The organism is Acinetobacter psychrotolerans (assembly GCF_048552595.1).
Classification (GTDB): domain Bacteria; phylum Pseudomonadota; class Gammaproteobacteria; order Pseudomonadales; family Moraxellaceae; genus Acinetobacter.
The window spans coordinates 1-325,136 of record NZ_JBIMDK010000002.1; the positions used below are offsets into that span (position 1 = coordinate 1).

Consider the following 325,136-nt stretch of genomic DNA (forward strand, 5'->3'; position numbering starts at 1 on the left):
GCGCTGATGGTAGTGTGGGGTTACCCATGTGAGAGTAAGTCATCGCCAGCTTTTAAATTTAAACACCCCCTCCGCTAACGCAGAGGGGGTGTTTTTTATTGCGCATAATATTTTATAAAATAACAAAATAAAACACAAATGAATGAAATTTAAATTGTATGCTGCGAATAAATAGAAGGACCAAGGGACAATTCGGTTGTATTTAAATGTTTGAAAATTGAAATCGAACTTCATTGTCCTCGGTGCCAAGGTACAAGTATAAAGATATCAAGCGCGGTGGTAAGCAAAATTACCGTTGTAAAGAATGTAGCAGAGTTTATTAGTTATCATAATCTGACGTATTTAGGATGTCATTCAAATGTAATCAAATTGATTTTATTTATGCTTGCCTGATGTTGCGGAATTCGGGACCTTTCAAAGATCATGAAGTTGAGCATTGGCAAGATATTGAAAACTTTAACAGAATCAAATTATGAGCTTATTCCAAAGCAATTACATTATAAGGGTTTGGAAGTAGGTGAGTTTTGGACATGTGTAGGTGATAAGAAAAGTAAGCACAGAAGCTAAAAGATCGAATAGAAGAATTAAAATTTAAAAATTCTTTCAAATATCTCATGTTAAAATAAAGATAAAGTGATTAAATTATTGGTGGAGTTTTGAATTGTATGCTGGTTCAATCTCTCAATAAAATAAATTCACTGTATTTTCAACGTTTTTGATATTTACACTATGAGTGAAATATGATCAGTATACTTTTTCAAACACCACCGAAAAACTGATACTCAATCAAGCGAATATTCTTAGAAAAGGAAACATTAAATCTAACAATGATCATATGGATTGGTATTCGTATAAAATCAGAAATTTAGTTGAAAATTTATTTGCTAGATTGAAACATTTTAGAGATATAGCTACACGGTTTGATAAACTAAAAAGGAATTATACTGGAGTAGTTGCATTGGCATATATAGATATGGTTGCCACTATGAAATGTCAACAGACCCTAAGCGAATAGAGCTATAGCTAGCTTTATACTGTTGTATTTGCTACTCAAATAAGTGCTTTAAACCTATGTAGATGATTAAAAATTGATAAATTTTAAAAATAAAACGGCAAGTGAACTTGCCGTTTTTTATAAAGGTATTAGATTAAAAGTTATATTCCATGCCTAAACCGATGACAGTCTTTTTGTCATCTTTAACAAGCCAATCACGTTTTTGCTGACCAACAACGCCATAGAATCGAGCTTGTTTATTAATGTTGTAGTCTGCACCTATACCGTACAGGTCCTGTTTACGATCATCACGACCATTTAGTTCAGTCGTTGATGAAATATATTCAGCTTTCAATTTAACTGGCGTAGATGGAATTACATATGCTGCGGTTACACCGTAAGCATTTTCCTTTAAACCTTTAAATGCTGTAACGGTAGCAGGTGTGCCAGATGTGGTTGTAACGGTATCATCCGTTGGTTTAGCTGTTTGCCATAAAGCACCAAGCACTAAACCATCAAGACCAGCTGGTTTTAAATCTAAAGAGCCAGTAACACGTACAGCATCAGAGTAGATTGTATTACCACCTAATTCAGAGCTATAAGCGTTATATTTAGAAGCAACACCGAAATTACCTGCCACAGCAGCCGCTAAACCATAGTCTTTATTGTCATAAGTAAGCGAGGTTGAAATACCATCACCAAAACTATCACGGCTACCTTTTTGACCTTTAGCATCATTTTTTAAAGCAGATGATTCTTCACCTTGTTGGAACATGATGTTAAAAGCTAAACCAGCAAGTAATTTTTTATCAGTTTCAAAACCAATGACATTTTTCAGACGATCTTCACCAGCTACAACTGCTGTCATATCAAGTTCATTGTGATCATTGAAAATATCTTGGTTATTTCCTGCGGCTGTTTTGAAATATGAATCAAATTGTCCAATTTTTAAAGTTGCAATACCATCTGATTTAATACCAATAAAACGGTTACGCATACCCAAATCTGTACCATCACCATCTGTATTGACTTGCCATTCTGCTAAATAAACAGCAGATAATTTATCAGTTAATTTTTCTTCACCTTTAACACCAATACGTGAAGCATTTGAATTGACTTTAGTTACGCTTTCATCTTTAAAGCCATTTTTGTCAATTTGATCTAAGGTTACATTGAGCTTACCATACAATGTTGGCGCTGCTTGAGCTGCGTTTAAGCTAAGGGTGGCGATTGCTGCAGCGAGTAGCACTTTTTTCATTGAGATTTCTCCAAAACAAGTTCAATTGGCATGTTGCCGTTGCTTTTTTTATCCAGTAAGTTCTGAGTTATTCATTGCTTACCAACTTGCATGCAGTATCTGAAAACTTTGTTACAAATAAGTGAAGAATAAATGACAGTTTAATGACCTAAGATAATTTGAAAATTCAGACGAAAAAAATGAGGCTATAAAAGCCTCATTCTGTAAAATAATGAATCTAAATTAAGTCAGTTCTGCTTTGATTTTTTCTGCAAAAGCTTTGATTTTTTCTTGGTCACCCATTTGCAAAGCATGTTTTCCTAATTCGTGTATAGAGCTTGGAATCAGATGGAAGTGAACATGCGGAACAGTTTGACCTGCAGCAGCACCAGAAAGTTGCATAAGAACAATACCATTAGCATCTAATCCTTTTTCGATTGCTTGAGCAATTTTCTGAACGATTTTGATAGTGTATGCGGCTACTTCTGGATCTAGATCGAGCAGGGTGAGTGCAGGTGATTTGGGGATAACCAGTGTGTGTCCATCGGCTTGTGGCATGATATCCATAAATGCTAGAACTTGATCATCTTCATAAACTTTAATGGCAGGAAGTTCTCCACGTAAAATTCGAGCAAAAATGTTCTGATCATCATAAGCCATGATTATTTCCTTTAATGCGTAAATGTTATTATTTACAATTCAATTCTTTCTGACGTTCCTTGATCGTGTCAAGTTTTTGCTGTTCTTTCTCATTAAATTTCGGCTTGGTTGTGTTGCAATTGTCATTACCATACAGTGCTTTAGCTTCAGGATCTTTAAAACAGAATCCTTTAGATGCATAGATGACATTGTATTCATCTTGCAATTTTTTGCATTGCTGCGCATTGTCATCGGCAAAAGCGTGTACACCTACGAACATTGATAAAGTCGAAAGCATTGCAATTAAATATTTATTCATGTGAAGACCTCAAATTTGACAAATTGGTTTGTCACTTTATTTGATTATAAGGTTTAGTTGTGTTTATTCAATGACTAAAAATTAGTCTAATGTAATTTTACTCCATGATTCGTACATTTTTACAGCTGTCGAAAAATCACTGTTTGGTTCCGCGAGGTTACTTGCATTTTGAATCAAGCTTTGTGTTAAACCAATGACAGGTGCGGAAAGTTTGGCTTGACGAATTAAATCTACCGCAATACCTGTATCTTTAGCCAATAATGGCAATGCAAATGTGAGTGGGAAACTGCGATTAAAAACGCGTTGTGGTAGCACGGACTCTGTAACGCCACTTTTACCACTCGAAGCATTAATACAATCTAGCGCTTCATTTAAATTTACGCCATGTGCTTTGAGTGTGGTAAATCCTTCCGCAGCAGCACATAAATGAACAGCCATCATCATATTATTTACAGCTTTTACCGCAAAGCCTGCACCAGATTGCCCGACCAATTTGATCAGTTTACCCATTGCTTGCATTGCAGGTAAAGCAATTTGGAATGCTGTTTGTGAACCGCCAACCATGAAGGTTAATGTTGCATTTTCAGCCCCAATGGTTTGACCGCTGACAGGAGCATCTAAAAATTGTACATTTTTTAGAGCGAGTTCTAAGGCAAGTTTTTGTGCAGATTCAGGTACTCCACTGGTACAGTCAATCCAAATAGCACCTGATTTAATCGTGACTGTTTGAATCAATTCTTCTACATCTTTACTGGTCGGCAAGCATGAAAAAATAATGTCTGCTTGTACGGCTTGTTCTAATTCAACCGCTTGAGTTTTATATTCAGTTGCATGTTGTTTGGCTTTTTCAAAATTTCGATTCCATACATAAACAGTATCGAAATGCTTGGGTAAATGCGCTGCCATACGATAGCCCATTGCGCCTAAACCAATAAATGCAACTGTAGTATTCATAACTTTCCTTTAAAACTTTATATTTTTGTCGACCTAAGTTCTAACCATTGAGCAAGTGTCGGCCAAAATTCATCTGCACTTTTTTGACTGGACATTAAACCCAAATGTCCCCCAGGTATGAGAGTAAACGTGACATCTTGGCTATTTGTCAATTCGCTTAAAGGCTTAACTGAGTCGGCAGTAACCATTTGATCACCTTTTCCTGCTCCAATCATCATAGAACAATTAATATTTTTTAATTCAATTTTATGATTACTCAATTGAATTGAACCATTTTTTAATGGGTTTTGAAGCCAGACATTGAACAGCATGTCTTGGTTTACGCCGCCTGGATAATCAACCATATGATTGAGAAAGTTTCCGAGTGTAGCGTGTTCATGAAGCAGTTCTTTATCGTCTAAATTGAGTAATAATTGCTTATGACCTTCATACCAACCTTTCGGGTCGAGTACTTTAAAGCCTATTGCATTCATGAGTCCTGTTGTATGAATTAGATTTTTAGGTAATCCACCTTTGTACAAAGTGTTTTTTAGTTTTGGGCTTTTAATGATTAAGTTATTAATTTTTTTATATAATTTACCGATACCACCTGAAGCATAACTATCAATTGGACTGGCTAACACAATTAAATTTTTGACATAATTGGGTTGTTTAAATGCAGTGTAAAGTAAGACAAAAATACCTGCCATACTCCATCCATGTAATGAGATTTGATCACTTTTAGCATGTTCTCGAATTTTATCAATACAGAATGGGATCGATTCATCAACAAAATTAAGAAAATTAAGAAAACGATCGCTATAGTTGAGTTTGCCCCAGTCTATAAGATAGACGTCAAAACCTTGCTCTGAAAAATATTTAACCAATGAGCGATATGGATACAAATCGTAGATCGCCATATTGATCGCAAGAGGGGCGGTAAAAACCAAAGGTTCTTTAAATTTTTTTTCTGCTGCTGCATAGAATCGAACTTTAGTTTGATTATGCTCCGCAATAATTTCATAAGGCGTACTTTGAGATAAAACCAATGACTTACCATTGAAAATACGGGTTGTTAGATTTTTTAGCTTTGATTTTCGATCTTGGAATTTCGTCATAACTCGTGCCATATGTAATTTTGTCGCATTTTTGTGCAGAATAAGCCAAGTGTAAGCGATAATTTCAGATTATACCTTGACCTTAAATACATAGGACGCTCAAAATGTTGGCAATATTTTACAAAGGCAGTTTTAGGACTGAGTAGTTGAAATGAGCCAGCACGACGACATCGAATACCAACTTGATACTTTAGCCATTCGTACAGGTCATATACGTAGTTTTGAAGGCGAGCATAGTGAGCCGATTTTTCTAACTTCATCTTTTGTTTATGAGAATGCAGCAGAAGCAGCAGCAAAGTTTTCAGGTGCTGAGCCTGGTAATATTTACTCACGTTTTACCAATCCTACTGTGGCGATGTTTGAAAAACGTCTAGCGGCTTTGGAAGGTGCTGAGCGTGCTGTGGCGACAAGTTCTGGTATGGCAGCGATTATGGCAGTGGCTATGTCGTATTTAAAAGTGGGTGATCATGTGATCTGCTCACGCGCTGTATTTGGTTCAACGGTTGCTTTGTTTGAAAAATACATTGCTAAATTTGGTGTTACTGTCGATTTTGTCGATTTGACAGATTTAGGTGCATGGGCGGCTGCGGTTCGTCCTGAAACCAAATTGCTTTTTGTAGAGTCACCATCGAACCCATTGTCGGAAGTTTCGGATATTCAAGCACTTGCAGATTTGGCACATGCGAATGGCGCACTCTTGGCAATTGATAACAGTTTTTGTACGCCAATTTTGCAACAACCCTTGAAGTTTGGTGCTGACCTTGTGATTTATTCAGCAACTAAATATTTAGATGGACAAGGGCGTGCATTGGGTGGCGCTGTAGTCGGTAATCACACATTGCTTGAAGATGTGTTTGGTTATGTGCGTACCACAGGTCCTTCAATGAGTCCATTCAATGCTTGGATATTCTTAAAAGGTCTAGAAACTTTACGTTTACGTATGAAAGCACATTCTGAAAGTGCACAAAAAATTGCAGAATGGTTGGCGATTCATCCGAAAGTTGAAAAAGTTTATTTTGCAGGCTTAAAAGATCATATCGGACATGAATTGGCGGTAAAACAACAAACTGGCTTTAGCGGAATCGTGTCTTTTGAAGTAAAAGGCGAACGAGAAGGCGCATGGAAAGTGATCGATAATACGCAATTTATTTCGATTACAGGTAACTTGGGTGATGCGAAATCGACCATTACTCATCCTGCGACAACGACTCATGGTAAACTTTCTGCAGAAGTGAAAGCAGCAGCGGGTATTTGTGAAGGTTTAATTCGTTTGTCTGTTGGTTTGGAAGAAGTAGACGATATTATTGGTGATCTTTCACGTGGTTTAGACTTAATTTAATCGTTTAGTCTACTGCTACAGCAAATATTTAAAATTTGAACTCGGTTTAATTCGTTTTTGTTTTAAACCTAGATTACAATATTTTCGATTAACCTATTTAACTTAGATCTAATTCAAATTCACTTTTTGATTTGTAAATTAAGATTTTGTTCGGAGAGTTTTATGAACATCAATATGCTTATGCAACAAGCACAGCGCATGCAAAAAGACATGGAAGGCAATGTCAAAAAGGCCAAAGAAGAACTTGCTCAAACTGAAGTTCATGCTGAAGCTGGTGGTGGCTTGGTAAAAGTGACAATGACTTGTCGTAATGTGGTAAAACGTATTGAAATCAGTCCTGATCTTTTACAAGATGATGCAGACATGATTGAAGACTTGATCGCTGCTGCAATGAATGATGCTGCGCGCCAAGCGGAAGTTGTTACAGAAGCAAGAATGAAAGAAGCGAACTCAGGTATGGGATTACCACCTGGTTTAGCAGGTATGTTTTAAGGATTGATAGGTGTTTAGCGACCGTTTTGATCAGCTTGTACAAGCCTTACGAATTTTACCAAGCGTTGGGCCAAAATCGGCTCAACGTATGGCATTGCATCTGATCATGAAAAATAAAGAAGGGGCGATTGGCTTAGCGCATGCGTTAAATGAAGCCACTTCTTATATTCATGAATGTAGTCTTTGTCATTCTTTAACTGAAAATGAAATTTGCGATATCTGCTGTTCCAGTGATCGTGATGAACAATTACTGTGTGTGGTTGAATCTCCAGCAGATGTTATGGCAATTGAGCAGAGTGGCAGTTTTAGAGGGAAATACCATGTTCTGGGCGGACATTTATCGCCTTTAGATGGAATTGGTCCTGAAGAAATCGGTATTCCTTATCTTGTTCAGCGATTAAGCAATGGTAATGTGAGCGAAGTTATACTCGCCACCAATGCGACTGTAGAAGGGCAAGCAACAGCGCACTATCTGGTAGAAGCGACCAAGCATTTATCATTGCAGATGACGCGTATTGCTCAAGGTGTACCGCAAGGCGGTGAGTTGGAATATGTCGATAGTCATACTTTAAGTCAAGCTGTGCACAATCGTATGCGAATGAAATAAGTTTAAAAGTTCTAAAGGAAGGGTTTGTTGATCTTTATAATTGTAATTACAATTTTGTGATTCATTTATAAAGAATGAACAAATCCTTTTTTATACAAATATGCATACAATCAATATAGTTTTTTAGGTAAAATTTAAAATAGGTTTAGTTTAATTGACTTGAAATTTATTATTTTTTCTAAAAAATGAAGGATTAAGTTGTAAAAGCTATTTATAAATGAATGAGATTTTATAAAATTATATGAAAAATAAGGTATTTATGGAGGATATGTTTAAAATTGTTATATTTAAATTTTATATATTAAGGTAAAATAAAATTTCATTTGAATGTAACATTTTGACTCAAACTGACATGTTCCGATTTATTAATACGCAAGCTGAACTCGAAAATGTTCTCACATTGATGCAACAGGCGTCGACTTACGGTTTAGATACCGAATTTATAAAAGTCGATACACTATGGCCTAAACTCGGTGTGTTTCAAGTAAATGTTAAAGATCAAGTCTTTTTACTTGATGGTGCAAGCTTGGATTTCCAGTGTTTTTGGACGCAACTTTTTCAAGCTCAACAAAATATATTTCATGCTTGTGGAGAAGATATTGATCTGATTTATCATTATGCGGATAAAAAGCACTTAGACAATGTTTTTGATACGCAAGTGGCACTTTCATTTCTAGGTCATGGTTTACAAGTCAGCTATCAAAGTGCATTGAAATTGATATTGGATATTGATATTGATAAAGGCCAAACTCGATCAGATTGGTTAGCACGTCCCTTGTCTGATGAGCAAATGAATTATGCAGCCAATGATGTTTTATATATTATGAATTTGGCTGAAAAAATAAAATCAGAACTAATCAGCAAGCAACTCTATCAGCAAGTATTAGAAGATTGTCAAAACTTAACTTTTGAGATTGCTTTAGAAACACCCAAAGAAAAACTATATAGCGATGTTGGTAATTATCGTCATTCACGTATACAACTGATGCAGCTGCAACAATTGAGTGTTTGGCGTGAAGAAATGGTTAAAGCGTTGAATCAGCCTCGCAGCTTTATTTTAAAAAGTGCCACAATGGTGGATTTGGTCGAGGTTAATCCTAAAAATAATTTTCAGTTATCGCAAGTTAAAGGCATTAGACCGAATATTGTGCGTGAACATGGTAAAACGATTTTAGATCTACTTAAATTTTTACCTGAAGTCGATGAGTGGCCTTTACGCATCGCACGCCCAATTAAGCATTCTTCTCAAGGTGTAACACTTGAAGTGGATCAATTGATTGACCAAGTTGCCCTTGAAACTCAAGTGCCTAAAGAGGTGTTAATGCGTAAAAAATGGTTGAATGCTTTATATCATCATGTGGTTTTTCATGGTGATGAAAAAGATCTACCTCGCTATTTATTGGGTTGGCGTTATGAATTATTGACTCAACCGTTAATTCGTTTATTGAATGGTGATGTCCAATATCTCAGTACGCAAATGAAAGTGAATGACTAGTCTTCATTGCTCGAATCATTTTTAAGCTTTATTGATCTAATAAAACCTTCGATTGATGATTGATCAAATAGTTGCCAATTAGTCTTAAATAACGACTGATGCGTTAATTTTAGTTAATGTATCCGTCGTTTTTTTCATGTAAGCTGTGACATGAGTTTTATTGAAGCTGTTGTTTAAAATGCATTGTGATATTTATAAATCGAGCAAAAAAGATGAATTATATCTTTATGTGGCTCGCCCAAATCATCCGAATCAAGACGAAAATGATGACCCACTAAGTGTTCTGTCTGAACCTTTACGTATCGCATTCGGACGTGCAACGCATGTTATGCATCTAGAACTAAGTGAATCTAAAAAGTTAGCACGTGTAAATGTGTTGCATGTTTTAGATTCACTAAATACAAAAGGCTTCTTTATGCAAATGCCGCCAGAAGGTTTAATCAATCCGAATGCGGTAGAACCAGAGGGACTACGTGGTGCTTGAACAGTTAACAGGGATGTGGACAAATTTCCTAGATCTATTAGATTCTATCCCAGAAGATAATATTGCGATTTCAGTCTATATTCTTGGGACACTCTTAATTTTAGGGTGTTGGTATGGCATAGCAAAACGCTTACCATCACCACTTGGCGGTATTACATGGATTATTGTATTTGCAGTTATTGCAACCCCAACAATTTCTGAAGGACCTAACTCCGAGGTTGCGCCCGCAGTATTCGGATTGTTATTTGGTATTTTAACCAAAGATACACCATTAATTTGGTCAAACCTTGCATTGATTGCCTTTGTTATTGGTATTGGCTTAATTGCAGGTTTCTTTTGGTCTAAGTACAAAGCCAATAAAAATATGCAACAAAGCACTGTAGCAAAAAATATTTCACCACTTTAAATAAAAAATAAAGGTTAGTTATGTCTGTCGATTCTCAACAATTCACAGGTACTGAACAGTATATTGCGACTGATAGTTTGAAACTGGCTGTAAAAGCAGCTCGTGCATTGCAAAAACCATTGCTCATTAAAGGTGAGCCGGGTACAGGTAAAACTCTGCTTGCAGAGCAAGTTGCAGAAAGCTTAGGTCTTAAACTCATTACATGGCATATCAAGTCTACAACCAAAGCACAGCAAGGTTTGTATGAGTATGATGCGGTTTCACGCTTACGTGATAGCCAGCTCGGAGATGATCGTGTTTATGATATTAAAAACTACATCAAACCGGGCAAATTGTGGGATGCGTTTACCAGCGAAGAACGTTGTGTATTGCTTATTGATGAAATCGACAAAGCAGATATCGAATTTCCAAACGATTTGTTGCATGAATTAGATAAAATGTCGTTCTATGTCTATGAGACTGGTGAAACGATTACCGCAACACAACGTCCAATTGTAATTATTACGTCTAATAATGAAAAAGAACTTCCAGATGCATTTTTGCGTCGTTGCTTCTTCCATTATATTGACTTCCCTGATGAGGCGACCATGCGTGAAATTATCGCTGTTCATTTCCCCCATATTTCAGGTACTTTGGTTTCAGAAGCTTTGCAGGTTTTCTTTAAATTACGCCAAGTTCCTGGTTTGAAGAAACCACCATCAACCTCAGAACTGATTGATTGGTTAAGCTTATTGATGGCAGATGATATGCCTGAAGATGTTTTACGTAATCATGATAAATCTAAAGCAATTCCACCTTTATATGGTGCATTGATTAAGAATGAACAAGATGTGCAGTTGCTTGAGCGTTTAGCCTTTATGTCACGTCGTTAATAGGGAGATCGCCATGTTTGTGCGATTATTTTATACCCTGCGCAAATATGGCGTACCTGTTTCGACTCGTGAACTGATTGATCTAAATCGGGCGATTGGTGAGGGTTTAGTTTTTGCAGATCAGGAAGATTTCTATCAACTGGTGAAAACGGTTATGGTCAAAGATGAAAGATTCTTTGATAAGTTTGACCGTGCCATGAAAGATTATTTTGAAGGTATTCATACTTTTGATATTGATGATCTGCTCAATAAAGTTCAGAAACTTCCCAAAGATTGGTTTGATTTAGAATTACTGGAAAAACACCTGACACCAGAGCAACGTGCTGAATTAATGAAAGCAGGTTCACTTGAAGAATTGATGAAAATGTTGGAAGAGCGTTTACGCGAACAGCATAAAAAACATCAAGGTGGTAACCGGATGGTCGGCACGGGTGGAACATCACCATTTGGCGCATTTGGGGATCATCCAGAAGGTGTGCGTATTGGTGGGCCAAGTCGTAAAAATTCAGCAGTTAAAGTTTGGGAACAACGAAAGTATCAAAATTTGGATGATGATCAGATTTTAGGTACTCGTCAAATGCAAATGGCGTTACGTCGTTTGCGTAAGTTTGCACGCCAAGGTGCTGCTGAAGAATTAGATATTAACAGTACGATTTACGAAACTGCGAAACAAGGCATTTTGGATGTGCAGATGGTGCCTGAACGTCGTAACCGTATTAAAGTATTGATGTTGTTTGATGTTGGTGGATCAATGGATTCTCACATTGCCCAGTGTGAAAAATTATTTAGTGCAGCAAAAACAGAGTTTAAAACTTTAGAATATTTTTATTTCCATAACTGTTTATATGACTATGTATGGAAAGATAATCATCGTCGTTCATCCTCTAAAATGAATACATGGGATTTGTTCAATACTTATGGTAAAGACTATCGTGTAATTGTGGTGGGTGATGCAAGTATGGCACCTTATGAGCTGAAATCTGCAGGTGGTTCTGTAGAGTATATGAATGATGAGGCTGGCGATGTTTGGTTACGTCGTTTACGCAATCATTTTGAAAAAACAGCTTGGTTGAACCCAGAAGAGCAAAGCTATTGGCACTATACCCAAACTATTGCACAGATTAAGCAAATATTTGATGATCATATGTTTCCAATGAGTTTAAAAGGCATTGAAGATATGACGAAGTATTTGTCACGATAGTTGTATTTATCGGAACTAATAAAAGTGTATTTAAAGCAGCGTTGAATTCATATTTTAGGACGATACGCTGCAATTTTTTAAAATAAGGGAATAAAATGGATCATCAAATTAACGGAGTAGCTTTACCGAATAAAGACGGTTTTTTCGGTGAATACGGTGGTCAATTTATTCCGCCACATTTAAAAGAAGCGATGGATGAGATTAATGCGGCTTATGAAGAAATTCGTAAGACAACTGAATTTCAAAATGAACTTGCTGATTTATTTGCTAACTATGTTGGTCGCCCAAGTCCATTATTTCATGCGAAACGCCTTTCGGATCGCTTGGGTGGTGCACAAATCTATCTTAAACGTGAAGATCTAAACCATACCGGCGCACATAAAATTAACCATTGTTTGGGTGAAGCTTTACTTGCTAAATACATGGGTAAATGTAAAGTAATTGCAGAAACTGGTGCAGGGCAACATGGTGTGGCTTTGGCAACGGCATGTGCTTTGGTCGGTATTCCATGTGAAATTCATATGGGGCAAGTGGATATTGAAAAAGAACATCCAAATGTTGTGAAAATGAAAATTTTAGGTGCAAAACTTGTTGCGGTAACGCAAGGTACTGCAACCTTAAAAGATGCTGTAGATAGCGCTTTTGATGAATATTTGAAAGATCCTAAAAACTTTATTTATGCCATTGGTTCTGTGGTTGGTCCGCATCCATTTCCGATGATGGTACGTGACTTCCAATCTATTATTGGAGATGAAATAAAAGTTCAAACCCATGATCGTTTTGGTCAAAATCCTGACTATATTGTTGCATGTGTTGGTGGTGGCTCAAATGCAATGGGTGCATTCACGGCATTTTTAAATGAAGCAGATGTAAAGTTGGTTGGTGTTGAGCCGGCAGGTCATGGTTTAGATACAGATATGCATTCTGCAACTTTAACTTTAGGCAAGCCAAGCCAGATTCATGGTATGGCGTGTTATGTGCTTGAAGATGAAAATGGCGAGCCTTTACCTGTGCATTCGATTGCTTCTGGCTTGGATTATCCTGGTGTGGGACCGCAGCACAGTTTCTTAAAAGATTTGGGTCGTGTTGAATATTCAACCGCATCTGACCAAGAATGTTTAGATGCTTTTATGACCTTGTCACGTGTTGAAGGCATTGTTCCTGCTTTGGAGAGTTCTCATGCTGTGGCTTGGGCGATTCGTGAAGCGCCAAAACTCTCGAAAGAAACAAAAATTGTTGTGAATCTTTCTGGTCGTGGCGATAAAGATGCTGATTATGTTGCTAATAAATTAGGCTTAAATTAAATCTAAGGATTATTTCAGTGTCTAGTTTCTAAGATCTAAAAATTTAGTCAGCGTTTCAAGATGCATATCTAAGAGTAATAAAACCCTCTAAAAAGAGGGTTTTATTTGCAGCTTTTTAAATCGAATTATTTTTTGATAAAATTAACCAGAAATATATTGTTGTAACTGTTCAATCAGTTTACGTTGATCTTCCATTGTGGCTTTCACTAAATCACCAATAGACACAAAACCAATGAGTGCGTCAGCTTCTATAACAGGTAGGTGGCGTAGATGACCGTCGGTCATGAGACTTAAACAATCTGCCACAGTATGACTGGTTGTTACCGAGATCACTTTAGACGTCATAATTTCGGCAACAGTTGTGTGGTCTGAAGTACGCTGCATGAGTGCAATTTTACGGGTATAGTCTCGCTCAGACAAAATTCCGACGACTTTAGAGTCTTCTGTAACCACTACAGCGCCAATGCCTTTATTTGCCATAAGCGTAATCGCTTCTAATACTGTGGCAGTTGGAGCAATGGTATATATTTCTTGACCTAACTTATCTTGAATCACTTGTGCGACTGTCGTCATAATTATTCTTCCTATGCAAAGGTGCTTATACTGCATCTTCTAAATTAACTGTATTTTTAAACTTTGCAAATACTTTGCAGTCATAAAATATAATGTTTTATTTTCACAGTTATTTTAAAAATAAACTCTAGAGCAAAATTTACCTATATCGTTTGAAATTGAATGTGATTGTGAAAGAAAAAATGGTGCATTTGACTGGTTGAGAGCTTGAATTTTCGAGAAGAAGAATTAAATAAAGCGGGTTTTATATTTAATCGTTTCAATGTAGGTAACAAAGATTCTTCAAAATCTTTCGGTGTGATCTGACGCGGTGTGTAGTGTGGCCAGTGAACCTTTGCATATTCTAAAGCTTGAACCGAATTGAGCCAAAAAGGAAAAAAGACTTCATTTTGGTCTGATTTTATAGCCCAACCTTGTTGGTATAAACCCCATAATACTCCGCAGTACATTAAAGATTTTAAAACAGTAACTTTAAGAAATAATTCTTTAGAGATTGGTGGCAGATGAATATACTTTTTCATGATATACAATCGTATCTAGTGCGTTGATTATTATAACGGAAGCTACGATAAAAACTGTTGATGCTTTATGTTTAATCGTAAGCATTTATTAAAATGTTAAATTAAATATTTTACTCAAATTCAGGCATTAAAAAACGCCACCGAGGTGACGTTTGATTAGGCTTGTAAAGTTGCCAGCTTTTCCCAGTATTGGGCTTTAGATGAATCTCGTTCTACACGGAACCCTTGATAATAAAGTTCTGCAAGAAACATTGCTGCTTTACCATGTCCAGCTTTAGCTGCATCTTCTAATGCTTGTACCGCGTTTACAAAGTTCATTTCACATTGAATCGTATTTACAGCGTTAGCATAAACATGCTCTAAGTCTTGGTGAGTAATTTGATGAATCATATATAACTCCTTATTGTAATTATGATCTTTTAACTAACACAGCTCCCCAACGGAGCTTATACTTAACTAATCTAACTTAACTTTATTAAAGTAATATTACAAAATGCTTCACTTGTCAAGTAAATTTCAAATAGATACTTGACGAACATAAGATTACATGATTAAACAATAATCAGAAATAATATTTATTAAAATCAATATGAGAATTATGACAAAGGGAGAGGCAACATGACGAACACAATAGATGGTTTTACTTTTGACATACCTCCGGCTGAATCTCAAATAGTTGAATTAGCTCAGTATCATCGTAAACAGTTGGACGAAGCAATATATCATCAAGAAATACATCTTGGTGATTATTGTTTAGCACAACGCAAACGAGTTTATGATTATACCAGAGATTTGAATCCAAAGCAAAAGGAAGGGTTTTATCGGGTATATGACGGTGAGTTAATGCGTCTTGCAGATGATGATGATTTACATCCTGCACATGCAGAAGGAGGATTGAGTATTTTTGCTGTAAGTTTGGCGTTGTTGATTATTGCGATTATTCTTTATTTTGCATTCCTTCGAGCAATTATCCATTAACCGTATTTAATGAGATATTTTATAAGCTAAGTATTAACAAAAGCTTATATCTAGTTTCTGTATTCTTGATTGCACATAAAACCTTATTTGAATGATATGTTTGAATAGGGTTTTTATGATCGAATGAATTTTTAGAGTTCTCAAATTATTTCACATTTAAAATTTTTGGTTATGTGCTTCAATCAAAATTTAGACTTAATCAGGAATTGTGATAAATGAGCATCTTTTTATGACTTTATTTGAATTAAAGCTAAATGTATTTGTCATGACAATCAATCTAGCTAAGAAAGCGCTATATTTTTCAGTGAAGGATGATTAAACTACTGATAATTAGAGGTAGTTCATGCGTAAATTAAAAAATTATTTTCACAAAGTTTATAGTTTTTTTCCTGTGGAGAAAGTTTTAAATTTTATGGTTATCGCAATGGTTGCCATCATTATTATTTTAGCAACATTTGCATTGTATAGACCAATTAATCCTGAACAATATAAAAAAGTTGTGAATTATTCTACTCAAGCTGCTTTTCCAAAAACACAACGAATTGCAGAACAATTATCTCAGCAAGAGCATATTAAATTTGTCGAATACTTGCGTATGTCACGTGCTTATGATTTTGAGAGTAGTCATGTGAAAAACTATCCTGCTGTAGATTCAGCAGATTCCAATTAAAATGAGTTCTCAATCTATTCACGATTCATACTAAAGCCAATGTCTGATCGTTGTTTTTATTTATAAAATGGGTTGCTGCGACAGCTCATCTACAACGGATGCTAAAAAAGAATTATCATCCATCCTTAAACGTCTCCTTTTTATCACGACTTTAATCTCAGGATCACAATCTTGTTGTTTTAATGCAATATGATTCATGCAATTGTTTTTAAAAAATGAGTTATTTAAAGCAAGTCTTTCATGTTGTGTTTTGTTTCTCTATGTTTTAAGGGCTTTAACGCTAAAAAATATCGTTATTTATGCTAAACTCATTCTTTTTTAACGCTATGCTTTTCAAGGAATCGGCATGCAAGAACAGCAAAATAAATTCTTGATTGATGCGGATATCGGGGATGATGATGTCACTTTACCTAGTCTACCAGCCGTCAATGTGCCTATTATTGAAAATAATAAAGTAGAAACTTCTCCTGTTAAATCTGTAGATATTGTTAGTACTACAGATTCAGCAGAGGTGACTGAAGATAAAGCTCAAGGTGGCTTTTTTAGTCGTATGAAGGAAGGTTTAACCAAGTCTCGTAAAAACCTTGCTGATGGTATGGTCAATATTTTGATCGGTGGTAAGGAAATTGACGATGAGTTACTCGAAGAGGTTGAAGAACAACTTTTAGTTGCAGATATTGGTGTCGAAGCAACAAAAACCATTATTACCAACTTAACTGAGCGTACTGCGCGCGGTGATTTGATTTATTCACATTCACTGTATAAAGCATTACAGGAAGAGTTGGTTGCTTTACTTGCACCAAGAGTAAAACCGTTACACATAGACCCTAATAAGAGTCCATTTGTGATTTTGGTTGTTGGTGTTAATGGTGTGGGTAAGACCACAACCATTGGTAAATTAGCCAAACGCTTACAAGGCGAAGGTAAAAAAGTCATGCTTGCGGCAGGTGATACTTTCCGTGCAGCAGCCACTGAACAACTTCAAATTTGGGGCGAGCGTAATAATGTTGCTGTTGTCGCACAAGGGAATGGTGCGGATAGTGCTTCTGTCATCTTTGATGCATTTGAAAGTGCGCGTGCAAAAGGTATAGATGTCCTGATCGCAGATACAGCAGGGCGTTTGCATAACAAAGGCCACTTGATGTCAGAATTGACTAAAATTAAACGTGTAATGCAAAAAATTGATGCGACAGCACCACATGAAGTGATGTTAGTTGTCGATGCAGGAACGGGTCAAAATGCCATTAACCAAGTTGAAATGTTTGATGAGGCGGTCGGTTTGACTGGTTTAACCATTACTAAATTAGACGGAACTGCAAAAGGTGGCGTGTTATTTAATATCGCAAGCCGTACACATGTGCCGATTCGTTTTATTGGTGTTGGTGAGAAAATTGATGATCTTCGTCCATTCTCTGCAAAATCATTTGTAGCTGCATTATTTGAAACAGATAAATAATTCAAATTTATTTTGAATGAAAAATGACTCCGCAAAGTGCGGAGTTTTTTTATATGTTTAGTATTGGATATTCTTAGCGCATGACATTAATACATCCATTATGTATGGAAAATAAACGGGTTTTAAATTTAAAAAATGAGCGTGTATTATTTTCAAAAGAAGCCATAAAGATAATTTGAAGCCTATTCATGCAATAAATGTTTGGGCATAATACTGTATGTCTTAAAAACCATCATAAAAATAATGAGATATAAGTATTAAAAAGATTTAGGTATTAAAATGACATACTATTTATATGGTTTTATTTATCGTTGAGTTTGGGGAAATATATGGCACTTTTATCAAAAATAGGACAAGTTCTCAATACGGAAATTTCAAAAGAATTATTATTTAAAAAGAAAGATATCGAGCAAAAAACCTATGTATTTATTGACGAAATGAAGAAACGTCGCAGTCATTATGAGTTGAGTAATCGTGTTAGTATAAGCCCTGAATATTTAACACAATTAATTAAAGATGCTGCACGTTGTTGCCCTTCGGCACTTAATTCCCAAAGTGCCAGAATCGTTATTTTACTAGAGGATTCTCATGCGCAGTTTTGGCAAATGGTTAAAGACGTTCAATATTATGCTGTTGCAGAAACAATTCGGGAAAGTGTTGGTCATAAAGTAAATCGTTGTGCTACTGCTTTTGGAACAGTCCTATTTTTTGAAGATCAGGATGTGATTCATGATTTACAAAAACGTAAACCTTTGCAAGCCGATGAGTTGCAACTTTGGTCAGAGCAAACTTCGGGTATGGTGCAATACGCAGTTTGGACAGCGATTGCCAGTACAGGTTTAGGTGCATCCATTCATCATTATAATCCTTCTATTAATTTGGCAACCACTGAACAATTACAGCTTCCAAAAAATTGGCAACTCAAAGCACAATTGGTTTTTGGTGCAATTGTAGAAAATTTAGAGTTGAAGTCACAATTAGATGATAGTATTTTATTTAAGGTTTTTTCTTAAAGCATAACCTTGTTATTTATAGTTTATTTAAATATTTTGTTTTAAATCAGTTTGTTGTGGTTGTTCTGTCATTATTCTAGAAATCAGTTTGACGCAATAATCAATCTTTAATGGTTCAAAAAAACATTATTGTTCCAAAAATGAAACACTTTGTTATTGTTTTAAGACTGACGTAAATCAAAAAGATCACCTACACTGTGAACATCTTAAAGAACATGACCAAAAGGTCAAAAAAAGGATTCATATCATGTCATTTTTAAATCAAATCAAACAACGCCGTACAATTTATGCAATTGGTAAAGATGTAAGCTTAGAACAAGCGAAAATTGAAGAGATCATTAAAGAAGCGATCAAACATAGCCCATCTTCTTTTAACTCGCAATCGTCTCGCGCAGTGATTCTATTTGGTGAATCACACGTTAAATTTTGGACAATAGTTTTAGAAACTTTACGTAAAATTGTTCCAGAAGCAGCATTTGAAGGTACAAGCGCTAAAATCAATAGCTTCATTGCAGGTGCCGGTACTGTATTGTTTTATGAAGACATGAGCGTGATTAAAAATTTACAAGAACAATTCGCATTGTATGCAGATAATTTCCCAGTTTGGGCAGAACATTCTACAGGGATTGCTCAGTTTGCAACTTGGACTGCTTTGTCAGAAGCGGGTATTGGCGCATCATTACAGCATTACAACCCAATTGTAGATGACCAAGTTGCAGAAGTATTTGGTGTACCTGCAGATTGGAAACTTCGTGCACAATTGGTATTTGGTTCAGTTGAAGCACCTGCTGGCGAAAAAACATTTATTGATGATGCAGTGCGTTTCAAAACATTTAACTAATGGTTTAAATGTGGATGGAGAGCGCTTAGGCGCTCTTTTTTTTAGAAAAAATATTCAAGTGATTTGATCATTCCGTGATTATTCTTTCTTTGTCATAAAATTGTCATGACTAAATTGCATAGTGCTTTAAATTTTACAGTTTTTTGACAAAGAGTAGAACACGATGATATTTAAATATGGAATTGCTGCATTAGGTTTAATGCTAAGCGGGTCAGTTTTTGCAGCAGTCACTTTATCTGTGCCAGAAGAAATCGTCGTTTTAGCTGTGAATGATCAAGAAGTAAATTCTGGTTTAATTCGTAAACAAAATGAATATAAGGTTGATGCAGGTCAAGTCGCAATCAGTGTGCGTTATCATCAATTTTTTGAACATATGAGTGGTGAGCACGATATCGTTAAGTCTGGTGTAGTGACAGTTACAGCGCCAGATTTGAAAGATGGTCAGTCTTATAAAGTTGCTTTGGTGAATGCACCCAAAAGCTTTGAAGATGCAAAGAAATATGCTGAGCAGCCAATCATTGCAATTTATGACAAAAATAACCAACTGATCGTTCAGCAAATGGGTGCAAATACAGAAGCGAAGCCTTGGTTGGGTTCTGGCATATTTGGTAAAGCAATTGATTTAACATCAAGAAAGCAAGCACCTGTAAATCAGCCTGCTGCTGTTTATTCAAATAACACTTATGCAAATATGAATACAGCACCAGTCGTAACTTCTGTAATGCAAAAGACTTCTGTCAATATAAACTCAACAGATCAACAGTTAATTCAGATTTGGCAAAAGGCATCTAAAGCAGAACGTCAAAAATTTATGAGTTGGTTAGCAGATCAGTGATTTATGAATTTTCAATATGCTGTTTATTTAAGACCATATCAATGGTCTTTTTTTGTGCTACAAGTTTGAATGATCATATCTCAGAATAAAAAGAAAATATTGATAATTTTGAAGCGTGATTGGTCTATATCGCTGTAATGAGTCTAACTGTTATCTGGTCGTTTGGTTTAAGTTTGATACTTTATGGAACGGTTTATTGATTAATTTTAATGTACTCTTAATGACTAATGAACTGGTTTTATTCACCATGAACTTATGTAAAAAAAATATGCTAAATAATCCAATCAAATTTAGAAGCTCGCAAAAATCAGATATTTCTAACTTGGTCGAGTTGATCAATTCTGCATATCGTTTGCAACAAGGTCAGAGTTGGACAAGTGAAGCAGATATCGTTTCGGGAGCTAGGATCAATGCTCAACAATTGCGAAATGCTTTAGCACAGGACAATTTTCAATTATTTGTTGCTGAATTGCAAAATGAAGTGGTGGCGTGTATTGGACTGACATTTCATGATTCAGAAGTTGAAATCGGGACTTTTTGTATTGCTCCGCATTTTCAAAATCAAGGTTTAGGAAAGATAGTTTTAGAATACGCAGAGTGGGTTGTAATAACCGATTATAAAAACATCACTACTTTAGTGATGTGGGTGTTGAGTGTGCGATCTGAATTGATTGCCTATTATGAACGCCGTGGCTATGTGCAGACAGGTGTGATGGATGATTATCCGCTAGATGCGAATGTAGGAAAGCCAATCGTAGATTTACATTTAGTTGAAATGCGAAAAGTTGATTTTAATTAAATTTGAGTCGTGTTGGACATCATAGAGCATAAAATATATAGCTGTTTTATGGGTGATTATATTTTAAGCTTCAATAAAAAGCCCTGAATATTCAGAGCTTTTATGGAAAAATCAAATCAGGTGAAGAACCAAGTGTAGTAGCCTAGAAGCATGAGTGGCCATGCAACAATAGGACTAAATAACCATTTCCAAACCCAAAAATGTGGCAGAAAACCTACACCGTGTACAAAGCCACCAGAAATGCCAATCATGACCATCATCAATACATTATGGTTGTAGTGACCATTGGCATCGAGCATTGCTCCTGGGTGAATTAATAGTACCGCTGCAAGTGGCAATGCCATCAAAAATGAAATTGCCATTGCAAACTTATTAGGCTTCTTTTCTTTTGCTGTCAGTGCGATTTCTGCCATGACTTATTCCTCATCTAAATCTTGATGATGCTCAATATATAGCGCGCTTAAAACACCAGCAAAACACGCCATCAAAACCCCAAGAATCCAAGCGAAATACCACATAATATTCTCCTATTTGCTTAGACACAGCCCTAGTATAGGCTGTGCGAATTGTCTTGAATGTGTTTGTTGGTTATCACGCCCCACATTTTGTAGTAGCACCAAGCGGTGTAGATCAAAATGAGTGGAACAAAGATTGCAGCAACAACAGTCATGACGGTAAGCGTATTTTTACTAGAAACGGCATCCCACATTGTTAAACTAACTGTTGGGTCAATACTTGATGGCATGAGGAATGGGAACAGTGCAAAGCCAGCTGTTAAAATTGCCCCAGTGACTGCAAGTGTAGAACCAGTAAAACTCCATCCCGCTTTATTTTTCCCAGCAGCCAATACAATGATGATGCCACCTAAAATAGCAGAAATAGGCGCAAGCATTGTAAGCGGATAGATTGTGTAGTTATTCATCCAGCCGCGGTTACCCGTAGTCAAAACTTCTTTGGCTAATGGGTTAGCAACACCGTTGGTATCAAAAGGCTGAGCTAAGGTATAACCTTCGATATTGCCAAAATATAACCAAGCGCCAGCACCTAAGAAGCAGACTAGAAATATGATACCCATCAGTTGTGTAGCTTTTGCAGAGCGTTCGCGTAATACGCCATCTGTGCGAAGCATTAACCATGCGCCACCGTGTGCACAAAGCATGGACAAACTGACGATACCGCAGACCAATGAAAATGGATTGAGTAGAGCGAAGAAGCTGCCAGTGTAGGTTGAACGAACGGTTTCATCTAGAACAAACGGAACACCTAAGAACATATTGCCAAATGCAACACCGAATACCAATGCAGGTACAGCACCACCAATACATAACCCCCAGTCCCATGACGTACGCCATTGGGTATTTTGAAGTTTAGAACGGTAGTCGAAGCCTACAGGTCTCAGAAATAACGCGAATAGGACGAGTAAGAGTGCCCAGTACATACCAGAGAATGCTATTGCATATACCATTGGCCAAGCAGCAAATAACGCACCACCAGCAGTTACGAACCAAACTTGGTTACCTTCCCAGTGTGGGGCAATGGTATTGATTGCCGCACGACGCTCATTATCAGTTTTACCTACAAATGGCATAAGTGCCATTGAGCCCATGTCGAAACCATCTGTTAGGGCAAAGCCAATGAGCAATACACCCACCAGAACCCACCAGATGATTTTTAGAAGTTCATATTCGATCATGATTGAGCTCCTTCAACCTGATTGTTATTTTTCGCTTGAGCTGCTTCAAGTTTTTCGAAATGATATTTACCTGTATGTAATGAACTTGGCCCTAAGCGTGAGAATTTGATCATTAAATACATTTCAATAATCAGTAACACGGTATAGAACACTGCCAATGCAATGATTGAGCCCCATACATCACCCGTACTTAAGCTAGATGCAGATAAGTGTGTCGGCAATACTTCACCAATTGTCCATGGCTGACGACCACCTTCAGCGACATACCAACCCGTTTGTGCAGCAATCCAAGGTAAAGGTAAAGCAAATAATGCGAACTTGAGTAACCACGGTTTATTTTCTGCATTACGTTTAGCCACAGCATAGGTTGCTAAGATAAACAGTAAAAGCATGAGGAAACCAGAACCGACCATTGCACGGAAAGAGAAGAACAATGCAGATACGTTAGGAATAGTATCTTTAGTTGCCGCTTTGATATGTGCTTCAGAAGCATCTGTTACATTTTCTGTATATTTTTTAAGAAGTAAGCCATAACCTAAATCTTTTTGGTTTTCTTTAAAAGAAGCCATGAGTTCAGGAGAACGATCACCTGCACGTAGTTTCTCAAGTTCACTATAAGCGACCATACCGTTACGGATACGGACTTCATGTTGAACCATCAAGTCTTTTAGACCAGTCACTTCTTTATCTAAAGAACGAGTTGCAATTATACCCATTGCATAGGGGATTTTAATGGCATAGTCAGTACGCTGTTCTGCTTGGTTCGGAATACCAAATAAAGTGAATGCAGCAGGCGCAGGGTGAGTTTCCCATTCAGATTCAATTGCAGCGAGTTTAGTTTTTTGAACATCACCCAGTTCATAACCAGATTCATCACCCAGTAAAATAACAGAAAGTGTAGATGCTAGACCAAAGATTGCAGCGATAGCGAATGAACGGCGAGCAAAAGGTAAATCACGTTTTTTTAGTAAGTAATAACTGGAAATTGCTAAAACGAAGATCGCACCAGTCACATAACCTGCAGAAACTGTATGTACGAATTTAACTTGTGCTACAGGGTTGAAAATAAGTGCACCAAAGTCTACAAGCTCCATACGCATGGTTTCAAAGTTAAACTCTGAACCCACAGGATTCTGCATCCAACCATTGGCTACTAAAATCCACAAAGCCGATAAATTAGAGCCAAGTGCAACGAGCCAAGTGACACCTAAATGTTGTATTTTAGAAAGGCGATCCCAGCCAAAAAAGAATAAACCAATAAAAGTTGATTCAAGGAAAAACGCCATTAATCCTTCAATGGCAAGTGGCGCACCAAAAATATCACCCACATAGTGAGAATAGTACGCCCAGTTTGTACCGAACTGGAACTCCATTGTCAGCCCAGTGGTTACACCTAAGGCAAAGTTAATACCAAAAAGTTTGCCCCAGAACTGAGTCATGTCCTTATAAATTTCTTTACCCGAAATCACATAAGTGGTTTCCATGATGGCAAGAATAAAAGCTAGACCGAGTGTGAGTGGTACAAATATAAAGTGATACATCGCGGTCATTGCAAATTGGAACCGCGAAAGATCGACCACGCTTTCAGAAATCATCAACGTGTCTCCTTGATTGGGGAAGGACTGCCAGCAATACGCTCAGCAACTTGGTTATCAAAATCTTTAGGAATCGTCGGTGCATCAAACCAGATATGTTTAATCGTGATTAAAAGAACAATCTTAATTATTAAAATGATTGTTATTTCTCTGACGAGCCGATGATTTAAATCATTAGATTTTAAGCTCATGATTTAAGCCTTTTGTTTAGATGTATTTATATTATTAAACAAAATTCTATATAAAATAAACATGTATTGTGGTTAAAATAAAAATATATTATTAATGTTAATAAAAACAAACAGTTATTATTTTAACAAGTTGAAAAATAAACAGAATTTTATTCATTTTAAAGTTGATTAAAACGCTTTGAATTAATAAAAATAAAACCAACTAAAATGGTATTGTTTAATTTAACTTAAACCAACTAAAATAGTTTGAATTAAAATTTGTGTAAATTTAATATATATAAATACCGAAAAATGGTCCGCCTTAAAGGCTTTATTTCAAAATTTTTAAAACAAATAAAATACTATATTTTTTTAAAACAGGTTTAAACCACTTTAAATTTGCGTAACTCTGTGTAAATAAGAAACAATAAGTGATTGAATTTCAATCAGCATGATGAGCTTGAGGAGGATGATTATTTACATAAATATCGCATAGTAGTGATTTAGTAAGTAGAAAGTGGCAGCTTATTTTTAGTTAAATAAGGGGGACGCTGATCAAAGAATAAAACCGTGAATTAGGTAGTATAAAAATAGTTGGATTATCAAAATTTGCTTAGTCGTAAAATTGCATTTAGCCGAGTGATTGTTAAGTCGATTTTAACTGGAAATAAGGCATATATCAGCCTATTTAAAAAGGGAAAAATCAAATGAAAATAAGGGTAATTACGAACCTATGAATGTAGTAAATTGTTAAAATTATGGTCTTATTTCTACAAATTACCTAAGCAATTTAATGCTAGATTGAAATTGATTATATTCCTAAAATGGATGAAACCATTGTTTAGTCATATGCCTTTTAATCTTACACTCGCTATGTTAAGCAACCTAATAGTAGTTGCTGGGTTAATTTCACAAGAGATTTAATATAAAGTATCAAATGAACAAAATATTGAAATAAAAAATCGTATATTTAATTATCAATGGCTCATCCTCAAACATGTCCGTTTTTTACGGCAATGAAATTCATATTTAATAAGTTAGAGTAATATAAATTTTTATTTAAGTATCTAAAATCAATAATTTGATATGTATTTTGAATACAATAGGAAACAGTATTTTTACGAAATATAGTATTACTTAGAACTAAATAATTGATTTGATGCTGAAATTTTCTTGGCTATGTAATGTGATTTTCTAAAGCGAATAAGGATAATTTGTGATTGAAATTCTAATTCGCCAAATTCAGGCTCTACCTGTACATAATGTAGTTGTCCATTTTCATCTCGGACTCGTGCTTGAGCAGAAAATCCAGGACGAGCGTTGCCACTAGATACTGTTGCAAGTCGACCTAACAAATTGACTTGATTGATTTTAACTTTAGGTTTAATCACTTGATCCAAACAGTGAATCATAAATACGGTAAAGAAAATTGCAATGACTAATGCAGGTATAACAACATAGTACCAAGCGAGTAATTCATGTTTGGTTGCATTGACAACAAGCTGAAGGAAATAACCTGCAAAACTAAAATTAAGTAAGAGAAACACAAAAATGAGAACTTTAGAAAATTTAACTTGCAGCAGTGGAGAGTTTAGTAACCATTCAGGGGAAACTTTTTTTAGGAATGTGCTGGGGCGTAAGCCAATATAGTGACCAAAGGTTTCTGCCATGCTGAGTAAAAACAATGCCAAAACACTTAAATTAAAGGGCATTAGTTCACTTTTTAATATTAATTCCAGCATGGCAGTATCCAAGTTATTGATTACATGTAAATCAATATCGCTTATTCATCTACGATGTAAATTCCACCATCCGAATGTACTTCAATATTCACTTTTTCAAGTTTATCGCCCAAACAAGGGCCAGAAATACATTCACCCGTTTCCACATCGAACAATGCGCCGTGGGTAGAGCATTCTATATATTCGCCATCACGATCTAAAAATTGGTTTTCTAAAAACTCAAGTTCAGTTTGTAAGTGCGGACAGACGTTCTGATAAGCAAAAAAAGCACCATCACGTTGTGTGATAAAAATGGTATCGCCAGTCATAGTATCAAATGCACGTGATTCACGTTCAGCAATTTCTTCCATCATTGCAATTTTTTCAGACATTTATGCGCAGTCCTTTTTGAATGTTTCAAGCAAGTTTGCATATTCAGCAACATTTAAACGAGGCCCGAATTTTGAAACAACTTCACTTGAAATAAGAATCGCAAGTTGTGCAGCTGTTTCTAAACTATTTCCCGCATTTAAACCATAAAGAAAAGCGCCTGCGAAAGCATCGCCTGCACCATTGGCATCAACAGCAGTCACTTTACGACCTGCAACTTGGAAGTGATGTTCTTGGTTAGATACTAAAGCACCTTTTGCACTCAGTGTAATGACAACATCATTGCTTAGTAATTTCAATTTTGCCAATGCAGCGTCTACAGAGTCAGTTTCTGTATACATCATGGCTTCTTGTTCATTACAGAAAATTAAATCGACACCATCTGCAATAAGTTCATTTAAACCTGTACGTGCATATTGCACCATTGCAGGATCTGATAGTGTTAAAGCAATTTTAACGCCATTTTCTTTGGCAATTTGACGAGCGACTTTTACAGCTGCACGTGCGGAATCACTGGTAGATAAATAGCCTTCGATATATAACCATTTGGCAGTTTTTAATGGTTCGAAGTCCATTTGCACATCTGAAAGTTCAGCTGTAATGCCTAAATATGTGTGCATTGTACGTTCAGAATCATCGCTGACCAGTACCATACAGGTACCTGTTACACCTTGACTGATCGATTTTATAGACGTTTTAATGCCTGCTTCATTTAAACCATCTAAATAAATTTTACCTAAATCATCATTACCTACACGACAAGCGTAGAATGCTGAAGTCCCTAAAGCAGAGAAAGCAACGGTTGTATTTGCAGCAGAACCACCTGAAGCCTGACCTTTATAATTTTGACTGGCTTTTAAATTATTGTATAGTTGAGTTTGAGTGTCACCATCTGTCAATTGCATGGTGCCTTTTTGCAAATTTTGTTCAGTTAAAAACTCATCAGACACTTTAAATTCTTGGTCAATGAGTGCATTACCAATTGCAAAAAGATCAACTGTAGCCATGTTCTTCATCACATCAATGTTAAAAAAAGCAAAGTTTACACCAATGCTCAGCTTTACAGTAGTTTGTTGAATAAAATTCAATGAGTTTTTGAAAAATATGAGTAAAGTTAAAAGATATAAATGGAGGTTGTGTGAGTATTTCTATCGAACAAGCAGATTATTTACCTGAGCAGATTCATATTTTAGCAGAGTCTGCACATAAAGAAGGTTTTCAGCATATTCAGAGATTAGTTGATGAATATCAACAAGAAAAAAACCTATTTAATGCACATGGTGAATTTTTACTATTGGCTTATGACGATGAAAAATTGGTCGCTTGTGGCGGGTTGAATATTCAAATGAGTGATAATGGTGAACCGAGTCGTATTGGGCGCGTACGTCGTTTCTATGTCATGCCAAATTATCGTAAATTAGGATTAGGTCGAGGATTATTACAGGAGCTTGAAAAACGTGCGAAAGCAAATTTTTCAGCTTTGTGCTTACATACTGATGGAACTTCTGGTGCTCATTTTTTTCAAAAGCAAAATTATGTTTTTGTAGAGAATCATTCAAATTACAACTATTTTAAATATTTGGTTTAACTTATTTATTAGTAAAGCCGTTTAATGAAGTTGTGTTTAATGTTGTTGTTACATTTTGAAGCATATTTTAATTTGTGTTTAAGCCCCAGGTGGGAGGATAAATTATCCTCCTTCAAAAGCCGTCTGTAATGAATAAAATTGATCATTCAAAATTTCTATCAAAAGTGCCACAAATAACGCTCATCTTTTGGATCACAAAAATTTTTGCGACCACCTTTGGAGAAACAGCTGGTGACGCTGTTTCAATGTCCTTCAATCTAGGCTATTTAATTAACTTGAGTTCGACGTAAAAACAGGTATAAAAGAGCCTTGATGAATGTGAAATATTGTTTGATAAGACAAAATATTTAAAGGTGAGGCTTTTCATAGAGCATCTTACCGAATTATTCTGCATTTTGGATGATTTCTGCAAAAAATTTAATGAATCTTTAAATAAAGCTTTAATCCTAAATCAAAAAACAAGATTGAAAAAATCAGCTTTATGCTTATCTGATATATTTATTTGGCAACCGTTATAGAATAAAATTTAAACTTAAAATCTCAACAGACCTTAGATATAAAGTCTTGATTGCTTTGCTTAAAAAGCACTGTAGAATTAGAGAATTGTATTTTAATGTTAAAAGGAATTGCTCATCGTTACGAATTACAAAAGATCCTCTGTGATGGAAGAAAAAATGCAACAAAATCGTGAGATGATTTTAAAGTCAGCACGTGAGTTGGTTGCAGAGGGTGGATTTAAAGATGCACAAATTCAAGTGATTGCAGATCGGGCTGGTATTTCGAGTGGTTTGGTGTATCGTTATTTTGAAAATAAAAATGAAGTCTTGATTGAAGTTTTAAATGCTGCAATTCATATCGAAGTTAATATTTTGAATGATATTGCCCATTCACAGCAAACGGCTTTAGAAAAATTGCATCGCGCTGTGACCACTTTTGTTAAACGCGCTATGAATAGTCCGCGTTTATCTTATTCGTTACTTTTTGAACCTGTCGACCCTAAATTTGAGTTAGAGCGTTTTCAGAGTAAACAATTGATTAAAGAAAGTATTATCAAAATTTTGACTGAAGGTCGTCATTCTGGTGAGTTTATTTTTGAAGATTTAAATACCGCTGCATTATGCATTGTTGGGGCGATGACATTTGTGGTGATTGAACCTTTAAGTATTGCTAAAACAAATAGATTTGACCAAACCTACAAAGAGTATTTTGTAAAACAAATTGCAGATTTTTGCTTGCAAGCGGTTAAAACCAAAAAGAATTAATCATGATTATTTCTTTTGAATAATAGTTTCAATAAGATTGATTGCTCAATGTAAAAGGATGAATTATGGCGAAAGATTTTAATAATCCGATGGTTGTGGATGGGTACGATGAGCATATTCGTAAATTAATTCCAGGCTATGAACTTATTCATTCCCAAGTTCATGCTTTATTAGAAACGTATTTGGGTGAACAAGCGCATATTTTAATTGTGGGGTGTGGCACAGGATATGAGTTGCAATATTTGCTTGAGCAATTTCCGCACTGGTCATTCACCGCAATTGACCCTGCAATTAATATGTTGCAAAAAGCCAAACAACATATTGAAGCTTTAGGTTTATCACAGCGTGTCAATTTTGTGGAAGGTGATACTACTGTTTTAAGTGCAATTGAATATAAATTTGATGCTGCACTTGCGATTTTAGTTTCACATTTTGTACCTGTCGTAAGTAAAGCCGCATTTTTTACCGACATTGCCAATAGTTTGAAATCTAAAGCTTTATGTATTAGCGTAGATTTAACACAAATAGACTCAGAAGCTGAATTAAAAACTCTAAAAATCATGGTATTAAAAACAGGGCTTGCAGAAAAACAAAGCCAAGCAATGATTGAACGCTTAGGGCAAGATTTTCATATTGTGAGTGCAAATCAAATGCTTGATTTATATCAGCAATCGGGTTTTAGTCAAGTGAAAAGCTTTACCCAAATGCTAAATTATTATGGTTTTATTGCTTTTAAAATCTAAAGTTTAATTTAATTATAACATTTGTGTATCACAAAAATAGAAATTAAAAATGAATCCAATGATCAATTTAGTATTGATTATTGGATTCATAATGATTTAAATCACATAGCTTGTATGACTAACTGAAGCTTAGTTATTAAATTAAGCTGGTCAATAACGACTTATTCAGCTTGTGGTTGTAGGTTTACTGTGTATAAATGTGCAAATGCAGTAATTAATCTTAAGGCTTCATCAGATTGTGAAATATGAATCTCTTGATTTTCGATAGTAATTAATTGTTCAGCAACAAAATATTTTAATAATTGCTCGATTTCAGTCTGAACTTCAGAAACATCCCATTTCAAATAAAATTGCTTTTGCATATCTGGATAATTTTCAATAATAAAATTGATTAATTCAGAATATTCAATTGTCGTAATAGATTGTTCCAACTGGTTTTTTAATTGGCTTGCAATTAAGGCAGGCAACATAAAGGTATGGATAATATTATTACTAAAGTATTTAAGTAGCGCACCTTGTGTATTTGCAACTTTTACCCAGCGCTCATTATCATGTTCAATAAATTCAACTTGTTTGAGCTTCACAGCGTATTGAATAATTTCATGATTTGAAAGCTCAGTCATTTTCATACGCTCATCATAGCGATGATGCATGAGTAATTTTCGAAATTGTTCTAAACGCAATAAAACATCTCGTTCAGAGAGCGACTGCGTTGGCGCATTTAATAAAACCAATGAAATCAAACTAACAGGGTTAATCACCACCGCTTTATTGATATTTTCTAAGATTTCATTTGCGACATCATCAATGGACAATTTTACAGATTCAGGTAATTCATCTTGCAATGCAACATGCTTAGGTGCTTGATGTTTATTTAAAATAGTATCTAAGAATATAGGTTCGCCAAAATTCACATGCACAAAACCAAATACTTTTTCAATTTTCTGAATCGATTTTAATAAACCAAATAGTGATTCCGTTTGCTTCTTCTGACCGCCTAACTCTTTGATATATGAAGAACCTTCCATAAGTTTTTCATAACCAAAATATGTGGGAATAAAGGCAATTGGTTTACTATTGCCACGTAAATAACTCTGGATCGTCATTGCAAGCATGCCTTTTTTGGCAGGAAGTAACAGTCCAGTACGTGAGCGTCCACCTTCGATAAAGTATTCTAGAGGCGTGTTACGGTTTAGCATGCTGTAAATATATTCTTTAAATACAGCTGTATATAATGCATTTCCGTTAAAACTACGGCGAATAAAATAAGCACCTGCACCACGCATCAATTGTCCAACGACAGGCATATTTAAATTAATACCTGCTGCGATATGTGGCACCATCAACCCACGCTTATAAATTACGAAAGACAACAATAAGTAGTCGATGTGGCTGCGATGACAAGGGGTGTAGACGATTTCATAATCTTTGGCGAGCTCACGCACCGTTTCAAAATTATGTACCTCAATGCCATCATAAAGTTGCGTCCATAATTTTGTTAATGCAATTTCTGCGAATCGTAACGTTGAATAAGAAAAATCCGAGACGATTTCATCTAAATAACCATGGGCTAGGGTTTCAGCTTGGCTCACACTTATTTTTTTGTGGATGCTTTCAGAAAGAATGGCTTGTTTAACCGCATCAGAAATCATAAGTTTGTTAATGACATTGCGACGGTCTGATAAATCAGGGCCTAAAATAGCTTCTTTATACTGATTAAATGATTTATTCAGTTCAGTTACGACAAAATGAGCAGGGGCAAAGTTTGGTGCAACTTCGAGTGCTGAATCGATCAAACTTCTTAATGAAATGGCTTGATGGAACTCAATATAATTTTCACGACCATATAAAGTAATGTTAATCGCTTGTTTAATCCCCGTAGGTTTCGTCCAAGCATCAGCCATTAAAGCTTTGTACCAACTGTCTTCATTTTCTGGCGCACGTCCCCATAAAATCGTTACAGGAACCAATAAAACATCGGCGTCAGGATGTTTGAGTAAGTATTCTACAAGACGAATCAGTTTATCTGGATAATAGGCTGAGGCATTGGATTTACTCGCTTCTAAGGCCAGAAATGAATCATCCTCTTGATAATTACCTAGTACCAATGGGGCAAAAGCAGGGTTTAAATTTCGCTTTTCAGTTTCATTATCAATTAAAACTTTATTCGACGTAGAGTCATCTTGAATCACATAACAAATAGGTAATGTATTGGAAGTATCATCTTTTATTTTATTTTCAAGTGCTTGTGTATCACCCAAAATTTGTGGGCTTACAATTTTATCTAAAACTTTTTTAGTAAATTGACGATAAAATTTTTGATAAGCATTTGTTGCCATGTGATTCTCAAAATATTTTCAATAGGATTAAGGTCAGTTAATAAATTATCGTTGTTTACGATAATACAAACCATTTATAAAGTATTAACAAAGTCTATTATGCTTTAAATCTTATACAGATGTGCAAGCAGATTTGATGACGATTCAGGCAAATAGTCTAATGATAATGCTAAGTTTATGATTTATAGAATAAACATTTCACATATTCATATAAGTAAATAAGCGTAAATATTTTTAGAGAATATCAAAAAATCATGAAAAAGCGATATGATAGGATGAATATCATTATATAAACCATCAAGGAAAGATCATGACGACTGATGCTAATTTCCCTAAAACAGAAAATTTAGGTATTGCCGTTTATAGCAACAACGCAGAAGCGATTGGTAATACACCATTGGTGCGTATCAATCGTTTAACCGTAGGCGGTGCAACTGTTCTCGCTAAAATTGAAAGCCGTAATCCAGCATTTTCAGTCAAAGATCGAATTGGTGCTGCACTGATTACAGATGCAGAAGAAAAAGGCTTACTTAAACAAGGCATGCACATTGTAGAGCCAACCAGTGGTAACACTGGGATTGCATTGGCATTTGTTGCAGCTGCAAAAGGGTATGAAATTACCTTAACGATGCCTGCTAGTATGAGTATTGAGCGTCGTAAAGTCCTTAAAGCATTAGGTGCGAATCTTATTTTAACTGAACCTGCGAAAGGAATGAAAGGTGCTGTAGATGAAGCAGTGCGTTTAGCGACGGAACAGCCTGAAAAATACTATTTACCACAACAGTTTGAAAATCCAGCCAATCCAAAGATTCATGAACTGACCACAGGACCTGAAATTTGGGCTGCGACTGGCGGTAAAGTCGATATTTTGGTCGCAGGTGTAGGTACTGGCGGTACAATTTCTGGTATTTCAAGTTATTTTGAAAATGTTAAAAAGCAGCCGATTCACTCTGTTGCTGTTGAGCCTACGGATTCACCTATTATTGGTCAGACGATACGTGGTGAAACTTTGACACCTGGACCACATAAAATTCAAGGCATTGGTGCAAACTTTATTCCTAAAAATTTAGATTTAAGTTTGGTCGATGAAGTGATTGCGATTGAAAACCAAGTTGCGATTGATTTTGCCCGTAAGAGTGCCACTCAAGAAGGTATTTTTGTAGGGATTTCTAGTGGTGCTGCATTGGCAGCCGCAGCTCAGCTTGCAGCACGTCCGGAAAATACAGGAAAAACCATTGTTGTGATTCTGCCAGATGCAGGTGAGCGTTATTTATCTTCTGTATTGTTTGAAGATATTTCTGCAGATTAAGCTAAATTCAAACCGCAAGTCTAATCCGCTATATCCATGTGATGTAGCGGATATTTTATTATAAAAAATAACGGATACGAAAACTACCGGATCAATTGTCAGTCACAAATCAGGTATTCAAAAGAACATTGCAGATGTCCTAACCTATTCTAGATTATGCACAGCTTTAATTTTTCACCGATATAATTGAAATTTTTCCTGTCTATTGGATACCCATTACGATGGTACGACAAGTTCGCAATGCAAGCACACCTGTTGCGACAGTTTATCACTGTGTGTCTTGTCGCGAACATTATGTGCGTCCAGATGTGATGTATTCATATGCTCATAACGGTGTTACATGTTCACTATATGAAAAGATGTAAAAATAATCAGCGATTAGTATTGAAAAGTATCAAAATACAACATAAAAAAGAGTTCCATAATATGGAACTCTTTTTTGAAGCAAATTTTTGTTAGATTTTTATATTCATCATCATTGAATTGCTAAAGTTCACACTCATTCATATTTTAGTTTCTATAATGATGCACAGATGCTAAGCAGCAGCTTTATCATGGTTAATAAATGCTAAACCGATCGCACCAATAATGCCCGCAGCAGCAATCACCATAAAGTTTTGTTCTAAAGGTAAGTTAAGTGCAACAATATAACCGATAATCAAAGGTGCTAAAATTGCGCCTAAACGACCCACACCACCAGCCATACCAATACCTGTAGAACGAATATTGCTTGGATAGAATTGCCCGCAATATGCATACGCTACAATTTGTGCACCAGTAGAACATGCTCCAACCGCAGCGATAATGATATAAAGCATGGTTTGTGAATTATCGAAGGTCATCATATAGAGGAAGACACCGCCCAAGAAATACATGGTGACTAAAACCCATTTGATGTGGAAACGGTCTGCTAACCAGCCACCGATGACACAACCGATCACTGCGCCTACATTCAAAGCGATCACAAAACTAAGCGCTGAACCTAAGCTATAACCAGACAGCGCCATAAGTTTGGTTAACCATGTGCTGAGGGAGTAAATCATGAACAATCCAGTGAAAAAAGCCACCCAGAACATTACAGAACTCAGTAGGCGGCCGTCATTGAACAATTGGGCGATAGGAACTGATTCCGTTGGAATTGCATCTGGAAATTTAAGACGTGTATTTGAATCTATAACAAGGCTTGGTTCGATTTTTTGGACAATGTTGTTTAACTCTTCTGTTTTTTTATGCTTTTCCAAATAATTCATAGATTCAGGGAGGAATTTGAAGATCAATGGAATCAGCAGAATAGGGAAGCCAGCAGCAAAAAATACAACTTGCCAACCATATTCAACAATAAACTGTTTACCTAAAGCAGCAGCCAAAATTCCACCCACTGCATAACCAGAAAACATCACCGTGGTCATTAAGCTACGGATTTTTTTGGGTGCATATTCAGTCATATGCGCCACAATATTGGGCATCACACCACCAATGCCCAAACCTGCAATAAAACGTAAAATACTAAAACTAACAGGGTCGTCGCATAAACCTGCCGCAGCAGTAAAAACGCTAAATAAAAATACGCAAATTGCGATTGTCCAACGACGTCCGATTTTTTCAGATAAGCCACCAAAAAAAATTGCACCAAACATCATGCCAAATAATGCAGAGCTTGCCATAAAGCCCGCAGTTGAAGCACTCACTTGCATTTCTTCCATGATGGATGGAATCGCAGCGCCTGCAACAGCAATATCATAACCGTCGATCACAATGATTAGAAAACACCAAAATAGAACTTTTAGATGAAATTTATTGAGTTTGGCATCATCAACCGTTTTTTGTACATCAATGTACTGCATAAGTGCTCCGTACTTATATTTTATGTAAAACTATTGGCATATATATTAAAAAATATAGTCATACCAAGCGTGCTTCCTGCATTTGGTTTAAAGTTTTAAACTTGAAGATTTATTTTTTAAATGCGATTTACTGACTATATGAAATTAAAAATAAATGTCAACATGTTGATATATATTTTCATGCAATTTAATTTAAATCAATATAAAACAGCTAATTATATTATTTAAAATATATTTAGGTTTATGTTTGTAGACTAAAGTATAAAAAATTAAAATAAAAACAATATTTTTCACGCAATAAATATATTTAATTATTAAGATTGAGTATGGGAGGAGTTATTTTGAATATATGTCAATATATTGATATATTATTAAAATACATGCATGCTATTTATAAGCAAAAATGCTTAAATTCTCTTGTTTAGAGAATAGTGTTTAGGCTGATAAATAAATTGAGGCGTCTCTTGGTGTTTTTTATTATTTATTGCTGATATGGATCATACGTGGCGATTGAAGATTCTGATTATGAATATCTTTTCATGACGTAGATATGATTAAAAGATTGAAACGTCATTTTTATAGTTGAACCGAGATAAAAGGTATTCTTCATCTCGGAAGTATGTAAGAATAAAAACAGTTTAGCGGTAGAGATGTAATAAAAATCTATGTTTCTATTAAAAAAATGATAAAAAATTGGATTTTGTAATGTCGAATGAACAAGTTAGCAGTCAAGATGCTAATTTATATGCCATCAATAACCGTTTAGTTTTCAGATTATTTCAGTTGGGAAATACTTTAGATCGAATGAGTAGTAAGGAACTTGGGGTTTCTCCAGTTCATTGGGCTGTTTTAGGTGCATTGTCTAGAGAGCAAGTCAGGGAAGGGATGTTATTTTCAGATTTAACTGAATATTTGGGGGTAAGCCGCCAAAATTTAGATGGTCTTTTAAAACGGCTTGAACGTGATTCGCATGTGATTCGTTTGGCAGATCAGCAAGATCGCCGTGCAAAAAAAGTCATGCTTACTACACAAGGACATGTGTTTTGGGAGGAATTACAGTTAAAAATTTACGAATTTTATCGTCAAACTTTTGAAGGTTTTCTATTTGATGATAAAGTAACTTTTGTACATTTTTTAAATAAATTGAATAATGGTATGAAAAATACACATATTTCACCTAAAGAGTAATTTTATTGCGTTTTTATCGCAGTGTTTTAATTCTCAAATTCAATAATAAGTCATGTTGTAAAAAAGCCGTCATTTGTAGCTACATGACGGCTTTTTTATGATCGCAAGTTGAGTAATACAAATTAAATATTATTCATCTTCGGAATCGGGTACTACTTTTTTAGTTTGTTCAACTAAGAAGCCACCTGTTTGTCTTTGCCATAATTGAGCATAGATTCCATTTTGAGCAATAAGTTCTTCATGTGTACCTTGCTCTGCAATATGACCTTGATCTAAAACAATTAAACGATCCATCTGTGCAATGGTAGATAAACGATGTGCAATTGCAATGACGGTTTTATTCTGCATGAGTTCATTTAAACTCGATTGAATTGCAGCTTCAACTTCTGAGTCCAAGGCACTAGTTGCTTCATCTAAAATTAAAATCGGCGCATCTTTTAAGAAGACTCGTGCAATTGCAATACGTTGTCTTTGACCACCAGACAATTTTACACCACGTTCTCCGACATAGGCTTCATAGCCAGTACGGCCGCGTAAGTCAGACAATTGCGGAATAAATTCATCTGCTTTGGCTTTACGAACAGCTTCATACATTTCTTCGTCGCTTGCATCTGGGCGACCATATTTAATGTTTTCTGCGACTGTACGATGCAACAATGATGTATCTTGTGTGACAAGTGCAATATTTTTACGCAAGCTGTCTTGGGTCACATCTTGTATGTTTTGCCCATCAATGATGATTTTTCCTTGATTTACATCATAAAAATGTAATAAAAGCTGAATCAATGTAGATTTACCTGCGCCAGAACGTCCGACTACGCCAATTTTTTCGCCTGCTTTAATATTTAAATTAAAATGATCAATCACATTTTTATTGTTATAAGCAAAACTGACATCGCAAAACTGAATATTCCCTTGTGAAACAGTCAGTGGTTTTGCATCGGGTTTGTCTTGGATTTTAATTGGGCGACCAAGGGTTTGCATACCATCTTGTATTGTCCCAACATTTTCAAACAAAGCCGATGTTTGCCACATCATAAACTCAGCCATGCTATTCAATTTTAAAATCATTGCTGTGGTTGCTGCAATTACACCAATAGCAGCTTGACCTTGTAACCACAACCAAACAGCCGTACCCAAAACGCCAAAGAATAAAACTGCGGTAAGTAAGTTAATACAAAACTCATACGCAGTACCAAGACGCATTTGCTTAAACACAGTGCGCATGAAATCTTTCATAGAATCTTTTGCATACTGGCTTTCACGACCCGCATGTGCAAAGAGTTTGACGGTTTGAATGTTGGTATAAGCATCGGTTACACGTCCAGTCATAATCGAGCGAGTATCTGCTTGTTCCTTAGAAATTCTACCTAATTTCGGAATGAAATAGAGAGCAGCACTTACAAAAAGGACTAACCATAGAAATAGTGGAATGAGCAAAATTGGCGAAATTGAGCCTAATACCACACTAATGGTGATGAAGTAGATGACGACATAAGTCACCATATCGCCCAAAATGACCCAGAACTCACGTACAGCGAGTGATGTTTGCATTACTTTTGCAGATAAACGGCCCGCAAAATCATTATGGAAAAAATCTAATCCATGTCTAAGTAAAAGGTTGTGAAAACGCCAACGCAGGCGCATTGGGAAGCTACTATACAAAATCTGATGTCTAATAATAGATTGCATACTAGAAAAGAAGATATTAGCAATTAAAATACAAGAAAGTATGATTAAGTTATTTTTATGAAGCGTTAAGAATGTGTCTGGCTTTGATTGGGTAAGCCAATCGACGAGATGCCCAATTTGTGCAAAAAACAAAGCTTCAAAAGTTGCCGTTGCTGCTGTAAGCAGGATTAGAGCAATTAAGTAGCGCTTTACACCAGTCGCGGCTTGCCATACAAAAGGGAAAAATTTTGTTGGCAGTGGTTCATTTAAACCTTTGGTTGGATAGGGGTCTACTAGTTTTTCAAACCATTGCAGCATAGTTTACCTAACTTTATGTGAATTTCTTTAATAATCATGGGTTTGTAAAATTTATTTTCTAAACAATATTTTACGTTAGAAATAAATTTGGTTTTGGACATGTTAAAACATGAGAAAACCTGTGTGAATAATAAGTATATTACGCCAATATTTACGCCATAATTTATAAAACAGAAATGGCGTAAAATTATGGGTTCAATAAGACAAAGAAGCCTTACTGATGGCACTATTCGCTATCGAGCTGAAATTAGAATCAACAGAAAAGACTATCCAACTTTCATTGAAAGCGAAACATTCAACTGTCGTAGAATAGCAGAAAAATGGATTGAAGATCGTGAAAAAGCGATTAACCTTAATCCTGATATTTAAAAAGGTCATTCTGATTTGATAAATGTGAATCTAGGAAATGCTATAAAAAAATATTTTGAAGAAGTAAAAGGTGTTTACACTATCTCGAAAATAAATACTTTGAAGCAGATTCAGAAATTTCCAATTGCTAAGGTAAGTATTTCAAACCTAAGATCAATTGATATATCAAACCATGTTAATTTGCGAAAAAATGGTAGTGTACGAACTGTTGCTCCACGTACTATTCAAAATGAACTAATGCAAATAAAAAGTATTCTGACTCATGCAATGATTATGTGGGATAGGGGGCTTTTCTGAATCAAGCCTGTTATGTTAAATAGGCATAGGTTTGGTGGAATACTCTTTAATTTTTATATGAAAGAAGATACCTTGAATGGCGTCAAAAGAAGCATAGATTTTTATCCATGCCTCTAGTGCTTATTCTTTATAGTAAAAGTTTAATGGTTAAACCCACTAAAGCAGAACCGATGATGACTTTGAGCACACTTTGATTAAATTTAAATAATGCAGCTACAGCTAAAATAGCAATAATGGCAGAGATATAATCAAAATTCCCCTTAAAACCCTGTGGCCAAAGCACGTGGTAACATAAAAAGAGTGCCAAATTTAAAATTACGCCCACCACGGCAGCGGTAATGGCTGTTAAAGGGGCGGTGAATTTAATTTGATTATGCGTAGATTCTATAACAGGTGCTCCTGCTAGAATGAAGAAAAATGAGAAAATAAAAGTGAACCACGTGACGATCATTGCACCTAATGCACCTGCAATAAAGTGATGTTCAGCACCAAGCAGTGAATGGTTATAAGCTGCCAAAAAGCCGACAAATGCCACAACCATGATTAATGGGCCGGGAGTACTTTCCCCTAGGGCTAAACCATCGATCATTTGAGTTGGGGTGAGCCAATGATAAAAACCAACAGCGCCCTGATAAACGTAAGGCAGAACAGCATAAGCGCCACCAAATGTCAGGAGTGCAGCTTTAGTAAAGAACCAAGCCAGTTGAGTATAAGAATGACTCCATCCTAATACTGCTGTTAAAGAGATGAGTGGAATTGCCCATAAAAGTGCTGAAATTACCGTTATTTTGATTAGATGAGACCATTTGAAAATAGCATGTTCAGGTGTAGGGGTATCATCATCAATAATGGCACGGCCATAAGATTTTTGACTGGACTGATGTGCATTTACCTTAAATAAATCAGGATGTTTTTTACCGACTAAATGACCCGATATCGCTGCACATAAAACAATGAAAGGGAAAGGGATATTAAAAATAAATATCGCCAGAAAGGCGACAACTGCAATCGCCCACAGAAATTTGTTCTTTAATGAACGACTACCAATACGATACGTGGCATGAAATACAATGGCAGCAACCGCGGGCTTAATGCCGTAAAACAAACCAGCAATGATCGGAACGTTGCCATATTTCACATAGACCCAAGACAGCCCAATTAGGATAAAAAGAGAAGGTAGAACAAATAATACCCCTGCAACGATGCCACCTTTAGTTTTATGCATTAACCAGCCAATATAAGTGGCAAGTTGCTGAGCTTCTGGACCAGGTAAGAGCATGCAATAATTCAATGCGTGCATAAAACGCTGTTCTGAAATCCATTTTTTTTCTTCTACTAACTCTTGGTGCATAACCGCGATTTGCCCAGCAGGGCCGCCAAAGCTAATAAATCCAAGTTTTAACCAAAATTTGAAGGCTTGCCAAAAGCTAATAGATTCAATTTCTATTTCATTTATTAAAGATGGCTTATTGTTCATATTAAATTCCTTTGAAAGTCGGCATATAAGCCATCAAAAATATGGTTCGAAAGATGGAAGAGTTGATCATCATTTGTGATCGTACTTCTGAGACCTTGTAATATTTTTTCAATGCCTAAGGCTTCGGCAGGCTCATTTCCTCCAATATCTAAAAAATGAACAATTTCAGCGATTTTATTTAAAGCAGGATTTTGTAATTCAAAGCTATGCATTAATACTTCAAAGGTGACTAGATTATTGATGTGGGTAAATTGGGCATCATCAAAATCAAAACCGAAGGCATCTTTAGGGCAATCATTAGGATGCTCTAACCAAATAAATTTTGCCTGAGGGTCTACAAATTTTTGAATGATCCATGCCGATGCCAAACGGTCAACCCAAGGACGCTTTCTGGTCGCCCAGATTTTATTTTGAAAATCTTGCTTAAATAGGACTTTTAATTGTTGTTCAAAATTATTGGGTTCATCGTATTCACCTAACTGAGCAATGGCATGTTCTAATCGAGTGAATTCATTTAATGTTTTGCTTTGATGGGTATTGGGGAAAAAATCGATTTCTATCAGGGAATTGAGGTTTTTTCTTAATTTTCGAATTTGTTTGAGATGTACTGTTTTCTTGTTTTCCTCAAGCTTATTTTGTATTTGTGAAATTTCAGTTCTCAGTTCTTCATATTCTCCAGTCCTGTCAAAAAGTTGAGCAAGGTCTAAATGTGCAGGCGCTTCGGTCTGAAAGATATAGGCATGTCCATGTTCATTGAGATGATCAAGAATAACAGACTCGAATTTTTCAGAATGTACTGCGGGTAAGAGGTAGACACCATCTCTCAAAGTTGCTGCACCATTTGACTTTAATGAACGCCATATTCGCATTCTTGCGGTTGTGCTTTGACTGGGAAGTGATGAGATCAGTAATGATAATTTTATGTTATAAACTCAACAAATTTTGTTTAATTTATAACAATTTTTTAAGGTTGAAAATGGTTTTTATTGAATAAGAATATGTGTAAAAGTCATAAAAATTTTATATATTAAATGGCTTTGTTGCACAAAGCTGTTCTTAAAGGCTTCTTTAGCAATACCGATGGAGCTTATGACACAAAAAGATGCCGTCAAGTCATTGCGGATCGACAAGCGCATGCGGTGATTCCACCCAGAAAAAATGCAAGACCTTGGAAAGATACAAAAGCACATTCTCAGGAGCGAAATGAATTACTTCGAACAGTTAAACGTTTAGGCAGGATACTATGGAAAAAATGGTCAGGCTATCATCGCCGAAGCTTGGTTGAAACCAAGATGCATTGCATCAAGTTATTAGGCGATAAACTCAGTGCCAAGAATTTTGACAGCCAAGTCAACGAGATTCATGCAAGTGTGGCAGTCTTAAATAAATTTACAATATTAGGCCGACCTCATACTCAAGTTGTCACTTAAATTTAAGTCGCTTAGGGGGGCTCTACTTTTAAAATCTTTGTGCAACAAAGCCGAAGTATTATTGATTATATACTTTATAAATAATTGAAAAATACACCAATAGTTTAATCATTATTCGGTATAGCAGTAAAATAGAATACGAGAATTATTTGTTGACCAACTTGCAGTCCTGATTTTTTACCCAATCATTATTAAGTTTTTGATCGAAAAAAAGCCTAATTAACGCAATGGTAATTAGGCTAGAAACTTTAGATATTGCTTATTTTAATCTTTGAAAATGTATTACCACATTAAGTCATCTGGAATAACATAAGCAGCATACGGATCTTCTTCATTGGTAATTTGTTCATTTTTCTCAGAATTATTAACAATAATAAAGCCTGTCATTTTGTCGTTGATTCGTTCAGCCAAAGCTTTCGGTAAAATGGCATAAGCATCGTGATCATTGGCGATGACTAAGCTACCAGAGACAAGTGCATTATAAATTTGTTGATTGATGTAGATTTTTTTGATTGAGCCATCAATGAATTGATAAACAGATTCACCATCGGTATCTCTAATTTTATGTTGTGTAATCATTTGGATAATAGAAGCTTTTAATGCTTTTTCATCCAATATTTTTTTCTTTTCTAAATCGAGTGCTTGGTCTTTAGAAAGTTTATCTTGCTTATCTTGTTCAATTTTTGCTTTAACCGCAGCTTCGTCACTTTGCCCAGTGCGCTGTTCATGCTGTGCCTGTTTAGACAGTTTTTTTGCTTTTTTATTATCCACTAAGCCAGCTTTAAGCAACTGTGCTTGTAAGGCATTTTTAACCATAACAATAACCAACCATTAATTATGTATCGAACGATACCGAAAATAGATGCACCAATAAAGCATGCTTAAAATTAAACTTAAGCCAACAGGAACAAGGAATGCATTCAATTGTAAATAAGGATGAACTAAACTGGCAATCACTCCACCAAGAATAAACCCAAAAAGTATCAATAAATGTAGTGTGACACGCCGTTTTTCGACGTTTAACCCACGAAATGCGTAACCAACAGCTAAACCTAAATCTGTGAGTACGCCAGATAAGTGCGTGGTGCGGATGATCGTACCTTTGTAATGGCTCACCATTGCATTTTGTATTCCCATGGCAGCACTTGCCCACAGAAAGGCATATTCGGGATATATGGGAAGAAATAACCAACACAGAAAAATAAAGATGCCAACAAGACTTAAGGGAATACCATAGCTGCGACCCAATTGAAAATGGCTGTTACCTAAAATAAAACCACTATAACTTGAGCCTAAAACATAACTGAGCAGAATAAGGGTTAGATAGATAATGGTATCAAATTGATGGTGAATAATGGCTTGAGCCAATAAACTGGCATTACCTGTCATATGAGAAATGGATTGATGTAATACCGTAATCAATCCTAAGACATTAATCATGCCTGCATTGACTGCAAGCATGAAAGCGCCGAGCTGAATCCAAATGGGTAAATACTGAAGTGGCATAATTCCTTCTTTTTATTCACATACTTTATGTATATTACTTTTTAGAAAGATCTACGGCTACTGTAAATAAGACATCAGTAGAAGAGTTTAGTGCAGTTTCAGTCGAATCTTGTAAAACACTGATCACCATACCAATGGCAACCACTTGCATCGCAATTTCAGAAGGAATACCAAATAATCCACATGCCACAGGAATTAACAATAATGAACCACCTGCAACGCCAGAAGCACCGCATGCTGTGACAACAGAAACAACTGAAAGAATAATCATCGTCACAAGATCAACTTGAATACCCAATGTATTTACAGCGGCTAATGTCAGTACCGTAATGGTTACTGCTGCACCAGCCATATTGATGGTTGCACCGAGTGGGATTGCAACACTTGCAATTGTTTCATTCACACCTAAACGTTTTGCTAAGTCAAGATTTACTGGAATATTAGCAGCAGAACTACGAGTGAAAAATGCGGTAATACCACTTTCTTTTAAGCATTTAAAAACCAAAGGATACGGATTTTTACGCATCACCACACCCACAATAAGTGGGTTAATGACCAATGCAACAAAAAGCATTGTTCCTACAAGTACTGCGATCAGTTGAGCATAGTTTTTTAGGGTTTCTGCGCCTGCTTGAGCGAATGTCGCAACCACTAAACCAAATATACCCACTGGTGCAAATGCAATGACAATACGAATAATCGAGTTGATGGCATTTGCAACATCTGTAATCACTTGTTTGGTACTGTCAGAACCATGACGGAGCGCAATACCTAAACCAACTGCCCAAGCAAGAATACCAATGAAATTCGCTTCGTGTAGCGCAGAAATTGGATTGGTAATAAAGCTCAATAAAAGATTTTTCAGTACCTCTGCGACACTTCCTGGTGGCTGCAAAGTGACGTCTGTTGCATGTGTAAATACCAATGTGCTTGGAAATATTGAGCTTATAATAATCGCACTAATTGCGGCAAGTATCATCCCAATGGCATATAAACCAAGAATTGGTTTAATGTTACCTGCGCCATGACCGACTTTAAAATTTGCAATAGAAGCGAGCACCAATACAAATACAAGAATGGGCGCAACAGATTTTAATGCTTTAATAAAAAGCTCGCCAAAAATATTAAAATATTCAGCTGAACTTGGAAATAAGTATGCAACAAGAAAACCAAGAATAATGGCAATGAGGATACGTGTAACTAAACTTAAACGTGCTAGGGCAGCAAACATACTTGAACCTTAATGCCTAAACTGGCCTAAAATCAATAAACAAGCCGAGCATTCTATACCTAAAAGCAATAACATAAAAAACACAATTTTCAAGGTATAACTAAATCACTAAAAAACATGCAAGTTTTTTGCAAATAGAAAAATTAAACAACTGTTGGTGCTTTTAAATTAAACGATATAAGTGCTTATATTTGATAAAAATTTTGAGCATCTAACTGGTGCATAGCTTGATAATGGGTTAGGAAAATTTTTCCACTTAACTTATTCATTAAATGTGATTGTTTCAGACGATCCATAACAGGACCTTTTACTTCGGATAAATGTAGCTGAATCTTTAACTTATTTAATTCAGTATTAATCTCTTCTAAAGTTTCTAAAGCACTCAAATCAATATTACTAATACTGGAACAATTGATCACCACGTGGTGTAAGTCTGGATTTTTACTCACTTCGGCAATCACAAATTCTTTCAGTGTATTGGCATTTAAAAAGGTGAGATTTTCATCAATACGAATAGACACAATATTGGCACTGGTTAATACATCATGGCGCGAAATATTACGGAAATGCTGTGTACCTTCAATCAAGCCAATCACTGCAATATGTGGACGGCTAATACGCCAAAGCAATAATAAGAAGGTTGAAATGATACCAATGATTAAACCTGTCGAAATATCTAGACATAACACACCAAAGAAAGTCACCCACATGGCAATTCCATCTGCTTTAGAATAACGCCAAGTCTCAATAAAGGGTTTGAAGTCGACCAATTTCCAAATAGAAACTATGATGGTTGCAGCCAGTATTGCCAACGGAAGTTCTTTAAATACACCAGTAAAATATAAACTGACCATAACAATGAAAATAGAAGACAAGACACCTGCCATTGGTGTTCTAGCACCTGCATCGGCATTGACAACAGTACGAGAAAGGCTGCCTGTCACAGGAAATGAAGCACTCACACCCGCACTAATATTTGCTAATCCAAGTGCAATAAGTTCTTGGTTACTATTGAGTTTACTACGTTGTTGGAATGCCGTTGCTTGTGCAATTGAAATAGATTCGACAAAACTGACCATTGTGATCATTGCTGCACCAGGTAACAGTTGAATGACTAAGTCCCAACTCCAAAATGGCATGCTTAATGGTGGAAAACCTGAAGGAATTTCTCCAACAGTTTTTATTCCCCATTGGTCAATATGTAGAAAATGTACCAAAGCAATTGAAATAAAGACTAAAAATAAAGGTAGTGCTTTAATCCAAAATTGAATTGACGTTGAAAATGACTGTAAAAATTGAGCATTGAGTAGTTTTGGCACAAAAATTAAAAAGAGCACGGCAGTGATGCCAAAAGACAGGGTAATCACATTAATCAATGTAAGGTATTGCCAAGCACTTTGAATAAATTCAATGATATTGCCCGATTTTAACGGTACATCGAGCATGAATTTGACCTGACTCAGTGCGATCAGTACAGCAGAAGCAATAATAAAACTTTTAATGACAGGGTGGCTGATTAAACGAATTAAAGAACCAAACCTAAAGACACCCAACAAAGTTGAAAGAATCCCGACCAATAATGCCAATAGACAAGCAGCTTGAATATAAACAGGAGAACCCACTTCATATAAAGGTTCAAGTATCGCAAAAGTCATCATAGAGATGAGAGCAACAGGACCAATTGAGAGGGTTGGACTACCGCCAATCATTGCGTAAATGATCATGGGTAAAATACTGGCGTATAGACCTGTTACAGGAGGTAGACCTGCAACCATTGCATAAGCCATACCTTGTGGTACAAGCATTGCAATCACGATCAACGCTGCAAGAAGATCTGCCCTAAATTTAGGCGCAGTGTAATCTTGTAACCATTGCCAAGCTGGGAATACTGTATTGAGTTTTAACTTAGGGAAAGACATTACAGCTTCATTATCATATTTTCATATATATTATGCAGAAAAAGTGCTAATAAATCAGCTGCAAAAATTCTGCTTATCGATAGTACTTTGTTTTTTAACTACATTTAGTGAACTCTTATATCGTTGGGCAATACAATTCATATAAGGTTTTTAAAACGATATTAAGTTTTTCATCCTTGATAGAATAATAAATTTGCTTACCATCACGCCGTGTTGTAACGGCATCACTTTTACGTAACATCATTAATTGTTGAGAAAGTGTAGGTTGCGTAATTTGAGTTTTTACTTCAATTTGCGATACATTCAGCTCTTCCTGAGCAAGATGGCACAAAATAAGCAAACGATCTGTATTGGCTAAGGATTTTAAAATAGTAACCACTGAAGATGCAGATTCACGCATGACTTCAATTTCAAGATCATTAGACATATAGGCTTTCCATAAATATATGAGCTAGTATAGCGGTCACGAGCTAACAGTCTCAAGGGTTCACGCACGAGTTTTCATGTTTTTTCTTTGTAAAAATGTGATATCACTTTTATAAAATGGTGATTTTAAGAGGATGTGGTTCATGTGCAGATTCTACAAATTTCTTTGTGTCCGCAGCGTTGAATAAATAGACAAAAATAATGCTTATGTTACTATAAATAAGACAGCTTATTGACGATGTTGGAGTGAGGACAATGAGTACATTTACAGCAATGAAAACCACTTTACGTGATGAAGCAACTATTCCAATGCTTGCTGTAGAGGCGTTTAATGCTGCTTTCAAAGAAGCTACTCATTCAGAAGCTCCAGTCATTTATGTCAAAGAGCAAAAATTGGTTGAGCAAAATAATGGTATAGTCAAAATTGTAGATGATCTATCAGCAGCTTATGCTCTACCTAAATTAAAGCACAGTGTCTTGAGACGTAAGAAAAAACAAGAGGTGATAGCATAACATTATATGCGTCAACCCCGAATTAGAATGTTTGCTGGTCCAAATGGATCGGGTAAAAGTACCATTAAAGATTATTTAGCGCCCCATCAAATTGGGGCGTACTTAAATGCAGATGAATTAGAAAAGGAAATGTCTGCAAGACATTGTTTATCTTTAGATGACTACCATCGTGATTTATCTGCAACAGCATTAATTCATTTTCTAAAACAAAAGAAACGCATTCAAAATAATTGTTCAGTCACTTTACTTTCTTCAGAACCATATATTTCCGATGATGGTCTCATCATTTTCGAACAGCATGAAGTTGATTCATATTTGTGTGCACGAATTATTGATTTTATCCGCATGGAATTTTTAAAACTTAAAATCAGTTTTACATTTGAAACGGTCATGTCGCATAGTAGTAAAGTTGAATTCTTAAAAGAAGCACAAAAACAAGGTTTTAAAACGTATTTATACTATGTTGCAACAGTTGATCCGATCATCAATATTGGTCGCGTGCAATATCGTGTATTTGCAGGCGGTCATGCAGTACCTGAGCAAAAAATTCGTGAGCGTTATTTTCGCAGTTTAGATTTGTTGATGTCTGCAATAGAAGTATCAGATCGCGCTTATATTTTTGATAATTCGAGTCATGGTGAAAAAGCTGCTTTTATTGCAGAAATCGAAAAAGCTGAAATCTTAAAACTCAATCCTGCGGTGGAATATTTTCCAAAATGGTTTGTAGACAAAGTGTTAACTGAATTTAGTTAAGTTTTATCACAAATCAGCGCTACCATAAATTAGTTATAAACAAGCACTCAACTCAAACATATTTTTCTATTTAAAATATCGGCATTCAATATGAGATGATGAGCTAAATGTTTGATGAATAACTTAGAACGGATTTTTAGGCTTGAACAACTTGGAAAATTACCCTCAGAACAAAGTCAAGAAATAGATGATTTTCCATTAGATGAGTTTGATCAACTTTTACAAAGTTTTGACCTTCCTATTACTTTGGAAATGGCGAAACGCTTAATCAGATTATCTCCGCCGAGTGAATCTGGTTGTTTTGGTATGGAATGGGCGATATTAAGCTTAATAGAAAGCTTAGATATTAAACAACTTCAAGCGTTGATTCACCATGCTGATAAAAATGAAGTGGTCGATTTAATAACAATACGCTTGGAAAATTATTTTAAAAATGGATAAGGCGTTGAGCAAGCTGATTTTATATTTTCATCTTTATGTATAGGCTTATACAAAATTCAGATTGAATAATTTAACAAATAATATATTATAAATATATATATTGTTTTATGGTGTGACTTTATGCATAGTTTTTTACTGGCATTTATTGGCGGATTACTGCTTGGAGTTGCAGTTGTTGGCTATTTATTTGTAAATGGGCGAATAGCTGGAATTAGTGGTTTAATTGCTCAAATACTGAATCCCCAAAGCATATTTAAAACTCCAGCACTTTGGTTTTTATTGGGGTTATTTATTACTCCATTTATTTATGGTTGGGCATTTAAACCAGAAATTATTATGGCAACAACTAATCCATTGTTATTAATGATTGCAGGTTTACTGGTTGGTTTTGGAACTCGCTTAGGATCGGGCTGTACCAGTGGTCATGGTATTTGTGGCATAAGTCGGTTATCTGTGCGGTCAATTGTGGCAACCTGTACGTTTATGCTTGCAGGCTTCATTACCGTGTATGTGATGCGACATGTGTTGGGGACATCATCATGAAAAATATTTTAGCTTTTGTATTTGGTGGTTTATTTTCAATTGGATTAACGCTTTCAGGTATGTCAAATCCAGCCAAAGTGATTGGCTTTTTAGATTTATTTGGTACATGGGACCCGAGTTTAGCCTTTGTCATGATTGGCGCTATTTTAGTGGCATTTATACCGTTTCAAAAAGCTATTCGTAAACCCATAACGGTATTTAATGAACCGATTGAGTTACCACAGAATACACAATTGGATCAAAAATTACTGTCAGGTGCATTTATTTTTGGTATAGGTTGGGGGATCGCTGGGATTTGTCCAGCGCCTGCATTTACACTGATTGGTTTAGGTTATTATCAAGCTATGTATTTTATTATTGCGATGTTGGCGGGTGTCTTTATTCATCGTCGAATTGTAGGAGCTTAATGAGACATGAATCCTTTGGTACAAGATTTTTTTGATGAAAATACCAACACATTTAGTTATGTAGTGAGTGATCCTATAACCAAACATTGCGCCATTATTGATAGTGTTTTGGATTACGATGCTGCATCGGCATCAACATCGACTGTAAATGCAGATCGAATCATTACTTATATTCAACAACATGCTCTAAGTGTCGAATGGATTCTCGAAACGCATGTTCATGCAGATCATTTAACTGCTTCGCAGTATTTAAAAGCGCAGTTGGGTGGTCAAATTGCAATGAGTGAAAAGATTACGCTTGTGCAAGAGTTATTTTCAAACATTTATCATATAGATATAAAACGTTTAAATTCTCAGCAATCATTTGATTACTTATTCAAAGATCATGAACAATTTAAAATTGGTCATTTACTTGCCTATAATATTCCTACACCTGGGCATACACCGGCGTGTTTAAGTTATGTCATTGGCGATACCGTGTTTGTCGGAGATACCTTGTTTATGCCTGACTATGGTACAGCTCGGTGTGATTTTCCGAAAGGTAGTGCTGCACAACTTTATGATTCTGTAGCTGAAACATTTAAGCTTCCCGAAAATATGCGCATGTATTTATGTCATGATTATTTACCTGAATCGCGTGAAAAATATTATTGTCAAACCACGATAAAAATTCAAAAAAATGAAAATATTCATATACATAAGGGTATAGGAAAACAGAAATTTATTATGATGCGTGAAAAACGTGATTCGAAGTTACCTATGCCAAAATTAATTTTACCTGCAATTCAAATTAATATGGATGGTGGTAAATTTCCACAGGCTGAAAGTAATGGTATTCGATACTTGAAGCTTCCGCTTAATTACTTTGTAAATCATTAGCTCATTTATTGTTTGAAATAATGAAAAACATATAAATAATTTAATGAATTACGTTAATAAGTTGGTCTTTCTACAGAAGTATGAATTTTTTCTAACTAAGTTAAATACTTTTAACTAGTTCGAGCGTTGCTTTAAAACTATTTTAATAGTCAATTCTAAAAATAGAGCATTGCTATTTAAGTTATTCATTTATAGATATACATTTAAAAGTATTTAATTTTTACAAATTATTGATAAATATAATATTATAATAATTTTCAACTCGATTGAGTACAGGTTAACAACAAGATACTTGAATGCATTCATTAATTTGATAAAATGTGACTTATATCATAAAATATACATTTATTGCTATTGAGTCTACAGCTGAAAGTGGTAATAAATATTTTGCATGGTCTGGAATTCATACAATTTAAGGCTGTGTCTATGTGGTTATTACGCTGATATTATAAGGATTAATACATGACTGGTTTTAATTTATCTTTAGATTCAAATTCGAGTCTGGTGGAATCACCTGTACAAAAGATAATCTCTAAACCTGCTCAGATTTCCAGTGAAGTGAAACAAACTTTAGATCTACTACCATATCTTGTTTGGATGACTAAATTCGGTATAGGTTATTGTAATGTCAGTTTAAAAAATTATATTGGACTAGAAAGCAATCATATTTGTGATAACCATTTAATTAAGTTTTTGCATCCTGAAGATGCAGAGCATATTTATAATATTTGGATTACGGCACAAAAAACAGGTCAAAAATTTGAAAAAGAATGTCGTATTCGTAATAAAAATGGACAATTTCAGTGGTTTTTATTGATTGCACAAAGCACCCAATATGAAGCTAACTTTTTTGATTGGATGATTACATGTATAGATATCCATGATCGTGCAGTTAAACTTCGTGATACCAGTGATGCACTAAAATCAAATACCGATATGCTCGATGTAAGTGTGGATTGTATTAAAATTATTACACCAAATGGCTATGTGTCACACATGAACAAGTCTGGTTGTATTGCTTTATTAGGCAAAGAAAAAGTTAAAACGTTTGGTATGGAATGGTTGGAACTTCTACCGCCAGAAGTTCGGGATCAAGGTAAAAAAGCCATTAAAGAAGCAGTAACGGGTAAAAATTCTCGATTTGCAGGTAAAAGTGTTTTTGGTGATTTGACCATGTATTGGGATAATATTTTAACCCCGATTGTGAATGAACAAGGTGAAACCACCAGTATTCTGTGTGTATCTCGCGATATTACCAAACAACGTATTGCCGAAGAAAAGCTAAGACTTAGCAGTGAATTGGATGAAATGACGGGTTTAATGAATCGCAGTGCATTCAAGAAGTGTTTGAAACAGTCTATTGCAAAAGCGAAAGATAAAAATAACAAAATTGGTTTATTACTTATTGATTTGGATCACTTTAAGCACATCAACGATACTTTAGGGCATACAGCAGGCGATCATTTGTTGAAGGTATTGTCAAAGCGTCTGAGCAATTGCTTAGATGAGAGTGATTATGTGGCACGTTTGGGGGGAGATGAGTTCGCTGTTGTGATCAGTGGTGTTAATAATATAGATAAAATACAACAAGTTGCCAGTATTGTACTCAAACAACTAGACGTTCCGATTACTTATTCGGGTAAGTTGATCAATGGTGGAATGAGCATAGGCGGTACAATTTTTCCCTTAGACGCAAAAGATTGTTCAGGTTTGATGAAATGTGCAGATATGGCGCTTAATGATTTGAAAGATCGTGGGCGTGGTGGTATCCGTATGTTTGGACTAGATATGCTTGAAATTGCACAAGAAAAAGCAAAACAATTGGCAACAGCAAGGGCAATTATTCGTAATAACAGCATAGAACCATTTTACCAACCTAAAGTAAAACTAGACGATTGTTCAGTTGTCGGTTTTGAAGCACTTTTAAGATGGCGAGATGAACAGGGTGATTTAAAGTATCCAGCAACGGTTGCAGAAGCGTTTAATGATTTTGAGTTGGCTACTAAAATTAGCGAAACGATGCATCATAAAATATTGTCTGATATGTCCAAATGGATTGTTGCAGGTTTAAAGGTTATCCCTGTGTCTATTAACGCATCTCCTGTTGAGTTTATGCGTGATAATTATGCTGAAATTTTACTTAAAAAATTATCAACTTATGCAATACCACACCATTTGATTGAAGTGGAAATTACGGAGCATATTTTAGCGGATCGTGGTTATGAATATGTGGTTCGTGCTCTAAAAAAATTAAAACAAGCCAATGTGCGTATCGCTTTGGATGATTTTGGTACAGGACATTCATCGATTACACATTTACGTGATTATCCAGTCGATTGTGTGAAAATTGACTATAGTTTTGTAAGTCGAATGCATGAAGAAAAATCGATTAAAGCAATTGTAAAAGGAATCGCTAAATTAGGACCTATCTTGTCCTTAGATATTATTGCCGAAGGCATAGAGACGATTCAGCAAATGGAATGTTTAAGAGAAGTGGGCTGCAATTTAGGACAAGGCTATTTATTTAGTCCTGCTATTTCTGAGGAAAGTGTGAGAGAAATGCTCAAATAGGTATTTAATTTCAATAAATGATCTTTTTACTAGCTTTGTCATAGAATGAATATACTTTGTGTATTTGGTATATGTTTGAAAAAATGCTTTTAAAAAATCGATGAGAAAATTGAAAAAATGCTTGTAAAGTCTATGAACTGAGAGTATTTTAAATTTAACACAGATTTTTATGAACGACGTAAAGATGTTAAAGCAACCGTTAATCGCTACTTCTTATTATTTCTGGCAATTCTTTAGATAGTTGCCTGAAGTCGTTCGGGCACTTGAAAAGTTGCCCATCAAAGTTAATACCTGATTGGCAACACCGATCAGGTTTTTTTATGCCTTTTGTTTAACCATTTTATGGTTTGAATTAATTTTATATTTTGGAGATCGTTATGATGAAATTTAGCCCTACTTATTTTAGTCATTTTTATGGATCTTATTTTACTCAAATGAATAACCATACTTTAGCCTCGAATAGATTACATACGCTCAAATAAAAGTGAGGACTGTAGAGAGTCCAAAGGAAAATACATCATGAATGCTTTAAATATTGCTTTACAACAAAATCAAACAATAGAAACACCATTGTCATTGCCGAATGATTTAAAAAATAAATATATATTAAATCATAATCTTGCTATACAAATTGCAGAACAACGTCAAACTATTCAAAATATACTCAATGGCATAGATCATCGTTTATTGGTGATTGCGGGGCCTTGTTCAATTCATGATGAAGTATCAGCTTTAGAATACGCAGAAAAATTAATACAACTTCAAAACCAGATTTCAGATCATGTTTTTTTAGTGATGCGTGCTTATATTGAGAAACCACGTACAACCATTGGTTGGAAAGGTTTTTTATATGACCCAAATTTGGATGAATCTTCCAATATGCAATTGGGATTGGAAAAATCACGCCAACTGTATTTGCAAATGATTGAAATGGGCTTACCCATTGCCAGTGAAATTTTAAGTCCGATGGCAACAGCATATTTTGATGATTTATTGTCTTGGGGGGCAATTGGTGCTAGAACCAGCGAATCGCAAATTCATCGTGAAATATCAAGCCATATGCCTTTCAGCATAGGTTTTAAAAATGGTACAGATGGCTCGATTCAAATTGCTTTAGATGCCATTCAATCTGCAAGTCATTCGCATCAGTTTTTAGCCATGAGCCAACAAGGTGCGCCATGTATTGTACATAGTCAAGGTAATCCATTTGCTCATTTAATTTTACGTGGTGCAAATCATGGCAGTAATTATGATGCAGAATCTATTCAACAAATTCGCAATCAGCATCAAGGCCATTTGCCCGCTTTAGTAATAGATTGTAGTCATGGCAACAGTGCAAAAGATCCATTGAAACAAACGGCTGTTTTACAGCAAATTATTGCAGAAAGACATTTGACCCATGTATGTGGGGTAATGTTAGAAAGCCATCTAGTTGATGGGCAACAAAAAATTTCATGTGATATGACTTATGGGCAATCTGTGACAGACGGTTGCTTAGGTTGGGATAAAACGCAGAAATTGTTATTAGATATTGCTGAACAGCTTTCCGAGCAATCGCTATTATGCTCTTCCTAAATTCATAAAAGTACATAAAAGGAGATCTGAATATTTAGATCTCCTTTTTTAGAGTAATTTTAATAAAAACTATCGTTAAATCAAGCGATAAAGCTAAAAGTTTTAGATCTTATGAAGTTTTTACTTTGAAGACGCTAACTTTGTGGATTATAAGCCTGCTTCGTAATCTGTATTGCTGAGTAATTTTTCTACGTCTGCAATATTGTCAGGTTTGATTTTATAAATCCAACCTTTGCTATAAGGGGCATCATTCACAAAATCTGGATCATCTTCAAGTGCTGTATTCACTTCAACAACTTCACCAGAAACTGGTGCATGAATATCAGAAGCAGTTTTAACAGATTCTACGACACCAGCTTGTTCTCCAGCAATTAAGTGGCGACCAACTTCAGGCGCTTCTACATAAACTAAATCACCCAATGCATCTTGTGCATGGTCTGAAATACCCGTAATGACAAGATCACCTTCAATTTTTACCCATTCATGTGTCACTGCATATTTTAAATCTGACGGATGATTCATGATAATTCCTTAATTTAATCAATTTATTTTTGGCAAGAGTTATACATACTTTTCAATAAAAACAAAAGGCAAAGATATTGATAAGCTTATTCATAACAACCAATAAGCTTATAGATAAGGATCTTTGCGCCAACTGCTTGGGCTGCGACCACTCCAACGCTTGAATGCACGGCTAAAGTTTGCAACATCGCTATAGCCCAATTCATCTGCAATTTGCTCAAGGGTATAATCTGTTCTTGAAAGTAGTGATGTCGCATGACGATAACGTACTTCATCGACTAATGTAGAGAAAGATGTGCCTTCCGCAGCTAATTGGCGTTTAAGCGTGCGATCAGACATGTGTAGCCGATCTGCGACATTTTCAATACTTAAATAGTGTTGTTCAGAATGGGTCAGAATATCACGGACACGCATCGCTAAACGGCGTCTTTCACCTAAGGCGGAAAGCTCTGATTCACATTGGTTAATGGCAATTTGACTGGCAATTGGGTCAGCATTGACCATTTTTAAACCTAAGTATTTTTTATCGAAGCTTGAATTTAAATGAGGTTGATCAAAACGCATATTATATTGGTTTTTAAAGCGTTCATGATATTTATCAAAATCTGCAGGCATTGGAAAGTCAAAATCGATATCGGCATGTAACTCATCAGTTCCCGTCAATGCTTTTGCCATGGTAATAATGCCAAAAGTGAGTGCCATGATTATTTCATTACGTAATGGTTGAATTTCGATATCACATTGCAATTGCAAAGTTGCTTTTTCACCAAATGTTGAAAAATATAACTGTAAAAAGGGCATGCGTAATTGAATGAATCGGTTTGCGAGAACTAAAGCATCGGTAATATCACCAGCCGTCATAATCGCATAGCCAATAAACCCATGAATGGAAATTCGCATTTGCGTACCTAAATGGTAGCCTAACGTGCTTTCCCCAGTCAGTTTTAAAGCATGTTTAATCAGTTCATTTGCGACAGGGGTAGAGATACGACATTCAGGATCTGCAAGCTGTTCGCTCGTTAAATTAAACGGAGCAAAAACGGTTTCTGCATTGTATCCCCAACGAGAAACGACATCTAACAGTAATAACCCATATACACCTGGAATTCCTTGATCAGACCGAGCTGAAACTGTTTTCATTTGCTATCCATTGCTCTCAACATTAATTTTATTTCTGGGAATATATTGTCATGAATTTAGAGAAAAAACTTTAAATATTGTAAGACAAATTAGCTTGCATGAGCATTAAAACTACGCTTGAAAACAACAATTTTGGTGGTTGAAATGAGTAAAATATCACCATGTTGATTCTTTGCTTGTGTTATATAAGTCACAATAGCACGATCTGTTTTAGTTCTCGATGGAGTGATTGAAACAATTTCCACATCGACATGAATTTTATCCCCCACACGAGTCGGTTTTGGCCATCTTAAACTCGATTCTGAACCAATTAACCCGTAAGCAACAGGAAAGCACTCTGTCCAAAGGCGCATAGTGACTGCCGAAGTATGCCATCCACTTGCTGCTAATCCTTTGAAAATAGGGTGATCTTTAGCTTTTTCAGCATCTGTGTGAAAAACTTGGGGGTCGTAGTTATTGGCGAAGGTTAAAACTTCATCTAAAGTCATTTCATATTCACGACTGGTAAAATGATCACCGATATTTAAATCTTCTAAATATAACATTTCTTATTTCCCTTATTTCTTCATACGTTACTTTTAACGTTTTAATAAATTAAGTCAGAATAATCAATAATATTTTAACTTAATTTATTTTAAATAATCATGAGATGATTTCTATGGCTGAAATGACGTAAACTCATCAGACTATAAATGAAAAGTAATCAAAGCTTTCACTTCGATTGCAACATATTACTAAGCCAGATGAATTGGTTTAAGTGACAGATATTCAAAATTATTTCTAAACTTGATTAAATGACTTTAAGTCAACACGGTTTAAATCCATTTAAAATATTTTGTTAATAATTCACTAAAATGAAAATACGACTAAAGTTATTTATAACGGATGAAAAGTTTTAATTAACCGAATTCTTTTAACATCCAAATTTCACAAGCATGGCTATGACCTGTATTGCCTTTAGGGGCTTTGAGGTGTTTAAAGCCTAATCTTTCATAGAGTTTGATTGCTTGCCAAAGGTTTTGAGTTGTTTCTAAATAGCATGATTGAAAACAATGTTGCTGTGTAAATTGAAATGCTTTTTCTAAAATTTGCTTGGCAAAGCCCAAACCGCGTAATTCAGGTAGGAAATACATTTTTTGAATTTCTAAAATTGCAGAATCGCCTTTAAGTGGTGAAAGACCACCACCACCAAAAACTTGACCAGAACTATCTTCTACAACCCAATACATCGCATTTTTTTGATCATATACAGTATATAAATCATCTAATATTGGATCTGCTACAGCAAAACCAGATTCAGGCGCTAGACCAAATTCTTTGGATACTTCACGAATAATTTGAGCAAGTGCGGTATTATCTTGTGGTTGAATTGGTCTTAATTGATACATATTTTTAAATATAAGAAAATAAAAAAGATGGACTTTTATAATACGCATAGGTATTTAAGTCCATCTTTTATAAGCTTTTGATGTGATTTAAAATAATTATTTTAATTCGCTAGAAGATTTACCAAGTTCACGACGTGCAATGATTAATTGTTGAATTTGTTGCGTACCTTCAAAAATATCCAAAATTTTAGAATCACGTGCCCATTTTTCTAACAATTCATCTTCGTTATAGCCAATACTTGCCGCAAGTTCTACGCACTTCAAAGTAATCTCATTGCAGATACGTCCTGCTTTTGCTTTGGCGATAGATGCTTCACGTGAGTTGGGTTTACGGTTATCCGCCATCCACGTTGCTTTCATGGTCAGTAAGCGAGAAGCTTCCCATTCTGCTTCTAAACGGTAAATTTGTGCTGCAATATTAGAAGTTTGCAAATAAGGTGTGCTATAGGTCGGATCTAAATCATCTTTAAAAATTTCTTTAATACGCTCTAATGAAGCTTTTGCACAACCAACAGCCATTGCAGCAACTAATGGACGTGTATTATCAAAAGTTTCCATAACACCAGCGAAACCTTTAGCAATATCAACTTCAGCATTACCTAATAAATTTGCAGCAGGAACACGGCAGTCAATCAGGCTAATTGCAGCCGTATCAGATGCTTTAATCCCCAATTTATGTTCTAGGCGCTCAACTTTCATTCCTGGTGTACCTTTGGTTACAACAAAAGATTTGATTGCTGCTTTACCTAAGTTTTTGTCCAAAGTCGCCCAAACCACGACAGAATCTGCACGGTCGCCAGAAGTTACAAAAATCTTTTCACCATTGAGAATGTAGTCATCACCATCTTTTTTGGCAGTTGTACGAATTGCCGCAGAGTCTGAACCACAAGCTGGTTCAGTAATTGCCATTGCAGCCCAAGTGCCTTTAAAACGTTGTAACTGTTCATCGTTTGCGACAGCAGCAATTGCAGAGTTACCTAAACCTTGACGTGGCATAGACAGTAAAAGACCTGTATCGCCAAAACACATTTCGATAACACCCAGTGCCGTTGACATGTTTTGACCATTTTTATTATTTGAGTCGTTGTCACCACGTTTATTGACCGCTGCTCCAGGACTTGTTGTACCATCTCCACCTTCATTCATGCCGTCAAGTAATGATGCAAGCATATCTAATTCTTTTGGATAGGCGTGTTCAGCTTTATCATATTTACGAGAAATAGGGCGGAGTACATTTAGTGCTGTTTCGTGTGCTTGATCTACAAGCAACTGGAATTTTTTAGGATTTTGTAAGTTCATGATCTATATTCCTTTTTTTATTCTCTATTAAGCATGTAGGCCAGATTGTAAAATTGCAGTCGCACGTAAATCACGATACCAACGCTCAGCGGGGTGCTCTTTGGTAAAGCCATGACCACCTAAAATTTGCACACCATCTGTACCAATTTTCATTGATTTTTCTGCACAAATAATACGTGCTAAATAAGCTTCACGATGGAAAGGTTTTCCTGCTTCTGCAAGACTTGCAGCATTGAGAATAAGCATACGCATCGCCTCAATTTCAATCGCCATATCCGCAATCATAAATGCAACACTTTGACGATGTGAAATAGGTTCACCAAATGCAGTACGTTCATTGGCATATTTAATACTGTACTCTTTAACAGCTTCGCATGTACCTACAGCCATGGCACACCACATTAAATTACCTAAGTCTAAGAAACTAGAGTAATTAAAATCGTCATCACTCAGTCGTTCAGCTTGTGTATTATTAAATTTTAATGTGACAGATTCCGTTGCTTTTAAGCCCATCGCAGGACTTTTCTTATAAGTAATTGAATCATTACGTTTGACAATAAATACATCTGGGTGACCATTCAGCTCTGCACTGACCAATAAAATATCTGCCGATTCACCCAATACAACTAAAGTTTTTTCACCATTAATGATGTATTGACCATTAAGTGAAGTCGCTTTAGTTTTGAGTTTGAATGGGTTAAAAGCAGGGCTTGCTTCTTGCACGGCAAATGTTGCTCGAATATCAGTATCATTGGCGAAGCTTGGTAAATAAGAGGCTTGAGATCTTTCAGAACCCCATTGCATAAAAGCATTGATCACACTAAAAGTAGAAAGTAAACCTGCGGTTAATGAAAAATCACCTTTTGCTAAACGTTCAGCAATGAGAATATTGCTGATGATATTTTTTTCAGCTGCAACACCACCTAAAACTTCGGGTAGCGCATAATAATTTAAACCAATATCTGCAATATGTTGCCAAAGTTCGGCAGGGAATGTTTCGTTCTGATCCGCATCGTGTGCAAGCGGATAGAGGACTTCAGCTGCAAATTGATCCATTGCATCTACAGTCATCAGTTGCTCTTCAGTCAAACTAAGATCGAATAAACTTTTTGATTGACTTGGTAAGCGTTGTTTATTCACAGATGAATCTGATTTAAAGGCTTTTTGTGTAGCTGTTAATGTTTTAAATCCAGCTTTAGAACCTTGGTAGAGTGATTTCTCTATAAACTTGCGCAGTTTCAGTTGGTCGAGTAAATCACTACCCGCAATTTTTGTAATAAGATTTAAGCCCAACCCCTGAGCTTTATTTACCATATTGGTCATTCCGACTTACCTGTGTTTTTGTGTTGGTATAGCATCATCGTGACATGGAAATATTTAAAAAACTATGTCAAAGCTGACAAAGTGATTGACCTTTTACTAGGGCTTTAGGTTGATGGTTTTTTGTGGTTAATCTACTGAAAATAATGGAATAATTATTTATAAAAATACCCAACAAATGTTGGGTATTGACTAAAGTGACAGTTTCAAATTTTAACGTCAGTATTTCAATCACAAGATATTTTATGTTAAATACATTAAAATATTAAAGATAAGGCGTAATCATTTTGCGAACATTGGTTTTTGCTTCAATGACGGTCATAAATGTATAAGCACCGATGAACTTACGGCTAATAAACATAAATTCTTTTGGAGGAACGCTAAAATAACGAGACGCCATAGATTTAGATGCACGTTGCATGACACGACTATGCAGCTGGCTTTTTTTCCAATCATAACGATTTTGTTCATCCATGACACCAATAGGTAAGTCAGGATTATTGAGAGGTGTGCTAAATGCTTCGGTTGCAAGTAAAAATACTTTTGCCATGTCTGGTTTAATTGTCAGCGGCATACCATCAAAAAATTCATAGCCAGACATAGAGTTCACCATTTCTTCGGCATCATGGTGATATCCAGATTTTATTAGGTTTCGCGCAACTGTTAAAAGTTGATCGTCAAATTGACGGATTGCACCAAAATCAAGAAGGATGATTTTATCTCTAATATCATCACCATTTCCCAAGCGGACGAGATAATTACCAAAATTTGGATCGGTCTGCATTTCACCCCATTCAAACAATTCGCGTACTGCAATTTCAAGTGATGCTTCACCTAATCGATTGCGACGTTCTTGTGGAAGTGAAAGCATGACAGGGCTGTTAATGGGTACGCCACGCTCAAAGGTCATGCACAATACTTGATCTGTACAATAGTGATCTATAATTTGTGGTACGCCATAACGTGAATCATTTTGGAGCCGTTCTGCAAAACGTCTTGTCGTTGCCGCTTCTACATGATAATCCACTTCACGGTGCATCATTTCTTTGACTTCATCAAACCACTGATCAAATTCACGAGTCTGTGGAACCATGCGAGTAAGTTTAATCATGTTGCGGAATAAACTCATGTCGGAGTCGATTGCCGCTGCTACACCAGGATATTGAATTTTTAAAACCAATTCCAAACCATCAGATTTACGGGTTGCACGATGAACTTGAGCGAGGGAAGCTGTTCCAATCGGCTCATGATCAATGGTTAAATCATCAAGTTTAGAGCCAAGTTGCTTTTGTAATTGTTGTTTGATGGCTGGCCAAGCAAGTGCAACTGTTTGATTGTTGAGTGTATTTAGAGCTTGAGTGATTTCTTCTGGTAGAAAGTGCTCGCCATAAAGTGCCATCATTTGACCAATTTTAACAATCGAACCTTTCAGTTTTCCAATTTCTTGAACCAAATAATGAGCTTGTTCTTTCATCATTTGCTTACGCTTTTTTTCTTTTTCTTCTTCACTTGAAAAGATTGAACCTGCACTTGAAGCTGCCCAGCGTGTACCTGCCAATAATGACGCTTTTGCAATCGACAAACGTCGATCCATTGATGAGGTCTTTAACTGTTTGAGCTTTTCGTTCTGATCAGACATGAAGATTAAATCCTTTAATAAGCGATTCGAAAAGAAGATTAATTGTCATGAATACTACATGGAATAACCGTATTTAAATAGTTCAATTCGCTGAATGGGTGAATAAAAGTGAGCTTTTTGGCAAAACAAAATAGCCTAAGCAAAATATTTATTTTACATTGTAAACTGAATTTTAATATTTTCTCGATCTTTTAACATTTGCCTATTGGTTTGAATATGTTGACTAATCATATTTTTCACTTGCTGATTTGTAAATCCAAGTGCGTAGCCTTTAACAATGATAATACTGGGCAGACTAAAGAAAAAATATTTAACATCATCTACAGTGACATCATCATATATTCCTTGTTCAGTTAGCGTAAGTTGAAAAAATTGTTTTTCAACTTTGACAGACGAGTTAACTTCATCGTCCCACCATGATTGACGCATTGCCATTAAATTGTTGTGTTTATAGCTCATAAATTGTCTAAATTCTGAATTGATTTTAAATCTATGTCCCTTATATAGAGTCGAATTCTATTAATTTCAAGTTTTAAATAACACATCACAAAATAAACTTAGATTGCAAGCTGAAGGCTATTGATTTGTTTTAAAAACATACAATAATAGTGGGAAAATTAAATCTAAATATTAGGTGCTTTGTGAAATTATTAATCAGTTGTATTGTATTATTATCCACACAAAATACTTTTTCAGAAGTATATAAATCCACACAGAAAAATAATGTTATTTATCTGAATAAGCCTTGTGTAAATAAGCCATTAACTCCAAATCAATTTTAAGCTTCACTGACTGATACGCAAAAGTATCAACAATGGAAAGCCAAAAGAGAACCACAAACTGGCATGTCTGGCGATCAAGTCATTAAAACAACCCGTTGGGGGAGCGCCAACTAGAAAAAGATCATATAGAACTTATCAGGGGAAAGAAGAGACTTGGTACTATGAAGACAGTGGATATATTTCTTTAAAAAATGGAAAAGTAATATCAATTAGCCAATAAATTTTGTTGTTAATCGCATTTATTTCAAATGAATTTTATGATGAATGACAGAGAGTTGATTGTATTTTATTTCAAATCTTTTACACTCTATCCATATAGATATTTAATTAAAATAATGTTTTTAACGGGGAATTTTGATGCAATTAAAGTATTGGGGAATCAGTGTCGCTTTATTATTACCTATGCATGCTAAAGCAGTGGGGTATAGTTCTGAATATTTATCTTGCGTAAACTCAGGCAGCAATGCATTTTCATCTTGTGCGAAAGATGAGTTTAAATATCAGGATGACCGTTTAGAAGCATTATTTAAAAAAACTTTAGTTGTGTATTCTGATAAAGATAAAAAAGTACAAAATAAATATCAAAAGCAATGGCTGAAACAGCGAGATAAACGTTGTGGTGAAGATAATAAGTCTGTATCAGATGCTTATAAAAGTAAATATTATCTTTGTGCGCTAAAAGACACAGTAAATAGAGCCAATACACTGGAAAAGCTATCGTTTAGATTATAAAATTTGTTGTTTTCGAATTAGATCGTGAAAAATTTGGAAAGCATTATAAAACTCATGCAAAACAAGGTATCATAAGGCGTTTAAAAAATTTGACCTTGGAGAAAACCTACGTGGATCGACCGACTATTAGCCCTGAACATATTCAGGAAGCTGCTGAAAACTTAACAACAATTCGTGATTTTATTCGCTTTGGTGTTACAGCTTTACGTCAATACGATGCACATTTAGGTCAGGGGACAGAGGATTATTTTGCTGAAAGTTCGGCATTGGTTTTACAAACCATGTCTTTGGAATGGAAGGTAGATGCGGAAATTCTAGATGCAAAATTATTACCAAGTGAAAAAACTGAATTTTTAAGTCTTCTTGAGCGTCGTGTGAATGAAAAAGTTCCGACTTCTTATTTATTAAATCTTGCTTATTTCGATGGCAAACCATTTTATGTAGATGAACGTGTTCTGATTCCGCGTTCACCTATTGCTGAATTAATTCAAAATCGCTTTGCACCATATTGCTTGGATGAAAATGGTCAAGTACGTGAAGCAGAAAATAATTTACCTGAAAATCCGAATCCTAAAATACCACAACGTATTTTGGATATGTGTACAGGTTCTGCTTGTATCGCGATTGCTTTGGCGTATGCGTTCCCAGATTCGGAAGTTGATGCAACTGATATTTCTAAGGAAGCTTTAGAAGTCGCGTCAATCAATACAGAACATCATAATAAACAATACCAAGTGGCTTTAATTGAGTCTGATTTATTCTCAAAAATTCCTGCTGAAAATCAATATGATTTGATCGTTTCAAATCCTCCATATGTCGATGCAGAAGACATGGCTGATTTACCTGAAGAATTTTTACATGAACCAGAGTTGGCACTCGCTGCTGGTCAAGACGGTTTAGATCTTGTTCGTAAAATGTTAGCTCAAGCAGCTGATTATTTAACTGAAAATGGCTTAATTGTGATTGAAGTTGGTAATTCGGAATGGGCAATGAAACAGAATTTTAATTCGGTTGATTTTTATTGGTTGCAGTTCCAAAAAGGCGGCACAGGTATTTTTGCCCTAACTGCTGAACAATGTCGTACTTTCCGTGATTTATTTATCGAATCTACACAAGCTTAAGGAGTCGCGAACATGGCAGGTAATAGTATTGGACAACTCTTCCGTGTAACGACTTGTGGTGAATCTCACGGCGCAGGCTTGATGGCAATTGTAGATGGTGTGCCGCCAGGTTTAGCATTGTCGGCAGAAGATTTACAAATAGATTTGGATCGTCGTAAACCTGGAACATCTAAGTTTTCAACACAACGTAAAGAACCTGATGAAGTTGAAATTATTTCTGGGGTTTTTGAAGGTAAAACTACAGGAACTTCAATTGGATTATTGATTCGTAATGCTGACCAAAAATCTAAAGACTACGGCAATATTGCGCAAACTTTCCGTCCAGGCCATGCGGATTATACCTATACGCATAAGTATGGTTTCCGTGATTATCGTGGTGGTGGTCGTTCAAGCGCACGTGAAACAGCGATGCGTGTTGCTGCGGGTGCAATTGCGAAGAAATTCTTATCAGAAAAGTTCGGTATTGTGATTCGTGGTCATGTCACCCAAATTGGTAACGAAAAAGCCCAAGCTTTGGATTGGAATGAAGTTTCAAACAATCCATTCTTTTGTGGAGATATTGAAGCTGTTCCTCGCTTTGAAGCACTTGTAACATCTTTGCGTGAGCAAGGAACCAGTTGTGGCGCAAAGCTTGAAATTTTTGCAGAGAAAGTTCCAGTTGGTTGGGGTGAACCAGTATTTGATCGTTTAGATGCAGATATTGCCCATGCGATGATGTCTATTAATGCGGTTAAAGGTGTTGAAATTGGTGATGGTTTTGCAGTAGCAGAACAATTTGGTCATGAAACCCGAGATGAATTAACCACAGATGGTTTCTTGGCAAATCATGCCGGTGGAATCTTAGGTGGGATATCATCAGGTCAAACCATACGAGTTGCTATTGCACTTAAACCGACTGCAAGTATTACCACTCCAGGTAAAACAATCAGTATTAATCGTGAAGATACAGATGTATTGACTAAAGGTCGTCATGACCCATGTGTAGGTGTACGTGCGACACCTATCGCAGAAGCAATGTTAGCCATTGTTTTAATGGATCATTTTATGCGTAATCGTGCACAAAATGCCGATGTTGTTGCACCATTTGCACCGATTGAGCCTAAATAATAAGACTTCATCTTTACCTCTTTTTAGAATTATTCTGAATCACAAAAAACCAGACTTCAAGTCTGGTTTTTTTTATACTTATGAATGATGCAAAGAATATGAATTATTGAACAAGTTGACCAGTATAACCTTTTAAGAAGGTGAGGTAAGCTGAAGATTGCTGACCATCTGCTTTTAAGATTGCACGTTCTACATTACCTTGGTCAGTCACAAGTTTAAGCGTAATTTCTTTACCACTGCGGAATGAGTTTAAGAAGCTGACAGGCACTTGAATTGAATTTGATGAAACTTGATTTTCAGCAACAGTCGTATATTGAGTCGTATTAATCGTTGAATATGTATAAGGTTGACCGTCGACTAAAAATACAAATTGTTTAATATTATATTTTTGTGGGTTATTAATTTCAGCTGTAATTTTAAAGCCATTGCGCTGTTCATTATTCCACCGCATTGAAAGTTCAGGACAAACTTCGTTCGCCTCACAAATAAGTGGTCCTTTAGTAACAACACGTTCAGGGTAAGAACCCGCGCAGCCGACTAAGCTTAAGCATGCCAAAGAAGAAATTAAAGCAAATTGAAGTTTCATGACGCTTCCTATATTCATTAATGTTATTGCTTGTTGGTAATGTGTAAAACTTACCGCTTTTAAGTAAAAAAGTGAATGAAATATATCACTTTTGCGGTTGTATATTTGTATTCTAAAGCATTTTTATTATTGAATAAGACCTAATTATTTGCGAGATCTTTTTTGGGTTGATTCTATTTAGACAGTGCATCAATATTTATTTGTGAATATAGTATTTCTTGTAAGTCGAACTGATGAACTAAATCGATTGCTCTTGATGGATTTTACTAAAAATAATCTATTTTTGAATGAAGCTATATTGTGAAATTGTACTGTAACAATTGACTGACATAATGAATTTAATAAGAAGAAACAACAAAAATATTGCAACTAGAGCATTAAAAAATGATTAATTAGCGATATTAGGCAGTAAGATTTAGTCGACCCACTATTTAACATAGTGGGTTTTCTTTTTTTAGTATCTATTTGAAGATTATCTATGCAAATAATTGTTTTTTTAGCGCCTAAGTACACAAAAAGGTGATATAAATAAAAATAAAGTGTATATGAAAAAGGAGTGCATTTAATGAAAACTACAGTAAAGTACGTTGTTCTTAAAAGTAGAGAATATCAACTAGGCACACCTTTATTTGAAGAAAGTTTAGAGGTAGATGCCAATTATTTTGACCAAATTCCAAATGTGATTCATTTTCAAAATCACGATTTTAAAGTCAAATCTAAAGAATTAACACGTAAACAGATTTTTGATGATTTTGAGGAATCTCAGATCATTCTTATTAAAGTCATTGCCGTTAATTAACTGTTTTAGAAAGATAAAACCTACTAAAGAAAGTGGGTTTTATTAATTTTGAGCTAATTATATCGTACATCACTTTTAGGACAACGTGGCTATCGTCCTAAACAAGCTCATCAGTTGACATAAAGTTGTCGTTATATATAGACTTCACGCCTTACTCCTTTTGTTAAGGTTCAATATTAACCTTGGTTGATCGAAAATTTTTTTATGTAGATATCGTACATTTAGGTGCTACAAGGCAATCAAAACATACGATTTCGCATTGTATAGAGCGATAAAAGCTCATTCATGCGTATAGTGTAACCTTTGATAATGATAAAGAATTTTCGGAGCATGAAAGGATTACTAATTAAGGTGTAGTCACGTATTTTGCTGATACGTATAAGTCGATTCAGCGAGCAAGGAATGAAAACACCAATGGTTTAATTAGACAGTTCTTGCCAAAATCATTAACATATCGAAAATATTACAGTTGCTCAAATACAGGCAATTGAGGACAATTTAAATAATCGTCCTCGTAAATCTCTTGGATGGCATACACCCAATGAAGTTATGGCTGGGTTTTTAACTGTCGCAGCTGCTAGTTGGAGCTACCTTTTTTAAAAAATCCTGCTTCTTCAGATTTTGGATAAGTAGTTAATAATTTGTTTTTATACACATTTGCAGATTGAATATTTTTATTTACATCTTTAGAAATGCTGTAAAGTTGATATAAGGCACGGGGTGCTTTCGATGAGTTTGGAAATTTAGCAGCAACGATTTCATAATTCTTTTTTGCTTCGGTGTAATTTGGCGGATCAATTGCCAAATTAAATTCAGCTAACCAAAAGTAAGCATTTCCAGTATAAATGCTGTTAGGGTTATTTTTAATAAAATTTTGCATTGGTGAAATCGCTTGTTTAGCACCACCATTTTTATAAGCATCTAATGCGATAGTATAGGCTGCTTTTTCAAGTTCAACGGGGTCGCTAGAATTATTATTTTTGCTCACACTCGAACTTACAGAAGAGGTTTGAGTAGTTGCATTACTTGTGACGGCTTGTGGTTTGATCTCTGTTGTGGGTGTTTGTGGTGTAATTTGATTTTGAGTATCTGTTTGTGTATCGGTTGGCGTAACTTGTTGGTTATCCTCGGTGGGTTCAAGCTTTTGATTCAATAGTTCTAGACGTTGATCCAAGTCTGTATAACGATTGGTTAGCTCTTTATTCAGTTGATCGATCGCATTATCTTGTTCTTCAATTTTTCCGCGCAATTCACGAATTTGATTTTCTAGTTGCTGATTTTTTTGAATTAAATCCCAATTCATATTTCCCGTGATTGGTGTGTTGCTATTAGATATTACATTTGCAGAAGAGTCACTTAATCCACGAGATTCAATTGGAATCGCATATGATGCTGTTGAGCTGATTAAAGCAAGAGAAAGTAGGGCATGCTTGTTTAGCATAGTTTTAAATCCATCATCGTTTAGTTTTTTCATATCAAACGGGCGAATGCCCCAGTATGTGAATGAAAATCAATAAGTGTACTCATTAGAAACGGCTATCCGCTGAATTGCAAGATGCATTTACAATCTTCAAATAATTATTCGCAGATTATGAGTGCATTAAAGATTTTTAATTTAAGATTTTTCTGTGCCTAAACATGGATTGAGTTGAAGCAAAGTTCCTTATTTTTCGATGTTGGATTCGAGTCAACTATAAAATTTGCATAAAATTGATCTAATTTGATGAGGAAATAAGCAAACGAATGAATAACTTGAGAAAATCACAATGTTTGGCTTGAAAGAAAATAAAAAATCTCTATACTCTGATCTTGCAATGGTAGCCCTGCTGGTGGCTTCGCAATTGTACTCTGAAAACCCCGCCAGGACCGGAAGGTAGCAACGGTATCAGAATTACGATGTGCCGAAGTTTTGCTAGTAGGGCTGCCACCATTTTTATTATAAATAATACTAATCAAGACCTATCTTATTTAAAACTAAATTCACTATTTTTGCACATTAATTTTAATAATTCTAAATATATCATTCACTTTAATTTCATTGATCATTTTAATCAAAATCATTTTCTTTTCTTGAAATTGCTTTCATAATCGCATCCATTTCAAAGCCCCGATATTGTAAAAAGCGAATTTGTTTGGCTTTTATTTTTGGATCTTTAGCGACATCTGTACCATATTTTTTCAATTTAAGCTCATAGGCTTGTGTGTACCAATCAATCTCGGCTAAGTCTTCTTGTACCAAGTCTTTATCAAGCTGTTTGGTGCGTAAAGCGAGCTTTATTCGATTAGGTCCTTTGCCTTTACGCACTTGACTGCGAACAGTCATTTCAGCCACACGTTGATCACTTTGATAATCTTTTGCTGCTAATTCATCAACTAAGATTAAAACTTCCTCTCTATTTTGTGCCCAAGTCATTAATTTTTCGATTAAATCGGCTTTAGAGTATTCTTTGCGTGTAAGTACTGCGAAGGCATAAGAGCGCAGGCGAGTGCCTGTTAAGCCTTGTGGCTTATTAGCTTCTGCCGATTCACGATCAAAATGCAGCGCAGTATCTTCATTTATGTGAGTGAGTGCTTCTACAATAAAAGCATGGCCAGTTTGAGTGGGGGTGTCTCCAAATTGATCTTTGAGTGCTTCGTAATCAATCATTTTTGGAAAGGTTGAATTTGGCATTGGCGTGTGGACTATTCAAATGATTTCATAAGTAGGGTGATATTTTAACTGATGTTATGCGCAATATCATTTTGATATTGAATGCAATTAGAAAAATAGAAAAAATTAAAATCTGAACAGAAGCTAAATAACAAAGATTCTTTTTAGATATGTGTATAGATTGGAGTGAGATGGTGGAAATAATCAAACGCCCCGAAAGGCGTTTGATTATTTTGATTTAGATACTTTAATAAGCAAAAGTATTAAGCATCTAAAAATTCAGGTTCTTCTTCTTTATCATCGACAGGCTTGGTTACAGGCGTTAATAGCTTTTCTCGAATTAAGCGATTAAGCTCTTGAGCAATTTCAGGATTCTCTTCTAAATGACGAATCACGTTATTTTTACCTTGACCAATTTTATTGCCTTGATATGAATACCAAGCACCCGCTTTATTCACTAACTCTTGTGCAACAGCAAGATCAACTAATTCCCCAAGTTGGTTCACGCCTTTGCCATACAAAATTTGGAATAAAGCTTCTTTAAATGGAGGAGCCATTTTATTTTTAACAACTTTTACACGAGTTTCAGAACCAACGATTTCATCGCCTTCTTTAACTTGCCCAATACGACGAATATCTAGACGTATAGATGCGTAGAATTTCAGTGCGTTACCACCAGTTGTTGTTTCAGGGCTACCAAACATGACACCAATTTTCATACGAATTTGGTTAATGAAAACAACCATGCAGTTTGAGCGTTTAGCATTACCTGTGATTTTACGTAAGGCTTGGCTCATCAAACGAGCTTGTAAGCCCATGTGAGAATCGCCCATCTCGCCTTCAATTTCAGCTTTAGGTGTTAATGCTGCTACAGAATCGACAACGATCATATCTACCGCACCTGATCGCACGAGCATGTCTGCAATTTCAAGCGCTTGTTCACCATGGTCAGGCTGAGAAACAAGTAGGTTGTCTAAATCCACACCTAATTTTCGTGCATATTGAGGATCTAGAGCATGTTCCGCATCGATAAAGGCACACGTTCCACCTGCTTTTTGGCATTGTGCAATTGCTTGCAATGTCATGGTCGTTTTACCAGAAGATTCAGGGCCATAAATTTCGACAATACGACCTTTAGGTAAACCACCTATACCGAGTGCAATATCAAGCGTTAAAGAGCCTGTAGATACTGCTTCAACTGCTAATACAGTATTGTCACCAAGGCGCATTACTGTGTTTTTACCAAATTGTTTTTCAATTTGGCTTAGGGCAGCATTAAGTGCCTTACTTTTGTTATCATCCATCTCGTAAACCTCTAACGATGTACTATCACTAATATCTTAAGTGGATGTGATTAAATTAGATCTTTCGTCCACGGCAGCAATAGTGACAGAAATTAAAAATCTGTTCTATATTTAAATTTATCTATGCGACATAAAATGTCGTGCTCGACCAAAGCGAATTTTAGTCATCATCATAAGACCAAGATTGGTCAAATTGCTGATCATTTTCTTGTTTAAATTTATGGATGTCACGCCGATCTTTTTTACTCGGACGATGATCTGGTCGGGCTAGATTATGCAATTTTCTTTGGGATGAAAGCAACTCTCTGCGTGTAATACTGGCTTCAGTTTCTTCATAAAGTTGTTGTGCAATGGGTGCGCCACCGCGAACTGCTGAAAGGGCTTTGATCACCACAGTTTTGCGGTCTATTCCTTGCTGTATCGTAAGTTCCATGCCAACACGGATTTCCCTAGATACTTTGACTCGATCATTACCATGATGAACTTTACCGCCTTCAATCGCATGTTTTGCAATGGAGCGAGTTTTAAAAAAACGTGCAGCCCAAAGCCATTTGTCTACACGCATAGATTCTACAGGTTCAAGGTTAGGCTGTTTTGACATCGACATCCTTATTTTCTAAATGGGATAAAATGGGTAAAAGTTCTGTTAAATCATGAATCGCAGGATATTCCAATTCCAAGGCATGACGTGCTGCGCGTAGACTTGAGGGTTGTGTAATGGTGATTAAATGTTGAATCCCAAAGTTCTCAGCACCTTTTAATACCGGAGCGGTATCGTCAACTAAACATGCATATTTAGGGTCAAAAGGATGTTGTTTTTGTAGGATTTGCCAAAACTCAACAAACTCTTTGGAATAGCCAATTTCTTCACTGCTGATCATTACTTCAAAATAAGGGCTTAAATCAACATTTTCAAGTTTAAGTTTTAAACCTGCACAATCTGCATTGGTCAGTAGCCAGCAACGGTAGCCTTGTTGTGTTAATTGTTTTAATAATTCAAAACATCCGACTCGAGGTGCAATTTTATCCTTATGCTCATATTGCAGTTGTAAGACGTCCACACCGACTTTTTCTGTCCAATATTTTGATGAATACCAACAAAGTGTATGATTATGTTGTTGGTAGAATGCTTTTAAAATATTTTGACTTTGTTCTAAGGTGCATTGATGGGTTTCTGCGTGGCGTTCTGGAAGTTTATGGTTCCAAATCAGGTCATCAAAAGCTAAGTCAAGGAGCGTACCGTCCATATCAAACATGATGATTGGTTTTTGCATTTAAACAATCTCAAATGGTTTTAAAGTTTAGTAAAATGAAGTCAAACTATTAAATTTCAATGATATTAATACTTAAAAGCTAACATCAACGTCATTAATGAATGGAATTTCAAAGTATAACAAGCTAAGCCATATTTTAAGTCTAATTATCTACATGACTGTGTAGATGATTTTTAAAAAATTGAAACTGCTGTAAATAAAGTCATAGGCAGGGATATACAACGTTTCGTGAGTTATTATGCTGAGGTTTTTTGAGAAAGCCCTTTGGAAAAAGTGGTCTGGTTATCATCGACGAAGCTCGGTAGAAACCAAATTTTTTATTTTGATTTGTATTTTTAGATATTGTTAATTTTCCATTACATTATCGAGTAGAGGGATTTTTATCAGCATTTATATTCTTTAAATGAATAAAACCAAATACAACTATATCTATTGAATCAGTTCGGATTAAAATTTAACAATGTGAATATAAATCGTTTTTAATTTTGAGTTTTTTCTATGAACCCGTTTTGGTCTAAATTAATTTCTTCTTTATGGAATGAGTTGAGTAAAAATAAAAAAGCTTCATCTGATATTGCTGTCGCTGTGGATAGTGCTTCGAATGATATTGGTTTTGCTCAAGATTTTACACAGAATAAAATTACAAAAATTAGTCGTAAAGGTGTAGATCTTATTTGTGGTTTCGAAGGTTTAGAACTTCAAGCGTATGATGATGGTGTCGGTGTTTGTACCATTGGCTATGGAACAACAATTTATCCGCATGGGCAACCTATTCGTTATGGTGATTGTTGTACTATTGAACAAGCGAAAGATTATATGCAGCATGATTTAAGAAAGTTTGAATCAGTGGTTAATCAAGCTGTTACGGTTACGCTGACCCAAAATCAATTTGATGCTTTAGTGTCACTTAGCTACAACATTGGAACGGGTGCTTTTAAAAATTCCACGCTATTAAAATTGCTCAATTCAGGCGATTATATTGCTGCAAGTCATCAGTTTGATGTATGGATTAAAGCAGGTGGAAATACGGTACAAGGCTTGGTGAACCGTAGGGCGGTAGAGAAGTTATATTTCTCTAAAAAGTAATTTGAAATGTTTTCGTCTGTTTTGAATCGTAACTTTTACTATGTAATGAATAACAATACAGACAAATTTTTAAGCTCTGCGCAGTATTTTATCTTTTAATTGTATCCAATTGGTTGAAATCCAACAGACAAACGAGCCAATTGTCACTAAAAAGACACCATACCAAAACTCTGTAGGTAAACTTGTTTGTAAAATAAGCATGGACATAACAGTTGAAATTACAGGGCTAAAGTAAGATAAAGTCACTAAAATGGTAATGTTTCCTTTAATAATTCCGATATTCCATGCGGCATAACCTAAAGCGACGACCAAAGAAACAATCAATAAATAGCTTGTTGTGATTAAATCAAAACTTGGTAGATTGGCTAAATCATGCGACCACAAGTATTTAATCCATAAAACTACAGAAATAGCGACAAAGAAAAATGAAATCGGGTTGTGACCATCGCTATATTTCTTGGTAATGACGCAATATAAAGACCATAGACTTGCCCCAATAAATGCCAAAATGTAACTGATTGGGTTTGAATAAATATTCTGCATAATATTCTCCCAACTAAACGAACCTTGTCCCATTTGAATGACAACAATTCCGCCTAAACTAATGGTTAAACCAACGATCACGAAGGGGTTAAATTTAATTTCCTTAAATAGAATCAACATGACAACAGTCAAGCTTGGCCATAAATAATTAACTACACTGACTTCAATTGCTTGTTGTGCAGTTTGCGCCAATGCAATGGCGTAGGAAAAACAAACTTCATAAATCACAAATAAGAGCGTTGCGAATACTAAATATTGTCTAGAAATTAATTTGAGATTAGGAATTTTAAAGAAAATCAATAAAATACAGGTGCTCAATGTATACATGAGTGTTACAGCTAAATCAGCACCAAGACTAAAGCTAATTTTCTTTAATAAACCGACAATGGATGACCATTGTAAAATTGCACTTAAACCGATAAGGGTCGCGAGATTTTTAGACATATCACGCTCAAGAATCTGTAGATACAGACAATGGGGGGAGAAAAGGAATATGAATAATTATATCGTATAAATTGAACTTGGCAGAATTTTTAGCATTTTTATAACTCCAAAATCTATCGATAATTACAATTTTAACTGCCGATAATTTCACTTCAGCAATCTATCTTTGACCATTATTTTGCTTATAACGATGAGGTTTAAATGAACAAGATAAAAAATAAATATTTTTAATGTAAAAACGCTTTGTTTTCAGTTCATTTTTTTATATAAACATAGTAACAACGATTAAAATTTGATAAAGAAAACTAGTGAGAAAATGAATGAGAAGATTGCCCGTATATTTATTATTGGATACTTCAGGGTCTATGCACGGCGAGCCTATAGAAGCTGTTAAAAATGGGGTAGAAATTCTCATTTCATCATTAAGACAAGATCCTTACGCACTTGAAACAGCTTATTTGTCTATTATTACTTTTGATACCCAAGCACGACAATTGATGCCATTGACTGAAATTGCGATGTTTCAGCCACCACAATTACAAGCAACGGGGACAACGCAACTGGGTGATGCACTTGCATTATTGGCAGAAAAAATTGATCAAGAAGTGCAAAAAACTACGCATGATACCCGTGGAGATTGGAAACCTTTGGTTTTTATTATGACAGATGGCGCCCCTACGGATGATTGGACGAAAGGCTTTGAAAAATTAAAAAAAGTAAAAACAGGTATGGTGATTGCTTGTGCAGCAGGACACAATGCGGATACCAGTATTCTTAAACAAATTACTGAAGTTGTAGTAGAGCTAGCAACAGCAGATTCAAATACAATTAAAGCCTTTTTCAAATGGGTATCGGCAAGTATTTCCACAGGAAGTCAAAAAGTCGATGCAGGACAAAAAGAAGTTACGGGGTTGAATGATCTTCCGCCACCGCCACCAGAAGTCAATGTGGTTTTATAGACATGTAGTTTTGTAAAAATAATGAATACATTCATAAGTCGTTTAAAAATATGAAAAGGATATAACGATGGGAATAACACTTGCTAAAGGTCAGGGGCTAAGCCTTGAAAAATCAGAACATAATTTGTCATTGGTGACGATTGGTTTAGGTTGGGACATTACCGAGCAGAAAAAGGGTTTTTTGGGTGGGTTGTTTGGTGCGAAGACTGAAGAGCATGATTTAGATGTTGTTGCATTTCTGTGTGATGCCAATGGAAAAATCAAAGACTTGGGTTGGGATGCTTCTCAAAAGGCAACACTGGTCAATAGTGATGTGATTTTCTTTAATAATTTAAGCCATCGTTCAGGTCAAATTTGGTTAACAGGTGATAATCGTACGGGTGCAGGCGACGGCGATGATGAACAAATTATCGTCAAGCTGAATACACTTTCACCTGAATATCACAAGATTGTTTTTATTGTGCAAATTTATAATGGTGCAACTAACAATCAACATTTTGGTCAGGTTAAAAATGCGTTCATTCGTGCCGTAGATGCTTCAGGTAAGGAAATGGTACGTTTTAATTTATCTGGAATTGGTCAATATGATCAACAGCGTTCCTTGTTGTTCGCAGAATTGGTCAGAGAAAACAATGGATGGAAATTTAATGCTGTCGGGAATTCATCACCCGCAGATAATTTTGTTACATGGTTGAAAAATTACGTATAAAAGAGAAAAAAATGCGCCGTTTACCTGTTTTTATTTTATTGGACACTTCAGGCTCGATGCGTGGAGAACCCATTCATTCTGTTAATGTCGGTTTGCAATCAATGTTAAGTGCATTAAGACAAGATCCTTATGCGCTTGAAAGCGTTTATTTGAGTGTGATCACTTTTGATATGGAAGCAAGAGTATATATACCGCTAACTCCGTTAGAACAAGTACAAATTCCAGATCTTGATGTGCCGAATGTCGGTGCAACATTTATGGGTGCAGCATTGGAGTTGTTGGCGCATGAAGTACAACAAAATGTTCAAAAAAGTACTGATGATGTAAAAGGTGATTGGCGTCCTTTATTGTTTCTTATGACTGATGGTTCTCCGTCAGATGTATATGCTTATCAACAAATTATTCCAACCATTAAGCAGTCAAATTTTGCCACGATTGTTGCTTGTGCCGCAGGTCCTAAAGCAAAAACTGAAGCATTATTACAACTAACAGATCAGGTGGTTGTCTTAGACACCATGGATTCAAATAGTTTTTCAAGTTTCTTTAAATGGGTATCGGCAAGTGTGGTTGCAGGCAGCAGTAGTGCAGGGGTAACAGATTCAATTTCGTTACCTCCGCCACCTGCGGAAATACAGTTGGTTTTATAATATTTGAAATATTCATGTAAATAAGCATACGTGCTTGTATTTGGAATTTTAAAACAAAGTAATCAGTCTGATTTTATTAAGTAACTTATTATATATGGATTATATAATAAAAATAATCAAGGTGAAGTTATGCGCCGTTTACCCATTTTTTTTGTATTAGATTGTTCTGAGTCGATGGTGGGACAACCGCTTGAATCTGTTCAAGATGGAGTCGATCTAATTCTGAGTAGTTTAAGAAAAGATCCTTATGCTTTGGAGACTGTGTATGTTTCAGTCGTTGCTTATGCAGGGATTGTTCGAACTTTAGTGCCATTAACCGAATTATTTGCTTTTAAAAACTTTAACTTACCCTTAGGTGGTGGAACACATTTAGGCAAAGCGCTGGATCATCTTGGACAAGAATTAGATCGTTATGTGATGAAAACCACCAGTGAAGTTAAAGGTGATTGGAAGCCGATGGTTTATTTATTTACAGATGGTCGTCCAACGGATGAGTATGAACAAGCCATTGAACGGTGGAATGCAAAATTTGCCAATAAAGCCACGGTTGTTGCAATTGGTTTGGGTGCAGATGTAGATTTTTCTATATTAAATAAACTGACAGAGCATGTGATTTCAATTGATCAAATTAACCCAGAATATGTGAAAGGTTTGTGTAAATGGATTACTGCTTCTGTGGTGTCACAAAGTGTGAGTGTTGGAAATAACCAACAAAACAATGAGTTATTACCAATAGATGAGCGCTACATGCGTTTAGCTAAAGACGCGTTATCAGTAAGTAAAAATAAAATTGATGAACATTGTGCGACTTTTGTCGGACGCTGTCAGAAAATGAATAAGCCTTATATCATCAAGTATACGAGGAACTTACAATATAAAAGCCCCGCAGATTTAAACATTAATATTTATAATTTTAAATTAGATACATGCAGCATTATTTCTGAAGAATATTTTACATGGTCTGATCAGAATGCACCAATTAAGCAAATTAATACAGCTGAATTAGATGGTTTTCCTGAATGTCCACACTGCTTTTCTGAAACTGCGTTTGCTGTGTGTGGATGTGGGAATTTAATGTGCTATGACGGTTATCGTGACTCTGTTGTTTGTCCGTGGTGTCGTCGTCAAATTAGTTTTTCAGCTTCTGGTGAAGATTTTAATTTAAATCGAGGTCAGGGTTAGTAAATATACTTACATTGTCATTTTAATGTCATTACAGTCTAGTGGGAATTTAAGTGATATTTAAATAATGATAGTATTAATAATCACTGAATATAAAGAATTTAGATAATAAAATTGAGGGAAAAATGGATAGCTACGAATGTAAAATTAAACGGGTTTTGGCCGAAAATAAACAAGATTATAGCGAAGCATTTTCTGAATTTTTATTGCATGAGCAAAATTTACCGCAACTTTCTAAATTAATTATTGAATTGAAAAATAGGCAATTGCGTTGTGAAAATACGTTGAATATTAATGAGCCAACGGCTGAATCTAAAGCATCCGAAGTTCCAGAAAAATTAAATGAAATTCGACATGGAATTGTTGAGATTGAGCAAAAAAATGAAAAGGGATTACAAGATGAAGTATTTGAGAGTAATCATAAAAGTCATTCATCTCTTGTTTTGAATGAGAAAATTTCGCTACCTGAAAATATCGATTTGGATCACCATTTTCAAGGTGAGATAAAACCTATAGCACAGGATATTCAACACAATGACTTAACTGAACCATTGGTTGATTCTGTGGATCTCGGTATTAATGATGTTGATGATGATGCTATAACGACAATAGATGCAAAAAAACCAACTGTAGAAAATTTTGATCCCATTTCAAGTGAAAATTCTGCAGAATCACCGTTAGAGCAAGTGTCATCGCAGAATCCTACAGCAACTTTAATATCGGATACGGCACTTTCTGCCGAAACTGAGAAGAATAGACAAGAGATTGAATCAGTGTTTAGACGAAGTAAATATGAAGATATTAAATTTCAAGTTGAAAATGCACGTGTAGGACAAAGCTATCAATCTAAAATTATAATCATTTCTCATCATGATGCGAGTGAAATTAGGTTTAAAGCAGATAGTTTTTGTTTTCCAGATGAAGCTTTTTCTTTTGATGAAGATAGTCAAACGATTCAAGGTGAGCCGCTGCAATCACAAGAGTTTGAATTTACATTTCAATTTTCTGTAGCGCAAGAAATGCGTTCAGCGCATTGTCGTTTAAATGTAATTGCAGATCCTCGTAGTCTTTGGAAAGTACTAGAACCAGAAGCGGGGCAAGAATTTGCAAAACAACATACTGATAAAGCTATGATAGATACTGCGGATTATAAAATTATTGCCGCAAGTCGCCGTGGTCGTTCGCATGAACATGCAGGTACATTTAGAGATGATGATTTTTCGATTACACAAATTGAGGATAGCTCTTGGTCTGTATTATGTGCAGCAGATGGCGCAGGGAGTGCAAATTATTCTAGAGAAGGTTCTCGAATTGCTGCAGAGATTGTTCAAGGTGAATTTAGGCGTTATTTAACGCCAGATACCATAGATGTTTTGAATCATGATTTAGAACAGTGGCAAGTGGGTAGTCAAAGAGCCGAAACCAATGAAATTGCAGCAAAATTGAATCAACAATTTCACCTTGTTTATTATGAAATTTATAAATCGATTATCGAGGAAATAGAGTTAAAAGCCAATCAATTAGCTGTTAATCCCAAAGTATTCTCAACGACACTTCTCATTGCAGTTATTTGTAAATTAAAAGAAAAAATCTTTATAAGCACATTTTCTGTTGGCGATGGTGCAATTGCAGTTTATAGCGAAAATAATATACGTCTTATGAATGTACCAGATGGCGGTGAATATGCAGGACAGACAAAATTTTTAGATCGCAGCATTGCGCAAGAGTTTAATACACGTTTAAAAATAGGTTGTTTTGCAGATACAAATGCAGTGATGTTAATGACAGATGGTATCTCTGATCCTATTTTTGAAACAGATTCTGGTTTGTCTAATCATGCCAAATGGCAACGTTTGTATGCAGAGCTTGATCCTTTGATGCAAATTGAATCTGCTGATACTGCTTTATTAGAATGGATGCATTTCTTTACTCCTGGTCATCATGATGATAGAACGATGGCAGTTTTATGGAATAAGCCTTAAAAATGAAGAGTTAACTTATTTATAAATATTTGAAAATATCATATTAAGTAAAAAATCCGGCATATAGGTCAGGTAAAAACTAGGTAATCAAAATGTCAGCGAAAATTATCAAATGTAATACTGTCGATGGTCGTCCGATTGAATATGTAGATGAAATTATTGGTTCAGGTGCAATGAAAGATGTTTATTTTTCGCCTGACCGTAGTTACGTGGTGTGTTTTTTTAGTAAAGAAAAAAATAAGTTTTATGACTCTAAAGCTGCGTTGGAACAACAAAAAGACCGTTTAAAAGAAATCGTTGGAAATAAATGGCAAGGTATTTTCAATGGCGTTGGTGGTGATTATTGGAAGAATATTTTCTGTTGGCCAGATGGTTTAGTTGAGCATAATAATTTACTCGGTATTACTGCACCGACCTATAATAAGCAGTTCTTTTTTGAACATGGCTCGAAAAATAATGATTTTCTACAAATCAAAGGTAAGGAAAAAGAAGGGAAATGGTTTGCTAGTGCCAATAATCAGAATCGATTTTTAGATGAAAAAGAAAAAGGCACTTGGCTTAACTATCTCAAAATAGGGATTTTGATCTCACGTGCTGTGCGTCGTATGCATGCCGCAGGTTTAGCACATTCAGATTTATCTTATAAAAATATTTTAGTCGATCCTGTCACGGGCGGTGCATGTGTGATCGATGTCGATGGTTTGGTTGTACCGGGTAAATATCCCCCTGATGTTGTGGGAACACCTGATTTTATTGCACCTGAAGTAGTTAGAACCAGTCATTTGTCTAAAGAAGATCCAAATCGTTTTTTACCAAGTATTGCCACGGATAAGCACGCTTTAGCAGTATTAATTTATATGTATTTGTTATACCGCCATCCGCTGCGTGGTGGGAAAATTCATGATATGAATGATCCGCAAAAAGATGAAACTATTGGAATGGGTGAAAAAGCATTATTTGTCGAACATCCTACTGATACAAGTAATCGTGTTAAACCTTCTCAACTTAAAGTTAGCCAACAACCTTGGGCTGATCCTGCAAAAGTACCTTTTACGGTAACAGGGCCTTATTTATCAGAATTGTTTGTTAAAAGTTTTGTTGATGGATTGCATGATTCAAGTAAACGACCCTCTGCCAATGATTGGGAAACAGCTTTGGTCAAAACGGTTGACTTGATTCAGCCTTGCCATAATCATCGTTGTGGTCAAAAGTGGTATGTATTTGATAATTCAACGCAACCTGAATGTCCATTTTGCCATACCAAATTCAAAGGTAAATTACCTATTTTGAATTTGTACTCAGCTCGTCAACAAGGAAATTTTAGACCGGATAACCACCGTTTAATGGTATGGACGGGGCAATCGCTATATTCATGGCATGCCAATAATCTGATTGCGCCAAATGAGCGGTTAACACCAGAACAGACTAAACGTAAGGGCTATTTCGTTTTGCATAATGATGTTTGGTGGTTGGTGAATGAGGATTTGCCAGATTTAACCGATGTTGTGAATAAAACCAACATCCCAATTGGTGGTAAAATAGAACTGAAAGATGGTGTTCAAATTTTATTGTCTAAAGAAGATGGTGGTCGTTTAGCTGTCGTCCAGATGGTAGAAGCCTAATCCTTTAGGCTTTAAATTCATCTTAAATCTATAAAAATTAAAATCAGTAACTTAGAATAATTTTATCTTGTGTTGCATGTGGTGATTTTACCAATCCAAAAGTTTTATATCGGAGTAAAATCATCTCTGCCCAGTTTTTATGTGTCGCAGGCTCAATCATAGAACCATGACTTTTAAAGACACTTTTGGCATCATGTGCAAGAATTTGTTGGGCTTCATGAAATTCTTCTGGATGGACTTGAAAAGCCGAATGAATGTGTCCAATTTGATTTGGGTGAATTGCTGTTTTTGTATAAATACCATTGTTCATGTCTTGGGTGAGTTCTTGCATGAGTAAATGCGTATTTTCAAAATGTTCACAGACAGGCGAACTCAGCTGAAAACCATTGGGAATGAACAAACCAGCTAATTGAGAAATAAGAATGCCGACAGGTGTTTGATATATCGTGGTATTTTTAGGGCGACGTAAATTTAAACACGACAATAAATCATTGCCACCGATTCTTAAACATAGTGTTTTATGAAAATCGTATTTGAGTGCTTGTGACAACTCAATATTATGTGAAACATCAAATATTTCTTTGGTTTCAAGTGTTGGCATGTACTGCAAATTTGCAGGCAGCACATCCATCCAATTATTTAAATTATAAATATTGAATTTAGGTAAGATCATACCGTTAAAGGTTTGATTTAAATCCCAATCGACAATATGTTTCGCCATTTCAATATTACGTGGGCGAATAAAAATAGCAGGAGCTTTTAAGCTTGGAAATTCTAAGTGTTTTTGTAATAAATGTTTTAAATTGACCATTGCTGTTTGCACGTCACATTCTAAAACGGCATCTTCCAAACAAACGGCTATAGATTTAATCTGTGGAAATTTAATTCCTTGGGTAACTTCCCATAACTGTTCATGTGTTGCAGGAATGTACATCGTAGCGCCGAGTTCAATCGCATTGTGAAGTTGCTTCATTATTTTTTCTCAACTTTCTTTATCAGCGTAACGGCTAAATAAGGACCTAATTTTGATCCAAGGACATCTACAGGGATATTTCGCTCACGAGCAAAATGCAGTAAAAGTTGCACATTTGGATTACTATCATTTTGCAATAAAATACGCTCAGGTACACGTCTTAATACAGCACGTGTCGCTTCGGCAATACTAGCTTTGATTCTGTTAATGTTTTGGATTGAATAGTGTTCTGCAATCCAATCAATGGTTTCACTACATGATTGTTGTTGCGTCAAACGAATTTGATTATTCCAATGTGCCGTTTCATTTACTGGGTGTAGCTCGATTAACTTTAAAATTTTCTCGATAAAATCTACAGAAAGATCATTAGGTTGTAAATGGTTGTAAATTAAACAACTGTGCCATTTTTTAGGGTTGTAACAATCCTGTTGAGCATCTTCACGAGCAATGGTTTCTTTTAAAATAGTACGAGAAGTCAGACCTGAAATTACAGAACCCAATATCCCAAAAGGAATGAGCCAATCATCTATACTTGCACTTAACCATGAGTAACCTGCTAAATCTGATAGCGTAACTAAGCGTGGAATATCCCAGTTTTCATCAAATAGTGCAGGAAAATTTTGTAGGTTTTGTGTCAATTCTCTACAAATAGCACCTTTACCTGTCCATCCATCAACAAAGATAATATTTTCAGCACCATGTTGCTCAATAATGGCTTGTAGCGCAGCAAAATCTATTCCACGATCACGGATAATACTAATACCGTAATGAAATACTGAATGACTTTGAACAAAGGTTATTCTTTTCTGAGTTAAATAATGTTTTAACAATACACCGAGTGGAACACCTGCACGGACTAAACTAATCAATACAATCGGTTGGTGTGGAAATCGTTGTAATAAAGAATTGCCGATTTTTTGCACTTCTTCAGCAAGTCGTACTGCACCTTGATCAAAAGCATGTTGGAAATGTTTCATATGCTCATCAGTTGGTGGATTTTCTACACTAATCATTTGTGAGTAATGCATTTTTCCAGACTGAATCAAGTATTCTTTTTCTTCAACATCCGTTGGCTGAATATCATCGACTTGCATTAAGAAAGTCACATCTTCTGGACGATACGAACTATGAAAGCCCAGTTTTGTTAATATCGGATTTAATGTCGTTAAATTTTTAGACATGACCTAAATACCCCTTAGTATCATGATCTTGCGTTAAATTTAGATTTAAAAATTTATCGAGTTGGCTATTTTTAGGCATTCCAAACCAATCACAGCAGCTTAAGAAGCCTGCATCTGACAAGCTATCACCCCATCCAAGAACGACACGTTCATGATTTGGATCATATTTTTCAATAAAAAACTCAACAGCTTTTTGCTTAGAAATATGATTAGGAATAATAGCTAAATTATTACCATTGATATGGATGTAACAATGTTCAAGTATATGTTTCGGGATCTGTTGTACAAGCTGATCTAAAACCAATGTGGTTGGATCATTTTGCTTTGCAACAGCATAAATTTCTAAATCATTTTCTGTTAAAGTCCAAGTGCGAAGTGAACTTAAATCTGCTTCTTTGGCAAAATCATGTAAAACGCTTTCAACTTCATGCAGTACAAGCTTGAGACTTTGATTGGTTTGAATTTTTAAATCGAGCCATTCAGTATCAACTTGATTGTCTTTTCCAAGAATTGTTCCACCATGTGAACAGATTGCCCCATGGTGAAAAGGAATTTGTACGCGTTTAAAACCTTCGACAGAGCGGGCAGTGACAGGAATAATTTCAGTCGTTTCCAGTAGCCAATTTACAAAAACTTGCTGCTTCGGATTTTTATATGAAAGGGGTTGTCCAGAAACATCTGTCGTTGCAATTTTATGCAATGGTGTTGGCTGCTGCTTTCTATGTGTCTGAAAAAGCGTATCGTCTAAATCTACAAATACTAAAGGTTTAGGGTTCATAGCTGACTACTTCTAAATTTTTGATTTGTTCAAATAAACTTGGATCTACGCTGTCTTTTTTAGTTTCAATAACCAAAAGTACCCGATCAAAGTGTTGATGTTTAACGTTGTATGCAAAATTTGGAATATTCAGTCCATAATTATCGGTAAAGCTACAAATACTCTCAATCGCATGACCTTGCATAATTGGAGAGCGAGTCGTAGAACTGAAATATGTTTCAGCACCTTGTTGTTCCAATTGTTCAGCAATTAAAAAAGGAATCCAACTAAACTCACCAGAACCCAGTACTAAAATCTTTTCATTGGGTTTGTTTATTTTAACGTGAGACCAAGCACTACATTCCAAATAACACGGTTCACGTCCCCAATCATTGGGTGCAATAATTTTCTGTGCTTGTTGATGTGTCGCACTGACATCGGGCATATCAATCTGAATATTCTGATTATTCGACTGCCATTGCCAATGACCTTGCAGTAAAGAAATTACTTCAATAGGAATCTCTAAATCTTCAGTCGCTAAATGCTGTTCAGCCCAATTCACCAAAGTGACCAGAATAATACGTTCAACATTTTCTAAACCTGAGTTTTTAAGACTATTAATCAGGTTCTTAAACGTCTTACCCGTGGAAATTTCGTCATCTACAAGAACCAATGTTTTTGCATGAATCACTTGTTGATGCTTGGCTTGATCATGACTGGTTAAAATAAATTGATCCTGTGCATGACTATGCTCTTCTAAAAAAAGACCGAGCGTTGGTAGGGTCGAAACAGGGTGACGCGTTGTTGTCAAAAAGATTGCATTTTGACCATGAATTTTTTTTAACTCACGATAAACACCGGCACCCAAACCCACAGCTGTTTCAGCCATTCCAATTACACAGATTGGACCTTGTAGATCTGTAGGAATTAAGCGTGTTAAATCGGCATAACTACGTTGCATGACAGACGGCGCAACTGGAATATGTTTCCCTAAGACTTTAGATACGAATAAAAAAGCTCTTTTAGGATTTATTCTTTCTGCAAAATCCAATAAGTCATCTAAATCCCAATGGCTATGTTGCTGATTAACTTGAACACTAATACGCCCTCGGCTTAAATCTATATGCTTCATTAATGTCAAAAATCCAATTTTATGCTTTGAGTAAGAGGTAAAACTTTGACAGGTGAAAGTTGCGGTTCACGATGTAAAGTGAGCTGTAATTTATCAGCAATTAATTCGGCAATCAGATTAACACCTGTATGTTGTGTATAAGCAAAGCCACCCGCAGGGCGCGCATTGATTTCTAAGATATGCCACACTAAATTTTGATCTTGTTTAAACTGAATATTGATTAATCCATCACATTGGAAATATTTGACTAAATGTAAGCAGATTATGTGACAAGGATGTTGCACAAAACATTCTTGGTGAAATGCGTATTTGATACGAGTCACTTGACTGATCATTTGCCCACGGCTACATGCAATATCGACCGAACATTCTTGCCCATCTAAAAAAGGCATAATTAAGTAGTCTGTAGGCTCAGCCAATTGGCTATACGCTTCTATAAATTGCTGAGTATTAGACTGTGTTGCAATTTCATATTTTTTAAAATAAGAAACATCATCACGTAAATGAACAAAACCTGAACCATATACACCATAAACAGGCTTGGCACATATTTCAGTATATTGCTGTTTAAACGCCTGAATCGCATTTATTAAACTTTCAGCAGAATTTACCAAAAGGGCAGGAATATAAGGAAGACTCTGAGTCGCACAGTGCAAACCAAATTGATATTTATTATTCATCAATTCATGGTTTTCTGCACCAATGGCCCCAGTCAATAGTTGAATGTTGTGTGCTTCAAATTCGGCTCTTAAAGGTTCAATAAACTGACAATGCTTACCGCAAAATAATAAATGAATGCCATGCTGAATACATTGCTCAAGCAACCATTCTGCACTTTGTCGTACAGGCGGTTGTTGAACAAAAAAATCTGCATGTAGAGCTAACTCAGGTCGCTCACGTGTATGCGAGCAAAATATAGTTAATTGATGGGTTAGGTTGGAAGATTTTAGTAATTGAATAATGTCTTTTTGACAAGAATAACTTTCGGCAATCCAGATTTTATATTGCGGTTGCGCCATGTATCGTATCTCAAGAAATGAATAAGGGTATTTAAGTGGGTTTCATTGGTGAAATAAACATACAATAATCATGTTACTCATTGTATTTTATATACAATTAATATGAAAAAATAGTTTTTCCAATAAAAATTTTAAGTACTTTGATTAAAAATACATTTTTGCACTCGTTATATAATTTATTTGAAACAGAGAAGCAATCTTTTTTGAATTTTTCTATAAAGGGTAAAACTTAAAAATAAATTAAATTGAGCTATTAAATGTAATATTTTTTTGGTAAAACTGTAGAGTTTATTCAATTACGTGTTTTATTTCACTTTAAAGATCATTTCTTTAGATTTAGAGGTTATATATGCAGCTTATCGCTGGTGGAAATCTTGCGTTAAACGCTCATAATATTGAAATTTGTATTAAAACAAGTTTTTCTTCGTCAATTGAATTGGATGTCACAGCATACCAATTAGCACAAAACACGCTAAAGGTCCGTGGCGATCAGGACATGATTTTTTATGGGCAGCAAAGTACTGCCAATAAAAGCATCATTTTAAATGAGTCCAGTTCAAAAGATGCTTATATTACACGTCTGAAAATAGACACCTCATTGATTGATTCGCAAATTCAAAAAATCGCCATTTGTCTGACATTAAATGAACCGCATCAATTGAATAGTGTACGCCCAATTGATCTAGAGCTTTATTCAGCAAATCAATTAACAGCAACAGCTCAAGTCAATACACAAAATAAATCTGAAAAAGCACTGATTCTCGCCGAAGTTTATAAACATAATAATCAATGGAAATTTAGATTTGTAGATCAGGGCTTTAATGGCGGATTAAAACCACTTGCAGAAAATTTTGGGGTTGTTATCGCAGCAGGCAATAGCCATGCAACACCAACACCAACAAATATCAATTTAAGTAAGATCAATCTTGATAAAAATAATTCGAGTATTAATTTAACCAAAAAAGGCGCTGGATTCGGCAAAATTTCAGTCAATCTAAATTGGAATAAAAGCCAGCCTAAGTCACAGTCATTTTTCCAAAAATTATCAGGCTCAGGTTCAATTGATCTGGATCTTGGTGCAATGATCCAATTTAAAAATGGGGAAGTAGACTTAGTTCAACCATTGGGTAATCGTTTTGGTCGCTTTGAGCAGAAGCCATTTCTACAATTGGATGGTGATGATCGAACTGGCACTGCGGTAAATGGTGAAAATTTACATATCAATGGCAATCAGTGGGATCAAATTGAACGAATTGTCATTTATACCTATATTTACAAAGGCGCAGCACAATGGGCAGCGACAGATGGCGTAGTAACGATTAAAATCCCTGATCAACCTGTGATTGAAGTTCGTTTAACAGAAGGTGACCAGTTAAACACCTGTGCCATAGTGGAATTAAAAAATATCAATGGCGCAATTCAGGCGAATCGAGAAGTTCGATATTTTAAAGATCAGCAGCTTTTAGATCAGCATTATCGTTTTGGATTCCGTTGGACTCAAGGTTCAAAGGACTAGTTTTAAACAGGTTTTAAGTGCAATTTAAATTTCATATTAATAAGGAATAGGGCTAAAAAATGGCGATTTCATTAAATAAAGGTGGCAATTTATCTTTAAGTAAAACCGATCCAAGTTTAACGCATGTTTTGGTCGGCTTAGGTTGGGATGCACGTTCAACAGATGGCGTAGATTTTGACTTAGATGCCTCAGCATTTTTATTAGGTGAGAACGATAAAGTTCGTGGTGAACATGACTTTATTTTTTATAACCAAACACGTTCACCTGAAGGTTCAGTTGAACATACAGGTGATAACCGTACAGGCGATGGCGATGGCGATGATGAAGCCGTTAAAATCGATTTAAGCAAAGTTCCAGCAGATGTGAGTAAAGTTGCGATCACAGTAACGATTCATGATGCAGAAAACCGTGGTCAGAATTTCGGTCAAGTTCAGAATGCGTTTATTCGTGTTGTAAATGATCAAAGTCATGTTGAAATTGTTCGTTTTGACTTAAACGAAGATTATTCGACTGAAACAGCGATGATTTTTGGTGAATTGTATCGTCACAATGGTGAATGGAAGTTCAGAGCTGTAGGTCAAGGCTATAACGGTGGTTTAAGTGCCATGTGTCGCCAGTACGGTATAAGTATATAACCTTGAGTTAATTCAATGAAACATTTTCGTTTTTCTATAATTTTTACCATCATCTGCTTAGGGATTTCAGCCTATTGGGGCTTTAGTCATGGTCCTGAAGCAGGTTTGATGACGATGGCTAAAGCGCTCGCGATTACATCGATTCTCGCAGTGATGGAAGTTTCTTTATCTTTTGATAACGCTGTCGTAAATGCCTCTGTACTAAAGCATTGGAATCATTTTTGGCGCACACTATTTTTAACAGTCGGTATTCTTATCGCCGTGTTTGGTATGCGACTGATCTTCCCATTGCTTATTGTTGGTGTTACTGCCGATATGGGCATGATTGAAGTGGCTAAACTGGCACTCAATGATCCAAAAACGTATTCTGAAAAGCTTATGGCACATCATGCAGAAATTGCAGCTTTTGGTGGCATGTTCTTACTTCTTGTATTTCTTAACTTTTTGTTTGATGATGAGAAGGATGAGCATTGGTTTCATTGGTTGGAATCTAAACTTGCAAACCTAGGCAGTATTCAAGCGATTTCTGTATTTATTTCGCTATGTGCATTATTGGTTATCGCGAGTTTTGTACCAGAAGCTTCGCGTCTAGTGGTTACTATGGCGGGTATCTGGGGGATCGTGGTTTATGTGGGTGTGCAAGTACTCGGACATTTACTTGAAGGTAGTTCAAGTAATGACGAGGAAGGAGAGCAGCAGTCTAATGGTGCACCTGTGACGGGTACAATTGTCAAAGGTGGTATCGGTGGATTCTTGTATCTTGAAGTACTTGATGCATCTTTTAGTTTTGATGGTGTCATCGGTGCTTTTGCAATAACCAGTGATGTGGTCATTATTATGCTCGGACTTGCTATTGGTGCAATCTTCGTGCGTTCTATGACAGTTTATCTTGTAGAAAAAGGCACACTTGATGCCTATATCTATTTAGAACACGGTGCGCATTATGCGATTGGCGCACTGGCATTCATTATGTTGGCAAGTGGTACAGGCTTACATGTACCAGAAGTTGTGACAGGTTTAATCGGTGTTGCTTTCATCGTTTGGGCTGTATTGTCATCTATTTCATATAGTAAAAAGCAAGAATCTACTGAAACTACAACGGGAAAAGGAAACTAAAACATGGCTATTAATTTATCTAAAGGCGGAAATATCAACCTGTCAAAAACAGCTCCTACTATGAATAAAGTAGATTTGGGCTTAGGTTGGAATCCACGTGTTACAGATGGTAAAGCTTTTGATTTAGATGCTGTTGCATTCTTAACAGGCGAAAACGGTAAAGTATTGGTTGATGGTGGTTTTATTTTCTTTAACCAAAAAGTATCTCCATGTGGTTCTGTAACACATCAAGGCGATAACCGTACTGGCGATGGCGATGGCGATGATGAAACAATTTCAGTTGATCTTGGAAAAGTACCAGCTGACGTTGCAAAAATTGTTTTTGCAGTCACGATTCATGAAGGTCAACAAAATGGTCAAAACTTCGGTATGGTCGACAAAGCCTATATCCGCGTCCTTAACCAAGACAATAACGCTGAAGAGTTAGCACGTTTTGACTTATCTGAAGATGGCAGCACAGAGGTTGCGATGATCTTTGGTGAATTATATCGTCACAGCGGCGAGTGGAAATTCAAAGCCGTTGGTCAAGGCTTCGGTGGTGGTTTAGGCGCTTTAGCTGCAAGTTATGGCGTTGCTGTTTAATTGTTGCTCATCACTTCCGCTTAGAAAAAGAGTACTAAAAGATTTATCTTTTAGTACTTGAAAGTGATTAAAAACTGAATCAGACAGATTTAGAGCGCAATCAAAATTATTTTCAAGTACTAAAATAGAGCACATTAATGCAACTCATTACTGGACAAAAAATTGCCCTGCAACAGCTGATACAAGCTGAGACTCAGTTCAAATTACGTGTGCAATTTTCAGCACCTTTTGATATTGATATTTCATGTTTTGGTATTACGCCAAATGATCAACTTTTTAGTGATGATTATATGACTTTCTATAATCAACCATTGACACCAAAAGGTGAAGTTCAATATCAATTACAAGATTCTGTCCACCTATTTTCTTTTGATTTAAATAAAATTGATGCCAAGCAATTATCTCGATTTGTCATTTGCGCAACGGTATCTAATGAACAATTCTCCATGCAACAGATTAAATCTGTTCAGATTGAATTCTGCCATCCAAATGGACAAGCTCTTGCGACATATCAATTAGATGGTTTAAGTTTTAGCCAAGAAAAAGCCGTCATGCTGACCGAAGTGTACTATAAAAGTGATGCATGGCGAATTGCAGCAATCGGGCAAGGTTTTAATGGTGGCTTAAAATCATTGGTTCAACATTTTGGTGGTGAAGTAGAGGAAAGCACTTCACATTCGACCACTCAAACAACAGCGTCGCCAGCACCTACGCAAGCCACTGTTTCATCGATTGACCTGAAGAAAAAAGTTGTTCTAGATAAGATTGAAAAAGCTGCGCCACATTTGGTCGATATCACTAAGAAATCTTTAATTAGCTTAGAAAAAAATAACTTACTTGAAGTGAAAGCCCGTGTCGCATTGGTGTTGGATTACTCAGGTTCAATGCATCAACAATATATTAAGGGTGATGTACAAAAAGTGCTGGATCGAATTATGCCTTTAGCCGTGAATTTTGATGATGATGGTAGTTTCGAATGTTGGGCATTTGCCGAAAAATCACTTAGATTGAGTGATGTTACATTGGAAAATCTACAAAATTTTGTCAATACCGATCAAGGTGGACATCCTAAGTGGAAGAATGCAGGCGCACGATACAATAATGAACCTGTGGTACTTGAAGCTGTGGTGAAATATTTCACCAAAGAAAATCCATCAAACTTACCTGTCTATGTGGTATTTATTTCGGATGGTGGGGTTTCTGAAAGTAAAAAAATTAAAAAGATTCTCAAAGATGCTTCGGATCAGCCTATTTTTTGGCAATTCGTCGGCATAGGTGGGAAAAACTATGGTGTCTTAGAGCAACTGGATACGATGGATGGTCGTGTCGTGGATAACTGTAATTTCTTTGAAATGGCAGACATTCAAAGTATGCCGGAAGCTCAACTCTATGATGCTTTACTTCAAGAGTTTCCACTGTGGTTAAAAGAAGCAAAAAATAAAAATATCATTCGTTAGTGAGAAGTAATTATGGCGAAATTTGACTTGGTAGGAAGTCCTGAACCTTTTCTTTTAGTAGATTTGGTTCAGGGTGAAAAAATATATTGTGAATCTGATGCAATGGTCATGATTGAGCAAAACCTTGAATTAGGCGGTAACCTGCGTGGTGGTTTATTTCAGTCTTTTATGCGCCGCTTTACGACGGGTGAATCGCTATTTCAACAAGAAATTAAAGCCTCTTTTGGTAATGGACAATGTTTACTTTCTCCAAATTTAGATGGGGATATGCAAATTTTAGACATCGGCCCACAACAATACATTCTATCTGACGGTGCATTTGTCGCAGCCACAGAACATGTGAATGTAAAAGCGAAACTTCAAGCAAATTTGGGTGGAGGTTTCTTTGGTGATACAGGTGGCTTTGTTGTGATGGAAGCAACAGGTCAAGGCAAACTATGTATCTCTGGTTGTGGCACCTTAATGGAAGTTGAAGTGAGTAGCCAAAATGGCGAAACAACCATTGATAATGGTCATGTTGTCGCTTGGGATTCGACGTTGGATTACAGTATCGGTATGCCAAGTTCACAAAATCGTGGATTGATGGGAAACTTATTGAACAGCTTTACCAGTGGCGAAGGCATGGTTTTAAAATTTCGTGGCAATGGTAAAGTTATTATTTGTTCAAGAAATAGAAAGAGCTATATAACTTGGTTAGCATCTACTTTAAATTTAAGTAACAGAAACAATTAAACATAGAGGAAAGCGTCATGGGTATTAGTTTAGTTAAAGGACAGAAAATTTCGCTAGAAAAAGGTGATGGTACATCATTAACCAAGATTTTCCTTGGTGCAGGATGGGATGTTGCTAAAAGTAGCGGTGGTGGATTGTTTGGCATGTTTGGTAAAAAAAGCGATGATTCAATTGACTTAGATGCATCTGCAATTGTGTTCGATGATAATAATCAACCGCTTGATGCGATTTGGTTTGGTCAGTTAGCGAGCCGTGATGGCAGTATTTGGCATTCTGGTGATAACCGTACTGGCGCAGGTGATGGCGATGATGAAGTTATTCATGTTGATTTAACCAAAATTCCATCACAAGTAAAAGCGATTGTTTTCACCATTAGTAGTTTCCGTGGTCAAACTTTTGAAAATGTTGAAAATGCTTTTTGTCGTCTAGTCGATTCAACAACGAATACTGAAATTGCTAAATATAACCTTTCTGCAAAAGGTAATTATACTGCGTTGATTGTTGCTAAAGTTTATCGTCATAATGGTGCTTGGAAAATGTCTGCAATTGGTGAAACTAGTCAGGGTAAGACCATTAATGACATGATTCCGTCGATCTTACCTATTTTGTAATTCTTTTGTATAACCAATGATTTAAAAAGGAGTATTCAAAATGAATGCTCCTTGCCTATCTATCTCAGTACATTGATTAAAAGCAGAAAATTTATGAAGTTCAATGATTAATACTGATAAAAATTGCTCACGATCGAGTTGCTTGTTCTCAAAAAGATGATTCTCTAAATGTAGGCTAATAACTTCAAGTGTTTTTTTTGCACGATGTGCTTTGCAATCTATACGTCCGACAATTTGATCGCCATATAAAATAGGCAAACAAAAATAACCAAAAACACGTTTGACTGCAGGGACATAGCATTCTAAACGATAATCAAATTTAAATAGGGAGCTTAAACGATCACGGTGAATCACCAAGTTATCAAAAGGTGATAGAATTTTAACCTGGGCTTCTACTGGCTCAAATTGTTCTAATGCTAAAGCATTCACATAATAAGTTTCACCGTCATTATGATGAACAACACGAATGATTCTTGCTTCAATCTGCTCATTTAAATTCTTTCGCATTGCTTCACGAATTGCATTGCCAGTCTTCAAATGAATCAATTGCTTCCATGTAAAAACACCATGTGCTCGTAGTGTCGTTTTTAATAAATACAATGCATATTCATCTAATGTCGGCATGCTTAAATCAAGATCATTGGGAATACAACGCTCTGTCAAATTAAAGGTTTTTTCCATGCCATGACGTTCACTAATCATTAAATCACCTTGCATGAAAAGTTGTTCAACCGAACGTCGTGCGAGACTAGAATTCCACCAACCACCTGTATTGGTTTTATTTTTCTGCTCAATATCCCGTAGTCTAATTTTCCCTTCATCTTTTACACGTGCCAAAATTTCATTCATTAACTTTGCATCACCACGATTAAAGTAACGATGTTCGCCATTACGCACCATTTCCATGTGTGGTAGGGCATAACGATAATCTTGCATAGGTAAATAAGAAGCGGCGTGATACCAATATTCAAAAATATGTTGCTGCTGAACCAATTGATTTAAATGGCTTGGTTCATAATGCGGAACACGATTCCATAGAATGTGGTGATGCGCTCGCTCAACTACAGAAATCGTATCAATTTGCACATAACCTAAGTGTTCAATCGCTTGACGTGTTCCATTCAAGCCTTCATCAAATATAGATGAGGTTGCTAAACCTTGGTGAGATAAAGCTAAACGTCTTAATGCATCTGTGCTCAGTAGTTTGATCATCAGCAACTCAGTTCTGGAAATATAGAAAATATCAGTTTTTAGCTCATGTATTTAAATGATAGAGTAGTAGAAACTACGCTTATTTATTTTAATCGTTTCAGAATGCAGGTGACGACACCCCAAATGATAATTTGTTCTTCACCAGATGGGTAAATATTTGGAAAATCAGGATTTTCTGCTTTTAGCCATTTTTGATCAATCCCAGTAGCAGATTTTTGTTGTATAAAGCGTTTGACGGTAAATTCATTATTAAGCAAAGCAAGAACAATATCACCATGTGCTGCATCTATACTGCGATCAATTAAAATTTCATCACCAATTTCGATCCCTGCATTTTTCATTGACAATGAATTGACTTTTAATATGAATGTCGCCAGTGGATTGTGAATGAGATACGTATTTAAATCGATTCTTTTTTCAACATAATCTTGAGCTGGCGAGGGAAAGCCAGCTGCGACAGTTTCCAATGGATAGGGAATTTGTAATTTGGTATAAGTTTGAACACGATGAAGATTGGTTATAGAAATAAACTCATGCTTTATCTTTGCTTTAATCCACGGTCGAATTGCAATAGCTTCAGACGGTTGAACAAAAGCAGATAAAATAGGTGATATTTGAGTCGAATTATCCATAAATTATTCATTTTGAATTTGTAACTTAATCAAGTTTAGCAAAAACAAGTCATCATTAACAGATACTTTGGTCGGATTGATTGAGATTAAGTAGATGTCAGCTTACAATCTTTTTAAATCTAATTGATCGGAAAGACCCATGTTGCAAGATTTTGTAGAAGAGCAGAAATTAGTCTGTGAAGAGTTTGATTCTAAATACATTAAAGTCAATGAAACTGACTTGGTGGCAGTTGCCAAGCAGACGCTGAATAAAGAACCCATCGTTGGATTGCGCAAAAAGCCAGATGCAGACAATGTGTCATGGTTTATCTATGGGGGAGAATTGGAAGATGGTGAAGATTTTTTTGACATTATCACAGTCAAAGAACTTGAAGAAGTTTTTCCAGATGCGATTCCTTATTTGTCACTAGAAGAAGGCTTTAGATTTATGATTGATGCTGATGAATATGAAGATGTTTGGAAGGCAGATAGTATCTGAGTTTATGGTCATAAATCACAGTTGGACAGTTAATATGATTCAAAAACAGATACTTGGAATGTTGATTATATTTTACAGTATACAGAGTTATGCAGAGTTGCCTAAGCAACAACTGACTCAAAATGAATATAATCAACGTATTCAATCATATACTGACCAAGTGAATGCCACGAAAGCAATTTTAGATGAGCCTGATTCTAAAGCTAATGCTGCTGAACAACGCAAAGCTTTTTGTTCTCGTTTAGAAGCGTATCAAGGCATATTGACAATTTCGAATGAAAATATTCAGTTAGATACAGTCAATATTATGTCAAAAATTGCCATAAATTTTTTAGACCGTCAGAATCAAAGCCTTGAAAAATCTGGGATGACGAGCCAAGTATTTTGTGGCAGTAAGGTCAATTGAAAAGCTAGCTGAAAATGTGAATTGTCAGAAAATGACATGAATTTGGCAGGAAATGATAAGGTAAACTTTTCAAAATAAGAAATAATAGTGGCATTAAGACATTATGTTATTTGATTTTCCCTGGTCTAAATATACTTAAAGTTTTAATCATCAATTTCATGATTGATGACGTCCTAAACCCGCTTTTAAAGCGGGTTTTTTAATGTGTGAAATTAGCTTATCGACCTGAACAATTATTGAATTAAATATTATTGAGAGTCATCAATTAAAGTACTTTAACTCCACCAATATCTTAAAATATGAAAGAAAATGGGTGCAGAAAAGCAAATTGAGTCAATCCGATCGAGCATTCCGCCATGACCATGAATCAGTTGCCCCCAATCTTTTACACCACGATCACGTTTAATCGCAGACATGACTAAGCCACCAAAGAATCCGAAAATACAAACCGTTAAACCAATACACGCTGCTTGAAAATATGTAAATGGAGTCAACCAAGTCATTGCAACCCCCAACGCTGTTGCTAAAATAATACCGCCCAATAAGCCCTCTACGGTTTTCGATGGAGATAACACAGGGGCAACTTTATGTTTTCCAAATAATTTGCCACAGACATATTGCAATACATCGGATGCTTGAACCACCATAATCAACCAAATGGCTAACCAAATTGGTTCACCTTTAAATTCAGGCAATTTTAAATTTAACAAAGCTGGTACATGGGAAATACAGAACACAGAAACCATTAAGCCCCATTGAATTTTTGAGCTGCGTTCTAGAAAATGAGTGGTATCTTCTTGTTTTAAACTGGCAATTGGAATCAATAAAAAAACATAAAGCGGTATGAAAATAGAATATAAGCCATACCAATCGGTGTAGACTAAATAATATTGATAGGGAATAACAAAATAGAATGCAATAAGTAAAGGGAAATAATCACCACGTCTCGTCGGTAGTAAACTGACAAATTCCCGCAGTGCAAATAGGGAAATAATACCAAATAAGATAATAAATGCAGTTTTACCCAATAAAATCGCAGCGCCAATCACGATGAGCATAACCCACCATGCATTGATACGTGCGTTTAGATTATCAATCACAGATGAGGGTTTTATTCCTGCACGTTGTTTTAGAATAAATCCAACACTGGATGCAAAGATGAGTATTCCAGCAAAAATGCCAAATAAAAGATAAGTTTTATCTAGATTATCTAAAATCATTGATTTTCAACCTCTTTTAGTTCTAATAATTGTTGATGTGCATAATCAATGAATGCAGTTTTATCCATTTCTAAATGTTGTTTTAAAGGGCAACCAAAACACACTGTCGAAAGAAGTGGTAAGGGAATAAATGCACCTTTTGGCATGACACGTTTCAGGTTTGAAATCCAAACAGGGACAATTTCAATTTCAGGAAATTGTTGATGTAAATTGTATAAGCCACTTTTAAAAGGCAGTAGATCGATATCATCGTTTAAATTCCGAGTACCTTCGGGAAAGAATATAATCGAGTAGCCTTGAGCAAGTGCATCTTTGACTGGTTGTAACGGGTCAGTTTGGTCTTCACGATTTCGCTGAATGGTCACACCATTGAAAGTATCTTTAATTAAAAATTGTCGAAAACCATCTTTTAACCAATAATCCGAAGCAGCGACGGGCTTGGTTTGTCTGCGCATTATTTTTGGCAGAGAAGACCACAATAGAATAAAGTCGATATGGCTATTATGATTGGCATAGTAAATACGTTGTTTCGGGATTGGCTCGCAACCAATCCATAAACTACGAGCACCTGTGAGCAAACGTGCGCCACGGCGGGTTAAAAAAGCAATAAAACGGGCAATTGAACTTGAGGCAATATTCCCTTGAGTTTCTTCTATTGGTCTGTTTTTTTTAGCATCAGTTGGTAGTTGATTCATTCTATACGCCAATTTTTATTGATGATTTTAATCGCATTGTTATTAACACATAAGGTTCATTGTCGAAAAGAACTTATGCTGCTAATAACTTATAAATTAAACTAATTAAAACAAAATATTGTATGAATAATAAAGCAATTTGCAATTTAAACAATCGGAAACAACCTGTAAAACGCAATGACCAATTCCGACCCATTTTAGATTCTGGCATTAATTTCAGATTGAATAGGATTTGATCAAATTGCTGAGTGAGTTCTTCCAATGGTTGTTTTGCAGATTCTTGTGCAATCATTTCAATTAGTTGTGCGTCGAATTTTATTCTTAACGATAGATAATGATGAACGATGATAAGCAACAATGTGATTGCTATAAATATTAAAAAATCAACAGATTGCCAACCTTTCAGTAAGATTGCCATAATCGATAGTGCAAAAGCGACATAGCCTGAAAATAATAATCCATTGGTTGCAGATAAAAGTTTAGCCACCACGTAAAAATTCATTTTCATGGTGCTAATCCTTTAAGTTTGAATTGATAAGCTTGGATATGTTGAATTTGAGGCTGTTTAAGTACCACCCACGGACGAGCTTGCCGAATGATTTCAATTGCTTGCTCTGCATTCGTTGCATGATTTTGTTGAATTAACCATGCCGCTAAAATTGCGCTACTTCTGGAATAGCCTAAAGCGCAAAAAATCAGAACTTTTGGGTTAGATTCGTGATGCGGTATTACATCTAAGAGTCGATTAAATGCTGTAACTGCTTGATCTAGTTGATTTACCTGTAAAGGAATTAAATCTAAACTTGAATATTGTTGATAATGGTTTTGACAATGTACCGGTAGCTCAGCAACACAATCAAAAAGCCCTTGATATTGTTTTGTATTATTTGTAGATGGTATTCGTCCGAGAAATATAGTGATATTACTCAGTTTTAAAATAAGAGAGTCCTTAGGTTGATTTCTTGTCCAAAATCGGCTATTGAACCATGCAAAAATCAAGTAAGGCGCAAATAGCATTTTTGTAGCAATGCTTAAATCGCCATTATTCTGTTTTTGAAAAAAATGTGGTCGTACTGTGAAATAGGCAAGTGACACCATGAATAGGCTAAAAGCGGGGTAAAGCAACCATAGAAATGAGCTTTTTAACCAGATTGCAGGCAGACAGAGTAAGGCTGCCCCAACTAGATAATAAGTACCTAATTTAAAATGCTTTGGTGTTAGAACTTGTAAGCCATCTTTTTTAAATGGTGATTTGGCTTGAATCGGAAATAACCAAAGACAGAAAGCACCAGCCAATAAACCTGTTGGAATATCTATAAAATGATGTTGCCATGTGGTGAGGACAGATAATCCAATCAAAAATGACCAAAAATCAACTAAATATTTCCATGCACCATTCGTATGACGACGATAGAAATCCCACAGAATGACCAAAAGCACAATATGTAGAGACGGCGCTTGATTAAATGGTTTATCAAAACCCATTAACAAGTCAAATAAATGCCCAAAAACACCCTGTAATTCAGGACGGTCTACGCTGAATTTTAGTGGAAAAAGTAAGAAGCAACTGACTGAAATGAGTTGAGCTGTAAACAACCTCAGAGCTTGTTGTTTAAGTTCAAAATTACTCCAACAGAGCAATAATGATAATCCATAGAATAAGTCTATCGACCAATAGGGCACAATTGTCCACGGCCAAAGCGGAATATACTTTTCCCATGCATAAACAATGCTTGGAACATTGCTGAGTCCAGACGCATAGTTATTGGCAAATCCGTAAGTCAGAAAGAAAAAAGGTGCAAGAAAAACTAAGCAGAGAATTCCCCATTTCCATGTACCTGTTTCTTTGTTGAGTGTTTGCATAAAACATCCAATGATTATTCTTTTATATTTTTCAATATTTTAAATAGGTGACATAGTTGTAATCTATTAACACAGTCAGCCATTCAATAAAATGATACTAAAGCTTTTGTGCCACAGATACAGTAAAAATCCCAAAATCATCAATACATTGATCCACTTTTTTAAAGCCTGCTGCTTCAACTAAAGCGTCCATTTCCGCTTGTGAGCGTAAACGCATTACCCATGCATCACCTTCACGATGCGATGTGAGTGCACGAGCAATAAACTCTTGTTGTGGATGCCAAATTTGACCTGTATAGATTAAATAGCCATCTTTAAGAATAGCTTTGCTTAAACCTTCAAGTGATTGACGTAGCAAGTCATTATCACTAAATAATTCATATAAACCTGAAACCACAGCTAAAGTTGGTTTTGGCTTAACAGATGCTAATGACTGTGTATCAAAAGCATCTGCTTGAACAAACTCGGCAATTTCACTTAGATTACGTTCAGCAATCATCTTTTGCCCAGCTTGTACATTGATATCACTATAATCACGTAATAGGATCGAATCAGGACGTTTAGGGAGTTGTTCGACAGCATCTAGAATATAGCGTCCGTGACCCGATGCAATGTCCATAATTCTGAGGGGTTTACGTTTTTTAACGAGAACTTCGGCATATTTTTGAACAAGTTGCTCAATATTCTGTTTACGTACTCGAATACCACGCCAACCAATTGCATTCAAATACTGTCGGTCAATGATTTTCCCAATCGGATTAGCGCTTTCAGTTTGATTACGATATACAAAATCTAGCGTACTGCCAGAGTCATAACCTGTATCTTCACCAATTTTTAAACCTGCGGATAAATGGCTACCAATTTTCAAATTCTTCTTGGTCATTTCCCAAAAAGTACTTTTAATCGATTTACTGGGTAATGGTGAACTCAGGTCCTCTGCAATGGCACAGCTGATCCCAATTTTATCAGCATTTAAGACATCAGGTGCTTGATAATCAACAGCAAAACATTGTTGAATAAAGCGACGAATTTTTTCCGTAGCAATATGACGATCTTTTTCACCTAAAGTGTCATGAAAGAAGCCATCTAAAACATGAAATTCTTTTTTCGGATGTGGAAGTTTTTGATAAAAATCACGTTGCGGTTTTTGGAATACCACAAAATCTGACCCAGAACATAAAACCTGTGTTGGCACAAAGATATTCTGAGAATCTGCAACAATACGTTTAGATGCATCATAAAGTCCCAGTAACATTCGTACAGAAATCGCTTTGGCAATTTTAGGGTCTGTATCATAGCTCTGTGCACGTTCTTCATCATGCGTGAGCATTTTGGCTTTGACATAACTTTGAATAAAGAAATTACCACGAACTTTTTCCATGATTCTTAAGCTCGGTTCGGCAAAAGGTACATAGAGCTTAATATCAAAAGCAGGTGAGGCTAAACACAGTGCACGAATTTTGGGGGCATAATCATGCACCCAAGTTGCAGCAAGTACAGCACCTACGCTTTGTGCAACCACTGCAATATTTTGTGGAATGATGTCGTAATTCTGTTCGATATGTTGTGCAAAATATTGAATATCTTTCACACAAGCAGAAAAACTTGTTGCATCACCACGTTCGCCTGGAGAGTCACCATGACCACGAGCATCCCAAGCAAAGAAATCAAAGTCAGGTAAATTCAGTTCTTTGACCAAATGTGCCATACGTCCAGAGTGTTCATGACCACGGTGAAATAAAATAATCGCTTTCTTTGTTTCGGCGGGTGTACTGGTTGCCCAATGTTGATAGAACAGCTTAGTTCCATCATGGCTGCTAAAGGTATGCTGACTATTGTTATACATAATAATTTACTCTAAAGATAAATACTGATTTATGAGGTTGTCTTTAAACTATTTTTAATTCGGTTATATACGGTTAAAGCAAGCAGTACGCCAATGAAGCTGAGTATGCCATTACAGATCCAACTCAAAAATTGCAAATTTGTACTAAAAATGGGAAATATCACAATAATCACAGTAATTAAGCTGAACCAAAAAGCTCGGTCACTTTTTCCCATTGGGCCATCATAGCGACGCTCCTGACCAATCAGCGGTGCCATAACACCTGTATATTCACAGAGAATGGCCAAAAATGTGATCAATAAAAGTAATTGCGCATGGATAAAACCAAAAGCAATTAAGCATAAATATAATGCTGTATCGGAAATAACATCAGATAATTCATTATAAAAAGCACCTAAATTAGATTGTTGTTTAAATTCTCGAGCCAACATGCCATCAATAGCGTTAAACGCCATACGTACTAACATCCACAAGGGAAATAATAGCAAGAGCCATGAAATAGGATGCGTTAAATAATAGCTATAAAGGAAATAGCTCAAGCCAATCGAAATAAACATTGCCAATAAAGTGACTTGGTTTGCTGTTATCCCAAAGTTAAATAGCATACGAACAAATGGGCGGAGTAAGTTTTGAAAGGCTGGTTTTAATTGATAAATGGATGGCATTGTTCTATTAAAATAAGGTATTTGATGAGATTTTAAGCAGTTTTGTCAATATTTTACAAGTGTTAAATAATGAGTCTGAAAACAACAGAAGCTAATTTCAACTTTATTAGAAAAGTCATATAATTCATTATCTTTAAATTTTCAGAACTAGATCGAGCAATGACGCCAGCATGTAAAGTTTTAAAATCGAATAAAATTGATTTCTCAATTCATGAATATGAACATGATGTCAATGCAAAAAGCTTTGGTTTAGAAGCTGCAGAAAAATTAGGTTTAAACGTTGAAGAAGTGTTCAAAACATTGATGGTCACGGATGATAAAAATTACTTTGTTGCAATCCTTCCTGTGAATTATCAACTGAATTTAAAGAAAGTTGCGAGTGCATTTGGCTGTAAGAAGTTACATATGGCTGATCCTAAAGTTGCCGAGCGTTTAACAGGCTATTTAGTTGGTGGTATTAGTCCAATAGGACAGAAAAAGCGTTTAAAAACAGTGATTGATGCCTCTGCAGCAACATTAAATAAAATGTATGTGAGTGGTGGCAAGCGTGGCTTGGATGTTGGATTAAAACCACAAGATTTATCCGATGTTTTAGGTGCAGCATTTGTTGATATTTTGGATGAATAACCTGTTTTTTATCTGCTAAATTCAGTTGTAAAAAATAAAGTTACTCACAATGTTACTCACAAAAATATTACTCACAAAAAAACCACCTAGATGGTGGTTTTGTGGCTAAATTAAATATCTAAAACTACAGACTGAACATAAGAGTTGAGCCAATAACTCTTTCGACCATCTTTATGTGGTTTTGTATAACGACCATCTCTAATTCTGGCATCCAAAGTTTCTGGTTCAATATTTAATAATTTTGCAAACTCAGCACGACCTATACGTCTTTCATTTTGCTGTGTAAAAGTTTTTTTTAAAACTTGCATTTCATTAAAAATAGCCTGAAGTAAGTCGCGATCTTTTTCTTTCAGCATATCCATCACAACCACCATAATTCAAAGTTAATAATCAATGTACCGTTTACAACAATCATCATTTCAAGCAATAAAAAGACCCATTCCATGTGGTTCACCTTTAACGATATGCAGAATTTCTTTTTCTGCTATTGCTGTGCAAGTCTGTTCCGGTGCTCGAAGGTGGTTTTCATATTCAGCCCCAAGTTCGTAGGCTGCTTGATTACCTGAAAGGTCTGAGCCAACACGAACATAATGATGTGAATTTTTATATGCTCGTTGTGCTTCTCGACTTTTTGCTCGTGCCACAAAACCACCATCTAACTGCTTTACCTCATAATCCAATTTTTCTAACCAGATTTTGAAGCCTAAGAGATTTTTCTGTTTAACTACTGAACGCATAAGGCATTTACCTCTGCTTTGGTGTTATATCCAATCTTTTTAAACAGTGGATTTAATGCCGTAATATCTAACTGTTTTTTGGCACGTGTAGCAGCAACATATAAAAGGCGAGCTTCATCTTCTGAAATAAGAGGTACACCTGGTTCAGTAGCTTCTTTATAGAAAAAATCACCACCAAGTTTAACTTTGTTAAATTCCAAGCCTTTTGATTTATGTGCTGTGGTGATAATGCAGTCATAATCGGATGAACTACTTTTTAACAATGCTTCAATCAAGACATTTTCACCCACTTTTTCAATTAAGCTGATGAGTGGTTTTAAGTCATTGCCTTTGACTTCTTCGGCATGTTCAACGGCTTCTTTCCAATCGCTAAAGCCTTCAAAAATACTGCCGTCATTTAATTTGATACCTGCTTTAAGTTTTTTGGCATCCTCAATATTTTTGATCAGGGAGCTTGTATCAACTTCAAGACGTGGTTCACGTCCAAGTTTTACTAACTCAACCATATTGGAAAGGGCAGACGCATTGGTACGATAAATAAATGCATCAGCAACCATATCGTCAACTTCACCAACTTGGGACTCGATTCGTTCAAAACCGCGTAATGGAATTTCTTCATCAAGGACGTTAAATAAAATTTTATTGGCAAGATCAGCAATGTTTTGACCAAAGCGGAATGATTGGCTTAAACGTGTTTCAGTAATATCTAGGGATTGCATGGCATTGACTGCACCACGGAAAGCATAAATTTGCTGGTGACGATCACCGACATAAATTACTTGAGTTGGTTGTTTGCTTAAAACATTGAGCATGATTGGATCTGCATCTTGTGCTTCATCAAATAAGATGAAATCAGCATTGATGATTGGATTGCTTAATGCCCAATATTTTAGGTAATGGTCGTGTTCCAAACGGTTAATACCAGTAGGATTAAGTATATCCATCCAATAATCATAGGCTTTTGGTAGAAGAATATTGGCAAGCTCTGCACGTTGCGTATCATCCATCCAAACTGGCAGTGCCGCATAAGCATGTGCAAATTGAATTTCATTGTGGTTTGAACGGCAGAAGTAACCTACTGTGTTCATCATTGCTGTTGCCATATGTTTTGAGCTAAACAATCGAGCTTTATCTTCCTCACCACGTTGTTGAACGAGTGCAACAGGTACTTTGAATGACTCAAGATCGTAACGTGAAGCCAATTGGTTTGACATTAAACGACGGTTTTTTAATTTGTTGGTTAGCCAACGTGGTACTGAGTTAAAAGCAAGGCTATGAAAGGTTTTGCATTTCACATTTTGGTTAAATTTAGACTGCGCTTCAGTTGCAATGGCTTTGTTAAATGCCAAGTACATGCCGTATTGGTTACGTTTTGCATCACCAATCAATTTAAGGGTAGAAGTCTTACCAGCACCAGCGTAAGCAGTCACTTTACAAGAATTTCCTTGAACAGCCATATTAATGGCATGTTGTTGTTCAATCGTTGGATTCATATTTTTATCTCACGATTGGTACCCTCATGCGTGAGGGCACCACATGCCATGGTTAAGCTGTTAGTTCAGCAGCTTTGCGTTCGTAAATTGAATTGATGTTGTCGATCTGAGCATCACTAAGATTTGAGCTTTGTGGTTCAAATCTTGTACCCATAATGGTATTGATCGCTTCTACATCAGAGACTGCTTCAAGATCTGTAATTAACTGCAGGTAGAATTTTTGCCATCCGTAGGTGTTTTTAATATCAGTTTGTGCCGGTTCACCTAAGTCGGTTGGAAATGTTGCTACAAGTGCTTTCAATTCCTCCAATGTCTCAGTGGCTGTGATTTTTGCATTTAAAGTTGCTGTGTCAAATGCAGGAGTCATATCAATAACAGTACCTTCTTCGACTTCCGCACGTTCTGCCATTTGTGCTTTTAAGCCTGATGCACCTTGGTGTTTTTTAATTTGTGATGTGACAGGAGTGACATCAAGTTCTTCACGTTCCATAACTTCATCGGGAGTGTAAACACCTAAAATTACGTCAGGTGTATATAGGCGTGACCAGCGTTTAATCGCAAGGTATGCAAGTTGTTGGCGTGGATCACTTACCCAAAGCGGTGAATTTCGGACTGTACCTACTTGGCCCATTGATATATTAATTTCACGTGCCGTTGTTTCCCCCTTCAAAGTTGCCCATACTTTTACGCCCTTATCCCATGACTTATCATCTTTGCCATTGATTTTGTTCCAGTCGCCATACCACTCAAACTGTAAGCGGCCTGTAATTGGTGCTCGATTCGTAATAACAGCATTCACAAGTTGCGCTTCATAACCCAATACACCGTTAATTTGATGTGTTTTTTGAGCAACTGCGAATGGGTCCATTTGCCACTGTGCTGACTGCATAATGATTGCTAAGCAATCTCCAGTATTACCTTGTAGATGCTTTGGTACAGCAAATTTTGAGGAAGCCATAACATTAGCTATACGTTCAAAACGATCCATGATTTCAGGATTCATCATGATGTCAAAAGCTGTTAGGTGTTGTGCGATTTGACCATTTTGTGGAGTTGTTAATGCGTTCATAATAAATTCCTTAAACTGATTCTTTAAATTTTGTTGAAATGCGGAAAACACGTGTACTTGATACTTTGCTGTACAGTTCTGCGATTTCAGCTTGTTCTTTTTTCAATAGCGTACTGTCGATACGAGTAGAGGATTGCTCTTTGTATGTGAATAAGGTTTTGCCTTGGCTAATCATCATTTCAGCATCTTGCATAGAGGTAACAAGCTGTAGCTTGATTTCATCTTCACGAGCTTTATCTGCTTTTTGACGACCTTGGACTGAAATGAGTTCTTCACCTAATTTGAGTTGTTCAAAAGTAGCTTCAACTTGTTTACCGGTGAGATGCTTGGACCAACGATGTAAAACATCATCAAAACAAGTTGGATCAGGTGGTATGTCTGCAAGAACATGATTGAACCAAAAAGCTTTAACTTGATCGAAGATCGAAGAAATTAAATCTTCATCACGTTCAATGCGATACATACGGAATTTATTGCCCCCAATGAGAACGGCAAGATCAATAACTTTGCATCCAGTAATCAGCAGATACCATAAACATTGGGTAAGGTAGTAATCAGGAACTTGATCAGAGCCTTCTTCACCGAAAAGCTTACTCATGTACTCAGATGCAGTTTTACATTCAAGCAATCGGTCTGTTGTTAATGCACCATTTTTAAAGCGCACATTGCCAGCCATATCAGGGTTGATAACTGCTCGATCAATGTTGCCAAGTGCCCAAGGATGTTCCTCTAAGAATAACTGCTGAGTAACACGTTGAACTTTTACACCTGCACGACGAGAGAACTCTTTAGCAACAACGTCTTCAAGCAAATTACCGAAATGAGCAGATTCATTCTGTGATTCTTTACGCTCACTACGACCTGTTTTGTCTAACCACAATTGATACGGAGATTTGTACGGACTAAAGCCAAGGATTGCAGCAACGTCTGAGCCACCAATACCTTTTTTACGACCTGCAAGAAATTGGTCACGATTAATTTGAGTGTTCATGTCACACCACCTGATTTTCAGAATATTTGGTTGCAAGAGGACGATAGTCAGCATTTGATGTACGCTGACAGTTCACACAAACCATTTTTGGTATGACGTTACGATGGAAAAAATCATCATCGTAACCATCATGAGTTTCAGTATTTTCACAGTGTTCACATTCAAAAATTGCAGTGAAATCACGACGTATTTGAGAAGTAATCTTTTTGATTTTCATGCTCTAAACCCTCTACGTGAATTCATGATTTCCAAACGAATTGAACCAATTCCCACATCAATAACTAATTCACGAAAATTCTCATTTGAAGTGATGCCAAATTTGAAAGCCCATCCACCACCAAAACGACCTGAATTTTTTACCTTTAAAGGATTCCATCCCCAAAGTTCACCAATGTGCTGATCAAAAGATTCATCTTTAGAAACTAAATGCCACGGAAAACCATGCATTAGACAAATAACGGTTTTATTTCCAACATCGAATTCAAATTCGTTTTGACTTACAGGCTTGCCAAACAAAGCTCGGTATACATCAGCTTGAAGGCTTTTAGACGGATCAGTTTGTTCGTTTGAGGCTGTTTTAATTTCAATTAAATTAAGCATATCAACCTCTCAACTTCTGTAATTTGTCAGCGATCGAATTTTCAAGAGCTTCGTTGATTTTTTCTATTTCATAGCGGTCAAGGTATGCATTGATTTTGCCATCTTCATCACCGACCACTTCAGGTTCTAAACGATCAATCTGGATTCCTATCGCACGATTAAAACCGTTACCATCATCAAAACCTGAATAGTCAAAATTCACTTCGATGTAATACTGATCATTTGCTGTCAATAAAGTTGCATGACAGTCATCTTGGCAGTCGTTGTATGGTCCTAAATCAAGTGCATCTACTTTGTAGATGTCTGATGCCACCGTGATTGACTGTTGTTCTTCAATAGGTAGCTTGGCTGGTTGATAGATTTGCACGGACGCTAAAACCGCTGTCATTGCTACCGCACCACCTAAACCCAACAAAATTGATTTGAAATTTAATGAAACCATGTCCATAATCTCCTTATAGCTTTTGCTATACCCCTGAAAAGTGCCCCGTCCTCGTCGAAAATTTCGGGGCTTTTTCTTGCCTATTTTTTGCTTACGCAGTGAAAGTACCAATCAGGACTTGTTGATCTGGAAGTAATTCAATTACTTTTTCTTTGAATTCCTGAATGATTTCATTGCGTAATAGTTCTTCTTTCACAATCTGAATTGCGAAAAGTGGTTCACCGCTACCACCATTCACAATTAGGCGTAATTCAATTTTTTTTTCATCTAAACCGACATAAGCGGTATCAAGAATTTTGAATTTTGCTGGTAATTGACCTTTTTTTGCATTAGCAGCTATGTCGGAATAAGCAGTACGTACTTCACGAGTATTTTCAACTTCAGTTTCGCTTGAAGTGATGGTATCCACTTTCATATTACGGACCGCAACAATCGCTTCTTTGATACTGATTGCATTGTCATCTGCATCAACCGCAGACAATACACTTGCCCAATCTTCAAGGAAGCTTGCAAAACGTTTTTGGTCAAGCTTCGTATCTTTAAGTTGATTTAACTTTTTCCAAACAACAGTTGGATCAAGTTGTAATGTTGCTGTGTGGTCGCAATGACCTTGGTCAAAACCAATTTCGCTATAATTCAATACAGCAACTGCTTTAACATCATCACGAGATACGAATACTGGTACTGATCCAGTTGTAGGTGCTTCAGCAATGTATTGGGCAAAATCTGCAAAGATTGGTGTTGCGAAAATGCCACGGATACGGTTACGACCATTTTGAAATTTTACTAAATCAAGAACTTTAAAGCTTTCATGTACAGCTTGCAGTCCACCACGTACTAAATCATTTACAGGGGCACAGTGTTCAACAACCGCTGCTACTTCACTTTTTTCTAATGACATGACATTTTTTCCTTATGGAATATTTTGACTAGGGGAGAGCTTTAAACTGCTAATTGATCGAAGATTTGAGCGGTGTGGTTTGCAAATAGACTTACATCGCCATTTTTGTTGACGTACATAGGTGTTTTGGCACCATGATCTTCAAGTTTGCGACCATCTTTTAAAGGAGTAATTGATGTTAATTTGTGCTCAATCGTTACGTTGTCAGCACCAATGCCTTTGGTTAATTTGAGCTTGATGGTGATTTCACCAGGTTTGTTGTTATCAACGACTGCCGAGGCAACTTCACTAATTGCGAAGCCAAGTTGTTGAGCAAAGACACCACCATCGATGTCATCAATAAATTGGTTGTGGTCAGTAGATTTCATTTTTTTCACCAAGTTTGGTTGTTGTTGGTGATTTAAATACTACTTTAAGTAGAAAAATTGTCAATAGAAAATAGAAAATAAATTCTACTTTAAGTAGCTTATTTTCATTGAGGCAAAATAAAACCTGCACATGGCAGGTCGTAATAAATTAAGATTACTTAGCAACAATCATTCATAATGATTAATTCGTCCAGAATCGGTCAGTATTAAAGTCTCTTCTTAGTTGAACACAAGCATGTATGATTTGATTGTGTTTAATATATGGATTTTTTTCTTTCCTATCATAAATAAGAGGGCTTTCAGAAATAGACATATAATTCATATATGTATTCATAAGTGGAGTGTTCGGATCATTATTTGTTCTGTCTGCTATTTCTTGATAACTTAAACTTACAGCTTGTCTGCTAAAAAAATTAGTTCTGAATTGGTCGCACTGAGTAATAAGCATTTCAGCATCTACAAATGACAACTTTTTGCCATTCAATATAAAGCAACCATCATCACATTTTGATGAACAACCATTTAGAAACATTAAAGATAATAGTCCATAAATTATTTTCGTCATTTTATTTCCTATCAGGATTTTCTAACTCTCTTAGGACGAGAACCACCCAAAGGTCTAAAAGCATCAATTACAAGCCCAACAAACTCCATGCCATCCTCAAACTCAATAATATTTGGTTGAAAATTTGGATTAAGTGCTTGTAAATATTTACGATCATCACTTTCTATTATTAATTTTTTAAATGTAGCATCAGTATTATTTCGAACAACAATAAGATCTTCAGAGAGTAAGTCAGAAGTACAGAAATTAGGATTTACTAAAATGTAGTCTCCATCCATGTAAATGGGGAAGTTACTAATACCGACCACTCGTAGATAAAAACAGCCATTTGGATCATCAGTACTTAATGGCGGTAACCATTGATTTATTTCTGAAGGATTAATTGCCTCTACAGAAGTCATAGAGCCAGCTTGAACCCAGGATAAAACAGGAATTAATTTTGAAGTGATTGGTACAACATTATTATCAAGTGTAGTGCCATGGTCTAAATAGCTTATGTCTACAGAAAATATATCTGCAAGCTCTTTCAGTTTTTCTTCACGAGGTTTAGCTGTACCTAATGTGTAGCGTCGTGCCATTTCATAAGTGACATTGATAGCATCTTTAAGTTGATTAACTGAAGTTATTGGCGAGCCATCAGCATCCATCAACTCCTTCAATCTATTTGCAAACTCTATGTGTTTAGCATCTTTCACTTTTTTTGGCTCATTTTCTACCATTGGTAGAAGTTTACTATCAAATTCCAGTTGCACCAATTCTATTTTAGGTAGTATAGTGTGTTCTACTTTAAGTAGTTTTGACGGTGTCATTATGTTATCCCCACATGAGGCTTTTGATAAAGCTGTGCAATTTGCAGGTTCCTCAGCTGCCCTTGCCAGAGGTATAGGTTTAACGCCTTGGGCAGTTTCTAAATGGAATCTTGAAAAAATTCCAGAAGATCGATGTGAGGACATTGAAAAATATACCCAAGGTCAAGTCAAAGCTGAAGAATTACGTCCAGACATTAACTGGAAATATGTTCGCCAAGTTAGAACTAAGATGGCATAAAAATGAGGAAATCTTATGGAAACAAAAATAATGTTTTTATTCAGCAAAAAACTGTTGGCACCCATGTCAACACGTGTACCGCTGGAAGTCCAAGAGATCATTGATACTTTGGCTGAAAACCAAGGTAGTGATCGTGCTAAATGGTTAAGAGATGCCATAGATTTAAAGATTGAAGTGGAGACAGGTCAATCATCATCTGAGCAAGTGAAAAAATCAAAGAATACAACGTCTACAAGCGTATTCAAGAATGTATGCAGAAATTTAAAAAGTTTTTGGCAGGCATTAAAAAAGCCCGATGGTCAAGATCGAGCTTCTAGTATTCATCAACATTCAGGTAAATGAACATGAGTAATTTAACAGAACATCAGTGTAAGGGCAAATGTCCTGAATTTAAAAAAGAGCAGTGTAATCATTGTTTGATTGCTCAAGTGGAAAAGCGCGAGTTTGATTTGGGGTTAGCACCTGATGATGCGTATGTGAAATGTGGCGAAGTGACACCGTTGTTTGTATCTGATTTGGATGATGTTGAAATGTATCACCGCCGTGCTGTAGTAGCGCAAGGGGAAGTGTCATGACAAATACAACATTGAATCTTTCTGAACAGGATTTGGTTGTTTTGAATCGCAATGATGTCAGTGATGCTAATTTTTCGCTTGCTGTAGCAAGTGATCGACCTGATCATCCAATTTTTAAAACAAGCAAAGGGATCTTTTTTACTTATTCTGATAACAAGAATAAATGGATCGAATGTAGTTCTATCAATAATAAAACTACCGGCTTGAAGGCTTTACCTGTTAAAGAAGCAGTAGAGACCACTCAAACTATTAAAGTTAAAGGCCTTGAGGATCTAATTGGCGGTACAGTGGCACTCCAGGCTGTTTTAAATGGCCAAACAGTTCAGTTAAGCCTTGAACCTTGGGAAAAAAAACATTGGGATGATTTCATTCCATGTATAGATGAAACATCTACAAAAGTATTTTTTACTGAATTTCATGGAGAACAAAAGGTCTTTTTCCGTATCAAGCCAAAAACCATCAATATCAATGGTATTGAAGTTCCTGCACCATTTTTTCATCGTCCTGAAGTTGGTCAAATAATTCTTTATTTGGATGATTCTGAACCAAAGGGTTTTACAGGTGAAAAATTTGGTGGCTTGCATGATGCTGACTTTAATTTTGGCTGGTGGGAATCAGAAGAAAAAATAAAGTTGGTGATAGAAGCCCTTCGCAAAGTTTTTGGGGTGAAATCATGATAGAAAAAATCACCCTGACCAAAATTGGTAAATATAAAGATGATTGGGTATTTGTTTATATCGAACCAAACGATGCACATTCAAAGTGTGGTGGGCGAATCACTGTAAATATTGGTGATGATTATATAGGTTCTTACTTTTTCTCACACTGTGGCACAGAAACCTTTGAGCAATTCCTTGCCAAAGTTAACCCAGATTACTTAATAAATAAGCTTTTTCAAACCAAAGAAGATCTTGATGTTGAAAGTGGTAGTGAACTTTTTGAAAGCCTCGTAAAAAATGACATGCTTTGGATGGTTAAACATGCTCGTAATGAAAATAATATTACAAAAGATGAACTTCGTGAATTGTATGAAGGATTAAAAGAGCATGCGTTTAGAGATATTGGCGAATTATCATACATGATTGATTCTGACTCTTATGAAACAATGTCCAAAATTTTCAGTGATGATTGGTTCTACAATGGGGGTTTTACAAAGTCGAACCATGTATATGAACGTCAAGAAAATGTGATTCAAGCTGTAATTGCTCATTTCAAAAATGAGGTGACATCGTGATTGATAAAGCCTCAATTCTCGCTCTAACTGACATTATCCAATTGCCTGAAGCTGAACGCTTACAGGTAATCAAGGATAAGTTTTCAGAAAAATCACATGATGAATTACTTAATTTACTTAGCAGTGTCTTAAATGTTGCTATGAATTATGCCCAATCGTGTGATGAAACATTGTATTTACATCTCGTCACTACAGGCGATATGCACCCATATGCAATAGATAAGCTTATTTCACCTAGTTTTCACGGTGCATTGAATGGGTTGATCTTGGCACAAAAGGCACCTAATCAAGATGTGCTATGTGAATCGTGTGCTTATCGGTGTGGAATCTTAGCAAATCATTGTCTTTTTACTCAATCTGACTTGGCTCATGCCTTGGAATTGGATGCAGTTTTTTATTGTCATAAAGATATAGAAAATTTGCATAGCCCATCTGCTACAGATCGTAAGTGCATGAAGCCATGTAAAGGATGGGCACAGCATGTGAAACATAAGGGAGTAGCGGCATGAGATCAAATGAAGCTAAAAAGCCTATGTATATCTTTACTGAACTAGGTAAAGAAAAACTTTGTAAACACTGTGATGAATACTGGCCTACAGATTCAGAGTTTTGGTTCATGATTAAATCAAAGTTAAAGGATGGAACCATTACTTTTCGACCTGATTCAGCATGTAAAGGATGCTATGACCGTGTTTATAGACCACATCATGTAAAAGGTGTGAATAAAGTTCGTTCAAGTCATGAAAAGAAGGTGGCAGCATGATTATCGGCGTTGCTGTTAAAGCAGGTGAACTCATGGTTGCTCTACCTAAGCCTAACCGTCATGCAGATTGCATTAATATTATTTTGTCGCTTGGTTTGGCTACAGATATTCAAAATCAATGGGGTAAATCTATACACCAAGGTTTTTATTGTGAAAATGGGAAGTTCTATACACGTCCACAAGCAGCCTTACACGCTATTGAATGTGGCCAACAAGAATGGACAGAAAATGATTTAGAGCTAATAGCCCTTGGTGAGAAGAAATTCTCTCGAATGGGGTTATGTAGTGAAGATTTGTGGTGAGGTGGTATGAGTAATTTCAACTTTATTAATGCTGTACGTCAAATTCCCATGCCACCAACAACCAAGTTAGTGGCTATCACATTAGCGACTTATGCTGATTATGAAACAGGTGAATGTTATCCATCAATTCAAACACTCATGGATGACACTGGATTATCGAATCGTGCAGTAATTGCACACTTAAAAAACATCGAAAAATTGGGAATATTGATAGCAGATCGTTCAAATGGTCGTCGTACATATTACCGTTTTGACATGGAAAACCTGACAAAAGCGGTGACGCAGGGTCATAGCTCAGGCAATCAAAGCGGTGACTCTCACGACAAAAGCGGTGACTCTGACGACAGTAAAGCGGTGACTCTCACGCATGAAGCAGTGACTCTCACGCAAAAAGCGGTGACGCAGGGTCACACTAACATCCAAGAACAACCATTAGAACTAAGAGGAGGAGGAGAAACGCCTGAACAAAAAAATTTACCACCACCGAATTTTGTTCAGTACAACAATTTCGATTTAGCAAAAATCACAGTGATCGAACTTGATCAAAAATATTCAACTTTGAAAACTGATTTTATTGAATTAGCTCAACCTAGAAATCTTGATCTTGAATTTACTGATTTTGAAACTTTGTTTTTTGATTTTGGAGATTGGTTTTCTTCGCACAATGACCTAAAACAAATTTCAGTCAAGACTGCACAGAAATGGGCTGTAGCGTGGTTAGGCTATGTTCAAAACAACAAGCACAAACTTATCAACCGTAAGGTGAAAAGTGGCGTCACTGAGCAATCAGGACGAAATAGACCTATCCAAACACCATCTGCATACCAAGCTAAACAGGAAAATGTAAATCGTTGGTTGCGTTACGGTCAAAAAGTCCGTGGAGAACAACAACAGGAACCATCAATTATTGATGTGGTATCTGAACCCCCAAAGAACTTTCTGATTGAGGAGGTGGGTCATGCGTGAATTCACCATTGATGAAGCACGTCGCTTAATTGACAAAATGCGTATTCGTTACGGTAAGAAATTTACAGATCAGTGGGCAGCAGTGGATGCATGTGATCTTGAGCAAGCAATGATTGAAGATTTTTCAGGATTAACAGTACAGCAAATTGAAAATGGTTATAACCGTATGCTCCACGAACCATGGCCACCATGTATTCAGGATTTCAAAATCTGGTGTTTACAAGGCGGACATTGGCTGACTGAAAATGAAGCATGGCAACAAGCATTGGCATACGAAAAATCCAATCAAACTATCTCAATTAGTTTGCATGTACTCAAAACGCTTAAAGAATTTAAGAAAGGTTTTGATGAGATAAATCCACGTGCTGAATCACAGGCAAAGGCATTCAAAGATATGTATATCCGTATTATTGCAAATGCGAAATTGATGGGAGATGTTCAGTCATTCACTGATCCAGTTGGGGCATTAAAAACACCTAAAGATGATGAGAGAAGAATCACCACCTGTCCACCTGAATTGATGGCTCAGTTGAAGGGTATTAATAAAAACTCTAATGCAGGTAGAGCATGACAAATTATTTATCACAATCACAAATTAAGAGACTTGTTCATCAACGTGATAACAAGCCTAAACAACCGAAGTATGGGAATCATAAAGTCATAGTTGATGGTGAAAAAATTGCTGATTCAAAGCATGAATTTAAGCGATTGAATGATTTAAAAGTTATGCAACGTGTAGGTGAAATTAAAGATTTACAGACTCAGGTTCGTTACAACCTCATTCCATCACAAGTAATTTGTAATAAAAAAGAGCGTGGTACAGATTACATCGCAGATTTTGTTTATTGGACCAAAGATGATCAGTTTATTTGTGAAGATGCTAAAGGTCATAGAACTGCGGATTACACCATCAAGCGTAAGCTGATGAAGATGATTCACGATATCGATGTTGTTGAAGTTTAGACGATTTAAGGAGTATGACAATGAAGTCTGATGATTTACGTTCAAATTCACAAATTATTTTAGAGGCCATTGAGGATTTACACTCCCAAGAACAGATCGTTACTCGCACAACACTCGCTGATCTTACTGGGCTGCAATTATCTATTATTGATGATCGTTTATCATATTTGGTAGACACCGGGCAGATCATAAGAGTACAGCGTGGTGTATTTGTGCCAGCAATTAAGCATCGTACAGCGCGTTTAATGTCTAAGACTATTTTGCCGGACGGAACAGTTAGCATTGAGATAGGCAGCGTTAATACTGCTGTTCTAACCCTTACACCTAGAGAAGCACGCAATTTGGGCAATTTATTAATCGGTGAAGCTATGCAATATAGCAACATTGAACTTGGGCATCATATGGCAATAATCCAAAGTGAAGTAGCTGGTCAAGTTCGTAAATTATCAAAGCAAGTAGGTGATTTATTGGATAGTGGAAAGCAGGGGGAGTTGTTATGATTATAAAATAAGTAACTTTAATATTAAAAAGGACAATATATGCTTTTAAACAAAATTAAAGAATCATCGCTGGTTGATTTATTGACAATTTTTACACCTTTCATATTAATTATGGGGTTAATTAACAAAATTGGTATTTATAATTCTAAACAGGTTGATGCTTCATGGTTCATAACAATATTTACACCAACTGACTTAATGCTATCTGATTTAAGTATTTATTTATACTTCATAATTGCTATTCTTTATCTCGATAAAATAATATTTAAACCAGATTTTAGCCATTGGAAAGAATTATTATGGGCCAATATTCAACTTTCATCTGCATACATTGGACTTTACATTTTATTTTGGTTCCAAGATAAAGATTCAGGTCCCCTTACTTTTTTTATATCTTTGATGTTGCTGAGTCTAAATGGATTTGGATTAATAGCAATTAGTAAAAGTGTTGGTAAAATTTTTGGATTCGGATTCATTCTCTTAGTCCCGTATCTAACAGGAAATGAACATGCTGAGCAATTAAAACTTAAAAATTTACCTATAGTTGAGTTGGAAGATAAAAAACAGTGGTATCTATTGGATAAACAAGCGAATCAGCTCATTCTAATAAACACTCAAAAAAATAAAAATGAATTTAAAATTGTTGAAATGAAAGAAATAAAAATATTGAAGTAACCCCCTCTAAGGTTAGACCTCCCTAAATAAAAACTTGATCATTAAACCATTAAGAGGTTTGGTGATCATGGCTGAAAAAAAAGTAATTGATTGGGATAAGATCGAACTCGATTATCTAGTCGTTTAGGCTGATTGCTAAATAATTTTTTGACATAAATTTTCAATTGTATATTTTAAGATAGTTTAATCATAATACTCTCTGCTGACTTCTTTTCCAGTTCTGTCATAACAAACAGTATAAGATCCGTCAATTATTCCATTACCTACGTACATAGTATGACTCTCACAATTGAATTCTGGAGCTGGAAGGTTTTTAAGATATTCTTCATGTTTATACTTTTTATATTGAAAAACACCCACCACACTTAGACTAAGAATGAATATTATAATTTGATATTTTAAAGGTATTCTAAATATTATTTTTTGAATGATATATAGAAAAATAAATTGAATGAAAGTTAACATTCCATCGGTGTGATGCCATACATAGATATAAATCAAGAGAAGAAATAAATACCCAATATACAAAGCTTCATCTTGATCCTTTTTTAAATTATATCGAAGGAAAATATGAATTAAAATTATTATTGAGATATAGATGCATTGATAGTACCAAAAATTGGATGAAGTGATTATTCCAATGAATTGGTTAGATGTGAAAAAAAGTATCAGAAGTTCCATAAAATATTAATTATCAGATAATTAAAACGTATTATGCGTTAATTTTATTAAAAAAGGCTATGCATTAAAAATTAAAAACTCTTCAGTGATAAGGATATAGTTCCCACCCCTCTAAGGTTCGACACATCTATACAATAAAAAGAAAATAGCCATATCAAGAGGTTTGAGTGATATGGCTGAGAAATCTAAAGAAAATATTAAATCTGTGGTTTTAGAAGAATTAACCAAAATCATAGATCAAAATGAAATTCCTCATGGTGTTGAATACGATTTAGTCCAACAATTCAAGGAATCGACTGAGTGTGGGTATTTTGATGAAAGAATACCTCACACAGGTGCTTGTACTTGTTTATATGAGCAATCTTTCAAATATGGTCGTGCAGATATTGTTATTTACCACGTAGATGGTAGTGCTAGTGTTATTGAAGTTAAAGATGGAACTAAAGGTTACACACATACTGTATCTGGGATTGGGCAAGCAACTTTATATGCAACTCAATTGGCTATGTCGAAAAGTGCTGTAACAAAAGTACGTCGTTGCTTAATGTGGTCATCTACAGGTGATATTCAGTTAGATGTACTAATTGAGATTGCTTGTGAAAAAGCTGGTGTCATTCCACTTCCTACTGTTTCTATGAAAAAGATCATGGCATGTAGAACAGCACATATAAATGCTGCCAAGCTTATTAAAAGCGAGGTAGCAATCAGTGACTGAAAAAAGACAGAAAATTGACTATGACCGCATTGAGCGTGGATGGAGAGCAGGGATTCTTAGTCCACGTCAATTAGCTGCTGCTTATGAGGAAGAGTCAGGTCAGAAAGTTTCTCATGCTGCAATTATCAAACATTTTACAAAACAAGGAATACCACGGAACTTGGCAGAAAAGATTAAAGCCAAGTCAGATGCAATGGTTACACAAGCAATGGTTACGGAACAGGTTACACCCGTAACCATTAAACGAGACCAACAGATTATTGAAGACGCAGCAACCCAATTGACCCATGTCCGATTGAATCAACGTAAAGATATTCAACGATCACGAAAGATTGCTATGAGTCTTTTTGATGAGCTTGAAATGATGGTCGGTCAAGAGAATGTCAAATTGCTTGAAATGTTAGGTGAGTTGATGTGGTCACCTGATGATAAAGGCAATGACAAAGTTAATGATCTGTATATGAAGATCATCTCAATGCCTGGTCGTGTGAAGTCGATGAAAGATTTAAGCGACACACTCAAAACATTGATTGCTTTAGAACGCCAAGCTTTTGGACTTGATGATGAGAACAATAGACCTGTTGATGCACTGACTGCATTACTTGAACGAGTAAGCACTGGTAATAGTTCTGGATTCAAGCCGATTGCTGATGATCCTGAATATAGAGCATCTACGTGAATGGAACGACTAATCACCCACACCAATTTAATTTCATGCACGTACATGCTTTAAAAATGCACCAACATTGTGCAAAATGGGGTAAAAATTGATTTATAACACTAACTTACAGCCATTACCAACAAATGCCAAGGAGCTTGAAAGCTGCCTTGCAGACCCGATTTGGCGTATTTTTAGTGGCTGTTTGTATAAGATTAAAATTAAAGGCGATGACTTTGTAAATGAGTTTGGTCAGGTTGAAGAAGCTCCAACTTTTGAATTACCTTTTAAACCAAATGATGCTCAGGTTAAATTTTTAGATCGGTTGTGGTACCGCAATATTATTTTAAAAGCACGTCAGTTGGGTTTTACCACACTGATTAGTGTGTTGTGGCTTGACCATGCTTTGTTTAATGCCAATCAGCATTGTGGTGTTATTGCACAGAACCTTGAGACAGTCGGTGATATTTTCACGGACAAGATTAAATTTGCGTACGATAACTTACCACCTGAAATATTAGAGCGTTTCCCACTCAAAACCAATAATGGTACAGAGATGGAGTTCGCTCACAACGGCTCTAAAATCTCTGTGGCTACCTCATTCCGTGGCGGTACTATGCACCGCTTACTGATTTCTGAGTACGGTAAAATTTGTGCTCAATCACCTGGTAAAGCGAAAGAGGTTCGTACAGGTTCACTACCTGCTGTTCCTACAACCGGTATTTGTGTCATTGAATCTACTGCTGAAGGTCGTGGTGGTGACTTCTTTGACAAAGTACAAATAGCACAGAAGAACTTTGCGTCACGTAAGAAGCTCACACCGAAAGACTTTAGATTGCATTTTTACGGTTGGTGGGAAGAACCGAAGTACCGTATTGATTCATCTGATGTGATTATTACCAATAAAGACCACAATATTTTTGATCATATTGAAATTGTAGTGTCTAAAAACTTAGGCAAACGGATCAAAATTGATGTGGATCAGCGAGCTTGGTACATATCAACACGTGATAACGATCTGTCAGGTGATCAGGCTTTGATGTGGCAAGAGTACCCATCTTTCCCTGATGAAGCATTCCAAGTCAGCACAGAAGGGAATTACTACGCAAACGACATGCTTGAGTTGCGTAAACGTGGTGGTATTACTCAAGTAGAAGTTTTAGATATTCCTGTAAATACATTTTGGGATATTGGGAACCATGATGGTTGTGCGATTTGGTACGAGCAGATTCTAAATAACCAAGATCGTTTCATTGATTATGATGAAGATCATTTTAAAGACCTGCGCTTTTACGCAAAGCTGATTAAAGACAAGCCTTATCTATATGACACGCACTATTTACCCCATGATGCAGCACACCAAAGACTGGGTGACTACAACAAATCCGTATTGGAAATGCTAGAAGAATTATTACCTGGTCATAATTTTGTAGTGATTCCACGCATTACGTTGCTCACAACTGGTATTCAACAGACACGAAGGCTTTTAAAAAATGCGTGGTTTGATGAAGAACGATGCAAATTAGGGATTGAACGTATTGAAGGCTACAAGAAAAAATTTAATCAACAAGCCAATATGTTCATTGATCAGCCTGATAAATCCAATGGTTGCTCGGAGGGTGCTGATGCATTACGACAATGTGCTCAAGCCAAAGAAGCAGAACTATTAGGTGATTACGTCTATACGGCTAGTCGTACCAATGAAAATTCAAGTACAAATACCCACGTACAGCGATCTAGCTATACAGAAGCACCAGCACCAGATTGGCGTATGTGATGATAAGGGGAAATTTAATGCAGGACCATGAAACACAAGAGCATCATGTTGCCGAAGTAGTTGATGAAGATACACTTACACTTGAAGAACTTTCTGAAATTCAGGCTGAAATACAAGAACAACCGCATTGGCGACATATTGCAGACATGGAAATGGATTATTCAGATGGGAATCAACTTGATACCGATTTGATGAACCGCATGATGAAAGCCGGTATTCCTCCTGCAATTGAGAATATGATTGGACCTGCATTGGTATCTGTTCAAGGTTTCGAGCTTGAGACACGTACAGATTGGCGTGTAACTCCGAATGGTGAGTTAGGTGGGCAAGAAGTTGCAGACGCTTTGAATTATAAATTGAATCAAGCAGAGCGTTTGTCTAAGGCTGATAAAGCATGTAGTGATGCCTTTCGTCCTCAAATTGGCTGTGGTTTAGGATTTGTGGAAGTTAAACGTGAACCTGATCCTTTTAAATATCCATATCGTTGTATCGCCGTGCACCGTAATGAAATACGTTGGGATATGAAATCCACTGAATCAGACCTCTCAGATGCACGTTGGTTACAGCGCACTCGTTGGGTTCATCCTAAGCGTTTAAAGGATTCATTCCCTGATCATGCAGAATTGATTGATTTATGTGGTCGGTATGGTGGCCAATGGTGGAATGACGCTGGCTATTTGGATGGTGGTGTATCTACAGGCTTACAAAATGCTTGGAACAATGCACGTGCTTGGACGCATGCAGAAAACTATTGGTATAACCCAACTTCAAAGGAAATGAATGTTGTAGAGCTTTGGTATCGTCGGTGGAAGAATACTGTTGTTCTAAAGTTTAAAGATGGCCGTGTAGTTGAATACGATGAAGATAACATGGCGCATAATATTGCTTTGACCAATGGATTGGCTCAAGCGAGTCGTGCAAATGTATCTAAGGTACGTCGTTCGTATTGGTTAGGTCCACATTGTTTACATGATGGTGAAACGCCATATTCACATCATTATTTCCCTTATGTACCGTTCTTTGGGTTCCGTGAGGACAACACTGGCATTCCTTATGGCTTTGTACGTGATATGAAATACAGCCAAGATAGCTTAAACAGTGCCTTGTCTAAGTTGCGTTGGGGTATGAGTGTCACACGTGTGGAGCGTACCAAAGGTGCAGTGGATATGACCGACGATCAATTACGTCGTCAAGTTGCACGTCCTGATGCTGATATTGTTCTTAATGCCAATCACATGGCTAAACCTGGTGCACGCTTCGATGTAAAGCGTGATTACAATCTCACAGATCAACACTTTCAAATGATGGGTGAGAATCGTGCATCGATTGAGCGTGTATCTAATATCACCAGTGGCTTTCAAGGTAAAAAGGGTAATGCTACTTCTGGTCGTCAGGAACAGATCCAAGTTGAACAGTCGAATCAAACGCTAGCCAAAATGATGGATAACTTCCGTGAAGGTCGAACCATGATGGGTGAGATGTTACTTTCCATGATTGTTGAGGATCTAGGCAACGAGGAAGAAGTGGTTATTATTGAAGGTGATGCTGTTACGGCTGATCGCACAGTAGTGATCAATAAGCCTGAAGTTAGTGAGGAAGGTTATCCGTATTTATCGAATGATGTTCAACGTACACGCCTGAAAGTGATACTAAGTGATGTACCAAGTTCTAAATCGTATCAAGAACAGCAGCTCAATGCGCTTTCGGAAGTCACCAAGTCATTACCACCAACTGTACAAGCCGCAGTACTGCCGTATGTTATTGCGCTTACTGATACGCCGTTTAAGAAAGATATTGTTGAAGCGATTAAACAGGCTTCACAAGCACCAACTCCTGAACAGATTGAAGAACAGATCAAAGAAGCGGTTAAACAAGCACTAGCACAAGCAGGTAATGATATTAAGTTGCGTGAATTGGAACTTAAAGAGCGTGAGTCATTGAGTAAAGTCAGTGAAATTGATGCTCGTTCGGTACAGATTGGTGTTCAAGCTGCTTATTCAGCCATGCAAGCCGGTGTTCAAATTGCACAGATGCCACAGATCGCACCTATTGCCGATGCAATTATGCAAGGTGCAGGTTATCAACGGCCTAATCCTGGTGGTGATGATCCTAATTTCCCAACGGCTGAACAGACTGCAGCAAGTGACATACGCAGTCCATACATTCAAGGGGAAGGTGCAGAATTGGGTAGTGAAGGGATTGCACAGGTTCAACAGAATACTAGCCCAATGAATCCACCTGTACCGCAACATGCTGGCACAGGACAGCAGGGTATTGAGACGGAGAGGGTGAGTGATAATATTTAATTCGATTTTAAATTAATACTCTAGAATTTTGTGATAAGCTATTCATCTGAATAGCTTTTTTAATTTTAAATAAGGATAAATAGTGTTTATAGAAAAATATTTTGTGACTCATTATTTAGTAAAGTATTTAGATCAAAATCAAGAAAAGTGTGAAATATTAGTACCAAATTTACATGGTCGTGTTTTATATAGACATGGTATTAAAGAACTAGCAATTAAATATATTAAGAAAAACACTAATATTAATAATCCAGTGTTTCAGAATTTTGAACATTATGGGAATTGTGCATTTTGTTCAGAATTCCGTAAACTAGAGAAATCACATGCTATTGCAAATACTATTTTCAGAACATTATTAAAAAAAGTAGATGGAAGGCAACCTATAGTTATAAGTACTAATTCAAATCAACTTAAATTTGATAGTGATACTTGGGCTGTCAATCAATTATGTAAAATTTGTGAAAGTTATTTTAATAAAAATTATGAAGAATACTCTATTAATGCTTTACGAGGAAAAAATCCAAATGTAAAGATTGTTAAAACTTTAAATGGTGTAAGTTTTAACGGTTTAGATCAGGAAGTAATAGCAAAGTATTGTTTATCTGTTTATTGGCGTGCTGCTTTGTCAGTTCACCCATCGTATAGTAGTGTTCATATATTTCCTGAATTTAACGAATATTTAAAACTATATTTTAAAAATGATATAATATTAAATAAGTCTGCTATGAATGTAAGAATGTTTAACTTGGTAGATGAAGATAAAGAGCTAAATGATGAAGCAATAGCCTCATTCATGGTAAGCCCTTTTACTCGACTTGAAGAAAAAAGATTAGTATTTTGTCTTAAATTAGAAAGCTATTTTGTAGAAATTAAAATCGAAAAATTAGGGTATAAAGAAAAAATGAAAAAAGGATACCTTGGAAATAGTAAAAACATTCTATTTTTAGAAAATAAAGATATTTTTTCCATTAATGAAATTTTCAATAACTTTGCTCATGGTAAATATTTACATGATAAGACCCTCTAATGTTTAGTTATCATCATAAAGACTTCGAATAGTCAATTTTTTTAATTTATAAAGGAATGAAAATGGAAGATGAGAATGCAATCTTAATTGTGGGTGATGAAGTTTATTTAAAAGATTGTAAAATCCAGTCTATTGATAAAGATGATAATGTGATTTGTACATGGACTAATGAACAGGGTGAAGAATTCAGTGCAGTTTTTAAAAGAAAATCTTTAACAAAACAGCCAGATTTTCCATTTGCTGGATTCCTTCGTTAGGAGTGCATAATTAAAACCACCTTCGGGTGGTTTTTTTACGCCAAACACTTACCCCCTGTAAGGTTCGCCAATTCCTATCTCTCACTTGCACACTAGCCGTAGTTGAGCAATCAGCAGCAAGCATGGACTCTTAAAGTCTGCACTAACCTCAATGCGGCTACAGCGATAAGTGGCAGGAAAGGCATGAATATTACAGAGCAACAAAACGATCAAATTGAAGCAACCGGGAAAGTATCTCCTGAACTTGCATCGCAGCTGCTTGAAGCTGCGATGAATGGCGAAACCATTGGACAACCAGTGGAACCTGTTATCGATACGCCAGTCGTTAACCAAGCGAATGAAGAAATCAAACCAACGGATGCTGCGAATACAGTACCAGCGGAAGATGACTTAAATGCATCTAACGCAACAGTTCTCGCTAAAGACGGCATTCATACTATTCCATTCGAAAGTTTGGAGAAGGCTCGAAAAGGCGAACAAGAATGGAAAGCTAAAGCTGAGAGCTATGAACAAGCTCTTGCCGAAGCACAAAGTCAGATCCAAACAGGTCAAGCAATAACACCAGCGGCAGAACAGAATTTAGCGACGGCTGAAGCTGCAATTGCTGCGAGTGGAGATAACACCGATGTGATTGCCATGTTCGGAGACTTTTCCGAAGAAGCGATTGCTAAAGGTGTAGATGCTTTACTTGAGGTGAGAGTACCAGGTGCAATTCAAGCTGCCATTGATAAGGCGTTACAACCTTTTCAGCAACAACAACAGTTGCAACAAGCACAACTTGCCAAAAGTGCAGAGCAACAGCACTTTGATGCAATTGCTTCGGTACACCCTGATTTTGAATCCGTTGCTGAATCACAAGAATTCCAAAATTGGAAAGATGCACAACCAGGTATTTTACAAGGTGCATACGACCAAATTTTAAATAGTGGAACTTCAGCAGAAGTAAATGAACTTTTAACCCTGTATAAGCAAGCCAACAATTTGAACGTGGCTACACCTGATGTGAATAGCATTAAGGAACAAGCCAAGCAAGCTGTAAGTAAAGCTCAAACACAAGTGCCGCATAGCGTCAGTGATTTACCAGCAGGTTCACCAGCTGGAGTCACGCTTGATGAACGTATGGCTGCCATGAGTCCAGCACAACAAGTCGAAGCAATGGCGAGTTGGACTCCAGAACAGATCGATGCGTACGTCAGCCGCAATGTCTAAAAACTATAGTGGAGAGAATTTAAATGTCTAAAACCAACACCGCTTACGGTGGAAAAATGAACATGGTGACACAGGCTGTTGGCTTGTTCGCTACCCATATGAACCGTAACTCTACATTGAATTTACTGTCGGGGAAAATGCCAGCTGGTGAAGCAGGTGCAGAAGCAACTTTACGTAAACAGACCACATCTCACATGCCGATTGTACGTGTGCAAGACTTGGGTAAAGGAAAAGGTGATGAAGTTACCTTTAACTTGCTTAATCCTGTCGGTGGTTATCCGATTATGGGTTCTGCTTATGCCGAAGGTCGTGGTGTAGGGATGTCTTTATCGGAAGATAAACTTCGTGTGAACCAAGCACGTTTCCCGATTGACTTGGGTAACGTCATGAGTCAGATCCGTAGTCCTGCCGATTTGCGTAAATTAGGTAAACCACTTGCACAATCTCAAATGGATGCCTATTGCGATCAGTCGTTATTGGTTCACATGGCTGGTGCACGTGGTTATCACGACAATATTGAATGGCGTGTTCCAACTGATGCTCATGCGAACTTCAGTGAAATCATGGTGAATAAAGTCAAAGCACCGACTAAAAACCGTCATTTCTTTGCGGATGGCGCAGGTATTTCAAGCGTTCGTGTTAATTCGGGTGAAGCTGCTTTTGCTACGACTGATATGTTCACGATGGATACAGTCGATTCAATGAAGACCTTCTTGGATGAAATGGCTTTACCACCACCGATTGTGAAATTTGAAGGTGACGTAGCAGCTGAAGATTCACCGCTTCGCGTATGGCTTGTTTCACCATCACAATACAACAAATTTTCAACTCAACCTGGTTTCCGCGCATTTCAAGGTGCAGCGTTAGTTCGTGCTGGACAAGCGAAACAACACCCATTGTTTTTAGGTGAAGTGGGTCTTTGGAATGGGTTCCTCATCCGTAAAATGCCACGTCCAATCCGTTTCTATGCTGGCGATACCATTAAGTATTGTGCTGATTACACCTCTGAAACTGAATCAGGTATCAAAGTGCCTGCATCATTTGGTGAAAAATTTGCAGTAGATCGTTCAATCATCTTGGGTGGTCAGGCTGTCGCTGAAGCACTTGCTGCTTCGGATAAATCAGGTGTGCCATTCTTCTGGTCTGAAAAAGAAATGGATCATGGCGATAAGTGGGAGCTGTTAATCGGTTCGATCCGTGGTGTGTCTAAGATTCGCTTCGATGTGAATACTGGTACACGTCAAGAATTCACCGACTATGGCGTAACCGTGGTCGATACCGCTGTTGCTTGTCAGGGTCGCGGTCAGTAATAGGAAAGGGCGAAAGCCCTTCTTGATCCTTTTCATAGATTTGGAGTTTAGCAATCATGGCGAATATTAAAAAGAAAGATGGTCGTTACGGTCAATTTGGTGGATTCTCACCATACGGCAATCTCACAGCATTAACATACCTATTGGCGACCAATGCCACAGGTGCAGTACTTGAATCAGACTCAACCGCTGCTGTTGGGGTTGGTGATGTGATTGATTTGGGTGAATTACCTGAAGGTATGCGATTAGATGATGCACAGGTATTTGTGACGACAGGTATGACAGCAACGGTGACTGGCTCACTTGGCTTTAAATACACCGATGGTACTGATGTTGCAGCCACACCGCAGGACGCAGCACATTTTATCAGTGCTGGTGACTTGGCAGCCGCAGGACGTTTACGTGCTACTGGTGCGAAGTTGATTACGTTGCCTAAGCCTGCACGTTTAATTTTGACTGTGGCTGGTGTAGTCAATGCCAAAGTCAGTGACATTAAAGTAGTTGTGTACGGTGAGTTGAAAGGTCCTCGTTAATCTTTTGCACAAAAATAAATGATGAACAGTTTGGGGATGGATGATTTAGCAAAGGGTCGCCATCCCTTTTTTTATCTAATGAGGAAGGCCTTATGAAACTCTCAACAATTGCAATGCTATGCCACTCGATCAATGCTGCTTATTGTTTGTCCCAAGGGGATGATAGTCAGCCTACTTGGGATAATGCACCAGACGAGCAGAAAAAAAGTATTGAGTATGGTGTTCAATTACACCTAGAAAATCCTGAAACCACACCAGAACAGTCGCATGAATCATGGTTGCTGCAAAAAGAAAAAGACGGTTGGACTTATGGTGACGTTAAGGATTTTGAAGCCAAGACTCACCCATGTTTCCGACCTTATGACGAATTGCCAGCAGAGCAAAAAGCCAAAGATTATTTATTTAAAGCAATGGTGCATCTGGTCAAAGACCTACCTGAACCTGAAGAGCACTTGGCTTTAGTCAATCAGACTGCACAATTACAAGCATCACTTGCAGCCTTTAAACAATTGGCAGGTAATCAGGCACAAAGTTTGAATACTGCTCCAACTGCCAAAGCTGTAGCATCGGGTGTACGTGTTAAATATGTAGGCTTAAAAGAGGAATACACAGATCGTTTGTATGAATCGAATCTGGTATTTAGTTATGGCCAAACACGTTCAGTCACCACAGACCTCGCCAATAAGTTACTCAAGCATCCTGAATTTGTACGAGATGATGCACCAGTCGCTTTGGCTGTAAGTTCTGATCAAGTGGTGGATGATACTGAGGCAACGCTTAAAAAAGCACAGGAAGAAAAAGAAAATAAGGAGAAGGAAAACACCCAGCTACTTGATGAAATTGATCTTGTACGCCGTATGGAAGATAAAGATTCTTTGTATGAATACGCCATGAAGAACTTTAATCAGAAAATTCCTAAAAACCAATCTGTTGAATGGATGAAAGACAAGGTTTTAAACCTACTTGATACGATGGGAGTTCCTGAGTAATGCAACTCGATGAATTAATCCGACGTTTTCGTACACAGGCGAATGACAAGGTAGAGCCATACTTTAACGAAGATTCAGATGTTAAGGATTGGCTCAATGATGCTGTGAATGAAGCGTGTATTCGTGGTCGTTTGGTGCATGAAAGTCAGAATAGCGATGTGTGTAAGATAACAGTTCTGATTGGTTCATCTCGTTATCAATTGCATGACTCATTATATGAGCTAACTCGCATTTGGTTTAAACCAAGTGATGGCGCAAAAAGTCAATGCTTGAGTCTAATGTCAGCTGAATTACTTGATCATTATTATGGTGGGGAAAATTGGCGTGTGATGAAGGGTAAGCCTGAGCATATTATTCAGGATGATACAGGGATTCGTCTTATACCTATTCCAACGATGGATGGTGAATTACAGTTGGAAGGGTATCGCACCCCAATTGAAGTGATGGTTGATGATACGGATACACCTATTGATTTGCATAAGGTGCATCATCCTTACCTGATTGAGTGGGCTTTACATAAAGCATTTAGTGTTCCTGATACTGAATTTTTTGATCCGAATCGTGCACAAATTGCTGAAGCTAAATTTACTGAATACTTTGGTGATCGACCTGACAGTGATTTACGACGAATCACACGAGAAGATGTACCACACACGGTTATGCCGTTTATGCCATGATGTTTTTGAGACCACATCAAAACCCCTGTAAGGCTAAAGCTTTTCAGGGGGTTTTCACATAATAACCTTACCTATTTTATTTAATCATGCACAAATATGGGCAAACGTATTATTGATTTGAAAACTGAAGATACGCTTTACATTGGCGGTGCCAAAGTTAAATTGATCAAAAAATCAGGGCAATTGGCTCGAATTTGTATTGAAGCAGATAATCACATTGAAATTAAACATAAGCGCATGAGTGCTTCCGACTTAGATTTGGAGACACAAGATCATGGCAAACACACTTTATGACTATGCACGTCAACGCTTTCTTGAAGCACAGATCAATTGGATGACTGATACCGTTAAAGTCATTTTAGTGGACACAGGTGCATACACACCACAAACCTCAGTACACCAATATCTTTCAGATATTCCGACTTCAGCTCGTATTGCAGGGCCAGTAACATTAACAGCAAAAGCGACCACTGGTGGTGCGGCTGATGCTGCTGATGTGACATTTACAGCTGTGTCAGGCGCATCAATTGAAGCCATTATTATTTATGTTGATACAGGTACGGAAAGCACCAGCCCATTAGTAGCGTTCATTGATACAGCTACCGGTTTGCCGATTACACCGAATGGCGGTGACATCATCGTCACTTGGGATAATGGTACCAATAAAATCTTTAAAGTTTAATGCGGAGGTGGTAATGGAAAATAGTAAACCAAAGCCACCCACTCAAGGTGTGGGTGTAGCTGGATTTAAAGCAGATTTATATGCCAGTGATCAAGTTCAGATTCGTTGGCAAGATCTTATTCACTCGCCTAAATACCAAATGTTCGCACTTGAACACAGCCAAGGTAAATATGGCGATGTTGGCAATGTGATGGAATGGATCACTGGCTATGTTCAGGATCAGGTTAAATCCAACGGTGAACTGAACTTTTTTAATATGTATGTGAAATGGCATGACGAAAAAGGTTATTGGAAAAATGAAGATGTATATGGGAATTTGATATGACTGCTTTAAGTTGGATACCGCCCGATAGCTCTATCATAAGATCATCTGCCCAAGTTCCTACTAATGTAAACGTGTGGTTAGATCATTTTTTTTCTAAATTGAAAGAATTGGATTTAACCCAAACCGCAGATACAGGGCAGTATGTGCTTGGGACAACGAACACTTATGCTAATTTACCCAATGATGGTGGTACTTTAGCGTTTCAGATATATAGGTTAAATGATGAGTTTATAAGCACTAACCCATTATTTGTTAAAGTCCAATTAAACGCTACACAAGGGTTTAAAGCCGTAGGCTTCACTATTGGATCGACAATAACTGTTGGTACTGCTACAGATGGTTTAGGTAATATTACAAATAATTCAGTCTCGCATACTGTTATATGTGGCTACCCCTATACTAAAGATTTTTTTAACGCTGCTTATCAGTCTTTTGCTACAACTATTCCGCCAAAAGGTTTTTTCGCAGTAGTTTTTAATGCAGGGCTACAAGAACCTCCTTACGATATGCGATTTGCACCTGTTGCATTTTGTATAGAACGTATTCCGAATGAGGATGGAAGCCCATCTAACACTGGTTTTACCTTATTCTCATCGGGTTTGAATTACACGAATAATAGTTCTGTAAATTCTAATGGTGCCTTTGGTAATGTAAATGTATGTGTCTCTAAAACAGTAAGATTTTCAGACAGTAAAACTTTTGAACACGCATTTGGTGCTCCATTTTTCGCACAAAGCTCATTTGTAGATGGCGCTTTAATAAATCACTTTTATCACACAACACCTATGCCTATACGAAGTTCTTGTGTTGGATCTATATTGGCAAATAAGTTAGGTAAAGGTACACAATTTGCTGCAACAGTTTATGGCAATACACCAACAAACTTTATTGTGATGGATGGTTTCTGTGCTTTCAGACCGACAAGCATTGTCAATGCTAATCTTGTCTTTGCTTTCGAGTAAATGCAATGGACATTATTATTTTTAATCCGGGCAAATTCCAGTTAGCTAATTTGAGTATTGTTAGATCAATCAAAAGTATAAAAGCGATTGATCTGATTTCTTCTGGTGCAGCAAATAATAAAATCAATCCAAAAGCAATAGAAGAAAAGGGTGGTATCAGAATTGAGTTTGCTCAATTTGGTGATTTTGATTCGTTTGATATTTTACGATCAGCAACCCCTATGCTCGATATGGAGAATTTACCTGATCCGTTAATATCAGGTCTAACGACAATGTATTATTTTGATCAGGAAATAGTTGTCGGTGCTAACTATTACTATCGAGTTGTTGCTCATCGTGGTAGTGATAAAATGGTGAGTGAGCAACTACGTATAACTGTAGGTTTAGATTTTGATGAATATTTGACAAATTTAGAACCTATACATAGTTGGAAATTAAATGAAATTTCAGGAACAGCAGTTATAGATATAGGTATATCACCTGTAAACGGTACTTTTAGTAACACCGCATCTACGGCATTGGTATACCGTGGGAAAGTTTTGAGGAAAGGTCATGAGGGTGCGGCAGGTTTTGCTGTTGGTGCGCCGTCGATATCGCAAGTTAATGTCGTTGCCCCACTGGACTTGCAGCGACTCACACTTAATTCCTTTACATGGTTTGCATGGGTACACCCAACGGCAAATACGGATTACAACTGGATTTTCGCTAATTGGATTAGCTTATCTAGTGGTACAGCAAATATGCGTGCGTCAAGCAGTTATTTCCAATTTCCTCACAATAGTAATAGTTTGTCTTATATATTGCCGCTAAATCGAACCAGTTTTATTGCTGTAGTTTATGATGTAATCAGCCATAGCTATAAATGTTTTATAAACGGTACTTGGTATAATGGGGTGTACAAAGCTCCACCCATATCTGTAGCAACGGCTGCAAGTTTCCAGTTCCCTGCATGCGGTAACTGGAATTATTATGGGATGCGAGGGTACTTATCTGATTTAACTTTTTTTGATAAAGCTCTAAGCAATGATGATTTAGAGTTATTGTATAATTTAGGCTTCCTTGGGGAAGGCAATGGATGATAAATACATACCATTTAATTTTAAAATTCTTAATCAAAATAAAGAAAAGAAATCTGATTTAGGTAAACCATTTAGATTAAAACTCGATTATATACCGGGTGATGATATCCCTGCTGTCACTCAATATGTTGGAGCACTATCTTTTTTATCTTTTGTATATGGCGTTCCAAAACTTGTATTTAATCAGCAAGTAAAACCGATCTCGGTTATAAGTTTTGGTATTGGAACACCACAGGTTCGCAATTTTAATAAACAGGCTTTTGTATTAGGATTTAATTCAAATATATTTGGTACTGCGAAAATATATAACTTACGTCAATACATACGTTTAGTTGGTTATAACACAAATGTATTTGGAACGGCATATCTTCAAGGTGGTGTTAAATATATAAAACCTGTTGGTTTTAATGCAAATATAGTACCTATACCAAAAGCAATTAATACGAGAGCCAATCAATATGCGAATCCCATCGCTATTGTGCCACCTATAATTACAGGCCCTAAAATATCGCCTAGAATGTTGCGACCAACAGGGATTAAAGGTGATAGTTTTGGTCAACCGTTTTTACAGCGTAATCCTAGTCCAAAAGGCTTTGTAAACACAACTTATGGTGTGACATGGATCTCACATAGTCCACGTTATCTTACACCCTCAATAATCAGTGCTTTTGAGTCAGGCTACCTAAAAGTATTTGATCCAACGCAAAAAATATTCTTCAACGGCACTTCCACAATAATTGTGGGTGGTGTATTTGGTGATATTGGAATACGCAACACACGCCGAATTATCAATACACTAGGGATACTTTCTCAGCAATTTAGTGATTGGGCAACAGTTGAAAGCACACGCAGATCAATTGAATCTAAGTCGTTTAATGCTCAATTATTTGGTAACGGTTTTATTCACAATAAAACCCCATCTATTGCTCCACAAGGATTTATTTCGATATCAGGTCTAACCAATATCGATATTGGTTATCGTATTAGAACAGTTAAGCCAAGTGGTTTTTATCTACCCAAACTTGGCATTCACACCCTAACTAAAAGTCCAGAATTAAATCCAAAAGGAATTAACGCACTTGTTATAGGTAATGCGTTTATTTCTAATCGTGTGCGAAATGTTTACGTAGGTATTGGGCGTGAAACATTAGTTTTTGGTGAAACAATCACTTGGCATTATTCACGAAAATTTAATCCTTTAGGCATTAAAGCTGATATTTACGGTGTGCCAAGAATTGAGCATGGTAGTCGCACCTTACTTGCCCAAGGTTCTAATCAAGCGGTCTATGGATATAACGCTTGGTTATCTTTTGCAAAACGCCTCGTGCAACTAGTCTCAATTCCTTATCCAAACATGCCGATTCATCGTGTGGGTGGCACTCAGAGCATTAATCCGCTTGGCTATATTGCAACACTATTCGGCACTCGAATTATTCCAGAAAACCAAGTAGTTTATCCGCAAGGCTTTAGCAATCCATTCGGTTTAACGACTATTGATCTGTGGAAAAAATATTTAAAACCTACTGGATTTCTAACCACAGGACAAGAAGGTGGTCATCGTTTCGGTACACATCATTTTTGGAATCTACGCAAGTACATTGTGCAATTTTATGATGTAGATAGTGGTCTAGTACCGCCAAAATGGACAGGTTGGACTGGTATTGCAAATCGCAATAAAGTAATCGGAGCAATCGGTAATGATGCGAGTCGTGTTGCATCACCATCCATTAATAACAATGCACGACCAATATATCCGTTAGGTATTAATAGCCTTGCAATCAATCGTCCAATGATTGCGGAACGTGTACGACATTTAAAACTGCAAGGATTAGAAGCCACTCATATCAGCGGTTGGCATGTAGTGTATAACGATGCCTTTGTGATTGCCCCACGTGGTATCAATGCACAGGCTTTCGGTGTAAATCAAGTTACCAACAATCGCCGTTATTTCAATCGCAATGGTAATTTTGAAAGTCTTGAAATTGGCAAGCCGATGATTGCGGATCGGATACGCAAGCTGTCTATTGAACAACGCTATTCAATTGCACCGCCATATATCCCAATTCATCGTATTGATTTATACACCCGATATATTGAAGAAGTAGGTCGTTTTGATGACCATCAAGCCTTTGGTAGTCCATCACTCACCATCCATTTTAATATCATTGCACCACGATGGATGTTACGTGATGGTTATGGCTCACCAATAGTTAAGAATCTAACACCTGAGTTGGGTGCACGTGGTCGAAACAGTGAGGAGTTTGGCGATAGTTTGATTCGTTTACAATGGCGACCATTATTACAACAAAGTAGTGAAATGGTACTTTGGGGTAAAACTGAAATTGCGTATAGAGATCGTCAATTTTCAGTATCAGGGTTTACGCATTGGAATATTCCTAGACCAAAAGTGATTAAAACAGGTGTACCGCCTTACTATCCGCAATACATTTGGTTAGATGCAGTAGAAATTGATGGGGAAGAAAATAAAGGCCATGGTATTGAAATACCTAAAAATCAAGTTTCACAACCAATTGTTAAATCGAATGTGATATTTCCTCAAGGGTTTATTGCAACAAGTTTTGGTAGCCATCACACACAATCTAATGGGATTTTAGTTCAACCCGGTTTACAGGAATTGTCTGTAGGTGAACCTTTTGTTGGTCTAAAAAATAGAATGATCACTGTATCTACGATAGGTGATTCACTTTTTGTTTCAAAACCAAGGCTTTCGCCGTGGACGATTTATGCTGTGATGGAAGCCCCGTCACAAGCTCAAGCAAACCACGAGCCTAGAGGTTTGCACTTTGTAAATAGCGACAGTGGCACAAGGCTTCCCGGTGAAGTGTTTGGTCATGTTCGTATTGATTTGAAACATCGCAAGTTGAATGTTGGTATGGGTAAACAAAGCCAATTCAATTCTGGGCATAAGATTGATCTTAGAAAGCGATATATCAATCTGACAGATTTTGGCTTTAGAAGTCAGCGTACAGGTTTTCATGTTGTTGGGCCATTTGATCAACATATCGTTCAGTTTGACGCTGCGGATGGTCAAGGTTTTGGTCAAACATTATTGAAGATCCCTCACACTGGCCCATATTTTATTAAACCAAGCGGTTCACCTTCAATAGTGATGGATAGACCTGTTATTGATTTCTTCAACAGAACTGTGAAAGCTAGTGGTAGAGATCATTTGCAAATGGGTACACGACTGAATGGTGACAAACCTTTCATGTGGCAAGGTTTGCGGATCGGTGAATTAGTATCAGGTAATTATGGCGGTTTTGAAAGCGAAGTATTTGGAAAAACTTTTATCTCGTTAAAAGTTCGTGACCTCATCCTAGAAGGTTTTGAAACTTTTGCCATGGAATATGATTACACCAACTTTAACGATCGTATGCGTGTAATACGCAAAGAGATACCACGACCGAAAATTCACATTAATGTTATAGGGTTTGACGCGACTACCTATGGCGTTCCTAATATCCAGCCAGCAACACAGTATATTCGTCCAGATGGTAATTCAGATCAATTCAGGAAAGGGGCATGGTGATGGTAAAACGATTAGCACCGTTTGTAGGGATAAATAACGTATCAGATGAAGATGCTTTGCAAATTGAAGGCAAAAGCCCAAAACTCTACGTTAAAGATGCAGTGAATGTCGATTTATCAATTAGCGGTAAAATAGCTTTACGGAAAGGATCGGCGCAAGTCACAGCGCATAATTTTAAAAACCTTTGGCAAAGCCCATTGCATAAGGATGTATTTGCCACGCTTGAACATCAAATTGTCAAAGTTGATCCGATTTCTTGGGATTATGAAGTCTTAAAAAGGAATATTAATGATTCAATAGTCTGTTATGAAATCGTCAATAATTTAATTTTCATATCTACGCTTGATGGTATTTTTATATTTAACGGCACATTACTTGAACCGCTTGCAATAGCTACCCCAACAAGCCCAATGGCCTCGACTAATCCACAAGGCGGTCGATTGGGTGGTGGTGAATACACACTCGCCATTGCTTATATGCGTAATGGGATTGAATCAGGATTGTCTGATCATGTGAAATGTAAAATTAACCTTGATGGCAATGGAGATCTACTACAGGGTAGCCTATCTCTAACCCTTCCATATTGCATAGATGAATCAGTAACGCATGTTGTGGTGTATGCAACTTCTCGTAATGGTGCAGAGTTAAAGAAATATCAGGCTTACCCAATAACAACCTATCAAGTCAATATAGATCAGGTCGATGATTTGGGTCGTGCAGCGCAGTTTAGTGGCTTATCACCCATGCCTAGCGGAAAATTTATGAAGTATTGGCAAGGTCGATTATTGACTGCAGATAAGAATGTACTTCGTTTTTCTCAATCCATGGCCTATCACCTACACGATGAACGACATGATTTTGTGATGTTGCCGCAACGAATTACTTTTGTTGAACCTGTAGATAACGGTATATGGATTGGACAAGTAGACCATGTTGTTTTTCTCAGTGGTTTAGAACCCAAAGCCATGCAGTTTGTTAAGAAAACCGCACATGCACCCATTCCCAATACTGCAGTCGAACTGGATGCAGATAGCGTGGGGAGTGAAATTTCTCAAGGTGGTGCTAAGACAGTACTGTGGTTAGCTGAGAATGGCTATGTACTTGGTACTTCATCAGGTCAGGTAATTGAATTACATGCTGGCGTTTTAAAAGGTATATCGGCAAAGTCTGGTAGGTGTGTAGGGTTAGGCAGAAGAATCACAACCATTGTAAGTTAATGCGATACTTTTACTTATGATGGTAACTTGCAATGGAAAAACAACTTAAAGACCAATCCGTACAAGCAGCTGGTGAATATTTTGATCGTGTAAACGGTGGTGAATGGCAACGTATTCCAAACTTGATTGTAAATGAAGGTTTGGCTCATATCTTAAACGTAGCCTTAGGTAGTACACCTAAACCAGCTGGTTATTACATTGCTTTATTTAGTGGGGCAACCGCACCTGCTGCAAACTGGACTGCTGCAAACTTTTCTGCAACAGCAGCTGAAATTGTAAGTTTAACCGAAGGATATACCGCAGCTACACGTCCACAATGGACTCCGATCAATACAACTGGCAACTCAATTGATAATATGACCACAGTGGCATCAGTGACGATTGCTACAGCAACTCAATTGAATGTTACTGGTGCTGCCTTACTTACCAATAGCGTAAAAGGTGGTACAAGTGGTGCATTGGTTTCAGCCACTAAATATGCCGCAACACGAACATTCCAAAATGGTGATGTTTATGAAATCGGCTATCGCTTGTCATTAACCGTCTAAGATGCACTCACCTAAGCCCTATGGGGTATCGGTGCATGGTGGTGAGCTTTCAGATCAAGATAGGTCATTCATTGATCATGAGATTAAAAAGCTCACCAACGATAAAGCCGTATCTAAATTAGACAACATTAAGCGAGTTAAAGACTTGCCTGATGGCGGTTATGTCATTCTGCAAGAGATGGGTGGCATTCTTAAAGCAATGGCTTATAAAGAATCACCGATTAATAATAAATTTGATTTTGATGGAATAGCTAAGCGATATATCCCCATGTTTTACAGCGGGATTATCACCAAGGCGCGAGTATTGCCCGAAGAAGGCGTGGGCATAAAAATAACAGAACAATGTCGCAGACGATTAACCAACTATTCTAATGAAAATTTACCGCCTAAAGAATTGCGCTTAAAGCGTTTTGTGATTAAGCCCAACGATAAGATTGTTCCTGAATTTATCCCTCAGAATAATACAGGTAGTTTGATTACTACACAGTACGTACAACAACGACCAACTTGGTATAGCGGTGCGATGGCAGAAGTCATGCAGATCGTGGGTGGTTATGGCCTACAGAATGTAAAGGCATTAACTGATCTTCCACTAGAACGCGCACAACTTAAAATACCAGAAAAATATATTGAGCGTATTGCTCTTGAATTAGAGGGGATACGTTTACCTGGTTATAACGGTGTTCCACCATTGGATGGCGAGTTTCAATTTGATTACAAATTTCATAAAACCAATGGTGTTACTTTTGATTCTAAAAATCAGCCTTGGCTAACGCGCATAAATTCCAGTGGTGTTTATGCAATGCCAATGCCGATAGTTCCAGCAACTACAACCACAGCATTTCGTGAGTATGTCGAGGATGTTGGTGATGAGGAACTTTTAAACATCCTCAACCGCTTTGGCGGTATGCCAAGCGGTGAGGGCTTTCATACTAGTAATGATTTTGAATCTTGGCGTAGAGCTGGTGTGGTGATTAAGGTTTGCGATAGTGCTGATTTTTATTCAAACATTGCCTACAGCCCTGCATGCGGTTGGAGTTTTAATTTACGTGGTACAGAAGGCTTTAATACCTGTTACAGCTACGGTGATGATGGGATTATAAGAGGGAAGTCATACAAGATTCGACTGGATTTTGGATCGCTTGAAAAGCGTGGTTGGTTAAATCAAGTCAAGACAAAGCCTGAATATGTCAAAGCGATTTCAACATACGTGGCTAAACTTTTTCAGTTACTACCGCTAGGTGAGGAAAAATCTAAAGCCATTATGTATAAATTACGCCGTGTAGATCAGGAGGACGTTTACCAAAGAGCCCTAACCAGCCTATACGATCCTTTAGGCGTGACTTCTAATGATGTGGATTATTGGGATAATTTGGAAGTTACTCCCATTGCAAACTTAAATGGGAATATTGCTCAAGTCGGAATTGGGCCGCTATATCACAATGCAAAGCCTAAATTTCAACCGCAAATTAAGTTCCCAATGGTTGAAATGGGTGGTTGTATTTCTTTTGATTTTGGTTCATTTTCGACCCCCGTGGTAAAACCCAACTGCGATACCATTATGTATGGTTATTATGTTGAAGATAGCTTGAAGGTGGTGAAGTACTTTGCTGATTGGCGGTCTTATATAAAAAAAATTGAAAGTGATTATGAGCCTGTAATGACCGTTGGTTCATGGCAACAAGTAGAAACGACTGGTAGTAGCTCACCGCAAGGGTATTTCTACACCACTGATTTTGATTTTAGAGAAGTATTCTCACCAGTTGTTACGACCACAACAATCAAAGGGACAGATAAGGGTTTTGACAGTAAGCCTTTCTTTTCATTTGATGCCTTTTTTTGGAAGCCAGGAACGATATGGCGCAACAGATACTATACCCATTTAACCAAAAGCAATCGTACTGAGAATGAGGCTATTAACATTGCTATATGTATTCCATACTTAATGCGTAATGCAGCAATTTTAGCAAAGAAAAAGAGTGTAGCGTCTAAGAGTGATTCCGAATCACTTCAACTTTATGCCATGCAAGATCCAACATCATATCGGTATTGGACGTATGATTTTGTGTTTGCCTGGGCTGGTGGTTTGGAGAAAATGACAGGGGTTCCTTACCCAAAAGACGGAAGCCCAGTGTGGGTAGAAATAGAGAATTATAATCCTTCTGAATACTCCGACTTTGCTGATCAAGGCCTTTGGTTGCCTGGACTACCTTATGACGCGACATGGCTTGTTCATCCAAATAAAAACGAATGGCTACATTCGGGTGGTGGTGGCGCACCCAAGATTAAAGAATACAGCGTAACTACACCAAGCAAGGGTAATGTAAACGGTGCGGTACACTTCGATATAAGTGACACGCCAAACCAAGTACACAGTAATGTACCGCATGAATGGTATTTCTACGCATCACCTGATGATGAGGGAAATATCTTCTACCGTGATGCCTGTAAGGTTGTCTTTGGTAATACTGAATATGCCAACATATCTGAAACTGATCAAAATAACCGCCGCTATAAGTGGGGATATTCTAGTTTGGTGGAGGATAAATCCGCATATCACTTTATAGGGGTTATTAATGAGTAACTATCGGGATGATATACAAGAAACCGCAATCGCTGGAAATTCAACTTTCGGCAGAATGAAAACACTTGCTGTAGAAATTGCCAAAATATCAAGTCAATTATTGACCGCTATTTTAATTTCGCACAGTGATGTGGCTATTGCATTCGATCAAGTGACGGATAGCCGCTATCAGGTGGTTTATGAAACAGCCAAGATAAGCGATTCTATTCTAGGGAATAATGCAGCATCACAGCTTATTGCTGAATCAGTAGAAATCAAAGATCAAGACTTATCGCATGTGAAAAGTCGTGTGCTGATTGAAGAAACAGCATTGGCCAGTGTTCAAATTTTGGAAGCAACCAAGGCGATCATCACTGATTCTGTCAAAATTTCAGATCAAATCAGTGATAAAAAGCACAGTCAAAATATTGCTGGCGAAACCTTTAAAGCCAAAGACAGTGTATTGGATCATGCGCTGAAAAACACACAAATAGAAGATAGTTTATCTATCCGCGATTCAGTAAATGACGGTGTATCGAGTTTAATTACTGAAACATTCGGCATTATTGATCAAGTTGTCGACAAACGATCGACTCATTCTCTCACCAGTGAACGAGCAAAAATTACTGACAGCACCTATCGTGTTGCACGTGATCAATGGCAAGACAGTTTAATTGCAAATGATACTTTTACCGATAAATTAAATGTATCGGTTCTGATTTCTGATTCACTTTTAATTTTAGATGAGCTTTTACAAGAACAAAAAATCAAAGAATCTTTAATTGATTCAAGTTTCATTCAAGATTCAGTATCAGATCATCTTATTGCTCAGGATCTCGTTAGCGAATTAATGTTTGCGGAAGACCATGTTATTGATAACTATGCTGCGAGTGGTTTTGCATGGACAGCGAATGTAGATAATTGGGCCATGTCACGCTATCAAGGTTATCAATTTGATGATCTCAGTGTGATTAATAGTGTTCTGTATGGTGTAAATAGTGATGGTGTGCATCGGCTTGATGTGGATGCTCACGTTGATGGCCAAGTTATCACAGGTAAATTGGATTTAGGCAAAGGGCAATTGGTTCACCCTTTAGGAGCTTATCTGGAATATGAACTCTCAGGAAGTGCCAAAAAAATAGAAATTGGCGTAAGTACTACGCAAAGCGGAACACAACAAACCTACTTATATAAATTACCAAGCGAACAAGCCAATCAATTAACCAATGGTCGGGTATTGTTTGGACGAGGGTTACGTGGTCGCCACTTTGCTTTTGAAATCAATATTTCGGGTGAGCATGGTTATGTGAATGACTTAAATATTGATATTGCCTCAACTAAAAGGAGGGTTTAAATATGCAGATCCCTACATTAAATGTTGTTGATGAAGCGATAGAGCAAGTTAATGACAAAATGAGATATTTTGAGGGTAAGTCAAATGCGCTTTTATCCGATCTTTCTGAATCTTTGGCAGATATTGGTAATATCAAAGTTGAAGAAATTCGCGCCCCAATAGATCTACCTAAGCCAGATGCGTCAGGATATGCGCCTTTACCAAGTATTACTGCACCTGAATTCAATGTGCCACAACCAGCACCACCAGTCTTAAATCTTAATATTCAAAAACCAACGGACATGATTGCACCTACGTTTAATGGTTTGAATATTGAAATACCAGAAGCACCGATTTTAAATACTGATTTAAGTACCCCTAATTTTATTCAGGCTTCGGATATTCCGATAATTGATACCAATATCAACCTACCTACCATGCCTGCATTTAATGTGCAAAGTTTTGATGGTGGATTTGTACCGACTAAAATTAACATTGATGACTTACTAAAATCGCTAGATTTAAGTGATTTGGATTTGCCAGCAACACCCGACGCACCGATCATTAATTTACCTGATGCACCAAGTCTTTCGGTAATCACATTACCTGAGCGGCCTGTAATTGATGATCAGGTTGAAATGCCAGAAGCTCCAACAATCGTGCTACCGGATATGGAAGTTTTGGAAGCAATCACGCTACCGAATTTCCAATATGAAGAAATGCCAATATTTGAGGGTATTGCACCAACTCTTGAGGTTGCATTGCCTGATCTAGATGGTGTGATCGGTGATGCTGCAAAAATTGTCAATCAGGATTATCAATCCGCTAATCCTGATAATGCGATCAAGCCATTGGTGCTTGAAATACACTCTTGGTTGGACGGTTCTAATGCTGGTTTAGGTTTACCAGCTGCTGTTGAGCAAGCATTGTTTAATCGTGCGCGTGAACGTGACAGCAACGAAACGGAACGTGCTATTCAAGAAGCGACCGATCAATGGGCTAGTCGTGGTTTTTCGATGCCACCAGGTATGCTACAAAAGCAAATATCGACCATTCGGGATCAAGCTAAATTACGTGCATCTGATTTAAACCGTGATGTACTGATTCAGTCGTTTGATAAGCAGCTTGAACATATCCGATTCTTGACTGAACAAGGCATGGCCTTGGAAAAGATGAAGCAAGATATGTGGTTGGCGTATGTGTCTAACACTATGGAGATGGCGAAACTTAACGTTGATAGCAAGATTAGTATTTTAAATGCTCAAATAAGCTTATTCAACGCTCAAAATACAGCTTTTGAATCATTGGTAACGGTATATAAAACCAAAATTGAAGCCAATATTTCCAAAATCACCGCATACAAAGCGCAAATTGACGCACAAATTGCCATTGGCCAAATCAACCAGCAGCGCGTTGATGTATTTAAGGCCAAAGTCGAAGCGGTATTAACTAATGTTGAAGTGTATAAAGCCTTGGTTCAGGGTGCGACGGCACGTGCAGGGTTAATTCAAACCAAGTTTGATGCTTATAAGTCTGAGGTGCAAGCCTACTCAGAACAAATTAATGCAGAAAAATTAAAAGTTGATGCCTACGATTCACAAGTGAAAGCCGAAACATCTAAGGCGACTATGTATGAATCATTAGCACGTATGTATGCTGCAACCGTAGATGGTATATCTGCCAAAGCTGGTGTAAAAACCAAAGAAGCTGAATTGCGTTTAGAAACAGCACGAGTGCGTATAGCTGAATATTCATCGAATATAGAAGCATATAAGGCTGATATTGATGCCAAGATGGGTGTTGTGCAAAGTAATACTTCTGCATTTAACGCTCAGGTTGAAGCATTTAAGGCTCAAGCCAGTGTTGAGACGACCAAGATCACAGCCCAAGCCAGCATGATTGATTCTTCAGCACGAACCAAAATTGCGTTTGCAGATGCACAAGCCAAGTTTGCAGAAATGCGAATGCGAGTGGGGATTACAAATGGTGAATCATTAGCACGTTTTGCGGATATGAAATCTCGTACAGCGATTGCAGTATCGGAAGCGCATTCACGTTATGCTGATTTATCGTTGCGTACAACCATTGCCAATTCAGACGTATATAACAAATACATTGAATCGCAAAGTCGTGTCAGTATTTCAAATGCAGATATGCAAGCACGTTATGCCGATATGAATGCACGTACTAATATTGCGTTTGCAGAAACACATTCACGTTATGTTGATATGAACTTGCGTACTGCGGTCGCTAATGCTGAAACTCAAGTCCGTTATACTGATATGAACGTGCGTACCAATATTGCTTATGCTGAAATGCAAATGAAGGAATATGAAGCGCAAATGCAGAATGCGATTCAAAAAGCACAACTGGCTTTAGAAGCTGCAAAATCAGTAGGGCAATACACCTCACAATTGGCGGCTGGTGCCATGTCAGCCATGCATGTGTCTGCAAGTATCAGTGGTAGCGGTTCGAGTTCAATTGGTTATAGTGCATCTGAAAGTATAGGTACAAGTACGAGTCATAATTATAGTTATTAACAAAAGTTGAAATACCTTATGAAAAATACATTAAACTTTTTAAAAGAATACTTAAGTGTAATTTTAATAGTACCGACAATTATTGGTGGTTTATATCAATTAATAAATATTATTTATAATGTTGGATTCTCATATGTACGGTACTTTTCTGTTGCACAAGTTATTCCAGATGGATTGCTGGTTGGAATATTTATTCTCTATATATTGTTGATTGTTATAGTAATTACTGAGTTACTTAGAGTTTTTAGTATAAGTCTTGATGAAATGGGAGGAGTAAAGACAAAATCATTATTAATATTCATGCTTTTAGGTATTTTGGCTTTATTGTCGTGGCGTTTTATGACATTTAATCCTGATTCCAATGTTGGGGCTATATTGGGTGATTTTGGTTGGCTAAATGCAATTATTATATGTGTTTATTCAATTACTATGTTGGTAATTAATTTAAGTATAACAAACGATTATAAGGTAACAAAGTTTATATATTGGGTTGCTTTAACCTTATACGTCATTTTTTTTGTATATCAATTTGACAGTAAGATTGTTGATTTAAATAACAATATAATAAAGGATGAAAGTTTTTATAATCCTAATATTTTAATCAATAAAATGATCCTCAAGAAACCTAAAGCTGATATTAATTTTCTTTATGCGAACAGGGACTATCTATTCTTTAGTATTGAAGAGAACGGTTATAAACAAATTCTTGTTGAAGATGCAAAAAAATTAACCTCTTTAGAAGATAAGAAAGAGGATTAGTAAAATCCCTGTAAGTCTAACGCCTACAGTTCATTTTGATTAACCATACATGATATATATATTGGAATAAGTGTCATGTACGGCTTAAAAAATAAATCAGGTCAAAAAGATAAAGGGTTGATTCGAGGTGCAGGCACAGGCACATCGGACGACATTAAAAAGACCATTCCAAGTGGTTCGTACATCATGCCAAAGGATTCAACCGATGCGATCGGGGAGGAAAACCTAGCACGACTAGGCCAGCCCACAGACGTTAATCTCAGTAACGGTGAGTTCCAACTCACGCCTGACCAAGTTCATTCGGTGGGTGTGCAAGCCTTGGAACAAATGAAAGGGCAAACCCATACCCCTATTGATCAGCCACAACTAGGAATTAAGTCAGGAACAAAACAACCTGAGTTATTTTTTGCTAATGGTGGATTGGTCAGCCCCTATCCTTCAGCAGATGATATTCGTAAAGCTCGCCGTGGAACCAATGTCCCTTCTGCTGCTCATGCACAAGAGTTTATGGGGAAACAAGCCACAGCTACACAAGGCGGCCCAATTCAGCCACGTGGCCAAACATTTGAAGGGCAAGCACGTAATGTATCGGGGAATGCAGCATCGACAGTCCGACCAGCTGCGCCAGGTCTACCAGCCCCACCAACACCGCCAGCAAGCGGTGGATTTCTTGCCAATGCTGGAAGTAAAGTACTCGGAGCCGCCAAAGGTTTAGGTGTATTTCATGGTATCGGTTCTATGGTTGGTGGTGCCGTAGAGGGTTTTAATACTTCTACTGAGGACTATGCAACACGTATGGGCCTAGATCCTAATGCGGATCGAGGGGAGTTGGCTAATTTTGGTATTCGTGCAGCTGGTGTGCTTTCTGACGTAGGCAACAAAGCCACATTTGGCATGCTAGGTAATCGCTTTGATGATAAGAATCTTAATCAAGCCAAAGGGAATCTTGCGGAACAGCAACAACGATTTGCAGTAATTAATGCACAACGTAGTAAATCAGCAACACAAGCACCACCAGTGAACAGTGCACCTATAGATATGCAGCAACAGATGAATGATGCGCTGTATGGTCAAGATACGCCACAAGGTAAACCACAAGCATCTGCACCTAGTAATGATCCATATAAAATTAATCAGCAAGGAAATAGCTTTAGTTACGCCAATCCAAGTTCGGCAGCACAGGCACGTGCATCCGGCGTACCTGAAACACAGTCTACTGGTATTAAAGGCGTTGCAAATGATCCTAAAGGTGTTGCTAATTTTATGGCCAACACACGTGAAATGGGTGCATCTCAAGAGCAGATTGATCGAGCAGTTCAGCAATCTATGAACAGTGGTCAAGGCTTTGGGATTCAGTACCCAAGTCGACCGACTCGCACCGATGAGCAAGAGGCGGAACGAAAAAATGTGCTTCAACAAATTTCGGCACCAATTCAGGGCGCACGTGGAATGACCTCAAACCAACGTGCACAATTGATGGAGATGCAGACTGGTGAAGATACTCGCGCAACCACGATGTATAACACCGATGCCAATAATGCAACCAGTCAGTCTAATAATACGGCAAATAACGCTGCGAGTATTGCTCAGACTGGTATGCGTGAACAAGGTTCTAATGATCGTGCTGTACTGGGTGAAAATGGTCAAAACACACGTTATGGCTTAGGCTTACAGCAAGATCGTGAGAAGTTTAATCGTGAAATGAGTTTGACTGAAACTAAAGAAGGCTTTGGGGTTCGTAATGCAGCACGTGTTGAAAAACTCAATGAAATGTACGACAAAGCAGAAACTGACGAGCAACGTCAATCTATCCAGCAACGTATTAACCGCTTAACAGGTGCCAAAGATCAAAGCGGTAAAGATCGCTATATGACAGTTGGTGGTGGACAAGAGTACAACCAAGAGCAAGGCGTGATGATTAACCGTCCACAACAGATTTTTGACACACAAACAGGTCGTATGTTGAATATGGATGGTACGCCTGTAGGCGGTAATTCGGAGACAATTAATAAAGATTTTGATTCTAGTAAGTTTAAAGATGGTTCGGTATATCAATCACCAAGTACGGGGGAATACTTCCGCTGGGATGCAAAATCACAACGACAAATACCTGTACAGCAATAATTTAAGAAGTGGGATTTCCCCCACTTTTGACAAGCCTGTAAGGTTATCAGTCCTCAATGTCATGAGCTCATAATGATTATATGCGTATATGAATTTATGAGTATTACATGGCGAATAATAACGAAACCACTATTGAAAACCCTTTTAATACTGGTGATGTAAATAAGAAAAAAGAGAAGTCACCACAACCGCAACCGAATTATGCTGAACTTGTTGAGGTAGGGAACGCGCAACCTGACTATGCCGAACTTGTTGAAGTTAAAAAAGGTGTAGGCGGTCAAATTAAAGACTTGGGTGTTTCTCTTGCGGCTGGTGGTGCGTCCTTGCCAGATCTCGCCATTGGTATTGGCGATCTCTATAGTGGTGGTCGTGCAGGTAAAGCCATTGAAGATTCAGGAATTTATACGCCCGGTTCGGGGCGTGACTATTGGCGTGATAAGAAAACCATTAATTCTAAATCTCAAGGTCAGCAGTTTGATGCTGCTGAAGGCATTATTGAGAAAACTAAAGTCGCTTTAACTAATCCAAGTCTGATTACCAATGCTATTGGTGAATCACTTGCGCCTATGGCTGCTGGTGGTTTAGTTGGTCGTGGTATCAATGTTGCATCAAAAGGCAAAATCGGTGCAGCTGCGGCTGGTGCGATTGGTGAAGGTGTTGTGATGGGCGGTTCTCAAGCTGAGAACATTCGCCAAGAAACGCATGATGGTTTGCTTACAGATGGTCAGATCGGTGCCGCAATGGCGACTGGAGTGGCTGGTTCTGCTTTTGGTTATTTGGGTGGTCGTATTGCTCAAAAACTTGGCTTTGATGATATTGATAACATGATGGCCAACGGTGTGAGATCTGATGCCGTCCAAGAAGCTGCCAAAAACATACCAATTACCAGTATTCCTAAAAAGATTCTTCAAGGTGCAATCAGCGAAGGTATCTTGGAAGAATTACCACAGTCTGTATCCGAGCAAGCTTTACAAAATATTGCATTGGGTAAGCCGTGGAATGAAAACCTAGATGATGCAATCGTTATGGGTACGTTGGCTGGTATGGCAATGGGTGGTGGTATCAATGCTTACACATCATCAAAAGAATATCTAGGACAAGAGCGCAAGGATGAACCGCAAGAAAGCACCAATCCTGATTTACCAATGCTACCTGGTGGGAATGCTGCGCTTGAAGGTGAGTTTATTCCTGGTGATCGAGGTCAACCGACAACGGATGCTCAAGGTCGTGCTACCTATGAATATGATCAATTCTCTACCGATGCAGAAAATCGACTTGAATTTGGCAATAACAATAATCCTGATGCGTTTACAGGAATTAATTCAGAAAATAACCCTACTGGACCTGATAGCCCCCTTGCACCAAATGGAACTTATTATGATGCACCTTTGGTTGACGCTCCACCAAAACCATCTGAACAATTAGGTATTAATCCTAATGATGGACCTATGTCCAATGCAGCAGCTTTAGCAGTGGATAGTGGTGCTTCTGCAATTACACATGAGCAAAACCAAAGTGCTGCCCTGAATGAATCGCAAAATACACAACAGCAAATGAATGATGCACCATTGAACAATGATGCTCAAAGTGTAAATACAGATTCATCCACAACGTATTCCAACACCACAGCCCAAGCAATTCAGCATGGTATGGGTGAAATTGCCAAAGGGGCACAGGAAGCTGCGTTGGAAAATACAATTCAGCGACTTGAAAAAGATGGAGAAGTAACGCTTTTTAAAAAGGATTCGATTGCTCAGGCTTTGGGTGATGAAAATTACAATGTCCGACAGAATGAGGATGGTTCGGCTTCTATTATAGGTGTACGAAACCCTGCAACCAATGAGTGGCATGGTCTTGGTAATGTAGATGCAGGGCAGACGACAGTACTTGAAAATCAAAAAAAAAGTGATGTATCTAATCGGATTATTTCTTTGCAACAGCAATTGGAAGAAGCTAGAACCGTTCCTGAAAAGGCAAAGATTAATAAAGAAATTAATGCACTTCAACAAATCAGTACAAAATCACAGGGAGTAAATTCAAATGATATTCAAACTGCAGAAGGAATTGAACATAGCACTTCGAAATTACCAACTTCAGCAAGAGTTGACTCAACATCAACAGAAAGTCCATCAACAATTAATGCAGAAAATATTCAATCACCCCCACAAAACCCATCCAATTTACCCCTTAAAGTAAATAATGATGCTGTATTGGGGGAAGATATTCGTCTGGCTCAAAGCACAGACAAACCAAGTGCAACAGAAAATATAATTTCAGCTTCGGAAAATAGTATTTCCAACAGTAGAAATAGTATTTTTGAAGCTCAAAATAATATTGATAAAATTCAAAGTAAAGACAGTGAAATCCAAACTAGTGAAGATAAATCCAATCTAAGATCTGAAATAAATAATCAATCACAGATTTCATCACTTGAAACACAGTTGGCCAATGAAAAAAGTGTGATTAAAAAAGTCCGTTTGCGTAAGCAAATCGCTGAACTACAGAAAGATAACCCTGTTGATCAAGCAGCACATGCGGCAGCAACGAGTATTCAGAATGATTTGCCTGAACCTACACAGGCGCAGATTGAAGCAGGCAACTATAAGAAAGGTCATATTAAAGTTCATGGTTTAGATATTGCCGTTGAGAATCCACGTGGTTCAGAACGCCGTGGTACTGATCCCGATGGTAACGAGTGGTCGCATACCATGAGTGACCATTATGGGTACATCAAGCGAACCACTGGTGCAGATCAAGAAAATATAGATACTTATGTCGGCAAAAATCATGATTCAGATAAGGTCTTTGTGGTTGATCAGATTGATCAAGGCACGAATGGTTTTGATGAGCATAAGGTAATGCTTGGCTTTGACAGCCAAGAAGAAGCCGTAGCTGCATATCAATCGAATTTCGATAATGGTTGGAAGGTTGGTGCGGTCAATGAAATGACCAGAGATCAGTTTAAAGAATGGCTTAAAAATTCTGATACCACTAAACCGGCTGCAACCAAAAACTTAAAAGATAGTATTGAAAATATACGTGCTGAAAAAATCAGACAAAAAAATATTAATGATTTACATGGTGGCGTTTATGGCAATGCTTCAATGCAAGAGCTTGAAAATTCATTAAATCTTCTTTCAAAAAGAATCCAAAAAAATCATGAATTAAGCATTGGTGAAGTGACAAATGGTAAAAGAAGTACACGTAAGGCGGTTGCATCCGGTGCGGTTGATAATTTTCGTAAACAAAAAATGGATTTAGAAGCGTATATAAAAGCAAGAAAAAGTGGTGAAGTTAAGCAAAAAAAAACTGATCAAAATGATAAAAATGAAGGGAAAGATATTAATGATTTTTCCCGAGATCGGTTAGATCCTGATGAGAAACGCAAAGGTATTTCACCAATTGAAACCACATTTAACCCTTTATCAATCACTGGTGCTACTCGTAGAGTCCTTTCTGTTCTTCAGCATCTCAAACTGCCCACTACACAAGATATGTCGATTAGTGGTCGTATCAATATTGGTCGTATTAGCTTGAAGTCTAGCTTTAGTGTTCAAGTCGTTTCGAGCTTTGATGGACTTCCTTCGGAAATACAAAATGATGCTACCTACCAAGATGAGAATGGTAAAACCCAAAATTATGACGTAAGCGGTGTTTGGCATGATGGCACACTCTATGTAGTTGCTGACCAAGTTTATGGAGATAGCACAAAACAGCTTACTACATTTGATGCTTATGAGGAATTATTAGCACATGAAATCATTGGGCATTTTGGTGTTCAGCAGATATTCGGCAGTGAGTATAAGTCCAAGTTACAGCAACTTTTTAATGCACTTGGTGGGCTTGATGGCATTCGTAAAATAGCCAAAAAGAATGGCGTGGATATGCCGCAATTTGAGAGTTCATATATTCAGCCATATACTCAAGGCGCAAAAGATAAAATTTATTCTGAATCTGATGTGCAACAAGCCTTGGTTGGAGAATTATTTGCTTTTATTGCTCAAAACCAAAGTAAACAACCATTTGTTCGCCAAAAAATAAAAGAAGTGATTGGTTTTATTCGTCAATGGTTCCGTGAACGTGGTTTTGATAAATTTTTATCACGCTATAACGATACTGATTTAATGATGTTTATAGCTGAAGCACGTAAAGCTGTAGTAGATCAAAGTTACTTTGGAAAATATAAGAATCAAAAAATTTCAAGCAAGGATTATTTAGACACCCCTTTATACAGTCGTCGTAGTGAAAGTAAAAAAAGTTCAACGATCCAACTAGTTCGTGATGTGTTGGTCGCACGATTCGGTGAAGATGTAGTCAGTGAACTTGAACGGCAGGGTAAGCTTGAAATTATTCAGGATTATGATGTTGAAGGCGTTGAGGGTTTTTATTACAACGGAAAAGCTGTACTTGTTGCATCAAATCTGACCAAAGAAAGTGCAGTACCAACATTCTTACATGAATTGGGTGGTCATGGTGGCTTCCAAAACATGATGAGTGAAAAACAATATCAGGAATTGATGCGTCAGTTTGATAAATTGGTTGAACAAGGCAATCCTATTGCTATGGCAGCTAAATTACTTGCAGAACGTGAGCAAGGTACAACGCGTCAAAAACTTGAGTATCTTCCTTATCTACTGACGCTTTCATCAACCATGCAACAGCGCAATGTGATTCAACGTAATGCATTGCAAAAATTAATCAACAATATAGTTGCGTATGTAAAAGCATGGGCATTTGATCGTTTAGGTATAAATCTTAATTTGAATCCTGATGATATTTTAGCTTTGTCAGAACGCATGGTTAAGCAAATTAAGCACCAATCATCATTGGACTTAATTCGCCAAAAATATCAAGGTACAAGTCAATGGATGACTGCACCTAATGGTGCAAATACTCATTTATCAGAACAGCAATGGCTACAGGTTCGTACCCCTGAATTTAAGAAATGGTTCGGTGATTGGGAAAATGATACTAAAAATTCTTCACAGGTATTGGATGAAAATGGGGAACCTAAGGTTGTATATCATGGTACTGCTACAGAGTTTAATGAATTTAAGCAAGGTCATGGCTTATTAGGTGATGGTATTTATTTGACTGATAGTTTTGATACAGCAGATATGTACGCCAATATTCGTGGAAATAATGGTTTTGTATTACCTTTATTTGTGAATATTCGCAGTGCATTTAAAACGTCAGGCAATGTATCTCGTGACAAGATTGTTGATGCTACTCGTTCAGGTAAATACCAGGGAGTAGTTCATCAATTTGATAATCAAGAATATATCGTTGCCCTTGAGTCTAACCAAATGAAAATGGCTGAGGGTAATACAACATTCAATAGTGCAAGTGCTGATATACGTTTTAGTCGTAGTTCTAACTATGAAGATATTACCAATCGTATTGCTAATGGGTTTAAAAATTTACCAAAAGCAGGAGATTTGATTAATAAAGCAGGAGATTTAATTAATAAAAAAGGAGTCGATTGGTTGTCAATGGGGTTAGGTCTTTTGAGTCGTCGGCACTTAACTGAGGTTTACGGAAAATTATTACCGCAGTTAAACAAATATAATGAACTTGCTGCTCAAATGGATGCTGATAAAAATGATATTGCAGCAGATGCAGATAATATTGTGCGTGAGTGGTCTAAATTAAAGGATGAGGAAGCTTTAGCAAATGTAATGCATGATGCAACTTTAGCTCAAATTGACCCTGCTAAAGCATACCAACAGGGCGATAATAAAGTTAAATATCAACAATTGCTTCATGCTTATAATAATTTATCCCCTGAAGCTAAAGCAATGTATAAAAAGGCTCGAAATGCCTATAGTGGGCATTATTCCAAAGTCCGTGAAGCGATTAGAGAGCGTATTTTACGATCAGCGTTAAGCAGCCAGAAAAAAGCCGATTTACTAAAAAATATCGAAGGTTCTTTTGGTCAAATTAAAGGTGTTTACTTCCCTTTAGCTCGATTTGGTCAATATGTAGTGGTGATGCGTAATCAGAATGGACAGGCTGAGGTTATTAGTCGTGCTGAAACTAACAATGAAGCTGAATCTATACGTTCTGAATTAATGAAAAAATACCCACAATATAAAGCTGATGACGTGAAAAAAGATGCAGAGTTTAGTGCAAGTCGTGACAGTGTTGGTCGTGGATTCATGTCTGACCTTTTCGATGAAGTTGGAAATTTAGGTTTAGATAAAAAAGCTCAAGCAGATTTTGAAGATACCTTGAGTCAATTATACCTATCATCAATGCCTGATTTGTCTTGGGCGAAACATGGTATTCACAGAAAAGGTACTGCTGGATTCAGCCAAGATGCTCGTCGTGCGTTTGCTCAACATATGTTTAGTGGTGCAAATTATTTAGGAAAATTACGCTATGGGGATCAGTTGGCTCAACAGCTTGATGAAATGAAAAAATATTCTAATGAACAGTTCAATAAAGGTGTTGGATATGATCAGCGTTCAGCTCAAAGCGTCATTGATGAAATGGAAAAAAGGCATGAACTTCTCATGAACCCAAAAGGGAATCCAATATCTAGTGTCCTTACAAGTGTTGGTTTCATGTACTACATGGGTTTATCACCTGCAGCTGCCATGGTCAATTTGTCACAAACTGCATTAATAGCCTATCCATTAATGGGGGCGAAGTGGAACTATGATAAAGCTGGTAAAGAGCTACTTAAAGCATCATCTGATTTTGCCAAAGGTGTTGAATTTAACGTACCTGATTTCTCAAGCCTAGAGAGTTTTAAAAATAGTATTGGTGATGTTTATAGTCCAAATATAGATAAGGTCATAAAAGGTCTTGAGTTAGATGCTTATAATGAAGCTGTAAAACGAGGTGTTATTGATGTTACTCAGGCACATGATTTAGCCGGTATAGCCCAAGGGGAAGATAGCAAGGTAATGTGGTATTTCCGACCTGCAATGCGTTTGGCAAGTGGCATGTTTCATCATGCAGAGCGTTTTAACCGTGAAGTAACATTTATTGCTGCTTATCGTTTGGCAACAAAAGCTGGAGCTACCCAAACAGAAGCATTTGAACAGGCTATGGACATGGTTTATAGGGGGCATTTTGATTATTCAACAGGAAACAGAGCACGTTTTATGCAAGGTAATATTGCAAAAGTAGTTTTACTGTTTAAACAATATGCACAGAATATGATTTATACCTTGGTACGCAATGCTCATCAGTCAATTTATGCACTCGACCCAAAAGATCAAAAAGAAGCTCGACGTGCTTTAGCAGGTATTTTAGGTATGCATGCTTTAGCTGCTGGTGCAATTGGTTTACCAATTACAGGTATGCTTGCCACAGCCTCTATTCTCATAGCAAAGAAAAGCAAACTTGGAGCAGCTGCATTTGGTATTACAGCCGTAGCTGCTTTTGCATCAGGTGGCGATGACGATGATCCGTATAAATTAGAAAATGTGATTCGTAATTGGTTAAGTGATATTCATCCTAAATTTGCGGATCTAGTTTTTGGTGGTGTACCTCGTGCATTCAGTCCAGTGGATTTGTCAGGTCGTGTTGGTTTAAATAACTTAATTTTTCCTGATGTTCAGGATGGGCTTGAGGGTGCCGATTGGGCAAAAGCAATGCAATCTGCATTACTTGGGCCTGTTGTTGGGATTAGCACAAATGCAGTTAAAGGTATGCAAGAAATAAACAATGGTGATTATGGTCGAGGTATAGAAACTATGTTGCCTGTTGCTCTTAAAAATGCCATGAAGTCTTATCGATTTTCAAATGAAGGCGTACTCACTAAAAATAAGGATGTCATTCAAGAGGAAGTAGGTGCTGTCGGACTATTTTCACAGGCTATAGGGTTTTCTCCATCAGATGTTAAGACTTCTATGGAGGGGCGATCTGCCATTTATGACTATAAAACTAAGTTGGAAAATCATCGTAAGGATTTAATGCGCCAATGGGTCGTGGCAAAAAGAGATGATGACAGTGAGGGTATGGATAAGGCGTGGGCTGAGATTTTGGAATTTAACAAAAAAACCAATGAGAAAAACCCAAGCATGCGGATTAAGCGCATCAACTTAATGCAAAGCTATAAGTCTAATGAGCGTAGGGCAAAAGATACAGGTGATGGAGGGGTTTATCTCACTAAGCGTCAGAAAGGGGCTGAAGAACAGGGGGGATTTGCTTTTAATCGTTAAAAAATAATTAAAGAAGTCTATGATCACTAAAAAGCCGACTTAATGTCGGCTTTGATAAATTTATTTAAAAAAAATTAATTTGAACTGAAAATAAAACATGAAAATAACTATTGGTGCTAATAATGAATATTCTAGAAAAGATTTTTTTTGATAATTTTTACAATTAAATGCTATGTATTCAATTTGAGTTTTTGCACTAATAAAATACAATAACACCATAAACCAAATGTTTAGACCTAAAATCGTCGGATAAAATAAATAAAAACTTTGTAAAAAGCTGTTTCCTAAATTCTGCATGTAATATAAACCATATAACGAAAATAAAAAAAGCAATATAATTATTATGTTTGATCCTAACATTCTTTTTTGAAAGCCAAGTTTTTTCCAATTTTCTTGAATGATTACGCTTGTAAATATAAATGTAAAAAAGAACCCAAGTATGAAAGCTATATTTGGATTCCATAATTCTATTTGATTAGAATTATTTTCCTCTAAAATTAAACTATTATCTTCCTCTAATTTTTTACCACAACCACTACAAAACCGAGCATCTTTGTTATTGGGTTGACCACATTGATTGCAAAACATATCCTCACCCAAAAATTAATAATTATATGAAATCACAATAGTTTAATTTTAAAGCAGTATCAATCCCCCTGTAAGGTTCGCTAAATAACCACCTTTAAATAAAACTCTACTCAATCAAGTAGAGTTTTATTTTGGGGCAAGTTATGCAAGAAAACACAATTCCATGGATTATTAAAGTTGTGCCTGCTGTAGTGGGGGCTATTCTTGCCCTGGTATTAAGTGGTGACATTGATAAAAACGGAAAAATTCAAGTTTCTTTAGGGGTAATAGGAAAGTTTCTATTTAGCGTTTCAGTTAGCCTTTATGGTGGATCAGCAGTCATCGAGTACTATGAATTATCTAAATATTCACATATGGCGCAAGGTTTTGTGATGCTGATGTTTGCCGTATTTGGCTTGCTTGGCATTGGTATTATTTATCAGTCCATTGCACTGTGGCAAGGCAAGCCATTATCTGAAGTCATTAGTGAAGTTAAAGCTGCCTTTATTGCAATTTGGGGTAATGGAAAAGGTGGTAACTCATGAGTATTGATCAATCAAATAAAATTGCTCAGGCATATTCGTGGTTACGTGCTATGTCAGGGGGACAATTATCGTCAGATCAAGTTGAAGCAGGCGATGCGATTATTGCAATGAGTGGGTTACCTATCTTTGCCAAAGTCATCGGATTCTCTTTAACTGATTCGAGTCAGCGTGATATTTCTGAATTGGGATTCCAGCTCATACGTGAATTTGAAGGTTTTGAAACAAAAGCTTATTTGGATATAGGCGGAGTTTGGACAATTGGCTTTGGTACAATTAAATACCCGAATGGCAAACGTGTTGTGAAAGGTGATGTGTGTACGCAATCTGAGGCTGAACAATGGCTGAAGAATGATAGTAAGTGGGTGGATGCCTGTTTAGATAAGCATATTAAAGTCAATGTGACTCAAAATCAGTTTGATGCATTAGCTTCTTTTGTCTACAACATCGGTGAAACGGCTTTTATAAAAAGTACAATGCTTACCCTTATTAATCAAAACAATTTGACTTCAACAGCAAGTCAATTTGATCGCTGGGTATTTGATAATGGAAAGCGGATTCAGGGCTTGGTTAACCGTCGTGCTAAAGAACGGAAGTTGTTTGAGAAAGCCCTTTAGGGGGCTTTTTGCATGTGAAGGTTTTCATCACTTAAAACTCATTATCTTCGATATGTGAAGTTTTTAGATTACCATTTACCTGCTCAATTAGTTCAACGGTAAATCCATTATAATTATATCCATCAGTTTTAAAATTAAAGGTTTGATCTGCTTTTGCATATGATGTTTGCGGGCCAAATAATAGTTTATTACCATACCACTTACGTCCATAAGCATACTTAATATTGTAAGTTCCTAAAGGTAAATCTACATTCAATTCTGCGCCTGATCTTATAAAGTAATGAATCAGAGTTTTTCTTGAATAAACATCTTCAATTTTTACATAGTAATGATTTCCAGTTGATGGAATTTTAATTTGTAATGGAGCGATGCCTTCCAATTGATTATTATCATTAAATCCCGTCTCCGGTAATGGTTCAGGATTTAATTCTTTAATGTTCAAGCCTGCATTAACTTCACCCGTTTGTATTATTTGAGAAAAAATTGATTTTTGATAATTGTACCAATCATATAAACAGGCTTCATCTTTGCAATTTTTTTCGCGATAATTCCATTGCTTTCTTACACGTTCACGAAATGCCTTCTTATCAGTAACGGCTAAAGATGCACTCTTTAAAAGATTAGAGTTTTCAATATCTGCGATCGATAATTCTTCATTATTGCAAATCAAATTTTCAGGAATGCTCTTTGCTTTATTGCAATCGAAGCTTGCAGCATAGGTTTTATTTAGAACTTTTTCATCAGAAATTGAATCATTTTCTGATTGAGGTACTTCCATTATTTGATCATTAGTATAATTTGAATATAAATTATCATTTTTGTTAGAATTATTTTTCATTTTTATTAAAATAATAATTGGAATAATAAATACAACAGTCAATATGGCTATCAATTTAAAGCTATTAGTTTTATTTTTTTTATTTTTCCTTTCTGCGTCAGTGTAATTCCGAAGAGAATCTTCCTGAGCTTTACGTTCTGCTTTTCGCCTTTCTTGTTCCTGTTCTTTCAAGTTGTTATTTGAATTTCCACTAGCCTCTGAATCTGTATTTTTTTCTTGTTCTTCAATCCATAAATCATGTTCTTTTCGTTTTAAAGGATCAGATAGTACATTATAAGCTTCATTTATTATTTTCATAACCCGATTTGCATCCGAGTTACCACCGTTTCGATCAGGATGATATTTCTGACTTAATGCTTTGTAAGCCGCGCGAATGACTTCTTGAGGTGCATTCTTTGAAACTTTAAGATTGTCGTAATGAGTTTTAACCTTTCCCAATTCATTTTCCTTAAAAAAAATCAAGTCATAAATATTTAATTAATATCATTATACTTGTTTTTAATACTAAGACTTGAGATTTATCAAGTGATCTATAAATAATCACCTACAGTGAACAACCCATCCCAACAGCTTTGTTGCACAAAGGTTTGAAAGGCAGAGCTAGTCCAAAGTCGGTTTGGGGATAGGGAAATATAATTCGCCATATGCAATTGGTGTTGTAGACTGAATAGTAATAAGAGTGGATTTATTCCAATAGGGAATAAAAAACATGATGGTAAAATTTCTACATCTTATCCCTTAAATACTCTAGTCAACAAATAGGTATATTAATGAATATTAATGAATATAATCTAAATAAAGATATTTATTTTCAGATAATTAGTAGGTACTTGGATAAATTATCTTTGGAATCTAAAAATCATGTTATACATTATTTTAATGTGGCAGAGATAGAAATGTCTTATGAGTCCTTCTTACTTTCGTTGAAAAGTGAGGATATTGAATTGAATGATAAAGATGCAAATAAATTAATAGAATTAGGAATGTATTTGGGTTTGGATCAAGATTCTGTTTTTAAAGATGATTTTTGGGAGTATATATTACCATGGTTGAAGCAAGTAACTAATGAATCTGAATGAACAATTGGCTATAAATAATGAAGTAAAAAGTAACCCATAAGGTAGCTCTGCCTTTCAAACCTTTGTGCAACAAAACCCATCCCAACTAAAATTCACCTAACCTTAATCATGCCATTCTTCGTAAAATAATTCTTAGACAACATATCTCGACTCATAGACCACTTCCGATCCTTGAAATAACAAGGACCTACCGAAATCTTAGCTTTACCAAACTTCATCTGAATATCTTCATAAGCCTGCATCAAATTTTCATTCTGTATTCTCGTTTCATAATCTGAAAGTAGGTCAGGGATATGGTTCGATTTCTCAATCAATTCCGAATAAAACACACCACATTTTTTATAATTAATACCTGATTTGTATATTTTTTCGAGTAACAGACAAGCAACCTCAACTAGATCTAAAACACAATCAGTCGGTTCAGCAAATTTATAAGTCTGCGCTTTACTGTAATAAGGAACTGAAGTATCAAAGGGACTGGATTGAACAAATGCTGTAATTACACCACACAATAGTTTTTCTTTTCTCAATCGACTAACTGCGTCTTGCACATACTTCGACATCGCTTCTTTTAAGTCTTCTAGTTCTGTGATTTTCACACCAAATGAACGACTGGCTACAATCTGCTGCTTTGGTTTAGCCTGATCATCGATGGGCATACATGATATACCTTGCAGTTCTAAAACCGTTCTTTGCATACAGACTGTGAACATCTTTCCCATGATCGGTGGATTTGCTTTTGATAAATCAAGAACAGTTTTAATCCCCATATCATTGAGCTTTTTATTTTGCTTTCTGCCCACGCCCCATACTTCCCCGACCTCAACCAACGACCAAAAATAATCTCTGTGCTTGTCATCCATCGCAGCCAAATCACAAACACCATTAAATCGCTTACCTTTCTTGGCCATATAATTGGCTATCTTCGCCTCAGTCTTACTTCGTCCTATTCCTATAGAAACAGGTAGACCGATCCACTGCAGTATTCTTTGCCTCATTCCCTGACAATACTCGACTAAATCATAATTATTTTTAAAACTTGTGAGATCCAGAAAGCATTCATCAATTGAGTAAATTTCTTGCTCATGTGGAGCAACATAACTGGCAAGGATTGAATGAAAACGACGCGACATTTCTGCATAAACGGCATAATTGCTTGAGAGCACTTGAACGTTATTTTTCTGCACAATATCTTTGATTTGGAACAGAGGGACTGCCATTTTAATTCCGAGTGCTTTTGCTTCGTTTGATCTAGCTACTGCACAGCCATCATTATTAGAAAGCACAATCACTGGAACATTATTGAGCTTAGGATTGAAGAAGCGTTCACACGAGACATAGCAATTATTGATATCAATAAGTGCAAATATCTTTTCTTCATGCTTCATTTGAAGTTCTTAATAACTTTAGTGACAACACCCCAAATGACTAATTCTTGTTCATTTCGAGGGAGGATAGGGCTACATTCTATATTTTCAGGTTTGAGCCATACTACAGGTAAGTTAGTACAATCCTTTTCATTGTGAAAAATATCAAGCAATTCATCATGTGACATTCTTTGAGTAACCATCATTCTTTTAACAGTGAAATCATTGTCAATAAATGCAACTACAATATCTTGATGCTGTGAGCGAATACTTCTGTCGACAATCAAATAATCATTGATATCAATACCAATATCTTTCATTGAAAGTGATTCAACTTGAACAATAAAAGTCGCTTCCTTGTTTGAAATAAGAAGTTCATTCATATCTACAGTTTTATCAATGTAATCTTCAGCAGGTGATGGAAAACCTGCAGCAATTTTATTTAAAACAAGGGGAATGGAATACGTGGTAACAGATTGAAATGATGATATTTTTGAAATATTGGACGAATAAATAGCTTTAGATAAAAGTGTTTTAATATCAATGACTTTAGCATTTTTCAAGTTAGCTAAGTTCGCCTCATTGAGCTTGGAGAGCCTAGCAATTGATGCGCTATCGCTTAATTTAATATTCATAAAACATATCACTTGAATAAGTTACGTATTCAAGATTTTAGTTTGTATGCTTTTAAATTTCAAATTTAAAACTTGTGGATAAACAGTCTTAAATTAAAACAGGTCACTTTGTTTGATTACTTCGGATGAGTGGTCACGAGGAAAGGTGATAAATTCGTCACGCATTTCAAAGAAATATTCATGAGCATGTTCATGATCGACATTGAGCCAATCATTTCGATATTCTTCAGGTATGACAATGATTGAGCGTTTTTCATCGGCAGGTGCATGAAACTGCTTCATGAAAGGGTGGTTGTCTGAATTGATGGTAAGCATTGAAAACGATCTTATTCTTTTACCATCAATTACCGCATCATCATAAATCGCTGCAACGGTAAATGGTTGATCGTCATCACGCTTAATTCCGTACCAATGGCTTTTACCATCAATATATTTGGGCTCGTAAAATTTCTGAACAGGGACTAGACAAAATTTACTGTATTTCCATGCATGCCTAAAGCTTGGTTTCACATCGACAGTCTCAGTTCGTGCATTGTATGTATAAGAACTGAATTTAAAATCTTTAGCCCATTTAGGTATTAATCCAAATTTACCAAAATCCAAATCAAAGTTTTTCATAATGATTGGAGCATGGTAACCAGGATAAACATGCGATTTTAATTCAATATCTAACTGATTAGCTTCGACATCAAGTAAGGCGAGGGCTTCTCTGGTGGGAATTTCATAGTTTGAACACATTTCTTATTCTCCACATGTGCAACAGTATGCTGCGTAAACACTCCATAACCTTTATATTTATAGAGTGGCACGCCGATTTGCAGTGTTTGCTTTATGTAGAAGTAGAGCCAGTCGTTCTTCATTTGAGGGTTTCTCTTAACCTAAAGTTGTTAAATCTTTCATAAAAGATACTATTTTTTTTTCGGACATTTTGTGCCATTTCCACCTGGAAGGCAATCACACGCATGCCCATCGCCGTCACGGTCTAAACTTTTCCAACCTGTTTGTCCTGACTTTTTGCGTTGTTCATACCAAACTTGTGCCTCTTTTTGTGTTTTAAAGTCAGCACATTTTTTGGCATAAGCTTGGATAGAAGTGAACCCCAAAAGTAAAATGAGTAAAAATTTCATAAATTATTTTAAAGTCAAAACATTACGTGAAGTCTAGCAACAGTTAGCTTGTTTGCTCAATGAATGTAGGAGTAAAGTCGTATGATTAAGGGTTTGGTTGACAAATCATTGAAATAGCCCGAAATTTTGGTTGACAGATATTCGAATTAACCATAATTTAGATGTCTATATTTAATCAATCATATATTTATATTTTATGAAGTTTTTATCTCAGAAGAAGCGTGAATACTTCAAACGTATTAAGAAATTTCGTGAATTTCCTATTAAAAAAAAGAACACTTCAATAGGACGTGAAAAGCTTATTAAAAAAGAAAAAAAATTAAAAGAACCCTTCAAAGTTATAATTAACTTAAAAGTACCTAGTCATGTGACGATCTTTAATCGCTATTCTAGAAAAAAATTAAGAAAAATAACAACAAAATTTAGAGATTATTATCATCGCAGTGATGTATGTCTACGTTTAGATTTTTCCGACACTAAGCAAATGTATTCTGAGGGGACTCTTTATCTTTTAGCTGAGCTTGAAACACTTACACTTATAAACTCATCTATTTTATTTAGAATAATTCCATCTCAAGAAAAAATTGTGAATCAGGTTTTAGAACAAACCGGAATATTGAAATTACTTAAGCAAGTTATAAAATTTGAAGAAGGCGAATTTGATGAATCTGTGAAATATTGGAATTACGCATCAGGTCATAATTCTGAAATTGATTCTGCGGATTCAATGTTGGATGATTTTGATCAAATTCTTTCAGAGGATACAAGCAAAAATATTTTTACCTCTTTAACTGAAGCGCTAACAAACTGCCATCATCATGCCTATACAGAGAAAAGATTTCCTTCGGAAACCAAAAGTATAAAAAAGTGGTGGCTTTTTTCACACGAACGAGATGGTGTACTCACAGTATGTGTATGCGATCTTGGAATAGGTATTTCTAGATCTTTAACTAGAAACACGCCTGATATTAAAGAGGATTGGTTTGGTCGCTTTAAAGGATTTATCACTGAAAACAAAGGTAAATATGACCGAGATAGTGCTGCAATAAAGGCAGCAATTGAAATAGGAAATACAAGAACTAATTTGCCAAATCGAGGGAAAGGTCTAAACCAAATTATCAACAAAATTAATACAATGTGTGATCATAAGGCATCTATTGCAATTTATAGTAATAAAGGATCATATATAATTAATAGAGGTTTAGTGACTGGTCTTCCTATAACTGATATCATTAATGGGGTAGCAATTTCTTTCACAGAGTCTATTGAGGGAACTGTTATCGTATGGCAAATACCTTTGGATAAGCAAAACCTAGATGAAGCTTTGGTAACGTCAGATGAGTAAAAGTGTTATGAGAATTAATGTAGCTAAGGATTTTTCTAAAAATCCTTCAGGTCGCTATATCAAAGATGGTAAGACATCAGGTGAAGTATTTCTTAAAAATTTACTTTTACCTGCAGTTAATACACATGATCTTGTAGAAATCAATTTTGATGGTGTAAGGGGTTATGGTTCTTCATTTTTAGAAGAGGCTTTTGGTGGTTTTATTCGTGAAACAAAGATGACTTTGGCTGACTTTTTTAACAAAGTTAAAATAATTACTAAAGATCCTCTTTTACATCAAGAAATACAAAGTTATTTAGAGGATGAAGTTAACCGTTTGGGTACACGTTAAATTTAAATGAATAGCATAGCTAAAGATCTAATTTTACCATTTTTACCATCTGCATTAACAATTCTTGGATGGTGGATTGTTGCTTCACGAGATGGTAATTCTAAAAAAAATACAATTCATAATAAAAGAGTAGAATCAGCATCGAAATTAATAGATAAAATATTATTAGATGCAAAGAAATTTTATTCACTATTGGGATCAGATATAGAAACTCAAGCAATGAGTCACTTAATTGCGAGTGATTTTAAAAAATTAAGTTCTATGATTACTTTGATTTCCAAGGAGTTAGGTAAGGCTGAAAGACTGTCTTTAGCTATTGAGTTTATTGAGTACAAAAAAATAGTAACTGGGGGTGAATTTGGTACCATTTCACGAATGCCTATAGCTTCTTCTAATCAGCTTTATATAGATATTGATACAGCTTATGATAGTTTGTATATGGAACTTGAGAAGTCATATCTTATTTAGTACAAAATTAAAAAAAGCACCTTGCGAAGCTTTTTTAGGCTATGCGGAATAACATGTGGAAAATATTAATTTCTACACGTTATTCCGCATAGCCCTTATTGTTGAAGTGAAATTAGACCGCCTTAGGGCGGTTTTTTATTTCCAATCATATAGACTGAGTTTTACTTTTACTTATTCCCAGCTATCAACAATATCAGCCCATTGTTGAAGCATATCTCTACGTTGTTCTAAATATTTAGCATGATTATAAGATGCTCGTGTTTTGTTTTGATCTGCATGTGCTAGTTGTTTTTCAATCCAATTTTCATCAAAATCATGCTCGTTTAGGGTTGTTGATGCTGTTGCTCGAAAGTCATGAGCTGTAACCATTTTAAGCCCCATATTTTTAAGAGCGACGTTTAATGTAGTATTACCTATCACGCCATCATTTTTCCCATAAACCCCAGGGAATACATATTCTTTATTGCCAGACTCTATAAACTGCATTTTTAGTAAATCAAACAATTGGTTAGACATGGGAACTAAGTGTAGTCGATTTTTTTTAGTCGTTCTTTCCTGATTATTACTGCGAGTTGAAATAGGGAAATTAATTACTTTGGATTCAAAATCTACGTAACCCCACTTCATACGACGAATTTCAATTGAGCGGAGCATTGTGTAGGCCATTGTCAGTAATGCATTTCTAACTGTATTTGATCCTTTAAATACATCCAATCCAGATCTAAAAAGTTTTTGCTCTGCTTTTGTTAAAGGTCGTGCATGTTCAATTTCAGGGCGAACAATAGCACCTCGCACAGCGTATGTTGGGTCATTATCTGCTCTTAATGTTGCAATCGCATAACGCATGATAGCGCCAATAAATTTTTGATTATTTAATGCAGTAACTTCACCACTTCCTCTTTTACCTGTTTCTCTGACACGTTTCACTGTTGATCTAATAATATGCAAGATATCGGCAGAGGTTACATCTTTCACATTTTTATTACCAATAACAGGGAATACATCCAACTCTAAGGCTTTCTTAAACTTACTGATATACCCACTTGACCTGTTGACTAGTATCTCAACGATATATTCATTTGCAACTAATTTAAATGTGTTTACACTAAGATATAGGGCTTCAATTTTCTCTTGTTTTCGATTTTGAGATGGATTAATACCATCATCAAGAAGAATCTTAGTTTGATCGCGAGCTTTACGAGCATCTGCTAAGCCTACAAGAGGGTATTCTCCAAGGCTCAACATTGAAGCTTTACTATTAAACCGATAGCGATAACGCCAAAGTTTAGTCCCACTAGGTCGGACTTCAATACAAAGTCCATTGTGGTCAGCTATTCTGTAAGCTTTTTCACGAGGTTTAAGGCTTTTAATTTTAGTGTCGGTTAGCATTTGTGAGTAACTTTAATAAAGTAGTGGTTAATTGTGGGGGTACTCACAATTGTACTCACAAAAAATGATTTTTTGCAATTTGCTTGTATTTGCTATAATTTGTTAAGTGATTGATGTTTAATGTGATGTATCGTTATTAAATTTTGTTAGATTTGTAATGATTTCAAAACTAATGTTTTCGGATGATAAAAATTACTTTGTTGCAATCCTTCCTGTGAATTATCAACTGAATTTAAAGAAAGTTGCGAGTGCATTTGGCTGTAAGAAGTTACATATGGCTGATCCTAAAGTTGCCGAGCGTTTAACAGGCTATTTAGTTGGTGGTATTAGTCCAATAGGACAGAAAAAGCGTTTAAAAACAGTGATTGATGCCTCTGCAGCAACATTAAATAAAATGTATGTGAGTGGTGGCAAGCGTGGCTTGGATGTTGGATTAAAACCACAAGATTTATCCGATGTTTTAGGTGCAGTATTTGTTGATATTTTGGATGAATAAATCAAAATATTCATCGACTTAATTAAAAATGATGCAATCAAACTTTTTGGATTAGAAATACAGTAATACGCTGTAAGAAAGGGATATCAAAAATATATACTCTTTTTATAGAGCGCTTATTTCACACTCAAAATGGGTATGGGCAATGATCAGAGTAAAAAAACTAATATTCATTTTTTTAATTGCAATCATGTTTCATCAATCTACTTATGCCGGATTTAATTTTTTAAATAGATTGGTTATGGGGAAGAATGGTATGACTGTAGATGAGGATGTATTTCATACGCCGAATCTACAACCTGAGTGGATTAAGTCACCAAAACCACAATTTAGTCGTGAAGATTTTGAATATTTGCGTCATGTATTAGGACATGATTATTATTTTGCAGAAATTGAATTCTTAGTTGATGCGCAAGGCAATGTATTAGATGCTCACTTGTTAAGTACCAATGGCGTACATTTCAAGGATGAAGAGATTCTAAAAGCGGCGCAGAATGCAAAAATGAAATATGATTTTAAGCAAAATACACAATTTCCATTTAGATTTAAGTCTTCTTTTTATTTTTATGATTAGAAAAACTCAGCTTTAAAACATTCCATCTTATTGTATTTATATCGAGATATGTAGGACAGTTTCAAGTTTTCGACATAACGAATCTTTGAACCTAGCTCATTATTTATTTCGCTAAAATGATGAGATTCATTTTTTTTGAAAATGCTCAATGTTGCAAAAATATGATTTGGCAATGAAATAAATCTATTCTAAATGAGAATATTATCATTTAATACTATTGCAATTTTTAAGATATATTTAACAAGAAAAACTCACTCATTAAAAATAATATTAATTTTCAATAAATTATATAAATCTCCTTTGTGAGATTGAAAGGCGTTATAAATTGCAAATATAAATGATAATGGTTATTATTAGCATTACATTGTGCTAAATCGATCGTGTCGACTTAGAAAAATCATAAATTAAAATTTGAACTTTTTAGTGCAGTAAAAAGTCTTGTACAGAGGATATGGTCAGATGAAAGAGCTTGCCAGCCGATTGGCGATGCAGCACCTAATCAATGCATACTCACAAGAAACAGGCAAAGGAGTTTTGTTAGAAAAATATCAACAAAACTCATTGCAGTTAGCGTTTAGCCAAGGCTTGACGTTACTCATACTTCCTTTAGAAGCAATACAGTCACAATTATTTATTCCGCTCAGTTATGCTAGCTTGGTTGGGCGGCATAGAATCGCTCAATTACCCAGTGTATTTGATCAAGGGAAAATTCAATCTTTTAGTGCCATCAGTATTGTTAGCTTACTTTTAGAGGAGTTGGTTCAAGATTCCAATCAATTGTTAGATTCATCATCTTTGATTGAAAAATGGATTCAAAGTCGTGATGCTTTAGCTAATTTTTTGGCATTTAGACAGTCTGAATTTGATCATTTAATTCAAGCAGATCAGGATTTTATTGAAACTGAGCAAGCTTTAATTCTAGGGCATAGTATGCATCCTGCACCTAAAAGTCGCACTGGCTTTGTGCATGAAGATTGGTTCAAGTTTTCTCCAGAATTTAAAGGTAAAACAGCATTACATTATTGGCTAGTTTCGGATGAATTTATTGCGGAAAATTCTGCATTGGATTTGCCTATATCAGCGCAATTAAAAACTGAAATTAAATGGTATTTAAATGAAGCTGAAATTGAGCTGTTACTGACTTATTCCACTTTTAAATTATTGCCTTTGCATCCATGGCAAGCGCGTTATTTACAAACGAAAGATTGGTATAGCCAATTAAAAAGTAAAAATAAATTAATCGATTTTGGCGAAAAGGCATGGCAATTATCACCAACCACATCCGTGCGGACTCTAGCAAGTTTTGAAGCGCCGTGGATGTTTAAGCCATCGTTATCAGTCATGATCACCAATTCTATAAGGGTGAATTTAGCCAAAGAGTGCCATCGTGGTGAAATGACGCATCGGCTTTGGAATAGCCAATTAGGTAAAGACATTCTCAATAATTGTCCAACCTTGAAAGCCGTTAACGATCCCGCTTGGATGGCTTTGAAAATTGACGATAATATTCTGAATGAAACTATTTGTATTTTTAGGGAACAACCATTTTCAAAAAATCAGCAAGTGACCTGTATTGCTTCGCTTTGCCAAGATCATCCTACTCAAAACTTAAACCGATTCAATCTGTTGTTTCAACAGATATCGCAAATAAAACCACAACAAACTTTTGAAAATATTGCCTTAAATTGGTTTAAGCAGTTTTTAGATATTAGTTTGAAACCATTGATGTATTTGTATCATCAATACGGAATGGCTTTTGAGTCTCATCAACAAAATGTTTTATTGGAACTGGATCAAGCTTTACCCAAAAATCTTTGGCTCAGAGACAATCAAGGTTTTTATTATATAGAAGAATATGCCACTGAAATTTTGCGACATTTTCCAGAGTTAAATGATAAAGCTCATGCTGTCGGTTCTAAGGAATTTGTAGATGAGCGTTTTAGCTATTATTTTTTTGGAAATACACTATTTGGAATCATCAATGCGATTGGTGCGACGGAGTATGTCACTGAACAGCAATTGCTTGAGGTTTTGAAAAATCAATTGCTTAAGTTATTAGAGATTTATCCTGAAAGTAGCTTGATTCAAGGGCTTCTGTATGAGTCAACATTACCTTATAAAGGCAATTTACTGACACGTTTATATGAGCTTGATGAATTAACAGCACCCGTCGAACAGCAATCTATTTATGTTCAATTGCCGAACCCTCTTTTTATTACTGAAAAAGAGGTGGCATATGCTTGATTTTATAGGTGTTGGTGTTGGCCCTTTTAATCTTAGTCTAGCAAGTTTGTTGCATCAAAAAACAGATTTACAGTATTTGTTTTTTGAGCAAAAGGCACAATTTGAATGGCATGCTGGAATGCAGTTACCCAATACTGTTTTGCAAGTCCCATTTATGGCAGATCTAGTGTCGATGGTTGATCCGACCAGTCCACTTAGTTTTTTAAATTATCTTAAAGCACAGCAACGACTTTATAAGTTTTACTTCCTAGAGCAATTACATATTCCACGCCGTGAATATAATCATTATTGTCAATGGGTTGCAGATCAGATTAAGCAAATACAGTATTTATCAACTGTATTGGCAATACATGCAAAGCCTGAAGGTTTTGAAGTTGTTGTTGAGCAGAACGGAATTCAAAATCGTTATTCATGCCGGAATATTGTTTTAGGTACGGGGAATGTGCCTTCAGTGCCACAGTGTTTAAGAGACATCCAAGAAAAGTATCCTGAAAAATGCATACATTCAGCATCTTACTTAAATAAAAATAAAGCATCGCTTAAAGGCAATATCGTTGTCTTGGGTTCGGGGCAATCGTCAGCCGAAGTATTTTTAGATTTATTTGATCGTCAATATGATTTTGATCAAACTGATCAGGCACAATTCAATTTGCACTGGCTGACACGTTCTAATGGTTTTTTCCCGATGGAGCATGCGCCACTAGGATTGGAGCATTTTAGTCCAGATTATTTAGCACATTTTTATGGTTTTGATGAACTGAATAAAAGTCTGCAATTAGGTAAACAAGACTTGCTGTTTAAAGGCATTAGTGCAGATACGATACGACAAATTTATTCAAAATTATATCATCGTAGTATTGCTCAAAATACAATAAAGACTCATTTACATAGTCAGTCCAGTTTAATTGACGCAATTTATACTGATGATCAGAAAATCCGCTTAACCTTTCAGCATCGGGTCAGTTTGGAGCAGTTTCATTTAGATACAGACTATGTAGTGAGTGCGACGGGATATACCACGCCAGAGTTTGCATTTCTAAAACAGATTAAATCTTTGATTCAGACAGATAAGCAAGGGCGTTGGAAAATCACTCAAGACTACCGTGTGATCCATGATGCTGTGGGGCAAATTTATGTACAAAACATGGAACTGCATAGCCATGGTGTTGGAACGCCAGATTTAGGATTAGGTGCATATCGTGCTGCAAGTATTGTCAATCAACTCGTTGCTTATAAGCTATATGACTTAGGCAATCAACCACAGTGCTTCCAACATTTCAATCCATTGCAAAATATTGAAATGGTTTCAAATACTGTAAGCACTTGTTATCACAATAGTAATATTCAAAAAAATATAGTTCCATCTCGTGAAATTCAAGCAAATAGAGCTCAGCAAAATTCGGTACACGTAGCACCGTTTCAAAAGAGCGAATCTGAACCTTCAGTTGAATATACACAGCACAAAAAACTGATTAAGAATGTAGAGAAAAGTCTATGAATTTTGCAAAATTAAAGATTAATCAAAAACATTGGCGTAGTGCAGGTCAACAATTGATTGAAATGGCGATTGCTGAATTTCTGTATGAAGAAATTATTCATGTCGAAGCTTTGGGTGATCAGCTGTTTCAATTGAAATTGGATAATCGCGTTTATCTGTTTAAAGGACAACAAGCTTTATTGGGTCACTGGGTCATTCAAGCCGCTTCTGTTCGTGATTTAAATGAGTCAGAAGATTTTCCTGCATGGAATTTACATCAATTCATTGCAGCATTTTCAAATCAAGCAGAAGTAAAACCATTTACAAAAGCGTATTTAATTAAGGAAATGAACAACACTTGGTTAGCTGAAGCTCATCTGTATGATGAAAGTCGCTTACCTAGTTCAGCAGTGCTTACAGCACATCATCATCAAATTGAAGGCATGCTTAGAGGGCATCCATGGCTGATCATGAGCAAAGGGCGTATGGGTTTTGGCTACGATGATTATTTACAATCTGCGCCTGAAATTTCACCAACGGTTAAAGTGTTGTGGTTAGCCGTGCATCAAGATCTTGCTCAATTTCGTTCAACAGATGATTGGCAAGCAGCACAGTTATATCGTCATGAGTTTGATGCTGCCGAAATTGAAAGTTTTAGAATGCAAATGCAGCAATTGGCTTTAGATGCAGAATGTTATTACCTAATTCCTGTGCATGCTTGGCAATGGCATCAATGGCTTGTACCAACTTATGCCAATGAAATTGTCGATCAAAAAATTGTTGAGCTTGAAGTTGGGCAAGATGATTATGTGCCAATGCAATCCATTCGCACATTATGTAATACATCAAATACACAACGTCATTACATAAAGTTGCCTGTCAGTATTTTTAATACAGCAGTTTTCCGTGGTCTACCATCTAAGCGAAATTTGGCAGCACCTGCTGTCACTGCATGGCTAAAGGATATTTTAAAAAATGATGCAGATTTACAAAAATCTTCAGTTATCTTTTTAGGTGAAGTGGCGACGCTCACCATTCAACAGCCATGTTATGACCAAATTGATGGCGCACCTTATCAATTTAAAGAATTATTTGGATGTTTGTGGCGAGAAAGTGTTGATCCATTTATAAAGAAAAATCAAAAAGTTTTATCTCAAGCGGCATTATTACATAGAGATATTAATGGTTTATCTATTCTTAATGTATTGATTCAAGCCTCAGGTTTATCACCTTTAGCATGGTTAAAAAAGTTTGCCGAAGTGAGTGTGACCCCATTACTGATTTGTCTTTATAAGTATGGTTTAGCATTTTCCCCACATGGTGAAAATACCATGCTGGTTCATGAAAATGGTGTGCCTCAAGCGATGGTACTCAAAGACTTTATTGATGATGCGAATTTGGTCGATGAAGATTTTCCAGAACTAGATAGTTTGCCAGAAGAAGGAAAAATTCTATTAAGACATAGTGCTTTAGAACTCAGTCATTTTATATTCACAGGCTTATTTATGGTGCATTACCGTTATATCTGTAATGTATTCCTAGAAGATTTTCCGCAGCATTCGGAATATGATTTTTGGCAAACCATTTCTTCTGTGATTGCCGATTTTCATACCAGCCATCCAGAGCTGAGTGATCGTATTGAAAAATTTGCCATGTTTAGAGATGAATATGACAAGATTTGTCTCAATCGTGTGCGTTTATTTACCACCAGTTATAATGATGAAGCAGAACGCCCAGTTCCTGTATTTCTAGACCCCATTGCCAATCCAGTTTCTCCAAATACTTTAAATACTTGGAAAGATCAGCGACATCAACAAAAAAATTCAAATCAAAATCGTTTGAAACCTATAACCGCCTAACCCTTAATTTAATTCTGACAAATGATTGTTTATCAACAATAGGAAAAACAGAGGAACGACAATGGAATCATTATCACGTCAACTTCCAGATTTTTATGAATACTATGAGAATGAGACGCAATTTTATTTACGTCAGGTTCAATATCCGCAAGATATGGCTTTATTACATAAATGGATGCATGAACCGCATGTTATTCCACAATGGCAGTTGAATAAATCTGAGACAGATTTGAAAGTCTATTATGAAAAAATGCTTTCAGATGATCATCATCGTTTATTGATTGTTGGCGTAGATGGGCAAGATGTAGGTTATACAGAAATCTATGAAGGGAAACGTGATCGTTTAGGGCGTTATTACGATGGAGATGATCTAGATTTAGGTTGGCATTTGTTATTTGGTGAAAAATCGGTATTTGGTAAAGGTTATCTAAGAGCTGTCATGCGTTTATTGAGCTTTTATATTTTTGAAAATGCTGCATCTACGAAAATTGTTGGTGAACCTGATTCGGAAGTGAAGCCATATGCAGCAGTGGTTGAGGAGATGTGTTATGAATCACAGCGTTTAATCCCAATGCCAGAAAAAACTGCGATGTTGTATTACTGCTTTAGGGATGCATTTTATCAGAAATTTGGTGAATTTTTAATAGAATCTAATCAATATGTTTTAAATCAAAAGAAGCATGCTGAGTCCGTTTAATGAGCTATCACTCAACTTATATCCAAATTAAAGACATGCGCTTTTCTGCGCATGTCAGTTTGATTGAATTCCAAAAATGGCTAGATGAGGTTGAAGTGTTTTTAAAAGCAAAACAAAACTTTGTTTTGGTCATGAAAACTGAACCAGAAACAACATTTCCAGAAGAATATCGGCAAGTTCAAGCATCTTGGTACAAAAAGAATAAAGCAGATTTTTTTAAATATTGCATAGGATTGGTTCGTATCGCTCAAGATGATGCAGATCAGCAACGTTTAAATGCACCTGCTTTACATGCCGCTTGGCGAGTCCCTTACTATGTAACGTTAAATCAAGCAGATGCGTTGCAGTGGGCTGTGCAGAGGTGGTTAATCAATGACTTCAATTGACAATAATTCACTGCAACGTGTGTCTATGTTAAGCCTGAGTGTGGTGATTGTTTTATATCTTGCTCATGCCTTACCGCTGTATTTTTACAATGTGGCTCTACCTGCAATTTTACGTCATCAAGGCGTGGATTTAAGGTGGATAGGCATGTTGTCATTGCTCTACATCCCATGGGCTTTTAAGTTTTTCTGGGCACCTTTAATTGATCGAATTTATATTAAAAAATTAGGTAAACGAAAAACTTGGCTTTTGTTTACACAAATTGCTTTGGTGCTGGGTGTATTAGTTTTAGCTTTTACTCAGTTTTCGTATGGGTTAACTGTATTTGTCGTTGTTGGGCTGTGGATTTCAACTTTTGCAGCAACTCAAGATATTGCGATTGATGGTTATACCGTTGAAACATTTTCCGAATCTGAATATCGGCTTGGGAGTATGGCGCAAAGCATTGGTGTGGCACTTGGAAGTATGTTGGGGGGAGCGGTGACACTATGGCTTTATCAATATTATGGATGGGAAACTGCATTAATTTGTCTAGCGGCAATGACAGCTTTAACCATGTTCGCAATTTTTCAAATTAAAGAAAAAACCGATGAGCATATTGCAAAGCAACCCCCAAGTTTAATTCGAGCATTTAAGCGTCCTGAAATTTTATGGGCACTTGCATTAATTTTTAGCTACCGAATTGTAGAAGCACCTGCAATGGCAATGTTAAGCCCAATGTTGATCGATCAAAAATGGTCTTTGGCACAAATTGGTGTATTGATGTCTGTTTTGGGTGCAGGCGTAGGTTTATTGGCAGCGATTAGTGCGGCATTTTTATTAAAAAAAGTTGAAGCAACACAATTGCTGATTTGGGCAGGTTGGTCTCGTACCGTTCTTTATGGATTGTTGGGGCTAGCTATATTATTGGGTTGGCTCAATCATTGGCATGTATTACTGGGGGTATTTGTCATTGCATTCTTAGCGATTCGTTATATTGCGATGACATCGTTATATGCCTATTTCATGCAAAATAGTTCAAAACAGCAAGCAGGTACGGATTTTACCATTTTGGTATGTTTCGAATTACTTATTTATTTTATTGGTGGGGCAAGTTCAGGATTTTTAGCAAAAGCATTGGGTTATGGGCAATTTTATATTGTATTAACCATTGCATCATTCATCAGTATTTTACTGAGTATCGTCATCATTAAATTATCAAAAAAACATATTTCAACAACTGGAAATATAGGAAAAAACGCGTGAAAAAATTAATCATACCAATGCAACTCACGTTTCTGAGCTTGGCAATTTGTACTCAGATATATGCACAAGACACGACAGAATCCTCTGCAAATAAAGATCAGGACATTCAAAAACTCAAAACAATTGTGGTGACAGCAAGTCGTTCAGCGCAAAGTATTGCAGATATTGCAGGCACAGTTTATCGCATAGATCATGAGCAAATTGAACAGCAAGCGGCGGCAGGTAAAAGTATTGCAGATATTTTGGCTATTTTAGTGCCATCATTAACTGCTAGTTCAGGAACAACCAGTAACTATGGTATGACCATGCGTGGACGTGTGGTGCAATATATGATTGATGGCGTACCACAAACGGGTTATCGCGATGGTTCACGTCAATTAAACAGTATTAGCCCTGCAATGATTGATCGTATAGAGGTTGTATCGGGTGCGAGCAGTATCTATGGTTCGGGTGCAACGGGTGGAATTATTAATATCATTACCAAAAGTGGTGGTGAAGATGCGCTCAATTTTGAAACCAAGCTAGGTCTAAGCTCTGGAAATAATATTAAAAGCGATGCAATGACTTACGAAGTATCTCAAACGATGTCATTTAATCAAAATACGTTGAAAGGAAGCTTAGGTGCTAGTTATGCAACACGTGGTGAAAATCAAGATTCACATGGCGGTAGAATAGGGCCAGAAGTTGCACAAACAGATCGTCAAGATACCGAAACATTGGATGTCAATGGTCGTATTACTTGGAAAATGACAGATCAGCAAAGTCTAAGTATTGGCGCACAATATTATAATGATGAGCAAGATAGTGAATATGGTCCAGATTATGGTCCTAATTTAGCCGTTTTATTTGGTGGTCAGCCTAGTCATAAAGCTGTTAAAGGTTTAGAGCTGGATTCTCAACCGCAAACTGAACGTTATAGTGTAAATACGCAATATCAAAATGATGATTTCTTCACTCAGAAATTAAATGCTGAAGCGTATTATCGTAATGAAAAAGCACGTTGGTATCCTGCAGTAAATCCACTCAGCCATAGTGCGATTGCACCCACTTATCTTGTCTATCAATCAGATACAGATATTGATGTATGGGGCGCACGTTTGGCATTACAAAAAGAGTTCAACCTGACAGGTCGCAAACTTGGTTTGACGTATGGTGTAGATTATGAAAATGAACAAGATCAACAAAGTATTCAGCGCTATGATCTTGCTACATTCATGGCAAGTAATGGTTTGAAATTTAAACCATTGAAACGCTATGCTTTTGGTCCAAATGTTGAAACTGAAAAACTTGGCTTTTTCTTACAAAGCCAATTCGATTTAACAGATCGCTTAGGCTTGCAAGCGGGTATCCGTCATGAGCGTGTAGAAAGTCAGGTAGATACTTCTACACCATATACAGAAGCCATTGTTGCGGATTCTACAAATTATACCGCTAAGTTATTAAATGGAGGAACCGTTAAACATGACGCAACCTTATTTAATATTGGTGCGGTTTATCATTTAACAGATGCGCAGCAGATTTTTGCCAATTTTTCACAAGGTTCAAACTTACCAGACGTACAGCGTATGTTGCGTGACGTGCCTGCAAACTTTGTCGTGAATAGTCAGTCTATTGATCCAATTAAAGTAAATAACTATGAACTGGGTTGGCGTGTACAGAATAAGAATGGTCTAAATGCAGGGCTAACTGCTTTTTATAATGATTCAGATAAAAGTTTGAAATTTGGTGCACCGAATTACACCATAGAAGTGATTGATACTGATGAACGCATATATGGCGCAGAGGGTAATCTTTCATATCAAGTTCAACCAGATTGGACACTCGGTGGAACCATTGCCTATACGTCAGGACAATATAAGAATACTGCAGGAAAATGGCAGGAACTTGATGTTCTAAGAGTTGCACCGTTAAAAGGGACTGTTTATTCAGATTGGCAATTTAGCGATGCAATAGGACTTCGTGTACAAGCTTTAGCGATTGGTGGAACAGATAAGGCACGCCAAGATGCAATTGATAACGGTGTTGCACGACCGCCTGCAGAGATTAAAGGCTTTACTGTAATGGATGTGATTACCAATGCCAAAGTAGGTCCAGGAACTTTAGGTTTTGGTGTTTATAATGTGTGGAATAAAGACTATAAATCTGTGTATAGCCAAGCGGTGTTACCAGTTTATGGTGCAATTTCAAACCTTCCCGCACAGGGAAGAACCTATGGCTTGAGCTATAGTATGAAATATTAATTTTCAATCTGTTTAAAATTTCTCTCAGTTAAGTTGAATGCAAATCATCAATTTTTCTGAGAGGGATTTCTACATCATGATGATTTATAAAATTGTCGTCCAAATTATTGTCAAATACTCAAAAGTTATATCTTTCAAATTTATAGCAATGAGAGAAACTTTATTCTGAGATTTATAATTAAAAAAGTGATGATTATTCATGTCTAAAAACTACAAAATATTAATGTTAGCCAGTTTATGTAACGGTATTTCCTTTTCTATGATTCTACCATTGCTTGCACCTTTGGTGAGGCAATTACATTTAACAGAGTTTCAAGGGGGGCTATTGGTTTCCTCAGGCGCGTTAATGATGTGTATTGCTGCTATATGGATATCGAAACGCTCAGAAACCCAGAATATTTATAAATTACTCAGTTTTGGCTTTGTAGGGATGACCATCACCTGGGGGATGTTTTCGGCAGTTCTCAGTTATGGTGTTAGTTTTCAAATAAGCCTCGGCCTTTTGTTTTTATTGTTAATCATCACCCGAGCCAGTACGGGTATTTTTATGGCAATGCCACAAATTGCATTACAAAGTTATGTTATGACGTATTTCACCAGTGAACAGCAACGAAGTAAAACCATGTCTGCATTCGGTGCGCTCAATAGTGCAGGACTGATACTTGGACCGTTGCTTACAGCATTATTAATCGTTCAGGGGATATTGGTTCCATTGTGGTTAGCGATGATTTTACTTGCTTGCGTCAGTATCCTGATTATTTTTAAGTTTAATCAATTTGAACAAAAGCCAGAAATAGCTGAAAAAACACAGATAGATCATCTAAAGAAAGCAGCAGGGACACAGCATGAAAGTGTTCACCTTGATGGGTATCAAGCTGATCAACAGAAAGATTCGATGTCCTTTAAGGTAAATTCGAAAATCATTTTTTGGCTCATGGTTGGATTAAGCCTATTTCTAGCAGTTGTAACTTTAAATCTAACAGCAGGTTTTTATATTCAAGATAAATTTGTGCTTCCTATTCAACAAAGTGCAATTTACTTTTCGCAATGCTCGCTCATCGCAGGTGTTGCACTGGTATGTATGCAAATCACCATTTCAAAGTGGTTAAAGTGGTCTTTAAATCGGTTATTTATTGTCGGTGCGATTAATATGATTTTGGGCGTGTTGATTTGTGTATTGGCTCAAAAAGTACTGGTTTTTCAAGCTGCATATTTCTTCTTAGGCATTGCCATTGCCTGTTTATCTCCTGTATTTACCACAGGGGCAGCGCAATCGGTGGCTTTACAGTGGCAAACAAAAATTGCGGCATTATGTACCATTGTGCAGTCTTTGAGTTTGGTTATTGCACCTTTATTGAGTACAGCAATTTATCAAATTGATATTGCATATCCATTTTATTTTTTACTGGGATTATTCACATTGTTATTGCTGTATTTTGCTTATATGCAAAGTTTAAACTATTTAAAACCTAATCTCGTTTCCTAATCTTTTTGAAAGGTAAATTTACTGCGGTTTACTTGATGAGATAAAAGATCAATCAATTAAAAAATGAATAAAATTCAGCTTTAATTGGGCAGCATACAAGCAATGCAACATCAAACTGTAGTCATTACATGGTTTAATAACCACATTAAATTTACTGTATTTGAAATGTGTTTTTGCAATCCGATCGTTTGACTATTCCCACCGAAACACATGATTATCCTGAATGGCACAAGGGGCGGGAGGATTACGCTTTATGGTATGTGGAAATTGATCATCCTGAATTATTTGCTTATTTAAATCAGCTTCGGCAAACATTTGCAAACTATCTATATCAGCCCAATACTAGACAATTTCATATCACATTATTTATTTGTGGTTTTTTAACCGACCAACAGAGTCAGTTTGATGATGATTTTATAATTCAAAAATTTCAGCAGCAAGTTAAGCTACTGGTTAAAAATAATCTAAATATCTTCCAGTTAAAAACAGGACAGATTCAGAGTTTTGAAAGCGCATTATTCGTCGAAGTTTTTGATATTGAAAATAGCCTAAGCAATATCAGATCTCTTTTTTCAAGAAAACATCTTGAAATTTCAGCTTTAGATTATTGCCCGCACATTACCTTAGGTTTGTATTCAAAAGCATTCGAAAGTTCTGAAATATTTGCCAAAATACAGCAAATACCACAGCAATATTTCAATATTTCAGTCGATCATCTGACTTTTGGGCTTTATAAAGCTAAAATTTTACAAGGTCAATTGTATCCATATCAGCAAGTTCACTTAATGTCACAGCACGTAGAATTGGAAGACTTTTAATATGTTGCAACTTATTTTAGGTGGCGCACGCTCGGGGAAAAGCCGATTGGCTGAACAAAGTGCTCAAAAATCCAAAAAAACTGTGATTTATATTGCAACGGCTCAAGCAAATGATGCAGAAATGCAACAACGGATTCAGCATCATCAACAGCAACGCCCAACTGAATGGCAACTTATTGAAGAATCATTATATTTAGCAGAATGTTTAGAAAAAAATGATGCAGCAGAGCAGATCTTTTTAGTCGATTGTTTAACGTTGTGGATGAATAATTTACTGATGCATTCCAATCCAGACCTACAAATGGATCAATGTAGAAAACTATTAGCGGTATTACCTAAACTGAAATCTGACATCATTCTCGTGAGTAATGAGACTGGTTTAGGTGTTGTTCCAATGGGTGAAATTACCCGTAAATTTGTTGATGAATCAGGGCGTTTACATCAACAGTTAGGGCAAATTGCAGAAAAAGTTGTGTTTTGTGTGGCAGGTTTTCCAATGATTTTGAAAGGAGAGAAATCATGAAGTGGTGGTTAGACGCATGTAAAGTTCCAAACCTTGCAGTAAAACAGCAAGCAGAGGAGCGTCAATTACAACTCACTAAGCCAACAGGATCTCTTTCTGAACTTGAAAATGTTGCGGTACAACTGGCAAGTTTACAGAACAATCCTAAACCGAATGTCGATGCGCCGTGGATTACCATTTTTGCAGGTGACCATGGTGTGATGGAAGAAAATATTTCTGCATATCCGCAAGCGGTTACACGCCAAATGCTACAAAATTTTGCGACTGGCGGTGCATGTATCAGTGTCATTGCCAAAGAATATGCAGCCACCTTGCAAGTGATTGATTGTGGTTCGGTTGGTGATGAATACGACTACGCAGGTGTGGATCGTTATTGTATTGCGCAGGGAACAGCAAATTTTGCCAAGCAAGTTGCGATGACAGAAGAACAGTGCATCCAAGCCATGACCTTGGGTTGCGAAAGTGTCGAGAAGGCAATTGCGAATAACACATCAGTTTATATTGCTGGCGAAATGGGTATTGGTAATACCTGTTCTGCCTCTGCAATTGCTTGTTTGCTTTTAAATGAGGATGCAGAACAATTGACTGGGATTGGCACGGGGATCCGTGCTGAACAATTACAACATAAGAAAAATGTGATTAATCAAGCGATTAAATTACATCAAAACTATGTTTTGGATGATGCTTTTAAAGCACTTTGTGCCGTAGGTGGTTTGGAAATTGCAGCCATGACAGGTGCTTATATCCGTTGTGCGCAACTTGGTTTACCTATGATTGTTGATGGTTTTATTAGCACAGTTTCAGCATTGCTTGCCGTGCGTATAAACCCAGTAGTTCGCCAATGGATGCTGTTTGGTCATCAATCTGCTGAGTACGGTCATCGTCGTTTATTACAAGAGCTTGATGCTAAGCCATTGTTGAAACTGAATTTACGATTAGGTGAGGGCAGTGGCGCAGGCGCATCATTAGGCATTATTAAATTAGCTTGTAGCCTGCACAATAATATGGCGACTTTTGCAGAAGCTGCAGTCATTGGTGAAAAGGTATAAAACAATAAAGGACTACATTCACAATGCAATTGAAGATTGATTTACTCCGTCACGGCGAAACCACTTTGAGTCATACTTTACGTGGATCAACCGATGATGATTTGACAGAATTGGGTTGGCAACAGATGCAACAAACCATTTTCAATGATCAAATGGATCAGTCTTCAGCTTCTAGCTATTTGGTGTCAAAAAATTGGCATGTTATTTTTACTTCACCATTAAAACGCTGTGCTTTATTTGCAGAAACTGTTTCTGAACAATTAAGTATTCCTTTACTAAGTGATCCACAATTACAAGAAATGCATTTTGGTGATTGGGAAGGATTAAGCCCCGAATATATCTATAAAAATGAGCCTGAGTTGTTGGCAAATTTTTGGCAGCAACCGACTCAATTCACACCGCCAAATGCTGAAAGTATGCAGAACTTTCAAAGCAGAGTATTTAAAGCCTTAAAAAATATTCAATTAAAGATGCTTGAAAATAATCTACAAAATGCTTTGATTGTGACACATGGTGGTGTAATCAAACTTTTAAAATGTATTGCACTGCAACAACCGTTAGATGATATTTTGAAAATGTCCGCTGAATTAGGGCAGTTAAATTCGTTTGTTTTAGACAGTGAAACGATGCAGCTACAATTGTTAGCATCTGCTACTTTGGAAAAGGATATAAACATGTTGGAGCAAAATAAATGACACCATTTTTCATTGCTTTACAGTTTTTAACCACATTTCCGATTCGGCTTAAAAACATGCCATCTCAGTTACAGAATGCACAATCGTTGTTGTTTTATCCTTTAGTTGGTTTATTGATCGGCGGTGTTTTATTTGCTATTGCCTATTTTTTACAGGCTTTACCTATTGTTTTACTCAGCTCCATCATTCTTATTATTTGGATTTGGCTTACAGGTGGTTTACACCTCGATGGCCTCGCTGATATAGCGGATGCATGGGTCGGTGGGCTTGGTGATAAGGAACGTACCTTAAGCATTATGAAAGACCCTGCATGTGGGCCAATCGGTGTACTCAGTTTAATTATTTTGTGTATGGTTAAATGGTCAGCTTTATATATTTTATTGCAAAAACAACTTTATACAGCACTAATCTTATTTCCAATTTTAGGTCGTTTAGCACCACTATTTTTATTTCTCACGACTGAATATGTGCGTAAAAATGGTTTAGGTTCTTCAATTTCGCAATATATTCCTAAAACTTGGGCAATGATTATTTTTGCACTCTGTTTGTTAGTTATGGCTTATTTTGGATGGGTGGGTTTAATCACTGCGATTATATTTATTCTTACGCTGTTGTATCTACGTCATAAATTTATTCAGAGAATTGAGGGTATTACAGGTGATACAGTTGGTGCTAGTATCGAAATTGTAGAAGCTGTAAGTTTATTCAGCTTTGTGATTCTGAGTTTCTATTTAACGGTTTAATCAGCGCTTGGTCAGCGTACTTAAAATATAGTTTTTGATACTATCATGATTCTAAAATATGCTAAATTACTTTGAAAATAACATCCTCATAAAGGAATAAGAGTGAGTTCAATGATTAAAAATCCTCAAATCAATGCACATGAATTTTTAGTTGATATGTATAGTGATGATTATTTTCCTAATCATTTGGTCGATAAAGTAAAGCAAGTACTACTGAATCTGTGTGAAAAAATTGAGTCAAAGCAGCCCGAAAATCTTGAAGAACTTTATGTACTAACACATGAAGCAACAGAAAAAATTAATGATTTACAAAAAGAGTTTGATGAAGCCGATAGTGAGATTGAAACAGTGGCTAGAGAAAGTATTGCCGAGAACTTTGATTTTATTGCTCAAATTTATGGGTTTATTGATGCTGATGTGGAAGAGTTAATTTCAGGACGTGATTGGTGATTTTAGTTCAATACAATTTTTATAAAATACTCATACTTATTTAATTTTAATCAATTATCAATTTAAAACATCTAAGTATATGTAAAATATTATGAATTATTTTAAAAGTGAGCAATTTTGATTGCTCACTTTTTGCTGAGTAAATATTTTTTAAATTATACCTGAATGGATGAATATCTTAGATTCCAAGGTTGAGCTTGTTCCAACTGTGCCGCCAATTGTAAAAGAAGATCTTCACGTCCAAAGGGTGCAACAAATTGCGAACCTAACGGTAGATTATTTTTATCCCAATACAACGGAACAGACATTGCAGGTAAGCCCGTAATATTTGCCAATTGCGTAAATGGAACCCACTGTAAATTGTTTTTAATCAATTGCTCAACAAATTTACCTTTGGCTAGTACATGCGCCTGATCGACTTTTAATAAGCCTTTTAAAATAGGGATCTGCCACGCAGGTGTTTTGACTTCACCATTTTTCGGTGCAACGGAAGCAGTTGAAGGAACTAAAAACAAATCATAATGATCAAAATATTGATTCATTTGAGAAACGTAAGTGCTCCAACCATTCAAATTTTGAATGTAGTCTGTTGCCGTAGTTTTTGCACCAAATGCGGCAATTGCTAATGTATCTAATTCAAAATCGCGATCTTTGGCCCCCAATTGTTGTTTTACTTGGTTAACTGTATATGCACATTGGCTAAACCATGTGGTAATAAAATCTTTAGCGAGCACCATACCATCAATTTGTGGCTTTGCTTCCTCAACATAATGACCTAAAGATTCTAATAATTTAGCGGTATTTTGAATGGCTTGTATAGCATCTTTAGAGACTGTCGTCCCAATCGGAGAGTCTGTAGAAAAGCCGATTCTCAAACGTTTCGGCACTTTCTCGATCACCTTTAAATAGCTTTCAATCGGGCTTTGAATATTAAATAAAGATGAATGCTCAGAACCATGTGTAGCATCTAACATTGCAGCACTATCACGAACAGACTTGGTTAATACATGTTGCATAGCTGCACCATGCATTTGCTCACTGACTTTAGGGCCCCACGGCGTACGTCCACGGCTTGGTTTTAATCCAAACAAACCGCAGTATGATGCAGGAATGCGAATTGAACCTCCGCCATCACTTGCACCTGCAATGGGTACAATACCCGCAGCAACTGCAGATGCAGAACCGCCAGACGACCCACCACTGTTATATTTTAAATTCCACGGATTTTTACAACTTCCCCAAGCTTCAGATTCAGTAATCCCTTTAATTCCAAACTCAGGTGTATTGGTTAAACCAAAAGTGACAGCGCCTGACTTTTCCCAACGACTGACAATTTCAGAATGCTCGGTTGCAATATATTTGGCTTTTTTTAATGCCATCGAACCAGAAGAGGTCGCAATACCTGCATATTCTTGATGTAAATCTTTTAATAAAAAGGGTAATCCTGAAAATTGACCTGAATGCGTATTGTGTTTCGCACGTTCAAGGGCTTGTTCATACATAGGAATGACGATTGCATTAATGTGTGGATTAACCTTTTTAGCACGCTCAATGGCAATATCTAAAAGTTCATGTGCTTGTACTTGTTTTTGTTGAACAAGTGCTGCTAAACCTAATCCGTCATATTGGACATATTCTGAAAATTTCATAGCATTCCTTTGCTTTTATAGACCACTGAATTGAATATCTAAATTTTAACGATAAATGAATGTTTCTATATTTAAAATCATTCAACATTCACAATCATTTATTATTAAAAAATAACTATTTAGATATTACGCATTAGCCCGTGATTAAACAATAAATTATTGCTTTTGCAAATAATGCTCTATATCTAAAATAGGCTCAGCGTTCAAAGTACTTTCTATACATAATTGATTGCGACCTTTTTCTTTAGCTTGATACAGCGCATCATCCGCACGTTGAATTAACTGTTGGAAAGGGATGCAATAAGGCAACGTTTGATAACTTAAACCGATACTAACGCTAATGTTTAACACGCGACCATCATCTAAATAAATAGGTGTGTCATACACAGTATTACAAATTCTTTGTGCAATACTGATACTTTGTTCTAAACTTAAATCTTTGAAAAGGATTGCAAATTCCTCTCCACCCAAACGTCCAAATAAATCATTTGAACGGATAAGCTCTTTGACTTGATTGGTAAATTTTTGCAAGACAAAATCACCAATCACATGACCATATTGGTCATTAATTTTTTTAAAATAATCTAGATCTAACAATAAAATTGTCACGGTTTGCGCTTGTTGTTTTTCCACTTCCTTGGTGACCGTTCGCTCACTTTCTTCATAAAAAAAACGACGATTCATTGTTGTCGTTAAGCTATCGTAATTGGCAAGATACAAAATTTGATGATAAAGTTTTTGTCTATTTAAACTAATAATGGATAAGGTCAATGGCCCTAAAGCCAACATGAGTAGACCAATCCGCACAGACAGTGTTGTCGCAAGGTAAGCATCTGGAGATTGCGCAATATAATAAGCAGAAAGCGAATTATAAAGCAGCATACAGACGAAACAGTTAATAATAGATACAAAAAATAAATTATAGCTTAAAGCTGCCCAGATCAAGGCAGCAATTGGGAACATGATTGCACCAGGACCAATAAAGAAATGGGTCAAAATAACAGATAAAATGACTGCGCCTAATGGCAGGAAATTTTTATATTGAAAAGGTTTTGTTTTAATATCATGAATATATTGCTGAAAAACTTTCTTTTCTGGTATTGCCAATATAATTGGTAAGAATGTGACCACGTTCAAAATTTCACCTGTCCACCACATGCCAAAATCAATCCAAATACGATCCATTTTCATAAATGTATTCGGCAAATGTGGAACGGTTAAACTGGCAAATATCGGGGCAGCTAAACAGCCGCCAAAAGCACTAATTGCAAATAAATATAGAAAAGTTAAACCTTTATTATATTGTTTATAATCTAATTTGAATAAACGAATTAAACTCAGAGATACAATGACATGAATTAAGTTGGCTAATGTTAAAAATAACGTGACTAAAAATGTATTCCCAGTAATCAAGTCGGCAGTCATAAAGCCTGTAAACGCACCCAACCAGCCTCCGACATTTTTTAGCGCTTTAAATCGGAGAAATAACCCGACCAATATAGCATTGGCTGGCCATAAAATAGCGAGAAATAACAATGGTCTACCCAATATACCAACCAATGCACAAATAAATATAGTGATTGCAGTAATCAAAAATGCATTTATTATTTGTTTAAGATGGTTATCTGAATATTGTGTAAATGTTGACAATAGCTTGCCCTATGTATGATTTACTTTGAAATTTGAGCAAAATCGGCTGAAATTGTTCAGTTATTTTAAACATAGTTGTAAGCATATCTTTTTGTGTTTATAAATCAATCGTTATAGTCTTTATGTTTACAAATTTAGTTGGTTTTATATCATACAATAAAGATTGTTCATATATGGTTATTTTTGCATGTTTTATTTTAATTTTATGCTAATTTATCTGAAATAAAATCTTTACATAGATTTGGTATGAAAAACACATCATTTATAATTTCTTTACTGCTTAGCCTGTCTGCATATTCACATGCAGATCAACCTCAAGTGGTTAATGCTGTTAGTCCAGAAACTGCTGCGAACTTAATTCGTATAAATACCCGACCTGAAATTTTAGGTTTGTGGGGCATGGAAATTCCAACAAATAAGAAATGTGTGGAATATTATAATTTTCGCGGTTCGAACGAAGTTGTTGTCAACAGTGGAAAGGAGTGGTCAATCGGTTTGTTTGACTACCAACCATCACCAGATAATACTTTAGAAAAACCACCTGCATTAATTATGCAGGTTAAGTATGAAAATAACGAAACTGATTGTTCTGGACGTAAAGAAGACCAAACAAATGAAGTTTCACAATATTTTGTCAAATGGGCAAATAAAAATACTATTGATTTCTGTACCACAGAAAAAGCAGATCAGTGTTTTGCCAAGTTGCGTCGAGTTTTACCTTAAGTGATTTAAATCATTATTCAATATTGTTAATAAAAAACCTCTGAAATGCAGAGGTTTTTTTTGGATCACTTAAAAGTATAAATTAAGTATTTTTTTCATTCGTTTGTAATTGCTTTAACAAGTGATTTTCAAGGTAATGAATATCCATTGCTTGTTTACAGAAGTTTTTATCTTCAAGAATCAAATCTTTATGTAAAGGAATATTGGTTTTAATCCCAGTCAAAATCATTTCATCTAAAGCTTGCTTCATCCGTGCAATTGCAGTCTCACGGTCTTTACCATAAGAAATCAACTTAGCAATCATAGAATCATAATAGGGTGGGATGTTATATCCTTGATAGATATGAGAATCTAAACGGATTCCCGCACCACCTGGTGCATAGAATGATTCAATCTTACCCGGTGAAGGCATAAAGGTAGATGGATCTTCAGCATTGATACGGCATTCAAGAGCATGTCCTTGAATTTTAATATCTTCTTGCTGTAGGTTTAGACCTAAGCCTGCTGCAATTCGAAGTTGCTGCTCAATAATATCGATACCCGTCACTTGTTCTGTTACAGGGTGCTCAACTTGAACACGAGTATTCATTTCAATAAAGAAAAACTCACCATCTTCAAATAAAAACTCAAAAGTTCCCGCCCCACGATATTGAATGAGCTTACACGCATTTACGCATGCTTCTAAAATGTGCGCACGTGCTTCTTCTGGAAGGTTTGGTGCAGGTGCTTCTTCAAGTACTTTTTGATGACGGCGTTGTAAAGAACAGTCACGATCATATAAATGAACGGCATGACCATTACCATCTGCCAAAATTTGCACTTCGACATGACGTGGTTTTTGTAGAAAGCGTTCCATATAAACAGTGTCATCACTAAACCACATTTCTGCATCACGTTGTGCTGCTTGAACAGATTCGAGTAGTGTGTCTACACGTTCAACAATACGCATCCCACGACCACCACCGCCTGAAGCTGCTTTCACGATCAGTGGAAAACCAATTTCTTTGGCTTCAGCTAAAGCATTACTTGGCGTAACAGCATGCGCTGAACCAGGAACTGTAGGTACACCAGCTTTACGCATCGCCATAATCGCAGAAACTTTATTGCCCATTAAGCGAATATGTTCTGGTCGTGGACCGATGAAAATAAAACCTGAACTTTCAACAATTTCAGCAAATTCGGCATTTTCAGATAAGAATCCATAACCCGGATGGATCGCATCTGCACCAGTAATTTCAGCAGCAGTAATAATGGCAGGAATATTTAAATAACTTTCGCTACTCGCACCTGGTCCAATACACACAGCTTCATCACAAAAACGTAAGTGCATTAAATCTTTATCAGCATCTGAATAGATACCAACTGTTTTAATGCCTAAAGTTTTACAAGCTCGGGTGATGCGCAGGGCAATCTCACCTCGGTTTGCAATTAAAACTTTTTGTAACATATCAACCCCCTCACTATTACGCGCGGTAGCGGAATAAAGGTTGACCGAATTGGATTACATCACCATTTTTAACTAAAATTTCTTCAACTACACCGCTTTGCGTTGCTTCAATTGGGTTCATGATTTTCATTGCTTCGATGATCCCTAAAGTCTCACCCGCAGAAACAGTTTGCCCAACATTCACAAAAGGTGCTTCACCTGGACTTGGTGCTGAATAGAATACGCCTACCATTGGAGAAGTTTCGACTGCGCCACGAGAAGCTGCTTTAACTACAGGCGCTTCCACGAATGATGCTGTAGGTACTACACCAGCAGCAACCATAGGATTACGACGAGTTAAAGCAATCGATTGATCACCTTCTTTCACTTCAATAGCTTGAAGGTCAGATTCGATCATCAAATCGATGAGCTTTTTGATTTTGCGAATATCCATGGGTTCGTATTCCTATTCCTAATTTATGATTGGGTTGAAGATTGAATTTTATCGATGGCGTAATCAAGCGCGAAAGCATAACCTTTCGAACCTAAACCACAAATTACGCCCACGGCTTTATCTGATAAAAAAGAATGATGTCTAAATGCTTCACGAGCATGAACATTAGAAAGATGTACTTCAATAAATGGGATGGCAACGCCAAGTAGGGCATCACGAATAGCAACAGAAGTATGAGTGAGTGCGGCAGGATTAATAATAATAAATTTTATGCCATCTTGCGATGCTTGATGAATACGATCAACAACAGCACCTTCCCAATTGCTTTGGAATGTGTCTAAAGTAATATTGGCTTGCTGAGCTTGAGCAATGAGTTGTTGGTTAATATCATCCAAAGTAAGGTGACCGTAGACATCGGGTTCTCGCTTTCCTAGCAAGTTAAGATTTGGTCCGTGGATGACCAAAATGGTCGAACTCATTAAGTCTGCTCCAATTATAAAGTTGCAAAAAACTTTGCTAGATGTCTGCAAAGTTTGCATATTATGGCATGTTTTTCTACAGTGACTTTATATTTTCTTTTAATTGTCGTAGAAACAGTCTGCCATACATGGGCTATATATTGTTAATTTTGTGCATAAATGGCAATGCTAAAATATGACAAATTTTATAGGTGTTTCGTAATTTTCACATATTAAATGGATTGACGAAACTGTTCATTTATTTTGTATAACGGCCATGTGTGAATCGTCAATACATAGCATTTCTCCCCAGCAAGTTGTATAGCGTGGAGAGCGATTCTGTTGCCGCATTTTCCATGCTGTACTTGCGGAAGAATAACCAATTTGAATACAGTCACCACCAAAGCGTTCTTTCATGCTAGAGAGTGTATTCATCAACTGTTCTCGTTGCTGAACCAGTTGGACTGGATGCCATAAATCATCAATATGTTGGCACTTGGGGTACAGTGCAGAAAACATCACAGCAACTTTAACATATTTTGTATTTTCTTTAAATAAAACATCTATTTGCTGTAGTGATTTCTTGATTAAAATAAGTAAATCATCTGTAGCATATTCTAATCCTATGACATAACGATGACTTTTTTTATAAGGCGGTTTCGTGGTTTTTTCGTACAACGAAACATGCACAAATGCACACAGTTGTTGTTGCTTTGAAAGTCTTTGATGTGCTCGATTGACATGGAAAATTATCGCTTGTTTAATAATTTCAATATTGTTTAAAGCAGAAGCAAAACTGCGTGAGGATAGGATGCGCTTAGACGGAATAGTTGGGTCGTCCAAAGCAATGCAGGATTGACCTTTTAGTTCACGGATGGTACGTCCAATCACCACGGAAAACTCTCGGGCTAGGTGGTGCTCATTGGCAAAAGTTAAGTCATAGCAATTCTGAATGTTATAAGCCTGTAATTGTTTGCTTGTTTTGCGTCCAACCCCCCAAACCTCAGCAACATGCGTTTCGAGCAATAAACCTTCAAGACTGCATAAATCTAGCTGCGTCAGGTCACAAACGCCTTTGAATCCTTGTCGTTTCTTAGCAAAATGATTAGCCAGTTTTGCTTGAGTCTTACTGTATCCAATGCCAATACTACAGGGCAGACCGATCCATTTCTGAATGGTATCTATGAGCTTTTGACAATATTCATGCAAATTAAACACATCTCGATAAGAACTCAAATGAATAAAACACTCATCAATTGAATAAGCTTCTAAATCTTCAGGTTTAAAAAAAACTTCTAAAATTTTAAAGAAGCGATCAGACAAATCCCCATACAAGGTGTAGTTACTGGAATACGCGATTACTCCTGCTTGAGTTGCTTCTTTTTCGATTTCATACCACGGTACAGCCATATTAATATTCAGGGCTTTGGCTTCATTACTACGTGAAACAACGCAGCCGTCGTTATTACTGAGCACAACAACAGGTTTATTATTTAAACTTGGATTAAAAACGCGTTCACAGCTCACATAGCAATTATTGATATCAATAAGTGCGAATATTTGCTTATTCATAGCTGTTTTGAAAAAGTTACGAATTCAAGTTGTATAATAGAATTAGATCAAAATAAATGCAAATTTAATATTGTTGATAAAAGTTTGGATTCATCAAGTCACGATATGGTTTAAATATAAAACCGAAATTCTAGCTATTTTGATCAATCAAAAAGATGAACATACTAATATTTTATATAAATAATATGAAGTATTTTCATCATTGATAATGTATGAGGTTTTATCTTAAGCAAGGGTTATATTGATCAAAGCTGAGTTGGTTCAGTTTTCAGCCCTTATTCTTAATAAATAGAATAGAATCACTAAACATGAATTTTACTCATCTTTAGGTTAGATTAAATCATTTTTATTCATGTATGGGTTCAGGTATCTTTAGCTCATTCAAGAAATTTATGTTTTATCTCAGAAATTAGGGGCGAGCACCATGAGTCAAAAATTCGCATGTTCAATTAAGCGCATTCGTTTCGATGAAAACTATCAACCTGCTGACAACACACGTTTGACAACAAACTTTGCCAATTTGGCTCGTGGTGAGCATCGCCAAGAAAATTTACGTAGAACTTTGGCAATGATTAACAACCGCTTTAACACCTTGGCGAGTTGCGATAATCCAAATGCTGATCGTTATTCACTTGAAATTGATATTATCTCAGCAGAGATTGATATTGAGGGAAATGGAAATACGTTCCCTTTTATTGAAACACTCAAAAGCACAATCATTGATCATCAAACCAATGAGCGTATTGAAGGCATGATTGGCAACAGTTTTTCTTCTTATGTGCGTGATTATGATTTCAGTGTGGTATTGCCTGAACTTGGTTTTAAAAGCAATGAAAAGCCTGAAGATTTTGGTGATTTACACGGCAAGCTATATCAGCATTTAGTTAATTCAGAGATTTTTAAAACAGAATTTAAAAAACAGCCTGTGATTTGCCTGAGCGTTTCGACCTCAAAAACTTATTACCGTACAGCAAATATTCATCCTGTGCTTGGTGTGGAATATCAAAATGATGAATATTCACGTACCGATGAATATTTCAAAAAAATGGGGCTAAGCGTTCGTTATTTCAAACCTGAAAATGCGACTGCGCCATTGGCATTCTATTCAGCAAATAACTTATTGACTGACTATACGGACTTTGAGTTGATTAGTGCAATCAGTACCATGGAAAGCTTCCAAAAAATTTACCGTCCTGAAATTTATAATACTAACTCAGTTGCAGGTTTGGTTTACCAACCAAGTTTGGATTTTCAGGATTTTTCCTTAACTCGTATTGTTTATGATCGTGTTGAACGTGGTCAATTGGCGGTAAAGCAAGGTAAATGGACTGAAGAAAACTTCATCAAACCTTATCAAAATATTCTTGAACAATGGGCTGAAAGCTACGCTGCTTAAATACCTACGTTGCTGCATAACACAAATATAGAAGATCATTTATTATGAAAATTTTACTCCCAACATCAACAGCAGGCAGCTTACCAAAACCATCTTGGTTGGCAGAACCAGAAAAACTTTGGTCACCTTGGAAATTACAAGGCGATGAGTTACTTGAAGCGAAACAAGATGCTTTGCGTTTATCTTTGCAAGAACAGCAACATGCAGGCATTGATATTGTCAGTGATGGTGAACAAACTCGTCAGCATTTTGTCACGACATTTATTGAACATTTAGATGGTGTGGACTTTGAAAAGCGTGAGACGGTACGTATCCGTAATCGTTATGATGCAAGTGTGCCATCTGTTGTGGGTGCTGTAAGTCGTCAAAAACCGGTATTTGTTGAAGATGCAAAGTTTCTACGCAGTCAAACCACACAACCGATTAAATGGGCACTTCCTGGTCCAATGACGATGATTGATACGTTATATGATGGTCATTATAAAAGCCGTGAAAAACTGGCTTGGGAATTTGCTAAAATTCTCAATCAAGAAGCACTTGAGTTAGAAGCTGCGGGTGTCGACATTATCCAGTTTGATGAGCCAGCATTTAACGTATTCTTTGATGAAGTGAATGATTGGGGCGTGGCGACTTTAGAACGTGCGCTTGAAGGTTTGAAATGTGAAACTGCGGTACACATTTGCTATGGTTATGGCATTAAAGCCAATACAGATTGGAAAAAGACTTTGGGTTCAGAATGGCGTCAATATGAAGAAGCCTTTCCAAAATTACAAAAATCTAAGATCGACATTATTTCACTTGAATGTCAAAATTCTCGTGTCCCAATGGATCTCATTGAACTTATTCGAGGTAAAAAAGTGATGGTCGGTGCCATTGATGTGGCAACCAATACCATTGAAACAGCAGAAGAAGTTGCCGATACTTTACGTAAAGCACTTCAATTTGTAGACGCTGATAAGCTTTATCCATCAACCAACTGTGGTATGGCGCCATTAGCACGTGAAGTAGCACGTGGTAAACTCAATGCTTTAAGTGCTGGTGCTGAAATTATTCGTAAAGAACTTTCAGCTTAATTCTGAGCTTTTAAGAATTGAGTTTTTTAGAATAAGGATAGGTAGTGATGATTTGGTCAATCGTTCTGATTGATCGAATTATCATTTGCTCATTCCGAATTGAAATAAGCCAAATTCAAATTTGAGATTGAAAAGATGATTGAAGCGACTGACTTTAGAAATGCAATGTCTCTGTTAACGACGGCTGTAAATGTCATTACGACAAAAGGCGAGACAGGGATGCATGGATTTACGGCATCTGCTGTGTGTAGTGTGACCGATACACCACCGACATTGTTGGTTTGTATGAATCAATCTTCTCGTTCTTATACTCATTTTATGGAAAATGAAATTTTGTCTGTGAATGTATTAGGTGCACAACATGAGCACATTTCAAATGCATTTGCTTCAAGTAAATTTAATTCTGAACAACGCTTTAAACTTGGCTCTTGGGCAAAACTAGAGACGGGTGCACCCATTTTAAAAGATGCTTTGGTCAGTTTTGATTGTCAGATTGAGAAAATTCAGGAAGTCGGAACACACAGTATTTTTATGTGCCGTGTGGTTGCTATTCAGCACAGTCAGCAAGATGAAAGTTTAGTCTATTTTAATCGTGCTTATCATTCGGTTGGGCAGGTAGAAATCGCTTAAATTTAAGCTTTATTTTAACAAATCAGCAGTAATCTATACTCACCATCTTTTTCAAAAGGTGCTCTATGTACACAGGGTAAGACCTGTTGTTTTGGATGTTCTACCGCTAAACGCCACAGATGCCCTGATCCTAGATTTACAGGTTGTGAATTTTCTTTGGCTTGATAATGCAGATCAAAACAATAGTCTGTTAAGAAAGCTTCAAACTCATCTTCTGTACCTTCATATATTTCTTTAAGTTTTTCTCTGATGCTTGGAATGCTAATTTTTTGCTCAACCTGATCATTGGGCAAAATATCACTTGCAGGGCCATAATAAGTACATAAAAAAGTATTGGTTTCAATGGGTGCACGGTCTACATGAAATGAATATACATCGGTTGAAATGAAATCAAGTTCATCATCTCGTTCATAATTTTTAAGCAAATTTAGAGAGGGTGATGCACCGAAATCGCTTAATAGTTGGATGTCATTAAGAATAGTTTCTCTTGCAATATGACCTTGTTCTGAAAGTTGTAACGCTGAAAGATTTTCAATCGAAATTTCAGTTATATTTTCTATGAAATCAAGCTTGGACACGATTTCCTGAAAATCACCAACAAGATTTCTATGCCAGCAAATGGCATTCGAATCTCCTTGAAAATGAGTATTTACAAGTTCAGAAAAAGTAGAAACCACTTGAATTTGAGTATTGTCAGAAAATGTATTTTTCATATAAGAATTAAATGATAAATCATATTTGATTATACAGTCAGTGCTATAAAAATAGAGAGTGATTAATCACACAAAATGCGGTAAATACCCCAGTCTGAATGTGTTTGAATATATGTGAAGTCAGCCACCCAAAGGTGGTTCGGTTAGCTTGCACTAAAATTACGTTTTACCAAGCCACATGATGTTGACCATGCAGATTTCGTTTAGCTCGATGAGCTGGATTCTCGGCGAGATCTAACGTTCGATAATAGGTAGAAGGTGCGATAAGTAAAAATCTACAAATCACCTCAACTCCATACAGATTCTTATTGTTGTGGATCAAATCTACCATTAAAAGCAGCAGCTTTACGTAAAATCTCATTGGCACGTTACAGTTCTTTATTTTCACGTTCGAGCTGTTGAATACGTTCTTGGTCTGAAATCAGTTGTATTTTGACTGGATTCTGTTTGCCTAGATATTTCAAGTACCAAACACGTAGTGTTTCAGGAATACAGCCAAGCTTAGGGGTAATTGCAGAAACTGCAGTCCAATTAGATGGATAATCTTTTTCAGATTCAATGACAAGTTGAACTGCTCTAGTTTTAATTTCTTGGATATATGTTTTCATTTTCATCGGGACATTCTCTCAGGAAAAGTAGTCTCCGACATACCTGGTACGGTTCACTTTTAAACTCTATATTTGAGTAGTCATAGTTTAAAAATATTGACCGAATTAGATAAACTTTGTACTGAAGTTATCAGTAATGTAGATTGAGTTCGACAACTAATTACAAGCTGGTAAAAGTATAAAGATAAAAGTCATTGTTTTTGCTTAATATAATTAGATTACATTTCTAAGTTCCCTTGCTGTTTCCTGAAGTAAAGGTAAAATTTGTTGTATTAAATATTCTTTGGTCGATCTTGCAGTTGGAGAAACTATATTTAGTGCAGCTACGATATTTCCCTTAGGGCCATAAATTGGAACAGCCAATGCATGAACACCGAGTTCATGCTCTTCATTTGAATAACACCAATCTTGTTCTTTAACTGCTTCCAATAAGGATAAAAATGAAGTGTTATCAATGATGCTATATTTGGTTAAACGCTTTAATGGATATTTTTCGAGCCATTTAATTTGTTCCGCAATATCTAAGTGTGCAAGTAATATTTTACCTGCTGATGTTGCATGTGCTGGAAGACGGTTACCTAAATGTAAACCATAAGGATTTACTCGATCTGTTTGTTGATGAGAAGCACTTCGAGCAATAGTGATTGCTTCAAAACCATCAAGTACCATCACTGAAAAAATAAAAGATGTTTGTGTTGTTAATAGATTTAAAAGTGGCTGACAAATTTTAGGTAATTGTGAACCACTCAAATAAGCACCTGAAAACTTTAATACTTTAGGAGTTAAATAATAATAATGACCATCGAAATCCAGATAACCTAAATATTCTAGTGTCAATAAATGTCTTCTTGTTGCAGCGCGAGTTAATCCAGTTTTCTCTGCTGCCATGGAGACATTTAAACGATGTCTTTCTGGACCAAAACATTCTAATATTGCCATTCCTTTACTAATGCCAGCAATAAAGTCTTCATGACGTATTTGCTTCTGATTATCAATATTTATCAGCACTTTTTTATTTTCATTTAACAAATTTTCACCATAAACATAAAAATATTTTATCTAATCAACACAAGATAATACAACAGCCAGCTTAATCAAAATTATGATTAAGATTAGAATAAAACTAAAACAATTGTTCGATCATCGAACATATATTCCAGTGATCGAACAGTATCGCATTTTTAAACTAGATGAATATTAAAAAAACGACAAAAATGATCAATAGGAATTCTAATGAAATTACTCGGGATTGAGTAAAACTTTTCTTAGTTCAATATTAATTCATTGAGTTCCGTTTTGAGATGCATGGCTAGACGGAGTTGCCCTAATGATCAATAAAAGTACCGCTTCATTAACAGAAGCACTCTCCCAAATTAAAGATGGCTCTACCATTATGATTGGCGGTTTTGGTACAGCTGGACAGCCTGCTGAACTGATTGATGGTTTGATTGAGCTTGGCATTAAAGATCTTGTCATTGTTAATAATAACGCAGGCAATGGCGATTATGGCTTGGCCAAACTGCTTAAAACTGGTGCTGTACGTAAAATTATTTGTTCATTCCCTCGTCAATCAGACTCTTATATTTTTGATGAAATTTACCGTGCAGGCAAAATTGAATTAGAACTGGTTCCACAAGGCAACTTGGCGTGTCGTATTCAAGCTGCGGGCATGGGCTTAGGACCAATCTATACCCCAACAGGTTTTGGAACTTTGCTTGCAGAAGGCAAACCAACACTGAATTATGAAGGCAAGGACTTCGTCCTCGAAAATCCAATTAAAGCTGACTTTGCACTTATAAAAGCACACCAAGGCGACCGTTGGGGTAACCTTATTTATCGTAAATCTGCACGTAACTTTGGTCCAATCATGGCAATGGCGGCTGATGTCACTATCGCACAAGTCTCTGAAATAGTTGAGCTTGGGGTTTTAGATCCTGAGCACATCATCACCGCAGGCATTTTTGTACAGCACGTTGTACAAGTTCAAGCTGCACAGTAACTATTGGATTCGGAGATTAAAAATGAGCTATACCAAACTAAGCCGTGACCAAATTGCTGAACGTGTTGCACAAGATATTCCTGATGGTGCTTATGTCAACTTAGGCATTGGTTTACCGACTAAGATTTCAAGCTATTTACCCTCAGACAAAGATGTATTTCTTCATTCTGAAAATGGTTTATTAGCCTTTGGCCCACCACCTGCTGAAGAAGATCGTGATCCTGAACTTATTAACGCAGGTAAAGAATTTGTCACTTTACTTGATGGTGGTGCTTATTTCCATCATGGTGATTCATTTGCCATGATGCGCGGTGGTCATTTAGATATTGCCGTTTTAGGTGCATTCCAAGTGGCTGAAAATGGTGACTTAGCGAATTGGCATACAGGTGCACCTGATGCAATTCCTGCGGTAGGCGGTGCGATGGACTTAGCGGTTGGTGCCAAAAAAGTGTTTATTACCACAGATCATGTCACCAAAAAAGGTGAGCCTAAAATCGTTGCAACCCTTGATTATCCTGCCACAGGTTTGAAATGTGTCGATCGTATTTACACAGATTTATGTGTAATTGATGTGACGGTGGAAGGCATGAAAGTGATTGAAAAAGTTGAAGGCTTATCTTTTGATGAATTGCAGTCAATGACGGGTGCAAAATTGATTGATGCAACCCAAAAGTAACCCCCTAACACCTCTTTTTAAAGAGGTCGAAAAGTCCCTCCTTTAAAAAGGAGGGATTTAGGGAGGATTAAACCATTGGTTTTAGTTCCCTTAAATCCCTCCTTGCGCAGTAACACTGCTCACCCTTTAAAAAAGGGAGGAGCTTTCTTTTAGGATTTAAAAATGAAAAATGCCTATATTATTGATGCCATCCGTACCCCATTTGGTCGATACGCAGGTGGTTTATCCACTTTACGTACCGACGATTTGGGTGCTATTCCACTTAAAGCTTTAATGGAACGCAATCCAAGCGTTGATTGGGAAAAAGTTGATGATGTGATTTACGGCTGTGCCAACCAAGCAGGTGAAGACAATCGCAATGTCGGTCGTATGTCGGCACTGCTTGCAGGTGTACCATACCAAGTGCCTGCAACCACAGTAAATCGTTTATGCGGTTCTTCGCTTGATGCTGTCGCAATGGCAGCACGCGCCATTAAAGCAGGTGAAGCTGATCTCATCATCGCAGGTGGTGTAGAGTCAATGTCACGCGCACCTTTTGTCATGGGTAAATCAGAATCTGCATTTGGTCGTGGTCAAAAGATGGAAGACACCACCATGGGGTGGCGTTTTATCAATCCAAAACTCAAAGAATTATATGGTGTAGAAACCATGCCACAGACTGCGGAAAACGTGGCTGAGCAATTCAATATTAATCGTGCTGATCAAGACCAGTTTGCGCTCATTAGTCAGCAACGTACTGCTACGGCACAAGCAAATGGTTTCTTCAATAAAGAAATCATTGCAGTGACGATTCCACAGCGTAAAGGCGATCCAATTGTGGTGGCAAAAGATGAACATCCACGTGCCACCACAATTGAAGCTCTGACCAAGTTAAAACCTGTGGTCAAAGTTGAAGGTACTGTGACAGCGGGAAATGCCTCAGGTATTAACGATGGTGCAGCCGCTTTATTGATTGCGTCTGATGAAGCTGTTGAAAAATATAGTTTAAACCCACGTGCCAAAATCATAGGGGCAACCACTGTCGGTGTTGAACCTCGCATTATGGGCTTTGCCCCTGCACCTGCTATCAAAAAGCTACTCAAACAAGCCAATCTAACATTAGAGCAGATGGATGTGATTGAACTGAATGAAGCATTTTCAGCTCAAGCTTTGGCGGTTACTCGTGACCTAGGTCTTGAAGATGGTGCAGCACATGTCAATCCAAATGGTGGTGCTATTGCATTGGGTCATCCGTTGGGTGCTTCGGGTGCACGTCTAGTCACTACAGCACTCAACCAACTTGAAGTAACAGGTGGTACATATGCGCTTTGCTCAATGTGTATTGGGGTTGGTCAAGGTATCGCTTTGATTATTAAGAAAATTTAAGAAAATTTTAGGAATATCGATCATGAGCCAGTTATATGCCAGCTTATTTTACCAAAAAGAGGTGACTGAAATTTTCAGTGATCGTGCATTGGTGTCTTACATGATTGAGGCTGAAGTTGCCTTGGCAAAAGCACAGGCTCAGGTTGGTATCATTCCTGAATCTGCCGCAATCGCAATATCTCAAATTACCCATACTGCGATTAATCATATTGATTTTGATGCTTTAGCGATTGCAACAGGTTTGGCTGGTAATATCGCGATTCCTTTTGTGAAGCAATTGACTGCAATTGTGAAACAAAGCGATGTAGATGCTGCACGTTATGTACATTGGGGTGCAACCAGTCAAGATATTTTAGATACTGCCTGTATTCTGCAATGTCGAACAGCACTGAAACTGATTGAGTCTTTAATTCATCAATGTTACCGCACTGCATTGAATCAAGCTGAACAATATCGCTCGCAAGTGATGATTGGACGCACATGGTTACAACAAGGCTTACCGATTACTTTGGGGCATAAATTCGCACGCTGGGCTTCGGCATTTCATCGTGATTTAGCACGTATTGAAGCCATGAAAGCGCGTGTCTTCACGGCGCAATTGGGTGGAGCTGTTGGTTCATTGGCTTCATTACAAACTCAAGGAACAGCGGTCATTCATGCATTTTCAGCACAGCTACAACTGACAGTACCGAACTGTACATGGCATGGTGAGCGCGATCGAATTGTTGAGATCTCAAGTGTTTTAGCGATGGTGACAGGCAATTTGGGAAAAATGGCGCGTGACTGGTCATTGATGATGCAAACTGAAATTGCAGAAGTATTTGAGCCTGCAGCGAAAGGACGTGGTGGGTCATCAACAATGCCACATAAACGTAATCCTGTTGCTGCTGCTTCCGTTCTGGCAGCAGCTAATCGTGTTCCAGTTTTGATGTCGAGTTTATATCAAAGCATGGTACAGGAACATGAGCGTAGCATAGGCGGATGGCATGCAGAATGGCTAGCATTACCTGAAATTTTCCAACTTTGTGCGGGTGCTTTAGAGCGTACTTTAGATGTTTTACAAGGGATGCAAATCAATGCTGAAAACATGCAACGAAATTTAGATTGCACACAGGGTTTGATTATGGCCGAAGCTGTGATGATGGCTTTGGCACCGCATATGGGGCGCTTACAGGCACATCAAGTGGTTGAAGCTGCATGCAAAACGGCGGTTGAAAAAAGTGTTCACTTAAAAGAGGTCATTACTGAACTTGATCCAGTCAAGGCCTATTTCAGTGAAAGTCAGATTTCAGAAATTTTTAAACCTGCATTATATCTCGGCAATATTCAAGATCAGATTGATGCAGTTCTGCAGGAAGCAAAAGGAGAGGCAAAGTGAATATCACGATGACCAATCGTCAAGGCAAAACTTTATCCGTGGCAATCAGTGGGCAAGACAATGCACCAGTGATTATGTTTTCAAATTCATTGGGCACAGATAAAGACATGTGGCAACCCCAAGTTGTCGCCTTTGAACAACAGTTTAAAGTGGTGACTTATGACACCCGCGGTCATGGGGAAAGTGATGTGATTGAGCAGACCACTGTACAAAATCTTGCAGAAGATGTGATCGATATTTTGAACGATTTAAACATTGAAAAAGCACATTTCTGCGGTATTTCAATGGGTGGCATGACGGCTTTGTTGTTAGGTATTCACCATGCAGATCGTTTTCATAGCATCACTGTTGCGAATTCAGCAGCCAAAATTTGGAATGAAGACGGTTGGAATGCGCGTGCAGATACTGTCACAGCCAATGGCTTATTAGACTTGGTTGCGACTACGCACACACGTTGGTTTAGTGAGCAGTTTGATTATCAACACGATGCTTTGGCTCAACGTACCATTCAGTCTTTAGCGACTACGCCAGCATTGGGTTATGCAGAATCTTGCCGAGCGCTTGCGCAAGCAGATCTATCTACTCAAATTCAACAGATTCACATTCCAACTTTAGTAATTGCAGGCGCGTTTGACCCTGTCACGACAGTGGCAGATGGCGTCTTTATGCAACAACAGATTCAAAATAGTGAATTAGCAGTGATTGATGCATCGCATCTTTCCAATATTGAGCAACCTGAGCTGTTTAACCAAACTCTCAGTCAGTTCATTGGATCGATTCAATAGTTTAAGGATTTTTAAAAGGACTTTCAGCCCAAGGAGGCAGGTATGGCGTCTCAGGAATACGCTACTCAAAAAACGAGTATAGACGCACAAGCACTGATTAATGATGCACCGATTAGCAAATATCAGTGGTTGATCGCAATTGTATGTTTTCTCATTGTTTTTGTTGACGGTATTGATACTGCGGCAATGGGTTTTATTGCTCCAGCCTTGGCACAAGACTGGGGGATAGACCGCTCGCAACTGGGTCCAGTCATGAGTGCGGCTTTAGGCGGTATGATTATTGGCGCTTTGGTGTCTGGTCCAACCGCTGACCGCTTTGGGCGAAAGATTGTTTTAAGTGTTTCGATGCTGATTTTTGGTGGCTTTACTTTGGCATCGGCCTATGCGGCTGACTTAAATACCTTGGTGGTACTGCGCTTCTTAACGGGTATTGGTTTAGGTGCAGCGATGCCGAATGCAACCACGCTATTTTCTGAATATTGCCCACAGCGATCTCGCTCGTTACTCGTGACCTGTATGTTCTGTGGTTACAACTTAGGTATGGCGACAGGTGGTTTCATCAGCAGTTGGTTGATCCCAACCTTTGGTTGGCACAGCTTATTCTTATTGGGCGGCTGGTCTCCACTGATCTTAATGTTTGTGGTGATTTTCTTCTTGCCAGAATCATATCGTTTCTTGATTGTTAAAGGACGTGATAAGGCAAAAGTGCATCAAATTTTGTCACGTATTGCACCAACTCAAGTAGAGGGTGCAACTGAGTTTCATGTGCCTGAAGAAAAAACTGACGATGCGAAGAAGAAAGGCGTGTTTGGCATGTTGTTCTCGCAGAAATATGTCAAAGGTACGGTTTTATTGTGGCTGACCTATTTTATGGGTTTGGTGATGATTTATCTACTCACAAGTTGGCTGCCAACTTTAATGCGTGAAACTGGTGCAACCATGGAACGTGCTGCATTTATTGGTGGTTTATTCCAGTTTGGTGGTGTGCTCAGTGCTTTATTTATTGGTTGGGCAATGGATCGTTTCAACCCGAACCGGATTATTGCAGGTTTTTACTTTGTCGCAGGGATTTTTGCATTTGCCGTAGGACAGAACTTAGCTAATCCAACATTACTTGCCATTTTAGTGCTTTGTGCAGGAGTTGCGATTAATGGTGCGCAGTCGGCAATGCCTGCACTAAGTGCTCGTTTTTATCCAACTCAGTGCCGTGCAACAGGTATTGCGTGGATGTCAGGGGTTGGTCGTTTTGGCGCGGTATTTGGTGCATGGATCGGCGCAGTTTTACTGGGTAATGATTGGTCATTTACCGCCATTTTAAGCTTGCTCTTAATTCCAGCAACAGCAGCAGCAGTCGCTATTTTTGTTAAATCACTGGTCGCACATACCGATGCGACTTAATTGAGGTTTCTCCTATGAATGATGAACAACGTTATGAACAAGGAATTACCGTACGCACTGAAGTACTGGGTGAAAAGCATGTAGGTCGTTCACTTGAAAACTTGAATGATTTCAATACTGACTTTCAAAATTTTATTAGCCGTTTTGCGTGGGGCGAAGTCTGGTCTAGACCAGGGATGCCACGTCACACCCGTAGCTTAGTCACCATTGCCGTGTTATTGGCATTGGGTCGTGAAGATGAACTTCGTATGCATTTACGTGCTTGTTTTAACAATGGTGTGACCAAAGACGATTTAAAAGAGTTGATATTGCACTGCTCACTATATGCCGGTTTACCCGCAGCCAATGCAGCCATGCACATGGCAGAAGAAGTTTTTGCAGATTTGGGCATTGCCCCGCAAAAACTGAGCGAACAGCAGCTCAGCCAAGAACAAACTAATCAAGAGTAATGGAACAAGATTTAGAGGGACGCCATATGTCGCAAATTACTTTAGGTGCTTATGCACAACGCAATACAGAAGATCATCCGCCAGCATATGCACCAGGCTATAAAACAAGTGTATTACGCTCGCCAAAAAATGCTTTGATTTCGATTGCAGAAACTTTAACAGAAGTGACTTCACCACAGTTTAGTGCCGAACAGTTTGGGCCTAAAGATAACGATTTGATTTTAAATTATGCCAAAGAAGCTTTACCGATCGGTGAGCGCATTATTGTGCATGGCTATGTTCGTGATCAATTTGGTCGTCCTGTAAAAAATGCTTTGCTCGAAGTGTGGCAAGCCAATGCTTCAGGTCGTTATCGCCATCCAAATGATCAGTTTATTGGTGCGATGGATCCAAACTTTGGCGGCTGTGGCCGCATGATGACCGATGCAAATGGTTATTTTGTATTCCGCACCATCAAGCCAGGTCCGTATCCTTGGCGTAACAGTATTAATGAATGGCGTCCTGCACATATCCATTTTTCATTACTTGCTGATGGTTGGGCACAGCGTCTCATTTCACAGTTCTATTTTGAAGGCGATACATTGATTGATTCGTGTCCGATTATTAAAACCATTCCTTCGGAGGAACAACGTCGCGCGCTGATTGCTCTTGAAGACAAGAGTAACTTTATTGAAGCAGATAGTCGTTGTTATCGTTTTGACATCACTTTACGTGGGCGTCGTGCGACTTATTTCGAAAATGATTTGACTTAAATTCAGCGAGAACAACATGAACCATTGGAACTTTCAAGAATTGCATGAAACACCATCTCAAACAGGTGGGCCATATGTACACATTGGTTTGTTGCCACAACAAGCCAACATCGAAGTTTTTGAAAATAACTTTAATAATCAGTTAGTTCAAGAAAAAACATTAGGCGAACGTATTCGCTTAGAAGGTCAAGTGTTTGACGGCTTAGGTTTACCACTACGTGATGTATTGATTGAAATCTGGCAGGCGGATGCCAACGGTGTGTATCCAAGTGCGGCTGATATTCAAGGTAAAGTGGTCGATCCAAACTTCCTCGGTTGGGGACGTACAGGTGCAGATTTCGAAACTGGTTTTTGGAGTTTCAATACCATTAAACCGGGTTCCGTTTTAGGACGTAAAGGGACAACTCAGGCACCGCATATAGCACTGATCATTTTTGCTCGCGGAATTAACATTGGCTTGAATACCCGTGTGTATTTTGAAGATGAAGCTGAAGCCAATGCACAAGATCCTGTACTGAAAGGCATTGAGTGGGCACCTCGTCGTCAAACCCTCATCGCAAAACGAGAAGAGCGGGATGGTGAGGTGGTGTACCGCTTTGATATTCGTGTTCAAGGTGAAGATGAAACTGTCTTTTTAGATATCTAAGTAAAACTAAACGTAAAACAATTTATATCAATGATAGAAAAATGTTTATACGTGGTGATGGCATGATCCATTTCATCCATCCCACGTATATTTGCTCTTGATGACAGAAGAAGAGTATTGAAAATACAAGGAAATGTAATAATGAAGATTAAAAAAATTGCGATGCAACTTTGCTTAAGTAGTGCTGTTTTAGCAGCAATGCCATCTGCATTTGCAGCTGAATCGGCTCAATCAAGCGCACAACACTATATGGTGAAAAACCTCAATATTGGCGACTTACCTGTCAAAACTATTGTACCGATTACCGCAAAAACAGCAGAGCAAGCCATTGCTCAAGCGCAAGTGATTGCCAACAACCCAAACGCAGATGTTGCTGAGTTTCGCATCGACTTATTGGAATTTGCTGCCGACAGCAAAAAAGTAATTGCACTAGGTCAGCAGTTGAATCAAATTTTAAAAGACAAACCGTTGATTGCCACCATTCGTACCTATAACGAAGGTGGAAAAATGAAGGTGTCTGACCAAGAATATGAAAAAATTTATCGTGAATACCTGAAAAATCCATTTATGCAATTGCTGGATATTGAAATGTTTCGTGATGCGAGCAGTGTAGCGAAATTAATCAAATTGGCGCATAACAAGAACGTGTTGGTGATTATGTCGAATCATGATTTTGCAAAAACACCGGAGCAACAAGACATTGAAAATCGCTTGCTAAAACAAGATCAAATGGATGCCGATATTCTTAAAATTGCGGTGATGCCCAAGTCAAAACAAGATGTCTTTACCCTCATGAATGCCACGCTGGCTGTAAGTCAAAAAACTCAAAAACCATTGCTGACTATGTCGATGGGGCAATTAGGGACGATTTCACGTGTCGCAACTGCCAATATGGGGGGCAGTTTAAGTTTCGGCATGATTGGTGAAGCCTCTGCGCCGGGTCAAATTGATGTGACTCAACTCAAACAGTTACTGAAAACAGTACAGCCAACCCCTTAAATGCACTGTGTTATTTATATTCATGGATAGAAAAGGATTTAAAATATGAAACGATCAACTTTACGTTTGACCACATTAGTATTGAGTTTAGCTACTTCAGGTTTAGTCAGTGCAGAAACCTATGTGGTAGACCGCTATCAGGACGATACGGCAAAAGGATCCCTACGTTGGGCAATTGAACAATCCAATTCCAATACTGCACAAGAAAATGAAATTCTCATCCAAGCGGTAGGACAAGCACCCTATGCCATTAAACTGAATCAGCCTTTACCACCAATCAAATCTTCAGTGAAGATCATTGGAACGCAATGGGATATAACAGGCGAATTTATTGCGATTGATGGTTCAAACTACATTAAAGGTGAGGGTGCTAAAGCCTGTCCAGGGGCAAATCCTGAACAGTATGGTACCAATGTCCGTACCACGACTTTACCGGGTTTAGTTCTGCAAGATGTGAATGGTGTGACGTTAAAAGGGCTTGATATTCATCGTTTCTGTATTGGCGTTTTAGTGAACCGCTCAAGTAATAATTTGATTCAAAATAACCGTATTAGTAATAACTATGGAGGTTCAGGCGTGATGCTGACGGGTGATGATGGTAAGGGGAATCCAACATCGACCACCACCAATAACAACAAAGTTTTGAATAACCTGTTTGTGGATAATGGCGATGGTCTTGAACTCACCCGTGGTGCAGCATTTAACCTTATAGCGAATAACTTGTTCACCTCAACCAAAGCCAATCCAGAACCATCGCAGGGTATTGAAATCCTGTGGGGGAATGACAATGCGGTGGTTGGGAACAAATTTGAGAATTACTCTGATGGTATGCAAATCAACTGGGGTAAGCGCAATTACATCGCTTATAACGAACTGACCAATAACTCGATTGGCTTTAACCTCACTGGTGATGGCAATATTTTTGACAGTAACAAAGTTCATGGTAACCGTTTAGGGATAGCCATTCGTTCAGAAAAAGATGCCAATGCCCGTACAACATTGACCAAAAACCTCATTTGGGACAATGGTAAAGATATAAAGCGCTGTGAAGCAGGTGGTTCATGCGTACCCAATCAGCGTTTAGGGGCTATTGTATTTACTGTACCAGCGCTAGAACATGCAGGCTTTGTCGGTTCTCGTGGTGGTGGTGTGGTTATTGAAGCTGCGAAACTGCAAAAAACCTGTACCCAGCCGAATGAACAAGGCTGTAACGCGATCCCAAACCAAAACATTCAAGCGCCACGTTTAAGTTATAGCAAAGGTCAAGTCACCGCTACAGTTCAGGCACAACCGAATCAACGCTATCAGGTTGAATTCTTTGCAAATCCTCAAGCGAAGAGTCAAGAAGCAAAACAGTATTTAGGGACTCAAGTTGTGACGACGAATATACAAGGTCAGGGTCAAGCAACATGGAAAGTGGCAAGTGGTGTGGCTAATGTCACCGCCAATGTTACAGACCGTTTGGGTGCAACTTCTGAACTGAGCTCCGCTGTTCAAGTGAAATAATAAAAATTACATGGAAAGCTCACTCAGTGTGAGTTTTCCTCACAAAAAAGGATATTTGGTCATGCAACAACAATTATTAAAGTCACCTATTTTTAAAGCTCATATTGTAAAAATTGGCGCATTATCTTTGGCGTTACTCTGTTGCCAATTTGCTTCAGCACATGAGTTTTATTCGCCAGATCGTCAATGGTTATTTGGTGATTGGAATGGTGAACGGAAGCAGCTGGAAGATCAAGGTTATAAATTTACAGCTTCAATTATGAGCCAAGCAGCCACCAATTTAGCGGGCGGTTATAACGATGACAGAAGTTTTGATAATGCCGCACAGTTGACCTTAGGTACCAATTTTGATTTAAACAAAATTGCTGGTTGGGAAAATACCTCAGCAGCAATTATGGTGACCAAGCGTGATGGTAACGCCTTAACGCTTGAACGTATTAAAGACCCACGTGCCAGCACCTTGGGTAACAGCCAAGAAATTTATGGTCGTGGCAAAATTTGGCGCTTAACCCAAGCATGGATCAAAACAGGTTTTGATGAGAATCGCGTCCAATTTAAGATTGGTCGTATGGGTATGTCCGATGACTTTAACAGCTCACAATGTGAATTTCAGAACTTACTTTTGTGTGGTGGACAGCTTGGAAAATCCATCGGCTCGATTTGGTATAACTGGCCTGTTAGCTTATGGGGTACCAATGTTAAATACCAATTTGCACCAGACTGGTCACTTGGCGTTGGGATCTATGAAGCCAACCCAGACAATGTCAAAACAGACTCAGACAGTGATGGCTTTAACCTGGATATGGACAATGTCGAAGGGACCACCATTCCAGTTGAACTGGCATGGAAACCTAAACTTGCTACATTTAATGGTTTACCGGGAGAATATAAACTCGGTGCACTGTATTCCACAGCAGAAGCTAAAGATGTAGGTACATCAGGAGAGATCCACGATGGCAAATATAGTTTTTGGTTGAATGCTCAACAACAACTGACCCAAAACGGGGCTGATCCTAAACGCGGTTTATATATCAGTTTTAATGGGGTCATCAATGACCGAGATACCACTGCTGTAGAAAGTACGCAACAACTGGCACTTTGGTACAAAGGTCCTTTTGATAGCCGTCCAAATGATTCCATCGGTTTTGGGTTGGCGAACTATGTGGTAAATGATCGCGTGACGGACAAGCAAATAGCCACCAACGAAGGTCGTGGTTATTTTCATTATGATGCACTCGCAAACGATTATATCCCAATTCAACATGACGAACTCAATGTTGAATTGAATTATACCTATCAGTGGTCACCTGCGGTAATGCTCAGACCCAACCTACAATATATCTATCAACCTTCTGGTGTGAAAGAAGTGGATGATGCTTGGGTGGCAGGTCTTAGCATTAAGATGAATTTTTAATCGTATTTAAAGTGAACGAGTGTTTAAAATGTAAGCAATACTGTTGCTGATTCAAGGGCTGTTGACACTTCATCTATGCTTGCGACAACGAGTATTTTTTAGATGATACTAGGCGCGAAATACGCAATTTAGTCATTCTAAATAAGTGGTTCGCAACAACGTAGCATCAAAAAATACTCTAGTCCTAAAAGGTTGTGGTTAAAATCTTCACAAACATCGTTATGAAACTTGAAAATAGTCCCACTATTGTCATCGTTCCATGCCTTGCCTGCTCAATTTTAGTCTACAACGCAAGCCATTTATGAAATATCAACAGCCCCTAATCACTCTTTTTTCATTGTTGAAGCAAGTTAATTGTGGATGCTCAAAAGTTTGAATGTGATATGAATGATTCTCAAAACAAAGTAAGAGAGATCATTTAGAACACAGCATTTGGAGTAAAAAGTATGTCCGAAGCGCAATCTCAACCCATATTTAAAACATGGTGCTTTATATTAGGCTTAGCTTTATTGCTGACTGGCTTATTTTATTTAATCGGTGGTGGAAAACTGATTAGTCTAGGTGGTTCATGGTACTTCTTCATTGCAGGCTTATTGACCACTATTTCCGCAGTATTTATTTTTAGAAAAAAAGCATTGGGTGTCTGGATTTTTGCACTGGTTTTTCTAGGAACCGTTGTTTGGGCAATGCTTGATGCAGGTTGGGATTTTTGGGCACTCCATTCACGTTTAATGTTTCCTGCGGGTTTATTTGCCGCACTGTGTTTTACCTTACCTGCTATTCGTAAGTACCAATTTCAAATTGCGCCTTCAGCACCCGCTTATGCCTTAGGTGGTTTAACGGTGTTAGGTATGCTCGGTGGTTTGTATGGCATATTTATTCCTCATCCAACGGTAAAAGCCACTGGTAAAGAACTACCACTGGTGCCTGTAACAGCTCAAACTCAACAAGTGAATTGGTCGCACTATGGTAATGATGCTGGTGGAAGTCGTTTTGCCGCACTTGATCAAATTAACCGAAATAATGTGTCTAAGTTAAAGGAAGCATGGCGCTTTCAAACAGGCGATATGACTACAGGTACGGGTAATGGTGCAGAAGACCAGCTCACCCCTTTGCAGGTCGGTGAGAAAGTCTTTTTATGTACACCGCATAACAACATTATTGCTTTAGATGCGGACACAGGTAAACAAATCTGGAAGGCTGAAGTGAACTCTAAAGCCGATGCTTGGGAGCGTTGCCGTGGTGTGGGTTACTTTGACTCGACTCAAGCCTTGGTACAACCGACTTTAGCAGGTGCAAGTGCTGTCACTGCGGTGGCAAACAATACTGCATGTCCACGTCGTGTTTATACCAATACACCTGATGGTCTTTTAATTGCAGTCAATGCCGATACAGGCGAACGTTGTAAAGACTTTGGTGTTGATGGAACAGTGAACTTACTGGAAGGTCTAGGTGCGGGCACGCAAGCGCCTCGTTTTGAAGTGACCTCGGCGCCAACCATTGCGGGAACCAGCATCATCGTCGGGAGTCGTATTGCTGATAACTTTGCAGCGGATATGCCGGGTGGTGTGATTCGTGCCTATGACGTGATTACTGGGCAGTTGCGTTGGGCTTTTGATCCTCGTAACCCAAATCCAAACTATGTCCTCAAACCGGGTGAAATCTACAAACGTAGTTCAGCTAACTCTTGGGCGGCAATGTCCTACGACCCACAAATGAACACGGTGTTCTTACCAATGGGAAGTTCATCAGTCGATGTGTGGGGCGGAAACCGTCAACCTGTAGATCATAAATACAATTCTTCTGTTTTGGCTTTAGATGCAACCACAGGTAAAGAAAAGTGGGTTTATCAAACCGTTCACAATGATCTCTGGGATTTCGATTTACCGATGCAGCCAAGTTTGGTTGACTTTCCGATACAAAATGGGCAAAACAAACCTGCTGTCGTCATTGGCACCAAGTCAGGACAGTTCTTTGTACTCGACCGTGTTACGGGGCAGCCTTTAACCAAAGTGGTTGAGCAACCTGTAAAAGCTGCAGATATTCCTGATGAGCAATACAGTGCAACTCAGCCGCGTTCAGTTGAAATGCCACAGATTGGTAATCAAACTTTAACTGAATCGGACATGTGGGGCGCAACGCCATTTGACCAGTTGATGTGTCGTATTAATTTTAAATCGATGCGTTATGATGGTCTATTCACAGCACCGGGTTCTGATATTTCTTTAAGTTTTCCGGGTTCATTAGGTGGTATGAACTGGGGCAGTATTGCATTTGACCCAACGCATCGTTATATGTTTGTCAACGACATGCGCCTAGGTTTGTGGATTCAGCTAATTAAACAAACGCCTGAAGACTTGAAACTTGAAGCCAGTGGCGGAGAGAAGGTCAACACAGGTATGGGCGCAGTGCCAATGAAAGGCACACCATATAAAGTGAATAAAAACCGCTTTATGTCGGTACTAGGCATTCCATGTCAAAAACCACCTTTCGGAACTATGACGGCGATTGATATGAAAACGCGTCAAGTGGCTTGGCAGATACCTTTAGGCACAGTTGAAGATACAGGTCCAATGGGTATTAAAATGGGTTTAAAAGCACCAATTGGTATGCCAACCATTGGTGGTCCAATGGCGACACAAGGTGGTTTAGTATTCTTTGCTGCAACGCAAGACTTCTACTTACGTGCTTTCAATTCATCAAATGGTGAAGAATTATGGAAAGCGCGTTTACCTGTGGGTAGCCAAGGTACACCTATGAGCTACATTTCTCCAAAAACAGGTAAGCAATATGTTGTCATTTCCGCAGGTGGGGCACGTCAGTCACCTGATCATGGTGATTATGTGGTTGCGTATGCTTTAGAAAAGTAATGTATTGATAGACTCAAAGGGATTGATCTTTTTCATAAATCAAAAATCAACCATGCTCTTGGTTGATTTTTGAACCATTGCTTTCAACGTTTAAAATACAAAACATAATTCACTATATTATTTGGCAAGTTCTGTATTTAGTCACAGTATTGTTTAGGATTTCGAATTATTCAAACAAAATCTAAATCAGATTCCATTTAGCAATTTTTTCTCGCGGAGAGATATGATCAATAAATTTATGCTTTGTACCCATATGGTTTATTACTATTAGTAAAAGCGAAAAGACACTCTATATATTTGATAGTTCGAGGGTTTTGTAAAGCATTGATTAAAATTAAGTTTAATCTCAATATTTCAATTATTGTTTAATTTATTTAAATAAATAGCAACAACAATAAATGAAAATGATTATAATTAAGGTTTATGTTTGTATTTATGGTTTTTTGTGTCATGTGGTTTAATAAATCTCCCTTAGCATTTTCAGTACTTGCCTTTATGGCAACAGCATCACAGGCTCAATCTGAATCAGATGTAGAGCAGTCACCAGTAATAAATCATTTGCCTACTATTACGATTCATGCTGAAAAGAGCGAAAAGGGTTACGCTGCTCAAAAAGCCAGTGCAGTGCTTAGATCAGAGACTCCATTATTTGAAACAGCACAGTCGATTAGTGTCATTACCAACAAGCAATTGGAACAAAAACAAGCCAAAACAGTTGCAGAGGCTTTAGATGGGGTTGCAGGGGTTACATCGGGGCAATATGGACGTAGGGGTTGGGATGATTTTATTATTCGTGGGCAAATTTCTAGTTCACAAACTTATATTGATGGATTACGTGTACAAGCATCAGACAACGTACTAAGAGCAGAAGATATTTCAGGGCTAGAGTCTATTGAAGTGGTAAAAGGTCCTACTTCCGTGGGTTTCGGATTAGCTTTGCCAGGAGGTCTCGTTAATTTAACCACTAAACGGCCACAGGCAGAATCATTTTCACGTGGTAGTTTAAGTTATGGTAGTTATGGCTTAAAAGAAGGGACGTTTGACATTAACTATGCGCCAAACGAAACTGAAAAAGGTGCTTTTCGCCTAGTTGGACGAGTATCTGATCAAGATGACCCAACAGATTATGTTTATTTTAAAAATCAATATATTGCATCGTCATATAATTTTAATTTAGATGCTAAGGATGATTTATCAGTCATTGCTAGCTATCAACATCGTGATTATATTCGTCAGCAGGGTATTCCCTATAGTAACGGCAATTATAAAAACTATTCACCAAGCTTATTTTTTGGTGAACCAGGTTATGGCTATGATGTAGATGTGTATCGGGTTGGTGCAAATTATGCGCATTATTTTGATAATGATTGGACCTTCAAACAAAACTTCGCTGTGACAAAAACGGACACAAAAGGGAATGCAATATTAGCATCAGGGACAAATACTCTACCAATCATTAAACGTGCAATTAACAATCAATACAAGCAAGACACTAACTATACTTTAGATAATAACTTACAGCGTAATTTTGATTTCGGTTCTATCAGCTATGATGTGATGGCTGGTGTAGATATGATGCGAGAGCGTAGTGATTATTATCGTCGAACCGATACAATCAATGATTTTAATGCGAATAATCCGAACTATGGCAATGTTAGTATTAAAAAAATAGGCGCACCGAGTCAGGAAATTACCTATAGTCAATATGCAGGTTTATATCTACGAAATACTATTAAAATTGATGATCGCTGGATTATTGGATTATCAGGTCGTCATGATTGGACCCAAGTTGAAATTGATAGTGTCTTAAAAAATACAACCACTAAAAATTCTGATAATGCTTTTACAGGTAGTGCTTCAGTCATGTATCGCATCAATGATATGTTTGCACCCTATTTTAGTTATTCCACTTCATTTATGCCTGTAACTGATTCTGGTGAAAATGGCACCTTGCTCAATCCGGAGGAAGGTAAACAAGCAGAGGTAGGCATAAAGTTTCAGGCTTTGGATCAGCGCTTGCAAGGCTATATGGCTTATTATGATTTGACCCGTAAAAATGTTACCGAATCAGATGCTTCTGGAAATTTTTCAATTCAAACAGGGGAGCAAGTTACCCAAGGATTTGAAGCAGAACTTGCTGCGGCATTAACTGAGCAATGGAATGTATCAGCAACATATAGCTATATTCCTACAGCAAAAGTCACTGAAAGCGTGATTGCTAGTGAGATTGGTAAACGAACTAATCATGTGCCTGAAAATGCAGGTTCATTATCTACTCAATATTATTTTAGTCCAGATAAGCTAGGGTGGAATATAGGAGTGGGTATTCGCTATCAAGGTTCACGTACGGCTCAACGCAATACAGATTTTGTTTATTTACCAAGTTACACATTGGTTGACGTAAATGCAGGTTATGAAGCAGAGAGTTGGGGCGCAGGCTTAAGTATTAAAAACTTATTTGATAAAGAATATTTAGCTGGAACGACGCCGAATGCTCAGCTGGTCAATTGGGGTGATCCAATGATGGTTCGTTTAAATGTGAAATTTAAATACTAAAATATCGAAAACCATGTTTTTTAGTATGGTTAGGCTGTATTGCATGAACCTATAATCAAAGGCTTATTTATCAATATAATTTTCAGATGAATAAGCCTAATTTACTTATTATGATTTAACTCATGTTATTGGTTTAAAATACAGTAATTTATATAGATACTCTAAATTACATATAAAACCGTACTAGACGCAATTTTTTATATTACTAAGGATTTTCTTTAGCATTGACTTTATTGTATGCTTCTAAACGATTTTTGTATGTTTTAATAAACTTAGCTAATTCTTCAATATCTGTGGAACTTAACTGACCAATATATTTACCAACTTTCAATATTTCCCGAAAATCAAAGCTCATTGTGCTACGAATATCGATAAAAGATGCCTTTTTTAAACCTGCATGTCTCCAATCTCTAATCGGATAGTATTGCAATTTAATAAAATCTGATTTGTGTTTGTACTGACTTGTAATTGAATCTAAAAGCACAACAGTTAAATTAGTTTTACCAATTTCAACTGTATATCGTTCCTTCCCTTGAAGGGGATCTGAATCAAATCTAACAAAAATCTGATAAATATCACCAACAGCCATACTTATTGCCCTTCTACTTTCTCAAACACACCAGTTGCGTTTAAACGCATATGTTTGATCGGACGCTCAGTTAACTCAGCAATATCCAAAAGATCACAAACCATCTGTTGTCCTAGCATTTCACGTCGAGCATTTTCAACGATTTCTTGCATATTTTGAAACTCTTCAAAACTAAGTACAACAGCTTCGGGCGTATTATTCGTGCAAACGAAAACAGGTTTATGGTTTTCTTTGACACCTTGAACAATTTTACTCCATGATTTACGAACATCGGTCGCAGAAACAGTCGCACCATTGATGAAAGTTAGTACATTCATATCTAAGATCTCATTCTTTATATCGTATATTGTAGCATATACGATATAAAATTTGGCTACTTATTAAGTTCCCGCATTGTATATACTATTCCCTTAGCAGGGACTATTCTGAATTTTGTGTAAGTACTTTATTTTCATTTATCCTGAAGAGGATAATTACAAAAGGTACTTTACATTGATGAAGCAACAATCAGAAGTATGGCTCTCAAAACTTTACTTCTTCTACACATGAAGCAGTTTGTACTTTGTATGCACAAGAACTAAATAGAACTCTTTCCAATATAGTCGAAGGAACTAAATGTCCTCCCACAGACTACCCGCTAAAAACACGGCAGTAAGTCCCCTAGAGACCCCCTTTTATAATATGCGGGTAGCGATACACTAAATATGATTTAAAAGGGTGGTTTTATATGGTTTATTCGCATTTTTTTAATTGTTATCTTGATGTTTATTATTGGATTTTTGATTTTAGGAATTATTCGTTCAAAGACTTTTTAATCAATGCCAGTAAATAGACACGTATTTAGAACAACATCATACAACAGGAACATAGGCACTTTAGATAAATCTGATTTTTTGTTTATGCGTGAATCACTGGAGAAGTATTTAGACCAGATCCGAGAACTCGATACAGATAATCATGAAGAAATAGATCAACTCAAATTATTCTTTATAAAACTAGATCACCACATAGACCGACTTAGATAGCGCAGGATTTTGCATAACGAATATTATGTTACACAAGGTACTCGAGTTCTTAAATATAATTTCCAAGATTCACGTTGCTGAGCTGTGACTTCAGTAGCTTGCGTAGGTCACAGTCTTGGATATCATAGTTTACTTATGTTCACCTAAATCCTAGTTCACAATAAATTATTAAAATTTATATTTTATTTTCAATAATTTATTTAGATAAATGAATCTACTTAAATAATCATGATTCATGAGCCTAAGCTTTTTATTAAAACTAAACTTAAAACCATAAGTTCTTCTTTCAATTGAAGCCTGCTCTCGTTAATTGAGGAAAAGGCATCAAAAAATGCCTTTTTTCTCTTTTCCCTGAATTTATTCTGAAATTTTTACGACGACTTTACCTTTTGCTCGTCCAGTATTTACATATTGAAAAGCATCTTTAATCTCTGGAAATGTATATGACTTATCAACGATTGGATTTATTTTCCCAGACTCAACTAGCTTTGAAATTTCAGATAGGTGTTGCCCATTGGGTCGCATAAATAGGAATGAATATGTAATGCCTCGTTTTTTTGCTCTATTTCGGATTGACCAACTTAAAAGAGGAATAATACATTTCAGTAACCAATTTGCATGAATTGCTTCTGCGAAATCACGATCGGGTGGCCCCGATATACTGATACCTCGACCACCACGTTTAAGGACATTTAGAGATTTCTCTAAAATTTTTCCACCTTGTGTATCTAAAACTACGTCATAGTCTTTAAGTTCTTTTTCAAAATCAGTAGTTTTGTAATCAATGATAATGTCTGGACCCAAGGCTTTAACCCAAGCAATATTTTTACTGCTGGTTGTGGTTGCGACGGTTGCACCTAAATGTTTGGCGAGTTGAATGGCAATCGAGCCTACACCACCTGAACCTGCATGAATAAGCACTTTTTGTCCTGCTTGTACATTTGCAATTTCAACCAAGGCCTGCCATGCAGTCAATGAAACAAGAGGAAGAGAAGCTGCGAGTTCCATAGAGATATTTTGAGGTTTTAGAGCCAGCGAAGATTGCTGAACTACAGTGTATTCGGCAAAAGAACCATTTTGATCAGTTTTGGCATACACCTCATCACCAGTTTTAAACTGTTTAACATTTGCGCCAACTTCAACCACTGTACCTGCAAAATCATTGCCTAAAATAAATGGAAATTGAACAGGTAGAATGGTTTTAAATTCACCCTCTAATACTCTTAAATCAAGTGGATTAATACTGGCTGCATGAACTTTCACGAGGACAGCATTTGCTGTAAGAGCGGGTTTGGATTGTTCATCCAGATGTACGTCATTTATGTTGCCATAGCGTTTAATGTAAGCTGCTTTCATGTAGAACCTCTATTTTGGGATTTTGTTTTTAATGTTTTATCGGTTTAAAACGGGACTAAATTTTCAAGCTACGTTGAATTAATCTATCAAAAATTTTTACTGGCGCAAATTTACGTAAATTCTTTAAATGTTTTGCTGTTTTACCTGCGGTATAACGCGGCAAAATGTTTCGACTGTTGATGACCGTTAAGATGGTATTGGCGACAACACTCGGATCATCTGATTTATTAATCGATTTTATCATTTGTTGATGTAGTTTCTCACGAATGAGGTCATACGCTGAGACTTTTGCATCTGCTTCAAGTAAGTTTATTCCTAATGAGGTTTTGGTATAAGCAGGTTCAATCAATGAAACACGAATGCCTTGGGACCTTAACTCGTGGTCTAAAGACTCTGAATAACCTTCAAGTGCATGTTTTGAAGCGGAATAAAGCGCGCCAAAAGGTGTAGGTAAAAGTCCAAGAATTGAACTGATATTTAAGATTAATCCAGAAGCTTGTTGACGCATAGCAGGAAGTACAGCTCGCGTCATTCTGACCGCACCAAAAAAGTTAGTATCAAAAATTGCCTGAGCCTGTTGCATCGAACTTTCTTCTGCGCCAGCTGGTGCAATAGCAAACCCTGCATTATTAATTAAAACATCAATTCGACCTTCATTTTGAATGACCTTTGCAATGGCTTGAGCGACAGAATCATCCTTATTCACATCTAACTCAATCAGATGGAATTTATATTGAGCAGCATCAATTGTACGTCGACTCGTACCATAAACAATAAATCCAGCTTCGTGTAAAAGCTCTGCTGTGGCTAAACCTATACCTGAAGATGCGCCTGTAATCAGAACGACTTTGGCCGTCATACCGTGTTCCTTATTTTAAAACTGTGAGATGACTGCTTGACAGTTTCTCCTCGATTTCATCATCATAATCTAAAAATAAAAAAGTTACTACTAAAAAGATAGTGACAACATATTTTTGTTGATGTATGGTTGCTATTAAATTGATACTGACTTTATTTTTTATTTTCTTGGATCAAGAAAAAATTCATAAAACTCAGTGAAACAGCTCAATGCATTAAATCTGAGGATTAAAAAAATGAATTTTGAACTGAATACTATTGCTATGGGATTAACGGTTGTCTCTATTTTTAGTGCACCGTCGATTCAAGCAACTGAGGTTTCATCCAACATCGTTGTCAATCGGCAAGCTGTTCAGAATCCTCAGCAAGATACAAATTGGAAGAATGTCCCGACTCAATTTATTAATGCAGGTGGAATTAATTTCGCTTACAGAGAATATGGTCAACAAAATGGCGGCACACCTGTGATCTTCTTAAATCATTTAGCTGCTGTCTTAGACAATTGGGATCCAAGAATCATTGATGGTATTGCAGCAAAACATCATGTAGTGGTTTTTGATAACCGTGGTGTTGGTGCTTCTACTGGTGAGCCAGCAAAGTCCATTGAACAAATGGCAGATGATGCGATTACTTTTATTCATGCAAAAGGGTTTAAACAAGTCGATTTATTTGGTTTTTCAATGGGTGGCATGATTTCTCAAGAGATCGTTTTAAAACAGCCACAACTGATCCGAAAAATGATCTTATCAGGAACAGGGCCTGCTGGAGGAATTGGCATTAGTACAGTAGGTCGAGTTTCCAATTGGGATTTAGTCCGTGGAATGGCAACGCGTCAAGATCCTAAAGTTTATTTATTCTTTACTCGAACAGACAATGGTAAAGCTGCTGCGAAACAGTTTGTTCAACGTATTAATGAACGCACTGAAAATCGTGATAAAGAAATAACCATTTCAGCTTACCGTGCCCAGCTTAAAGCATTAAAAAAATGGGGAACTAAAAAACCAGCTGATCTTTCTAACATTCAAAAACCCGTATTGGTAGCGAATGGTGATCATGACCGTATGGTGCCAACAGTGAATACTTACGACTTAGCAAAACGCCTTCCAAATAGCGCACTCATCATTTATCCAGATGCAGGACATGGTGGAATCTTTCAGTTTCATCAAGATTTTGTAAAACAATCGCTCACGTTCTTAGCTAAATAAATTTAAATCCAATCAAATTTTAAAAATTAGGACAATCATCATGACTGTAATTAAACACCAAACAGCTGAAACACAATTTATAGAAGTCGATGGAGCAAACTTTGCCTATCGTCGATGGGGTAATGCAAGTACAGAGCAACCTCCTCTATTTTTTCTGCAACATTTCCGTGGTGGTTTAGACAATTGGGATCCATTGATTACCGATGGATTAGCCGCTGGTCGAGAAGTCATTTTGTTCAATGGCCGTGGTGTCGCTTCATCTACAGGTCAGCCACGTACCCGTATTGAAGATATGGCTGATGATGCTGCCGCAGTGATTCGTGCATTGTATTTAACACAAGTCGATCTACTTGGTTTTTCATTGGGAGGATTTCAGGCACAGGATTTAGTGCGTCGTCATCCTGAACTTGTCAGAAAATTAATGCTTTTGGGTACAGGCCCACGAGGTGGAAAACCACGTGGTGATGATCCAGATGTACCAGCTTTGGTCTTGAAACATGCAACCAGTGCAGTGCCTGCTGAAGAGGACTTTCTGTTTTTATTTTTTGGTCGATCACCAAAAGCAGTTCAAGCAGGTCGTGATTTTTGGCAACGTCGCCATCAGCGTCAAGATCAAGATCCAGCAAGTTCTGTTGAGGTAATGCAGGCTCAAATTGAAGCCAATATGCACTTTTTACCGAAGCTTGATGAACAAGATCCATTTGCACATTTACGTGAGATCAAACAGCCGACTTTTAATCTCAATGGTGTGGATGATGTGATGATTCCGACCATCAATGCCTATCAGATGGTACTGAACATTCCAAATGCACAGCTGTTTATTTATCCAGATGCAGGTCATGGTGCACAGTTTCAGTATCCAGAACGCTTTGTTAAACATGCCATACAGTTTCTAGATGAGTAATTGATCAGAATTTCCTTAGTGTTTTTTATATATTGATGAACTGAGAATTAAAATGATGAAATTTAAACTCTTACTGTGGATGCTGACGAAGCTATTACAACGAGCGGTGAAAAAAGATGCAAAATGTGCTGCATACGTGAAAGATAAAAATGTCACCTTCCAAATCCAAACGGCAAGTGGTGAAGGGCGTTATTTTGAAGTGAAAAATGGCAAGATCAATTCGCATGCAGGACAAACCAAATCTCCCAGTTTTACCTTTACCTTTAAAACAGGGAGTAAGGGTTTTGCTGTGCTATCAGCTAAAGACAGCGTCAATACATTTTTAACTGCGCTTAAAACAGAGGATCTTGTGATTACTGGAAACTTTGTCGATGTCATGTGGTTTCAAAGTTTAGTGGACTTTATTCAACCTCATCCTCAATCATCTTCAACTGTGTGAGCGAAGCGCATGACTCATTTGCAATTAAAAACCAACCTTCTGAATCAGCCTTTAACTTTACCCAATGGTACAGTTATTCCAAACCGTTTGGCAAAGGCTGCAACCAGTGAAACTCTAGCGACTTATTCTAATAATCCAACGGACAAACACATTCGTTTATATCAACGTTGGGCGGCATCAGGAATTGGCATGATTATTACAGGCAACATTATGATTGACCGACGTGCCTTAGGTGAACCTGGGAATGTTGTGATTGAAGATGAGCGTGATTTTGCAATTTTACAAAAGTGGGCGAAAAGCGTTACCGAGCAAGGTTCTCAATTGTGGGCGCAACTGAATCATCCGGGGAAACAATCACCAAAAGGGTTAAATGTTCGTAATATTTCTGCATCATCAGTGCCATTTGGTGCGGAAATGCAATCTTTATTTGCGACACCTGATGAAGCTACATATGCAGAAATTATAGAGATTATTCAGCGCTTTGGTCGTAGCGCAGCAATCTGTAAAAAAGCTGGATTTAGTGGTGTTGAAATCCATGCTGCACATGGTTATCTGATTAATCAGTTTTTATCGCCATTACACAATTTAAGAACTGACGAGTGGGGTGGTACACCTGAAAAACGTCGTAAATTTCTAATGGACGTTTATACAGAAATAAGAAAACAGGTCGGTACAGATTTTCCAATCGCAATTAAACTCAACTCAGCTGATTTTCAAAAAGGTGGTTTTACAGAGGAAAACTCTTTAGAAGTCATTAAAGCATTAGCAGGCGCAGGGATTGATCTGATCGAAATATCAGGTGGTACTTACGAATCTGGTGTGGCTAAAGCACCACAGAAATCTTCAACCATTGCGCGTGAAGCATTTTTTATTGATTTTGCAGAAAAGGTTAGAACACATGTAAAAACTCCTTTGATCGTTACAGCCGGTTTTAGAAGTGTTGAAGGAATGAATGAAGCTTTAGATTCAAATGATTTTGATATAGTCGGAATTGCAAGACTTATGGCAATTGATCCTGATGCTCCGAAATATTTGTTAGTTGGAACCAATAGCAAACAAACAGTACAATCCATAAAAACAGGAATTAAAAAAATAGATCGTCTTGGTATTATGGAAGTGCTGTGGTACACCCAACAACTTAACCGTATTGCTCAAGGTAAAGCACCCAAACCTAAAGAGAGTGGATTCTTGGCTTTTATTAAATCTGTTTTAAGGAGTGGTTGGGGAACGTATGCGACGCAACGGACGAGAACAAAATAATGAATCGATTACTTAAATAAACAGCATAAAAAAGCACTCAAGATGAGTGCTTTTTAGTTTTATGGCGTTTGTTGACGAATAGCGCGGGTGCCAATTGCAGCACCTGTCACTTGATCAATCACGATAGGATTAATTTCAGTACCATTTTCAGCATCAATAAACGTGACCATTTCTTCAGGATGCTCATAAGGTTTGTGTTTACGTCCCCATGCTCCGATCACAAATAAAACGGGGAGAAAATCTTTGCCTGCTTGAGTGAGTAAATATTCTTCACGTGGTGGATGTTCTGAATATTGTCTTTTTTCTAGTAAATTCTCTTCAACCAATACAGCTAAACGTTTGGTAAGCATCGTTGGAGCAATGCCTAGACTTTTACGAAATTGATCAAAGCGTGTAAAACCTGCATGAGCATCACGTAAAATTAACATGCTCCAAGCATCACCTAAAACGGATAAACTTCTTGCGATGGGACAAACTTCAAGGTGGGTATTTTTAGCCATATGGAATTAATAATCTCAATATTAACTACTATAATGATAGTAACATATTTGGGCCATCTAAACCATTTTTTAGTGGAAGGCATAGTTATTAACTCACGCTGAATCAGCGTAATTTGAAATAGCTATAATTTATTCAATATTTTCCCACTAAACAGGCTGTCCAATTTTTAGGGTAAACAAAGTGAAGAGGGCATTTTTACTGGCATTGGCAATTCGCTTAAAGGGATCATTCCATGCATGAGAGGACAGAGTAAAACGACCAATATGCATAGGTAAAATAGTTTTAGCATTTAAATCTATTGCTGCTTGTATTGCTTCTCCTGGTGTCATAAAATAATATGCCTATCCCTACTACAATTAAAATCAGTGTAATTTTATATTTTTTGCATCATGATTGTACAATAATCGGTGCTTCTAATTAAAAAAGCCAAGTTGACTTGAGTCCACTCAACTTGGCTAAAACAATGGTTATTTTAAGTTTTTAGTAAAAAAATCAGTCAATTTATCAAATGGGATGAGGTCAGTACGGTCATATAAATCAACATGTCCTGCGCCTTTAACGTAATACAGTTCTTTTGATTGTCCAGCAAGTTTATAAGCTTCTTCACTAAACTCTTTTGAATGCGCCTGATCACCAGTAATAAACAACATTGGACGTGGTGAAATGGTTTCAATGTCATTAAATGGATAGAAGTTCATAAACTTCACATTACTGGTCAAAGTGGGATGTGTGGTTGTTTTTGAGTCGGCACCTTTAGGGGTGAATTCACCGCGTGATGTTCGATAAAAGTCAAAAAACTCACGTTGAATTGGATGTGTGTCTGCTGTTAACTCATGTACTGTACCACTGGTATATTCAGTTTTCCCACCTGTAAATTCAACATAACGTTGTTCTGCTGCATCTGCAATGATTTGTTTTCTCTGCGCTAAAGTCTGAGAATGGTTTAGGGCATTACGGTTTGCAGCACCCATATCGTACATACTGACGGTTGCAATTGCTTTCATACGTAGATCGATTTTAGCTGCGCTAATTACGAAACTACCACTTCCACAAATACCCAAAGCGCCAATGCGATTACGATCAATAAAATCACGTGTCCCTAAATAATCCACGGCTGCACTGAAAGCTTCCGCATAAATATCGGGTGCAACGACATTACGCGCTTGTCCTTCACTTTCGCCCCAAAAAGATTGATCAATCGCCAAGGTGACAAAACCTTGTTCAGCTAGCTTTTGCGCATACAGCATCGAACTTTGCTCTTTTACTGCACCCATTGGATGTCCGATCACAATTGCAGGTGCTTTGCTATTTTTCTTTAAATTTTTCGGAATGATTAAATTACCCACAATATTCATATTGTATTGGTTTTTAAATGTCACTTTTTGAACAGTGACTTGAGAACTTTGATAAAAATTATTTGCACCATTTGACATATCTGCTGCCATTGTTGAGGGGGTAGAAAATAGACCGATTGTTGCGACTAAAAGTGTGCTTGCTGTAGAAACTCGAAGTTTCTGTGTGAATTTAGAGAGTTGCATGATGATTTCCAATAAACATAAAATTGATAAAAGGGCAGTTGGTGCTCTATTTCACTTGGCTGATCAAAACATTCAGCTCATCTTTTTGAGAAAAATCGTTTGGCAATGCATCCATTTTTCCAAGGAAAATTAATCCGTTGGCATATCCAACATCAGAATCTTTATAGAAAAATGCAAGATTGCCCCATGGTGCGAAATAAGTAAGATCACCTGATTTGCCTGCATAGCCTGTAGGTGCGCCTTGAGTTGATAATTTTTGAGGAAGATGGGCAATTTTTTCTGATGCTGCATAGTCTTTTAGAATCAAAGTTAGAGGCAGTTGTTGAATGAAATCTTGCGTCGTGGGTGAATCAATTAAGGTCACCGAAATCGGCTGTTTTGATCCTTCAATCTGAATTCGAATATTCATGTTTAAACTCTTTTTTTGCGAATGATGATCTACATGGTTTTTGGCTTCAGCATTCAAACTTAAAAGAATAAAGAGCAAGTTTAAACAGCCAAAAACAACCAAGGAATACTGTGTTTTATTCATGATTGAGACCGACTCAATGTCATTAAACTGAAGGATTCGAATACTTTTAAATCGGTTTTGAACGCATCTAAAATAGCAACTCAAAGAACTCCAATGAATTGAGTGTAAGTGCTTTCAAGAAAAATGATTAGACTAAAAAATAGACATAAACTTATGAGTAAATTTCATCAATTAAGCTAGAATCGCTTTGATTAAGCGATATACTTAAAAATAAACATGCTTTAACCTTGAGTTGGATACACTGATGATCACCAAAGAAAATTATAATGATTTGTATGCCTTTCTCATGGTGACTCGAGAAGGAAGCTTCACCAAAGCCGCTGGAAAACTGGGGGTATCCCAATCTGCATTAAGCCATACCATTCGTGGTCTAGAAGAACGACTCGGGATTTTACTACTCACTCGTACTACGCGCAGTGTTTCAGTCACTGAGGCGGGTGAGCGATTACGACAAACCATTAGTCCCAATTTTGACCAAATTGACAATGAACTTTCACTTTTGACCAAATTGAGAGATACCCCAGCAGGTACAATTAGAATTAATGCCAGTAGTCATGCCATCCGACAAATTTTATTACCTAAACTCAAAAATTTGAGTCTGCTTTATCCCGATGTCCATGTTGAATTAACAGCAAACAGTGGCATGGTGGATATTGTGGCGGAACGTTTTGATGCAGGCGTGCGTTTTGGTAGCCGCGTTGCAGATGGAATGATTGCAGGACGTATTGGTCAAGATGTCAATATGGTGGTGGTCGCGACACCCGAATATTTTGAAAAAAATGGGATACCACAAATACCGCAAGAATTGACACAGCATCAATGTATTGGTTTTAGGCTCACCACTCAGGGTGGAATTTATGCATGGGAATTTGTTAAAGATGGTTTAGAAGTTAAAATTAAAATACAAGGGCAGTGGGTTTTTAACGAGTCTTACCATAGTGTGGATGCGGTACGACTCGGCTTAGGAATGGCCTATATTCCTGAAGATATGGTGCAAGACGATCTGAAACAAGGTCGTTTAATCAAAGTACTGGAGGATTACAGCATTACATTTCCAGGCTATCATTTATATTATCCACATAGAAGACAGCAATCGCCCGTTTTAAAACTGGTTATTGATACTTTACGTGTAACAGATGATGCCAAGTAAGGATTGAAAATACCGCACTTAAAACTAAAATCAATGCGCTGAAGATGAACGTGGATTGGTAGCCTTGGGCATCGAACAATACTCCGCCGAGTGTGGCGCCCAACGTAATCGCCAGTTGTATAATGGCCACCATTAAACCCCCACCTAATTCTGCATCATGGGGCAAAGTACGTGTCAGCCATGTATTCCATGCAACAGGTGCTGAAGTACCAATAAAACCCCAGACTGCCATCAATAACGCGACAATCCAAATTTGATGTCCAAAAAAAATAAGAGACGTTGCAACCAGAGCCATGCCGAGAGGAATAAAGAACAGGTAGCGGTATACATGAGAATGTAAAATATGACTAATCACAAAGGTTCCAACCAATCCTGCTAGACCCAAAACAAAGAGGAGGATTGAAAGTAGATGGGTATTGACCAGAGTTACGTTTTCTAAGAATGGACGTAAATAGGTAAACAGCGCAAATTGCCCCATAAATAAGAATAAAACACCGAGCATGCCCAAAATAACGACGGGTCTTTTTAATAGAGAAAATACATGTCCAGATTTTTGTTGCGTATTCAATACTGGTAAAGATGGCATACTTTTGAGTTGCCAAAGCAAAGCCATGATTGCAATAGGCACAATACAAAAGAAGGCACCACGCCAGCCAATCATCGAACCTAAAAAACTTCCAAGTGGCGCAGCCACAGTGACGGCCAATGCATTGCCACCACTTAAAAGTCCCAGTGCTTTGGGTACATGGTTAAAAGGCACCAATCGCATCACAATTGAAGTGGAAATGGCCCAAAAACCGCCAATTACAATACCTAATAAGGCACGTCCAATCATAAATAATAGTGCGTTATGCGCAAGAGTGACCAAGATGCCTGAAATGATCATCAGGATGGTCAAAGCAAGAACCACATGACGTCGATCCCACTGTTTGGTGATTTTGCTGATGGTTAAACTGCTTATCACTGCAAAAATCCCTGAAATGGCAATCGCTTGTCCGACTTGGCCCTCTCGCATATTTAAATCTAAGGCAATCGGTGTAAGTAAACTGACTGGCATAAACTCAAAGGCAATTAATACGGCACAGCATAAAGACATCACCGAGACAGCCCCCCAAGCAGGAGGGTTTGATGGTGCTATGACTAGGTCAATTTGATTGGGAGAAATAGACATAAGACTTCCAGCTTTAAGAAAAATAAAGCATTGGCTAGTGTGAAGAAGTCAGGAGATTAACAATATTTTGGAAAATAGATTAGATTCTGAAATACGAATAGAGTTATGAGTTCTATACATGAATGTTTAAAATTAGATGATGCGTTTAAATTCTTTGGCTATTTAAAGTGATATTGTTCATCAATTTGAATATACAAGTTTTTGATTATTACGTCAGAGTGCTTATGTTGAACTGCCACATTTCTCTTAGAAAAAGTTAGTTTATTATTTAGACGACCCTCATTTTCCTATTCCTGATATGTTCTGCATTTATGAGTTTTATGAAACTTACTTAATAATCGTCTAACTATACTTGTTTACATATAGATTTAGTTAATTGATGGTATATATGTTTTCATTTTCATTGAAACATTCTCTCAGGAATAGTGGTCACCGACAAACCCCGTACGGTTCAGAACTAGGCCGACCTCATATCCAAGTAATCACTCAGGTATTGTCCAAAATAAAATTAAATCTTTCGAAAATGCTTTGGTTAAACCTAAAAAAATACAAGATCAATCTATTGCTGAAATATTTGTATAGAAAATAGCCTTGCTCATTAAAAACACACAGGTAAGTGGTCTTGAATCCCCCTTTTATAATATGCGGGTAGCGATGCACAAAATATGATCTAAAAAGGGCGGTTTTAAATGATTTATTTAGCATTTTTCACATTTTTTTAATTGTTATCTTAATGTTTACTATTGGATTTTTCATTTCAGCCATTATTCGTGCAAAGACTTTTTAATCTATGCCAGTAAATAGACATTTATGGCGAACAACTTCATACAACAGGAACATAGGCACTTTAGATAAAGCTGATTTTTTGTTTATGCGTGAATCACTGGAGAAGTATTTAGACGAGATCCGAGAACTAGAAACAGATAACCATGAAGAAATAGATCAACTCAAATTATTCTTTATAAAACTAGATCATCACATAGACCGACTTAGATAGCGCAGGATTTTGCATAACGAATATTATGTTACACAAGGTACTCAACATCATGAATATACTTATTTAAATTCATGATGTTGAGCTGTAGCAACAACAGCGTTGTGTAGGCTACAGTCTTGGATATCTTATTTAACATAATATACATTATGCGAAATCGGCGCTCATATAATTTCTAGGCTAAACTTACAGATAACCCAAACAGCAAAAATCTTTACCTGCATCTTATTCATGCATTGAATATAAAGATGAACTTAACCATAGGTTTTTTAACTTAATTTTTTGTTTGTTGCAGCATACTTTTTGAAACACCACCTAAAACTCTATATTTGAAATAAGGAATTTTTAAATTTCTATCATCCAGCAATCTGCAACTTCTTAGGTAGAAAATTCACAAATAACAAACCCATCAAAGATGAAAAACCCGCAATGATGAAAATGTATTCACCTGAAACTTGTTCCCAATATTGCCCAGCCAAAATACTTCCAGATGCAACACCAAGCCCCCACATTGTGCTATACAGTGCTTGCCCTCTGCCCTGTAATTTTGCATTAAAATTCTCCAAAATGATTCGCATTGCAATAATATGAAATAAACCAAAACTAAATGAATGAAAACATTGGGAAATAAATTGAATATAGAAATGGTTCGGAAATAACCCTACAAGCACGAATCTTATACAAGTCATAATTAGACACAATGCAACTAAATTTCGCCATGAAAAACGATTTAGAAAAAAATTGGCATAATTAAACATAATAATTTCTGCAATCACGCCAACTGACCATAAAAAACCAATTTGGGTTGTACTATATCCCGCAAATTTCAAATAGTTACTATAGAAACTATAGAATGGTGCTTGCGAAAAAAGAATAATAAATTCAATGATAAAGAATGCTGCAATGATAGGTTTTTTAAGTATGGGGAGTAAAGGTTCTAAGTTTTTTTGTGAACTGGGGGCTGAGTTTGGTTCTTTGATTGTAAATGACCAAATAAATGCTGTAAATGCGATACATAACAACATCATAGGTAAGTATTTGATATCGACAATATCTAATATTGCTCCAATACTAAATACACCGACAATAAAGCCAATTGAGCCCCATTTTCTAATTTTCCCATAAGATTCAGTATGTTTATCACCTAACCAAAATAGTGTAACGCCTTCAAATTGCGCCAATATTGCATTTTGGAAAAAACTAAAAATAAGCATAAGTAATGCAATCGATTGCATATTATTGGGAATGATGAAAATTAGAAACCAAATGATCGCCTCCATCCATGTCGCAATACGAACCAATAGCATTCGTTTACCCGTTTTATCTGCAATAAAGCCCCAAATAAAGGGCGCAAATATACGGGTTAAAATTGCGATAGATGAAAGTAGACCTATTTCTTTGTAGTTAAAGCCCTGATCTTGTAGGTATAAGCTCCAATACGGTAGAAATGTACCAACGATAGAATAGTACCAGAAGTAAAAACCAGCCAAACGGTGATGAACGCTGAATTGCATCATTGAAGTATTAAAACCTAATCAGAACATGAATATTATAAAATAGTTCTGCATATAGCGTAGGATTAAACATTCGAAACTATTATTTTAGCGGTAACTTTTATTGCCACCTAAAACAAAATGCTAAAAAGTAATTCCTAAAAATATATTTCAATTATTTTCAATAAAAACCTCAATCAATCCATTCACTTCCGCAGGCTTTTCCGCATGTAACCAATGCCCAACATCCTCAACTACGGCTATTTTTGCATTGCTAAATTGTGTTTGTATTGCTTCAAAATGCTCTGGTCTTGAAAGATACGGTGAATTACCGCCCTTAATAAATAAAGCAGGTATCGTATTTGTAGTCTGATTATCCCAACTAATAATATCTGAATAATGATTAAACAAAGCCTGAACATTAAACAACCATGTTCCTTTGTTAAAGGATTTTAGTAAGAATTGAATGACCATTTCTTCTTTTAAATACTGGCGCATGATCTCAGTTGCATCTTTACGAGATTCAATATGAGCATTTTCTACCGCAAATAATGCTTTAAAAATTTGATCATGATGGTTTTCTTGGTATTCAAAAGGTGTCATATCTAAAACAATTAATTTTTTCATGTGACTTTGCGCTGATTCTTGCATTAAATCAGCAAGTTTCATTGTAATTTTGCCACCCATAGAATGACCAATGACAATGAAATTTTGAATATTCAAATGATCAATGGTTTCTAAAATATCTAAAGCCATCAGCTGATAATTCATATCATCCGTATGTTGTGAATGACCATGATTACGAACATCTATTTGTAAAATATTATATTTATCTTGAAATGCACGTGCAATAATTCCGAGATTAGTCAAACTACCAAATAAACCATGAATCAATACCAATGTCGTTTGTAGACTCACATCTGTAGGTTGAACTTGATCGTATTGATAATTGAGTAACATGAATACCTTCCAAAACTATATATTTCCTGCATTCTATGATGACTAGAATGAGCTTAGGGAACAATAACATTATGTTTATTTTACTAAATATTCACATTCAATAAATAATCAAAAGGTATATGTATTTTCATACATATACCTTTTGATTATTTAAAAAATTTAATACTGATTCTATTTAGGCTATTTAACCTTTACTACTATTAGTTATTGATTTAATAGAGTTTTAACGTTCTCACCCATTTGCTGTTTGGTCGCATTTTTACCTGCAAATTCCTTAGCTTGTTTCATGAATTGCATGTAATGTGCTTTTTTATCATCATCTTTTTGTCGTGTAAATTTTAAACCCAAGACTTCATTTTGCTGAAAAGCATTGTCCCAAGCAGCTCTTACTTCTGCCCAATAGGCTTTATTTTTTTCCCAATAATCATAAGCAGGTTTAAAATCGGTTTTGGTGACACGTTCATAATTATTCAAACCTAATGCAGCTGCTCAAGCTGATGGATTACAAGCCCAACATGTTTTATTAGCAGCTAACCCAAATGCAGCAAGTGTAATTCGTGGTAATAAAGCCAATAGCTATGCCCGACTCCATTTAAAATCAATTACCTATGCAGATCCAACCAATAATGCCAGTTTAACAACATGGACATTTGAATTTGATATTCAGTCTGCAAAATAAAAATATCTAAGTCATTATTAAAAACGGAACAAATGCTCCGTTTTTTTATTGCTTTAAACTCTAAGTTGACCATTTTCCAACTCAATATAAGCTAAAGTTGAATAAATTATTCAAATTATTCGTGAATCTGCTGTTGAGTCAACCTTCGTATTCGCTATATGATCAGACATGAATTTCTTCGTTTGATTTAGGACTTTAGACCATGTTTCAACATGTAGATCCTTATGCGGGTGACCCGATCCTTTCTTTGATGGAAGCTTTTGGTAAGGATGAACGAACTAATAAAGTGAATTTAAGTATTGGTCTTTATTATAATGAGGACACGATTGTTCCTCAACTTGAAGCGGTTAAAACAGCTTTGAAAAATATTGAACCAAGTAATGACAAAGTAAAACTGTATTTACCTATGGATGGTTCAAAGTCTTATAACGAAGCAACACAAAAGCTTGTTTTAGGTCAAAATAGCCAAGCCTGCAAAAATGGTCGTGCAGTGACGATTCAAACTCTAGGTGGTTCTGGTGCATTAAAAGTTGGTGCAGATTTCCTGAATAAATATTTCCCAGATTCAGATGTTTGGGTAAGCCAACCAACGTGGGAAAACCATATTGCGATTTTTAATGGTGCAGGTGTCAAGTCGCATTTCTACCGTTATTTTGATGCTACAAGTAATGGTGTAGATATTGAAGGAATGTTGCAAGATTTAAAACAAATTCCTGCGAAAGGTATTGTTTTACTTCACCCTTGCTGCCACAACCCTACTGGTGCAGATTTAACTCCTGCCGAGTGGGATCGTGTTATTGAAGTACTCAAAGCAGGTGATTTAATTCCATTCCTCGATATTGCTTATCAAGGTTTTGGTCAAGGTTTAGAAGAAGATGCCTATGCAATTCGTGCTTTAGACCAATCTGGCATGAACTTTATTGTGAGTAATTCATTCTCTAAAATTTTCTCACTCTATGGTGAGCGTGTCGGTGGTTTATCATTTATTTGTGATGACCAAGCAACTGCGCAAAAAGTTTTAGGTCAATTGAAAGCGACTGTGCGCCGAATCTACTCTAGCCCACCAACAACAGGTGCTTTAGTTGTGGAGAATGTATTAAACACAGCTACTTTGACTGAAAAATGGCATGCTGAACTTCAAGAAATGCGTGAACGCATTATTCAAATGCGTGAATTGTTAAAAGCAAAATTAACAGCAGCTTTACCTGAACGTAATTTTGACTATCTAACAACACAGCAAGGTATGTTTAGTTATACGGGTTTAACCGCTGAACAAGCCGATATTTTAAAAGATAAATATGCGATTTATTTACTTCGTAGCGGTCGTATCTGTGTTGCTGGTTTAAATCTTAAAAATATTGATTATGTTGCAACATCTGTAGCAGAAGTAATTAAAGCAACTGCTTAACTTGTTGATGGGTTAATTTATTCATTTATAATCAATCGCTAAGAACCCTCTTTTGAAAAATGGAGGGTTTTATTTTTATGACCTAGATTGTTTAATCTATGTTTTAGTTGACATGTCACTGTATTTTTATACAATATAAATTCTTAAACCTTTTCTAAAAAGAGTAACGCCAATGAAGTAAGTCATTTTCTCATCAATTTTATTTTTAAATTTTTGATGTGCAAAATAGATGACACTTTATTGCTAATCTCCTCCTGTATTTTTCGCAATATCTCTAATAACGCTTTGTTATTTATAGTATTTATCTAACTATTTTGTACATCCTCACACTTTGAGGATTCTTATGACACAACAAGCTTGTATCATTTCAAATTTGAGTTTGGCCTTCCCTACTCAAACTATGTTTGATCAACTAAATTTTGTGCTTTTTTCAGGACAAACTTCAGCATTGATTGGTCGTAATGGTTCAGGGAAATCATTACTTTTTAAACTTTTACACTTTCAAAACACCTCAGAAGAGACCGTAAATATACCTTATAACGGTCAAATTGCATGGCATATGCAGCATGACTATTTACCACAATTACAACGTCTAACTGCTAAAACCATCGCTGAAGCTTTAGAAATTGAACATTTCTATGCAGCATTTCAACGTATTGAGAATAATACTACTAATTTTGAAGATTATGATTTAGTTGAAAATTGTTGGGATTTACCAGTAAAGTGGCATAAAGTTTTGCTGAATGCTCAACTCCCAACAGATTTAAGTTGTCCAATTCATCAGTTGAGCGAAGGTCAAAAAACCAAATTAGCGCTATGTCGTTTATTTTTAAAGCAAGATCATTATTTACTTTTAGATGAGCCAAGTAATCATTTAGACCATACATCCAGAAAGTGGTTAATAAAATCCATTCAAGCACATACAGCGGGTGTTTGCGTGATTAGTCACGATCAACAACTTTTGAATCAAGTGCAGCATATTTATGCTTTAAATGAACTTGGCTTACAGCATGTTTTAGGAAATTATGATGATTATATTCTGCAATATCAGCAACAATTCAGCGCTTTAGAAAAATCAATTCATCAAGAAAAAAGTGAGTTGAAACAAATAAAGCAGCAGCAACATGAAAGCCTAATGAAAGCACAAAAACGACAACGTAAAGGTCATCAATTACGTGAGTCAAATTCTCAAGCAAAAGTCTTACTCGACTTTAAAAAAGAAAAAGCTGGACAAAGTTATGGCAAATTAAAAGCGCAACATATCCGTAAACACGAAGAAGCTGAAATAAACTTGCAGGAAAAACAAGTAAAATTTGAAAAAATTAAACAACAAAAATTTGAATTTCAATTTAAGACATCTAAGCAAGGTGAAGTTCTGAGAATTTATGATTTACAACTGCCCTTTGGATCTACTCAAAAAATCAACTTTTCCCTCAATGCAGGTAATAAGATTCACTTGAAAGGAGAAAACGGTATTGGTAAATCAACATTATTAAAATCCATACAGGAAAACTCACAAGACTCAGACATTTACAAGTCAGGTAATAGTCTTTATTTAGACCAAAATTTTAGTTTTCTAAATGATGAGCTTTCTGTATTGGATAATTTAGCACGTTTTAATTCGAATATTTTGGAGGTTGAATGGCGTAATTTATTGGGACAATTACGTATTCGCCATGAGAAGTCTTTATTAAAATTAGCGCAACTTAGCGGTGGTGAAAAATTAAAAGTGGCATTATTGGCAATAAGCCATAGTCAACAAAATATTGATCTTTTACTTTTAGATGAACCAGAAAACCATCTAGATATTGAATCTAAACAACTACTAGCTCAAGCCATTATTCAATTTCAGGGTGCGGTTATATTGGTTTCACATGATCATCTATTTGCAGAACAATGTGGAATACAAGAGGAATATCTATTGTTACCTTAGCGCTTGAATCTAATATTTAAAAATAAGTAAATGATTGAATAGAAATAATATTTTATTCAATCATTTTAAAATATTAGCCACAAGATGCTTGGATAATTTTATGGCTAACTGGATCTACGGTTACAGTGACGCGCTCCATACGATAATCCATCGTTACTGGCTGATTTGGCGAAACTTTTCGAACAATACTTGCTTGAGTGGATTGTTTAATTTTAGCTTCAGACATATCATTTTTCCCAACCAATTGAGCCGCTTTTGCTGCAACACATTCACTTGGTTTGCTTGGCTTTGTTTCACTTGGCAGCATCGTTGAACATGCAGAGACTGACAATGAGAGCATTGCTAAAATCACGATATTTTTCATCAATTACTTTCTCTCCATTTTTCTTTGAAAGAATACCATAACAAAAAAGTATTATTTAAGAAAATAAATATATAAAACTTATACACTTGCAGATCATTTCTGTACAAAATAATCAGTGATATTATGCATATCACTGGTACTTATTTGACGTAATTTACAATTCTGTATTAGAAATTAATCACGGTACGAATCGATTTTCCTTCATGCATTAAATCAAATGCTTCATTGATTTTATCTAAGCCCATGGTGTGTGTAACAAATGGAGCAAGTTGAATATCACCTTTCATTGCATCTTCAACCATCCCCGGAAGTTGGCTACGACCTTTCACGCCACCAAATGCGGTTCCCATCCATTTACGTCCTGTTACCAGTTGGAATGGGCGTGTTGAAATTTCTTGCCCTGCACCTGCAACACCAATGATGATGGATTGTCCCCAACCACGATGTGCGCACTCGAGTGCTGAGCGCATCACATTGGTATTGCCAATACATTCAAATGAATGATCTACGCCCCAACCTGTCATTTCTACAATCACTTGTTGGATCGGTTGTTCATAATCTTTAGGATTTAAGAAATCAGTTGCACCAAACTCTTCAGCTAGTTTGAATTTTTCAGGATTAGTATCAACCACAATAATACGCCCAGCTTTCGCTTGATGCGCACCTTGCACAACAGCTAAGCCAATACCGCCTAAACCAAATACTGCAACTGAATCACCTTGTTGAACTTTGGCTGTGTTGTGGACAGCACCAATTCCTGTGGTAACGCCGCAACCCAATAAACACACATGCTCTGGATTTGCTTCAGGGTTAATTTTTGCCAATGAAACTTCGGCAACAACGGTATATTCACTAAACGTAGAACAGCCCATATAATGGTAAATAGGTTCGCCATTATAAGAAAAACGTGTTGTACCATCGGGCATAACACCCTTACCTTGTGTGGCGCGAACCGCAGTACATAAGTTGGTTTTGTCAGATTTACAAAATAAACATTCGCCACATTCTGCTGTATAAAGTGGAATAACGTGATCACCAACATTGACCGATGTCACGCCTTCACCCACTTGAATGACGATACCTGCACCTTCATGCCCTAGAACCGCAGGGAATACACCTTCTGGATCATCCCCAGATAAAGTAAAAGCATCTGTATGGCAAACACCTGTATGGGTAATTTTGACAAGAACTTCCCCTTTTTGTGGTGGTGCAACATCAATCTCAACAATTTCCAGAGGTTTTCCCGGTGCAAAAGCGACCGCAGCGCGTGATTTCATTGCTTTAATATCCTTTAGATACAATTATAAATTTAACGAATGATCAACAGTAACCGTTTTAACTTTACTGATTCAAGTCAAAAGTAATGCTATGATAAATTTAATAAGTAAACATCAATGAAAAAGATGACAAGATTCATAACTTTAGCCCTATTTCCCATACTATTCACCTTAACTGGATGTAGTTTGCCTATGAATGAATCAAAACAACAACAAACAATAATGGTACATCACAAACATTGGATTACAGATCGCAATACAGAAATTATGCTGAATGAAGGCAAGACTGCATATTTAGCTATGAATGATGCATTCCAAAGTATAGCATCTCGTATTCATCTCATTCGTAAATCCAAATATTCACTTGATTTACAATACTATATTTGGGCTGATGATTTTATTGGTCAATTAATGTTAAGTGAGTTGCTCAAGGCTGCTGATCGTGGCGTAAAAGTTCGTTTAATCATTGATGATCAAAATGGAACAAAGATTGACGATCAATTAAGTGCACTTATCGCACATCCAAATATCTCTATAAAATTTTATAATCCCTATAAGTTTAGGCATTTTCGTGTTGTAGATTATATTTTCAGATTCAATCGAATTAATTATCGTATGCATAATAAATTGATTATTGCAGATGGTGCGATTGCGGTCACAGGTGGACGAAATATTAGCAGTGAATATTTCGATGCGAGTGAATCTTTTCAATTTACAGATATGGATATTTTATTTTTTGGCAATGCAGTCCATCATGCAAATCAAGTATTTACAGATTTTTGGAATTTTGAACTCAGCTATCCTGTCGAGCAATTTATTGCCAAAGGTAACCAACAAGATTTACTGACGTTACGACAACATTATTTAGAATTAGAACATTCAAAAAATCCAACAGATCATAAAGTTGATTTAGAACAAGAAGAACTTGCTAATGAATTGAATCAAAATAAGATCAGTTGGGCTTTTGCAGAGTTTTTAGCAGATTCTCCAAAAAAATCTTTAGGTCAAGCACATGGTGATGAATTGATTTCACATCAAATACACAATCATTTAGGTGATCCAAAACAAGAAATGGATTTGATTGCCGCTTATTTTGTTCCTACAAAAAATGGCGTGAATTTTCTGAGTCAATTTCCCAAACAAAATGTGAATGTTCGTATTTTGACGAATTCATTTGTTGCCAATGATGTTGCCTTAGTTCATGCTTTTTATCAGAAATATCGTATGGATTTACTTAAAAATGGGGTCAAACTTTATGAGTTTAAACCCTATATTGAACGTAAACGTCGTACTTGGTATGAAGTTGTCACGGGTAATGTCATTCCAGAAAAAGGTAAAAGTAAATCGAGTTTACATGCAAAATTTATCGATATTGATGACAAAGTTTTTATTGGTTCTTTCAATCTAGATCCACGCTCTTTTAACTTGAATACTGAGGTTGGATTAGTCGTAAAGTCGAATCAACTACAAGAACAAGTTTCGTATTTACTTGATCGAACACTTCTAACTGTAGCTTATGAACTCAAATTGAATAATAAAGGTGAAATTGTTTGGTTTGATCATCGTCCAGATGGCAAAGTGATTGAATATAAGGTAGATCCGCAGACAACTCGCTTCCAAAGATTAATGATGCATAGTGTTTCTTATTTGCCAATTGAATGGATGATGTAAATCTAATGTCATTACATTGTGATTATGAAATTGGACGTTCACTAGATTCTATACATTCGAATAAGCATAAGCCTTTTTCATCTTTAATCAGCTCTATATTTTTAAAACCAGCATTTTTTAAGCTTTGAAAATGTTCTTTTTTTGACATATAAAGTTGATTATTTTGCATCGCATCAGGTGCAAAAATATGATCACAAACAAAATAAACCGTTTGATTTTTACATAATTTTTTAACTTGTTGATGAAAATTAATTGCATGAGCTTTATGTCGTAACTCATGTAAAGCTTGGTGAATAATGACAACATCAAATTGCCCTAAATCTTCAAACCATCCCTCTTGTTTAAAATCGATCAATCGAAATGTTGCACGATTTAACTCACGAGTAAGTAACTTACTTTTTGATAGTTTGTGCATTGCATTTGAAAAGTCTGCTGCTGTGTAGCGAATATCTGGACAATGTTGAAGCAAATATTTTGCAAGAAAACCTGGACCCGAGCCAATATCTAAAATCTGGATATTTTCTATATTTAAATTATTGATTTTATGTACATACATATCAAAAAAATCGTATCGCCATGGACGTTTAATATTGGCTTCATTTGCCCACTCCATAGCATCTTTCGGATTTCTTAAATCGATTGGACTAGGAACTTCTTGTATTTTCATAACTTTCACTTTATTGGTTTTATCATATCTTTAATTTTAAATATTTGGATATTTTTTAATCCATACACTGAATTTAATCATAAAATCAATAGAGTCTGATATTTGAAAGATTGTATTTTAACTTTGCAACGGGGTATTTTTAAGATAATAAATTGCGTCTTCTAATACATCAAATACTTTTTTATCAATACATTGTGCAACATTAAAACGCATAAAATTTTCTGCACCTTCCGACTGGCTAAACGCATTTCCAGGTGCAAGAATCACATCATTTTTAAGACAATATTTAGACAACTCGGAAGCTAAAATACCCTGAGGTAATTTACACCATAGAAAAATTCCTGCTTTGGGAATGATCCATGGATGAATATCCAAAAGTGCTAATTTATAAATGGTTTCATTCATGACTTTAATAAGTTGTTTTTTAAGCCACTCTATGTGTTTTAAATAACTACTGTCCATTAATGCCAAATAAATGATTTCTGCATTTAAATTACTATGGCTAAAATTTGTCGCAATACGTAAATCGATTAATGCTTGAATTCGTTGAACGTTTGCAACGATATAGCCGCAACGTACTGCTGCTGAAAGTGTTTTGGTAAAACTACCAATTTGAATCACAGTATTCAACCCAGCTAAAGCTGCATAGCGAGGCGCATATTGATATTCAAAATCTGCAAATATTTCATCTTCAATAATGGTCAAATTGGCGAGTTCCGCTAGCTTCGCAATTTGAAATGCCGTTTGAATAGACAAACTTCCACCTGTGGGATTATGAATCGCAGAATTGGTTAAATAAATTTTTGGTTTTAAATTAAGCGCTTGTTTAAAATGCTCAATATTCGGGCCATTTTCTGTGAAAGGAATTGCAATTGCATTTAAATGATGGGCTTTGACCAACGCTTGAAAATTAAAATAACAAGGATCATCGATCAGAATCACATCACCGGCTTGTAGCAATAACCGAAAAATTAAATCAATCGATTGTGTAGCAGAATCAGTAATTAAAACTTGATTAGATTCTATTTTTAAATCATGGCTTTGTTTGCGCCGTGTAATTAATTGTCTCAGCCCGACATGCCCATTCGGTACAGCATAATCAATCAGCAATGCTGTTTCAGACTTTGCCGCTTGTTTTAATGCCTTGCGAACAGTTTGTTCTGGCATCCAACTACTAGGCAGCCAACCACAACCTGGTTTTAAAACTTCAGGCTTTGCATCTAAAGATTGTCGTGAAATCCAAAGCGGATCAATTTCTCTTAAATATTGTACTTTGAGTTCAGTCATTGGCAGCGTTACTATTTTCCCAATGACAAAATAACCTGCGCCTAACCGTGACTCCAACAATCCTTCAGAAACCAAACGTGTATAGGCTTCTACAATGGTAGAAACAGAATAATTTAATTGCACAGCCAATTGACGTACAGATGGTAAACGTGAACCCGCTATCAAACTTTTATTGGCAATTTGTGCTTTGACTACGTCGATTGCAATATCAATTTTAGTTTTAGCCATTTTTTTCTTTAAAATTCGGAATGATTCAGCATAATCATTTTTAGAAAAACTTTCAAATATTCATGAAATTGTATTGGTTAAATGACCAATACAGTTTTTACAAACTGTTCTGAATTGTATATATAAGCTTATCCAGCAAATTGCTTTAATCCATCGACATAGTTATCGGTTTTTACGAGCATCTGGACATGGATCGAATTTCACAAGGTTGGCTGAATGGTTTTATTGGTGTCGTCATTTTTGCAGGTTCATTACCTGCAACACGTATAGGTGTTATGGGATTTACACCTGAATTTTTAACAACTTCACGTGCCGCAATTGCAGGAAGCATCGCATTGATTTGTTTGATTATATTCAAGCAATCTAAACCGAATTGGCAACAGTTTAAAGGATTAATCATCGTTGCTTTAGGTGTTGTTATTGGTTTCCCATTATTTACGGCACTGGCTTTACAAACTGTGACTTCTGCACATGCAATTGTTTTTGTGGGGCTTCTCCCATTATCTACAGCATTTTTTGCCGTACTGCGTGGTGGTGAAAAACCAACAAAGCTTTTTTGGATCTTTGCAACTTTAGGTAGCAGTTTAGTCATTGGCTTTATGCTGTATGAAAATAAAAGTTTAAGTGTTCATCTTGGCGATTTATACATGCTAGCTGCAATTCTTGTATGTGGTTTGGGATATGCTGAGGGTGGTAAATTATCAAGAAAATTAGGTGGTTGGCAAGTGATCTGCTGGGCTTTAATCGTAGCTTTACCCATAATGCTCGTTTGCAGCTTATACTATTTTCCACATGATTTTTCTAATGTAACGTGGAAAGAAAATCTAGCACTTATTTATGTATCATTGTTTAGCATGCTCTTTGGATTTATTTTTTGGTACAAAGGTCTGGCCTTGGGCGGAATTGCAAAAGTTGGACAAATCCAGCTAATTCAACCCTTTATCGGCTTAGTATTATCAGCTATTTTATTGGGCGAACATGTGAGTTTGAGCATGATTATTGTGAGTGCTGCTGTTGTTGCGTGTGTTGCGATGGCGAAAAAATTTGCTTAAAAATATTATTCAATTTAATGATGAAATGGACGCAAAATTTATTTTGATTCGAAAATGGTTTACTTGATTATGTCTGTTCAACTAAACCAATTTCTTCAAATAAAGCTTTATATGCTTCTGCTTTAAGATCTAATGCCAATGGATAAGCTCTTGAAGAGGATGGCATCCGAAATAACGTCACATTTCGACCTGCAAATTTTGCCTGAGAAGAATAACCAATTTGAGGTTTTTCTGTACCTTCAGGCATAGATAGCATCAGAGTATCTGTTGCTTTATCACCAGTAGTCATCATGTTTTGGCAATCAGGCATCTGATCTAAAAGCATTTTTAAATTTGTAGGTGTTTCGATGTGTAAAAACTTATCCGATGCATTGCCTTTTAAACGTATGACTTGGTAAGCCGTGTCAAAAATTGCAATGCCCTTTTCTGTTAAGAAGTCACGAATCAATTGCTCTTTAAAATTCTTATTGGGTAAATCTAGAAAGTAATTTTTATCATGAAAGAAAATTAAGCCAAATATCCGCCACATATCATTTTGATAATTTGGATAATAAAAATCCATTTTCCAACGTGTTTTAGGCGGTGGAAAACTTCCCAACATCAAAAGCTTAGCATTTTGGGGTAAAAATGGCTGAAGTGGATGGGTTTCTATGGTTTGTTCTGACATGGATTAACTTACATTTTAAACAGATGAATATTTTATCTATAACTATCTGATTTGCCAATTTTTAACTTGTTAAAGCAGAATTTATATACTTAGACAATGTATTTACTCAGTATAAATTTATTCTAATACATCATCAGAAATGACCTCTGATTTTCTTCGCAATTTCGCCTGCCCAAAGTTGATAAATTTCTTTACTCGGATGAAAACCATCTTTCGCCATTTCTAAATTTAAGACTTTAAAATGCGCTAAATCAAATTGAATAAATTGATAATTTGGTTTTGAATCTACAAACCTAGCCAATTGATTATTCATTTCACTAGAATATTGCCCAAATAACCATCCTAAAGGGTTTGGTAATGCTGGAAATAAATTCATTGTAGGAACACCTGTGGCTAAAATCATCAGAGGAGAAAATCTAGTTTCAATTTCTGCATAAAACCTTTTTTGTTGCTTGATCCAACTTTTCGGTGAAATAAGTTTCGTCACATCGTTTACGCCAGCAGAAGTGATCACGACATCAAACTGCTGATGCTCAAGTAGCTTTGTTCTTTCTAAAATTTGTAAAGTCGTATCGCCTGTTTTAGCTTCCAGTTGATAATAAATAGAAAAATTCTGCTTTAATTCATGGATTAAAGAACCCAACAAAGCATCTTGCTGATGTTCAACACCCACTCCTGCTGCGGCCGAATCTCCTAAAATCAAAATGGATAAAGCTTTCCCTTGACCAATATTCCCTTTGCGATTGCCTTCAGCCTCTGGTAGACGAGGTGTGTTTTTCTTGACTTGATAACCTTGAATAATAAGGGCAGGAATTAATGCAATTGTAGACAGTTTTAGCAGCATTTGAGAATGATCATTATGAAGACAATAGATTAATTAATATCATAGCGAAATCACCAGATCAGTCATATTAAAATATAATGACTGGATAGATTTTTACGATCATTTAAGTTTTTTTGCAGAAATTTATTTGGCTAAATCTATAAAATTTAATGCAAAAGCAAAAATAAAGGTGCCAATAAATTCAAAAATTAAAATCCAATATTTTTTATTTTTAGAAATCAGATGCGCGTTGTATGTTCCTATTAAAATGATTGCAGCATACATAAGCATTTGAGTATCATTGATTTGCAAAAGGCATTGTGAAATCTCACATTGCTGATCAAAGAAAAATAAATACGATATACGTGCAAGGAAAACTAAAAATGTCGTAACCACAAAACCAATCAATATCACCATACATTTTTACTCTTTATGTTTATCAATATTTGAAAATACGACGTACTTATTTTAAAACTTAATTTTTAAAACTCAGCATAAATATCAAGGCTCTTATGAACCTTGATATAGGTTTTGTGTTTAGCACAATACATGATTTTTGAGTTAATTAGCCCAATTTATTCACAATTTTTAATGGCAATATTTTCATTGCTATACTTAAAGGTAACCAAGGCCACTGCGGTACATAAGCTTTCACAGGCTCTTTTTCAATAGCTTTGGCAAGCAAATGTGAGCCGGTTTTTTCATCAACTTCAAAAGGTAGTTTTTTTGCGCCTTCGTTAATTTCGGTACGAATATAACCAGGGAAAATAGTTGAAACTTTAATTTTCGTATCCAAAAATTCAGCACGAATCCCTTCAGCCAAATGTGCGACAGCTGCTTTACTTGCACCATAAGCTGTTAAATGTTTTGGCATGCCACGAATCGCACTCATAGATGAAATAATCACCAAATGACCAAGCTTCTGTTCACGGAAAATTTCAATAGCGGCTTCAGCTTGTGCCAATGCTGAGATAAAATTAGTTTCTACAGTGACACGGTTTATTTCAAATTTACCACTGCCAATACGACGACCATCACCTATGCCAGCATTGACAATAATACGATCTATTGTGCCAAACTCTTGTTTAAACTCACGAAAAACTTGAAACACTTGGTCGTAATGAGTTACGTCCAAAACCTTGGTAATCACTTTCACACCGTACTTAGATTCAAGTTCTTGCTTTAATGCTTCAAGACGTTCAAGTCGTCTTGCACAAACAGCTAAGTTATAGCCTTTTTGTGCAAATTCACGTGCCATCCCTGCACCAATCCCTGAACTTGCACCTGTAATTAAAATTGTTTTAGCCATCAGACATTACCTTTATATTTTCTTTTCAATTGTTGTCCATTTCAAAAAAATTCGCTTTTAGATCCACGTCAGTAATGCTGGATCTTCAGCTTTTAAATAATGATGTTCATTTAAGCTCAACAATTGAGGCTCATTCCCAACCAATCTAAGTGTCGTAAAGCTGGTATTGGCAACTGCCCAATTTAAAGCAAAAGTACGACCTGGATTCAGCTCGAGTAATTTACCAACAGCAACCGAAATAACACCGCCCGAGGTAAAAACCACAGCATAGCGTGGTTTGGTTTTCGCCAATTCATCGCATAAATTTTGCAATGCTGTTTCTACACGGTTTTTAAAATCTGGCCAAGATTCATCATATTCATGATGATATTCACCATCCGTCCAACGCCCAATTGCACCTTCAAATATTTTCGCTAAATATTCACGTGGACTATTTTCCTGCTCAACATCTTGTTTAAGCAAATGTGGTTGATTAAAACGTGGATCATATTGTGCAAAAACTTGTTGATGGTTAAATTCATCCCATGCACTGTCTGTTACAAGATTTGAATCAGGAAAACTTTCCGCCAATGCAATATTGGCAGTTTGTTGATGGCGCTGCATTGATCCTACAACGACATAGGGTGCTTCTTTTAAAATTTTATCCAAATATTGTCCCAATACTTTGGCTTGTAATTCACCATTAGGAGAAAGCTTGTCATAACTTTCTGCACCAAACGAAGCCTGTCCATGACGAACCAAATAGATCGTGGTCATTTTGCTAAAATTTCCTTCAATTTTTCCATGTATTTGTGTGCAAGCGCATTCGCTTCAAGTTTATGTAAGCCGATCAATTTTAAAGCGCGAATATGAATCGCGTGAATAACAATCCAAAAATCTTTAAATGCTTGATTATTCGTTTGTTTATGATAATAACGATAATAAATTTGTTGTGCGATAACAGCTAAACGGAATAATCCAAACACTTCATAAAATGTCCAATTTTCTGTCTGTAATCCTGTTTTTTCTAAATAATAATCAACCACTTGTTTACGGGTAAACATACCTTTTAAATGGGTAGGTTGGCGACGTGTAGATTTGAAAATTTGACTATCTGTATCTTCAACCCAATACGCTAAGGCTGAACCTAGATCCATCAATGGATCACCAATAGTAGCCATTTCCCAGTCTAAAACACCAATCACTTTTGTCGGTTGTTGCGGATCAAGAATCACATTATCAAAGCGCCAATCATTATGAATCACACAACTGCTTGAATCTTCTGGAATATTTTCATGAAGCCATTTCCGAACAAACTTAAAACTGGGTACATTTATGGTATGGGCCTTTTCATAACGCTGATCCCAACCTTCAACTTGACGACGACAATAACCATCACCTTTGCCTAATTTTTCAAGCGCTGTACCTTGGTATGGGACCTGGTGTAATTCAATCAATTTATCGAGAACATTCACACATAATTCATGTGCTTCCGTCTCACCAAATTGTAATTCAACAGGAAGTTTTGCACGTGGAATAATACCTTCAATACGCTTCATGACATAGAAATCACAGCCAATCACAGACTCGTCTTGACACAATGCCACCATTTCAGGGAGGACGGGATAAAAAGGTACTAAATTCTTTTGAACATTGTATTCACGAGCCATGTCATGGGCAGATTTGGCTTTTGTACCTTTAGGTGGGCGACGTAAAATTAAATCGACATTGTCATATTTTAAACGATACGTCCAATTCGATGCGCCACCAGAATATTGGGTCACTTGAACATGACCGTCTAAGTCTACACCTTGTGCTTTTAACCAAGTTTCAACTGCCAAGATATCAAGTTCTTCACCGTCTCTTACGTTCCCACCTACATCAATCACTGACATCATTTATTTCCCTGAATGTTTTAAGGTGTTCATCAGCTTTTACATTTTAAAATCTGAATTAATTTATAGCATTAAATAAAAGTAAAACTGCCTAAATTACATCAACAATTACAAATATTTAATAATCGAAAGTAAATAGGTTTCATCAGATTTCAATCATCTATGTTTGAAAATATCATCCATGTGAATGAAGCCTATTTAAATTACTTTTTACGTGAATCATAACCACGTTTTTTCAGTTCTAATTTTGCAATCATGCCTTTATGAACTTCATCAGGGCCATCGGCTAAACGTAAAGCGCGCGCTTGTGCGAAGAAACCTGTAAGCGGTGTATCTCTTGATAAGCCTGCACCACCGTGAATTTGCATAGCCATATCTACAACTTTTTCCAGTACAGATGGTGCAACCACTTTAATTGCAGAAATCTCGGTTAAAGCTGCCATATTGCCAAATTTATCCATTTTATAAGCAGCAAATAACGTTAACAAACGTGCTTGGTCAATTGCAACACGTGCTTCTGCAACACGTTCTAAGTTACCGCCTAATTTTAGAATTTCTTTACCAAAAGCAGTACGACTCATGCCTCGGTCAATCATCAATTCTAATGATTTTTCTGCTGCACCTATACAACGCATGCAATGGTGAATACGACCTGGACCTAAACGACCTTGTGCAATTTCAAAACCTTGCCCTGCACCACCAATAAAGTTTGTAACAGGAACACGTACATTATCAAAGCTTACCTCGCCGTGACCATGCGGCGCATCATAATCACCAAACACTGGTAACATGCGTTCAATTTTTACGCCTTGCGTATCTATAGGTACAAGAACCATTGAATGTTGATGATGACGATCTTTAGACGAATCTGGTGTATGTGCCATGAAAATAATAATTTTAGCATTTGGATCGCCTAAACCTGACGACCACCATTTTCGACCATTTAAAACTATTTCATCACCGTCGATCATCGCGGTTGCTTGCATATTGGTTGCATCGCTAGATGCAACAGCAGGTTCAGTCATACAAAAAACTGAACGAATATTTCCTGCTAAAAGTGGTGTGAGCCATTGTTCTTTTTGTTCTTCAGAACCATAACGCCACAATACTTCCATATTGCCACTATCTGGTGCATTACAATTAAAAACTGTTGGTGCAATTAAACTACGACCTGAAAGTTCGGCGATATGAGCGTATTCTTGTACAGATAAACCTACGCCTAATTCAAGATCAGGTAAGAACATATTCCAAAGCCCTGCTTTTTTGGCTTTATTTTTTAATGCTTCAAGTTGTAGTGGCCATTGCCACTTTGTCCAATCACTGCCCTGATTGAGATGATGTACTTCATTCCAAAAATCTGTTTCTACAGGTTCTATTTCATTGGTTATAAATGCTTTAGTCCGTTCTATAAAATCTTGTGCACGTGCAGATAACTCATACATAGCAAAATTCCTTAAAATAATGTGTATTTCTTGCTTTACAACACATTAACTTGAAAACTACTATGAACCCAATGATTTAATTCGATACTTCACTATGAATACTGTTCATAATAAAACAAACCTAGACATTGCGACTTTCCACCGTATCGATATCAATTTATATCCGCTTTTTATTGCGGTTTATGAACAAAAAAGTATCTCTAAAGCAGCGCAAATTTTGTGTATTACTCAATCTGCCGCGAGCCATGCCCTACAACGCTTGAGGCTACATCTTCAAGATGATTTATTTGTCCGTGCAGACAATAAAATGTTGCCTACACCATTTTCAGAACAGATCTACCAACCGATAAAAAATGCCTTATTCGCTATTCAAAATATTGCCAAACAAAAGCAAAGCTTTACACCAAATTTGATTCAGACATTAAAAATAGCGGTGCATGACGAAATCGAACCGATCATTTTCCCCCAATTAATCCATCATTTCCAAAAGTTAAATATGAATATCCAATTTTTAAGTAGTAAATTGGATCGTAAAAATGTAGTGTCTGATTTAGCTTCACAACAAATTGATTTTGTGATTGATTTAGAACAAAATCATGGTGAGAAAATCAATTTTAATCCATTGGTTAAAGATCATTTTGTGGTGTGTACACAACAAAAAATACTAAATTCGGAAAACTATTTATCAGCCCTGCATATAGGCGTATCTTCACGGCGCACTGGCATTTTATTAGAAGATATTTATTTAAATAAAAAACAATTTGCTCGGCAAATTTTTCTACGATGCCAGCATTATTCAACAGCTTTGCAAGTTTTACAGCAACATTCCACGGCGATGTTGACGATTCCAAAAACAATATTGTCTCATTTAAATCTTTCCGAAAATATTAAAATTTATGAACATCCTATTAATCTACCTCAATTGAATATGGGGATGTATTGGCATAAAGATTTGCAAGATAATTCAAGACATCAATTTTTAAGAGATGAAATTAATAAAATTTTTGCTTAGGCTATTTTGATGAATGTTTTGAGTGACTTTTTAATATTTTACGTGAAAATTGATCGGTGAATTTGCCATCTTTAAAATGCCATTGAATTTGATATGCCGACACAAAATTTCCAATAAAAATAGGTGATCTATCAATTGCTGTTTTTATTGTAAAATATCCTTTTTTTATTGACCAATCATAAGTGGAAATATTTAAAGGATATTCAATAACAACACCTGTTAATGAGTTGTTATAGACCCATTTTTGCGCCAATTTAAAACTAGAAAAAACAGCCGAGGTAAATACGGCGTTTTCCGCTCTAAATAAAAACACAGAAGAATGAGTCATTATACTACCCCTCGGTATAAAGCATGGTATTGATAAAATTTAATTTTTATTGGTATAAACTTAACATAATGATTGATGATTCCTCACAAAAATTATGTTCTAAATATGTCACATATTATTAATATTTATTGTTCAATTTCATGTTAAAAGCCGATGCCTTTCAAATACTATCAGAAATTTTTGGTGATTTATTGATAAAATTGCTTAGGCTATTTCATGAAACTATACTTTTTAAATCAAATTCTTGTATTTTTGGTTGTTTTTTGACTAAAATAGCGGCTATAAATTTAACACTTTCAATAAAAACAAACTTAAAAAGGCATATCATGAATCCATTTGACACCCCTTCGCCAATCATACAGTCGAATCAACACTATCCACAATTAGATCAAGATAACCCTTTGTCACCTAAAGGTCGCTTCACTCGCCTTTCATATTTAGCGTGGAATGCTGTTATTGGTTTAATATTTACTTTTGCATTTTTTGTTATCGTTTTGATTGGGTTTGGTGGTGCTTTTTTAGCAAAATCCAATGGTGCCGAAGTGCTCAGCCATCCCTTGGTCATCATCGCAATTATTCTTGGAATCATCACTTATATTGCATTAATGGTTTCGATGGTCTGTATTATGATCAGACGGTTACATGATCTGAATAAGAGCGGTTGGTTATGGCTTCTGATCTTTGTTCCTATTGTCTCATTATTCTTTAGTATTTATATATTTGTGGCACGTGGAAGCAAAGAAACGAATACTTACGGCGCATTCCGCCCTACAGAAATATCTGAAAAATATTTAGGGCTTGCTTATGCATGTTTCCTTGGGATCTTTGTTGTTCTTTATGCCGTCATTTTGTCATTTTGGATGATGAATCCCGAAAAATTTACAGAATCTATTCTACAGTCGAATTCTGCAATGATTGCAGATAGTGAATCAACTACTGATGAAGAAAATATGAACAATACCGAAATTAGCTCTGAAGATGCGATTACTACAGAAGAAGCGACTAGACAAACGACTGATACTGTAGATCATGTAAGCAGATGAATGATTGATAATATCAATTCTCTTATTCTAAAAGCCGTTATCCATGTATAGCGACTTTTTCTTTAAATCATATATTTTCAATTCTCACCATGATTGATCAATGGCATCTACTCAACAAAGATATTAACGGCGCAAAATTTAGACTCTTCTCCATTAGAATAGAAAATATTAAAAAATAAAAAGGAGGAATTTAATTCCTCCTTTTTATACGTCTCTAGAATGTTAATAAGCCCATTGAATCAACATTCTAAAAAATCCAGCAATAATTGCGAGTGTTATAAACCCACCTAACCATAGTACGATAAACCATTGATTTTGAGATAACTTCATCTGCAATACTTTCCGATTTTATTGGTTATTTAAATTTGCTTAGGCTATTTTACAACTTAAGCAAAAACTACAAAATTATCAGTCAAACTTAATGATAACCTTCCTCTCCAATACGAACTTTGTCACGGAAAACCCAATAAGACAGCCCTGTATAGATCAGAATGATCGGAATAAGAATCAAAGCACCAATCAAAGCAAATAACTGACTACTTTCAGGTGCAGCAGCCTCCCAAATGGTGATTGATGGCGGAATGACATACGGCCACAGGCTAATCATAAAGCCCGTGTAAGCGAGAAAGACCAAAGCTAATGTATATATAAAAGGACTTAGTTCAGCACGTTTTTTACATGCACGTAAGACAAGGAATGTAAATATCACCACTAAAATAGGTACTGGACTGAAATACATAAGTTGTGGTTGGCTGAACCAACGTGCTGCAATTTCAGGATGCGCCAAAGGTGTATAAATACTCACGGCGCCAAAAATAATAAACAAAGCAATCGTTAATTTAGGCATCAACTCATACATACGGTTTTGCAAATCAAGTTCAGTTTTTAAAATAAGCCAACCACATCCAAGTGCTGCGTAAAGAACAACAACACCGATGCCTGTAAAGATAGTGAAAGGTGTTAACCAATCTAATCCACCACCTACATACATATGATTTTCAACCTTAATACCTTGAATATAAGCACCTAAAATCATACCTTGCAAAAAGCTTGCTGCGATTGAACCGCCAATAAAAGCTTTATCCCATAAGTGTTTAGTACGATTGGCTTTAAAACGGAACTCAAATGCCACACCACGGAAAACAAGCGCAATGACCATCAGAATGATCGGCATATATAATGCTGATAAAACGGTGGCATAAACCATAGGAAAAGCAGCAAATAGCCCTGCTCCGCCTAAAACCATCCACGTTTCATTACCGTCCCAAACAGGAGCAACGGTATTCATCATCACATCACGTTCTTGTTGATCTTGAAAGAATGGAAAGAGAATTCCAATACCTAAGTCAAATCCATCTAAAACAATGTAAATAAACACACCGATTGCAATAATAACAATCCAAATCAAAGATAAATCAATCATTATTTGCGCTCCTGTTCATTATCCATTTCTGAATCTACACTTTCTTCAACACTACTCAGGGGACGCTTAGATGCCAGAATAACCGCTTCTTCACTATGAACCGCACCTTCAGGAGTCGCATAAATAAATTGTGGGCCTTTATGCATAAGTTTAAGCATGTAATAAATGCCGATCCCGAATACAACGCAATAAACCACCACAAATATGATTAAAGTAATTCCAACTTGTTCTGCCGAAACTGGGGATAACGCATCTTTAGTGCGCATGACACCATAAACTACCCACGGCTGACGTCCTACTTCTGTAGTGAACCAACCTGCGAGCAAAGCAATAAAACCAGATGGTCCCATAACGAAGGCAAAACGATGGAGCAATTTATTCTCATAAAGCTTACCGCCTTTACGAAGGAATAAAGCCATAAATGCCAATAAGATCATTAGCATTCCCATACCAACCATGATACGGAAACTCCAAAATACAACAGTAGAGTTAGGACGATCTTCAGGTGCAAACTCTTTTAAGCCTTTGACTTCACCATTCATACTATGGGTCATGATCAGGCTTCCTAGATTTGGAATACCCACCGCATACTTGGTTTCTTCCGCATCCATATCTGGAATACCGAATAAATATAAAGGCATACCCTCACCTTTATTGGTTTCCCAATGCCCTTCAATTGCTGCGAGTTTGGCAGGTTGATGCTTTAGAGTATTTAATCCGTGATGATCACCAATAAAGACTTGTAAAGGCGCAAGAATTAAAATCATCCACATTGCCATGGAAAATGATGTTTTTACCAATGCATCACGGCGACCTTTAAGCAAATGCCATGCAGCCGTTGCAGCAACCAATAAAGCAGATACTAAAAATGCAGCCGCAGCCATATGAGCTAAACGATATGGGAATGATGGGTTAAACACGATCGCAAACCAGTCTTGCGGAACAATAATGCCATTTTCAATGCTAAAACCTTGTGGTGTCTGCATCCAACTATTCGAAGAAAGAATCCAGAACATAGAAATACACGTTCCGACCGCCACCATTGTCGTTGCAAAAAAGTGTGCACGAGGCCCAACACGGCCCCAACCAAATAACATAATCCCAAGAAACCCTGCTTCTAAGAAAAATGCGCTGAGAACTTCGTACGCCAATAATGGGCCTGTCACTGAACCTGCGATACGTGAAAATTCACTCCAATTCGTTCCAAATTGATAGCTCATCACGACACCAGAAACGACGCCCATACCAAATGCAATAGCGAAAATTTTGACCCAAAACTTGAATAAGTCTTGATATACCGGATCTTTGGTCTTTAACCAACGCCATTCTAAAACGGCTAAAAAGCTAGCTAAACCAATAGAAATTGCGGGAAAAATAATATGAAAGGAAACAGTAAATGCAAACTGAATCCGTGCCAATTCAAGTGCAGTAAAACCTAAACTCATAGCACCACCTTATCCACATTCAATCCACGAGCGAACATATAGTTAAGTTGACCAAATAAGCGATTTTGCAATACTCCTAACTGCTCAATCGTTACTGATCGAATTTGATCTAAAGCATAGACTTGATCGCAATCAAACGTATGCAATATATTTATTGATGTTTTTTTCAACATAATTTTAGGGCGAATGAACCCAACGCTCTGAATAAAAACGTTTAAAAATAGATACATTTGTATATCTCTATATAAAATTTTATTTATTCGTAAATATTTAAAATTTATTCACGAGTGAAAATTAAAACTTATATAAAGCTTGGTGGGGCTCGCCCTTGAGGAATAAGATATAAGCGTTGAAGTTGAAAATAGACATGCTGAAAATTATTAGAAAATGCTAATAAACGAACTTGGATACGAAATAAAATCTCTTTCACGCCAAGTTCTGGCGGCATAGTCAAATGACCATAAAAAGTACAGTATGGGCACTGATGATTTGCATCATGCTGATGGTAATAATTGTTTTGTACATCCAATACGCTTAAATCTGCATGTTGATCTAAGTGAATTGCTCGTGCCTTAGCTGACTTATCACTATTCAAATGTTCAGTATGGTTATTATTTTGATCGATAGACTGAATACGAGATGAAGCGAATAAAGACAGAGTGATAAGTTCACAGACCGGAGCAATTTGATATTGTTCTGGTAATAACGGCTGTAGAAAAACAGCCAACTGTAAACATACTGTTGCAAAGGCAAGCAACAAACCACTTCGTCTTAACACAATTGATTGCTCATATTGAGAGAAAGGCTAAATAATTGAAGTATTGGCTTGTTCAATTGGCGAATCACCAATGGCTTGAAAACCAAGCGTAATACTCAACTTTCGTTACCCTACTATAGTCTATATTTTTGCATTTTCAAAGTTTCTTTAGTGCATATTTTGCAATACTTTTCACCTATTTAATAAGCAATAAACTTGAAAAAACATCTTATATGTATTTGTATGTAAAGCTTTAAATTCAAATGATGGTTTTTTGATTAATAATATTCTCAATAATCGGTCTAAGCTATTCTTAGATTTTATCGCGCGTATATTTAATGGTTCAAATTAAAATAATTCATTAAGTAATCTAAACAATCTTGCATAAATCAATAGAATTACTGGATACAGCCTCGGGGAAATTTTAGACCAATCAAAAAATTATAAAGAATAGCTAAAAAAGCAAGTCTGATATTTTATGTTAAAAATATGAACATGAATTTATTCAAATAAACTAAATATGATGCTCGCATTCCCATTTAAATGAAAATAAAGAGATCATTTTTTCCGTAATAGATAATATTTCATGCATTTAAACCATACTGTCATAATTTATTCATATACTTGGTTCATTGATCATAAATTTGAATATATTTCAACATTAGATCTACTATTTTAAAAAAAATGAGTCAAAACTGGGAATACAATGAAAGCGCTTTACATTTTAAATCTTATTTTTTCGACACTTATACTGACCTATATTATTTATTCATTAGGACAGACTGTATAGAATCACAATCAACTATTTCTTAATCATTATTACTTTCAATGATCTACATTAAAAATATCACATAAAAAAGGACAGCTAAAACTGTCCTTTTAAATTTCCTAAATTCAAATCAAAACACTTGATCAATCAAAACGTGCATTGAGCACTTTAACAGAAACTGTATTCTTCCAAATATCACGTAAAGTTGGCAAATAGAATTTTTCACCTAATTCAATCAATTCAGCATCAAGTAACGCATGTATTTCGTGAGCAAATAAATAATCCAGCTCAACAGTCTTTAGAAGTTTCTGTTGTTTTGCAAACTCTTTACGCTTTGTTTGTGCTTGCTTTACCAATTGATCTGCATAACTCTTATTTTTATATTTGCTCATCGCTTGAAGACGTAATTCAATCACGCCCCAACCCGTCAATAATTTCTTAAATGTTTCAAAATCTTGTGTCGTCGATTCCCAAGTCATTTTTTCCAAATCTTCATCTTCTGGAAGCACTGGCAGCAGAAGCTCCATCACACTTGGAAATATTTTTTTAAAACTCAAAATAAATTTAACGGGATGCTCACCAGGATAATCCTTAAATTGCACATTTTCCTGAACATCTGTTAAATAAATGGATAGCATAATTAATCATCAACAATAAAACTCTAGCAAGTATTGTACGCACTTCAGATAGAGATACAAACTATTGCTGATGATTTCTCAAGCATCAAGGTGATTATTTGGCGTTTGGATGCACCATTTTTTCAGGTTGTACCACTTCGTCAAATTGCTCAGGTGTTACGAGATTCAATTCAACAGCAACTTCTTTAAGGGTTTTCCCTTGCTTGTAAGCTGTTTTAGCAACTTTAGCTGCATTCTCATAACCAATGACGGGATTCAATGCTGTCACTAGCATCAATGAATTATGTAAGAAATAATCAATTTTTTCACGATTTGGCTCAATGCCCACGGCGCAATGCTCATCAAAACTATTGCACGCATCGCCTAACAATTGAATCGACTGGACAAGATTATAAGCAATAACAGGCATATAAACATTTAACTCGAAGTTGCCAGATGCCCCTGCAAAACTAATCGTAGTGTCATTTCCCATGACTTGCGCAACCACCATTGTCATGGCTTCACACTGCGTCGGATTGACTTTACCAGGCATAATACTCGAACCCGGCTCATTTTCTGGAATGTGTAATTCACCAAGTCCACAACGAGGTCCACTTGCCAACCAACGAATATCATTGGCAATTTTATTTAAGCTTGCCGCTAATGTTTTTAAAGCACCCGAAGCGAAAACAGCTGCATCACGACCTGCAAGTGCTTCAAATTTATTGGGATTACTAATAAATGGCAATCCAGTTAATTGTGCTAATTTTTCTGCAGCATTTTCAGCATAATCAGGATGTGCATTTAATCCTGTACCCACAGCAGTACCACCCAGTGGCAATTCATACAACCAAACCAAAGCTTGTTGTAAGCGTTTTAAACCATGATCAAGCTGCGACACATAACCACTGAATTCTTGCCCTAATGTTAAAGGTGTTGCATCTTGTAAATGAGTACGCCCAATTTTGACAATCTCATTAAAATCTTCAGATTTACGCTGTAATGTATCTCTTAAACGAGTGACTGCAGGAATGAGTAATTCATTGATATGTAAAGCAGATGCCACGTGTATCGCCGTTGGAAATGAATCATTGGTCGATTGCGCGCGATTAACATGGTCATTTGGATGAACTGGTTTTTGTGAACCTAATGCGTTACCTAGTTTTAGATTCGCAATATTTGCAATGACTTCATTGCAGTTCATATTACTTTGCGTACCAGAACCCGTTTGCCAAACCACCAAAGGAAATTGTGAGTCCCATTGACCTAAAATCACCTCATCGGCGGCATCTACAATATATTGACTCAATTCTTGAGGAATTTGCTGAAGTTCAGCATTGGTCATTGCGGCGGCTTTTTTAACTAAACCCATTGCACGAATCATCGGACGAGGCATATGCTCTGTACCAATTTTAAAATTTTCAACACTGCGCTGAGTTTGTGCACCCCACATCGCTTCACTTGGTACTTCAACATCACCCATTGTGTCATGTTCAATACGTGTTTGCATATCAACCTCTTTACCCTTGTTCAATTCATTGAATGATGTTGGCGTGCTAAGCAAAATTTGCTCTGACTGACTTATCTATATTCGATTTAAAACTTAAATGTCAAAGTTTTAAATTAAAAACGATAGATTAAAATTTACGTTGATCGTTTCATTTATATATTCATTACTATATAGAAATGAATAATGATTTAAGCATGCTAATCAAAGCACAATAAAATGTAAACAATAATCATTATCAAAAATAACTCTAATCTTTATTGGAATCCTTCATTTTCAATAAATAAATTCTTCAACTATGGACAACAAGCGAATTATCAACTGAAAATATTAGCGATTATTTAAGATATTTTGATAAAAACGCCATTCGTCCTCAATCATTTGTTTTAAAGTTCGTTGGTGCTTCCAATGCAATATTTCAAATGCTTTATGACTTGCTGAACCAATCTGAGCAAGTTCTTCAGTTTCAAAAGTTGCTTCTATTGTTTTGATCTCAATTTGTGTAACCTCTGCAATAACATCGAGTAGTTTTTGGATAGAAGCCACGTCACCTGCTATATCAAACGCTTCGCAAACATTACTCTGATTTTGTAACCAAAATAAAGTCTTGTGAATCGCATCGCACACATCTAATACATGCACAAAACTACGCTCTACCGTACCATCAGCCGTATCTGCATGTTGTTGAAGCTCGATCACATCACGTTGTTGTGCTGCAACTTGAAAAGCCAAAGGTACAATATTTTTTGGCATCGGCGTGACAAACTCACCCAAAACCCCATGTTCAAATGCTCCAATCACATTAGCAACACGTAAAATAGTAATTCGCCATTCACTATCGGTCTTATAAGTATCACCAATGATTTCTTCAATCATTTGCTGAGATTTAATATAAGGGTTTGGATATCTGTAGTTAAAAGCAAGGCCTTCATTTAACACTAAACTAGACTGACCATATACAGCCATACTGGAAATGTGTAATAAACTTCGCACACCAGTCCGTTGCATCGAGCGCAATAAGCTCATGATACAACTGACATTATCATTATAATATTCAAGCGGCTTAAGCTTAGATTCTTCTAGCGATTTAAAACCGGCACAATGTACCACGGCGTCGATAGAATATTGTTCAAAAACTTTGTTCAATGCGGGAGTATTACGGATATCAATTTTGACAAACGGGATATACATACTTGCAATATATTCAAGTCGTTCTAAAGATTGAAGGCTTGCATTGGCTAGATTATCCACAATGACGACCTCTTGCCCTTGAGCTAGCAAGCTTAAAACCGTATGCGAACCAATAAAGCCCAAACCACCAGTGACTAAAATCATTGTATAGATACTCCCTATAATAATCAAAAGCTTACAGACTATTGATGTTATTTTGGTGTTTTTAATAACTTATCTACAAACATTAAAAGTGACTCAAAATTTCTATTAAGTTATCTAATCCGTAAGAGCTTTCTAGCATTATTATTTTACAAGTTGATAATTTTACATGTGTTGTAGTTATGGCTATTAATCGTATATTGTTTATGACGAAAATAAGAACTCACTTTATTCAGAATATTTTCATTGAATTGATCGCTCAACCTTATTTAAGAAATGCATTTATATCCTATTGACTATCTTTACAGGACAAATTTAGAGCTTTAGCTCTAAATTAAGAGTTTAACTCAAAATCATTACATTCCAATAAATTAGTTCAATAATTATGTTTAAATTTGGTTTAATATCAGATACATTTTTTTAGTTCTGGCATATTAGAGGCAAAATAAGGAATCACAAATAATCAATTACATAAGATCATTGAATATTGTTTAAATAAAAGGTATGAAATGTGAATAGTCACAAATAAACCATGATAGTGCGCTGAACCCCATCATAGTTTCACATAAAATATTGATGCTTATGATGAAATATCAAGTATTTCGCATAAGGTGTATTATCTTAATTTTAGATAACTTTAAATATCAAAGTTTTCAATTTGTCGAAAAGTTAAATTAATACGAGTTGTTGTAATACGCTTACTCGGTGGTAAACGATGTAACCAGTGGGTCTGCGTCGTATCCTTCATCATCAATAAGCTTCCATGCGCTAGAAATAACTCGATTTTTTCTTTAGTCGCTTTATGTTTAAAAGCAAACTTTCTTTCAGCCCCAAAGCTCAACGATGCGATCGAACCATTTTTTCTTAAATCTATTTCTCCATCACTATGCCATGCCATTCCTTCATTTCCATCGTGATAAAGGTTCAGTAAGCAGGAATTAAACGTTTCACCTGTACTGCGTTCTACAATGTCCTTCAATTCGTGCAATACAGGATTCCAAGCCAAAGCATGTTTTGTCGTTTTTGAATAGGTATATAAAAATTGATGATCTCCGTACCAAGCAACTTTCCGTTTGGTTATGATGCGCTTTCCGTAGATTATCGCCTCATCGTGTTTCCAAACAATTGAACGTAATAATTCATCGAAATATGCATTTGCTTGCTGTGATGGGAAAATTTCCCTGAAATATAAAACTGTACCGTCATAGGGTAATAAATTTCGATTGATTTCTTCTAGCTCAAATAGATCCATTTTTCCAACTCATATACGCTTGTCTCATACAATGCCCGCAAGGGCGATAGCCTAGGGCAAGTGCTTCACCTTCATCTTTAAAAAAGACACGATTTTTACATTTCATGCGTTTGCCTGAGCGACAATGCAACGTACCGTAAATTTTTAACTGCTGATTTCCTCCAAACAAGATTTTTCCCTGTCGAAGCAAGACATAAAGCTCCTGATCAGTAATCATTTCATGACGTATCATATTTAACTCACAGCATCATGAAAAATAATCCCCAATGTATAGCGTTCACCTTGATGTAATGGGCTGACCCCATGTTTCATATTGACGCGATAATAACCACGAGTACCTTTTTCAGGTTTGAACTGTGTAGTAAAAATCAGTACATCACCCTTTTGCGGTTGTAGTACCGTAGCTTTGGATTGTGCACGCGGAATTTGCTGAGTTAAAACAAACTCTCCACCTTGATAATCCACATTTACTTGATTCAAAAATATAACTAGTTGAAGCGGAAAATACACGTCACCGTAAAGATCTTGATGTAGCGTGTTAAAACCATCTTTATGGTACTTAAGAATTAGTGGAGTTGCTTTTTGTTGTCCATTTTGGTGACATTGTTGCAGTAATTCTTGATGCGTTGCAGGAAAAATCATATCCAAATTTAGGACTTTAAACCATGCATTCGCAATAGGCATAAGATAAGAATACATCTGTGTACGCAATTGCTGAATCAAGTGTGGCAGAGGATAAGTAAAGTATTTATATTCCCCTAATCCAAATCGATAGCGTTGCATATTCACAGTCTTACGATATAGCGTAGGGTGGTCATAATTGTTTTTTGCAAGATCACATTGTTCCTCTGTTAAAAACTTTTCGAGTACCATGAAACCATATTGATGCATCGCTTCAGTAATAGCATTCCAATCGAGTTGAGCTAATCTATCTTTAAAATATTCTTCCAATTCAGTGGGATGTATGAGTTTTCGCTCCCTCCCAACCAATGATGGCTGTTTTTCGCGTTGTGCCCCACATGTAGCCACCAAAAGAGCCAGAAGATTGAATCACCCGATGACATGGGATGAGAAATGCAACAGGGTTATTTCCTATTGCAGTTCCTACGGCTCGCGAAGCTTTGTGATTGCCAATGTCTTTAGCAATTGCACCATAGGTCGTCAATTCACCCATAGGAATTTTAAGTAGGCTTTCCCAAACTTTAAGTTGAAATTCGGTGCCCTTTAGATGCAATTTAATTTCGGAGAGATCTTGATGATCTGACTGCAAAATACTGATAGCTTTCTGTTGTAATTCATCTTGTCGCTGAACAAATTTTGCATTTGAAAATTGTGTTTTAAGCTGTGAAAAAGCATCCTCATAATTCTCTGTGAAAGCCATATAGCAAATGCCTTTTGCCGTTGAAGCAATCACAATAGAGCCAAAAATTGTTTCTGAAAAACTATAATTAATTTGCAAAGACTCCCCACCATTTTTATATTCAGCAGGAGTCATTCCTTCTATTCGTATAAATAGATCATGCAAACGGCTAGAGCTTGAAAACCCAGTCTCGAGCGTAGCATTTAACACACTATTTTCTTTATGGTTCTTTAAAATTGATTTGGCGTGTTCCAAGCTAATGTATTGCAAGAACTTTTTAGGACTAATACCAGCCCATTCAGTAAAAATTCTTTGAAAATGAGCTTGGCTGAGATGAATATGTTCTGCAATTTCAGATAAGCTTGGTTGTTCTTTGAAGTTCTGGTGAATATATTCAATTGCTTTAGCAATCCGAATATAGTTCGTATCTTCAGACATTGTCACTCTCCGAAATATTTTAGCTAAAAAACAACATTAACAAATAAAGTTGTTAAGAAAAATCCGATTCTTGCTATAAATTAGTGATGCTATTTAGTTTTATTTAACATAATGGTGCTTATGCGAAAAAAGCCCTCAATCGAGGGCTTTTTTGTTTCTTGACAAAAAATTAAGTTTAAATTGGATCTATGTAAGATTGAATATGGCAACAAAAAATGAATGATATATTTTATATAATACAAAAATATACCATTAATACTCTATTAATTAACTTTCAAAATATAAATATAAAAATATAACAATCTATTAATGTATCTAATTTAGATTAATTTATACAATTTTAAAAATTTTACCACTTAATGTACTTTGGAAAAACATTTCAAAACTAGGTCTAATATTTTCACCATCAACAGTGATATGTTTTACATTAGAATAAGATTGAGTGTTAGCAAAATGCTGATCCACTGTAGCTTGAATAGATTGTTTAATACCAAATTGATCTTTAACATTCATAATTTGTTTAAACATTTATATATATCCTTAACAGTATTGGGGTGAACAAAATACATTCACCCAAGTATTTAATAATGGTTTACTTTTTCTAAATAACTCGGTGATCTAACTTAAACAACTGATTTAAAGATGTATAAAATGTGCGACCATCTAAATTTAAGTCAACTTCAACCCCAGACCCAAGTAGAACCCTCTTTCCTACTTCAATTTCTTTGAAACCTTGACGCGTATTTTGTAATTTATTTAAGGGAATTAACGATACTATAATTTCAGTACCATTTTTAGATTTTGCAACTAAATCATTTATTCTTAACAACTTATATCCTATTATTTGAAGATTTTCCAACTTGGAAAACAATTTTAAAATTAAATTTTTAACTATAAAAAAGCACTTATTAGTGCTTTTTTATTACTGTATATTACTACTTAGATAGCAACAATATTGACAGCATTAGGTCCTTTTTGACCTTGAACTATACTGAATTCAACCATTTGGCCTTCAAGTAACGTTTTGAAACCTGAGCTAGCAATTTCACTGAAATGAGCAAAAACATCTGGACCTGATTCTGGTTGGATAAATCCGAAACCTTTAGTTTCGTTGAACCACTTTACAGTACCTTTAACAACATTAGAGTTAGACATAATAAATCCTATTGATTTTTTAATAATTTTAGCCACTTTATTGACTGGTTATAACTTTGAAATAATAAAGAATGGCACTTAAAATCTGAAAAACGAAGGATTATGACTAAAACGACGATACTTAAGAAAGATTTACCGAAACAAGACTTTTTTCTAGTTGAGTTAACTATACACTAAAAAACAGAAAAATCAAGTTTTCTTATATAGATATTAATATACTTTATAATAAATAAAGTTAATTCAGTTATTTAAACAATACCAAAAACTTATTTAAAACCTAATAAAAAATGAGTTATTCCTTTGCTAATTAAAAAATATTGATAAGTAATTTATTTAACCATATCACTCTCTATTTATAAATATTCCATTTATCAAATGCTCCATAGAGCCATAATATCTAAGCGTTAACTGTTTAATGACAAAACACTAAGTATTAGCACTTGTACACTGCTGCTTTAAATTGCTAAAACAATAGAACTGAATGTTTTTTATTTATTAATAACTAACTAAAGTATCGTTTAAAATAAATAGAAAGCATTCAAAGTCTAATGATTCATCTTCTCATTCTGAACTTAAATTCAGAATAAATATGGAGTAAGATTTTGATTATATTAATATTATTTCTAATCACTATATTCATTCAATCCTTAACGTTATGGGCAATTTTCTTTTTTTCTTTGTCACGAAAAATTGGCTCACTCACTATTTTTATCGCCGTTTTATTTACTGCATTTATTACACCATGGTCACTCATTTTAGGACTTCCATTGGTTCTAATCAGTCTAATACTCTTCATTGGTCCACTTAGAATGCTATTCATCACTCAACCTGCTTATAAAATATTAGCTAATTCAATGCCCAGTATGAGCGCGACAGAGCGTGAAGCTTTAGATGCTGGTACTAGTTGGTGGGAAAAAGAATTATTTATGGGCGCACCTGATTGGTCTAAGTTTGATGCCTATCCTTATCCCGAACTATCTGAACAAGAACAATCCTTTATCGATAATGAAGTTGAACAACTCTGTAGCATGTTAAATGAATGGGATATCCATATAAATCAGGATCTTTCCCCAGAAACGTGGCAATTTATTAAAGATAAGGGTTTTTTGGGCTTAATTATTCCTAAAGCCTATGGCGGAAGAGAGTTTAGTGCTTTTGCGCAAAGTCGAATTATGAGTAAAATTGCATCTCGCTCGCTCACTGCTGCAGTAAGCTGTATGGTTCCAAACTCATTAGGACCTGGTGAGTTATTACTTAATTACGGTACTGATGAACAAAAAAACCGTTATCTTCCTGGCTTAGCCAAAGGTACTGAAATTCCCTGTTTTGGTTTAACGGGTCCTGAAGCTGGTTCTGATGCGGGCGCAATTCCTGATACAGGAATTGTCTGCTATGGCGAATTCGAAGGAAAAAATGTACTTGGTTTGAACATGAATTTTTCTAAGCGTTGGATTACTCTTGCTCCAATCGCAACGGTAGTCGGACTTGCATTTAAACTTCATGATCCTGAAGGCTTACTAGGTGATACTAGTAAAAGTGACTATGGTATTACTTGTGCATTGATTCCAGCCTCCCATATGGGCATTATTGTTGGACCACGTCATCACCCTGGTGGCTCCCCATTTATGAATGGTACCGTTGAAGGAAAAGATGTTTTTATTCCTATCGATTGGATTATTGGTGGTGCTGAGAATGCAGGTAAAGGATGGCGTATGTTAATGGAATGCTTGGCTGTAGGTCGCGGTATTTCTCTTCCTGCGCTCTCTACAGCGGCAGGTGAAATGACCTATTTAACTGTAGGTGCTTTTGCCAAAATTCGTCAACAATTTTCAATTTCTGTTGGTAAATTCACAGGCGTGCAAGAAGCAACTAGTGAGATCGCCAGTGATACCTATATGTTGGAAGCTTTCCGCTACTTGGTCACATGCGGATTAAACCAAGGTGGCAAACCTGCGGTCATGACAGCTATGGCAAAATACTACGCCACTGAAACTATGCGTAAGTTAGTCAACCACGGGATGGATGTTGTCGGAGGACGTGCAATTCAACAAGGGCCTCGTAACTTCTTAGCTTTGTTATATCAAGCCATTCCAATTTCGATTACGGTTGAAGGTGCTAATATTCTTACTCGATCATTGATGATCTTTGGGCAAGGCTCAATGCGCTGTCACCCCTATTTATTTGAAGAACTTCAACTACTTCAAATGGATGATAAAAAGACTGCACTCAAAGAAATGAATACAATCCTTTATCAACATTTAGGTTACACCTTTAATCGAACTGCTCGTGCTTTAGCCTATGGTTTTACGGGTGGCTCAAATCATGCACCGAATAGTGCAGATGCTTTTACTGCACCTTATTACAAAATCATAAATCGTTTCAGTACCGATTTCGCCCTCACTGCCGATATGTGTTTAGGCTTATTAGCAGGCGAAATCAAACGGAAAGAAATGTTATCAGGTCGATTAGCAGACATACACGCATATATGTTTATCGCAACATCTATCCTCAAGTTTTATGAACACGGACAACGTAGTCAAGCAGAGCAAATTCACGCTCAACTGGCTTTAGAAAAGGTTTTATTTCAGACACAGGAAGCTTTTATAGGGTTATTTGATAACTTCCCCTATTCTCTGGCTGCCAGTTTAGTGAAATTTGTTTGTTTCCCATTTGGTCGGCCACTGGTGAAACCCCGTGACGAATTAATGCAACGAGCTGGTGATTTAATTATGGAAGACAATGCCTTTCGTAACTTATTAAAGCAACATGTCTATTACAATACAGACCCTCAAGATGTAACTGGTCGAATGGAATCTACTTTCCAAAGCCTGCTTCAAATCAATGACCTTTGGGATAGATTTAAAAAGTCAGAATCAAAGGATTTGTTTAAAGGTTTAACTTTTGAAGAGCATATCCATGATGCAATTCAAATCAATTTTATTACTCAAGTCGAAGCCAACCGTTTGCTTGAGTACAATGCAATACGCTATGACAGTATGCTGACGGATATTTTCAATGAGCATCTAAACGAAGTTTTACCTTTAGAAAATGCTCACTTACCTTCACAATAATAGCGACTCAATTCTTACTAGAAGCCCTCAATCGAGGGCTTTTTGAAAAAATTTAAATAAAACAAACAATAGGAGAATCCATACAGGCAGCATCAACACCGACAGCATAAAACCCTGACTCCACATAATGTAAAGAATAATCAGCATAAAAACCAAAACCAAATAATTGGTGAATGGGGCAAATAACGCTGGGAACTTGGTATGAATGCCTTGCTCTTTCATGGCTTTTCTGAATTTTAAATGAATTAAACTGATCATCATCCAATTCAATACTGCTGCCGCTACCACAATGTAAATCAGATAACTTAATGCTTTTTCAGGTACAAAGTAATTAAGTAAAACACAACCAAAAATTAGCAACGCAGAAAATACAACGGCAGGAACCGGAGTCCCTTGTTTGGTAACTCTCTTAAAAACTTTCGGTGCATTACCTTGCTCTGCCAAACCTAGTAGCATGCGACTATTGGCATACATGCCACTGTTACAGACCGATACAGATGCTGTCAAAATAATAAAATTCAGTAAATGTGCTGCCCAATCAATGCCCATTTGCTTAAAAATAAGTACAAATGGACTTTTATCTAAACCGCCTAAATCTAATTGATTCCAAGGTACCAAAGACAAAAGAATGGCCAATGAGCAGATGTAAAACAGGAAGATTCGAATAACGGTCTGATTCACCGCTTTAGGAATATTTTTTTCTGGGTCTTCTGTTTCCGCTGCTGCCATGCTAATCAGCTCAATCCCGCCAAAAGCAAACATCATAAAGGCCAACATATAAAACAGGCCTTCAAAGCCATGCGGGAAAAATCCGCCATGTGCCCACAAGTTGCTGATAGAAGCTGTTGAGCCAGTACCTGCCGTCACCAACAAATAAATACCAAAAATGATCATTGCAATAATCGCAAGGACCTTAATCATCGACAGCCAAAATTCAGATTCTGCATACAGCTTTACATTGGCTAAATTTGCAAGGGTCACCACAACAAAAAAGACCAATACAGATATCCAAGCTGGAATATGGGGCCACCAATAATTGACATATTTCCCAATGGCAGTCAGCTCGGTCATTACCACTAAAATATATAAAACCCAGTAGTTCCAACCCGTCAAAAAGCCTGAAAATCGTCCCCAATATTTAAAAGCAAAATAACTGAATGAACCTGTAACGGGTTCATGCACTATCATTTCGCCAAGTTGGCGCATAATCAGAAATGCAATCAAGCCACCAATCATATAACCTAGAATAATGGATGGGCCAGCGGATTGAATAATATGTGCTGAGCCTAAGAATAAACCTGTGCCAATTGCACCGCCCATAGCAATCAATTGAATATGACGGTTCTTTAAACGGCGCTGAAGTTTAGGCGTCTCGCTGTTCAAAACAGACTCTCATTGAATAAAACATGAATTGTAAATGCTAAGTGTCTTATAACCTAGCCCATCAATGGAAATTATTTTAGATCCACATTTCTTGATTTAAATGAGATGATAAGAAGTAATGTTATTACTACTGTAGTGGCTTATTATTTAAATCTAAATAAGTCAAAATTCAGAAATATACTCAAAACTAAATAATGAAAATATATAGGTCTAAAATAGATAGGTGGTTCATTATAGTTTTAGCTATAAGTTCACTTTTTCTTTTAGTATGGATAATGTCTGCTGAAAAAACCGGAGGCTTTAACTTGGTAAACTATAGATACTCATTAGAAGTTTACCATGAGAAAAAAGCAAAAAATTTATATTGATTAACCCAAGTGAACCTGATCCTGGTGAGGATATGGCAGCTTGGTTACCACCCATCTTAGATATGATTCTTGAAGATGATTAAGGGGGACGAATCATGAAAAAAAAAATGAAAAACCTAATGAAAAATAATAATATGCAGCCAAATAATATCTGGTTAATAACAGCTCAATTGATTGTATTCAGTCTCTTTCTTGACCTTAGCCAGCTCACGCTGGCTAAGGATAGGATTCAATATCATGTACAGAACTTTGATGGTTCAACCTTAAATGTGATCAATGAACAGGTGTGGTCAGTCAGTCGTATCAATACGCCCCTTTTGGGCAACAGCTTCAATATAAGAAGCCAAGTAATTTAAAGAACCCGGATGCTTTTGTTGGTGGGGTTCAAAATGCTGATGATTTGGTTTATTTAAAGCAACGTCACTATAACCCTGTGATTGGACGGTTTTATCAGCCTGATCCTGTAACGTTTATTATGAAAGGGCATGGTCAGACTAATCGTTATCAGTATGGATAGAATGATAGTTATACGTTTAGTGATCCGACAGGAAAAGCAACTGTAGTTAAAAATGGTGTTTGAGTTGAAGATGGGATGAGTTTCTATTCTACCTCAGGAGGTACTGTTACTGATTATTTAGGTCAGAATTTTCTTAATGATTTTGCTACTTTAGCACCAACTCCAAAATTTAAATGGCTAACAGGGATAAGTGATTTAATATTTAAACCACAATATGATAATATTATTGATCTTAGAAGTATGACATTCAATACTTACACGCCATTGTCGAAGCCTTGGCTTAATAAGAATATAGCGAAATTACCAGCTCCTCCATTTCCACCTGGGATTGAAACTCAAAATAAATTTGGTAGCGATTTTATAAAGTGGGGAAAAGGTTCTGAAGGAGCACTTATAAGATCTCAAAATATTACGAAATTTGAAGTTGCTGTTATGCAAAGTCAGGGGCTTACACTACAAATGACTAATCAATGGCGTACTTTTTATGCTAATGAATTTTTCAGGAATGTTCATAATACTACTGCTCAAAACAGAGTTCTGCTAATGAATCGTATTATCGAACATATGGAAAATATAAGAAAATGAAATCTAAACAGAAAATTATATATCAAAATTCTTCTGATGAAGCAATTAAATTAATTATAGAACCGTGGGGGCAAGAACTTTATATTGATTCGAAAGTTAAAGTAGAAATTCAAATTGAAGGAGGCTCTGAGCACGGTTGCTTGATGATAGAATCAATTCAAAAGACGCTAGTTTTATATGGATGGGAAGGCAGTGTAATTAATGTATATCAAGATGGTGAAAAAATTTTTTAAATTTTATTTTACAACATTGCATATCATGCACAAACAATGATTAGTAGTTGGGCTAATGGATGTAATGGTTCATACCCAAATTTAACAAGATGAGTTGCTCAATAGAAAACTTAAGCAGCATGCAATAATTTGTGTTAGGTGTTCAGCAGTTCTAAATTCTGATAATGGATTTAGAACGATTTTGTATTGTGGTCTATGAATAGAAGTAAACATTGTGAGAATATCAGATTGAATTAAAAGTGTAGAATAGTGTCCATGTTAAAGAAGAATCACTGTTCACTAATAAACGCCACTGTGTGTCCATTAGAATAAGAATATGCAACCCGCGCCGTATTGGTTTTGGTAGTTTCATTTTTGGTGCAGATTGCCTTTCATTTTATCAATAAAATAGAAAAATAAAGAAAACGAGGGTGATTTAATGCAAATAAAAGAAATGGCTTTATACTTTCAAACATCAATATTTAAATAAATCATTGTTTTTAAATGATTATATCTTTAATTTTTTTAATATTTAGCTTTAATTTCTTCAGAAGCCATATAAAATCATTGTATACTACCTATTTATTATCAAGTATGAATGCTGCAAAATTGCTGCCTATTCTCCAAGTGAAGTTTGAATGAGTTCTCTATTACTGATCACCGCTGCACCTAGTTCAATCCATGCGTGGCATGCACTAGGATTGGCACAAGCCCTGCAACAAAAGCAGCAAGACTTTTGCGTATTCTTTTATCAAGATGGTGTGCAAGTAGCGAACAGCTTGCAATGGGTTCCTGATGATCAACGAGACTTAACTGAAGCGTGGCAAGAATTAGCGATACGCCTTCCTGTATGTGTGAGTGCAGCACTTGCACGCGGCATTACAGATCAGGAAAATGCTCAACGTCACCAAATTAAAGCACATAACCTTGCTTCAGGTTTTGAGTTAGTCGGTTTGGGTGAGCTTGCAGATGCCGTTCAATCTTCAGATCGTCTTATTCAATTCTAGGTTGTTATTTTTATTCAATTGTTGCATTTAAAAGGTAAATTGTGTGAAAACCGTACTGGTCATATTAACTCAAGCCAATTTAAACAGCTTACAAGTACACGAGAGTTTGTCTGCAACTATGGTACTTGCAACTTTTGGTAGTGAAGTCAAAGTATTACTGCAAAATGCTGCACTCAGTTTATTAAAATCTGATCTGCCTTTTGACGGTTTAAAGCAAGCCTTTAAACTGGCTTCAAATATGGTAGACAGCTTCGAATTTTATGATTTAACGCCAATTTTAGTTGAAAATAAGGATAAAAATTCCAGTTTTGTTACTCAAACACAACAAGAGCTAGAATTTATTGATTTGAATGCGGAATTCATTCAATCATTTGATCATGTGCTGTATTGGTAATACCTTGCCGAGTCTTTTTTATGTCTGATAAAACACTTTTTTTAGTTCAATCTACGTTTAATCAAACTGATTCAAATTTAGATCAGTTAGAACACCTGTATTCCGAAAACGATCAATTGGTTCTCATGGGTGATGCTGTATTATTTGTACATGATCAGCGGCTTTTGAATAAACAACACATCGCAATACTGGAAAATGATGCTGAAATATTAGTCGATGAAATACCTAATCATATTCAGCAAATTTCATATGCTCAATTTGCAGACTTAGTGTTAGATTTTAAGCGCTGTATTCGGTTAACATAATCCCTAATTCAATGATCAAATGCTGATGTCGTTTTGACTATAATCATATTTTCAATTTCTCCTTACTCTAAAATCATAGATTTAGTCATTCTATGATTAGACTTACTTAGGCTATTTCATGAACTTAGAATTAGATCAAGATGGTCATTTGGTCGATTACACCATTTGGAATGAACAAGTTGCACAAGAGCTCGCCAAGTCTCTCGAACTAGAGCTTACAGATTGGCACTTTGAAGTTTTGCAAGCTGTACGTCAGTTCTATGCTCAATTTGGGCACTCTCCTGCGACGCGTCCTTTAATTAAATTTTTAATGAAGACTGTTAGCCCTGAAATTGATAATGCAATGTTACAAGCAAAGTTTAATACTGGATTAGTTGCGCGCCATTTGAGTCGTTTGGCTGGTGTGCCAAAGCCAGCGAATTGCTTGTAAATCATATCATTGAATGAAAAAATCCAAAGCACTTACACTTTGGATTTTTTATACTTCTTAGTGTGATAATAATTTAAAAAATTACATTAGATTTGCCTACTAAATCTTCATTTTTAGGTGAATTCATAGATTTATCTATTACTCCAAACTTTTTAAACAAACTTGCACGGCGTTTTGGATAAATATTGGCTTTATTCAAGTCACCATTGTAATGCTCAAAAACTCGCTTATCCATAATCTTAGACCACCACGATGGAATCATGGCAGGTAAAAGCATACTCGCATAACCACTTGGCAACTCAGGTGCCTCATCAAAATGACGCAATGCTTGGAATGGACGGGTTGGAAAAGCATGATGATCTGAATGACGTTGCAATTGATAAAGGAATAAATTGGTTACGATGTTATTATTATTCCAACTATGTTCAGGCATAGTACGTTCATATTTACCATTTTCATTCTTTTGACGCAATAAACCATAATGCTCAATATAATTAATAATCTCAAACAAACCAATGCTATAAGCAGATTGTGTCGCTAAGTAAGGTAATATACCTTTACCAAAGATTCCGACCATGGTTGAATGAAAAACCCCTGTCATCGCCCATCCTTGCAGTAACTCATTTTCCTTCGTCCAAAAACCTAAACCTTTACGTTTCAAACGATTGGTTTCAATTTCAATCGCCGATTTAAACGAACCAATCACTGTACGCGGCAAGAAATCATACAAAGTTTCGCCCATCTGTGATGATGCAGGATCTTCTGGTGTCGCTGCTCGCTTATGATGCCCATACGGATGCTCAATTCGGAAATGGTTATATCCTGAAGGCACTAAAGCCAAATGAGAAAGAATATGGTCAATGCGATCAGGCTTATGACTTAACTCATGTGCGGTATTAATCGCAATACCATTAATTGCACCCATAGACATACCCAATAGGATCTTATCTAAAAATGAGGTCTGTTTGCGACTGACTAAATAGCATGCATAGATATTGGCAACATATTGAATTGGAATAAAAGATTTTACCAAGCGAGAATAGTATGGATCTTGCTCAAGCAATTTCACATCTTCTGCTGTTGGGTTATTTTTATCCTTACCAATAAGAGAATCTATGGCTGGAATAATGACATGCAATACCAAGGGACCGCCTAATGCGAATACTTTTTTCAATGGTTTAGGTGCAACATGATAACCTGCTAAAATACCCAAACCAATCACAGGTAAAGATGGACTAATCATCCAAAGATATCTTTTTCTATCGAGTTGAAAACCTGACTTTTGCTTTACTTCCTGAAGCTGTTCAGTCATTTGTACTGGAGCATTCATCACTACACCTTTAAACTCTTTATTCTTATCTATATATTTGATTATTCCAGTCATTCACAACAGTTGTAAGCGTCCAAAAAAGCTATTGAAAAGTCTTTGTCTCGTTCGACCTAGAGATTGTCCTTTTCGCACATGTTTAAATACAGTAATGATAATACGTAACGATTTTATAATTTTAGCTATAATCACCAATAGGAAATTTTGAATAACGCTTATGGATGCACTCAGTAAAATTTTTGATGATATTCATTTGAATCATTCCGAATATATTTATTTACAGGCTCAAGGTGCTTGGGCTTTTCAATGTGCTGAACAATCTGCCGTGATTGCGCATATTATTTTATATGGAAAAGCGCATTTAAAATTTCGCAATCAAATTAATCTAGATTTAAACACAGGTGACATGCTCCTCATTCCCGCAGGACTAGAACATCAAGTGATGGGAAGTTCAGATCACCAACTGGTAGAAGTCATCAATATCAATCCCTTATTTAATGGTCTCAGACAAGATGCCATTGAGTTTGGACAAGGTGATCATGAAAAGACGCTTATTTTAACCGTACGATGCCATTTAAATGCGATTATGGCAAAACCATTGGTTAATGCCTTACCACCCTACTTACACATTCAAAATGCATTGAGCGATGAAGCACCTGAATGGTTAAGAATTGGATTATATTTTGTTGCTGCTGAAACCCACAGAACATCGGCAGGTAAAAATAAAATTATGGATCACGTGGTCAGCATTATGATGATCGAATGTGTTCGGGATTATATTGAACAAATGCAAGATCAGAATAATTGGTTAAACGCTTTGGTTCATCCTGAGCTTTCCAATGCTTTGGCTGCTATTCATGGTCAACCTGCATTTAGTTGGACAGTAGAAAGTTTAGCTGAAACTTGCTGTATGTCTCGCTCTAAATTCGCGAATCTATTTAACCAAATTATTGGTGAAACGCCTTTAGCTTATCTACAACAACATCGCTTACGTTTAGCTAGTCAACTCTTAAAACAAGGTCAATTGTCCATTCAACAGATTGCACATCAAGTTGGCTATTCTTCTGAAACTGCATTTAGCCAGGCCTTTAAAAAGCAATTTGAAATGAGCCCTAGCCTGTATCGAAATCAGGTGATCTCCTGTTAAAACCATTATATAGGTTAAATGAGCTTAATTTTAACAATATAACTTAACCAGCACGACTTAAAATCTATCGGTGAAATGAGCATCACTTTTACAAGTTAAAAAAACTTTACATCTAGGCACTTTCATTCCCAGTTTTCAAAGACAAAAAAAAGCGCCGAAGCGCTTTTTTATAACTCAATCATATTAATTAAAATATTACTTAATTTTAGCTTGAGATTTTAAATAATGTGTATAGTCATCTAGTAACTGTTCACCACGGAATTTTTGATACATTTGAGTCAACTGCTCTGTTTGCGCAGGATTCATTTGATCAATTGGTGTAGTTTTCACATTTGAAACAGCAACAACAACCAATTCGTTTGGTAGTTTTGCAGTAGTGACAGACCACATACCCGCTTTTGGTGCAGCTTGGCTAAATGCAGCACGTTCAATTTCACGTTTTAAACCTTGTGAACGTGTGAAAATACCTGCGTGAACAAAATTAAACTGATGTTTTGCCGTCACTTCTTGTGCAGGCAATTTTTTGAAATCTGCCAACATTGCATTTAATTTTGCATGTGCAGCATCAAAAGCTTTCTGTTCAATCAATTTCGCTCTAACACGTGCAGTTGCTTGCGCTAAAGGTTGTGTACCTGCAGCATGATACTGACGTACTTTAATCCAAACCGTATCACCATTAGCCGTTTGAATATTACTTGAAGCCGTTGTATTACCATTCTTCACATCATCACTAAATAGCTTAGATTTTACAGCAGGATCGGCTAAAACTGGATTGGTTGTACCCAAAGTCACCGCATTTTCCGATTGGATCTTGGCTGTTTTAATAGCTTGAGGGATAACATCTAACGTATCACTACTCACCACTTGTTCATTCAAACTATTTACAGTGTCTGAAAAGTAGTTTGCAGATTTATTTTTAATCACTTCTGCTGTTAATTCAGCTTTTTTAGCTTCAAATGATGGCACTGCATCTTCAAGTGTTTCCACTTCGATTAAATGATAACCGAACTGTGTTTTTACAGGCTTAGACACTTGACCATTGGCAGTCGTCGAAACGGCATTATCAAACTCTGTTCCAAACAAACCTGTCGCATATGCTGCAAGCGTACCGCCTTTAGTTTTAGAGTCTGGATCTTCGGAATACTGAGCAGCTGCATCTGCAAATGAAGTTCCTGCTTGAATTTTTGCATATACATCATTGGCAATTTTTGCAGCTTGTTCTGCTGTACGGCTGTCCGTCGTAATCAGAATATGTTTAACTTCACGTTTTGCATTTTGATTATGTTTTTCAACAAATTGCTTATAAGCTTCTTGTAGTTCTGCATCACTTACCGCAGTATTTACTTGCGTTAAAGTCGCTGGACTAAGCACGACAAAATCTACATCAACAGAAGCTACTTGCTTAAATTGATTTGGATGTTTGTTATAATAATCAGCAATTTCTTGATTTGTCACTTTAACATTGGCTTTATAGTCATCAAGTTTCACACTCGATAAAAACAATTCACGTTGCTCAGTTTGTAAGTTTGTGATTTGTTGAAGATCAGTTTTGCTGATCAAAGCATTATCAACAATTGAAGATGTTAATAAGCTTAAAGAAAAATCACGACGAATATTTTGAATAAATATTTGACTATTTATCCCCTGAGAGCGTAAATAATTTTCATACAAAGGTTTTGAAAATTTACCATTTTCCTGAAAATTAGGAATTTGAGCAATTTTTTGTTCAATTTGAGCATCACTCAAAGTAATACCCAATTTATTTGCTTGCTGGCTCAAAAGGTTTTGACTAATCAAGTACTCAAGTGCTTTATTGGAAATAAAATCTTTATTTAATAACGATTCATCTCCCTTAATTGCAGGATTACTGAGTAATTGATCTGTATAACCTTTCGTAACAGCTTCTAACTCTTTTTTCGAAATATCTTGACCATTTACGGTTTTAGCTACGTCTTCTTTTTGCCCACCGCTGAAATAACCTTCGATGCCAACTACAGCGAATGGCGCTAAAAATAACACAAGGAGAACTTTACCAAACCAGCCCCTTATGAAAGTACGAAACGATTCCATGAGTATTCCAATATTTTATTTCTTAAGGATTCTAACTGAAATTAAGAAATGAATGAATCAACAATCTATTTTAATTCTATATATTTCATAAAAAACGCGCCACATGGGCGCGCCTTTAGCAAACAAAGATTAAGCTACTGAATCTTTTAAGCCTTTACCTGCTTTGAAGCTAGGTACTTTACTTGCTTTAATTTGTAGTTCTTCACCAGTTTTTGGGTTACGACCGGTACGAGCCGCACGGTCTTTAACACTAAAAGTACCAAAACCAACTAATGTAACTGTATCACCCATTTTAAGTGCTTCACCGATTGAAGCAATAGTCGCATCTAATGCTTTACCAGCATCTGACTTAGACAATCCACCTTTCTCTGCAATCGCATCGATTAATTCTGATTTATTCATGAAGATTACGTCCTCTTATATCGTTTGTTTAAGTTCTAAGGCTGTGTAGATCAAAGGCCATGTCGACTTTATAGCAATGCTTTGGGGGGAAACGCAAGACTCCAAACACGCTTTTCACAAAAATTACGACTAAAAAACGCTATTTTTTTTGTTTCCTCGCATTTATGTCATTTTTTTAGCAATTGTTCATATAAGTTTTTATTGTCTTCAACCAAAGCATCTACCTTGCTATTTAATTGTAATATTAAATTTTCTAAATGCTGAAGATCCTTCGCTGTCACCAATCCAATTCTATTTAAAGAATGATTAACACTCTGGTCTAAAAGCTTCTCAACTTTGTCTTTGGTGTCAATTACAGACTCTTTGGTTTTCTCCGTCACTTTATTTACCGTTTGATCAGTGACCTCAACCGTTTTTGACTCTAACTCTTCTCCGACCTTCACCAAAGTATCAAATAATTTATTACCTTCTTCCTCTGCTCTAGAGAATGCACCCAGACCAGCCAACCAAATTTGTTTGGTATATTTCCTAAAATCTAAATGAGATTTACGCTGATTTCTTGATCTGATTGATATTGAATTTTCTTCACTCAGATTAAGCTCATCAGCTTTGTTATTGTTCATATCCTGCTCCATCCCACCCTTACTCCTGCTTTTAATGCTTAAATAAACAAATTATGTAGAAAATATATCAATAATATCAAATAAAGGTATTGAACCTTTTGCTAAACTGTTCTACAAAGCAAAGGAAATATTTTATCTGCAATGTAAATAGAGTATTTAAAAAGCATATTACTTCACTTTTTGAGTTATTAATAAATCAAAAATAAATGCTACTATATGTGACTTGTATCACATTTATGATTTAATGAGACTGGACTCTCTGATTTGCTATAGGAATTTTTTATGAATGAGTCGCAACAAAAACAAGGTCAATCCCGTTTGTTGCTAAACATTGCCATGATTATATTGGAAACAATTTATTCTTTCGTATTGAAACATGATCGTGTTGTTCGCTTGCAAGCAAAAAGATTTGTTGCGCAGCAAACAACGATTAAGATCAATAGCTACATTCCGTATTTTGACTTTTATGTTCAATTTACAGATCGGGGCATTTTATTTGATTTAAAAGCACCAGAGAAACCAGTTGATCTTTCTGTAAGTAGCACTTTACTCGATTTAGTCCAAATTTTTGCTTTTGCCAACAGACGTAGCATGAAAAAACTCCGTTTAGAAGGCAGTGACATCATCAAAGATCAATTTCATGATTTATTGATCCATTTAACAGCACCTAAACTTCTTTCTGATTGGAAACAATGGTTAACCAATTCAGATGATGATGATCAAACACGTGCATCTAAAAAACGTATTGCGCCTTTGTTGGAAAAAATTGACCAACAACGCTCAAAAATCAACACACTACAAGTTGAAGTTAAGCAGTATCAGAACCGCATAAAACGCATGCAACGAAATCAGCAACGTATAAATACAACTTTTGGCGTAGTAGGCTTTCTTTTTTTGGTATTAATCGTGTATAATTTGTCGCAGATTTTTTCATAAAATCGAAGCAAATAATTCATTATTCTAAATTTGTATCGCTTGTAATAAATTCTGACTAAATTAGTCAGAATTAAATTCAAAAATACTTGACTAATTTAGTCAGGATTCATAAAATCCACACATCTAGTCTAAAACTGTATCGAATCATGCGTCTAACTACTCGCGGTCGCTACGCAGTGACTGCTCTACTTGATCTTGCATTGCAGCCAGTTGAACAAACGATCACGCTGGCAGAAATTGCAGCTCGCCAAACGATTTCCGTTGCTTATCTTGAACAATTATTCGCAAAATTAAAGCGACATGGTTTAGTTTCAAGTGTGCGTGGTGCGAATGGTGGCTATCATTTAGCACGCATTGCTGACGAAATCACTGTCTTAGAAATTATCGAAGCTGTAAATGAAACTGTTGATGCAACCCGTTGCGACCATAAAGCTAACTGCCAAAATGGTGCGATGTGTTTGACTCATGATTTATGGCAAGAACTCTCCCATCATATTGCCGATTACTTAGGTAAAATCACACTTGCAGATCTTGTAGCACGTGACAACGTACAAACCGTTGCAGTTCGTCAAAATTCAGCACCTCATGATTCAGCCCTCTTATCGGTTACAGGTATTTGACATGAAACGTCCAATTTATCTTGATTACGCAGCGACGACTCCAGTCGACCCTCAAGTTGCAGAACGCATGATGGAATGTCTCACATTTGACGGTACTTTTGGTAATCCTGCATCTCGCTCACATGCTTATGGTTGGCAAGCTGAAGAAAAAGCCGAATATGCTCGCGAGCAAGTGGCAAACCTAATTAAAGCTGATCCGCGTGAAATTGTGTGGACTTCTGGAGCAACTGAATCTGACAACCTTGCGCTTAAAGGTATTGCTCAGTTTTATGGCTCTAAAGGCAAACACATCATCACCAGTAAAATTGAACATAAAGCAATTTTAGATACCTGTCGTGAATTAGAAGAAGATGGTTTTGAGATTACTTACCTTGATCCAGAACCAAGCACAGGCTTAATTACTGCTGAAATGGTTAAGGCTGCACTTCGCCCAGATACGATTCTTGTTTCACTAATGATGGTGAACAACGAAACAGGTACTGTGACTGATGTTGCTGCAATTGGTGAGTTAACTCGCGCCAATAAAACGTATTTCCACGTAGATGCTGCACAAGCCGCAGGTAAAGTTGAAATCGATCTTTCTACAATGAAAGTAGATTTAATGAGTTTCTCTGGTCATAAAGTCTATGGCCCTAAAGGAATTGGTGCTTTATTTGTACGCCGTAGTCCACGTGTTCGTATCAAAGCACAAATGCATGGTGGCGGTCATGAACGTGGTATGCGTTCAGGTACACTCCCAACCCATCAAATTGTGGGTATCGGTGAAGCATTTGAACTTGCTGGTAAGTCTTTAGAAGTTGAACAAGCACGTTTACGCATACTTCGTGACAAGCTTTGGAATGGTCTGCAAGGTTTAGAACAAATATTTTTAAATGGTCACCCGACTTACAATGTTGCTAACTACTTAAATGTAAGTTTCAACTTTGTTGAAGGCGAATCATTAATGATGGCACTTAAAGATGCAGCTGTATCATCTGGTTCAGCGTGTACTTCTGCAACTTTAGAACCTTCTTATGTACTTCGTGCACTTGGCTTATCTGATGAATTGGCTCATAGCTCAATTCGTTTTAGCTTCGGTCACTATACCACTGAAGCAGATATCGACCATGTGATCGAAATCACTAAAGCTGCCGTCGAAAAATTACGTGCACTTTCTCCGCTTTGGGATATGTACCAAGAAGGTATCGACTTAAGCTCAGTAGAATGGGCTGAACACTAAGTTCTGTATTCAAAATTTGGCATTTTATTGAAAATCAGTAAAATGCCACCATATTAGAGTGTAGCAATACATATTTCTCAACGCGGACCCCGAGTTTTGGAGAAGCATCATGGCTTATAGTGAAAAAGTAATTGATCATTACGAAAACCCTCGTAATGTAGGCGTTTTAGACAAAAATGCTGAAAATGTTGGTACAGGTATGGTCGGTGCACCTGCATGTGGCGATGTGATGCGCCTTCAAATCCAAGTGGATGACAATGGCATCATTGAAGAGGCTCGTTTTAAAACCTATGGTTGTGGTTCTGCGATTGCTTCAAGTTCATTGGTTACAGAGTGGCTTAAAGGTAAAACTTTAGACCAAGCTCAAGCAATCAAAAATATTGATATTGCAACTGAACTTGCGCTTCCTCCAGTAAAAGTACATTGTTCTGTACTTGCTGAAGATGCAATTAAAGCTGCTGTTGAAGATTATCGTAGCAAAAAAGCTAAAGCCTAATATCTGTTTGTTTTTTCAGATGATTTTATATCGGAGTTTTCATGATCCACGTAACTGAAAATGCTGCAACTCATATCAGCAATTACTTAAAGAATCGCGGTAAGGGTCAAGGTATTCGTCTTGGTGTGAAAACTTCAGGCTGTTCAGGCTTAGCCTATGTACTTGAATTTGTGGATGATGTAGATACACATGATCAAGTATTTGAACAGTTTGGCGTCAAAGTTTTTGTAGACCCTAAAAGTTTGGTTTATCTTGATGATATGGAAATGGACTATGTTAAAAATGGTCTAAATGAAGGCTTCGAGTTCAATAACCCAAACAAAAAAGGTGAATGTGGTTGCGGTGAATCTTTCACTGTATAATATGCCCTACACTTTTTTATATTAAAACAGTGTCATGCACTGTTTTAATCATATTTGTTTTAACCAAATTAACATTACTGTTTTCTTGCAAAACATCGTGGATAAGTATCTCCCATGAGTCATTTTGAGTTATTTAATCTCCCAGAAGCACTCGATATTGATCTAGCAAACTTAAAAGCTAATTTTTTAAAATTGCAACAACAATATCATCCAGACAAAGCTGAAGATAAATCCCAAGCTTTGATTAAATCTAGTGAAATTAATCAAGCTTACAAAGCATTAGCCAATGTGGATAGTCGAGCAGCTTATTTATTAGCACTCAAAAAACAAGACCATAATCTCGACCAGTCGATTAATGATTTTGAATTCCTGCAATCTGCCTTAGAAATTCGCGAACAACTTGACGAAGCTATCGATACAGAACAATTGGTTTCACTAAAAAAAGAAGTGAATCAATGGATTGAAAGCTTAGTTCGTGAATTTAAACTTGATTACACGGAACAAGATTGGGCAGAAGCGAGAGATACAGTTCGTAAATTACGCTTTTTTCAAAAAGTCATGAACGATATTGATAAAGTTGAAGATCGTCTACTCGATGATGAAGACTTTGATTTAGATGATGATTTTTAATTATAGTTTCAATTTAACCATTTCAATCTAAATGCGGATTGAACGAGATTATTTCAAATGATATCGCTTTTGAAATGTCACATTTTGAACACTTATTTGTATATTTTAAGGATGTAATACAATGGCACTCTTGCAAATTGCTGAACCTGGACAATCAAGTGCGCCACACGAACATCGTATTGCGATTGGCATTGACCTAGGCACAACACATTCATTAGTTGCAACTGTATTATCAGGCAAAGCAAAAGTTTTGAATGACGAACAAGGTCGTGTATTACTTCCATCTATTGTTCATTATTCTAAAAATTCAATAGAATATGGCGATGCAGCCAAACCATTTACAACAACTGATCCTAAAAATACCATCGTTTCTGTAAAACGTTTCATGGGACGTTCTCAGGCAGATATTAAATTTCAACACCCTTATACCCTCATTGGTGCTGAAAATGAAATGCCTGCATTTGAAACATTACAAGGTCGTAAAACACCTGTCGAAATTTCAGCAGATATTTTAAAACAACTCAAAGATCGTGCTGAAAAAAGTTTAAGTAATCCTGTGAATGGTGCAGTGATTACCGTTCCTGCCTATTTCGATGAGGCGCAGCGCCAAGCAACCCGTGATGCTGCTGAACTTGCAGGCTTAAATGTACTACGTTTGTTGAATGAACCTACAGCAGCAGCAGTTGCTTATGGTTTAGATCAAGACAGTAATTTAGCTTCAGATCGTAATTATGTTATTTATGATTTGGGCGGCGGTACTTTTGATGTTTCAATTTTACGCTTTTCTCAAGGTGTGTTCGAAGTCCTAGCGACAGGTGGACATACCGCATTAGGTGGTGACGATTTAGATCGCCTCATTGTCAAATGGGCAAAAAAACAACTCAATATTGAAACCTTAGATGATGCTGAATATGCACATTTCATCGTATCTGCACGCAAAGCCAAAGAAGCTTTAAGCGATGCAGAATCTGTCGATATTAAAGTCCTAAACCATCATTTAACTCTAGATCGCACAACCTTTGAAGACATTATCAAAGTTGCTTTGGATAAAACCATTAGTGTATGTAAACGTGTTTTACGTGATGCCAAACTTGAACTGAATGATATTGAAAATGTTGTATTGGTCGGCGGCTCTACTCGCTCTTATGCTGTAAAAAATATTGTTGCACAAGTCTTTAACCAAGAACCATTATATACGATTAATCCAGATGAAGTCGTTGCAATTGGCGCAGCAATCACTGCAAATCAATTGATTGGTAATTCTCAAGATGGCTCACTACTTTTAGATGTTACACCACTTTCTCTAGGCATAGAGACTATGGGTGGTTTAGTAGAACGCCTAATTTCACGTAATACTGCAATTCCTGTCGCACGCCGTCAAGAGTTTACAACCTATCAAGATGGTCAAACTGCCATGTTGATTCATGTGGTACAAGGTGAACGTGATTTAGTTGAGCATTGTCGTAGTCTAGGTCGTTTCGTATTACGTGGCATCCCACCAATGACAGCTGGTCAAGCGCGTATTGAAGTTACCTATCAAGTTGATGCTGATGGTTTACTCACAGTATCGGCAGCTGAAACCACCTCTGGCGTACATGCAAAAATCGACATCAAACCATCATATGGCTTATCTGAGATTGATACCGAACGTTTACTCTTGGATGGTTATAAATTTGCTGAAGAAGATAAAAATCTTCGCCATCTGAATGAAACAAAAGTTGAAGCACGCCGTGAACTTGAAGCATTAGAACAAGCTTTAAAAGTAGATGCTCAGTTACTTACTTCAGACCAGCTCAATGCACTCAATCGAGCAACTGCCCAATTGAAAGTACAACTGGAAACAGATGATATTAAAGCGATTGAACAAGCTGTAGAGCAATTAAAGACACATAGTGATGCTTTTGCTGCTGAACGAATGAATCAACATATCGATCATGCTTTAAAAGGAACTAAACTTGATGAATGGACAAATTCAAACTAATTTATAGGTAAAGACTATGCCACGTATTAAAGTACTACCTCATGCAACAATTTGCCCAAATGGTGCTGAGTTTGAAGTTGAAGAAAATGCCAATCTTTGTCAAAGCATGCTAAATAATGGCATTAAAATTGAACATGCTTGCGATATGTCAAAAGCCTGTACAACTTGCCACATTGTTGTACGCCAAGGCTTTGACAATCTTGATGAAATGGATGATGTCGAAGCAGATTTACTGGATCGTGCATGGGGTCTAGAACCTGACTCACGCCTGTCTTGCCAAGTTAAAATTACCAATCAAGACTTGGAAATTGAAATTCCAAAATATACGATTAATCATGCTTCAGAAAATCATTAATTCTGCGCTTTAAACGCTTGAGATTAATCAGCTCATAAAAATAAAGCCACTCCATTGAGTGGTTTTATTTTTTTTAAAATCAATTAAATATAAAATTAAAAATACTGAAACTAAGGTCTGTTTACAGTGTAATTTTTGTACCAGTAGCCAAATAAATATAAAAAACTAAAGCAACGGCACTCTCATAACTACACTTTAGCTTGTCATATCTAGTCACAACCACTCTGACTACCATCAATAAAAATACACTCCATATCAACATGTGAAGAAATTAATTTAAATATTTTCATTGATTTACAGTTTTTAGACCAACGATTATATTTTTAGATATTGAATTAAGGCCAGACAGCTCAAACCCGATAAATAATTGCTTCTGCAAAATTTCGGAAAATGGAAAGTAACTTAGACCAGTGTTGATCATTCAGCATTGTACGAGGCCATAGCGAGTGTAAAATTGAGTTTGGCTATTTTACTATCTCGCTATTTTTTTAGGCAACAAATGCCAACAGCCTAATGAATTAAGCTTGAGTACTCACCTTTATTATTTATACAAAAATCTGTGATCAATTATGTTAGTTCAAAATCACTAAATTATTTATGCAACTTATATTCTAATTTACATCTTCAGTTTGTGGGTTAAAGTCGATGACCACGGTGAGCCCATGTGGTTGACTATGTTCAAATTTCAATAAAAAACCTTGTTGCTCAAGCAAAATTTGTGAAAGTGCTAATCCTAAACCATAGCCCTGTTGTAGCGCATTTTTACGCCAAAAACGTTTCGTTACCAATTCAACTTCTTGTTGATTGAGCCCTACTCCAAAATCACGAATAAATAAGCAATTTTGCTTTTGAAAAATCTGAATTTTTTGTGATGATTGTGCATGTCTGAATGCATTTTCGATAATATTTTTGAGGCTAATCGACATAGCTGAATAAGACAGTTGCAAGGCTGTTAAAGATTTCCAATCGACTGCTAATTCATTATGAATGTCTTGATGTGAATCTTGTAATTGCTCAACCACATCTTTCAGCAATAACTTTAAATCAACCAATTCAATTTGATGACTATGTTGATGTTCTGTTTGACTCAGGATCAGTAAATTTTCTAATAAATTCTGATAGCGTAAAATACTGCTTTCAGCATCCGCTAAAATATCAACAAAGGAGCTTAATTGTTGCTGTTCTGCCAACATTTTGCTCAATTGCACATTGGTTTTAATTGCAGTCAGTGGACTGCGTAATTCGTGCGCTGCATAGGCACTAAAGTTTTTTTCATTTTCTAAACTTTCGTTTAATCGTGTGACTAATTCAATAATATTTTCGATAAAAGTTTGAATTTCATTGGGAACATTTTGTTTTTTTAGACTGGATAAAAAATTCAGCTCGTGATTTGGACGTTGTCTTTGTTGATTTAATGATTTACTCATCATTTCAACCGGTTTAAATTCTGCTTTTACAATCCATAGAATTAAAACGATACAAAGAATTAAAGTAAGAACCAATGGGTATAAAATCGATTTTAAAATTTCACTCAGTAACGAATTTCTTAAGGTAATTTTTTCGGCAACAACAACTTGTAATTGATCTTTTTTTAATACATAACTACGCCACTCTACTCCATTTTGGTGCCACGTACTAAACCCAGCAGGACGTTCAGCCAAACCATTTGGCGCACCTTTAGTACGTGCAACAACCTGATGATTTACAATTACATCCGAACTAAAATAGATCACTTCACAAGCAATTAAATTTTGCGGATTAATCTCTGAAACTACAGGTTTTGCCGTTCGAGCCAATTGTTCGGCAGGAATTTGACCCAATAATCGCGCAACCATATGTGCGGAAGCAGATAAACGCTCATCTAGCGTTTCTGTCATTTTCTTTTCTAAATTCAGATATAACCACGCAAATGCAACCACCCAAACCAGTATGAATGCACAGGTAATACTTAAAACTAAACGCCATTTTAAACTATAATTTTTCATGAAGATGGCAACGAATTCAAATGTTCATCTGCGGATTTGGGGGGAATTTCTAATTCAACTTGAAAAATGTAGCCTACTCCACGGACAGTTTGAATATACTGTACACCAATTTTTTGCCTAAGATGAAAGATGTGTACATTCAAGGCATTACTCTCAATATTATCCTGAAAACCATAGACTTTATCGATAAGGACTTCATTCTTTAACACTTGTTTGGGATGCAACATAAAAATTTCTAACAAGGTATATTCACGACGCGACAAGTTCAGTTCTTGACCCTTTAAATAAGCTTTATACATGGCTTTATCTAACAGAATTTCGCCCAATTGTATTTGGTTCGATGCAAAACCACGATGACGCCTACCCAATGCATGAATACGTGCAATTAATTCTGACAATTCAAATGGTTTAGTCAAATAATCATCCGCGCCGACATTCAGCGCATCGACACATTGTTGGGTTTTATTTCGTGCGGTCAACACTAAAACAGGTAAGTTAATTTGCTGATCACGCCATGATTTTAAAATATCTAAACCATCTTGATCTGGCAATCCAAGATCAAGCAAACACAAATCGAGCGCTGTATTTTTAACAAAATAATCTGCATCTTTAGCAGTCGTAACATGCTCAACCGAAAAATTGAGATGCGCTAAAGCCATCACAATACTTTTTGCGATATAAGGATCATCTTCAACCAATAAAATAAACATGCAAATACTCACCACCGTTAGTACACTATTTTACAAAGAAAAACTGGGATTAATGTTCTCTTAATCTGAAATTATGGATAATGAAACTAAATGATAGAAAGACCTGAAATTATGACGTTGCGAACATTGCTGAATTTCTGTTGCTTCACTTTACTGAGCATAAGCGCTGTCACTACAGTTGCCCATGCGAATCCAGAATTCTTACCACCAGATCAAGCTTTTCAGTTGTCCGCAGAGTCAATTTCACAAAACAAAGCACAACTAAAGTGGACAATTGCACCGCATTACTATTTATATCATGACCAATTTAAAGTCAGTGTAAATAATCAAGAAATTCCGCTGTCATTACCTAAAGGTCACGAAAAAGATGATCCTACCTTTGGTAAAACTCAAGTTCATTATGAGCAAGTCGTTACGCAAATTAAGGTTAAGCCGAATTCAAGCTATTTGGTAATGTATCAAGGCTGTTCCGCGGATGGCTTATGTTATCCATTACAGCGTAAAACCATTAAATCAGATGCAGATGGTTTATTTCCTCAAACCCATGCATCAACACAAACTTTACTCAGCAATAACAGTTCAAATTCATTGCTAAATCAGTCCAATGATACAAAATCTCTGGATAAACAACCTAAACAAAATTCAGCGCAAAAAGTTGATTTGGCTAATAATAAGCAAGCTGCTGAAAAACTTTCGACTGAAAATAATCTACCGTTACAGGGTTCTGCTGCGAGTGAAGTAAGCCCTGATAATGTAGTGCCGGCAAATTCTGGCGATGAAACAAACTCAATGACAGAAAACATTCAAAATGTCAACACAACGTCATTACAATTGAATGACGATCAATCATTTTTCAAACTATTATCTCAAGATTCTTTATTTTTCAATCTATTGGTGTTTTTCGGTTTAGGTATATTACTTGCCTTCCTACCTTGTTCATTACCTTTAATTCCAATTCTTTCAGGCATCATCATACAACGTGCTAAAGGTTATAAAGCTGCGGTGATCGCACTCAGTTTTGTCATTAGTATGGCTGTGGTTTACGCCATTATGGGTATTGTGGTTGCCGAAATCGGCTACAGCTTTCAACGCTGGTTCCAAAGCCCTTGGATTGTTTCATTATTTGCAATTTTATTTGTAGTTTTAGCTTTGAATCTATTCGGTTTATTCCAACTGAATTTACCGCAATTCATCACCAATAAATTGCATAATCTACAAAATAATCAAAAAGCTGGCACAGTTTTAGGTGCTGTAGTTATGGGGGCATTATCAGCTCTTATCGTGGGTCCATGTATGAGCGCACCACTTGCAGGTGCACTCCTCTTTGTCTCACAAAGCCAAAGTGCCTTTTTGGGTGGTTTATATCTATTTATTTTAGGTTTAGGAATTGGCGTACCGTTATTCATTGCTAGCGTATTTGGTTCAAAACTATTACCAAAACCTGGACAATGGATGGATCGCATTAAAGTTAGCTTCGGTTTTATCATGCTCATGGTGGCTTTATACTTTATTCGCCCTATGCTTCCTTCTGCAATTTATTCAACCATTTTCGCAATCTTATGTATTGCACTGGCAATCTACTTATTTATCGCTTTACGTGATAGTCAAAAAACTGCCAATAAAATCATTGTGGCGTTGATTGCTATTTTGAGCCTAGGCGCAGCGGCATGGAATATCCAACAAGCGTTTTCTACTTATAAAGTGCAACACAGTCAAATTGAACATTTAGCATGGCAAAAAGTCACCACTGCGGAACAATTAGAGCAAGCGTTAAATCATGCAAAATCACTGGGCAATCCTATCATCATTGATGTCTATGCAGATTGGTGTGTCGCATGCCAACCCATAGAGAAAGAGGTATTCCCACGTATTGATGTTCAAAATGCATTAAAGGACTTTACTTTAATCCAATTAGATTTAACCACCTATAATGAATCACAAGACACCATTCTCAAACAACGTGAGATTTTAGGGCCTCCAACCATGCTGTTTTTAGATGTAAATGCCCAAGAAATTCGTTCATTACGTTTTACAGGAACATTCTCTGCCCCTCAATTATTGCAACATATCGCTAAAATAAACGTCGGCACATCATCACCATGATTACAACTCAAGCAATCCATTTAGGATCTATCATGCTGCCGTGGGGAGTCGTTATCCTCATCGCAGCAATTGCGGCCAGCTTATTGATTGGACAATTATGTAAAAAATATTTTGCAGTATCAGATCCTCAATGGATCATCTTCAAAGACTCGATATGGAGTGCAATTTTAATTGGTTTAATCTGTGCTCGTATTGGGTATATTGTATTAAATCTTGATATTTATCTGCAACATCCACTTGAGATGATTAAAATCCAAGACAAAGGTTTTGACATTTTCACAGGATTAATCGCTGCTTTTCTTTGGATATTCTGGAAAAACCGTCAACTTAAAAAAGTATTCATTTGCATACTTGTTACTATTTTCTTAATTATAATTATTTCAGCGACTTATATTCACCGTCAGATTCAAACACAGTATCAACAATTTCCAAAAGTTAAACTACTGGACACACAGCAGAATCGTGTTGATTTACAACAATTCATTGGCAAACCAACGGTTATTAATTTATGGGCCAGTTGGTGTCCACCGTGTCATCGTGAAATGCCAGTATTGAATGAAGCACAGCAGAAATTTCCAGATGTACAATTTGTCTTTATTAACCAAGGTGAAGATGCACAAACGATTCAAGCCTATCTGAAAAAAAATTCGATCCAGTTGAAATGGGTTTTATTGGATTTAGAAGGTATCACGGCACAGCAGACAGGCATGTATGGCTTACCCAGCACACTATTTTTCAATGCTCAAGGAAAGTTAATGGATACCCATATGGGTGAAATCACTCATGCTGCACTGCATCAAAAAATTCAAAAATTAGTTTCAAAATAGTTTGTTTATAAATAAGCAGCCTCTCTATATCTTTTTTTTAAATTTTTTTAATAGATTTTTATATTCTTAATTATCCATCTAAGAATCATTGCTTTACGAATATTTTTATTTGAAATAGGAGTTTCAAGTGTTTAATTTAAAAGCCATTGGGGTTTATACCTTAGGAGTTTTACTCAGTAGCTCATTGTTTGCTGCAGATGTGGATGCAATCAAAAATCAATTGATGAAAGACGGTTATACATTCGTCAAACAGATTGATGCGCCTGAAGGATTAACAGGTTGGACTGGCTATAAAGATGAATATCCTTCTACTGTATTTATTTCAAAGGATCAAAAACATTATATCGTTGGCGATTTATTCGATACTTCTGGAAAAAATCTCACCGAAGATGCAATCAATACGCATGTTAAAGGTGCTGTCTTGGATGAGATTTGGAAAAGTCTTGAAAAATCTACATGGATTCAAGATGGTGATGTAAATGCCAAGAAAATCATCTATGTATTTAATGATCCTAACTGTCCGTATTGCCATACGTTCTGGAAACAAGCACGTCCATTGGTAGAATCTGGCAAAGTTCAATTACGTCATATTGTGGTTGGCGTGATTCGCCCAAGTAGTAAAGGTCAAGCTGCAACTATTTTAAGCAATGCAAATCCAGCCGAAATTTTCAAACAATATAATCTAAGCAATGGCAAAAATAAGCTTGTGGAGATGAAAAATATTCCTAAAGATCTTTCTGAAAAAATAGATGAAAATACCAAACTTATGGATAAATATGGTTTTTACGCCACACCAGCTATTGTTTGGAAAAATGCACAAGGTGAAATTGAAAGCCAACAAGGCTCACCGAAAGATATTAATAAGTTGTTGGATTAATAATAGCCACTTTAATGATATATTGAAGATGAATAACGTTATTCATCTTCTTTTATTTAATCAATTGTAGACATAGTATTTAACACAACGACTAGCACTTAAAGTCTAATAAATAAACTTTCTAGTAACTAAAAAATCACGCTCCTACAGCTATTTTATCAATATCTGATCAATAAGCTAAGATTTTGGATGAGTTAGGTTACTCCTTGAGTTCACTGCTTAAATCATTTTTATCATTTAATTTTCCTTATTATCTATTGTCCTTAAATTTTAATTCATTACAAATTTATTCTAATTTTAAAGTTAAATCAATCACTCAGAAGCAACTTACTGAATCATAAATTATTGTTTTATAATGATAAAATCCACTATATATGAAAGTATATTTCACACATCCATGTGATATAAAAATTCATTTTCATAATCAATAAAAATGTCATGAACTTGCGATTTTCACTTTTTTCAAATCTTGTAACAACAGCATCAATTGTTGCATTTTTTCAGATCCATATTGCTCTTGGATCTTTAGATATAAAGTTTCCAATTTAACAGATTCAATTTCAAAACATTTTTTCCCTTGATCTGAAAGTTTGATCAAGCTAATTCGTTGGTCATGAGTATCTTTTCGCTTTTTAATCAAACCTAGCTTTAACATTCGGTTTAAAATACCAGTCAAACTAGGCTTCAAAATACATGCTAAATCAGCAAGTTGATGACTCTCTAACTCTTCATATTGATACAAAATACGAATAACACGCCATTGCTGTTCTGTTAAACCAATTTCATTCAAAGCAGATCTAAAGTGCGACATGATTGCTTCGCGTGCTTGTAATAAAGCCAGTGTCAAAGATGGTCGAATTGTTTTCATTCATCCCCCTATATCGCAACTAAAAATATATTAACTTATTGTTTAATTAAATCATTTTACGAATGCACAAACAAATATAACATTAATATTCAAATGAATAATACTGCATTTTACTGTCATGCGATTATCAATAACATTCAAAAATAAGATATTGTAGACACTCGGATACGATTAAATCATGATATATAATATGTAAGCACACTGCCAAATAGATTAAAAAATACATACAACTATTTGTTTTATGATGAAGTTAAAAATAAAATTTGATTTATATAGAACTTTTTTTATTCATTAAAAATATTTTACCAAATATTCAATTTTTTGAAAAAACTTCAAATTAATATTCGAATTTGATCGCTTTGCATGATTTAAAATTGATATTCCTTTGTTAGTGTTTATATTATTATGAAAAATCGCCTGTATATTAATAATTTTATAAAACTTCTTTGATTGACACGCTTCAATGTGCCCCATAACATCAAAGCACGTTTAGATCACTCAGCATTGGTTTTATTTTGAATTTCTACAATCCATTAAGCAATATTAGTCATTTAAAAAATATTATTCTTTTATCACTTATTGTCACTGTGTCAGGGTGCTCATCGCTTGGTGGTGGCTCAGTACAAAAACGTGCGGGGAAACTTTCAACGGGCATTCAAAAGGCTTTTTCTGTCGCACCAGACACCGCTAACCGTGTTTCTCCACTGATTGTGCAAAGCGCAGAGCAATATAATGTCGATCCTCTTTTACTTGCTGCGACAATTCGCCAAGAATCAAGCTATCGTAGTAATGTGACCTCTTCAGCAGGTGCAGTTGGTTTAACTCAAGTGATGCCACGTTATTGGCAACAATCTTGCCCTGGTGATTTATACAATGAGGCTACCAATATTCGTTGTGGCACGATGATTTTGGCCAAATATAACCAATCTGCTAGTAGTTGGAAAAAAGCATTAGCCTACTACAATGTTGGACCAACCAATTACGAAACCAATCGCAAAATGCGTAAACAAGGGAAAAAATACGCAAAACAAGTGAAGCAGCATGAAAAGCAGTTAAAGTCTGCTTTGTAGACCCATTCTTATTAAAAGCTGTGAATAATCAACTTGAATAATGAATCAAAGTGATTACTCATTAACGAATCAAACCTTGCGGTTGTAAGATGATTAATGCAGCTCCAATTAATACAACAGCTCCGCCTAGTAAATCCCAACGCGTTAAGCTAACTTGATCTACAAATCGTAACCACATTAAAGCTGTAAAAATATATATTCCGCCATACGCTGCATAAATACGCCCAGAGGCAGCTGGATGCAGCGTTAATAGCCACACAAATAAAGCAAGACTCAAAGCTGTTGGAATCCATAACCAATGGCTTTTATTTTTGTTTAGAATTAAATATGGGAAATAACATCCCAAAATTTCTGCAACAGCCGTCACCAAAAACAATAGAAAAGTTGTGATCACTTTCGTGAATTGAATATCCATAAATCTCGATAAATATTTAAGTGGATTGCATATTAAACATCTTCAATAAATTCTCGTTTTATTCCTCGTCTCTACAGAAGAAAATTAAGAGCGCTAAAATACTGAAAAAAGTCCTTTTATAGAAAATAGAATAGTTAATCATTAAATCTTAAAATAAAAACCCGTGAATAATCACGGGTTTTTATTTACGAATAATTTAAGCAGGTTCAGCTGTCTCGTCTTGGAAAACTTCGAGTGTTAACCCAACGGCCTTACCATTTTCTTTCTTCGCAGATACTGCAACATTACCGCCATGATCAGCCAATTCACCGAACAGGATCATTTCAGCCAATGGTTTTTTCAAGTGCTCTTGTATCAAACGTTGCATTGGACGTGCGCCCATTAGCTTGTCATAGCCATTTTCAGCCATCCAATCACGTGCACTGTCATCCACTTCAAGCACTACTTTTTTATCATCCAACTGTGCTTGAAGTTCGGTAAGAAATTTATCAACAACAGATCCAATGACAGTCGTAGGAAGTGATTTAAATTGAATCACGCCATCTAAACGGTTACGGAACTCTGGTGCAAACGCACGTTTCATTGCATCTTGATTGTCATTGCTATTGTCTTGTTCTGTAAACCCAATACTTGTACGTGAAATACTTTCTGCACCGATATTGGTTGTTAGAACAATAATTACATTACGGAAATCAGATTTTCGACCATTATTATCTGTCAAAGCACCATGATCCATCACTTGTAATAACAAGTTAAAGACATCTGGATGAGCTTTTTCAATTTCATCTAATAACAACACACAATGCGGGTTTTTATGAATCGCATCGGTTAGTAAACCACCTTGATCATAGCCAACATAGCCCGGAGGTGCACCAATCAAACGAGAAACTGCATGTCGTTCCATATATTCAGACATATCGAAACGAATCAGTTCTACACCCAATTGTTTTGCCAATTGTTTGGTTACTTCAGTTTTACCAACACCAGTAGGCCCAGCAAAAACAAAGCTACCCACTGGCTTATCTGGAGATTTCAAACCTGCACGTGACAATTTGATCGCAGATGCAAGTGCAGAAATTGCTTCATCTTGACCAAAGACCACACGTTTCAGATCACGTTCAAGATGTTCTAAAACTGACTTATCATCTTTAGACACAGTTTTTGGCGGAATACGTGCGATTTTTGAAACAATATCTTCAATATTTTCAACAGTAATCGTCGTATTTTCTTGTTCCGCTTTTAAACGGCGTTGCGCACCTGCTTCATCAATAACATCAATCGCCTTATCTGGTAAGAAACGATCATTGATAAATTTAGCAGCAAGTTCTACAGCCGAAACTAAAGCTTGATCTTCATATTTAACATGATGAAATTCTTCAAATTTGCTCTTCAGCCCACGAAGAATATCAATTGTTTCTGAAATTGAAGGCTCGTTCACATCTACTTTTTGAAAACGACGTGATAAAGCATGATCTTTTTCAAAGACTTGACGATACTCCTGGAAAGTCGTAGAACCGATGCATCGTAAGCTACCATTCGCCAAAGCGGGTTTAATTAAATTAGAAGCATCCATTGTGCTGCCCATACTTGAGCCCGCACCAATGATCATATGAATTTCATCAATAAATAAAATCGCTTCAGGTTTCTTTTTCAATGCATTTAGAAGTTGTTTTAAACGCTTCTCAAAATCACCACGATATTTTGTTCCTGCGACCAAAGCACCGATATCTAAACTAAAAACTTCTGCTTCAGCTAATGGTTTTGGCGCCTTACCATTAACAATCAACCATGCCAGACCTTCAGCAATTGATGTTTTACCCACACCAGGATCACCCACAAGCAATGGGTTGTTTTTCCGACGACGGCATAAAATCTGTGCTGTACGTTCAATTTCTTTTTCACGACCAATCAATGGATCGGTCTTGCCTTTTTGCGCTTCGGTATTTAAATTTAAAGTATAAAGTTCGAGCGGCCCTGCATTTGCAGAAGCACTTGATTCACCTTCTAAATCATCAGATTCTTCTTCAACCTGTATTTCTTCTTTACGCGCACCATGTGACAAATACTGAGTTAATGTCAGACGATTAATTTGATGACGTTTCAGTAGATAAACTGCAAAAGAATCACGTTCAGAATACATTGCAACCAATACATCTGCGCCTTCTACTGTACGATCACCACCGCTCGATTGAACATGGAAAATAGCACGTTGTAAAATACGATCAAAACTTTCTGTAGGATGAGGCGCTTGATCGCTGTTCTCACCCAATTTAGGGGTATGCTGTTCAACATATTCTTCAAGTTCTTTACGCAAACTGATAATTTCAGCGCCGCATGCTTTTAATGCGTTTACTGCAGAATCATTATCGAGTAAAGCCAACAATAAATGTTCAACTGTAAGAAACTCATGTCTCTTTTGACGAGCCATGCTAACAGCCAAACGTAGTGAAACTTCTAATTGACGACTAAGCATGAAACCCCCTTATTCTTTTGGCTCTATCTGACAAAGTAACGGATGACCTTGAGAGCGAGCATAATTGTTAACTTGGTTAGCTTTGGTTTCTGCGATGTCTCGCGGATACACACCTGCTTCACCTTTTCCTTCATAATGTACTGTTAACATTACTTGAGTAGCTTGGTCAAGATTCAAAGCAAAGTATTGTTGTAAAATTTCAATAACAAAGTCCATTGGCGTGTAGTCATCGTTCATTAAAACGACAGCATACATAGGTGGACGTTTAACTTCTGGCGGTGCTGTTTGCACAGCAACATCACCTTGTTCATGATCAGGATTTTCTGCATCACTCATGCGAGGGTTCAAATGCCAATCGATATAACCAGAATCATAAAACGATGATTTGACTTCATTTAAACTCATTTGACGTTTCTTGCTTCGCATATTATTTAAATACATAAGTTATTGAGAGTTTGCTTCGGCTTGTGGTACTTCAGCTGCAAATGCTGCTGAATTTTCAACAGCTTGACCACGTGACCAACTAAAGCGCTTAACGACAGGTGTTCCACCATTTAAACGAATTTCGATAAATTGTGGATTAAAGCCTTTTGGCATCGTCCAACGTCCTGTAAGACGCTCGAAATCCGTAAAATTATAATTTGCATCTTCCATCGGTACAGTTAGCACCTCTGTCCCGCTAATTAAACGAATTTCTGCACTACCTGATGCTCGTCTATTGTTTGGACTGACTTGAATTAAATCAACTTGATATTCAAATGCATTTTCAGGTAATGATTTCACCGCTAAGTTTTGAACAGTTAGGCTTAAACCACCACGTTGTTTTAACACTTCACGATAAATTGCACTCATGACATCGACTTGTGATTTTTCAGAAGTACTTTTATTCACAACCTCCAAAAGATCATTTGAGTTTGAAACTGCAACATCACGTTCTTGTACCGCAGCATTGAGTGTTTTATTCAAAGTATTCAGTGCTGTTTTTTGCTGTTTAACAACCTCTACCAATTGTTCAGCATCTGCATCGAAACCAACTACCGTCAGCCCTTGGCGGTGTCCAACCGTATATCCTACAAGCGTACTTCCAACACATAACACAAGGCCACCGATAATCAGTGGCATATTACCTTTCATGAAAGATTTTTTTGGCGTTTGAGTTGGTTGTGACGCGGTATTTGTTTCTGTGTTCTGCATCGTCATCTCTGATTATTGATAGAATCAAAACACACATTGAACCGTAAAGTTAAATGTGTGTGAAGTTATAAAGCGTTTTTTATGGTAATAATCCGATGCCTTGTAAGCCAGCATCTTCAGAAAAACCAAACATTAAGTTCATATTTTGTACAGCCTGTCCAGCAGCACCTTTAACCAAGTTATCTTGAACAGATAAAACAATCAACTTTTTCGGCTGAGGTTTATACAAAGCAATACGCAATTGATTTGCACCACGTACAGAGCGAGTTTCTGGTGAACTATTTGCAGGCATAACATCTACAAAATTTTCATTGGCATAAAATTGTTCATAAATACTTTGTAAATCAGCGGCATCACCTGCATCAGTCAAGTCGATATAAATGGTGCTTAGCATTCCACGAATCATTGGTACTAAATGCGGTACAAAAACAATATGATCAAACACACTCTTTTGACCTGAAATATTTTCCAAAGCTTCTACTATTTCAGGATGGTGGCGATGTCCTGCAACACCGTAAGCCTTGAAGTTATCAGCATTTTCTGAATAGATCATGCCAAGGCTTGCTTTACGACCTGCACCTGATACGCCAGATTTAGCATCAATAATAATACTTTCAGGTTTAATCAATGTGTCAGCATGTTTGAATAATGGTGCCAAGCCCAATTGTACAGTAGTTGGATAACAGCCCGGATTACCGATGACTTTGGCTTTTTTGATCTTTTCACGGTTCAATTCAGATAAACCATAAACAGATTCTTTTAATATCTCTGGGCACGAATGCTTCATGCCATACCATTTTTCAAATTGTTCTAAATTCTGAAAACGGAAATCTGCGGCTAAATCAATAACCTTAGTATTTGCAGCCAATAATTCTTCTGCATGTTTCATTGCCACACCATGTGGCGTTGCAAAAAATACGACATCACATTTTTTCAATTCATCGATGTTTAAATCTGAATAGCAAAGATCCGTATGTCCTCGTAAGCTTGGGAACATATCATCTACACGGCGACCATTTTCAGTACGTGAAGTCAAAACATTGACTTGAACATTTGGATGTCGTAGTAAAAGACGCAACAATTCAACGCCTGTATATCCTGTTCCACCGACAATACCCACTGAAATCACGTGCTTTACCTCAACTCAAAAGTATCCATTTTATTGTCTTGTAGTATGACAGGAAGTTTGATTTTTCAAAACTGTTTTAAAACAGATTGACGATTTATTGACAATAAAGATCATTTTATTTTTTGGAAATTTTCTATAAATACTTAATTCAAAACATTCAATGATGTAGTAAAAAAATGACGATAAATTAAGTAAAAATCAACAATTCGATCTAAAAAGAACAAAATACAATCTTCTCAATCAGTAAATTCGTAGCGACAAAATTTTTCACATCAATGGATTCAATAAAACAATACAAGCCTACGTCCATTAGGTTGAAGTTTATACAGCATTGCTCCACAGAATTTGTACTTTTATTTAGATCATAAAATTTGCAATCATTGCTTTTCAGATGATGGCTGTAAAAATAATGGTTCGAAAATATTGACGTGCTAAACCCAAATATAAGATCCAACATGTTTTAAATATCAAGAAGTTTTTAATCGATAATCTATGTCCAGAAAATTATTTTGCTTTATGGTTTTATTCAAAATTCATTATAAAACAACAAAATAATACTAGCCTTGTATTCTCAAAATTTCTATGCATAATAAATTAGAGTAATTACTCTAATTTCAATAGTGGGAATAATTCAACATGATTGGATCTCGTGAATGGATAAATCTAAGTAATGGAAAATTAAGCTTTAAAGAAAAATCTCAAATAATTAAACAAGTATTGCTCCCTGCAACTTTAAACTACAGCAAAACTTTTTTTAAAATTGAGCCACAATCAATCACAATACAATTTGACCAGTTTAAAATTCCTGATACATCAATTGTGAAAGAAGCGATTGCTGAATTAGAAAGTACAAATAATCAAGCCATTGTCACTCATTCATGGCGCAGCTATTTTTGGGGTATTGCGATTGCACAGATTAAAAATTGGCAGTTTGATGAAGAAAGTTTACTCATTGCCAGTTTGATGCATGATTTAGGTTTGGTTGATCATTTAGAACAATATGCTTGCCAATGTTTTACTTCTGAAAGTGCTTTACGAACAGAAAGCTTATGTGCAAAACATCATTATCAAAAAGACAAAACAGAAAATATTTCCAATGCAATTTGCCTACACATGAATGGTTATTTAGATGAAAATGATCAAAATTTATCTAAAGAAGTGTTATTACTACAAAAAGCAACGTCATGTGATGTTATTGGAACGGATTTCAGCACATTTCCCTTAAATTTCAGAGATCAAGTCTTAGAACATTACCCACGGTTACAATTCAATGCTGAAATGCGTAAACTTATATCAATAGAAGCGAAAAGAAACCCTCTATCTCGTACAGCGCTGATGAGTAAATTGGGGCTTCCAAGCATGATTCAAATGAATATTTTCAAAGAATAAAAAGTTAAGGAATAAAATAATGACAAATACCGCACTCATCCAAAAGACTATTCATTTTGGTCAATATCCAATTCTTGTCGATATTCATTCACATTCAGAAAATAATCATCATATTATTTTGTTAGCCGCACTTGGCGTGGCAATGAGTAAGTACGAAAAACTAATATCCGCACTCACACAAAATGGTTTTAATGTTATTTCTGCGGATTATCTTGGTTGTGGTCGTAACCTACCCGCTGTTTCTGCAAATTTTGATTATAGCTATGCAGATCTATTAAATGACTTTATTCCACAGCTTGAGCACGTTGCTTTAGAAATTAATGGTCAACGTCCTATTTTATTTGGACATAGCTTAGGTGGGCATTTGGCAACGCTTTATGCACAAAGTCATAAAAATAGAGTGATTGGCGTTGCGACTGGAAATATTGGCTTTAAAAACTGGGACTTAAAAGGCAAGATTAATATTATTAAAGCAACTACAGTGATTAATGCTTTAATTTTAAAAGATGGTTATTTAGCAGGTCATAAAATTGGTTTTGGTCATACTGAAGCAAAATCGTTAATGCGAGATTGGTCAAAAACAGTATTTACTGGAAATTATAAGCATGTTATCGGTCATGAAAAAATTGTAGATAATGATGCTCTTTTTTTGTATTTAACAGGTGATGATTTTGCACCGATGAGTTCCATGCTGGGTTTAAGTCGTTATTTTAGACACCCTCAAATTGAAATTTTAGATTTAACACAACAACTTAAAGGAAATCAACATAGTGCTTGGATCAAACAACCAGAGGAGGTCGTAAAGTTAATTAAAGATTGGATAAATAATGACTAAATTATTTTAATTTTGAATTCTTATAGCGATTCAAAATACTATCAAGTTCCTTACCACCACCAAGGCATTACACTACTTTTTAAAACTTTACGATGCTGCTGATAGTATTGATCATGCTTTTCAACTTCAGACCAAAAAGCAGCGCTATGATCAAAATGTTTGGTATGTGCCAATTCATGTACACAGACATAACGGGTAATTTGTTGATCACATAAAACCAGTGCACTATTGAGCATAATATCATGACGAGCTGTACAACTTCCCCAACGTGTTTTTGGGTGTCGAACAGCACACTGTCCAAACTTTAAACGGGTTTCATCACTGACTTGCTTTAAATAAATCGGTAAATAATGCTTTGCATAAGCAACCACAAAAGCTTTTAAGTAACTGTCAGATTGACGATCACTAATCATTAATTGATGATTCAGCTCATCAAGAACATAAGCGTTTTTCTGTGTCTGATAAATAATTTGTAGAGGTCGTTCTAAATTAAACAGCTTTAATTCAGTCGGTAAAGTCCGATCAATCTGTATCACTTTTTCTTGTTGTTTTTGCCACGTTTCAATCATCCACTGCTTAGACTGCGCTAAAAAATCCTGAACTTGACGCTTTGTACAAAATTTAGGAACAGTTAGACGAATATGACTGGGTTCAACACGTAAACGCAAGCGTGTTGCCCGTGCATGATGTGTGACTTTTATTTCAGGAAGATTTGCCATCTTAATACGCTTATTTTTAGAATCTCCCCCAACGCTTACTTTAAAAAAGGAGGCAGTAAACCTCATCTTTACTCAAGCAGAAGTTAGGGGAAAAATTTTTTCTTATCCTGCGGTACGCTCTTCAATACCATGATTGGTGGCAACTACAGCAACATCAGCTTTATTGATCGCAAAAATACCATTACACACCACTCCAGGAATATCGTTAATGGTTTTTTCTACCTCTAATGCATTCAAAATATTTAAATTATACACATCTAGAATGACATTACCGTTATCCGTTACCACACCTTCACGATAAACTGGGTCACCGCCTAATGATACAATTTTACGTGCAACTGCTGAACGTGCCATAGGAATCACTTCGATAGGCAACGGAAATTCACGGCCTAATTGATCGACCCATTTCGAATCATCGACAATGCATACAAACTTTTTCGCAATAGATGCCACGATTTTTTCACGCGTGAGTGCTGCACCACCGCCTTTAATCATATGTAAATGACGATCAATTTCATCAGCACCATCCACATAAGCATCTAAACCACCGACATGGTTCATATCAACCACCTCAATACCTAGTTTCTTAAGACGTTGAGCTGTTGCTTCTGAACTCGCAACTGCTGCTTCGAGTTGTAACTGAGGTAATAATTCAATTAAGAAGTTCACTGTACTACCAGTACCGACTCCCAGAATGCCCCCTTTTGGTAAGTGTTTTAAAGCGGCTTGGGCTGCAGCTTGTTGTTGCTCATCCTGGGTAGCATCAAGGCTCAGGACATCTCTCACTACATATTCAATTTCCTGCACATTTTGCATAATTTTAGAACGCAAAGGTACAGCGGTTTGTTACAATGGACGCTTATTTTAAACTGTTAGATGGAAAATTAACATGCTGTCTCGTTTGGTTCGACAAATATTACAGGCAACCGTCTATGACGTTGCAATCGAAACCCCACTCGAAGCAGCGCCACGAATTAGTGAAAAACTAAATAATAATATTCGCTTTAAACGCGAAGACTTACAACCTGTCTTTTCTTTCAAACTGCGTGGTGCATATAACCGCATCAGTCAATTACCGAAATCTCAGTTGGAACGTGGCGTTATTACTGCTTCTGCAGGTAACCATGCTCAAGGCGTGGCTTTATCTGGTCAAAAGTTGGGTATTACCGCCATTATTGTCATGCCAAAAACAACGCCTGATATTAAAGTTCAGGCTGTAAAGCGTTTAGGTGGACAGGTTGTATTACACGGTGATTCTTTTGATGTTGCCAATAAATACGCCATCCAACGTGCAAAAGACGAAGGCATGACCTTTATTCCACCCTATGATGATGAACTGGTCATGGCGGGACAAGGCACCATTGCCAATGAAATTTTACGTCAATGGCGTGATGTCGAATATGTATTTGTTGCTGTGGGCGGTGGTGGTTTAATTGCAGGTGTCGCTGCTTATTTAGGTGATGTTGCACCGCACGTCAAAGTTATTCCTGTGGAATATGATGAATCCGCTTGTTTAAAAGCAGCTTTTGAAGCCAATGAACGCGTCATTCTCCCACAAGTCGGTTTATTTGCCGATGGTACCGCAGTGGCTCAAATTGGCGAGAAGCCGTTTGAAGTCATCCAATTACAAAAATCGGATAATTCAGGTCCAATCGTTGAGCGTGATGTCGTTCTTGTTAATACAGATGAAATCTGTGCTGCAATTAAAGATACTTATGACGAATGTCGCAGTATTGTAGAACCTTCTGGTGCGATGGCCTTGGCAGGTATAAAAAAATACGTTGCCGAACATGAACTTGAAGGCAAAAACATGGTGTCGATTGTTTGCGGTGCAAACATGAATTTTGACCGTTTACGTTATATTGCAGAACGTACAGAACTGGGTGAACGTAAAGAAGCTATTTTTGCCGTGACTATTCCAGAGGAAAAAGGTTCATTCCTTAATTTTTGTCGTGCTTTGCAAGGTCGCAACATTACCGAATTTAACTACCGTGCATGCAGTTCTTCGGCGGCTCAGGTATTTGTTGGGATCAGCTTAAAAGCGGGCGAAAAAGAACGTCATGACATTCATGAGTTTTTAAAAGCACATTATGATGTTGATGATCTGTCTGATGATGAAGTTGCTAAACTACATATTCGTTACTTAGTCGGTGGACATGCCGATATTGCCAACGAACGTTTATTCCGCGTGGAATTCCCTGAACGTCCTGGTGCATTACTAACTTTCCTTGAACGTCTTGGGCCAACCCATAACATTACCCTGTTCCATTACCGTAACCACGGTGCAGCAGAAGGTCGTGTATTGGTAGGTTTAGAAGCTGAAGATGCTCAACAGAACCCAGATGGTTTAATCGAAACATTAGAAAGTATTAGCTATCCTTATGTGGAAATTACCAATAACTTAGGTTATCAGCGTTTCCTAAAATAATATTTATTCAGAATGAGAGCCTCTATTGAGGCTCTTTTTTATTTTCTTTATTTTTTAAATCACTTGAATATCCCATTTTTATAAATTATTTGTTACTAAATCACTATATTATAATAGCTTACAACCAATCGATTTAAACAGAAAATATTACCAGTTAAAATCATCACAATTAAGTCGATCTTGAACAATCAAACAAAGCATAATGTTCAATGCTAATATCTTCGTCTTGAAATTGTTTATTGAAATGCTTACAAAATTTATCAATTTTATGATCTTGATTAGGTACAGCCAGCCAATAATAATGGTCTGCATAAATCAGTAATAATTCAAAATTCTGTGTCTTAAGTTGAGTTAAAATTTCTTCAAAAACAAGATCAAAGATCTGATCCTGCACATTGTAATAACGCCCAATAATTTCTTTATGTTTTTCAAAATGTTCCAAAAGTGGCTTTGCACGTTCACGAATCTGATGTTGTAGCGCTTGATGATCACAATGATAATCCTGAAATATGGCACTTCGTTCAATTTCATTTTCTTGGAAAGTATGCCTATTTATTTTCATTAAATAAGCACGATAACGATTTGCAAGTTTTTCGGCAATCATCCATTCAATGAACGTTTCAAAATTTCGACGCGCACCTTTTTTGGGAATACCTCTAGACTCCAACTCTGGAAACCAGCGTTGGAGTATTTTAAATATTTTTTTATCATCCATTTTTATACTTTCACTTTTGTGTTATCCCGACTTCAGAGCTGAAGCAGATTTTTTTAATGATTTATTTGTACACACAGTTAGCTTAATCTACTTTTTTTAAAGATTTATGACATTAAAAGCTGCTTTTTTACATTTGTAGCACTGAATTATTCTTTTTCAGATTGGCTACTCTCTACTTTAAATATAAAATATGAAAAGATTGAATATAATGATCTCAACGCGAGTCCGCGTGGTGATAAGGATTTTTTAAATTATGGCACTATTTGCTGTCATTGGTTTGGGTAGTTTTGGTCGTGCTGTTGCGTTAGAGCTAACCAATTTAAATCATGATGTTATTGGTATAGATTCACTTAAAAAGAATGTAGAAAATATTGCAGATCAGATTAGTCACGCAGTGATTGCAGATGCAACTGACGAGCATGTTTTAGATGAACTAAATGTCAAAAATTGCGACGCGGTTGTTGTAGCAATTGGTGATGATATTGAAGCCAGTATTTTATGTGTATTACATTTAAAAAATTTAGGTATAGAAAAAATTTACGCCAAAGCAAAATCTAAAGCACATCACATGATTTTGTCACATTTAGGTATTTCCAAAATTATCCATCCTGAAGAAGATATGGGAATCCGTATTGCCCAATCTTTAAGTTATCCGATGGTTCGACGTTATATGGCGCTCAATAATGATCGCTATATTGTTAAAATCGAAATTGGTGCTAATTTACAAGGTGCTCAATTTCAAACTATTATGGAAAATTCACCTGAGATTCAAACACTTTTGTTACAACGTGGCTCTCATGTACTGTATGAGATTGCCCCTGGAACAATTTTGCAGGAAAAGGATATTTTAATTCTTGAAGGCCCTGTAGAAATGTTAAGACAATTTTCAATACGTTTTTTATAGTTAGTAGCAACGATGCGTTTATCTAGAAAAGAACTGATTAATAAAAAACATAATCGAATTAACCTCAGCCCACCGAGTTTACTTGCTTTAGGTTTTTTGAGTTTTATTATTATCGGAACTGTTTTGCTGAAACTTCCTTTCGCAAATACAGGTAATTTGTCGTGGTTGGACGCTTTATTCACGGCGACATCTGCTGTGACCATTACAGGGCTTTCTGTAGTCAATATTGGCGACTCCTTAACCACGTTCGGTCAAGTTGTAGTGATGATTTTAATCCAATGTGGCGGTTTAGGTTTTATGACCTTTGCGATTCTCGCAGCACTCAGCCTATCATCAAAAGTTGGTTTAAAACAACAAATTATGGCGCAAGAAACTATTGGTCAAACCAGCTTAGCCAAAGCCACTTTTACAGTAAAAGGTGTATTCCTTTATTCATTATTTTTTGAATCTATAGGTACAGCCATATTAACTATGGCATGGTCGCATCATTACGACCTTGAACATGCTTTTTTTTATGCACTTTTTTATAGTATTTCAGCATTTAATAATGGCGGATTTTCCCTATTCCCCAATAGCTTAATGAGCTTCTCAGACCAATATATGGTCACATTTACCATCAGTATGTTGTACATTATTGGTGGCATTGGCTTTTTGGTTTTAATGGATATAAAACGGGCGAAGCGTTGGAAAAAATTATCGACAAACAGTAAATTAGTTTTATCTACCCTTGCAGGTTTGAACGTCTTTGCTTTTATTGTGATTTGGTCATTGGAAGCATCCAATCCACTTACACTCGCCCCGATGTCGTTTGGCGACCAAGCTTTAAATGCTTGGTTCCATGCCACTGTACCACGCTCATCAGGCTTTAATAGCTTAGAAGTGGGCAATATGAGCAATGCTTCGACCTTAGTGACCATGGTGTTGATGTTTATTGGTGGTGGGTCGTTAAGTACTGCGGGCGGCATTAAAGTAGGTACATTTATCATCATGATTTTAAGTGTATTGACCTTTTTAAAACGCTCCGATGAAATCAGAGTATTTGGTCATTCTGTTTCACACCAAGCGACCTTTAAAGCCATGGCAGTCATTTCTATTACTTCATTATTGATTTTAATTGGATTCTTCACACTGTTGATTTTAGAACCCAATAAAAAATTCTTAGATCTGCTTTTTGAAGCTGTATCTGCGGCATGTACCGTAGGTTTATCGCGTGGCATTACTGAAGATCTGCATGCAGGTAGCCAAATTGCACTGATATTCCTTATGTTTGCAGGACGTTTAGGGCCACTTACCCTCGCCTATTTAATTGCTACCCCAAATAAAAGCCGAGTGAGTCATCCAAATACAGAAATTCAAATTGGTTGATTTTTAATATTTTTTGTTTCAGAATTTGAGGATTAATTTTTAAATTCGATGTGTTGATTTAAAACAGTGATCCGAATACAAAAAAACCGCTCATTTGAGCGGTTTTTAAACATTAAAAATGTATGATCAATACCAATTCATCAGTGATACGCCTAAACCAACATAGGTCGCACGATGGTTATAATCAATTAAACTTTCGCCATAACCATCAAAGATTTGGAAATTCCCACGTAGTTTACCTTTGATTGGAAATGCCCAATCAAACTGCACCGCACCGTGTGAATCATCTCCGCCTTTGAGTGAATGACGTAACATCAATGAAAAATCATTTTCTTTCCAACGATAAAACGCCGTCATATCGCCACGACCGACATAGTTTTTAATATCTGGATTATTATCATCTTTGAAGTCTTCTTCCATGCGATACCATGGGCGGACCATTAAAGCGAAATTATCTTTTTCAAAACCAAGATTAAGCATCACACGGTTCCAACTTCTCGATAATGGATCTGAACGACCATTCGATTGATGATTTACCGTCACACCTAACAGACGTCCGTTCAGACCCAAAATATTATAATTGGTGCGAAATATTAAACTGGCTTCTGGTTCATAGTTGGTTTCTCGAAATGGACGAGATTCTTCACTATTATAAACTTGCCAACGTGATGATTGCGTATAACCGACCCATAAATCACCATTATTACCAATAATATTTTCCCAAGCTTTAGTTTTTAAAGAAATTTGGAATTTTGCTTCCATGGATTTTAAGTTTTGATCTTCATTCACAGTATTGTTTGGATTTGAACTGTGAGGAAATTCATTTTTCTTAGTTGTCCAAAATGCTGGTAATAAGTATACAGGCTGGTTCGCACGAATATTCCAAGTACCTAATTTACTATCTTGAGAAAGCTCCCAACGTTTGTCTAATAAAGACGTATTGGGATCAATCTTATCACCTTCAATGGCAAAAATATGACCTACTTTTTCACCAATTTTAGCTTTTAAAGAGTCAGGTTCAGCCTTTGCAGCTTCTATTTCTAAAGCTGCACGTTGTTCAGAGAGCAAAACTGGTGCTGGCGCAGTGGGTGTTTTAAATATTTTATCGTAACACGCCAAACGGTCTGCATTCGCTTCAAGCGCTACGCAAGCTTGAGTACTCGCAGGATTAACTTGTGCCGCATCATCAGCACTTGCAGTAGTCACCCAACCAAAAATGAGCATCATCGAGATGCTCGCATTAAGTGGTGTACGTTCAAAACATTTGAACGACATATTTTTCTCCAGAAAAATAATATTTTAAATACAGCTTCTTGCACACATCTCATTAATTTTCTGCACTGTATTCAGCAAAAAATGAACGAATATTGCGTTAAACAAGAAGCCTATTCTTTTAATTTACTTTCTTAATTTCGAAACCTAATTGCTCTAAAGTTTCTTTTTTCGCAACAGGTGCAACAACCGCCTTTACAGGCTTTTGCTCAATTAAATATTGGCGAGCAACACGTTTAAGATCATCGATTGTAACGCTTAATAAGCGCTCACGTAATTGCTTTCTAAACGCAGGCGTGCGTCCGTGAAGCAAAGCGTAACATGCTGTAATCGCTTCACCTGCAGGAGAACCTGGTTTATCCATACTTGAAACTAGACCTAAAATGGCTTCTTCAAGCTGATAAGCGTGTTGTTCTTTATTTAACAACCACTCCAAGCTTGCATCAAAATCTTGGAAAGTTTCTGCTAAACGTGGGTCACGATAACTATAAAAACGGAATGAACATGCATTACCGTCATAACTTGCCCCACCACCGTATGCACCACCTTTTTCACGAATAGCACTGTGTAAGAAACCATTACGTAAATAACCTGCAAGAACCATTAACGGTGCTGCATCTGGGTGTGCAACATCTACAGCTTGGTAAGCCGATGCACAAAATTGAACATTGGCTTGAATGAGCCAAGCTTGGTCAGTATTTTCTAAATCAGTAGAATCAAGTTCAACTTCAGTTAAATGAACAGGAGATTGATCGACTGCTAACTTATCCCAAACATTTTGAATTTCTTCAACCAAACGTTCTGAATGATGTTCTTCACAAACCAATAGGAATTGTTTTGGTGCAAGCATTAAACCACGATGGATGGCTTTTAATTCATCAATAAGTGCATTGTAAGCTGTTTCGTCTTTTTCAATCTTGCTGACCAAGTCTGTTAACCAGTTTAATGCACCTAAACCTGTATTATCATAATCACGTTTTGCCAATGCGCTCATATTACGTGAAGCAATTTGCATTGCATAACTATGACCTGAACCTGACAAACGAGATGCCCAACGTGTTTTACGTTGTTGTAATAACTCGATAATTCTGTCTTTTTCATCAAAACGTAATTGCTCAAAACCAAGTTTGAGTAATTTAATTGCATCAAATTTATCTGTTAATGACTTAGTTGTTAATGTTAACCATGCACTAATTTGACCTTTATCATCGGTTTTTGAGCGTAATGATGCGCCCATTCCAATACCACCACTGACAGCAGTTTGAATTTGTTGGAATTCTAAATAATCGTATTCACCTGCACCGACTTCGCCCATCAAAATTGACAGTAAGTTGAAATACGGCGATTTTACAATTTGATCTGGAATCTCAATCAAAACCTGTTGATAGTAAATACCATTGGTTCCTGCATGATAAAGATTCAACGGTATATCAAAACTATTCGAAATAATCTCTCTCAATTGACCTTGTACAATCGCCAATTCAGCAGGAATATCTTCCAAACCAACTTTTGGTAAAAGATCTAAATCATCAGGTGTTTCTTGACGAACTTTTAAAGCTTCAGTTTGCTTAATGATTTCAGCTTTTTGCTCATCTGTTAACGAATGACCAATTTCAGCCAAACGCGCTTTTTCTTCTTCAGCTTCTTTTGCAGATTTAGTTGCATCAGGAACTAAAGTCATTTGCACACGATGCGGATTATCCAATAAATGGGTCGTGATTAAATTTGACAACCACATTGGATCTTTTAACTCTTCTTTCACTTCGGCGATAGCAGTATCGACATCCCACACAGGTATTGGGTCATTATGATGAATAACACTACCTAAACCATTGAGAATAAGCGATAAACCATACGGTGTACCATCACCATTAATTTCACGTTGATGTAACTCAATCTGATGTAAAATCGCATCAATCATGTCTTGATCGATCGGTTTAGAAGCCACATCTTTTAAAATGTTTAACACGCCATTTTTAAATTCTTCTGCATGTTCTGCATTCGAACCTTGAACACCGCAATAAAACGTCATTTCATAGTTAGAATCATCCACACCCATGATCGGGCCTGTAGACTGTGCATAACCACAAGTTTCTAAATAATGACGCAATGGCGATGCTGAATCTTCTAATAAAATTCCTTCTACCAGACGCATACCTAAACGTAACTTAACATCACTCGATTTCGGCAATAACCACGAAATAACATGATAGGTTTTGTCGTTTAAATCTTCTGCATCAACAGCATAGGTTTCTGTCACTTCCAGTGGTGCAGTTAAACGCTGCTCTTCCACGGAATAAAGCGTTTCACCTTTTTGAAACTTAGACAACGCCAGCTTTTCAAACTGTTCCTGCAAATGATAGGCCGATTGATTACCAAAAGTCATAAACACAGCATTACTTGGATGATAATGTGACTTATAGAAAGTCACTAACTCATTGTAAGTTAGATCTGGAATATCTTTTGGATCACCACCTGAATTGTAATGATACGTCGTTTTAGGGAATAAATGATGCGCAAGTTGATGATAAAGCTGATCTGACGGTGCACTCATTGCCCCTTTCATTTCATTAAAAACAACACCTTTATAAACAGGCTCATCATTTTCAAGCTCAATACGGATGCCTTCCTGAGCAAAATCTAATGGATTTAGATTGGCTGCAAAAGCAGCATCCATATAGACTTCTAGTAAATTCTGAAAATCTTTTTTATTCTGTGTTGCAAATGGGTACGCTGTCCAATCTGCTGCGGTGAACGCATTCATAAATGTGTTTAATGAACGACGGATCATTAAAAAGAACGGATCACGCACTGGAAATTTTTCTGAACCACACAAGGCTGTGTGTTCTAAAATGTGCGCTGCACCTTTTGAGTCCATAGGCTGAGTACGGAAAGCAACAAGAAAGACATTTTCGTCATGTTCTGTTGCTAAATGAAAGTGCATTGCACCTGTCACTTTATGTTTATATTCAGACACTAAAATGTCTAAAGCTTCTACATGGTGTTGACGTACCAGCTGAAACGCAGGATGAACAGTTTGGTGTAAGGTTTCAGTGACATCTACAGTCATGCGATCTCCAAAATTAAATATTTATCTATAAATTGAAGTATACCCCAAACTTAAACAAATGCGATTCATTCCTATCAATAATTCTTATTCAATTGGTCAGGATTCAATATTTTTCATGATATAAAGAGTAGAATCCTATGCAATAATTTTCTATTGTGAATGCATTAGGAAAGTTTTATTAAAGTCTTTAAACCAACTTTGCAAGGGAAGTTTCATACAGTAGGAATAGAAGGTAACAATTGTCGTTTAAGACCTCGAATAAAAAGAGCTGTAAGTAAGACCTGCAGGTTTTCGAAAAGGGTATTGAATCATGTGAAAGCTTTGAATCTTGAGTTCTTTTATATAAGTAATGGCTTTGTATAGTGGTGTCAAAATAAGCAGCATACTTTTTGAAACACCACTGAAAAAGCATGGGGTTGGATTAAATGTTTAAGACAGAAACTCAAAATGCAGTCTGTTGCTAAACTTTTTGAAAAACACTGTGCCGATTATTATGTGGTTTGACTATATCTCTCTTTTTTTAGCCAACAAATGCAAATACCCCCTAAATAAAAGATATTTAAATACAAACAATTAAATCTAATAATTTGTATTCACTTCATCTTCAATATTGAGTTTTGCAACACCTTGTGAATTCGTTAATTTTTGCTGAATTTTAATACGCTTGACCATTTTCTCTAAAACTTCGACTAACTCTGGATATTCAAAGTTTTGTACTTCCTCTAAATTAAGCACCAAATGAAAGCCTTTATATTCATAATCAAACCATTGTTGATTTTCATTTCTGGTTGCAGAATATCTTTCCATCACCTGCCAGGTACGGACTTTACCTTGAATACCTTTTAATTCAATCGGTGCTTTCGGCGCACATAAAAAATCATTTTTGATTAGCTTATACGTTTCATCTGAGATTAAAATTTCATCAATTTCAGCGGCATATTGTAATCTTGCAGCAAGATTTGCATCACGACCTACAATCGTATATGCCATACGATGTACTGCCCCATAATTACCAACGTGACAATAACCTGTACTGATTCCCATACGAATATGCAGTGGCGCATAACCCATTTTGATCCAACGTTCACGCAAGAACGTCATTTGTTGACGCATTGCTAAAGCCATGTCTAAACAGTTTTTAGCATCTTGCTCTACGCCTTGAGAGTCAGGGTCGCCAAAGAACATTAATATGGCATCGCCCATAAACTTATCAATTGTCGCGCCATATTGTTTTGCAATTTCAGTCATATGACTCAAATAATCATTCAAAACAAAGGCCAAATCATCTGGGATTAAATTTTCAGAAAGTTCAGTAAAACCTTGAATATCTGAAAAGAATACAGTGATTTTCTTACGTTTATACTCAATTTTTGCTTCTGTCTCACCACGCATAATAGCTTGCCAAAGCTGCAAAGGTGCATAGCGGCTCAATTGATTTGACAGCTCAATATAGCGATTCATTTCTGTAAAATAAGTCTGCTTTTGAGCTTCAATATGTTTGATACGGCGATTTTGGTAAAAATTTCCTATATTTACAAATAGGATAATACTTACGAAGGATAATACAGAGAGCTCTGTACTTGTTTGTTGAAAGTAATCCTCAAAACCGAATACAAAAATAATATTGACATAAAAAACAACAATCGCGACAAGTGTTGCTAAAGACCCCATCATAAATGAAATTTTACTATTGATTGCTGTATAAATAAGGGCAAATAATAAAACAAAAGTAACAACCAGACTTAAATGAACTGCAGCCAAAGCCGTGAAAACAACAGCAATATCAATTAAAAAATAGATATTTTTTCTGACTTTATGACCATAACTGTATTCTAACCAACGTGATAACTTTGGACTGATTAGAAAAATAAAACCGATAAAAAATGGGACATAAATCTGATAATTTGCAATGGGTGAAGTGAAATAATAAATAATAACAAGCAAAGCAATAATCAAGTACCCCATAAATCTTTGGAATATTTCAAATTGCTTAGGCTCTTTATCTAACATACGGTCAATTGGCAAAATATTTTACCTCGAATGTCATTTATTAAACACTTCCCTTGTGTTGTTATATTAATCCATACGCCAGTCAAATGGCATTTCACCTTGCCCACGAAGTGCGAGCATAAGTGTTTGACGCATATGCGCTAAAACTTCATTGGTATAAGGCACTGCTGGAATACCAAATACTGGTTTTGGCCAAGCCATGTCATTTTGATAACGTACAATATGATGGAAATGTAATTGCGGCACTACATTGCCAAGTGCAGCAACATTCATTTTATCTGCACGGAAAACGCGTGACAGCTGGCTCGATAACCAACTCGATTCACGTAAAAATTGCTCTTGGTCTGCTTGGCTCAATTCATAAAGTTCTGAAATGCCTGGCACACGTGGAATTAAAATCAACCACGGAAATTGCATATCATTCATTAAACGACATGTTGAAAGCGGAAAGTCGCCTACAAAAAAAGTATCTTGAGCAAGTTGTGGATGCAAACTAAACATATCTTTATAAATGTCGCAAAATTAAAAGGATGGATAATACTAACACATCAGTTTTAAGGTGAGTATTGTTAGTCTTGTGTTTTGGCACAAATATTCACAATTTGATTTGAACCTGTTCACAGTCTTACTTTAAAGAATCGCAGAATTTTTTCAAGGCTTTAATGTAAGAAAATTAACAAAATTCAATCAATACCAACACCAGTTAAATAAAATGTTGTTGGAATAGGTGATTTAACTTAACCCACTTAATAGCTTATTCAGTAAATCTAAAATAAATTGAACACGTTTTTCATATTCTTCCAACATCACCATCACTTTCAGACGCTGACCTCCTTCCATACGAAACCATGTCGGTTGCTGTTGCATAAGCTTAATAATACTGACTGCTTGTACAGGTGTATCAGGTGAAAATTCAATTACTCCACCTCTACCCCCAATATCAATTTTGGTAATATCAAGCTGCTCAGCCAAAATCCGAATCTGATGCACAGTAAATAGTTGTTTAACAGACTGTGGTGGCACACCAAAACGATCGATCAATTCCATGCGAATATTATCGAGCTTTTCCTGTGTATTAGTATTACTGATACGTTTATAGAACATTAACCGTTGATGCACATCCCCCAAATAATCATCGGGAATTAATGCAGGCATGTGCAAAGTAATTTCAGACGTTAAGGATAATGGTGCATCAAAATTCGGTGTTTTACCTTGTTGAATCGCTTTTGTCGCCTTTTCTAACATTTCCATATAAAGGCTATAACCAATCGCATTCATCGAACCACTTTGTTGCTCACCAAGTAATTCGCCTGCGCCACGGATTTCAAGATCTTCAGTCGCTAACATGAATCCTGCACCGAGTGTAGAGGCTCTTGCAATTGCATCTAGGCGTTTTTCTGCATCACCTTTTAAGCCTTTAATCGATGGAACCATTAAATAAGCATAAGCCTGATGATGTGAACGTCCAACTCGTCCGCGTAACTGATGTAACTGCGCAAGTCCAAGCTTATCAGCACGTTCAATAATGATGGTATTGGCATTCGGGACATCAATACCTGTTTCAATAATAGTTGAACAGACTAGTACATTATATTCTTTATGATAGAACTGCTGCATAACCTGTTCTAGCTCACGTTCACGCATTTGCCCATGCGCCACAGCAACGCGTGCTTCAGGCACTAATTCACGGATATTTTCCGCAGCACGTTCAATACTATCGACTTCATTATGCAAAATATAAACCTGTCCACCACGAAGTAATTCACGCAGAATCGCCTCTTTCATAGTTTCATTGGTTTGTTCATTGATAAATGTTTTTACTGCTAAACGACGTGCAGGCGGTGTAGCAATAATAGATAAATCACGCATTCCTGAAAATGCCATATTCAAGGTTCGCGGAATTGGCGTTGCCGTTAAAGTCAGCATATCTACATCGGCACGCATGGCTTTAATGCGCTCTTTATCACGTACACCAAAACGGTGTTCTTCATCTACAATCATCAAACCCAATTGTTTAAATTGAATATTATCCTGTAAAATTTTATGCGTACCTATCACAATATCAACTTTACCATTAGCTAAATCTTCAATGGTTTTTGTATGTGTTTTACTTGTGCCAAAGCGTGATAAAACTTCTATTCGAATAGGCCAATCAGCAAAACGATCTTTAAATGTTTCAAAGTGTTGTTGTGCAAGTAACGTAGTTGGAACCAGTACAGCAACTTGCTTGTTGTTTTGTACTGCGACAAATGCTGCACGCATCGCCACTTCAGTTTTACCAAAGCCAACATCACCACAGACCAATCGATCCATCGGTTTAGCCAGTTGCATATCATGTAAAGTCGCATCAATCGCATTTGCTTGATCAAACGTCTCCTCATAAGCAAAACCACTTGAAAACTGCATATAACTGCTTTGTTCAAGTTCGAAGCTAATGCCTGGTCTAGCCTGACGACGTGCCTGAATATGCAATAACTCTGCTGCAACATCATGAATTTGCTCTAAAGCTTTACGCTTGGCTTTATTCCATGCATCAGTCCCTAATTTATGCAACGGCGCAAGATCTGGGTCGCCACCACTGAAACGACTGATTAAATGTAGATGCGTTACAGGAACATAAACTTTCGCTTCATCTGCATAATTTAGCTGTAAAAACTCATAATCTTGGTCATCAATATTTAAAGTTACCAGTCCCGCATAACGACCGACACCGTGGTCAATATGCACCACAGGCGCACCCATATTCAGCTCTGTAAGACTCTTTATCAGAAATTCTTCAGATACTTCCTGTTGGCGTTTACGACGGCGCTGCACAACACGATGTTCATAAAGCTGATTTTCAGAAATTACTGAAAGACTGTCTGCAACCACTAAACCACGATCTAATGGCGCATTGGTAATAGCGACTGAGAAATTAGATTTTTGAAATTCACCAAAATTTTCTACAACAGGAATTTCACCTAGACTTGCTCGCAAAGCATCTTTCAAGGTTTCACGGCGACCTGGGCTTTCTGCCACCAGTAATACAGGATGGTTCGCTTCATCAATATATTTTTTTACTGCAGTAAAAGGTTTTTCCTGTTTCGGATCGACTGGTAAACGTGGAGGCAATTCTGCTGAAAGATTTAGTGCACCCGATTTAATCTCGATAATTTCAGTTGAAGCAATAATTCTTGGGAATTGATTCAAATATTCAAGTAATTGATTCGGCTGAATAAATAATTCTTCTGGGGCTAATAAAGGCTGATCTACATTATGGCGACGATCTTCATAGCGTCGCATAACATCTTTCCAAAATCCTATTAAACCATCATCCAACTGAGTATCTGTAATGACAATGGAATGCTTTGGTAAGTACGCTGTCAGGCTACTTTGACCATGCATCGCTTCTTTTGTAAAAAATAACGGGAAATAAAAATCCAGTCCAGCCGATGCAATACCATCCAATACATCCGTATAAATTGGGTTTTTCTTTGGATTTGCTGTTGGGAAGCTTTCTGCATAACGATCACGAAATATAGAACGCGCTTCTTTTAGCGGAAATTCTTTGGCAGGTAAAACGGTAAAACGATCCAGTTTGTTTGTTGTTCTTTGCGTTTCAGGATCAAAAAACTTCAGACTATCAATTTCATCATCAAATAAATCTATACGAATGGGTGCATTCTGACCCGATGCATAAATATCCATGATACTACCACGTACAGCGAATTCACCATGATCATAGACAGTATCGACAAGGTGATAACCAGCTTGAATTAATTTGTGCTTTTGCTGTTCAAGATTAAACTTTTGCCCAACTTTAATATCAAAGTGTTCGCCCAAGACCCATGAGGTCGGTGCAACACGCTGTGCAAGTGTTGTCGCTGAAACCAATAATATGCCTTTATTTGGCATATTAGAAAGTATGGAAAGTCTTTCCGAGACAATATCTTGATGAGGTGATAAACGGTCGTAAGGTAAAATTTCCCAATCTGGGAAAATAGTCGGCTTTATACCATAAAATTCTAGTTCGCTTTCAAGCTGACCTAAGTGTTGATTATTTCGAGCCACCAATACAAACAGTTGCTCAGATTTCTCTGATATTTCTTTGAATAATAAGGCAGCGGATGAACCGAGCATAGAGCCGATCCAACGCTTTTCACCTGCTTTAAGTTGTTTTAAATTCAGTTCAGAGATTTCTTGTTTAAACATAATCGCCTTGGGTCTAAAAGACATGGGCAATAGTTTAGCATGATGACTTTTACAGTTCAGTGATTTTGTTTTATCTTATTGATTTAGACCTTACTAAAAACCACCATTTTACCTTCTGGATAATGTCCACAACAATTACAAGGAAAGCCATCTACTCAATAATAATCAGAAAATTGATCGAAAATCTATTGGTTAGTCTTGTATAAAACTGGAGGATTATTATCTAAAAATTCTCATAAATTGTATGAGGCTTAGGAAGTAAACATATCCACAATATAGCACAACCCACTAATATTAAACATAAAAATATATTTCATTCCGCATCCTCTCATAAAATAAATTTCACTTAAAAAAACTGAATAATTTAGGGTTTGATTCCGCTATGCGTGTTTCCTTATCGGTCTCTTTTAAATTCTTTATAATAATCATTGAGTTTCTGGATAATGACTTTCAGTTGTTTTAAGTTTTCTTCATTATTACCAAGCCTTGCCACATAACGCTCCGACGCAATTTCTAAATCAATTTTTTCATGAATCAAAATCGCTTTATAAAACAACTCTTTTAAATCATCAAAATTATTCAACTTACGGTTAGAAAAATACTCTAAACGCTCGGACAGATCATTTACAACAATACCATCAACAATAAAACCTTTGTCTGTATCCAGCTGAATATTATTTTCACGCAAAAAAACCTGTTCCGCACTGTCTTTATTGCCATTAAACAAAGCTGCAATTTTATTGAACATCATCAACCCCTCAAAATATGAAGTTATGATAACGCCTTAATGTGATAGATACATCCACTCTATTCGTTTTTTGCCCCATTCAAATGACCATAAACAAAATATTTTTGAATACAAAACTCATTTGTAAATTCAAAAAAAGCACCCAATGGATGCTTTTATACTCAATGAGGTTACGCCCCATATTGCTTTTGTAAATACTTCACAATCGCTTCAGATTCAAACAAACTCACACCTGTATTTGGATCAACCAGATAAGGAACCTGAATATCATTTTTATATCTTCCCATAACAGGAACGACTTGTTCACGTTTTCCTCCTGGTAAAGGTATGTATTTACCAGGTTTTAAACGTAAAACCGATGGACCTTGATCCTGCCAACGCTCTTTAGCAACATTATGTAAAACAAAAGGCAATTCCAATTCAGTTAATACACCACGAATAATTCGAGAATACGGACTTGCCTCAAAGCTCCATAATTGCAATAACTGCTGAGGTGCTTCACGGTTAATAATTTTTTTATCAATCCACACACCACGTGCACCATTAACAACAGTACCGACTAACGCAACTACTGGATATTTAGGATAATGTGCATATTTTTTAGGTGTTTTTCCACTTTTACCATAATGCTTAAATAGATAATCAACAATATCTTGTGACTGATACAGCTTTTCACCTGTATTTTCATCAACAAGAAATGGAAACATGAGTTTTCCGCCCTGTTCTTTGACAATATTTCGGTATTTAGCTCCACCTTTCGGGCAAGGATAGACTTCATAATCTAGATTCAACAATGTCATAACTTCACGGACACGGCGACAGAATGGTGAACCCTCAAACTCATACAGTTTTAATGCTTTTTCAGGCTGATTTGGGAACGCAGTGCCTGTTGCACCTCGTCCACCTGCAGTAATCGTAGAAACAAGCGCTTGCACGACTTTAATTTGATGATGCACCATTTTGTTATCCTTGATGATTCTTGGTGTTATTTGGCAACCCTTTTAAAGATCGACTAATTTTTCTTTTGCAACCACAATCCCATTATTATCAGCATAAAGATAATCACCTGAATTGAACGTCACACTGCCAAAATACAGACTTACACCCACCTCGCCTATGCCTTTACGGTTACTTTTTTGTGGAATTGAAGCCAATGCGTGGACACCAAGATCAAGTTCTGCAATCACATCGACATCGCGTACACACCCGTAAATCACCACACCATTCCAATGATTTTTAACAGCCGATTCCGCAATCATATCGCCCATAAGCGCACAGCGCATAGAAGCCCCACCATCTACAACCAGTACTTTACCTGTACCATCAGTCGCAAGTAACTCTTTTACACGTGAATTATCTTCATAACATTTCACTGTCACAATCTGCCCAGCAAAAGTTTTACGTGCACCATAACTTTGAAAAAAACGTCCATCCATCGATGGAATTAAGGTCTGAATAGCCTTCTCTGGATTGTCATCTAATAAATCACAAGTTACAAATGGAACAGTCGCCACGTTATTTCTCCATTATTTGCTATTTTGAATGCGTAAATTATCATAAATTTCAAACTTTTCAGTTTGAGTTTGTGCAGCCTCAACCATAGTATGAGCCACTTGCTCTGCTGTCACTGGCTTATATTTAAATGAATTGGGTACTAAATGTGAAAACTTAAGATAAAGTTTTTGTGATACATCCTCAAGCAATCGTTTTTCATTGCGCTCACCCAGTAGTAAAGATGGACGAATAATTGAATAGTACTTTAAACCCAGTTGCTGAATATACTTTTCTAGGTCACCTTTGACTTGATTGTAGAATATATTTGAATCTGGATTCGCCCCCATCGCACTCACCAACAATAAGTGTGTATCTGTCGTTTTGAATAAATCTGCAAAATGTGCATTAATTTCAAAATCAATGTTGTAAAAATTTTCCTTAGAACCCGCTTTTTTAATTGTCGTTCCCAAACAGCTAAACGCATGGCTATAACCCGCTACATCCTCATCATTCAGTAAAAGAAAGTCATCCAATACTAATTGTTCAACTTTTTCCATATTTTTGAGCCGTGAATCTTCATTACGAACCACGACTGTAATTTTTTCACAACTCTCAAGTAAATTTAGCTGCTGAACAAGGCGCTGACCAACTAATCCCGTCGCCCCAATCACAATTGCATTTTTTATCGATTTAGTCATTTTTTAACCATTCTCTTTACGATTCATATAATTTAACGATTTATTTAAAGTTTATCTGCATCTAAAATGTTGTCAAAGCATGTCAAGACTTGACTTTGATGTGTTATTTAATCACAATGTGGCACTTGTTTACGGGCTGGTGAAAATTCTCTGATGTAGGTTTTCAGATGCAATTTCAGCCCGCCCAGACCAATCTATTTCAAGGAGTGCACGAGTGGCAAACTCTGCTCAAGCTAAAAAACGTGCCCGTCAAAACGTTAAAGCACGCAAACACAACGCAAGCTTACGTTCTATGGTTCGTACTTACATCAAACGTACAGTAGCTGCTATCGCTGCTGGTGAATATGCTGCTGCATCTGAAGCTTATAAAGTTGCAGTGCCAGTCATTGACCGTATGGCTGATAAAGGTATCATCCATAAGAACAAAGCTGCTCGTCATAAGAGCCGTTTAAATGCACAAGTTAAAGCATTAGCTAACTAAGTTGTTGCATAGAAAAAAGCCCTAATTTAGGGCTTTTTTTGTGCCTGAATATTCTATATAGACCTATCACTTTCAATTATTTTTTACCACATAAAAAATTAAATTTTCTTCTCATGTAAGTAGCAACATCAATATAAAATCAACTTAATCCTGTAAATAAAGCAACCCTATTTCTTATAAATTATCATGCTATTAAAACATTTAGAATCAAATCTAGATAACGCTTTGAAATTTAATTTTCAATAAACTACAACCTATTGATTCCAAAAAAAATCAAGAACCAGTACACAGCCATTCATATTATTGATCTTTCACTTTTTATCTAATGTCTGAAAATCACGAATAGAAAGATCTCCTTTCTTCCCACGCCAGATCCATTTTAAATGACTATCAATAAAATGATCACCCTCAAACCAAACAAATAGACCTTCCATCATGTCAGGCCAATCACTTTCTTCGATATGCGTACGCTTAGAAATCACAGCAATAATTGCAGCGAGAATCGTGTCATGACTCACCGCAAGACTCAACCCGTTTTGCCCAGTTGGATGAGTTTCATAAATCAATTCCAGCACATCCACCACACCTGTTATAGGATGTTTCATTCCCGGCAAGGAATTATTTACAAAACTATTGATAAAACCCAAAGCACCTTGCTGACGAAAAAATGGCGCAGCTTGTTTAATATCCAAAACAAAACTACCCGGTTCGACCAACAAGCCTTTTGCTACAATTTCAATATGATGCGTATTATTTTCATGAGAAGTATTGTCAGCCCCCTGAATCATGAGAGCAGCGGTATCCACACAGCGTTGAATTGGGCTAGAAATACAATGCTGAATAATACGATCTGTATTATCAATCAGATACGCACCCCAAGCCTCTGCTAAATCACGTCCTTGGGTGGTGAGTTGCAAGTCATAACCTGCCAAACCCTGTCCCGTGACCACTTCACGGATCGAATGACGAGTAAATAGCGTTACAGGTGTATTTGCATCAGGCAATAAATCGATTGCTTTCAGCATGCTTTTCGGCAATAAATCTAAAGCCATATCCAACAAAACTCTTCTTATACACTGCCACTATAGCACATGGAGAAAATCGCTCAATCTAATCTAAAAATGATAAGATATCTATAAAATGAATATTCATATCGCACTAAAGGCTAACATTGGATAATGCTTCTAAAGCAATTTTTTTAGTTTCTACATTTCTATATGCAATAAAGCCTTCATTCAAAATTGTATCTCTTTGATTATAGGTAAATGGCACCGCATCCAAGCTAAGTAATCCACCACCAATACTCTCGAGTAGACCTTGCCCTGCACTGGTATCCCATTCCGAAGTCGGGTGAAAACGCGGATAAATATCTATTTCACCCTCTAGCATCATGCAAAACTTGTATGCACTACCTGCTTCACGACGAATGACTGGCAATTCTTGTTCCATATAATCAATATATTGCTGATATTTTGGATTTTTACTACTATGACTTAAACCGACTTGAATCGCATCCACTTCTGTATCTTTAAATTTACAATAGCGCTCCCAACTCTCACGAATAAATGAATATTTATAAGGTAATTCCGTTAAATAACCCAGATACATCACTTGCTCAGTCGGTACAGCAATAATTGAAAACAAAGTTTGATGATCTTGAATCAAGCTTAAATTAATCGTGAATTCATCACGCTCATGAATAAACTCTTTAGTTCCATCTAAAGGATCAAGCATCCAACAGATATTCCAGTCATGGCGATTTGAATTATCACTTTCTTCAGACAATACAGGTATTTCAGGCGTCATTTTTGCCAATTGTCCTATAAGGTAATCATTTACTCTTAAATCGGCTTGAGTAACTGGAGAACAATCATCTTTTTCATCAATACTAAATTCACGCCCTGCGCAATAATTCTGGTACTCTTCTAGCAAGATGTGACTTGCTTGTGCCAAAATTGGAACCAATTTTAAAATTTGTTCGTCTTGCGGTGCTTGAGCTGTAATAAACATTGATCTGACCCGTATGATGTCTGATTTTTGCGCTTAAGCGTACCACTTTTTTGCGCTTGAGTGCGTGAAAACTATAGATTCTAATAAATAAAGGCTTATACACGATATTTCACATGGTCTGTATTATGTTATTTTTAAAAATATTTAATAATTGGAAATGGTATGCCTAAACATCCAGATGTGGATTACACGCGGTAAAATTATCAAACAATTAATTGAAGAATTAGAATCTTTCGGAGATCAAAATTTATTCGTTGAAATATCTTTTGACGGTGGTGACACATCTATGCCTATAAGCCTAGTCGGTAAAATTGATGGTAAATGTGTTTTATCAAATTATGAAAATTCAACTGAGTAAAATGCACTCTATTACCTTTAGAGACATTCGTAAATTTCTTAGGAAAAGTTTTAATAATTTTTGGCTTTAACCTTAAACTAATCACATCCAGCTAAATTAAACAGGTAGAGAGTAAGTGAGTAAACAAAAAACAATAGACCCACGTTATTATTCAGTTAGACCAGAATGGGCTTGGTCAGAAAAAAATAAGGATTTAATGAAAGTTGTAAAATTGGAAGTTAGCCTTACAACTATTGATAATAGAAACATACAGGATTTATTTGATTTCTGGTTGACGCAGATCTCTGCTACAAAAAATACAACCAATGAATATACAATTGGAGGCTGTGGATTAACAATTACTCAAAAATCACATAATAAAATGAAAATAATATTATTTTCTGCGGGTCAAGATGTACTAGATTCTTTAGACTATGTCGCAGAAAGCTTATATCAAACACTAATTATGAATGATTCAAATATTCATGTTCACTGGAAAGAGCTACCTATTAAATAATTTTTAAAATATCCATCTTAAATTTAAAAACTAAATATATCTGGAATATAAAAAATCAATAAAAAAACATTCTAGTGCGCTGAATTCTAGAATGGCTTACTGTAAACATTGATGCTTGTGAATAAAATTCAGAGGTATTTCAAAAAGTATGCTGCTTATTTTAGCACCACTATACAAAGCCATTATTTATATAAAAGAACCCAAGATTGAAAGCTTTCACATGATTCAATACCTTTTTCGAAAAACTACATGTCTCCCTTACAGCTCTTTTTATTCGATGTCTTAAACGACAATTGTTTCCTTCTATTCTTACGGTATGAAACTTCCCCTACAAAGTTGGTTTGAAGACTTTAATAAAACTCTCCCAATAGTGACTCGCAATACAATCATAAGTAATTTTGAATTCTTCTATTCGATCTTTTAGCTTCTGTGCTGTAATGGCATCTCTACCACCCCATACAAAAACGACAATCTCTCCGCTACTTCTTTCATAAACATACTGCTACCAGTGCTTACTTTTCTTATCACCCACACATCTCCAAAACTCATCTACCTCCAACCCCTTTCATACGCTAAATTGGCTTATGTGCTGATCAATGTGAAAACCAAAGTTTTTTAACTATTTTTAATTGCTTTAAAACAGGGCATTTTCCATGCCAGTTTAAAATAATGAACTGAATAAATATTATTTCAGGGCGAAAAATATCCGTATAACGAGTATTAAAAAGGCTTAAAGCATTACAAAATATTTGGGCAGTAAACAAAAAAATGAAACTAGAAATTAAAAACCATAAAAATATTATGGATATGTCACACAATCATACAAATTACATACCTTTATTCAAATAAATACCCAAATTTCAAATTGTTCTACACTGCTCTATGTGCTATGAATAAGACTGAGTAATTAAATATAAGGGAGAAAATATATTATGTCATATCAACACATTCTTCTTGCTGTAGACGATTCTCCTGTTTCCTACGCTGCAGTTGAACATGCAGAGAAATTAGCACTTGCGCTCAATTGTAAAATCACCGTAACCAGTGTTATTGCTGTTGATCCTTTTAAAGGTGTAGATTTCTATCAAGTTGCACCCGCAGTAACCCAATATATTATGGATGCTGAAAAACATGCTTTGGCTCGTTTGAATGATATTCAACAATCATTGATTCATCATGGCGTAAGCCAAGTGGATACTAAAATCGTTCATGAAGTTCCACCTGCAACGGGTATTTTAAATGCAGCAGATGAACTCAATGCAGACTTGATTGTGATGGGTTCACATGGGCGAACAGGATTTAAAAAATTCTTTCTAGGTAGCGTGGCGCAAGAAGTTTTATCTATTAGCCCACTACCTGTATTGATTATTAAATCTGCTGATCTTTCTGAATAATTCTTCATTTTCTAAAATAAAATTTTTACTAATAAATAGGTGTACTTATGTCATATCAACACATTCTTGTTCCGATTGATGGCTCTGATATTTCATTCTCTGCAATTCAACATGCAGCCAATATTGCCAAAGGTTTTGGAAGTAAAGTCACTGCAATCAGTGTAGTTTCGGAAGATCCTTTTGCAGCAGCAGATTTTTATTATACTTCTGCAATGCTCAAAGACTATGTAGTAGAAGCGATAAAAAATGCTGAAGAATCATTAGAGAAAGCCCAACAGCTTGCGCAGCAGCAAGGTATTACGATTGCGACACTTGTGGTTAAAAATGCGGTTTCGGCAGAAACGATCACGACGACCGCTGAAGAAATTCATGCAGATCTAATTGTGATGGGCTCACACGGTCGTAAAGGATTTCAAAAATTCTTTTTAGGTAGTTTTGCACAAGATGTCTTGGGAAAAACAGCTTTACCTGTACTGATTGTTAAAGGCAGCTTCAACTAGCAAGTGCGACAGTTAAAAACCCAGCCATAACCTCATTGGGTGTATACCATTCAAGAGATTTACGAGGACAATTATTCAAATTGTCCTCAATAGTTTGTATTTGAGCAACTGTAATATGTTCGAATGACGATGATTTTGGCAAGAACTGTCTAATTAAACCATTGGTATTTTCACTCCTTGCTCGCTGAATCGACTTATACGGATGAGCAAAATACGTGGCTACACTTTGATTAGTAATCCTTTCATGCTCCGAAAACTCTTTACCATTATCAAACGCTATACGCATGACTGAGCTTTAATCACTCTATACAATGCGAAATCGTAAGTTTTGATTAGTAACACCTAAATGTACGATATCTACATAAAGACTTTTTCGATCAACCAAGGTCAATATTGCACCTTTATGATTTTTGTCAATGACGGTATCACTTTTAAAACAGCGAGAAATTTCGTATCTTTCATCTTGAGAAAGTTGGGTGTATTGCTTCATAGTGTGCTTTCCAATCGCAAGTTGAAAAAATCAAAATGATTATAATTCACCTAATTTTCTCAACCTATTACAAATGTGTTGCACTTCGCTTTTGAATCCGCGAAAGTATAATATGACGGGAAAACAGTTTTAATTTAAATCTCAGATATAAAAAATACCTCTTACAAGACATAATAATAACAATATAATCAAACACTTAAAAATAAATGTTGCAAAATTTTTGCACTACATATTTTGGTTTTAAATTTATGATCATTATTTAATCGTTTTAATTTTCAAAGCTAGTTGCTAAATTTCAATTTTAGGAAAAGTAAGTAAAATAGATAAGTTCACTTTAAAGCAGGGTCAAGGTAGTTTTAATTTCTTGAATCTTTGTGCAACAAAGCCCATGATCATTGTCTTGATTTGATGATGTCTATTTCCTAAATTTGGCTTAGCTTACATGGAGTGATTTCATGAGATTAAACCTTATCTATGAGTTAAATATTCATCGTAAAAATCACACAATTAGGCCTTATTTTATATTCTTTTAAGAAATACTATTCCGCCAAATAAATCGAAACAAAATAGAGATTTTAATAAATTAGAAATTACGCACACCACTGTGTAGAACCATAAAAAATAATATCGAAATACCATAATACTGTCATAAGCGCTTATCATTTTACGCCAAAAAATCAAATATAGTTGCCTAAAATAGCACTTTCAACCCTGTCTACTGATTGACCTATAGAGTAATTACTCTAATAATATAAGCCATGTTTCAGAAAGGATCCGCTGAAACTATAAAAAATATTGAACTTTAAGGAGGCTTGTAATGAGTCAATTTTCTAAAATTGTATTGCCAATAGCATGCCTATTATCTACAAATTTAGCGTACGCGGATTCTTCAGATTTTAAACGTTGGGCAGTCAGTGCGGGCTGGATGCATGTGATGCCACAAGGAAAAGCCAATTCCACCCATGTAACTACCAGTGTTGAAGAAGGCGGCAGCTATGGCGTTGGGTCATTATGGGGTGCGGATCTTGGGAAATATGCAATTAATAGTGATGAATTAACTGGTATGGGCAAATTGATGTTTAACAGTTTTATCAAAAACAGCCAAACAAAGCCTGAATATAAAGTACCTAACAGCCTCATGAATGGTGCGAAATCTGATATTTCAGGAATCTCAGATTATACTGCTGCGGGTGGTATGGAAGCTGAAAATACAGATACCTTGGGCTTAACCCTGAGTTATTTTGTGAATGATAATGTTTCTTTAGAATTGATCGGTGGCATTCCTCCAAAAGTCGATATTAAAGGTGTGGGTGAGATTAGAGCCGTTGCATTATCTACTGCCAATTCACCTCCGCCACTTGGAACACCGCCTACCTATTTAAATGGTTTAAAACTGCTTAAAGATACCTTAATTACTGATCTTGGCGCACATGGTAAGGTTGCTGAAGTCACTGCTTGGACTCCAGCAGCTACCGTTAAATACCATTTTGGTACATCAGGCAAGGATCGATTCCGCCCATTTGTTGGTGCAGGTGTTACATATGGCCATTTCAATAAATTAAAACTCAATAGCGGTGTAGAAGAAGACTTAATTCAAGCTGGCTATATGATTGATAATATTTTAAGTGGTCGTGCAGGAGAAGCGCTACATGGCGGTAAAGGTAGTTCTACTGCCACGCCTGAAGTTAAGGTTAAAACCAGTGATGCTTTTGCACCGGTGTTTACTGCAGGCTTTACTTTTGATTTTACAGAACGCTGGTTTTCCACAGGTTCATTAAGCTATATGCCAAACTTTAATAATGTGGCCACGGTTACAGTCACAGATACCACAACAGGAAAAGAGTTGATTAAATCGACCACTAAAATAGACTTAGACCCATTAGTGACTTATGTGGGTGTGGGCTATCGTTTCTAATATAGGCACTGTTTAACATTTATATGTGCTCATTCATTGTAATGGGCCTTATACGAAAAAGCCCTCTCCCTAAAGGGCTTTTTCAAACAATCCCCCTTATATCTGCCAGAGATTAAAGCACTTTCACAATCGTCCTATGCTTCGCCCTACATTCATTATATTTTGCAACCGTACCAATGATCCATAGCATATTTTCTTTACCCTGCCCTGACTCTAGTTTTAAGAATTTAGCGCAAGGTATGATTCAAATATGAAGCGAAAATTATTAAGTGTTATTCACCAATTAAAATGTCTATGCGATAAACCATTTAAAATGTCCTGTTTTTAACCACAAGAGTCAAGCACAGGATTTAACTTTCTTTGTTCA

At 36.5% G+C, this 325,136-nt stretch carries 317 protein-coding genes, 1 other RNA gene and 12 pseudogenes; 180 read left to right on the forward strand and 150 right to left on the reverse strand.

Going from position 1 to position 325,136, the window contains the following annotated elements; genetic code table 11:
• Positions 1-787: 787 nt before the first annotated feature.
• Positions 788-989 (forward strand): annotated as a pseudogene (locus ACG94X_RS01695) (IS5/IS1182 family transposase); the annotation flags it as partial.
• Between the two features lie 159 nt (positions 990-1,148).
• Here ACG94X_RS01695 and ACG94X_RS01700 read toward each other — a convergent pair.
• From ACG94X_RS01700 to ACG94X_RS01720, 5 genes are all read right to left on the reverse strand, one after another.
• Positions 1,149-2,252 carry a porin gene (locus ACG94X_RS01700; protein ID WP_419382009.1) on the reverse strand — a complete coding sequence of 368 codons (1,104 nt, stop codon included), beginning with the start codon at positions 2,250-2,252 and terminating at the stop codon, positions 1,149-1,151.
• A gap of 222 nt (positions 2,253-2,474) precedes the next feature.
• Entirely contained in the window at positions 2,475-2,891 is a 417-nt protein-coding gene (locus ACG94X_RS01705; protein WP_419382010.1) for an HIT family protein, read from the reverse strand.
• Between the two features lie 28 nt (positions 2,892-2,919).
• Positions 2,920-3,168 carry a YARHG domain-containing protein gene (locus ACG94X_RS01710; protein WP_419382304.1) on the reverse strand — a complete coding sequence of 83 codons (249 nt, stop codon included), beginning with the start codon at positions 3,166-3,168 and terminating at the stop codon, positions 2,920-2,922.
• A gap of 102 nt (positions 3,169-3,270) precedes the next feature.
• The gene (locus ACG94X_RS01715) at positions 3,271-4,143 is read right to left on the reverse strand and encodes an NAD(P)-dependent oxidoreductase (RefSeq protein ID WP_419382011.1); all 873 of its coding nucleotides are present in this window, start codon (positions 4,141-4,143) and stop codon (positions 3,271-3,273) included.
• Between the two features lie 17 nt (positions 4,144-4,160).
• The gene (locus ACG94X_RS01720) at positions 4,161-5,252 is read right to left on the reverse strand and encodes an alpha/beta fold hydrolase (protein WP_419382012.1); all 1,092 of its coding nucleotides are present in this window, start codon (positions 5,250-5,252) and stop codon (positions 4,161-4,163) included.
• Between the two features lie 139 nt (positions 5,253-5,391).
• Here ACG94X_RS01720 and ACG94X_RS01725 point away from each other — a divergent pair, with 139 nt between their 5' ends.
• The 9 genes from ACG94X_RS01725 (at position 5,392) to trpB (ending at position 13,440) form a co-directional block, all read left to right on the forward strand.
• Positions 5,392-6,579: an O-succinylhomoserine sulfhydrylase gene (locus tag ACG94X_RS01725; RefSeq protein WP_419382013.1), complete on the forward strand. Its 1,188-nt coding sequence runs from the start codon at positions 5,392-5,394 to the stop codon at positions 6,577-6,579.
• A 162-nt stretch (positions 6,580-6,741) separates the two neighbouring features.
• Positions 6,742-7,071, forward strand: a complete 330-nt coding sequence (locus ACG94X_RS01730) for a YbaB/EbfC family nucleoid-associated protein (RefSeq protein WP_419382014.1) — start codon at positions 6,742-6,744, stop codon at positions 7,069-7,071.
• Positions 7,072-7,081: 10 nt separating this feature from the next.
• Positions 7,082-7,678, forward strand: coding sequence for a recombination mediator RecR (recR, locus tag ACG94X_RS01735; protein WP_419382015.1), 597 nt, complete (start codon positions 7,082-7,084; stop codon positions 7,676-7,678).
• Positions 7,679-8,030: 352 nt separating this feature from the next.
• Entirely contained in the window at positions 8,031-9,173 is a 1,143-nt protein-coding gene (locus ACG94X_RS01740) for a ribonuclease D (RefSeq protein ID WP_419382016.1), read from the forward strand.
• 178 nt (positions 9,174-9,351) lie between these two features.
• Complete coding sequence (locus ACG94X_RS01745) at positions 9,352-9,657, forward strand: YcgL domain-containing protein (protein WP_419382017.1); 306 nt, start codon at positions 9,352-9,354, stop codon at positions 9,655-9,657.
• Positions 9,650-10,063 (forward strand): hypothetical protein, encoded by a 414-nt coding sequence (locus ACG94X_RS01750; protein ID WP_419382018.1) that lies wholly within the window; start codon positions 9,650-9,652, stop codon positions 10,061-10,063. Before ACG94X_RS01745 ends, ACG94X_RS01750 begins: the two co-directional genes overlap by 8 nt.
• Before the next feature lie 20 nt (positions 10,064-10,083).
• Entirely contained in the window at positions 10,084-10,935 is an 852-nt protein-coding gene (locus tag ACG94X_RS01755) for an AAA family ATPase (RefSeq protein WP_419382019.1), read from the forward strand.
• A 13-nt stretch (positions 10,936-10,948) separates the two neighbouring features.
• Positions 10,949-12,136 carry a vWA domain-containing protein gene (locus tag ACG94X_RS01760; RefSeq protein ID WP_419382020.1) on the forward strand — a complete coding sequence of 396 codons (1,188 nt, stop codon included), beginning with the start codon at positions 10,949-10,951 and terminating at the stop codon, positions 12,134-12,136.
• A 95-nt stretch (positions 12,137-12,231) separates the two neighbouring features.
• Positions 12,232-13,440 (forward strand): tryptophan synthase subunit beta, encoded by a 1,209-nt coding sequence (gene trpB / locus ACG94X_RS01765; RefSeq protein ID WP_419382021.1) that lies wholly within the window; start codon positions 12,232-12,234, stop codon positions 13,438-13,440.
• A 141-nt stretch (positions 13,441-13,581) separates the two neighbouring features.
• On the opposite strand, the gene ACG94X_RS01770 is transcribed toward trpB, so the two are convergent.
• From ACG94X_RS01770 to ACG94X_RS01780, 3 genes are all read right to left on the reverse strand, one after another.
• A complete protein-coding gene (locus tag ACG94X_RS01770) occupies positions 13,582-14,013 on the reverse strand; it encodes a CBS domain-containing protein (protein WP_419382022.1) in 432 nt (143 codons plus the stop codon).
• 143 nt (positions 14,014-14,156) lie between these two features.
• Positions 14,157-14,534, reverse strand: coding sequence for a DUF2750 domain-containing protein (locus ACG94X_RS01775; RefSeq protein ID WP_419382023.1), 378 nt, complete (start codon positions 14,532-14,534; stop codon positions 14,157-14,159).
• Between the two features lie 156 nt (positions 14,535-14,690).
• Positions 14,691-14,924 carry a hypothetical protein gene (locus ACG94X_RS01780; RefSeq protein WP_419382024.1) on the reverse strand — a complete coding sequence of 78 codons (234 nt, stop codon included), beginning with the start codon at positions 14,922-14,924 and terminating at the stop codon, positions 14,691-14,693.
• A gap of 228 nt (positions 14,925-15,152) precedes the next feature.
• Here ACG94X_RS01780 and ACG94X_RS01785 point away from each other — a divergent pair, with 228 nt between their 5' ends.
• The 7 genes from ACG94X_RS01785 to ACG94X_RS01815 all read left to right on the forward strand — a co-directional run bounded on the left by ACG94X_RS01785 (position 15,153) and on the right by ACG94X_RS01815 (position 21,126).
• A complete protein-coding gene (locus ACG94X_RS01785) occupies positions 15,153-15,512 on the forward strand; it encodes a hypothetical protein (protein ID WP_419382025.1) in 360 nt (119 codons plus the stop codon).
• Between the two features lie 343 nt (positions 15,513-15,855).
• Complete coding sequence (locus tag ACG94X_RS01790; RefSeq protein ID WP_419382026.1) at positions 15,856-16,182, forward strand: hypothetical protein; 327 nt, start codon at positions 15,856-15,858, stop codon at positions 16,180-16,182.
• Between the two features lie 346 nt (positions 16,183-16,528).
• Positions 16,529-17,638: a signal recognition particle-docking protein FtsY gene (gene ftsY, locus ACG94X_RS01795; RefSeq protein WP_419382027.1), complete on the forward strand. Its 1,110-nt coding sequence runs from the start codon at positions 16,529-16,531 to the stop codon at positions 17,636-17,638.
• A 329-nt stretch (positions 17,639-17,967) separates the two neighbouring features.
• Positions 17,968-18,651, forward strand: a complete 684-nt coding sequence (locus tag ACG94X_RS01800) for a nitroreductase family protein (protein ID WP_419382028.1) — start codon at positions 17,968-17,970, stop codon at positions 18,649-18,651.
• A gap of 247 nt (positions 18,652-18,898) precedes the next feature.
• Positions 18,899-19,492, forward strand: coding sequence for a nitroreductase family protein (locus ACG94X_RS01805; protein ID WP_419382029.1), 594 nt, complete (start codon positions 18,899-18,901; stop codon positions 19,490-19,492).
• Between the two features lie 163 nt (positions 19,493-19,655).
• Positions 19,656-20,327 (forward strand): YccT family protein, encoded by a 672-nt coding sequence (locus tag ACG94X_RS01810; RefSeq protein WP_419382030.1) that lies wholly within the window; start codon positions 19,656-19,658, stop codon positions 20,325-20,327.
• Between the two features lie 268 nt (positions 20,328-20,595).
• The gene (locus ACG94X_RS01815; RefSeq protein ID WP_419382305.1) at positions 20,596-21,126 is read left to right on the forward strand and encodes a GNAT family N-acetyltransferase; all 531 of its coding nucleotides are present in this window, start codon (positions 20,596-20,598) and stop codon (positions 21,124-21,126) included.
• 116 nt (positions 21,127-21,242) lie between these two features.
• Here ACG94X_RS01815 and ACG94X_RS01820 read toward each other — a convergent pair whose 3' ends face one another.
• The 8 genes from ACG94X_RS01820 to ACG94X_RS01855 all read right to left on the reverse strand — a co-directional run bounded on the left by ACG94X_RS01820 (position 21,243) and on the right by ACG94X_RS01855 (position 27,702).
• Entirely contained in the window at positions 21,243-21,539 is a 297-nt protein-coding gene (locus ACG94X_RS01820) for a cyd operon YbgE family protein (RefSeq protein WP_419382031.1), read from the reverse strand.
• Positions 21,540-21,542: 3 nt separating this feature from the next.
• A complete protein-coding gene (cydX, locus tag ACG94X_RS01825; RefSeq protein WP_004653762.1) occupies positions 21,543-21,644 on the reverse strand; it encodes a cytochrome bd-I oxidase subunit CydX in 102 nt (33 codons plus the stop codon).
• Between the two features lie 29 nt (positions 21,645-21,673).
• The gene (cydB, locus tag ACG94X_RS01830) at positions 21,674-22,819 is read right to left on the reverse strand and encodes a cytochrome d ubiquinol oxidase subunit II (protein ID WP_419382032.1); all 1,146 of its coding nucleotides are present in this window, start codon (positions 22,817-22,819) and stop codon (positions 21,674-21,676) included.
• Positions 22,816-24,414 (reverse strand): cytochrome ubiquinol oxidase subunit I, encoded by a 1,599-nt coding sequence (locus tag ACG94X_RS01835; protein WP_419382033.1) that lies wholly within the window; start codon positions 24,412-24,414, stop codon positions 22,816-22,818. The genes cydB (ACG94X_RS01830) and ACG94X_RS01835 overlap by 4 nt, the downstream gene beginning before the upstream one ends.
• Positions 24,414-24,605 (reverse strand): cytochrome oxidase putative small subunit CydP, encoded by a 192-nt coding sequence (cydP, locus tag ACG94X_RS01840; protein WP_419382034.1) that lies wholly within the window; start codon positions 24,603-24,605, stop codon positions 24,414-24,416. Before cydP ends, ACG94X_RS01835 begins: the two co-directional genes overlap by 1 nt.
• Before the next feature lie 1,112 nt (positions 24,606-25,717).
• Positions 25,718-26,326 (reverse strand): OB-fold-containig protein, encoded by a 609-nt coding sequence (locus ACG94X_RS01845; protein ID WP_419382035.1) that lies wholly within the window; start codon positions 26,324-26,326, stop codon positions 25,718-25,720.
• Between the two features lie 41 nt (positions 26,327-26,367).
• Positions 26,368-26,679 carry a Rieske (2Fe-2S) protein gene (locus ACG94X_RS01850; RefSeq protein WP_419382306.1) on the reverse strand — a complete coding sequence of 104 codons (312 nt, stop codon included), beginning with the start codon at positions 26,677-26,679 and terminating at the stop codon, positions 26,368-26,370.
• Positions 26,680-26,697: 18 nt separating this feature from the next.
• Positions 26,698-27,702: an adenosine kinase gene (locus tag ACG94X_RS01855; protein WP_419382036.1), complete on the reverse strand. Its 1,005-nt coding sequence runs from the start codon at positions 27,700-27,702 to the stop codon at positions 26,698-26,700.
• A 131-nt stretch (positions 27,703-27,833) separates the two neighbouring features.
• On the opposite strand from ACG94X_RS01855, the gene ACG94X_RS01860 reads away from it, so the two are divergent.
• The 5 genes and pseudogenes from ACG94X_RS01860 to ACG94X_RS01880 all read left to right on the forward strand — a co-directional run bounded on the left by ACG94X_RS01860 (position 27,834) and on the right by ACG94X_RS01880 (position 30,288).
• Positions 27,834-28,283 (forward strand): GNAT family N-acetyltransferase, encoded by a 450-nt coding sequence (locus tag ACG94X_RS01860; RefSeq protein ID WP_419382037.1) that lies wholly within the window; start codon positions 27,834-27,836, stop codon positions 28,281-28,283.
• Between the two features lie 128 nt (positions 28,284-28,411).
• Positions 28,412-28,555, forward strand: a pseudogene (locus ACG94X_RS01865) (hypothetical protein); the annotation flags it as partial.
• Positions 28,556-28,648: 93 nt separating this feature from the next.
• Positions 28,649-28,780: pseudogene (locus ACG94X_RS01870) on the forward strand (IS982 family transposase); the annotation flags it as partial.
• Between the two features lie 177 nt (positions 28,781-28,957).
• Positions 28,958-29,545, forward strand: coding sequence for a TetR/AcrR family transcriptional regulator (locus ACG94X_RS01875; protein ID WP_419382038.1), 588 nt, complete (start codon positions 28,958-28,960; stop codon positions 29,543-29,545).
• Between the two features lie 65 nt (positions 29,546-29,610).
• Positions 29,611-30,288 (forward strand): class I SAM-dependent methyltransferase, encoded by a 678-nt coding sequence (locus tag ACG94X_RS01880; protein WP_419382039.1) that lies wholly within the window; start codon positions 29,611-29,613, stop codon positions 30,286-30,288.
• 161 nt (positions 30,289-30,449) lie between these two features.
• Here ACG94X_RS01880 and plsB read toward each other — a convergent pair whose 3' ends face one another.
• Positions 30,450-32,627 carry a glycerol-3-phosphate 1-O-acyltransferase PlsB gene (gene plsB, locus ACG94X_RS01885; protein ID WP_419382040.1) on the reverse strand — a complete coding sequence of 726 codons (2,178 nt, stop codon included), beginning with the start codon at positions 32,625-32,627 and terminating at the stop codon, positions 30,450-30,452.
• Between the two features lie 310 nt (positions 32,628-32,937).
• Here plsB and cysK point away from each other — a divergent pair, with 310 nt between their 5' ends.
• Both cysK and ACG94X_RS01895 read left to right on the forward strand, forming a co-directional pair.
• Positions 32,938-33,936 carry a cysteine synthase A gene (cysK, locus tag ACG94X_RS01890; protein ID WP_419382041.1) on the forward strand — a complete coding sequence of 333 codons (999 nt, stop codon included), beginning with the start codon at positions 32,938-32,940 and terminating at the stop codon, positions 33,934-33,936.
• Positions 33,937-34,157: 221 nt separating this feature from the next.
• Complete coding sequence (locus tag ACG94X_RS01895) at positions 34,158-34,301, forward strand: hypothetical protein (RefSeq protein WP_419382321.1); 144 nt, start codon at positions 34,158-34,160, stop codon at positions 34,299-34,301.
• A gap of 171 nt (positions 34,302-34,472) precedes the next feature.
• On the opposite strand, the gene ACG94X_RS01900 is transcribed toward ACG94X_RS01895, so the two are convergent.
• On the reverse strand, positions 34,473-35,780 hold the full coding sequence (locus tag ACG94X_RS01900; RefSeq protein ID WP_419382042.1) for an MFS transporter: 1,308 nt from the start codon (positions 35,778-35,780) through the stop codon (positions 34,473-34,475).
• Between the two features lie 705 nt (positions 35,781-36,485).
• On the opposite strand from ACG94X_RS01900, the gene ACG94X_RS01905 reads away from it, so the two are divergent.
• Positions 36,486-36,968, forward strand: coding sequence for a MarR family winged helix-turn-helix transcriptional regulator (locus ACG94X_RS01905; RefSeq protein WP_419382043.1), 483 nt, complete (start codon positions 36,486-36,488; stop codon positions 36,966-36,968).
• Positions 36,969-37,097: 129 nt separating this feature from the next.
• Here ACG94X_RS01905 and ACG94X_RS01910 read toward each other — a convergent pair whose 3' ends face one another.
• Positions 37,098-38,957, reverse strand: coding sequence for an ABC transporter ATP-binding protein (locus ACG94X_RS01910; RefSeq protein WP_419382044.1), 1,860 nt, complete (start codon positions 38,955-38,957; stop codon positions 37,098-37,100).
• Positions 38,958-39,146: 189 nt separating this feature from the next.
• Between ACG94X_RS01910 and ACG94X_RS01915 the strand changes: the two genes are divergently transcribed.
• Positions 39,147-39,326: a hypothetical protein gene (locus tag ACG94X_RS01915; protein WP_419382045.1), complete on the forward strand. Its 180-nt coding sequence runs from the start codon at positions 39,147-39,149 to the stop codon at positions 39,324-39,326.
• 424 nt (positions 39,327-39,750) lie between these two features.
• On the opposite strand, the gene chrA is transcribed toward ACG94X_RS01915, so the two are convergent.
• On the reverse strand, positions 39,751-41,100 hold the full coding sequence (gene chrA, locus ACG94X_RS01920) for a chromate efflux transporter (protein ID WP_419382046.1): 1,350 nt from the start codon (positions 41,098-41,100) through the stop codon (positions 39,751-39,753).
• Positions 41,097-42,023, reverse strand: a complete 927-nt coding sequence (locus tag ACG94X_RS01925; RefSeq protein ID WP_419382307.1) for a chromate resistance protein ChrB domain-containing protein — start codon at positions 42,021-42,023, stop codon at positions 41,097-41,099. Before ACG94X_RS01925 ends, chrA begins: the two co-directional genes overlap by 4 nt.
• A gap of 153 nt (positions 42,024-42,176) precedes the next feature.
• Between ACG94X_RS01925 and ACG94X_RS01930 the strand changes: the two are divergent.
• Positions 42,177-42,530 (forward strand): annotated as a pseudogene (locus ACG94X_RS01930) (transposase); the annotation flags it as partial.
• Between the two features lie 282 nt (positions 42,531-42,812).
• On the opposite strand, the gene ACG94X_RS01935 reads toward ACG94X_RS01930, so the two are convergent.
• The 5 genes from ACG94X_RS01935 to ACG94X_RS01955 form a co-directional block, all read right to left on the reverse strand.
• Positions 42,813-43,346 (reverse strand): DUF2058 domain-containing protein, encoded by a 534-nt coding sequence (locus ACG94X_RS01935; RefSeq protein WP_419382047.1) that lies wholly within the window; start codon positions 43,344-43,346, stop codon positions 42,813-42,815.
• Between the two features lie 15 nt (positions 43,347-43,361).
• Positions 43,362-44,036: a YoaK family protein gene (locus tag ACG94X_RS01940; RefSeq protein ID WP_419382048.1), complete on the reverse strand. Its 675-nt coding sequence runs from the start codon at positions 44,034-44,036 to the stop codon at positions 43,362-43,364.
• Positions 44,037-44,070: 34 nt separating this feature from the next.
• The gene (sstT, locus tag ACG94X_RS01945; protein ID WP_419382049.1) at positions 44,071-45,267 is read right to left on the reverse strand and encodes a serine/threonine transporter SstT; all 1,197 of its coding nucleotides are present in this window, start codon (positions 45,265-45,267) and stop codon (positions 44,071-44,073) included.
• Positions 45,268-45,452: 185 nt separating this feature from the next.
• Complete coding sequence (locus tag ACG94X_RS01950; protein WP_419382050.1) at positions 45,453-47,186, reverse strand: SulP family inorganic anion transporter; 1,734 nt, start codon at positions 47,184-47,186, stop codon at positions 45,453-45,455.
• A 115-nt stretch (positions 47,187-47,301) separates the two neighbouring features.
• Entirely contained in the window at positions 47,302-47,613 is a 312-nt protein-coding gene (locus ACG94X_RS01955) for an ArsR/SmtB family transcription factor (RefSeq protein ID WP_419382051.1), read from the reverse strand.
• A gap of 254 nt (positions 47,614-47,867) precedes the next feature.
• Here ACG94X_RS01955 and ACG94X_RS01960 point away from each other — a divergent pair, with 254 nt between their 5' ends.
• From ACG94X_RS01960 to ACG94X_RS01995, 8 genes are all read left to right on the forward strand, one after another.
• Positions 47,868-48,125, forward strand: a complete 258-nt coding sequence (locus tag ACG94X_RS01960; RefSeq protein WP_419382052.1) for a hypothetical protein — start codon at positions 47,868-47,870, stop codon at positions 48,123-48,125.
• Positions 48,126-48,131: 6 nt separating this feature from the next.
• Positions 48,132-48,878 (forward strand): ATPase, encoded by a 747-nt coding sequence (locus ACG94X_RS01965; protein ID WP_419382053.1) that lies wholly within the window; start codon positions 48,132-48,134, stop codon positions 48,876-48,878.
• A gap of 114 nt (positions 48,879-48,992) precedes the next feature.
• A complete protein-coding gene (locus ACG94X_RS01970) occupies positions 48,993-49,319 on the forward strand; it encodes a hypothetical protein (protein WP_419382054.1) in 327 nt (108 codons plus the stop codon).
• A 120-nt stretch (positions 49,320-49,439) separates the two neighbouring features.
• Positions 49,440-49,862: a YeeE/YedE family protein gene (locus ACG94X_RS01975; protein WP_419382055.1), complete on the forward strand. Its 423-nt coding sequence runs from the start codon at positions 49,440-49,442 to the stop codon at positions 49,860-49,862.
• Positions 49,859-50,269, forward strand: a complete 411-nt coding sequence (locus ACG94X_RS01980; RefSeq protein ID WP_419382056.1) for a DUF6691 family protein — start codon at positions 49,859-49,861, stop codon at positions 50,267-50,269. Before ACG94X_RS01975 ends, ACG94X_RS01980 begins: the two co-directional genes overlap by 4 nt.
• A 6-nt stretch (positions 50,270-50,275) precedes the next feature.
• Positions 50,276-51,148: an MBL fold metallo-hydrolase gene (locus tag ACG94X_RS01985; protein ID WP_419382057.1), complete on the forward strand. Its 873-nt coding sequence runs from the start codon at positions 50,276-50,278 to the stop codon at positions 51,146-51,148.
• A 462-nt stretch (positions 51,149-51,610) separates the two neighbouring features.
• Complete coding sequence (locus tag ACG94X_RS01990; RefSeq protein WP_419382058.1) at positions 51,611-53,719, forward strand: sensor domain-containing protein; 2,109 nt, start codon at positions 51,611-51,613, stop codon at positions 53,717-53,719.
• Between the two features lie 519 nt (positions 53,720-54,238).
• Entirely contained in the window at positions 54,239-55,294 is a 1,056-nt protein-coding gene (locus tag ACG94X_RS01995) for a 3-deoxy-7-phosphoheptulonate synthase (RefSeq protein ID WP_419382059.1), read from the forward strand.
• Between the two features lie 147 nt (positions 55,295-55,441).
• On the opposite strand, the gene gcvH is transcribed toward ACG94X_RS01995, so the two are convergent.
• The 8 genes from gcvH to ACG94X_RS02035 form a co-directional block, all read right to left on the reverse strand.
• Complete coding sequence (gcvH, locus tag ACG94X_RS02000; protein ID WP_419382060.1) at positions 55,442-55,816, reverse strand: glycine cleavage system protein GcvH; 375 nt, start codon at positions 55,814-55,816, stop codon at positions 55,442-55,444.
• 108 nt (positions 55,817-55,924) lie between these two features.
• The gene (locus tag ACG94X_RS02005; RefSeq protein WP_419382061.1) at positions 55,925-56,956 is read right to left on the reverse strand and encodes a helix-turn-helix transcriptional regulator; all 1,032 of its coding nucleotides are present in this window, start codon (positions 56,954-56,956) and stop codon (positions 55,925-55,927) included.
• 89 nt (positions 56,957-57,045) lie between these two features.
• Positions 57,046-57,501 carry a MaoC family dehydratase gene (locus ACG94X_RS02010; RefSeq protein ID WP_419382062.1) on the reverse strand — a complete coding sequence of 152 codons (456 nt, stop codon included), beginning with the start codon at positions 57,499-57,501 and terminating at the stop codon, positions 57,046-57,048.
• Positions 57,502-57,855: 354 nt separating this feature from the next.
• Positions 57,856-58,344 (reverse strand): GNAT family N-acetyltransferase, encoded by a 489-nt coding sequence (locus ACG94X_RS02015; protein ID WP_419382308.1) that lies wholly within the window; start codon positions 58,342-58,344, stop codon positions 57,856-57,858.
• Between the two features lie 96 nt (positions 58,345-58,440).
• A complete protein-coding gene (locus tag ACG94X_RS02020) occupies positions 58,441-59,643 on the reverse strand; it encodes an acyl-CoA dehydrogenase family protein (RefSeq protein WP_419382063.1) in 1,203 nt (400 codons plus the stop codon).
• A gap of 27 nt (positions 59,644-59,670) precedes the next feature.
• A complete protein-coding gene (locus ACG94X_RS02025) occupies positions 59,671-60,957 on the reverse strand; it encodes an acyl-CoA dehydrogenase family protein (protein WP_419382309.1) in 1,287 nt (428 codons plus the stop codon).
• A 271-nt stretch (positions 60,958-61,228) separates the two neighbouring features.
• On the reverse strand, positions 61,229-62,602 hold the full coding sequence (locus tag ACG94X_RS02030; protein WP_419382064.1) for an ABC1 kinase family protein: 1,374 nt from the start codon (positions 62,600-62,602) through the stop codon (positions 61,229-61,231).
• A gap of 153 nt (positions 62,603-62,755) precedes the next feature.
• Positions 62,756-63,061 carry a hypothetical protein gene (locus ACG94X_RS02035; RefSeq protein WP_419382065.1) on the reverse strand — a complete coding sequence of 102 codons (306 nt, stop codon included), beginning with the start codon at positions 63,059-63,061 and terminating at the stop codon, positions 62,756-62,758.
• Between the two features lie 680 nt (positions 63,062-63,741).
• On the opposite strand from ACG94X_RS02035, the gene ACG94X_RS02040 reads away from it, so the two are divergent.
• From ACG94X_RS02040 to aroC, 3 genes are all read left to right on the forward strand, one after another.
• Positions 63,742-64,116, forward strand: coding sequence for a lysozyme inhibitor LprI family protein (locus tag ACG94X_RS02040; RefSeq protein WP_419382066.1), 375 nt, complete (start codon positions 63,742-63,744; stop codon positions 64,114-64,116).
• Positions 64,117-64,226: 110 nt separating this feature from the next.
• Positions 64,227-65,237 (forward strand): 50S ribosomal protein L3 N(5)-glutamine methyltransferase, encoded by a 1,011-nt coding sequence (gene prmB, locus ACG94X_RS02045; protein ID WP_419382067.1) that lies wholly within the window; start codon positions 64,227-64,229, stop codon positions 65,235-65,237.
• Positions 65,238-65,249: 12 nt separating this feature from the next.
• Positions 65,250-66,344 carry a chorismate synthase gene (gene aroC / locus ACG94X_RS02050; RefSeq protein ID WP_419382068.1) on the forward strand — a complete coding sequence of 365 codons (1,095 nt, stop codon included), beginning with the start codon at positions 65,250-65,252 and terminating at the stop codon, positions 66,342-66,344.
• Positions 66,345-66,447: 103 nt separating this feature from the next.
• Here the strand turns inward: aroC and ACG94X_RS02055 are convergent, their stop codons facing one another.
• Positions 66,448-66,930 carry a hypothetical protein gene (locus ACG94X_RS02055; RefSeq protein ID WP_419382069.1) on the reverse strand — a complete coding sequence of 161 codons (483 nt, stop codon included), beginning with the start codon at positions 66,928-66,930 and terminating at the stop codon, positions 66,448-66,450.
• 565 nt (positions 66,931-67,495) lie between these two features.
• On the opposite strand from ACG94X_RS02055, the gene ACG94X_RS02060 reads away from it, so the two are divergent.
• Together ACG94X_RS02060 and ACG94X_RS02065 are read left to right on the forward strand one after the other, a co-directional pair.
• Positions 67,496-67,729, forward strand: coding sequence for a hypothetical protein (locus tag ACG94X_RS02060; protein WP_419382070.1), 234 nt, complete (start codon positions 67,496-67,498; stop codon positions 67,727-67,729).
• Positions 67,730-67,896: 167 nt separating this feature from the next.
• Positions 67,897-68,329: pseudogene (locus tag ACG94X_RS02065) on the forward strand (IS30 family transposase); the annotation flags it as partial.
• Here ACG94X_RS02065 and ACG94X_RS02070 read toward each other — a convergent pair.
• Complete coding sequence (locus ACG94X_RS02070; RefSeq protein WP_419382071.1) at positions 68,307-69,170, reverse strand: YbgF trimerization domain-containing protein; 864 nt, start codon at positions 69,168-69,170, stop codon at positions 68,307-68,309. The pseudogene ACG94X_RS02065 and the gene ACG94X_RS02070 sit on opposite strands and share 23 nt — an antisense overlap.
• A 383-nt stretch (positions 69,171-69,553) precedes the next feature.
• Between ACG94X_RS02070 and ffs the strand changes: the two genes are divergently transcribed.
• Positions 69,554-69,650, forward strand: an RNA gene (gene ffs, locus ACG94X_RS02075) — signal recognition particle sRNA small type.
• Positions 69,651-69,776: 126 nt separating this feature from the next.
• On the opposite strand, the gene ACG94X_RS02080 is transcribed toward ffs, so the two are convergent.
• From ACG94X_RS02080 to ACG94X_RS02095, 4 genes are all read right to left on the reverse strand, one after another.
• Entirely contained in the window at positions 69,777-70,400 is a 624-nt protein-coding gene (locus tag ACG94X_RS02080; RefSeq protein ID WP_419382072.1) for a regulatory protein RecX, read from the reverse strand.
• A gap of 242 nt (positions 70,401-70,642) precedes the next feature.
• Positions 70,643-71,683, reverse strand: coding sequence for a recombinase RecA (gene recA, locus ACG94X_RS02085; protein ID WP_419382073.1), 1,041 nt, complete (start codon positions 71,681-71,683; stop codon positions 70,643-70,645).
• Positions 71,684-71,843: 160 nt separating this feature from the next.
• Positions 71,844-72,284, reverse strand: coding sequence for an Hsp15 family ribosome-associated heat shock protein (gene hslR, locus ACG94X_RS02090; RefSeq protein WP_419382074.1), 441 nt, complete (start codon positions 72,282-72,284; stop codon positions 71,844-71,846).
• Complete coding sequence (locus tag ACG94X_RS02095; protein WP_419382075.1) at positions 72,268-72,957, reverse strand: HAD-IA family hydrolase; 690 nt, start codon at positions 72,955-72,957, stop codon at positions 72,268-72,270. The genes hslR and ACG94X_RS02095 overlap by 17 nt, the downstream gene beginning before the upstream one ends.
• Positions 72,958-73,455: 498 nt before the next feature.
• Here ACG94X_RS02095 and ACG94X_RS02100 point away from each other — a divergent pair, with 498 nt between their 5' ends.
• Positions 73,456-74,043: a lysozyme gene (locus tag ACG94X_RS02100; RefSeq protein WP_419382076.1), complete on the forward strand. Its 588-nt coding sequence runs from the start codon at positions 73,456-73,458 to the stop codon at positions 74,041-74,043.
• Between the two features lie 69 nt (positions 74,044-74,112).
• Here ACG94X_RS02100 and yddG read toward each other — a convergent pair whose 3' ends face one another.
• Positions 74,113-75,030, reverse strand: coding sequence for an aromatic amino acid DMT transporter YddG (yddG, locus tag ACG94X_RS02105; RefSeq protein ID WP_419382077.1), 918 nt, complete (start codon positions 75,028-75,030; stop codon positions 74,113-74,115).
• A 320-nt stretch (positions 75,031-75,350) separates the two neighbouring features.
• Between yddG and ACG94X_RS02110 the strand changes: the two genes are divergently transcribed.
• The 6 genes from ACG94X_RS02110 (at position 75,351) to ACG94X_RS02135 (ending at position 82,131) form a co-directional block, all read left to right on the forward strand.
• Positions 75,351-75,989 (forward strand): vWA domain-containing protein, encoded by a 639-nt coding sequence (locus ACG94X_RS02110; RefSeq protein WP_419382078.1) that lies wholly within the window; start codon positions 75,351-75,353, stop codon positions 75,987-75,989.
• Between the two features lie 67 nt (positions 75,990-76,056).
• Positions 76,057-76,698 (forward strand): TerD family protein, encoded by a 642-nt coding sequence (locus ACG94X_RS02115; protein WP_419382079.1) that lies wholly within the window; start codon positions 76,057-76,059, stop codon positions 76,696-76,698.
• 11 nt (positions 76,699-76,709) lie between these two features.
• The gene (locus ACG94X_RS02120; RefSeq protein ID WP_419382080.1) at positions 76,710-77,345 is read left to right on the forward strand and encodes a vWA domain-containing protein; all 636 of its coding nucleotides are present in this window, start codon (positions 76,710-76,712) and stop codon (positions 77,343-77,345) included.
• A gap of 129 nt (positions 77,346-77,474) precedes the next feature.
• Entirely contained in the window at positions 77,475-78,527 is a 1,053-nt protein-coding gene (locus ACG94X_RS02125; protein WP_419382081.1) for a TerY-C metal binding domain-containing protein, read from the forward strand.
• 125 nt (positions 78,528-78,652) lie between these two features.
• Positions 78,653-80,509, forward strand: a complete 1,857-nt coding sequence (locus tag ACG94X_RS02130) for a PP2C family serine/threonine-protein phosphatase (RefSeq protein ID WP_419382082.1) — start codon at positions 78,653-78,655, stop codon at positions 80,507-80,509.
• 92 nt (positions 80,510-80,601) lie between these two features.
• Positions 80,602-82,131, forward strand: coding sequence for a helix-hairpin-helix domain-containing protein (locus ACG94X_RS02135; RefSeq protein ID WP_419382083.1), 1,530 nt, complete (start codon positions 80,602-80,604; stop codon positions 82,129-82,131).
• A gap of 43 nt (positions 82,132-82,174) precedes the next feature.
• Here ACG94X_RS02135 and ACG94X_RS02140 read toward each other — a convergent pair whose 3' ends face one another.
• The 5 genes from ACG94X_RS02140 to ACG94X_RS02160 are packed head-to-tail and all read right to left on the reverse strand — an operon-like array spanning position 82,175 to position 87,193.
• Positions 82,175-83,104 carry an HpcH/HpaI aldolase/citrate lyase family protein gene (locus ACG94X_RS02140; RefSeq protein ID WP_419382084.1) on the reverse strand — a complete coding sequence of 310 codons (930 nt, stop codon included), beginning with the start codon at positions 83,102-83,104 and terminating at the stop codon, positions 82,175-82,177.
• Entirely contained in the window at positions 83,104-84,285 is a 1,182-nt protein-coding gene (locus tag ACG94X_RS02145) for a cysteine protease StiP family protein (protein WP_419382085.1), read from the reverse strand. The genes ACG94X_RS02140 and ACG94X_RS02145 overlap by 1 nt, the downstream gene beginning before the upstream one ends.
• Entirely contained in the window at positions 84,278-85,063 is a 786-nt protein-coding gene (locus ACG94X_RS02150) for an HAD hydrolase family protein (protein ID WP_419382086.1), read from the reverse strand. The genes ACG94X_RS02145 and ACG94X_RS02150 overlap by 8 nt, the downstream gene beginning before the upstream one ends.
• Complete coding sequence (locus ACG94X_RS02155; protein WP_419382087.1) at positions 85,053-86,174, reverse strand: phosphoribosyltransferase domain-containing protein; 1,122 nt, start codon at positions 86,172-86,174, stop codon at positions 85,053-85,055. The genes ACG94X_RS02150 and ACG94X_RS02155 overlap by 11 nt, the downstream gene beginning before the upstream one ends.
• A 5-nt stretch (positions 86,175-86,179) precedes the next feature.
• A complete protein-coding gene (locus ACG94X_RS02160; RefSeq protein WP_419382088.1) occupies positions 86,180-87,193 on the reverse strand; it encodes an ATP-grasp domain-containing protein in 1,014 nt (337 codons plus the stop codon).
• Between the two features lie 349 nt (positions 87,194-87,542).
• Between ACG94X_RS02160 and ACG94X_RS02165 the strand changes: the two genes are divergently transcribed.
• From ACG94X_RS02165 to ACG94X_RS02195, 7 genes are all read left to right on the forward strand, one after another.
• Positions 87,543-88,709 carry a TerD family protein gene (locus ACG94X_RS02165; RefSeq protein WP_419382089.1) on the forward strand — a complete coding sequence of 389 codons (1,167 nt, stop codon included), beginning with the start codon at positions 87,543-87,545 and terminating at the stop codon, positions 88,707-88,709.
• A 59-nt stretch (positions 88,710-88,768) separates the two neighbouring features.
• Positions 88,769-89,344: a TerD family protein gene (locus ACG94X_RS02170; protein WP_419382090.1), complete on the forward strand. Its 576-nt coding sequence runs from the start codon at positions 88,769-88,771 to the stop codon at positions 89,342-89,344.
• A 15-nt stretch (positions 89,345-89,359) separates the two neighbouring features.
• A complete protein-coding gene (locus ACG94X_RS02175; protein ID WP_419382091.1) occupies positions 89,360-90,460 on the forward strand; it encodes a DUF475 domain-containing protein in 1,101 nt (366 codons plus the stop codon).
• 3 nt (positions 90,461-90,463) lie between these two features.
• Positions 90,464-91,042 carry a TerD family protein gene (locus ACG94X_RS02180; protein WP_419382092.1) on the forward strand — a complete coding sequence of 193 codons (579 nt, stop codon included), beginning with the start codon at positions 90,464-90,466 and terminating at the stop codon, positions 91,040-91,042.
• Positions 91,043-91,179: 137 nt separating this feature from the next.
• Positions 91,180-92,499: a vWA domain-containing protein gene (locus ACG94X_RS02185; RefSeq protein ID WP_419382093.1), complete on the forward strand. Its 1,320-nt coding sequence runs from the start codon at positions 91,180-91,182 to the stop codon at positions 92,497-92,499.
• 12 nt (positions 92,500-92,511) lie between these two features.
• Positions 92,512-93,231 (forward strand): TIGR00266 family protein, encoded by a 720-nt coding sequence (locus tag ACG94X_RS02190; protein ID WP_419382094.1) that lies wholly within the window; start codon positions 92,512-92,514, stop codon positions 93,229-93,231.
• Between the two features lie 17 nt (positions 93,232-93,248).
• Positions 93,249-93,842, forward strand: a complete 594-nt coding sequence (locus ACG94X_RS02195) for a TerD family protein (RefSeq protein WP_419382095.1) — start codon at positions 93,249-93,251, stop codon at positions 93,840-93,842.
• A 21-nt stretch (positions 93,843-93,863) separates the two neighbouring features.
• Here ACG94X_RS02195 and ACG94X_RS02200 read toward each other — a convergent pair whose 3' ends face one another.
• Both ACG94X_RS02200 and ACG94X_RS02205 read right to left on the reverse strand, forming a co-directional pair.
• A complete protein-coding gene (locus ACG94X_RS02200) occupies positions 93,864-95,054 on the reverse strand; it encodes a winged helix-turn-helix domain-containing protein (RefSeq protein WP_419382096.1) in 1,191 nt (396 codons plus the stop codon).
• Positions 95,055-95,137: 83 nt separating this feature from the next.
• Positions 95,138-95,686, reverse strand: a complete 549-nt coding sequence (locus tag ACG94X_RS02205; protein WP_419382097.1) for a LexA family protein — start codon at positions 95,684-95,686, stop codon at positions 95,138-95,140.
• 139 nt (positions 95,687-95,825) lie between these two features.
• Here ACG94X_RS02205 and ACG94X_RS02210 point away from each other — a divergent pair, with 139 nt between their 5' ends.
• Both ACG94X_RS02210 and ACG94X_RS02215 read left to right on the forward strand, forming a co-directional pair.
• The gene (locus ACG94X_RS02210; RefSeq protein WP_419382098.1) at positions 95,826-96,164 is read left to right on the forward strand and encodes an immunity protein Imm33 domain-containing protein; all 339 of its coding nucleotides are present in this window, start codon (positions 95,826-95,828) and stop codon (positions 96,162-96,164) included.
• A gap of 34 nt (positions 96,165-96,198) precedes the next feature.
• On the forward strand, positions 96,199-96,570 hold the full coding sequence (locus ACG94X_RS02215) for a hypothetical protein (RefSeq protein WP_419382099.1): 372 nt from the start codon (positions 96,199-96,201) through the stop codon (positions 96,568-96,570).
• A gap of 275 nt (positions 96,571-96,845) precedes the next feature.
• On the opposite strand, the gene ACG94X_RS02220 is transcribed toward ACG94X_RS02215, so the two are convergent.
• The 6 genes from ACG94X_RS02220 to ACG94X_RS02245 all read right to left on the reverse strand — a co-directional run bounded on the left by ACG94X_RS02220 (position 96,846) and on the right by ACG94X_RS02245 (position 102,859).
• Positions 96,846-97,790, reverse strand: coding sequence for a phosphatidate cytidylyltransferase (locus tag ACG94X_RS02220; RefSeq protein WP_419382100.1), 945 nt, complete (start codon positions 97,788-97,790; stop codon positions 96,846-96,848).
• A complete protein-coding gene (locus ACG94X_RS02225; RefSeq protein WP_419382101.1) occupies positions 97,787-98,485 on the reverse strand; it encodes a lysophospholipid acyltransferase family protein in 699 nt (232 codons plus the stop codon). Before ACG94X_RS02225 ends, ACG94X_RS02220 begins: the two co-directional genes overlap by 4 nt.
• Before the next feature lie 73 nt (positions 98,486-98,558).
• Positions 98,559-98,993, reverse strand: coding sequence for a hypothetical protein (locus ACG94X_RS02230; protein ID WP_419382102.1), 435 nt, complete (start codon positions 98,991-98,993; stop codon positions 98,559-98,561).
• The gene (locus ACG94X_RS02235; protein WP_419382103.1) at positions 98,990-100,348 is read right to left on the reverse strand and encodes a phosphatase PAP2/dual specificity phosphatase family protein; all 1,359 of its coding nucleotides are present in this window, start codon (positions 100,346-100,348) and stop codon (positions 98,990-98,992) included. The genes ACG94X_RS02230 and ACG94X_RS02235 overlap by 4 nt, the downstream gene beginning before the upstream one ends.
• A gap of 97 nt (positions 100,349-100,445) precedes the next feature.
• A complete protein-coding gene (locus ACG94X_RS02240; RefSeq protein WP_419382104.1) occupies positions 100,446-102,194 on the reverse strand; it encodes a bifunctional alpha/beta hydrolase/class I SAM-dependent methyltransferase in 1,749 nt (582 codons plus the stop codon).
• Between the two features lie 29 nt (positions 102,195-102,223).
• Positions 102,224-102,859, reverse strand: a complete 636-nt coding sequence (locus tag ACG94X_RS02245) for a CDP-alcohol phosphatidyltransferase family protein (RefSeq protein ID WP_419382105.1) — start codon at positions 102,857-102,859, stop codon at positions 102,224-102,226.
• A 159-nt stretch (positions 102,860-103,018) separates the two neighbouring features.
• On the opposite strand from ACG94X_RS02245, the gene ybaK reads away from it, so the two are divergent.
• Positions 103,019-103,486 carry a Cys-tRNA(Pro) deacylase gene (gene ybaK, locus ACG94X_RS02250; protein WP_419382106.1) on the forward strand — a complete coding sequence of 156 codons (468 nt, stop codon included), beginning with the start codon at positions 103,019-103,021 and terminating at the stop codon, positions 103,484-103,486.
• 110 nt (positions 103,487-103,596) lie between these two features.
• Here the strand turns inward: ybaK and ACG94X_RS02255 are convergent, their stop codons facing one another.
• The 12 genes from ACG94X_RS02255 to ACG94X_RS02310 all read right to left on the reverse strand — a co-directional run bounded on the left by ACG94X_RS02255 (position 103,597) and on the right by ACG94X_RS02310 (position 111,461).
• Positions 103,597-103,794 carry a hypothetical protein gene (locus tag ACG94X_RS02255; protein ID WP_419382310.1) on the reverse strand — a complete coding sequence of 66 codons (198 nt, stop codon included), beginning with the start codon at positions 103,792-103,794 and terminating at the stop codon, positions 103,597-103,599.
• A 111-nt stretch (positions 103,795-103,905) separates the two neighbouring features.
• Positions 103,906-104,223: a hypothetical protein gene (locus ACG94X_RS02260; RefSeq protein ID WP_419382107.1), complete on the reverse strand. Its 318-nt coding sequence runs from the start codon at positions 104,221-104,223 to the stop codon at positions 103,906-103,908.
• Positions 104,211-105,716 (reverse strand): UvrD-helicase domain-containing protein, encoded by a 1,506-nt coding sequence (locus ACG94X_RS02265; protein WP_419382108.1) that lies wholly within the window; start codon positions 105,714-105,716, stop codon positions 104,211-104,213. Before ACG94X_RS02265 ends, ACG94X_RS02260 begins: the two co-directional genes overlap by 13 nt.
• A 52-nt stretch (positions 105,717-105,768) precedes the next feature.
• The gene (locus tag ACG94X_RS02270) at positions 105,769-106,785 is read right to left on the reverse strand and encodes a RecT family recombinase (RefSeq protein WP_419382109.1); all 1,017 of its coding nucleotides are present in this window, start codon (positions 106,783-106,785) and stop codon (positions 105,769-105,771) included.
• Positions 106,786-106,795: 10 nt separating this feature from the next.
• Positions 106,796-107,776: a YqaJ viral recombinase family nuclease gene (locus ACG94X_RS02275; protein WP_419382110.1), complete on the reverse strand. Its 981-nt coding sequence runs from the start codon at positions 107,774-107,776 to the stop codon at positions 106,796-106,798.
• 1 nt (position 107,777) lies between these two features.
• Complete coding sequence (locus tag ACG94X_RS02280) at positions 107,778-107,993, reverse strand: hypothetical protein (protein WP_419382111.1); 216 nt, start codon at positions 107,991-107,993, stop codon at positions 107,778-107,780.
• A complete protein-coding gene (locus ACG94X_RS02285) occupies positions 107,990-108,376 on the reverse strand; it encodes a hypothetical protein (RefSeq protein ID WP_419382112.1) in 387 nt (128 codons plus the stop codon). Before ACG94X_RS02285 ends, ACG94X_RS02280 begins: the two co-directional genes overlap by 4 nt.
• 1 nt (position 108,377) lies before the next feature.
• Positions 108,378-108,818: a hypothetical protein gene (locus tag ACG94X_RS02290; protein WP_419382113.1), complete on the reverse strand. Its 441-nt coding sequence runs from the start codon at positions 108,816-108,818 to the stop codon at positions 108,378-108,380.
• A 91-nt stretch (positions 108,819-108,909) separates the two neighbouring features.
• Positions 108,910-109,719 (reverse strand): DUF2303 family protein, encoded by an 810-nt coding sequence (locus ACG94X_RS02295; protein WP_419382114.1) that lies wholly within the window; start codon positions 109,717-109,719, stop codon positions 108,910-108,912.
• A gap of 41 nt (positions 109,720-109,760) precedes the next feature.
• Positions 109,761-110,096 carry a YfdP family phage-associated protein gene (locus ACG94X_RS02300; RefSeq protein ID WP_419382115.1) on the reverse strand — a complete coding sequence of 112 codons (336 nt, stop codon included), beginning with the start codon at positions 110,094-110,096 and terminating at the stop codon, positions 109,761-109,763.
• A 172-nt stretch (positions 110,097-110,268) separates the two neighbouring features.
• Positions 110,269-110,652, reverse strand: a complete 384-nt coding sequence (locus tag ACG94X_RS02305) for a hypothetical protein (protein ID WP_419382116.1) — start codon at positions 110,650-110,652, stop codon at positions 110,269-110,271.
• Between the two features lie 11 nt (positions 110,653-110,663).
• Positions 110,664-111,461 (reverse strand): LexA family protein, encoded by a 798-nt coding sequence (locus ACG94X_RS02310; protein WP_419382117.1) that lies wholly within the window; start codon positions 111,459-111,461, stop codon positions 110,664-110,666.
• 1 nt (position 111,462) lies between these two features.
• On the opposite strand from ACG94X_RS02310, the gene ACG94X_RS02315 reads away from it, so the two are divergent.
• From ACG94X_RS02315 to ACG94X_RS02500, 38 genes are all read left to right on the forward strand, one after another.
• Entirely contained in the window at positions 111,463-111,699 is a 237-nt protein-coding gene (locus tag ACG94X_RS02315) for a transcriptional regulator (RefSeq protein ID WP_419382118.1), read from the forward strand.
• A 15-nt stretch (positions 111,700-111,714) separates the two neighbouring features.
• Positions 111,715-112,041, forward strand: coding sequence for a hypothetical protein (locus tag ACG94X_RS02320; protein ID WP_419382119.1), 327 nt, complete (start codon positions 111,715-111,717; stop codon positions 112,039-112,041).
• Between the two features lie 2 nt (positions 112,042-112,043).
• The gene (locus ACG94X_RS02325) at positions 112,044-112,274 is read left to right on the forward strand and encodes a hypothetical protein (RefSeq protein ID WP_419382120.1); all 231 of its coding nucleotides are present in this window, start codon (positions 112,044-112,046) and stop codon (positions 112,272-112,274) included.
• Positions 112,271-112,951 (forward strand): hypothetical protein, encoded by a 681-nt coding sequence (locus tag ACG94X_RS02330; RefSeq protein ID WP_419382121.1) that lies wholly within the window; start codon positions 112,271-112,273, stop codon positions 112,949-112,951. Before ACG94X_RS02325 ends, ACG94X_RS02330 begins: the two co-directional genes overlap by 4 nt.
• Positions 112,948-113,508, forward strand: a complete 561-nt coding sequence (locus ACG94X_RS02335) for a phiTE_072 family protein (protein ID WP_419382122.1) — start codon at positions 112,948-112,950, stop codon at positions 113,506-113,508. Before ACG94X_RS02330 ends, ACG94X_RS02335 begins: the two co-directional genes overlap by 4 nt.
• On the forward strand, positions 113,505-114,017 hold the full coding sequence (locus tag ACG94X_RS02340) for a hypothetical protein (RefSeq protein WP_419382123.1): 513 nt from the start codon (positions 113,505-113,507) through the stop codon (positions 114,015-114,017). The genes ACG94X_RS02335 and ACG94X_RS02340 overlap by 4 nt, the downstream gene beginning before the upstream one ends.
• Positions 114,014-114,271 carry a hypothetical protein gene (locus ACG94X_RS02345; protein ID WP_419382124.1) on the forward strand — a complete coding sequence of 86 codons (258 nt, stop codon included), beginning with the start codon at positions 114,014-114,016 and terminating at the stop codon, positions 114,269-114,271. The genes ACG94X_RS02340 and ACG94X_RS02345 overlap by 4 nt, the downstream gene beginning before the upstream one ends.
• Positions 114,268-114,573: a Y16D family protein gene (locus tag ACG94X_RS02350; protein ID WP_419382125.1), complete on the forward strand. Its 306-nt coding sequence runs from the start codon at positions 114,268-114,270 to the stop codon at positions 114,571-114,573. Before ACG94X_RS02345 ends, ACG94X_RS02350 begins: the two co-directional genes overlap by 4 nt.
• A 6-nt stretch (positions 114,574-114,579) precedes the next feature.
• On the forward strand, positions 114,580-115,539 hold the full coding sequence (locus ACG94X_RS02355; RefSeq protein WP_419382126.1) for a helix-turn-helix domain-containing protein: 960 nt from the start codon (positions 114,580-114,582) through the stop codon (positions 115,537-115,539).
• Complete coding sequence (locus tag ACG94X_RS02360; protein ID WP_419382127.1) at positions 115,532-116,110, forward strand: hypothetical protein; 579 nt, start codon at positions 115,532-115,534, stop codon at positions 116,108-116,110. The genes ACG94X_RS02355 and ACG94X_RS02360 overlap by 8 nt, the downstream gene beginning before the upstream one ends.
• On the forward strand, positions 116,107-116,502 hold the full coding sequence (locus tag ACG94X_RS02365; RefSeq protein WP_419382128.1) for a DUF1064 domain-containing protein: 396 nt from the start codon (positions 116,107-116,109) through the stop codon (positions 116,500-116,502). Before ACG94X_RS02360 ends, ACG94X_RS02365 begins: the two co-directional genes overlap by 4 nt.
• A gap of 20 nt (positions 116,503-116,522) precedes the next feature.
• Positions 116,523-117,002, forward strand: a complete 480-nt coding sequence (locus ACG94X_RS02370) for a hypothetical protein (protein ID WP_199981515.1) — start codon at positions 116,523-116,525, stop codon at positions 117,000-117,002.
• Between the two features lie 39 nt (positions 117,003-117,041).
• Positions 117,042-117,677 (forward strand): hypothetical protein, encoded by a 636-nt coding sequence (locus ACG94X_RS02375; RefSeq protein WP_419382129.1) that lies wholly within the window; start codon positions 117,042-117,044, stop codon positions 117,675-117,677.
• A gap of 853 nt (positions 117,678-118,530) precedes the next feature.
• The gene (locus ACG94X_RS02380) at positions 118,531-119,073 is read left to right on the forward strand and encodes a hypothetical protein (protein ID WP_419382130.1); all 543 of its coding nucleotides are present in this window, start codon (positions 118,531-118,533) and stop codon (positions 119,071-119,073) included.
• The gene (locus tag ACG94X_RS02385; protein WP_419382131.1) at positions 119,066-119,752 is read left to right on the forward strand and encodes a hypothetical protein; all 687 of its coding nucleotides are present in this window, start codon (positions 119,066-119,068) and stop codon (positions 119,750-119,752) included. Before ACG94X_RS02380 ends, ACG94X_RS02385 begins: the two co-directional genes overlap by 8 nt.
• 88 nt (positions 119,753-119,840) lie before the next feature.
• Entirely contained in the window at positions 119,841-121,508 is a 1,668-nt protein-coding gene (locus tag ACG94X_RS02390) for a terminase large subunit (RefSeq protein ID WP_419382132.1), read from the forward strand.
• A gap of 17 nt (positions 121,509-121,525) precedes the next feature.
• Positions 121,526-123,814 carry a portal protein gene (locus ACG94X_RS02395; RefSeq protein WP_419382133.1) on the forward strand — a complete coding sequence of 763 codons (2,289 nt, stop codon included), beginning with the start codon at positions 121,526-121,528 and terminating at the stop codon, positions 123,812-123,814.
• 82 nt (positions 123,815-123,896) lie between these two features.
• Positions 123,897-124,841, forward strand: a complete 945-nt coding sequence (locus tag ACG94X_RS02400; protein WP_419382134.1) for a hypothetical protein — start codon at positions 123,897-123,899, stop codon at positions 124,839-124,841.
• Positions 124,842-124,903: 62 nt separating this feature from the next.
• Positions 124,904-125,098, forward strand: coding sequence for a hypothetical protein (locus tag ACG94X_RS02405; RefSeq protein WP_419382135.1), 195 nt, complete (start codon positions 124,904-124,906; stop codon positions 125,096-125,098).
• Positions 125,099-125,281: 183 nt separating this feature from the next.
• Positions 125,282-126,307: a hypothetical protein gene (locus tag ACG94X_RS02410; RefSeq protein WP_419382136.1), complete on the forward strand. Its 1,026-nt coding sequence runs from the start codon at positions 125,282-125,284 to the stop codon at positions 126,305-126,307.
• 23 nt (positions 126,308-126,330) lie between these two features.
• Positions 126,331-127,617 carry a N4-gp56 family major capsid protein gene (locus tag ACG94X_RS02415; protein WP_419382137.1) on the forward strand — a complete coding sequence of 429 codons (1,287 nt, stop codon included), beginning with the start codon at positions 126,331-126,333 and terminating at the stop codon, positions 127,615-127,617.
• 56 nt (positions 127,618-127,673) lie between these two features.
• The gene (locus ACG94X_RS02420) at positions 127,674-128,150 is read left to right on the forward strand and encodes a hypothetical protein (RefSeq protein WP_419382138.1); all 477 of its coding nucleotides are present in this window, start codon (positions 127,674-127,676) and stop codon (positions 128,148-128,150) included.
• Positions 128,151-128,242: 92 nt separating this feature from the next.
• Positions 128,243-129,139 carry a RyR domain-containing protein gene (locus ACG94X_RS02425; RefSeq protein WP_419382139.1) on the forward strand — a complete coding sequence of 299 codons (897 nt, stop codon included), beginning with the start codon at positions 128,243-128,245 and terminating at the stop codon, positions 129,137-129,139.
• Positions 129,139-129,816: a phage adaptor protein gene (locus tag ACG94X_RS02430; RefSeq protein ID WP_419382140.1), complete on the forward strand. Its 678-nt coding sequence runs from the start codon at positions 129,139-129,141 to the stop codon at positions 129,814-129,816. Before ACG94X_RS02425 ends, ACG94X_RS02430 begins: the two co-directional genes overlap by 1 nt.
• Positions 129,817-129,912: 96 nt before the next feature.
• The gene (locus ACG94X_RS02435; RefSeq protein ID WP_419382141.1) at positions 129,913-130,110 is read left to right on the forward strand and encodes a hypothetical protein; all 198 of its coding nucleotides are present in this window, start codon (positions 129,913-129,915) and stop codon (positions 130,108-130,110) included.
• Positions 130,091-130,498, forward strand: a complete 408-nt coding sequence (locus ACG94X_RS02440) for a hypothetical protein (RefSeq protein ID WP_419382142.1) — start codon at positions 130,091-130,093, stop codon at positions 130,496-130,498. Before ACG94X_RS02435 ends, ACG94X_RS02440 begins: the two co-directional genes overlap by 20 nt.
• Positions 130,499-130,511: 13 nt before the next feature.
• A complete protein-coding gene (locus ACG94X_RS02445; protein WP_419382143.1) occupies positions 130,512-130,823 on the forward strand; it encodes a hypothetical protein in 312 nt (103 codons plus the stop codon).
• 107 nt (positions 130,824-130,930) lie between these two features.
• Entirely contained in the window at positions 130,931-131,785 is an 855-nt protein-coding gene (locus ACG94X_RS02450; protein ID WP_419382144.1) for a hypothetical protein, read from the forward strand.
• Positions 131,786-131,790: 5 nt separating this feature from the next.
• Complete coding sequence (locus ACG94X_RS02455; protein WP_419382145.1) at positions 131,791-132,864, forward strand: LamG-like jellyroll fold domain-containing protein; 1,074 nt, start codon at positions 131,791-131,793, stop codon at positions 132,862-132,864.
• Positions 132,857-136,414, forward strand: a complete 3,558-nt coding sequence (locus tag ACG94X_RS02460) for a hypothetical protein (RefSeq protein ID WP_419382146.1) — start codon at positions 132,857-132,859, stop codon at positions 136,412-136,414. Before ACG94X_RS02455 ends, ACG94X_RS02460 begins: the two co-directional genes overlap by 8 nt.
• Positions 136,408-137,631 (forward strand): hypothetical protein, encoded by a 1,224-nt coding sequence (locus tag ACG94X_RS02465; protein WP_419382147.1) that lies wholly within the window; start codon positions 136,408-136,410, stop codon positions 137,629-137,631. The genes ACG94X_RS02460 and ACG94X_RS02465 overlap by 7 nt, the downstream gene beginning before the upstream one ends.
• Before the next feature lie 32 nt (positions 137,632-137,663).
• Entirely contained in the window at positions 137,664-138,179 is a 516-nt protein-coding gene (locus ACG94X_RS02470) for a hypothetical protein (protein WP_419382148.1), read from the forward strand.
• Between the two features lies 1 nt (position 138,180).
• Complete coding sequence (locus tag ACG94X_RS02475) at positions 138,181-140,763, forward strand: hypothetical protein (protein ID WP_419382149.1); 2,583 nt, start codon at positions 138,181-138,183, stop codon at positions 140,761-140,763.
• A complete protein-coding gene (locus tag ACG94X_RS02480) occupies positions 140,756-142,096 on the forward strand; it encodes a hypothetical protein (RefSeq protein ID WP_419382150.1) in 1,341 nt (446 codons plus the stop codon). The genes ACG94X_RS02475 and ACG94X_RS02480 overlap by 8 nt, the downstream gene beginning before the upstream one ends.
• A 2-nt stretch (positions 142,097-142,098) precedes the next feature.
• Positions 142,099-144,615 carry a hypothetical protein gene (locus ACG94X_RS02485; protein ID WP_419382151.1) on the forward strand — a complete coding sequence of 839 codons (2,517 nt, stop codon included), beginning with the start codon at positions 142,099-142,101 and terminating at the stop codon, positions 144,613-144,615.
• Positions 144,616-144,633: 18 nt separating this feature from the next.
• A complete protein-coding gene (locus ACG94X_RS02490; protein WP_419382152.1) occupies positions 144,634-145,374 on the forward strand; it encodes a hypothetical protein in 741 nt (246 codons plus the stop codon).
• A 75-nt stretch (positions 145,375-145,449) separates the two neighbouring features.
• A complete protein-coding gene (locus ACG94X_RS02495; RefSeq protein ID WP_419382153.1) occupies positions 145,450-147,498 on the forward strand; it encodes a hypothetical protein in 2,049 nt (682 codons plus the stop codon).
• 107 nt (positions 147,499-147,605) lie between these two features.
• Positions 147,606-155,672, forward strand: a complete 8,067-nt coding sequence (locus tag ACG94X_RS02500) for a PLxRFG domain-containing protein (RefSeq protein WP_419382154.1) — start codon at positions 147,606-147,608, stop codon at positions 155,670-155,672.
• 60 nt (positions 155,673-155,732) lie between these two features.
• Here the strand turns inward: ACG94X_RS02500 and ACG94X_RS02505 are convergent, their stop codons facing one another.
• Positions 155,733-156,260 (reverse strand): zinc-ribbon domain-containing protein, encoded by a 528-nt coding sequence (locus ACG94X_RS02505; RefSeq protein WP_419382155.1) that lies wholly within the window; start codon positions 156,258-156,260, stop codon positions 155,733-155,735.
• A 143-nt stretch (positions 156,261-156,403) separates the two neighbouring features.
• On the opposite strand from ACG94X_RS02505, the gene ACG94X_RS02510 reads away from it, so the two are divergent.
• Positions 156,404-156,784 (forward strand): SLAC1 family transporter, encoded by a 381-nt coding sequence (locus ACG94X_RS02510; protein WP_419382156.1) that lies wholly within the window; start codon positions 156,404-156,406, stop codon positions 156,782-156,784.
• Entirely contained in the window at positions 156,781-157,398 is a 618-nt protein-coding gene (locus ACG94X_RS02515; RefSeq protein ID WP_419382157.1) for a lysozyme, read from the forward strand. The genes ACG94X_RS02510 and ACG94X_RS02515 overlap by 4 nt, the downstream gene beginning before the upstream one ends.
• A 31-nt stretch (positions 157,399-157,429) precedes the next feature.
• Here the strand turns inward: ACG94X_RS02515 and ACG94X_RS02520 are convergent, their stop codons facing one another.
• Positions 157,430-158,674 (reverse strand): DnaJ domain-containing protein, encoded by a 1,245-nt coding sequence (locus ACG94X_RS02520; RefSeq protein ID WP_419382158.1) that lies wholly within the window; start codon positions 158,672-158,674, stop codon positions 157,430-157,432.
• 332 nt (positions 158,675-159,006) lie between these two features.
• On the opposite strand from ACG94X_RS02520, the gene ACG94X_RS02525 reads away from it, so the two are divergent.
• On the forward strand, positions 159,007-159,315 hold the full coding sequence (locus tag ACG94X_RS02525; RefSeq protein ID WP_419382159.1) for a hypothetical protein: 309 nt from the start codon (positions 159,007-159,009) through the stop codon (positions 159,313-159,315).
• Positions 159,316-159,407: 92 nt separating this feature from the next.
• Here ACG94X_RS02525 and ACG94X_RS02530 read toward each other — a convergent pair whose 3' ends face one another.
• The 4 genes from ACG94X_RS02530 to ACG94X_RS02545 all read right to left on the reverse strand — a co-directional run bounded on the left by ACG94X_RS02530 (position 159,408) and on the right by ACG94X_RS02545 (position 162,444).
• A complete protein-coding gene (locus tag ACG94X_RS02530; protein ID WP_419382160.1) occupies positions 159,408-160,703 on the reverse strand; it encodes a Y-family DNA polymerase in 1,296 nt (431 codons plus the stop codon).
• Positions 160,700-161,317 carry a LexA family protein gene (locus tag ACG94X_RS02535; protein WP_419382161.1) on the reverse strand — a complete coding sequence of 206 codons (618 nt, stop codon included), beginning with the start codon at positions 161,315-161,317 and terminating at the stop codon, positions 160,700-160,702. The genes ACG94X_RS02530 and ACG94X_RS02535 overlap by 4 nt, the downstream gene beginning before the upstream one ends.
• A gap of 93 nt (positions 161,318-161,410) precedes the next feature.
• A complete protein-coding gene (locus ACG94X_RS02540; protein ID WP_419382162.1) occupies positions 161,411-162,055 on the reverse strand; it encodes an SOS response-associated peptidase in 645 nt (214 codons plus the stop codon).
• 170 nt (positions 162,056-162,225) lie between these two features.
• The gene (locus ACG94X_RS02545) at positions 162,226-162,444 is read right to left on the reverse strand and encodes an excalibur calcium-binding domain-containing protein (protein WP_419382163.1); all 219 of its coding nucleotides are present in this window, start codon (positions 162,442-162,444) and stop codon (positions 162,226-162,228) included.
• 196 nt (positions 162,445-162,640) lie between these two features.
• Here ACG94X_RS02545 and ACG94X_RS02550 point away from each other — a divergent pair, with 196 nt between their 5' ends.
• From ACG94X_RS02550 to ACG94X_RS02560, 3 genes are read left to right on the forward strand one after another with little or no spacing between them, the layout of a single operon-like run.
• Positions 162,641-163,789 (forward strand): hypothetical protein, encoded by a 1,149-nt coding sequence (locus tag ACG94X_RS02550; protein WP_419382164.1) that lies wholly within the window; start codon positions 162,641-162,643, stop codon positions 163,787-163,789.
• On the forward strand, positions 163,782-164,120 hold the full coding sequence (locus tag ACG94X_RS02555; RefSeq protein WP_419382165.1) for an STAS-like domain-containing protein: 339 nt from the start codon (positions 163,782-163,784) through the stop codon (positions 164,118-164,120). The genes ACG94X_RS02550 and ACG94X_RS02555 overlap by 8 nt, the downstream gene beginning before the upstream one ends.
• Positions 164,121-164,126: 6 nt before the next feature.
• Entirely contained in the window at positions 164,127-164,588 is a 462-nt protein-coding gene (locus ACG94X_RS02560) for a hypothetical protein (protein WP_419382166.1), read from the forward strand.
• 171 nt (positions 164,589-164,759) lie between these two features.
• Here the strand turns inward: ACG94X_RS02560 and ACG94X_RS02565 are convergent, their stop codons facing one another.
• On the reverse strand, positions 164,760-165,977 hold the full coding sequence (locus ACG94X_RS02565) for a tyrosine-type recombinase/integrase (RefSeq protein ID WP_419382167.1): 1,218 nt from the start codon (positions 165,975-165,977) through the stop codon (positions 164,760-164,762).
• Positions 165,978-166,146: 169 nt separating this feature from the next.
• Here ACG94X_RS02565 and ACG94X_RS02570 point away from each other — a divergent pair.
• The 16 genes and pseudogenes from ACG94X_RS02570 to ACG94X_RS02645 form a co-directional block, all read left to right on the forward strand.
• Positions 166,147-166,473: pseudogene (locus tag ACG94X_RS02570) on the forward strand (aminoacyl-tRNA deacylase); the annotation flags it as partial.
• 256 nt (positions 166,474-166,729) lie between these two features.
• A complete protein-coding gene (locus ACG94X_RS02575; protein WP_419382168.1) occupies positions 166,730-167,047 on the forward strand; it encodes an energy transducer TonB family protein in 318 nt (105 codons plus the stop codon).
• A 459-nt stretch (positions 167,048-167,506) separates the two neighbouring features.
• Positions 167,507-169,291, forward strand: a complete 1,785-nt coding sequence (locus ACG94X_RS02580) for an IucA/IucC family protein (protein ID WP_419382169.1) — start codon at positions 167,507-167,509, stop codon at positions 169,289-169,291.
• The gene (locus ACG94X_RS02585; protein WP_419382170.1) at positions 169,284-170,789 is read left to right on the forward strand and encodes a lysine N(6)-hydroxylase/L-ornithine N(5)-oxygenase family protein; all 1,506 of its coding nucleotides are present in this window, start codon (positions 169,284-169,286) and stop codon (positions 170,787-170,789) included. Before ACG94X_RS02580 ends, ACG94X_RS02585 begins: the two co-directional genes overlap by 8 nt.
• The gene (locus ACG94X_RS02590; RefSeq protein ID WP_419382171.1) at positions 170,786-172,627 is read left to right on the forward strand and encodes an IucA/IucC family protein; all 1,842 of its coding nucleotides are present in this window, start codon (positions 170,786-170,788) and stop codon (positions 172,625-172,627) included. Before ACG94X_RS02585 ends, ACG94X_RS02590 begins: the two co-directional genes overlap by 4 nt.
• A 61-nt stretch (positions 172,628-172,688) precedes the next feature.
• Entirely contained in the window at positions 172,689-173,324 is a 636-nt protein-coding gene (locus ACG94X_RS02595; protein ID WP_419382172.1) for a GNAT family N-acetyltransferase, read from the forward strand.
• Positions 173,324-173,710 carry a hypothetical protein gene (locus tag ACG94X_RS02600; protein ID WP_419382173.1) on the forward strand — a complete coding sequence of 129 codons (387 nt, stop codon included), beginning with the start codon at positions 173,324-173,326 and terminating at the stop codon, positions 173,708-173,710. The genes ACG94X_RS02595 and ACG94X_RS02600 overlap by 1 nt, the downstream gene beginning before the upstream one ends.
• A complete protein-coding gene (locus ACG94X_RS02605; RefSeq protein WP_419382174.1) occupies positions 173,697-174,953 on the forward strand; it encodes an MFS transporter in 1,257 nt (418 codons plus the stop codon). Before ACG94X_RS02600 ends, ACG94X_RS02605 begins: the two co-directional genes overlap by 14 nt.
• Positions 174,954-174,970: 17 nt before the next feature.
• Positions 174,971-177,193 (forward strand): TonB-dependent receptor, encoded by a 2,223-nt coding sequence (locus ACG94X_RS02610; RefSeq protein WP_419382311.1) that lies wholly within the window; start codon positions 174,971-174,973, stop codon positions 177,191-177,193.
• A 199-nt stretch (positions 177,194-177,392) separates the two neighbouring features.
• On the forward strand, positions 177,393-178,679 hold the full coding sequence (locus ACG94X_RS02615; protein ID WP_419382175.1) for an MFS transporter: 1,287 nt from the start codon (positions 177,393-177,395) through the stop codon (positions 178,677-178,679).
• A 167-nt stretch (positions 178,680-178,846) separates the two neighbouring features.
• Complete coding sequence (locus tag ACG94X_RS02620; RefSeq protein WP_419382176.1) at positions 178,847-179,497, forward strand: 2'-5' RNA ligase family protein; 651 nt, start codon at positions 178,847-178,849, stop codon at positions 179,495-179,497.
• A 1-nt stretch (position 179,498) separates the two neighbouring features.
• On the forward strand, positions 179,499-180,020 hold the full coding sequence (cobU, locus tag ACG94X_RS02625; RefSeq protein WP_419382177.1) for a bifunctional adenosylcobinamide kinase/adenosylcobinamide-phosphate guanylyltransferase: 522 nt from the start codon (positions 179,499-179,501) through the stop codon (positions 180,018-180,020).
• Complete coding sequence (cobT, locus tag ACG94X_RS02630) at positions 180,017-181,069, forward strand: nicotinate-nucleotide--dimethylbenzimidazole phosphoribosyltransferase (RefSeq protein WP_419382178.1); 1,053 nt, start codon at positions 180,017-180,019, stop codon at positions 181,067-181,069. Before cobU ends, cobT begins: the two co-directional genes overlap by 4 nt.
• Positions 181,070-181,092: 23 nt before the next feature.
• Positions 181,093-181,764 carry a histidine phosphatase family protein gene (locus tag ACG94X_RS02635; RefSeq protein ID WP_419382179.1) on the forward strand — a complete coding sequence of 224 codons (672 nt, stop codon included), beginning with the start codon at positions 181,093-181,095 and terminating at the stop codon, positions 181,762-181,764.
• Entirely contained in the window at positions 181,761-182,507 is a 747-nt protein-coding gene (locus ACG94X_RS02640) for an adenosylcobinamide-GDP ribazoletransferase (protein WP_419382180.1), read from the forward strand. The genes ACG94X_RS02635 and ACG94X_RS02640 overlap by 4 nt, the downstream gene beginning before the upstream one ends.
• Before the next feature lie 111 nt (positions 182,508-182,618).
• Positions 182,619-182,957: a DUF5713 family protein gene (locus tag ACG94X_RS02645; protein ID WP_419382181.1), complete on the forward strand. Its 339-nt coding sequence runs from the start codon at positions 182,619-182,621 to the stop codon at positions 182,955-182,957.
• Positions 182,958-183,112: 155 nt separating this feature from the next.
• Here the strand turns inward: ACG94X_RS02645 and ACG94X_RS02650 are convergent, their stop codons facing one another.
• Positions 183,113-184,606 carry an amidase gene (locus ACG94X_RS02650; protein WP_419382182.1) on the reverse strand — a complete coding sequence of 498 codons (1,494 nt, stop codon included), beginning with the start codon at positions 184,604-184,606 and terminating at the stop codon, positions 183,113-183,115.
• A 156-nt stretch (positions 184,607-184,762) separates the two neighbouring features.
• Entirely contained in the window at positions 184,763-186,256 is a 1,494-nt protein-coding gene (locus ACG94X_RS02655) for a GGDEF domain-containing protein (RefSeq protein WP_419382183.1), read from the reverse strand.
• 246 nt (positions 186,257-186,502) lie between these two features.
• Between ACG94X_RS02655 and ACG94X_RS02660 the strand changes: the two genes are divergently transcribed.
• Positions 186,503-186,979 (forward strand): hypothetical protein, encoded by a 477-nt coding sequence (locus ACG94X_RS02660; RefSeq protein WP_419382184.1) that lies wholly within the window; start codon positions 186,503-186,505, stop codon positions 186,977-186,979.
• An 82-nt stretch (positions 186,980-187,061) separates the two neighbouring features.
• Here ACG94X_RS02660 and accC read toward each other — a convergent pair whose 3' ends face one another.
• From accC to ACG94X_RS02680, 4 genes are all read right to left on the reverse strand, one after another.
• Positions 187,062-188,426 carry an acetyl-CoA carboxylase biotin carboxylase subunit gene (gene accC, locus ACG94X_RS02665; RefSeq protein WP_419382185.1) on the reverse strand — a complete coding sequence of 455 codons (1,365 nt, stop codon included), beginning with the start codon at positions 188,424-188,426 and terminating at the stop codon, positions 187,062-187,064.
• Positions 188,427-188,442: 16 nt separating this feature from the next.
• Entirely contained in the window at positions 188,443-188,859 is a 417-nt protein-coding gene (locus tag ACG94X_RS02670) for an acetyl-CoA carboxylase biotin carboxyl carrier protein (protein WP_419382186.1), read from the reverse strand.
• A gap of 23 nt (positions 188,860-188,882) precedes the next feature.
• Positions 188,883-189,338, reverse strand: a complete 456-nt coding sequence (gene aroQ, locus ACG94X_RS02675) for a type II 3-dehydroquinate dehydratase (protein WP_419382187.1) — start codon at positions 189,336-189,338, stop codon at positions 188,883-188,885.
• A gap of 234 nt (positions 189,339-189,572) precedes the next feature.
• Positions 189,573-190,889 carry a Y-family DNA polymerase gene (locus ACG94X_RS02680; protein ID WP_419382188.1) on the reverse strand — a complete coding sequence of 439 codons (1,317 nt, stop codon included), beginning with the start codon at positions 190,887-190,889 and terminating at the stop codon, positions 189,573-189,575.
• A gap of 424 nt (positions 190,890-191,313) precedes the next feature.
• On the opposite strand from ACG94X_RS02680, the gene ACG94X_RS02685 reads away from it, so the two are divergent.
• The 3 genes from ACG94X_RS02685 (at position 191,314) to ACG94X_RS02695 (ending at position 193,988) form a co-directional block, all read left to right on the forward strand.
• Positions 191,314-192,285, forward strand: a complete 972-nt coding sequence (locus ACG94X_RS02685; protein WP_419382189.1) for a putative oxygenase MesX — start codon at positions 191,314-191,316, stop codon at positions 192,283-192,285.
• Between the two features lie 44 nt (positions 192,286-192,329).
• A complete protein-coding gene (locus ACG94X_RS02690; protein ID WP_419382190.1) occupies positions 192,330-193,358 on the forward strand; it encodes a methionine synthase in 1,029 nt (342 codons plus the stop codon).
• Between the two features lie 135 nt (positions 193,359-193,493).
• Positions 193,494-193,988 (forward strand): flavin reductase, encoded by a 495-nt coding sequence (locus tag ACG94X_RS02695; protein WP_419382191.1) that lies wholly within the window; start codon positions 193,494-193,496, stop codon positions 193,986-193,988.
• 14 nt (positions 193,989-194,002) lie between these two features.
• Here ACG94X_RS02695 and ACG94X_RS02700 read toward each other — a convergent pair whose 3' ends face one another.
• The 3 genes and pseudogenes from ACG94X_RS02700 to pcaU all read right to left on the reverse strand — a co-directional run bounded on the left by ACG94X_RS02700 (position 194,003) and on the right by pcaU (position 196,338).
• Positions 194,003-194,701 (reverse strand): DUF1826 domain-containing protein, encoded by a 699-nt coding sequence (locus ACG94X_RS02700; protein WP_419382192.1) that lies wholly within the window; start codon positions 194,699-194,701, stop codon positions 194,003-194,005.
• A 67-nt stretch (positions 194,702-194,768) separates the two neighbouring features.
• Positions 194,769-195,315: pseudogene (locus tag ACG94X_RS02705) on the reverse strand (transposase family protein); the annotation flags it as partial.
• A gap of 207 nt (positions 195,316-195,522) precedes the next feature.
• Positions 195,523-196,338 carry an IclR family transcriptional regulator PcaU gene (gene pcaU / locus ACG94X_RS02710; protein ID WP_419382193.1) on the reverse strand — a complete coding sequence of 272 codons (816 nt, stop codon included), beginning with the start codon at positions 196,336-196,338 and terminating at the stop codon, positions 195,523-195,525.
• A 298-nt stretch (positions 196,339-196,636) separates the two neighbouring features.
• On the opposite strand from pcaU, the gene ACG94X_RS02715 reads away from it, so the two are divergent.
• From ACG94X_RS02715 to ACG94X_RS02780, 14 genes are all read left to right on the forward strand, one after another.
• The gene (locus ACG94X_RS02715) at positions 196,637-197,308 is read left to right on the forward strand and encodes a 3-oxoacid CoA-transferase subunit A (protein WP_419382194.1); all 672 of its coding nucleotides are present in this window, start codon (positions 196,637-196,639) and stop codon (positions 197,306-197,308) included.
• A gap of 22 nt (positions 197,309-197,330) precedes the next feature.
• A complete protein-coding gene (locus tag ACG94X_RS02720) occupies positions 197,331-197,984 on the forward strand; it encodes a 3-oxoacid CoA-transferase subunit B (RefSeq protein WP_409512968.1) in 654 nt (217 codons plus the stop codon).
• 162 nt (positions 197,985-198,146) lie between these two features.
• Positions 198,147-199,349 (forward strand): 3-oxoadipyl-CoA thiolase, encoded by a 1,203-nt coding sequence (gene pcaF, locus ACG94X_RS02725; protein ID WP_419382195.1) that lies wholly within the window; start codon positions 198,147-198,149, stop codon positions 199,347-199,349.
• A 22-nt stretch (positions 199,350-199,371) separates the two neighbouring features.
• Positions 199,372-200,727 (forward strand): 3-carboxy-cis,cis-muconate cycloisomerase, encoded by a 1,356-nt coding sequence (pcaB, locus tag ACG94X_RS02730; protein ID WP_419382196.1) that lies wholly within the window; start codon positions 199,372-199,374, stop codon positions 200,725-200,727.
• A gap of 8 nt (positions 200,728-200,735) precedes the next feature.
• Entirely contained in the window at positions 200,736-201,512 is a 777-nt protein-coding gene (gene pcaD, locus ACG94X_RS02735; RefSeq protein ID WP_419382312.1) for a 3-oxoadipate enol-lactonase, read from the forward strand.
• A gap of 42 nt (positions 201,513-201,554) precedes the next feature.
• A complete protein-coding gene (pcaK, locus tag ACG94X_RS02740) occupies positions 201,555-202,910 on the forward strand; it encodes a 4-hydroxybenzoate transporter PcaK (RefSeq protein ID WP_419382197.1) in 1,356 nt (451 codons plus the stop codon).
• Between the two features lie 14 nt (positions 202,911-202,924).
• A complete protein-coding gene (pcaC, locus tag ACG94X_RS02745) occupies positions 202,925-203,359 on the forward strand; it encodes a 4-carboxymuconolactone decarboxylase (RefSeq protein ID WP_419348335.1) in 435 nt (144 codons plus the stop codon).
• Between the two features lie 26 nt (positions 203,360-203,385).
• Entirely contained in the window at positions 203,386-204,111 is a 726-nt protein-coding gene (gene pcaH, locus ACG94X_RS02750) for a protocatechuate 3,4-dioxygenase subunit beta (protein WP_419382198.1), read from the forward strand.
• Positions 204,112-204,127: 16 nt separating this feature from the next.
• Complete coding sequence (gene pcaG / locus ACG94X_RS02755) at positions 204,128-204,757, forward strand: protocatechuate 3,4-dioxygenase subunit alpha (protein WP_419382199.1); 630 nt, start codon at positions 204,128-204,130, stop codon at positions 204,755-204,757.
• 138 nt (positions 204,758-204,895) lie between these two features.
• On the forward strand, positions 204,896-205,756 hold the full coding sequence (gene aroD, locus ACG94X_RS02760) for a type I 3-dehydroquinate dehydratase (RefSeq protein WP_419382313.1): 861 nt from the start codon (positions 204,896-204,898) through the stop codon (positions 205,754-205,756).
• 45 nt (positions 205,757-205,801) lie between these two features.
• Positions 205,802-207,262, forward strand: coding sequence for a NosD domain-containing protein (locus ACG94X_RS02765; protein ID WP_419382200.1), 1,461 nt, complete (start codon positions 205,802-205,804; stop codon positions 207,260-207,262).
• A 61-nt stretch (positions 207,263-207,323) separates the two neighbouring features.
• Complete coding sequence (locus ACG94X_RS02770; RefSeq protein WP_419382201.1) at positions 207,324-208,676, forward strand: carbohydrate porin; 1,353 nt, start codon at positions 207,324-207,326, stop codon at positions 208,674-208,676.
• A 446-nt stretch (positions 208,677-209,122) separates the two neighbouring features.
• Positions 209,123-211,546, forward strand: a complete 2,424-nt coding sequence (locus tag ACG94X_RS02775) for a glucose/quinate/shikimate family membrane-bound PQQ-dependent dehydrogenase (protein WP_419382202.1) — start codon at positions 209,123-209,125, stop codon at positions 211,544-211,546.
• A 450-nt stretch (positions 211,547-211,996) separates the two neighbouring features.
• Entirely contained in the window at positions 211,997-214,102 is a 2,106-nt protein-coding gene (locus tag ACG94X_RS02780) for a TonB-dependent siderophore receptor (protein ID WP_419382203.1), read from the forward strand.
• 205 nt (positions 214,103-214,307) lie between these two features.
• Here ACG94X_RS02780 and ACG94X_RS02785 read toward each other — a convergent pair whose 3' ends face one another.
• The 4 genes from ACG94X_RS02785 to ACG94X_RS02800 form a co-directional block, all read right to left on the reverse strand.
• Positions 214,308-214,691 (reverse strand): hypothetical protein, encoded by a 384-nt coding sequence (locus ACG94X_RS02785; protein WP_419382204.1) that lies wholly within the window; start codon positions 214,689-214,691, stop codon positions 214,308-214,310.
• 2 nt (positions 214,692-214,693) lie between these two features.
• Entirely contained in the window at positions 214,694-215,008 is a 315-nt protein-coding gene (locus ACG94X_RS02790) for a type II toxin-antitoxin system Phd/YefM family antitoxin (RefSeq protein WP_419382205.1), read from the reverse strand.
• A 1,065-nt stretch (positions 215,009-216,073) separates the two neighbouring features.
• Entirely contained in the window at positions 216,074-217,072 is a 999-nt protein-coding gene (locus ACG94X_RS02795) for an NADP-dependent oxidoreductase (protein ID WP_419382206.1), read from the reverse strand.
• Positions 217,073-217,127: 55 nt separating this feature from the next.
• The gene (locus ACG94X_RS02800) at positions 217,128-217,931 is read right to left on the reverse strand and encodes an oxidoreductase (protein WP_419382207.1); all 804 of its coding nucleotides are present in this window, start codon (positions 217,929-217,931) and stop codon (positions 217,128-217,130) included.
• A 235-nt stretch (positions 217,932-218,166) separates the two neighbouring features.
• Here ACG94X_RS02800 and ACG94X_RS02805 point away from each other — a divergent pair, with 235 nt between their 5' ends.
• The 4 genes from ACG94X_RS02805 to ACG94X_RS02820 are packed head-to-tail and all read left to right on the forward strand — an operon-like array spanning position 218,167 to position 221,738.
• Positions 218,167-219,135: an alpha/beta fold hydrolase gene (locus ACG94X_RS02805; RefSeq protein ID WP_419382208.1), complete on the forward strand. Its 969-nt coding sequence runs from the start codon at positions 218,167-218,169 to the stop codon at positions 219,133-219,135.
• Positions 219,136-219,175: 40 nt separating this feature from the next.
• Positions 219,176-220,039: an alpha/beta fold hydrolase gene (locus ACG94X_RS02810; RefSeq protein ID WP_419382209.1), complete on the forward strand. Its 864-nt coding sequence runs from the start codon at positions 219,176-219,178 to the stop codon at positions 220,037-220,039.
• Positions 220,040-220,091: 52 nt separating this feature from the next.
• On the forward strand, positions 220,092-220,478 hold the full coding sequence (locus tag ACG94X_RS02815; RefSeq protein WP_419382210.1) for a helicase: 387 nt from the start codon (positions 220,092-220,094) through the stop codon (positions 220,476-220,478).
• A gap of 9 nt (positions 220,479-220,487) precedes the next feature.
• Positions 220,488-221,738, forward strand: a complete 1,251-nt coding sequence (locus tag ACG94X_RS02820) for an NADH:flavin oxidoreductase/NADH oxidase family protein (RefSeq protein ID WP_419382211.1) — start codon at positions 220,488-220,490, stop codon at positions 221,736-221,738.
• A gap of 59 nt (positions 221,739-221,797) precedes the next feature.
• Here ACG94X_RS02820 and ACG94X_RS02825 read toward each other — a convergent pair whose 3' ends face one another.
• The 4 genes from ACG94X_RS02825 to ACG94X_RS02840 form a co-directional block, all read right to left on the reverse strand.
• A complete protein-coding gene (locus ACG94X_RS02825) occupies positions 221,798-222,238 on the reverse strand; it encodes a winged helix-turn-helix transcriptional regulator (RefSeq protein WP_419382212.1) in 441 nt (146 codons plus the stop codon).
• Between the two features lie 147 nt (positions 222,239-222,385).
• Positions 222,386-222,568 (reverse strand): hypothetical protein, encoded by a 183-nt coding sequence (locus tag ACG94X_RS02830; RefSeq protein WP_419382213.1) that lies wholly within the window; start codon positions 222,566-222,568, stop codon positions 222,386-222,388.
• Between the two features lie 138 nt (positions 222,569-222,706).
• The gene (locus ACG94X_RS02835) at positions 222,707-223,777 is read right to left on the reverse strand and encodes an alpha/beta hydrolase (RefSeq protein WP_419382214.1); all 1,071 of its coding nucleotides are present in this window, start codon (positions 223,775-223,777) and stop codon (positions 222,707-222,709) included.
• A 46-nt stretch (positions 223,778-223,823) separates the two neighbouring features.
• Positions 223,824-224,309: a cyclophilin-like fold protein gene (locus ACG94X_RS02840; protein WP_419382215.1), complete on the reverse strand. Its 486-nt coding sequence runs from the start codon at positions 224,307-224,309 to the stop codon at positions 223,824-223,826.
• Between the two features lie 244 nt (positions 224,310-224,553).
• Here ACG94X_RS02840 and ACG94X_RS02845 point away from each other — a divergent pair, with 244 nt between their 5' ends.
• Complete coding sequence (locus ACG94X_RS02845) at positions 224,554-225,459, forward strand: LysR family transcriptional regulator (RefSeq protein ID WP_419382216.1); 906 nt, start codon at positions 224,554-224,556, stop codon at positions 225,457-225,459.
• Here the strand turns inward: ACG94X_RS02845 and ACG94X_RS02850 are convergent.
• The 4 genes from ACG94X_RS02850 to ACG94X_RS02865 all read right to left on the reverse strand — a co-directional run bounded on the left by ACG94X_RS02850 (position 225,422) and on the right by ACG94X_RS02865 (position 230,551).
• The gene (locus ACG94X_RS02850; RefSeq protein ID WP_419382217.1) at positions 225,422-226,630 is read right to left on the reverse strand and encodes an MFS transporter; all 1,209 of its coding nucleotides are present in this window, start codon (positions 226,628-226,630) and stop codon (positions 225,422-225,424) included. The two genes, ACG94X_RS02845 and ACG94X_RS02850, sit on opposite strands and share 38 nt — an antisense overlap.
• Before the next feature lie 1,350 nt (positions 226,631-227,980).
• On the reverse strand, positions 227,981-229,141 hold the full coding sequence (locus ACG94X_RS02855; RefSeq protein ID WP_419382218.1) for an MFS transporter: 1,161 nt from the start codon (positions 229,139-229,141) through the stop codon (positions 227,981-227,983).
• A 147-nt stretch (positions 229,142-229,288) separates the two neighbouring features.
• On the reverse strand, positions 229,289-230,077 hold the full coding sequence (locus ACG94X_RS02860) for an alpha/beta fold hydrolase (protein ID WP_419382219.1): 789 nt from the start codon (positions 230,075-230,077) through the stop codon (positions 229,289-229,291).
• Between the two features lie 204 nt (positions 230,078-230,281).
• Entirely contained in the window at positions 230,282-230,551 is a 270-nt protein-coding gene (locus ACG94X_RS02865; protein ID WP_419382220.1) for a DUF6607 family protein, read from the reverse strand.
• Positions 230,552-230,958: 407 nt separating this feature from the next.
• Here ACG94X_RS02865 and ACG94X_RS02870 point away from each other — a divergent pair, with 407 nt between their 5' ends.
• Together ACG94X_RS02870 and ACG94X_RS02875 are read left to right on the forward strand one after the other, a co-directional pair.
• Positions 230,959-232,164: an amino acid aminotransferase gene (locus ACG94X_RS02870; RefSeq protein ID WP_419382221.1), complete on the forward strand. Its 1,206-nt coding sequence runs from the start codon at positions 230,959-230,961 to the stop codon at positions 232,162-232,164.
• A gap of 343 nt (positions 232,165-232,507) precedes the next feature.
• The gene (locus tag ACG94X_RS02875) at positions 232,508-234,097 is read left to right on the forward strand and encodes an ATP-binding cassette domain-containing protein (protein WP_419382222.1); all 1,590 of its coding nucleotides are present in this window, start codon (positions 232,508-232,510) and stop codon (positions 234,095-234,097) included.
• A gap of 73 nt (positions 234,098-234,170) precedes the next feature.
• Here the strand turns inward: ACG94X_RS02875 and ACG94X_RS02880 are convergent, their stop codons facing one another.
• Both ACG94X_RS02880 and ACG94X_RS02885 read right to left on the reverse strand, forming a co-directional pair.
• Positions 234,171-234,461 carry an I78 family peptidase inhibitor gene (locus ACG94X_RS02880; RefSeq protein WP_419382223.1) on the reverse strand — a complete coding sequence of 97 codons (291 nt, stop codon included), beginning with the start codon at positions 234,459-234,461 and terminating at the stop codon, positions 234,171-234,173.
• Positions 234,462-234,628: 167 nt separating this feature from the next.
• Positions 234,629-235,738 (reverse strand): S-(hydroxymethyl)glutathione dehydrogenase/class III alcohol dehydrogenase, encoded by a 1,110-nt coding sequence (locus ACG94X_RS02885; RefSeq protein ID WP_419382224.1) that lies wholly within the window; start codon positions 235,736-235,738, stop codon positions 234,629-234,631.
• A 192-nt stretch (positions 235,739-235,930) separates the two neighbouring features.
• Between ACG94X_RS02885 and ACG94X_RS02890 the strand changes: the two genes are divergently transcribed.
• On the forward strand, positions 235,931-237,409 hold the full coding sequence (locus ACG94X_RS02890; protein ID WP_419382225.1) for a phospholipase D family protein: 1,479 nt from the start codon (positions 235,931-235,933) through the stop codon (positions 237,407-237,409).
• A gap of 22 nt (positions 237,410-237,431) precedes the next feature.
• On the opposite strand, the gene ACG94X_RS02895 is transcribed toward ACG94X_RS02890, so the two are convergent.
• Both ACG94X_RS02895 and ACG94X_RS02900 read right to left on the reverse strand, forming a co-directional pair.
• Positions 237,432-238,076 (reverse strand): class I SAM-dependent methyltransferase, encoded by a 645-nt coding sequence (locus ACG94X_RS02895; RefSeq protein WP_419382226.1) that lies wholly within the window; start codon positions 238,074-238,076, stop codon positions 237,432-237,434.
• Between the two features lie 117 nt (positions 238,077-238,193).
• Positions 238,194-239,591, reverse strand: a complete 1,398-nt coding sequence (locus ACG94X_RS02900) for an aminotransferase-like domain-containing protein (protein ID WP_419382227.1) — start codon at positions 239,589-239,591, stop codon at positions 238,194-238,196.
• Between the two features lie 188 nt (positions 239,592-239,779).
• Between ACG94X_RS02900 and ACG94X_RS02905 the strand changes: the two genes are divergently transcribed.
• A complete protein-coding gene (locus tag ACG94X_RS02905; protein WP_419382228.1) occupies positions 239,780-240,643 on the forward strand; it encodes a DMT family transporter in 864 nt (287 codons plus the stop codon).
• Positions 240,644-240,710: 67 nt separating this feature from the next.
• Here the strand turns inward: ACG94X_RS02905 and ACG94X_RS02910 are convergent, their stop codons facing one another.
• From ACG94X_RS02910 to ACG94X_RS02940, 7 genes are all read right to left on the reverse strand, one after another.
• Entirely contained in the window at positions 240,711-241,310 is a 600-nt protein-coding gene (locus ACG94X_RS02910; RefSeq protein WP_419382229.1) for a uracil-DNA glycosylase family protein, read from the reverse strand.
• Positions 241,311-241,443: 133 nt separating this feature from the next.
• Positions 241,444-242,154: an SGNH/GDSL hydrolase family protein gene (locus tag ACG94X_RS02915; protein ID WP_419382230.1), complete on the reverse strand. Its 711-nt coding sequence runs from the start codon at positions 242,152-242,154 to the stop codon at positions 241,444-241,446.
• Between the two features lie 123 nt (positions 242,155-242,277).
• On the reverse strand, positions 242,278-242,550 hold the full coding sequence (locus tag ACG94X_RS02920; RefSeq protein ID WP_419382231.1) for a hypothetical protein: 273 nt from the start codon (positions 242,548-242,550) through the stop codon (positions 242,278-242,280).
• Positions 242,551-242,698: 148 nt separating this feature from the next.
• The gene (locus tag ACG94X_RS02925) at positions 242,699-243,442 is read right to left on the reverse strand and encodes an SDR family oxidoreductase (protein WP_419382232.1); all 744 of its coding nucleotides are present in this window, start codon (positions 243,440-243,442) and stop codon (positions 242,699-242,701) included.
• Positions 243,443-243,499: 57 nt separating this feature from the next.
• Positions 243,500-244,198, reverse strand: coding sequence for a histidine phosphatase family protein (locus tag ACG94X_RS02930; RefSeq protein ID WP_419382233.1), 699 nt, complete (start codon positions 244,196-244,198; stop codon positions 243,500-243,502).
• Positions 244,195-245,316 (reverse strand): phosphotransferase family protein, encoded by a 1,122-nt coding sequence (locus ACG94X_RS02935; RefSeq protein ID WP_419382314.1) that lies wholly within the window; start codon positions 245,314-245,316, stop codon positions 244,195-244,197. Before ACG94X_RS02935 ends, ACG94X_RS02930 begins: the two co-directional genes overlap by 4 nt.
• Positions 245,317-245,519: 203 nt before the next feature.
• On the reverse strand, positions 245,520-246,758 hold the full coding sequence (locus ACG94X_RS02940) for an acyl-CoA dehydrogenase family protein (protein ID WP_419382234.1): 1,239 nt from the start codon (positions 246,756-246,758) through the stop codon (positions 245,520-245,522).
• A gap of 94 nt (positions 246,759-246,852) precedes the next feature.
• On the opposite strand from ACG94X_RS02940, the gene ACG94X_RS02945 reads away from it, so the two are divergent.
• A complete protein-coding gene (locus ACG94X_RS02945; RefSeq protein ID WP_419382235.1) occupies positions 246,853-247,770 on the forward strand; it encodes a LysR family transcriptional regulator in 918 nt (305 codons plus the stop codon).
• A gap of 1 nt (position 247,771) precedes the next feature.
• On the opposite strand, the gene ACG94X_RS02950 is transcribed toward ACG94X_RS02945, so the two are convergent.
• Positions 247,772-248,098 (reverse strand): DUF7710 domain-containing protein, encoded by a 327-nt coding sequence (locus ACG94X_RS02950; RefSeq protein WP_419382236.1) that lies wholly within the window; start codon positions 248,096-248,098, stop codon positions 247,772-247,774.
• Positions 248,099-248,424: 326 nt separating this feature from the next.
• On the opposite strand from ACG94X_RS02950, the gene ACG94X_RS02955 reads away from it, so the two are divergent.
• On the forward strand, positions 248,425-249,141 hold the full coding sequence (locus ACG94X_RS02955) for a DUF805 domain-containing protein (protein ID WP_419382237.1): 717 nt from the start codon (positions 248,425-248,427) through the stop codon (positions 249,139-249,141).
• A gap of 222 nt (positions 249,142-249,363) precedes the next feature.
• Here the strand turns inward: ACG94X_RS02955 and ACG94X_RS02960 are convergent, their stop codons facing one another.
• From ACG94X_RS02960 to ACG94X_RS03025, 14 genes are all read right to left on the reverse strand, one after another.
• Complete coding sequence (locus tag ACG94X_RS02960; RefSeq protein WP_419382238.1) at positions 249,364-249,471, reverse strand: DUF2474 domain-containing protein; 108 nt, start codon at positions 249,469-249,471, stop codon at positions 249,364-249,366.
• 88 nt (positions 249,472-249,559) lie between these two features.
• Positions 249,560-250,564 (reverse strand): cytochrome d ubiquinol oxidase subunit II, encoded by a 1,005-nt coding sequence (gene cydB / locus ACG94X_RS02965; protein ID WP_419382239.1) that lies wholly within the window; start codon positions 250,562-250,564, stop codon positions 249,560-249,562.
• Entirely contained in the window at positions 250,564-252,009 is a 1,446-nt protein-coding gene (locus tag ACG94X_RS02970; RefSeq protein ID WP_419382240.1) for a cytochrome ubiquinol oxidase subunit I, read from the reverse strand. The genes cydB (ACG94X_RS02965) and ACG94X_RS02970 overlap by 1 nt, the downstream gene beginning before the upstream one ends.
• A gap of 301 nt (positions 252,010-252,310) precedes the next feature.
• Positions 252,311-252,787, reverse strand: coding sequence for a DUF2946 domain-containing protein (locus tag ACG94X_RS02975; protein ID WP_419382241.1), 477 nt, complete (start codon positions 252,785-252,787; stop codon positions 252,311-252,313).
• An 891-nt stretch (positions 252,788-253,678) separates the two neighbouring features.
• Positions 253,679-254,173, reverse strand: a complete 495-nt coding sequence (locus ACG94X_RS02980; RefSeq protein WP_419382242.1) for a hypothetical protein — start codon at positions 254,171-254,173, stop codon at positions 253,679-253,681.
• 94 nt (positions 254,174-254,267) lie between these two features.
• Positions 254,268-255,662, reverse strand: coding sequence for a class II fumarate hydratase (gene fumC / locus ACG94X_RS02985; RefSeq protein ID WP_419382243.1), 1,395 nt, complete (start codon positions 255,660-255,662; stop codon positions 254,268-254,270).
• Between the two features lie 327 nt (positions 255,663-255,989).
• Positions 255,990-256,994 carry an SDR family NAD(P)-dependent oxidoreductase gene (locus ACG94X_RS02990; RefSeq protein ID WP_419382244.1) on the reverse strand — a complete coding sequence of 335 codons (1,005 nt, stop codon included), beginning with the start codon at positions 256,992-256,994 and terminating at the stop codon, positions 255,990-255,992.
• A 634-nt stretch (positions 256,995-257,628) separates the two neighbouring features.
• Complete coding sequence (locus ACG94X_RS02995) at positions 257,629-258,243, reverse strand: alpha-ketoglutarate-dependent dioxygenase AlkB family protein (protein ID WP_419382245.1); 615 nt, start codon at positions 258,241-258,243, stop codon at positions 257,629-257,631.
• Entirely contained in the window at positions 258,230-258,475 is a 246-nt protein-coding gene (locus ACG94X_RS03000; RefSeq protein ID WP_419382246.1) for an Ada metal-binding domain-containing protein, read from the reverse strand. Before ACG94X_RS03000 ends, ACG94X_RS02995 begins: the two co-directional genes overlap by 14 nt.
• A 2-nt stretch (positions 258,476-258,477) precedes the next feature.
• A complete protein-coding gene (locus tag ACG94X_RS03005; RefSeq protein WP_419382315.1) occupies positions 258,478-259,209 on the reverse strand; it encodes a 2OG-Fe(II) oxygenase in 732 nt (243 codons plus the stop codon).
• Complete coding sequence (locus ACG94X_RS03010; RefSeq protein WP_419382247.1) at positions 259,196-260,041, reverse strand: methylated-DNA--[protein]-cysteine S-methyltransferase; 846 nt, start codon at positions 260,039-260,041, stop codon at positions 259,196-259,198. The genes ACG94X_RS03005 and ACG94X_RS03010 overlap by 14 nt, the downstream gene beginning before the upstream one ends.
• 330 nt (positions 260,042-260,371) lie before the next feature.
• Positions 260,372-260,569 (reverse strand): hypothetical protein, encoded by a 198-nt coding sequence (locus ACG94X_RS03015; RefSeq protein WP_419382248.1) that lies wholly within the window; start codon positions 260,567-260,569, stop codon positions 260,372-260,374.
• A gap of 73 nt (positions 260,570-260,642) precedes the next feature.
• Positions 260,643-260,870, reverse strand: a complete 228-nt coding sequence (locus ACG94X_RS03020; protein WP_419382316.1) for a hypothetical protein — start codon at positions 260,868-260,870, stop codon at positions 260,643-260,645.
• A 110-nt stretch (positions 260,871-260,980) separates the two neighbouring features.
• Positions 260,981-261,196, reverse strand: a complete 216-nt coding sequence (locus ACG94X_RS03025; RefSeq protein ID WP_419382249.1) for a cold-shock protein — start codon at positions 261,194-261,196, stop codon at positions 260,981-260,983.
• 614 nt (positions 261,197-261,810) lie between these two features.
• On the opposite strand from ACG94X_RS03025, the gene ACG94X_RS03030 reads away from it, so the two are divergent.
• On the forward strand, positions 261,811-264,267 hold the full coding sequence (locus ACG94X_RS03030; RefSeq protein ID WP_419382317.1) for an acyl-CoA dehydrogenase: 2,457 nt from the start codon (positions 261,811-261,813) through the stop codon (positions 264,265-264,267).
• 27 nt (positions 264,268-264,294) lie between these two features.
• Here the strand turns inward: ACG94X_RS03030 and ACG94X_RS03035 are convergent, their stop codons facing one another.
• Positions 264,295-265,650, reverse strand: coding sequence for an amino acid permease (locus tag ACG94X_RS03035; RefSeq protein WP_419382250.1), 1,356 nt, complete (start codon positions 265,648-265,650; stop codon positions 264,295-264,297).
• A gap of 463 nt (positions 265,651-266,113) precedes the next feature.
• Between ACG94X_RS03035 and ACG94X_RS03040 the strand changes: the two are divergent.
• The 7 genes and pseudogenes from ACG94X_RS03040 to ACG94X_RS03070 form a co-directional block, all read left to right on the forward strand.
• Positions 266,114-266,532, forward strand: a pseudogene (locus tag ACG94X_RS03040) (RHS repeat domain-containing protein); the annotation flags it as partial.
• Between the two features lie 78 nt (positions 266,533-266,610).
• Entirely contained in the window at positions 266,611-267,120 is a 510-nt protein-coding gene (locus tag ACG94X_RS03045) for a DUF4951 domain-containing protein (protein WP_419382251.1), read from the forward strand.
• On the forward strand, positions 267,117-267,353 hold the full coding sequence (locus ACG94X_RS03050; protein ID WP_419382252.1) for a hypothetical protein: 237 nt from the start codon (positions 267,117-267,119) through the stop codon (positions 267,351-267,353). The genes ACG94X_RS03045 and ACG94X_RS03050 overlap by 4 nt, the downstream gene beginning before the upstream one ends.
• 617 nt (positions 267,354-267,970) lie before the next feature.
• A complete protein-coding gene (gene tusD / locus ACG94X_RS03055; RefSeq protein WP_419382253.1) occupies positions 267,971-268,339 on the forward strand; it encodes a sulfurtransferase complex subunit TusD in 369 nt (122 codons plus the stop codon).
• A gap of 43 nt (positions 268,340-268,382) precedes the next feature.
• Complete coding sequence (locus ACG94X_RS03060) at positions 268,383-268,733, forward strand: hypothetical protein (RefSeq protein WP_419382254.1); 351 nt, start codon at positions 268,383-268,385, stop codon at positions 268,731-268,733.
• Positions 268,734-268,753: 20 nt separating this feature from the next.
• Complete coding sequence (locus tag ACG94X_RS03065; protein WP_419382255.1) at positions 268,754-269,038, forward strand: DsrH/TusB family sulfur metabolism protein; 285 nt, start codon at positions 268,754-268,756, stop codon at positions 269,036-269,038.
• 118 nt (positions 269,039-269,156) lie between these two features.
• The gene (locus ACG94X_RS03070) at positions 269,157-269,468 is read left to right on the forward strand and encodes a TusE/DsrC/DsvC family sulfur relay protein (RefSeq protein WP_419382256.1); all 312 of its coding nucleotides are present in this window, start codon (positions 269,157-269,159) and stop codon (positions 269,466-269,468) included.
• A 73-nt stretch (positions 269,469-269,541) separates the two neighbouring features.
• Here the strand turns inward: ACG94X_RS03070 and ACG94X_RS03075 are convergent, their stop codons facing one another.
• Positions 269,542-270,798 carry an alkane 1-monooxygenase gene (locus tag ACG94X_RS03075; protein ID WP_419382257.1) on the reverse strand — a complete coding sequence of 419 codons (1,257 nt, stop codon included), beginning with the start codon at positions 270,796-270,798 and terminating at the stop codon, positions 269,542-269,544.
• Positions 270,799-271,012: 214 nt separating this feature from the next.
• Here ACG94X_RS03075 and ACG94X_RS03080 point away from each other — a divergent pair, with 214 nt between their 5' ends.
• Positions 271,013-271,942 carry an AraC family transcriptional regulator gene (locus ACG94X_RS03080; RefSeq protein WP_419382258.1) on the forward strand — a complete coding sequence of 310 codons (930 nt, stop codon included), beginning with the start codon at positions 271,013-271,015 and terminating at the stop codon, positions 271,940-271,942.
• 195 nt (positions 271,943-272,137) lie between these two features.
• On the opposite strand, the gene ACG94X_RS03085 is transcribed toward ACG94X_RS03080, so the two are convergent.
• The 3 genes from ACG94X_RS03085 to ACG94X_RS03095 form a co-directional block, all read right to left on the reverse strand.
• The gene (locus ACG94X_RS03085; protein WP_419382259.1) at positions 272,138-274,012 is read right to left on the reverse strand and encodes a SurA N-terminal domain-containing protein; all 1,875 of its coding nucleotides are present in this window, start codon (positions 274,010-274,012) and stop codon (positions 272,138-272,140) included.
• 129 nt (positions 274,013-274,141) lie between these two features.
• Positions 274,142-274,414: a non-specific DNA-binding protein Hbs gene (gene hbs, locus ACG94X_RS03090; protein WP_419382260.1), complete on the reverse strand. Its 273-nt coding sequence runs from the start codon at positions 274,412-274,414 to the stop codon at positions 274,142-274,144.
• Between the two features lie 167 nt (positions 274,415-274,581).
• Positions 274,582-275,049 (reverse strand): phasin family protein, encoded by a 468-nt coding sequence (locus ACG94X_RS03095; protein WP_419382261.1) that lies wholly within the window; start codon positions 275,047-275,049, stop codon positions 274,582-274,584.
• Positions 275,050-275,319: 270 nt separating this feature from the next.
• On the opposite strand from ACG94X_RS03095, the gene ACG94X_RS03100 reads away from it, so the two are divergent.
• The 8 genes from ACG94X_RS03100 to fdx all read left to right on the forward strand — a co-directional run bounded on the left by ACG94X_RS03100 (position 275,320) and on the right by fdx (position 281,636).
• The gene (locus tag ACG94X_RS03100; RefSeq protein ID WP_419382262.1) at positions 275,320-275,973 is read left to right on the forward strand and encodes a hypothetical protein; all 654 of its coding nucleotides are present in this window, start codon (positions 275,320-275,322) and stop codon (positions 275,971-275,973) included.
• A 146-nt stretch (positions 275,974-276,119) separates the two neighbouring features.
• The gene (locus ACG94X_RS03105; protein WP_419382263.1) at positions 276,120-276,593 is read left to right on the forward strand and encodes an Rrf2 family transcriptional regulator; all 474 of its coding nucleotides are present in this window, start codon (positions 276,120-276,122) and stop codon (positions 276,591-276,593) included.
• A gap of 1 nt (position 276,594) precedes the next feature.
• Positions 276,595-277,812 carry an IscS subfamily cysteine desulfurase gene (locus tag ACG94X_RS03110; RefSeq protein ID WP_419382264.1) on the forward strand — a complete coding sequence of 406 codons (1,218 nt, stop codon included), beginning with the start codon at positions 276,595-276,597 and terminating at the stop codon, positions 277,810-277,812.
• 109 nt (positions 277,813-277,921) lie between these two features.
• Positions 277,922-278,308: a Fe-S cluster assembly scaffold IscU gene (gene iscU / locus ACG94X_RS03115; protein ID WP_419382265.1), complete on the forward strand. Its 387-nt coding sequence runs from the start codon at positions 277,922-277,924 to the stop codon at positions 278,306-278,308.
• Positions 278,309-278,349: 41 nt separating this feature from the next.
• Positions 278,350-278,670, forward strand: a complete 321-nt coding sequence (gene iscA / locus ACG94X_RS03120; RefSeq protein WP_419382266.1) for an iron-sulfur cluster assembly protein IscA — start codon at positions 278,350-278,352, stop codon at positions 278,668-278,670.
• A gap of 114 nt (positions 278,671-278,784) precedes the next feature.
• Entirely contained in the window at positions 278,785-279,300 is a 516-nt protein-coding gene (gene hscB, locus ACG94X_RS03125) for a Fe-S protein assembly co-chaperone HscB (protein WP_419382267.1), read from the forward strand.
• Positions 279,301-279,421: 121 nt separating this feature from the next.
• Entirely contained in the window at positions 279,422-281,281 is a 1,860-nt protein-coding gene (hscA, locus tag ACG94X_RS03130; protein WP_419382268.1) for a Fe-S protein assembly chaperone HscA, read from the forward strand.
• 16 nt (positions 281,282-281,297) lie between these two features.
• Positions 281,298-281,636 carry an ISC system 2Fe-2S type ferredoxin gene (fdx, locus tag ACG94X_RS03135; RefSeq protein WP_419382269.1) on the forward strand — a complete coding sequence of 113 codons (339 nt, stop codon included), beginning with the start codon at positions 281,298-281,300 and terminating at the stop codon, positions 281,634-281,636.
• A 227-nt stretch (positions 281,637-281,863) separates the two neighbouring features.
• On the opposite strand, the pseudogene ACG94X_RS03140 reads toward fdx, so the two are convergent.
• The 3 genes and pseudogenes from ACG94X_RS03140 to ACG94X_RS03150 all read right to left on the reverse strand — a co-directional run.
• A pseudogene (locus ACG94X_RS03140) lies at positions 281,864-282,064 on the reverse strand (IS5/IS1182 family transposase); the annotation flags it as partial.
• Between the two features lie 183 nt (positions 282,065-282,247).
• The gene (locus ACG94X_RS03145; RefSeq protein WP_419382270.1) at positions 282,248-283,621 is read right to left on the reverse strand and encodes a sensor histidine kinase; all 1,374 of its coding nucleotides are present in this window, start codon (positions 283,619-283,621) and stop codon (positions 282,248-282,250) included.
• Entirely contained in the window at positions 283,618-284,331 is a 714-nt protein-coding gene (locus tag ACG94X_RS03150) for a response regulator (protein ID WP_419382271.1), read from the reverse strand. The genes ACG94X_RS03145 and ACG94X_RS03150 overlap by 4 nt, the downstream gene beginning before the upstream one ends.
• A gap of 90 nt (positions 284,332-284,421) precedes the next feature.
• On the opposite strand from ACG94X_RS03150, the gene dsbD reads away from it, so the two are divergent.
• The 3 genes from dsbD (at position 284,422) to dsbG (ending at position 288,138) form a co-directional block, all read left to right on the forward strand.
• Positions 284,422-286,434, forward strand: coding sequence for a protein-disulfide reductase DsbD (dsbD, locus tag ACG94X_RS03155; RefSeq protein ID WP_419382272.1), 2,013 nt, complete (start codon positions 284,422-284,424; stop codon positions 286,432-286,434).
• On the forward strand, positions 286,431-287,261 hold the full coding sequence (locus ACG94X_RS03160; protein WP_419382273.1) for a prolipoprotein diacylglyceryl transferase family protein: 831 nt from the start codon (positions 286,431-286,433) through the stop codon (positions 287,259-287,261). The genes dsbD and ACG94X_RS03160 overlap by 4 nt, the downstream gene beginning before the upstream one ends.
• A gap of 127 nt (positions 287,262-287,388) precedes the next feature.
• Positions 287,389-288,138, forward strand: coding sequence for a thiol:disulfide interchange protein DsbG (dsbG, locus tag ACG94X_RS03165; protein ID WP_419382274.1), 750 nt, complete (start codon positions 287,389-287,391; stop codon positions 288,136-288,138).
• A 436-nt stretch (positions 288,139-288,574) separates the two neighbouring features.
• Here dsbG and hpaR read toward each other — a convergent pair whose 3' ends face one another.
• Positions 288,575-289,006 carry a homoprotocatechuate degradation operon regulator HpaR gene (gene hpaR / locus ACG94X_RS03170; protein WP_419382275.1) on the reverse strand — a complete coding sequence of 144 codons (432 nt, stop codon included), beginning with the start codon at positions 289,004-289,006 and terminating at the stop codon, positions 288,575-288,577.
• Positions 289,007-289,548: 542 nt separating this feature from the next.
• Here hpaR and ACG94X_RS03175 point away from each other — a divergent pair.
• A complete protein-coding gene (locus ACG94X_RS03175) occupies positions 289,549-290,076 on the forward strand; it encodes a lytic transglycosylase domain-containing protein (RefSeq protein ID WP_419382318.1) in 528 nt (175 codons plus the stop codon).
• Positions 290,077-290,137: 61 nt separating this feature from the next.
• Here ACG94X_RS03175 and ACG94X_RS03180 read toward each other — a convergent pair whose 3' ends face one another.
• The 5 genes from ACG94X_RS03180 to argC form a co-directional block, all read right to left on the reverse strand.
• On the reverse strand, positions 290,138-290,491 hold the full coding sequence (locus ACG94X_RS03180; RefSeq protein ID WP_419382276.1) for a YnfA family protein: 354 nt from the start codon (positions 290,489-290,491) through the stop codon (positions 290,138-290,140).
• Positions 290,492-290,687: 196 nt separating this feature from the next.
• Positions 290,688-292,964: an ATP-dependent Clp protease ATP-binding subunit ClpA gene (gene clpA, locus ACG94X_RS03185; RefSeq protein WP_419382277.1), complete on the reverse strand. Its 2,277-nt coding sequence runs from the start codon at positions 292,962-292,964 to the stop codon at positions 290,688-290,690.
• Positions 292,965-292,973: 9 nt separating this feature from the next.
• A complete protein-coding gene (gene clpS, locus ACG94X_RS03190) occupies positions 292,974-293,390 on the reverse strand; it encodes an ATP-dependent Clp protease adapter ClpS (RefSeq protein WP_419382278.1) in 417 nt (138 codons plus the stop codon).
• An 18-nt stretch (positions 293,391-293,408) separates the two neighbouring features.
• Entirely contained in the window at positions 293,409-294,158 is a 750-nt protein-coding gene (locus tag ACG94X_RS03195; RefSeq protein WP_419382279.1) for a DUF6776 family protein, read from the reverse strand.
• Between the two features lie 79 nt (positions 294,159-294,237).
• Positions 294,238-295,287 carry an N-acetyl-gamma-glutamyl-phosphate reductase gene (gene argC, locus ACG94X_RS03200; RefSeq protein ID WP_419382280.1) on the reverse strand — a complete coding sequence of 350 codons (1,050 nt, stop codon included), beginning with the start codon at positions 295,285-295,287 and terminating at the stop codon, positions 294,238-294,240.
• A gap of 636 nt (positions 295,288-295,923) precedes the next feature.
• Here argC and ACG94X_RS03205 point away from each other — a divergent pair.
• Positions 295,924-296,676, forward strand: a complete 753-nt coding sequence (locus ACG94X_RS03205) for an HD domain-containing protein (RefSeq protein WP_419382281.1) — start codon at positions 295,924-295,926, stop codon at positions 296,674-296,676.
• Positions 296,677-296,695: 19 nt separating this feature from the next.
• Entirely contained in the window at positions 296,696-297,511 is an 816-nt protein-coding gene (locus ACG94X_RS03210) for an alpha/beta fold hydrolase (RefSeq protein WP_419382282.1), read from the forward strand.
• Positions 297,512-297,561: 50 nt separating this feature from the next.
• Here the strand turns inward: ACG94X_RS03210 and ACG94X_RS03215 are convergent, their stop codons facing one another.
• A complete protein-coding gene (locus ACG94X_RS03215; RefSeq protein WP_419382283.1) occupies positions 297,562-298,230 on the reverse strand; it encodes a YgjP family zinc-dependent metalloprotease in 669 nt (222 codons plus the stop codon).
• 102 nt (positions 298,231-298,332) lie between these two features.
• On the reverse strand, positions 298,333-299,004 hold the full coding sequence (rpiA, locus tag ACG94X_RS03220) for a ribose-5-phosphate isomerase RpiA (protein WP_419382319.1): 672 nt from the start codon (positions 299,002-299,004) through the stop codon (positions 298,333-298,335).
• Positions 299,005-299,119: 115 nt separating this feature from the next.
• Between rpiA and ilvA the strand changes: the two genes are divergently transcribed.
• Positions 299,120-300,658, forward strand: a complete 1,539-nt coding sequence (ilvA, locus tag ACG94X_RS03225; RefSeq protein WP_419382284.1) for a threonine ammonia-lyase, biosynthetic — start codon at positions 299,120-299,122, stop codon at positions 300,656-300,658.
• Between the two features lie 169 nt (positions 300,659-300,827).
• Here ilvA and ACG94X_RS03230 read toward each other — a convergent pair whose 3' ends face one another.
• Positions 300,828-301,373: a hypothetical protein gene (locus tag ACG94X_RS03230; protein ID WP_419382285.1), complete on the reverse strand. Its 546-nt coding sequence runs from the start codon at positions 301,371-301,373 to the stop codon at positions 300,828-300,830.
• A 253-nt stretch (positions 301,374-301,626) separates the two neighbouring features.
• Here ACG94X_RS03230 and ACG94X_RS03235 point away from each other — a divergent pair, with 253 nt between their 5' ends.
• On the forward strand, positions 301,627-302,277 hold the full coding sequence (locus tag ACG94X_RS03235) for a potassium channel family protein (protein WP_419382286.1): 651 nt from the start codon (positions 301,627-301,629) through the stop codon (positions 302,275-302,277).
• Positions 302,278-302,289: 12 nt separating this feature from the next.
• Complete coding sequence (locus tag ACG94X_RS03240; protein ID WP_419382287.1) at positions 302,290-303,642, forward strand: TrkH family potassium uptake protein; 1,353 nt, start codon at positions 302,290-302,292, stop codon at positions 303,640-303,642.
• 126 nt (positions 303,643-303,768) lie between these two features.
• Here ACG94X_RS03240 and ACG94X_RS03245 read toward each other — a convergent pair whose 3' ends face one another.
• Together ACG94X_RS03245 and ACG94X_RS03250 are read right to left on the reverse strand one after the other, a co-directional pair.
• Positions 303,769-304,869, reverse strand: a complete 1,101-nt coding sequence (locus tag ACG94X_RS03245; protein WP_419382320.1) for a phospholipase A — start codon at positions 304,867-304,869, stop codon at positions 303,769-303,771.
• A 166-nt stretch (positions 304,870-305,035) separates the two neighbouring features.
• Positions 305,036-307,984: an insulinase family protein gene (locus tag ACG94X_RS03250; protein ID WP_419382288.1), complete on the reverse strand. Its 2,949-nt coding sequence runs from the start codon at positions 307,982-307,984 to the stop codon at positions 305,036-305,038.
• 168 nt (positions 307,985-308,152) lie between these two features.
• On the opposite strand from ACG94X_RS03250, the pseudogene ACG94X_RS16960 reads away from it, so the two are divergent.
• Positions 308,153-308,347: pseudogene (locus ACG94X_RS16960) on the forward strand (IS1 family transposase); the annotation flags it as partial.
• Positions 308,348-308,563: 216 nt separating this feature from the next.
• On the opposite strand, the gene ACG94X_RS03255 reads toward ACG94X_RS16960, so the two are convergent.
• The 7 genes from ACG94X_RS03255 to ACG94X_RS03285 all read right to left on the reverse strand — a co-directional run bounded on the left by ACG94X_RS03255 (position 308,564) and on the right by ACG94X_RS03285 (position 317,125).
• Positions 308,564-310,009, reverse strand: a complete 1,446-nt coding sequence (locus tag ACG94X_RS03255; protein ID WP_419382289.1) for an adenylate/guanylate cyclase domain-containing protein — start codon at positions 310,007-310,009, stop codon at positions 308,564-308,566.
• Positions 310,010-310,060: 51 nt separating this feature from the next.
• Entirely contained in the window at positions 310,061-310,495 is a 435-nt protein-coding gene (locus tag ACG94X_RS03260) for an HIT domain-containing protein (RefSeq protein WP_419382290.1), read from the reverse strand.
• A gap of 231 nt (positions 310,496-310,726) precedes the next feature.
• Positions 310,727-314,185, reverse strand: coding sequence for a transcription-repair coupling factor (mfd, locus tag ACG94X_RS03265; protein ID WP_419382291.1), 3,459 nt, complete (start codon positions 314,183-314,185; stop codon positions 310,727-310,729).
• A 394-nt stretch (positions 314,186-314,579) separates the two neighbouring features.
• Positions 314,580-314,933 carry a hypothetical protein gene (locus tag ACG94X_RS03270; RefSeq protein ID WP_419382292.1) on the reverse strand — a complete coding sequence of 118 codons (354 nt, stop codon included), beginning with the start codon at positions 314,931-314,933 and terminating at the stop codon, positions 314,580-314,582.
• 170 nt (positions 314,934-315,103) lie between these two features.
• The gene (locus ACG94X_RS03275) at positions 315,104-315,892 is read right to left on the reverse strand and encodes a glutathione S-transferase N-terminal domain-containing protein (RefSeq protein WP_419382293.1); all 789 of its coding nucleotides are present in this window, start codon (positions 315,890-315,892) and stop codon (positions 315,104-315,106) included.
• A 42-nt stretch (positions 315,893-315,934) separates the two neighbouring features.
• Positions 315,935-316,447, reverse strand: coding sequence for a ribonuclease E activity regulator RraA (gene rraA, locus ACG94X_RS03280; protein ID WP_419382294.1), 513 nt, complete (start codon positions 316,445-316,447; stop codon positions 315,935-315,937).
• 12 nt (positions 316,448-316,459) lie between these two features.
• Complete coding sequence (locus ACG94X_RS03285; protein WP_419382295.1) at positions 316,460-317,125, reverse strand: NAD(P)H-binding protein; 666 nt, start codon at positions 317,123-317,125, stop codon at positions 316,460-316,462.
• Between the two features lie 214 nt (positions 317,126-317,339).
• Here ACG94X_RS03285 and rpsT point away from each other — a divergent pair, with 214 nt between their 5' ends.
• Positions 317,340-317,606 carry a 30S ribosomal protein S20 gene (rpsT, locus tag ACG94X_RS03290; RefSeq protein ID WP_419382296.1) on the forward strand — a complete coding sequence of 89 codons (267 nt, stop codon included), beginning with the start codon at positions 317,340-317,342 and terminating at the stop codon, positions 317,604-317,606.
• A gap of 311 nt (positions 317,607-317,917) precedes the next feature.
• On the opposite strand, the gene ACG94X_RS03295 is transcribed toward rpsT, so the two are convergent.
• Both ACG94X_RS03295 and ACG94X_RS03300 read right to left on the reverse strand, forming a co-directional pair.
• Positions 317,918-318,658, reverse strand: coding sequence for a histidine phosphatase family protein (locus ACG94X_RS03295; protein ID WP_419382297.1), 741 nt, complete (start codon positions 318,656-318,658; stop codon positions 317,918-317,920).
• Between the two features lie 106 nt (positions 318,659-318,764).
• Positions 318,765-319,616, reverse strand: coding sequence for a 3'(2'),5'-bisphosphate nucleotidase CysQ family protein (locus ACG94X_RS03300; RefSeq protein ID WP_419382298.1), 852 nt, complete (start codon positions 319,614-319,616; stop codon positions 318,765-318,767).
• A gap of 178 nt (positions 319,617-319,794) precedes the next feature.
• On the opposite strand from ACG94X_RS03300, the gene ACG94X_RS03305 reads away from it, so the two are divergent.
• Both ACG94X_RS03305 and ACG94X_RS03310 read left to right on the forward strand, forming a co-directional pair.
• Complete coding sequence (locus ACG94X_RS03305) at positions 319,795-319,974, forward strand: hypothetical protein (RefSeq protein WP_419382299.1); 180 nt, start codon at positions 319,795-319,797, stop codon at positions 319,972-319,974.
• A 115-nt stretch (positions 319,975-320,089) separates the two neighbouring features.
• Complete coding sequence (locus ACG94X_RS03310) at positions 320,090-320,470, forward strand: hypothetical protein (RefSeq protein WP_419382300.1); 381 nt, start codon at positions 320,090-320,092, stop codon at positions 320,468-320,470.
• A gap of 169 nt (positions 320,471-320,639) precedes the next feature.
• Here ACG94X_RS03310 and ACG94X_RS03315 read toward each other — a convergent pair.
• Positions 320,640-320,786, reverse strand: a pseudogene (locus ACG94X_RS03315) (IS1 family transposase); the annotation flags it as partial.
• Between the two features lie 616 nt (positions 320,787-321,402).
• Here ACG94X_RS03315 and ACG94X_RS03320 point away from each other — a divergent pair.
• Entirely contained in the window at positions 321,403-321,864 is a 462-nt protein-coding gene (locus ACG94X_RS03320; RefSeq protein ID WP_419382301.1) for a universal stress protein, read from the forward strand.
• Positions 321,865-321,911: 47 nt separating this feature from the next.
• Entirely contained in the window at positions 321,912-322,364 is a 453-nt protein-coding gene (locus ACG94X_RS03325) for a universal stress protein (RefSeq protein ID WP_419382302.1), read from the forward strand.
• Here the strand turns inward: ACG94X_RS03325 and ACG94X_RS03330 are convergent.
• Positions 322,357-322,800 (reverse strand): annotated as a pseudogene (locus ACG94X_RS03330) (IS30 family transposase); the annotation flags it as partial. The gene ACG94X_RS03325 and the pseudogene ACG94X_RS03330 overlap by 8 nt on opposite strands.
• Before the next feature lie 871 nt (positions 322,801-323,671).
• Here ACG94X_RS03330 and ACG94X_RS03335 point away from each other — a divergent pair.
• Entirely contained in the window at positions 323,672-324,769 is a 1,098-nt protein-coding gene (locus ACG94X_RS03335; protein ID WP_419382303.1) for an OmpW/AlkL family protein, read from the forward strand.
• The last annotated feature ends 367 nt before the right edge of the window (positions 324,770-325,136 follow it).

Excerpts from the sequence above, each read along its gene's own strand:
- ACG94X_RS02770 (WP_419382201.1), top strand. The coding sequence starts at position 207,324 with ATGCAACAACAATTATTAAAGTCACCTATTTTTAAAGCTCATATTGTA.
- ACG94X_RS03295 (WP_419382297.1), bottom strand. The coding sequence starts at position 318,658 with ATGGCTTTAGATTTATTGCCGAAAAGCATGCTGAAAGCAATCGATTTA.
- ACG94X_RS02140 (WP_419382084.1), bottom strand. The coding sequence starts at position 83,104 with ATGAAGCAACTTCACAATGCGATTGAACTCGGCGCTACGATGTACATT.
- ACG94X_RS02845 (WP_419382216.1), top strand. The coding sequence starts at position 224,554 with ATGATCACCAAAGAAAATTATAATGATTTGTATGCCTTTCTCATGGTG.
- ACG94X_RS02915 (WP_419382230.1), bottom strand. The coding sequence starts at position 242,154 with ATGCTGCTAAAACTGTCTACAATTGCATTAATTCCTGCCCTTATTATT.
- ACG94X_RS03260 (WP_419382290.1), bottom strand. The coding sequence starts at position 310,495 with ATGTTTAGTTTGCATCCACAACTTGCTCAAGATACTTTTTTTGTAGGC.
- ACG94X_RS03235 (WP_419382286.1), top strand. The coding sequence starts at position 301,627 with ATGGCACTATTTGCTGTCATTGGTTTGGGTAGTTTTGGTCGTGCTGTT.
- ACG94X_RS02900 (WP_419382227.1), bottom strand. The coding sequence starts at position 239,591 with ATGGCTAAAACTAAAATTGATATTGCAATCGACGTAGTCAAAGCACAA.
- chrA (WP_419382046.1), bottom strand. The coding sequence starts at position 41,100 with ATGAACAATAAGCCATCTTTAATAAATGAAATAGAAATTGAATCTATT.
- ACG94X_RS02175 (WP_419382091.1), top strand. The coding sequence starts at position 89,360 with ATGAAACATTTTCGTTTTTCTATAATTTTTACCATCATCTGCTTAGGG.
- pcaG (WP_419382199.1), top strand. The coding sequence starts at position 204,128 with ATGAACCATTGGAACTTTCAAGAATTGCATGAAACACCATCTCAAACA.
- cobT (WP_419382178.1), top strand. The coding sequence starts at position 180,017 with ATGAAGTGGTGGTTAGACGCATGTAAAGTTCCAAACCTTGCAGTAAAA.
- ACG94X_RS02765 (WP_419382200.1), top strand. The coding sequence starts at position 205,802 with ATGAAACGATCAACTTTACGTTTGACCACATTAGTATTGAGTTTAGCT.
- ACG94X_RS02210 (WP_419382098.1), top strand. The coding sequence starts at position 95,826 with ATGTTGCAAGATTTTGTAGAAGAGCAGAAATTAGTCTGTGAAGAGTTT.
- ACG94X_RS02685 (WP_419382189.1), top strand. The coding sequence starts at position 191,314 with ATGAGTCAAAAATTCGCATGTTCAATTAAGCGCATTCGTTTCGATGAA.
- ACG94X_RS01715 (WP_419382011.1), bottom strand. The coding sequence starts at position 4,143 with ATGAATACTACAGTTGCATTTATTGGTTTAGGCGCAATGGGCTATCGT.
- ACG94X_RS02130 (WP_419382082.1), top strand. The coding sequence starts at position 78,653 with ATGGATAGCTACGAATGTAAAATTAAACGGGTTTTGGCCGAAAATAAA.
- ACG94X_RS02360 (WP_419382127.1), top strand. The coding sequence starts at position 115,532 with ATGCGTGAATTCACCATTGATGAAGCACGTCGCTTAATTGACAAAATG.
- ACG94X_RS02650 (WP_419382182.1), bottom strand. The coding sequence starts at position 184,606 with ATGAAATTTTCAGAATATGTCCAATATGACGGATTAGGTTTAGCAGCA.
- ACG94X_RS02315 (WP_419382118.1), top strand. The coding sequence starts at position 111,463 with ATGTTATCCCCACATGAGGCTTTTGATAAAGCTGTGCAATTTGCAGGT.
- ACG94X_RS02940 (WP_419382234.1), bottom strand. The coding sequence starts at position 246,758 with ATGTATGAGTTATCTGCACGTGCACAAGATTTTATAGAACGGACTAAA.
- ACG94X_RS02255 (WP_419382310.1), bottom strand. The coding sequence starts at position 103,794 with ATGCAAGTTTTAAAAAAAACTTTTACACAGCAAAATGAAAGACGTATA.
- ACG94X_RS02850 (WP_419382217.1), bottom strand. The coding sequence starts at position 226,630 with ATGTCTATTTCTCCCAATCAAATTGACCTAGTCATAGCACCATCAAAC.
- ACG94X_RS02555 (WP_419382165.1), top strand. The coding sequence starts at position 163,782 with ATGAGTAAAAGTGTTATGAGAATTAATGTAGCTAAGGATTTTTCTAAA.
- ACG94X_RS01965 (WP_419382053.1), top strand. The coding sequence starts at position 48,132 with ATGCGTCAACCCCGAATTAGAATGTTTGCTGGTCCAAATGGATCGGGT.
- ACG94X_RS02515 (WP_419382157.1), top strand. The coding sequence starts at position 156,781 with ATGAGTATTGATCAATCAAATAAAATTGCTCAGGCATATTCGTGGTTA.
- ACG94X_RS02060 (WP_419382070.1), top strand. The coding sequence starts at position 67,496 with ATGAAAACTACAGTAAAGTACGTTGTTCTTAAAAGTAGAGAATATCAA.
- ACG94X_RS01970 (WP_419382054.1), top strand. The coding sequence starts at position 48,993 with ATGAATAACTTAGAACGGATTTTTAGGCTTGAACAACTTGGAAAATTA.
- ACG94X_RS02720 (WP_409512968.1), top strand. The coding sequence starts at position 197,331 with ATGAGCTATACCAAACTAAGCCGTGACCAAATTGCTGAACGTGTTGCA.
- ACG94X_RS02580 (WP_419382169.1), top strand. The coding sequence starts at position 167,507 with ATGAAAGAGCTTGCCAGCCGATTGGCGATGCAGCACCTAATCAATGCA.
- hscA (WP_419382268.1), top strand. The coding sequence starts at position 279,422 with ATGGCACTCTTGCAAATTGCTGAACCTGGACAATCAAGTGCGCCACAC.
- ACG94X_RS03305 (WP_419382299.1), top strand. The coding sequence starts at position 319,795 with ATGTGGATTACACGCGGTAAAATTATCAAACAATTAATTGAAGAATTA.
- ACG94X_RS02550 (WP_419382164.1), top strand. The coding sequence starts at position 162,641 with ATGAAGTTTTTATCTCAGAAGAAGCGTGAATACTTCAAACGTATTAAG.
- clpA (WP_419382277.1), bottom strand. The coding sequence starts at position 292,964 with ATGCTTAGTCGTCAATTAGAAGTTTCACTACGTTTGGCTGTTAGCATG.
- ACG94X_RS02445 (WP_419382143.1), top strand. The coding sequence starts at position 130,512 with ATGGAAAATAGTAAACCAAAGCCACCCACTCAAGGTGTGGGTGTAGCT.
- ACG94X_RS02285 (WP_419382112.1), bottom strand. The coding sequence starts at position 108,376 with ATGCTTAATTTAATTGAAATTAAAACAGCCTCAAACGAACAAACTGAT.
- trpB (WP_419382021.1), top strand. The coding sequence starts at position 12,232 with ATGGATCATCAAATTAACGGAGTAGCTTTACCGAATAAAGACGGTTTT.
- hscB (WP_419382267.1), top strand. The coding sequence starts at position 278,785 with ATGAGTCATTTTGAGTTATTTAATCTCCCAGAAGCACTCGATATTGAT.
- ACG94X_RS01875 (WP_419382038.1), top strand. The coding sequence starts at position 28,958 with ATGCAACAAAATCGTGAGATGATTTTAAAGTCAGCACGTGAGTTGGTT.
- ACG94X_RS02190 (WP_419382094.1), top strand. The coding sequence starts at position 92,512 with ATGGCGAAATTTGACTTGGTAGGAAGTCCTGAACCTTTTCTTTTAGTA.
- ACG94X_RS02840 (WP_419382215.1), bottom strand. The coding sequence starts at position 224,309 with ATGAATAAAACACAGTATTCCTTGGTTGTTTTTGGCTGTTTAAACTTG.
- ACG94X_RS02780 (WP_419382203.1), top strand. The coding sequence starts at position 211,997 with ATGTGGTTTAATAAATCTCCCTTAGCATTTTCAGTACTTGCCTTTATG.
- ACG94X_RS02070 (WP_419382071.1), bottom strand. The coding sequence starts at position 69,170 with ATGCTAAACAAGCATGCCCTACTTTCTCTTGCTTTAATCAGCTCAACA.
- ACG94X_RS03085 (WP_419382259.1), bottom strand. The coding sequence starts at position 274,012 with ATGGAATCGTTTCGTACTTTCATAAGGGGCTGGTTTGGTAAAGTTCTC.
- ACG94X_RS02150 (WP_419382086.1), bottom strand. The coding sequence starts at position 85,063 with ATGAACCCTAAACCTTTAGTATTTGTAGATTTAGACGATACGCTTTTT.
- ACG94X_RS02010 (WP_419382062.1), bottom strand. The coding sequence starts at position 57,501 with ATGTTATATTTAGAAGATTTAAATATCGGTGATCATTTTACCAGTCGT.
- ACG94X_RS03325 (WP_419382302.1), top strand. The coding sequence starts at position 321,912 with ATGTCATATCAACACATTCTTGTTCCGATTGATGGCTCTGATATTTCA.
- ACG94X_RS01775 (WP_419382023.1), bottom strand. The coding sequence starts at position 14,534 with ATGAAAAAGTATATTCATCTGCCACCAATCTCTAAAGAATTATTTCTT.
- ACG94X_RS01850 (WP_419382306.1), bottom strand. The coding sequence starts at position 26,679 with ATGATGGAAGAAATTGCTGAACGTGAATCACGTGCATTTGATACTATG.
- ACG94X_RS01985 (WP_419382057.1), top strand. The coding sequence starts at position 50,276 with ATGAATCCTTTGGTACAAGATTTTTTTGATGAAAATACCAACACATTT.
- accC (WP_419382185.1), bottom strand. The coding sequence starts at position 188,426 with ATGTTACAAAAAGTTTTAATTGCAAACCGAGGTGAGATTGCCCTGCGC.
- ACG94X_RS03320 (WP_419382301.1), top strand. The coding sequence starts at position 321,403 with ATGTCATATCAACACATTCTTCTTGCTGTAGACGATTCTCCTGTTTCC.
- ACG94X_RS02290 (WP_419382113.1), bottom strand. The coding sequence starts at position 108,818 with ATGGTTTCATTAAATTTCAAATCAATTTTGTTGGGTTTAGGTGGTGCG.
- ACG94X_RS01905 (WP_419382043.1), top strand. The coding sequence starts at position 36,486 with ATGTCGAATGAACAAGTTAGCAGTCAAGATGCTAATTTATATGCCATC.
- ACG94X_RS02700 (WP_419382192.1), bottom strand. The coding sequence starts at position 194,701 with ATGAAAAATACATTTTCTGACAATACTCAAATTCAAGTGGTTTCTACT.
- ACG94X_RS03025 (WP_419382249.1), bottom strand. The coding sequence starts at position 261,196 with ATGTCTAACTCTAATGTTGTTAAAGGTACTGTAAAGTGGTTCAACGAA.
- ACG94X_RS02380 (WP_419382130.1), top strand. The coding sequence starts at position 118,531 with ATGGCTGAGAAATCTAAAGAAAATATTAAATCTGTGGTTTTAGAAGAA.
- ACG94X_RS02545 (WP_419382163.1), bottom strand. The coding sequence starts at position 162,444 with ATGAAATTTTTACTCATTTTACTTTTGGGGTTCACTTCTATCCAAGCT.
- ACG94X_RS03045 (WP_419382251.1), top strand. The coding sequence starts at position 266,611 with ATGAGTTTCTATTCTACCTCAGGAGGTACTGTTACTGATTATTTAGGT.
- aroQ (WP_419382187.1), bottom strand. The coding sequence starts at position 189,338 with ATGAGTTCGACCATTTTGGTCATCCACGGACCAAATCTTAACTTGCTA.
- ACG94X_RS02025 (WP_419382309.1), bottom strand. The coding sequence starts at position 60,957 with ATGGTAAATAAAGCTCAGGGGTTGGGCTTAAATCTTATTACAAAAATT.
- ACG94X_RS03285 (WP_419382295.1), bottom strand. The coding sequence starts at position 317,125 with ATGACTAAATCGATAAAAAATGCAATTGTGATTGGGGCGACGGGATTA.
- ACG94X_RS02465 (WP_419382147.1), top strand. The coding sequence starts at position 136,408 with ATGGTGATGGTAAAACGATTAGCACCGTTTGTAGGGATAAATAACGTA.
- ACG94X_RS02355 (WP_419382126.1), top strand. The coding sequence starts at position 114,580 with ATGAGTAATTTCAACTTTATTAATGCTGTACGTCAAATTCCCATGCCA.
- ACG94X_RS02585 (WP_419382170.1), top strand. The coding sequence starts at position 169,284 with ATGCTTGATTTTATAGGTGTTGGTGTTGGCCCTTTTAATCTTAGTCTA.
- plsB (WP_419382040.1), bottom strand. The coding sequence starts at position 32,627 with ATGGCAACAAATGCTTATCAAAAATTTTATCGTCAATTTACTAAAAAA.
- ACG94X_RS02825 (WP_419382212.1), bottom strand. The coding sequence starts at position 222,238 with ATGGCTAAAAATACCCACCTTGAAGTTTGTCCCATCGCAAGAAGTTTA.
- ACG94X_RS01975 (WP_419382055.1), top strand. The coding sequence starts at position 49,440 with ATGCATAGTTTTTTACTGGCATTTATTGGCGGATTACTGCTTGGAGTT.
- ACG94X_RS02530 (WP_419382160.1), bottom strand. The coding sequence starts at position 160,703 with ATGAAGCATGAAGAAAAGATATTTGCACTTATTGATATCAATAATTGC.
- ACG94X_RS03195 (WP_419382279.1), bottom strand. The coding sequence starts at position 294,158 with ATGCAGAACACAGAAACAAATACCGCGTCACAACCAACTCAAACGCCA.
- ACG94X_RS02100 (WP_419382076.1), top strand. The coding sequence starts at position 73,456 with ATGAACCCGTTTTGGTCTAAATTAATTTCTTCTTTATGGAATGAGTTG.
- ACG94X_RS02995 (WP_419382245.1), bottom strand. The coding sequence starts at position 258,243 with ATGGATCTATTTGAGCTAGAAGAAATCAATCGAAATTTATTACCCTAT.
- ACG94X_RS02245 (WP_419382105.1), bottom strand. The coding sequence starts at position 102,859 with ATGCCATCCATTTATCAATTAAAACCAGCCTTTCAAAACTTACTCCGC.
- ACG94X_RS03075 (WP_419382257.1), bottom strand. The coding sequence starts at position 270,798 with ATGAATGCTCCAGTACAAATGACTGAACAGCTTCAGGAAGTAAAGCAA.
- ACG94X_RS02435 (WP_419382141.1), top strand. The coding sequence starts at position 129,913 with ATGGGCAAACGTATTATTGATTTGAAAACTGAAGATACGCTTTACATT.
- ACG94X_RS02280 (WP_419382111.1), bottom strand. The coding sequence starts at position 107,993 with ATGAAAATCAAAAAGATTACTTCTCAAATACGTCGTGATTTCACTGCA.
- ACG94X_RS02215 (WP_419382099.1), top strand. The coding sequence starts at position 96,199 with ATGATTCAAAAACAGATACTTGGAATGTTGATTATATTTTACAGTATA.
- ACG94X_RS02875 (WP_419382222.1), top strand. The coding sequence starts at position 232,508 with ATGACACAACAAGCTTGTATCATTTCAAATTTGAGTTTGGCCTTCCCT.
- ACG94X_RS02345 (WP_419382124.1), top strand. The coding sequence starts at position 114,014 with ATGAGATCAAATGAAGCTAAAAAGCCTATGTATATCTTTACTGAACTA.
- ACG94X_RS02990 (WP_419382244.1), bottom strand. The coding sequence starts at position 256,994 with ATGATTTTAGTCACTGGTGGTTTGGGCTTTATTGGTTCGCATACGGTT.
- ACG94X_RS01935 (WP_419382047.1), bottom strand. The coding sequence starts at position 43,346 with ATGGTTAAAAATGCCTTACAAGCACAGTTGCTTAAAGCTGGCTTAGTG.
- ACG94X_RS03105 (WP_419382263.1), top strand. The coding sequence starts at position 276,120 with ATGCGTCTAACTACTCGCGGTCGCTACGCAGTGACTGCTCTACTTGAT.
- ACG94X_RS02795 (WP_419382206.1), bottom strand. The coding sequence starts at position 217,072 with ATGAAAGCAGCTTACATTAAACGCTATGGCAACATAAATGACGTACAT.
- ACG94X_RS02415 (WP_419382137.1), top strand. The coding sequence starts at position 126,331 with ATGTCTAAAACCAACACCGCTTACGGTGGAAAAATGAACATGGTGACA.
- ACG94X_RS01700 (WP_419382009.1), bottom strand. The coding sequence starts at position 2,252 with ATGAAAAAAGTGCTACTCGCTGCAGCAATCGCCACCCTTAGCTTAAAC.
- ACG94X_RS02500 (WP_419382154.1), top strand. The coding sequence starts at position 147,606 with ATGGCGAATAATAACGAAACCACTATTGAAAACCCTTTTAATACTGGT.
- ACG94X_RS01800 (WP_419382028.1), top strand. The coding sequence starts at position 17,968 with ATGGCACTTTTATCAAAAATAGGACAAGTTCTCAATACGGAAATTTCA.
- ACG94X_RS02095 (WP_419382075.1), bottom strand. The coding sequence starts at position 72,957 with ATGCAAAAACCAATCATCATGTTTGATATGGACGGTACGCTCCTTGAC.
- ACG94X_RS02270 (WP_419382109.1), bottom strand. The coding sequence starts at position 106,785 with ATGAACGCATTAACAACTCCACAAAATGGTCAAATCGCACAACACCTA.
- ACG94X_RS02895 (WP_419382226.1), bottom strand. The coding sequence starts at position 238,076 with ATGAAAATACAAGAAGTTCCTAGTCCAATCGATTTAAGAAATCCGAAA.
- ACG94X_RS02005 (WP_419382061.1), bottom strand. The coding sequence starts at position 56,956 with ATGAAAACAGTTTCAGCTCGGTCTGATCAAGGAATTCCAGGTGTATAT.
- ACG94X_RS01740 (WP_419382016.1), top strand. The coding sequence starts at position 8,031 with ATGTTCCGATTTATTAATACGCAAGCTGAACTCGAAAATGTTCTCACA.
- ACG94X_RS02440 (WP_419382142.1), top strand. The coding sequence starts at position 130,091 with ATGGCAAACACACTTTATGACTATGCACGTCAACGCTTTCTTGAAGCA.
- ACG94X_RS02645 (WP_419382181.1), top strand. The coding sequence starts at position 182,619 with ATGATTAAAAATCCTCAAATCAATGCACATGAATTTTTAGTTGATATG.
- ACG94X_RS01725 (WP_419382013.1), top strand. The coding sequence starts at position 5,392 with ATGAGCCAGCACGACGACATCGAATACCAACTTGATACTTTAGCCATT.
- ACG94X_RS03240 (WP_419382287.1), top strand. The coding sequence starts at position 302,290 with ATGCGTTTATCTAGAAAAGAACTGATTAATAAAAAACATAATCGAATT.
- cydB (WP_419382032.1), bottom strand. The coding sequence starts at position 22,819 with ATGATCGAATATGAACTTCTAAAAATCATCTGGTGGGTTCTGGTGGGT.
- ACG94X_RS02275 (WP_419382110.1), bottom strand. The coding sequence starts at position 107,776 with ATGAACACTCAAATTAATCGTGACCAATTTCTTGCAGGTCGTAAAAAA.
- ACG94X_RS02370 (WP_199981515.1), top strand. The coding sequence starts at position 116,523 with ATGAAGTCTGATGATTTACGTTCAAATTCACAAATTATTTTAGAGGCC.
- ACG94X_RS03210 (WP_419382282.1), top strand. The coding sequence starts at position 296,696 with ATGACAAATACCGCACTCATCCAAAAGACTATTCATTTTGGTCAATAT.
- ACG94X_RS02880 (WP_419382223.1), bottom strand. The coding sequence starts at position 234,461 with ATGAAAAATATCGTGATTTTAGCAATGCTCTCATTGTCAGTCTCTGCA.
- ACG94X_RS01730 (WP_419382014.1), top strand. The coding sequence starts at position 6,742 with ATGAACATCAATATGCTTATGCAACAAGCACAGCGCATGCAAAAAGAC.
- ACG94X_RS01845 (WP_419382035.1), bottom strand. The coding sequence starts at position 26,326 with ATGCTGGAATTAATATTAAAAAGTGAACTAATGCCCTTTAATTTAAGT.
- ACG94X_RS03145 (WP_419382270.1), bottom strand. The coding sequence starts at position 283,621 with ATGAAAAATTATAGTTTAAAATGGCGTTTAGTTTTAAGTATTACCTGT.
- ACG94X_RS03000 (WP_419382246.1), bottom strand. The coding sequence starts at position 258,475 with ATGATACGTCATGAAATGATTACTGATCAGGAGCTTTATGTCTTGCTT.
- ACG94X_RS02055 (WP_419382069.1), bottom strand. The coding sequence starts at position 66,930 with ATGAAACTTCAATTTGCTTTAATTTCTTCTTTGGCATGCTTAAGCTTA.
- ACG94X_RS01770 (WP_419382022.1), bottom strand. The coding sequence starts at position 14,013 with ATGACGACAGTCGCACAAGTGATTCAAGATAAGTTAGGTCAAGAAATA.
- ACG94X_RS01805 (WP_419382029.1), top strand. The coding sequence starts at position 18,899 with ATGTCATTTTTAAATCAAATCAAACAACGCCGTACAATTTATGCAATT.
- ACG94X_RS01960 (WP_419382052.1), top strand. The coding sequence starts at position 47,868 with ATGAGTACATTTACAGCAATGAAAACCACTTTACGTGATGAAGCAACT.
- ACG94X_RS02615 (WP_419382175.1), top strand. The coding sequence starts at position 177,393 with ATGTCTAAAAACTACAAAATATTAATGTTAGCCAGTTTATGTAACGGT.
- ACG94X_RS02375 (WP_419382129.1), top strand. The coding sequence starts at position 117,042 with ATGCTTTTAAACAAAATTAAAGAATCATCGCTGGTTGATTTATTGACA.
- ACG94X_RS02305 (WP_419382116.1), bottom strand. The coding sequence starts at position 110,652 with ATGACGAAAATAATTTATGGACTATTATCTTTAATGTTTCTAAATGGT.
- ACG94X_RS02485 (WP_419382151.1), top strand. The coding sequence starts at position 142,099 with ATGCAGATCCCTACATTAAATGTTGTTGATGAAGCGATAGAGCAAGTT.
- ACG94X_RS02155 (WP_419382087.1), bottom strand. The coding sequence starts at position 86,174 with ATGAAGCATATAGATTTAAGCCGAGGGCGTATTAGTGTTCAAGTTAAT.
- ACG94X_RS02670 (WP_419382186.1), bottom strand. The coding sequence starts at position 188,859 with ATGGATATTCGCAAAATCAAAAAGCTCATCGATTTGATGATCGAATCT.
- ACG94X_RS01745 (WP_419382017.1), top strand. The coding sequence starts at position 9,352 with ATGCATTGTGATATTTATAAATCGAGCAAAAAAGATGAATTATATCTT.
- ACG94X_RS02830 (WP_419382213.1), bottom strand. The coding sequence starts at position 222,568 with ATGACACCAGGAGAAGCAATACAAGCAGCAATAGATTTAAATGCTAAA.
- ACG94X_RS01835 (WP_419382033.1), bottom strand. The coding sequence starts at position 24,414 with ATGATTTCTGAAAGCGTGGTCGATCTTTCGCGGTTCCAATTTGCAATG.
- ACG94X_RS02820 (WP_419382211.1), top strand. The coding sequence starts at position 220,488 with ATGACTCATTTGCAATTAAAAACCAACCTTCTGAATCAGCCTTTAACT.
- ACG94X_RS02455 (WP_419382145.1), top strand. The coding sequence starts at position 131,791 with ATGGACATTATTATTTTTAATCCGGGCAAATTCCAGTTAGCTAATTTG.
- ACG94X_RS02505 (WP_419382155.1), bottom strand. The coding sequence starts at position 156,260 with ATGTTTTGCAATCAATGTGGTCAACCCAATAACAAAGATGCTCGGTTT.
- sstT (WP_419382049.1), bottom strand. The coding sequence starts at position 45,267 with ATGTTTGCTGCCCTAGCACGTTTAAGTTTAGTTACACGTATCCTCATT.
- ACG94X_RS02495 (WP_419382153.1), top strand. The coding sequence starts at position 145,450 with ATGTACGGCTTAAAAAATAAATCAGGTCAAAAAGATAAAGGGTTGATT.
- ACG94X_RS02560 (WP_419382166.1), top strand. The coding sequence starts at position 164,127 with ATGAATAGCATAGCTAAAGATCTAATTTTACCATTTTTACCATCTGCA.
- hbs (WP_419382260.1), bottom strand. The coding sequence starts at position 274,414 with ATGAATAAATCAGAATTAATCGATGCGATTGCAGAGAAAGGTGGATTG.
- ACG94X_RS02330 (WP_419382121.1), top strand. The coding sequence starts at position 112,271 with ATGACAAATACAACATTGAATCTTTCTGAACAGGATTTGGTTGTTTTG.
- ACG94X_RS01790 (WP_419382026.1), top strand. The coding sequence starts at position 15,856 with ATGCGTAAATTAAAAAATTATTTTCACAAAGTTTATAGTTTTTTTCCT.
- cobU (WP_419382177.1), top strand. The coding sequence starts at position 179,499 with ATGTTGCAACTTATTTTAGGTGGCGCACGCTCGGGGAAAAGCCGATTG.
- ACG94X_RS02080 (WP_419382072.1), bottom strand. The coding sequence starts at position 70,400 with ATGCCAAATTCAACCTTTCCAAAAATGATTGATTACGAAGCACTCAAA.
- ACG94X_RS02325 (WP_419382120.1), top strand. The coding sequence starts at position 112,044 with ATGAGTAATTTAACAGAACATCAGTGTAAGGGCAAATGTCCTGAATTT.
- ACG94X_RS02565 (WP_419382167.1), bottom strand. The coding sequence starts at position 165,977 with ATGCTAACCGACACTAAAATTAAAAGCCTTAAACCTCGTGAAAAAGCT.
- pcaC (WP_419348335.1), top strand. The coding sequence starts at position 202,925 with ATGAATGATGAACAACGTTATGAACAAGGAATTACCGTACGCACTGAA.
- ACG94X_RS01900 (WP_419382042.1), bottom strand. The coding sequence starts at position 35,780 with ATGCAGTACATTGATGTACAAAAAACGGTTGATGATGCCAAACTCAAT.
- pcaB (WP_419382196.1), top strand. The coding sequence starts at position 199,372 with ATGAGCCAGTTATATGCCAGCTTATTTTACCAAAAAGAGGTGACTGAA.
- ftsY (WP_419382027.1), top strand. The coding sequence starts at position 16,529 with ATGCAAGAACAGCAAAATAAATTCTTGATTGATGCGGATATCGGGGAT.
- tusD (WP_419382253.1), top strand. The coding sequence starts at position 267,971 with ATGAGTTCTCTATTACTGATCACCGCTGCACCTAGTTCAATCCATGCG.
- ACG94X_RS02590 (WP_419382171.1), top strand. The coding sequence starts at position 170,786 with ATGAATTTTGCAAAATTAAAGATTAATCAAAAACATTGGCGTAGTGCA.
- ACG94X_RS02960 (WP_419382238.1), bottom strand. The coding sequence starts at position 249,471 with ATGAAGTTATCTCAAAATCAATGGTTTATCGTACTATGGTTAGGTGGG.
- pcaD (WP_419382312.1), top strand. The coding sequence starts at position 200,736 with ATGACCAATCGTCAAGGCAAAACTTTATCCGTGGCAATCAGTGGGCAA.
- ACG94X_RS03050 (WP_419382252.1), top strand. The coding sequence starts at position 267,117 with ATGAAATCTAAACAGAAAATTATATATCAAAATTCTTCTGATGAAGCA.
- ACG94X_RS02490 (WP_419382152.1), top strand. The coding sequence starts at position 144,634 with ATGAAAAATACATTAAACTTTTTAAAAGAATACTTAAGTGTAATTTTA.
- ACG94X_RS02540 (WP_419382162.1), bottom strand. The coding sequence starts at position 162,055 with ATGTGTTCAAACTATGAAATTCCCACCAGAGAAGCCCTCGCCTTACTT.
- ACG94X_RS02695 (WP_419382191.1), top strand. The coding sequence starts at position 193,494 with ATGATTGAAGCGACTGACTTTAGAAATGCAATGTCTCTGTTAACGACG.
- ACG94X_RS03110 (WP_419382264.1), top strand. The coding sequence starts at position 276,595 with ATGAAACGTCCAATTTATCTTGATTACGCAGCGACGACTCCAGTCGAC.
- ACG94X_RS02775 (WP_419382202.1), top strand. The coding sequence starts at position 209,123 with ATGTCCGAAGCGCAATCTCAACCCATATTTAAAACATGGTGCTTTATA.
- ilvA (WP_419382284.1), top strand. The coding sequence starts at position 299,120 with ATGCTGTCTCGTTTGGTTCGACAAATATTACAGGCAACCGTCTATGAC.
- ACG94X_RS02145 (WP_419382085.1), bottom strand. The coding sequence starts at position 84,285 with ATGTCTAAAAATTTAACGACATTAAATCCGATATTAACAAAACTGGGC.
- ACG94X_RS03080 (WP_419382258.1), top strand. The coding sequence starts at position 271,013 with ATGGATGCACTCAGTAAAATTTTTGATGATATTCATTTGAATCATTCC.
- gcvH (WP_419382060.1), bottom strand. The coding sequence starts at position 55,816 with ATGAATCATCCGTCAGATTTAAAATATGCAGTGACACATGAATGGGTA.
- ACG94X_RS02110 (WP_419382078.1), top strand. The coding sequence starts at position 75,351 with ATGAGAAGATTGCCCGTATATTTATTATTGGATACTTCAGGGTCTATG.
- clpS (WP_419382278.1), bottom strand. The coding sequence starts at position 293,390 with ATGCGAAGCAAGAAACGTCAAATGAGTTTAAATGAAGTCAAATCATCG.
- ACG94X_RS02125 (WP_419382081.1), top strand. The coding sequence starts at position 77,475 with ATGCGCCGTTTACCCATTTTTTTTGTATTAGATTGTTCTGAGTCGATG.
- ACG94X_RS02335 (WP_419382122.1), top strand. The coding sequence starts at position 112,948 with ATGATAGAAAAAATCACCCTGACCAAAATTGGTAAATATAAAGATGAT.
- ACG94X_RS03275 (WP_419382293.1), bottom strand. The coding sequence starts at position 315,892 with ATGGTGCATCATCAAATTAAAGTCGTGCAAGCGCTTGTTTCTACGATT.
- ACG94X_RS02885 (WP_419382224.1), bottom strand. The coding sequence starts at position 235,738 with ATGAAATCACGCGCTGCGGTCGCTTTTGCACCGGGAAAACCTCTGGAA.
- ACG94X_RS01760 (WP_419382020.1), top strand. The coding sequence starts at position 10,949 with ATGTTTGTGCGATTATTTTATACCCTGCGCAAATATGGCGTACCTGTT.
- ACG94X_RS01810 (WP_419382030.1), top strand. The coding sequence starts at position 19,656 with ATGATATTTAAATATGGAATTGCTGCATTAGGTTTAATGCTAAGCGGG.
- ACG94X_RS03245 (WP_419382320.1), bottom strand. The coding sequence starts at position 304,869 with ATGATGCTCATTTTTGGTTGGGTGACTACTGCAAGTGCTGATGATGCG.
- ACG94X_RS02240 (WP_419382104.1), bottom strand. The coding sequence starts at position 102,194 with ATGTATAACAATAGTCAGCATACCTTTAGCAGCCATGATGGAACTAAG.
- fumC (WP_419382243.1), bottom strand. The coding sequence starts at position 255,662 with ATGCAAACACGTATTGAACATGACACAATGGGTGATGTTGAAGTACCA.
- ACG94X_RS02715 (WP_419382194.1), top strand. The coding sequence starts at position 196,637 with ATGATCAATAAAAGTACCGCTTCATTAACAGAAGCACTCTCCCAAATT.
- pcaH (WP_419382198.1), top strand. The coding sequence starts at position 203,386 with ATGTCGCAAATTACTTTAGGTGCTTATGCACAACGCAATACAGAAGAT.
- ACG94X_RS02860 (WP_419382219.1), bottom strand. The coding sequence starts at position 230,077 with ATGTTACTCAATTATCAATACGATCAAGTTCAACCTACAGATGTGAGT.
- ACG94X_RS01705 (WP_419382010.1), bottom strand. The coding sequence starts at position 2,891 with ATGGCTTATGATGATCAGAACATTTTTGCTCGAATTTTACGTGGAGAA.
- ACG94X_RS02205 (WP_419382097.1), bottom strand. The coding sequence starts at position 95,686 with ATGGATAATTCGACTCAAATATCACCTATTTTATCTGCTTTTGTTCAA.
- ACG94X_RS02510 (WP_419382156.1), top strand. The coding sequence starts at position 156,404 with ATGCAAGAAAACACAATTCCATGGATTATTAAAGTTGTGCCTGCTGTA.
- ACG94X_RS02935 (WP_419382314.1), bottom strand. The coding sequence starts at position 245,316 with ATGTCAGTGATTGATGTAGGTGGGAACGTAAGAGACGGTGAAGAACTT.
- ACG94X_RS02835 (WP_419382214.1), bottom strand. The coding sequence starts at position 223,777 with ATGCAACTCTCTAAATTCACACAGAAACTTCGAGTTTCTACAGCAAGC.
- ACG94X_RS01910 (WP_419382044.1), bottom strand. The coding sequence starts at position 38,957 with ATGCTGCAATGGTTTGAAAAACTAGTAGACCCCTATCCAACCAAAGGT.
- ACG94X_RS02195 (WP_419382095.1), top strand. The coding sequence starts at position 93,249 with ATGGGTATTAGTTTAGTTAAAGGACAGAAAATTTCGCTAGAAAAAGGT.
- ACG94X_RS02980 (WP_419382242.1), bottom strand. The coding sequence starts at position 254,173 with ATGCTATCCATTTATTTAACAGATGTTCAGGAAAATGTGCAATTTAAG.
- ACG94X_RS02920 (WP_419382231.1), bottom strand. The coding sequence starts at position 242,550 with ATGGTGATATTGATTGGTTTTGTGGTTACGACATTTTTAGTTTTCCTT.
- ACG94X_RS02135 (WP_419382083.1), top strand. The coding sequence starts at position 80,602 with ATGTCAGCGAAAATTATCAAATGTAATACTGTCGATGGTCGTCCGATT.
- iscA (WP_419382266.1), top strand. The coding sequence starts at position 278,350 with ATGATCCACGTAACTGAAAATGCTGCAACTCATATCAGCAATTACTTA.
- ACG94X_RS01895 (WP_419382321.1), top strand. The coding sequence starts at position 34,158 with ATGGTACGACAAGTTCGCAATGCAAGCACACCTGTTGCGACAGTTTAT.
- ACG94X_RS02925 (WP_419382232.1), bottom strand. The coding sequence starts at position 243,442 with ATGGCTAAAACAATTTTAATTACAGGTGCAAGTTCAGGGATTGGTGCA.
- ACG94X_RS03300 (WP_419382298.1), bottom strand. The coding sequence starts at position 319,616 with ATGTTTATTACAGCTCAAGCACCGCAAGACGAACAAATTTTAAAATTG.
- ACG94X_RS02040 (WP_419382066.1), top strand. The coding sequence starts at position 63,742 with ATGCAATTAAAGTATTGGGGAATCAGTGTCGCTTTATTATTACCTATG.
- ACG94X_RS02640 (WP_419382180.1), top strand. The coding sequence starts at position 181,761 with ATGACACCATTTTTCATTGCTTTACAGTTTTTAACCACATTTCCGATT.
- ACG94X_RS02970 (WP_419382240.1), bottom strand. The coding sequence starts at position 252,009 with ATGAGTTTAGGTTTTACTGCACTTGAATTGGCACGGATTCAGTTTGCA.
- ACG94X_RS01755 (WP_419382019.1), top strand. The coding sequence starts at position 10,084 with ATGTCTGTCGATTCTCAACAATTCACAGGTACTGAACAGTATATTGCG.
- ACG94X_RS01815 (WP_419382305.1), top strand. The coding sequence starts at position 20,596 with ATGCTAAATAATCCAATCAAATTTAGAAGCTCGCAAAAATCAGATATT.
- recA (WP_419382073.1), bottom strand. The coding sequence starts at position 71,683 with ATGGATGATAACAAAAGTAAGGCACTTAATGCTGCCCTAAGCCAAATT.
- iscU (WP_419382265.1), top strand. The coding sequence starts at position 277,922 with ATGGCTTATAGTGAAAAAGTAATTGATCATTACGAAAACCCTCGTAAT.
- ACG94X_RS03010 (WP_419382247.1), bottom strand. The coding sequence starts at position 260,041 with ATGTCTGAAGATACGAACTATATTCGGATTGCTAAAGCAATTGAATAT.
- ACG94X_RS02525 (WP_419382159.1), top strand. The coding sequence starts at position 159,007 with ATGAATATTAATGAATATAATCTAAATAAAGATATTTATTTTCAGATA.
- ACG94X_RS01955 (WP_419382051.1), bottom strand. The coding sequence starts at position 47,613 with ATGTCTAATGATCTTGAAATTGAAGTCATGCGTGAATCTGCATCTTCA.
- ACG94X_RS03180 (WP_419382276.1), bottom strand. The coding sequence starts at position 290,491 with ATGGATATTCAATTCACGAAAGTGATCACAACTTTTCTATTGTTTTTG.
- ACG94X_RS02805 (WP_419382208.1), top strand. The coding sequence starts at position 218,167 with ATGAATTTTGAACTGAATACTATTGCTATGGGATTAACGGTTGTCTCT.
- ACG94X_RS02460 (WP_419382146.1), top strand. The coding sequence starts at position 132,857 with ATGGATGATAAATACATACCATTTAATTTTAAAATTCTTAATCAAAAT.
- ACG94X_RS01710 (WP_419382304.1), bottom strand. The coding sequence starts at position 3,168 with ATGCTTTCGACTTTATCAATGTTCGTAGGTGTACACGCTTTTGCCGAT.
- ACG94X_RS02575 (WP_419382168.1), top strand. The coding sequence starts at position 166,730 with ATGACTGTAGATGAGGATGTATTTCATACGCCGAATCTACAACCTGAG.
- cysK (WP_419382041.1), top strand. The coding sequence starts at position 32,938 with ATGACGACTGATGCTAATTTCCCTAAAACAGAAAATTTAGGTATTGCC.
- ACG94X_RS02365 (WP_419382128.1), top strand. The coding sequence starts at position 116,107 with ATGACAAATTATTTATCACAATCACAAATTAAGAGACTTGTTCATCAA.
- ACG94X_RS02945 (WP_419382235.1), top strand. The coding sequence starts at position 246,853 with ATGAATACTGTTCATAATAAAACAAACCTAGACATTGCGACTTTCCAC.
- ACG94X_RS02660 (WP_419382184.1), top strand. The coding sequence starts at position 186,503 with ATGAAAAACACATCATTTATAATTTCTTTACTGCTTAGCCTGTCTGCA.
- ACG94X_RS02310 (WP_419382117.1), bottom strand. The coding sequence starts at position 111,461 with ATGACACCGTCAAAACTACTTAAAGTAGAACACACTATACTACCTAAA.
- ACG94X_RS02610 (WP_419382311.1), top strand. The coding sequence starts at position 174,971 with ATGCAACTCACGTTTCTGAGCTTGGCAATTTGTACTCAGATATATGCA.
- ACG94X_RS03100 (WP_419382262.1), top strand. The coding sequence starts at position 275,320 with ATGAATGAGTCGCAACAAAAACAAGGTCAATCCCGTTTGTTGCTAAAC.
- ACG94X_RS02600 (WP_419382173.1), top strand. The coding sequence starts at position 173,324 with ATGAGCTATCACTCAACTTATATCCAAATTAAAGACATGCGCTTTTCT.
- ACG94X_RS01915 (WP_419382045.1), top strand. The coding sequence starts at position 39,147 with ATGGGTTCAATAAGACAAAGAAGCCTTACTGATGGCACTATTCGCTAT.
- aroC (WP_419382068.1), top strand. The coding sequence starts at position 65,250 with ATGGCAGGTAATAGTATTGGACAACTCTTCCGTGTAACGACTTGTGGT.
- ACG94X_RS03015 (WP_419382248.1), bottom strand. The coding sequence starts at position 260,569 with ATGTTTAAACAAATTATGAATGTTAAAGATCAATTTGGTATTAAACAA.
- ACG94X_RS01855 (WP_419382036.1), bottom strand. The coding sequence starts at position 27,702 with ATGGCTACAGTTGATCTTTTTGCAATTGGTAATGCACTCATTGACCAA.
- ACG94X_RS02855 (WP_419382218.1), bottom strand. The coding sequence starts at position 229,141 with ATGATGCAATTCAGCGTTCATCACCGTTTGGCTGGTTTTTACTTCTGG.
- ACG94X_RS02165 (WP_419382089.1), top strand. The coding sequence starts at position 87,543 with ATGCAGCTTATCGCTGGTGGAAATCTTGCGTTAAACGCTCATAATATT.
- ACG94X_RS01995 (WP_419382059.1), top strand. The coding sequence starts at position 54,239 with ATGAATGCTTTAAATATTGCTTTACAACAAAATCAAACAATAGAAACA.
- ACG94X_RS02260 (WP_419382107.1), bottom strand. The coding sequence starts at position 104,223 with ATGCGTTCAGTAGTTAAACAGAAAAATCTCTTAGGCTTCAAAATCTGG.
- ACG94X_RS02815 (WP_419382210.1), top strand. The coding sequence starts at position 220,092 with ATGATGAAATTTAAACTCTTACTGTGGATGCTGACGAAGCTATTACAA.
- ACG94X_RS02475 (WP_419382149.1), top strand. The coding sequence starts at position 138,181 with ATGCACTCACCTAAGCCCTATGGGGTATCGGTGCATGGTGGTGAGCTT.
- ACG94X_RS01720 (WP_419382012.1), bottom strand. The coding sequence starts at position 5,252 with ATGGCACGAGTTATGACGAAATTCCAAGATCGAAAATCAAAGCTAAAA.
- yddG (WP_419382077.1), bottom strand. The coding sequence starts at position 75,030 with ATGTCTAAAAATCTCGCGACCCTTATCGGTTTAAGTGCAATTTTACAA.
- cydX (WP_004653762.1), bottom strand. The coding sequence starts at position 21,644 with ATGTGGTATTTCGCTTGGATTCTTGGGGTTTTGATGGCGTGTTTTGCT.
- ACG94X_RS03150 (WP_419382271.1), bottom strand. The coding sequence starts at position 284,331 with ATGTTTATTTTATTGGTTGAAGATGATCCTTATATCGCAAAAAGTATT.
- ACG94X_RS01820 (WP_419382031.1), bottom strand. The coding sequence starts at position 21,539 with ATGGCAGAAATCGCACTGACAGCAAAAGAAAAGAAGCCTAATAAGTTT.
- ACG94X_RS03250 (WP_419382288.1), bottom strand. The coding sequence starts at position 307,984 with ATGACTGTAGATGTCACTGAAACCTTACACCAAACTGTTCATCCTGCG.
- ybaK (WP_419382106.1), top strand. The coding sequence starts at position 103,019 with ATGACGCCAGCATGTAAAGTTTTAAAATCGAATAAAATTGATTTCTCA.
- ACG94X_RS02320 (WP_419382119.1), top strand. The coding sequence starts at position 111,715 with ATGGAAACAAAAATAATGTTTTTATTCAGCAAAAAACTGTTGGCACCC.
- ACG94X_RS02030 (WP_419382064.1), bottom strand. The coding sequence starts at position 62,602 with ATGTCTGATCAGAACGAAAAGCTCAAACAGTTAAAGACCTCATCAATG.
- ACG94X_RS02035 (WP_419382065.1), bottom strand. The coding sequence starts at position 63,061 with ATGAGCTATAAACACAACAATTTAATGGCAATGCGTCAATCATGGTGG.
- pcaK (WP_419382197.1), top strand. The coding sequence starts at position 201,555 with ATGGCGTCTCAGGAATACGCTACTCAAAAAACGAGTATAGACGCACAA.
- fdx (WP_419382269.1), top strand. The coding sequence starts at position 281,298 with ATGCCACGTATTAAAGTACTACCTCATGCAACAATTTGCCCAAATGGT.
- dsbD (WP_419382272.1), top strand. The coding sequence starts at position 284,422 with ATGATAGAAAGACCTGAAATTATGACGTTGCGAACATTGCTGAATTTC.
- ACG94X_RS03215 (WP_419382283.1), bottom strand. The coding sequence starts at position 298,230 with ATGGCAAATCTTCCTGAAATAAAAGTCACACATCATGCACGGGCAACA.
- ACG94X_RS01780 (WP_419382024.1), bottom strand. The coding sequence starts at position 14,924 with ATGATTCATCAAATTACTCACCAAGACTTAGAGCATGTTTATGCTAAC.
- ACG94X_RS02170 (WP_419382090.1), top strand. The coding sequence starts at position 88,769 with ATGGCGATTTCATTAAATAAAGGTGGCAATTTATCTTTAAGTAAAACC.
- ACG94X_RS01990 (WP_419382058.1), top strand. The coding sequence starts at position 51,611 with ATGACTGGTTTTAATTTATCTTTAGATTCAAATTCGAGTCTGGTGGAA.
- ACG94X_RS03160 (WP_419382273.1), top strand. The coding sequence starts at position 286,431 with ATGATTACAACTCAAGCAATCCATTTAGGATCTATCATGCTGCCGTGG.
- ACG94X_RS02235 (WP_419382103.1), bottom strand. The coding sequence starts at position 100,348 with ATGCAAACACTCAACAAAGAAACAGGTACATGGAAATGGGGAATTCTC.
- ACG94X_RS02395 (WP_419382133.1), top strand. The coding sequence starts at position 121,526 with ATGCAGGACCATGAAACACAAGAGCATCATGTTGCCGAAGTAGTTGAT.
- ACG94X_RS01940 (WP_419382048.1), bottom strand. The coding sequence starts at position 44,036 with ATGCCACTTCAGTATTTACCCATTTGGATTCAGCTCGGCGCTTTCATG.
- ACG94X_RS01950 (WP_419382050.1), bottom strand. The coding sequence starts at position 47,186 with ATGTCTTTCCCTAAGTTAAAACTCAATACAGTATTCCCAGCTTGGCAA.
- ACG94X_RS02905 (WP_419382228.1), top strand. The coding sequence starts at position 239,780 with ATGGATCGAATTTCACAAGGTTGGCTGAATGGTTTTATTGGTGTCGTC.
- ACG94X_RS03095 (WP_419382261.1), bottom strand. The coding sequence starts at position 275,049 with ATGGAGCAGGATATGAACAATAACAAAGCTGATGAGCTTAATCTGAGT.
- ACG94X_RS02405 (WP_419382135.1), top strand. The coding sequence starts at position 124,904 with ATGGAAGATGAGAATGCAATCTTAATTGTGGGTGATGAAGTTTATTTA.
- ACG94X_RS02185 (WP_419382093.1), top strand. The coding sequence starts at position 91,180 with ATGCAACTCATTACTGGACAAAAAATTGCCCTGCAACAGCTGATACAA.
- ACG94X_RS02350 (WP_419382125.1), top strand. The coding sequence starts at position 114,268 with ATGATTATCGGCGTTGCTGTTAAAGCAGGTGAACTCATGGTTGCTCTA.
- ACG94X_RS02595 (WP_419382172.1), top strand. The coding sequence starts at position 172,689 with ATGGAATCATTATCACGTCAACTTCCAGATTTTTATGAATACTATGAG.
- hpaR (WP_419382275.1), bottom strand. The coding sequence starts at position 289,006 with ATGAAAACAATTCGACCATCTTTGACACTGGCTTTATTACAAGCACGC.
- ACG94X_RS02950 (WP_419382236.1), bottom strand. The coding sequence starts at position 248,098 with ATGACTCATTCTTCTGTGTTTTTATTTAGAGCGGAAAACGCCGTATTT.
- ACG94X_RS02680 (WP_419382188.1), bottom strand. The coding sequence starts at position 190,889 with ATGAATAAGCAAATATTCGCACTTATTGATATCAATAATTGCTATGTG.
- ACG94X_RS01980 (WP_419382056.1), top strand. The coding sequence starts at position 49,859 with ATGAAAAATATTTTAGCTTTTGTATTTGGTGGTTTATTTTCAATTGGA.
- ACG94X_RS02015 (WP_419382308.1), bottom strand. The coding sequence starts at position 58,344 with ATGTATCAATTAAGACCAATTCAACCACAAGATAATACCGCACTTGCT.
- ACG94X_RS02225 (WP_419382101.1), bottom strand. The coding sequence starts at position 98,485 with ATGAATCAACTACCAACTGATGCTAAAAAAAACAGACCAATAGAAGAA.
- ACG94X_RS02480 (WP_419382150.1), top strand. The coding sequence starts at position 140,756 with ATGAGTAACTATCGGGATGATATACAAGAAACCGCAATCGCTGGAAAT.
- ACG94X_RS02800 (WP_419382207.1), bottom strand. The coding sequence starts at position 217,931 with ATGACGGCCAAAGTCGTTCTGATTACAGGCGCATCTTCAGGTATAGGT.
- ACG94X_RS02690 (WP_419382190.1), top strand. The coding sequence starts at position 192,330 with ATGAAAATTTTACTCCCAACATCAACAGCAGGCAGCTTACCAAAACCA.
- ACG94X_RS02295 (WP_419382114.1), bottom strand. The coding sequence starts at position 109,719 with ATGTCATTAGAAAAAAGTGAAGTAGCAGCGGTTGTTGAACACTGTGCC.
- ACG94X_RS02120 (WP_419382080.1), top strand. The coding sequence starts at position 76,710 with ATGCGCCGTTTACCTGTTTTTATTTTATTGGACACTTCAGGCTCGATG.
- ACG94X_RS02200 (WP_419382096.1), bottom strand. The coding sequence starts at position 95,054 with ATGATCAAACTACTGAGCACAGATGCATTAAGACGTTTAGCTTTATCT.
- ACG94X_RS02160 (WP_419382088.1), bottom strand. The coding sequence starts at position 87,193 with ATGGCGCAACCGCAATATAAAATCTGGATTGCCGAAAGTTATTCTTGT.
- ACG94X_RS02870 (WP_419382221.1), top strand. The coding sequence starts at position 230,959 with ATGTTTCAACATGTAGATCCTTATGCGGGTGACCCGATCCTTTCTTTG.
- mfd (WP_419382291.1), bottom strand. The coding sequence starts at position 314,185 with ATGTTTAAACAAGAAATCTCTGAACTGAATTTAAAACAACTTAAAGCA.
- ACG94X_RS03205 (WP_419382281.1), top strand. The coding sequence starts at position 295,924 with ATGATTGGATCTCGTGAATGGATAAATCTAAGTAATGGAAAATTAAGC.
- ACG94X_RS03230 (WP_419382285.1), bottom strand. The coding sequence starts at position 301,373 with ATGGATGATAAAAAAATATTTAAAATACTCCAACGCTGGTTTCCAGAG.
- cydB (WP_419382239.1), bottom strand. The coding sequence starts at position 250,564 with ATGATTGATTTATCTTTGATTTGGATTGTTATTATTGCAATCGGTGTG.
- ACG94X_RS02410 (WP_419382136.1), top strand. The coding sequence starts at position 125,282 with ATGAATATTACAGAGCAACAAAACGATCAAATTGAAGCAACCGGGAAA.
- ACG94X_RS02420 (WP_419382138.1), top strand. The coding sequence starts at position 127,674 with ATGGCGAATATTAAAAAGAAAGATGGTCGTTACGGTCAATTTGGTGGA.
- ACG94X_RS02430 (WP_419382140.1), top strand. The coding sequence starts at position 129,139 with ATGCAACTCGATGAATTAATCCGACGTTTTCGTACACAGGCGAATGAC.
- ACG94X_RS02230 (WP_419382102.1), bottom strand. The coding sequence starts at position 98,993 with ATGAAAATGAATTTTTACGTGGTGGCTAAACTTTTATCTGCAACCAAT.
- ACG94X_RS02220 (WP_419382100.1), bottom strand. The coding sequence starts at position 97,790 with ATGATTTTAGATAATCTAGATAAAACTTATCTTTTATTTGGCATTTTT.
- ACG94X_RS02810 (WP_419382209.1), top strand. The coding sequence starts at position 219,176 with ATGACTGTAATTAAACACCAAACAGCTGAAACACAATTTATAGAAGTC.
- ACG94X_RS02020 (WP_419382063.1), bottom strand. The coding sequence starts at position 59,643 with ATGAACTTACAAAATCCTAAAAAATTCCAGTTGCTTGTAGATCAAGCA.
- ACG94X_RS02955 (WP_419382237.1), top strand. The coding sequence starts at position 248,425 with ATGAATCCATTTGACACCCCTTCGCCAATCATACAGTCGAATCAACAC.
- ACG94X_RS02930 (WP_419382233.1), bottom strand. The coding sequence starts at position 244,198 with ATGACCACGATCTATTTGGTTCGTCATGGACAGGCTTCGTTTGGTGCA.
- ACG94X_RS02635 (WP_419382179.1), top strand. The coding sequence starts at position 181,093 with ATGCAATTGAAGATTGATTTACTCCGTCACGGCGAAACCACTTTGAGT.
- ACG94X_RS02180 (WP_419382092.1), top strand. The coding sequence starts at position 90,464 with ATGGCTATTAATTTATCTAAAGGCGGAAATATCAACCTGTCAAAAACA.
- ACG94X_RS02470 (WP_419382148.1), top strand. The coding sequence starts at position 137,664 with ATGGAAAAACAACTTAAAGACCAATCCGTACAAGCAGCTGGTGAATAT.
- ACG94X_RS03270 (WP_419382292.1), bottom strand. The coding sequence starts at position 314,933 with ATGTTCAATAAAATTGCAGCTTTGTTTAATGGCAATAAAGACAGTGCG.
- ACG94X_RS02535 (WP_419382161.1), bottom strand. The coding sequence starts at position 161,317 with ATGAATATTAAATTAAGCGATAGCGCATCAATTGCTAGGCTCTCCAAG.
- ACG94X_RS02910 (WP_419382229.1), bottom strand. The coding sequence starts at position 241,310 with ATGTCAGAACAAACCATAGAAACCCATCCACTTCAGCCATTTTTACCC.
- ACG94X_RS01880 (WP_419382039.1), top strand. The coding sequence starts at position 29,611 with ATGGCGAAAGATTTTAATAATCCGATGGTTGTGGATGGGTACGATGAG.
- pcaF (WP_419382195.1), top strand. The coding sequence starts at position 198,147 with ATGAAAAATGCCTATATTATTGATGCCATCCGTACCCCATTTGGTCGA.
- ACG94X_RS03335 (WP_419382303.1), top strand. The coding sequence starts at position 323,672 with ATGAGTCAATTTTCTAAAATTGTATTGCCAATAGCATGCCTATTATCT.
- ACG94X_RS03070 (WP_419382256.1), top strand. The coding sequence starts at position 269,157 with ATGAACTTAGAATTAGATCAAGATGGTCATTTGGTCGATTACACCATT.
- hslR (WP_419382074.1), bottom strand. The coding sequence starts at position 72,284 with ATGTCAAAACAGCCTAACCTTGAACCTGTAGAATCTATGCGTGTAGAC.
- ACG94X_RS02790 (WP_419382205.1), bottom strand. The coding sequence starts at position 215,008 with ATGAATGTACTAACTTTCATCAATGGTGCGACTGTTTCTGCGACCGAT.
- ACG94X_RS02605 (WP_419382174.1), top strand. The coding sequence starts at position 173,697 with ATGACTTCAATTGACAATAATTCACTGCAACGTGTGTCTATGTTAAGC.
- ACG94X_RS02425 (WP_419382139.1), top strand. The coding sequence starts at position 128,243 with ATGAAACTCTCAACAATTGCAATGCTATGCCACTCGATCAATGCTGCT.
- ACG94X_RS02265 (WP_419382108.1), bottom strand. The coding sequence starts at position 105,716 with ATGAATCCAACGATTGAACAACAACATGCCATTAATATGGCTGTTCAA.
- ACG94X_RS02785 (WP_419382204.1), bottom strand. The coding sequence starts at position 214,691 with ATGGCTGTTGGTGATATTTATCAGATTTTTGTTAGATTTGATTCAGAT.
- ACG94X_RS01785 (WP_419382025.1), top strand. The coding sequence starts at position 15,153 with ATGACGAACACAATAGATGGTTTTACTTTTGACATACCTCCGGCTGAA.
- cydP (WP_419382034.1), bottom strand. The coding sequence starts at position 24,605 with ATGAGCTTAAAATCTAATGATTTAAATCATCGGCTCGTCAGAGAAATA.
- ACG94X_RS03065 (WP_419382255.1), top strand. The coding sequence starts at position 268,754 with ATGTCTGATAAAACACTTTTTTTAGTTCAATCTACGTTTAATCAAACT.
- ACG94X_RS02890 (WP_419382225.1), top strand. The coding sequence starts at position 235,931 with ATGAATGAATCAAAACAACAACAAACAATAATGGTACATCACAAACAT.
- ACG94X_RS02115 (WP_419382079.1), top strand. The coding sequence starts at position 76,057 with ATGGGAATAACACTTGCTAAAGGTCAGGGGCTAAGCCTTGAAAAATCA.